Origin of the sequence: Wolbachia endosymbiont of Aedes aegypti (assembly GCF_021496215.1) — a bacterium.
In the GTDB taxonomy this organism is placed as follows: Bacteria; Pseudomonadota; Alphaproteobacteria; order Rickettsiales; family Anaplasmataceae; genus Wolbachia; species Wolbachia pipientis.
In genome coordinates, this window is record NZ_CP090902.1 from 576,715 (window position 1) to 1,038,087 (window position 461,373).

421 protein-coding genes, 15 tRNA genes, 3 other RNA genes and 44 pseudogenes (2 of these 483 cut by a window edge) are annotated in these 461,373 nt (G+C 35.2%); 248 read left to right on the forward strand and 235 right to left on the reverse strand.

Annotated elements, in window-relative coordinates; genetic code table 11:
• The 12 genes and pseudogenes from L0Z58_RS02945 to ltrA (L0Z58_RS02995) form a co-directional block, all read left to right on the forward strand.
• Window positions 1-569: the end of a phage terminase large subunit family protein gene (locus tag L0Z58_RS02945; protein ID WP_010962703.1), read on the forward strand. It extends 1,255 nt beyond the left edge of the window; the window shows 569 of its 1,824 coding nt (coding positions 1,256-1,824); the start codon falls outside the window, past its left edge; the stop codon is at window positions 567-569.
• A gap of 3 nt (window positions 570-572) precedes the next feature.
• Window positions 573-806 (forward strand): gpW family head-tail joining protein, encoded by a 234-nt coding sequence (locus L0Z58_RS02950; protein WP_010962704.1) that lies wholly within the window; start codon window positions 573-575, stop codon window positions 804-806.
• Between the two features lie 40 nt (window positions 807-846).
• On the forward strand, window positions 847-1,107 hold the full coding sequence (locus tag L0Z58_RS02955; protein WP_012673197.1) for a hypothetical protein: 261 nt from the start codon (window positions 847-849) through the stop codon (window positions 1,105-1,107).
• On the forward strand, window positions 1,098-1,379 hold the full coding sequence (locus L0Z58_RS02960; RefSeq protein WP_010962706.1) for a type II toxin-antitoxin system RelE family toxin: 282 nt from the start codon (window positions 1,098-1,100) through the stop codon (window positions 1,377-1,379). Before L0Z58_RS02955 ends, L0Z58_RS02960 begins: the two co-directional genes overlap by 10 nt.
• A 102-nt stretch (window positions 1,380-1,481) precedes the next feature.
• Window positions 1,482-2,899: pseudogene (locus tag L0Z58_RS02965) on the forward strand (phage portal protein).
• Window positions 2,896-3,957, forward strand: coding sequence for a S49 family peptidase (locus L0Z58_RS02970; protein ID WP_006280203.1), 1,062 nt, complete (start codon window positions 2,896-2,898; stop codon window positions 3,955-3,957). Before L0Z58_RS02965 ends, L0Z58_RS02970 begins: the two are co-directional and overlap by 4 nt.
• Window positions 3,958-4,031: 74 nt before the next feature.
• Window positions 4,032-4,403 (forward strand): head decoration protein, encoded by a 372-nt coding sequence (locus L0Z58_RS02975; RefSeq protein WP_010082142.1) that lies wholly within the window; start codon window positions 4,032-4,034, stop codon window positions 4,401-4,403.
• A 36-nt stretch (window positions 4,404-4,439) separates the two neighbouring features.
• Complete coding sequence (locus tag L0Z58_RS02980; protein ID WP_010962707.1) at window positions 4,440-5,444, forward strand: major capsid protein; 1,005 nt, start codon at window positions 4,440-4,442, stop codon at window positions 5,442-5,444.
• Between the two features lie 97 nt (window positions 5,445-5,541).
• Entirely contained in the window at window positions 5,542-5,847 is a 306-nt protein-coding gene (locus tag L0Z58_RS02985; RefSeq protein WP_007550857.1) for a head-tail joining protein, read from the forward strand.
• 407 nt (window positions 5,848-6,254) lie between these two features.
• On the forward strand, window positions 6,255-6,383 hold the full coding sequence (locus tag L0Z58_RS06625) for a hypothetical protein (RefSeq protein WP_255324786.1): 129 nt from the start codon (window positions 6,255-6,257) through the stop codon (window positions 6,381-6,383).
• Window positions 6,346-6,585, forward strand: coding sequence for a hypothetical protein (locus L0Z58_RS02990; protein WP_227738621.1), 240 nt, complete (start codon window positions 6,346-6,348; stop codon window positions 6,583-6,585). Before L0Z58_RS06625 ends, L0Z58_RS02990 begins: the two co-directional genes overlap by 38 nt.
• Window positions 6,582-7,658 carry a group II intron reverse transcriptase/maturase gene (ltrA, locus tag L0Z58_RS02995; protein ID WP_233700146.1) on the forward strand — a complete coding sequence of 359 codons (1,077 nt, stop codon included), beginning with the start codon at window positions 6,582-6,584 and terminating at the stop codon, window positions 7,656-7,658. The genes L0Z58_RS02990 and ltrA (L0Z58_RS02995) overlap by 4 nt, the downstream gene beginning before the upstream one ends.
• 1,164 nt (window positions 7,659-8,822) lie before the next feature.
• On the opposite strand, the gene L0Z58_RS03000 is transcribed toward ltrA (L0Z58_RS02995), so the two are convergent.
• On the reverse strand, window positions 8,823-11,018 hold the full coding sequence (locus tag L0Z58_RS03000; RefSeq protein ID WP_006280189.1) for an AAA family ATPase: 2,196 nt from the start codon (window positions 11,016-11,018) through the stop codon (window positions 8,823-8,825).
• A gap of 707 nt (window positions 11,019-11,725) precedes the next feature.
• Window positions 11,726-15,253, reverse strand: a complete 3,528-nt coding sequence (locus tag L0Z58_RS03005; protein WP_010962710.1) for a DEAD/DEAH box helicase — start codon at window positions 15,251-15,253, stop codon at window positions 11,726-11,728.
• Between the two features lie 693 nt (window positions 15,254-15,946).
• On the opposite strand from L0Z58_RS03005, the gene L0Z58_RS03010 reads away from it, so the two are divergent.
• The 9 genes from L0Z58_RS03010 (at window position 15,947) to L0Z58_RS03050 (ending at window position 27,889) form a co-directional block, all read left to right on the forward strand.
• Window positions 15,947-16,708, forward strand: a complete 762-nt coding sequence (locus L0Z58_RS03010; RefSeq protein ID WP_010082157.1) for a sugar phosphate nucleotidyltransferase — start codon at window positions 15,947-15,949, stop codon at window positions 16,706-16,708.
• Window positions 16,709-16,839: 131 nt separating this feature from the next.
• The gene (locus L0Z58_RS03015) at window positions 16,840-17,799 is read left to right on the forward strand and encodes an NAD-dependent epimerase/dehydratase family protein (protein WP_006280064.1); all 960 of its coding nucleotides are present in this window, start codon (window positions 16,840-16,842) and stop codon (window positions 17,797-17,799) included.
• Window positions 17,756-20,092, forward strand: coding sequence for a glycosyltransferase (locus L0Z58_RS03020; RefSeq protein WP_010962711.1), 2,337 nt, complete (start codon window positions 17,756-17,758; stop codon window positions 20,090-20,092). Before L0Z58_RS03015 ends, L0Z58_RS03020 begins: the two co-directional genes overlap by 44 nt.
• On the forward strand, window positions 20,053-21,747 hold the full coding sequence (locus L0Z58_RS03025; RefSeq protein ID WP_010962712.1) for a WG repeat-containing protein: 1,695 nt from the start codon (window positions 20,053-20,055) through the stop codon (window positions 21,745-21,747). The genes L0Z58_RS03020 and L0Z58_RS03025 overlap by 40 nt, the downstream gene beginning before the upstream one ends.
• Before the next feature lie 3 nt (window positions 21,748-21,750).
• Complete coding sequence (locus tag L0Z58_RS03030; RefSeq protein ID WP_010962713.1) at window positions 21,751-22,740, forward strand: phytanoyl-CoA dioxygenase family protein; 990 nt, start codon at window positions 21,751-21,753, stop codon at window positions 22,738-22,740.
• Window positions 22,741-24,516 (forward strand): ABC transporter ATP-binding protein, encoded by a 1,776-nt coding sequence (locus L0Z58_RS03035; protein WP_010962714.1) that lies wholly within the window; start codon window positions 22,741-22,743, stop codon window positions 24,514-24,516.
• Window position 24,517: 1 nt separating this feature from the next.
• Window positions 24,518-25,567, forward strand: coding sequence for a threonine aldolase family protein (locus L0Z58_RS03040; RefSeq protein ID WP_006280069.1), 1,050 nt, complete (start codon window positions 24,518-24,520; stop codon window positions 25,565-25,567).
• Window positions 25,564-26,616 carry a threonine aldolase family protein gene (locus L0Z58_RS03045; RefSeq protein ID WP_006280070.1) on the forward strand — a complete coding sequence of 351 codons (1,053 nt, stop codon included), beginning with the start codon at window positions 25,564-25,566 and terminating at the stop codon, window positions 26,614-26,616. Before L0Z58_RS03040 ends, L0Z58_RS03045 begins: the two co-directional genes overlap by 4 nt.
• 127 nt (window positions 26,617-26,743) lie before the next feature.
• A complete protein-coding gene (locus L0Z58_RS03050; protein ID WP_006280071.1) occupies window positions 26,744-27,889 on the forward strand; it encodes an MFS transporter in 1,146 nt (381 codons plus the stop codon).
• 17 nt (window positions 27,890-27,906) lie between these two features.
• Here the strand turns inward: L0Z58_RS03050 and L0Z58_RS03055 are convergent, their stop codons facing one another.
• The 7 genes and pseudogenes from L0Z58_RS03055 to wmk (L0Z58_RS03085) form a co-directional block, all read right to left on the reverse strand.
• Complete coding sequence (locus tag L0Z58_RS03055; RefSeq protein WP_006280072.1) at window positions 27,907-29,214, reverse strand: UDP-glucose dehydrogenase family protein; 1,308 nt, start codon at window positions 29,212-29,214, stop codon at window positions 27,907-27,909.
• A 64-nt stretch (window positions 29,215-29,278) separates the two neighbouring features.
• The gene (locus tag L0Z58_RS03060; protein WP_006280073.1) at window positions 29,279-30,193 is read right to left on the reverse strand and encodes a DMT family transporter; all 915 of its coding nucleotides are present in this window, start codon (window positions 30,191-30,193) and stop codon (window positions 29,279-29,281) included.
• 483 nt (window positions 30,194-30,676) lie between these two features.
• Window positions 30,677-31,588: a WO male-killing family protein Wmk gene (gene wmk / locus L0Z58_RS03065; RefSeq protein ID WP_010962716.1), complete on the reverse strand. Its 912-nt coding sequence runs from the start codon at window positions 31,586-31,588 to the stop codon at window positions 30,677-30,679.
• Window positions 31,589-31,613: 25 nt separating this feature from the next.
• The gene (gene wmk, locus L0Z58_RS03070) at window positions 31,614-32,522 is read right to left on the reverse strand and encodes a WO male-killing family protein Wmk (protein WP_010962717.1); all 909 of its coding nucleotides are present in this window, start codon (window positions 32,520-32,522) and stop codon (window positions 31,614-31,616) included.
• 75 nt (window positions 32,523-32,597) lie between these two features.
• Window positions 32,598-33,730, reverse strand: a pseudogene (locus L0Z58_RS03075) (hypothetical protein).
• A 100-nt stretch (window positions 33,731-33,830) separates the two neighbouring features.
• Window positions 33,831-34,487, reverse strand: coding sequence for a JAB domain-containing protein (locus L0Z58_RS03080; protein ID WP_006280787.1), 657 nt, complete (start codon window positions 34,485-34,487; stop codon window positions 33,831-33,833).
• Between the two features lie 169 nt (window positions 34,488-34,656).
• Window positions 34,657-35,568, reverse strand: coding sequence for a WO male-killing family protein Wmk (wmk, locus tag L0Z58_RS03085; RefSeq protein WP_010962718.1), 912 nt, complete (start codon window positions 35,566-35,568; stop codon window positions 34,657-34,659).
• A 129-nt stretch (window positions 35,569-35,697) separates the two neighbouring features.
• Between wmk (L0Z58_RS03085) and L0Z58_RS03090 the strand changes: the two genes are divergently transcribed.
• Window positions 35,698-36,594, forward strand: coding sequence for an Rpn family recombination-promoting nuclease/putative transposase (locus L0Z58_RS03090; protein WP_010962719.1), 897 nt, complete (start codon window positions 35,698-35,700; stop codon window positions 36,592-36,594).
• Entirely contained in the window at window positions 36,595-37,134 is a 540-nt protein-coding gene (locus L0Z58_RS03095) for a pyrimidine dimer DNA glycosylase/endonuclease V (protein WP_010082266.1), read from the forward strand.
• Between the two features lie 702 nt (window positions 37,135-37,836).
• On the opposite strand, the gene L0Z58_RS03100 is transcribed toward L0Z58_RS03095, so the two are convergent.
• Entirely contained in the window at window positions 37,837-40,266 is a 2,430-nt protein-coding gene (locus L0Z58_RS03100) for a TomO hydrophobic C-terminal domain-containing protein (RefSeq protein ID WP_041580637.1), read from the reverse strand.
• A 242-nt stretch (window positions 40,267-40,508) separates the two neighbouring features.
• Here L0Z58_RS03100 and cifA point away from each other — a divergent pair, with 242 nt between their 5' ends.
• The 3 genes from cifA to L0Z58_RS03115 all read left to right on the forward strand — a co-directional run bounded on the left by cifA (window position 40,509) and on the right by L0Z58_RS03115 (window position 49,529).
• Window positions 40,509-41,933: a cytoplasmic incompatibility factor CifA gene (cifA, locus tag L0Z58_RS03105; protein WP_010962721.1), complete on the forward strand. Its 1,425-nt coding sequence runs from the start codon at window positions 40,509-40,511 to the stop codon at window positions 41,931-41,933.
• Window positions 41,934-42,008: 75 nt separating this feature from the next.
• Window positions 42,009-45,509 (forward strand): cytoplasmic incompatibility factor CifB, encoded by a 3,501-nt coding sequence (gene cifB, locus L0Z58_RS03110; RefSeq protein WP_010962722.1) that lies wholly within the window; start codon window positions 42,009-42,011, stop codon window positions 45,507-45,509.
• Between the two features lie 1,119 nt (window positions 45,510-46,628).
• Window positions 46,629-49,529, forward strand: coding sequence for an ankyrin repeat domain-containing protein (locus tag L0Z58_RS03115; RefSeq protein WP_010962723.1), 2,901 nt, complete (start codon window positions 46,629-46,631; stop codon window positions 49,527-49,529).
• Between the two features lie 406 nt (window positions 49,530-49,935).
• On the opposite strand, the gene L0Z58_RS03120 is transcribed toward L0Z58_RS03115, so the two are convergent.
• From L0Z58_RS03120 to L0Z58_RS03175, 12 genes and pseudogenes are all read right to left on the reverse strand, one after another.
• Window positions 49,936-51,405 carry a recombinase family protein gene (locus L0Z58_RS03120; protein ID WP_010962724.1) on the reverse strand — a complete coding sequence of 490 codons (1,470 nt, stop codon included), beginning with the start codon at window positions 51,403-51,405 and terminating at the stop codon, window positions 49,936-49,938.
• Entirely contained in the window at window positions 51,399-51,839 is a 441-nt protein-coding gene (locus L0Z58_RS03125) for a DUF2924 domain-containing protein (RefSeq protein WP_010962725.1), read from the reverse strand. Before L0Z58_RS03125 ends, L0Z58_RS03120 begins: the two co-directional genes overlap by 7 nt.
• 12 nt (window positions 51,840-51,851) lie before the next feature.
• Window positions 51,852-52,310 carry an ankyrin repeat domain-containing protein gene (locus L0Z58_RS03130; protein WP_010962726.1) on the reverse strand — a complete coding sequence of 153 codons (459 nt, stop codon included), beginning with the start codon at window positions 52,308-52,310 and terminating at the stop codon, window positions 51,852-51,854.
• Between the two features lie 25 nt (window positions 52,311-52,335).
• On the reverse strand, window positions 52,336-53,070 hold the full coding sequence (locus L0Z58_RS03135) for an ankyrin repeat domain-containing protein (protein WP_041580639.1): 735 nt from the start codon (window positions 53,068-53,070) through the stop codon (window positions 52,336-52,338).
• Between the two features lie 167 nt (window positions 53,071-53,237).
• The gene (locus L0Z58_RS03140; RefSeq protein WP_010962728.1) at window positions 53,238-54,398 is read right to left on the reverse strand and encodes a phage tail protein; all 1,161 of its coding nucleotides are present in this window, start codon (window positions 54,396-54,398) and stop codon (window positions 53,238-53,240) included.
• Window positions 54,398-55,189, reverse strand: coding sequence for a baseplate assembly protein (locus L0Z58_RS03145; RefSeq protein ID WP_010962729.1), 792 nt, complete (start codon window positions 55,187-55,189; stop codon window positions 54,398-54,400). Before L0Z58_RS03145 ends, L0Z58_RS03140 begins: the two co-directional genes overlap by 1 nt.
• Window positions 55,190-55,191: 2 nt before the next feature.
• A complete protein-coding gene (locus L0Z58_RS03150; RefSeq protein ID WP_007552425.1) occupies window positions 55,192-55,527 on the reverse strand; it encodes a GPW/gp25 family protein in 336 nt (111 codons plus the stop codon).
• A gap of 2 nt (window positions 55,528-55,529) precedes the next feature.
• Window positions 55,530-55,784 (reverse strand): PAAR domain-containing protein, encoded by a 255-nt coding sequence (locus tag L0Z58_RS03155; protein ID WP_010082105.1) that lies wholly within the window; start codon window positions 55,782-55,784, stop codon window positions 55,530-55,532.
• Between the two features lie 7 nt (window positions 55,785-55,791).
• Complete coding sequence (locus L0Z58_RS03160; RefSeq protein WP_010962731.1) at window positions 55,792-56,256, reverse strand: phage baseplate assembly protein V; 465 nt, start codon at window positions 56,254-56,256, stop codon at window positions 55,792-55,794.
• Window positions 56,243-56,719, reverse strand: a complete 477-nt coding sequence (locus L0Z58_RS03165) for a hypothetical protein (protein ID WP_010962732.1) — start codon at window positions 56,717-56,719, stop codon at window positions 56,243-56,245. Before L0Z58_RS03165 ends, L0Z58_RS03160 begins: the two co-directional genes overlap by 14 nt.
• A complete protein-coding gene (locus tag L0Z58_RS03170; protein ID WP_038228285.1) occupies window positions 56,716-57,231 on the reverse strand; it encodes a phage tail protein in 516 nt (171 codons plus the stop codon). The genes L0Z58_RS03165 and L0Z58_RS03170 overlap by 4 nt, the downstream gene beginning before the upstream one ends.
• Window positions 57,232-57,343: 112 nt before the next feature.
• Window positions 57,344-57,931 (reverse strand): annotated as a pseudogene (locus L0Z58_RS03175) (reverse transcriptase domain-containing protein); the annotation flags it as partial.
• A 79-nt stretch (window positions 57,932-58,010) separates the two neighbouring features.
• Here L0Z58_RS03175 and L0Z58_RS03180 point away from each other — a divergent pair.
• Window positions 58,011-58,843 (forward strand): annotated as a pseudogene (locus tag L0Z58_RS03180) (IS5 family transposase).
• Between the two features lie 23 nt (window positions 58,844-58,866).
• On the opposite strand, the pseudogene L0Z58_RS07045 reads toward L0Z58_RS03180, so the two are convergent.
• Window positions 58,867-59,917 (reverse strand): annotated as a pseudogene (locus tag L0Z58_RS07045) (IS3 family transposase).
• 142 nt (window positions 59,918-60,059) lie between these two features.
• Window positions 60,060-61,580: an HlyD family type I secretion periplasmic adaptor subunit gene (locus L0Z58_RS03200; RefSeq protein WP_010962735.1), complete on the reverse strand. Its 1,521-nt coding sequence runs from the start codon at window positions 61,578-61,580 to the stop codon at window positions 60,060-60,062.
• 265 nt (window positions 61,581-61,845) lie between these two features.
• Here L0Z58_RS03200 and fabG point away from each other — a divergent pair, with 265 nt between their 5' ends.
• Both fabG and L0Z58_RS03210 read left to right on the forward strand, forming a co-directional pair.
• On the forward strand, window positions 61,846-62,580 hold the full coding sequence (gene fabG, locus L0Z58_RS03205) for a 3-oxoacyl-[acyl-carrier-protein] reductase (RefSeq protein WP_010962736.1): 735 nt from the start codon (window positions 61,846-61,848) through the stop codon (window positions 62,578-62,580).
• Between the two features lie 95 nt (window positions 62,581-62,675).
• Window positions 62,676-63,011: a TrbC/VirB2 family protein gene (locus L0Z58_RS03210; protein ID WP_022626321.1), complete on the forward strand. Its 336-nt coding sequence runs from the start codon at window positions 62,676-62,678 to the stop codon at window positions 63,009-63,011.
• A 21-nt stretch (window positions 63,012-63,032) separates the two neighbouring features.
• On the opposite strand, the gene L0Z58_RS03215 is transcribed toward L0Z58_RS03210, so the two are convergent.
• The 36 genes from L0Z58_RS03215 to carA all read right to left on the reverse strand — a co-directional run bounded on the left by L0Z58_RS03215 (window position 63,033) and on the right by carA (window position 83,996).
• Entirely contained in the window at window positions 63,033-64,313 is a 1,281-nt protein-coding gene (locus L0Z58_RS03215; RefSeq protein WP_010962738.1) for a M48 family metalloprotease, read from the reverse strand.
• A 71-nt stretch (window positions 64,314-64,384) separates the two neighbouring features.
• A complete protein-coding gene (gene ribB / locus L0Z58_RS03220; protein WP_010962739.1) occupies window positions 64,385-65,038 on the reverse strand; it encodes a 3,4-dihydroxy-2-butanone-4-phosphate synthase in 654 nt (217 codons plus the stop codon).
• A gap of 6 nt (window positions 65,039-65,044) precedes the next feature.
• Entirely contained in the window at window positions 65,045-65,539 is a 495-nt protein-coding gene (gene greA / locus L0Z58_RS03225; protein ID WP_010962740.1) for a transcription elongation factor GreA, read from the reverse strand.
• A 9-nt stretch (window positions 65,540-65,548) separates the two neighbouring features.
• On the reverse strand, window positions 65,549-67,090 hold the full coding sequence (gene atpA, locus L0Z58_RS03230) for a F0F1 ATP synthase subunit alpha (RefSeq protein WP_010962741.1): 1,542 nt from the start codon (window positions 67,088-67,090) through the stop codon (window positions 65,549-65,551).
• Window positions 67,087-67,647: an ATP synthase F1 subunit delta gene (gene atpH / locus L0Z58_RS03235; protein ID WP_010962742.1), complete on the reverse strand. Its 561-nt coding sequence runs from the start codon at window positions 67,645-67,647 to the stop codon at window positions 67,087-67,089. The genes atpA and atpH overlap by 4 nt, the downstream gene beginning before the upstream one ends.
• A gap of 41 nt (window positions 67,648-67,688) precedes the next feature.
• On the reverse strand, window positions 67,689-68,039 hold the full coding sequence (locus L0Z58_RS03240; RefSeq protein WP_022626322.1) for a YraN family protein: 351 nt from the start codon (window positions 68,037-68,039) through the stop codon (window positions 67,689-67,691).
• Between the two features lie 23 nt (window positions 68,040-68,062).
• A complete protein-coding gene (rplQ, locus tag L0Z58_RS03245; RefSeq protein ID WP_007550873.1) occupies window positions 68,063-68,491 on the reverse strand; it encodes a 50S ribosomal protein L17 in 429 nt (142 codons plus the stop codon).
• A 7-nt stretch (window positions 68,492-68,498) separates the two neighbouring features.
• Window positions 68,499-69,566: a DNA-directed RNA polymerase subunit alpha gene (locus L0Z58_RS03250; RefSeq protein ID WP_010962743.1), complete on the reverse strand. Its 1,068-nt coding sequence runs from the start codon at window positions 69,564-69,566 to the stop codon at window positions 68,499-68,501.
• A gap of 21 nt (window positions 69,567-69,587) precedes the next feature.
• Window positions 69,588-69,974, reverse strand: coding sequence for a 30S ribosomal protein S11 (gene rpsK, locus L0Z58_RS03255; protein ID WP_010962744.1), 387 nt, complete (start codon window positions 69,972-69,974; stop codon window positions 69,588-69,590).
• A gap of 21 nt (window positions 69,975-69,995) precedes the next feature.
• Complete coding sequence (rpsM, locus tag L0Z58_RS03260; RefSeq protein WP_010962745.1) at window positions 69,996-70,364, reverse strand: 30S ribosomal protein S13; 369 nt, start codon at window positions 70,362-70,364, stop codon at window positions 69,996-69,998.
• 59 nt (window positions 70,365-70,423) lie between these two features.
• Window positions 70,424-71,065: an adenylate kinase family protein gene (locus L0Z58_RS03265; protein WP_010962746.1), complete on the reverse strand. Its 642-nt coding sequence runs from the start codon at window positions 71,063-71,065 to the stop codon at window positions 70,424-70,426.
• Window positions 71,062-72,390 carry a preprotein translocase subunit SecY gene (secY, locus tag L0Z58_RS03270; RefSeq protein ID WP_010962747.1) on the reverse strand — a complete coding sequence of 443 codons (1,329 nt, stop codon included), beginning with the start codon at window positions 72,388-72,390 and terminating at the stop codon, window positions 71,062-71,064. The genes L0Z58_RS03265 and secY overlap by 4 nt, the downstream gene beginning before the upstream one ends.
• 3 nt (window positions 72,391-72,393) lie before the next feature.
• Window positions 72,394-72,864: a 50S ribosomal protein L15 gene (gene rplO, locus L0Z58_RS03275; protein WP_006279863.1), complete on the reverse strand. Its 471-nt coding sequence runs from the start codon at window positions 72,862-72,864 to the stop codon at window positions 72,394-72,396.
• Window positions 72,865-72,867: 3 nt separating this feature from the next.
• Window positions 72,868-73,380, reverse strand: a complete 513-nt coding sequence (gene rpsE / locus L0Z58_RS03280) for a 30S ribosomal protein S5 (RefSeq protein WP_010962748.1) — start codon at window positions 73,378-73,380, stop codon at window positions 72,868-72,870.
• 12 nt (window positions 73,381-73,392) lie between these two features.
• Window positions 73,393-73,764: a 50S ribosomal protein L18 gene (gene rplR / locus L0Z58_RS03285; RefSeq protein WP_006279867.1), complete on the reverse strand. Its 372-nt coding sequence runs from the start codon at window positions 73,762-73,764 to the stop codon at window positions 73,393-73,395.
• A gap of 5 nt (window positions 73,765-73,769) precedes the next feature.
• Entirely contained in the window at window positions 73,770-74,315 is a 546-nt protein-coding gene (rplF, locus tag L0Z58_RS03290; protein ID WP_010962749.1) for a 50S ribosomal protein L6, read from the reverse strand.
• Window positions 74,316-74,331: 16 nt separating this feature from the next.
• On the reverse strand, window positions 74,332-74,727 hold the full coding sequence (gene rpsH, locus L0Z58_RS03295) for a 30S ribosomal protein S8 (RefSeq protein ID WP_007551150.1): 396 nt from the start codon (window positions 74,725-74,727) through the stop codon (window positions 74,332-74,334).
• A gap of 21 nt (window positions 74,728-74,748) precedes the next feature.
• Window positions 74,749-75,057, reverse strand: coding sequence for a 30S ribosomal protein S14 (gene rpsN / locus L0Z58_RS03300; RefSeq protein WP_006279345.1), 309 nt, complete (start codon window positions 75,055-75,057; stop codon window positions 74,749-74,751).
• Window positions 75,058-75,073: 16 nt separating this feature from the next.
• The gene (gene rplE, locus L0Z58_RS03305; RefSeq protein ID WP_010962750.1) at window positions 75,074-75,607 is read right to left on the reverse strand and encodes a 50S ribosomal protein L5; all 534 of its coding nucleotides are present in this window, start codon (window positions 75,605-75,607) and stop codon (window positions 75,074-75,076) included.
• Window positions 75,608-75,613: 6 nt separating this feature from the next.
• Window positions 75,614-75,931: a 50S ribosomal protein L24 gene (gene rplX, locus L0Z58_RS03310; RefSeq protein ID WP_006279347.1), complete on the reverse strand. Its 318-nt coding sequence runs from the start codon at window positions 75,929-75,931 to the stop codon at window positions 75,614-75,616.
• Window positions 75,931-76,290 (reverse strand): 50S ribosomal protein L14, encoded by a 360-nt coding sequence (rplN, locus tag L0Z58_RS03315; protein WP_006279348.1) that lies wholly within the window; start codon window positions 76,288-76,290, stop codon window positions 75,931-75,933. The genes rplX and rplN overlap by 1 nt, the downstream gene beginning before the upstream one ends.
• Window positions 76,291-76,303: 13 nt before the next feature.
• Window positions 76,304-76,540, reverse strand: a complete 237-nt coding sequence (gene rpsQ / locus L0Z58_RS03320) for a 30S ribosomal protein S17 (RefSeq protein WP_007549925.1) — start codon at window positions 76,538-76,540, stop codon at window positions 76,304-76,306.
• Window positions 76,533-76,736: a 50S ribosomal protein L29 gene (rpmC, locus tag L0Z58_RS03325; protein ID WP_010962751.1), complete on the reverse strand. Its 204-nt coding sequence runs from the start codon at window positions 76,734-76,736 to the stop codon at window positions 76,533-76,535. The genes rpsQ and rpmC overlap by 8 nt, the downstream gene beginning before the upstream one ends.
• An 11-nt stretch (window positions 76,737-76,747) precedes the next feature.
• The gene (gene rplP, locus L0Z58_RS03330) at window positions 76,748-77,161 is read right to left on the reverse strand and encodes a 50S ribosomal protein L16 (RefSeq protein WP_010962752.1); all 414 of its coding nucleotides are present in this window, start codon (window positions 77,159-77,161) and stop codon (window positions 76,748-76,750) included.
• 14 nt (window positions 77,162-77,175) lie between these two features.
• The gene (gene rpsC, locus L0Z58_RS03335) at window positions 77,176-77,790 is read right to left on the reverse strand and encodes a 30S ribosomal protein S3 (RefSeq protein ID WP_010962753.1); all 615 of its coding nucleotides are present in this window, start codon (window positions 77,788-77,790) and stop codon (window positions 77,176-77,178) included.
• Window positions 77,791-77,829: 39 nt separating this feature from the next.
• Complete coding sequence (gene rplV, locus L0Z58_RS03340; protein WP_007549821.1) at window positions 77,830-78,177, reverse strand: 50S ribosomal protein L22; 348 nt, start codon at window positions 78,175-78,177, stop codon at window positions 77,830-77,832.
• Window positions 78,178-78,182: 5 nt separating this feature from the next.
• Window positions 78,183-78,467 (reverse strand): 30S ribosomal protein S19, encoded by a 285-nt coding sequence (gene rpsS, locus L0Z58_RS03345; protein WP_006279181.1) that lies wholly within the window; start codon window positions 78,465-78,467, stop codon window positions 78,183-78,185.
• Window positions 78,468-78,470: 3 nt separating this feature from the next.
• Complete coding sequence (gene rplB / locus L0Z58_RS03350; protein ID WP_010962754.1) at window positions 78,471-79,295, reverse strand: 50S ribosomal protein L2; 825 nt, start codon at window positions 79,293-79,295, stop codon at window positions 78,471-78,473.
• A 1-nt stretch (window position 79,296) separates the two neighbouring features.
• Window positions 79,297-79,584, reverse strand: coding sequence for a 50S ribosomal protein L23 (locus L0Z58_RS03355; protein WP_010962755.1), 288 nt, complete (start codon window positions 79,582-79,584; stop codon window positions 79,297-79,299).
• Entirely contained in the window at window positions 79,581-80,195 is a 615-nt protein-coding gene (gene rplD, locus L0Z58_RS03360) for a 50S ribosomal protein L4 (protein WP_010962756.1), read from the reverse strand. Before rplD ends, L0Z58_RS03355 begins: the two co-directional genes overlap by 4 nt.
• Before the next feature lie 2 nt (window positions 80,196-80,197).
• The gene (rplC, locus tag L0Z58_RS03365; RefSeq protein WP_010962757.1) at window positions 80,198-80,920 is read right to left on the reverse strand and encodes a 50S ribosomal protein L3; all 723 of its coding nucleotides are present in this window, start codon (window positions 80,918-80,920) and stop codon (window positions 80,198-80,200) included.
• 9 nt (window positions 80,921-80,929) lie between these two features.
• Entirely contained in the window at window positions 80,930-81,259 is a 330-nt protein-coding gene (gene rpsJ / locus L0Z58_RS03370) for a 30S ribosomal protein S10 (protein WP_010962758.1), read from the reverse strand.
• Between the two features lie 14 nt (window positions 81,260-81,273).
• Window positions 81,274-82,446 carry an elongation factor Tu gene (tuf, locus tag L0Z58_RS03375; protein WP_010962759.1) on the reverse strand — a complete coding sequence of 391 codons (1,173 nt, stop codon included), beginning with the start codon at window positions 82,444-82,446 and terminating at the stop codon, window positions 81,274-81,276.
• A gap of 78 nt (window positions 82,447-82,524) precedes the next feature.
• Window positions 82,525-82,595 (reverse strand) — tRNA-Gly (locus L0Z58_RS03380).
• A 4-nt stretch (window positions 82,596-82,599) separates the two neighbouring features.
• Window positions 82,600-82,682: transfer RNA gene (locus L0Z58_RS03385), tRNA-Tyr, on the reverse strand.
• Between the two features lie 114 nt (window positions 82,683-82,796).
• The gene (gene carA, locus L0Z58_RS03390; protein WP_010962760.1) at window positions 82,797-83,996 is read right to left on the reverse strand and encodes a glutamine-hydrolyzing carbamoyl-phosphate synthase small subunit; all 1,200 of its coding nucleotides are present in this window, start codon (window positions 83,994-83,996) and stop codon (window positions 82,797-82,799) included.
• A 205-nt stretch (window positions 83,997-84,201) separates the two neighbouring features.
• On the opposite strand from carA, the gene L0Z58_RS03395 reads away from it, so the two are divergent.
• Window positions 84,202-84,696, forward strand: coding sequence for a hypothetical protein (locus tag L0Z58_RS03395; RefSeq protein ID WP_010962761.1), 495 nt, complete (start codon window positions 84,202-84,204; stop codon window positions 84,694-84,696).
• A 420-nt stretch (window positions 84,697-85,116) separates the two neighbouring features.
• Here L0Z58_RS03395 and L0Z58_RS03400 read toward each other — a convergent pair whose 3' ends face one another.
• Together L0Z58_RS03400 and glpX are read right to left on the reverse strand one after the other, a co-directional pair.
• Window positions 85,117-86,463: a hypothetical protein gene (locus tag L0Z58_RS03400; protein ID WP_010962762.1), complete on the reverse strand. Its 1,347-nt coding sequence runs from the start codon at window positions 86,461-86,463 to the stop codon at window positions 85,117-85,119.
• Between the two features lie 109 nt (window positions 86,464-86,572).
• Window positions 86,573-87,490 (reverse strand): class II fructose-bisphosphatase, encoded by a 918-nt coding sequence (gene glpX, locus L0Z58_RS03405; protein WP_022626327.1) that lies wholly within the window; start codon window positions 87,488-87,490, stop codon window positions 86,573-86,575.
• Window positions 87,491-87,613: 123 nt separating this feature from the next.
• Between glpX and L0Z58_RS03410 the strand changes: the two genes are divergently transcribed.
• Window positions 87,614-87,940, forward strand: coding sequence for a hypothetical protein (locus tag L0Z58_RS03410; RefSeq protein WP_010962764.1), 327 nt, complete (start codon window positions 87,614-87,616; stop codon window positions 87,938-87,940).
• 26 nt (window positions 87,941-87,966) lie between these two features.
• Window positions 87,967-88,902 carry an ankyrin repeat domain-containing protein gene (locus tag L0Z58_RS03415; protein WP_022626328.1) on the forward strand — a complete coding sequence of 312 codons (936 nt, stop codon included), beginning with the start codon at window positions 87,967-87,969 and terminating at the stop codon, window positions 88,900-88,902.
• A gap of 84 nt (window positions 88,903-88,986) precedes the next feature.
• On the opposite strand, the gene ppdK is transcribed toward L0Z58_RS03415, so the two are convergent.
• A complete protein-coding gene (ppdK, locus tag L0Z58_RS03420; protein ID WP_173862901.1) occupies window positions 88,987-91,722 on the reverse strand; it encodes a pyruvate, phosphate dikinase in 2,736 nt (911 codons plus the stop codon).
• Between the two features lie 210 nt (window positions 91,723-91,932).
• Between ppdK and L0Z58_RS06790 the strand changes: the two are divergent.
• The 4 genes and pseudogenes from L0Z58_RS06790 to L0Z58_RS03440 all read left to right on the forward strand — a co-directional run.
• Window positions 91,933-92,178, forward strand: a pseudogene (locus L0Z58_RS06790) (PD-(D/E)XK nuclease family transposase); the annotation flags it as partial.
• A gap of 446 nt (window positions 92,179-92,624) precedes the next feature.
• Entirely contained in the window at window positions 92,625-92,768 is a 144-nt protein-coding gene (locus L0Z58_RS03430; RefSeq protein ID WP_173862902.1) for a hypothetical protein, read from the forward strand.
• Window positions 92,769-92,805: 37 nt separating this feature from the next.
• Window positions 92,806-94,353 (forward strand): group II intron reverse transcriptase/maturase, encoded by a 1,548-nt coding sequence (gene ltrA / locus L0Z58_RS03435; RefSeq protein WP_010962767.1) that lies wholly within the window; start codon window positions 92,806-92,808, stop codon window positions 94,351-94,353.
• Window positions 94,350-95,078 carry an Rpn family recombination-promoting nuclease/putative transposase gene (locus L0Z58_RS03440; protein ID WP_010962768.1) on the forward strand — a complete coding sequence of 243 codons (729 nt, stop codon included), beginning with the start codon at window positions 94,350-94,352 and terminating at the stop codon, window positions 95,076-95,078. Before ltrA (L0Z58_RS03435) ends, L0Z58_RS03440 begins: the two co-directional genes overlap by 4 nt.
• A gap of 106 nt (window positions 95,079-95,184) precedes the next feature.
• Here L0Z58_RS03440 and L0Z58_RS03445 read toward each other — a convergent pair whose 3' ends face one another.
• Complete coding sequence (locus tag L0Z58_RS03445; RefSeq protein ID WP_022626332.1) at window positions 95,185-96,540, reverse strand: phosphomannomutase/phosphoglucomutase; 1,356 nt, start codon at window positions 96,538-96,540, stop codon at window positions 95,185-95,187.
• A gap of 127 nt (window positions 96,541-96,667) precedes the next feature.
• Here L0Z58_RS03445 and L0Z58_RS03450 point away from each other — a divergent pair, with 127 nt between their 5' ends.
• From L0Z58_RS03450 to L0Z58_RS03465, 4 genes are all read left to right on the forward strand, one after another.
• Entirely contained in the window at window positions 96,668-98,263 is a 1,596-nt protein-coding gene (locus tag L0Z58_RS03450; protein WP_022626333.1) for a hypothetical protein, read from the forward strand.
• Window positions 98,264-98,323: 60 nt separating this feature from the next.
• Window positions 98,324-98,752, forward strand: a complete 429-nt coding sequence (locus L0Z58_RS03455; RefSeq protein WP_010962771.1) for a hypothetical protein — start codon at window positions 98,324-98,326, stop codon at window positions 98,750-98,752.
• A 509-nt stretch (window positions 98,753-99,261) separates the two neighbouring features.
• Window positions 99,262-99,402 carry a hypothetical protein gene (locus L0Z58_RS03460; protein ID WP_158247739.1) on the forward strand — a complete coding sequence of 47 codons (141 nt, stop codon included), beginning with the start codon at window positions 99,262-99,264 and terminating at the stop codon, window positions 99,400-99,402.
• Between the two features lie 101 nt (window positions 99,403-99,503).
• Window positions 99,504-100,019 carry an IS110 family transposase gene (locus tag L0Z58_RS03465; RefSeq protein ID WP_022626334.1) on the forward strand — a complete coding sequence of 172 codons (516 nt, stop codon included), beginning with the start codon at window positions 99,504-99,506 and terminating at the stop codon, window positions 100,017-100,019.
• A gap of 352 nt (window positions 100,020-100,371) precedes the next feature.
• Here L0Z58_RS03465 and tsaD read toward each other — a convergent pair whose 3' ends face one another.
• Both tsaD and L0Z58_RS03475 read right to left on the reverse strand, forming a co-directional pair.
• Window positions 100,372-101,379 carry a tRNA (adenosine(37)-N6)-threonylcarbamoyltransferase complex transferase subunit TsaD gene (tsaD, locus tag L0Z58_RS03470; protein WP_010962772.1) on the reverse strand — a complete coding sequence of 336 codons (1,008 nt, stop codon included), beginning with the start codon at window positions 101,377-101,379 and terminating at the stop codon, window positions 100,372-100,374.
• Between the two features lie 156 nt (window positions 101,380-101,535).
• Entirely contained in the window at window positions 101,536-101,700 is a 165-nt protein-coding gene (locus L0Z58_RS03475; RefSeq protein ID WP_022626335.1) for a hypothetical protein, read from the reverse strand.
• Between L0Z58_RS03475 and L0Z58_RS07050 the strand changes: the two are divergent.
• A pseudogene (locus L0Z58_RS07050) lies at window positions 101,678-101,779 on the forward strand (WPE palindromic element domain-containing protein); the annotation flags it as partial. The gene L0Z58_RS03475 and the pseudogene L0Z58_RS07050 sit on opposite strands and share 23 nt — an antisense overlap.
• Before the next feature lie 39 nt (window positions 101,780-101,818).
• On the opposite strand, the gene L0Z58_RS03480 reads toward L0Z58_RS07050, so the two are convergent.
• Both L0Z58_RS03480 and L0Z58_RS03485 read right to left on the reverse strand, forming a co-directional pair.
• Complete coding sequence (locus L0Z58_RS03480) at window positions 101,819-102,556, reverse strand: WD_0702 family putative metalloprotease (protein ID WP_010081987.1); 738 nt, start codon at window positions 102,554-102,556, stop codon at window positions 101,819-101,821.
• 528 nt (window positions 102,557-103,084) lie between these two features.
• Window positions 103,085-104,221, reverse strand: coding sequence for a cysteine desulfurase family protein (locus L0Z58_RS03485; RefSeq protein WP_010081988.1), 1,137 nt, complete (start codon window positions 104,219-104,221; stop codon window positions 103,085-103,087).
• A 155-nt stretch (window positions 104,222-104,376) separates the two neighbouring features.
• Here L0Z58_RS03485 and L0Z58_RS03490 point away from each other — a divergent pair, with 155 nt between their 5' ends.
• Window positions 104,377-105,075, forward strand: a complete 699-nt coding sequence (locus L0Z58_RS03490; RefSeq protein WP_010962775.1) for an alpha/beta hydrolase — start codon at window positions 104,377-104,379, stop codon at window positions 105,073-105,075.
• 238 nt (window positions 105,076-105,313) lie between these two features.
• On the opposite strand, the gene L0Z58_RS03500 is transcribed toward L0Z58_RS03490, so the two are convergent.
• Entirely contained in the window at window positions 105,314-105,988 is a 675-nt protein-coding gene (locus tag L0Z58_RS03500) for an ABC transporter ATP-binding protein (protein ID WP_010962776.1), read from the reverse strand.
• A 39-nt stretch (window positions 105,989-106,027) separates the two neighbouring features.
• Entirely contained in the window at window positions 106,028-106,489 is a 462-nt protein-coding gene (locus tag L0Z58_RS03505; protein ID WP_010962777.1) for a HesB/IscA family protein, read from the reverse strand.
• A gap of 47 nt (window positions 106,490-106,536) precedes the next feature.
• On the opposite strand from L0Z58_RS03505, the gene L0Z58_RS03510 reads away from it, so the two are divergent.
• From L0Z58_RS03510 to tnpC, 3 genes and pseudogenes are all read left to right on the forward strand, one after another.
• Window positions 106,537-107,736, forward strand: a complete 1,200-nt coding sequence (locus L0Z58_RS03510) for a deoxyguanosinetriphosphate triphosphohydrolase (protein WP_010962778.1) — start codon at window positions 106,537-106,539, stop codon at window positions 107,734-107,736.
• Window positions 107,736-108,818 (forward strand): bifunctional diaminohydroxyphosphoribosylaminopyrimidine deaminase/5-amino-6-(5-phosphoribosylamino)uracil reductase RibD, encoded by a 1,083-nt coding sequence (ribD, locus tag L0Z58_RS03515; RefSeq protein ID WP_010962779.1) that lies wholly within the window; start codon window positions 107,736-107,738, stop codon window positions 108,816-108,818. The genes L0Z58_RS03510 and ribD overlap by 1 nt, the downstream gene beginning before the upstream one ends.
• 112 nt (window positions 108,819-108,930) lie before the next feature.
• Window positions 108,931-110,277, forward strand: a pseudogene (gene tnpC, locus L0Z58_RS03520) (IS66 family transposase).
• A 146-nt stretch (window positions 110,278-110,423) separates the two neighbouring features.
• Here the strand turns inward: tnpC and rpe are convergent.
• Window positions 110,424-111,101 (reverse strand): ribulose-phosphate 3-epimerase, encoded by a 678-nt coding sequence (gene rpe, locus L0Z58_RS03525; RefSeq protein WP_010962780.1) that lies wholly within the window; start codon window positions 111,099-111,101, stop codon window positions 110,424-110,426.
• A gap of 94 nt (window positions 111,102-111,195) precedes the next feature.
• Entirely contained in the window at window positions 111,196-111,624 is a 429-nt protein-coding gene (locus L0Z58_RS03530; protein ID WP_010962781.1) for a zinc-ribbon domain-containing protein, read from the reverse strand.
• 73 nt (window positions 111,625-111,697) lie between these two features.
• Here L0Z58_RS03530 and dapD point away from each other — a divergent pair, with 73 nt between their 5' ends.
• Window positions 111,698-112,528: a 2,3,4,5-tetrahydropyridine-2,6-dicarboxylate N-succinyltransferase gene (dapD, locus tag L0Z58_RS03535; protein ID WP_010962782.1), complete on the forward strand. Its 831-nt coding sequence runs from the start codon at window positions 111,698-111,700 to the stop codon at window positions 112,526-112,528.
• Between the two features lie 6 nt (window positions 112,529-112,534).
• Here the strand turns inward: dapD and L0Z58_RS03540 are convergent, their stop codons facing one another.
• Both L0Z58_RS03540 and L0Z58_RS03545 read right to left on the reverse strand, forming a co-directional pair.
• On the reverse strand, window positions 112,535-112,819 hold the full coding sequence (locus L0Z58_RS03540) for a DUF2610 domain-containing protein (RefSeq protein WP_010962783.1): 285 nt from the start codon (window positions 112,817-112,819) through the stop codon (window positions 112,535-112,537).
• Entirely contained in the window at window positions 112,820-113,191 is a 372-nt protein-coding gene (locus L0Z58_RS03545; RefSeq protein ID WP_022626336.1) for a hypothetical protein, read from the reverse strand.
• A 101-nt stretch (window positions 113,192-113,292) separates the two neighbouring features.
• Between L0Z58_RS03545 and L0Z58_RS03550 the strand changes: the two genes are divergently transcribed.
• A complete protein-coding gene (locus L0Z58_RS03550) occupies window positions 113,293-114,342 on the forward strand; it encodes a class I SAM-dependent methyltransferase (protein ID WP_010962785.1) in 1,050 nt (349 codons plus the stop codon).
• Between the two features lie 271 nt (window positions 114,343-114,613).
• Here L0Z58_RS03550 and terL (L0Z58_RS03555) read toward each other — a convergent pair.
• The 3 genes and pseudogenes from terL (L0Z58_RS03555) to L0Z58_RS03565 form a co-directional block, all read right to left on the reverse strand.
• A pseudogene (gene terL, locus L0Z58_RS03555) lies at window positions 114,614-116,065 on the reverse strand (phage terminase large subunit).
• A 1,234-nt stretch (window positions 116,066-117,299) separates the two neighbouring features.
• Window positions 117,300-118,874, reverse strand: a complete 1,575-nt coding sequence (locus L0Z58_RS03560) for a penicillin-binding transpeptidase domain-containing protein (RefSeq protein WP_010962786.1) — start codon at window positions 118,872-118,874, stop codon at window positions 117,300-117,302.
• Window positions 118,829-119,668: a polysaccharide deacetylase family protein gene (locus L0Z58_RS03565; protein ID WP_010962787.1), complete on the reverse strand. Its 840-nt coding sequence runs from the start codon at window positions 119,666-119,668 to the stop codon at window positions 118,829-118,831. Before L0Z58_RS03565 ends, L0Z58_RS03560 begins: the two co-directional genes overlap by 46 nt.
• A 122-nt stretch (window positions 119,669-119,790) precedes the next feature.
• On the opposite strand from L0Z58_RS03565, the gene L0Z58_RS03570 reads away from it, so the two are divergent.
• The 4 genes from L0Z58_RS03570 to L0Z58_RS03585 all read left to right on the forward strand — a co-directional run bounded on the left by L0Z58_RS03570 (window position 119,791) and on the right by L0Z58_RS03585 (window position 123,675).
• Window positions 119,791-121,299: a YifB family Mg chelatase-like AAA ATPase gene (locus L0Z58_RS03570; RefSeq protein ID WP_010962788.1), complete on the forward strand. Its 1,509-nt coding sequence runs from the start codon at window positions 119,791-119,793 to the stop codon at window positions 121,297-121,299.
• Between the two features lie 83 nt (window positions 121,300-121,382).
• The gene (locus L0Z58_RS03575; protein WP_010962789.1) at window positions 121,383-121,832 is read left to right on the forward strand and encodes a hypothetical protein; all 450 of its coding nucleotides are present in this window, start codon (window positions 121,383-121,385) and stop codon (window positions 121,830-121,832) included.
• Window positions 121,833-122,080: 248 nt separating this feature from the next.
• Entirely contained in the window at window positions 122,081-123,277 is a 1,197-nt protein-coding gene (ftsZ, locus tag L0Z58_RS03580; RefSeq protein WP_010962790.1) for a cell division protein FtsZ, read from the forward strand.
• Complete coding sequence (locus L0Z58_RS03585) at window positions 123,277-123,675, forward strand: EVE domain-containing protein (protein WP_010962791.1); 399 nt, start codon at window positions 123,277-123,279, stop codon at window positions 123,673-123,675. Before ftsZ ends, L0Z58_RS03585 begins: the two co-directional genes overlap by 1 nt.
• A 33-nt stretch (window positions 123,676-123,708) precedes the next feature.
• Here L0Z58_RS03585 and L0Z58_RS03590 read toward each other — a convergent pair whose 3' ends face one another.
• Window positions 123,709-123,888 carry a hypothetical protein gene (locus tag L0Z58_RS03590; RefSeq protein WP_022626337.1) on the reverse strand — a complete coding sequence of 60 codons (180 nt, stop codon included), beginning with the start codon at window positions 123,886-123,888 and terminating at the stop codon, window positions 123,709-123,711.
• A gap of 15 nt (window positions 123,889-123,903) precedes the next feature.
• A complete protein-coding gene (locus L0Z58_RS06905; protein ID WP_255322244.1) occupies window positions 123,904-124,035 on the reverse strand; it encodes a hypothetical protein in 132 nt (43 codons plus the stop codon).
• 24 nt (window positions 124,036-124,059) lie between these two features.
• Here L0Z58_RS06905 and ybeY point away from each other — a divergent pair, with 24 nt between their 5' ends.
• Together ybeY and L0Z58_RS03600 are read left to right on the forward strand one after the other, a co-directional pair.
• Entirely contained in the window at window positions 124,060-124,512 is a 453-nt protein-coding gene (ybeY, locus tag L0Z58_RS03595) for an rRNA maturation RNase YbeY (RefSeq protein ID WP_010082473.1), read from the forward strand.
• 86 nt (window positions 124,513-124,598) lie between these two features.
• Entirely contained in the window at window positions 124,599-125,387 is a 789-nt protein-coding gene (locus L0Z58_RS03600) for a succinate dehydrogenase iron-sulfur subunit (RefSeq protein ID WP_010082472.1), read from the forward strand.
• 3 nt (window positions 125,388-125,390) lie between these two features.
• On the opposite strand, the gene L0Z58_RS03605 is transcribed toward L0Z58_RS03600, so the two are convergent.
• The 4 genes from L0Z58_RS03605 to L0Z58_RS03620 are packed head-to-tail and all read right to left on the reverse strand — an operon-like array spanning window position 125,391 to window position 128,824.
• A complete protein-coding gene (locus L0Z58_RS03605; protein ID WP_010962793.1) occupies window positions 125,391-126,527 on the reverse strand; it encodes a hypothetical protein in 1,137 nt (378 codons plus the stop codon).
• Between the two features lie 42 nt (window positions 126,528-126,569).
• Complete coding sequence (locus tag L0Z58_RS03610; RefSeq protein WP_010962794.1) at window positions 126,570-127,349, reverse strand: GNAT family N-acetyltransferase; 780 nt, start codon at window positions 127,347-127,349, stop codon at window positions 126,570-126,572.
• On the reverse strand, window positions 127,339-127,821 hold the full coding sequence (locus L0Z58_RS03615) for a phosphatidylglycerophosphatase A family protein (RefSeq protein WP_010962795.1): 483 nt from the start codon (window positions 127,819-127,821) through the stop codon (window positions 127,339-127,341). The genes L0Z58_RS03610 and L0Z58_RS03615 overlap by 11 nt, the downstream gene beginning before the upstream one ends.
• A gap of 19 nt (window positions 127,822-127,840) precedes the next feature.
• Complete coding sequence (locus tag L0Z58_RS03620) at window positions 127,841-128,824, reverse strand: NAD(P)H-dependent glycerol-3-phosphate dehydrogenase (protein ID WP_010962796.1); 984 nt, start codon at window positions 128,822-128,824, stop codon at window positions 127,841-127,843.
• Window positions 128,825-129,149: 325 nt separating this feature from the next.
• Between L0Z58_RS03620 and L0Z58_RS03625 the strand changes: the two genes are divergently transcribed.
• Window positions 129,150-129,920 (forward strand): response regulator transcription factor, encoded by a 771-nt coding sequence (locus tag L0Z58_RS03625; RefSeq protein WP_010962797.1) that lies wholly within the window; start codon window positions 129,150-129,152, stop codon window positions 129,918-129,920.
• A 51-nt stretch (window positions 129,921-129,971) separates the two neighbouring features.
• On the opposite strand, the gene rnpB is transcribed toward L0Z58_RS03625, so the two are convergent.
• Both rnpB and L0Z58_RS03635 read right to left on the reverse strand, forming a co-directional pair.
• Window positions 129,972-130,321, reverse strand: an RNA gene (rnpB, locus tag L0Z58_RS03630) — RNase P RNA component class A.
• A 157-nt stretch (window positions 130,322-130,478) separates the two neighbouring features.
• On the reverse strand, window positions 130,479-132,605 hold the full coding sequence (locus L0Z58_RS03635) for a hypothetical protein (protein WP_010962798.1): 2,127 nt from the start codon (window positions 132,603-132,605) through the stop codon (window positions 130,479-130,481).
• A gap of 224 nt (window positions 132,606-132,829) precedes the next feature.
• Here L0Z58_RS03635 and nuoE point away from each other — a divergent pair, with 224 nt between their 5' ends.
• The 3 genes from nuoE to L0Z58_RS03650 all read left to right on the forward strand — a co-directional run bounded on the left by nuoE (window position 132,830) and on the right by L0Z58_RS03650 (window position 135,054).
• A complete protein-coding gene (nuoE, locus tag L0Z58_RS03640; protein WP_010962799.1) occupies window positions 132,830-133,330 on the forward strand; it encodes an NADH-quinone oxidoreductase subunit NuoE in 501 nt (166 codons plus the stop codon).
• Window positions 133,331-134,545 carry a tRNA guanosine(34) transglycosylase Tgt gene (gene tgt, locus L0Z58_RS03645; protein ID WP_010082445.1) on the forward strand — a complete coding sequence of 405 codons (1,215 nt, stop codon included), beginning with the start codon at window positions 133,331-133,333 and terminating at the stop codon, window positions 134,543-134,545.
• 191 nt (window positions 134,546-134,736) lie between these two features.
• A complete protein-coding gene (locus L0Z58_RS03650) occupies window positions 134,737-135,054 on the forward strand; it encodes a WD_0736 family protein (RefSeq protein ID WP_010082444.1) in 318 nt (105 codons plus the stop codon).
• Window positions 135,055-135,060: 6 nt separating this feature from the next.
• Here L0Z58_RS03650 and L0Z58_RS03655 read toward each other — a convergent pair whose 3' ends face one another.
• Window positions 135,061-136,332 (reverse strand): M16 family metallopeptidase, encoded by a 1,272-nt coding sequence (locus L0Z58_RS03655; RefSeq protein WP_010962800.1) that lies wholly within the window; start codon window positions 136,330-136,332, stop codon window positions 135,061-135,063.
• Entirely contained in the window at window positions 136,329-136,949 is a 621-nt protein-coding gene (locus L0Z58_RS03660) for a superoxide dismutase (RefSeq protein ID WP_010082437.1), read from the reverse strand. Before L0Z58_RS03660 ends, L0Z58_RS03655 begins: the two co-directional genes overlap by 4 nt.
• A 1,003-nt stretch (window positions 136,950-137,952) precedes the next feature.
• On the opposite strand from L0Z58_RS03660, the gene L0Z58_RS03665 reads away from it, so the two are divergent.
• From L0Z58_RS03665 to L0Z58_RS03700, 8 genes are all read left to right on the forward strand, one after another.
• A complete protein-coding gene (locus L0Z58_RS03665) occupies window positions 137,953-139,359 on the forward strand; it encodes a cytochrome ubiquinol oxidase subunit I (RefSeq protein WP_010962801.1) in 1,407 nt (468 codons plus the stop codon).
• Window positions 139,352-140,374 (forward strand): cytochrome d ubiquinol oxidase subunit II, encoded by a 1,023-nt coding sequence (cydB, locus tag L0Z58_RS03670; RefSeq protein ID WP_010962802.1) that lies wholly within the window; start codon window positions 139,352-139,354, stop codon window positions 140,372-140,374. Before L0Z58_RS03665 ends, cydB begins: the two co-directional genes overlap by 8 nt.
• A gap of 250 nt (window positions 140,375-140,624) precedes the next feature.
• Window positions 140,625-141,509, forward strand: a complete 885-nt coding sequence (gene era / locus L0Z58_RS03675; protein ID WP_010962804.1) for a GTPase Era — start codon at window positions 140,625-140,627, stop codon at window positions 141,507-141,509.
• The gene (locus L0Z58_RS03680) at window positions 141,502-142,323 is read left to right on the forward strand and encodes a 3'-5' exonuclease (protein ID WP_010962805.1); all 822 of its coding nucleotides are present in this window, start codon (window positions 141,502-141,504) and stop codon (window positions 142,321-142,323) included. Before era ends, L0Z58_RS03680 begins: the two co-directional genes overlap by 8 nt.
• A 207-nt stretch (window positions 142,324-142,530) precedes the next feature.
• Window positions 142,531-144,510: a WD0745 family porin gene (locus L0Z58_RS03685; RefSeq protein WP_010962806.1), complete on the forward strand. Its 1,980-nt coding sequence runs from the start codon at window positions 142,531-142,533 to the stop codon at window positions 144,508-144,510.
• A gap of 156 nt (window positions 144,511-144,666) precedes the next feature.
• Window positions 144,667-144,846 carry a hypothetical protein gene (locus tag L0Z58_RS03690; protein ID WP_155975174.1) on the forward strand — a complete coding sequence of 60 codons (180 nt, stop codon included), beginning with the start codon at window positions 144,667-144,669 and terminating at the stop codon, window positions 144,844-144,846.
• Between the two features lie 100 nt (window positions 144,847-144,946).
• Complete coding sequence (locus L0Z58_RS03695) at window positions 144,947-145,753, forward strand: DUF2163 domain-containing protein (protein ID WP_010962809.1); 807 nt, start codon at window positions 144,947-144,949, stop codon at window positions 145,751-145,753.
• 31 nt (window positions 145,754-145,784) lie between these two features.
• Window positions 145,785-145,871 (forward strand) — tRNA-Ser (locus L0Z58_RS03700).
• Window positions 145,872-145,977: 106 nt separating this feature from the next.
• Here the strand turns inward: L0Z58_RS03700 and L0Z58_RS07055 are convergent.
• A pseudogene (locus L0Z58_RS07055) lies at window positions 145,978-146,904 on the reverse strand (IS5 family transposase).
• Between the two features lie 359 nt (window positions 146,905-147,263).
• Here L0Z58_RS07055 and L0Z58_RS03715 point away from each other — a divergent pair.
• Genes L0Z58_RS03715 through L0Z58_RS03725 form a run of 3 tightly spaced genes read left to right on the forward strand, consistent with a single transcriptional unit; the run spans window position 147,264 to window position 150,677 of the window.
• Window positions 147,264-148,373 (forward strand): outer membrane protein assembly factor BamB family protein, encoded by a 1,110-nt coding sequence (locus L0Z58_RS03715; RefSeq protein WP_038228167.1) that lies wholly within the window; start codon window positions 147,264-147,266, stop codon window positions 148,371-148,373.
• Entirely contained in the window at window positions 148,366-149,745 is a 1,380-nt protein-coding gene (gene lpdA, locus L0Z58_RS03720; RefSeq protein ID WP_010082459.1) for a dihydrolipoyl dehydrogenase, read from the forward strand. The genes L0Z58_RS03715 and lpdA overlap by 8 nt, the downstream gene beginning before the upstream one ends.
• A 2-nt stretch (window positions 149,746-149,747) precedes the next feature.
• A complete protein-coding gene (locus L0Z58_RS03725; protein ID WP_010962811.1) occupies window positions 149,748-150,677 on the forward strand; it encodes a tyrosine recombinase XerC in 930 nt (309 codons plus the stop codon).
• Here L0Z58_RS03725 and L0Z58_RS03730 read toward each other — a convergent pair.
• The 6 genes from L0Z58_RS03730 to grxC form a co-directional block, all read right to left on the reverse strand.
• Entirely contained in the window at window positions 150,674-150,991 is a 318-nt protein-coding gene (locus tag L0Z58_RS03730) for a hypothetical protein (RefSeq protein WP_010962812.1), read from the reverse strand. The genes L0Z58_RS03725 and L0Z58_RS03730 overlap by 4 nt on opposite strands.
• A 15-nt stretch (window positions 150,992-151,006) precedes the next feature.
• Entirely contained in the window at window positions 151,007-152,308 is a 1,302-nt protein-coding gene (locus L0Z58_RS03735; RefSeq protein WP_010962813.1) for an ankyrin repeat domain-containing protein, read from the reverse strand.
• A gap of 85 nt (window positions 152,309-152,393) precedes the next feature.
• The gene (trxB, locus tag L0Z58_RS03740; protein WP_010962814.1) at window positions 152,394-153,341 is read right to left on the reverse strand and encodes a thioredoxin-disulfide reductase; all 948 of its coding nucleotides are present in this window, start codon (window positions 153,339-153,341) and stop codon (window positions 152,394-152,396) included.
• Window positions 153,328-153,927: a peroxiredoxin gene (locus L0Z58_RS03745; RefSeq protein ID WP_010962815.1), complete on the reverse strand. Its 600-nt coding sequence runs from the start codon at window positions 153,925-153,927 to the stop codon at window positions 153,328-153,330. The genes trxB and L0Z58_RS03745 overlap by 14 nt, the downstream gene beginning before the upstream one ends.
• A 948-nt stretch (window positions 153,928-154,875) precedes the next feature.
• On the reverse strand, window positions 154,876-155,748 hold the full coding sequence (locus L0Z58_RS03750) for a hypothetical protein (protein ID WP_010962816.1): 873 nt from the start codon (window positions 155,746-155,748) through the stop codon (window positions 154,876-154,878).
• 115 nt (window positions 155,749-155,863) lie between these two features.
• The gene (gene grxC / locus L0Z58_RS03755) at window positions 155,864-156,202 is read right to left on the reverse strand and encodes a glutaredoxin 3 (RefSeq protein WP_010962817.1); all 339 of its coding nucleotides are present in this window, start codon (window positions 156,200-156,202) and stop codon (window positions 155,864-155,866) included.
• Between the two features lie 68 nt (window positions 156,203-156,270).
• On the opposite strand from grxC, the gene ribF reads away from it, so the two are divergent.
• From ribF to L0Z58_RS03775, 4 genes are read left to right on the forward strand one after another with little or no spacing between them, the layout of a single operon-like run.
• A complete protein-coding gene (gene ribF, locus L0Z58_RS03760) occupies window positions 156,271-157,203 on the forward strand; it encodes a riboflavin biosynthesis protein RibF (protein ID WP_010082493.1) in 933 nt (310 codons plus the stop codon).
• Entirely contained in the window at window positions 157,200-157,676 is a 477-nt protein-coding gene (gene lspA / locus L0Z58_RS03765; protein WP_010962818.1) for a signal peptidase II, read from the forward strand. The genes ribF and lspA overlap by 4 nt, the downstream gene beginning before the upstream one ends.
• Window positions 157,677-157,705: 29 nt before the next feature.
• On the forward strand, window positions 157,706-159,046 hold the full coding sequence (locus tag L0Z58_RS03770) for a M16 family metallopeptidase (protein WP_010082492.1): 1,341 nt from the start codon (window positions 157,706-157,708) through the stop codon (window positions 159,044-159,046).
• Window positions 159,033-160,352, forward strand: a complete 1,320-nt coding sequence (locus tag L0Z58_RS03775; protein ID WP_010962819.1) for a M16 family metallopeptidase — start codon at window positions 159,033-159,035, stop codon at window positions 160,350-160,352. Before L0Z58_RS03770 ends, L0Z58_RS03775 begins: the two co-directional genes overlap by 14 nt.
• A gap of 9 nt (window positions 160,353-160,361) precedes the next feature.
• On the opposite strand, the gene purN is transcribed toward L0Z58_RS03775, so the two are convergent.
• On the reverse strand, window positions 160,362-160,922 hold the full coding sequence (gene purN, locus L0Z58_RS03780; protein WP_010082490.1) for a phosphoribosylglycinamide formyltransferase: 561 nt from the start codon (window positions 160,920-160,922) through the stop codon (window positions 160,362-160,364).
• A 304-nt stretch (window positions 160,923-161,226) separates the two neighbouring features.
• Between purN and L0Z58_RS03785 the strand changes: the two genes are divergently transcribed.
• Window positions 161,227-161,643, forward strand: a complete 417-nt coding sequence (locus L0Z58_RS03785; RefSeq protein WP_010962820.1) for a hypothetical protein — start codon at window positions 161,227-161,229, stop codon at window positions 161,641-161,643.
• Here L0Z58_RS03785 and L0Z58_RS03790 read toward each other — a convergent pair.
• Window positions 161,636-162,166: a Na+/H+ antiporter subunit E gene (locus L0Z58_RS03790; RefSeq protein ID WP_010962821.1), complete on the reverse strand. Its 531-nt coding sequence runs from the start codon at window positions 162,164-162,166 to the stop codon at window positions 161,636-161,638. The genes L0Z58_RS03785 and L0Z58_RS03790 overlap by 8 nt on opposite strands.
• 116 nt (window positions 162,167-162,282) lie before the next feature.
• Here L0Z58_RS03790 and L0Z58_RS03795 point away from each other — a divergent pair, with 116 nt between their 5' ends.
• The 10 genes from L0Z58_RS03795 to dapA all read left to right on the forward strand — a co-directional run bounded on the left by L0Z58_RS03795 (window position 162,283) and on the right by dapA (window position 172,273).
• The gene (locus L0Z58_RS03795) at window positions 162,283-163,707 is read left to right on the forward strand and encodes an ankyrin repeat domain-containing protein (protein ID WP_010962822.1); all 1,425 of its coding nucleotides are present in this window, start codon (window positions 162,283-162,285) and stop codon (window positions 163,705-163,707) included.
• Between the two features lie 120 nt (window positions 163,708-163,827).
• Complete coding sequence (smpB, locus tag L0Z58_RS03800; protein ID WP_007548863.1) at window positions 163,828-164,277, forward strand: SsrA-binding protein SmpB; 450 nt, start codon at window positions 163,828-163,830, stop codon at window positions 164,275-164,277.
• Between the two features lie 6 nt (window positions 164,278-164,283).
• Window positions 164,284-165,075 (forward strand): prolipoprotein diacylglyceryl transferase, encoded by a 792-nt coding sequence (lgt, locus tag L0Z58_RS03805; RefSeq protein ID WP_010962823.1) that lies wholly within the window; start codon window positions 164,284-164,286, stop codon window positions 165,073-165,075.
• A gap of 690 nt (window positions 165,076-165,765) precedes the next feature.
• Window positions 165,766-167,511 (forward strand): type I secretion system permease/ATPase, encoded by a 1,746-nt coding sequence (locus tag L0Z58_RS03810; RefSeq protein WP_010962824.1) that lies wholly within the window; start codon window positions 165,766-165,768, stop codon window positions 167,509-167,511.
• A gap of 361 nt (window positions 167,512-167,872) precedes the next feature.
• Window positions 167,873-169,312, forward strand: a complete 1,440-nt coding sequence (locus tag L0Z58_RS03815) for a hypothetical protein (protein ID WP_015589193.1) — start codon at window positions 167,873-167,875, stop codon at window positions 169,310-169,312.
• Between the two features lie 4 nt (window positions 169,313-169,316).
• The gene (locus tag L0Z58_RS03820) at window positions 169,317-169,925 is read left to right on the forward strand and encodes a hypothetical protein (RefSeq protein ID WP_010082450.1); all 609 of its coding nucleotides are present in this window, start codon (window positions 169,317-169,319) and stop codon (window positions 169,923-169,925) included.
• A gap of 4 nt (window positions 169,926-169,929) precedes the next feature.
• The gene (locus L0Z58_RS03825; protein WP_010082449.1) at window positions 169,930-170,745 is read left to right on the forward strand and encodes a hypothetical protein; all 816 of its coding nucleotides are present in this window, start codon (window positions 169,930-169,932) and stop codon (window positions 170,743-170,745) included.
• A gap of 13 nt (window positions 170,746-170,758) precedes the next feature.
• Window positions 170,759-170,832: transfer RNA gene (locus tag L0Z58_RS03830), tRNA-Arg, on the forward strand.
• Between the two features lie 67 nt (window positions 170,833-170,899).
• Window positions 170,900-171,382 carry a single-stranded DNA-binding protein gene (gene ssb, locus L0Z58_RS03835; protein WP_010082448.1) on the forward strand — a complete coding sequence of 161 codons (483 nt, stop codon included), beginning with the start codon at window positions 170,900-170,902 and terminating at the stop codon, window positions 171,380-171,382.
• Between the two features lie 9 nt (window positions 171,383-171,391).
• Complete coding sequence (gene dapA / locus L0Z58_RS03840; protein WP_010962826.1) at window positions 171,392-172,273, forward strand: 4-hydroxy-tetrahydrodipicolinate synthase; 882 nt, start codon at window positions 171,392-171,394, stop codon at window positions 172,271-172,273.
• A 38-nt stretch (window positions 172,274-172,311) separates the two neighbouring features.
• Here dapA and ligA read toward each other — a convergent pair whose 3' ends face one another.
• Window positions 172,312-174,300, reverse strand: a complete 1,989-nt coding sequence (gene ligA, locus L0Z58_RS03845) for an NAD-dependent DNA ligase LigA (RefSeq protein ID WP_010962827.1) — start codon at window positions 174,298-174,300, stop codon at window positions 172,312-172,314.
• 214 nt (window positions 174,301-174,514) lie between these two features.
• Between ligA and gltX the strand changes: the two genes are divergently transcribed.
• From gltX to L0Z58_RS03890, 9 genes are all read left to right on the forward strand, one after another.
• Window positions 174,515-175,837, forward strand: a complete 1,323-nt coding sequence (gene gltX / locus L0Z58_RS03850; protein ID WP_010962828.1) for a glutamate--tRNA ligase — start codon at window positions 174,515-174,517, stop codon at window positions 175,835-175,837.
• 668 nt (window positions 175,838-176,505) lie between these two features.
• Window positions 176,506-179,835 carry a DNA polymerase III subunit alpha gene (dnaE, locus tag L0Z58_RS03855; RefSeq protein ID WP_010962830.1) on the forward strand — a complete coding sequence of 1,110 codons (3,330 nt, stop codon included), beginning with the start codon at window positions 176,506-176,508 and terminating at the stop codon, window positions 179,833-179,835.
• Between the two features lie 48 nt (window positions 179,836-179,883).
• The gene (locus L0Z58_RS03860) at window positions 179,884-180,657 is read left to right on the forward strand and encodes a 30S ribosomal protein S6 (protein ID WP_010082465.1); all 774 of its coding nucleotides are present in this window, start codon (window positions 179,884-179,886) and stop codon (window positions 180,655-180,657) included.
• Window positions 180,657-180,932 (forward strand): 30S ribosomal protein S18, encoded by a 276-nt coding sequence (gene rpsR / locus L0Z58_RS03865; protein ID WP_007548890.1) that lies wholly within the window; start codon window positions 180,657-180,659, stop codon window positions 180,930-180,932. Before L0Z58_RS03860 ends, rpsR begins: the two co-directional genes overlap by 1 nt.
• 7 nt (window positions 180,933-180,939) lie before the next feature.
• Window positions 180,940-181,494, forward strand: coding sequence for a 50S ribosomal protein L9 (rplI, locus tag L0Z58_RS03870; RefSeq protein WP_006279792.1), 555 nt, complete (start codon window positions 180,940-180,942; stop codon window positions 181,492-181,494).
• A 6-nt stretch (window positions 181,495-181,500) separates the two neighbouring features.
• On the forward strand, window positions 181,501-181,734 hold the full coding sequence (locus tag L0Z58_RS03875) for a hypothetical protein (RefSeq protein ID WP_010962831.1): 234 nt from the start codon (window positions 181,501-181,503) through the stop codon (window positions 181,732-181,734).
• On the forward strand, window positions 181,731-181,964 hold the full coding sequence (locus L0Z58_RS03880; RefSeq protein WP_010962832.1) for a hypothetical protein: 234 nt from the start codon (window positions 181,731-181,733) through the stop codon (window positions 181,962-181,964). The genes L0Z58_RS03875 and L0Z58_RS03880 overlap by 4 nt, the downstream gene beginning before the upstream one ends.
• On the forward strand, window positions 181,961-183,253 hold the full coding sequence (purB, locus tag L0Z58_RS03885) for an adenylosuccinate lyase (RefSeq protein WP_010962833.1): 1,293 nt from the start codon (window positions 181,961-181,963) through the stop codon (window positions 183,251-183,253). Before L0Z58_RS03880 ends, purB begins: the two co-directional genes overlap by 4 nt.
• Window positions 183,253-183,325 (forward strand) — tRNA-Met (locus tag L0Z58_RS03890). Before purB ends, L0Z58_RS03890 begins: the two co-directional genes overlap by 1 nt.
• Window positions 183,326-183,495: 170 nt before the next feature.
• On the opposite strand, the gene L0Z58_RS03895 is transcribed toward L0Z58_RS03890, so the two are convergent.
• Entirely contained in the window at window positions 183,496-184,752 is a 1,257-nt protein-coding gene (locus L0Z58_RS03895) for an iron-containing alcohol dehydrogenase (protein WP_010962834.1), read from the reverse strand.
• 42 nt (window positions 184,753-184,794) lie between these two features.
• Between L0Z58_RS03895 and dapE the strand changes: the two genes are divergently transcribed.
• Window positions 184,795-185,991 carry a succinyl-diaminopimelate desuccinylase gene (gene dapE / locus L0Z58_RS03900; RefSeq protein WP_010082500.1) on the forward strand — a complete coding sequence of 399 codons (1,197 nt, stop codon included), beginning with the start codon at window positions 184,795-184,797 and terminating at the stop codon, window positions 185,989-185,991.
• Between the two features lie 117 nt (window positions 185,992-186,108).
• Here dapE and nth read toward each other — a convergent pair whose 3' ends face one another.
• The 3 genes and pseudogenes from nth to icd all read right to left on the reverse strand — a co-directional run bounded on the left by nth (window position 186,109) and on the right by icd (window position 189,573).
• Complete coding sequence (gene nth, locus L0Z58_RS03905) at window positions 186,109-186,747, reverse strand: endonuclease III (RefSeq protein ID WP_010082499.1); 639 nt, start codon at window positions 186,745-186,747, stop codon at window positions 186,109-186,111.
• Between the two features lie 30 nt (window positions 186,748-186,777).
• Window positions 186,778-188,073 (reverse strand): annotated as a pseudogene (locus L0Z58_RS03910) (molecular chaperone DnaJ).
• An 81-nt stretch (window positions 188,074-188,154) separates the two neighbouring features.
• On the reverse strand, window positions 188,155-189,573 hold the full coding sequence (gene icd / locus L0Z58_RS03915) for an isocitrate dehydrogenase (RefSeq protein ID WP_010962836.1): 1,419 nt from the start codon (window positions 189,571-189,573) through the stop codon (window positions 188,155-188,157).
• Window positions 189,574-189,718: 145 nt separating this feature from the next.
• Between icd and L0Z58_RS03920 the strand changes: the two genes are divergently transcribed.
• Window positions 189,719-190,249 carry an RDD family protein gene (locus tag L0Z58_RS03920; protein ID WP_010962837.1) on the forward strand — a complete coding sequence of 177 codons (531 nt, stop codon included), beginning with the start codon at window positions 189,719-189,721 and terminating at the stop codon, window positions 190,247-190,249.
• A 22-nt stretch (window positions 190,250-190,271) separates the two neighbouring features.
• The gene (locus L0Z58_RS03925) at window positions 190,272-190,748 is read left to right on the forward strand and encodes an RDD family protein (RefSeq protein WP_010082496.1); all 477 of its coding nucleotides are present in this window, start codon (window positions 190,272-190,274) and stop codon (window positions 190,746-190,748) included.
• A gap of 166 nt (window positions 190,749-190,914) precedes the next feature.
• Here L0Z58_RS03925 and rho read toward each other — a convergent pair whose 3' ends face one another.
• A complete protein-coding gene (gene rho / locus L0Z58_RS03930; RefSeq protein ID WP_022626347.1) occupies window positions 190,915-192,318 on the reverse strand; it encodes a transcription termination factor Rho in 1,404 nt (467 codons plus the stop codon).
• 199 nt (window positions 192,319-192,517) lie between these two features.
• Window positions 192,518-193,120 carry a cell cycle transcriptional regulator TrcR gene (locus tag L0Z58_RS03935; RefSeq protein ID WP_010082495.1) on the reverse strand — a complete coding sequence of 201 codons (603 nt, stop codon included), beginning with the start codon at window positions 193,118-193,120 and terminating at the stop codon, window positions 192,518-192,520.
• Between the two features lie 331 nt (window positions 193,121-193,451).
• On the opposite strand from L0Z58_RS03935, the gene L0Z58_RS03940 reads away from it, so the two are divergent.
• The 5 genes from L0Z58_RS03940 (at window position 193,452) to trpS (ending at window position 198,626) form a co-directional block, all read left to right on the forward strand.
• A complete protein-coding gene (locus L0Z58_RS03940) occupies window positions 193,452-195,260 on the forward strand; it encodes a peptidylprolyl isomerase (RefSeq protein ID WP_010962839.1) in 1,809 nt (602 codons plus the stop codon).
• A gap of 401 nt (window positions 195,261-195,661) precedes the next feature.
• A complete protein-coding gene (gene rpsP / locus L0Z58_RS03945; protein ID WP_006279266.1) occupies window positions 195,662-195,982 on the forward strand; it encodes a 30S ribosomal protein S16 in 321 nt (106 codons plus the stop codon).
• A gap of 10 nt (window positions 195,983-195,992) precedes the next feature.
• Complete coding sequence (locus tag L0Z58_RS03950) at window positions 195,993-196,979, forward strand: polyprenyl synthetase family protein (protein ID WP_010962840.1); 987 nt, start codon at window positions 195,993-195,995, stop codon at window positions 196,977-196,979.
• A 61-nt stretch (window positions 196,980-197,040) separates the two neighbouring features.
• Window positions 197,041-197,610: a nucleotide exchange factor GrpE gene (locus tag L0Z58_RS03955; RefSeq protein WP_010962841.1), complete on the forward strand. Its 570-nt coding sequence runs from the start codon at window positions 197,041-197,043 to the stop codon at window positions 197,608-197,610.
• Window positions 197,611-197,627: 17 nt separating this feature from the next.
• The gene (trpS, locus tag L0Z58_RS03960) at window positions 197,628-198,626 is read left to right on the forward strand and encodes a tryptophan--tRNA ligase (RefSeq protein WP_010962842.1); all 999 of its coding nucleotides are present in this window, start codon (window positions 197,628-197,630) and stop codon (window positions 198,624-198,626) included.
• Between the two features lie 175 nt (window positions 198,627-198,801).
• On the opposite strand, the gene L0Z58_RS03965 is transcribed toward trpS, so the two are convergent.
• The 4 genes and pseudogenes from L0Z58_RS03965 to L0Z58_RS06915 all read right to left on the reverse strand — a co-directional run.
• Window positions 198,802-199,563 carry an alpha/beta hydrolase gene (locus L0Z58_RS03965; protein ID WP_010082470.1) on the reverse strand — a complete coding sequence of 254 codons (762 nt, stop codon included), beginning with the start codon at window positions 199,561-199,563 and terminating at the stop codon, window positions 198,802-198,804.
• A gap of 1 nt (window position 199,564) precedes the next feature.
• Complete coding sequence (locus L0Z58_RS03970; RefSeq protein ID WP_010082469.1) at window positions 199,565-200,092, reverse strand: c-type cytochrome; 528 nt, start codon at window positions 200,090-200,092, stop codon at window positions 199,565-199,567.
• A 440-nt stretch (window positions 200,093-200,532) separates the two neighbouring features.
• A pseudogene (locus L0Z58_RS06910) lies at window positions 200,533-201,039 on the reverse strand (transposase); the annotation flags it as partial.
• 51 nt (window positions 201,040-201,090) lie between these two features.
• Window positions 201,091-201,788: pseudogene (locus L0Z58_RS06915) on the reverse strand (transposase); the annotation flags it as partial.
• A 177-nt stretch (window positions 201,789-201,965) separates the two neighbouring features.
• Here L0Z58_RS06915 and L0Z58_RS03980 point away from each other — a divergent pair.
• The 8 genes from L0Z58_RS03980 to L0Z58_RS04015 all read left to right on the forward strand — a co-directional run bounded on the left by L0Z58_RS03980 (window position 201,966) and on the right by L0Z58_RS04015 (window position 207,147).
• The gene (locus L0Z58_RS03980) at window positions 201,966-202,130 is read left to right on the forward strand and encodes a hypothetical protein (protein ID WP_162829040.1); all 165 of its coding nucleotides are present in this window, start codon (window positions 201,966-201,968) and stop codon (window positions 202,128-202,130) included.
• Window positions 202,131-202,316: 186 nt separating this feature from the next.
• Entirely contained in the window at window positions 202,317-202,487 is a 171-nt protein-coding gene (locus L0Z58_RS03985; protein ID WP_010962847.1) for a hypothetical protein, read from the forward strand.
• 55 nt (window positions 202,488-202,542) lie between these two features.
• Window positions 202,543-203,187, forward strand: coding sequence for a hypothetical protein (locus tag L0Z58_RS03990; RefSeq protein ID WP_010962848.1), 645 nt, complete (start codon window positions 202,543-202,545; stop codon window positions 203,185-203,187).
• On the forward strand, window positions 203,184-203,531 hold the full coding sequence (locus L0Z58_RS03995; RefSeq protein ID WP_010962849.1) for a hypothetical protein: 348 nt from the start codon (window positions 203,184-203,186) through the stop codon (window positions 203,529-203,531). Before L0Z58_RS03990 ends, L0Z58_RS03995 begins: the two co-directional genes overlap by 4 nt.
• A 102-nt stretch (window positions 203,532-203,633) precedes the next feature.
• On the forward strand, window positions 203,634-204,902 hold the full coding sequence (proS, locus tag L0Z58_RS04000; protein ID WP_010962850.1) for a proline--tRNA ligase: 1,269 nt from the start codon (window positions 203,634-203,636) through the stop codon (window positions 204,900-204,902).
• Window positions 204,899-205,270, forward strand: a complete 372-nt coding sequence (locus tag L0Z58_RS04005) for a holo-[acyl-carrier-protein] synthase (protein WP_010962851.1) — start codon at window positions 204,899-204,901, stop codon at window positions 205,268-205,270. The genes proS and L0Z58_RS04005 overlap by 4 nt, the downstream gene beginning before the upstream one ends.
• 11 nt (window positions 205,271-205,281) lie before the next feature.
• Window positions 205,282-205,536 carry a hypothetical protein gene (locus L0Z58_RS04010; protein WP_010962852.1) on the forward strand — a complete coding sequence of 85 codons (255 nt, stop codon included), beginning with the start codon at window positions 205,282-205,284 and terminating at the stop codon, window positions 205,534-205,536.
• A 114-nt stretch (window positions 205,537-205,650) separates the two neighbouring features.
• Window positions 205,651-207,147 (forward strand): proton-conducting transporter transmembrane domain-containing protein, encoded by a 1,497-nt coding sequence (locus L0Z58_RS04015; protein ID WP_010962853.1) that lies wholly within the window; start codon window positions 205,651-205,653, stop codon window positions 207,145-207,147.
• On the opposite strand, the gene L0Z58_RS04020 is transcribed toward L0Z58_RS04015, so the two are convergent.
• From L0Z58_RS04020 to L0Z58_RS04040, 5 genes are all read right to left on the reverse strand, one after another.
• Window positions 207,144-207,806, reverse strand: coding sequence for a conjugal transfer protein TraJ (locus tag L0Z58_RS04020; protein ID WP_010962854.1), 663 nt, complete (start codon window positions 207,804-207,806; stop codon window positions 207,144-207,146). The two genes, L0Z58_RS04015 and L0Z58_RS04020, sit on opposite strands and share 4 nt — an antisense overlap.
• A gap of 68 nt (window positions 207,807-207,874) precedes the next feature.
• Window positions 207,875-208,669 carry a hypothetical protein gene (locus L0Z58_RS04025; RefSeq protein ID WP_022626354.1) on the reverse strand — a complete coding sequence of 265 codons (795 nt, stop codon included), beginning with the start codon at window positions 208,667-208,669 and terminating at the stop codon, window positions 207,875-207,877.
• Between the two features lie 73 nt (window positions 208,670-208,742).
• Window positions 208,743-209,564 (reverse strand): AAA family ATPase, encoded by an 822-nt coding sequence (locus L0Z58_RS04030; protein WP_010962856.1) that lies wholly within the window; start codon window positions 209,562-209,564, stop codon window positions 208,743-208,745.
• A gap of 17 nt (window positions 209,565-209,581) precedes the next feature.
• The gene (locus L0Z58_RS04035; RefSeq protein WP_010962857.1) at window positions 209,582-210,169 is read right to left on the reverse strand and encodes an L-threonylcarbamoyladenylate synthase; all 588 of its coding nucleotides are present in this window, start codon (window positions 210,167-210,169) and stop codon (window positions 209,582-209,584) included.
• 118 nt (window positions 210,170-210,287) lie between these two features.
• A complete protein-coding gene (locus L0Z58_RS04040; protein WP_010962858.1) occupies window positions 210,288-210,758 on the reverse strand; it encodes a hypothetical protein in 471 nt (156 codons plus the stop codon).
• A 75-nt stretch (window positions 210,759-210,833) separates the two neighbouring features.
• Here L0Z58_RS04040 and miaA point away from each other — a divergent pair, with 75 nt between their 5' ends.
• On the forward strand, window positions 210,834-211,727 hold the full coding sequence (miaA, locus tag L0Z58_RS04045; protein WP_010082478.1) for a tRNA (adenosine(37)-N6)-dimethylallyltransferase MiaA: 894 nt from the start codon (window positions 210,834-210,836) through the stop codon (window positions 211,725-211,727).
• A gap of 3 nt (window positions 211,728-211,730) precedes the next feature.
• On the opposite strand, the gene L0Z58_RS04050 is transcribed toward miaA, so the two are convergent.
• Entirely contained in the window at window positions 211,731-212,558 is an 828-nt protein-coding gene (locus tag L0Z58_RS04050) for a hypothetical protein (RefSeq protein ID WP_010962859.1), read from the reverse strand.
• A gap of 296 nt (window positions 212,559-212,854) precedes the next feature.
• Between L0Z58_RS04050 and recG the strand changes: the two genes are divergently transcribed.
• From recG to L0Z58_RS04065, 3 genes are all read left to right on the forward strand, one after another.
• Window positions 212,855-214,876, forward strand: coding sequence for an ATP-dependent DNA helicase RecG (gene recG, locus L0Z58_RS04055; protein WP_010962860.1), 2,022 nt, complete (start codon window positions 212,855-212,857; stop codon window positions 214,874-214,876).
• A 595-nt stretch (window positions 214,877-215,471) separates the two neighbouring features.
• Window positions 215,472-215,672 (forward strand): hypothetical protein, encoded by a 201-nt coding sequence (locus L0Z58_RS04060; protein ID WP_010962861.1) that lies wholly within the window; start codon window positions 215,472-215,474, stop codon window positions 215,670-215,672.
• Between the two features lie 270 nt (window positions 215,673-215,942).
• Window positions 215,943-216,230 carry a hypothetical protein gene (locus L0Z58_RS04065; RefSeq protein WP_010962862.1) on the forward strand — a complete coding sequence of 96 codons (288 nt, stop codon included), beginning with the start codon at window positions 215,943-215,945 and terminating at the stop codon, window positions 216,228-216,230.
• A gap of 15 nt (window positions 216,231-216,245) precedes the next feature.
• Here the strand turns inward: L0Z58_RS04065 and L0Z58_RS04070 are convergent, their stop codons facing one another.
• The 4 genes from L0Z58_RS04070 to walE1 form a co-directional block, all read right to left on the reverse strand.
• On the reverse strand, window positions 216,246-216,704 hold the full coding sequence (locus L0Z58_RS04070; RefSeq protein ID WP_022626355.1) for a hypothetical protein: 459 nt from the start codon (window positions 216,702-216,704) through the stop codon (window positions 216,246-216,248).
• Window positions 216,705-216,839: 135 nt separating this feature from the next.
• Window positions 216,840-216,914, reverse strand: a tRNA-Gln gene (locus L0Z58_RS04075).
• Window positions 216,905-217,240, reverse strand: coding sequence for a divalent-cation tolerance protein CutA (gene cutA / locus L0Z58_RS04080; RefSeq protein WP_006279213.1), 336 nt, complete (start codon window positions 217,238-217,240; stop codon window positions 216,905-216,907). Before cutA ends, L0Z58_RS04075 begins: the two co-directional genes overlap by 10 nt.
• A gap of 441 nt (window positions 217,241-217,681) precedes the next feature.
• Entirely contained in the window at window positions 217,682-219,205 is a 1,524-nt protein-coding gene (walE1, locus tag L0Z58_RS04085) for an actin bundler (RefSeq protein WP_022626356.1), read from the reverse strand.
• A gap of 155 nt (window positions 219,206-219,360) precedes the next feature.
• Between walE1 and L0Z58_RS04090 the strand changes: the two genes are divergently transcribed.
• The 8 genes and pseudogenes from L0Z58_RS04090 to L0Z58_RS04125 all read left to right on the forward strand — a co-directional run bounded on the left by L0Z58_RS04090 (window position 219,361) and on the right by L0Z58_RS04125 (window position 228,634).
• Window positions 219,361-219,576, forward strand: coding sequence for a hypothetical protein (locus L0Z58_RS04090; protein WP_022626357.1), 216 nt, complete (start codon window positions 219,361-219,363; stop codon window positions 219,574-219,576).
• A gap of 82 nt (window positions 219,577-219,658) precedes the next feature.
• Window positions 219,659-220,693: an FtsH protease activity modulator HflK gene (gene hflK, locus L0Z58_RS04095; protein WP_010962866.1), complete on the forward strand. Its 1,035-nt coding sequence runs from the start codon at window positions 219,659-219,661 to the stop codon at window positions 220,691-220,693.
• Between the two features lie 2 nt (window positions 220,694-220,695).
• On the forward strand, window positions 220,696-221,568 hold the full coding sequence (gene hflC / locus L0Z58_RS04100) for a protease modulator HflC (RefSeq protein WP_010962867.1): 873 nt from the start codon (window positions 220,696-220,698) through the stop codon (window positions 221,566-221,568).
• A 3-nt stretch (window positions 221,569-221,571) separates the two neighbouring features.
• Entirely contained in the window at window positions 221,572-223,065 is a 1,494-nt protein-coding gene (locus tag L0Z58_RS04105) for a DegQ family serine endoprotease (protein ID WP_010962868.1), read from the forward strand.
• A gap of 116 nt (window positions 223,066-223,181) precedes the next feature.
• Window positions 223,182-223,911, forward strand: a pseudogene (locus L0Z58_RS04110) (hypothetical protein); the annotation flags it as partial.
• 374 nt (window positions 223,912-224,285) lie between these two features.
• Complete coding sequence (locus L0Z58_RS04115) at window positions 224,286-225,713, forward strand: gas vesicle protein GvpG (RefSeq protein WP_227738606.1); 1,428 nt, start codon at window positions 224,286-224,288, stop codon at window positions 225,711-225,713.
• Window positions 225,714-225,946: 233 nt separating this feature from the next.
• Window positions 225,947-226,141 (forward strand): hypothetical protein, encoded by a 195-nt coding sequence (locus tag L0Z58_RS04120; RefSeq protein ID WP_010962871.1) that lies wholly within the window; start codon window positions 225,947-225,949, stop codon window positions 226,139-226,141.
• Window positions 226,142-226,174: 33 nt separating this feature from the next.
• Window positions 226,175-228,634 carry a hypothetical protein gene (locus L0Z58_RS04125; protein WP_010962872.1) on the forward strand — a complete coding sequence of 820 codons (2,460 nt, stop codon included), beginning with the start codon at window positions 226,175-226,177 and terminating at the stop codon, window positions 228,632-228,634.
• Between the two features lie 201 nt (window positions 228,635-228,835).
• Here the strand turns inward: L0Z58_RS04125 and uvrB are convergent, their stop codons facing one another.
• The gene (gene uvrB / locus L0Z58_RS04130; RefSeq protein ID WP_010962873.1) at window positions 228,836-230,743 is read right to left on the reverse strand and encodes an excinuclease ABC subunit UvrB; all 1,908 of its coding nucleotides are present in this window, start codon (window positions 230,741-230,743) and stop codon (window positions 228,836-228,838) included.
• 394 nt (window positions 230,744-231,137) lie between these two features.
• A pseudogene (locus L0Z58_RS04135) lies at window positions 231,138-231,458 on the reverse strand (transposase); the annotation flags it as partial.
• Between the two features lie 85 nt (window positions 231,459-231,543).
• Here L0Z58_RS04135 and L0Z58_RS06800 point away from each other — a divergent pair.
• From L0Z58_RS06800 to L0Z58_RS04145, 5 genes and pseudogenes are all read left to right on the forward strand, one after another.
• Window positions 231,544-231,717, forward strand: a complete 174-nt coding sequence (locus L0Z58_RS06800) for a hypothetical protein (protein WP_010082315.1) — start codon at window positions 231,544-231,546, stop codon at window positions 231,715-231,717.
• 126 nt (window positions 231,718-231,843) lie between these two features.
• Window positions 231,844-232,086 carry a hypothetical protein gene (locus L0Z58_RS07060; RefSeq protein ID WP_454897178.1) on the forward strand — a complete coding sequence of 81 codons (243 nt, stop codon included), beginning with the start codon at window positions 231,844-231,846 and terminating at the stop codon, window positions 232,084-232,086.
• Window positions 232,046-232,227: pseudogene (locus tag L0Z58_RS07065) on the forward strand (transposase); the annotation flags it as partial. The gene L0Z58_RS07060 and the pseudogene L0Z58_RS07065, both read left to right, overlap by 41 nt.
• The gene (locus L0Z58_RS07070; RefSeq protein ID WP_369408987.1) at window positions 232,204-232,356 is read left to right on the forward strand and encodes a transposase; all 153 of its coding nucleotides are present in this window, start codon (window positions 232,204-232,206) and stop codon (window positions 232,354-232,356) included. The pseudogene L0Z58_RS07065 and the gene L0Z58_RS07070, both read left to right, overlap by 24 nt.
• A gap of 11 nt (window positions 232,357-232,367) precedes the next feature.
• The gene (locus L0Z58_RS04145) at window positions 232,368-232,616 is read left to right on the forward strand and encodes an IS110 family transposase (protein WP_022626363.1); all 249 of its coding nucleotides are present in this window, start codon (window positions 232,368-232,370) and stop codon (window positions 232,614-232,616) included.
• Between the two features lie 344 nt (window positions 232,617-232,960).
• On the opposite strand, the gene L0Z58_RS04150 is transcribed toward L0Z58_RS04145, so the two are convergent.
• Genes L0Z58_RS04150 through L0Z58_RS04160 form a run of 3 tightly spaced genes read right to left on the reverse strand, consistent with a single transcriptional unit; the run spans window position 232,961 to window position 234,724 of the window.
• Window positions 232,961-233,338: a cytochrome c-type biogenesis protein gene (locus tag L0Z58_RS04150; protein WP_010962876.1), complete on the reverse strand. Its 378-nt coding sequence runs from the start codon at window positions 233,336-233,338 to the stop codon at window positions 232,961-232,963.
• Window positions 233,322-234,362 carry a hypothetical protein gene (locus tag L0Z58_RS04155; protein WP_010962877.1) on the reverse strand — a complete coding sequence of 347 codons (1,041 nt, stop codon included), beginning with the start codon at window positions 234,360-234,362 and terminating at the stop codon, window positions 233,322-233,324. Before L0Z58_RS04155 ends, L0Z58_RS04150 begins: the two co-directional genes overlap by 17 nt.
• Before the next feature lie 2 nt (window positions 234,363-234,364).
• Window positions 234,365-234,724, reverse strand: a complete 360-nt coding sequence (locus L0Z58_RS04160; RefSeq protein ID WP_010082412.1) for a ferredoxin family 2Fe-2S iron-sulfur cluster binding protein — start codon at window positions 234,722-234,724, stop codon at window positions 234,365-234,367.
• 136 nt (window positions 234,725-234,860) lie between these two features.
• Between L0Z58_RS04160 and L0Z58_RS04165 the strand changes: the two genes are divergently transcribed.
• The 4 genes and pseudogenes from L0Z58_RS04165 to L0Z58_RS04180 form a co-directional block, all read left to right on the forward strand.
• Window positions 234,861-234,998 carry a hypothetical protein gene (locus L0Z58_RS04165; protein WP_010962879.1) on the forward strand — a complete coding sequence of 46 codons (138 nt, stop codon included), beginning with the start codon at window positions 234,861-234,863 and terminating at the stop codon, window positions 234,996-234,998.
• Window positions 234,999-235,706: 708 nt separating this feature from the next.
• Window positions 235,707-237,260, forward strand: coding sequence for a Mur ligase family protein (locus L0Z58_RS04170; protein ID WP_022626364.1), 1,554 nt, complete (start codon window positions 235,707-235,709; stop codon window positions 237,258-237,260).
• Window positions 237,261-237,266: 6 nt separating this feature from the next.
• On the forward strand, window positions 237,267-237,857 hold the full coding sequence (locus L0Z58_RS04175; protein ID WP_010962881.1) for a COQ9 family protein: 591 nt from the start codon (window positions 237,267-237,269) through the stop codon (window positions 237,855-237,857).
• A gap of 22 nt (window positions 237,858-237,879) precedes the next feature.
• Window positions 237,880-238,155, forward strand: a pseudogene (locus L0Z58_RS04180) (hypothetical protein); the annotation flags it as partial.
• Here the strand turns inward: L0Z58_RS04180 and rsmD are convergent.
• From rsmD to L0Z58_RS04220, 8 genes are all read right to left on the reverse strand, one after another.
• Window positions 238,152-238,700, reverse strand: coding sequence for a 16S rRNA (guanine(966)-N(2))-methyltransferase RsmD (gene rsmD / locus L0Z58_RS04185; protein WP_010082416.1), 549 nt, complete (start codon window positions 238,698-238,700; stop codon window positions 238,152-238,154). The pseudogene L0Z58_RS04180 and the gene rsmD overlap by 4 nt on opposite strands.
• Before the next feature lie 122 nt (window positions 238,701-238,822).
• The gene (locus tag L0Z58_RS04190; protein ID WP_010082417.1) at window positions 238,823-239,455 is read right to left on the reverse strand and encodes a WD_0853 family protein; all 633 of its coding nucleotides are present in this window, start codon (window positions 239,453-239,455) and stop codon (window positions 238,823-238,825) included.
• Entirely contained in the window at window positions 239,445-243,173 is a 3,729-nt protein-coding gene (locus tag L0Z58_RS04195; protein WP_010962882.1) for a TrbL/VirB6 family protein, read from the reverse strand. The genes L0Z58_RS04190 and L0Z58_RS04195 overlap by 11 nt, the downstream gene beginning before the upstream one ends.
• A gap of 89 nt (window positions 243,174-243,262) precedes the next feature.
• Window positions 243,263-246,241 (reverse strand): TrbL/VirB6 family protein, encoded by a 2,979-nt coding sequence (locus L0Z58_RS04200; RefSeq protein WP_010962883.1) that lies wholly within the window; start codon window positions 246,239-246,241, stop codon window positions 243,263-243,265.
• Window positions 246,238-248,625, reverse strand: coding sequence for a TrbL/VirB6 family protein (locus L0Z58_RS04205; RefSeq protein ID WP_010962884.1), 2,388 nt, complete (start codon window positions 248,623-248,625; stop codon window positions 246,238-246,240). The genes L0Z58_RS04200 and L0Z58_RS04205 overlap by 4 nt, the downstream gene beginning before the upstream one ends.
• A 9-nt stretch (window positions 248,626-248,634) precedes the next feature.
• Window positions 248,635-251,190: a TrbL/VirB6 family protein gene (locus tag L0Z58_RS04210; protein WP_010962885.1), complete on the reverse strand. Its 2,556-nt coding sequence runs from the start codon at window positions 251,188-251,190 to the stop codon at window positions 248,635-248,637.
• Window positions 251,183-253,588: a VirB4 family type IV secretion/conjugal transfer ATPase gene (locus L0Z58_RS04215; protein WP_010962886.1), complete on the reverse strand. Its 2,406-nt coding sequence runs from the start codon at window positions 253,586-253,588 to the stop codon at window positions 251,183-251,185. The genes L0Z58_RS04210 and L0Z58_RS04215 overlap by 8 nt, the downstream gene beginning before the upstream one ends.
• Before the next feature lie 9 nt (window positions 253,589-253,597).
• Window positions 253,598-253,894 (reverse strand): type IV secretion system protein VirB3, encoded by a 297-nt coding sequence (locus L0Z58_RS04220; protein WP_010962887.1) that lies wholly within the window; start codon window positions 253,892-253,894, stop codon window positions 253,598-253,600.
• A 108-nt stretch (window positions 253,895-254,002) separates the two neighbouring features.
• On the opposite strand from L0Z58_RS04220, the gene L0Z58_RS04225 reads away from it, so the two are divergent.
• Complete coding sequence (locus L0Z58_RS04225) at window positions 254,003-255,538, forward strand: lysine--tRNA ligase (RefSeq protein WP_010082403.1); 1,536 nt, start codon at window positions 254,003-254,005, stop codon at window positions 255,536-255,538.
• Window positions 255,539-256,157: 619 nt separating this feature from the next.
• Entirely contained in the window at window positions 256,158-256,319 is a 162-nt protein-coding gene (locus tag L0Z58_RS06920) for a hypothetical protein (protein ID WP_010962888.1), read from the forward strand.
• Here the strand turns inward: L0Z58_RS06920 and L0Z58_RS04235 are convergent.
• Window positions 256,270-256,413: a hypothetical protein gene (locus L0Z58_RS04235; protein WP_153801319.1), complete on the reverse strand. Its 144-nt coding sequence runs from the start codon at window positions 256,411-256,413 to the stop codon at window positions 256,270-256,272. The genes L0Z58_RS06920 and L0Z58_RS04235 overlap by 50 nt on opposite strands.
• A gap of 65 nt (window positions 256,414-256,478) precedes the next feature.
• Window positions 256,479-259,112 (reverse strand): alanine--tRNA ligase, encoded by a 2,634-nt coding sequence (gene alaS, locus L0Z58_RS04240; protein WP_010962889.1) that lies wholly within the window; start codon window positions 259,110-259,112, stop codon window positions 256,479-256,481.
• A gap of 165 nt (window positions 259,113-259,277) precedes the next feature.
• Between alaS and L0Z58_RS04245 the strand changes: the two genes are divergently transcribed.
• The 7 genes from L0Z58_RS04245 (at window position 259,278) to gpmI (ending at window position 265,349) form a co-directional block, all read left to right on the forward strand.
• Window positions 259,278-259,721 (forward strand): PAS domain-containing protein, encoded by a 444-nt coding sequence (locus tag L0Z58_RS04245; protein WP_010962890.1) that lies wholly within the window; start codon window positions 259,278-259,280, stop codon window positions 259,719-259,721.
• Window positions 259,722-259,819: 98 nt separating this feature from the next.
• Window positions 259,820-260,026: a 50S ribosomal protein L35 gene (gene rpmI / locus L0Z58_RS04250; RefSeq protein ID WP_007548610.1), complete on the forward strand. Its 207-nt coding sequence runs from the start codon at window positions 259,820-259,822 to the stop codon at window positions 260,024-260,026.
• Window positions 260,027-260,046: 20 nt separating this feature from the next.
• Window positions 260,047-260,412 carry a 50S ribosomal protein L20 gene (gene rplT / locus L0Z58_RS04255; RefSeq protein WP_010962891.1) on the forward strand — a complete coding sequence of 122 codons (366 nt, stop codon included), beginning with the start codon at window positions 260,047-260,049 and terminating at the stop codon, window positions 260,410-260,412.
• Between the two features lie 12 nt (window positions 260,413-260,424).
• Window positions 260,425-261,324 carry a methionyl-tRNA formyltransferase gene (gene fmt / locus L0Z58_RS04260; protein ID WP_010962892.1) on the forward strand — a complete coding sequence of 300 codons (900 nt, stop codon included), beginning with the start codon at window positions 260,425-260,427 and terminating at the stop codon, window positions 261,322-261,324.
• Between the two features lie 80 nt (window positions 261,325-261,404).
• On the forward strand, window positions 261,405-262,916 hold the full coding sequence (gene purH / locus L0Z58_RS04265) for a bifunctional phosphoribosylaminoimidazolecarboxamide formyltransferase/IMP cyclohydrolase (RefSeq protein WP_010962893.1): 1,512 nt from the start codon (window positions 261,405-261,407) through the stop codon (window positions 262,914-262,916).
• An 807-nt stretch (window positions 262,917-263,723) separates the two neighbouring features.
• A tRNA-Asn gene (locus L0Z58_RS04270) sits at window positions 263,724-263,795 on the forward strand.
• A 33-nt stretch (window positions 263,796-263,828) separates the two neighbouring features.
• Window positions 263,829-265,349, forward strand: coding sequence for a 2,3-bisphosphoglycerate-independent phosphoglycerate mutase (gene gpmI / locus L0Z58_RS04275; RefSeq protein ID WP_010082408.1), 1,521 nt, complete (start codon window positions 263,829-263,831; stop codon window positions 265,347-265,349).
• Between the two features lie 39 nt (window positions 265,350-265,388).
• On the opposite strand, the gene fabD is transcribed toward gpmI, so the two are convergent.
• The gene (fabD, locus tag L0Z58_RS04280; RefSeq protein WP_010962894.1) at window positions 265,389-266,369 is read right to left on the reverse strand and encodes an ACP S-malonyltransferase; all 981 of its coding nucleotides are present in this window, start codon (window positions 266,367-266,369) and stop codon (window positions 265,389-265,391) included.
• A gap of 128 nt (window positions 266,370-266,497) precedes the next feature.
• Here fabD and rpmE point away from each other — a divergent pair, with 128 nt between their 5' ends.
• The 3 genes from rpmE (at window position 266,498) to L0Z58_RS04295 (ending at window position 268,973) form a co-directional block, all read left to right on the forward strand.
• Window positions 266,498-266,701 (forward strand): 50S ribosomal protein L31, encoded by a 204-nt coding sequence (rpmE, locus tag L0Z58_RS04285; protein ID WP_007548602.1) that lies wholly within the window; start codon window positions 266,498-266,500, stop codon window positions 266,699-266,701.
• A 38-nt stretch (window positions 266,702-266,739) separates the two neighbouring features.
• A complete protein-coding gene (locus tag L0Z58_RS04290; protein ID WP_010962895.1) occupies window positions 266,740-267,534 on the forward strand; it encodes an NAD kinase in 795 nt (264 codons plus the stop codon).
• Window positions 267,535-267,617: 83 nt separating this feature from the next.
• Complete coding sequence (locus tag L0Z58_RS04295; RefSeq protein ID WP_010962896.1) at window positions 267,618-268,973, forward strand: hypothetical protein; 1,356 nt, start codon at window positions 267,618-267,620, stop codon at window positions 268,971-268,973.
• A 197-nt stretch (window positions 268,974-269,170) separates the two neighbouring features.
• Here L0Z58_RS04295 and L0Z58_RS07075 read toward each other — a convergent pair.
• The 4 genes and pseudogenes from L0Z58_RS07075 to L0Z58_RS04320 form a co-directional block, all read right to left on the reverse strand.
• Window positions 269,171-270,265: pseudogene (locus tag L0Z58_RS07075) on the reverse strand (IS3 family transposase).
• Between the two features lie 18 nt (window positions 270,266-270,283).
• Window positions 270,284-270,559: a transposase gene (locus L0Z58_RS06640; protein WP_010082387.1), complete on the reverse strand. Its 276-nt coding sequence runs from the start codon at window positions 270,557-270,559 to the stop codon at window positions 270,284-270,286.
• A gap of 42 nt (window positions 270,560-270,601) precedes the next feature.
• Window positions 270,602-270,982, reverse strand: coding sequence for a helix-turn-helix domain-containing protein (locus L0Z58_RS06645; RefSeq protein WP_007549224.1), 381 nt, complete (start codon window positions 270,980-270,982; stop codon window positions 270,602-270,604).
• 42 nt (window positions 270,983-271,024) lie between these two features.
• A pseudogene (locus L0Z58_RS04320) lies at window positions 271,025-271,299 on the reverse strand (transposase); the annotation flags it as partial.
• Between L0Z58_RS04320 and L0Z58_RS04325 the strand changes: the two are divergent.
• Window positions 271,195-271,494: a hypothetical protein gene (locus L0Z58_RS04325; RefSeq protein ID WP_227738648.1), complete on the forward strand. Its 300-nt coding sequence runs from the start codon at window positions 271,195-271,197 to the stop codon at window positions 271,492-271,494. The pseudogene L0Z58_RS04320 and the gene L0Z58_RS04325 overlap by 105 nt on opposite strands.
• A 119-nt stretch (window positions 271,495-271,613) precedes the next feature.
• Here L0Z58_RS04325 and L0Z58_RS04330 read toward each other — a convergent pair whose 3' ends face one another.
• Window positions 271,614-271,754, reverse strand: coding sequence for a hypothetical protein (locus tag L0Z58_RS04330; protein ID WP_179945714.1), 141 nt, complete (start codon window positions 271,752-271,754; stop codon window positions 271,614-271,616).
• A 670-nt stretch (window positions 271,755-272,424) separates the two neighbouring features.
• Window positions 272,425-272,497: transfer RNA gene (locus tag L0Z58_RS04335), tRNA-Gly, on the reverse strand.
• Window positions 272,498-272,677: 180 nt separating this feature from the next.
• On the opposite strand from L0Z58_RS04335, the gene L0Z58_RS04340 reads away from it, so the two are divergent.
• The 9 genes and pseudogenes from L0Z58_RS04340 (at window position 272,678) to radA (ending at window position 279,686) form a co-directional block, all read left to right on the forward strand.
• Window positions 272,678-273,298, forward strand: coding sequence for a ribonuclease D (locus L0Z58_RS04340; RefSeq protein ID WP_010962900.1), 621 nt, complete (start codon window positions 272,678-272,680; stop codon window positions 273,296-273,298).
• A 127-nt stretch (window positions 273,299-273,425) separates the two neighbouring features.
• Window positions 273,426-273,749, forward strand: coding sequence for a thioredoxin (gene trxA / locus L0Z58_RS04345; protein ID WP_010962901.1), 324 nt, complete (start codon window positions 273,426-273,428; stop codon window positions 273,747-273,749).
• A 42-nt stretch (window positions 273,750-273,791) separates the two neighbouring features.
• Window positions 273,792-273,868, forward strand: a tRNA-Ile gene (locus tag L0Z58_RS04350).
• Window positions 273,869-273,938: 70 nt separating this feature from the next.
• On the forward strand, window positions 273,939-274,595 hold the full coding sequence (locus L0Z58_RS04355; protein ID WP_022626367.1) for a CADD family putative folate metabolism protein: 657 nt from the start codon (window positions 273,939-273,941) through the stop codon (window positions 274,593-274,595).
• Between the two features lie 206 nt (window positions 274,596-274,801).
• Window positions 274,802-275,020, forward strand: a complete 219-nt coding sequence (locus tag L0Z58_RS04360) for a dihydroneopterin aldolase (RefSeq protein ID WP_022626368.1) — start codon at window positions 274,802-274,804, stop codon at window positions 275,018-275,020.
• Window positions 275,017-276,293 (forward strand): annotated as a pseudogene (gene folP / locus L0Z58_RS06820) (dihydropteroate synthase). Before L0Z58_RS04360 ends, folP begins: the two are co-directional and overlap by 4 nt.
• Window positions 276,290-276,769, forward strand: coding sequence for a dihydrofolate reductase (locus L0Z58_RS04375; RefSeq protein WP_010962904.1), 480 nt, complete (start codon window positions 276,290-276,292; stop codon window positions 276,767-276,769). The pseudogene folP and the gene L0Z58_RS04375 overlap by 4 nt, the downstream one beginning before the upstream one ends.
• Window position 276,770: 1 nt before the next feature.
• Entirely contained in the window at window positions 276,771-277,508 is a 738-nt protein-coding gene (locus tag L0Z58_RS04380) for a putative folate metabolism gamma-glutamate ligase (RefSeq protein WP_010081866.1), read from the forward strand.
• Between the two features lie 834 nt (window positions 277,509-278,342).
• A complete protein-coding gene (gene radA, locus L0Z58_RS04385; RefSeq protein WP_022626370.1) occupies window positions 278,343-279,686 on the forward strand; it encodes a DNA repair protein RadA in 1,344 nt (447 codons plus the stop codon).
• Here the strand turns inward: radA and ftsY are convergent.
• Window positions 279,673-280,584, reverse strand: coding sequence for a signal recognition particle-docking protein FtsY (gene ftsY, locus L0Z58_RS04390; RefSeq protein WP_010962907.1), 912 nt, complete (start codon window positions 280,582-280,584; stop codon window positions 279,673-279,675). The two genes, radA and ftsY, sit on opposite strands and share 14 nt — an antisense overlap.
• Window positions 280,585-280,775: 191 nt before the next feature.
• On the opposite strand from ftsY, the gene iscU reads away from it, so the two are divergent.
• From iscU to hscA, 4 genes are read left to right on the forward strand one after another with little or no spacing between them, the layout of a single operon-like run.
• Complete coding sequence (iscU, locus tag L0Z58_RS04395) at window positions 280,776-281,159, forward strand: Fe-S cluster assembly scaffold IscU (protein ID WP_007548853.1); 384 nt, start codon at window positions 280,776-280,778, stop codon at window positions 281,157-281,159.
• Window positions 281,160-281,171: 12 nt separating this feature from the next.
• Window positions 281,172-281,585, forward strand: coding sequence for a HesB/IscA family protein (locus tag L0Z58_RS04400; RefSeq protein ID WP_010962908.1), 414 nt, complete (start codon window positions 281,172-281,174; stop codon window positions 281,583-281,585).
• Window positions 281,578-282,036, forward strand: coding sequence for an iron-sulfur cluster co-chaperone HscB C-terminal domain-containing protein (locus L0Z58_RS04405; RefSeq protein ID WP_010962909.1), 459 nt, complete (start codon window positions 281,578-281,580; stop codon window positions 282,034-282,036). The genes L0Z58_RS04400 and L0Z58_RS04405 overlap by 8 nt, the downstream gene beginning before the upstream one ends.
• Window positions 282,014-283,762 carry a Fe-S protein assembly chaperone HscA gene (hscA, locus tag L0Z58_RS04410; protein ID WP_010962910.1) on the forward strand — a complete coding sequence of 583 codons (1,749 nt, stop codon included), beginning with the start codon at window positions 282,014-282,016 and terminating at the stop codon, window positions 283,760-283,762. Before L0Z58_RS04405 ends, hscA begins: the two co-directional genes overlap by 23 nt.
• Before the next feature lie 7 nt (window positions 283,763-283,769).
• On the opposite strand, the gene lepB is transcribed toward hscA, so the two are convergent.
• The 4 genes from lepB to L0Z58_RS04425 form a co-directional block, all read right to left on the reverse strand.
• A complete protein-coding gene (gene lepB / locus L0Z58_RS04415; protein WP_010962911.1) occupies window positions 283,770-284,516 on the reverse strand; it encodes a signal peptidase I in 747 nt (248 codons plus the stop codon).
• A 772-nt stretch (window positions 284,517-285,288) separates the two neighbouring features.
• Window positions 285,289-285,420 carry a hypothetical protein gene (locus tag L0Z58_RS06650; RefSeq protein WP_255317428.1) on the reverse strand — a complete coding sequence of 44 codons (132 nt, stop codon included), beginning with the start codon at window positions 285,418-285,420 and terminating at the stop codon, window positions 285,289-285,291.
• Window positions 285,421-285,465: 45 nt separating this feature from the next.
• Window positions 285,466-286,353 carry an aspartate carbamoyltransferase catalytic subunit gene (locus L0Z58_RS04420; protein ID WP_006280416.1) on the reverse strand — a complete coding sequence of 296 codons (888 nt, stop codon included), beginning with the start codon at window positions 286,351-286,353 and terminating at the stop codon, window positions 285,466-285,468.
• 203 nt (window positions 286,354-286,556) lie between these two features.
• A complete protein-coding gene (locus tag L0Z58_RS04425) occupies window positions 286,557-287,582 on the reverse strand; it encodes a Fe(3+) ABC transporter substrate-binding protein (RefSeq protein ID WP_010082338.1) in 1,026 nt (341 codons plus the stop codon).
• A gap of 497 nt (window positions 287,583-288,079) precedes the next feature.
• On the opposite strand from L0Z58_RS04425, the pseudogene L0Z58_RS04430 reads away from it, so the two are divergent.
• Window positions 288,080-288,623, forward strand: a pseudogene (locus L0Z58_RS04430) (DUF6444 domain-containing protein); the annotation flags it as partial.
• A gap of 7 nt (window positions 288,624-288,630) precedes the next feature.
• Here the strand turns inward: L0Z58_RS04430 and L0Z58_RS04435 are convergent.
• Window positions 288,631-289,038, reverse strand: a pseudogene (locus L0Z58_RS04435) (IS4 family transposase); the annotation flags it as partial.
• A 216-nt stretch (window positions 289,039-289,254) separates the two neighbouring features.
• Between L0Z58_RS04435 and L0Z58_RS04440 the strand changes: the two are divergent.
• Window positions 289,255-290,186: pseudogene (locus L0Z58_RS04440) on the forward strand (IS110 family RNA-guided transposase).
• A gap of 193 nt (window positions 290,187-290,379) precedes the next feature.
• Here L0Z58_RS04440 and L0Z58_RS04445 read toward each other — a convergent pair.
• Window positions 290,380-291,362: pseudogene (locus L0Z58_RS04445) on the reverse strand (IS4 family transposase); the annotation flags it as partial.
• 25 nt (window positions 291,363-291,387) lie between these two features.
• Window positions 291,388-291,777, reverse strand: coding sequence for a hypothetical protein (locus L0Z58_RS04450; RefSeq protein WP_227738649.1), 390 nt, complete (start codon window positions 291,775-291,777; stop codon window positions 291,388-291,390).
• Between L0Z58_RS04450 and L0Z58_RS07080 the strand changes: the two are divergent.
• The 5 genes and pseudogenes from L0Z58_RS07080 to L0Z58_RS04480 all read left to right on the forward strand — a co-directional run.
• Window positions 291,673-292,523: pseudogene (locus L0Z58_RS07080) on the forward strand (IS5 family transposase). The gene L0Z58_RS04450 and the pseudogene L0Z58_RS07080 sit on opposite strands and share 105 nt — an antisense overlap.
• A gap of 7 nt (window positions 292,524-292,530) precedes the next feature.
• On the forward strand, window positions 292,531-292,869 hold the full coding sequence (locus tag L0Z58_RS04465; RefSeq protein ID WP_227738607.1) for a hypothetical protein: 339 nt from the start codon (window positions 292,531-292,533) through the stop codon (window positions 292,867-292,869).
• A gap of 12 nt (window positions 292,870-292,881) precedes the next feature.
• Window positions 292,882-293,154, forward strand: a complete 273-nt coding sequence (rpsO, locus tag L0Z58_RS04470) for a 30S ribosomal protein S15 (RefSeq protein ID WP_010962917.1) — start codon at window positions 292,882-292,884, stop codon at window positions 293,152-293,154.
• 14 nt (window positions 293,155-293,168) lie between these two features.
• Window positions 293,169-295,442 (forward strand): polyribonucleotide nucleotidyltransferase, encoded by a 2,274-nt coding sequence (pnp, locus tag L0Z58_RS04475; RefSeq protein WP_010962918.1) that lies wholly within the window; start codon window positions 293,169-293,171, stop codon window positions 295,440-295,442.
• A gap of 205 nt (window positions 295,443-295,647) precedes the next feature.
• Window positions 295,648-296,031: pseudogene (locus tag L0Z58_RS04480) on the forward strand (IS66 family transposase); the annotation flags it as partial.
• A gap of 28 nt (window positions 296,032-296,059) precedes the next feature.
• Here L0Z58_RS04480 and L0Z58_RS06655 read toward each other — a convergent pair.
• The 3 genes from L0Z58_RS06655 to L0Z58_RS04490 all read right to left on the reverse strand — a co-directional run bounded on the left by L0Z58_RS06655 (window position 296,060) and on the right by L0Z58_RS04490 (window position 297,833).
• The gene (locus tag L0Z58_RS06655; RefSeq protein WP_255322255.1) at window positions 296,060-296,488 is read right to left on the reverse strand and encodes an IS630 family transposase; all 429 of its coding nucleotides are present in this window, start codon (window positions 296,486-296,488) and stop codon (window positions 296,060-296,062) included.
• A 42-nt stretch (window positions 296,489-296,530) separates the two neighbouring features.
• Complete coding sequence (locus L0Z58_RS06660; RefSeq protein WP_007549224.1) at window positions 296,531-296,911, reverse strand: helix-turn-helix domain-containing protein; 381 nt, start codon at window positions 296,909-296,911, stop codon at window positions 296,531-296,533.
• Between the two features lie 89 nt (window positions 296,912-297,000).
• Window positions 297,001-297,833, reverse strand: a protein-coding gene (locus L0Z58_RS04490) for an IS5-like element ISWpi1 family transposase (protein ID WP_099606204.1) whose coding sequence is annotated in 2 segments (ribosomal slippage) — window positions 297,001-297,464 and window positions 297,464-297,833 — 834 coding nt in all. Because the reading frame shifts where the segments join, the coding sequence is not laid out codon by codon here.
• 57 nt (window positions 297,834-297,890) lie between these two features.
• Between L0Z58_RS04490 and L0Z58_RS04495 the strand changes: the two are divergent.
• Window positions 297,891-298,491, forward strand: a pseudogene (locus L0Z58_RS04495) (transposase); the annotation flags it as partial.
• Here L0Z58_RS04495 and L0Z58_RS06665 read toward each other — a convergent pair.
• Both L0Z58_RS06665 and L0Z58_RS04500 read right to left on the reverse strand, forming a co-directional pair.
• Window positions 298,484-298,618 carry a hypothetical protein gene (locus L0Z58_RS06665; RefSeq protein ID WP_255322256.1) on the reverse strand — a complete coding sequence of 45 codons (135 nt, stop codon included), beginning with the start codon at window positions 298,616-298,618 and terminating at the stop codon, window positions 298,484-298,486. The pseudogene L0Z58_RS04495 and the gene L0Z58_RS06665 sit on opposite strands and share 8 nt — an antisense overlap.
• Entirely contained in the window at window positions 298,609-301,407 is a 2,799-nt protein-coding gene (locus L0Z58_RS04500; protein ID WP_173862904.1) for a WPE palindromic element domain-containing protein, read from the reverse strand. Before L0Z58_RS04500 ends, L0Z58_RS06665 begins: the two co-directional genes overlap by 10 nt.
• 99 nt (window positions 301,408-301,506) lie before the next feature.
• Between L0Z58_RS04500 and L0Z58_RS04505 the strand changes: the two genes are divergently transcribed.
• The 6 genes and pseudogenes from L0Z58_RS04505 to L0Z58_RS04530 form a co-directional block, all read left to right on the forward strand.
• Entirely contained in the window at window positions 301,507-304,605 is a 3,099-nt protein-coding gene (locus L0Z58_RS04505) for a phosphoribosylformylglycinamidine synthase subunit PurL (protein ID WP_010962921.1), read from the forward strand.
• Between the two features lie 95 nt (window positions 304,606-304,700).
• Complete coding sequence (locus L0Z58_RS04510; protein WP_010962922.1) at window positions 304,701-305,213, forward strand: membrane protein; 513 nt, start codon at window positions 304,701-304,703, stop codon at window positions 305,211-305,213.
• Window positions 305,214-305,263: 50 nt separating this feature from the next.
• Window positions 305,264-305,404, forward strand: coding sequence for a hypothetical protein (locus L0Z58_RS04515; RefSeq protein ID WP_010962923.1), 141 nt, complete (start codon window positions 305,264-305,266; stop codon window positions 305,402-305,404).
• A gap of 425 nt (window positions 305,405-305,829) precedes the next feature.
• Window positions 305,830-308,625, forward strand: a complete 2,796-nt coding sequence (gene uvrA, locus L0Z58_RS04520; protein ID WP_010962924.1) for an excinuclease ABC subunit UvrA — start codon at window positions 305,830-305,832, stop codon at window positions 308,623-308,625.
• A gap of 54 nt (window positions 308,626-308,679) precedes the next feature.
• Entirely contained in the window at window positions 308,680-308,994 is a 315-nt protein-coding gene (locus L0Z58_RS04525) for a hypothetical protein (RefSeq protein WP_010082388.1), read from the forward strand.
• Between the two features lie 227 nt (window positions 308,995-309,221).
• Window positions 309,222-309,482, forward strand: a pseudogene (locus L0Z58_RS04530) (double zinc ribbon domain-containing protein); the annotation flags it as partial.
• A gap of 25 nt (window positions 309,483-309,507) precedes the next feature.
• Here the strand turns inward: L0Z58_RS04530 and L0Z58_RS04535 are convergent.
• Window positions 309,508-310,340 (reverse strand): IS5-like element ISWpi1 family transposase gene (locus L0Z58_RS04535; protein ID WP_099606204.1). Its coding sequence is split into 2 segments (ribosomal slippage): window positions 309,508-309,971 and window positions 309,971-310,340, totalling 834 coding nucleotides; the frame shifts between segments, so codons are not numbered across the junction.
• A 58-nt stretch (window positions 310,341-310,398) separates the two neighbouring features.
• On the opposite strand from L0Z58_RS04535, the pseudogene L0Z58_RS06825 reads away from it, so the two are divergent.
• Both L0Z58_RS06825 and L0Z58_RS04550 read left to right on the forward strand, forming a co-directional pair.
• Window positions 310,399-310,867, forward strand: a pseudogene (locus L0Z58_RS06825) (ComF family protein); the annotation flags it as partial.
• A 67-nt stretch (window positions 310,868-310,934) separates the two neighbouring features.
• Window positions 310,935-311,744: an ankyrin repeat domain-containing protein gene (locus tag L0Z58_RS04550; RefSeq protein WP_022626377.1), complete on the forward strand. Its 810-nt coding sequence runs from the start codon at window positions 310,935-310,937 to the stop codon at window positions 311,742-311,744.
• A gap of 1 nt (window position 311,745) precedes the next feature.
• Here the strand turns inward: L0Z58_RS04550 and murE are convergent, their stop codons facing one another.
• The 5 genes and pseudogenes from murE to L0Z58_RS04575 form a co-directional block, all read right to left on the reverse strand.
• Window positions 311,746-313,320 carry a UDP-N-acetylmuramoyl-L-alanyl-D-glutamate--2,6-diaminopimelate ligase gene (gene murE / locus L0Z58_RS04555; protein WP_010962927.1) on the reverse strand — a complete coding sequence of 525 codons (1,575 nt, stop codon included), beginning with the start codon at window positions 313,318-313,320 and terminating at the stop codon, window positions 311,746-311,748.
• Window positions 313,295-314,528 (reverse strand): annotated as a pseudogene (metC, locus tag L0Z58_RS04560) (cystathionine beta-lyase). Before metC ends, murE begins: the two are co-directional and overlap by 26 nt.
• A gap of 7 nt (window positions 314,529-314,535) precedes the next feature.
• Window positions 314,536-314,820, reverse strand: coding sequence for a BolA family protein (locus L0Z58_RS04565; RefSeq protein WP_010962929.1), 285 nt, complete (start codon window positions 314,818-314,820; stop codon window positions 314,536-314,538).
• Between the two features lie 79 nt (window positions 314,821-314,899).
• Entirely contained in the window at window positions 314,900-316,822 is a 1,923-nt protein-coding gene (dnaK, locus tag L0Z58_RS04570) for a molecular chaperone DnaK (RefSeq protein ID WP_010962930.1), read from the reverse strand.
• A gap of 86 nt (window positions 316,823-316,908) precedes the next feature.
• Window positions 316,909-318,672: an Rne/Rng family ribonuclease gene (locus tag L0Z58_RS04575; RefSeq protein WP_010962931.1), complete on the reverse strand. Its 1,764-nt coding sequence runs from the start codon at window positions 318,670-318,672 to the stop codon at window positions 316,909-316,911.
• A gap of 149 nt (window positions 318,673-318,821) precedes the next feature.
• On the opposite strand from L0Z58_RS04575, the gene rpmG reads away from it, so the two are divergent.
• The gene (rpmG, locus tag L0Z58_RS04580; protein ID WP_010082633.1) at window positions 318,822-319,022 is read left to right on the forward strand and encodes a 50S ribosomal protein L33; all 201 of its coding nucleotides are present in this window, start codon (window positions 318,822-318,824) and stop codon (window positions 319,020-319,022) included.
• A 25-nt stretch (window positions 319,023-319,047) separates the two neighbouring features.
• Complete coding sequence (locus tag L0Z58_RS04585) at window positions 319,048-319,323, forward strand: helix-turn-helix domain-containing protein (RefSeq protein ID WP_010962932.1); 276 nt, start codon at window positions 319,048-319,050, stop codon at window positions 319,321-319,323.
• Window positions 319,324-319,511: 188 nt separating this feature from the next.
• Here L0Z58_RS04585 and L0Z58_RS07085 read toward each other — a convergent pair whose 3' ends face one another.
• Window positions 319,512-319,640, reverse strand: coding sequence for a hypothetical protein (locus tag L0Z58_RS07085; protein ID WP_264374075.1), 129 nt, complete (start codon window positions 319,638-319,640; stop codon window positions 319,512-319,514).
• Here L0Z58_RS07085 and L0Z58_RS07090 point away from each other — a divergent pair.
• The 3 pseudogenes from L0Z58_RS07090 to L0Z58_RS07095 all read left to right on the forward strand — a co-directional run.
• A pseudogene (locus L0Z58_RS07090) lies at window positions 319,632-319,874 on the forward strand (transposase); the annotation flags it as partial. The gene L0Z58_RS07085 and the pseudogene L0Z58_RS07090 sit on opposite strands and share 9 nt — an antisense overlap.
• 38 nt (window positions 319,875-319,912) lie before the next feature.
• Window positions 319,913-320,745 (forward strand): annotated as a pseudogene (locus L0Z58_RS04600) (IS5 family transposase).
• Between the two features lie 23 nt (window positions 320,746-320,768).
• Window positions 320,769-321,459: pseudogene (locus L0Z58_RS07095) on the forward strand (transposase); the annotation flags it as partial.
• Between the two features lie 224 nt (window positions 321,460-321,683).
• Here L0Z58_RS07095 and L0Z58_RS04610 read toward each other — a convergent pair.
• Window positions 321,684-322,565 carry a zinc ABC transporter substrate-binding protein gene (locus L0Z58_RS04610; RefSeq protein ID WP_010962934.1) on the reverse strand — a complete coding sequence of 294 codons (882 nt, stop codon included), beginning with the start codon at window positions 322,563-322,565 and terminating at the stop codon, window positions 321,684-321,686.
• Here L0Z58_RS04610 and L0Z58_RS04615 point away from each other — a divergent pair.
• Both L0Z58_RS04615 and ubiB read left to right on the forward strand, forming a co-directional pair.
• The gene (locus tag L0Z58_RS04615; protein WP_022626380.1) at window positions 322,557-323,297 is read left to right on the forward strand and encodes a metal ABC transporter ATP-binding protein; all 741 of its coding nucleotides are present in this window, start codon (window positions 322,557-322,559) and stop codon (window positions 323,295-323,297) included. The two genes, L0Z58_RS04610 and L0Z58_RS04615, sit on opposite strands and share 9 nt — an antisense overlap.
• The gene (gene ubiB / locus L0Z58_RS04620; protein ID WP_010962936.1) at window positions 323,294-324,724 is read left to right on the forward strand and encodes a 2-polyprenylphenol 6-hydroxylase; all 1,431 of its coding nucleotides are present in this window, start codon (window positions 323,294-323,296) and stop codon (window positions 324,722-324,724) included. Before L0Z58_RS04615 ends, ubiB begins: the two co-directional genes overlap by 4 nt.
• A gap of 416 nt (window positions 324,725-325,140) precedes the next feature.
• Here ubiB and L0Z58_RS04625 read toward each other — a convergent pair whose 3' ends face one another.
• From L0Z58_RS04625 to L0Z58_RS04640, 4 genes and pseudogenes are all read right to left on the reverse strand, one after another.
• On the reverse strand, window positions 325,141-325,476 hold the full coding sequence (locus L0Z58_RS04625) for a transposase (protein WP_049973597.1): 336 nt from the start codon (window positions 325,474-325,476) through the stop codon (window positions 325,141-325,143).
• Between the two features lie 167 nt (window positions 325,477-325,643).
• Window positions 325,644-325,991, reverse strand: a complete 348-nt coding sequence (locus L0Z58_RS04630; protein WP_022626382.1) for an IS630 transposase-related protein — start codon at window positions 325,989-325,991, stop codon at window positions 325,644-325,646.
• Window positions 325,992-326,168: 177 nt separating this feature from the next.
• Window positions 326,169-327,782, reverse strand: coding sequence for a hypothetical protein (locus L0Z58_RS04635; RefSeq protein ID WP_010962938.1), 1,614 nt, complete (start codon window positions 327,780-327,782; stop codon window positions 326,169-326,171).
• A gap of 157 nt (window positions 327,783-327,939) precedes the next feature.
• Window positions 327,940-328,347: pseudogene (locus tag L0Z58_RS04640) on the reverse strand (IS4 family transposase); the annotation flags it as partial.
• A 216-nt stretch (window positions 328,348-328,563) separates the two neighbouring features.
• Between L0Z58_RS04640 and L0Z58_RS04645 the strand changes: the two are divergent.
• Window positions 328,564-329,495: pseudogene (locus tag L0Z58_RS04645) on the forward strand (IS110 family RNA-guided transposase).
• A gap of 193 nt (window positions 329,496-329,688) precedes the next feature.
• Here L0Z58_RS04645 and L0Z58_RS04650 read toward each other — a convergent pair.
• Window positions 329,689-330,671 (reverse strand): annotated as a pseudogene (locus L0Z58_RS04650) (IS4 family transposase); the annotation flags it as partial.
• 25 nt (window positions 330,672-330,696) lie between these two features.
• A complete protein-coding gene (locus L0Z58_RS04655; protein ID WP_227738649.1) occupies window positions 330,697-331,086 on the reverse strand; it encodes a hypothetical protein in 390 nt (129 codons plus the stop codon).
• Between L0Z58_RS04655 and L0Z58_RS07100 the strand changes: the two are divergent.
• Window positions 330,982-331,832: pseudogene (locus L0Z58_RS07100) on the forward strand (IS5 family transposase). The gene L0Z58_RS04655 and the pseudogene L0Z58_RS07100 sit on opposite strands and share 105 nt — an antisense overlap.
• A 349-nt stretch (window positions 331,833-332,181) precedes the next feature.
• On the opposite strand, the gene L0Z58_RS04670 reads toward L0Z58_RS07100, so the two are convergent.
• The 4 genes from L0Z58_RS04670 to rlmB all read right to left on the reverse strand — a co-directional run bounded on the left by L0Z58_RS04670 (window position 332,182) and on the right by rlmB (window position 335,433).
• On the reverse strand, window positions 332,182-333,159 hold the full coding sequence (locus L0Z58_RS04670; RefSeq protein WP_010962941.1) for a quinone oxidoreductase family protein: 978 nt from the start codon (window positions 333,157-333,159) through the stop codon (window positions 332,182-332,184).
• Between the two features lie 170 nt (window positions 333,160-333,329).
• Window positions 333,330-333,866, reverse strand: a complete 537-nt coding sequence (locus L0Z58_RS04675) for a cytochrome c oxidase assembly protein (RefSeq protein ID WP_010082343.1) — start codon at window positions 333,864-333,866, stop codon at window positions 333,330-333,332.
• Window positions 333,867-334,589: a Bax inhibitor-1/YccA family protein gene (locus L0Z58_RS04680; RefSeq protein ID WP_010962942.1), complete on the reverse strand. Its 723-nt coding sequence runs from the start codon at window positions 334,587-334,589 to the stop codon at window positions 333,867-333,869.
• Between the two features lie 79 nt (window positions 334,590-334,668).
• Complete coding sequence (rlmB, locus tag L0Z58_RS04685; protein ID WP_010962943.1) at window positions 334,669-335,433, reverse strand: 23S rRNA (guanosine(2251)-2'-O)-methyltransferase RlmB; 765 nt, start codon at window positions 335,431-335,433, stop codon at window positions 334,669-334,671.
• A gap of 92 nt (window positions 335,434-335,525) precedes the next feature.
• Here rlmB and L0Z58_RS04690 point away from each other — a divergent pair, with 92 nt between their 5' ends.
• Window positions 335,526-336,026, forward strand: coding sequence for a Smr/MutS family protein (locus L0Z58_RS04690; protein WP_010082340.1), 501 nt, complete (start codon window positions 335,526-335,528; stop codon window positions 336,024-336,026).
• A 278-nt stretch (window positions 336,027-336,304) separates the two neighbouring features.
• Here the strand turns inward: L0Z58_RS04690 and L0Z58_RS06670 are convergent, their stop codons facing one another.
• Window positions 336,305-336,436, reverse strand: coding sequence for a hypothetical protein (locus L0Z58_RS06670; protein WP_010962944.1), 132 nt, complete (start codon window positions 336,434-336,436; stop codon window positions 336,305-336,307).
• Window positions 336,437-336,838: 402 nt separating this feature from the next.
• Window positions 336,839-337,873, reverse strand: a complete 1,035-nt coding sequence (locus L0Z58_RS04695; RefSeq protein WP_010962945.1) for an aspartate-semialdehyde dehydrogenase — start codon at window positions 337,871-337,873, stop codon at window positions 336,839-336,841.
• Between the two features lie 140 nt (window positions 337,874-338,013).
• Between L0Z58_RS04695 and L0Z58_RS04700 the strand changes: the two genes are divergently transcribed.
• Entirely contained in the window at window positions 338,014-338,466 is a 453-nt protein-coding gene (locus tag L0Z58_RS04700; RefSeq protein ID WP_015589289.1) for a hypothetical protein, read from the forward strand.
• A gap of 320 nt (window positions 338,467-338,786) precedes the next feature.
• Window positions 338,787-339,747, forward strand: a pseudogene (locus tag L0Z58_RS07105) (IS110 family transposase).
• Window positions 339,748-339,960: 213 nt separating this feature from the next.
• Here the strand turns inward: L0Z58_RS07105 and L0Z58_RS04715 are convergent.
• Window positions 339,961-341,235: an APC family permease gene (locus tag L0Z58_RS04715; RefSeq protein WP_041580647.1), complete on the reverse strand. Its 1,275-nt coding sequence runs from the start codon at window positions 341,233-341,235 to the stop codon at window positions 339,961-339,963.
• Window positions 341,236-341,370: 135 nt separating this feature from the next.
• On the opposite strand from L0Z58_RS04715, the gene L0Z58_RS04720 reads away from it, so the two are divergent.
• Window positions 341,371-342,837, forward strand: a complete 1,467-nt coding sequence (locus tag L0Z58_RS04720) for a membrane protein (RefSeq protein WP_010962948.1) — start codon at window positions 341,371-341,373, stop codon at window positions 342,835-342,837.
• 114 nt (window positions 342,838-342,951) lie between these two features.
• Here L0Z58_RS04720 and L0Z58_RS07110 read toward each other — a convergent pair.
• Window positions 342,952-343,128, reverse strand: a pseudogene (locus L0Z58_RS07110) (WPE palindromic element domain-containing protein); the annotation flags it as partial.
• A gap of 135 nt (window positions 343,129-343,263) precedes the next feature.
• On the opposite strand from L0Z58_RS07110, the gene L0Z58_RS04735 reads away from it, so the two are divergent.
• From L0Z58_RS04735 to L0Z58_RS04745, 5 genes are all read left to right on the forward strand, one after another.
• Entirely contained in the window at window positions 343,264-344,430 is a 1,167-nt protein-coding gene (locus L0Z58_RS04735; protein ID WP_010962950.1) for an aspartate kinase, read from the forward strand.
• Between the two features lie 91 nt (window positions 344,431-344,521).
• Window positions 344,522-344,725 (forward strand): IS5 family transposase, encoded by a 204-nt coding sequence (locus L0Z58_RS04740; protein ID WP_007549940.1) that lies wholly within the window; start codon window positions 344,522-344,524, stop codon window positions 344,723-344,725.
• Window positions 344,726-344,758: 33 nt separating this feature from the next.
• On the forward strand, window positions 344,759-344,887 hold the full coding sequence (locus tag L0Z58_RS06680; RefSeq protein ID WP_255317429.1) for a hypothetical protein: 129 nt from the start codon (window positions 344,759-344,761) through the stop codon (window positions 344,885-344,887).
• A gap of 17 nt (window positions 344,888-344,904) precedes the next feature.
• Window positions 344,905-345,141, forward strand: coding sequence for a hypothetical protein (locus L0Z58_RS06830; RefSeq protein ID WP_238513961.1), 237 nt, complete (start codon window positions 344,905-344,907; stop codon window positions 345,139-345,141).
• A 154-nt stretch (window positions 345,142-345,295) separates the two neighbouring features.
• Window positions 345,296-345,439, forward strand: a complete 144-nt coding sequence (locus tag L0Z58_RS04745) for a Putative reverse transcriptase (protein ID WP_022626389.1) — start codon at window positions 345,296-345,298, stop codon at window positions 345,437-345,439.
• 223 nt (window positions 345,440-345,662) lie between these two features.
• Here the strand turns inward: L0Z58_RS04745 and L0Z58_RS04750 are convergent, their stop codons facing one another.
• Entirely contained in the window at window positions 345,663-347,579 is a 1,917-nt protein-coding gene (locus tag L0Z58_RS04750) for an ATP-dependent helicase (protein ID WP_010962951.1), read from the reverse strand.
• A gap of 127 nt (window positions 347,580-347,706) precedes the next feature.
• Window positions 347,707-348,135, reverse strand: a complete 429-nt coding sequence (locus L0Z58_RS04755; protein ID WP_010082321.1) for a WD_0964 family protein — start codon at window positions 348,133-348,135, stop codon at window positions 347,707-347,709.
• A 192-nt stretch (window positions 348,136-348,327) separates the two neighbouring features.
• Here L0Z58_RS04755 and L0Z58_RS04760 point away from each other — a divergent pair, with 192 nt between their 5' ends.
• Genes L0Z58_RS04760 through ccmE form a run of 8 tightly spaced genes read left to right on the forward strand, consistent with a single transcriptional unit; the run spans window position 348,328 to window position 355,436 of the window.
• The gene (locus tag L0Z58_RS04760; protein ID WP_010962952.1) at window positions 348,328-348,915 is read left to right on the forward strand and encodes an NADH-quinone oxidoreductase subunit J; all 588 of its coding nucleotides are present in this window, start codon (window positions 348,328-348,330) and stop codon (window positions 348,913-348,915) included.
• Window positions 348,906-349,214 carry an NADH-quinone oxidoreductase subunit NuoK gene (gene nuoK, locus L0Z58_RS04765; RefSeq protein ID WP_010962953.1) on the forward strand — a complete coding sequence of 103 codons (309 nt, stop codon included), beginning with the start codon at window positions 348,906-348,908 and terminating at the stop codon, window positions 349,212-349,214. The genes L0Z58_RS04760 and nuoK overlap by 10 nt, the downstream gene beginning before the upstream one ends.
• On the forward strand, window positions 349,211-351,058 hold the full coding sequence (gene nuoL / locus L0Z58_RS04770) for an NADH-quinone oxidoreductase subunit L (RefSeq protein WP_022626390.1): 1,848 nt from the start codon (window positions 349,211-349,213) through the stop codon (window positions 351,056-351,058). The genes nuoK and nuoL overlap by 4 nt, the downstream gene beginning before the upstream one ends.
• A 3-nt stretch (window positions 351,059-351,061) precedes the next feature.
• Entirely contained in the window at window positions 351,062-352,504 is a 1,443-nt protein-coding gene (locus L0Z58_RS04775) for a complex I subunit 4 family protein (RefSeq protein WP_010962955.1), read from the forward strand.
• The gene (locus tag L0Z58_RS04780) at window positions 352,501-353,865 is read left to right on the forward strand and encodes an NADH-quinone oxidoreductase subunit N (RefSeq protein WP_010962956.1); all 1,365 of its coding nucleotides are present in this window, start codon (window positions 352,501-352,503) and stop codon (window positions 353,863-353,865) included. The genes L0Z58_RS04775 and L0Z58_RS04780 overlap by 4 nt, the downstream gene beginning before the upstream one ends.
• A gap of 17 nt (window positions 353,866-353,882) precedes the next feature.
• Window positions 353,883-354,926, forward strand: a complete 1,044-nt coding sequence (locus tag L0Z58_RS04785) for a biotin--[acetyl-CoA-carboxylase] ligase (protein WP_010082374.1) — start codon at window positions 353,883-353,885, stop codon at window positions 354,924-354,926.
• Window positions 354,923-355,060, forward strand: coding sequence for a CcmD-like small membrane protein (locus L0Z58_RS04790; RefSeq protein WP_010962957.1), 138 nt, complete (start codon window positions 354,923-354,925; stop codon window positions 355,058-355,060). Before L0Z58_RS04785 ends, L0Z58_RS04790 begins: the two co-directional genes overlap by 4 nt.
• A complete protein-coding gene (gene ccmE, locus L0Z58_RS04795; RefSeq protein ID WP_010082373.1) occupies window positions 355,044-355,436 on the forward strand; it encodes a cytochrome c maturation protein CcmE in 393 nt (130 codons plus the stop codon). The genes L0Z58_RS04790 and ccmE overlap by 17 nt, the downstream gene beginning before the upstream one ends.
• Before the next feature lie 72 nt (window positions 355,437-355,508).
• On the opposite strand, the gene L0Z58_RS04800 is transcribed toward ccmE, so the two are convergent.
• The 4 genes from L0Z58_RS04800 to L0Z58_RS04815 form a co-directional block, all read right to left on the reverse strand.
• Entirely contained in the window at window positions 355,509-355,883 is a 375-nt protein-coding gene (locus L0Z58_RS04800; RefSeq protein WP_010082372.1) for a hypothetical protein, read from the reverse strand.
• A 97-nt stretch (window positions 355,884-355,980) separates the two neighbouring features.
• Window positions 355,981-356,466: a hypothetical protein gene (locus tag L0Z58_RS04805; protein ID WP_010082371.1), complete on the reverse strand. Its 486-nt coding sequence runs from the start codon at window positions 356,464-356,466 to the stop codon at window positions 355,981-355,983.
• 41 nt (window positions 356,467-356,507) lie between these two features.
• A complete protein-coding gene (locus tag L0Z58_RS04810) occupies window positions 356,508-357,983 on the reverse strand; it encodes a magnesium transporter MgtE N-terminal domain-containing protein (RefSeq protein WP_022626392.1) in 1,476 nt (491 codons plus the stop codon).
• Window positions 357,984-358,195: 212 nt separating this feature from the next.
• Window positions 358,196-358,271: transfer RNA gene (locus L0Z58_RS04815), tRNA-Ala, on the reverse strand.
• Between the two features lie 341 nt (window positions 358,272-358,612).
• Between L0Z58_RS04815 and L0Z58_RS04820 the strand changes: the two genes are divergently transcribed.
• Together L0Z58_RS04820 and nuoF are read left to right on the forward strand one after the other, a co-directional pair.
• A tRNA-Lys gene (locus L0Z58_RS04820) sits at window positions 358,613-358,685 on the forward strand.
• 19 nt (window positions 358,686-358,704) lie between these two features.
• Complete coding sequence (gene nuoF / locus L0Z58_RS04825; RefSeq protein ID WP_010962959.1) at window positions 358,705-359,958, forward strand: NADH-quinone oxidoreductase subunit NuoF; 1,254 nt, start codon at window positions 358,705-358,707, stop codon at window positions 359,956-359,958.
• Between the two features lie 28 nt (window positions 359,959-359,986).
• Here nuoF and infC read toward each other — a convergent pair whose 3' ends face one another.
• The 4 genes from infC to nuoI form a co-directional block, all read right to left on the reverse strand.
• Window positions 359,987-360,505 carry a translation initiation factor IF-3 gene (gene infC / locus L0Z58_RS04830; protein WP_006279610.1) on the reverse strand — a complete coding sequence of 173 codons (519 nt, stop codon included), beginning with the start codon at window positions 360,503-360,505 and terminating at the stop codon, window positions 359,987-359,989.
• Window positions 360,506-360,517: 12 nt separating this feature from the next.
• Window positions 360,518-362,419 carry a threonine--tRNA ligase gene (thrS, locus tag L0Z58_RS04835; RefSeq protein WP_010962960.1) on the reverse strand — a complete coding sequence of 634 codons (1,902 nt, stop codon included), beginning with the start codon at window positions 362,417-362,419 and terminating at the stop codon, window positions 360,518-360,520.
• Window positions 362,412-362,699, reverse strand: coding sequence for a hypothetical protein (locus tag L0Z58_RS04840; protein WP_010962961.1), 288 nt, complete (start codon window positions 362,697-362,699; stop codon window positions 362,412-362,414). Before L0Z58_RS04840 ends, thrS begins: the two co-directional genes overlap by 8 nt.
• Before the next feature lie 115 nt (window positions 362,700-362,814).
• Window positions 362,815-363,297: an NADH-quinone oxidoreductase subunit NuoI gene (nuoI, locus tag L0Z58_RS04845; protein ID WP_022626393.1), complete on the reverse strand. Its 483-nt coding sequence runs from the start codon at window positions 363,295-363,297 to the stop codon at window positions 362,815-362,817.
• Window positions 363,298-363,428: 131 nt separating this feature from the next.
• Between nuoI and mnmE the strand changes: the two genes are divergently transcribed.
• The 3 genes from mnmE (at window position 363,429) to L0Z58_RS04860 (ending at window position 366,275) form a co-directional block, all read left to right on the forward strand.
• Entirely contained in the window at window positions 363,429-364,955 is a 1,527-nt protein-coding gene (gene mnmE / locus L0Z58_RS04850; RefSeq protein ID WP_010082336.1) for a tRNA uridine-5-carboxymethylaminomethyl(34) synthesis GTPase MnmE, read from the forward strand.
• Between the two features lie 47 nt (window positions 364,956-365,002).
• Window positions 365,003-365,090: transfer RNA gene (locus L0Z58_RS04855), tRNA-Ser, on the forward strand.
• A 168-nt stretch (window positions 365,091-365,258) separates the two neighbouring features.
• On the forward strand, window positions 365,259-366,275 hold the full coding sequence (locus tag L0Z58_RS04860) for an NAD(P)/FAD-dependent oxidoreductase (RefSeq protein WP_010962962.1): 1,017 nt from the start codon (window positions 365,259-365,261) through the stop codon (window positions 366,273-366,275).
• A 560-nt stretch (window positions 366,276-366,835) separates the two neighbouring features.
• Here the strand turns inward: L0Z58_RS04860 and L0Z58_RS04865 are convergent.
• From L0Z58_RS04865 to rpmF, 4 genes are all read right to left on the reverse strand, one after another.
• Entirely contained in the window at window positions 366,836-367,006 is a 171-nt protein-coding gene (locus L0Z58_RS04865; RefSeq protein WP_010082311.1) for a hypothetical protein, read from the reverse strand.
• A gap of 111 nt (window positions 367,007-367,117) precedes the next feature.
• Window positions 367,118-368,074, reverse strand: a complete 957-nt coding sequence (locus L0Z58_RS04870; RefSeq protein ID WP_010962965.1) for a beta-ketoacyl-ACP synthase III — start codon at window positions 368,072-368,074, stop codon at window positions 367,118-367,120.
• Window positions 368,067-369,104: a phosphate acyltransferase PlsX gene (plsX, locus tag L0Z58_RS04875; RefSeq protein ID WP_010962966.1), complete on the reverse strand. Its 1,038-nt coding sequence runs from the start codon at window positions 369,102-369,104 to the stop codon at window positions 368,067-368,069. Before plsX ends, L0Z58_RS04870 begins: the two co-directional genes overlap by 8 nt.
• Window positions 369,105-369,114: 10 nt before the next feature.
• The gene (rpmF, locus tag L0Z58_RS04880; RefSeq protein ID WP_010962967.1) at window positions 369,115-369,297 is read right to left on the reverse strand and encodes a 50S ribosomal protein L32; all 183 of its coding nucleotides are present in this window, start codon (window positions 369,295-369,297) and stop codon (window positions 369,115-369,117) included.
• Between the two features lie 910 nt (window positions 369,298-370,207).
• Here rpmF and L0Z58_RS04885 point away from each other — a divergent pair.
• From L0Z58_RS04885 to L0Z58_RS04920, 8 genes and pseudogenes are all read left to right on the forward strand, one after another.
• Window positions 370,208-370,990, forward strand: a complete 783-nt coding sequence (locus L0Z58_RS04885) for an MlaE family ABC transporter permease (RefSeq protein ID WP_010962968.1) — start codon at window positions 370,208-370,210, stop codon at window positions 370,988-370,990.
• On the forward strand, window positions 370,983-371,684 hold the full coding sequence (locus L0Z58_RS04890) for an ABC transporter ATP-binding protein (protein WP_006279859.1): 702 nt from the start codon (window positions 370,983-370,985) through the stop codon (window positions 371,682-371,684). Before L0Z58_RS04885 ends, L0Z58_RS04890 begins: the two co-directional genes overlap by 8 nt.
• 320 nt (window positions 371,685-372,004) lie before the next feature.
• Complete coding sequence (locus L0Z58_RS04895; RefSeq protein WP_010962969.1) at window positions 372,005-372,502, forward strand: hypothetical protein; 498 nt, start codon at window positions 372,005-372,007, stop codon at window positions 372,500-372,502.
• Window positions 372,503-372,574: 72 nt separating this feature from the next.
• Window positions 372,575-373,738, forward strand: coding sequence for a 1-deoxy-D-xylulose-5-phosphate reductoisomerase (gene dxr, locus L0Z58_RS04900; protein WP_010962970.1), 1,164 nt, complete (start codon window positions 372,575-372,577; stop codon window positions 373,736-373,738).
• 279 nt (window positions 373,739-374,017) lie between these two features.
• A pseudogene (locus L0Z58_RS06835) lies at window positions 374,018-374,263 on the forward strand (PD-(D/E)XK nuclease family transposase); the annotation flags it as partial.
• 446 nt (window positions 374,264-374,709) lie between these two features.
• On the forward strand, window positions 374,710-374,853 hold the full coding sequence (locus L0Z58_RS04910; RefSeq protein WP_173862902.1) for a hypothetical protein: 144 nt from the start codon (window positions 374,710-374,712) through the stop codon (window positions 374,851-374,853).
• Window positions 374,854-374,890: 37 nt separating this feature from the next.
• On the forward strand, window positions 374,891-376,438 hold the full coding sequence (gene ltrA, locus L0Z58_RS04915) for a group II intron reverse transcriptase/maturase (RefSeq protein ID WP_010962767.1): 1,548 nt from the start codon (window positions 374,891-374,893) through the stop codon (window positions 376,436-376,438).
• Window positions 376,435-377,235, forward strand: coding sequence for an Rpn family recombination-promoting nuclease/putative transposase (locus tag L0Z58_RS04920; protein ID WP_010962972.1), 801 nt, complete (start codon window positions 376,435-376,437; stop codon window positions 377,233-377,235). Before ltrA (L0Z58_RS04915) ends, L0Z58_RS04920 begins: the two co-directional genes overlap by 4 nt.
• Before the next feature lie 34 nt (window positions 377,236-377,269).
• Here L0Z58_RS04920 and L0Z58_RS04925 read toward each other — a convergent pair whose 3' ends face one another.
• The 3 genes from L0Z58_RS04925 to tldD all read right to left on the reverse strand — a co-directional run bounded on the left by L0Z58_RS04925 (window position 377,270) and on the right by tldD (window position 380,222).
• Window positions 377,270-378,517 (reverse strand): IscS subfamily cysteine desulfurase, encoded by a 1,248-nt coding sequence (locus L0Z58_RS04925; RefSeq protein WP_010962973.1) that lies wholly within the window; start codon window positions 378,515-378,517, stop codon window positions 377,270-377,272.
• Between the two features lie 90 nt (window positions 378,518-378,607).
• On the reverse strand, window positions 378,608-378,748 hold the full coding sequence (locus L0Z58_RS04930) for a hypothetical protein (RefSeq protein WP_153296798.1): 141 nt from the start codon (window positions 378,746-378,748) through the stop codon (window positions 378,608-378,610).
• A gap of 55 nt (window positions 378,749-378,803) precedes the next feature.
• Window positions 378,804-380,222 (reverse strand): metalloprotease TldD, encoded by a 1,419-nt coding sequence (gene tldD / locus L0Z58_RS04935; RefSeq protein WP_010962974.1) that lies wholly within the window; start codon window positions 380,220-380,222, stop codon window positions 378,804-378,806.
• Window positions 380,223-380,284: 62 nt separating this feature from the next.
• Here tldD and L0Z58_RS04940 point away from each other — a divergent pair.
• The 4 genes from L0Z58_RS04940 to L0Z58_RS04955 all read left to right on the forward strand — a co-directional run bounded on the left by L0Z58_RS04940 (window position 380,285) and on the right by L0Z58_RS04955 (window position 382,677).
• Window positions 380,285-380,369 (forward strand) — tRNA-Leu (locus tag L0Z58_RS04940).
• 70 nt (window positions 380,370-380,439) lie between these two features.
• Window positions 380,440-380,937, forward strand: a complete 498-nt coding sequence (locus L0Z58_RS04945; RefSeq protein WP_010962975.1) for a hypothetical protein — start codon at window positions 380,440-380,442, stop codon at window positions 380,935-380,937.
• A 253-nt stretch (window positions 380,938-381,190) separates the two neighbouring features.
• Entirely contained in the window at window positions 381,191-381,898 is a 708-nt protein-coding gene (locus L0Z58_RS04950; RefSeq protein ID WP_010962976.1) for a uroporphyrinogen-III synthase, read from the forward strand.
• Window positions 381,898-382,677 carry an exodeoxyribonuclease III gene (locus tag L0Z58_RS04955; protein ID WP_010962977.1) on the forward strand — a complete coding sequence of 260 codons (780 nt, stop codon included), beginning with the start codon at window positions 381,898-381,900 and terminating at the stop codon, window positions 382,675-382,677. The genes L0Z58_RS04950 and L0Z58_RS04955 overlap by 1 nt, the downstream gene beginning before the upstream one ends.
• Window positions 382,678-382,703: 26 nt before the next feature.
• Here L0Z58_RS04955 and L0Z58_RS04960 read toward each other — a convergent pair whose 3' ends face one another.
• From L0Z58_RS04960 to L0Z58_RS05015, 9 genes and pseudogenes are all read right to left on the reverse strand, one after another.
• Window positions 382,704-383,714, reverse strand: a complete 1,011-nt coding sequence (locus L0Z58_RS04960) for a hypothetical protein (protein WP_038228226.1) — start codon at window positions 383,712-383,714, stop codon at window positions 382,704-382,706.
• Window positions 383,715-383,773: 59 nt separating this feature from the next.
• Complete coding sequence (gene polA, locus L0Z58_RS04965; RefSeq protein ID WP_010962979.1) at window positions 383,774-386,350, reverse strand: DNA polymerase I; 2,577 nt, start codon at window positions 386,348-386,350, stop codon at window positions 383,774-383,776.
• 171 nt (window positions 386,351-386,521) lie between these two features.
• Window positions 386,522-387,608: pseudogene (locus L0Z58_RS07115) on the reverse strand (IS3 family transposase).
• A 232-nt stretch (window positions 387,609-387,840) separates the two neighbouring features.
• Complete coding sequence (locus tag L0Z58_RS04990; protein WP_010082068.1) at window positions 387,841-388,647, reverse strand: SDR family oxidoreductase; 807 nt, start codon at window positions 388,645-388,647, stop codon at window positions 387,841-387,843.
• Between the two features lie 5 nt (window positions 388,648-388,652).
• Window positions 388,653-389,297 (reverse strand): alpha/beta hydrolase, encoded by a 645-nt coding sequence (locus L0Z58_RS04995; RefSeq protein ID WP_010962980.1) that lies wholly within the window; start codon window positions 389,295-389,297, stop codon window positions 388,653-388,655.
• Window positions 389,298-389,694: 397 nt separating this feature from the next.
• Complete coding sequence (locus tag L0Z58_RS05000) at window positions 389,695-390,045, reverse strand: hypothetical protein (protein WP_010962981.1); 351 nt, start codon at window positions 390,043-390,045, stop codon at window positions 389,695-389,697.
• Window positions 390,046-390,165: 120 nt separating this feature from the next.
• Window positions 390,166-391,833, reverse strand: a complete 1,668-nt coding sequence (locus L0Z58_RS05005) for an aminopeptidase P family protein (protein ID WP_010962982.1) — start codon at window positions 391,831-391,833, stop codon at window positions 390,166-390,168.
• 8 nt (window positions 391,834-391,841) lie between these two features.
• Window positions 391,842-393,776 carry a tRNA uridine-5-carboxymethylaminomethyl(34) synthesis enzyme MnmG gene (gene mnmG / locus L0Z58_RS05010; protein WP_010962983.1) on the reverse strand — a complete coding sequence of 645 codons (1,935 nt, stop codon included), beginning with the start codon at window positions 393,774-393,776 and terminating at the stop codon, window positions 391,842-391,844.
• Window positions 393,777-393,963: 187 nt separating this feature from the next.
• Window positions 393,964-394,039 (reverse strand) — tRNA-His (locus tag L0Z58_RS05015).
• 150 nt (window positions 394,040-394,189) lie between these two features.
• Here L0Z58_RS05015 and murJ point away from each other — a divergent pair.
• A complete protein-coding gene (gene murJ / locus L0Z58_RS05020) occupies window positions 394,190-395,677 on the forward strand; it encodes a murein biosynthesis integral membrane protein MurJ (RefSeq protein ID WP_010962984.1) in 1,488 nt (495 codons plus the stop codon).
• A 3-nt stretch (window positions 395,678-395,680) separates the two neighbouring features.
• A complete protein-coding gene (locus L0Z58_RS05025; RefSeq protein ID WP_010962985.1) occupies window positions 395,681-398,224 on the forward strand; it encodes an AsmA family protein in 2,544 nt (847 codons plus the stop codon).
• A 54-nt stretch (window positions 398,225-398,278) separates the two neighbouring features.
• On the opposite strand, the gene L0Z58_RS05030 is transcribed toward L0Z58_RS05025, so the two are convergent.
• From L0Z58_RS05030 to L0Z58_RS05040, 3 genes are all read right to left on the reverse strand, one after another.
• Window positions 398,279-399,472 (reverse strand): phage portal protein, encoded by a 1,194-nt coding sequence (locus L0Z58_RS05030; RefSeq protein ID WP_010962986.1) that lies wholly within the window; start codon window positions 399,470-399,472, stop codon window positions 398,279-398,281.
• Between the two features lie 235 nt (window positions 399,473-399,707).
• Window positions 399,708-399,971, reverse strand: coding sequence for a type II toxin-antitoxin system RelE family toxin (locus L0Z58_RS05035; RefSeq protein WP_080717643.1), 264 nt, complete (start codon window positions 399,969-399,971; stop codon window positions 399,708-399,710).
• Complete coding sequence (locus tag L0Z58_RS05040; protein ID WP_010081986.1) at window positions 399,947-400,180, reverse strand: DUF6290 family protein; 234 nt, start codon at window positions 400,178-400,180, stop codon at window positions 399,947-399,949. The genes L0Z58_RS05035 and L0Z58_RS05040 overlap by 25 nt, the downstream gene beginning before the upstream one ends.
• A 251-nt stretch (window positions 400,181-400,431) precedes the next feature.
• Between L0Z58_RS05040 and lipB the strand changes: the two genes are divergently transcribed.
• Entirely contained in the window at window positions 400,432-401,049 is a 618-nt protein-coding gene (gene lipB / locus L0Z58_RS05045) for a lipoyl(octanoyl) transferase LipB (RefSeq protein WP_010081985.1), read from the forward strand.
• The gene (locus L0Z58_RS05050; RefSeq protein WP_010081984.1) at window positions 401,049-402,026 is read left to right on the forward strand and encodes an LD-carboxypeptidase; all 978 of its coding nucleotides are present in this window, start codon (window positions 401,049-401,051) and stop codon (window positions 402,024-402,026) included. The genes lipB and L0Z58_RS05050 overlap by 1 nt, the downstream gene beginning before the upstream one ends.
• A gap of 353 nt (window positions 402,027-402,379) precedes the next feature.
• Here L0Z58_RS05050 and terL (L0Z58_RS05055) read toward each other — a convergent pair whose 3' ends face one another.
• From terL (L0Z58_RS05055) to L0Z58_RS05065, 3 genes are all read right to left on the reverse strand, one after another.
• A complete protein-coding gene (terL, locus tag L0Z58_RS05055) occupies window positions 402,380-403,843 on the reverse strand; it encodes a phage terminase large subunit (RefSeq protein WP_010962987.1) in 1,464 nt (487 codons plus the stop codon).
• An 898-nt stretch (window positions 403,844-404,741) separates the two neighbouring features.
• Entirely contained in the window at window positions 404,742-405,539 is a 798-nt protein-coding gene (locus L0Z58_RS05060) for a phosphoribosylformylglycinamidine synthase subunit PurQ (RefSeq protein WP_006279487.1), read from the reverse strand.
• A 6-nt stretch (window positions 405,540-405,545) separates the two neighbouring features.
• Window positions 405,546-406,796, reverse strand: coding sequence for a PstA family ABC transporter permease (locus L0Z58_RS05065; RefSeq protein WP_010962988.1), 1,251 nt, complete (start codon window positions 406,794-406,796; stop codon window positions 405,546-405,548).
• A 48-nt stretch (window positions 406,797-406,844) separates the two neighbouring features.
• Between L0Z58_RS05065 and L0Z58_RS05070 the strand changes: the two genes are divergently transcribed.
• Window positions 406,845-407,027: a hypothetical protein gene (locus tag L0Z58_RS05070; protein WP_010962989.1), complete on the forward strand. Its 183-nt coding sequence runs from the start codon at window positions 406,845-406,847 to the stop codon at window positions 407,025-407,027.
• 48 nt (window positions 407,028-407,075) lie between these two features.
• On the opposite strand, the gene rplS is transcribed toward L0Z58_RS05070, so the two are convergent.
• Together rplS and trmD are read right to left on the reverse strand one after the other, a co-directional pair.
• Window positions 407,076-407,453 (reverse strand): 50S ribosomal protein L19, encoded by a 378-nt coding sequence (gene rplS, locus L0Z58_RS05075; protein ID WP_006279489.1) that lies wholly within the window; start codon window positions 407,451-407,453, stop codon window positions 407,076-407,078.
• Window positions 407,437-408,147, reverse strand: coding sequence for a tRNA (guanosine(37)-N1)-methyltransferase TrmD (gene trmD / locus L0Z58_RS05080; protein WP_010962990.1), 711 nt, complete (start codon window positions 408,145-408,147; stop codon window positions 407,437-407,439). Before trmD ends, rplS begins: the two co-directional genes overlap by 17 nt.
• 74 nt (window positions 408,148-408,221) lie before the next feature.
• Here trmD and purC point away from each other — a divergent pair, with 74 nt between their 5' ends.
• On the forward strand, window positions 408,222-408,944 hold the full coding sequence (gene purC / locus L0Z58_RS05085) for a phosphoribosylaminoimidazolesuccinocarboxamide synthase (RefSeq protein ID WP_010081959.1): 723 nt from the start codon (window positions 408,222-408,224) through the stop codon (window positions 408,942-408,944).
• On the opposite strand, the gene purM is transcribed toward purC, so the two are convergent.
• The gene (gene purM, locus L0Z58_RS05090) at window positions 408,941-409,978 is read right to left on the reverse strand and encodes a phosphoribosylformylglycinamidine cyclo-ligase (protein ID WP_010962991.1); all 1,038 of its coding nucleotides are present in this window, start codon (window positions 409,976-409,978) and stop codon (window positions 408,941-408,943) included. The genes purC and purM overlap by 4 nt on opposite strands.
• Before the next feature lie 133 nt (window positions 409,979-410,111).
• Between purM and L0Z58_RS05095 the strand changes: the two genes are divergently transcribed.
• Both L0Z58_RS05095 and L0Z58_RS05100 read left to right on the forward strand, forming a co-directional pair.
• A complete protein-coding gene (locus L0Z58_RS05095) occupies window positions 410,112-410,405 on the forward strand; it encodes a hypothetical protein (protein WP_006280049.1) in 294 nt (97 codons plus the stop codon).
• 14 nt (window positions 410,406-410,419) lie between these two features.
• Window positions 410,420-410,764, forward strand: a complete 345-nt coding sequence (locus tag L0Z58_RS05100; protein ID WP_233395610.1) for a hypothetical protein — start codon at window positions 410,420-410,422, stop codon at window positions 410,762-410,764.
• A gap of 66 nt (window positions 410,765-410,830) precedes the next feature.
• On the opposite strand, the gene L0Z58_RS05105 is transcribed toward L0Z58_RS05100, so the two are convergent.
• Window positions 410,831-411,649 carry a transporter associated domain-containing protein gene (locus L0Z58_RS05105; RefSeq protein ID WP_007549273.1) on the reverse strand — a complete coding sequence of 273 codons (819 nt, stop codon included), beginning with the start codon at window positions 411,647-411,649 and terminating at the stop codon, window positions 410,831-410,833.
• 402 nt (window positions 411,650-412,051) lie between these two features.
• Here L0Z58_RS05105 and hemE point away from each other — a divergent pair, with 402 nt between their 5' ends.
• Together hemE and L0Z58_RS05115 are read left to right on the forward strand one after the other, a co-directional pair.
• The gene (gene hemE / locus L0Z58_RS05110; RefSeq protein WP_010082013.1) at window positions 412,052-413,068 is read left to right on the forward strand and encodes a uroporphyrinogen decarboxylase; all 1,017 of its coding nucleotides are present in this window, start codon (window positions 412,052-412,054) and stop codon (window positions 413,066-413,068) included.
• A gap of 68 nt (window positions 413,069-413,136) precedes the next feature.
• A complete protein-coding gene (locus L0Z58_RS05115) occupies window positions 413,137-414,330 on the forward strand; it encodes a pyridoxal phosphate-dependent aminotransferase (RefSeq protein WP_010962992.1) in 1,194 nt (397 codons plus the stop codon).
• A 45-nt stretch (window positions 414,331-414,375) separates the two neighbouring features.
• Here the strand turns inward: L0Z58_RS05115 and L0Z58_RS05120 are convergent, their stop codons facing one another.
• Window positions 414,376-414,864: a hypothetical protein gene (locus L0Z58_RS05120; RefSeq protein WP_006280043.1), complete on the reverse strand. Its 489-nt coding sequence runs from the start codon at window positions 414,862-414,864 to the stop codon at window positions 414,376-414,378.
• A 514-nt stretch (window positions 414,865-415,378) separates the two neighbouring features.
• Between L0Z58_RS05120 and L0Z58_RS07120 the strand changes: the two genes are divergently transcribed.
• From L0Z58_RS07120 to glyA, 5 genes are all read left to right on the forward strand, one after another.
• The gene (locus tag L0Z58_RS07120) at window positions 415,379-416,062 is read left to right on the forward strand and encodes an MFS transporter (RefSeq protein WP_010082011.1); all 684 of its coding nucleotides are present in this window, start codon (window positions 415,379-415,381) and stop codon (window positions 416,060-416,062) included.
• 140 nt (window positions 416,063-416,202) lie between these two features.
• A complete protein-coding gene (locus L0Z58_RS07125) occupies window positions 416,203-416,565 on the forward strand; it encodes a hypothetical protein (protein WP_275019521.1) in 363 nt (120 codons plus the stop codon).
• Window positions 416,566-416,640: 75 nt separating this feature from the next.
• Entirely contained in the window at window positions 416,641-417,870 is a 1,230-nt protein-coding gene (locus L0Z58_RS05130) for an MFS transporter (RefSeq protein ID WP_010962993.1), read from the forward strand.
• A gap of 135 nt (window positions 417,871-418,005) precedes the next feature.
• A complete protein-coding gene (locus L0Z58_RS05135) occupies window positions 418,006-419,226 on the forward strand; it encodes an MFS transporter (protein ID WP_010962994.1) in 1,221 nt (406 codons plus the stop codon).
• A 40-nt stretch (window positions 419,227-419,266) separates the two neighbouring features.
• On the forward strand, window positions 419,267-420,544 hold the full coding sequence (gene glyA, locus L0Z58_RS05140) for a serine hydroxymethyltransferase (RefSeq protein WP_010962995.1): 1,278 nt from the start codon (window positions 419,267-419,269) through the stop codon (window positions 420,542-420,544).
• A gap of 1,079 nt (window positions 420,545-421,623) precedes the next feature.
• Here the strand turns inward: glyA and L0Z58_RS05145 are convergent.
• From L0Z58_RS05145 to L0Z58_RS05160, 4 genes are all read right to left on the reverse strand, one after another.
• A complete protein-coding gene (locus L0Z58_RS05145) occupies window positions 421,624-423,048 on the reverse strand; it encodes a collagen-like triple helix repeat-containing protein (RefSeq protein ID WP_010962999.1) in 1,425 nt (474 codons plus the stop codon).
• A gap of 1 nt (window position 423,049) precedes the next feature.
• The gene (locus L0Z58_RS05150) at window positions 423,050-423,193 is read right to left on the reverse strand and encodes a hypothetical protein (RefSeq protein WP_174517021.1); all 144 of its coding nucleotides are present in this window, start codon (window positions 423,191-423,193) and stop codon (window positions 423,050-423,052) included.
• A gap of 368 nt (window positions 423,194-423,561) precedes the next feature.
• Complete coding sequence (locus L0Z58_RS05155; RefSeq protein WP_155975178.1) at window positions 423,562-423,717, reverse strand: hypothetical protein; 156 nt, start codon at window positions 423,715-423,717, stop codon at window positions 423,562-423,564.
• 17 nt (window positions 423,718-423,734) lie between these two features.
• Window positions 423,735-427,121, reverse strand: coding sequence for a peptidase M2 (locus L0Z58_RS05160; RefSeq protein ID WP_010963000.1), 3,387 nt, complete (start codon window positions 427,119-427,121; stop codon window positions 423,735-423,737).
• Window positions 427,122-427,371: 250 nt separating this feature from the next.
• Here L0Z58_RS05160 and L0Z58_RS05165 point away from each other — a divergent pair.
• From L0Z58_RS05165 to L0Z58_RS05175, 3 genes are all read left to right on the forward strand, one after another.
• Window positions 427,372-427,444, forward strand: a tRNA-Val gene (locus tag L0Z58_RS05165).
• A gap of 26 nt (window positions 427,445-427,470) precedes the next feature.
• Window positions 427,471-428,367, forward strand: coding sequence for a cation diffusion facilitator family transporter (locus L0Z58_RS05170; RefSeq protein ID WP_010963001.1), 897 nt, complete (start codon window positions 427,471-427,473; stop codon window positions 428,365-428,367).
• 52 nt (window positions 428,368-428,419) lie between these two features.
• Window positions 428,420-430,297, forward strand: coding sequence for a hypothetical protein (locus L0Z58_RS05175; RefSeq protein ID WP_103412445.1), 1,878 nt, complete (start codon window positions 428,420-428,422; stop codon window positions 430,295-430,297).
• Here L0Z58_RS05175 and plsY read toward each other — a convergent pair.
• The 6 genes from plsY to recA all read right to left on the reverse strand — a co-directional run bounded on the left by plsY (window position 430,288) and on the right by recA (window position 436,427).
• Window positions 430,288-430,866: a glycerol-3-phosphate 1-O-acyltransferase PlsY gene (gene plsY / locus L0Z58_RS05180; protein WP_010963004.1), complete on the reverse strand. Its 579-nt coding sequence runs from the start codon at window positions 430,864-430,866 to the stop codon at window positions 430,288-430,290. The genes L0Z58_RS05175 and plsY overlap by 10 nt on opposite strands.
• Before the next feature lie 12 nt (window positions 430,867-430,878).
• The gene (locus tag L0Z58_RS05185; RefSeq protein WP_010963005.1) at window positions 430,879-432,345 is read right to left on the reverse strand and encodes an alanine/glycine:cation symporter family protein; all 1,467 of its coding nucleotides are present in this window, start codon (window positions 432,343-432,345) and stop codon (window positions 430,879-430,881) included.
• Between the two features lies 1 nt (window position 432,346).
• Complete coding sequence (locus L0Z58_RS05190; RefSeq protein WP_010963006.1) at window positions 432,347-433,690, reverse strand: alanine/glycine:cation symporter family protein; 1,344 nt, start codon at window positions 433,688-433,690, stop codon at window positions 432,347-432,349.
• A 22-nt stretch (window positions 433,691-433,712) separates the two neighbouring features.
• Window positions 433,713-434,483: a CDP-alcohol phosphatidyltransferase family protein gene (locus L0Z58_RS05195; RefSeq protein WP_010963007.1), complete on the reverse strand. Its 771-nt coding sequence runs from the start codon at window positions 434,481-434,483 to the stop codon at window positions 433,713-433,715.
• The gene (locus L0Z58_RS05200; protein ID WP_007548750.1) at window positions 434,480-435,172 is read right to left on the reverse strand and encodes a phosphatidylserine decarboxylase; all 693 of its coding nucleotides are present in this window, start codon (window positions 435,170-435,172) and stop codon (window positions 434,480-434,482) included. The genes L0Z58_RS05195 and L0Z58_RS05200 overlap by 4 nt, the downstream gene beginning before the upstream one ends.
• Window positions 435,173-435,359: 187 nt before the next feature.
• Entirely contained in the window at window positions 435,360-436,427 is a 1,068-nt protein-coding gene (gene recA, locus L0Z58_RS05205; RefSeq protein WP_010963008.1) for a recombinase RecA, read from the reverse strand.
• A gap of 624 nt (window positions 436,428-437,051) precedes the next feature.
• On the opposite strand from recA, the gene L0Z58_RS05210 reads away from it, so the two are divergent.
• Entirely contained in the window at window positions 437,052-438,014 is a 963-nt protein-coding gene (locus L0Z58_RS05210) for a J domain-containing protein (protein ID WP_010963009.1), read from the forward strand.
• Here L0Z58_RS05210 and L0Z58_RS05215 read toward each other — a convergent pair.
• Both L0Z58_RS05215 and L0Z58_RS05220 read right to left on the reverse strand, forming a co-directional pair.
• Entirely contained in the window at window positions 437,982-439,271 is a 1,290-nt protein-coding gene (locus L0Z58_RS05215; RefSeq protein ID WP_010963010.1) for a bifunctional folylpolyglutamate synthase/dihydrofolate synthase, read from the reverse strand. The genes L0Z58_RS05210 and L0Z58_RS05215 overlap by 33 nt on opposite strands.
• Window positions 439,268-439,858, reverse strand: coding sequence for an MlaC/ttg2D family ABC transporter substrate-binding protein (locus L0Z58_RS05220; RefSeq protein ID WP_010963011.1), 591 nt, complete (start codon window positions 439,856-439,858; stop codon window positions 439,268-439,270). Before L0Z58_RS05220 ends, L0Z58_RS05215 begins: the two co-directional genes overlap by 4 nt.
• A 116-nt stretch (window positions 439,859-439,974) precedes the next feature.
• Here L0Z58_RS05220 and ssrS point away from each other — a divergent pair.
• The 3 genes from ssrS to L0Z58_RS05235 all read left to right on the forward strand — a co-directional run bounded on the left by ssrS (window position 439,975) and on the right by L0Z58_RS05235 (window position 441,375).
• Window positions 439,975-440,135, forward strand: a non-coding RNA gene (gene ssrS, locus L0Z58_RS05225) — 6S RNA.
• 19 nt (window positions 440,136-440,154) lie between these two features.
• Window positions 440,155-440,616: a type II toxin-antitoxin system RatA family toxin gene (locus L0Z58_RS05230; protein WP_010963012.1), complete on the forward strand. Its 462-nt coding sequence runs from the start codon at window positions 440,155-440,157 to the stop codon at window positions 440,614-440,616.
• 54 nt (window positions 440,617-440,670) lie between these two features.
• The gene (locus L0Z58_RS05235) at window positions 440,671-441,375 is read left to right on the forward strand and encodes a DsbA family protein (RefSeq protein WP_010963013.1); all 705 of its coding nucleotides are present in this window, start codon (window positions 440,671-440,673) and stop codon (window positions 441,373-441,375) included.
• A gap of 29 nt (window positions 441,376-441,404) precedes the next feature.
• Here L0Z58_RS05235 and L0Z58_RS05240 read toward each other — a convergent pair whose 3' ends face one another.
• Window positions 441,405-441,683: a DUF2671 domain-containing protein gene (locus L0Z58_RS05240; protein ID WP_010963014.1), complete on the reverse strand. Its 279-nt coding sequence runs from the start codon at window positions 441,681-441,683 to the stop codon at window positions 441,405-441,407.
• A gap of 250 nt (window positions 441,684-441,933) precedes the next feature.
• Between L0Z58_RS05240 and L0Z58_RS05245 the strand changes: the two genes are divergently transcribed.
• The gene (locus tag L0Z58_RS05245; RefSeq protein WP_010081993.1) at window positions 441,934-442,581 is read left to right on the forward strand and encodes an O-methyltransferase; all 648 of its coding nucleotides are present in this window, start codon (window positions 441,934-441,936) and stop codon (window positions 442,579-442,581) included.
• A 1-nt stretch (window position 442,582) separates the two neighbouring features.
• On the opposite strand, the gene L0Z58_RS05250 is transcribed toward L0Z58_RS05245, so the two are convergent.
• The gene (locus L0Z58_RS05250; protein ID WP_010081992.1) at window positions 442,583-443,236 is read right to left on the reverse strand and encodes a glutathione S-transferase family protein; all 654 of its coding nucleotides are present in this window, start codon (window positions 443,234-443,236) and stop codon (window positions 442,583-442,585) included.
• A gap of 107 nt (window positions 443,237-443,343) precedes the next feature.
• Window positions 443,344-443,460, reverse strand: a pseudogene (locus L0Z58_RS06925) (WPE palindromic element domain-containing protein); the annotation flags it as partial.
• 232 nt (window positions 443,461-443,692) lie between these two features.
• Here L0Z58_RS06925 and ffs point away from each other — a divergent pair.
• The 7 genes from ffs to dnaN all read left to right on the forward strand — a co-directional run bounded on the left by ffs (window position 443,693) and on the right by dnaN (window position 450,031).
• Window positions 443,693-443,792: signal recognition particle sRNA small type (gene ffs / locus L0Z58_RS05260), an RNA gene on the forward strand.
• A 15-nt stretch (window positions 443,793-443,807) separates the two neighbouring features.
• Entirely contained in the window at window positions 443,808-445,409 is a 1,602-nt protein-coding gene (dnaX, locus tag L0Z58_RS05265) for a DNA polymerase III subunit gamma/tau (protein ID WP_010963016.1), read from the forward strand.
• Window positions 445,410-445,412: 3 nt separating this feature from the next.
• Complete coding sequence (locus tag L0Z58_RS05270) at window positions 445,413-445,745, forward strand: YbaB/EbfC family nucleoid-associated protein (protein ID WP_010963017.1); 333 nt, start codon at window positions 445,413-445,415, stop codon at window positions 445,743-445,745.
• Between the two features lie 589 nt (window positions 445,746-446,334).
• The gene (locus L0Z58_RS05275) at window positions 446,335-447,048 is read left to right on the forward strand and encodes a P44/Msp2 family outer membrane protein (RefSeq protein WP_010963018.1); all 714 of its coding nucleotides are present in this window, start codon (window positions 446,335-446,337) and stop codon (window positions 447,046-447,048) included.
• Between the two features lie 318 nt (window positions 447,049-447,366).
• The gene (locus L0Z58_RS05280; RefSeq protein WP_010963019.1) at window positions 447,367-448,260 is read left to right on the forward strand and encodes an RNA polymerase factor sigma-32; all 894 of its coding nucleotides are present in this window, start codon (window positions 447,367-447,369) and stop codon (window positions 448,258-448,260) included.
• Window positions 448,253-448,750 carry an invasion associated locus B family protein gene (locus L0Z58_RS05285; protein ID WP_006279310.1) on the forward strand — a complete coding sequence of 166 codons (498 nt, stop codon included), beginning with the start codon at window positions 448,253-448,255 and terminating at the stop codon, window positions 448,748-448,750. Before L0Z58_RS05280 ends, L0Z58_RS05285 begins: the two co-directional genes overlap by 8 nt.
• Before the next feature lie 123 nt (window positions 448,751-448,873).
• A complete protein-coding gene (gene dnaN / locus L0Z58_RS05290; RefSeq protein ID WP_022626404.1) occupies window positions 448,874-450,031 on the forward strand; it encodes a DNA polymerase III subunit beta in 1,158 nt (385 codons plus the stop codon).
• A 79-nt stretch (window positions 450,032-450,110) separates the two neighbouring features.
• Here dnaN and truA read toward each other — a convergent pair whose 3' ends face one another.
• A complete protein-coding gene (truA, locus tag L0Z58_RS05295) occupies window positions 450,111-450,848 on the reverse strand; it encodes a tRNA pseudouridine(38-40) synthase TruA (protein WP_010963021.1) in 738 nt (245 codons plus the stop codon).
• Between the two features lie 71 nt (window positions 450,849-450,919).
• Window positions 450,920-451,042: pseudogene (locus L0Z58_RS05300) on the reverse strand (IS630 transposase-related protein); the annotation flags it as partial.
• Window positions 451,043-451,089: 47 nt separating this feature from the next.
• On the opposite strand from L0Z58_RS05300, the pseudogene L0Z58_RS07130 reads away from it, so the two are divergent.
• A pseudogene (locus tag L0Z58_RS07130) lies at window positions 451,090-451,188 on the forward strand (IS5 family transposase); the annotation flags it as partial.
• A 138-nt stretch (window positions 451,189-451,326) separates the two neighbouring features.
• On the opposite strand, the gene L0Z58_RS05305 reads toward L0Z58_RS07130, so the two are convergent.
• The 3 genes from L0Z58_RS05305 to L0Z58_RS05315 all read right to left on the reverse strand — a co-directional run bounded on the left by L0Z58_RS05305 (window position 451,327) and on the right by L0Z58_RS05315 (window position 453,937).
• A complete protein-coding gene (locus tag L0Z58_RS05305) occupies window positions 451,327-452,085 on the reverse strand; it encodes a cytochrome c1 (RefSeq protein ID WP_010963022.1) in 759 nt (252 codons plus the stop codon).
• A 347-nt stretch (window positions 452,086-452,432) separates the two neighbouring features.
• Window positions 452,433-453,662 carry a cytochrome b gene (locus L0Z58_RS05310; RefSeq protein WP_006280242.1) on the reverse strand — a complete coding sequence of 410 codons (1,230 nt, stop codon included), beginning with the start codon at window positions 453,660-453,662 and terminating at the stop codon, window positions 452,433-452,435.
• Between the two features lie 104 nt (window positions 453,663-453,766).
• Window positions 453,767-453,937: a J domain-containing protein gene (locus tag L0Z58_RS05315; RefSeq protein WP_010082675.1), complete on the reverse strand. Its 171-nt coding sequence runs from the start codon at window positions 453,935-453,937 to the stop codon at window positions 453,767-453,769.
• A gap of 68 nt (window positions 453,938-454,005) precedes the next feature.
• On the opposite strand from L0Z58_RS05315, the gene L0Z58_RS05320 reads away from it, so the two are divergent.
• Window positions 454,006-455,535 carry an N-acetylmuramoyl-L-alanine amidase gene (locus tag L0Z58_RS05320; protein ID WP_227738612.1) on the forward strand — a complete coding sequence of 510 codons (1,530 nt, stop codon included), beginning with the start codon at window positions 454,006-454,008 and terminating at the stop codon, window positions 455,533-455,535.
• A 19-nt stretch (window positions 455,536-455,554) separates the two neighbouring features.
• Here the strand turns inward: L0Z58_RS05320 and L0Z58_RS05325 are convergent, their stop codons facing one another.
• On the reverse strand, window positions 455,555-455,806 hold the full coding sequence (locus tag L0Z58_RS05325; RefSeq protein WP_223823149.1) for a J domain-containing protein: 252 nt from the start codon (window positions 455,804-455,806) through the stop codon (window positions 455,555-455,557).
• A gap of 169 nt (window positions 455,807-455,975) precedes the next feature.
• Between L0Z58_RS05325 and L0Z58_RS05330 the strand changes: the two genes are divergently transcribed.
• Window positions 455,976-456,539 (forward strand): NifU family protein, encoded by a 564-nt coding sequence (locus tag L0Z58_RS05330; RefSeq protein WP_022626407.1) that lies wholly within the window; start codon window positions 455,976-455,978, stop codon window positions 456,537-456,539.
• Complete coding sequence (gene hisS / locus L0Z58_RS05335) at window positions 456,536-457,762, forward strand: histidine--tRNA ligase (protein WP_010963026.1); 1,227 nt, start codon at window positions 456,536-456,538, stop codon at window positions 457,760-457,762. The genes L0Z58_RS05330 and hisS overlap by 4 nt, the downstream gene beginning before the upstream one ends.
• Before the next feature lie 20 nt (window positions 457,763-457,782).
• Here hisS and surE read toward each other — a convergent pair whose 3' ends face one another.
• From surE to L0Z58_RS05350, 3 genes are all read right to left on the reverse strand, one after another.
• On the reverse strand, window positions 457,783-458,535 hold the full coding sequence (gene surE / locus L0Z58_RS05340; protein WP_010963027.1) for a 5'/3'-nucleotidase SurE: 753 nt from the start codon (window positions 458,533-458,535) through the stop codon (window positions 457,783-457,785).
• Window positions 458,536-459,921: 1,386 nt separating this feature from the next.
• Entirely contained in the window at window positions 459,922-461,265 is a 1,344-nt protein-coding gene (gene ffh / locus L0Z58_RS05345) for a signal recognition particle protein (protein WP_010963030.1), read from the reverse strand.
• A protein-coding gene (locus L0Z58_RS05350; RefSeq protein ID WP_038228212.1) for a proton-conducting transporter transmembrane domain-containing protein crosses the window boundary here: on the reverse strand, window positions 461,250-461,373 show its 3' portion. It continues 1,436 nt past the right edge of the window; only the last 124 of its 1,560 coding nucleotides appear in the window; the start codon falls outside the window, past its right edge; its stop codon occupies window positions 461,250-461,252. The genes ffh and L0Z58_RS05350 overlap by 16 nt, the downstream gene beginning before the upstream one ends.

Genomic DNA, 461,373 nt, shown 5'->3' on the forward strand with positions numbered 1-461,373 from the left:
TTATCGGTGAAAATGGTCTTGAATACATGATAAGTATGATGGCGGTTGATGCTGGGTATGCGACACAAGAAGTATACAATTGGGTAAGAGGTCATCAAGGCTCTGGAAGAGTAATGGCAGTGAAAGGTGTAAATAAAGCTCTAGTACCACTTAGCAGCCCAAGTAGAGTAGATATAACAGTTGGTGGTCAAAAGCTAAAAAGAGGAATAAAGCTCTGGCCAGTGGGAGTATCGATTTTAAAGTCAGAACTTTTTCAATTACTTAATGTTTTAAAGGACGGTGAAGAAGCTCCAGCAGGATACTGTCATTTTCCCGAGTATGCACCTGAATATTTTAAGCAGCTAACGGCAGAGCAATTAGTCAGCAAAGTAGTAAAAGGTTATACCAAACAAGAGTGGCAAAAGGTAAGAGAAAGAAATGAAGTATTAGACTGTAGGATTTATGCAAGAACAGCATCTATTGCGCTTGGAATCGATCGTTGGCCAGAGAGTAAATGGAATAGTTTAAGTGAAAAACCAGAAAGTAAAAAATCAAAGAAAATAGTGAAAAGCAAATGGATCAGCGAGTAGTAAATGTATAACGAAGATTATCTAATTCAAGTCGAAGAAGCGATAAAGAAACTACAAAACGGAGAGCGAGTAGTATCAATTGCATATGGTGACCATGTTGTAAGATATGCTGAAGTAGATATAAATGATTTACTAAGCTTAAGACAACGTATTAAGGCTGAATTGAAAATTGCAGGTATGAAGCCAAAGAGAAAAATTGTTTTTTCAACAAATAAAGGGGTTGACAAAATTATGTAAAAATGTTATAGTTTAGAGTTGATATCTTACAGTGAATAATATGGATCAAAGTCAAGGAAGGCTTAATGTTAATGTAAATTTTGAGGGGGAATTTGCTCAGTATCTTACAGAAATGGCAAAAGTTCAAAATAGAACTATTGAAGAAATTGTAAAAGATCTAGTAGAAGAAGAACTTGAGGTAAGTAAACTATCTGAAGGTGACGAAATGGATGAAGGAGAAATAGCTCTACTTGAACTTGCTGCTAAACGTAATGTTCCTGGAGCAAAAATAATTAGACATGAAGATATCAAGTGGGAATAATTTACCAAATTGGTTATTTAGAAGGTGTAGATACCGAAGATCTTCCTTCTCTTCCGAAAACAATACGGTTAAGGGTGCAAAAAGCTATAGAAAAACGTCTCACAATTATTCCTGATAAAGTAGGTGAGGCTTTATCGCATAAATGGGTAGGCTACTTTAGGTTGCGTGTTGGCGATTATCGAGTCATATACTTAATAGATAACTCAGAGCACATGGTCAAAATTGCAGCAATAGGACATCGAAAAGAAATTTATAAACGTAGCCCAGAGTAATGACTCTCTACATACAATCTGTTGACCAAATTCTCTAGCAACTTGCTATAATTTTTCAATGTCAAATTGTGCAACAACTTGTTGCATAATCAAAGAGGCAAAATGTTATTAAAATCATTCAAACAACTATTTAACAAACCAAAGATAAAAAGCTCAGCCTGGGATGCTGCAGGCTCAGGAAGAAGATTTTTTCACTTTCAACCAGAGTTAGGAAGTATAAACAATTTGCTGTCTCAAAACCTTGAAACTTTACGTAGTAGATCACGTGATATGGTGAGAAAAAATCCATATGCAGCAAATATTATTGATACAATAGTAAGTAACTCTATTGGAACAGGAATAAAACCGCAATCAAAAGCAAGGGATGGGGAATTTCGAAAGAGGGTGCAAGAATTATGGCTAAGATGGACAGATGAAGCAGACAGTAACGGAGTAAGTGATTTTTATGGATTACAAGCTCTAGTATGCAGAAGTATGATAGAGGGAGGAGAATGTTTTGTACGTTTAAGAACGAGAAAGCTGGAAGATAGATTTTCTGTGCCATTACAACTGCAAGTACTTGAGTCTGAACATTTAGATAATAAAACAAATCAAACTTTAGGAAATGGTAATGTAATAAGAAACGGGATTGAGTTTAACAAGCTTGGGCAAAGAGAAGCATATTACCTATTTAAAGAACACCTTGGTGAAGGCTCATTTGGTGAATCAGTGAGAGTGCCAGCAAATGATGTTTTACATATTTATAGACCATTAAGACCTGGGCAAATTAGAGGAGAGCCATGGCTTTCGAGTATACTGCTAAAGCTCTATGAACTTGATCAATATGATGATGCAGAATTAGTGAGAAAAAAGACAGCAGCGATGTTTGCAGGGTTTATTACAAGGCTCGATCCTGAAGCAAATATTTTAGGAGAAGGTGAAAGTAATGAGCAAGGAGTAGCACTATCAGGTTTAGAGCCAGGAACAATGCAGCTTTTAGACCCAGGAGAAGACATAAAATTTTCAGAGCCATCTGATGTAGGAGGAAGTTATGAAGCATTCATGAGACAGCAGCTGAGGGCAATAGCAATAGGCACAGGGATAACATATGAGCAACTAACAGGAGATTTAACGGGCGTTAATTATTCATCCATTCGAGCAGGATTAATAGAGTTTCGTCGTAGATGTGCTATGCTGCAACACAACATTATGGTATTTCAATTTTGCAGACCAGTATGGAGTAGATGGCTAGAATTAGCAGTACTCTGTGGAGAACTGAGTATAGATAAAAAAGTAGCAAAAGCAGCGAAAGAAGAAGTAAAATGGATACCACAGGGATTTGATTGGTGGATCCTTTAAAAGACCAGCAAGCACAACAAATGGCAGTAAGAAATGGATTTAAGAGTCGATCAGAAGTGGTTTCAGAGCTAGGTTATGATGTAGAAGAAATAGACCAAGAAATTGCAGAAGATCAAAGACGTGCTAGTTCCTTGGGTTTAAGTTTTGATTCCGACGTTACTACTAATCAAGAGATAATATGAAAAACCAAGCGATATGGCTAAACAGATGTGTAATGGTAGAACCAAGGAGTTTTGAATTACTGTCACTACAAACAGGAAAGCAGCCTATCTTTAAAAATATAAAACATGCGGTAAGAAATAGTGAAAGAGGAATAATACCAATACATGGAATCTTGACGAAAAAGTCAGAAGTTTTTGATGATGTATTGGGGATGACATCGTATGAGAAGATAAGTGAAGAGATAGAAGAAGCTTTAATAGATAAAGAAGTAGAAACAATAATTTTGGACATAGACAGCCCCGGAGGAGAAGTAAACGGTTTATTCGACCTTTCCGACTTTATTTACCAAGCAAGGAGAAAAAAGAGGATTGTGGCAATAGCAAATGATGATGCGTATTCTGCGGCGTATGCAATTGCATCAAGTGCTGAAAAAGTATTGGTAACTAGAACTTCAGGAGTTGGAAGCATAGGAGTAATAGCAAGTCATATAGATCAAAGTGGGTTTGATGAAAAACAGGGAATAAAATATACGACAGTATTTGCAGGAAGTAGAAAAAATGATTTAAATCCACATGAGCCAATAACTTCTGAGAGTTTAGAAAGCCTAAAAAGCGAAGTGAATCGTTTATATGGAATGCTGGTTGAGCTAATAGCACGCAATAGAAACCTTTCTGTAGAGGCAATAAAATCAACAGAAGCAGGGCTATATTTTGGCGAGAAAGCAGTAGAAATAGGTCTTGCAGATGGAATTACAATTCTTTCAGAGTTTAAATCTATTAATAAAAAAGGGGATATTACTATGAATGAAAAAACTACAAATGACCTAGAAACTGACAATTTAACTAAGTATCGTACTGAAGTTCTTGAATTAATACGTTTATGTAACTTATCACGAATGCCAGAAAAGATAGGAGAATTTATTGAGCAAAGCGTAAGTGTTGAGCAAGCCAGGGAAGTTTTAATGGAGTTACTTGCAGAGCGAACGAAGAAGACAGAAATACTAAGTGCAATACCACAGAATTCAGGAGAAGAGTTGATGATGCAGGTAGCGAAAAGTCGTGCGCAATCAAACATTTAAAGTATGTGTATAACCGCCGTGTATAACAACCACAAATATGGCGGTAAAAAAATAAAAAAAGGAGAGAAAAAGACATGATAAGTATAACTGAAGGAAATAATTTAGGCGATCTTCTGAAATATGAAGTGTCCAACCTATATTCAAGAGATCAAATAACAGTAGCCAAGGGACAAAATCTAAAGCTGGGAAAAGTAGTTGGTTATGATACTAAAGATGGTTTTATTAAAGCTTTAAATCCAACTGCCACAGATGGGACACAAACGGCTATAGGAGTGATAGCAAGCGATGTAAACGCAAAGGAAAATAGTAAAGGAGTAATTATTGCTCGTGGTGCAATACTAGCAGATCATGCAGTTGTATGGCCAGCAAATATCATTGAAGAGCAGAAAACTGCAGCAATAAAGCACCTTGAAGGACGAGGGATCATTATCCGCAAGGGAGCTTAAAAAACTATTAAAAATACAAAAGGGGGAAAAGAAAAAATGCAAAATCCATTTACAAATACAGCATTTAGCATGACGGCACTAACAAATGCAATAAATATATTGCCGATAAATTATGGACGAGTTGAAAATTTAAATTTGTTTCCAAGTAGGTCAGTAAGATTTAGACATATTACTATAGAGGAGCAAAATGGAGTATTAAGTTTACTACCAACGCATTTACCAGGAGCACCAGCAACAGTAGGAAAACGTGGAAAACGAAAAATAAGAACTTTTACCATTCCACATATACCACATGATGACGTAGTGTTGCCTGAGGAAGTACAGGGAATAAGGGCATTTGGGTCAGAAAGTGAACTGAAAGCATTGGCAGATGTAATAACTGATCATTTGCAGCTAATGAGAAATAAACACGCAATAACGTTAGAACATTTGAGAATGGGAGCGCTGAAGGGAATCATTCTTGATGCTGATGGGTCGGAGTTATTAAACCTTTACAACGAATTTGAAATTACACCAAAAGTAGTAAATTTTGCATTGGGGACTGCGACAACCGATGTAAAGCGTAAGTGTCTGGAAGTATTGCGCCATGTTGAGGACAATTTAAGTGGTGAATATATGACGGGGATTCATGCACTGGTAAGTCCAGAGTTTTTTGATGCACTAATTTCGCATAGTAAAGTGAAAGAGGCATATGAAAGATGGCAAGAAGGAGCAGCGCTGAGGAATGACATGAGATCAGGATTTACGTTCTGTGGAATAACATTTGAAGAGTATAGAGGGCAAGCAACCGACCCTGAAGGAACCGTAAGAAGATTTATAGAAAGAGAAAGTGGAAACTGTTTTCCACTAGGAACAGCGAGCACATTTACAACGTATTTTGCACCAGCAGACTTTAATGAGACAGTAAATACTCTTGGACAGCCACTTTACGCGAAACAAGAGCCAAGAAGATTTGATAGAGGGACCGATTTACATACTCAGTCAAATTCTCTGCCAATGTGCCATAGACCGGGAGTATTAGTAAAAGTCGTTGTAACATAACAACACAGGTAGAGCAACTATAAAGTGGTGAGGCAGAAGAATGCTTTACCTGTGTGCCCCTTCTTAGCATGTAAAGGTTAGTATATAGCAGAAAAATATGCAAGAAAATATTAAGAGATTATTGCAAGATTGTTTTGCCCATTTAGGAAAAGTAGCTTTGTATGAATCAAAGGATAAGTCATATATGGTACAAGTACTAAAGCAACAGCCAGATAAATTATACGAGATTGGTGAAGGACAATTTGTAGGAGAAATTTTATTGTTGGAAGTAAGTGTGTTTGATGTATTAAAGCCAATGGTAGGAGATACTTTTTCCATAGGTAGTTGTAGATACAGAGTACACACACCACCACTTAGAGATAATTCAGGAATGGTATGGAAAATTCAAGCATCGGGGGTGTAAAATGTGTGCGCCAAGAAGTGCGTAAGGAACAGTTGGTGAAAATCCAACACGGGTAAAGCTTAGCCGGCAACCTGGAACAAACCATTATGCTGCGTAAGGTAACGAGCGTAGTAAAGCTAATGGAATGGACAACATAGGGTGCAACGAAAGTGAAGGTATTGAGTCCCGTAATTCACGCGTCATGGGGGCTGACACTTTACATTTGGTGGAAGGCAACATGGGTAATAACGCTAAGGCAAGATATTACTCACCTCATCGGGATCGAAGGCCGCGTCATATGTTGAGATGGACCTTACGTGAACTTGGGAGATCCTTTGTATTCCTGTAAGGGTACTCTGGAACAAGTCAATAAAGGCGAGGACTGGAGGAAGATGCAAAGGAAGTCGGACTAACTGATAGTACTCGGAGTGTGGGAAAGCCACATACAAGGGGAAGCGGTTAGCAATATAGTGACTGGTATAGGGATTGCTATACCAATACAACAGAGATTAGAGGAGTATGCAAGGAAAACTAAACCAGATAGCAGTAAGGGCTAAGCAAGATAAGCGAGTAAAATTTACATCATTAGTTCATTTGATTAATGAAGAGAATCTTGCAGAGTGTTATAAGGAACTAAAACGCAACAAGGCTTGTGGTATAGATCGTGTGACAGTGGAAGCTTATGGAGAAAATCTAGAAGAGAAACTTAAAACACTAGTGGATAGTATGAAGAGAAAACAATATCACCGCTACCAGTGAAAAGGGTATACATACCCAAAGCCGGGAGCAAAGAGAAGCGCGGTCTCGGAATACCATCAACGGAAGATAAGTTGGTACAGGTAATGCTAAAGAAGATATTAGAAAATATTTATGAAGCAAACTTTATGGACAGCTCGTATGGATTTCGACCAGGAAGAAATTGTCATCAGGCGATAAACGCTCTAGATAAAGCAGTTATGCACAAACCAATTAACTATATTGTAGAAGTGGATATCAAGAAGTTCTTTGATAATGTTCAACATAAATGGCTAATGAATTGTCTAAGGGAACGAATAGCTGACCCAAATTTATTGTGGTTAATAAAACGATTTCTAAAGGCAGGAATAGTCGAAGTTGGATGTTATAAAGCAACCGATCAAGGCACACCACAAGGTGGTATAGTAAGCCCTGTCTTAGCTAATATATACTTACACTATGTGCTGGACTTATGGTTTGAAAAGAAATTTAAGCCAAAAGCCAGAGGATATTTACAGCTAATAAGGTTTTGCGACGATTTTGTAGTTGGCTGCGAGAGGGAAGAAGACGCAAAAGAATTTCTAGAATTACTGAAACAAAGACTAAGTAAATTTGGGTTGGAAATAGCTGAAAATAAAACAAAAATAGTAAAGTTTGGTAAGAAAGAATGGTATCAAGCAGAAAGAGAGAAACGTAGGACGGCTAGCTTCAACTTTCTAGGATTTACACATTATTGTGGAAAAAGTCGTAATGGTAAACTTATGATGAAGCAGAAAACTTCAAAAATAAGCCTAGCCAGAAAGATTAAAGAAATCAAAGAATGGTTGAAGATGGTACGAAGTCGTATCTGTCTCAAAGATTGGTGGCAGAAACTTAAAGCCAAACTAACAGGACACTATAGCTACTTCGGAGTTAGCGGAAATTATCGGTGTTTGATTCAATTCTATCGACCGGTAACAAAGTTAGCATTTAAGTGGATAAACCGACGTAGTCAAAAGAAAAGTATGGATTGGGAACAATTTATACACTATTTAAAAGTAAATCCATTACCAAAACCAAAGGTATATGTTTCTTTATACACAGGAGCACTAGTGTGAACGCTGTATTGTGGAGCCGTGTGCGGGAAATCCGCAAGCACGGTTCTTTTGGGGAGACTATGGTTATGAGACCAAATCGCTGGTTTCAAGGTCATGAGTCTCTACCAGACCCCTCCCTTCAGAAAGCCCTATATCTCTGCTTTTTTTGACTACTACAAAAGAAGCTTTTCTGTTGGAGACGTAAATAAACTTTGCTCTTTGTCTCCATTTTAAGCAGCAATCAAATTTTACGAGCTTCTGTCTCTTCTTCTATGGCAGTAACTTCAAACTTTTTTCCTTTAGCTTCATCTACAATTTGCTGATAAAGATTGTTTCATCACTGAGAGTTTTGCAATCAATTGCTCAGAGGTTTGCAATAAAAGTTGTTGTATTCTCATATAGTCTCCATTAACCCCTTATACTCACCACAAGTTGTTCAATCTTTTTTGAAAAACTTTCTTTGCAACCAACAAAAAAACATGATAGACTAGCTTTAGGGTTTTTTGTAATAAATAAAAATTTGAGATAAAAAATAATTTAGAAATGCCTCATAATCGATTTTTAAGCTACCTTACATGAGCAACTTAGGTCTTGGTGGTATAATTGTACCCTGAAGTCGTAGAATCGTTTTAAAACCGCATTAGCAGACCAACGTTTATTTGAGTTTTATCAGCATAAAAAAAAGATGAGAGTAAGAGCCTTTTAAAAACGCACTAATTGTATTTTTCATTAAATGTAAATATCTTAATAATATTTTGTGGCAGCCTTTCTGGACTTCTTTCTTTTTGCTGTTTAAGTTATTGTACTTTATTTGTATTTTACTATTATTTTATATTATCTATTATTATTTATTACTATTATATATATATAATATATAAGGGTTTTAGGAACGCAGAATCCGCTATAATGGCTGACTTCAGACACATAATAACTAGGAACACTTTTAGGAATAGAGGGCAAAAGGTTAGGATTCAAGCGATCTTTAGCTTCCTAGTTTCTCATTACTTATTTAGTAACCAAGGAATTAGGAATATAATTCAACCATTTGATGTCTTATCCCTTTTTAATTGAAATCATAACTTATAATAGGGTTGTGGCTCCGAAGTTAGATTGAGTAGATGGTAGATTGAATAGAGAAAATAGGGCAACTCTAAAATATTTAAAGAGCCACCCATAAAGAAAGACTTATCCTAACATTAAATTTTGCCTATAGCTAAAATCTTCAGCTCCAAGAGTGAACTTTCCTATACCACAAGCAAATGGTCCAGTTGGAATGTCAAGCCACTTATCCTCTTTTGCACCTGTAGACATTCCTTTAACTAACTGCTTTGCTTGTAAAAGTTCCTGAACTATACGCTCTAGTCGATCTCTTCCCATACTGTGGAAAATCTCAGGTAGCCTATGCCGTTGTTTATATACTCCTGTGCTTCCTGTGTGAGTAAATGGGTGTCCTGCAACAGCAGATCGTGTAATTGCATCAGTAAGACATATTTTAAGGTCTTTTTCACTAGCATTTTTAACTGTTAGTTGTATTGTTATATCTTCTAGTAGCCCTGTTTCCTGATTTCTTAGGTAAGTTCTTACAGTGCGATCAGCTAAACCATTGGCCTTCACAACTGCCCCATGAAACAAAGCATTCTGTCTTGGTGTTTCTCCTACTGCCTTAAAGATTTCTAGCCTAGCTGTATTTTCTATTGGCCAAAAAGCGTATGAGCATCTAACACCATTAACAAGAGCAGAGGTACCTCTAATTGCATCGCGTGCTTGTTCAGCAGTTAATATTGGTTTTTCTCCTTTTGGCTTTCTCATGTGATGAGCAGTAATTATCGAAGCTCCAGTACTACATGCTAAATCAGATAATAAGCACATTAGATAATCCCCTACAGCAGGATCAGCATTTATATCTGCATGGATAAATGAAGCAAGTGGATCAAATACTATCAATTTCAGATCTTTAATTTCCTCGAGCTGTTTCATTACGGATTCGAATTCAGGAGAAACTTCGACGATTTTACCACGAACATTTCTGAGTATTGTAAGTGATCCTCTGACGTTTGGCAGTGGTACAATAAATAATTTATCTTTATGTTTCAACCTTTCACACTTAGGGTCGAGTCGTTCTAAGCGGCGGTGTATCTCACTTGCATCATCTTCTGCTGAAAAAATCACTACTGATCCATGTTCAGTAACAAGTGAACCAAAGCCACACATCTGATCCTTATCACTTGCAACCTTAAGCGCTAGGTCAAGAAGAAGCATACCTTTGCCTGTATCTCCCATTGCTGCTATTATTGAAGTAACACCTAAAGGAAATAGACCTTCAACAAGAAACTTTTGCTCTGGTACCGGACCTACAAAGCGCTCTGCACTCCAATCTAAAATGTTAAGTGGCTGTTTTGTGGATCTTTCTAAACTTTTCATATTTGAAGTATCAGTAGCTGGAGTATCAATAGTAAGCAACGGAGTTGAAGCTAAAAACTCTTTGACATCTATACCTTCCTCTACACAATCAGCAGCATCCCATTTCTCAGGCTTACCTCGAGGAATTTCAAGCACAGCAAGTGATGCAACTCCGATCTCTAAAAGCTTTTTTTCAGCATTTTTTGCGTATTTATTACCTGCTTCATCATTATCTGGCCAAATGATAATATGCTTACCTTTAAGTGGTGACCAGTCTGTTTTATCAATTGGTGCGTTTGCTCCAGACATTGCTGTTGTTGCTGTGATACCTTGTTCTATCAGCGCTTCTGCACATTTTTCCCCTTCAACCAGAACAACTTTATCAGACTTTAAAATACTTGGTATGTTATAGAGAGGTCTTACTTTTGGCGCACCATACCGAGATTGTTTAACATCAAAAGGCTTATATTGCTTTTTTCCTTTAGGAGGATCAGAACGATAAATTTTTACAATGACCTGACCATTTTCATCATAATAATTCCAACTGTGGGTAATAAATTTCTCGAAGTCTTCGTCAGCCTTTGCGCATTTCTTGTTATATCCAAGACATTCACTTATAGAGGCCATCACTTCACAAAAGTCTCTCTTTGTATCTTTTCCCTGTGCACCTGCCCAAATATCAAGAACATCACCTTTCTGCCCAGTTGCAAAATCCTGCCAGAGTCCGGCTTTTCCACCAGTTAATGCTACTCTGAGGCTTTGTCCTTTGTTACCATGCACATCACCTATTCGGAATTCATCTCCATGAAAAGTTCCCCTTGGGAATAAATAAGAAAGGCATGATCTTATGTTTAATAATAGTTGTCTTTTTATTTCTTCTACATCAAATTGCTCTAATGGTTCTACAGTATTATTAAAATCATAATATTCATCATTTAAAGTATTTTTTTGTTTGACATCAGTTAAAAAATCTTGTACCATAAGTTGAAACTTCTTTTAAGATTAAGCGTTTGAAAGGTTTTTGAGTAAGGCTGTTTTGATTGGGGTCTTACTCTTTCATTATGTAAGTAAAAACTACGGTGGGGGTTCTTTTGGCAAAGCTTGAAAAATATATTAACAAGTAAAGGAAGTCAGTTCAGGTGAAAAGTGAGGTTTTAGTATCTTCTTTCTTTTAAAGAAAAACACTCTATTATAATTCTACTACATTTTACTCACCATGTCAACCACTTAGTTTTTATTCTGTTGATATATTTAAAATAAATTAAAAAAACTAATGTTTTCTTTCTGCTATATAATTCATAATGGTGTCTTTGATAGAAAACCCTCTACTATATATATACCGGGTTTCTTATGACTTTTTCTGAAAAAATTAAAAACTTTTTTCTTTGGAGGAGTTTGGCCTACCTATTAATGATAATCTTTTCAAGCCATCTGTAAAAATGAAAAGTTTCTGAAAACGGCAATTACTTTTTGGTTCATGAATAGAATTATTAAAGATGCTTTTTATTCAAATTTTAAAGGGCATTACAGGTGCTAAAGGGTACAGTTTAAAGTGGAATCACTTTAAAACGTAATTACAGGCTTTTTGCCTACCAATGAGACATAAAGTACGAAATATAAATCTTTGTCTCTATTTTGAACTATTAGCGGTAGTTAGCTGGTTCTTTACATTAAATAACTCAGCTATATTATAGTGCATTTTTTATATTAACTAAATCTCTTAATTGATCGTTGTTAAATTCTGTAATCCAACTCTCGCCACTACTTATAGTTAGGTTTGCTAATTCCTTCTTGCTTTGAATCATCTCATCAATACGCTCTTCAAATGTACCTGTTGAAAGTAGCCTGTACACCATGACATTACGTTCTTGCCCGATACGATAGGCCCGATCTGTTGCTTGTGCTTCCACTGCTGGATTCCACCATAAATCGTAATGTATTACATGGTTTGCCGCTGTTAAATTAAGCCCTGTTCCACCAGCTTTTAAAGACACTATAAGAATGTTGGACTGGAATAAGTTTTGAAAGTCATTAATCATTGTATCACGTGCTTTTCTAGAAAGTCCTCCATGTAAAAATGGCACTTCTGATTCAAACCTTTCTTCAAGTAGCCTAGCTATAATCTCACCCATTTCAGTGTATTGAGTAAATATCAATGATTTTTCTGCAACTTCACCAATACTAATCAATATTTCCTCAAGCATCTGCATTTTACCGGATTGTTCAATACTCGCACGCTTTTTCTTGCCAAACTGTGATGGATGGTTACAAATTTGCTTTAAAGCATTGATAAGTTTAAAGATTAGTCCCTTACGTTCAATCCCTTCACTTTTTTCTATCTTCTCCATAGTTGTATCAACAACCTTTTGATAAAGCGCTGTTTGCTCTGAAGTGAGGGAACAATAACGATTGTTCTCAATTTTATCTGGTAAATCCTGAATAATGCTTTTATCACTCTTAAGCCTACGTAACATAAAAGGGCTAGTGATTTTCATAAACCTTTCTAGACAAGTTTTATCTCTTGCTTTTTCAATCGGTGTTGCAAAGCTGCTTTTAAACTGCTTAGGAGTACCAAGATAAGATTTGTTGATAAAGTCAAAAATGCTCCAATACTCAAGCAACCTATTCTCAACAGGCGTACCACTCATAGCTATCTTATGTTTTGCTGCAATAGTTTTAATTGCCTTGGTTTGTTCGGTATTAGGATTTTTTATATTTTGTGCTTCATCAATCACGAGCAAAAACCAGCGAATTTTATTAAGTTCTTTTTTATCACGACGTGCAAGACCATAGGATGTTAGAGCTACATCATAATCACTTGCCAATTCTCGATTTTGTCCGTGATAGACGAAAAGCTTTAATTCTGGTGCAAAACGTTCCATCTCTCGTTGCCAATTACTTAATATGCTTGTGGGAGCTACTACCAAGACTCTGTCCCGATCCAAAAACCCTGTATTTTTGCAACACAGAATAGCTGCTATAACCTGTAATGTTTTACCAAGACCCATATCATCAGCAATTATGCTACCAAACCCGTTTTCTATGTTCTGTACAAGCCAACTAAATCCACGTTCTTGATATGGGCGTAGTTGTGCTATTAGATTATTTGGTGTAGTAACAGGTGTGTAAGTATTAAGTTTATTAAATAAGCTTGTAAGCTGCTGGTCAAATGCTACTTTAGTTTCATTTACTTCTCCTGTTAGAGCAGCTTGCATAAGCTCTGCTTGACTTAAATAATCAGGCAATTTATCAAGTTTTTTTAATAAAGCTTCTACCTCTTTGTCATCCAAAAGGACGTACTGATCGACTATTCGCACAAGCCCTCGGGAATCTTTTAGCAATTTTTTAAATTCTGTAACGCTTAGTTTTTTATCTCCTATTGCTACTTTCCAATCAAATTTCAATAAATTTTCCAGCGTTAAAAAGCTTTCGCGATCTTCTTTTATTTTATCTTTAGTAGACAAATTAAGACTTAATTGTGGTTTTAAGATTTTTTGTAAAGATTTCGGCAAAATAACTTTGATGCCTATTGCTCTTAGTACAGGCAAGATATGCAAAAATAATGGTGCAAAATTATCTAAATTAAATGATAATGTGCTATTATCGTCAATCGACTTTTCTAGTTCAGGTATATATTCAGACAAAAGTGCAAGATCAGATAAAATACTAAGCTTTACGTTTTGATTAGAGAGTGCTTTTTCCAGCTTGATGAATGACTTCTCATCATCCAGTGATAACTGTACCTCAAGTTCAAATTTTTCATGGTGATCTTTTATCATTAAATAGAGTTTGTAAGGTTTATCTGCTAAATAAAGACGTGAAAGCCAGAGATTAATTGCTTGCGGTATTTCCTTGTTGCTAAACTCAGTAAACTTGTATGATCTTCCAGTAAAGAATAATTCAAAGATGGATTTATCTCTATGCTTATCCAGTGATGCAGGAAAGTTATCTTCTATATACCCTAAAAGGATGAGAGAGATAGCAACATTTACTTGTTCCTCTGGTTCCATAACGATTTCTTGATATTTAATCAATAGAGGCGGACAAATAGATGATATCTTGCTATGAATTTCCTTAACTGACTCATTAAACAACGCCGGAATCCACCTAATTATTACTTCTCCTCTTTTGTTTTGTAATACTTGTGGTATTAGCGCTGACTTTTCCATTAGCATATGTGCAAACTGTGAAATCATATGCATGAAGCGAAGTTCAGGGTTAAGTTTGTGGAGTAACGAACTAGGAATATCATTTAAAAATCGTGCTACATCCCTCAATACATTTCCACTGAGCCTAAATAAATTAGTTGTACCATTGCTCACTTGAGTAAGGTAATGCTGATCATCAATGAATAGTTGAAATGTTTGCCAATTCTCAATATTTCCCCATCTTTTAATAAATAGCTCCTCTTCTGATAGTTCCTTCTTAGAAGCTGGATAGTACACTAATCTTCCTGCAGGATACTTTTGCCAATGCTTATAAGCTATCTGTAAGATATTATGAAAGTTTTTTTCAAAAAAAAGTGGATTATCTGTTAAAATACTACTGATACAACCAAAAAGGTTAGGAATAGTTGATAAATCAATATCATTTAAAATTGCTTGGTTATGTATTCTAATTTTAGAACATGCCTTAAATATATCATCTATCTTTAAAATGTTTTGAGCATTTTCTAATTTTCCATTCCCAAAATCATCGATAAGTGCTGACAAATTACAATTATGAATATTAAAAATCATGAAGGGGTTTTTATCAATTTCTGCAGCAATAAGATAAATTACAGCAGCAATGTGTTTACAAGGCATAGCCCAATCAGGACAACTACAACTTGCATTCATCTCCTGCCAATTTGAAGGAAATAATTTAATCCCAAGATCATTAAGCTTATCAAACAAGCTGGCTGATAATTGTCTATTTATCAATTTAGCTAATATAGCTGGTGAAGTTTCAATAATTTGACGAATGGTCTGTTGTTCTGATGAGCTTAATTCATTGAGTATAATTTTGACTTTATATGGTTGAGGTTTTGAACCACGATATGGGTAAGATCCTGAGCTATGAACTTTAGCTGTAACTATGTGACCATTAATTTTAATACCAAAAGCTCGACCAGTATTAGCACAAGTTCTGCCACGTGGAAGACGGTTATCATAATCTATTCCGTCAAAAGACTGGAGCCACTTCTTACCCCACCATGTTCTTCCATAAATAGTCATCTTGTAAAACTATATATTTTAACCTAGATAAGCTAGATGCTGATTCTATGGACGATTTTCTCTGAATATGCAAAACTCATCTTGAACTACTACAAAATGTTAATTATAACAACAGAGAGGGCAAAAGCAATAAACACTTATATCAAAGGAAAAATTGATTAAGGGAAAAGTGAAACTTTTTAAAGGTTGTTTAATACCTTTACACCTGTGATTGTAGCACTAATGTTGTGCGATAAATGTACAGTGAAAATGTCATCAGAAGTTACCCAATTATTGAGTAGTTTTTTTTACGGCGTCAAGACTCTTGCCAGCATAGAAAATATCAGTTCCTATATAAATATCCTTATGGGCTAAAAGAAACTTCTATTGGTTGATAGAAAACAGAAAAAAACTATTTAAAAAGTATACTCAACAATATAACAAGGAAGCATAAGTTAGGAAAAGTAGTAGGCCGTTGATAAGGATTTGCCTATTTTCTCGATCAACTAGCTTTTGTATAAGTACTGATGGGTCAATATAAATGAGTAGTTCTGGGAAGCTTACTTTATCGGCTAATCTATATTAGCGTCATAGAGGATTTATATATTTCAAGCATGTTAATTATTTTTTCTGGATCATTTAGGAAACTATAGTAGACTTTACAACTCATTAATTATCACTTAACTTACCTCCTAGTAAGTTCTTGAGTTATGTATGGATAACACGTTGATAATATTAGCAGCAGGAAAAAGCAGTAGAATGAATTCACAGTACTCAAAAACACTACACCTAGTAGGAAATTTTACTCTTTTAGAGCATATAATTCACAATGCAAAACCGCTGAGTTTAAAAAGTCTATCAATTGTCATTAACAAGCCTTTTCTAAAGGAGTTAGAAAGATTTAGTACCTTAAAAGATATAATTGATAAATATAATATAAAATTGATAATTCAAGAAAATATTACAGGTACTGGCACTGCAGTTAAAATTGCCCTAGAAAGCCTGGAGCGGTTATCTGACCAAGACATAGTTTTAATACAGTACGGAGACACCCCGTTTATATCTAGTGATACAGTTATGAGAATGACTGATTGTTTAAAGTGTAATAATAAAAATTTAGTTCTTCTTGGATTTAATAGTCAAGATAAGCAATATGGAAGATTAGTAATTGATGATAATGACAATGTTCAAAAAGTCTTGAAAAGTGAAGATGAAATTCTTCTTGCAAACTCTGGAATAATGGTTTCATACGCTAAAGATCTTTATACCCTAATAAAAGAAGTAAAATTTAATGATTCGACCAACGAATGTTGTCTTAATGATATAATACCCATTGCAGCAAGCAATAACTTACGTGCAGGTTATGTAGTCGCTGACGAAAAGGAAGCAATGGGGGTAAATAACAAAGAGGATTTGGTCAAAGCAGAACGTTATTTTCAGGCAAATAGAAGAAGACAACCAACCCTTCTTTCATAACTATATTTTTTTATTCATTGATCCTTAATTTAAGTTGACATTTGTTTGATACTAGTTTTATAATGCTTTTTAAGTCTTACTTGTAAGATGATAGGTGTGAAAGATTTTCCTGGTTGTAGTGGGAGGGACACATGGGAATATTAATAACAGGTGCTGCAGGTTTGATAGGATCGGCTTTAGTAGAAAAGTTAGAAAAGCAGGGTTATGAAGTAATAAGCTGCGATATTAGGTTTCGCGACAACCCACTCAGTTTTTTTTCAGAAGATATAATGCCGCTACTCGCTAAGTGTACGGGGGTTATTCATCTGGCTGCAATTTCTAGAGTTATACATGGTGAGCTTTATCCTGAATTGTGCCAAAAAGTTAATGTCGATGGTACAATCCAATTCTTAGAATTCTGCAAGTCGCTTCCGAATAAACCATGGTTTATATATGCAAGCAGTAGAGAAGTATATGGAGAACAAAAGGAACTACCAGTTGCAGAGTCTGCTAGTATCAACCCAATAAATAATTACGCCAAAGGTAAAGCATTTATTGAAGAACAAGTAATAAATTTAAAAGGTTCTAACTTTAATGTAGCAATATTACGCTTCTCAAATGTATATGGTGGTTTACTAGATCATAGTAGTAGAGTAATTCCTGCACTCTGTATCAATGCATTGAAAGGCGATCCAATTAGGATAGAAGGTAAAGAATGTGTTTTTGATTTTACCTATTTGGATGATGTTATAGAGGGTATATACTTAACTGTTAAATATTTACAAAACGAGAAATCTTCTCTTCCTGCTATTCATCTTACTACTAATAGCCCATGTACTTTAGAAAACTTAGCAAAAACAATATTAAAAGTCACGGAAAGTGATTCTAGAATTGATTTTTATCCTCCAAGAAATTTTGACGTAACTAAGTTCCATGGTGATTTTACTAGAGCTAAAGAGCTACTTGGTTGGTCTCCAAAGCATTCATTAAAAGTAGGATTAGGTAAATTTATAAAAAGTCTACAAAACAATACACAAGAATATCCTAACAATATAGATATGGTAATATATGAAAATATTAAAAGTTATTCATGGTTACCCTCCTTATTATAGCGCTGGTTCGGAGGTTTACAGCCAAACTCTTGCCCATGAACTAGCCAATAATAATGAGGTACAAATATTTACTAGGCATGAAAACAGCTTCTTACCTGATTTCCATTATACTATAGCTCTGGACTGTAGTGATTCCCGGATCTTACTGAATTTAATTAATATACCTACAACTAAATATCGTTACAAATTTATCAATGAAGAAGTAAATATAAAATTTAAAAGAATAATAGATAACTTTCAACCAGATCTTATACATTTTGGTCATCTTAATCATCTATCAATTACTTTACCAGAAGTTGCTTTTAAAGAAAATATACCTACAATTTTTACGCTACATGATTTTTGGTTAATGTGTCCAAGAGGAAGATTTATTCAACGTAATTCTGAAGATTTGTTACGGCTTTGTGATGGACAGAAGGATCAAAAATGTGCAACCCAATGTTACAAGGGGCATTTTACAGGAGATGAAGAATTCTTGAATTCAGACTTAAATTATTGGGAACAATGGGTTGCAACTAGAATGAAGCAAACAAAGAAAGTAGTGGACTATATAGATTACTTCATTGCTCCGTCAAAATTCTTAATGGATAAATTTACTCAAGACTTTAATGTTCCGATAAACAAAATTTCTTATCTTGATTATGGTTTTGATCTAAATCGTCTTAAGAATAGAAATAGGGTGCAAGAAAAAGGGTTTATTTTCGGTTATATAGGTACTCATACTCCCGAGAAAGGTGTTGACCTATTATTGAAGGCTTTTTCTCGCTTATCATCTAAAGCAAAACTTAGAATTTGGGGAGCGGCAAGGGAAGAAACTAAAACTTTAAAAGCGATTGCCGATCAGTTTCCACATGCTGTTAAAGAAAGGATAGAATGGATGGGAAGTTATAACAATAAAAATATAGTTACTGATGTATTTAATAAAGTTGATGCGATAGTTGTTCCTTCAATTTGGGGTGAAAATTCACCATTAGTAATACATGAAGCACAGCAACTGAGTGTACCAGTAATAACGGCTGATTATGGTGGCATGGCAGAATATGTAAGAGATGGAATAAACGGACTATTATTTAAGCATAGAGATACAAATAGTTTGTCAGAAAAAATGCAAGTCCTATCTACAGACCAGGAATTATACAGTGAACTGACCCAAAGAGGCTATCTTTATACTAAAAATGGTAATGTACCTTCTATAAGTGAGCATACTGAGAAACTTAACAAAATTTACCGTAATATTATTGAAAATAAAGGCAAATCAGTGGCTACAAAACCTGGTCCTTGGAGAATTACTTTTGATACTAATCCAGATTACTGCAACTTTGCTTGTGTAATGTGTGAATGCTTTTCACCATATAGTAAAGTTAAAGAGGAGAAGAAAGCTAAAGGGATAAAACCCAAGATAATGTCAATAGAAACTATCAGGAAGGTAATTAAGGAAGCAGATGGAACACCTTTAAGGGAAATCATTCCTTCTACTATGGGTGAGCCTTTAATGTATAAAAGCTTTGATGAAATAATCAATTTGTGCCATGAGTTCGGCCTGAAGCTTAACCTCACGACCAATGGTTCTTTTCCTATTAAAGGAGCTAGAAAATGGGCTGAACTATTGGTACCAATTTTATCTGATGTTAAGATTTCCTGGAATGGGGCAACTAAAGAAACTCATGAAAGAATCATGAAAGGTTCAAAATGGGAAGTAGTGACAGAAAATTTAAAAACTTTCCTTGAAGTTAGAGATAAATACTTTAGCGATACAGGTGAAAGGTGTACCGTTACTTTACAATTAACATTTTTAGAAAGTAATTTACATGAACTTTACGACATAGTTGAGATGGCTATAAAAAATGGCATAGATAGAGTTAAAGGACATCATCTTTGGGCACATTTTAAGGAAATTAAGGATCTATCTATGAGGAGAGATGAATTAGCAATTAGTAGATGGAATACGGAGGTGGGAAGGTTATATGAACTTAGGGATAATATGCTATTGCCAAATGGTAAAAAGATAAAATTAGAAAATTTTACGATCCTTTCTCAAGAGGGTATCAAGGATTTGGCTCCAGGTGGTCAGTGCCCATTTTTAGGTAAAGAAGCATGGATAAACAATGAAGGCAAGTTTAGTCCCTGCTGTGCTCCAGATGAACTACGCAAAACATTAGGAGATTTTGGCAATGTTAATGAAGTTAAACTGGAGGAAATATGGCAAAGTAGCGAGTACCTAAACTTACAAAAGAATTATTTAAACTATGAATTATGCAAAACATGCAACATGAGAAAACCATTAGTCAATTAATGAAAGATAGTGAGTACCTTAAATCTATTAGGGTTTCCCCCTGTGAAAGGTTTCACCAATTGTCAGAAAATCCTTTGTACAAAAATAGATTTATTAGAGTTGATAAATTTCACGAGCCTGGCCTTGCACCAGTTTATGATGAGACAGGCGCTTATCACATCGATGCAATGGGAGAAGCAATTTATCGCGACAGATTTTTAAAAACTTTTGGATTTTACTGCAATAGAGCAGCCGTAGAAGATGACACAGGGTATTACCATATTGATCCATCTGGATGTAGAGTATACAAACATTCGTATCAATGGATTGGAAATTACCAAGAAGATATTTGTGTGATTAGAAAGCATGATAAGTTTTTTCATATTGATTTGAACGGCAATAGAGTTTATGAGCAAGAATACAATTATGTTGGGGATTTTAAGGATGGTATCGCTGTAGTCCATAAAGATGGTAAGGCTACACATATTAATAATCATGGAAAGTTAGTACATAATAAATGGTATAAAAAGCTTAATGTTTTTCATAAAGGATTTGCTATTGCAGAAGATAAGCATGGCTGGTTTCATATAGATATTAATGGCAATCCTGTTTACCGGCAAAGATTTAAAATGGTAGAAGCATTCTATAATGGCATGGCAAAAGTTGAAACTTTTGAAGGTGTATTAGGACAGATCGATATTACCGGAAACGTAAAGTTTAGTATTTTTGATTTAGATAAAGAATCTCAAGTGCATAAGATTTCTGCAGAACTTTCAGCCTTTTGGAAAACTTACCTCGCAAATGTTGCTATTGAACTTGATTTGTTAAATATCTTACCTGCAACTATGCCAGTTTTATCTCAAAAGTTAAATATTATCGTTCCAAATCTAGAAAGGCTGTTAAGGGCGTTGTGGGAAATAGGGTTTATTGATTACGATAAGAACAAGGACTTATGGCAACTATCATCAAAAGGTAAGTGTTTTAAGGAAATACCATTTTTGCCTAAAGCAGCAGCAATGTGGGCAAGGGTTGCCGCTGAAAAGAATTGGTTAAAAATTGCCGATATATTAAGGCAGGAGTCAATATCTTCATTTGAATCTTTTAAGGAGAAAGAAACATCAGAAGACAGGAAAATAGCGTTTTACCAAGCATTGCTAGGATATTCCAGGTTTGACACTAAAGAGTTTAATTCTAGGGTTAATATAGATGGTGCTAAAAATATATTGCTATTTGGCGTACACTCTTTATTTCTTGCTTATTCTGATATACACAATAAAGGTTCTATAGGCTTATATTATTACAACGAACATAAAGTGCCTAGGCAGGCAGTAGAAGATTTAAAAATTAAACTCATAACTCAAGAAGAATTATCAGCTACAAATTATGAATTAGGTGTCTTTTGCCGCTTTCTGCAGCATTATGATGATGATAAGGTATTGTCTTATTTAAAATTGGTAAAAAATAAAGGAATACCACGCGTTTTAGTGATAGAAACTATCCTAGATTACTACTCCCCAGTGGGAGGTTCTGTAGATATTAATGTAATGGTTGAAACAGGGGGTAAACTAAGAACATTGAGCGATTGGAAAAGAATACTAAAACAAGTAAAAGGGCTTAAAGTTTTTAGTATTGTACCTTTAACAGATTATTTATCAGTTATTGACATTAGGTGTTAATATATGAAAGCATTGCAAAAAAATGGTTTTTTTATTATCAAAAATCTAGTTCCTTTAGAGTTAATAACTCAGTCTTTAAATGATATAATAAGCAAGATATCAAAGTTATCTCAAGAATTAGGTGTTTCAACTTCTGACTATTTAAACTGCACTGGAAGATGGGGTACATCATCTCAGGTAACTAGAATTGTATCTCAAGTATTAGATAAAATTATTAAAAATTATCTTGAAAAGTCACTTCAATGCCAGATACTGCAGAACAAATCAAATGTTATATGTAAAACTGCTGATTTAATAGATGCAGTTCCCTTCCATCAGGACATCTCTTATAGCTTTAATGACCCTTATCATTTTTCTGTTTGGCTAGCTTTGAATAATGTCAATAAAACTTCAGGTGCACTACAAGTTATAGAAGATAGTCACAACTGGAAAATACAGCCTCTAGTTGATTTTTGGCATCCATACTTTTTGGATCAATACTCGGATAACCGGGAAAATTATAAAATTAAGTCACTACCTATTTCAGCAGGAGATGCGATAGTTTTTGATTCACGGTTATGGCATGGTAGTGATAAGAATATAGATGCTAAAGATAGGTTTGCTTATGTTACGAGATGGGTTGTAAAAGATAAAAGTCTTCCTTGTGTGCCAAAACCTCAGCCTTCAGTTTTTGGTATATTAAACTGTGGTGCATTAACAGAATTTATACTGAGAGAATACTTATCATTATTTCGTCGCCAGGAAAGTATAAAAACAAAAAATATGGAAGAACTTATTAAGAGCTGGTTAGCCTTTATTACAGACACAACTACAAATATTTCTGAGGTCAACACTGCTGAAGCTAAGCGAGATTTATATAAGCTGCTTATTCTGAATCAAGCGTCAGCACTACATGATGCTGGAGACATTTCAGGAAAAATATACAAAAATTTATGGTTTTCACTGCTTGTATTTCTCAATAAAAAAGTCAATGTGGTGGAGCTAGCATTATAAATGAACAAAAGTAGAGTTGGTAGTTTCAAGTATATATTGGTGTTCATTTTGAATATCTTATCCAAGTTTAAGCTTAATGTGCTTGTAATGTTCCTGGTTGCCCTAGTAGTGGCTATTGATTTATCTTTTAGAAAGTATGTAGTAAAAAATATCTTAGATACAGCTGTAAAATATCAAGAAGGTAATGTAATTGAAAATCTTTTATTACCTGTAAGCGCTTATGTTTGTATGGCATTACTTATTACTACTGCTTTTAGATTCTATGGCTATTTTGTTGACATTCGAATGTTTACCTCAATGCGTCAAAAAATAGCTGATATGTCTTTTTACAGGCTGCTTCAGCAAGACCATTCCTATTATCAAAACAACCTATCCGGAAGTTTAGTATATAAGGTCAGTAACTTAATGGATAGTGTGATAGAGCTAATAAGACTGCTTATAGACTGTTTCTTTAGTTATAGTATAGCATTAATCTTGGCTATTTATACTTTATCACTAGTAAATATAAAGTTTGCAATAGCTACATTCATTTGGGTGAACATTTTTATTTTGATTTCGGTTTTCAGTTTTCGGGTGCTTACCGGATTAGCCGATGATCATTCTAAACAAAGTTCACAAGTAATAGCGGGTATAGCCGACAGTATTTTAAATGTTATATCAGTAAGGTTATTTTCTCGGCAAGCGCATGAGAGGCATAAATTTTTTCAAGTATGCAAGAAAAAAACTATTGCAGAAAGAAAATTACAATGGGCATACTTTTGGCTTTGGTTTATATATGGCTATTCATTTGATATACTCCAAGCAGTAAACTTGTATTTTTTAATTCATGATTATCAATTGAACAAGATTGCAATAGGAGATATTGCTCTTGTACTTGGAATTAATATATCGATTATAGAGTTTCTTAACCATCTAACTAGGAATCTTACCCAATTTTCTACTCATTTCGGCAAAGTTTCAGATGCATTGCCAATCTTGACTACCGTACCAGAAATTCAAGATAAGGAAAATGCTAAAAAATTAAATTTATTAAGTGGAAGAATAACGTTTAATAATGTTTCTTTTTCTTATGAGGGTCAGAAGTCATTATTTCAAGATTTTTCAGTTACCATTAATCCTTGCGAAAAGGTAGGTCTAGTTGGTTATTCTGGAGGTGGTAAATCTACTTTTATAAACTTAATCATAAGGCTATTTGATGTTAAAAAAGGTAATATACAGATTGATAATCAAGTAGTATCGGAAGTTACACAGAGTTCTTTGAGGCAACAAATATCTGTAATACCTCAAGAACCATTGTTGTTTCATGATACTATTTTAGCAAATATTATATATGGTAAACTTCAATCTACTATCGAAGAAATAATAAGAGCTGCAAAGCTGGCTGGTATTCACGATTTCATTATGACTCTACCCGATCAATATGAAACTGTAGTCGGAGAAAAAGGCATAAAGCTATCTGGAGGGGAAAGACAAAGAATAATCATAGCGAGAGCATTTCTAAAAAACGCTCCGATATTATTTTTCGATGAGCCAACTAGTCAGTTAGATTCTATAACAGAGAAAACAATTCAAATGAGTTTATTTAAGTTGATGGAAAATAAAACCACCATTACTATAGCACACCGTATTTCTACACTTTTACATATGGACCGAATTCTAGTATTTAACAAAGGAAAAATTGTCCAAGATGGTAAACACGCTGAATTAGTTTCTAAGCAAGGTCTTTACAAGGAACTTTGGAATGCTCAAATTGGTTGTTTGAATGGCAAAAAATAAGATGGAAAAAATTATTGATCTGAGAAGTGACACTACAACTCTGCAGAGCTCCAACGTTATACATGCAATAAGTAATGCAACTGTTGGAGATTTTGCTTATGGTGAAGACAAAAGCTGTAATGACTTATCAGAATATTGCAAACAATTATTCAAAGTAGAAGAAGCATTATTTGCAACCAGCGGTATGCTTGCAAATAGATTAGCCATTGCCAGTCAAACAAGTCCTGGTGATGAACTAATAACTCATTATAATTATCACGTTAATTTTTTCGATAGCGCAGGCAATGCAAAAGTAAATAATATCGTATTTAATTGTATTAGAAATAATAGCGGAATCTTAGATGTTGCTGAAGTAGAATATGCTATTAATTCTAAGCCAAGGTACAAAATTTTTGCTCAGGTGAGTCTTGTTTCTATAGAAAATAGTATAAACGGGTTTAATGGTAAAATTTATCCTTTTGAAAAACAAGTCGAGTTATATCACTTTTTAAAAGCTCACAATGTAAATCTTCATTTAGACGGTGCAAGAATATTTAATGCTCATGTCGAAACAAATATTGCTTTAGCAGATTATGCTAAATATGTGGATACAATGAGCTTTTCTTTTACCAAAGGACTGGGAGCTCCTTTTGGTTCAATGCTTATGGGTAAAAGAGAGATAATTGAAAGGGCTAAAAAGCTACAGGTTTGGCTAGGTAGTGGTTATCATCAGATAGGGTATTGTGCTAATGCAGCAAAGTATGTACTACAGAACAATATTTCTAGGCTTAAAGAAGACAATAAACTCGCCAAACTGTTTGCAGACAAGATTAAGGAAATTCCACACATAAAACTGGTACTACCTTATCCAGAAACTAATATAGTAAGCTTTAGTATAAAAGCACTAAATGTAACTAATGAGGTTTTCTTGAGTAAGTGCCAAGCTTATGGTTTATTGCTTTTTCCTTGGCTCGAGTCTCATATAAGAGCAGTTACCCATCTTGGCACAAAGGAAACAGACATCATGAAAGCTGCTGAAATTATAAAGGAGGTTGTGTTAAATTTAATATGAGAGTAAAAATAGATTTCTTTAGCGATTCAAACACTGACCCTTCAGCTAAAATGAGGGAAGCGATGGCTAAAGCAAAAGTTGGAAACGAAGCTGCATGTGAAGATCCAACTGTGAACGAATTAGTGGCAACCGCATGTAAAATATTAGGTAAACCTGCAGGAATCTTTTTGATTTCAGGAACGATGTCCAATGTAATTGCTTATAAAGTACACATTCAAAGACCTGGTGATTACTTGCTGCTTGATGAAACTTCACATCCACTCATAGTACAATCTGGCTTGATCGCAGCCCAGGCACATGCTACTCCTTTGCCCATCAAAGGTACAAGAGGAATATTTACTGGAGAACAAATTGTTGAGTTTATTACTCGTCCTAGTTTAAGAAATATTCCGAGAGTTGGGCTTGTTTCTATCGAACAAACGACAAATTTTGGTGGTGGAGCTGTGTGGCCTTTAGAATATATTCAAGAGATCTCAAGTCTCTGCAAAGAGAATGACGTATTCACTCATTTAGATGGAGCAAGACTGTTCAACGCTTGTGCTCATACTAAAATATCTCCAAAGGAGTATGCAAGTTATTTTGATTCGGTATTCATTGATTTTAGTAAAGGATTAGGTGCTCCAATGGGTGCAATATTGCTTGGAAGTGAAGATTTTATTGAAAAAGCTTGGTACTATAAGTTTCAAATTGGCGGAGGTATGCACCAAGCTGGCATTATTTCAGCTGCATGTTTATATGCTCTACGTAATAATGTAAATTCTTTAGAAGAAGATCATAAAAAAATGCAGCACCTTATAGAAGGCCTAGACTCCATAGATCAAGTTATAATTGATATCGACCTGTATAAAACTAATATAGCGTATTTTTCATTACGTACTAATTGTATATCTACTCAAGAATTAATAAACGTACTAATGACAAATTATGGAATTAGAATGGCTAACATCAAAGGTAAAATCAGAGCTATAACACATAGAGATATAAGCTATGAAGATATTAATACTACTGTATCTGCTATAAGAAAGATACTAAGTAATTTTCTGCACTAATTGTTTGCAAACTTCTTGTCAAACAATATTATACCAATATAGTATTATACTAGCATCTGCATAGAGCTATTTGGAAATAGGTGTGAACTTTGTCTTCTTTCAATATTTACTATTCTTCTGTGGATATATGCTGCTTTATTTATCAAGACAAAGTATACCAATTGCTCTACCACTGTTAATAGATACTGACCATGTAAAATTAAGCTATTTTTTTGCCTGCTTTTCTTTTTTTTATGGAGTATCAAAATTTGTTAATGGAATAATCATGGACTCCAAAAATAATCCATTATTTATGTTTGGGCTATGCAATATTGCAACTGGATTATTAACCATTGGTATAACTTTATCATATAATAATCTAACTTTATTACTGTTAACATTAATATTATTAGCTTGGACACAAGGGTTAGGTTGGCCAGCTATTACCAAGTTTATGGTTACAAACTCTAGCATCTCTTCAATTGCATCATCATGGGGAGTTATGAGCGCATCTCAGCAACTTGGTTCTTGTATTACTTTAATTGTATTACCAAGTATAATTAAAATATATAATGCAAAAAGTGCATTTTTGTACTCTGGTTTCTTATGCTTACTTTTTGGAATTTATATAATATTAAAGGCATATTACAAAGAAAGTGCCAACTTTACTACCTATTATAAGGTGCAGAAATCTCAAATAGGTATCAAGGTAACAAGTTCCATATGGTTTCTATGTTGTGCTACTTTTTGTGCTTATATTATAAAAATGGGAATCTTCTTTTGGTTTCCTATAATTTTAAAGAATAAATTACAAATTTCTCTTGTACAATCCTCACTAATAACAGGCGTATATGATTTAGGTGGAATCCTTGGAACTTTAATAACAGGAAGAATTAGTGATATGTACTTCTTTCAAAATAGAAGCTTGCTGGCATCACTTTATATGTTGGGTATAGCACTCACTTTTATTGCAATGAACTTTGGTCAAAACATAATTCTTATGAACCTTTGTGCAATCTTATCAGGATTCTTTATATTTGGAGTGCAAGTACTGACAGGTGTTATAGCTGTAGAAATTGCTCCACAAAATAATGTATGTGCAATTGTAAGCTTAACAGGATTATTTGGGTATATTGCAAGTTCAATATTTTCATGCGTGCTCTTAGGAGTACTTGTTAAGCACTGTGGTAACAGTATTATGTTTTCATTTTTTTCCATTTGCTCTGTTGTTGCACTCGTTTGCTTTTCCATACTATCAAGCAAAGATCTAAAAAAACTAAGTAAAGCGGTGTAAAAAAAATTTCTCAACAGTTAAACTTTGTAGATAGATTTTTTACCCAAGGAATAAACATGGTAACCATATCTTAGTAATAGCTCGCTATCTAATAAATTACGGAAATCAAAAACATTAGGTGCAGCCATAATACTCTTTAAACTTGCAAAATCTTGATTTTTAAATTCTTTCCACTCCGTTAACAATAACAAGGCTTCCGCGTCCCTTGCAGCCCCTATAGCATTGTCCGCGTATTCTATATCCTTTAGAACTTGCCTAGCATTATCCATCCCCATTGGGTCATATGCAGTAATTTTAGCCTTGTTATTCACTAACAATTGTGCAATATCTATAGCTGGGCTATTTCTTACATCATCAGTACCAGACTTAAAAGTTAGCCCCCATATTGCTATTTTTTTATTTTGGACTCCATTTAATACATATTCTACCTTTTTAGCAATGTTTGTTATATGATTATAGTTAGATTCCTTAACTGAATTTAAAATTTGTAGCTTGACATTGTGATCTTCAGCAAGCCTTATTAAAGCTGACAAATCTTTAGGAAAACATGATCCTCCAAATCCTGGACCAGCTTTGAGAAATTCCTTACCTATTCTATGGTCCATTCCCATACTGTTAGCTAAAAGGTCAATGTCTGCTCCTAATAGCTCACATAAACCTGCCATCTCATTGATAAAAGCAACCTTTGTTGCTAGAAAAGCATTAGAAGCATATTTAATCATTTCAGCAGTAACTGTATCAGTGACTATTAACGGAATATTCTTATCTATAAATGATCTATATATAACTTCTAGTTTTGCTCTAGCTAGCTTAGTTTTTACTCCTATTATTATCCTATCTGGGTATAAAAAATCTGATACTGCAGAGCCTTGCTTGAGAAACTCTGGATTAACCCCCAAATCAAAGTTATAGCCCTTATTAGATAAATAATTATATATATTTTCTGCAGTACCAGGAGGAACAGTTGACTTTATCACTATTAAGCAATCTTGATTAACTCTCTCAGAAACTTCACTTACTGCATTATATACATTCTGTAAATTTGCATTTCCTAGGGAGTCTGATGGAGTATCTACAGTTACAAACACTACTTCTGTGTTGGGATTTATTTGAGAATACGAATCGAAGAATCTTATCCTTTGTAACTTTATATTATTCTCTAAATAGTCTGCTAATCCAGGCTCATATATAGGAATTTTTCCTAATTTCAATAACTCAATCTTCTTAGTATTTATGTCAATGCAATCAACGTTATGACCCTGCTCTGATAACATTGCACAAGATACTAAACCTACATACCCTATTCCTATAATGGTTATATACATCTTGTCATCACCTTAAAAATATCCTAATGTAGCTCAACTGCTTAAACATTTAAAAAGAACATCATTAACAATTAGAGTCATAAATTTTTACTCTAGCGTTGCATACATTATTTTTCTTAATTACTTTACTTTCTGAATAAACTATAAACAAAGTCGATGGTATTAATATTAAAATACCATACAAAGCACTTTTATCAGGCAACTCATTAAACATAACATATGTTACTATTGCAGAAATTATTAGCTCTATGTATCTATATGGTGCAAGTGCAGTAGCATCTGCAAGAGTAAAAGCTTTTAATGTGAAGAACAGAATTAGATTTGAATTAATTCCCAAAATCAGTAGTAATACTAATTCTAACAAGGAAGGCAAATGCCAATAAAACAGCAAAGGCACAGTGGAAAAAATAGTTGTTGTTAGAGCTGAATAAAATAACATACTTATTACGGACTCTTTTATTGCGAGTTTCTTATTAAGTATGTCTAATATAGCAAAGATTAATGTAGATACAATAAAAATAAGAATTTTAGGATTAAAGTCTTCACTATAAGCTTTGGTAGTAATAGCAATACCAACAAAGCCAATAACAGTTACTGACCATCTTTGCCAAATTATATTTTCATTTAGTAAAGGGATTGCAAGAAGTATAACAAATAATGGTATAGAAAAACTTATAATTGTTGCAGTTACTATGGGAAAAATAGCTAACCCATAGGTCCACAAGGTTATTCCAACAAATAACAATACTCCTCTAGTTATCTGAATAGATATTTGACTTGTTTTAAAAGCTTCTCTTCCATAGTAAAGCATAAAAGGTACAAGGGTAATAGTGCTAAATAAAAAGCGGAAAAAGATTACTTCAAAACTTTGGAGATGTAAACTTAGATATTTTGATATAGTATCATTAGCTACACTACTAAGTAAACTGAGTATAAACCAGGTAACTCCAAGCAAATAAGCTCTTAATCTGTGATCCATAAAACTCCCAATTTAATATTTTATGAGATAACTTTACTATAAAAAAGATCAATACTAGACAAGTTTTCCTCTATCTACTGTTTAACCATATTCATAAATATTTAGTAGAAATGATTTGAGAAGTATTATATAAAGTGCAGCTTTATTGTATAATTTTAATAAACAGAAATGCTAACTGATTTTTTTGTAATATATGATAATACTTGCGAATACTATCACATTATCAGGAAAAGTAATCGGGAGTACTGACGGCTGTGGCAATTTTACCAACTAGCTTCTCTGCTAGCATTAGCAATATGTGTTTTCAGTGTTAGCTGTGAAGACGTTAAAGAAAGTTATCAAACAAGCAAATTAGCAGCAAAACTTTACGAAAATGCTTCAGTTGAGTCAGCTAAACAAATTTTCAGAATAGATATATTAAATACGTAACCATCTTTACTTATATCTTAATATAATGTTTCTCAGTACCGTCTTTAACACAATTCAATTTTCACACTCATCAGCAGTTAGGCCACTTGCTCGCACAATAATATCAATTGCAACACCTGCCTTTGCTAGATTTTTCGCAACCCTGATTTTCTCTGCTTTTTTAACTTTTTCCTTGCCGCTTTTCATATCTTCAGATAGAGATTTGACTAACGCATCTAATGATTCCGGTTCTCTGTACTCGTTTATTAAGCTCAATAGCTTTTTACTTTCTCTCGTTTCAGGTAGCAAGACTTTAATATTTACTGATAATGCTCCTGCTATTTCATATAATTTATCAAATAGTATGGTAGTATAACCTCTTTCATATTCATGTATTTCCTTGAGTGTTACGCCAACTTTATCCGCTAAATCTTTTTGAGTATACCTTCTTATTAACCTCCATTCTCTTATTCTTTGCCCTATTCTGTAATATATAGAATCAGTGCAGATTTCTCTCTCTGTATTATCATACTCGTAAATAGATAAGCCGGTTGCCTGGGAAATTATGTCAACTGAAACTCCTTCTTTCACTAGATTTTTTGCTATTTCCAACCTTGCCTCTTCTTGATTAATTTTTTCGCTAATATGAACAAACCTGACTAATGAAGGTACTATTTTGCCTAACTTTTGATTCTCATATATTTTCGTTAGATAGAGTATTTCCTCGTCTTCATAGCTGTCTTCCCTTACTATTACTGGTTCGGGTAATAAATCTATAGCATTAACTGACAATACTCTTGCTATTACATATAGTACTTCAATTGGAATAGGAATATACCCATTTTCATAGCTGTTTACTTCTTGGTATGTTAAACCTATTTCACTTGCCAATTCTACTTGAGTATGCCCTCGCATTAACCTGCTATCTTCTATTTTTTGTCCTATTTTGTAGCTTATAGAACTAATATCGCTTACAGAAACAAACATATATACCTTACTTAGAAATAAATTTTCATGCAATTTGATCAACGGATAAACCGATTATTTGCAAAATAATATCAATAGAAATTCCCCCTTTTACTAAATCCTTTGCAACTTTAATCCTTTCTATCTCTCTCACTTTCTCCTCACAAATCCGTATCCCTTCAAACAAAGACTTTATTAGTGCATGCCGTAGTTCTTGGCTCTCAATTTCTTTGTATTCTTTAATCAAATCAGGTAGCTCATTTTTCACTTTACTCCCTTCCTTTATTAGTAGATCCGTAATATTAATCGATAATGCTTCTGCCATTTCATATAATTTATCAAGTGGAACAGCAGTCCTTCCTTGCTCATAGTTGCTTATTTCGTCACGTGTTGTACTCATTTTTTCTACTAAATCTTTTTGAGTATACTCTCTCACTAGCCTCCATTCTTTTATCTTCTTTCCTATTTGGCAGTAAATAGAACCTCCTTTTTCTTCAACGCATTCATCAGCAGAGAGGCCAATTGTTTTTGCAACAATATCAACAGAAACTCCTGCTTTAACCAAACCTTTTGCAATCTTTATTTTCTCTGCTTTTTTACTACTTTTTTCACTAACTTGGACAAAATTGGTTAGTAAACAAAACATCTTACGTAACTCCTGGTCATTAATCTTTTTATATTCTCTTACTAGATTTAAGATTTCTTCTCCCTCATCTTCAAGACAGCTTTTTGATATAGGAATTAGATCCGTAATACTGATTGATAGTGCCTCAGTTATAGCATATAACCTTTCAATTGAAATTCTACGATTCCCTTTTTCATATTGAAGTATTACCCAGTACTTTACACCAAGTTTCTCTGCTAAATCTTTCTGAGTATACCCTCTCTCTAACCTCCAACTTTTTAATTTTTCTCCCACTTTATAATCTAGACTTTTTTCCACAAAAAGAACCATACATATAATATTTTATACTATAGCTCAAAGGCTCCAGATATAATAGCCAGACTCTGGAACCTTTAAATTGATGAATTAAAGTGCCCTACAAGTTTCTTTACTATTTTCACGTACTTTGTCTGCCCATGAAAACAATTTTTCACTTACTTCCTTCTGCTTTTCACTCCATATGCCGCACCTAGTGAAATTACCTCTTTCTACCACTTTCTTAAGTTTCACTCCCCCAAAAAGGCAATTTTTTCCAATTTCTTCTCCTCTTTTTTGTAATTCAGCCCACATTTCCTTATCCGCTACTTTTACTTGTACCTGACTGCAGTTTTTTACGTCCTGGTACAATACAATATTTAGCTTACCAAGGCTTGTAGGAAATTCTAACACACGGAGCTACCATCTGATACATCAACGTAATTTCTTGCACCTCCTTCCTCCCTTCTGATCTCAACTGCATTATTACCCATTTTTAAAATGTTACTCCCTAACTCTCTCAGTATTTTGGCTACCTCTACCTTGCTATTCCCAGAAAACTCTATGTACGATGTTGTATTATCTATCTCAACATCTATTAATTCTCCTTCTTGCACAGCACTTTCGCCAGCTTTCTCTAGTTCTTCTAGTCTCTCATCTATCTGTGGCTGAACTTCTGGTTGTAGCTCATTATAGATTTCACCTATCAGTTTATTCTGTAGTAGAGTATCATGAAACTCTGCACCACTTAGCATTAGCTTACGCATTATCTTTTTTCGATCACTTTTTTCTAATCTGTGAAAGTGTGTGCCCAATATCATGTATTCTGCGAAGCTCCACTCCCCATCATTACATGCATTTACTCTTGCTCCAGAGGCTAATACTTGCTCTATAACTTTATGCAATGCATTTACGTTTTTTGTCTCTACTACAGCACTCTTAAACCAGCTCAACTTTTCACTTTCGCTTGCACTTGGTTTTATTTTTTGCAAATTTGAAGCAAATGGATTTAAATCTTCTGCTTGATCATTTAAAGGTTTTGTGCCATAAACATAGTCAAGGCTTTTCCCGTAGTTGATTTTGTTTTCGCGAATGTTTCTGCTAGGGGAGGCCTCCCGGTTTATCTCCTTCTGGTTATTAATTTTACTCACAAATTTAGACTGCTTTATATCAACGCCTTCAAGAGCACCAAATATTTTCTTGTGATTAACATTAGTCTTTTTATTCCGATCTTTACTAGTCATATAAACCTCATATTAAAAATACTTTTTAAGCGTACAATAAACTTTATACATCTTACTACTCATTATAAATTATAATGAGTAGATTTGCAAATACTTTCTACTATAACAATCCATTTTCTCGAAAGCTGAAATAGCCTCCACTTGTGATGATAATATGGTCAAACAATTTTACGCTTACAGTACTACATGCTGCTGCTAAGCTCTTCGTTACTGCTTGATCTTCTTCTGATGGCTCTAAGCTCCCTCCAGGATGGTTATGTGACATTATTATTGATGTTGCATTTTTCATTAATGCCTTTCTTGTAATTTCCTTTATGTATACTGGTGCTTTTTCCATTTCACCAATATAGGATTCTTCTCCAATTAGTTGACGCCTTTTATTCAAGTACAGTATTTTTACACATTCCCTTTCTGAGTGGCCTATACTTACGTTTAAGTACTCTACTATCCCTTGTAAGTCCATGATTGGCTCACTCTTAAGCTTTTCTTTCAGTACCCTTTCTAGTGTTTCCTTAACACACATAATCATTGCTACTGCAGAATCAGTTACTCCTTCTATAACTTTCAGGTCATCCATTTCTCTACCTAAAATCCTTCCTACTCCTGTATAAGTATTCACCAAATTTTTAGCAATTTCTTGAGCCTGTGGGCTTTCATGTACTGCACTTAGAAACGTTTCCATTATTTCACGATCAAGTAGTGCTTTGCCTTTGCTTTCTAATATTCTGAATTCGATTTCTTCTTTACTTTTATTCATATAATTTACCTTTCACTAACAACAAACTTTTTTTAGATATTTACTGCTGTTTTTTATCAGCATTGGCATAAAGCCATAGCTTTCGAGTGAAGTCAAATCAATTTCTCAATCTTTTTTACTTATTTTTTCATCTAAGAGTAAAGATATTAATATATACTGATTTTTTATTTTAAATCTGTTGAATTTCACCTAAAGAGAGGCCTGTTATTTGCAAAATAATATCGGTAGAAATTCCTCCTTTCACTAAATCCTTTGCAATTTTCATCTTTTCTGCTCTTTTCACTTTTTCTTCGCAAATTTGTATGCTTTCAAACAGAGATTTTATTAGCGCATAGCGTAATTCTTGACTCTCAATTTTTTTGTATTCTTTTATTAAATCAGGTAGCTCACTTTCTACTATCTCATCTTCCTCTATGAGCAGATCTGTAATGCTAATTGATAATGTTTCTGCTATTGCATATAATTTTTCCAGTGGAATGGCCACACGTCCTTGCTCATAGTTGCTTATTTCATCACGTGTTGTATCCATTTTCTCAGCCAAATCCTTTTGAGTATACTCTCTCACTAGCCTCCATTCTTTTATCTTTTTTCCTATTTGGTAGTAGATAGAACCTGTTTTTTCTTCAACACACTCATTAGCAGAGAGGCCAATTGCTTGTGAAACAATATCAACAGAAATTCCTGCTTTAACCATACCCTTTGCAATTTTTACCTTCTCTGCTTTTTTACTACTTTTCTCACCAACTCGGGTAAATTTTGTTAGCAAGTAAAACACCTTGCGCAACTCTTGATCATTAATCGTTTTATATTTTCTTACTAGATTTAATATTTCCTCTTCTTCGTTTTTAAGGCAAATTTTTTCACTTGATACAGGAATAAGATCTATGATGCCAACCGATAACACTTCTGCTATAGCATACAATTTCTCAATCGAAATTTTACGTGTTCCTTTTTCATATTGTAGTACTACTTGATACGTTACGCCAATTTTTCCCGCTAAATCTTTTTGAGTATAACCTCGCTTTAACCTCCAGCTCCTTACTTTTTGTGCTATTTTGTACCTTATCGAGATATTTGCCATAAATATTATACAGGTTAATACTACCAAATAAAGATATACAAAAGGGATGCTTCTTTCTATGTTTGAATTTTAGTTGAATATTTCTTCACAATTGTGTATAATTATTAATGCTTTTTAAGTGGATTTCCTATGGCTCTTTCGAAGTTTCTCGATCCCAAGAATGATATATCGTTCAAGCGCATCTTTGGTACTGAAAAAAATAAAGATATCCTTATTCACTTTCTTAATGATATTCTCGGCTTTGCTGGAACAAATGCAATACAGGATATAGAGTTTTTAAGTACTATTCAAGATCCTGATATTGCTTCTAAAAAACAAAGCATTGTTGATGTTCTTTGTAGAGATAAAAATGGGCTGCAAGTGATAGTCGAAATGCAGGTCGCTAAAACTAAGGGCTTTGAAAAACGTGCTCAATACTATGCTGCTAAAGCCTATTCAAGACAGGCTGACAAAGGCGATCAATATCATGACCTTAAGGAAATTATCTTTATTGCTATAGCAGACTGTATTTTATTTCCTGATAAGTCTGAGTATAAGTCAAAGCATACCATTCGCGATGAAGATACTAATGAACATGATCTAAAAGATTTTTACTTTATATTTATTGAGTTGCCTAAATTTCCAAAAACCAAAGAAGATCAGCTTTCAAGTATTGTTGAGAAATGGGTCTACTTCTTTAAATATGCAGATGAGACTAGTGAAGAAGAGCTCGAAAAAATAATAGGTAGTGATCTAATAATTAAAAAGGCCTATGAAGAACTAAATAGGTTCAACTGGTCAGAAAAAGAATTTATTGCCTATGAACAGGAAATAAAACGTATTCTTGATGAACAGGCTGTCCTTGCTCAAAAACTTGATGATGCTACTGCAAAAGGCATCCTCATCGGACATGAAAAAGGCAGAAAAGAGAGGGAAATTGAAGTTGCAAAGAATCTACTTAAAGCAGGAGTTTCTATTGATATCATAGCTCAAACTACTGGTCTTACAGCTAATGAAATTAAAGACTTAAGCTCTTTGGATGTTTAGATGAACATCTTTGTACTAGATGAAAACCCAGAGATTGCGGCAAAAATGTTATGTGATAAGCATATAGTAAAAATGCTATTAGAAACTGCTCAGTTACTGAGTAATGTTTTTTCAATAGCATTAAAAGTGCCAAATCCTTTAGTCAGCATCACAGACCAGAATATAGAAGTTCCATATAAACTTACTCACAAAAACCACCCTTGTTCTCTATGGGCTAGACAATCCAAAGGGAACTTTTTCTGGTTAATAAAATACGGAAGGGAGCTGTGCAAAGAGTATACTTGGCGATATAAAAGAAAACATAGATCAGAAGAAGTTATAGATTGGTGTGATAGTAATAAGAATTTGCTTGTTTTTCAATCAACCGATATAAAGCCTTTTGTACAGGCGTTACCAGATCAATATAAGTCTAGTCATTCAGTAAAAGCTTACAGAGAGTACTACCTAAAAGAAAAGATGAGGTTTGCTAAGTGGGAAAAGGGTAGAGAAGTACCGGATTGGTTGCTAAGCAGAATCGTACGTCTGAAAAGCCGCAAATAAAAAGAACGCCTTAATTAGTAGAGAGGAAGGTGCATAAAAACTAAAACATCTTCTCACTTTAACTCTTAATTAGATTTGAGGTAAATCATTAAAATCTCCACTCTTTTAACTGAGTCTGATAAAATTTAAAAACGGCAGTTTATTGAATACTTTACATGATTAAACCATTAAAACTCTTCAATTTTACTGAATTGATGGTAATTTCAAGGTATTTGCTGCTCAAATTTAGATACATGCTAATTTCTCTATTATAAATACTTAAATTATAAACTATTTACTCTTTAATTTTGGTTATTAGTACTGCGATCCAGAGGTATTCCAACATCACTCACTTCAGAAGAGCAAAGTACTCTGATAATCTGGAATTTCAAAGTAAGGTCTCGATATTACTTCTTTTATAACCTAACGAAAATCTGAGTTCAGAACATAAAACCAGTCCCTTAATATAACTACTTTGCTGTTCCCTTACTATCATTTACAAAGAAGCCCTTATATTTTTCTACTAAATCTGGTCTTTTCTTCATCTATATCTCCTTCTACACCTAGAACTCTATTCGCCAATTCCCTATTCTCTAGAGAAATAAGTAATGCTCTATATCACCGTCAGAAATTAATCTGCCGCACCGAGAACTGATAGACCTTTTTATCTTTCCCATTATCTCTTTTCTTGGGGTGAGTAAAACAATATATTTTTCCACATAGTTATAAGCTGGGAACCATAAAAACAGCTTCATGATCAGCCATTTTAAAAGTTCGATCAAGTTCAATATTCCTAAGCGTTGTACTTGCCTTATATGAACAATAACATCCCAATGTAAGGAAAGTTAATGCAGTCAAAGCAAGTGAAATAGATATTCCTAAATGAGACATTGTTAAACTTGTGCCAACAGCAAATACTCCAGATAATATAAGAGAAGCAGAGGCATAAATTATTTGCTTTCTACTCTGAGCTCTTGCTTCTGAGAATTGAGATTTTACTGCTGAACTTTGTTCAGAGACTCGAGATAGGTTGCTAGTCCTTTTACTATAACCTTGTTTTACATTAACACCCACAGACTCAGTGGCAACTTTTGAATCCATCTCATCCTGGATTGATATATCAATATTTTCCGGCTGTTCATTAGCTAGAATAAGCTCATCATGCAAATTTTTTACAGAGCAAAAATGTGAGAGATCGATACTAAAGCTTTCTTCAATGCCTTCTAATCGTTTATTCTCTTCCTTTAATCGTTCTATATTTCCTCGTAATATACTATTTTCTAATAGCAATTCCTCACATTGTTTCCCTTTTGCATCTATCTCTTGTTCCAGCTTTACTAGTTTAATTTCATAGTCTTTACATAACTCAGCTTTTCCTTCCGGTATATCTGCATCCTCCACTTGTATACACGAATCTTCGGTTTCTCTTTTTGTCTTTTCCGCTCTTAACAAATACTTATAATCATCTTCTAACCCATTTATTTTTTGCATTAATCGTTGATTGTCCTCATTCAGCCCATTTATAACTTCCTGCATCTTTTCTTTTTTATTAAATAGCAATTCCTTTTCTTCTTTCGCTGTAGCAAGTTTTTCCTTAAGTTCATCATTTTCTGCTAGAAAATCTTTATTCTCTTTTTCAAGTTTATCTACTTTTTTCTCTAACTCTTGAACACTGTTATCTAAGGATTCATTCATCTTTTCCAATCCATTCAATTTTCGTTCAAGATACATGCTTTTAGAACCACTTTGTGGTAATCTTGTACCAATATCTACGAGAATTTCTCCTACAAAATCCATAAACTTTTTGAAATGTCTCTCATGAACTATCACTTCTTCACTTAGTGTAGTATTACCCAGCTTTTCCACAATTTCTTGGATTTTTTTTAAACTATTGGATAATAGCTCCTTTCGTTCAACAATTTTAGTTACTTCACTTACGTTCAATTCATCACTCAGATCTGCATTACTAGTATAATTCTCACCAGTGGTAACTAGGTTAGATGGATTGGCAGGTTTAATCGTGGTACTCGTATCAACAGAAGCTCCAAATGGCATAAACAGTGCACTTCGGCTGCTCTTAATCGATCTACCTAGTGAAGGTATATCACTATTATAAAGTGTTCTATCACCACTAGAGGCAACTTGCTCTTGTCTATAATTTGTAGAAGTTCCTGTTGGACTAATACCATTTTTCTGATCTTCTCTACTGCTTTGATTCGTAAAGCGCTTCACTCCCATTACCCTCCTAACATTCTCTCCAAGTTCTTCTCTTTCGATTATAATATGAGATTCATTTTTTTCATAGTTAATTTTATCATATAATTGTTCACATTCTTTGTAGGACAATATTGGTTGTAGCGTCTTCTTCTTTACTTCTTCATCGTAGAAAGCTCTCAGCTTATCATTTGATAATATTGCTATAGCTTCTTTTACATCAGGATGCAATTGAGAATGCCCATTTTTGCATGAATGAACACGGTTCAGTAGAAAAATCTTAACAGAGTGTTGCTTGTATTCCATAATTTCCTCTAATGTAATCCCCATAACTTTTTCTTGTGATTCTATGTATCCTAGAGCTTCTTCAAAGTCTTGTCTGTTAGAGGTGAGAGGTTGAGCTTTTTTTAACTTTTTGATCTCACTATCTTTTGGATGCACACCATTAACTTCAATAACAGGGATAACACTTGCAGAGTCAATCGCATTTAACACAATACTACAATCATCTTGATTTTTTAGGAAAGCTTTTAGCTGTTTTTTAAAGTTCAATAAATTACTTAATTTATCTTCATTAGTTTTAGATTTTTTGATTTGATCATAAACGTTTCTGGCTGCTTGGTTATTCTCTTTATCAGTCCTTATTTTACTTTCTAACTTACCAAGGAGTTTGCTCAGTGGTTTTTTAAGTTTCTTATAATCGTTAACAAGCAGTTCTCTTATCCGTCTTTCAAAATCTCCTTTTTCTTTGAATCTCAAAACAGTATATAGATCATCTTCAGCCCTCTGCTGATCGGATTTTGTATTTACAACCATAACCTTACCTAACACTAACAGATACTGCTGAACAGAACTGAAGGGCGAAGTTAAAACACACTTAGTTAAAGTCATAAGCACTTCTCCAATTAATCTTACTAATATTCTTCTGGAAAACAACATATCTACTGACCTTATTCTTGGGAATATAAATAGAAAAAGTGCATCACCTATAGTCTCCAGAAAACCTGGTATTAGCTGTCAAATTAAGATTTCTAGAAAATACTCAATAATTCCAGACAGATTTCTCTAGGCCTGACCAGAACGTTTGGGTATCAAATAGGTCTTTCTGGAGTAATTAGGTGTTGTAACTTAGTTACAAATTTAGTACCATAGCGTTGTTTTCATGATATAGGGAGGTTTAAATGCCAATAGAAACAAAACGTCAGGCTGAAGTGCTTAAAAAGCTACAAGATGTGATAAAACATACAGATCGTGACATTGCGGCTGGAAGAAAGTTAGCTATTAAAAGGTGGGTCGAGACCTATATAGAGTATATCAAACTTTTTAAGGATGATAAGCTGGAATTCTTATATAATGTTTTTCGAGATGAAGGTTGTTGGTTAGGTACAAGGTTAAATAATACTGTTTTAGGTCAGAAATTGACTGAAGAGAAAATAGGAGAAATCGATAACCCACTACCAAGGTATGGTATGGCATCTAGGTACTGTATAACGGGCAAGATAGGTGATTTTTTCAACAAACAGTTTGTACTCTCTAGAGGTCAATTTACTTCAGAAGAGGTAGATAGTCAAGGTAATCCGATCAGTGATCAATATGTAAGAAACATTCTGCTATCATCCATGAAGAGAAATGGTCCTGTGTTTGATTTCTGGATCGATAGAGAATCTGGGGAATTAAAGAAGTATGATGCAGTAGAAGGTTTTGACAGTACTGTAAAACTTAAGTGGAGCGAAGGGGTAGAGTATTTTTATAATCAGTTAGAGGAAAAAGATAAGGAGAAGAAGCTTACAGAAGCTATTGTTGCTCTTTCTCGTCCTCAATCTGTTAAGAGAGACGCTCCTATTTTAGATTTTTGTGTAAGGAATATAGGCGATAAAGATACTCTTTTACAGAAATTATTGCAGAAAGATAAGGGAGTATATTTCCTTCTTGCTGAATTAATAGAGTCATGTTTTTTTGATACGGTTCATGATTTGGTACAGTGCTGGTGTTATAAAGGCGTTTCAGCAGGAGGAGACTGTTCGGACAAGATATTCTCACAGCAAGACTATGAACTTTTTCTTTATTCACTTTCAAATGTGATGTTGAAAAATCCTGAGTTAAGTGTTCAAGCTAGATCCCTTATTATGGAGATTTGGAAATGTGAACGCTTTGCTGAATACAGAGAGACCTCTGTTAATACTTCTAATTATACAGTTCCTATAAAGAGTGTACTTGGGGGATTAATCATTAATTGGAAACGAGAAGATGTTTGTAAGCCCGATAGGGAAATAGAGAAAGAAGAAATATTAGATATGATTTCATTTGCCAAAGGTTGCTTTCCTGAAAAGTTTGACCTTTTTAAAGAAGTCATGATAGAAAATCTTAGAATATGTGGTAGGGAAGGAAAGAGGAAAGGTGTAGATTACGGCAAGTTTGCAGAAGAGTTATTTCTTCAGTTAGAGAAAGTAACTTTACCTTCTGTAGGTGATGGTCCTTGGAATAATTTGCGGTCTCAATCTAAGGTATCTTTGCCACTTGATGGTTCTGGTGATGGCCCACAGTCTGAGTTTGAAGCTCCTAGTGTGAGTGGTATTTCTGGTTCTCATAAGAAAAGAAGAATCTAGTCTACTCATTAATGTGAGTGGTTTTTCTGGTCTTAGCAAATAGAGACGTGCTTTGTGTCTTTAATAAGAAGTTTAGTGGATGGAGATCTTGATGGTTTTAGACAAGAGTTTGAATCCTTTTTAGATCAATGTCCATTTTTCTTGTATCATGTAAGTACAGGACGTTTCCTTCCTGTATTCTTTTTCAGTATGTTTGCTACTGCTCATGATGCTAATATCTTAAAAGCAAATGAGAGAGTGTATTTTCGTTTTGATAATCATGGTATTGATACAGGTGGTAGAAATAGAAATACAGGGAACCTAAAAGTCGCTGTTTATCATGACGGACAGCAAGTTGTCAGATGCTACAGTATTTCTGATCGTCTTAATAGTGATGGGTTAAGGTTCAGTACAAGGGAAAGAAATGCTCTAGTGCGAGAGATTAGAGGGCAAAATCCAAATTTAAGGGAAGAAGACCTAAATTTTGAGCAATACAAAGTATGCATGCATGGAAAGGGCAAGAGTCAGGGAGAGGCGATTGCAACAGTATTCGAGGTGATTCGTGAAAAAGATTCTCAAGGTAGAGATAGATTTGCTAAATATTCAGCGTCTGAGATTAGCCTTCTTAGGCATATAGAACGCAATAGGCTTAATGGGATTAATGCGCCTGCGCCACGCAGTTTGTTGACAGTTAAGGAAATAGGAAGTATACGACTCAATCAAGATCAGAGAGTACAGCTTGGTCATTTGGTCAATTTTGTGCAAGTTGCACCGGGTCAGCAAGGGATTTTCAGTTTTATGGAAGTGCTAGCAAGTAACCAAAAAATAAATATAGAACGTGGAATAAATGAAGGAATTTTGCCATACATAACTCGAATCTATCGTAGTTACCTAGGCAGCCTACAAAATGACATTCAAAATCGCAGTCAAAAGTTTGAGAGTCACGGATTTTTCTTAGGTTTGTTGGCAAATTTTATTCATCTCTACACAATAGATATTGACCTTGACTTGTCTCCTGGAAATTCATATGTTGCTTTTCTTATATGTCATCAGGCAGAGAGAGAAAACATTCCTATCGTTATTAATGTTACTAGATGGAGGACATCGTCTGATATTGCATTAAACCGCGCTAGAGCTGATGCTAAAAGATTACATGTTTCTTCATTTATATCTATTCACACTGAATCAAGAAATGCTGTTTGTATTGGATTAAATTTTAATCTGAATATAGATCCTTTTAGTATTGATACAGTAGAGTTTTTAGAGAATAGATTTCCTTTGGTACAAAGATTATTTGAGTGTTTGGAGGATGAAGGAATTAGAGAAAATATTAGAGATTTCTTGCTTCAACATCTTCCTAACGAAATACCAAGAAATGCAGAGAATTATAACAGAATATTTGATTGCATAACTGGTTTTGCTTTTGGGAATAGTATTTTAGAAGAGTTCAGATTAGTAAACGCAGTTCAACAACGTGTAAGAAAGTATATATTTAGATATGGTGATGAGAATCATGCTTTAACCATGGTCTTCCATACTCAAGGTTCTGATATAGTTATACTTCATATTAGAGATAACAACGCTGTACAACAAGGAGCCATCAATTTACAAGATCTTAATGTTGACGGAAATAATGTTCATGTACGGGAAGTTTCATGCACACTTAATAATCAACTTGGCCTTAATATTCATACAGATAACCTTGGTTTATATCACAATTACCAAAATAATAATGCAAATAATTTTCTTGGTGGTAATCTTGTGCAAGTGCCTAATGCTGGAAATGTGCATAATGCTTTAAATCAAGTTATGAATGATGGCTGGCAAGATAGATTTCAGCATCAAGAATTATTTAGAAACATTTCTGCAGTATTAATGCCAGAAGATACGCATGGCAATATGATAATAGATGTAAATAGCAAAGATAAGTTTCGCTCTATACTACATGGTACATTTTATGCTAGTGATAATCCTTATAAAGTGCTTGCTATGTATAAAGTTGGTCAAACATATAGTTTAAAAAGGTGGCAGGAAGAAGAAGGAGAAAGGGTAATACTTACAAGAGTTACAGAACAGAGACTAGGTCTTCTATTATTAAGACAACCTACAGCAGATACTCACCCAATTGGATATGTATTAGGATTTGCTGATAATGCAGAAGAAGTAGAACAGGAGCAAGACGAGGCAAGGTACAAAATAACAGAATTGATGAGCAAACAAAGGGGATATTTGCCTATTACTTCTGGAAATGAGGTGGTTTTGTCTTATGCTGTATTTAATAGAGGTGCACAGAGAGCAGAAGACTTTATATCTCTTCCACAACAAGCAGTGTATGTACATAGACTTGATCGTCGTGGTCATGACTCAAGACCAGAAGTATTAGTGGGACCTGAAAGTGTTATTGATGAAAATCCACCAGAAAATCTATTGTCAGATCAAACTCGTGAAAATTTCAGGCGCTTTTACATGGAAAAAAGACCAGGACAGAACTCGATTTTTTTGCTTGATATAGATGATAATCTGCACGTTCCATTTAGTTACTTGCAAGGTACTAGAGCACAGGCAATAGAAACATTAAGGTCAAGAATAAGGGGAGGTGGTACTTCTACAGCACAAGGAATATTACAACAAATAAACACTATCCTTCGTAGAAACAACGCTCGTGAAATAGAAGATGTGCATAATCTACTTGCACTAGACTTTGCAACAGAAAATCAAAATTTCCGTTATTGGCTACAAACTCATGACATGTTTTTCGCTGCACGACAATATACTTTCCATGATGATCGATCTAATCCAACTAATGATCGTCATGATTTTGCAATAACTTCAGTAGGAGTCGATGGAAATCAAAATGATCCAACAGGTAGGGACTTATTAAGTAGTAACATAGATAACTTTAAACAAAAAGTAGATTCGGGTGAAAAAGATAGATTAACTGCTATTATTAATGTAGGTAATCGTCATTGGGTTACATTAGTTATTGTCCACCAAAATGGAAATTATTATGGGTATTATGCTGATTCACTTGGTCCAGATAGTCGTATTGACAATAATATTCGAGGAGCTTTAAGAGAATGTGATATTAGCGATGATAATGTCCATGATGTTTCCGTTCATCAGCAAACAGATGGCCATAATTGTGGCATATGGGCATACGAAAATGCTAGGGATATTAACCAAGCTATTGATCAAGCTTTACAGGGAAATAGTAACTTTGGAGAGAAAGGTGAAGGTATTATAGGTTATATACGTGGTCTTCTTAGTGCAGGAATTGGAAATGACACTAGACAACCTCAAAGAAATGAACAATACTTTAGAAATCGGAGAAGAAATATTTCACAATTATTCCAAAATGATTCTCTATCTTCTCCTAGGGGTAGATTGATTCAAGGTCGTCCAGGAATTCAACATGAAATTGATCCATTACTATTACAATTTTTAGAACTCCAATATCCACAGCGTGGAGGTGGGGGAGCATTGCAATTAGGCGGAGAAAGAGTGATATCAATTGATTTTGGTCCGCAATCTGTATTGGATGAAATTGATGGAGTGAATAGAGTTTATGATCATAGCAATGGTAGAGGCAGTAGGTAGAGGTTAATAGGTGAATGAAGTATTTCTTTACTCCATATTTACGCGTTGGTTGTAATGGGTCTTTTAATTTATTTCTGCATATTTTTTTTGGGGGGTTGTTTATTAACAATAATATAGAAGATATTAATAAAGCTTTTGTCCGTAAAGCACATTCATGAGAGCGATATTTTCTTAAAATCAGCTAGCTTTAGATGCTGAAGTTGTGTACCGTTTAGAATAACTTCCTTAATTTTGGATATAAAATAATTTAAACGTAAGATCCACTGTAAAAGATAAGATTTAATTTGGAAGAAAAATTGATGTGATTAGAACTTGACCTTACATAGTATAGGAATATTTTTTATAAAAAGAACAATATCCATTTGAAATGTAAAATTATCATAAATTTTTCTTTTTGTTCTCAAATGAATTACTATTAATTTAGTATTATATATTGCTAATAACTTAAATAATCCAACCATTTCCAGCAACAAAAACCGCTACCCGTGAGAACATTTTTCTTTGGGATGGGATGGTCTACCATATGTACCATACGAACTTTTTAATATAACAATTTAACTATACGCTAAAACTAGCTATATTAGCCCATTTCATCCATATCTACATACGAACTTTTTTGCCTAAGCTTATTGAAATAATTTAAATCTTCTATTTTTATAACCTTATTTTTACGCGGCTTGTTCTCACAAATATACGACCTTTTTTGCAATCTTAGGAAGAGTCAATAATTCAATTCCTTATAACACTAGCTAGCATGGTATCTTCACTAAAATATTTTTTTAAAAAGTTAGTTGACTTATAAATAATTCTCTACTAATACTAGCATATGTTTGTTTATTCTGCTGAAGTGGCTCCGCAGGTTACTGTATAAGCTTCAGCAGTTTTTGTACTCCTTTAAAGCATCATATTCCTATATATTAAATATAGCTGGTGTTCTCAATTTTGTTGATCTATAGTAAAATTGGCTAAAACTTCCAGTAATAAACAACTTTTAACCTAGCAGTACTCACCATAAAAACTTAACAAAAATATGAGTAGTAAAAAGATTATGTTGAAATTAACTTGACACATACTACACATTCTATATAATATATTCTATATCTAGAGCTAGGAGGTAATATGGATACAGGGTCAGTAAAATATATTGCAGAATCTATCAGTGAACAAAGCAAACACACTGATGAGCAAAAACTGAAGTGTGACCTAAGTGCTGGACAAGAGTTTTCAGAAATAGGTAGCCCAAAAACAGAAGCAACTGGATTACCAGTAGATAGTTATTATGAATTCATTAAGCGAGATTTGTTTTGGGCTGATAGAAGTTTGATAGATGATAAAAAATACTTAGAGGATTTAATAGATGAGTGGTTTATTCATGCACCTAACTTAGGACTGGAAGAGAGTCAAAAAAAGTTAAATCAAAAATTACTCAATAGTATTATAAAAGATTTTAATATGGGAAATTATGACTCATTTTCAAATCTTAAGCAGTTTTTAGAAAGTAACGAGAAAAATAAAGACCTGAAGTACGTTCTTAATCTAAAAAGAGGGCATCTAGGAACAACAATATTGAACGTGTTTCTCGAATACGACGAAATTATTCCTTCTCTTCTCAAAGCTGGTGCTGATCTAAATATGCAGGATAATAAAGGTAAAACACTTTTGCATGATACTGCTATTTATTCTAGTGGATATGAAGATCTTGGGTATCTCTTAGATGCAAAAGCTGATCCAAATATACAAGATGAAAAAGGTAACACACCTTTACACTATTATGCTGCTAAGTGTAGTGATCAAAGCAGAAAAACTATGGATTTGCTCATAAGCAAAGGAGCTGATTTAAGCATAAAAAATAACGATGGAAAAACTCCACTGCAAGTTGCAATTGATAATGACAACATTATAGGATGTTTATTAACTAATAGTCAAAAAAAATTAAGAGAGCAACTAGGTAAAATGCTTCTCGCTACAAGTTCTGATGAAGATTGGGATAATGCTTATGATCCAGAGGTTGAAAATCTAAGAAAGTTTTTAAATCAATATGAAAATGACAACGACTTAAAGATAGTTTTAAATGTTAAGGATGATAGTTCAGTACTTCTTGATTCGCCATCTCGTCGATTTCCTAATGTAAAAGCCTTGCTCTTAAAAGCAGGAGCAGCTGATTTTATAGGTAAAAAACAAGACAATTATGAAAAATGCGATAGTTTTTTATCAGAGATTTATCAAATAAATTACCTTGCTAAACGCAATGAGTTTTTAAGTAAGGTAGTAAAAGCTAAAAGCATGATTGAATTACAAGAAGTTGTAAATGAGATTATAGCTTCTGGAATGAGATTAAATTTTGCTAAAGACAAAGATTATTACTTTGCAGATCACGTACTAGAAAAAATTGCTCAGCTAGAAGGAAGCTATGGAATTGCCAGTGATATAGTATGTACATTAATATCAAGAGGAGCAAAGTTAAAAAGGTCAGAAAGTTTAAAAGTCATTGATACAATAGAATTAAAGTTCAAAGCTCATAAGGCTAATATGATCAGTGCTCATTTAGAGTATGTTAGTAATACTGAGGAATTTTTTAGAATTGCAAAGGCTGCTACCAGCGGTCAACTATATGATGGAAAAATCGATAATAATGTATTTTACTTAGAATACTCAGAGGATAGTATAATAGATGTTGCAAGAATCACAGATAGAACAAGAAATCTGGAACTAATTCAGGAATCATATAGAAGGGATATAATAAAAATTGGCAAAAGTAAGATGGAAATTATAACCGAAAACGGCATAAGGTATTACACAGATCTTACAGAAGGCAGCGATATAGTATTAACTTTCTATACTAGTTTGGGAAATATAGACCTTAGACTGTATCCTGACATACAGGATAAAAGCAAGATTATAGTAGAAGTGAGTAATAGAGAAGAAATATTAGAAAAATTCAAAGGTCGCGAAGAAGAGTTAGGCAATGATTGCGCGCTCGGTGGCTACTCGGTCTACAATGCTATTGAACAGGGATATTTTGAAAGGTCTAGAAAATTAATGCGTCCTGAAGTCATAAGCGAGTCTAACAACAAATGGACAGAACGTGAAGAGTTAAGAAGGGATTCTATGGAGGAAATTGCTAGAAGGCATAAGTTATTACAAGATTTACGCAATATTGAGTCTAATATTGTACAAAAGGAGAAGAATTTTGACATAAAAACTTACCTGATAGACATCTTTAAAACTTTATCTAGGTTCTATGAAGAAAAAGGGGATATTTCTAAAACAGACTTAGCTAAAGCAGCAGAAAAGGAAAGTAAAAAATTGGGGTTAGAAGGTAAATACAACTGGAGTAAGATTTTTGGTTTAGAGGAAGAAATTATTGAAAAGGTAGAAAAACAAGGTGATAAAGAGCAAAAATCAAACATACCTGATGACTTCTATCTAGGGCACGCAATCAATAATGGAAGCTGTTTTTTTGATTCATTCAGGCAAAGTCTAGAACAACAGAAGGGAATCAAAGTTACTGTAGAGCAGTTAAGGAATGAGTGTAAGAGATTTGCGCAAGACAATCCTCCAGAGTGGTTTATAAGTAAAATTGGCAATGACTTTGATGAGGTTGAAAGTGAGCTCGTAAATCGTGGAATTACGTGTAACCAATATATCAATAGCATTGGAAAGAATGAATTTTGGGGACGTTCCGATATCGAGGGCAGAGTACTTTGTGATAAGTATGGTGTGAAATTGCATGTTGCAGAAAGTAACCCATTGCACACTATTGATAAGCAACAAGATCCGTTCTTGCATCAGTTAATAGATAGCTCAAGATCAAAAGCAGGTAAGATAGATTATAGTCACAATAGTGCCTTACATATGGTAAATGGAGGCCATGATCATTTTCAACCCCTACTTTATAGAAATAAGACCTTGGCAAAACAAACGCAAGAACAAAAAGATTCCTTATGCTATTCAAGCTTGCCAAGCTGTAGTATGGATGAGTTAAAAATAGAAAAAGCCAACATAAGGCACTGCTTGTAAGTAGACCATAGCTTTGTATATGACTTGTTACACAACAATGAAGGGGAAAGTTTATTTATTAAGTTAAAAAAGAAATTATTTTACTTAAAAAACTTACTTAGTGCTTATGAATTTTCAAGTACACTTTCAGATTCAAAGAGGCTATAGATTGCTCGACATGTACTACTTCGTGGAGTTGTGTGCTGAAGTTTAGAGTATTGCTTTTTTTGATGTTTACAGAATTTTCCTCCAAATCTACTATTAAAATATGCAGTTAAAGTTGGATACATTTTTTATCACTATTGCATCTGATATGCTAAAATCTTCATTATTTATATTGATATTTTCGCATAATTGATTCTGTAACATTGACTTACTTTTCTATATCAATTTCAACATCTTCTTGTGTGGCCCTTTTCTGTTGCTTTTATAAATCAAGACCATAGAATTTCTCCCTTTGCTCACTCCACAGCATCGGTATTTCTTTTAAATCAACTAACTTCAAACCCCTTGGCTGCCTCCCATTTACTATATCTTCCTTAATCTTTGGTGCTAAATAATTTAATCTTAAAATTTGCTGTATACGTCTTGTACCTACGTTTATTTTCTTACTCAGCTCTTTCACACTTCTATATTTTCCTTCTTCCAATTGCCGTTTCCAGGAATGGGCTCTCACCACTGCCTTCAATAGTGCATTATTTGTTTTACCTTCTGGTTCGATTACTATGCATTTGTTTCCTTTCTTCTTCATTGGTATAAATTTTTCCTCTGATTCAGAACACACTTCTATTCCATCTTCTTTTACCATTACTCCCTTTATTAATTTTTTCATTGCTTCTTTCTGTTCTCTGAAGCTTAAATTTTCTCCATCCCCATATAAGCATTCGGCTCTTTTCATCACTTCTTTTTCTATTTCCCCAGCTACTATAGTTCGATTTACTGATTCACAATTCTTCCCCCTTAAGTGATTGTTGCATACGTAATATCTATACCTTTTGTTCTCTTTTTTTGAGTATGTCAGAGTCATATTTACATCACAGCTCTTGCACTTGATTATTCCCTTTAGCAGTGCTTCCTCATATTTTGCTTTTCTATGTGGCTGATTACTTATCAATTCCTGCGCTTTTTGCCATTTTTCTTCTTCTATTATCGCTTCATGCTTTCCTTTATACTGTTTCTCATAATGCCTGATTTTTCCCATATATATTGGGTTTGTTATTATTCTCCTCACTGTTGCCTTTTTAAAGATATCTGATTTTGCTTTCGTTCGATATCCTTCTCTGTTTAACTCTCTTGCCAATTCTGCCATTGACTTCAGCTCCATATACCTCTCAAATATATGCTTTATTATTTTTGCTTCTTTTTCATTTATTATTAATTCCTTTTCTTTTACATCATAGCCAAGCGGTGGATTTCCTCCCATCCATAACCCTTGTTCTTTCGATGTTGCTATTTTATTTTTTACTCTCTCTACTATCATTTCTCTTTCTAGTTGTGCCGCCCCTGATAGCACTGTTTGTACAAATTTTCCCATTGGCGTATTATTGTCGAATATTTGTGTTACTGCTACAAAACTTATCCGGTGCCTTCTAAAAAATGATGTTACTTCTATGCAGTCCTTTGTTTCTCTTGATAACCTATCTAGCGTATATACTACTACACAGTCGACTTCTCCTACCTTTACATCTTCAAACAATTCCTTTATCGCTGGTCTATTCAAATTACTCCCTGAGAACCCTCCATCATCGTACTTTTTTGCCAATGCTACCCACCCTTCTCGGCTTTTTATATACTTCTCACATACTACTCGCTGTGCATCTAAACTATTAAACTTTTGTTCTAGCCCGTCTTCATTTGATTTTCTCGTATATATCGCGCATCTTACCTCTTTCAGCATTCTTTCTCCTTATCTCTCATTCCAAATAGGAGCGGTCCATTATAACTCATTCCCATTATTTTGCCGGCTACTGCTGATAATGACGTATAAAACTCTTCTTTATAGATTAAACCCTTATCTGTTACCTTTACCGCATGCGTCTCTTCCCCTCTTTCTAATATTAGCTCTGTTCCCTCTACTGGCAGTTTATCGCTACTTATCCTTTTTCCCTTCTCTAGTCGATCTGCCAGGTATTCTAGTCTTTTTGCCCCTTTTCTTGATATTTCTCCGTACGCTTTTTCCTGCATTCTATAAGCTAATCTTGGTATCAGGTATTTCTTTGAGTATCTAGGCGCTCCTTCTCCATATACCTTTTTCCATATTTTCCTCACCTCTTCCAACGCTTTTTTCTCTAAATTCATTACTTTCTTTTCTATTTCTTCCTTTCTTTCCATATTTTCAGCCTCTCATAATTTCTCAAATAACTTTTCTATTCTGTCTGTTTCTTTCTTCAATACTTCAGTTACCTCTTTACTATTTTTCGCATAATCCATCGCTGTCATCCCAAATTTATCTGCTTGTTCTATTTCAGCCCCTGCTTTTACTAGCTCCTCCACTATTTCCACTTTCCCCACCATACATGCAAGGTGCAGCGGTGTGCATTTACTGCCATACTCTTCAGCATTTACATTCCCTCCTGATTTTATCAATTCTCTAACTGTTTCTAGACGTTTCTCCGTTATCGCTAGGTGCAGTGCTGTATATCCTTCTACATCCGCTGCATTCACATTCGCTCCTTTTTCAACTAATAAGCTCACTGTTTTTCCGTCTACTGCATAATGCAGTTCCTTTTTTGTCCCCTTAATATTTTTACCTGAGTTCTCTAATAATTCTTTTAGTTCATCCTCTTTTTCTTTTTTACTCATAACCTACCTCACCTTTTCTTTAAATTTAAGTCCCTTTTTTAATTCTCACCACCTCATCTATCATTTCGTTTACTTGGCACATTATCTTGGTTGCTAAATTTTGACATTCTTTCTTTATTAATGATTTGTCTCTCTTCCTTATTTCTTCGATCTCCATTATTTTTAGCTCTGGCATATAGCTCCTATCCAACTTGTCTGCTATTTCTCCCACTAGCCCCTCTATTCCATAGCACGTCAGTTTTCTACTTTTTGTTACTCCACCTTTTGCTCTCAAAAATTTACTTGCCTTTTCACTCTCTTCCCTATCACATAGATAATACTTTTCACTTTCCCATATGTAATACATTGGTGTTGAACCATACTTATTCAGTTGATTAACTTCAGATCCTGCTTTTACTAGCTCTTTTATTATTTCAACTCCTGCTCCTCCTATTTTACATGCAGAGTGCAGTGGCGTACATCCACTGACATATTGAGTGGCATTTATTTCCGCTCCTGACCTTAGCAGTACTTTTACATTTTCTAAACTTTTTGCGAATACTGCACAGTGCAGTGGCGTATAACCATTTTTATCTCTTGCATTGATCTCCGCCCCTTTTTCTATTAATAACCTCACTGTTTTGTGATCGGAATTTTCTACTGCATGGTGCAATACTGTTTCTCCTTTTTCATCCCTTTTATTAATATTTTTAAATCCATTCCTTGATACTTCTTTAAAAAACTTGTTAAAAGATTCTTTCTTTTCTTCGCTGAACCCCATTTCATACCTCACAAAATTATCTTTTCTAGCGCCAGACAAATTTCTTATATTTACCTGCTGCTATTCAAGTTATGTGCGTTTTGGCATAAAAAGGCAAGTCTTTTTTCGCGTAGTACACCTTTTTAACTAAATACTAATATAGTATATGAAGATATAAATATATATGCTTAATATATTAAACATATTACTTGTTTCTCTTCCCAACCTCTGTTCAAATGACGATGTTCGTGCCACGTTAGTACGCCTGGGTAAAACACTAAAACGTAATTTTCCGGTTCATGTATTGAATCCTTTTGCTCTGAATTTAAATCCCTTTCAAAATGAATATTGTGCTCTGCCACACCAAATATTATAACTTTTTGGTTGGTAAAATCTTCTACTTTGTAGTGGTGAGTAACGCTAAACCTTTCTAAAATTGGCTTGTGTTTTAAATTCCACAGTTGTTCAGATAGTTTATCACTTCCTAGTAAAAATTTACTTCCTTTCTCTTCTCCACTCGTAACCGGAAAACACGCGTTTATTTCTCCTAAGTTCCAGCTATCTGATAATACTATCTGCGCTTTAGCAAACTTAATCTTAGGTAATAAGCTCTGTGGTAGCGGATATAGCGCTTTGAAGTTATACCACACATGATTTCGTTCATAAATACCGTTGTAGTTCTTAGTATGAGGCTCGGTTTCTCCAAGTATTGCTACATCCAAGCGATATATGTCATTGCTTAAAGCTCGTTCATAATGATCGCGTAGATAGTTTTCTACAATCCTAATAACCGGACCATGAGACCTGAAAAAATTTACTCTTCCAAATGATAAAACTGGCCCATCTTTTTCTATTTTTACCCCGGAATAATCCGATAATAAACTTCCGAAAAAACTCTCATCCAATATGAACCTGCTAATGTTGTAATAATCGTTAAAAATCCTCATTAGCCTCGATCTTGCAGGCAATGATAGTTTTGCTAGTTCTACTACTGCATCAACGAAGAAGTCATTCAGAACATCTTTTATCCCTATCTGCAGTTCAAAGAAGTGCTTGCCAGATGGTTCTTCGATAATTGTAATATCTTCTATATTTGCCCATTTTAGTGCTATTTTCAGTGAAGCAGGTGTTCCTCTTAAACGCTGAAATTTTATCCCTTTTTTTATCGCCTTTCTTTTGTCTTTTACCCAATGTAGGATTTCTCCTAGCCCATATTCCTCTATTATCCATGGCAACACTTTTTCCCCTTGGCTAAATTTAAACCCTCTGATACAACCAGGATCTACTTTGTAATCTATTGCATCAACCAGCGCTTTTTCCTTTTTTGTTGCGTTTGGCGGTAATAGCATTAATTTAACTCAACATTTAAACTTTTTAAGAAAGCGCACTCATTTCCTTTCACAACTATGTCTTCTCTTGGCTCTATTAATTCCACGTTTTCTACTCCTTCCATAAACAAATTGGCTATTATCCATGATCTTGTTACCTTCCATCCTAATCTTTTCGTTGTTCCAAATTTTTCGATAAATTTCTTCTTCATCGTTTCAATAATATCTGGTCTTTTAATGCTAATTTTACTGTGGATATCTATTTCTATCATATTGCAACTTACCACTTCAACTGTATCTGTTAAAATCCTCACATCCTCCCTGTTTAGCTGATTTTTGACAATTTCTAGTAATTCTTCTTGCAGTGTGGATAATTCTGTGGATAAGATTGAAACTTGTACTTTCCCTGGTATAGGTGATTCTACTAATGCATCCTTTACTCTACTATCTGCTGACAGTGCATGATATCGATAGTGTTCTTTACTTCCTCCCGTGCTCCAGCCTATTATCTTTGCTTTAATTATTTTTCTAAAACGTTCGTCATCTTCTTCTTTCTGCCTCTCCACTCCATAAAATTCAGCTAAATTATCAAGATCTTCTCCTGTCGCAAACTTAAGTAAATTACTCTTTACTGCTTCGTTTATCCTTTGTCTCAGCAAAAGCTCTCTCCAGGCTGCTACTTCTAATACCTTCATCGCTGAGTCACTTTCTACTAATGCCGTAAAACTTTCATCTCGACTTATTAATTCTTCTTTCATACGTGAAAAGATTTCTTCGAAGTTCAGTGGCTCAATAATGTTAGTCTGCTGCATCTTTATACTACAACCTCATCGAAGCGAATCTTTTTCCCCATTGGTACGTACAACCCTTCCAGGTCAAGCGTTACTTTTCCCTCTTTTACTTCTGTCATTTTTACTTTTTCTAATTTAAACCTTTTTTCCCATTTTTCCAAAGCTTCTGCAGTTGCTGCGTAAATTTCTAGTGTTAAATCACGATTAACTGGCTTATCCAATAATTCAAATAGCCTAGACCCGTAATTCCTCATCATAATTCGTGATCCTATAGGAGTCGTAAGTATATCAATTATTGATTGCTTTAAGTGCTCTATTCCTTCTAACGCTTTTCCTGTTTTACCATCCATACCCTTCATTTCTATTTTGCAAAGACGCTTTTACTGCCTTTTATTACTTTTAACCCACAAGATACTGAATCCCCTACTCTTCCTACACCATGACCATTTGCAAACACTGTTTTTGATCCTTGAATCATTACTTTTCCTTCGTTAAAATTGTCTCCTTTCCTACAGACTGGGAAATCATTTACAAAAACATTATTACTGCCGCTAATGCAAAAATGTGGTGTTGCTTCTCCACAATAATCTCCTACTCGCACAACTGATTTATTCATTTTCCAATTAATTAAGTTCTATTCTATCTGCTTTCAGTTTTATTTCGCTCCTTGTCATCTCTAGACTTGATTCCCCAGCTTTCAATGTTATTTTGTCCACTACTTCAATCTCTAAATGATGCTTCTCTTTATCATATAACAATCTTGTCCCATCTTGAATTTTTACACTATTTATTTCTTTTTTATTCTCTGGTGCAGGGTATTTTTCCTGATATATTCCTGCTAATACCACCCCTAATGATAGTTCTCCTAGCGCAGAAAGTATAATAACCTGTTCATCGATATCTGGAGGAGACCAATTTCTATCTTTTCCTGCTTTACTTGTTATCCATGGCAACCAATCTGTTAAAAATTCCCCTATTTGCACTTTTACTCTCGCTTTTTCATAATCTACTTCTTTCACAAGCCCAATACGTATAATGTTAGCTAACTTTCTTTGCAACTCTGAAATAGCAAAATTACTTTCCAACATTTATTTCACCGATTTCTATTTTGTGTGGCATAAATTTTCCCTCTTCCCAAATAGATCGACCCAAGTGTACTTCATGCACCCAGTCTACCATCCACACTAAATACGCGTCTAATTCTGGCCTAAATCCGTCAATTTCTGCTGATATAAATTCACCTGGCGAAACATTTTTTACGTTCCAAGTATTTTTATTTACTACTCTCGCAACCTCAGCAGCTAATTCTCTGACAATAATAGCTGCATTCTCTATTGTGCTATCAATCACAATTCGTGCCTCAAATCTTGCTTTCAGGGCTAATTCTTCTGTTCCTGAATCTTTTCCTTGCTCTAAACTTGACAATTCCACAAATACCGCTGGTGCTACTATTTCCCTTCTTATCATTGGATATATTTCACATGTCTGTATCGCTGGTATTTCTTTCTTCAACATTCTGCAAATTGCTTTGTGCAACTCAATTAAAATCATACTTTTACAATATAGTTTAATTCACGCTCAAAATATTTCTCAAATATCCCTTCTGTTTCATAATTAACTAGCTCCTTTATTATTTTTGATGCTTCTGGTTCCAGTCCTAATTTTACCTCTTGTATTGGCAAAGCTGTTCTTCCTTCACGCCTAAAAACACCACTATTTCCTCTTGGCATTGTTGCCATAAATCCTCCTATAAACTTATGTTTTCCTACTTTCGCTCCTTTTCTTGTTTGTCTCATCTTGCCAATTGCTGATACCCTAATATCATATAAATTTGCTCTCATTAATACATCTAACCTACTTGTCTTAGCCTTAAAAATTCTTAGCCTTTTTCTCATTACCGTTAATTTTATCTTCTTTTCCTCACTAATTTCCTTAGCTGCTTGCGTTTTTAACCATAGTGCTGTTTTGTTCAATGCCCTCACCGCTGCTTTTTCCACTTTTTTCCTTTCAGCATTTACATTTTCAATTACCTTATTAATATTATCGGTAACTTCTATATTAATAGGTCTGGTAGAGACTCATGACCTTGAAACCAGCGATTTGGTCTCATAACCATAGTCTCCCCAAAAGAACCGTGCTTGCGGATTTCCCGCACACGGCTCCACAATACAGCGTTCACACTAGTGCTCCTGTGTATAAAGAAACATATACCTTTGGTTTTGGTAATGGATTTACTTTTAAATAGTGTATAAATTGTTCCCAATCCATACTTTTCTTTTGACTACGTCGGTTTATCCACTTAAATGCTAACTTTGTTACCGGTCGATAGAATTGAATCAAACACCGATAATTTCCGCTAACTCCGAAGTAGCTATAGTGTCCTGTTAGTTTGGCTTTAAGTTTCTGCCACCAATCTTTGAGACAGATACGACTTCGTACCATCTTCAACCATTCTTTGATTTCTTTAATCTTTCTGGCTAGGCTTATTTTTGAAGTTTTCTGCTTCATCATAAGTTTACCATTACGACTTTTTCCACAATAATGTGTAAATCCTAGAAAGTTGAAGCTAGCCGTCCTACGTTTCTCTCTTTCTGCTTGATACCATTCTTTCTTACCAAACTTTACTATTTTTGTTTTATTTTCAGCTATTTCCAACCCAAATTTACTTAGTCTTTGTTTCAGTAATTCTAGAAATTCTTTTGCGTCTTCTTCCCTCTCGCAGCCAACTACAAAATCGTCGCAAAACCTTATTAGCTGTAAATATCCTCTGGCTTTTGGCTTAAGAGGTTGTCCGGAAACAAGTAAAAGGCTATAATATCTGAAATTTTAGTACGGGGTAAAGATGAGAAAAAAGTATCCAACAGATCTAAGCGAAAGGGAATGGTCAAGAATAGAAAAACACTTCAGAGTATCATACAAGAAAGGAGGAAGGCCGCCAAAGTATAGCAAAAGAGAAATATTAGAAGCAATTTTCTATGTATTGCGTACAGGGTGTCAATGGCGGTATTTACCAAATGATTTTCCGCTATGGAAGACTGTGTATGAGCAGTTCAGGCAATGGAAGAAGCAGGGAATTTTTGAGAAAATGAATTATGAAATTACAAAATATAGTAGAAGAAAAATAGGAAGGAATGAGCAGCCGAGTGCCTGTATAGTAGATAGTCAATCTGTAAAGACTACAGAAAAGGGGGGATCAAAGGCTATGATGGAAGTAAAAAAGTAAAGGGTAGAAAAAGGCATATAATTACAGACACTCAGGGTTTTATACTAGGTTGTTACGTAGGCGCTGCTAACGAAAATGATAGAGATGGTATTAAAATAGCATTAAACAATATGAGAACAAAATATACTAAAGTTAAAAAAATGTGGGCTGACATGGGATACCAAGGAAGAAATTTAAAGAATCACATAAAGGAAGAATATGACATAGATATTGAAATTGTTAAAAGGCCTCCATGTAGATTTTGGGTGCACAAAGATACGCCACCTGAGCTACTACCAACAAGAGAACAAGGGTTTAAAGTACAGCCAAGAAGATGGGTTGTAGAAAGGACTTTTGCTTGGGTTAATAGGAATAGAAGGCTATCGAAGGAGTATGATTTACTCACAACATCCACTGAGAATTTCATATACCTAGCTATGAGTAGGGTTATGTTAAAGAGGGAATATGCTTGAATTTACTAGTTTCCGGACAACCTCTAATAGTGACGTTGTTTGTTATAAAAAATTTCTATATATTCAAATATAGCAGTTTTGATATGCTGTTTAGAGTGCCGAGAGGTGTCTATTGGTAACTCCCTTTTTAGAGAACTGAAGAAGCTTTCCACAACAGAATTGTCGTAACAACAACCTTTATAACTCATCTATGTTTTTTATGGATAAGAGATATTGATAACCTTGCGAAGTATATTGTGAACCTTGATCACTATGTAATAGTAGATTTTTGGCAGGTTTACGCTTGTTAACGGCCATTAATAAAGAGTCGATAACCAATTGTTTATTTATTGAACTGCTCATTAACTACCATGCGTGAATATAGATCGATTATTGTTGCCAAATATAGCCATCCTTCCTTGGTTTTTATATAAGTAATCCCATACTTTATTTGGTTGATCGACAATAAAGTTTTGGTCTAATATATTGGGAGCTACTGTCCGTTTGTTGTTTCTTAATTTTAAATTTTCTTCTCAATATAGCCTGAATACCATTTTTCTGCATAATACTTTGCACTGTTTTTAAGTTGCAACTTTTACCCAAAGCCTTCAATTCAGCATGAATTTTAGGAGCTCCATATCTACATTTAGAAGCTTGATATATTTTTTGAATATCTGCTAATAACTCTTTATTTGCTGATTCTCTACTGCTTATTTTCCTTGTAGTCCACTTATAGTAGCCACTAGCAGAAAACCCTACATAATTCCTGCACTTTATAGTGTTTACTATGCTCTTTTATGAAAAAATATTTTACTCTTTTTGACTGGCCAGGGCTTTTTTTAAAATGTCTCTTTCTCTTGTTACTTTTGCTAACTCTTTCTGTAAATCAAATCTCTCTTTGTCATAAGGTGCTACATCTGGAAATGCATTTGCCGCTGACTTTTTTTCGTTATATTTCTTCATCCATTTTCCTAATACACTATCCCTTATTCCTAGATCTCTTGCTACTTTTGCAACTGGTTGACCTACCTTTCTTTGTTCATTTGCCAGCTTAACAGCTTCCAATTTGAATTCTGCCGTATATTCTCTTGCCATTTCTAATCCTCCAAAATTTTATTTTACCCGAAAAAACTCCTTTCTTTCTCTCCACTTTTTCTGGGTAAGGTCAAGAAGCCTATTGTCTAATTATGTACCTAAATTTTATTACGGCACTTTCACTACTACTTTAACGAGTGAGCTACCTTTCTATAAAAGACCTATCGACTGTTGCAATTATAGGCGTAAACAAGAATGATAAAAGAGTACGAGATTGAGTAACTATGTACACTTCTGCTGGCATACCAGGGTATAGGTATACGTTTTTAAACTGAGCAAGCTCTGGTTTTGGTATCACTACACGTACTGAATAATAACGCCCTAGTCTTGGATCATCAAGAGCGTCAGGAGAAATATGGCTTACTATACCACTAATTAAACTTAAACGACGTGCACTGTAAGCACTTAACCGGACTTTAACCTTTAGCCCTTCTAGCCCATCAATAGAGACTATGTTGCTATCTTTCTTTTGTGCCGACAGTACCTCTTCTATGTTTCTGGTCTGAATTTTAGCATCTATTATTAGGTCATCATCCGATGGCACTACGCTCATGATCGGAACTCCAGATTGTATAACACCACCTTCAGTATGGTATCTTATATCTGTGACTATCCCATCTTGAGGCGATTTAATTATTGTACGTGCTAATGAATCTTCAGCAACCATCAGCCTCTCTTTCAAGTCTGCAATAGACGTACTAACTTCCTTAAGTTCAGCGTTTGCTCTTTCTTGAGAATCGTTTCTCACGTTTATAATTTCTAATTCGTTCTCTCCAATTTTTTGCTGCACTTGAGATATTGCAGAACGGTAATGTCCAACTCTGCCTTCAATTTCAGCAAACTGCTTTTCTAAAGCTAAAATGTGTGGTTTGCTTATATGGCCACTATCAAGTAATTGTCTTTTTGTTTCCAACTCCTCAGTTATCAAGTCATATTGCTTATGAGCTGCATTTAGTTGAAAGTTTAGCCCCGCTAATTCATCATTTAACTGCTTTATACGTTGTTGCAGTATGTCTGTTTTTCCCAATATGCTCTTTCTCTGAGAGTTGAACAACTTTACTTGATTCTTTATCGCTTTATTTACAAGTTCATCGTGAGATAATTTTTTAACCTCATCAGGAAACTCGAGCGTGTCCAAATCTACTCTGATTGCAAGAAGCCTTGCTTCTGTTGCTAAAAATGATAAGAGCTTCTCTTTGATAATACTTAAATTCGCCTTCTCGTTAACATCACTCAACAAAACTAGAGGCTCATCTTTTTTAACTGCTTGGCTCTCTTTGACTAAAATTTTGCTTATTATTCCTCCACCCAAGTGTTGAACTATTTTCCTATTTGAAGATACAATAACTTCTCCACTTGCATGCACCGCACCGTCAATTGGAGCTATAGCCGACCAAATACCACCTATCCCAAAAAAGATAAGTATTACTACCAGACCAAAAAATAGTGGTCCCCATGTTACTCTCAGAACTTCATTTACGTTATTACTTTCACGTTTTAAAATAAAATTTATCATCGCATCAATCAATGCGAACGTCTTATCCAAAAATTTTGGGTACTTCTTCTTTTTATTTTTTGCTCCTTGCATATTTATATTATCACTATGGCCAATCAAGCCTGTCAAAGAAAATCCAGTGCTAAGCTTTTTTAACTTACTGATCATAATACTACTGTGAATTTGTGTTAACTCAAGATAACACACAAAAACAAAGAATCTATAATTTAAGCATTCCATTTAAACTGTAGAGCACCAGAATAAACTATTTAGTAACAATTCCTGCATAACTATGTTTTTAAAATTTTTTGACGTTTAACTTTATTATAACTTTTCCTTTATTTTGTGAATATCTGAGTTACTTATATTATGTAAGAAATCTATTGCCAACTAGTCAATATTCTGTTAGGAATTAAGATAATATAAAGTTATTATGTTTGGATTGGAAAGCAGAAAGTTCCTGATTACTGGTGCATCAGGCGGAATAGGGCAAGCAATTGTAAAAATTATGCACAAAGCCGGAGCAACTTTATGTGTTTCTGGCACAAAAAAAGAAGTGCTCGAAGAAGTTGCTAAACAATATGAAAAAAATATGCACGTACTCCCTTGTGATTTATCAAATGCTGAGGAAGTAAATCAACTAGTAAACAGAGCAAGTGAGTTGATGGAAGGCTTTGACGGGCTTGTATGCAACGCGGGCATTACGCAAGACAGTTTATTATTGAGAATGACAGATGAAACATGGCAAAAAGTAATTGATATTAACTTGAGTTCTACATTTAAGCTGAGTAGAGAAGCATGCAGGAAACTAATTAAGAATAATTGGGGAAGAATTATAAATATTTCCTCAATAATAGGGCTGACAGGAAACGCCGGGCAAGCAAATTATGCAGCGTCTAAAGCTGGAATAATAGCTATGAGCAAATCTATAGCAAAAGAAGTTGCAAGTCGTAATATAACAGTAAATTGTATTGCTCCTGGGTTTATAGATACTAAAATGACTGAAGTTTTAAATGAAGTGCAAAAGGGAAAAATATTAGATAATATTCCAATGAAAAGAATGGGAACAGGGGAAGAAATAGCAGCAGGGGTCTTATTTTTAGCAAGTGATGAAGCAAAATATATAACAGGGCATGTGCTTAACATTAATGGTGGGTTATTTATGTAGCAACACTTATGTATGGACAAATTATAATTTTTACTTTAAAATAAAAATATGTGTAGGTGTAGGTTTACGTTAATTTATTATTTAGAGGCAAAAAAATGAGCTCTATAATGGAATTTTTTAGTGTTTTTTGCGTAGTATTGCTTTTCTCTTTCTCAGGTTATGCAGCTGACCCTGATATGGATGACACAACTAAAGTAATATGCAATATTATTGGTTATGTTTGGGGGATAGGCGGTCCACTTATGACGGTAGTAATAATTGGTGCAGCTTTGCTTGCAATATTTGGCAGGATGCCGTGGCCAGCCCTCTTTGCTCTTGGCATGTTCTGTGGTGTATTTTTTGGCGCTAAAACTATCATAACGAAAATTATGCCCAATGTAAGCGATGAAGCAAAAGCTGTGTTGGAAAATTGTGGAAAGAGAAACCCATAAAAGTACAGAAATGCTTTTTTGTTATCCATTAAATCGCTTCATATCTTCAACTTGCAACAAATGAGGGCTATCTTTTGGTAAAGTTTTAACAGCTAGCTCAGCATATTTTGTAAATTGCTTTAAATCACCTTCAATACAAGCCTTTTTTGTCAAAGCAAAATAATGCATTGCCGTATCAGCGTCACATTTATATGCAACGCTTAAATATTTCCAGACAAAAGCGTTATTTGGTTCTACATTCAAAATCTGCTCCAGGTAAAAAATTGCCTTTTTTGCATCACCGTGTAATAATAAAGTATGAGATAATGCAAGTTTCACTAAATAACTGTTTTTCTCAGATAAATACCTAAGCGATTCCTCATACATTTTTATTGCTTCACTTAAATTTCCAGCCTTGTATAGCATTTCTGCTTTTAATTCATATAGGTATGGGTCATTGCGTGACTCTTGAATCAATGAATTAACTTTAGCAATAGCCTCCTCTATCTTTCCTTGCCTATAGCAAACTATAGCATTTACATACTCAGAATTATCTTCATATTTATTAGATAACACATGAATAGGAGCAAAGAAAGAGTCTAGCTTTGCAACCACACGCTCAAACTTTAGTAACTTATCCGCAAAAATTGGTTTTACGTTGTTTTTGACCTTATAATTCTGTACAGCAAATATACGTTTCTCACTAAGTGGGTGAGTACGGAAATATTCCTCGGTATTCTCATGCTCAATACTTTTAAAATAATCAAAAATCTCTTTCATACCTGAATTATCATAGCCAGATTCATCAAGGTACCTTAAAGCATAGCTATCTGCTACACTTTCTTGCTCTTGAGAATAGTTAAAAAATAGCCTTGAACTGAGTGCTACACCACTAAGCAAAATTGCACCAGCAACCTGAGGGTTAATGATAATACTAGAAACTAATCCTACCATATAACTAATCATTGCTATCGATTGAAAATAACCCATAGCACTACTCATTTGCAATATATGACCAGCAGATATGTGAGCAATCTCATGTGCTAATATACCAAGCAAGACATAAGGTTTAGCCGAATATCGTAAAAGCCCTAAATGAATGAAGATACTGTTATTGTTAATTACAAAAGCATTAATCGAACTGTCATTAATTACAAAAACTTTCACTTGATCATGATCAATATCTGCAGCAGAAAATAAAGGTTGCGCTAGCTCTTTCACTATTGCTTCCACCTCACTATCTCTAATAATGTTAATAGAGTAAGCATTATTATAATATGCAAGAAAGAACAATAAGGTCAAAAACTTAGCAATTCTAAACATGAAAATTCTGTGCTTGTATAATTTACAGGAATTTTATATTTTAACACTTAAATTATACAAATTTATAAACGCTAGTTTAATTTTTTAACGTAACTGATAAGTTTGTCGATGGTAGTTAACTTAATTTTATGTTGTTCAGCAAATTTAAGCAACTGAGGTAAGCGCATCATAGAGCAATCATCATTCACTAATTCACACCCTACAGCTGCATGATTAAGACCAACCAACTTTGCTATTTCAACACTTGCTTCAGTGTGACCATTGCGTGCTAAAACCCCGCCTTCATTTGCAATAATAGGGAAAACATGCCCTGGAGTAATAATATCGTCCTTAGTACTCTTTTCATCAATGGCAGTAAGTATCGTATGCGTTCTATCATGAGCAGAAACACCTGTTGTAATGCCATAACGCGCATCAATTGACGTAGTAAATGCAGTATGAGGAGTAAGCTTTTCATCTACATTGCTCTTCCTCATAAACTCAAGATTTAGTTTACTCATATGAAGCTTTGTCATAGCTAAAAATACAATACCAGTACCGTATCTAACCATAAAAGCCATATGTTCTGGTTTTACTTTTTCAGCTAAGACAACCAAATCACCTTCATTCTCTCTACTTTCATCATCAACTAAAATGAACAATTTACCGGAACGAGCATCCTCTAATACATCTTCCACAGAAGAAATACCGGGTAGACTCATTGAAGCATAAGTGGCCTGTACCATAATAATTTACTTAAATTCAATCTTAACTATTTTATACAATTTCTCTCCATTTGGCACTGTCACTTCCACATACTCACCGACTTTTTTGCCGATTAAGGCACTCCCGAGTGGTGAACTAGTAGATATTAACTGCTTTGAAACATCAGCTTCATATTCGCCTACAACCTTATAAACATATTCCACTTCACCGTTATTATCACTTAACATTCTTAATGTCACAGTTGCACCAAATATTACTGAATCACCAGACAAATTTTTTACTTCTATTACTTCCGCATGTGAGAGCTTACTTTCTATCTCCATTATACGGCCTTCAATAAAACCTAACCTTTCCCGTGCAGCATGATACTCTGCGTTTTCAGACAAATCACCTTGATCACGAGCATCAGAAATAGCTTGTATAACAGAAGGCTTTTCTTCCTTTAATTTTTCAAGTTCGGCTTGCATATTCTCAAAACCTTCCCTCGTCATAGGAAATTTATTAATAATAGATGAAGCCATAATTACCACCTAAACGCAATTAAATTGAGTAACAAAATTACTCACAATATTAAAAATATCACCTTTTATATCACCATTCATGTCATTTGACAACTTTTTTAAAACCCCAGGGTGTACAGTACGAAAATAATTAACAAGATCATGTTCAAATTTATTAACGTTACTTATTTGTATTTTACTTAACTGATTATACAGGTTAGAAAAAATATACATCAGCACTACTTGCTCTTCTATTGACATAGGTAAATGTTGTTTTTGCTTTAATAACTCAACAAGATATTTACCCTTATTCAAGGATAATTGAACACTAGCATCAAGATCAGAACCAAATTTTGCAAAATCTTCTAATTCTCTATACTGAGCTAAGCTTAGCTTTATAGAACCAGCAACTTTTTTCACAGACTTTAATTGTGCAGCAGAACCAACCCGTGAAACCGACAAACCTATATTTACTGCAGGTCGAAATCCTTTATAAAATAATTCAGACTCAAGAAAGATCTGCCCATCGGTAATTGAAATAACATTTGTTGGCACATATGCGGATACATCACCAGCTTGAGTTTCGACAATTGGCAAAGCAGTTAAAGAACCCTGCCCTTTTTTATCAGACATTTTAGCAGCTCTTTCAAGCAAGCGAGAATGTACATAGAATATATCTCCAGGGTAAGCTTCACGACCAGGAGGACGTCTGAGCAATAAAGACATCTGCCTATATGCCACAGCATGCTTAGATAAATCATCATATATAATCAAACAATGCATTCCATTGTCACGGAAAAATTCCCCAATAGTGCAACCAGCATAAGGTGCTAAAAATTGCATAGGCGCGCAGTCAGATGCACTAGCCACAACTACAGTTGTATACTCTAATGCTCCGCTTTCTTTCAGCTTATTTACCACTTTTGCTACTGTTGAAATTTTTTGCCCAATAGCAACATAAACACAGTAAACTTTTTGATTTTCGTTTACCTCATCGTTAACCTTCTTCTGATTGATAATAGTATCAAGCGCAATAGTAGTTTTACCAATTTGTCTATCACCAATAATTAATTCACGCTGCCCTCTACCTATTGGAATTAGCAAATCTATAATTTTAATTCCTGTTTGCAGTGGCTCATGCACAGACTTACGATCAATAATGCCTGGCGCTTTAGATTCTATATCCATTCTGTTTTTGGCTCTAATTTCCCCACCGTCGTCCATAGGATGGCCCAACGCATTTACAACTCTCCCTAACAATTCATGCCCTACAGGCACCTGCACAACATCACCACTACATTTTACAACGTCCCCTTCTTTCACATCACGGTCATTACCAAGCACAACTATTCCAGCCGTATTATGATCTAAATCGAGAACTATTCCTTCTACACCACTTGCAAAAAATACCTTTTCACCGAATTTTGCTTTTTCCAGCCCATAAACCAATGCGATACCATCTGTTACTGAAATTACTTCACCTATATTTTCCCGCTTTATAGGATTATCAAACGTCTCAACCTTTTCTCTTATTATACTTGCTATCTCAGAAACATTCATACTGTTCTTCATACAAAATTCCTTACTTTTAATATTTCCATTTTACTTAAGTCAACTAACCTATCCAAGTAACTTTTTAGCGAAGCATCGATCAAATTAAAACCATACCTAACTACGAAGCCACCTAGTATAGAAGGGTCAACCACATTGCTTACTTTTATTATTTTACCAAGAAAGCTCAAAGATTCAGTAATTATTTTTATATCAGATTCCTTTAAAGTTTCTGCTGACTTTATAGTAATTTCGAATTCATTTTCATTTTCTCTTGCAAGACTTAAGAATTTTTCTAATATAAGGATCAATAAACTAGAGCGTTTATTTGCAAATATAACCATAATAAATTTTACTAAATTCTCACTCAAGTGCTCATTTATAGAAAGCATCACTTCTTTTTTGTGTGCAAAAGAAATCATAGGATGAGATAGGTACACAAAAACATCACGTTGATCCTTAAAAAAAGCCAACAAAAATTCTACTTCTTTCCTTATAATACCTAACCTGCTTCCTGAGACATGAAATAGCACTCTAGCGTAAGATGAAACTAAATTATTGTATTGGGTCTTTTTCATATTAAATCCAGTAAATCTAAATTAATTCAGCTACAAATCTTTCATTCTTCAATCCAAGCATTTTTTATATAAACAGGTCTTCTCTTTAAGGAAAGAAAATATAAATCATATCTGACTGAATAATCTAAAAAACTAAGGTTTTTACTTAAGAAATACTTAGAAGAATTTATAATAGACTGACATTGAAGATGAGATATCGGTATTTCTTTTCCAAGTAAACTTGTTTTAACTTCTATAAAAATCAGCTCCTTTTTTTTAGATACAATTAAGTCAATTTCACCGAACTTACAACGGTAACGGCGTTTTATAACATTATACCATTTCAGTTTTAAATATACTAAAACTAATAACTCGCCAAAGTAACCTACAAAGCAGCGTAACCTACTTACCACAAGAAGAACAATTATGATAACAATTAACTTTGTGTAACTACTTTGCCTCCTTCTTTATTTTTACTATAAACCTTACCTCTTGCTGCAATATCCCTATCAACCAGTTCTATCACTGCCATTGAAGCGCAATCACCCTTTCGAGTGCTAAATTTTATTATTCTAGAATACCCACCTTTACGATCTTGATAACGGCTGGCTAAGACGTTTAATAACTTATCAACTGCTAACTTACTATTATGAAGTCGTGAAAGCAAAAGTCTTCTACCATGTAAAGTATTCTTATTCTTAGCAATTGTAATAAACTTTTCGACATATGGACGAAGTTCCTTAGCTTTTGGTAAAGTAGTTACAATCTGCTCATGGTTAATTAATGAGATAGATAGATTCTTTAACGTCGATAATCTATGTTCAGTACAACGAGATAGTTTACGTTTTTTTATTCCATGTTTCATATATCACCTAATCTTCATCAGTATGTTGTTTAGCCAACTCATCTATATCCTTAGGTGGCCAGTTTAGCACATTCATACCCAAAGACAAGCCAAAATTAGTCAAAACTGCCTTAATCTCATTCAAAGACTTTCTGCCAAAATTAGCAGTTCTTAACATTTCACCTTCTGTCTTTTGTACAAGATCACCTATATAAGTGATGTTTTCGTTTTTCAGACAGTTATGAGACCTGACAGATAATTCCATTTCATCTACCTTACGCAATAAGACAGGGTCATAACCCAAATCTTTAGCACCACTAGACGAAGAAACCTGCGATTTTTTATAACTTACATCAGAACTAATAAAGGGCTGAAGTTGCTCCTGTAATATTCTTGCAGCAGAGTCAACAGCTTGACTCGGAGAAATTGTACCATCAGTTTCAATTGACAATATCAGCTTATCCTTATCAGTCACTTGGCCAACACGACTGTTCTCTACCCTGTACGAAACCCTGTTGACAGGGCTATACAAAGCATTAACTGGAATAAAACCAATTAAATCCTGTTCACTCATAAGCTTCAAAAGTTCATTTTCTTTATATTTAGTTACAGGAAGATAACCTTTTCCGCTAGCCACATATATGGTCATGTTAAGCTCCACATTTTGCCCCAGCGTACATATTAACAAATCTTTATTAACAATAGAGCATTGATCATCAGTTTCTATCATCCCAGCTAATACCTGGCAAGGCCCTTTAGCGTTTAAATTTAAGCATTTATTAGAAGCACCATTTAATTTACACCTCAACATACCCATATTTAATACTATATCAGTTACGTCTTCTCTCACCCCTTGAATTGAAGTGAACTCATGAGTTACACCTTCAATTTTTATTCCATAAACAGCACTACCTTTAAGAGAAGATAACATTACACGTCTTAATGCATTGCCTAATGTTAAAGCAAAACCACTTTCCAACGGTTCTAGCACTATATCACTTTTTTCACTTGAATCATCTGATACTACCTTAACTGAACTAGGTTTAATCAATTTATCTAAATTGCTACAGAGAGAAACATCATTATTATAATACATAAAACAACCTTTTCAAATATCCTATACTCTTCTTTTTTTTCTTAACCTGCACCCATTATGAGGAATTGCGGTTTTATCTGCAATTGAAGTCACAGTCAACCCACAGCTCTGAAATGCTTTAACCGCAGCTTCGGTACCAAAGCCAGGGCCGCGAATTATTACAGAGACAACCTTCATACCAAATCTCTCCATTGCGTTCTTCGCAGCAGACTCCGCAGCCTTACCTGCAGCATAAGGTGTGGATTTTCTCGAACCTGAAAAACCACATGCACCCACAGAAGTTTGACATAGCGTATTACCATGAACATCAGTTACATTTACAAAAGTATTATTAAAAGTTGCACGAATATGGACAACACCAGTAATAAACTCCTTCTTACTCTTACTAACCGTTTTGACTTTTTTCATTAAAACTCACAATAATAAATTTTATTTTTTCCCAGCAATAGGCAACCGAGATCTACCTTTACGAGTCTTAGCATTAGTATGAGTCCTTTGCCCTCTCACAGGTAAACCTTTTCTATGTCTCACCCCTCTATAGCATCCCATTTCCACTAAAGATTTTATGTTCATAGCCACTTCTTTTCTGAGCTCACCTTCTATAACATAATTTTGTCTAATGAAACCGCTGATCTTTTCTATATCTTCATCTCGTAATTCTGAAACACGTTTGCGCTTATCAACTTCGCAAGCGTGACAAATTACATTCGCAGTAGCAATACCTATACCATATATATAAGTTAATGCAAAAGGAACACATTTCCTCACTGGAATATTTATGCCTGCAATACGTGCCACTGGTACCTCGATACTTTATTAATAACAACTCTTAATTTATACCATAAAACAACTCAGAGTCAAACCAAATTACAAGAAATTTTACTTTCAATCTCTTGCGTTACCTCATCAACACTCAAATTAGCGTCAATTGTTAATAATTTGCCTTTATAATACTCGCGTAAACCTTTCATTTGAAGGTGATATTCACTTATTCTCTTATTAATTGCAGACATATCAGCATCATCAATTCTTTTCTCTAACCTCGTACTTTTACATTTAGCACAAGTAGTACTCTTAAAAGAAGATACACTATATATGTTTTTACAGTCCAAACACGCGAGACGATTTTTTAACCTATCGATTGCAATATTATCGTCAAGCTGCAGCTCAACTACAATGTCAACATCCCTATTATATTTTTCTTGCAAAACTTGAGTCAAAAAATGAGCCTGGTTTAAATTTCTCGGAAAACCATCTAATAAGCAATTATCATCCACTAATGCAAGCTGGTCACGTAATAATCCACATATAATTTCATCTTGAATTAAATTACCAGATTCCACGGTACCCTTTATTTTTTTACCTAACTCACTACTGCTAGATATAATATTCCTTAATAAATCCCCTACTGAAATTAATTTTAAATTATATTTTGCTATTAACAAGCTTGACTGAGTACCTTTACCAGAACCTGGAGGACCAAAAATCGTAATGATCATCTTACTTTCCTCGTTTTAGACTCATATTTCTTTATCCAGTTGTCGTACCTATTTGAAAAAATATAAGATTGTATTTGCATAATAGTATCAGTAATAACGTTCACTATAATCAGTAAGCTCGTCCCACCAAAAATAAATGGTATATCATAATAATATCTCATAACTTCAGGTACAGTACATATGACTACCAAATACGCAGAGCCAATGAATGTCAACTTAAAAACTATATCTTGAAGGTAATCAGAAGTATGTTTCCCAGGCCTTCTACCAGGTATAAAACCACCATTTTTTTTAAGAAAATCTGCGTTTTCCTCTGGATTAAATATAAAATTGGTATAGAAAAAATTAAAAAATACTATCAGCACCAAATAGGCTACAATATATACTACTTTATTTGCCATAAAGTAATTCAAAATAAAATCAGAAAAAGCGTGCCCCTTATAGAAATTTGCAATTGAAATAGGTGTCAATAAAATTGCATTAGCAAAAATGGTTGGTACTACACCAGATAAATTAATCTTCAATGGAATATAAGTAAAATCGTCATTATGTAATCTTTTAAATTGCTTTTTAGGATGTTGAACAATAACCTTTCTATAAGAAGACTCTACAAAAATGACTAAGAGTAGCAGCAAAAAAAACAATACCAAAACAAAAAGGATAATAAATAACGATACGCTACCGTTTTTATTTAACGTTAACAAAGATGACAAAGCGCTGTGTAACTCTGATATTATACCCGTGAAAATGATTAATGAGATACCATTGCCTATACCGCTAGCGCTGATTCGTTCACCAAGCCATATTAAAAGCATAGTTCCACCTAAAAGGCTGAAAACACCTATTGTACGAAACATAACACCAGGTTCGATTACAACCAATACCCCTTCCCTATTCATCCCTTCCAATCCAACCAAAATTGGAATTGATTGAAATACACAAATTACTATGGTCAGATAGCGTATATAAGAATTCATCTTTCTACGGCCTGACTCTCCATCATTCTTAACTTCCTTCATTCCTTTAATCGCAGAAGAAAGTAACTGAATAATGATAGAAGCCATTATATATGGCATAACGTTCAATGCTAGAATTGTCATTCTAGCCAATGCACCACCAGAAAATAAATTAAATACTCCAAAAACGCCTGAGCCATCTTTGGGAAATATATCATTAATTACATCAAGATTAATTCCAGGAATAGGCACATAAGTACCCAAGCGATAGCAAATTAAAGCTATTAGCGTAAAAAATATACGCTTTAATAAATCGCCTTTATATAACAACGTAGGATCCAAGCTATTAAATGCTGATTTATTGCCCATGACTTACGATAGTATTTCCACACTACCACCAACTGAAGCTACAGATTTTTTTGCAGCTTCTGACGCAAAATCAACATGAAACACAAATTTTTCGCTCAACTTACCTTTATTAAGAAGTTTAATTTTATCCTTAATAGACTTTATAAAACCTAATTTATACAGCCTCTCCTTATCTATAACAGAGTCTTTCACTATTTTTTTAGCTTCCATTAAGCGCTGTATATCGCCAACATTAATTATAGAGTATATGCTCCTACGTATAGGCTTAAAACCTCTTTTAGGCAAACGAGTATATATAGACTGTTGTCCACCCTCAAAACCATTTATAGAAACTCCACTTCTAGCCTTCTGCCCTTTATGCCCTCTACCGGATGTTTTACCTTTACCACAACCGATACCTCTACCCAGCAACTTAGGCTTCTTTTTCTTAGATAATTTAGTAAATATAGAGTTTAATTTTACAGCATTATTCATACTTTACCTGTTTCCAACTATCTCGCTAATCTTTTTGCCTCTTTTGCTTGCTACCTGACGAGGAGATAACATACTATCAAAAGCCTTAAACACCGCACATATAACGTTATGAGGATTATTTGATCTAGTGGATTTAGCTACCACATCCTTTATACCTAACACCTCAAAAACTGATCTAATCGCTCCACCAGCAATAATACCTGTTCCGGCTCTTGCGGTTCTTAAAACTATCTCACCAGAACAAAATTTAGCTTTAATATCATGATGCAAAGTTCTACCTTCACGCAAGTACACTCTAATCATTGATTTCTTTGCAGCATTTACAGCTTTGACTCTTGCTTCAGCAACTTCTGCGTGCTTACCTATTCCACACCCTACCCTACCCTTCTCATCGCCAACAACAACCAAAATTGAAAATGAAAATCTTCTACCACCTTTGGTAACCGTTGTCACTCTTCGTACCGAAACTAAAAGCTCTGATAAATCATTATTATTTTGTAAATTCTTTATAGCCATATTCAAAACCTTCTAAAATTCAAATCCAGAACTTCTTAAAGCCTCAGCAAATTGAGAAACTAATCCTGTGTATTTATACGCTCCACGATCAAACGTAAGCTGCTGCTCTAATTTCATGCCAGACAGACGCTCAACCATTAAAGAAGAAACCTGTTTTATAGTTTCAGCGTTGACTTTCCCTTTACATACATCCTTAATTTTAGCATCCAAAGTAGAAGCTGAAGTGAGAGTTATTCCTTTTACATCATTAATTAACTGGACATAAAAATGCCTATTAGATTTAAATATGGATATACGTAAACGTTCAGCGCTCTTGTCAAGCTTCGCTCTATTACGTAACTTCCTTTTTTCAGAATTACTTAAAAAATTATACGATCTTTTCATTTTTATTACTTCTTTTTACTTACAACCTTACGCAGCATAAATTTGCCTTTTATTACAACACCCTTACCTTTATAAGGATCATATTTTCTAATTTTGCATATATCAGACGCCACCATATAGACCTTCTGCTTATCCATACCACTAACTATTAAGTGAGTTGGCTTTATGCACTTAATCTCAACATCTTTAGGCACTTTATATTTAACATTATGGCTATAACCAAGATATAAAGTCAAATACTTACCATCACACTCTGCCTTATATCCCACACCGTTAATCTCAAGATTAACAGAAAAACCATCAACCATGCCGTTAATGATATTATTAATATTACTCCTATAAGTGCCCCACATAGGCTTTATTTTATCATAATTATCTTTATCTTGATCAACAGAAAGCAATAGCTGATTATCAATAATCTGACACACAACATCCCTGATCAAGCTAACTTCCTTTTCAGCCTTAGCACTCTTTATTAACATACTACCATTATTATATTCAACTGAAACACCAGCAGGAATATTGATAGGAGCAGCACCTATACGAGACATGAATTTCTCCTATTATTTAAAACACACGACACAAAACTTCTCCACCAACCTTTAATTTATGTGCATTATAATCAGTCATCACTCCTTTGGGTGTCGATATAATAAAAATACCAAGACCATTATATGCTTTAGAAATGTCCTTATACTTAGAATAACGACGACAACCAGGCTTTGACACCCTAACTATGTCACTAATTACAGGTGACTTCTCATAATACTTCAATTTTACAATGAAAGAAGGTAAGTTATCTACAACTTGCTTTTCATAATCAAGGATATACCCTTCCTCTTTTAAAATCTCCAATATAGAAGAATTCATCTTAGAAAATAGTACCCTTGTTGCCCTATGCATTGCCAATTGAGCATTACGTATCCTTGTTAAAAAATCACCAATACTATCAGATAACGCCACAATATACTCCTTATATTATATTTACCAACTAGACTTTGTAACTCCTGGAATTTGCCCAAAAGAACATAAATCACGCAAAACAATTCTACATAAACCAAATTTTCTATATACTCCTCTTGGTCTCCCAGTTAAAGCACACCTATTTCTAATTTTGGTTTTAGAAGAATTTCTAGGCAATTTTTTAATTAATTTATTTTGAGCTGTAAACCTTTCTACAATAGACAAATTCTTATTATTTATTATAGATTTCAATTTTTCTCTTTTTTCTTTATATTGATCGCACAACTTTATTCTGCGAAGATTTCTTTCTATCATAGATTTTTTTGCCATATATTTCTCCTCTCAATTAATCAAAAAAAGGAAATTTAAGAGCCAGTAATAATTCCTTTGCTTCCTTATCACTAACTGCACTTGTTATAATATTAATATCCATACCTCTAATTTTACTTATTTTATCATAGTCTATTTCTAAAAACGAGATATGTTCCTTTATACCAAAGGAAAAATTACCATTACCGTCAAATTGCTTCACACTAAATCCTCTAAAATCTTTTTCCCTTGGCAAAGCAATATATATCAATCTTTCTAAAAACTCATACATTTTATCTCTACGCAAAGTTACTTTGCAACCTACTGTAGCACCTTTTCTGATCTTGAAGCCAGAAATAGATTTTTTTGCAAAAGTTGATAAAGGCTTCTGCCCAGCAATCAAATATAGGCTATCAAGTGGTTCATTTATTGCTTTACTATCTGTAGCAGCATCTCCAACGCCCATATTGATACACACCTTGACAAGTTTAGGCACTTGCATTATATTGCCGTAATTAAACTTATCCTTCAAGGACTTTACTATGCTATCTTTATACAATTCTTTAAACATATCAACCTAATCTATCACTTCTCCAGAAACTTTTGCAAAACGCACTTTTCTACCGTCTATAACCTTAAACCCCACTCTAGTTGGAGTTTTATATTTAGGGTCCAATGTTGCAACGTTGGATATATCAATAGCTAACTCTTTATTTAATATACCACCACTACTACCAGCTTTTGGTTTAGTATGTCTCTTATGCACATTCACTCCAGAAACAATTACTTTCTTTTTAGCATCACGTGCTATAACTTTGATTACCTTACCAATTTTTCCCTTATCTTTACCAGTTAAAACTATAACGTCGTCACCACTTTTTATTTTAGCACTCATTATAAAACCTCAACAGCTAATGACATTATCTTCATAAAAGAACCAGATGATAACTTTTTTACCGGACCAAACACCCGAGTGCCAAGTGGTTCACCTTGATCGTTAATCAAAACTACAGCATTGCTAGAAAAACGAATTACAGAACCATCAGATTTCCTAATAGGGCTTTTCACCCTCACCACAACTGCTCTATATACTTTTCCCTTCTCAACTTTCCCTCTTGGAGTAATAGATTTAGTAGATACAATAACTGTGTCACCTATAGATGCAGACTTTCTACCACCCAATAAACCAATACAAAGCACTGCACGCGCGCCAGAATTATCAGCTACTTCCAACAATGTATTTTTTTGAATCATATAAATATCCTATTCAATGTGAGCTATTAACAATAACCCATTTTTTAGTAGTAGAAATAGGCTTGTGTTCTTGTATTAAAACCTTGTCCCCTTCTTTACAACTATTATTCTCATCATGTGCTGTATACTTCTTGTATTTTTTTATAACCTTTTTATACAGCTCATCCTTATACACTTGTAATACCGAAACCTTTACAGTCTTATCACACTTAGCCTTAGTTACAGTACCACAAAAAACCTTTTTAGGCATTCTTTTCCTCTCTTCTTCTTTTATTTAATGTAGTTAAAATACGAGCTATGCTCTTTCTTATTAAGCTAAAACGCGAAATATTGTTGCACTGGGCCAGCTTCTTTTGAAAAACCAAATTAACAAACTCTTTTCTCAAATTCACAAGAATTTCATGCAATTCTTGCGAGGACCTCGATTCAATGTCAGCTATATCCATTGCAACTCCATTTAATTATGATTAGATACAAATTTACACTTCATAGGAAGCTTAGCAGTTGCCTTTTCAAGCGCCAATCTTGCTAAATGCATGGGAACATCACTGCTAATTTCAAACAACATTCTACCGGGCTTAGCTTTAAATACCCAAAACTCAACACTACCTTTCCCTTTACCCATACGCACATCCGCCGGCTTTTTACTAACAGGGGTATCAGGAAAAATTCTTATCCACACTTTACCAGAGCGTTTTAATGTTCTAGATATTACACGCCTTGCAGTTTCAATATGCTTAGATTGAATCCTACCTGCTTCCATAGCCTTTAGACCATAATCTCCAAAAGATAATGTGCTACCACCTTTCGTGTTACCCTTAATTCGTCCTTTAAATACTTTTTTATATTTACTTTTTTTAGGAATAAACATTTCAATATACCTAATTAGTTACCAATATAAACCCAGACCTTAACTCCTATGATGCCATATATAGTTTTTGCTTCAGCAAAAGCATAATCTATATTAGCACGTAAAGTATGCAAAGGCAAACGGCCTTCTTTATACCACTCAGTACGAGCTATCTCAGCTCCGCCAAGGCGCCCAGAACAACTTACTTTAATACCTCTAGCACCCATCCTCAAACAACTTTGAATAGCTTTTTTCATCGCTCTTCTAAATGAAACCCTTTTTTCTAACTGCTGTGCAATGCTGTTTGATATTAAAACTGCATCTATTTCAGACCTTTTAACCCCTACTACATTCACTTCCACATTATTTTTTACTTTTTCAGCTATCTTTTGCTTTATCTTCTCAATATCTGAGCCTTTCTTACCTATTATCACTCCAGGTCTAGAAGAATGTATTATTACAGATACCAAATCGATCGTACGCTCTATAATTACTTTAGAAACACCAGCATGCTTAAAAGATTCATTTATATAACTGCGAATAGATAAATCTTGATGCAACCCTTGTTTATAACCCTTCTCAGCATACCAAATAGATGACCAAGTATTAATTATTTTTAACCTAAATCCTTTAGGATTAACGTTTCCCATATTTTTGCACTTTCCTTATTAATTTTCTATTTTTATGAATCATATAATTTCCCCCAATTTTACAGTTATATTACTATAACGTTTACTAACTCTATTAGCTCTACCCATAGCTTTTGGACATACCCTACGCAAAGTAAGAGACTTACCTATTAAAATTTCTTTTATATATAAATTATCGATATCCAATCCATAATTTTGAGCATTAGCAATCGCAGAATTTAATACCTTCCTTATAAGACCTGCAGCTTTCTTTTCACAAAATCTTAATTGCACAGTGGCAAAAGAAACTTTTTTATTACGTACTAAACCAGCAACCAAATTCAATTTACGAGGAGTTGATTTTAAAACCCTAGAACCAGCTTTAACTATTACATCTCTGTTTTTCATATCAATTACCTTCTTGTCGCCTTTTTATCACCACTATGCCCAGTAAATTTACGAGTGGGTGAAAACTCACCAAACTTATGACCTATCATATTCTGATCATTAACATTCACAGGAATGTAATCCTTACCATTATAAACAGCAAACTTTAAACCTAAACAATTAGGAAGAATTACAGAAGCCCTGGAATGAACTTTTATAGCCATGTTAACAAACCCCTTGTTTAAAGCATTATTCACCGACTTTAATATAGAAGGATGACAAAAAGGAGGCTTCCATGCAGATCTACTCATAAACTAACCTTTCAATTGTTTTATATACTTATCACTAGATTTATTTCTCCTTCGAGTTTTCTTTCCTTTTGTTGCAACACCCCAAGGAGTAACAGGATGACGACCACCAGAGGTTTTTCCTTCCCCGCCTCCATGAGGATGGTCAACTGGATTCATTGCAATTCCACGTACAGTAGGTCTAATCCCAAGCCACCTACTTCTCCCAGCTTTACCCAACTTTCTATTCTTATGGTCAGGGTTAGATACTACACCAATAGTAGCCTTGCAAGAAGATAAAATCAACCTAATTTGACCAGACCTGAGTCGTAATAAAACATATTGGCCATCACGACCAACGATTTGTGCATAACAACCAGCAGCTCTAGCAATCGCAGCACCATTACCTGGCTTCAGCTCAACATTATGAACGAAAGAACCAACAGGTATATGCTTGAGTAGCAAACAATTCCCTGGCAAAATATCAGCATCATTCCCAGCTGTAACAACATCACCTGGCTTCATACCTTGAGGAGCTAATATATAAGACTTAATATCATCTTCCTTATATGATATTAACGCCAAAAACCCACTTCTATTTGGGTCATACTCTATTTTTTCAACTATACCTTGACCACTTCTATTACGCTTAAAATCTATTACTCTATACTTCTTTTTGTGGCCACCACCCCTATGACGAGTTGTAATTCTACCATGATTATTTCTTCCACCACTGGACTTTTTACCGGATGTAAGAGACTTTTCTGGCTCATCTTTTGATAAACCAACTTTACTTACTAACACAGTCCCACGAGAAGACGGAGTAACAGGATTAAAAAATTTCATACCCATACTAAACGCTCATTATATCTAATTTTTGACCATCCATCAAAGAAAAATAAACTTTCTTTTTCTGTTTTTCACAACCAACCACACCCCTAAAACGCCTATATTTAGGCTTAATTCTAACAACATTTATAGAAGAAATTTTAACATCAAATAGAGACTCTATTGCCAACTTTATTTGACGCTTATTTACATTTACAAAAACATACAAAGAATATTTATTAAACTTCTCCCTCAAAAAAGAGGCCTTTTCTGTAATTATAGAAGATTTTATTATATTATTATATTTGATCATAACAATCTACCTTCAAGATGCTTTAAAGTATCCTTTGTCAACATCACGCATTCGTGATTCAATATATCAAAAACATTTAACCCAATAGGTTTGATTAAGTCTACATAGTGCAAGTTTTTAGCCGCACGCAACAAATCATCTCCATAATCACCAACTATCAAAAAGGAAGAAAATTTAAAATTTTTAATACATTTACACATTTCAGACGTTTTCTTCACATCAATATTTAAATTATCCAGAATAATTACTTGATTATTTAAATACTTTAGAGATAAAGCAATTTTTAAACCAAATTTGCGTACCTTCTTATTAAGAGAATAAGTATGACTCCTCACAACAGGGCCGAAAATAATCCCACCACCTCTAAATTGAGGAGATCGCAAGCTCCCTTGTCTTGCCCTACCGGTACGTTTTTGACCATAAGGTTTAGCTGTTGTACCAGAGACATCACTAATACCTTTTGTTTTATGAGTACCAGCTCTTCTCTTCGCTAATTGCCATCTCACTATATCATGCAAAATACTCAATTTTTGCTTAGCAGAAAATATCAAAGGATTGAGCTGAGCAGCACCTACATTATCATTAGATAGATTAACTAAATTACATTCCATAACTAACTTACCAAATTACTAGCATCATCATTTACATCTAACAGTAAACCTACCGGAAAAGGAACATCTTTATGTAAAGATTTTTTAACTGCATCTCTTACAAAAACATAGGAATTTTTAAACCCAGGAACATTATTACCCTTCACAGCAATTATACTATTTTCATGATCAATGGATAATATCTTCATATTTTGTGCAGTTATCCTGCTGTTACCTAAATGACCAGCCATTTTCTTTCCTTTGAATACTCTACCAGGATCCTGACATTGGCCAGTGGAACCTTGTGATCTGTGAGCAATAGAAACACCATGAGATGCCCTAAGCCCACTGAAATTATGCCGCTTCATCACACCAGCAAATCCTTTACCTATAGAATAACCCGTAATATCAAGATATTGACCAACCACAAAATGATTGATTCCCACTTTTTTACCACATTCTATTCCCGACAGGTCATTTAATCTACTTTCGTATAACTTACATTTATTATTTATACCCTTTTTCTTTAAATATTCCAACTGAGGTTTTGCTATATTTTTAAAATCTCCTGTGCCTAAAATGACTGAATTATAGCCACATTTATCTTGTCCTTTTATATCAATAATATGAGTTTCGCTGAGATGCAATAAAGTTACAGCCATGCGACTATTGTCAGAATACATAGCAGTATGACCAATATTCATCATTAGTAAACCAATTCTCCTCAGCGAATTTATTCTCTTCATTTCCTTCTCCTAAACCTTAACTTCCTTGACTTCCTTGACTTTTAAATCCACTTCTACGCCAGCAGAAAAAGATAAACCTGTAAGCATCTGCATCATAGTAGGAGTAAGATCATGTAAAACAATCAAACGCCTAGAAGTTCTCATTTCAAACTGTTCACGAGATTTTTTATCAACGTGAGGAGATCTATTAACAATAAATTTAGAATCTTTCCTTGGCAACGCAATCGGACCAGATAATTTTGCACTGGACCGCTTTAATTCATCAATAAATTTTCGAACACACTCCTCCAACAAAGAACAATCGAAAGCCTTAATGTTAATATATATATCTTGCTTCATCTTAGTTACTACACTCACTCCAAAATTTCAGAAACAACACCAGAACCAACAGTTCTACCGCCTTCTCTTATCGCAAAACGCAATCCCTTATCCATTGCTATCGGTACTTGCAATTCTACTTCTACACTCACATTATCTCCTGGCATTACCATCTCCTTCCCATCTAGCAATTTTATGCTCCCAGTTACATCCGTTGTCCTTAAATAAAACTGTGGCTGGTAATTCGCAAAAAATGGTGTATGCCTTCCTCCTTCCTCTTTCTTTAATATATAAACCTCCGCCTTAAACTTTCTATGCGGTGTTATCGTCCCCGGTTTCGCTAATACTTGCCCTCTCTCCACTTCTTCTCTTTTTGTTCCTCTTAACAATATTCCTACATTGAGTCCTGCACTTCCCTTATCCAGCAACTTCTTAAACATCTCAACACCTGTGCATATCGTCTTTTGCGTCGCTTTCAGACCTATTATCTCTATCTCTTCTCCCGTCTTTATCTCTCCCTTCTCTATTCTTCCTGTTACCACTGTTCCTCGCCCCGATATCGAAAATACATCTTCGATTGGCAATAAAAATGGTAAATCCACAGGCCTTGGTGGAACCGCTACATATTCATCTAACTTTTCCATCAATTTATCTATTGATTTCTTTCCATATTCGCTGCTGTCATCCTCCAGCGCCTTGAGCGCTGAACCAACCACCACAGGCACTTCATCCCCTGGAAATCCGTATTTACTCAGTAATTCCCTCACTTCCATTTCTACTAAATCTATCATATCAGCATCAGCAACATCAGCTTTATTTATATACACCACGATATATCCAACACCTACCTGCTTCGCCAGCAATATATGCTCTCTCGTTTGTGGCATTGGCCCATCAACCCCCGACACTACCAATATCGCCGCATCCATCTGTGCTGCACCTACTATCATATTCTTTACATAGTCAGCGTGTCCAGGACAATCAACGTGTGCATAATGCCTTTTTTCCGTCTGATACTCAACATGCGCTGTTGCTATCGTTATCCCCCTCTTCCTTTCTTCTGGCGCTTTATCTATCTGATCGTACGCTACAAAATTTCCATAATGCTTCGTTATCGCCGCTGTTAACGTCGTCTTCCCATGATCCACATGTCCTATTGTTCCCACATTTACATGCGGCTTTCCAAATGCTTCCACTATCGCTGTCATAATTTAAACTTTTCTACCTAAAATACAAATACATCAATAAATAATATGTTGATTTTATCAAAATACAACAAAAAAAAGAGCGGATAGTGGGAATTGAACCCACGTCACTAGCTTGGAAGGCTAGAGCTCTACCATTGAGCTATACCCGCACAATGGAGGAGGTAGGATTCGAACCTACGTACGCTCACGCGGACAGATTTACAGTCTGTTACCTTTAACCACTCGGTCACTCCTCCGCAAAAATTTGTTAAGAGAATACTATTTTAGCATCTTAACTTAAGCTCTTATTGTATTTAATACTAAACGCCTAAAATTAAAAAATCAAGCAATAAAACCTACCCTGATTAAAATCATGCAGATTTCATTTTATATAACACAATATTGCCAATAAAACGCCTAAACAAATAATGCGAATCATGCGTACCTGGAGCTTCTTCTGGATGATATTGCACAGAAAAGACTAGGTAATCTTTCATCATTATTCCCTCTACACTATTATCAAATAGAGAAATGTGAGTAATTTCAACATTACTTGGAAGAGAAGCTGAATCAACAACAAAACCATGATTTTGGCTAGTGATCTCAACTTTTCCACTAATTACATCATAAACTGGATGGTTACTCCCTCGGTGACCTATATCCATCTTGATGGTCTTTGCCCCCAAAGTAATCGCAAGTAATTGATGGCCCATGCATATGCCAAAAATTGGTATTTTAGATTTTATAATAATGTCTATTTCTGAAACTACACTTTCTCCTATTTCTTGCGGATCACCAGGACCATTTGAAAGCACTATACCATCTGGATTCATACTCAACACTTTTTGAGCAAAACCTGTGCTTGGTCTGATTAATTCAACTGTACAACCAAGTTCTATTAAGCGTGAAACTATACTGATTTTTACGCCAAAATCAACGATTACAATCCTATATTTTGCATTAAGGTCAATAGCTCTATCTGATGTCATTCCAGTGCGTGACACTGGAATCCATATATTTTTTGCTGGATCCGAGTAGTCAGCTACTTGGATGACAAAGTGCTCCGCTAGTCTATTATTTTCAAAACTGTTATTTAAACTAACCTTATTAGTTATTTCTATCCCATTTACAGGTTTGTATTCCTTCAATTTGTCTAATGCATGCGCCTTACTCGATGAGCATATCATTCCATTTTGAGATCCATGTTCTCTCAAATGTCTTGTTAAAGCTCTAGTATCAACTCCTGATATCCCAATCACGTTATTTTTCTCTAACCAATCATTTAAACTGATATATGAAGAAGGGTGGGACATAGAAGAAAGTTCACGCATAACCACACCACTTGCAAAAATTTTCTTTCCTTCATTATCTTTATGATTTATTCCAATGTTACCAATATGAGGAAAAGTGAACGTTATAATTTGATCGGCAAAAGAAGGATCAGTTATAGTATGCTGATAACCGGTCATACCAGTGGTAAAACAAACCTCGCCTATGCACTTGCCTTTTTTACCTACTGATTTTCCCCAAAAGCACTTGCCATCTTGTAAAATTAACACTGCGTCCTGCACTTCATTATCTATTTAACTGATTCAAAACAGTATACAAGAATTTCAAATAATACGTAACTCTTTCTAAAATTCCAAATTTAACCACGAAGCAGCAAAAAATAACATGAAAAACTTTTAATACAATCTTTCATATAAAATATATAGTTGACTACCTTCATATTTCGTATTAGATATAGGTAAATCATAAGTAAAGTGGAGGGTAATAATGAACACTGGTACAAATCAATCAAAAAAAATAAATGAGAAGTGGTTAGCTGGAGGAATTGGCGCGCTATTATTTGTAATGATGCTACCGTCGATTCTTCTTTTAGCAAAAATAGCTATAGGACTAATTATGGTTTCAGTTGCAGCAATAGCGATAAAAGTTGCCTTAAAAACAATATCGAATGCTTTAGAGGATAAACAGGCAGATCAAAGCCAAGCGACGCAACAAACAACACAAAGTAAAATTATAAACCTGGCTATTGGATTAACATCTATATTCGTAGGAGGATTATCACTATTCATTATAGCACAAACTGGCTTAATTGCAGCATGTGCAGCTATAACTGCTTTAGCTCTACACGAATATGTTAAAAATCAAGAAATAGGAAAAGAGATAAATGATAAATTCGATAAGGTAGCTGACGATACAATCAATTTTATTGTTAGCAGTGTTGAAAAACTTATTCCAACAAAGCCGCCAGGCATAACAGCCTAAACTGTCTCCGTTCAGGGCATAAGTGTTACAAGTAGCATTATATAAAGCGATTAATGGCATCCTCCTGATAATAGAATAATTGTATCTGTTCAGGGGCATCGCAAATATTGAAGCAAAAGTGGTCAGTGCTTACTATACGAATATTGTGATTTGAATCCACTAGGGAGGATGTCATCCCAGTGCCCAGACACTGGGATCCAGGAATTTTGATTAGAGATTAAATTGGTGAGTATAAAAGTAGCTAATCCTACGTTAAAATACAACGTTTTTAATGGGACTGCGTAAAAGGGCTGGATTCCAGTGTCAAGCACTAGAATGACACCTTTGTGTTTGAGGCAAAACCTGCTATAACATTTCTTCGCAAACAAACGTTCGTACAGTTATGTATCAGCTACTTTCATGGCACCATTTGTTGTAAACTCACATTTCTCTATGATTATCTTTATTTGCCGCTTTCCCGAACGGATGCTCTACAGTTATTTCCTCATTAATAGAGCGAGGTGCACCGGAACCAGGTACAACGATATTCTCGTGCGATTGCATATCCTTCTTTTCCTCACATGGTGTTTGCTTAATGAAATGTGCTGCTAAAACTTCATGTAAAGCTTTACCTTTTATAAGCACAGCCTCGTTTTGCTTAGCTAACTCTAAAATTTTCTTTGGTTCAACATCTTTACCGTCAATAGTTGATTTTTTAATACTAACTTGACCTAAATTTATATTTAGAACAACAGTACAGTTAAGGTCTTTTCCAGATTCATCTTTTGCATCCCAACTAATTTCGATGTCACATATTGCAAATTTTGCAAAGGAGTAGTTCCTCTGTTGTGTCTCATTCTTCTCAATTGTTACTATTCTTTTATCATTACTGTATATTTTTACTCTTTGTACCTCATTTTTAATTGTTTCCATCCTTTTAATCTTTTCGCTAAAAAGACGACTAGTTTCTAAACTCTGTCCAGGTTTAGTAATGTTGATACTAAGATTATCATAATGATTAACAAGATGTCCTGCCTTTTTGTCTGGCCAATAACATCCATCAAAGAAACCAATTAGATCATCTTTGTTTAGAAATTCTTTTGCATCATTCATTCCTTCGTCAATTCGAAGAAGATATCTACCCAACCTCTTTTTAAAATTTTGTTTTAACTCCTCCTGATCTTTAGAAGTAAGCTTCTTATCCAATATATCCATTATTTCTCTTTGCTTACTTAATACCACATAGTTAAAAAGGAAAATGCTCTCCTTCTCCCGTCGATAATAGTTTACTATTTTGTCAAATGGATCCGCTGGCCGGCCGTTATTATAATTTACAGAATCAGAAGAATCTTGACATTTATTATCCTTAAAATTGAAATTCAATTTTTCAAAATCTGATAACACTTCTTCTGCCCTATCTTTAAAAGACTGAAGTCTATCTTGAAGTTCTTTTCCATAACTCATTCCTTTGTCAATTTGAAAAACATATTGACTATATTTCCTTCTAAACTCCTCCTGTTCTTCGAGAAGAGGAAGATTCCTATCTAATATATCGATTATTTCTTTCCGCTTATTCAATATCACGTAATTAAAGAGGGAACTCTTCCCCTTCTTTTCATAATCGTCTGCTATTTTGTCAAAACACTTATTATCCTTAAACTCCAATTTCTCAAAATCTGAGAGCACACTTTGTACCTGAGTCTCATCGAATTGAAGATTTGCTTGAGGAGATAGAAGAGTCAACTTTTCTTCACTTTCCTTGGTACTCGAATTTTTGTAAAAAACCATTCAATAGATTTACAATACTAGAAAACATTTCACACCTCTATTGTTATAAGTAAACTTGATTATATCTTAATGCTAAATGTTGTAAAGCTAAAATTAGAAACTAAAAAAGCTAACATAAGTTCTGCATTGTTTGCAGCTTTATCAGCTTATTAGGTAGAATTATTAAAGAACTAGTTGAACATATGTTATCAACTCCATCCACAAGTTCTCCGCTTGTTACTCCAGTTGCAATAAACACTGATTCACCTCTTGCCATATCTTTTACGGTGTAGATTTTTTCTGGGTCATGGATATTTAAATTTTTTGCTCTTTCTTTTAATTGATCCGTGTCAAATATTAATCTTCCCTCCATCTGCCCACCGATTGAACTCAGCGCTGCAGCCGCAAGCACCCCTTCTGGTGCCCCTCCTATTCCGATATACATATCATGATTGCCATTTATTAGTGAAACTACGGCTGCAACATCGCCATCATCTATTAGTTTAATTTTTGCTCCTAATTTCCTGATTTTCTCTATTAATTCATTGTGCCTTTCACGTTTAAGTACAGTTACCACGAGATCATTCACTTTGCATTTTTTTGCCTTGGCTAAATTGTCTAGATTCTTTTCAATGCTATTTTTTAGTGAGACTACACCCTCTGGAAGATTTTTTCCTACTGCTATCTTTTCCATATAAACATCAGGTGCATGTAAAAAATTACCTTTTTTCGTTGCAGCAAGAACGGACATTGCCCCTGATTTGTAATGAGCACAAATCGTAGTGCCTTCAAGTGGGTCAACGGCAATGTCGATTTCAGGACCATTTCCAGTGCCAACCTTCTCGCCAATATATAGCATCGGCGCTTCATCTCTCTCACCTTCACCAATTACGATAGTACCATTTATTTCCATTGAATTTAATACTGTACGCATTGCATCAACTGCAACCTGATCAGCCTTTTTTTCATCGCCGAAGCCTGCTAGTTTATATGCAGCAAGTGCTGCAGCTTCGGTCACTTTAACTAATTTATAAGCTAAATCTTCCATCATTTGCTCGAGAATCATAAATAAAGAATCCAATATATATCATGCAACTTTAGACTGCAATATGTCTTGACTGGTTGTGGGAAAGTTGCTGTAATAAACTAACATATAGTAGTAGGTTTAGTTATGGTATATAGTAATGATGATATTAGAGAGTTGTATCGAAAGATAGCTACAATTGTAAAATATGATGATAAGGGAATTGCTAGTCTTAAAGATTTGCAAAAGGAACCAAAGTGGAAAGAAGTTAATTTCCAAGATAAATGTGAAGGAGACAATTCATTAGAAGACTTACTTCTAAAACATGCAACCGAAAATAACAACACACGCGTTAAGGATTTTCTCCTCCAAAATGGGTGTAAACCCCTTCAACAAGAGCAAATAACCGCAGCGATAAACAAGGAAGAAGAGGTACCTAATGTGGAAAGAATAGAGCAGACAGTAATGAAGTAGACTCTAGTAACTCCATAAACCCTGGTATGACTGCTGAAGTACTTTACGGGCAACTAATACAAGGAAAAAAAACAAATTCGGCAATTTTTGACTCGTTTGCAAATGCTGTAAGAGAGTCCAATATTACCGGCGATCGTAGCGTATTTCTAGATGTTGTAAAATTGTTTACAGATTTAGATGCTGTAATCCATCTTACAGATACTGCTTCCAGGACTATATTGGATATAGCTGCAATAACAAAACAAGCTGACGTTGTTAAGGTACTTTTGGATAGTGGCAAATTTAATGAAGAAGAAAAATTGCATGCCTTGAATTCTGCTATTGTTCAAGGTAATGTCCAAGAAGTTGAGCTAATTTTAGGTTACGTGAGTCCTGCAAACAGGAAAGAGGCTTTAGAAGTGGCCATACAGGTAGGTAAAACTGAAATTGTTAATGCGTTCTTGAATAGTGGTAAGCTTAATGAAGAAAACAGAGCAAAACCTTGCAGCAGTAATGGGAACATTGGTAGTAGACCTATAGCAACAGTTCCTCTAACCAGTACCAATGGTGATAATCATAATAACAAAAACAAAACGCCTGTAATACCAGAGGAAACAAATACTAAGCAAACTGCCACACCAAATAATGATAATAAAGCTAACGGCTTCGTAGATGCTCAATTTTCTATGCCAAATGAACAAGAAACTAAATATAAAGAGAGCAAAAAGGATTTTTACACCTCATTGACAAAAGATGTTGTTGGAGTTGTTATTACAGGATTATTCATTACTGCTGCTGTAATGGTTCCATTTGTAGCTGGTGCAGTAGTTTGCAGTGTCATAGCTGCTTTGGTTGCAATATACACCGGGTTGCATGTAAAAAATTCTACATTACCAAGTTATAGGGAGATGAGAGAGAATGAAGTTGAACGTGTAACAGGATGTCATCCCAGTGCCCAGACACTGGGATCCAGAAAGCCATAATAAAAACTAGATCCAGCGTCACGCGCTGGAATGACACCCTCTGGTGGGCTCAAACCATATGAGTAGCCAACACTGCCACTATACTTACCTAGCAAATTTAGATCTAACACTAAACTGTGCTGCCACTAACTTTGCAATCGGTACTCTATAGGGTGAGCATGAAACATAATCCACCCCTGATTCGATGAGAAACTCTATAGATTTTGGATCTGCTCCATGCTCTCCACATATACCCAGTTTTATTTCTTTTCGGGTTTTTTTGCCTCTTTCAATGGCCATCTTGATTAACTCCCCTACCCCTTCGATGTCCAGCACTTCAAATGGGTCGTTTTCGAATATGTTGCTTTCCTTATAAGAATCGAGGAAATTAACTGAATCATCTCTTGAAAGTCCCATGGTTGTTTGCGTTAAATCATTAGTGCCAAAACTAAAGAACTCTGCATGTTTTGCTAACTTATCAGCAATCAGTGCTGCTCTTGGTAGTTCTATCATCGTTCCAATTGAATAAGCCTTGTCTGATGTCATTCCAGCGCGTGAAGCTGGAATCTGCGTCTGGATCCCAGCTGAGATAACAGAGGATTCTTTCTTTGCTAGCTCGCATATCAGAATAAATTCTTTCTCGCTCATGATAAAAGGAATCATGATTTCAGGCTCCACTTCTATCTTCTTTTCTTTCTTTAATTCACTTGCAGCACTAAGTATTGCCCTAATCTGCATGCTATATATTTCAGGATGAGAAATAGCAAGTCTACAACCTCGATGGCCAAGCATTGGGTTCTTTTCTGATAACTGTGCTATTTTATTTTTTACTGACTCAACTGACTTACTAAGTGATTTGGCAATTTTTTCTATAGTAGACTGATCATTGGGTAAAAATTCATGCAAAGGTGGATCAAGCAACCGTATAGTGACTTCCCTGCCCTCCATAATAGAAAATATTTCTTTGAAATCAGACTTTTGCATTTCTTCTAGTTTAATGAGCGCATTTGCCCTTTCATTTTCATCGTCAGCTATTATCAACTTTTGAATGAATTCGATTCTATCACTAGCGAAAAACATATGTTCTGTGCGACATAAGCCTATACCTTCTGCACCGAATTCTTTTGCAATTTTTGCGTCTTTTGGAGTATCAGCGTTCGCTCTCACTTTGACCGTTTTGATTTCATCTATCCAGTTGATTACCGTTTTGAATTCTTGCGATAATTCAGGTGAAATTGTAGGGAGAATGCCAAGCATAACCTCCCCTGTTCCTCCGTTGATGGTAATTGGTTCACCTTTATTTACTTTTGTATCCCCTACAGAAAAGAAAGTTCCATCTTTATCGATATAAAGTCCACTCACACTGCAAATGCATGGCTTACCCATTCCACGGGTTACAACAGCAGCATGCGAGGTCATCCCTCCCCGTGCTGTTACTATGCCACTTGCAGCATTCATTCCATTAATATCTTCAGGACTCGTTTCTGACCTTACTAAAATCACTTTTTTGCCCTGCTCTGCAGCTTTTTCAGCATCACTTGCACTAAACACTACATATCCAGAAGCAACCCCTGGAGAAGCCGGCAGCCCCTTCCCTATTACTTTTTGGTCACTCTTAACGTCAAGAACTGGATGCAATAAATTGTCAAAGGTTTTTGGATCAATTCTCAATATTCCTTCTTCTTTTGTAATCGTTCCTTCGTTTACCATATCAACTATTATGCGAATAGCAGCTTCAGCCGTGCGCTTGCCAGACCTAGTCTGCAAAATCCATAACTTACCGTCCTGCACAGTAAATTCGATATCCTGCATGTCTTTATAATGCCTTTCAAGTTTTTCACATACCACGCATAATTCTCGGTAGACACTTGGCAGCAACTTCTCCATGGTGTTTTTTTGCTCTCCGTCAATTGGCATAGGAGTATAAACACCAGAAACCACATCCTCACCCTGAGCATTAATCAGAAATTCACCAAAGTATTTTTTTTCTCCAGTTGAAGGATTTCGTGTAAATATCACACCAGTTGCAGAATTATCATTTAAATTACCAAAAACCATTGCTTGCACGTTGACCGCTGTTCCAAAGTTTTCAGGAATATTATGTATTTTTCTATAGGAAACAGCCCTATCATTTTTCCAAGAAGCAAATACTGCATTCACTGAGCTGAGCAATTGCTCTTCAACGTTCTGCGGAAAATGTTTTCCTGTTTTTTCATGTACTATCCTTTTGAAATTGTTAACAATTTCTTTTAAAACATCAACATCAAGATCAGCTAAGCTTTTTGCTCCACTCTTTTGCTGCTTATTATCAACAACATCTTGAAATAGGTGATGATCAAGCTGTAGTACAACATTGGAGTACATCATGATGAAACGGCAGTAGCTATCGTAAGCAAAACGTTCGCCACTTTTTTTTGCAAGCCCAACAACGGTTTCATCATTTAGACCAACATTTAAAATAGTATCAAGCATGCCCGGCATTGAACTAACACTACCAGAGCGTATGGAAACTAATAAGGGATTATTTAAATCCCCAAATTTACAACCGATGTCATTTTCGAGCATCGCCATGTAGTTTTTGATTCCACTACATATGTCATTCCAGTGCGTGACCACATTTTTTTCTGGATCCGAGTAGTCAGCTACTTGGATAACAGAAGATCTATTGTCTTGATAATAGACTTTGCAAGCAGAGGTGGAAATTGTGAAACCAGGTGGAACAGGAATGCCAACATTGCACATTTCTGCTAAATTTGCCCCCTTTCCTCCCAGCAGATTTTTCATTTCTGCATTGCCTTCGCATTTACCCTGGCTAAAGTAATGTATTAACTTTTCCCCCATCATTTTCTCCGGATTTTCACTGATAAACACATTGTACATATAGCTCCAATAAACCTGTGAGAACTTGAAACCTTAGGATAATAAATTTTACAAAATTTTGCAACAACGTTCCTTACAACAACATCAGTAAAGTTAACAAAAAAGACGACAAATTATTGAATTATTATTAATAAGAATATATAATATAAAGATACATTTAAAAATTTTTTTATGGCTCTTTCTAAATTTCTCGACCCCAAGAATGATGTTGCGTTCCGGCGTATTTTTGGTACTGAAAAAAATAAAGACATCCTCATTCACTTTCTCAATGATATTTTGGGGTTCACTGGCAAAGATGAAATAAAAGAAATAGAATTCCTCAGTACTGTAATGGATCCTGAAATTGCCTCTGATAAGCAAAGTATAGTTGATGTTCTTTGCAGGGACTCTAGTGGGGCTAGGTATGTGATTGAAATGGTGCGACCTGAAAGCCTTCGGTCATATTGTTTAAAAGGAGAGGAATTCATTCAGAAAGAAACTGAAAGGATTCTAAAGCTTATTGAACCAGATGTTTTGCCATCTGAGTCTACGCATCAGTGCGAATTGGGTAACCAGTTGGTGCCGAGCGACGCGGACAATGAACCTCCTCTTGATAAAGAAGATGCTCAATCGTGAGAGAAAGCATAAACTACAAGCATCATGTGGTTGGAGGGCTAGGCTTAGTGGTATGGTGAACGTAAGTGAAGCTTCATAAGTATCGTAACGATTAAAGAGCTAAAGATGCTGATAAGCTCCGACCAAAAGGTAATGTGACATTTTTCATTTCTGGATGTACGCAAATAATAATTCCACCGGTATAGAGAAGCCACCTAACCCACTATTGTATGACAAAAGGAACAGGATAAGCCTGTATTTTCGCCTATATGGCAGGCAACCCGCAAGGAATGCTGATGGATGTGCAGGTAAAGGATAATGGAGAAAGCGAATGCCATTTTGTAACGAAATGGATAGAATTTGTAACATTAATTCGCGTGAAAACGAGCAGACTTCCATTTGGTCCCTCATGACAAGAAACTTTGTTAACCACTTAAGGTAGGAAAGCAGATGATTACAAGTACAACTGTAAGTGCACCTACCAATAACTCCGAAGCATGGAACCAGTTACCCTGGAAGAAATGCCAAAAAGTTGTTATGAGGCTACAGAGGCGTATTGTTAAGGCTGTCCAACAAGGCAGATGGGGTAAGGTGAAAACTTTACAACACCTTCTCACACGCTCTTTTAGCGGCAAAGCTTTGGCGGTTAAGAGAGTAACTGAAAACCAAGGAAAAAACACAGCAGGTGTAGATCGTCAAATATGGTCAACTTGCAACACAAAATTTCAAGGAATAAAGCTATTAAAACAAAGAGGATACAAACCTTCTCCGCTAAAACGGATATACATCAGTAAGTCTAATGGCAAAAGAAGACCTCTTGGAATCCCTACGATAAAAGATAGAGCCATGCAAGCATTATACTTGTTTGCTTTGGAACCGATAGCTGAAACGATCAGTGATCGTCACTCTTATGGTTTTAGACCAAAAAGATCCTGCGCAGACGCTACTGTGGCTTGTCACTTGTTACTGGCAAGCCGTAACCAACTACAATGGATACTCAAAGGTGATATTAAATGGTGTTTTGATAACATTAACCATGAATGGCTCATGAAGCATATTCCTATGGAGAAGAAAATTCTTCATAGCTGGTTAAAAGCTGGCTTCCTAGAATCAAAAACTCTGTATTCCACAACTGCAGGTACCCCACAAGGTAGTATCATCTCTCCAATACTAGCAAATCTAGCCCTAAATGGACTTGAAAAATCATTGGAAAGTCAATTTGGTAAACTTGGCAGTAAAAGAAGAAGCAAAATCAGAAGTGGAGTAAATGTAATCAGGTACGCAGATGACTTTATCATTTCAGGAATCACACGTGAAGTACTGGAAAATGAAGTAAAACCTCTAGTATCGTCCTTTCTTCAGGAGAGAGGTCTTATCCTTTCCGAAGAGAAAACAAAAATTACATCTATTACAACAGGGTTTGACTTTCTTGGTTGTAATGTACGCAGGTATAATAAGAAGTTAATTATAAAACCTTCAAAAGAAAGTATTAAGAAACTTCTTAATAAAGCACGTACATTGATAAAGGCAAACATAGCGAACACTCAGGCCGTACTAATCAAGTTGCTCAATTCCCTATTAAGGGGATGGGGAAATTACTACAGCCATGTGTGTGCGAAAAGAGCTTTTAACAAAATAGACCATGAAATTATGTGTGCTCTATGGAAATGGGCAAAGAAAAGACATCCTCGTAAAGGATTACGTTGGATAAAGAATCGTTACTTCAAGGTAATGAAACAACGCCAATGGGTCTTTGCTGCACCCATATGCAAGAACAAACCGAAAGAGATAAGGTATTTAAGACTGCTGAGGTTGATTGATATACCTATCAGACGACATGTTAAAATCAGGGCGGATGCAAATCCACTTGACTTAAAATGGAAAAAGTATTTTGATGAAAGAGTGAAACAAACAAAAATGTTAGCAAGCTCTTTCTCAAGAGAAGGTTCTCTACTGTTGGTGTCACCATTAAGAATGATGTTTTCTGAGGAATCATGAAGGACAAGCCGGTTCGAGAAAAGAAGGACTTAGATAAGGGGCTCAAGCGTAGTGTGGGGAAACCTGCATGCTGCGTTTCTAAGGGAGGGGGTAGTAGCAATACTACTTCCTTACCTAACCAAGTTGCCAAAACTAAAGGCTTTGAAAAACGCGCTCAATATTACGCTGCTAAAGCTTATTCAAGGCAAGCTGATAAAGGTGATCAATATCAGGGTCTTAAAGAAATCATTTTTATAGCTATTGCTGATTGTATTCTCTTTCCTAATAAATCTGAGTATAAGTCAGATCATGTAATGTTAGACAAAGATAGCTATGAACATGATTTAAAAGATTTTTATTTTACATTTATTGAGTTACCAAAATTTCCTAAAACTAAAGAAGACCAATTGGAGAGTATAGTTGAAAAATGGATCTATTATTTTAAATATGCAGATGAAACTCGCGAAGAAGAATTGGAAAAGATAATAGGTAGTGATGTAATAATTAAAAAGGCATATGAAGAACTAAATAGATTCAACTGGTCAGAGAAAGAATTTATTGCCTACGAACAGGAAATAAAACGTATTCGTGATGAACGGGCTGTTCTTGAACAAAAACTTGATGATGCTAAAAAGGAAGGAAAAATTGAAGTTGCAAAAACAATGCTAGCTAATAATGTTGATGTCACCACTATTGTTAAGTTTACTGGCCTCTCCATGAGTGAGATCAAAGAATTGCAGAATTAAGTGGACCCGCAAACGGTTACACGAAATAATGCTGCAGCCTGACCAGGTGATAAGTACATTTAGCCTATTTATCTTTATACTTTCATGTCAATTTTATAAATCAAATTTATTTCTGTGAGTAGCTACAATTTAAAGACCTTGCTTCATCAATGTAATGGAACAAAACCTTTTTAGTAAGTTCAAAACCCTCTAAAGTCTCTCCTTCGCATCTTGCTGTAATGCAGTTTTGCGTATTTGATACCCTAAGAAGCCACCAACCTTTATTATCGGTTACCTTAACACCATCAAGATCTGAAAATACAATATTTTGCTGCTCTAGTGTTTTCTTTATTGACTCAATTATTTGAAACTTTTTCTCATCTTTCACTACAATCTTCACTTCATGAGTGATATATAACTTCGGTAAATCCTCAATCACCTGAGATAGGCTTTGGTTTTTCTTAAGCAAAATGTCAACTGCTTTAACAGCAGAATATAGCCCATCATCAAAACTTAGCTCAGAAAAGAAGAAGTGCCCGCTTAATTCACCAGCAAACTTTGCCTCTTCCTCTACCATCTTCTTCTTAACTAGTGAATGTCCAGTAGCACAGGTGATAACTTGCCCTCCTAACTTGCTAACAAAATCATGCACTTTCATACTCATTTTTACGTTAGCAATAACTTTGCTTTCTGGATATTCCTCCAACACTTCACGTGCAAAAATTATAAATAAATGGTCATTGGAAACAACGTTGCCTTTATTATCAATTAAGCGCACCCTATCGCTATCGCCATCTAGCGCAATGCCAAGATCACATCCATATTCCTTCACAATGTCAATTAATTGAGCAAGATTTTTTTCCTCTATGGGATCTGGATCATGCAGTGGAAATGCCCCATCTATAGAGTTATTGGTTACGATGTGCGTATGACCAGGCAAGATCTTTTCAATATACCTTATAATTCCACTTGCTGGACTATTTCCACAATCCCAGGCTATTTTTAATTTCTGTGTAGTATCGTTCTTCACTGCACTTTTCAATATGCTAATGTACTCACTATATATATTTATGTTAATTAAGCTTCCAATTCTTGTGCTGTTTTTAATTGGACTGCTTATAATTTCCTTCATTTCTTGATCTGAGAAGACTTTTTTATTACTAAAAAATTTAAAGCCATTATATTCGCTGGGGTTATGAGAGGCAGTTATTATGATACCAAGATCCGCCTGTGTGATTTGTGTTGCAGCGTAAAGCATAGGTGAAGAGCATAGCCCAACGCGTATAACATTTGCACCGGATAAAGTTAAGCCCCTAATTAATTCTCTTTCTATACCTGGTGAATCTATTCTGCTGTCGTAGCCGACACAAACACTAGCTACGGTTTGGCCAAACTTTCTACCTATCTCGTACCCATCATTAATCTGCAAATCTTTGCCTACTATACCTCTAATATCGTATTTTCTTATAATGGTATTGTCCATACTGTACTTCTTGAAGTGACTACTATATAACATTTTGGCCAAATGCTCAAGTTTATTTATCCAACAATTAGTTGATTTTTTAAAGAAATCTGTTAATATTATAGTATATTTTTTAAAATGTAAAATTATGCCACAGGAAAACGAAAATGTATTTATAGCTGAAAGTCAAAGTTTAGATGTAGATGAACAAAAGAAAAATGATACTTTAAATGTCATTGAATCTTGCAACGATCTTCAGGATTTTATCAAAAGACTGGAGGAAGAAAATTTAATCTGGTACTTTATTGGTCCTTTACGCAAAGATGAGGACATTACAGGACAGATAAATTTAAAGTGGGAAAAGGAGTTCCAAAAATTTGAGCAATCAATAGACGCAATGCATAAAGAACTTAAGTCGTCTCTGCCTGGTCAAAATTTCTTAGTGTATCCAACAAAGGATAATGACTTCAAAATTAGATTTGAAAATGAAGAAAAACCAATAGAAATTAGCAATATTTTAAGGACCAGCAGTGAAGGTAAGGTTTATAACATATCTTTAGGGAAAGATAGTCAAATAACTGCAACCAAAAAAGGCAGCGAAAGGCACTATGATTTTACTGGTTCAAGCTCATGTGAAATGACCATTAATTGGCAGGCTAAGGATTCTGAAGGTAACAGCATAGACTGTAGCATGACCGTAAAATTGGATTCTGGTGGTATACAGAGTGTTATTGGTGAGCCAAAATTTGGAGGAATAACGAGTTCAGAAGAAGTATTAAAGTTAGTTGGACAAAATAAAGAAGTTTTTATCAACGGAAAAACTCTGTATCAAGCTTTTACTGGCATATCCAAGAGTGTAGACGATCAGCAAGTACCAGCAGAGGAAATATTTACAAAAGATCTACATATATCACCACAGTCACCTACACCAAGCAGCAGTGGGTATTCCTCTCCTAGCACACCTTCTTCACGTAGAAGTTCTATATCCACCAGCAGTGAATTTAGTGATGAAGATGAAATATTTGAGGATGATATGTCTGGTGATGAAGAAGAGTATGAGCAAGAAGGATTAAAAGATGAAGTTGAGGAATTAGAGGAAGAAAAAGAAACATTTGCTAAATATTTTGCAGTGCAGGCAAAGCAGCTTGAGGATCTAAGATTAGAACGTGACTCCTTGAGAGATAAAGTCAATGAACAACAGCGAGCGATATTTGAAAGAGGTCAAAGAATAAAGGAACAAGAGGAAGAACTACAGGATAAAAATGATGTAATAAAGAACTTAAATGATCAGTTGAAAGATAAGAAAGGTGAAACAAATGAGGCAAATAAAGAATTACAGAGAAAATTGAAGCAAAGTGAAGCTAATTTAACTGTACTAAAGGAAAAGAATGCAAATTTGGAGAATGACCTGAAGAAAATAGTGGAAGGTTTAAAGGATGATCATAAAAAGCAGTTGGCAGAACAGTTAATGGAAACAAAAAAGGAAAACAATACATTGGCTGAAACGGCGAGCCAATTGTCTAAAGAATTAAATGAATTACAGAGAGAAAAGGAAGATTTAGAGAGGGAAATTCGACAACTTGAACCTGGAAGATCACTTGCAGATGAGCTAAGCGAAGAAAATACGAAGAGGGAAATAGAAAAACTTCAATATCAACTTAAGGAAAAGGAAGGGATGTTAACGTGTACACAGGAAGAGCTGGCATCTGTCAAAGAGAGTCTAGAGCAACTGCAGAACATATGACAGCAGGAAAAAGGTCAGGCAACTCAAACTGAAGTTGAATATGAAAGTAGAGGAACAAGCATGCAGCAGCAAGACCAAGGTATACAAGCTGTAAACAACAACTCAAGCAGAACAGCTAGTGGGTTAAGACAAGAAAACAAAAAATTGACTAGAGACAAACTAACTATATCTGAACAATTAAAACAAAAAATAAGAGAGATTGACGAGTTAAAGAAAAATTTAAAGCAACTGCAAGAAGAAAATAAACAACTAAAACAAGAAGTTACCAAAAATGCAGGAGTTGATGCATCATCTTCAACAGGTCAAAAAGAAGCTAAAGAAGCAAAAGTTATACCGCAAAACATTATGGATTGGCCTGTTCCAATTCCAGATGATAAACCGGAAGAGCAGAAAACTCCATTAGAGCCAATCAAGGTAAATACAGAATTATCAGATCCAAAATCAATCCCTGCTGAGGGTCCGGAAAAATCTCCTCCTCTTTCAAAATGATGAGTTTTGCTTCTATAGCTGACCCAAGCAACACGTCATCCCGCGATTTATTCGCGTTATCTCAGCCGCTAACACGTAGCGGGATACTTAACCGTCATACCGTGATTTATTCACAGTATCTCTTAGCCACTAACAAGCAGCGGGATGACAGCAATCCTACGTCATGCCGCCGCGGTACCTCTAGATCCCGCTAACTAGTAGCAGAATGACGAATTTTTGTTTTTCAAATTATAGCTAAACATACTGTAATTGCTATTGAATGATGGAGAGACATACTCCATTATTTTAGCACGAAGTAACAAATTCAATGAATTGGTTCTTCAAAAATAATTTAAACTTTTACAGTAGGTCATGAAATATTATAGCGATCTCATTAAAAGAAACTTTTATAAGTATCGTTGATGAGAAAGGAAAAGTTGTTAAGGAAGAAGTTGTTGCAAGCGAAAGTAAGGCAATAGCAGATTAGCCAAGGCAAAAAATACGAACCCATAGGAATAGAAAGTGGATAGTTGTCAATATCAATGTGCAAAGAGTTAAGGAGTTTTGGATTACCAGTAATTTGTGTAGATGCAAGGCATATGGCAGCAGCGTTGTCTGCAAGAATCAAAAAACGATGCGAGGGGTATAGCGCAGATGATGAGAAGCGTTAGTAAAATCAGTTGTCAAATTAAAATAGCGCTTGGAAGCAGAAGACAGCTAATGTGTAGCAAAAAGCAGGTTATTGGAACAATAAGAGGGTTGTTGAAGATACATGGTCGGTAAAGGATCAAAATTTGAAACTTTCGCTTTAAGAATACAAGAGGCAATAAATAATTTGGATGAAATCAGTAGGAGTTCAATTGAAGCGTTAGTTTGTAGTTTGGAAGCAATAGAAAAGTCATTAAGAAAGCTTGACAAAATGCTTTCAGAACAAGGTGAAAAAGACGATGATTGTAAATTGTTAACTACTGTTCCAGGAGTGGGGATTATAGTAGCAATGACGTATAAAGCTGCAATTGATAACCCACATAGGTTTGAGAAATCTGATACAGTTGGAGCATATATAGGGTTGACACCAAGGCAATATTCTTCTGGAGAAGTTGATCGGCATGGCAGCATATCAAAGATGGGACCAGCGGAATGTAGAAGTATGTTATATGAAGCTGCACAAACAATGCTTACAGTTACCAAGAGGACATTTAAATTAAAAAACTGGAGTTGCGAAGAAAAAAGGAATGAAAAAAGCAATTGTAGCAGTAGCAAGAAAATTAGCTGTAATTATGCATAGGATGTTGGTTGATAAAACAGAATTTTATTATCAATAAACATCAAAAGAGCATAGGACAATAATTTTATTGAAAATAAAGATAGCAATGCCGATGGAAGGGACAAGCAAGAACTTAGTTAGACTTCGTGGTAAACATGTTACCGTCCACTTCCGCCTAACAAGTATAATGCGGCTTGACAAGTTTATTGTCATCTCAGACCGCGGAGAGAACCATATGCTACTTTTCACTTATGTAAAATTACCAAGGATTATGGAGAAGATATGCTGTTTTGATTTGTGTGAAAATTATTGTTGACTTATGTGCAATTAGAGAACCTAAGTCACTTTAGCTATAATTCAGAATTGAGAGCTTTTAATAACTCTCTAACTCCCACTTAGGTCTTGGTGCAAAATTAAGTGGATCTATATAATTTTTCTGTAACCTTTCAATTCCTGTCCATCCAACCATAATTGCATTGTCTGTACATAGGTCGTTAGGGGGAAAAAATATGTTTAAGTTTATGTGTTGTTTTAATTTTTCTCTCAAGAAATTATTTGCTGCAACTCCGCCGGTAATCACAAAGTCATTGATTTTGATATTTAAAGATTCGGCCATAATAATTGCATTACTAACCCTGTCCAGCAGTATGTCACTAATACACTCTTGAAACGAAGCACATACATCACACACATCTTGCTCGCTCATTTTAAGTTCTTGTACTAAGTTTTTTACTGCTGTTTTAATCCCAGAAAACGAAAAGTTACATCCAGAACGTTTTATCATTGCCCTCGGCAGTTTGAATCTTGTGCCATTGCCTTTTTTAGCCAACTTTTCAATTAATGGGCCTCCTGGGTAGCTTAAACCCAGCATCTTAGCAACTTTATCAAATGCTTCTCCTAGTGAATCATCGAGCGTTTCTCCAAGTTTAATGTATTTACCTACATCCTGTGCAATTAAAAATTGACAGTGACCACCTGATATTAGTAGGACTAAAAATGGAAATTTTACCTCATGCAGTAACCTAATAACCAATGCATGCGCTTCTAAGTGATTCACTGCAATGAATGGTTTTTGTGCTACATGCGCAATTGCTTTAGCCATCATTGTACCAACTATTAATCCACCTATGAGTCCTGGTCCTGATGTTGCTGCAATTGCATTGAGGTCACAAAAGTTAAGGTTAGATTTTTCCACGGCGCTTTTTATTAGACCACTTAAATGCTCCATATGAGCACGTGAAGCTATTTCAGGGATCACCCCACCACGTTTTTTGTGTTCTGCTTGGGAGAGAATTTCGTGAGCAAGGACTTGCTTGTCACTATTTACAATCGCTACTGCAGTTTCGTCGCAGCTTGTTTCAACAGCTAAAATGGTTTTCATGTATATTTAGTTACTGTATTACCAAAACTATACTTTGAAACGCTGTAGAAGTTAACTGCAAAGTTAACTTCTATAGCTAAAAGATTTACCGACAACCGTCATTCCGCTACGTGTTAGCTGATGAGATACCGCGCACAACTGTACGAACATTCATTCTTAAAGGTAAACTGCACAGCAAATGGTGTCATTCCAGTGCTTGACACTGGAATCCAGCCTTGCCGTAATCTCATCAAGAACGTTGTGTTTTAACATAAGATCAGCCACTTTTATGCTCACCAACTTAGTGCCCAATCCAAATTCCTGGATTCCAGTGTCAAGCACTGGAATGACACCATCTACTACTCAAATTACCTGCAAATTGCAATGTTCGTACACCAAAAGAATGAATCGCGGTATGACGGTTCGCGGCGGCATGACGTAGGAAAACCTGCACTATAAGCTAATCATCATCTCCAAATATAGAGCTAATTTTTTTGCCCCCAGGAGAAAATTTATTAGTCCAACTGCTTTGCACTTTGGTTACGTCTTTAGTGGCAGTTTTATTGCTGTATTCCTTGATTTCCTTATCTATTCTCTCCATCATTTGTGAATCAAGGTAGCTCTTTTTCCATTGGCCAGTAGCAAGGAACACTTTGTTTAAGTCTTGAGTGCGGATTAAGTATTCTTTATCTTTAGGGTAAACCTCCTGCGCCCAAGCAAATAGCTCAAAATAGCGTGCAAATAATTCAGATGCACGTGATTTTGCAGTTTGATAAGCCTGTATCTCCTTAAATATAACTTGGCCGATAATTTTCTGCACAAGAATATTTGCTTGCTTTAGGTTCTGCTCAATATCCTGGTAAACTTTATGGAGAAATTCCTGTTCCAAACTTAAGTTCAGTTCATTTTCAACCATGTGTGAAAGTTCATGCACTATAATGTATGGGTTTGACTTCCTCAGTACAATAACATATCTATTTACACTGGAAGACCTGATTGTCTTACACACTCCCTCTTCCATATCCACTAATCCCTCTTGGTATATTTCAAATGAGAGCCTGTTTTGCTTTATTAGTGATAAAGTGAGGTTTAATGTGTTTCTAAACTTCTCAAATTGATAGAGATATTCGACATACCGTATTGCATTTTCACTGCTTCCTACTTGAGTTGCTTGTTTTATTAAATTCCTGATTAGCATACCTTATTATTAAAGGAATTCTTTTTATACTCAAGAATTGATTGGCTACAAAGTGTTTTTAGGAAGCCTGATTGCATAGCTAAAGTAATTCATGTTTACTGATAACCGTCATACCGCTGCTTGTCAGCGGGATCTATGGTGAGATACCGCGAATGAATCCATAGCTGTACGAACATTCATTTTTGAAGGTAAATTGCACAGCAAATGGTGTCATTCCAGTGCTCTTTTTTTGTCATCCCAGTCTGGGATCTATTTTGCATGTAACTCCAATTGTGTTTTGGCATAAAACGCGACACGTATTAGACTTATTTGCAAGCAAAGCTTGCTAGATCCAAGTAGTCAGGACACTGGAATGACACCATAGGGGCACTGCCGTCATAAAGGAACCAGTGTCAGCTACTTGGATGACAGCTAGCCTAACAACCGTCATCCCGCTGCTTGTTAGCGGGATCTAGAGATACCGCGGGGTTGTAAAGTAATTTTTTACATCTAATGCTCGGCCAGTGCCTGCATGATACCACGTATTATCTATACCAAGGTGTTCTGCTTGTAGATATTATACCAACAATCCACTATTTTTTTTATGTCTTGTGGTTTAGTTTCTGGACCTATACTGATTCTAATTGAACACTCTGCTTGCTCTTTTGTTGCCCCCATTGCAAGCAAAACATGGGAAGGCTCAACTTTTCCAGAAGAACATGCGGAGCCATTACTAACTGCAATATGATTCAAGTCAAAATGCATAAGCTGCACATCACTCTTTACTCCTGGCATATAAATAAAACTTGTGTTTGGCAGCCTCTTAGAGTTTTTACCGAAGATTCTTATGTCACTGGCAAGATTTAATAATTCACACTCTAATTGATCACGTAGCTCCTTTACTTCATCCATTTTTGATAGAAGGTCTGGAATATTTTGCAGTGCAGCAGAAAGGCCTGCAATCGCAACAATATTTTCCGTACCACCACGAAATCCCTTCTCTTGTCCACCACCTATTATAATAGGTTCTATCGCAAGTTCTTTATTGAATATTAAAACTCCACTGCCTGCTACACCGCCAAATTTATGGGCGGATAAAGTGAGTAAATCCACTCCTAAATCTTCCATATTAACTTTAATTTTCCCAACACTTTGAGCAGTGTCAGTGTGGCAAATTGCTCCAAATTTGTGGGCTATTTCAGCTATTTCCTCAATAGGTTGAATAACTCCGGTTTCGTTATTTGCCATCATAACTGAAACTATTGCTTTGTTTCCTTTAAGTTCGCTTAGAATTTTTTCTAGCTCTAAAAAGTCAACAATGCCCTCCTGATTAACAGGTATTATATATGGATTACATGCAGAATTAAGAATTGAAGGATGCTCTATAGCTGAAATTATATGCAGGTAGCCTGCTATTCCTCTCATAACAAGGTTATTCGCTTCAGTTGCACCAGACGTAAAAACTATTTCTTTATCACTTGAGACGCCAATAGCACCACGTACGTTATCTCTTGCATCCTGAAGAATCTTCCTCGCTTCTTGTCCTCTTTTATGTAGTGATGATGGATTGAGCGTTTGTTTTAACAAGACCTCAAATATACTTTTTTTTACATTTTCACTAATTGGAGCAGTTGCATTGTAATCAGCATATACGCAACCACTATTTTCTAAAGAGAATGGACTCATCTGTCACTTAAATAAGTTTACCATCAACTATAGCCATAACTATGTACGTTAGCTTTAACACGATAAAAAATTTATTGCAAAAACAGCGAAATTAATACATAATTAATAACTCACGTCATTAATACCTGTCAAGCGGGTTCTTATTAGGGGTTACCATGGTTGAAGTTTTTTTGAATAATGCAACAAGAAAGATAGAAGGTGAATACCACCAAAGCAAAGATGCCAACGCGCCGGTTGTGCTGGTTTTACATCATCATCCTCAATATGGTGGTAATATGGATAGTAAAATTGTACATAGTACATATACGTCTTTTATCGATAACAATTTTTCTGCATTGAAAATTAACTTTCGTGGTGTGGGAAAATCTACCGTAACTTTTGATAAGGGTATAGGAGAATTAACTGACGCTGCGGTAGCCATTGATTGGCTTCAGGAACATAATCCTAGCAATGTTCCAATTTGGATCGCTGGTTTTTCTTTTGGAGCATGGGTGGCTATGCAGCTAACAATGCGCCGCCCTGAGATAGTGGGTTTTATTGCTCTTTCTCTTCCGGTAACTAAGTACGATTTTTCTTTTCTTTCTCCCTGTCCAGTTTCTGGGCTTATAATACAAAGCAGTAATGATACAATCTCAGAAGAAAGCGATGTAACAGAATTAGCAAAAAGGTTGATAAATTCAGTAAGAAGTGATCACATGAAATACTATATAATAGATGATACTAATCACTTTCTAAAGGATAAAGAAGAGGAAGTGACTCAAATCGTGGACAATTATATAAAACTGCGCTTGAATAGTGCAACTATTTCTTTTCAAAAGGTCAAAAAAGAGGTAAGGGTAAAAGAATATGCCTAATCTTTACAAACAAGAGAAATGAGTGTAGTAATATAAATGAAAAGGTTTTGTTATGTTTAAAAAGCTATTATTTTTTGTTTTAGCTGTGTTTATGTTATCGGGGTGTTCCCTAAGTAAACAGCGTAAGTTAAAAAGTCCGTGTATAAAAAGCAATGAAAGTATTTCATGCGAGTTGTACTCTGTTAATGATCATTGGTTAGATAAGTATAAGGCATAGAAATTGTGCTATTTTTCCTATTCACAACTTCACTAATGATCGATCTCTCAATTGGAAAATGCAGTCTGCCTTTTCTGCAAGGAGATGATTGTGTGTTACTATAAGCATAGAGCTGTTATTTTCCTTTACGTATGAATGTAGCAGTAAAAACACGTTAAAAGAATTTGTTGGATCTAAGTTTCCTGTTGGCTCATCTGCAAGTAAAAGCTTTGGAGAATTTACAATGCTTCTTGCAATTGCAACTCTCTGCCTTTCCCCACCCGAAACTTCAGATACCATGCTACTTGCTTTGTTTTCCAGACCAAATTTTTCCAACATTGCTTGCGAATTTTTTTTTGCTTCAGCTTTGCTTTTTCCTGCAATGAGTTGAGGAAGCATAATATTTTCCAACACCGATAACTCTTGTAACAAATAGTGAAATTGATAAACAAAACTAAGAAAATTTCTTCTTACATGAGTTTTATGCTTATTACTGGCTTGTGTGCAATTTATTCCATCTATCGTAACTATACCTGAAGTTGGCTTGTCCAACAAGCCTGCGATTTGCAATATAGTTGTTTTCCCTGCACCTGAATCGCCAATCAGCGCTACTACTTGCCCTCTTGTGACACTTAAGTTGATATCCTTTACAACAGCAGAATTGTTCTTGAAGCTTTTATCTACGGAAGTTAGTTCTAGTGCTACATTACCACCCATGTTTAAAAGATCCAGAAGGCATCTAAGTTTTAGTAATAATTAAACCGAAAAACTGTTACCACAACCACATTGAGACTTAGCAAAGGCATTCTTTATTTGAAAACCAGAACCACTGAGATCCTCAGTATAATCTATAACTGAGTTATTTAAAAATTTTGCTGAACAATTATCAACCATTAATACAGGGTTTCCATTTTCATCATTAATTACTATATCTTTACCTTTTTCGCTAAAACTGGAGTGGCTTCTATAGTCCTCACTTTCTTCATAGTCATCATCTTCGTCTTCGTCATCAAACTCATCATCGTAATCATCGTCTTCATCATCCAAAGGTAGATTTTTATTCATTTGATCCATAAGAAAATTGTATTTGAAGCCAGAACATCCACCACCTGAAACTGCAACCCGTAAAATGGAACTCTTATCCCCTTCCTGCTCTGCAAGAGAGTGGATTTTTTTTAGTGCATTATCAGTTAAGTTGATGTTGTAATTTGTTGACATAGTAACCACCGTTTATTATTGATAACTTATTATAGTAGAAATTTTACATGTCAAACAATAACTTTCTATTAAATTATGCATGTTTTCCAAGCAAAACAAAAGGGAGATACTTCAAAGAGCCAGAAGATGAGAATCGCAGCTGCTTTCAGCGTGATAGGGACCGTATCATTCACTCTAATGCGTTTAGAAAATTGGAGTACAAAACACAAGTTTTTATCAATTATGAGCACGACTACTATCGCACTCGGCTTACTCATAGCCTTGAAGTTGCACAAATTGCAAGGTCCATTGCGCGTAGACTTGGCTTAAATGAGGATATCACTGAATGCATAGCGCTCGCACATGATCTTGGTCATCCTCCATTTGGTCATGCAGGTGAAGATGCTCTAAAGAAATCAGTTCAAGATTTGAATCTTGATAACGAGAAGTATGAGTTTGATCATAATGTTCAAGCTATAAGGATTTTAACTTACCTCGAACAAAAACATGCTGATTTTGATGGTATGAATCTAAGTTGGGAGGTGATTGAAGGAGTTGCAAAACATAACGGTCCCTTGCTTGGTCAAAACGCGGAGTCTTCTACAAATAATCAGCTGTTATTAGAATACAACAAAAAATATGATCTAAAACTTGAAGAATTTTCAAGCATTGAAGCGCAAGTTGCTTCAATTGCCGATGATATTGCTTACAGTGTTCACGATCTTGATGATGCACTCAGGGCGAATTTAGTAATCATCGAAGATTTGCTGAATGTTCCTTTAATTGAAAAAATGTTTAAAGACATAAGGAGCAGATATTCAGAATTGCCTCAGAGCAAACTCATACATGAATCACTGAGTGGAACTATAGGAACTATGATAAGTGATGTTGTTTCTCAGACTGAAAGAAATATTGAAGATCACAAAATAAAAAGCGTAGAAGACGTAAGAAGTCTAAATAAAATGCTAGTCACATTTTCACCAGAAGTTGCGAATGCTACAAAAGAAATGAAAAGATTCAACATGGAGAAAATATACAGAAGCTATAAACTGAGTAGAACGATGAACAAAGCAAAACGCATAATACAGGAACTCTTTCAATGTTTTTATGAAAACCCAGGATTACTTCCCACAGAGTGGAGCAAACTCGCTTGTGAATCTCAGCGTTCAGTAATAATATGTGACTATATCTCAGGTATGACAGATAGATTTGCTATACACGAGCACAGAAGAATTTTTGATACCTCATACGAAATGACTTCTTTCTAATGACTGATGATCATTTCATGTCAATTGCATTAAGGCTTGCAGAAAAAAATCTTGGAAATGTTGCACCAAATCCTGCTGTCGGGTGTATTATTGTAAAGGATGGTACAATTGTTAGTGAGGGATACACAGGGATTGGTGGGCGTCCGCATGCGGAGGTAGTCGCTTTGCAAAACGCTAAAGATTCAACTCATGGCGCAACTATATATATCACTCTTGAGCCATGTTGTCATCATGGAGTCACGGGGCCTTGCACTGCAAAAATCATAAAAGCTAGCATAAAAAGAGTAGTAATTGCAACTATTGACCCAGATAGTAGAGTTTCAGGCAGAGGCATGAAAGCTCTGAAAGAAGCAGGAATTGAAGTTGAGCAAGGTATTATGCAAAAAGAGGCAAAAGAACTGAATGTCGGTTTTTTCACCACTAAAGAATTACATAGACCATTTATAGCTTGCAAAGTCGCAACAACTCTTGACGGAAAAATCGCAACATTTACAGGCGATAGCAAATGGATAACAAGTGAAAATACGAGAAACTGGGTGCATGAGCTCAGAACGAAATATGATGCAATTATGATTGGCAGCAATACTCTTATTAATGATGATCCACTCTTAACTTGCAGATTACCAGGACTCGGAAGTAGATCGCCAATAAGGCTAATTATAGATAGTCAAGGGAGATTAAAGGAAGAGCATAACATTGCAAAGACTGCAGACAAAGTAATAACTTGGGTCATCACAAATAAAGAAGTAGAGAAAAAAATAAAAAACATTAACTACTTAGTAGTTAATTCAAGCAACGCAGGTAAGGTTTGCCTAAAGGACATGGCATTAAAACTTGTTTCAGAAATTGGTATAACAAGATTATTAGTTGAAGGTGGAGGAGTGTTAATCACAGAACTATTAAAGTGTAATTTAATCGACAGGTTGATAATATGCCGCAGTGGTAAAATTTTAGGCAATGATGCCACTCCTTTTGTAGGAGATTTAGGGATTCAATTCATTAACAACTGTTATCAGTTTAAAAAAACAAAGATAATAGAGTTTAGTGAGGATATAGTTGAGGTTTGGGATAGGTCGTCATAATCCTTACATACTCAAACAGTAAAAAAAAGGTATCCGTTCAGCGGAGCGGTAAAATAAAAAGTAGACAAGGAGTGCTAAAAACATAATATCACAAGTAGTATGTGTGGTAAATATGTCTGATCTACTAGCTAGTCTTCTCAAGCTCTGTGAAAGCTTTAAAATAGAGATAGAGCAACTAAAAGCAGAGATAAAGAGGTTAGAGATAGAAAACGAAAATTTTAGATCTGAGAATAAGGCGCTAAGAATCGAAAATGCTGAATTGAAAGAAAGACTAGGTCTGAATTCACAAAATTCATCGATACCGAGCTCAAAAGAGTTATACAAGCTAAAGAAGAAAAAGAAAAAAAGTGACAGGAAAATAGGGGCACAGATTGGGCATGAAGGAAAGTATCGCCCTAAAATGGAAGCAGATGAAGTGGTGAAAATAGAGTTCTTGCGAGTGCGGAGGAGAAATTGCGATATCGAAAGAGCCATACATTCATCAAAAAGTTGATTTGCCAGCTTATGTTGTGGAATACCAATGGCCGCTGTTGCAAGTGTGGAAAAAGAAAAAGTAGCAGGCTACCAGAAGGTGTTACTGCGGATACATTTGGTCCAAAAGTTAAGTCAACAATTGCGGCGCTGAGCGGATTTTACAAGAACTCGAAAAGAGAAGTAGCAAATATTATAAAAAATATTTTCAACCTGGACATCAGTGTTGGTAGCGTGTCAAATAGCGAGGCTAGAGTTGCAGAAAAATGCCAAGAAGCATATGAGCAAATCGAGCAAGAAGTAAGTAAAAGTGAAGTTCTGCATATCGATGAAACGAGCCATTATAACAAAGGTAAACTTGGTTGGTGCTGGATGTTTGCCAGTAATACAGCAAGTTTTATAAAATTGACAGAGTCAAGAGGAATGAAGGTTTTACAAAATAGTAAGTTCTGCAATCGCAATAGCTTACGACAGGTACGCAGCATACAACTACTTTGCCGATAAGAATAGGCAAATCTGTTGGGCACATTTATCAAGAGATTTTGAAAGATTAGCACATAGTTGAAGTTAAAGTTCTGGGCTGTTACTTAAGAAACGTAGCCACTGAATTATTTGCACTAAAAAAGGCCTTGCTAAAAAATGAGATAGATGTTTTTAGATTTACCAGACGTGCCAGAAAGTTGCGAAAACGTACAAGGTATTACTTGAAGCCGTTTACCTGAAGCAATTGGAGCTTCTCGAGTTGCAAAGAATATTTTGAAATCTGAAAGAATGATGTGGAAATTTTTAGATGACCCAGAAAACATTCCGCTGACAAACAACCATGCTGAACAGCAGATACGGCATTATGTCGTTTATCGCAAAAATTCATATTTTACCCAATCGAAGTGGGGAACTTGAACGGATAATTTCATTATACTTGACATGGAAACAAAGGGGTCTCAATCCTTTCCAAAACCTCTTATCTATCATCTCTCACACCGCTTAGCTGAACGGATACAACCCAAGAAAGGTTTTTCTACGTCATACCGCCGCGGTATCTCAGCATAGATTCCGCTAACGAGTAGCGGAATGACGAATTTGTTGTTTTTCAAATTGTAGGTAAACCTAAGCCACTTTAGCTATATAGGATTACTACGATGGATTTTTAAGATAGTTTATGGCCTTCTTAATATCTTCAGCCTTGAATATCGCCGATCCTGCAACTAAAATATCTGCACCTGCTTTTATTATATCAGCTGCGTTAAAAAAGTTAATTCCACCATCTACTGAAATTTGTGTTTTAAGGTTACGCTCTTGTATCATTTTTTTTATAGTAGATATCTTGTTCAACTGTGAATGAATGAATTCCTGCCCTCCAAAGCCAGGATTGACTGTCATAATCAGCACAATATCTAGCTCATGTATTATATATTCAAGCACACTTGGAGAAGTTGAAGGAACAATTGAAACTCCAACTTGAATCGGTTTTTTTTCGTCGTTTACATTTTTGTATGACTTTATCTTTCTTATCAACCTCTCAAGGTGTGTCTCTACTTCTGCATGTACAGTGATAATATCAGCACCAGCATTTATAAAGCTTTCAATGTGTTTACCAGGAGATTTGACCATTAAATGCACATCAAAAGGAAGATTGCTATATTTACGTATTGCAGAAACAACGCTAGGACCAATTGTAATATTTGGAACGAAATTCCCATCCATAACGTCTATGTGTATGTAATCCACACCTAAATCGCTAATTTTTCTTACTTCTTCCCCTAATTTTGCAAAATCTGCTGAAAGTATAGAAGGTGCAATTTTAATACTCATGAGCTGCCTTTTTTGCTAAAAAATAACTTATTTTCAAAACTCTGTCACCCTAAGCACCATCTGAGTAGCTAGAGACCGATATCGGTATGCCTATTTAACTAGATCTTAAATTAGATAAAAAAAGGTAGTCTTGATAAAACTTATTTACAGCAAGTTTTTTTACATTTGGACTTTCTGTTTGTTCTTTTTTGTACCCTAATTTATAGCTTATTGAATCCTTGTATAAACTGATCGTTTTGTATGCTTTGTTCATCTCTCTAGGAAAGATGCCGTTAGCAATTACGACGCATAACCCTGTAGCTGTTGCAAAAGCTAGAGTGGTAAATGCTAGATTTTGTAAAAAATTCCTTCCACTAACTTTTTTTTCCTGTATATTAGCAGAGTGCGATTTGTTTGACACTTCTTCTAGATATTCATGCCATATGTGATTGCAGTTCGTACATTTTACCTTTCTTCCAGACGCGCCAATTTGCTTAGGAGATACTAAGTAAGTTTTAGTACAACTATTACATTGTATTTTCATAGCACTTACATATAAGTAGTAACAAGCCCAAATGATACGAGCTACAAATTTAATATCAATATATATATAACAAATGGAAGGTTTGCAACTAAAAAAAACACAGAGTGAGATAAAAGATATTTGGAAAAATAGAGAAAAATTTAATGACTGTAATCTAAAGAAAACAGCAAGAATAGCAATTAAAGAGGTAATTGAGCTCCTTGATAGTGGCAAAATTAGAGTAGCAGAAAAGCTATCAAGTGGAGAATGGGTAGTACATAAGTGGATAAAGCAAGCAATATTATTACATTTTCTCACCGAAGAAAATAAAATAATAGATAATACCAATTGCTGGTTTGATAAGATCGGTAACAAGTTTAGTGAATGGAATGAGGAGAAATTTCGCCGGTTAAAAATTAGAGCAGTTCCTGGGTGTTTTGTTCGCCGATCTGCTTATATAGGTACAAATGTTGTTCTAATGCCAAGTTTTATCAACGTTGGTGCATATGTTGATTCAGGAACAATGATAGATACCTGGTCAACGATTGGTAGCTGTGCGCAAATAGGAAAAAACTGTCATATTTCTGGTGGAGTGGGAATAGGTGGAGTTCTTGAGCCTATTCAAGCTTCACCTGTCATTATAGAAGATAATTGCTTTATTGGAGCACGTAGCGAAGTGGCCGAGGGTGTGGTAGTGAGAGAAGGATCAGTCCTTGGCATAGGCGTGTTTATTGGGGCATCAACAAAGATTATTGATAGAGAAACTAGCAAGGTATTTTACGGCGAAGTGCCACCTTATTCTGTAGTGGTACCAGGGTCTATTCCATCTAAAAATAATATTTCAACCTATTGTGCAGTCATAGTAAAAAAAGTGGATGAAAAGACGAGATCGAAAATCTCTATAAATGAAATATTGAGGGATTAAACTATCTTACTCCTTGTCGTCACTTTTTTTATCATTATTACTAACCACAGTAATGGCATACGCGCATAACTCTGAGAAAGAGACTCCATTTTCTTGAGATAGTTTATATAATTTTTGTAGACTTTCTTTTACTTTATTAGGGATATTCCCTCCACGTTCTTTTACAAGCCAGGAATCTTGATGATGAATTGGATGAGCATCGCTTTTTGGATTTCCTATATATATTGCAAAAGGTGAACTTTGCCCTTTGAAGTCACATTGTACAGTAAATTTTTTTATAGATTCGGCCATTTAAAGACCTCTACTTTTCTTTTTGGTCGATTTTATAGCAGGTGGAAGAGGTGGTTTCTTTATAAAATCTTGTCTATTGACAACACTTTCTCTACCTTCCAAAGCTCGGCGAACATCAGCTCTGCTTAATTGCGACTCTTTTGCTACCTTCATTCCATGCTTTGCCATAATATTAGCACATGCTAGTACTTTTTTTACCAATTCTAGATCACCATTTAGCATTTGAACTAGCACTTGAAACACTTCCGCTAAAGTTAGCCCATCAGCATTTATAACCTTGTTTTCTATAAAATTGACAGCTTCTTCAAATTTGTATTCAATACTATCATCTTGAGGTATAAGGGCAACATAATCGGTGTTTTTGTCGTCCATAACTGAAGCACTATTACTCACAAACTTAAGTTTATACTATATATATAAATACTCTACTATTTTATATTATGGCACGCTATAGTTAAACATTTATTAATAACATGCTCACTTATATACACGAATTAATTGACAAAAGTCAAGGATCAATATCCATCAGTGATTTCATGAATGCCGTTTTGTACCATGAAAAATACGGCTATTATACAAGTAAATTACCGCTTGGTAAGGATGGTGATTTTACTACCGCACCTGAGATCAGCCAATTATTTGGTGAAGTAATTGCAGTTTGGATAATGCATACATGGGAAAAATTAGGAAAGCCATCAAAATTTTCTCTAGTTGAACTTGGGCCAGGCAAAGGAACACTCATTCACGATATAATAAGAGTCACTAAAAAATACAGCAGCTTTTTTAATTCAATGTTGATCCACTTAGTTGAAATAAGCCCTACTTTACGGAAGATACAAAAGGAAAAATTAAAAAGCTTAGATGTTAATTGGCACAAAAATATTGACAACCTACCAGAACAACCAACCATTTTTTTAGCAAATGAGTTCTTTGACGCTCTTCCGATAGATCAGTTTGTATATCATGATGAGGGGTGGTATGAAAATATGGTGACAAAACAAGATGATGGCAGTCTCTTGGTGTCATGCCAGTGCGTGACACTGGAATCCAGAAAAAAAGAATCATGGATTCCAGTGTCAGCTACTCAGATGACAAATGGAAAATTTTTTAATGGTGCAGTGGTGGAAATATGTTCAGTTGGGGTTGAAATATTAAAAAAACTTGAGAAGAAGATATATAATAATAAAGGAGCTGCTTTGATTGTAGATTACGGTTATGTATACCCCGCATATAAGAGCACTTTGCAATCGATAAAACAACATAAGTATGCTAATTTTCTTGAGAATGTTGGTAATAGTGATATTACCGCACTTGTGAACTTTCAAGCGTTAAGAGATCCATTAAAGCATGTAGATTGTGAGATTTTAACTCAAAGGGAATTTTTATATCTTTTTGGCATAAAAGAAAGAACCCAGGCTTTAATGAAAAGCGCAAGTGATGAACAAAAGAATAGGATCTTTAGTGAATTCTTAAGGTTGACTGAAAATATGGGCACTCTTTTTAAAGCAATGCTATTGATATAGCTAACCCAAGAAAGGTTTCCCTACATCATACCGCCGCGATATCTCAGCATAGATTCCGCTAACGAGTAGCGGAATGACGAGCTTATTGTCATGCCGCCACGAACCGTCATACCGCGATTCATTCGCGGTATCCCAGCCGCTAACAAAGCGGGATGACGAGCTTATCGTCATGCCGCCGCGAACCGTCATACCGCTGCGGTATCTCAGCCGCTAATAAGTAGCGGGATGACGGTTGTCTCCTAGCTGTCATCCCAGTACTGGTAGACTCAAATCACAATGCTCGTATAGCTGCAACCCTGGAGGTACTGTTTCTCACCCACTGCAAATATTGCACGGTACTGTCCACTTGGTCGTCGTGGCGCGTTTCAGGAAACATTAAAATCTCATACTCAAAATCGTTCAGCCATACTGCTTGATGTGGCAGAAAAACCTTGCCAGACTCTATAATCGGAACAATTTGATGAAATCGAGTGAGCTTGTCATCATGTGGCACTATTTCAATAATCGGTAAATCACTGTTTGTCTTTAGCTCTTGCACCAATTGTTGACCACTTGTTTTTGCTTCGATTAAAATTGCGTGTGGCGTCCATCTTGCAGCTAGTGACAAAACCTGTTCTTTAAGCTTTGGATACTCAAGCTTTGCGCGATATACGTCGAGTAAATAGAATTTATTATCTATTTTTGCCCAGGTGGTGCAGACACTAAAGTTGCTCATGTTACTTGTTGAAACCGCAGTATCCCAACTTTGTGTTATATGCGAGAGATTATCAGGAAATTTTTTATAGCGTTTCAACCACTCTGGTTTAATTATACCACTTGAAAGCGGCAGAGGGTTTTGTTGATATTGAGCAGCAAAAGCGTAACTCCCAAGTTCAGCTTTTATTATCTCAACTTCTTCTTTTCCTCCATCGAGGAGATATAACAACTGACCTTCTTCTCTTGAATATAATATCCTTACAGGTGACGCTGGTTTATTATATAATCGCCTGGTCGCACAGTGCTGAGCTACTCGGATGACAGGAACGGGAGGCATTGGCTTTTTGATTGAATAAATAACCTGCTTATTTTCAGAAATCATTGGCAAACAAATATGATGCCATATGTTTTTTGGCTTGGAGAGAAGGTGTCCAGTTAAGTCCTCCTGGTGTAGCCTGTGCATTACAAGAACGATGACTCCTTTTTTTCTATCGTTCAGCCTGGTTACTAAAGTCTAATCAAACCAGTTTGTGGCACGCTTTCTAAGCGTTTCACTCAAAGCTTGAGCAGAACTGAGCGGATCGTCCACAATGATAAAATCACCACCTTCATCAGTTAGTGTTCCACCAACTGATGTTGCGATTCTGTATCCTCTCTGCACTGTTTGAAATTTATATTTGGTATTCTGGTCTTTGGATAGTTCTATCTCTGGAAATAGCGCTCTATACCAACTAGACTGCATCACGCACCTGGTGTCGAGCGAGTGCTTTTCGCTGAGCCGCTGAGAATAACTTGCAACTATTATTCTCGCAGTTGGTTGGTTTCCCAGTATCCATGCGGGCCACGCAACGCTTATGCACATGGACTTCATCGAGCGCGGAGGCATATTGAATATTATTCGTTTCACTTCACCAGCGCTCGCTGCTTCCAGCCTGTCTGCTATGACTTTTATATACTGATAATCGTTATACTCACACCCCGGCACTACCGTTTGAAAGCACAGTTCAATGAATTTTAGAAAGTTCATGATATAATGTTGAAACCAACGCGTGACGCTGGGATGACAAAAAAAGGAGCACTGGAATGACACCTTACTTAACCGTCATACCGCGATTCATTCGCGGTATCTCTTAACATAGATCCCGCTAACACGTAGCGGGATACTTAACCATCATCTACACCGTCATACCGCGATTCATTCGCGGTATCTCTTAACATAGATCCCCTACTATACCTTAACATAGATCCCGCTAACACGTAGCGGGATACTTAACCATCATCTACACCGTCATACCGCGATTCATTCGCGGTATCTCTTAACATAGATCCCCCTACTATACCTTAACATAGATCCCGCTAACACGTAGCGGGATACTTAACCATCATTACACCGTCATACCACGATTCATTCGCGGTATCTCTTAACATAGATCCCGCTAACACGTAGCGGGATACTTAACCATCATTACACCGTCATACCGCGATTCATTCGCGGTATCTCTTAACATAGATCCCCCTACTATACCTTAACATAGATCCCGCTAACAAGCAGCGGGATACTTAACCATCATCTACACCGTCATACCGCGATTCATTCGCGGTATCTCTTAACATAGATCCCCTACTATACCTTAACATAGATCCCGCTAACAAGCAGCGGGATACTTAACCATCATCTACACCGTCATACCACGATTCATTCGCGGTATCTCAAAGCATAGATCCCGCTAACACGTAGCGGGATAACGGTTGTTGTTTAGCTATAAATATTAAGAAATTTACCAAATGAAAAAAAAGGCAAAAGAAGCCCCGTGGTTATTATCCGCTTTAAAATATTGGCGTTTTTTATGTTTTAAACGCTTGACAAGCGAGATTCAGCCGCTTTTAATTGCAACTAACTTACGCTGCAAATGTTTAAGAAATTTACTAAGCAGAAAAAAAGACAAAGAATCCCCGAGTTAGCTAGTCTTTTACTATCTCTGTCGAGTATTGGCATTTTTTGATGTCTTGTAACGCTTTATAAGCGCGTTCAGCTTATTTAGATAAAAATCTAGATGTAGATGAAGTTTTGTAAAGACATACAGTATCTATATACTGCAAAAAATTGAACATAAGACGCCGATACATTAAGTAATCCTTACCTTTTAATCTGCAGATTGGCGAAAGCAAATACAATAGCTTCACTATCATGATAAGGGCGCTGGCGAAGGGTGTCAAGTAAGTTTTTTCGTTTCTATTCCCAATAAAAGTTTGTTATATGGTTATGCAAGAAGTTTAATACTCATAGTTTCAAGCATATACTGAAATATTTCATTAGCTATAGCAACATCTTGGCGTGGGGCTTTGCCGTGTTCTATAAACACAGAGATTGCATAGCGCGGGTTATGGTAAGGGCCATAGGCGATAAATAACTTATGACTTTCGCCCTTAGAGTTTATTTCTGGTGTACCGGTTTTGCCAGCAATTTGTATACCGCTTAGCCCTTTCTTATAGGTTCCAGTTTTAGAATTCACCACGTCAAACATAGCTTTTCGAACTATGCTAAGATGCTCACAATCCACATCAATATCGGGAAAATCTTGTATCGTTTCATTCATCTTAATGCGGGGAATTACCTCTTTTCCTGTTGCAATCCTCGCTGCAAGAACTGCAAGCTGTAGTGGTGTTGTAAGCATATACCCTTGTCCTATAACTAAGTTGATAGTGTCACCTAAATACCACTGCGAATATAGCTTTCGTGTACGCCAATCTCTATCTGGCAACAACCCTGGAGCTTCTTCTTTAAACGTTCCAATCAGTGGCCCACTTCCAATACCAAATTTTCTGGCCATTTCTACTAGAGAGTCTACACTTATTTTTTTCCCTATATTATAAAAGTAAGTGTTGCATGATAATGCCATTGCCTCATTTAAAGATACATACCCATGGACTTTGCTTTTCAGACAACGAAATTTCCGCTCACCTATTTTCATATAGCCCTTGCACGAGAATTTCTCTTCTGGTGTTATTATCCCGTCTTTTAAACCCGCAAGCGCAACTATTACTTTAAATATTGAACCAGGTGGAATTTGATATGATAACGCACGATTCACGAGCGGCAATGAAGGAGCATTCAAGCTCTCCCAAGTCTCATTTGATAGCCTGCTAGCAAAAAGATTATTATCGTAAGAAGGTGAATTATATAATGCTAAAATTTCTCCATTATTTACATCAATTACCACTGCGGAGCCTTGGTGATCTTTAAATACCTCTGCGGTTTTCTCTTGCAGATTAATATCAATTGTCAGTTGTACATCTTGTCCGTCTTGTTGTGGTATGCTTGATAATTCTTTTATGAAGCGTTTTTTAGAATTTATTTCCTGCTCAGATTTTCCTGACTTGCCTTTCAATATATGATCATATGTATATTCAATACCGCTGATTCCTACTTCGCTTATGCCTTGCTGTCTTTTTGTATATCCGATTACATGAGAACACATTGAACCAAACGGGTAATAACGTTTATAAAGAGCAGTTATTTTTTCTGACGATTTTGCTATTTTAGACTCGACTTCTGATAATGTCTGCAAATCAACTTCCTTACCAGAACCATCAAACAAAACAACATACGAAATTTTGTTTACCGCAAGTTCAATGCTATTCCTATCTAAAATTTTGCCCCGCTTAGGCATAATAGTAGCAACTCTTATTCTATTACTATTAGATAGTGCTTCGTACTTTTGTCTGTTTCGTATTTGTAAATTATATAACCTGCAACTAAAAACCGCAGAAATGGTAAGCTGAATACCACCTAATATGAATGCTCTGCGGTTAAAGACTTTGTTTTTTGTCCACATAACATTCCTTCAAAACACACTTTTTTCCCCTCTTTTATTGTTACACTTCTGGCTTTTACCGTATTACAAACCCTTTTTTCCCACTCACTTAAGGTCACAAACTTATAACCTGATTTTTTTAGTATTTTAATAATATGAGGTAAAGCTTCAATTGTGTTTGACCTGTTATTGTGATCATGAAACAGTATAACTGCTCCATTATGTACATTACTTAAAACTCTTTCAACTAAAGTTTCTGGCTTATCACCTTGCCAATCTAGCGAATCAACTGTCCATAATATTGAATACATATTTAATTGATCAGTATTTTCAATCAGATTATCGTCATAACATCCATATGGCGGACGAAACCATTTTACATCTTGTTTTATTGCATTTTTAATTGCTGTATTTGTCTTTTCCAATTCTTGCAATTGTTCCTCACTTGAAAGTGATGTCAACTTCCTATGCGACCAAGAGTGATTGCCTAACTCATGACCTGATTCATGAATTTTCTTTACTATTTCAGACGTTTTTTCATTTATACGTTCACCAAGCACAAAAAATGTTGCTTTTGCTTCATAGCTTTCCAGAACATTAATAATATCGTTTACTCTATTGTTAGACGGTCCATCATCAAACGTAAGCGCAACAAACTTATCGTCGTTATTCAATAATTTTTTTATATTACTTAAATTTCTATATGATAGATCTAGATTACAACTGAGCCCACAGTATGGTAAATTAAAATTACAATCACTACAAAAAGCCGTACTTGAATATAGTAAGAAAAAAGTGATTATCCTTATAAACATTTGTAATCAGCAAAGTGATAGAATACTACACTTTTTTGCTAAGTTAAGCCATCTTTAATTGCTGTAGCCTTTACTTCATCGCTTCTTTAATATATTGTATTAACAATTTTATATAATATATTATGATTGCAAATATAAATACCGTTGTGCTTCAGGGAATTAGCACAGTAAATGTCAATGCACAAATTCATATGGCAAATGGTATTCCAGCTTTTAATATTGTTGGATTGCCAGATAAAACTGTTGCGGAATCCAAAGAACGCATCAGAGCAGCGTTAAATTCAATCAATCTACTACTACCTCCAAAAAGAATTACAGTTAATCTCTCCCCTGAGGATTTACTGAAAGAAGGTAGTCATTATGACTTGGCTATTGCTATTGGACTACTTGTTGTAATGAATGTGATACCAGTTGAAAAAGTTCAGTCTTATATCATTATGGGTGAGCTTGCCCTTGATGGCAGAGTTATTCCAGTTTCAGGAGTGCTGCCAACAGCGATCAATGCAAAACAGGCAAATAAAGGAGTAATTTGCCCAAGGGGAAATGGAGTAGAGGCTTCATGGGTAAAGAATGTTTCAATTCTAGCTATAGAGAAATTAACTGATATTATCAGACACTTTAAGGGTGAGCAATTAATTCAGCCAGTAATTTTTAAATATAGTGATGCACCCAAAGAAAAAAGATTGGTTCCCGATATGAAGGATATTAAAGGCCAAGTTGTTGCAAAAAGAGCAGCTGAAATTGCAGCAGCAGGTGGGCATAATATGCTTCTTGTTGGCCCTCCTGGTACTGGAAAATCAATGCTTGCTAAGCGCTTTATAGGATTGCTGCCTGATTTAACCGAACAGGAGATGATTGATGTTAATATTATTTCCAGCATAACAAAAACTGGTAATGAAATATTCAAAGTAACTCGCCCCTTTCGTGAACCTCATCACTCATGTTCCATGCCAGCAATGATAGGAGGAGGAAAGAATGCAAAACCCGGAGAAATTACCATGGCTCACAATGGCGTGTTATTTCTTGATGAGCTACCTGAATTTCCAAGACTCGTGCTTGATTCTCTGCGCCAACCACTTGAAGATAGAAAAGTTACCGTTGCAAGGGCAAATGCTCACATAACCTACCCTGCCAATTTTCAACTGATAGCTGCAATGAACCCTTGCAGGTGCGGTTATTTAGGTGATGCAAGCAGATCGTGCAACAAAGCTCCAAAGTGTGGCACAGATTACAAAAACAAAATATCAGGCCCATTGCTTGATAGAATAGACATATGCATTGAAATGCCAAACGTTAGCATACTCTCTCCTGAAATCTCTGTGGAGGGAGAAAGTACTAAAATTATAAGAGAAAGAGTGATAGCAGCAAGAAAAGTTCAAACTGAGCGCTATAGTGAATTAAATATTCGTTGCAATTCAGAAGTAAGCGGTGAAGCATTTAATAAATTTACTGAACCAGATCAGGCAGGGTTAGAATTGCTAAAATACGTACTGAAAGAAAATTACATTTCCAATCGAGGCTACACACGCGTATTAAAAGTTGCAAGAACTATTGCAGATCTTGCAAAAAGTGAAGAAGTAAAAAGAGCACACATTGCTGAAGCGCTCAATTACAGAATAAAGGTATATTAAAAAATTAGTTTACTTGACAGGCAATTTTTTTTACTATATGCTTCCTTAATGAAATTTTAACATTCTATTTAAGGAGTAGAGTTATGGCATTAACAAATTATGAGTATAGAAAAGATGATGGCATTTTTCATGCTATTTCAGAAGGATATATACAAGCTAAAAAATACTGGGGAATTCCTGGTGCTGCTGGTGGAGCTGGTCAGTACGCTATGCATAATAAAGGGAGAACAGCATTATTTCCGCTTACAGTTGCAAGTGTTGTCTTTACAGCAATGCATATGAAAGCAGGCTTTGTTAGTGCAGCAGAAGCTTCTGGGTTTCTTGCTAAGACTGCCAGTTACTTTGTTGGAACAAATCAAGCAATAGCTGCTTCATTACCTGGATTTATCGGAACAGGTGTTGCTGGTCAGATAGTTGCGGGTGCCATAATGGCAATTGCTGCAGTTGCTGCTGTTTATGGAACATATCAAGTTGCCTCAAAATTAAAAGATGTTGCAGTTGAAGCATTGAAAGGGAAAGATCAGACAATATAATAATCTTCAACAAAATAAAAAGGGATAGGTTTCTGTCCCTTTTTATAAACGTTTTCTATTTTTTGCATCGGTTAAGTGATGTCATCTAAGAATCTAGTTATTATAATTAACGGCACTTATTAGTATAAATGTTAAGAATAAGTAAATCCCGTTTACTATTTACGCCTATAGAAGTGAAAAGTATTTGCATATTATTAAAAAAGCGGTAACTTATTATCAAGTGAATTCGCTAAATTTGAGTAATTTAAATGTCTATTGATCTTAGTCTGCCGGAGTTGCCTATATTACACCCAAGGATTACCGTTGTGGGAGTGGGTGGTGCTGGTGGAAATGCTGTGAATAACATGATCCAATCTAATTTGCAAGGAGTGAATTTTGTTGTCGCAAATACCGATGCTCAAGCACTAGAAAAGTCGTTATGTGATAAAAAAATTCAGCTTGGCATTAATTTAACTAAGGGGCTTGGTGCTGGTGCTTTGCCTGATGTTGGCAAAGGTGCAGCAGAAGAGTCAATTGATGAGATTATGGAGCATATAAAAGATAGTCATATGCTTTTCATCACAGCAGGAATGGGCGGTGGTACTGGAACCGGTGCAGCACCGGTAATTGCAAAAGCAGCCAGAGAAGCAAGAGCCGCAGTTAAGGATAGAGCGCCAAAAGAAAAAAAGATATTGACTGTTGGAGTTGTAACTAAACCGTTCGGTTTTGAAGGTGTGCGCCGTATGCGCATTGCAGAGCTTGGACTTGAAGAACTGCAAAAATACGTGGATACACTTATTGTCATTCCAAATCAGAATTTATTTAGAATTGCAAATGAAAAAACTACATTTTCTGATGCATTTAAACTTGCTGATAATGTTCTGCACATTGGCATCAGAGGAGTAACTGACTTGATGGTCATGCCAGGGCTTATTAATCTTGACTTCGCTGATATAGAAACAGTAATGAGCGAGATGGGCAAAGCGATGATCGGCACCGGAGAGGCAGAAGGAGAAGATAGAGCAATTAGTGCTGCAGAGGCTGCAATATCTAATCCATTGCTTGATAATGTATCAATGAAAGGTGCGCAAGGAATATTAATTAACATTACTGGTGGCGGAGATATGACTCTGTTTGAAGTTGATGCTGCAGCCAATAGAGTGCGTGAAGAAGTAGATGAAAATGCAAATATAATATTTGGTGCTACTTTTGATCAAGCGATGGAGGGAAGAGTTAGAGTTTCTGTTCTTGCAACTGGCATTGATGGTCGCAATAATAAATCAGAAACTTCACCTATAAGTCAGAGCGAAGACTCAGAGAAAGAGAAATTTAAGTGGCCATATAGTCAAAGTGAAAGTACACAAGACAAAACACTGGAAACAAAACCAGCTGAACAGGTAAGCGAAGGAGCTAAGTGGGGCAGCAATATCTATGATATACCAGCTTACTTAAGAAGAAAAAAATAATGCAATTTTGGCTACTTAAGTCAGAGCCAAGTGAATACTCATGGCAAAAAATGGAAAAGGAGCAGGTAGTTGAGTGGGATGGTGTGCGCAATTATCAAGCTCAAAATTACATGAAAATTATGAAAGTAAGCGATCTTGCGTTTTTTTATCATACAGGTAAAAAGAAAGCAATACTTGGAATCGTTGAAGTATTTAAAGAGTATTATCATGTTAATGATCCCAAGTTCGGATTAGTGAATGTAAAGTTTTTGAAACCTTTAAATAACCAAGTAACGTTAAATAATATAAAACAAAACCCACTTTTGAAAAATATGACTATATTAAAACAACCACGTTTATCAATTGCCCCAGTTTCGGAAATTGAATGGAATGAAATAATAAGGATGAGTGATGTGTAATACCTGTCATTTCAGTTCCTAAATGATGTCATCTCAGCACACAACGCACAGCTGTATGAATATTTGTCTCGAAGGCAGTGCATTAAACGTTATAGCCGATTTTGCATCAAACACAAAGGTGTCATTCCAGTGCTTGACACTGGAATCCAGCCTTAATGCAACCACATTAAAGCCGTTGTGTTTTAATATAAGATTAGCTACTTTTATATTCACTAACTTGATGTCTAATCAAAATTCCTGGATCCCAGTGCCTAGACACTGGGATGACATCCTTCTAGTGTACAATATTCGTACAGTTGTGTACATGACACAAGGGTCTATAACTCTTCTTTTTTGGATTCCAGTGTCAGCTATTTGCATGACACCCTTACTGATGTGTCACTCATGTTAGAAGTAAATATTCTTGACAAGAAATGGTGCAGCATTATAGAAAATCCTAAAAATTTTGTATTAGGTGTCATCAATGCTTCTCTAAAAGAATTAAAAATAGACCACTATAAACCAAATATATCAATAGCTCTGGCTGATGATGACTTGCTACATCAACTTAATTTAAAATTTAGAGAAATGGATAAGCCAACTAACGTACTATCATTTCCGTATGAACAATTGTCTAATGAGTGCGATTTAGGAGACATAGCAATTTCAATAGACACAATAAAAAGAGAATCGCATGAGTATTATATACCCATTCTTGCTCACATTGCACACATGTTAGTGCATGGATTACTGCATTTACTTGGTTATGATCACCAAAAAAAAGATGAAGAAATTATAATGAAAAATCTAGAAAGAGAGATTTTAGCTTCGCTTGGCTACAATATGTGTGCGATTTAAAAGGAATTTAATAAAAATATAGTAGATGATAATAAAATATGTTATCTACAAAGGGTTTTAGCTATAAACAATAAAAGGTAAGTGATATGGTTCAGTTTTCTTTGCCAAAGAATTCTAAAATTAATCAAAAGGGCAAAATTTATCCTATTCCTGCTAGAGCAAAAAACATCAGAAGATTTCAAATTTACCGTTGGTCTGCTGATGACGAGAAAAACCCTAGAATAGACACATTTTTTATTGATATGGATAGTTGTGGCCCTATGGTACTTGATGCATTAATAAAAATAAAGGATGAAATAGATTCGACTTTAACTTTCAGACGTTCTTGTAGAGAAGGCATATGTGGATCTTGTGCCATGAATATTGACGGAACCAATACTCTTGCATGTACTAGATCTATACATGATATAAAAGGTGACGTAAAAATATATCCATTACCTCACATGTATGTAATAAAGGATCTAGTCTCGGATTTGAGCCAATTTTATGAGCAATACAAATCAATTAAACCTTGGTTACAAGCAGATAAGCCTGCCCTACCAAATAAAGAATACTCTCAATCTTCTGAAGATAGAAAAAAATTAGATGGCTTGTCCGACTGTATATTATGTGCTTGCTGTTCGACTGGTTGCCCAAGCTACTGGTGGAATAGTGATAAATTTTTAGGACCAGCAATACTATTACAAGCTTACAGATGGATTGCTGACAGCCGTGATAATAAGACAGGTGAAAGACTTGATGTTTTAAACGACCCATTCAAGTTGTATCGTTGTCATACAATAATGAATTGCACAAAAACTTGTCCTAAAGGACTTAATCCAGCAAGAGCAATAGCGAAAGTAAAACAGCTCATGGTAGAGAGAGAAGGAGTTTAAGTATTATCTTTTGCATTCTTCGTAAGAGAACAGCAAACCTTCCGAAGCGTAGGGTATTGTTAATACCCTGAACGCTTTTCCGTTTGTGAAGTGCATCGTATCATCGTACGATTCAAATAATTTTTTGAACAACTCATGTCTTTGGTTACTAATAGTTTGAAAATCCTCTTTTTCTAAAAGCTTTTTAGATTCGAAGAGGTAAAGCATAACTTCGTGATAAGTTGGGTAAGATGCCAAAAATTTTGGGTCAAATTGAAAGGTTTTTATAAAAGCATTATTATAAAATTTTAGCTTTTGATTCTTACTATATATTACTATAGCAACCGGTAACCTCTCAAGCAAATTTTTCTGTGTAGCTAAATAACTGTTTAATTCAGTATATAATTTCTCTGCATCACTAACATCTTTCCCATACATTACTATGCTACCAGAACCTTGTATTGGAATTTTAACAAAATCGAAAACCTTAGGTTCGTTCTTATAAGTTATGACATGTCTTCCTGGTTTTGTGCTATGAGCGCTACCGGTAATAGCAAATTTCTTAGAACCATCTACATATTTATCATAAAACAAGTTATAAAATTCCACCTTTCTACTCTTGTTATATCTTAGTATTGGAAATGGTAAAGAGTTGAAAACGTTTTTATAGCTCTCCACTTCCTGTGTAAGCTTACTATTTTCTAACTCAAGTCCGTTAGCCTTTATCTTACAGTCTGAGACATTCCTTATCCATAACAGCACACCTATCACATTGTTAGAATCATCTATTATGCTTCTACCGTAACATATGCAATAAACCTCACTGTCTTTTGACTTTAAATCTAGAGTAAAAGATTTATTTATTTCCTTTGCCTCAACAAAATTTTTGATTAAGCTTTCTGACTGCTCAAAAAAATTCACAAACTCATTAAATGAGTAAAAAACAGTATTAAGCAAAATTAGTAAATTGGGAGAGAACTTTTCTATACGTTTTTTTGCATCCCAAATATAAAACCCATCATTCACAGTATCAATTAAATTATTTATGATAACATTTTGATGCTGTAAGTTCTTAATCTTATTACTAATTTTTAATTTAGAATAAGAGAGAAAGAATAATATTAGAATCAATATTAAAACCACTTCATACAAAAAAAACATAGCACTTTTAAAACAAATGTAAAAATTTGTAACCGCTCAGAATTATGCTGAAGAGGTATATAAGTAAAGATTGCCTAACATTTGAAAGCCCAATCTCTTATAAAGGTTCACAGAAGATTTCATACAATGTGCTACTATATATTTGCATTCAAGCTGTTTAGCTATCTTTATTCTTTCTAAAACCATTTGGGTACCTATTCCACGATTCCTGTAAATTGGTAAAACTCCATCACTATAAAAACCAGCTACGCTATCTTGAACATAAAGACCGCATGTCTCAATAATTTCATTATTTAGTGTTACAAGAAAAAATCTTAATCTTGAGTTCTTATCATCATAATTTGATAATCCGCGAAAAAATGTGCTGACAATTCCAACGCCATGATAAAAAATTTTAGAAGTGTGTAGATCTAACTGTTCTAAGAGGTTGCTACCATTCACAGCATTTAACCTCAAGTTTGGAATAACATCAGCAGGTAAAAAGTAATTTTTCATATTAAGTAAAGCTTTTTTTGGTGTGCTAACGTGTTTTATTTCACACTTTTCTAAAATATCTCTTATTTTCATATGTGAATTTATTACCCATGTTGCTTCTATATCTCTTGTTCTGAGATAATCTAGAGTTTTTTGTATAGAAAGCTCGGTACATTGATCTCCACAGAACACAAAATTAAATAATGACTCCCTGGTACCATTTATTGTAAATATGATGTTATCAAATTCATCGTGTACTTCCCACTCAGATAAATTCGCTGTGTACAGTATATAATCCTTTAGATTTTGAACAATTAAGCTTGAATAATAAATTTTTTTATCCTGCATACACCAACAATAAACAATAAAAGGCTCCTATAAGAACACAGGCTAAAATTGCAGCTATAACGTCATCTAGCATAATACCTAAAGGACCTTTGGTATTTTTATCGATTAAATTTATAGGCCACGTTTTTATTATATCAAAAAACCTAAAAGAAAAAAAGCACAACAACAATGAAGAACAATTCATCTCTTGGCTTAACAATATCGAAACTAAAAGTATCGTCAGCAATTGACCAACCACTTCGTCAATTACTACCTCTTTTGGATCACATGAAGTCTTGTAATGTTTTATATAATTACCTGTAGACCATAATCCAATTAAGAATAAAAAAGAAATAATTGCTGCACCTAAAATTTTGTTGCTCAGGATTACAGGAACAAGCGGAAAAGAAGCCAAACTACCCACAGTACCTGGCATTTTTTTTACTGTTCCAGACAGCCACGACGTTGATATTAATTTATATAAAAATTTCACAATATATCCAAATACAAAATTAACTTATAAGAACAGAAAGAGTATCCTCTATAGAGGCGCTTTCATACAATAATCTATAGACCGCTTCACATATAGGCATTTTTATCTTTAGCTTTCCTGCTAAATTAAATATGGACTCAGCAGTGCTAAAACCTTCAATCACTGACTTGCCTTCTGACAAAATCTGCTGAACATTAAAGCCATTGTCACTATTACCTATTTTAAACCCAAAAGATAAGTTTCTTGAATTCAAGGATGTGCATGTCATAATTAGGTCACCCAGACATGCTGGCCCAAGTAGTGTATTTATATCCACACTACCGTCACCAATTTTTGCTGAGTATAAAGCCTTAATTTCGCTCATACTTTTCGTAATCAATGCTGCATGAGCATTAAACCCAAGTTTACTACCTAGAACAATCCCACACGCTATAGCAAAAACGTTCTTTAACGCTGCACAAATCTGTACTCCTATAATGTCGTTACTAAACTCCAATTTAACATTTTCTTGTTGCAGCTCTGATACTAGCTTTGAACCTAATGTGTTATTTTGGCATGCAAGAACCATTGAATAGGGTAATTTTCTTGCAACTTCTACAGCAAAGCTAGGACCTGAAAAAATAGCAATAGGATTGTTAGGTAAAATTTCATTTACTATTTCACTAGGTAATTTTAATGTAGACTTTTCTATTCCCTTACAAGCTAAAATTATTGCTACATCTTTTTTCAGATTACAATTATGCAATTGCTGACATACCTTCCTCAGAGACTGAGTGGGAACAGCGAGGATTGTTACTGAAGCATTAATTATGTCTTCAATAGCCAATTTTACTGACACATTATCAGAAATTCGACAACCGGGTAGCTTGTCACTTTCTCTTTTCCCGTTGATTGATTCAAATGTAGTTTCATTGTGAGTCCACAAAATCACATCTTTCTTACTACCTAATGAAATTGCGATTGCTGTACCCCATGCACCAGCACCTAAAATTGATATTGCCACACAATATTCCTGAAAATATTACTTATACTTTAAAATAGTAGGATAAGTAAATTAAAAATATAACACAGACATATAGAATAGTTAAATATTTATTAACCGAAGTATTCTTTTAATAATAGTAACTTTAATTCAATATTTACTAAAAATATTATTACTATCATGGTATGTCTATTATATTTTAGATCTATTTATATAACTTTGGAACAATATATTTACTATTAATTAATAAGTGTAATTTTGATCATTTGTTAATAAAAATTTGATTTATTACTTTCCTTAGTTATATATATTACTAAAATTATAAATTATTTATGGGGTGTAAAATATGCGTATATTATTAATTGAAGATGATCAAGTAAGTGCAAAGACTGTAGTTAACGCCTTAACTTCTGATGGACACTTCTGTGACGTTGTTACTTCTGCACAAGATTATAACAATAATATGGTTTCCTCAAACGGAGATTACTATGACCTAGTTATTTTAGATATACACTTACCTGGTGATATTGACGGATATGATATATTGTTAAGACTAAGAAGTGCAAAAATCAAAGTTCCTGTCTTAATACTTTCATGCATATCCGCTGTCAATCACAAAGCTAAAGGACTCGGGTATGGTGCCGATGATTACTTAACCAAGCCATTTCATAAAAGCGAGTTATTAGCTCGAATTAAGGCCATAGTGCGTCGTACTAAAGGCCATCCTGAATCGGTGATAAAGATTGGTAATATAAATATCAATTTTGATCACAGGGTTGTTGAGGTGAAAGGTAAAACGGTTCACCTTACTAATAAAGAGTATTCTATGATAGAATTGCTAGCACTGCGTAAAGGAACAGTACTAACAAAAGAAATGTTCTTAAATCATCTTTACAATGGCTTGGATGAACCTTCAGATAACAAGATAGTTGATGTTTTTATGTGCAAATTACGTAAGAAACTTGAAAGTGCAAATGATGGAAAAAGCCACATAGAAACCGTTTGGGGCAGAGGGTATGTTCTGAAAGAGTATATTGATGATGATGAATATTCTAATGTTAATGTAGGCGAAAGTAGTGATGGCTATCAAGCAGAACAAGTGAAGGACAACGCATGAAATGCCTACACATTTAAATATAGCATGGCTTATATCGCACGTATCATGTGAACGCCTAGGTGAAATATAAGCCGAGTTCTGTTTATGTAGCTATTTATCTGGAGTAAATGTTACCATTTACCGCATGCGATTTACCCGAGTAGATATGAGGAAAACATAAAATCTACTTCTATTTAATCTTGCTCCTAGTGTTGGTTACTCGACTACCAATGTTGCCATTGCCATGGTGTGCTCTTACCACACCTTTTCACCCTTACCTAAAAATATTTTAGGCGGTAATTTTCTGTAGCCCTATAACTGGAGTTACCTCCGGCGGGCATTACCCGTCACTATTTTTCCTTGGAGCCCGGACTTTCCTCTGCTATGTTTATCACACAACAGCAGCTACTTATTCCACCTAGGAATTATACTTTAACATGAAAATCACAAAAGCAAAAGACAATTTCCTAACAGTCTACATATTAAAAACATTTAGACAAATAGCTAAAGGTGATATTCCGGCACATCATCACTATCCCAAGATAAGCTTTTTTCACTTTTAGACTCCGCTTCAGTTAGTCAAGAGCCTGGTCCACCGCTTGAAGACGATGAGCTACTTCTTGATCGACTACTACTTTCTACTGATATACTATTTAGCACTGTTTCAGATTGATATATAGTTCGCATTCTGTTACCAGTGGTAAAAATTTCTTCATCGCTACTTGAAGATGATCGCCTTCTATAACCCAAATCAGTTAGTTCTAATACAGGAGCAGCATTACGACCCTTAACATATCTATATGCTATGAATCCTATAATTCCAACAATACCTATTGCTCCAAACAAAGATCCCCCTATCATTCCTGCCTTATTAGACCCTATAGCAAGTTGAGTAGGTTGTGGTGAAGAAGTAGACTGAGGAAGTAAAGTCGTGGTGAATATAGGAGTTGTTGACTCTTTTGTTCTAGTACTTGGTATACTAAATACTGTTTGTGTAGTTTTCTCTGAGCTTGTTGTTGGCGCAGTTGGTTCCACTGTTACTGTGCTTGTTTGAGTCGTTGACTCTGTTGAAGGTTTATTCGTTGTAGAAGTAGGTGCAACGGCTTCTGTTGTTGGCTTCACTGTTACTGTACTTGTTTGAGTCGTTGACTCTGTTGAAGGTTTACTCATCGTAGAAGTCGACGCACCAGTCGCTGCTGTAGGTTTTACAGTACTTATTTCAGTTTCCGAAGGCACATTAGTTGACGTTGCAGTAATCGTGGTTGCTTGTGAAGTAGCAGTTGTTTTTGTTGCTGTTGTTGGCTCCACTGTTACTGTACTTGTTTGAGTCGTTGACTCTGTTGAAGGTTTATTCATTGTAGAAGTAGGTGCAACGGCTTCCGTTGTCAATTTAGTAGTCTTCACAGCGTCGGTTTCTGCTGTGCTAGTAATTGCAGCAGTCGGCGTCTTCTTAGAAGTCACAACCGTTTCTGCAACAGTTATAGGAGCCACGGTACTACTAGAAATAATATCTGGCGTTAATCGACCGTTAATGATATTAACAAAATCACTGAGAGTTTTGATGCTATTTGCCGGTATTATTGTTGCTTCAGAAGATTTTCCAGAGCCGTTTTGATTAAAAGTTACAATATTTTCTCCACTTACCGCAGTTACGATAAAACCACCCTGACCGTTGCCTTTAATATATAATTGCTCTATAGGATCTGTAAATTGATAGATAGGAAAATCTGACACTGATCCATTTTTAAGTAGAGTTGCTATATGTAACCTCTGCTCATTAGCTGATTGGTCATTTTCAAGAAAAGCAACTAGATCATTTCCTTCCGTTTGTTCAACATACTGCAAAAAGCTTATTTCATGTTCTCTAGAAAGAGATAGTGCTTTATTATCTATTTGACCTTTTCGATTACCAAGTAAAAAGCCATTAACTCTATCCTTCAGACCCTGAATCACTTTAGCCATATCAAATTTAAAAATACGTGTTTTTCTCACCTCTTGATTTTCCTTAGTAATCCTTTTGCTCACTTGCGAATAAAGCATCGTGTTTCCATTTAATGCCAATTGCCCCTGATTATCAAAATTGAACAATTTTCTTTCTGTAACACCTTTTTCTCCAGTCAATACCTTAAATTTTCCGCTCTCGCTTGACTTTAAGTACCAAGAAACTAAAGTTTGATCCTTTAAGTTATGGGCGATTACAATTACGTCACCATTACCAACTTTCACTGCTCTTGGTTGAAAGTAACTATTGCCCACATTTGCAAGACTATTATTATCAATATTCTTTTGTAATTTTCTTTTATCTAAATGTTCAACTGAAGGAGTATTAACTGATTGTTTAATTCCGTAAGTGTTAAAAGATAAGCCTTTAACGCATTTTTCTCCTTCTTCGCTAATTCCTTCTTCAGGAAAGATAACTCCAACTTTATCTATTTCAGCTGAATCTTCTATTAATGTGAGAGATAATTGATCTTTGAATTCATTTGCTACGCTGATATTTGTACCACATTCGTATGTTTTTGATTGATATAATGGACTAATAAGTAATTTTACTTTACTGCTCCCATTACCATTATCTTGATAGCTGAGTCCGTAAGCAACTCCATTCCCCTCAATTAATTCTACGTTTGTTGGATTAAAACCTATCGCTTCTTTAATTTCCGGTGTATTTGAGTTGATCCCGAGCAATCTTCTTAATATAGACATAATTTTATTTAAAATATTAATAAAATGCTATTATGATTACTCCTGTGTGTTAATGTCAATGAAAATTTTAACTAAAATTAAAAAATTAATATAATATTTTATACTAAAAGGTAAATATAAGCTTGAAGAGGGCTAAGAAGCTTTATGCTATTTCTCAAAAAACCAACAATTGCAATCATTGGTTCTACAGGTATAATCTGTTAAAGTTTACACGAGTCTCATGAATGATAGAAAAAGAAGAGCAGTTTAGTTTTACATCAGAAAACCTCAAGAAAGCGGGAAAGTTTATAGAGATGTATCCCAAAGGTAGAGAAGGTAGTGCTGTTATGCCTTTACTATATCTGGTTCAAGAGCAATGCGGATGGGTTTCTGAATCTGCTATGCGTTATGTTGCTGATATGCTGCATATTCCACATATTCGTGTATATGAAGTGGCAAATTTTTACACCATGTATAATTTAAAACCAGTAGGCAAATATCTAATACAAATTTGTAGAACAACTCCTTGCTGGTTGTGCAATAGTGAAGAAGTTTTAAATACCTTTAAAAAAAAACTTGGAATCAATATCGGTGAGACTACTAAAGATAATTTGTTCACTTTAAAAGAAGTTGAATGCCTAGGTGCATGCGTTAATGCTCCCGTTGTGCAGATCAATAATGACTTCTATGAAAATCTTACTCCTGAGAAAGTAGAAAACATCATAACAGAACTTTCAGGCAAATAGATGAAAGAAGAATTTTCATTCAAGAGAATCAAGCAATCAGGTTCTGCAAGAGTTGGAACAATTAAAACTCCAAATGGAAGCGTAGAAACCCCCGCTTTTATATTCTGCGCAACAAAAGCTGCAATTAAAGCTGCAGATATTGAAAGAATAAGTGAAGCTGGTACCCAAATCATACTTTCCAACACCTATCACCTAATGCTTCAACCAGGAGAGAATACTGTTGCAAAACTTGGTGGTTTGCGCAAGATGATAGGATGGAATGGGCCAATGCTAACTGACTCAGGTGGATATCAGATATTTAGCTTAGGCCACGGATCAGTTTCGGAAGAGATAAAAGGAATAAGAAAAAAACAAAAAACTTTGATCAAAATTAATGAGGATGGGGCAATTTTCCGTTCTTACATTAATGGTAAAATTTATTGCTTAACTCCTGAAAAATCTGTACAAATTCAACAGAAATTAGGTGCAGATTTAATCCTAGTTTTAGATGAATGCACTCCATTTCACGTAAGCAAAGAATACACAGCAAAATCAATGCTCATGAGCCACAGATGGGCTGAACGTTCTTTAAATGAATTTGAAAAAAACAATAATGGCAAGCAGGCACTGTATGGAATTAGTCAAGGCGGAGTGTATCAAGATTTACGTAGAGAAAGTTGTGATTTTATCAACGATTTGCCATTTTTTGGTCAAGCAATAGGTGGATCACTTGGTCAAAGTAAAGAGCAGATGCATGATGTAGTTTCTTTCACTATGGACCACCTGAAAAAAGACAGGCCTACTCATTTGCTTGGTATTGGTGGAATTGTGGACATCTTTCGCGGAGTAGAGCTTGGAATTGACACGTTTGATTGCGTGCATCCAACCCGCTTAGCAAGGCATGGTGGCGCACTTGTTAAAGTAAAAAACAGAAATTCTATTTCTTCAAAGTGCAAAGAGCATATTAATTTGCGGAATCAACGATTTGAGCTGGACAACAACCCAATTGAAAGTGACTGTTTATGTTTTACCTGCAGAAAACATTCAAGAGCTTATATACACCATTTACTGAAAGCTAAAGAGCTCCTGGCTTACACGCTCGTTACCATTCATAATATTTTCTTTATGAATAAGTTAATGGCATCAATAAGGCAGGCTATATTAGATGATAGGCTAGATCGGGAGAAAAATAATTGGATTAGTGAGACACCACTACACTGTGAATTATACACCTAGTTCATATTTTTCTACGCTTATTTTATATTCCCTAAAACAGAAAAAGCCTTCCTCTTCCTACTCTTTCTTCCTTGGCTAATCCATAGTTAGCGTTTTTTGCACATGTGCGTTGCATTTTTTAATCTTCTTTAAAAACTTGACAATACATGACAACACTGGTATGTTAAAAATATAGTTTTTGTGAGGTATTTATGGTTAACAATAAAGAAAAACATCAAATAGCGTTTTGCGTTTCAGCCGTTACATTCTTAGCTGGGTTATCATTAATCGCAACTGCAATTGCAGTGGGTACCGTACCTGCTATAGCTGCTTGTCTAGTGATAGGAGGAATTTTGACTGTCTTGTCTGGTGTGCAAGCAGTAGAAAGCTATTTATTTTTACGAAACAGCGAGAAAACTTTGAATAAACTGATAAGTAATATACGCGACGAACCAGAAAGCAAACTTTTTATAGAAAGGATTTTGCAACCGTTCATTGAACTTTTTAGTGAGCTTAAGCAACATAATTAAAGTACACTAAGCTTTAAGCATAGAAACCACTTTATCGTAACTTGGCAATGATTCAATTTCTCCAATTGCAGCTAGAGTGGTTTTTTCATGCTGAGATAACAATTCTTCTGCTGCTTTTTTTACGTTAGCAGTGGTAACTGCACTAATTTTTTCTATTAATTCATTTTTACTGATGTACCTATTATAGTTACCGTAGTAGTGTCCCAATGTTTCAGCACGTGAGCTAACACTTTCGCGTGACATTAAAATTTGGGATTTTACTCGCTCTTTCACTCTATTTACTTCTTCTTCCTTCAGATCATCTGTAGACAACTTCTTCAACTCTGTCGTTATAGATTTTAAAAGCTTATCTAAGTTACTACTGTCTGTACCAGCAAAAATGGAAAACATTCCTGTATTAGTATAGCTGGAATTAAATGAATAAACAGAGTAAGCTAATCCCTGCTTTTCCCTTACTTCCTGAAATAAACGTGATGACATTCCGCTCCCTAATATAGAATCAAGCACTTGAAACGTGTGATATTTATCGTCATGGCGAGAAACACTAGGTAGACCAATTAGCAAGTGTACCTGATCTAATTTACGATGTTCTAAATACTCACCACCAGTACAGCTCGCATTTTGGCTTTTTTTCAGCTTTTTAGAATGAATCTTTGAGAGAAAATCTTTGGTTAATGCAACAACTTCTTCATGTTCAACATTTCCTGCAACGGCAAATAGCATATTCTCACCAAAGTAATGCTCATTTATGTAATTATCTAGATCTCCTCGAGTAAAAGATTTTACAGTATTTTGCGTGCCTAAGATTGACCTACCAAATGGTTGGTCTTTATAAGCTGCCTCAAAATATTTGTCGAAAATAATGTCACTTGGTGAATCATTAGTTTGAAAAATCTCTTGTATTACAACACCCTTCTCACGTTCCAATTCATCTTCTGGAAACGTGGAATTCATCAATATATCTATTAATATATCAATACCAGTTTTTATGTCTTTCTTGAGGACTTTTGCATAATAGGTGGTGCTTTCCCTACCGGTGCTAGCGTTGAAAACTCCACCTATGTCATCAAAAGCTTTTGCAATTTCAAAGGCAGTTCTTGTCTTCGTCCCTTTGAAAGCCATGTGTTCTAAAAAATGGGATATTCCATTTTGCTTTGCACTTTCTGCTCTACTGCCAACACCAACTCGTATGCTTAAAGCTACGGAATCAATATCACGCACCTGCTCAGTTATTATGCGCAGACCATTATCTAATTTTGTTACCCGGGGTATATTCATCTCATATATTCTTCTAAGTTCTCTTCTGCAAAATCCCAATTAATCAAATGATCAAGGAAAACTTTTATGTAGTCAATTCTACGGTTTTGACAATCTAAATAATAGGCGTGCTCCCACACATCCATAGTGAGTAGTGGCACTTGGCCATAAATTATTGGCAAATCTGCATTTGGAGTCTTGGTGATTTTGAGCTTTCCTAACCTACCTTTTTCGAGCACTAACCATACCCATCCACTGCCAAACTGGCTTACTCCATGACTCGAAAATTCTTCATAAAATTTATCAAAGCCACCGATATCGTCTTGAATTTTTTTTGCTAGAAGACTACCATCTTTAGGCTTACCACCACCATTTTTTTTCATTGAATTCCAATAAAAAGTATGGTTCCAAACTTGTGCTGCATTATTAAATATAGGCAAGTTGCCGCTATTACCATGCACTTTTGTTATTAATTCCTCAATTTTTACATGTTGATAATCCGTATTTTCAACTAGCTCATTGAGTTTATTTAAATATCCTTTATGGTGCTTATCATAATGAAAATCTAAGGTTTTTGCAGATATATAAGGCTCCAAAGCTGTTTTATCGTATGGTAATTCAGGTAAAGTAAAACTCATAAAAACCTCTTTATTTCTAACCTACTTGGATGGTAGGGCAATATATGCTTTTGTGCAACATATAATTAATAGCTAAAACATTTAGGTATCTATTGCATTATTCTAAATTATACTACAATAACGATTATTATATAAGCCATAGAAATGGATTAAATGCAAAAGTTACTTGACACCCTTCGCCAGCGCCCTTATCATGATAGTGAGGCTATTGTATTTGCTTTCGCCAATCTGCAGATTAAAAGGTAAGGATTACTTAATGTATCGGCGTCTTATGTTCAATTTTTTGCAGTATATAGATACTGTATGTCTTTACAAAACTTCATCTACATCTAGGTTTTTATCTAAATAAGCTGAACGCGCTTATAAAGCGTTACAAGACATCAAAAAATGCCAATACTCGACAGAGATAGTAAAAGACTAGCTAACTCGGGGATTCTTTGTCTTTTTTTCTGCTTAGTAAATTTCTTAAACATTTGCAGCGTAAGTTAGTTGCAATTAAAAGCGGCTGAATCTCGCTTGTCAAGCGTTTAAAACATAAAAAACGCCAATATTTTAAAGCGGATAATAACCACGGGGCTTCTTTTGCCTTTTTTTTCATTTGGTAAATTTCTTAATATTTATAGCTAAACAACAACCGTCATCCCGCTACGTGTTAGCGGGATCTATGCTTTGAGATACCGCGAATGAATCGCGGTATGACGGTGTAGATGATGGTTAAGTATCCCGCTGCTTGTTAGCGGCTAAGAGATACCGCGAATGAATCGCGGTATGACGGTGTAATGATGGTTAAGTAATTCGTCATTCCGCTACGTGTTAGCGGGATCTAGAGATACCGTGACGGTATGACAAGGGAGAACAGTTGTATTCCTGCACAATTTATTCTCATGACAAAAACGTCTTAACTTTCTCTCTACTTTTTCTGGGTAAGGTCAATTTTGTGAAAAAATGGATTGAATTATAGGTAGATTTGGCTATTATTTGTAATACATGGGCATTGGATAAAATGTTTGAATTTAGTTCTGTGCTGCTAGCTCGAATTCAGTTTGCCTTCACAATAGGCTTTCACATTATATTTCCTGCTTTCACGATCGGGCTTGCAAGTTTTCTAGCCTTTTTGGAATGGTGTTGGCTTAAGACTGGTGATACACGTTTCCGTGATGTTTATAAATTCTGGATCAAGATTTTTGCCGTTGCTTTTGGCATGGGAGTGGTATCTGGAGTTGTAATGTCATATCAACTTGGTACCAATTGGTCGATTTTTTCTGACCGCATAGCCAATGTTCTCGGCCCTCTATTTTCCTTTGAGGTTTTAACAGCCTTTTTTCTGGAGGCATCTTTTTTGAGTATTATGCTATTTGGATGGAATAGAGTAAGTTCTCGTATGCACTTTGCTTCTACTTGTATTGTTGCAGTGGGAACGCTTATTTCAGCTTTTTGGATTATTGCGGCCAACAGTTGGATGCAAACACCCGCTGGATTCACGATTGGTGAGAATGGTCTCCTATATCCAACCAATTGGTTAGAGATTATTTTTAATCCTTCTTTCCCTTATCGCTTTATTCATATGGTAACAGCAGCCTATCTTACAACAGCTTTTGTGGTTGGTGGTGTAGGAGCATTTTATCTTTGGAGAAAACGACATGCTCCTCAAGCAAGAATTATGCTTGGTATGGCAACCATTATGGTAGCTTTAGCTGCACCATTTCAGCTGTTCATGGGAGATAGGCATGGATTAAATACACTAAAGCATCAACCTGCTAAGATTGCTGCAATGGAAGGTATATGGGAAACCGAAAAAGGGGCTGGCTTACTTTTATTTGCTTATCCGGATCAGCAAAATGAAATTAATCACTACGAGATAAAAATTCCTAATCTTGCCAGCTTGATCTTAACACATGATTTTTTAGGAGAAGTAAAAGGATTAAAGGAATGGAAAAAAGAAGATAGACCACCTGTAGTATGGGTATTCTGGTCCTTCCGTATAATGGTTGGAGTTGGAATTTTAATGATCATGATTGGGTCAGTAAGTGTTATACAGTATCTTCGTGGCAAATTATTCCAAAGTTGTTTCTTACATGGATGGTGGATATCAATGATGCCGTCTGGGTTCATAGCGTTACTTGCAGGTTGGTTTACTACTGAAATTGGCCGTCAACCTTACACTGTATATGGAATTATGCGCACAATTGAATCATTTTCATCTGCGATTACCGGTCCTCAGGTTGCATGGTCTTTGATTGCATTTATCGTTATGTATACCCTTATATTTGGAGCAGGTAGTTACTATATTCTGAAACTTATATACAAAGGAATTCCTGTCATTAAAGAAGAAGAGCAATTTTATAAACACGGTATTGGAGCTTCAGTGATTGATGCTGGTACATCTGGAAAGGACAACAATCATGTTTGATTTTTCTTCCTTAATTAATTTACCCCTAATCTGGGGATTACTAATTGCCATAGCTGTTTTACTGTATATTTTAATGGATGGGTTTGATTTAGGTATTGGTATTTTACTTCCTTTTGCACCGTCAGATAAATGCCGTGATCACATGATAAGCTCAATTGCACCATTTTGGGATGGAAACGAAACATGGTTGGTATTGGGTGGTGGAGGGTTGTTTGCTGCTTTTCCTCTTGCATATTCAATATTAATGCCTGCTTTTTATATTCCAATCATTATTATGCTGCTTGGCCTTATAGTGCGCGGAGTATCCTTTGAGTTTCGTTTTAAGGCAGAAGGAAAATACAGGCGATTATGGGATTATGCCTTTCATTTTGGGTCACTTGGTGCTGCATTTTGCCAAGGCATGATTTTAGGTGCATTTATACATGGTGTAGAAGTAAACGGACGCAACTTTTCTGGTGGCCAATTTGATTGGGCAAGTGCTTTTAGTGTAATGACAGGCATTGCTGTGATATTTGGATATGCACTTTTAGGTTCTACATGGCTCATAATGAAGACAGAAAATATAACACAAGAATGGGCACGCAAGGTTGCTTCTTATACGCTTGGTTTTGTAGGTATTTTCATGGGACTAGTGAGTGTAGTGACACCATTTTTAAATGAACGTATTAAAAACTTTTGGTTTAGCATGCCAAATTTTTATTATTTATTTTCTATTCCATTACTCACATCTTGGCTATTTTTCATGCTGTGGTTTGATCTTCAGAATACTAAACGGGAGTACCGTCCATTCTTTCTCAGTATTGCTATTTTTTTTATGGGATATTTAGGTTTAGGAATTAGTATCTACCCATGGATTATACCTTTTCAATATACCATTCTGGATGCAGCTGCTTCTGGGCCAAGTTTATCTTTAATGCTCATTGTTATAATACCGCTTTTACCAATCATTTTAACTTACACTGGTTATTGCTATTATGTCTTTCGTGGAAAATCAAATTATGAACACACATATTAAGGAGTTAGTGACCTTATGGTTAAAACGTTACCCTTAAATCAAGCAGTCGTTCAGGCAATGGCGTCAACTCAAGAGCCTTCATTAGCAAACCCTCCTATGGATTTTCTGAAAAGTTTTTGAGTATATTGTATTTTTAATTTGTAGAATAAGTTTTTTTCCTTTTTGCATGCTAACCAAAAAGGGTTCTGTCATCCTCCTTGTCATATAAGTAGCTTGACGCGGGCATTCAGTTTTCTTTATAATTTTCTTTGTGAAAGAACAAAAATGCTTATTTGTAACCATAGCTGGCTTACCAAATGCTGGGAAGTCTACATTAATTAACAGCATCATAGGCAAGAAAATTGCAATTGTCACCCCTAAAGTGCAAACAACAAGGACGCAAATAAGGGGTGTTGCAACATGCAACAACACACAAATTGTCTTTACTGACTCCCCAGGAATTTTCTCAGCAGAAACAAAACTTGAAAAAGCTTTAGTCAAATCTGCATGGTCGGCAGTTAAGGATAGTGACATCACTTTGTCGCTTGTTGATGTAAGCAATTATTTGAAAAATATAGAAAGAATTAAGACTATATTTATGCGGCTGCAGCGCACAAAAGGCAGATGCATTTTGGTTATCAATAAAACTGATTTGGTAAAAAGGCCTGAATTAAAGATGGCGCATGAGCATCTGAATTTGCTTTATAAATTTGAAAAGGTTTTTATGATATCAGCATTAAAGAATGATGGACTTTCTGATTTGATGAATTACTTGTCTGAAGTTGCATCGGTGAGCCCCTGGTTTTATGAAGAAGATCAAATAACCGATTCCTCGACAAATTTTTTATCAGCAGAAATTACGAGAGAAAAATTATTCTTGAACTTGCGTGAAGAATTGCCATACTCTACAGCTGTTATAACTGAACAATTTGAGGAAAAAAAAGATAAGAGTTTAGTCATCAAACAGATCATATTTGTGTTGAAAGATAGTCATAAAAAAATAGTACTAGGAAAAGATGGCAGTAATATTAAAAAAATTAATATCGAAGCGCGTGCTGAACTAGAAAAATTATTTGAGTGCAAGGTACACCTCTTTTTATTTGTGAAAGTGCGACCTTGGATCGACCGTCCGGAGGAGTATATAGGCAATGCTTAATTCTTTATTGGTATTTGATATTGAAACTATACCAGATGTAAATTCCTGCAAAAATTTACTCAATATTAGTGATGATAGTAGTGTAGAAGAGAAGAGGGATGCATTAACAAAATATCATCTTGAAATAACAAACGGGCAAAACTCTTTTCTGCGTCAGCCTTTTCACCTTGTTGTAGTTATTAGTTTTTTACTTTGCAATATAAGCTACCAGAGTGGTTATGAGGTGTTCACACTGCAAGAAATAAGATCTGGAGGCACACTAAATTCCAGTGAAAAGGAGCTAGTGAAAGGATTTTTTCACTACATATCAGAGAAAAAGCCAAGATTAGTTTCGTTCAACGGACGCACTTTTGATATACCAGTGCTGAAGTATCGTGCTATGGTCCATGGCATTCAAGCAGAATATTTTCATAAAGCTGGCGATAAGTGGAATAGTTACAATCAGAGATATAGCAGTGATTGGCATTGTGATTTGCTTGAATCCCTCTCTGATTTTGGAGCTTCTGCGAGAGTAAAAATGAACGAAGTTTGTGCAGCATTTAATCTTCCTGGTAAGATTGGAGTTGATGGGTCACAAGTTATGGACTTATACAATAGCGGCAAGATACAAGAGATTCGAGATTATTGTGAAACAGATGTAATTAACACTTATTTGATTTACTTAAGGTTCATGCATCATCAGGGAAGGATTACTACTGAAAGCTACAACAAAAGTGTGGAAGAGCTACTTTTAGAGTGCGAAAAAAAAGAATACCTAAAGAAATTTAAAGAAGAATGGCAAATAACTTGTGGTGGAAAAATTTTACTTCCATAGAATAAATAGTCGAGTTATAATGCACTAACAAGCGAACCTCTGTACTAAATTTTGGTTAATATACACGTTGAGCATATTAAGAAAGTTGCTTTTAAGGTATTGCATTTTACTTTTATTTTCGTTATAAGGTTGCTTTAAGTTGAATTTTCAACATTTTTATACTATTTACATTTAAGATATGATTTCGAAATTTTTTGGGGGCACTTCATGAAAAAGTCTATGTATACTAGAACTGCTCTAGTTTCTTTATTAACTTTATGTTCTTTCAGCAGTTTTGCAGCTGACTTTCCTGATGAGAGTATGAAGGAAATAAAAAAGCAAGAGAGCACAAAAACTTCTGGAAAAGTGGAAGTTATGAAAACATCAAATAAAAAACTGAAAGAAAAGATGGACAGAATATGTAATGCTGATCCAAGAAAAAAAGCTGAAGAGCTTAAGAAAAAAGAGGAGCTAAGATTAGCAGCCGAGCAGAAGAAAAAAGAGGAGATCAGGCTAGCAAATGAGAAAAAAGCAAAGCTTATAGAGGATTCAAAAGCGAAAGCTCTAAACGCTAAGAATTCTAATATAGAAAAAGGTAAAGTTTCAAAAACTAAGCGTTCTAAAACTAAGAATGCTAAAGTTGAAGCTAAAGATGTAAAGAAGGATATAAAAGTTGTTAACAAAAATACAGAGGAAAAAGGTAAGGCAAGTCCTGTTGTTTCAGTTGGTGGAGTTGATATTATCGATACCAATCAAGGGCAAAGTAATTTAAGAATAACTTTTGGTGGTGTTGTTGATGCTCAAGGTTATGGCAAAGCTGGACCAAGTGGCGCAGATTATAAACGTTATAACGTTATGCCAAACAGATCTACAGAGTATTATAATGCCACTCCAGATATAACAAGAGGAGCAAATCCAATATTCTATGAAGGAATAGGAAATATTGGTGATTACAGCAACGATATGGGTATGATTGCTGATGCAATATTGCACCTCAGAGCAGAAAATAAGAATGAAGATTTAGGTCTTCTTTATGGTGCTGACGTGCAGTTTCATGTTCCAGTGACCGAAGGTAAGGGAGCTTCACAGGGTGTTTATGCTGCAAAAGGCAGAAGTGCGCATGTGTTTGTTAACTCAAAATATGGTGACGTGAAGCTTGGTTACCAATTTGGTCCTGAGGCTCTGATGAGGCTTGATGCAACAAGAATTGCGACTGTTGACGGAGCTGCAGATAGTGACTGGTTCAGAAAAGTGAACTTAGAAGGAAGCGCTGCTAGCTTTCCATTTTATGTAACACCACGTCTTTACACTGAAAGTTTTTCGAGTGAAAGTGAAAAATTCTCTTTCCGCATGGCAGGGAAATATAACAAAGGCGTTATGACTACACTGCCATTTAGAGTTGCTTACTACTCACCAAATTATATGGGCGCAAGATTTGGTATCAGCTACTCACCTCGTTATGATAGTGGTTTGTTTACTGTAAAAGAAACAGTTTCAGAAGATAAAGGCGGTAAGATAGAACATAAGGAAACGATAAAGCATGTCGGCCCAGACTATGAGCACATAGTAAGTGCTGGTGCATCATATGAATATGACTTTGATAAACATAACATAAAAGTTAAAACTTCTGCAGTTGGTGAATATGGCTTTCCAAAGCAACCAAGTAAAGATAAGCATCTTTATAAGGAATTTGTGGAGTATAATGACCTGATGGGTGTTAATTTTGGTGTAAGCGCTGATTATAAGATTAATGAAGATCAAGGCGTAAAGTTTGCTGCCTCTTTTGCATACTTGGGCAAATCTGGTCAACCGAAGGGTATTAAAAAATTAATTGGTGATACCTACACGGAAATTGATAGTAAAGATGCTACTGATGGCAAAAGAGTGGAAGGGCTGAAAGCTCAATTTGGTAAAGATAGTATAGATACCATGTATTGGACTGTAGGAGCTGGGTATCAACATGAGAATATCTACACAAGTTTGACGTATTTTGGCAGCAGAATGAATGACAAAGATATGCTTCATGATGGTGCACTTGGCGTTCAATATGATCTGTCTCCTGCATGCAGTAAGAGCAAATTTGTTCCTTACGCAGCTCTCCATTATTTTATGACTAACGAAACAGGTAAGCTGAAAGATGAGTCTGATGCTGATGTACCTTCTAACCAAGGAATTCTCCTTCTTACTGGTGTGAAGTTTTCTTTCTAACCAGCCAGTACACACCACAGTTAACTGTGGTGTATTCTTGTCTGTTAGTGTTTATTTGTCGATCAAATAAACATATGGTGTCCTCTCTCCTGTCATCCCAGTGCGTGACACACAACTGTACGAACATTGTGATTTGAGGACACTCCACCAAGAAGGATGTCATCCCAGTGCCCAGACACTGGGATCCAGCTTTCCATGCAACTTCATCAAAAGCGTTTATTCAGCATAAGATCAGCCACTTTTTATGCTCACCAAATCAGTTTGCTTACTTACAAGCAAAATTTCCTGGATTCCAGTGTCAAGCACTGGAATGACACCCTATGGTCACCGGAATGACGCTTTATGGCTACTTAGATGATGAGAAAAGAACACACTGCCCTTATTCTACTGGCCGTATAGCTACTTTCAAATTTAATCAATTAAGCAGGAGGCCCCTATGCAAACCACACTAAAAAATCATTTAGCTGGAGAATTACTTACCACCGCTACGTGCTGGAAATTAAAGCTCGCAGGTGGAGAAGTAATGGGATTCACTGACTATGATGAAGATTTAAATATTGATAATATACTCTATAAATCTTCAAGTGGATTTACAGCCAGTAGTATAATATTAAACAGCGATTTGAAAACTGATAATCTAGAAATTGAAGGGATATTAAATAGTGCTGATATTAAAGAAGAAGATGTTTTATCAGGAAAGTACGACTTTGCAAATATTGAAATATTTCTTGTGAATTATAAAGACTTGACCCAGGGAACAATGAATCTACATTCAGGAATTTTTGGTAAAGTGACATTAAGTAGTGGAAGATTTATTGTTGAAATTAGAGGGCTTTCAGCAAAGCTTGAGAGAAGCATAGCAGAATTATACTCTCCTGCATGCAGAGCACAATTTTGCGATGATAAATGTAAAGCCGATACTAAAAAATTTAGTAAAATAAGTACAATCACTAAAGTAATAGACGAAAGAAGATTTGAAGACACGAATTTAACTGAGAGTGATGAATATTATAAGCACGGAGTAGTAAAATTCTTTGGCTCAATAGCGTTTGAAGGTGTAGTAAAAGAATATAAAAATAAAGTAGTTACGTTGTTTACTTCGCCTCCATACCAAATTTTTGCTGGAGATAAATATTCAATACTCGCAGGTTGCGATAAAACATTTCCAACTTGCAGAAGCAAGTTTAACAATACTGTGAATTTTCGTGGTGAACCCTATATACCAGGTTTTTATATTGTTTAGCAGTACAATTTTCAATATTATGAATAAGCATGGAAAGGTGGCTGAGTGGTCTAAAGCACACGCTTGGAAAGCGTGCACATATGAAAATATGTCGGGGGTTCGAATCCCCCCTTTTCCGTATGTTACTTCTAGAATAGTATAAAACCCCCGGTCGCGCACACAACTGTACGAACATTGTAATATGGTACAATGTTACAACTATGCGGTGGTAATTTACGATAAATTCATGTAGCCATTTCAAATTTAGCCATACCAATGTCAGTAAATTGATTAAGCAAATAACACTTGAGTAGCAGTTCCTTCCCACGATTAATTTCAGATTTGTTCCGAAAATTAAACCCGAATGTTTGTTTCAGTCGCGAGAAAAAACTTTCTACATAAGATCTTTTTCCGTAGTTTGTTTGCCTTTTCCACCTCTTCATTCCATCTTCGCTGTATGACTTTATTAGTCTAATTGCAGCATTTCTCTCTGCCATACTTTGGATGCTCTGCTGCATTGTTTTTTTGGAGGAATTTTTGTCTTTATGCCGCATTCATCACACAATTTATAGAGTTTATGTCTGTCATATGCTCTGTCTGCATATAGTGCTTTTATGGCATGCTGAAAATTAACTCCTTTAAGTAAATCGCAAGCTCCATAGTGATCAGACCGTTACTGTATTTTGCAGCTATGGCTTTTTTGCTGTTTATATTCAACATTACATGCAATTTTCTTGTCTGTTCATAACCACGATATTTTCTGTCAGCGCTATTTTCCTTGCTGTGTGTTGTTATAAATGCTGATGCTTGTGCTATCTATGGCAATTTCGATATCTTCCATATTATTTTTATCAATTCTGCAATCATTGATCTTAATATTAAGTTTTTTTTGAAGCTTGCGAATAGCTGATAACTGCTAAATCTCTTCCTATTTGTTGCAAATATCCTTTTATAAACCCGACTGTTTGTCTTAAGCCAATTCTAAAAAGATTAACGATTATATGCACTAAAATCACAACTTTATCACTATAAATATAGTTGCCGCCCTGCATTTTTGGACTATTTTCATACCAATTTTCGATAGCTTTATCGATGTAACGAAAAATATTTCCTCTTTTTTCTAGAAATTTGTTATATTCATGGCAGTTACTAACTTTCATTTTTTGTGGCATATTTTTCCTTAAGCGGTTAAATGGCTATTTTATAATGAATTTTGTCAGTAGCCACCAGATTTTTTCAGTTGCGATGCAACAGAGCCATCCCAGTGTCAAGCACTGGGGTGACAGGAAAAGAGGCTATTTGGATGACATCTTTCTTCTTGGTATAAATTACTTTTATATCTCAATGTTCGTACAGCTATGCACGTTGCCGCATAGTGGATGAGGTGTACTACCTCTAAGGGTATACATTATCTCACATAATAATATAATATTTCGTTCATAAATCAACGTTTTTAACATGCAGCAAGAACATTTCCGTTGTAATTAAGGTTCTTAAGATGTATATTAATGAATCTTGTTTTCAATAAATAATGAAAGTAATAATTGTCATGATAATGTTATTGTGTAGCAGTTACACAATGGCAAGCGAGAGAATAAGTCTAGTGGATAAAAAACTATCTCAAGGATATGTAGCTCCAGTGCTTACAGAAGATAGCGTTATTTTATCAGACAAGCACGGCGCTTTATATTCCTTTGATATTGATAACTCAAAGGCTATGAATTGGAAATTACACCTCTCACACAGAAAAAAAATTAGTAACATGAGCCTATTGCGTCACAGAGGAAACGTTTTCTTTATAGTGGATAACGTTCTACACACAATAGATGCAAAAACCGGCGAGATTCAGTGGGAAAAAGAATTGAGAGCTCCAGTAAGAGGGAAAGCAGCAGTAATAAACAATAAATTGGTAGTATTGACTATTGATAATTATCTGTACGTGTTTGATATAAAAGATGGCAGCTTCGTTTGGACTTATCAAAACGGCATCAATGAGGTTCGAGGTTTGTATTCCATATCGCCAGCAATTTCTAATGATAAAATAATAGCACCATTTTCAAATGGTGAGTTAATAGCTTTTAATGAAGACGGTAAAAAATTGTGGAGCCAAAAATTGGCTACAAACCTTTTGGATACACAGCTCACAGATGTAACTACTACACCGAGAGTGCTTGGCGATACTTTAATAGCTACAAATAATTCTTATATTTATAGCATTGACGTGAAATCAGGAAATATTTTATGGTCAAAGTCACTGCAAGTAAAAAGTGTATCAGACATTGAGTCATATTATAGTCCTCTTATTCCTGCAGAGAAACAAAAAGAAGGCGGAAGAATTTTTATAGTTACTAAAGACGATAAAATAATTGGCCTGGATATAAAAAATGGAGAAACAGTCTGGGCATCTGATTTAATAGAAAATACGCAATTGTTTGCTCCAATTATGCATGCCCATACACTGTGGGTGACAAGCAATAAAGGTTCAATGTTTGCTTTTCCGGGATCTGAAAGTGCAGGAAAGGTAGTCAAAGTACCTGGTAATGTGTTTCACACTCCAGTGTTTACTCGCAATAAGATATATGTAACAACTGAGGGAAAAGGTGTTTATTCTTTAGAAAATAGGTTTGTTTTTTATGACTGATTATGATTTAATTGTTATAGGTGGTGGCCCAGGAGGCTATAAGTGTGCTATCGCTGCTGCAAAACTTGGATTGAAAGTTGCCTGCATAGATAAAAATAGCATTTTTGGTGGTACATGCTTGCGAGTTGGATGCATACCTTCCAAAGCACTACTTCATTCTTCCTATCAGTATGCTCACACGAAAAATGATCTGTCGAAGCTTGGCATAAAAATTAAGGATGCAAGTTTCGATTTAAAAGAAATGCTAGGCTATAAGGACGCCAGAGTTCAGGAACTTGGAAAAGGTATAGAATATCTGTTTAACCTTCACAAAATCACTAAAATCAATGGGCTTGCTTCTTTTGACCAAGGTAATCTTGAAGTTTCAGTTGAAGGTAAGGTGCTGAAGACAAAAAATATAGTAATTGCAACCGGTTCTGACGTTATTTCTTTGCCAGGAATTAATATCGATGAGAAAAGTATTATTTCATCAACTGGTGCATTATCTTTAACTGAAGTACCAAAAAAACTTGTCGTAATCGGAGCCGGGGCAATAGGGCTTGAAATGTCTTCTGTATGGAGGAGGCTAGGGTCTGAAGTCACTGTAGTAGAATTTTTTGACAGAATCGCTGCAGCAATGGATGGAGAATTAAGTAAGTCTCTACTTTCTAGTCTACAAAAACAAGGAATAAAATTTTTACTTAGCACTAAAGTTGAGGAGATAAAACAAAGTAGTAATTCTTTGAGTGTGAAAGTTTGCTCTGTAAAAGATAATCAAACAAACACTATAGAGGCGGATAAGGTATTGGTGGCAGCAGGACGCAAACCATGCACTGAGAATCTTGGTATTGATGAAAAAATAGAAAAAGATAATCGCGGTTTCGTTCAAGTTAACAACAGATATGAAACTAATGTGAAAGGAATATTTGCTATTGGTGATGTGATCGGTGGAGCAATGCTTGCTCATAAAGCAGAGGAAGAAGGAGTGGCAGTTGCAGAGATAATAGCAGGACAGTCACCTCACGTTGATTATGGAATCATACCATCTGTCATTTACACTCACCCTGCGGTTTCTTCGATTGGTAAAACCGAAGAGGAACTCAAAAATGCTGGCCGTAAGTACAAAGTTGGTAAATGTCAATTTGCTGCAAACGGCAGAGCAAAAATCACTGATGATGCTGAAGGATTCGTGAAAGTGCTGACTTGTAGCAGAGCAGATACAATACTAGGTGTGCATATCATAGGAGCATACGCTGATACGCTAATCAACGAAGCAGCAGTTGCAATGGCATATAGCGCAGCAGCAGAGGATATATACAGAATTTGTCACTCTCATCCTGATATAAATGAAGCCTTTCGAGATGCGTGCATCGATGCTTTCTTTAAAAAATAATTGTGGACCTCGGTTCAATCATTGAAAAATGGTATGAGTGGCTGAGGCGCAACAGATCTTATTCACCAAACACTTTAGAGTCATACATGAGGGACTTGAAGGATCTTATAAGTTTCCTAAATACTCACATTGGTGGAGAAGTAAATGTCGGCACTTTGGAAAAATTGAGCGTACCTGAGTTAAGAAGTTGGCTTACCTCTCGTTACGCAAGAGGTGTAAACGCAAGATCCAACACTCGAGCACTCTCAGTAATCAGAAATTTCTTCAAGTACATAAAAAATAACCACAATATAGACAATGAAGCTGTATTTTCCTTATCAAGGCCAATTCAGAGAAGAACTTTGCCCAAAGCATTATCAATACCTGATATAAAAACTTTATTGAAAGAAATGAAACTATCCGATCTGGGCGAATCTTGGGTGGTAAAAAGAGAAATTGCGATTATCGTCCTGCTATATAGTACAGGCTTAAGAATCAGCGAAGCGTTGAACCTTAGGGTTAGTGATATTAACAATGAAAGTTTAATAGTAACAGGTAAGGGAGATAAACAAAGGCAGGTATTCATTCTTCCGGTAGTAAAAAAGTGTATACAAGAATATGTAAAAGCCTGTCCTTATCTTGGCACTAATAATGAAACACAATATCTTTTTTTGGGAGTAAGAGGAAAAAAATTGGGAAGAACTTATGTGGCCAATCGTTTGCAAAAAATAAGGAGAATGTTAAATTTACCAGAAATTTTATCTCCACATGCATTTCGCCATAGTTTTGCTACTCATTTGCTTCAGGAAGATATTGACATAAGATCAATACAACAACTGCTTGGTCACTCAAGCCTGGAAACTACTCAAATTTACACTCACCTCAATTATCAAGATGTTTTTAACATGTACAAAAATTTTCAGCAGGGCCTGGAGAAGAAATCAAAACTTTAACTTCGTTCTAAACCACCAAGCTGAGTGCTTTCAACATCACTAAGTATTGTGTTTGCTTTATATAAACTACAACATCCTAATAAAAAAAAAGCCAGTGCAACTGCTGTAAAGAAAGCACTTATTATCCCTGGATAATCTTCTATTACTAAACATGCAACAACAGTATATACTCCAAGCAATATAAAACATGCAGAAGCGTAGTTGCTCAGTTTTCTACCAGAAGAAATTGCTTGCGAGGATTTTTCGTTTTTATTACTACGGAGCAGTCTATTTTCTGATGAAAGCCTATCTCTTTCTTCCCTTACTTGTTTCAAATCTCTTTTTAATCGTTAAATTTCGACAGTGTCGCTTGCTCTTCCATACACAATTCTATTAAGTCGAGTTACTTCACTATTTAGATCATTGATTTTTGTTTTTTGAGCCGATTTTTCCTGCCTTAAATCTTCTTCTAACTGTGAAATTTTGTTAATGCCTCTCGTTCTTTCGCGTACGACCCTATCCAGCTCTCGTTCTTTTTCTATGAGTTGAGCTTTCGTTCTTTCAAGTTCACCTTTAAGTTCTTGTATAACTTGCTCAGAACCTACCGGTATATCATTCGTACTTGCCAAAGGTTGTAATGTATTTGCAGGAAATTTTTCATTTAGATAATTTGTAATAGATTCGATTGGATTATTAACACCCCTCAATGCAGCAGTAACAATTGCATGACTCATGAAGCAATTATCTTCTACTAATTTTTTTACATCATCTAAATCTTTTTTATTAATAGTAGCGGTTAATCGCTCTGTAATGGCTTGTTCAATTATTTGCTTCACCCACGAATTTTGCTCTATAGCTTGTATTGGCTTTATTTGACTAAAATCTAGCTCTTTATGTTTTAAAAGTTTTGTCAATACTTCTTTGTTATCTGATGTTATTCCTTGTAAACATGATTGAATAATTAAGCTAAGCGGCGTTTCTATTTCTTCATTTCGGCTTCTTTTCCAGCAATTAGGGTTAAACTCTTGATTTAATGGTCTTTTCGCTTGGTAAATGTTTCTGCTAGAAAGAGCACCTAACAACTCGTTTGCTTTTTGTGCTTTTTTAAATTCTAATTTTATTACGCGCTCAAATCCTCTTGCAATACAATCTTCAGGGCTTTTATATTCATAATTTTTGATATCAGTTTTTATATCTGGGTGCGTGAGCAATATTTTTACCACATCTTTAGCCCCAACTTGACAAGCAATATGTAAAGCTGTGTCTTTGCGCATATTAGATGTTGTTATAAATTCTGATATTTCACTTTGTGTACTAGGATCATATCTCGTCCGTGTTGTAGACACAGATTGCTTACTCTGAGCATTAATATTGATACTTCTGTTTTGTATAAGCAATTTAGCCATTTTCTCTAACGTAGCCTGTCCATCACCGCTGACAGCGCAGACATTGACAATAGACATCAAAGGTGTCATGCCCTCCTTATCAAACGCATTAACATCCGCACCTTCTTTCAGAGCTTGTTTAAAAGCTTCCGGGTTTTCGTTATCAATAGCCTTAAATAACTTTTGTGTTGGTTCATCGAGCTGTCTTGAAGTTGTCTGATTATATCTATAACCATTAGTATTTATCCCATCCCCTCCATAAAGCATATTAAACCTACCTAATAATTTACTAATATAATTATGAAAAAGAAAAGGAAAATTGCAAGCGATTTATTCAAAATCCTAGAATTAACTACGACTCTAAAAACTTTTCTGCATCAAGCGCAGCCATGCATCCTGTTCCTGCTGCAACTACTGCCTGACGATATACCTTATCTTGAACATCACCTGCAGCAAACACTCCTGCCCTACTAGTTAAAGTTGTTCCAGGTTTTGTAATGATGTAACCCTGCTCATCCATTTCAACAAAGCCTTTAAAAATACCCGTATTTGGTGCATGCCCGATTGCAATGAACACTCCATCCACTTTTAATTCTTGGGTTTTATCGATCTCTGCTGATTTAATCGCAATACCAGCAACCCTTTTTGGATTTTCTTCTCCAAGAATCTGCTCTACGGTATGGTTCCACATTACTTTTATTTTATCATTTTTAAAGAGCCTATCTTGCATTACTTTTTCCGCTCTTAATTTATCACGCCTGTGTATTAATATCACTTCTTTGGCAAATCGAGTTAAAAATATTGCTTCTTCAACAGCAGTGTTTCCACCACCAATCACAGCTACAACTTTATTCCTAAAAAATGCACCATCGCAAGTCGCACAAGCTGAAACCCCATAACCCTGAAATTTCTTTTCACTTTCTAAACCAAGCCACTTCGCTTGCGCACCAGATGCAATGATAATTGCATCTGAATAGTAGTCATTGATATTACCAGAAGATCTAAATCTATACTCATTAAAGTCCTCAAGTTGTTCAACGCTTTTTATCTCATCATCTATTATTTTTGCTCCAACCTTTTCTGCATGAAACCTCATTTGCTCCATTAGTTCTGGACCCTGTATTGAAACAAAACCAGGATAGTTTTCAACATCTGTAGTAATTGTAAGCTGACCACCAGGCTGCATTCCCGTTACTACAATTGGCTCTAAGTTTGCACGTGCTGCATATATAGCGGCAGCATAACCCGCTGCCCCAGATCCAATAATAAGAACTTTTGTACTAAATTTATAATTCTTCACTGTATGAGTTTAGATAATCAGCTACTCCTTCATCGCTTGCCTGCATTGCTGGCTTACCTTTCTTCCACCCTGCTGGACATACTTCACCATGCTCCTCATTATGTTGAATTGCATCAACGATTCTAACGAATTCATCGATATTACGCCCTAAAGAGAAATCATTTATCGATTGATGACGTACAATAAATTTATCATCAATAACGAAAGTTGCTCTCAGCGCAATTGAGTCATCATATAAGACCCCATAGTCTCTTGATATAGACTTTTTGATATCAGACACTAAAGTGTAGCTAATCTCTCCAATACCACCATCATTAACTGGAGTGTTTCGCCATTTATAATGTGAAAATTTTGAATCTACACTTATTCCTATCACTTTAACACCACGCTTTGCAAACTCATTTATTCTATTATTGAGCGATATCAATTCAGTTGGGCAAACAAAAGTAAAATCAAGTGGATAGAAAAAAAGGACAGCATACTTATTTTTTATGCGCTTACTCAGACAGAAATCATCAACAATTTCTCCGTCAGAGAGAACAGATGAAGCAGTAAAATCGATAGCAGATTTTGTTACAAGATTCATAATTAACCTATTCTTTTTAAATAACTTTAATTTTACATCTTGATAAACTTATATGCAAGTTTTCTTTGGTTTTAGTCCTATAAAAACTTCCTAAAATAGCTCTTCTTTTTTACCGATAAGATACAATCCAGGTTGGAATACTGAGTTGGTGAGTATAAAATTCTACGTCATGCCACCGCGAACCGTCATACCGCCACGGTATCTCAGCCGCTCACAAGTAGCGGGATGACGAGCTTATCGTCATGGCACCGCGAACCGTCATACCGCCACGAACCGTCATACCGCGATTCATTCGCGGTATCTCTAGATCCCCCTAACAAGTAGCGGGATGACGGTTGTCGTTTAGCTATAAATGTTAAAAAATTTGCCAAACGAAAAAAAAGGCAAAAGAAGCCCCGTGGTTGGCTAATTACTTACATTATACTTTCAAGTATGGCGTTTTTTTATTCTAAACGTTTAATAACCGCGATTCAGTTGCTTTTAAGCCGCAACTAATCTAAATTATAAACATTAAGAAATTTACTAAACAGAAAAAAAGGCAAAAGAAACCCTAGGGTAGCTAGTTATTCACTATCCATTTTTTAAGTTGGCGTTTTTTTATGTTTTAAATGCTTTATAAGCGCATTTTAGCTTATATTAGGTAAAAACCTAGAAGTTTTATAAAGACATAAGGTGCACATAGTGCAAAAAATTAAACATGAGACGCCAGATACGTGAGTTTTTTTGTCATTTAATCTGTACAGAGAAGATAAATAAATAGCTTCAGTTTTATGATAAGGGAGTTGGCGGAGTTTGTCAAGTAAGTTTTTCGCTTCTGCGGGCTACTTGAATAACGGCTACAATGTTCATACAGCTATGTACATAGCTGGAACCCAAAAAAAGAACCAAGTAGCCAAGCTACTTGGATGACAGAAGGTAATATAAGAAGTCTATTGGCTCTCGTATACCTTAGTGAAACTTAACAAGTTTATCTATAGTTTTAGTGATGATTCTTGGAGTATCCGGAGAAACTGCTGAGCTCAGCCTATTTAGTCGCTCTATAGCAAACTCGCTGTTCTCATTTGTTATGAAATCACATAAAATATTTTCTATATCCTTAGTAACACTTTCATGCTTCCTCAGAGGATGATTATGTGGATACCTATTGATGGTTCTGATGCTAGAATACTCAACAAAAGCTTGATCCTTAAAAGCAAGTTGTCTCAATTTCTCTTTGAATTTTCCTTCTTCCTCTTTTGCTAAAAGGCGAGACTTTATCAGTGATTTTATAATCAAATTTATAGCTTGATGCATTTCAGAATGCACTATAACTTTAATGGTATTTTCTTCTACTATACAATCATAAATACTTTTTTCGCTCTTTAGTGACTCTATAAGCGTTCTGCTATTTTGTGAATTCAATTCTAAATTCTCTTCACTCATAGGAGTTATTATGAAGGTGTTCTTACTCACTCTGATGTTAAATTGTGGAGAGCCTTCAGAAAAGGAAAATGCTACATCCTTAAATTCAAGTGCATGATTGTATGCAGCAAAAAGGGTGTGTGCTATAACACTGCTGGGCACCTTCATTCCATGTTTACTCAGGTGGTTCAATACATTTTCAACCTCATGATATGTAAAGTCTGTATCTTTTAGCAATTCAACAACTTCTATGCCGTTGTGTTGTTTATACTCTATTCTCACTTCTTCTGTAAAAAGTGTTTTAGCTGCTATATGTTTATCAAGCACTGTGAAAATCTTGACAAAATTCTCTAAATCTTGTTTGTTAACTAATTCGATACTAATTAAGTTTCTGCTAATAATTGAAATATTTTTTGTCATTTTTTCCCACTAAAAAAACTCACTGAATGAATTGTATTTTTAATTCATTAAGAATTGTTTAAAGTGAGCATACTAGTTTTCATTTACGTATTACACGACAAAACAAGATAAAAAGTTACATAAAATCATCATGTGGTATAACACACTCTCCACATTCATCATTGCTGTTTGTGTAGGTTGTGACATCAGTGTGATTGTCATTATTATTTAGCATATCATCCAACTTTCCTTCTTTTTCAAGATCCATCAATTTGTCACACCCCCCAATGTGCTTATCGTTGATAAAAATCTGTGGAACTGTTCTAACGTTATACTTTGATTTTATGTCGTTAAATAGATCTGAGTTTTTGAGCACATCAATTTCTTCATACTTCACACCTTTTTTATCTAGTAAATCCTTTCCCCTTATGCAGTATGGACAGCCCTTCTTTACATATATCACAACATTTTTCACAATTTATCTCCGTAGCTTACTAAAATATAGTTATTATATATAAGAAACATGTAAAAACATCAAATTGTATGAAAATTATTTATAATTGTGAGCAAGGAATAGAAAATAATATAGCACTAACCTTCGGAAATTTCGATGGCATTCATTTAGGACACGAGTTTGCAATTTCTACTCTAAAGAAGGTAGCACAAGAAAGAGGATTACCCTCTGCAGTTTTAACTTTTGAGCCTCACCCATCAACTGTTTTATTTGGTAGAAACAATTTTAGGTTAATAGACCAAGAACAAAAAAAGGAACTAATCAGCAGCTATGGTATAGATTACTTATATATTATTAATTTTAATAGAGGTTTTTCTGAGGTTAGCTGCGATGACTTTATCAGTGAGATTTTAATAGATAAATATGGCGCTAAACACATAATTGTCGGAGAAAATTGCACTTTTGGTCATAAACGATTGGGTAATATATTAACTCTAGAGAAATATTCTGAAATATATGGATACTCTTTGACTAAATTAGAGCCATTAACAATTGACGGCAAAATTTGCTCTTCTTCTTCAATAAGGGAGTATGTACAAAGGGGCGAAATAGAAATTGCTAATAAATTGCTCGGCAGGCCTTATCAAGTTTCTGGTGTTGTGACAAAAGGTGCATGTAGAGGTAGAGAAATAGGATTTCCAACCATAAATATTCCTATAGAAGATTGCATGATAAAACCTAAGTTTGGCACATATTACGCTAGAGTGACTTTTCCTGATAGTAATCCAAATTGGTTATATGGAGTAGTCAATATTGGTATGAGACCTACTTTTAAGGATCTGAAAAAGCCTATAATAGAAATGCACATATTCGATTTTGATGAAGACGTATATAGTCATAAAGTCAATATACAACTTTTAAAATTCATAAGGTCAGAAAAAAAATTCCATAGTATTGAGGAGTTAACAAAACAGATAAATTATGATATACTTAAAGTTTATAGGTTAAAGGCAAATTTATGAAAAAGTTATGCTTAGTTGTTATATTAATTATAGTATTGATTGACCAAACGAGCAAATTGTACATAAACTCATTGATTGATGAAGGAGAATCAATTAAGATCGCTAGTTTTATAAAACTAGTTGAAGTTTGGAATTCAGGTATTAGTTTTGGAATGTGTAGCGCTTTACCACATGGCGGTTTCTTTTTTTCAGCATTTTCAATACTAATAATTGGTATACTTGCATATTTGATATACAAGTCTGACGATCAGTCAACTTACCTTGGTTTTTCTCTGATGATTGGTGGAGCAATCGGAAACGTAGTTGATAGGATCTATTGGGGAGCTGTATATGATTTCATATATTTTCATATTGATGATTGGTATTGGCCAGCCTTTAATTTAGCAGATTTATCTATAGTTTGTGGAATGTTTACATTGTTATATAAGTGGTATATATACGATATGCTTATTTCTAAACAAAATGAGGAATAAAATAATTGTTTTTATATTAGGTCGAAATAATGCTTCATAAGTTTTTTAGTTTTCTTATACTACCTGTACTTTTTTTTACTTACCCAATTTCTTCGAATGCTTTAAACATAGAGCACAACATAAAATATACTAAACTCAGTAACGGACTAGATGTTTATGTTGTTTCTAATCATCGGATTCCAGCCGTTTTACATGCAGTAATATACAAAGTTGGGGGAATGGATGATCCAATCGGCAAAGCAGGATTGGCTCACTACTTTGAACATTTAATGTTTGAAACTACAGGGAAGTTCACAGATATAGAAGCCACTATGAGTAGCATTGGGGCTCAATTTAACGCATTTACCACTAAAGAATATACCTGTTATTTTGAGTTGATCCCCAAAAAAGATTTACCACTTGCAATGGAAGTTGAAGCAGATAGAATGGGCAGCTTTAATGTTACTCAAGACAAAATAGATAGAGAAAAAAACATCGTATTAGAAGAAAGAAAGATGAGATTTGATAACCAACCTCATAACTTGTTATGGGAAGAAATGGATAGTGCATTTTACCGTACTGGCTATGGTAGGTCTGTTATCGGCTGGGAGAGCGATATCAAAACTTACAATTTGGATGACATAACGAGGTTTCATGATAACTATTATCACTCCGGCAATGCAATATTACTGATTGTGGGTGATGTGGAACTTGATGAAGTAGTGAAATTAGCAGAAGAAAAATATGGCGAAATTAAAGCTAAGCCTGTAATGAGAAATTACCCAAATCAGGATCCAGTGCATAATGCAGGTCTATCGGTGACCTTAGAGAGCACTGAAGTAAAAGAATCAGTTTTATATTTTCGTTATCGTGTTCCCTTATTTGATCACATAAATGAAGCCTCTGCTGCTCATTTAGCGGTTGACATTTTAGGTGGCGGCAAATCCAGCAAACTGTATAAAGATTTGGTTTTAGATAAAGATGTGGCAGTATCAGTGTTTGCTTATTATAATAGCCTAGCTTTTAGTGATGGCTACATTGATATTATGATAATTCCAAAAAGTGGCGCTAATTTAGATATTGTTGAAAGAGAGTTAGATAATGCTATTAATGGCTTCGTATCTAAAGGGGTGACGAGCGAGGAATTACAAAGCTCAAAATATAGGTATAAGGCAGCACAGTTTGATAATCTATCTGACTTAACTCATATAGCGATGTTCTATGTGCCACACCTTGCACTTGGTATTCCACTTGATGAAATAGATATTTCATATAGCAAGATTAATGATGTCAATCTAGAGGATGTAAATAATAAAATCCGTGCTATTTTTTCTGCTAATAAGTTAATTGGTCGTTTATTACCAAAAGGAGATAATAATGAGAATAAGTAAAATTATATTTCTATTTTTTTTCTGTCTAGGCTTTAATTTACAAGCAAGTGGTAACCTAAATATAGAGGAGGTCACTACCCGTAAAGGATTTAAGTTTTTATTTGTAGAAAATCATGATTTGCCAAAAGTTTCACTAAATATATCGTTCAAGGATGCAGGTTATGTGTATGAGAATAAGGAAAAACAGGGGCTTGCTTGGTTTACTTCTCTTGTAATCCAAGAAGGGGCAGGAAAAAATGATGCCAAAGATTTTGCGAAAAAGCTTGAAGATAAAGGGATTAGTTTAAATTTTATTGCTGATTTAGAAGCATTTAGGGTTTCATTAAATACTTTGTCTGACAATCTAGAGGAAGCAATTTCATTACTGAGCGATACTATAATGCGTCCTAAAGTTGACCCTGAAGGGTTGAATAGAGTTTTCGAGAAAGCCAAAGTTGATTTTAATAATCTTGAAAAAAATCCTTATTTTGTTGCTGGAAAAGAATTAGATACGTTATTGTTTAAAAAACATCCTTACTCAAAAAGTGTGTACGGTACTCTTGATACTATAATGAGCATTACTAGAGACGATGTTTTAACATACATAAAGCGTAATTTTGCTAAAGATAACATAGTTATCAGTGTTGCTGGTTGTACAAAAAAAGAAGAAATTATTACGCTATTAGATAAATATTTATCTAAATTGCCGTCAAAAAGATCAAAAGTTAGAAAAATACCTGTAAAAAATAATTTTGGTTCTGCAGAAAGTAAGAATATTTTTATGGATATACCACAGAGTGTGATACTTTTTGCTCAAAAAGGTATAGCTTATGAAGATCCTAATTATTATAACGCTGGTGTCTTAATTGATGCACTTGGTGGCATGAGGCTGAATTCAATATTAATGACAGAACTGAGGCAAAACTTGGGTATTACTTATGGTGTTTATGCAAGTATTATTTCCAATAAACATGGAAATATTATATCTGGATTTATAAGTACTGATAGTTCTACTGCTGGCAAAGCTATATCAGCAGTAAAAGATACATTTAGCAGAATAAAAAAGCAAGGAATTGACGAACAATTGTTCAAGGATGCAAAAATTGGCTTGGTAAATAATCTTGTCCTTTTCCTGTCCAATAACACAAATACAGCAACGCTGCTAGATAATATGCAGATAAATGATCGTGATGTTAACCGTATAAATAATTATGCGAATATCATTAATGATGTTAAATTAGAGGAAGTAAACGAACTGGCAAGTTCTTTACTGGAACCTGAAAATTTATTTTTTGTTGAAGTTGGAAAAAACGCTCAAGGTCAATAATTATTACAGTCATATATCTTCTGCTATTGACCTTACTGCTTCTACATAACACTTATGCTCCTCAGCTAGAATGCGTTCTGAGAGGCTTTGAATATCATCAGCTGGTAACACTGGTACAACAACTTGAGCAATTATGGCTCCAGCATCAACTTCAGGAGTGACATAATGTACAGTACAACCTGTAATTTTTACACCTGCTTTTAGAGCTTGCTCTTGAGCGTTTAGGCCTTTAAAAGACGGAAGTAAAGAGGGATGAATATTTATCACCTTGTTATGCCATTTACTCAGAAAATCAGCTTTGAGAATTCTCATAAACCCTGCAAGGCAAATTAAATCAACCTTATGTTGAACAAGTATTTCGTGAATTTTACCAGCATCAAGCGGTTTATCTTTAACAATAAACGCTGAGATTCCTGCTTGCTCTGCTATTTTCAGACCAGCAGCTTCGCTATTATTTGTGATAACACATGCAACTTCTGCGGAAAAATTCTGATCTTGACATGCTTCTATTAAGGCCTGCATATTCGACCCCCTACCTGAAATTAGTATTCCGAGTTTTATCTTTTTCATTATAGCACAGTTAGTTTAGAATTTAGTTAATACTAACAAAACAGCTCAAAAGGAAAACTTATTTTATAGCAAAGAAGGCAGACTAAACTCTTTATATAAGTGGACCTCTAATTTTGGACCTCACTGGACAACACAAAATAACGAATAGCCCCATGTACCCAGCTAAAACTAGCTTTAATGCTTAGATATTGTGCTATTTTTGTATAATATACTACTATAAGTATATATTTTTGTAATCGCGTTATTATTTATTTAACAAAGTATTAGTATAATTTATTACACTGGATTAAATGGAGAAAGTTCAATGAGTAAATTACCGAACAATGCAAAAATAGGTAAATCTCAGGTTATTCAGTGGGAGGTAATAAAAAATTGTGAATATGCTGATAATTGCTTGTCAAAAATAGTAACTTTGTACGTTATTAGAATAACTCAGCTATCAGATTTTTATACGAGTGACGAACCTGAAATTAACACTGTTTTAGCAAGAATAAGCGTGACAAGTGAAAACGTATTTTTAAACAAGGCTACTACTATTGAAGTTATGGAAGGTATTTTTCCGTATAAATTCAACAGCAAGAAGAGAAATAACGTATTAAGGTTAGAAGATTTGTATAATTATTTATGTTCTATTGTTAACAATAGCCTTCCAAAAGAAATGCTTGAAAGTCTTGTAAGGGAATATAAGGATGCTGTTAACTTATTTAAAGCAATTACTTAACTGAACGTAGTATTTTTAAGATTTTATTTTCTATTTCAGAAATGCCGCTTTCAAGATCTTTATCTATCAAATACATGGTAGAGAAATATGTTTTCTGCTTACTTTCAACATTGATAGTTAAAGTTCCGGGAGTGATTGTGACTGAATTGGCAAATAACGCAATGCTTTCATCATTATGCCCTTTGCATTTTCTTAGAATAATGATTGGCTCAAGCTTAGATTTGAGTTGTAGCACCTTTTTTGTTACATAAACACTTGATAAAATGATTTGGTACATTAACCATGGTATATAACTTACTAACTTATAAAACGACAGTCTACTCGTACTATTTAAAATCTGGCTAAGAGCTCTTTCAGCGTTTATCAACCTTCTAAAGATAAACGATGTGAATATAGAGGAAAATACTCCACAAAAAATAAAAAACGGCTCAAAATAACCAGACAATACAGTCCATAGAACAAATAAAATTATAAATGACAGAGAAAAAAACTTGATTTCCTTCCTAAAGTTGAGGTTTTTCATAGTCTGTAATATAACTTAAATGACTCTTTAAGGAAAGATAATAACGAATATTTAGGTTCTTGACTTCTATGTTAAAAGATATAATAACTAAGTGATGTATTTTAAGTGAGAAAGTTATGAAATATGACAAATTTATGGAAATATTAAAAAAAATAAATGACCTTTCAGATTTGAGCAAGGACAATATAGTTGAAAAAATAAAAGCTAAGTTACAAGAAGAAGATCCAGATTTATGTCAAAAGTGGGAAAAGAGTAAACCTGACAACGATAGTGGATCTGGCATAAATTACATATTTACTATATCTCGTGGTCAAAATTCTCAGGAAGTCAAATTGTTACATTTTGCTTCTTATTGGAACTGTGCAAATGTAGCAAAAGCTCTGATTGAAAACGGGGCAGATATTAATGCAGAACATGATAATAAAATTACTCCTTTACATCTTGCTGCTCACTATGGCCACAAAGAGATAGTACAAGTTCTATCAAAAGCAGAAGGAATCAACGTTGATGCAAAAGATAGTGATGGGTTGACTCCTTTACATCTTGCTACTGCAAATAGCCATAAGGATGTAGTAGAAACTCTAATTGCAAACAAAGTAAATGTTAATGCAGAAGATGATGATAGATGTACACCTTTACATCTTGCTGCTGAAGCGAACCACATAGAGGTAGTAAAAATTCTAGTTGAGAAAGCAGATGTTAATATAAAGGATGCTGATAGATGGACTCCTTTGCATGTTGCTGCTGCAAATGGCCATAAGGATGTAGTAGAAACTCTAATTGCAAACAAAGTAAATGTTAATGCAGAAGATGATGATAGATGTACACCTTTACATCTTGCTGCTGAAGCGAACCACATAGAGGTAGTAAAAATTCTAGTTGAGAAAGCAGATGTTAATATAAAGGATGCTGATAGATGGACTCCTTTGCATGTTGCTGCTGCAAATGGCCACGAAGATGTAGTAAAAACTCTAATCGCAAAAGGAGCAAAGGTTAAGGCAAAAAATGGTGATAGACATACTCCTTTACATTTTGCTGCTCAAAATGGCCACGAAGGTATAGTAAAAGTTCTGCTAGAAGCTGGAGCAGACCCTTCATTAAAAGATGTTGATGGAAAAACGCCAAGAGACCTCACTAAAGATCAAGGTATAATTCAGCTTTTAGAGGAAGCGGAAAAAAAGCAAACGTTAAAAAATGAGAATAAAAAAACGCCAAAGGATCTTACTGAAAATAAAGATGTAATGCAGCTTCCAGAGAAAAAGGAAGAAAAACAAATTGGAAAAAATGCAATTGTGAAAGAAAAAGAACAATCTGCAAAAAATGCAATTGTAAAAGGTGTTATTGTGTGTTTTGTAACTGCAGTGATAGTTGGTGTTGCACTTGCATTTGCTACTGCCCTATCTGTACCAGCAATAATTGGACTAGCTGCAGGATCTGCGCTCATAGTTGGTGCTGGTCAATATATAATGTCAAAGCCTAAACCTGAAATGAAAGAAGTAAAGGAACCTGTGCCTAGAGAGACAGAAAAAGCACTTACTTGATTTTTGTTATCCTGTTGCTATCAGACTAGCCTGGCACCTTATATTTATTGGGATAACTGTTTTATTATGAATTAAGTCAAAAACTCTGTAATATATTGAAGCTTAAAGATATCTTTAGATATGGAAGTTATTGCAGAAAATAGGAAAGCAAGGTTTGAATATTTCATCTTAGAAGAATTTGAAGCGGGTATGGTCTTATTAAGCAGTGAAGTTAAATCGCTAAGAGAAAGAAAAGTAAATATTTCCGACGCCTACGTTGTTGAAAAGAATAGCGAAGTATGGCTGCACAATATGCATATTGCAGAATATAAAGCTGCGAACCGAAAAAATCATAAACCAAAAAGGGAACGTAAATTACTCTTGCATAAAAAGGAGATAAATAAACTAATTGGTCAAATCAAGACTGCTGGGATAACTGTTGTGCCGCTTTCGGTCTATTTTAACGATAAAGGATTTGCAAAAACTAAAATTGCCATTGTAAAAGGAAAAAAACTCTACGATAAGAGAGCAACCATAAAACAGAGAGAGTGGGATCGTGAAAAAAGTAGATTGTCTAAGAATAATTTATAGCAAAATATGTCTTTAAATCCAGTAATTTTCAGCATCGGTCCTGTTTCTATATATTGGTATTCCTTAGCCTACGTTTTGGGTATAGTGTTTGCATATTGGTATTTACATAAGCTAGATGACCAAAAAATATTTACTAAGAATTTTTACGATTCGTTATTAACAGCCACTATTGTAGGTATTATCCTTGGAGGTAGACTTGGCTACGTATTGATATATGATCCAGTTCTTTATATAAGCAACCCTATTGAGATATTGAAGACCTGGGAAGGAGGGATGTCATTTCATGGTGGTGCTATAGGAGTTTTGCTTGCAGTAATAATTTCGTGTAAAAGACATAATATCCCTACATTTTATGCACTGGACCTAGTTTCTTGCGGAGTTCCCATAGGTTTATTTTTAGGTCGCATAGGCAATTTTATAAACGGAGAGTTATTTGGCAGAGTTACAACTATGCCATGGGGTATGGTATTTCCAGAGAGTGGTGATAATTTGCTGCATCATCCAAGCCAGCTTTATGAGGCACTTTTTGAAGGACTGCTACTTTTTGCAGTTGCAAATTCACTGTTTTTCTTAACTAGAATAAGACTGTATCACGGTGCGTTAACTGGTATTGCAGTTATGTGGTATGGAATAGCACGTTTTTTCGTTGAGTTTTTTCGCGAACCAGACTATCAAATTGGCTATTTGTGGCTTGATTTAACTATGGGGCAGTTGCTTTCTATACCTATGGTTTTGCTAGGAATGCTTGTATATCTAGGCGCATTAAATTTAAAATTTAATACGAAATCTGTCACATAGAGAAAAGGTGAGTTCAATAGAAAAATGTAGCCAGAAGCCCCACATTATGCACAATTGTACGAATTTTCTGCGTTGCAGTAGAATGAATCGGTGGGCTTTGTTGCATCGCTAGCTATGATGGATTAAAGATAAAAAAGGTGGAGAATATCAGCAGCTTATTATTCTGGTATTTATAACAAGAACGGTCAGTGAATACCTAAATTTGAGTAAAAGAAATTTCACTACCACTCACTAATCTGGCTAAAATTCAAGAATTTCAATGCTTTAGCTATTTTCAATAGAATTAAATTTATTAATATAAATAACAAATTACTATTCTTAAATTTGATCAGATTGATTGCAAAAAAACAAGATTTTCAATAAGTTGCTTATAATCCTAATTATAGTTAGCCTTTCATAAGTAGCGATGCAACAAAGCCATCCAAGTGTCAGCTACTTTCATGACACCATTTGCTGTGCAGTTTACCTTCAAAAATGAATGTTCGTACAGCTATGGAATGAATCGCGGTATGACGTAGCTTCGCTATAGGCAATGAAGGAAATATTAACTATACTTCTTTTTACCATTGTTTATATTTCCTATTCACATATATTAATATTTTACTCACTTAAAGTAAGCTAACTACCGTTATTAATATTTTTGTAATAAAAATTGTATATGGTGCATGTAATCAAATTAAGAGGAAGATTGTGGAAATTACGCCATCAATAAAAAAAGAATTGAAGCAAAGTACTCTATATGTTTGCCTAGAAAAATGCAAAAGTGCATTTTGGTTTATCTTTTGGTTTAGTGCGGGAATCAATTTATTAATGTTATTCCTACCACTTTATACCTCTCAAGTGCTTGATCGAGTGATATCGAGCGAAAGTGTATCAACACTAACTATGCTGACAATTATCACTTTATCTGCATTTGCATGTTCTGCAATGCTTGAAACTTGTCGATATTTAGCCATGGCAAAAATAGGTGATTGGATCGATAAAACTGCAACACCAGATCTGATAGTAAGGTCAATCAGGCTAACGTCAGTGCAGAGCTCAACTTCAAGTGGTGAAGCAATACGAGATCTCGGAGTGATAAAAAATTTCATTACAGGAAATGGTATATTCTCACTGTTTGATACTCCATGGTCGTTAATTTACCTTGTTGTGATTTTCATGATACATACCTCCACGGGGTTTATAGCTATTACTGGAATTATTATATTAGTCTCTATGGCAATATGGAATGAACTTGCCACTAAACGAATATTACAAGAAACCAACGAAGAAACTATACGGAATATCAATGCTATAGATGTTGCAACAAGAAATGCAGAAGTGGTTGAAGCTATGGGCATGTCAGAATTCATAGTCTCTGATTGGTGTAAACGAAATGATCAGAACCGAGCAATGCAAATTAAAGCACAAAATCGCTCTAATGTAATTACTGGAATCACTAAATTTTTGCGCTCAACTCTGCAAATATCAGTAATTGGAACAGGTGCATTACTTGCAATCACAGCTCATAAGACTGCCGGTAGCATCATCGCTGCTTCAATTTTAATGGGTAGAGTATTAGCACCATTTGACGCTGCGGTTCATACTTGGAAGTTTTTAAATCAGGCTAGAATGTCATATGGAAGGCTACAAAGACTTATATTAACATCGCCAAAAAGAGAGCAAACGATGGCTCTACCAGAACCTGAAGGAAAATTGGAATTTGATAGAGTATTTTTTACTCCTTATGGAAGCAATAAGCCGACAGTAAAAGGAATATCATTCATTATAGATCCTGGAGATGTAGTTGGTGTTATTGGTGCAAGTGCTTCTGGTAAATCCACTATCGCAAAATTAACTGTTGGTGTATGGAAGCCAATATCTGGTGTAGTCAGACTAGATGGCGCTGATGTATATACTTGGAATCGAGAAAATTTTGGTAATTATGTTGGCTACTTACCTCAGGATATTGAGTTATTTAACACTAGTGTCAAAGCTAATATTGCTCGCATGAGGCCAGATCCAAATCCTGAAGAAATAATCAAAGCAGCAAAAATTGCAGGAATACATGAACTAATACTAAGCTTACCAAATGGATATGATACAACAATAGGAGGTCCTGGAGGAGTAACGCTCTCTGGCGGCCAAAAACAGCTTCTTGGACTTGCCAGAGCTTTTTATGGTCACACAAAACTTTTAGTACTTGATGAACCAAACGCTAACTTAGATAGCAATGGAGAGGCATGCTTAATTAATGCAATTGGCATTGCAAGAAAACAAAATACTACTACTGTTATCATCACTCACAAGCTACCGTTATTGTCCGTAGTTGATAAGGTGATCCTCATGTCAGATGGTATCATTTACGCTATGGGACCAAAAGATGAGATTTTGAGCAAATTAGTTGCTCCATCATCAAGTACCACAGAAGATGAGCGCTCTTCAGCAAATGGTTAGTTTACTTACAATAAATTCTGTATCTGAAATAACAACTGTTCCAGAAAAATATATATTTCTTTACCATTAGAAATAATATTACAAGAATAGTAAATAGATTAATAACTCTTATTAATTAAAGTCAATCGGCAGATATAGCTAAAGTGGCTTAGGTTTACCTACAATTTGAAAAACAACAAATTCGTCTTAATGAATTTTCTTAATTTATTATCTAAATAACTTAATATTAGTGGTAATTTTATAAAAAAATTATAATATAAATAATGTTGCTGCGAAAATTTATAACAATATTTCCCTCTAACGTTTAATGAATTTCAATAAATTGCCTTTTTAATTCTAGATAAGTATATGCTTTGTTAATATGTTTAGTTCAAAATCCAAAAGTAAGTTTATGCTTTCTATTGGAGAAGAAGGCATAATGTTACTATATTTTAAAAATAATACTTTAAATAAAAGGTATTTTGTTAAGGGCAAAAACGATAAAGCAGTTTCCGATTTAATTTCATGTCTTTCGTCAGATAAAAAAGCACCTTTATACCTGGTGCTTAATCATGCAGATCAAAATTACTCGCTACAGTTTATTACAAGGGCAAACAAGATTAGTGCCTATCTATCAGCAAAAACAAAGATGGAGCATTTTTCTCGTAACAATGACATAAGTTCAGTTTTTTTGGTTGAGAAGCCAAACAAATTCAATCAAAACTGGTGCTATCTTCTTGTTTCATCAAAAGCAAAGCATTTAGTAGAATATTGGTTGAATGTGTTTATTGAGATAGGCTCCAACTTTAAGGGAATATTAATGTTTCCTATAGAAATAAGTAATATAACAAAAAAGATTCTACATAAAGATCCTAATAATTGGAAAATTATAGTTGCTGCAACTAAAACGGGAGGCTATAGACAAGTGGTTCTTAAAGAGAATAAAATGGTATTTACGCGCTTAACATCATTTACTAATGATAATTTACCAGGAATTATCGCTGGTGGAATATATCAGGAAGTGCAAGATACTATTCGATCCTTAACTAAGTTTGGGTTTGAAAAAAATAACCCTATCGACCTTTGTATCATAGTGTCAGAAGATATCAAAGCTAGTTTATCAGTCATAAATTTTTCAGAGAACAGTGTGAACATATTAACTCCATATGAGTTAGGCAAACTATTAGGAGCAGAACTAGCTATAAGTGAAAAAGATAACTTTTGCGATACCATAATTTTGTTTCATAGCTTTAAGAATAAATTAGCAGCTATTTTTAATACAAAGGAAACTAAAGAATTTTATCTATTCAATTACCTTTATTTAAACTCTCCTCGAATTTTTCTATACTTCGCCCTGGTTTTAGTTATAACAAACACCCTTTGTTTGCTAAATTTGTATTCAAATTTCAATGTCGCTGATAATTTATCAGCAAAGCAGAACACCTTAAATAACCAATTAACAAAACTTAGCCAAAGCTATAATGTAAAAAAAATAGATGAAATTTATGATTTTATTAATATCAATAATATTTTATCAAAAATAGAATACTCTCCTCTTACACAAGTTAAGTATGTAGAAAAGTTAAAAATACCAGGTATAGAGCTTCGATCATTTGAATGGAATTATAATGAGGCAAAAAGTTATATTACCACAACTTTAAAGTTTAATTTTCAATCCGGTAAAAATATTTCTCATCAATACGAGAAACTACGAAAAAATTTAAACGATAATTTTCGTACCTATGACATTAATATTTCTAGCTTACCTGCTGCTAAAGAGCAAAATCTATCTATTGATGTTGAAATAGGAGAGGCAATGTAGATTAATGACTATCTCTCAATTAAAAAGAAAAGCTACAATTCAGTTTATATCGTATTTGTTATTATCTGTTGGATTAATAGGGTTATTAACATATGTTGTTATCTATAACGAAAAGATTTATAATAAAAACCAAATTGCGATTGATAAAATACGTTCTATTAATTTACAGATTACTGGAATTCAAAAAAAGGAAGTTGTTCTAAATAAAAACCTAGATTTATGGAAAAAAATTTCCTCTTCAAATTTACATAGTAGCAGATACATTGCAAATTTAAATTTCGAGCTTAGCAAGTTATATAAAAAGTACTATATATTAGAACCTGAAATATCAATTTCTATACCCGAAGAAGTTGAGCTCCACAACAAAAGTGAACGCACAAAAGTAATAAAAAGTGAAGTAATCCTAAATTTAAGCTCAATCAGCGATAAGCATATTTTTTTATTTCTACAGTCTATTCCAAATCTGCCAGGTTATGTTATGATCAAATCTCTTATTTTAAATAAGCAGAGAAATATTGATGCTGCAACTATGAATCAGATTTTGAATGGTAATATGATAGAGATAGTGAGAGCTAATATAGTCTTTGATTGGTATACTATATTAAGTAGATAAGGTGATGAACATAAAGCTGTTTTTTATTTTTACGCTACTCATTTCCAATGTTAATGCATATTGCAGTTGTGAAGATATCATAGAAAGCATAGAAATTTGTAAGGAGTATTCTTGCCGACAATATATTGGCAATGAAGATTTTATTGAGCATAAAATATTAGGATTAAATAGTGGAAATTTATGCGTATATATAGAAAAACAAGGTAATGATGAAATGGTTTGTCATCATTCTCAGTATGGAATGATGATAGAAAAAAGATATTTTGAAAGTATTCTTAAAGTTGGCAATCAAGAAATCGACGATTTTATTGATATAGCAAATTTGCGTGCAAAAGAGTGTTTCTTTATCAACAATCAAAAACTAAGCTATACAGATCGGGACGATATAATAAGAGAAGCAGTGGAAAGTGACTTTGACGTTTTGTCACAATATAGTAACGTAAAAAGCATTTTTTTTGATGAAGAGCCAGTTAATAGAATGGTCAATGAAATGGAAAAGTTCAATTTACGATCTTCAAGAGCTGCAAAAGAGGAGGTATCAGATAATTTCAACGGTAAGGTAGTGAGTTTAGACTCAATTTTATATCTTTCTCCCGATACATGGAAAATATGGGTAAATGGAAAACTGTTTATAAATACTAAGGATTTAAAAGTGCACTCAGTCACTGAAAATTATGTAACTTTTGTATGGACCGTAGATCAAAAAGCAATAAAAAAGCATGCGAATGATTCTCAAAATGTATATTTTGGATATGGGAGTATTATGTTTACGCTTTATCCAAAACAAAAATTTGACTTGGATGGCTTATCTATTAAATAACTTAAATATATATGCGCTTGTAGCTCAGTTGGATAGAGCGTTGCCCTCCGGAGGCAAAGGCCGTGGGTTCGAATCCCTCCAAGCACACTTTTAATTAAATTTGACAATAGTATTTTCACATAAGATAATAAAAGGATTTATTTAGAGCATAATTATGTCTGGTGGTACCATAAACAAAGTCATACTAGTTGGTAATTTAGGAAAAGATCCTGAAATTAGGACTACACAAAATGGAAAAGAAATGGCAAGTTTTTCAATAGCCACGTCTGAAAGTTGGACTGACAAACTTTCCGGTATGCGCTCTGAAAAGACAGAGTGGCATAATATCGTAATTTTTAGTGAAGGATTAGTAAAAATCGTCAAAGATTTTGCACGTAAAGGCAGTAAAGTTTATGTTGAAGGTTCTTTGAGAACTAGAAAATGGACTGACCAAAACGGTGGTGAAAGATACACAACAGAGGTGGTTCTATATAATTTTAATAGCGCTCTTACTCTCTTGGATTCACGAAATAGTGCGCCAAATTCTGATTACAAGCCAAGTGAATACAAACAAGGTGAAACAGAACAAAAAGATAAACACGAAAGTTTTGACAACGATATAAAAGATGAACTACTCGACGATGAAATACCATTTTAACAATTTAAATTGAAATCTACATTTTTATGGACTGCTTGTGTTACTCCTTTTAATTGCAATGGAGATAGTATAGATTATAGCAGTTTGCAGCGTTTACTGACAATGCAAGTTAAAGCTGAAAATGGCGTAGTGTTGCTGGGTAGCACAGGTGAGAGCCTATCGCTTACTGATTCTGAAAAGCGTACATTAGTTGAATTCGTATGTAAGCTAAAATTAAATACGGAAATTATAATTGGCGTACCAGGAGTGAATCTATATCAGACTCTTGAATGGCTTGATTTTTGCAAGGGTATGCCTATTCATGGCTATCTAATGACAACTCCCATTTATGCAAAGCCCGGAATTATGGGGCAGACTTTATGGTTTGAAAAGCTGCTTGAGAAAGCACATGTGCCGGTTATGTTTTACAATATTCCATCAAGAGCAGGAATAAATCTTCACGCTGAAACTGTACGCAACTTATCCAGCCACGAAAAATTTTGGGCTATCAAAGATTCAAGTGGCACTGTTGATACTTTAGCTCAGTATAAGAAAGTTGCACCAAATATTGAGGTCTTTTGTGGAGATGATAATATGATATCCGATATGGCCGCTTATGGTGCGGCTGGCCTGGTTTCCGTTGCTTCCAATGTTTGGCCATATGTAGCACATGAATATGTTAAGAAGTGCCTCAATGGCAGGAACCCTCAGGCAGATATCTGGCAACAGGCTTGCGAAGCCCTATTTATTGCCAGCAACCCAATACCCACTAAAGCACTTTTGCATGATATTGGGCTCATAGAACATCAAACTGTCCGCCTACCGCTCAGCACAGAAGACTTGCCTTCTGTTGAAAAATTGAGGCAAGTCAATAAAATGATTCTTGGATGGAAAGAATTGGCTACTCTCTAAATAGTCTTGCAACTTTGATTTAATATACAATCCAAGTTTCATTTGAACACTCCCAAACTTATCACTTTATGCCACTGGTCTTCATCTAAAATTTCTACACCTAATTCCACTGCCTTTTTATATTTGGATCCTGGTTTTTCTCCTGCAATTAGGTAGTCAGTTTTAGCAGAAAGATGTGAGCTGACCTTTGCTCCCAGAGTTTTGGCTCTTACTTTTGCCTCTCCTCTACTCATAGCAAGTAGCTTACCAGTAAACACTATAATTTTATTATTTAAAACAGAGTTACTAGAGTTGGAGCTCACAGGAAGAATTTGAAGACAAGCAGTAAGATCATTTAACATTTTGATGTTATGTTCCTTAGAAAAAAATGATTCCAAAGATTCAGCCCCTTTTTTTCCTATGCCATCTATACCTACTAGCTCAGTATTATCTAATGACAGTTCAATCATCGAATTATACCAGTTATTATAAGAAACATAATAATCTGCAAGCAATTCTGCTGCAACTTGGCCAATAAATCTAATACCTAAAGAAAATATAAACCTATCTAGAGTTATTACCCTTCTGCTTTGTATAGAATTTAACAAATTAGCTATAGATTTCTCGCCCCAACCAGACTGTTCTTCCAGATTAAATTCATCCAATCTTTCTTCTAAAGTAAAAATATCATGGATTTGTTTTATCAGACCAAGGTCGTAAAAAAACTCTATCTGCTTATCACCAAGGCCAACAATGTCAAATGCATCTTTCGATACAAAATGCTTTAGTTTTTCTATCATTTGAGCTTTACAGGCAAATTCCTCAGGACATCTTACTGCTGCCTCTCCCTCAACCTGACGTACTTTACTACCACATTCAGGGCATACTTCAGGAAACACAAATTCAGGTGTATTTGGAAGACGAGAATCTCTGCTTACTTCAACGATCTGGGGAATTACATCACCTGCCCTTTTGATTGTTACAATATCTCCCTCTCTTATATCTTTACGTTTTATCTCATCTTGGTTATGCAGACTTGCTCTACTAACTAGCACCCCACCAACATTGACTGGCACTAAATCTGCAACTGGAGTTAAAACCCCTGTTCTGCCCACCTGTATAAATATCTTGTTTAACTTTGTTTTTGCATAAACCGCAGAAAACTTGTATGCAAGTGCTGAGCGCGGTGCTTTGTGAGTATTCCCTAGACGATTTTGTAGTACCAAATCATTTACTTTATAGACTATTCCATCAATATCATAATCCAAGTTATAGCGACAGTTATAGACTTCATTATAGAACTTCAGCATTCCATCTAAACTACTCGTTAAGGACTGATGCTCATTTACGCAAAAACCAAGTGCCTCAAGCTTATTTAGTACCTCACTTTGACTTTTCTCTGCTCCACCAATCAAAGAATAAGCAAAATATCTAAGAGGTCTGCTTGCTGTAATGTTTGCATCCAATTGCTTTAGAGAACCAGCGGCTGCATTTCGAGGATTGGCAAATTCATCGTTTTCATTTAACTTTAAAAAGTCGCTGTTACTGATGTATATTTCACCTCTTACTTCTAGTCTTCCTTGCACACCTTGCAAAAACTTAGGAAAGCCTTTTATTGTTGCAACATTGTGAGTGACATCTTCCCCTACAAAACCATCACCTCGAGTTGCAGCTTTAACAAATCTTCCATCCTCATAAATTGCAGAAAACGACAACCCATCAATTTTTGGTTCACATAATATCTCTATTTTGTCCTCAATTAAAAACCTCTTTATTTTAGACAAAAATTTCTCTACACCTTGTTCATCATAAGCATTCTCAAGGGAAAGCATAGGTTCTTGATGTTCCACCTTAGAAAACCTCTCATCAGGTGGAGCACCAACACTATCTTGTGTTGCATAAATTTCTGGCTCTATTTCAGCTAACTTTTTCTTCAGTTCATCATATTCAGCATCACTTATTTCTGGCTTATTTTTTTGGTGATACAAAACATTATGATAATTTATTTGATCTTGCAGTTTTTCTCTCATCTTTTCTAAGTTAGTCATGATACCAATATAATGCTACATTAGCCTTTGTCGTCAAGCTGTGAATTTTCTTGAATTTATCATATGGTCTTAATCCATCAAATATCAAAGGTGCCACAATGCTATAGCCATACTTATTCTTCTCTTGCTCAATTGTATTAGCAGATCTCGCTTGCTCTAGCCATATATTTATATAAAATTAAAATAAATTAGAGTAAACAATATTGCTATTTAAATGCTAACAAGATTCGCTCCAAGCCCAACTGGCTACCTCCACGTAGGAAACGTACGAACTGCCTTGGTTTGTTGGATGTACACACGCAATCAAAACGGAAAATTTTTACTCCGTTTTGATGATACTGACCTTCAGCGTTCAGATGTCAAATATATAAATGATATCATAGAAGACCTAAAATGGATTGGCATAGATTGGGATGCAAGTTTTAAGCAATCAGAGCGCTTTGAGCGTTACAATGAGGTGTTTTTGCAGTTAATAAAAGAAGGGCATATTTATGCATGCTATGAAACAAGAGAAGAGTTAGACATTAAACGAAAATTGCAGTTAAAACAAGGATTTCCCCCGGTATATGACAGAAGCGCGTTACTTCTAACTGAGCAAGAGAAAATTCGTTATGAGCAAGAAGGACGAAGACCACATTTTAGATTTAAATTGGATAGAAATGAAGTTGTAAAATGGAATGATGAAGTTAAAGGTGAAATAAATATTGCAACCAGTAGCGTCAGCGACCCTGTGGTAAAAAGAGAAGATGGAATTTACACATACATGTTACCTTCTGTTACTGATGATGTTGACTTTAATGTAACTCATATTGTACGCGGGGAAGATCATGTAACTAATACCGCAGTGCAAATCCAAATGATTAAAGCATTAAAAGCGAAAATCCCTACATTTGCTCACCTGCCTTTGCTACATTTTGATGATAGCAAGATATCGAAACGGAAAGGCGGGCTGGATATCAAATCTATAAAAGAAGATGAAATTGAACCGATGGCACTAGTTAGTTATTTAGTGAAGCTTGGAACATCCAATCCAATTGAAGCTTGCGCCTGTATGCAATCTTTGATTGATTCATTTGACATTAAAAAATTTAGCTCAGCATCTGCACAATTCAGCTTGAGTGAAATGTATAAGCTAAATAGCAAAGTGCTGCAACAAATGCTATTTGAAATGGTGCAAGACCGTTTAAATCAAATTGGAGTGGGCTCCTCAGAGTTTTGGTATTTTATAAGGAACAATATAGAAAGGTTTTCTGAGGTGGCCAAGTGGTGGAAAATATGCAAATCTGATATAGAGCCTGTGATTCTTGATAAGGAGCTTATAAAAATTGCGTTCAATGCATTGCCCCAAGGTGATTGTAATGAAAACACGTTGTCAGAATGGGTCAAAACTATTCGACAAACAGTGGATATAAAGGCAAAAAACCTATTTACGCAGTTGCGTTCAGCTTTAACAGGAACAGAAACAGGACCAGAGCTCGCTAAACTATTAATTTTTATCGGCAAAGAAAATATCATTGCAAGGTTAAAAGAAAAGTGAAAACTAAAGAATTATAGCTAATGCAATCCCTACGTCATACCGCGATTCATTCGCGGTATCTCTTAGCCGCTAACAAGTAGCGGGATGACGGTTGTCGTTTAGCCATAAACATTAAGAAATTTACCAAGTGAAAAAAAAGGCAAAAGAAGCCCCGTGGTTATTATCCGCTTTAAAATATTGGCGTTTTTTATGTTTTAAACGCTTGACAAGCGAGATTCAGCCGCTTTTAATTGCAACTAACTTACGCTGCAAATGTTTAAGAAATTTACTAAGCAGAAAAAAAGACAAAGAATCCCCGAGTTAGCTAGTCTTTTACTATCTCTGTCGAGTATTGGCATTTTTTGACGTCTTGTAACGCTTTATAAGCGCGTTCAGCTTATTTAGATAAAAATCTAGATGTAGATGAAGTTTTGTAAAGACATACAGTATCTATATACTGCAAAAAATTGAACATAAGACGCCGATACATTAAGTAATCCTTACCTTTTAATCTGCAGATTGGCGAAAGCAAATACAATAGCTTCACTATCATGATAAGGGAGCTGGCGGAGTTTGTCAAGTAAGTTTTTGTATTTTAATTTTAGAATTTTATAGGCTTTTGTTCTCATGAAAATTATGTTCTCATGAGTAAATTAATGTTATCCTTTTTTGTTGATCTAAAGTTTTTTATGTTCATACACTTGCGTGTTCATAGTGTTTATTCGCTGCTTGAAAGCTCGGTTAAAATTGAGGAGCTGATCGGCCTTTGTTTGCGAAATAAAATGCCAGCGGTTGCAATTACTGATTCAGGTAACTTGTTTGGCTCACTTGAATTTGCAGAATATGCGGCAAGTAGGGGAATACAGCTAATAATAGGATGCAATATTATAGTTAAACATTCAGAACAAAATTTACCTATATTATTGCTTGCAAAAAATGAGCAAGGGTACACTAATTTAGTCACTTTGGTGAGTGAGTCTTTTAGAAAGCGCAAGAATAACAGCGATATTCCTTACGTTGATTTTGATGAGCTATTGAATTTAAGTACGGGTCTGATCGCTTTAACCGGTGGATCTTTGGCTCAACTATTGTTGGGGCAAGATAAAGAAACGGTTGAAAAACTGCTTTCAGCATTTAATGGTCATTTATATGTTGAATTGCAGCGTCATGGGCTGAATAAAGAGCTAGAGCTTGAAGAAGCTTTGATAGACTTTGCTTATCAGCGCAATATACCACTAGTTGCAACGAACGATGTGTTTTTTCCAAATAGGTCTGACTATGAGGCTTATGATATATTAACGTGTATATCGGAGGGGAGTTATGCCCTGGAGAATAACAGAAAGAAGTTAACTACCGAGCATTACTTCAAGTCTGTGGCAGAAATGGAGGAGCTGTTCAGCGACATTCCCGAAGCAATTCATAACACTTTAGTGATAGCTAAGCGGTGCTCTTACATGCCAAGAAGCAGGCAGCCTATTTTGCCTAAATTTCCTTGTCGAGAAAATAAAACTGAGAATGAAGAACTGAGGGAGCAGGCAGTTGCAGGATTAGAATTCCGTATTGCGAATGAGACAGACATAGACCTTAAACAATACTACGATCGGCTGAATTACGAACTGAGTGTGATAACTTCGATGAACTACGCTGGCTACTTTTTGATAGTTTCTGATTTCATTCGTTGGAGCAAAGCAAATGGCATTCCAGTTGGTCCAGGAAGAGGCTCTGGTGCTGGATCAATTGTTGCTTGGGGCTTGCAGATTACAGACCTTGATCCAATAAAGTTTGGCCTAATATTTGAAAGATTTTTGAATCCTGATCGTGTATCGATGCCTGACTTTGATATCGATTTCTGCCAAGAGAAAAGGGACCTGGTTATTGATTATGTTCAGAAAAAGTACGGTTATGTTGCTCAAATAATCACTTTTGGTAAATTGCAGGCAAGGGCAGTATTGCGTGATGTTGGTAGAGTATTGCAAATGCCTTACTCTCAAGTGGATAAAATATCTAAAATGGTTCCATTTAATCCAGTAAATCCTGTAACTTTATCACAAGCGATAGAGTTTGATCAAAACCTGCAGAAAGAGCGGGATAGTGATGAGGTAATTGCAAAGCTTCTTGATATATCGCTAAGGCTCGAAGGAATATATCGTCACGTTTCAACTCATGCTGCTGGAATTGTAATATGTGATCAAAAGTTGGAAAATTTTGTTCCTGTGTACTATGATCCAAATTCGGCTTTGCCAATCACTCAATACAGCATGAAATATGTGGAGAAAGCTGGGCTAATAAAATTTGATTTTCTTGGGCTTGGTACGCTAACGCTAATAGATCATGTATGTCGTTTAATTAATCGTGATGGAAAAAAGATTGATATTTCTTCAGTTCCTTTAAATGACCAAAAAACCTATGAGATACTCTCAAGCGGTGATTCAATTGGAGTGTTTCAGCTTGAAAGTTCGGGAATGAGAGAAGCTTTAATTAAACTAAAACCGGACTGCATTGAAGATATTATCGCTTTAATTTCCCTTTATCGTCCAGGACCTATGGATAACATTCCAACTTATGTTGCAAGAAAACACGGACTTGAAAAGCCAGATTATATTCATCCGTTACTTGAGGAAGTATTAAAAGAGACATTTGGGGTAATAATTTACCAAGAACAAGTGATGGAAATAGCCCGTATTCTTTCCGGGTATAGCTTAGCGGAAGCAGATTTGCTGAGACGTGCTATGGGTAAGAAAATCAAGGAAGAGATGGATAAACAACGTGAACTTTTCATCCAAGGGGCAACGAAGAATGGCGTTGATTACGACAGGGCAAGTTATATCTTTGACCTTGTTGCAAAATTTGCTGGTTATGGGTTCAATAAATCTCATGCTGCAGCATATGCGGTGATATCTTATCAAACGGCTTACCTTAAAGCTAATTATCCATTAGAATTTTTTACAGCACTAATGAATCTGAATATTGATGATAGAGATAAACTGAATTTATTTTATCATGCAGCAAAGTTTAGTGGCGTTACCGTTCTTTCACCTGATATAAACAATTCTCAAGCTGAATTCTCAATAGAGGATGAACGCATACGTTATGGTATTGCTGCCTTGAGGAATGTTGGTTTTTCTATAGTGGAAGGAATAGTGAACGTACGTTCAAGCGCTTGTAAGGACATATGGGAATTCATTCAAAATTCAGGTCATATAATAAATAAGAGAGCGCTAGAAAGCCTGATTAAATCCGGAGCATTCGATAGCGTGCATAAGAACAGAAAGCAGCTATATGAGTCAATGGACACGCTGATTTACTTTGCAAATAAAAACAAACAGGATAAAGAATCAAGTCAAGCTGCTTTGTTTGGTAGTCTTGATGTCCTCAAACCGAAACTTGAGAATGTGGAAGATTTTGATGAAGAGGAAAAATTAGAACATGAGTTATTTTCACTAGGATTTTATTTAACTAATCATCCGCTTGAAAAATTTAGAACTCTTCTGGAAAAGTTAAATATTGGGTTTATCGGAGAAAATAGAACAGCAAAAACTGCTGGGGTAATATTAAATGCACGTATGAGAACTTCAGAGCGTGGAAGGTTTGTTATCCTCACACTTTCTGATCCCCATAACGTTTCTGAAATAGCATTCTATAATAATGAAATAATAGAAGAAAAAAGAGATTTATTTTCACCAGGAACATTTGTGATAATTGATCTTGAAGCTTCGGAAAATACAACAAGATTAGCAGGCAAGGATATATCTGAGTTTACAAAAAGAGTCACTTCTACAATAAAAGAATTAGTTCTCACCACTGAGTGCACGGATTCGCAAAAAGCCGCTATGGAATTAAACACAATATTGAAAGATGAAGGCAGAACCAAAATAATGCTAAAACTTCTTCTCGAAAAACATAAAGTGAGCATCTTATTACCAGGTGCATACTCAATTGCTCCTCAAGTAATTTATGAAATATCTAATTTAAGCTGGATTAAAGGCGTAGAAATTAATACAAATAACTTGCTTATATAAAAAAGCTTTATATAATGAAATATTTAATCGGTATTAAAGGAAGATATAGTGAATCTTTATGAATTTACTTTTATAGCACAACAAGGATTGTTACAGCAAGAAGTAGAGGAGATGGTCCAAGAGCTAGCTGTTTCATTGAAAAATATTAAAGCAGATATTATGTTCCAGCAAATCAGGGATATTCTGAAAAAAGGAAATGACAAGCTTACAAAACAAGAGTTAGAAGTGCGTGCTGAGGACATTAAAGAAAGTCTAGTTGCTTACTCTGATTTCTTGGAAGATCTTACAAAAATTTTATGGGTTGAATTAGAAGAAGATCTTTCAAATTTGAAAGAAGTGAAGTCAAAAATCGATAAAGAGTTGAAAGATGACCTAAAAGATTTAGGAATAACGCAAGATTTTACAAAATTTCTAGGAGGCAGTACTAAAAGTGCGTTTATCCATAACGCAGTAAATGCTTTGAAGAGAAATATTTCAGAACATCTAATAAAGATTTTTCAAGATATTTTGAAAGATTTTAGAATAAACGGTCCAACTCAATCGAGCAAAGCGTTGGAAATGCTTTTGAAAAACATTGAAGCATCAGGATTAATCAAGTATGAACATTGGGGTCTTTTGGATTTTGCATATCACAAAAATAAAATGAAGAGCGGTCATTATTGTATAATGTGCATAAGTTCTACTGCAAGCATTCTGGATGAATTTATGCGTAGAATGAAACTTAATGAGAACGTTATTCGCCACTTTCCTGTGCAGGTTGATAAAATTTTTGAAGGTAAATCTCATATGATGAATAAACAAATTGAGGAGCAAAGCGCATAATGATGAAAAGACGAAATAGTTTTAATAATTCTTACGTATCTGTAAATAATAGGACTGGCTTTAGGCGTTCTAAAGTTTGCCCTCTTGCTGCGTCTAAAGATGAAGACATAGATTATAAGAATATAGATTTATTATCCAAGTTTACCTCTGACTATGGTAGGATATTACCTAGAAGATTAACAGGCGTATGTGCAAAAAAACAAAGGAAGTTACGCTTAGCGATCATAAGGGCACGTTTTTTAGCTCTTATTCCTTACTGTACTAAAAAAGTTTAGGTAATTTATGTTGATAATTTTAAAGGAAAATATAAGGACTTTAGGTAAGCTTGGTGAAGTTGTCAAAGTTAAACCAGGTTATGCACGTAATTTTCTTTTTCCACAAAGAAAAGCGGTGAAAGCTACCAAGGAAAATTTAACAAAGCTAGAGGAGCAACGTTTATTACTGGAAGAAGAGAATATAAAAAGATTAAATGTAGCAAAAGAGCTTGCGTTGTCACTACATGATAAGTTTGTGGTATTAATAAAGCAAGCTTCAGAGGATGGTAAAATTTTTGGTTCTGTAACAACACGTGAAATTGCGAAAATTTTACTACAAGAAGGACATGTGATAGATCACCGTAGTTTATCTTTTGGTGGAGTAAGCATCAAAAACTTGGGTGAATACCAAGTAAACGTAGAATTACATAGTGAAGTAGTAGTACCAATTACTATATACGTCGTGAAATCCGAAACAGATGCAAATGAGCTAAGGCAAGTAAAATTGCAAAATCAGAAGTCTGAGCAACAAGAGGCAGAGCAAGATGCGAATAAAGAAGCTACTGATGGTGATGATAGCTGATCAAAGATGATCCCTTGTTATAGTCGTAAAGAAATGTCTGCCATGGCTAAGCTGGTGTCATCCCAGTGCTTCCCTCATGTCATCCCAGTGCGTGACACTGGGATCCAGTTTATTTCGTCATGGACATTATTTTATGCTTCTAGAATCCGTTGTCCATTGAATTATTTGCAAATACTTTTATACCTGGATTCCAGTGTCACGCACTGGAATGACACCATTATTGGAGTAAATCAAAAATGATCCCACGCTATAGCCGTAAAGAAATTTCTGCCATGGCTAAGCTGGTGTCATCCCAGTGCTTCCCTCATGTCATCCCAGTGCGTGACACTGGGATCCAGTTTATTTCATCATGGACATTATTTTATGCTTCTAGAATCCGTTGTCCATTGAATTATTTGCAAATACTTTTATATCTGGATTCCAGTGTCACGCACTGGAATGACACCATTATTGGAATAAATCAAAAATGATTCCCCGCTATAGCAGAAAAGAAATGTCTTCCATTTGGGAGGAAAATAATAAATTTAATATATGGCTTAAAATAGAAAAATTAGCGTGTGAAGCTCAAGCAAAGTTAGGAGTGATTCCGAATAATATTGCTGAGAACCTCTCTGGTGCTATTGAATTTGATGTTGAATGTATCAACGAAATTGAATCCATTGTAAAACATGATGTTATAGCTTTTCTGACATATATTGCTAAAAAAGCGGGAGTTGATGTTCGTTATCTTCATTATGGAATGACAAGTTCTGATGTTTTGGATACATGCCTTGCGGTGCAACTGAAAGAGTCCTGTGATATTTTGCTCGAGAATCTAAAAAATTTACTTGCAGCATTGAAAAAAAAAGCTGAGGACTATAAAGATATTGTTTGTGTTGGACGCAGTCACGGAATGCATGCAGAACCAACAACTCTTGGAATAAAATTTGCCAGATTTTATGCTGAATTTAAACGCAATTATCAGAGATTAATTAGCGCGCAAAAAGAGATCTCAATTTGTAAAATATCAGGTGCAGTAGGCAATTTTGCAAATGTTGATCCGTTTGTTGAAGAATATGTAGCGAAAGAAATGGGACTCATACCTGAAACCATATCATCTCAAATCATTCCTCGTGATAGACATGCCATGTTCTTTTCAGTTTTGGGAGTAATTGCAAGTTCAATAGAAAATGTTGCTGTTGAAATTCGTCATTTGCAAAGAACTGAAATCGGCGAAATTTCTGAGCATTTTTCCACTGGGCAGAAGGGAAGCTCTGCTATGCCACACAAATGTAATCCTATTTTAAGTGAAAATCTGACTGGACTCTCACGTTTAATACGCAGTTATGTTTTTCCTGCGTTAGAAAATGTTGCATTGTGGCACGAACGTGATATATCACACTCGTCTGTGGAAAGATGCATTGCTCCTGATGCTTGTATAACAATGGATTTTGCTTTAGTGCGATTAACAGATTTGATAGATAAATTGGTGATCAATAAGGAAAACATTGAAAAGAACTTAAATTCTTCAAAAGGTTTAGTTTTCTCACAGCGTGTATTGCTTGAGTTAGTAAATAGTGGTTTGGCGAGGGAAGAGGCGTATAAAATTGTTCAGAGCAATGCAATGAAAGTGAAACAAAACAACAGTGATTTTCTGGCCGAATTGAAACAAGATAAACCCTTACTTAAGGTTATTAACTCGGAAAAACTTGAATCTTTGTTTGATTTGAAGTATTATACGAAACATATAGATCGTGTGTATAATAAGGTTTTTAATTAGGCTGAGTAGCTCAGTTGGTAGAGCAGGAGGATCATAATCTCTTGGTCGGGGGTTCAAGTCCCTCCTCAGCCACTCGAACTAAACTATGTTTAGCAAAGCAGTGCTATTGGTGAAACCCAGTGTCAGTTACTTGGAATGAGTTGTATATCCACTCAGGTGAGGAGACAATGGATAAGAGATTGTGAAAAGGGTTTAGCTTTTGGCCTATGATCTCTTTAAATGACAGAATTTCACTACAAAACTTAACTTTCTTCTATGCAGTTAGCTAAGTCAAGAAAGGTGAATCTATCTCTTGTTGTAAACGCAAGATCGACCACTTTACAATATTGTTCTTTATTCCAACTGAGGTGCTCTGGTAAGTGTGGAATTGATAGATCTTCAAATATTTTTTGCAGGTGTTTTGCAGGTAGTAAATTTTGCTTAATTAAACTGGAAATATTATGCCATTCTTTACAAATAATCTCTTGGATTTTTTGCTGCATAATTTGCTTCTGTTCAAAAGTTCTTACAAATTCGATATTATCAAAGTACTGAGTTATATGTTTTACATCTAAAGTGGTCGGTTTGATAATCGGGTTTTGTATTGATAATATCTTTTCCTGTAAATTAGCCATAGTAATCGTTGTGACAGCAATTTTTTCACCATGTAGTGAGGAATAATCTTTTGTTACCATTTCCATTGCGTGAGCTATCATATGCTCTCCTTGGCTTGCAGAATAGCTGCCTTTTGACATCACCATTCCAAGTCCTGAAATTAGTAGAACTTCCATAAGTAATAGGACCTCTTTTCCACTTCTTTTAGTAAGCGCCGTATATTCTCTTAGCAAAATTTGCTCCAAATCGTGAACAAGTGTAAAAGGTAATTCATTGTATTCTGTGCTAAGCAACAAATGAGATAGTAGCCTGTCAGCCTGAACTGTTGAACGACAAATGAAATCTGCAAATCCGCTTAATGTGAGGCGCAGTGGCGCATTGGCAAGTATGTCTATATCTATATATATTGCTCTTGGAAGATGTGCTTTGAACGATTTTTTATATCCATTTACTAATATTGAAGCATTTGCGGATGTATATCCATTCATAGAAGCGGCTGTTGGAAAGGATATATAATCTTTTTTCTCGAGGTAGCTTGCATATTTGCAGATATCGTTAACGGTGCCGCTACCAAATGCAACTATTAAGTCACTGTCTTTTACTTTGTTTCTCACTAGATTTACGGTTTCAAGAGAGGCAGCTCTGCTTGGTGTCATTTCTCTACTTGATGTCATCCCAGCGCGTGACACTGGAATGGCAGGTGGGGTTGGAATAATTAAATGAGAAATTTTATTAAATACGTTTTTGTTTAAAAGTTTTGCTGTATTTTCATCTGCAACTAGAAAGATGTCATTTCCGTGTTGTGTGCATATTTCATAGATATCATCAGCAAGGTGGTAATCTGTTATTACTTCCCTTAGAAAAGTTTGTTCGGTTTGATGTAATATTTGTTTTAAATAGTGCATAGAGTGTTTACAATATAGCAGTATAAGTATTTTAAGATTGACATGAAAATTGACCCTGTAGAGCTAACTAGGAAATTGATCTCTTTTGAGAGTATAACACCAGAAGACAGCGGGGCAATAGAGTATATAGCAACAATCTTCAAGAAGAGCGGCTTTGATTGTGAGATTTTAGAATTTGGTGATAAAGTTAAAAATCTTTATGCGAAATATATAAATGGAGTGCCAAATTTGTGCTTTGCTGGGCACGTTGATGTTGTACCACCGGGTCAGTTAAAAGATTGGGCATTTGGTCCATTTAAACCAGAAGTGAGGGATGGAATGCTATATGGAAGAGGGGCCGCTGATATGAAAAGCGGAGTAGCTGCATTTATTGCTGCTATGGTAAATTTGATTGCAGAGAAGTTTCAATTTAATGGTTCAATAAGTGCATTGATTACCAGTGCTGAAGAAAGCATGGAAGAATATGGAACAAAGGCAGTTTTGGAATGGATGAAAAATAAGCAGAAAAAGATAGATTTTTGTGTGGTTGGCGAACCAACCAGTAGTGAGAAATTAGGTGATACCATAAAAATAGGCAGAAGAGGTTCTGTAACATTTGAATTAATTTGCCATGGAAAACAAGGGCACGTTGCCTACCCAGACCTAGCAGACAATCCAATATATAAGGTAATATCGATATTGAGTAAGGTAAAAAATACTACTTTTGATCATGGTAATAAATATTTTCAGCCTTCACATTGCGAAGTTACTACTATCGATGTTGGAAATAATACTAGCAATCTAATACCTGGCTCAGCAACTACACGTTTTAACATTCGATATAACAATGAACAAACACCGGGTGGCTTATATAAGCTGATTGATGAAATATGCTCCAGTGTAACTAACGATTATAAACTTTCTATGCATAGCAGCAGGGACGTTTTCCTCTCTACTCCCGATAGAAATACTGATATTATGCTTGATGCAATAAGTAAGGTTACCAACATTGATGCTATACTTAGCACAAGTGGTGGCACATCTGACGCTGCGTTTATCAAAGATGTTTGTCCAGTGATTGAATTTGGTATAATCAACAAAACTGCACATCAGATAAACGAATGCGTATCAGTAAACGATATACACAAGTTAACAGCTATATATAAGGAATTTATAGAAAATTATTTCAATCCCACTAATAAAATATTGAATCAGGTCAACGTAGTTAGTAATATATCTAGTGGTCCATTGTTAGCTTAGATGTAATCAGATCTCTTGCATAACTGTTGTCTGAATAACAACTGGTGTCATTCCAGCAAAATGTGTCAAGTAAGTTTTTTCGTTTCTATAGCTACTTGGATGACAAAAGAAGAAATACTAGACTTTATACCTTTTGCACTCAAATTCACATAAATCATGAATTATGCACGTTTCACACGAAGGTTTCTGTGCTTTGCAAACATATCTACCATGCAAAACTAGCCAATGATGAGCATAAAGCAGGTATTTTTTGGGAACCACATTTAAAAGAGATTGCTCTGTTTTAAACACATCTTTTTCTTTCACAAGCCCAATTCTATTGCTCACTCTAAAAACGTGAGTATCAACTGCCAATGTTGGAATGCCAAGCCCCGAATTTAAGAACACATTAGCGCTCTTTCTTCCCACTCCCGGCAAAGACACCAAATCATCGAAATCAGTAGGCACTTTGCTATTGTACCTCTCAATCAATATTTTGCTGAGCCCGATTATATTTTTTGCTTTGGAATTATATAAACCGATACTATTTACACGTTTTTTTAGCTCGTTTTGCCCAAGATTCAGCATTTTTTCTGGCGTATCAGCGATATTAAAAAGTTCTCTTGTAATTTTGTTAACGCTTACATCGGTCGTCCGTGCTGATAAAACTATTGCGACCAGAAGCGTATAATGATTGATATAATTTAGCTCTATTTTTGGTGCAGAATTTGATTCTTGAAACTTTTCAAATATCAATTCTACTTTTTTTGAGTCCATGCATAGAGCTAAAAGCCTATACTACACTGGTTACTGTGCAAATTCAATTCCTTGAGGCTTAGATAGTCCTTCAGTATTAACATCAGACACATTAGTGTTCACTTCATCAAAATTTCTCTCAGCAAATTCGCTTACCACTTCCGCAAAACACTTTTTAATAAGAGGCATAACAATTGGCATTAACAGTTTTCGTGGATCATACCATCCTAACAGGTCAGTTTCCTTTTGTACCCTATCTCTTGGATCCTCTTCTAGTAAATCTTTTGTGTGCTTTTCAGCATATATTTCACAGCCTTTTGAGAAAACAGGAGCTAACATTTCAATTAATACTGCCAATAACAATAGTGAACCAAGTATGGTTCCACCAACAGTTAATCTATTAGCAATGAAATTTGTTGTAAGTAGATAAACAGAAAAAGCAGCTAAAGGATAGTTGATAAGAAGCTTATTGCCTAGCGTGATATAGTTTATTTTACTCATGAATTCATCAGTGGAAATTTCTGAATTTTTATACTTTTTCATATAATAATTTACTAATAAATGAGAGGCATTACCAGCAATGATATTAAATCCTATGATCCACCATGAAAAATAGCAACCTATAGTAACTGTAGTTAATAGAGCTAAAGGCAGAAGACTTATTTTTGGGACAAGCAGTAGAGCATTTTTACGCTCTATAAATTTCAACGCTAATGCTTTCTTATCTTCTTTAACTAGGCTTCTCTTTTCTTCTAGAGGAGTAATATAATTGAATAATTGTATGCTTGGCTTTGTTATATATTGATATAGCTCTTTCATTAATTTTGTACTTTCTACACTCTTCTTAAAATTATCTAAATTTGGATTTTGCAAAATCCTATTTATTTGAGCTTGGAGTTTCATGCATTTTTCTAGATCTTTTTTAAACGAATAGTCATTTCTTTTTAGTATAGAAATCAATCCATCAAAATCTTTACCTACAGCATCTTCCTCTAAACTTATTTTTAGCTTATTAAACAAACTTCTCCTATAGTGAAACTCTCTTGCCGTTAAACGCCCATCACTTTCAGCACCAACACTGACTTTAACACAAGGATTTCCTGACTCTAAAGGTTCAATGTACTTTTTTAGCTCTTGATAAGCTTTATAAATCTGATCAAATCTATTTTTGTCTCCACCTTTGTCAGGATGGTTTACAAGTATCAATTTATTATATTATTTTTTCAGAAACTTGCTAAGAGCTTGATAATCCTTACCTACAATTTGTTCAGCTTTTATCTCTAGTACGTTAAACAGATCATTATTATCATAAAACTCCTGACCAGTTAACTTAAAATGTTGACTCATTACTACACCTCACATAAATACACGATACTATTAGTATAATATATTTAATGTTCACACAAGCATAAAAATATCAAGCAACCACTAAGAGAAGAAACCCTCTTTCCCATCATACAAATACAACTTATCCATTCTCACCACATCAAAATTATGTTCCTCAAATTTGATTAGCAAGTTATTCACATCACTATTTGTAATTTCATTATTTGCAATGAACCTGCAGGTTATTTGGTCACTTGAAGACTTTGAACTTCCTGGCCAAATCGCAAGGCCTTTTGAATATATTGCTATAATCTGCGGATTACTTGTTTCAAACAACTTCACTATTTGGTCAAAGTCAGCCGGCTTACTCCAGGCAAGCGTTATATCGCTACCCACTAGTTTTTTAATCTTATAATCCTGTTCATAATTATCCTGTATTTTATCCACTTTACTATTTGGATCACTGCCAATTATAAGCTCAGATAATGTTTTCGGTTTTTTTCCTAGATTGTCTATAACAGCTTCTGCAAATTCTTTTGTACCAACTTTCTGTTTACTTCTTTTCTCCTTATATAAATCGGCAGTGTGTATTCCATCCTCCAAAGTCTTGAGCCATGCATCGTAGATTAGTTTTGCAGTACCCACTTGACCTATGTAAATTAGCATATGCACTGCAGCATTTAAAAGACCAGAAGGATTGGCTATGTTTTTTCCTGCAATATCAGGGGCAGAACCGTGCACTGCTTCAAACATTGCGTATTCATTCCCGATGTTGCTACTTCCGGCAAGCCCCACAGATCCAGAGGTTTGTGCGACTATATCTGATAATATGTCGCCATATAAGTTCTCGGTTACTATAACATCAAAATTCTCCGGTTCTGTTGCAACACGCGCCATTCCAATATCAACTATATAATGTTCTGCCTTTATATCTGGGTATTCCTTTGCAATGCGATCAAACGCGGCATGGAAAGTTCCGTCAGTCATTTTCATGATGTTATCTTTAGTCAGGCAAGTTACTTTTTTTCTGTTGTGTTTTTTTGCATATTCAAAAGCGTACCTGCATATCTTCTCTGAGCCAGATCTAGTAATAATTTTAGTGCATTGGTAAGAGTCACCAGTGAGCCTATGCTCTATTCCGGTGTAAACGTCCTCTTCATTTTCACGTATCACTACGATATCAAACTTATCGAATTTATTTTCTATAACATGATGATATGAAATGCATGGTCTGATATTTGCATACAACCCTAGATTTTTTCTGAGTGCAACGTTTAAGCTTTTGTTCCCTTTACCTTGAGGAGTTGTTGTCGGAGATTTTAATAATATTTTTGTCCTTTCAATTGATTCCCAACCACTTGGAGAAATTCCGTGAGACCATTCTTTACTGTAAACACGCTCCCCTATTTCAATAATATCTATTGAGATTTCCGCTTCTGCTTCGCGCAATATCGACAGCACCGCTTCCATGATTTCTGGTCCGATACCGTCGCCATATGCAACTGTGATTAGTGTTGACATAACTTCCCTAGTTATAAATGATTTAATATTAATTTAAATAATAGAGTGGCACAAGTAGCTAATATTACCCAAGTTAGTATATTTACGGTTATTTAATAACGTATTTTTATATCATATGATGATATTATGAAATATAGGTGGGGTTATGAATACTGAAATAAATGTTAAAGTAAATTATGTAGGATTTACAAGGCGTATTGTAGCAGAAATACTTGACCTCATCATATTTTCCCCTCATTTTATCTTCGGTTTTATCTATGGTGTATTCATCGTATCATTACAAGATCAAGACTCTTTTCAGGAACTTGCACAACTAGCAACAGAAATACCATTTATAGTTTCTACAGTGGTCGCAACATTAGTACTAACAATATCCAAAATATTAATGGTAACAAAACTTGGTGGTAACCCAGGAAAACTATTGTGTGGTATGCATATTAAAGATGCTAATACATTTACAAATGTTACCCTTATGCAAGCAACAATAAGATGTATTTCTAAGGGAAGCATCTGGATTATTTTTCGCTTTTTGCTTCATCTGCATTATCATGGTTATACTTTTCTATATCTTTTAATTGTGCTAATTTTATTTTTGTTTGCAGTATTTGATCAACGCAAACAGACTTTTTACGATAAAATTGCAAAAACAGTAGTGATAGACTATAAATCTAGTTGATATTTTTCTTTATAGGTAGTACATGGATAAAAAAGTAAACTACTCAACGATGACAAGACGTACTCTAGCATTTATAGTTGATTGTATTTTATTTATCGCAATACCATTTGGTTTAATGGCGGTGGATTTCTCACTTACACACGCAATACAAGGGATCATGGGTGCAATAATTGTAATCACCACGATTGTATTTTCTTTATTTTTAATGATACCATGTATATTTCATATATTCATGCTAGTAAAATTTGGCGGCACTCCAGGACACTTGTTATTTAGCATGCGTGTAAAAGACAAAGATACATTTGAGTCAATCACTACAATGCAAGCAATGAAAAGGACTATAGCTCTTTTTATAATTTATTGCATATCACTTTGTAATCCCATTTTATTCTTAGCTATACTAATCTTAGTTTTAGTATGTGCAGTAGGTGATGAACATAAACAAGCTTTTCACGACAAAATTGCAAACACGGTAGTGATAGATTATAAACCTAGTTGATATTTTCCTTTAGCTGTCTGCCACCAAGGGTGTCATTCCAGTGTCACGCGCTAACTTAAGGTAAATTGCCAACTTAACTATAAATATATTTTGGTAAATCCAAATTATTTTAGCTATAAGAGCGTTTTACTTTTTGCTCAGCATATCCATCATAACTGGCTTACTTTTAGTGATTCATGGAGTTAAAAAAGTCAGCATTGCTCTTTGTTAAAAGTAGTTTGTCACGTAAAAATTCCATTGCTTCAACGGGTCCCATAGGATTGAGTATCCTACGCACCACCCATATTTTATTTAGTATAGCCTTATCAACTAATAGCTCTTCCTTCCTTGTTCCGGATTTTGTAATATCAATAGCTGGAAATATACGTTTATCAGAAAGTTTTCTATCAAGTATGATCTCAGCATTTCCTGTACCTTTAAACTCTTCAAAAATAACTTCATCCATTTTTGAACCAGTCTCTATAAGAGCTGTGGCGATTATAGTTAAAGAACCCCCATTCTCAATATTACGAGCTGCTCCAAAAAAGCGTTTTGGTCTCTGCAGTGCGTTTGAATCTACACCACCAGTTAGAACTTTCCCAGACGAAGGAATAACCGCATTATAAGCACGTGCAAGTCTAGTAATATTGTCAAGTAGAATTACCACATCTTTTTTATGCTCAACCATTCTTTTAGCTTTTTCTATTACTATTTCAGCAAGCTGTATGTGACGGTAAGCAGGCTCATCGAATGTAGAACTTACTACCTCACCTTTTACAGAACGTATCATATCTGTTACTTCTTCAGGTCTTTCATCTATAAGTAACACTATTAATTCTACTTCAGGGTGATTTATAGCTATAGAGTTAGCCATTTGCTGAAGCAATACAGTTTTTCCTGTGCGAGGTGGAGCAACTACTAACGCTCTTTGCCCTTTTCCAAGAGGAGCTACTATATCTATAGCACGCATGCTTAAGCCTTTTTTATCATCACCATTATTACACTCAAGTACTATGCTTTCCTCAGGATAAAGAGGAAGCAAATTATCAAAATGGACGTACTTTCTTAATTCACTTACTTCAGTAGAGTTTATACTTTGAACCTTAGTTAAAGTAAAATATCTCTCTTTATCACCAGGTGGCCTTATTTCTCCATATGCCATATCTCCTGTACGTAAATTAAACTTCTTTATTTGCCCGTTAGAAATATAAACATCATCGGTACTTGGGGCATAATTTGCACTTGCTGAACGTAAGAAACCAAAACCATCAGGCAATATTTCCACTATTCCACTCCCTGTGGTTATGCCTCCTTCTTCACTCATTTTTTTCATTAAGCTGAATATTATTTCCTGCTTTAGCATTCTACCATTGCTTTTACCGTTAGTTGAAATTTTTCTTTCTTCAGCTAACTCTAACAATTCTTCTGCTGTTTTCTCTTTTAATTCGCTCAGATCTAATGTTTTTCTGTTTTTCTCAGTACCTTCATTGACCATCTGTTTTACTGTATCGTTATTGTAAATTTGCTCACTTTTTTCAGGTTGAGCTGTAACCTTTCCTTTTGCCAAAACATCTTCATTGATTGTTGTCATAATCCTCCAAAAATTTTAATTGATGCTTACTAACCTAAAATGTGACTATAAGATAATAAATTAGGCTGAGTTAGTTTCAGTGCGTATTAAGCTTAATTATCATTAAACCCCGTACTTTACTTACATTATACTAATAAACACTAGCAAGTCAAGTTAATTTAATGTTAACAAAACACAAAAATTTGAGGATTTTCAATAGCTATTCTTTATATTTTTTTAACCTTTCTTGCTTCTCCTCTTCTACTTTTGCTTTTTCCACTTCTGCTTCTAAATTTTCTTGACTACATAAGCCGAGTAGTACAGGATCTTGGGGTTTTATATTTTGCATGTTATGATGAGATCCATCTCTTACCTGCTCAACTGTGTAATTTGTTGTACTAATTAATTTAGCTATAACGTTATTGTCCAAGATAGGAAATTTTTTTACTAAATAATAAATCGCATCAGGTTTATCTCTACGTCTTGCCGTAGAGGCAAAGCCAAGAATGCTACCAATCGCTTTACTCCTTTTTTTTATATTTTTTATAATCAAATTTGGTACACGATTTGGATTTTTTTTGCAATCATCGATTTCTTTTTCAGTAATTATTCCAGAAATAATAGGGTTATATTTTTCTACTTCTATTTCCTCATCAGCTATGTCTTGTACTTCTTCAAGGGCCAATCTGCAACATTGTGCTATTTGATTAAAAGTTAAACCAGTGTTGTCTACTAACCAAGCAGCTATTTGCACTAGAAACTGTTTATTTCTATCGTTATTGCCCTTAGAAGATTCCATTGACATCAAAAAAGCATCTCCCATTTAAAGTATCCCTTACTGTTATACAGAGCTAAAATATAAACTATTAAAACTAAAAAAGCATTAATTTTGTCATTCAATAACTTTTTGTTTGTCACTTCCCACCTCTTAAGTTAATTAAATGCGCTTACCTTTAAGCATATTTCAAACAAAATATTTCCCCTTCCTAAGGTATAGTATAACTCAGTTAAACATATGTTCCTATTTAAGATTAGAGAGTTAAATTTTAAGTTAATATATTGTAATATTATATATATTAGCTAATAAAGCAACAGGTTTACAAGCATTAAATTATCACTATTCTATAATTAATCATTAATTAACTGGGTTTAAAATGAATGTTAAAAATTTTTTCACTAAAGTAACCGTTGTCCTTTTAGCTTGCTTGTTAATCTTCATGGGAATTGGCAACCTTTTATCAGGTGATGATGAAAAAGAAGAGGTAGCTAGGGTTGGAAAAGAAGTTATAACGTCAGATGAGTATAAGTCGCTATATCAAAATTATGGAAAACAAATTTCTGGATCTGATGCGAGTAGAGAACAAGTAAAAAAGCTGAAATATGATTTGCTTAACGGACTTATAGAGCAAAAACTATTGTTTAACCTAACTAGTGAGCTGGGGTTGACAGTTGGAGAAGAATCTATAAAAAACCATATTAAAAACACCAAATACTTTCAAAATGATAAAGGTGAATTTGACAAAAATAAATTCTATGAAACGCTAAATGACCTGCATATGACAGAGAAAGAGTATATAGCAAAGCTAGAGAAAGTCCTGCCTGCAATGATGTTCATGACTTCATTATTTAAAGATAATTATCCAGTAACTTTTGGCGAGAAAATTGATGAGCAGATATACAAAAGTCGCTACCAAACTAGAGTAGTTGATATTGTTAAAATAACTGAAGATGCAGTTACAAACATTCCTGAACCAGATGATCAAGCCTTACTTGATTTGTACGAAAGAAATAAATCCCATTTTTATTATCCTGAGTATCGAACTGCGCAATATATTTCCCTAGGCCAAAAGTATTTTGAAGATCAAATCAAGATCTCAGATGAAGAAGTTGATGGTATAATAGAACAACAAGAACTTAAAAATCAAAGAGATATATTCAATGCAATATTTTCTACCAAAGAAGAAGCTGAGACAGCAAGAAGAGCATTTGAGGAGGGTAAAACAAGCTTTGAACAGATAGTAGAAGAGTTTGGCAAAGCAAAACTTGAGGAAACTAGAGTAAATAATATAACTAAGGATTTTTTACCAGAAGACGTGAGAGAGAAGGTATTTGCTCTTAAAGTAGGTGAAGTAAGTGAAGTTTTAGCAAGCAGTTTTGGTTGGCACATAGTAAAAGTGGAAAGTGCACATCAAATCTCTGATGAAGACTTAGTTGATTTAAAAAAAGACATAAAGTCAGTTCTAACTAACCAAAAGTCTTTTGAAAGAGTCAATGATTTCATAAACCAAGTGAACTATAAGATATACAATGGTTCAGAAATTGAAGAAATATTGAGTGAATATAATTTACCTATACAAACTATTGGTCCAGTAGATGCGAGTGGAAAAGATCAAAGCGGTAATAACGTAGGAGATTCTGGTGATTTGATTTCTTTCATTTTTTCGCGAGAAAAGGATCAGAAAGGTTATTTTAAGGGCGTTGGGGACGCCGTTGTTAGTGTAAAAATCGTCGATATCTTTCCACCCAAATTGCAAAGTTTTGAAGAAGGCAAGGCATTAGCGGTAGAGCTTTGGCGTAGTGAGTTTATAAAAGAAAGAATGTTTAAATTCGGGCAAGAGGTTGCAGTTCAACTAAGAGAAAAAACAGATTTGGAAGAAATTCAAGGTGTGGAATTAGTTAAAGGTCAGCAGATGCACCGCAATAAAGTGGATCAACAAAACTACCCCTTTTCTTTTGTAGAAGAGATTTTCAATATGAAAACAACTGGTTCAGTGACAGATCCTATTCAATACAATAATGAAATTATAATAGGTGTTCTAAAAGAAATGCATTCATCAAATGGCAAATTAAACACGCTTGACACCGGAAAACGTGTGATGATATCGCTAAAAGAGCAATTAATTAGCTATCTGGAATCAAAGTATAAAGTCGAAGTTAATCACGCTATACTTGATGATATATAATCAAAAATCTTATAAGCTGCTTCAAACGCATCCAGTGCCCAGACACACAACTGTACGAACATTGCGATTTGAGAGCAATCTTCACTAGAAAGGATGTTATCCCAGTGCCCAGACACTGGGATCCAGGAATTTTATTAAGTTGGTAAGCATAAAAGTAGCCGTTTTATGTTAAAATACAACGTTTTAATGATTAAAAAAAGGCTGGATTCCAGTGTCAAGCACTGGAATGACACCATTTGCTGTGCAATTTACCTTCAAAAATGAATGTTCGTATAGCTGTGCGCCCGGCACTGCCCTACATTATTGGTAATTATATTATAAGGTGCAAAAGCTGTATAATTCATTTGACTTAAAACGGCTCATTGTATAAAATTGTGGCTAATATATGAATAAAGGTTAACATGGCAGTTAAAATAAGGTTGGCGAGGTTTGGCGCAAAGAAACGCCCTTTTTATAGGATAGTTGTAGCTGATTCACGAGCACCAAGAGATGGGCGTTTTATTGAGAAAATAGGACAATATGATCCAATGTTACCAAAAGACAATAAAAATCGTGTTGTGGTGAAAGCTGATAGATTAAAACATTGGCTAAGTGTAGGCGCGCAGGCAACTGAAAGAGTACTGTGGTTTATCAAAAAAGGCATAGTAACTTTAGAAACAGAACCAAAGAAAACAGAAAAGAAGAAAGTAGAGAACGAGAAAGCACAAGGGCAAGAGGCATAAGTCTCTTAAAATGCTAAATACTGATTTAACAAACAGCGATAAATTAGACGATATTGTATCTTCTGATTTGTCAGCTATGAATGACTTTGTCTTCAAAAATGTCAATGATGAAGATGCTAAGCTTGCTACTGATATTATATCTCATCTTGTTAGGTCAGGTGGAAAAAAAATAAGGCCTAAACTAGTTTTTATTATATGTAAAATGCTAAACTATTCTGGGGAGAATAGGATCAACGTTGCTGCATCGGTAGAGTTTATACACAATGCTACTTTACTTCATGATGATGTGCTCGATGAAAGTGAGGCACGCCATGGAGTTAAAACAGCGAATAAGATTTGGGGAAATAAATCAAGCATTTTAGTTGGTGATCTATTGTTGACTCTAGCATTTAGATGGCTTATAGAGTGTGGAAATTTAAATATTCTCTCTATTTTATCTAAAGCATCGCATTTACTTGTGAAGGGTGAAATAAAGCAGATGACAGCACGCTTTGACCCCCACACAGTCAGGGAAAATTATTTTGATATCATTGGAGAAAAGACAGCATCTTTATTTTCTGCATGCTGTGAAGCTGCATCAACAGTATCTGGTGCAACAAATGACGAAACAGAGAGGCTAAAGAATTTTGGTTTTAATTTTGGTATGGCATTTCAAATAGTTGATGATATGCTCGATTATACTGCTAATCAAGGCACTTCTGGAAAGCAAGTCGGAAAAGACTTTTTCGAAGGTAAAGTCACCTTACCTGCTATTATAGCATACGAAAAGGGCAGTCCAGCAGAGCAAAAATTCTGGGAAAAATGCTTTTCTTCAGCTAGACACAATTTTGACCAAGCATTACACTATATTAATCACCATAATGCCATTCAGCTTTCTATGGAAAAAGCTAGACACTACATTAATATGGCACAAAATGATATTAGTACTTTTTCTGATTCTTTTTATAAAACTACTTTAATTAACTTTTTAAATGCGAGCATAGAAAGACGAATGTAGCTGGCGCTTGATATTTTCAGATTAATTGTTATATATTTATTAGATTCTTAAGGGTAATGATATGTCAGATAGCAGTAAGGAGAAAAAGAAGAAGTTTGCTGATATGGTAAGTAGGCAGAAAGGTGACGACCAACAAAGTGATAACCATAAGCAAACTGATGATTTAAATGAAGATCTCAATACATTAAAAGAACGTGCAGTTCAGCTTGAAGATCATTTACGCCGTGCTGTTGCAGATAATGAAAACGTCAAACGTATAATGCAAAAGCAAATTAGCGATGCAAGTGACTACGCAGTCACAAAACTTGCACGTGATATGATCGACTCGTGCGACAATTTAAAAAGAGTAATGGAAATTTTGAAAGACGGTGATCCTGTTCATGAGGGGATTAAAGTAGCTTATCAAAAAATTATAAATGATCTAAAAAAACATGGAATAAAGGAAGTAGACCCACTTGGTGAGCTTTTTGATAGTAATTTACACCAAGCTGTTGTGGAAAGAGAAGACAATGAAAAAGAGCCTGGCACCATTGTAGAGGTACTACAAACTGGTTATACTATCAAAAATAGGTTGCTCCGCCCTGCAATGGTTATTCTTTCTAAGAAATCTGCTGATTGTGGAAACGATTAGCATGAGGTAAATGTATAATGACAAGTATTGTCTTTTCAGGTATCCAGCCAAGTGGCGTACTACATTTAGGTAATTATCTTGGTGCAATCAAACAGTGGATAGACTTACAGGATAAATACAAATCTCTTTTTTGTATTGTCGACCTACATGCAATCACAGCAAATAAGCTTCCCGCAAGTGAATTAAAAAGTAATATTTTCAAAACAGCAGCAGCTTATATTGCATGTGGAATAGATCCAGAAAAGTCCATTATTTTTAATCAGTCCACAGTTAGTGGTCATGCAGAACTGGGCTGGCTGCTTGGGTGCTATACACCAATTGGTTGGCTTAATCGCATGACTCAATTTAAAGATAAAGCTGGCAGCGATAAACAAAAAGCCTCTCTTGGATTATATAGTTATCCAGTACTTATGGCTGCAGATATATTGTTGTATCAAACTAAATACGTTCCTGTTGGTGATGATCAAAAACAGCATTTGGAGCTTGCACGTGATATTGCATCAGCTTTTAACAATCATTATAAGCTGGATCATTTCATCGTACCTGAAATCTTAACTTTGGATTGCACATCAAGGATAATGAGCTTAAGAGATGGTACAAGCAAGATGAGTAAATCTGATCCTTCAGAACATTCGTGCATTAACCTTGATGATACGGATGACTTAATTGTCAAAAAAATAGAAAAAGCAAAAACAGATTCAATTCTAGGCTTTGCTACTTTAGAGTGCCGACCAGAAATAAGCAATTTGATAAACATTTATTCAGTGCTTAGTAATGTAAATGTGAAAAAAGTATGTGAAGAAGTGAACAAACATGACATGAAGCACTTCAAAAAAGAGTTAGCTGATTTAATTATCAGTATTATATCACCCATACGTGAGAAAATGAATGATCTTTTAAAAGACCAATTCCATTTACATGAAATATTAAAAAAAGGCACAAAGAAAGCAGCAGAAATTGCAACCCATAATATAAAAGAAATCAAGGATATTATTGGATTTGCTCAATATCTGTAAGGTTCCAAAGTGTGATGGTGCGAACCGTCATACCGCCGCGGTATCTCAGCCGCTAACACGTAGCGGGATGACGGTTTTTCAAATTGTCGGTAAATCTAAGTCAGTTTAGCTATAGGCAGCAATTTTCTGTATTTATTTTAAGTTGAAGAAAGCTCAAATGAAAAATCGTGTTTTGCTAAAAATCACAGAATGCAGTCTGGTTACAAAATTCTCTAATGGTCTTAAATAAAACTTCCAGTGAATGATTGTCAGACATATTGTGCTCTGCTGATTTTATTAAGTGTACTTCAACATCGGTTGACTTAATTTTTTCAGCTAAATTCAATGAAGTTTGATAAGGAACATCTTTATCATTAATGCTATGCAGCAAGCGCACAGGACAGTTTATATCTATTGTCTTTTTGTTTAAAAGAAGGTTCTTTCTGCCATCTGCGATCAAATTTTTAGTTATTTTGTATGTACAATGCTCTGAAGTAAAATCTATTACACCTTTAGAATCTAGTTCTTCTTTTTGCTTGCCTGACAATTGCTTGAATATCAAATCTTCAGTAAAATCGGGAGCAGACGATATACCAATTAGTGCTGCAATTTTTTCTGGAAATTGAAGGGCAGTGAGCAACATCAGCCATCCTCCCATACTTGAACCTATAATTATTTGTTTATCGCTAGTTAATTCACTCATTACTTTAGCACAATTTTTTTGCCAATCACTTATCGTGTAATCAATAAAATTACCACTTGAATGACCGTGACCAAAATAATCAAATAGCACAAGTGCTACGTCATTTTCTTGGCAAAATTTGTAAATAGCAGTTGCTTTAGTTCCATCCATATTGGATGCAAATCCACCGAAAAAAACTACAGAAGCTTTCTTTCCTTGTAGCTTTCGATATGCTATGTGACCATTATTTCCATCAAACAATTTACAATAATCCATACTACTTTGGCAAAGCAACCGGGCTATCACTCAATTGATGCAAATAACTAACTAGATCTGCAATTTCTTGTGGATTGGAAATACCTGCAAATGCCATACGTGTACCTTTTATATAGGCTTTTGGGTTCTTTAAAAAGGCAAATAGCTCCTCATACCCCCATTTTCCACCTCTTTCAAGCACTGCTTTTGAGTAATTGAATGAGTTACCAAGATGGGCCTTTTTATTTCCAACTATGTTCCATAAGTTTGGTCCTACTTTATTCATTCCACCTTTCTCAAAACTATGGCAGGCTATACATTTTTTTGCTGCTGATTTACCTTTCTCAAAGCTAGCATTCTGCATGAGCGCTCCAATATCAAGCGCCACTTGCTCGATTTTTTGCTGGAACTCATTGCTGCCAGCAGCTACTATCGTTTGGTGTTCAATCTTATATTCTTCTGGACTGTAAAGCATATCAACTACATTACTAACTATCATAATGATTAGCCCAGAAAGTAAAATCGATGCTGCAATCTTATTAAGCTCCATAGTTAATTTTTATTAAGTAATGTTACTTAAATTATGCGAATATTTTCGCAAATAGCAACCAATTACCTTGAAGCTCGCTAAAGATGAGAGTCTCTATAGCTAACCCAAGAAAGGTTTTCCTACGTCCATACCACCGCGAACCGTCATACCGCGATTCATTCGCGGTATCTCAGCCGCTAACAAGAGATCCCGCTAACAAGTAGCGGGATGACGAGGTTCACTGCCATTAAGTTAAGGAAAGAATGGTTAAAAACTGAACTAAAAAGTCAGAAATAATTAAGGATTTATGACAAATACTGAAACAGAATAGAGTAAACTTTAAAGCAGATAAACTCTGAAGTGTAAATTACTTAAGAAATAGTTTGTTTAGAAGTCATTTTACAGGAGCTATGGCAATAAGCTACCCAGTTATTATCAGAAGATATGAATACTACCTCTAGTCAAAATATGTGTTTTCTAACCCTTTTTTGGTAATTGAACGAACGAAGATAAGGTACCTTATGACGATCAACTTTCCTTCCCTTTCTTACCGCCAAAGTGTTCATCAAAAATAGCTTTGATAATTGATCCATAATGCAGTCAGTATCTGATTCCGTAGCAAAAATGTCGAAAGCCAAGTTTTTGATCGCGTTAAATGAGACAGATTTGTTAATGCTCCTCTTAAGCTTATCATCGGTTAAGTCCATATTCAACGCTTCTTCTACATCTTCTGTCATAACACTTTCTAGGTTGCTAATAAAGATAGCTGACCAAAAATCCTGTTTAACAGACTCAACACTTTTTCCTGTAAAATTTTCTAGACTTAGTCTTCCTTTGAGTTTTGCAAAAAATGTCTCAACTCCCCAGCGTAAAAAATATAACTCCTTAAATCCTCCAGTTTGAAACTTTTGTTCATCCATTAATGATGTAGCTAACACTTCAATTTCACCAGATGGCAGTACCACTTTGAAGCGTTATTCCACTATTTTCTTGTTTTATCTTACGCTGAGCACATATGGTAACCTCAACACTAGATGGGCTTTTTTCTTCAAACATAGCATTCACTTCATTAAAAGATGATCTGGGACATCGAATGACATAAGCAATTTTTCTTTTTGTAAGGCTAGAAAGAAATTTATAAGATAAATATACAAATCAGTAAGTCATTAGTATTTACAACTTTAAGCATTCCATCTGCTAAGTTAATTTCATGAGTGTTACCTCTATCTAACACTGACCTTATGGCAACATTATTTAGCACATCTTAACAAACCGCAAAGGTTGCACTTGCATAATCACCTAAATCTTTTGGTTTTTGGTTACGTATTTTTCTTGAGCCAAATTCATTTTTTATTTCAACGCTTGTTGGTAAAATGATTTTGGAGGCATCAAGAGCTAACACTCTAAAGCCAAAACAAGTTTTAAATTTTTGGTCTTGGTAGTACAAGGAAACCACACCTTCGTTAATTTCTGAAAATGCACTGTGTTTCATTTTTTTTCTTGCTTGACTAAAAGCACTAGCAGTAACGGTATAGTCTTTTTTCCTATATAAAATAAATTCGTTTAGTATTACTTGCAGCGACTTTACACTTTTTCTTAAAATTAAGATAAATATGTCAATAAAAGATAACTTCCTCTTTCTCATAAAATCTTTTGAAGATGATTTATGGGATTCTATAAATTCTAGACTTGCCAATTCATTTTGAATAAATTTTATTACTGCCTTTTTTACTCATACTACCTTTAAACTTATTGGTATACATCATTATCCCATAAAATCTATCTTTTTTCCTTAACTTAATGGCAGTGAGACGAGGTTATCGTCATGCCGCCACGAACCGTCATACCGCGATTCATTCGCGGTATCTCCCGCTAACAAGTAGCTGGATGACGATTGTCAGGGTGTAATCCCAGTGTCCCTATGATGTCATCCCAGTGCCCAGACACTGGGATCCAGGAAAGTTTGCTTGTAAGCAAGCAAACTAGCACAGAAAGTGGTTACAACATTTTCGATGAGATTATATGGAAAACTGGATCCCAGTGTCAAGCACTGGGATGACAAAAAAAGGAGCACTGGAATGGCACCATTTGTTATGTTTAACAAAGTTCGTACTTAGCTTCATGTTAGCCATAAATATTTAAGAAATTTACCAAATGGAAAAAAAGGCAAAAGAAGCCCCATGGTTAACTAGTTCTGACACTGGTTTCCATCCAAGACGGCAGTAGCCCCTTCGGTGTCATTCCAGTGCCAAGCACTGGAATGACAAAGGAGAGCAGTGTCAGCTACTTGGATGACACCTTTTTTCTACTTAGTGTGGGTTATACAAGAAGTCTATTGTATGGCTATTGCTGGTCGTATATTACTTATAGCTTATCTATTCAAATTGCAACTTTGTTTTTCATAATTAATTATTGACAGAAATTATTAATTGGGTTATTATTAAATTATCGTTAACAAGTGAGGCAAAGAAATGATGATATCCAATAATTCTTCATTGCTAAAAGATAGTCAGGAGCTTACTAAAACTAAGCAGACTATATGGAAACCTTTAATTGCTGTTTCATTATTATCTATATTTAGTTTCATATCTGGTCAATATCTTCCTTATGTTATTATAGCAGTTTCTGGTTCTGGTCCTATTGCAGCAGTTCCTTTAGCAATTTTTGCTGTTTCTACGGTTGTTGCACTTATTTCAGTGACATATCTTGTTAAACTGGCTATTTCTAGAGATGATAATAAGAAAGAAGTAGGTCTTAATGGACAGAAATTCGGCCATACTCCATCTCAAGAACCACAAAAATTTGTGTGTAAAAATTGTACTAATCTGGAGAATAAATCAAATGTACCTACTCCTCAATCACCTCCAGTAACGTTTGGAACACAACCAAATCCAAGTCCACCGCCGCCACCTCCTCCATTGCCACAAGATGCTGCACTACCACCTCCGCCTCCGCATTTTTTTACAGCTTCCAAGCGTACGGAGCAACCTAAGAATGATGCACCGAAGAAGGCTGGTGAACCTGAGAATAATAATCATTCTACTCTGTTTGAACAGATAAGAGGAGGTACTACGTTAAAAAGAGTGGGCAGCAACAAAATTTTACAAATGAATTGAAAGCAAAATTAGAAAGTAGTGGGGGCACTGACAAAAAAGAAACACCAGAAGAGTTTGCTGCAAGAATAGATAGGGAGCAAGCAGAGAGAAAGAAGTCGGATGATAATGATTCAGATTGGACAAAGAGACTTAAGGAGAGAGCAGCAGTCATGCAATTCTCAGATAGTGAAGAGGAGTCACCGGTACCGCCAAGTTCGTGTGTTGATTCACCACAAGTAAATAATGTTGACTCAGTGGATAATGAGGTGCAAGATTCACCTCCTCTTTCTGTTGAGGATCGCATAGCACAGTTTGGTGGAAAAGCGTTGCGATGCCAAAAGGAAAATGTTGTACAAGGACTATGATAACTATGAAATGGTCAGCCATGCACTTCCCTTCCTTTTCAAAATAAGTTTACCTACAGGTCTGATTGTATTAAGATTACTTAATACAATCAGATCTATTATATGCGCTTATCCAAATATTACCTGCCAACTCTAAAGGAAAAGCCTGCCCATGCTAAAATTATCTCCCATCAATATTCTTTGCGTGCAGGTTTAATAAAGCAGATAGCATCTGGCATCTATACGTGGTTACCACTTGGTCTCTTAGTGCTTAAGAATATTGAAGATATTATCAGAGATGAAATGAACAAATCCGGTGCTATTGAAGCATTAATGCCTTGTGTGCAACCAGCAAGTCTTTGGCGAGAATCAGGGCGTTACGATGATTACGGTAAGGAAATGCTACGCATAAAGGATAGGCATGAGGAAGATATGCTTTTTGGTCCAACGCATGAGGAGATAGCAACTGATTTAATTAGAGATGTGGTAAAAAGTTACAAAGATTTGCCACTTTGTTTATACCAAATTCAATGGAAATTCCGTGATGAGGTAAGACCACGTTATGGTGTTATGAGGGGCAGGGAATTTTTGATGAAGGATGCATACAGTTTTGATGTAGATTACGAAGGTGCACTGAATTCATATAATTTGATGTACAAAACTTACATAAAAATCTTCAAACGCATGGGATTTACTCCAATTGGAGTTGGAGCTGATACGGGGCCAATTGGAGGAAATTTGAGCCACGAGTTTCATATATTGGCAAACACTGGTGAGAGCACTTTATATTATGACAATAAATTTTCTGAACTACTAGAGAGTGAAGATATTGAAAGTTTAAAGAGTATATACGCAGTTGCAGATGATATGCATGATCCTGAGACTTGCCCTATATCACAAGAGCAGTTAAATGTTAGTAAAGGTATTGAAATAGGGCATATTTTTTATTTTGGCGACAAATATTCAAAGCCTATGAAGGCAAGTGTTACTTCTCAAGATGGAAAAAATGTCAATATACATATGGGTTCGTATGGCATTGGGGTTTCAAGACTTGTTGGTGCGATAATAGAAGCTTTTCATGATGATAAGGGAATTATCTGGCCGGAGGAGGTAGCTCCTTTCAGAATTGGTTTAATCAATTTACAAACGAAAGTAACGGAGGCTGCAGATAAAATATACAAAGCTTTGAAGAGCGATGAAGTGCTTTACGATGATACGGAAGGGAGTGTAGGAGTAAAATTTTCTAGAATGGATCTGATAGGCTTGCCGTGGCAAATAATTGTCGGAAAGAAAGCAGTAAGTGAAAATATAGTTGAAGTAAAAAATAGAGCAACTGGAGAGGTAAAGGAAATGCAGATTGAGGAAGCAATAAATCACTTTAGCGCAAAATGATACACAGTATCGGCACTGACATAGTATATATACCAAGAATATTGAGAATATTACAAAAATACGGGGAAAAATTTCTCAATAGAATCTACACTGAAAAGGAAATAGAGCTAAGTAGAAAGTATAATAGTCAAGAAATGCGAGCAAGGTATTTTGCTAAACGCTTTGCAGCAAAAGAAGCTTTTGTTAAAGCACGAGGTAGTGGTCAGGGTATTACAATGAAAGATATAGAAATATACAATGATGTAAGAGGCAAGCCATATCTTACCGTTAGCAAGGATTTTATCTCCAAAATTCATCTTTCTTTAAGTGACGATGGAGATTACGCTACTGCATTTGTTGTAATTTGCGTCTATAGCTCACACAGATAAAGTTTACTCTTTTGTCATCTTATGGCTTACTGTATGAACATTCATTTTTAAAGGTAAACTGCACAGCAAATGGTCAGTGCTTGACACTGTCCTCCTTTGTCATCCCAGTGCCCAGACACTGGTTTTCTGCAATCTCATCGAAAACGTTTTTCTATGCTAGTTTGCTTGCTCACAAGCAAACTTTCCTGGATCCAAGTAGTCAGGGCACTGGGATGACATCTTTGTTGTGTTTAACAAAAACAAATGTTCGTACAGTTGTGGAATGAATCGCAGTATAGCTATAGCATACACAAACGACTAGTTTGCCAAAAAAACATAGCGGTTTTTCTATGATTTTAGTATAATTCTAGCTTTACCTAAACAAAAAGATGAATTATTTAATGGACTGTGTTTTAACGTCTCTTTCCTTACCATTTTCAATTACTGAGAATTATTTATTAATTACTGCGTTAATTCCACTTTTAAGTGCGTTAGTTATTTTTTTTACTGGTAAATGGCCAGGAGTGAACAATAGTATTACTGTCACTTCTTCTGTACTTCTGTTTACGTATACGTGTCTGTGCACTTTATATTGGGTATATGGTGATCATTCTCAATTTATTCTCATGGATTTTGGTAATAATTTGCACATTAGTTTAAAGCTAGAGTCTACCGGAGTAATATTCAGTTTATTAATATCGTTTTTATGGGTGCTGACCAGTATATATGCAATATGTTATATGCAGAATAACTATGCTGATAGCAATCACTCAAGTTTTCTATGCTTTTTTTCAATATCGATTGGCTGTGCAATGTTTATTGCTTTTTCTGGAGACTTGCTCACTACATTTGTCTTTTATGAGCTTCTAACTATTAGTACATACCCTCTGGTTACTTACAACTCAACAAATGAATCAATGATTGCAGGACGCTATTACTTTGGCGTGCTATTTTTCTCTTCTTTGGTATTATTTTTTCCTGCAATAGGCCTTTTATATCATGAATTTCATACTTTAGACTTTGTAAGCGGTGGAATATTCAAATTTGATACTTCACTCATCACTTTCATTGCAGTGTGTTTTGCTATGCTGATTTACGGAATAGGAAAAGCTGCATTAATGCCAATGCATTTTTGGTTACCAAAAGCAATGGTTGCACCAACTCCTGTGAGTGCACTACTGCACGCTGTTGCTGTTGTGAAATCCGGAGTTTTCATCATCATAAAAGTTATATTATACACTTTCGGCGTCGATAATATGCAACGTTTTGTGCAGCAAAATTGGTTTGCTGGAGGGTGGCTTCCGTACGCTGCTGGATTTACTATTATTACTGCATCATTGATTGCACTAAAGCAAAAAGAATTAAAGAAATTGCTTGCTTACTCTACCATCTCTCAATTGTCGTATATTATATTATTCGCTTCAATTTTTAGTGATCTCAGCATGAGGGTTGCAATTTTTCAATTAGTTTGCCACGCATTTGCAAAAATCACTTTGTTTTTCGTTGCCGGAGCAATAATAACGAGAGCAGGTGAGAAATATATAGATAAGATTTACGGTATAGGACGCAGTATGCCAATTAGCATGACAGCATTTGCTATAGGTGCATTGTCTATGATAGGGGTGCCGCCTGCTCCGACTTTTTGGGGTAAATTTCTCATTTTTCAAGCTGTTTTCAACTCTGGCAATGTAATACTTTCTGTGTTTGTAACTCTAGTGTTAATTGTTAGTACTATACTCAACGCTCTGTACTTTTTACCGATAATTTACAACGCCTTTTTCTTAAAACCTTCTCAGAATTACTTTATTAAAAAAACACCAATTCTTCTAGTTTTACCTCCAGTTATTACTGCTATGTGCACTTTGGTTATTTTTTTTAGCTACCAAGTAATATTTTAAAATCTGTATTTATAACCATTAACAATAAATTTAAATGGTATTATACCAGCCAGAGTTGCTTTTATATTCGACAAAGTGAAGCTAATCTCCACAGTACCCTCCTTATTTTGCTCGGTTGTAAAAACTACAGTAGCATTTCCAGCAAATGTAACTAAGTCCTTGGTCGATCGATCAATAGATAATGTTATTACATTTATGTTGGCGATTTTTCTTTTAGATAAAGACAAATTACCAGCTTCATTATTCGTTTTTTCCTGAAAGCCTTGATAGATTTTATGTATAGAATTGTTTCTTATAAAATTTTCTTGGTACTTCGGTTCAACGATCTTAATGGACTCGTATATTTCAATGTATTTACTTATTAAGTACCTCGCTGTGGAAGTGTATTCATCTTCCTTTTTACTGAAACTAAGCTTATGCATTGCAGAGAACTCATCTTCTGTGTGGTTCATATACTTCACAAAATTTAAATCTTTTTTAATAGGAAATAACAGGTATATGTTTAATGTTAATAAACATAAGCATACTAGGAGAAGCGATACTATTAATGCCATCCAAGATCTTTCTGCTACACAAAACAGATACCTATGGCAGTACCATTCGACTGCTTTACTGAAATAACTTTTGTTTTTTACTGATTCAAGCAATTTATCTTCCATAACACAATACTACCAGACCTAATCGGATCATTATAATAACAATAAGCTTAGATACTCTAAAAAAAACTTTAAAATATGTCTAAATTTTCCCAAATAGGATGAATGATTATATCACCTTGTTCTGCAATGAGGTAGAATTTATCGATTTTGCTCACATCTATATTTATCATTTTTACACTGAAATTTTCAGGATCATAAGTATTACTTTCTACACTTTTGTGATAATTATAATAATGTAATTTATTTTGATCATCAAAATAACCAAATTCATCAGCAAAGGTTCCCACTTTTCTACCTTTACCACTTTTGACTAGCTCAAATAGATCAATTACATGGTTTTGGGATCCAGGCTCAATAGGCCCTTCTGCAGCAAAAAATTTAGGTGCATGACCAATGTATTCCTTAAATTTTAGATTATGAGTCTTTTTTACACTACCAAAATCCACAAATTTATATTCATCTGAAATACCAGAATATTGTGGATCATACTTTTTATATTCAAAAAACTCATTACCTAAAAAATTACAAAACGTTAATTTATAATTATCATGATCGGATTTTACGACTTTAAGGTAATGAAAATCTCCAGGAATCTTTACTTCCTCTTCCGTAATATGATTACGTACAACAAGCTCACCATTTAGCATATGATAGCCAATTTTTGGCAAAGTAGCTATATTGATTGTCTTGTTTAGCTTAAAATTTGCTTCATAAATGCCACTTAACAACTCCTTTCCTTTTTCTAGGGTTATGTCTTGATCTGAAGCTATATTCTTAATTAAGCTTAATTTTTTCTGCATGTTCAATATGGCTTTCGTCAAAACTTCTATTGATTGCCATACAGTTAATTTATTATCAGTCAAATTATATACTTCGAGTATTAAATTAACAGAATTTTATCATGAATTTATGTTAAAAGTATTATACTTTGTAAACTTATGTCATGATATTAACTACATTAGCTAAAACATGCTTTTTATCTAAGTGGAGTTGCTTTGCGGCAACGAAAAGTTCATCTATTTTTTTCCACTGACTTAGCAGAATTTCAACACCATTTACCTCTCTCTTTATGCTTTCTAAAATGAAGGCCTGAATTATATATGATGCTAGTTCTAGTTCGATTTCGCTATTAATTACTTTATTAATCATATTGGGATTCTTTAAATCATGAAGAAATTTATAAAAGCATTTGTATGCTTCATAAGCATCACTACTTATTGTATTTATTATCATTCCTGGCATTCCAGGAAGTAAAGTAATCATTTCGTCAAACGTTTGATTATCAAATTTACATTGAGATGAAGCAACTTGCTTTGTTTCATCATAAGTTAATGGGAGTAAATTTAGCTGAAAGCACCTACACCGGATAGTGGTTTGTATATCATATGGCTTATGGCTAATTATAAATATCTTAGAATTTTTTGGCGGCTCTTCTAATATTTTCAATATTGCGTTTTTAGCGTTATTAGTCATTGCCTCTAAGCTATCTATTATAGCTATTTTGTGTTCTGATTGAATGGGACTTAAGTGTAGAAAGTTTTTCATTTCTCTGACTTTTTCTATTCCGATAGTATCACCTTCAACAATGTGTAAGTCCAATGCTACTTCATTATAGTTTTTTATGAGTAACCAATTGGAGAAGGATTTTGCAAGTGTTGCTTTTCCTATACCTTTTTTACCACAGATCAGCCAAGACTGAACAGATAAGTTGTTCATTATTTTTTTTTTGGCTTGGTTGTGGCCTATTACTTTTTTCATTCTTTCTCCTATAGATTTTAGTTTGAAAATGCGTTGTTTACTGTTTGTAATGAAATTGCACCTTCCCTTAAAACCTTAATCTTATCTTCGGTTAAGTCAATAATAGTAGATTCTATACCAGAAACTAGTTCGTCATCTTCAATCACTACAGATAAATGTTGCTTAATGGATTGTGGTATATCGTTTGCCTTACATACACTTTCTTTTCCTGAAATATTTGTACTAGTTGCAACTATTGGAACTTTCAGTTTGTTTAGTATTGAAATTGCAATAGGATGCTCAGGAATTCTGATACCTATACTATCTTTAAAGAATTCGTTTGGCAACATGTTGTTGTTTTTAAGTGGTAAAATATAGGTAATTGGTCCAGGAGAAAAGTGGTTTATTAAATCAATATATCTTTCCTTTACCTTTGCTATTTTTGTCAAATTGTAAATATCACTAACAAATATAGACAGTGGTTTATTTTGAGAGCGTTTCTTTATCTGATATATTTTTCCTATAGATTCATTATCTAGTGCATTACAAGCAAGAGCATACACTGTTTCTGTTGGAAAACACACTAATAAATTGTTCTGTATTGCATTTATTATTTTAGATACCATATAGCTAAAAACTTATTCATAACAACTAGATCAGTTTTGTTGCACTGTATCTTATATAGTAACTGCTAGTTTTTGTAAACGTAATGCAACGCAGCTTACCATTTGTTATGCAGATTTGCTACAACCCAAACTCTTCATTGACTTTATCAATTATTGCCTGTGGTGGATCCTCTCCCCATCCTGAATACAAAATCTCTCCATAGTCTGCAACATCTATAGAGCCAGTTCTGCTTTTTGCTAGAAACATTTCTCTTTTCTCTTTATCAACTAATACATAATGCCACGCTGATTTTCCACGATCTTTACCACGGACTAAGTATATAAGATCTGACCTACTTCTTTTTGTTGCATCAGCAAAAGATCTTTCATTGACAGTTCTGCTTTTACTTTTTATGCCGCCACTTTCAGAAAAAGCTTCCTTGGATTCGGTTTTTTTGCCTGCTAATTCAGAAATTTTTCCTTTTTCCCCTAATGTCCGTTCTTTGGTGTTTTGAGACGAATACTTACTGGAAAAACCTTCCCCTGTACCGCCAGGAGTCCTGTTTGTGAAACGCTTAGTAAATGAATTATTGTCGTTGTTTTCTGCCATAAAAATCTCCAAACTTTAGATTGTAGAATCCAAACTTTTACTACACTTTATCATATGTTAATTAAATTAATATAAATGAAAAATAATATAGTAATTATTACAGGAATTACGGCCTCAGGTAAATCAGAATTATGCGATAACCTGAGAGAAAAATATGGAAATATTAGTATAATAAATTGTGATTCAAAGCAGGTATACAAAGAAATTCCCATAATTACTGCTCAACCACTAAAGCAAGAAGAATTTTATAAATTATATGGTTATGTTTCAGCAAAAGAAAATTATTCCGTGGGTCTATGGTTAGAGGATTTAGAAAAAGAAGTTAATCACGCATTAGAAAATGCTCAAATACCTATCATCACTGGAGGAAGCGGGCTTTACATCAGCAGTTTCATCAAAGGCTTATCATCAATGCCACAAATAAGTCAGGAAGTGAGAAAAAACGTAAGTGAGCTCAGGAAAAATTTAAGTAAAGAGGAGTTCTATAAATTAGTATTAAGCAAAGACTCAAAAGTTCAAGATAAAATCTGTATTAATGACTCGCACCGTCTTTCAAGAGCACTTGAAGTTATCACTGAAACTGGTAAGACAATCTTTGTATGGCAAGAAAATAGACAGCCTCCTTTATTCGATAATTTTAAGATATATACAATTTTGCCTAAACGTGAGGATGTATACCAAAAAATAAATTCTCGTTTTATCAAAATGATCGAAAATGGAGCAATTGATGAAGTAAAAAAGCTACTTAGTATGAACTTAGCTCCAAATTTGCCAGCTATGAAAGCACATGGAGTGCCAGAAATTGTAAAGTATTTGAAAGGTGAGATTACTTTAGACGAAGCGATACAGATTGCTCAAACAAACACAAGACACTACGCAAAACGCCAGTACACTTGGTTTAAAAACCAGTTCCCAAGTTCTGAAGTCATTGATTGTGCAAATGAGCTAACAGCGCTTGAAATATTTTAATTGTTAGTTTCCAGGTGTATTTCCATACTCATTGCTATGAATGGGCGGTTCCATATTTTCCAGATGGCTGTTCACTTTTGGTGGCTTATCCAAGCCATGCTCTATTTTTATTTTAAAAAATCCAAGCCTCTCGCAAAATTTCTGAAAACACTCTTTTATAACGTCAAACAAGTTTTTATCACCTATATTATAGTCCTTCAGTCTCTTAGGAACAGTAAGTGACAATTTACCATCTTCATATGTTACATTTTTATCACCTTGAGACTTAAGTGTGAATTCTAGCGAGCTATCCAATTTACATAATTCTTCTTCCAGTTCTGCAAAAGTGCGAACTGCAATTTTTTCTTCAATTCTGATTGCCGCATGACTTGGATCACTACAATTAATATGTGTTACATGATTAGACTGAAACAATAACCCATATGTTTCAGCTAAATGAAGGATAGGTCCTCCTTTACCATACAATGCACCCACATAAGCAGCCTGGTTACAATTAGTGATTAGTTCTTCTAGAATAGAATCATTTGGAACTTCTGCTTCAGCATATTCAAATAGCTCTGTAAAAACTTGTTTTACAAATTGGCGGTACTTATTTTTGTCATTTGAAATGAGGTTGGTATGTTTATTATATAATTCATCAACAAGCTCTTTTGTTATAACTTTGTTCTGAATAACAAGTTTCATTCTTGGAAGATCTACGTACATAGTTGCACCAGAATTCGCTTCAGCATTATCTTTACCAGCCCTCAACCTGCTAAAACCAAACTTTTCTGCTTGAGCTCTTAGTGTAACTATTCGATTTTCCTTTTCTTTTGGTGTAGAGCCGTTCATCATTAATACCTTGATATAGACTGCTAATGGTATAATAATACATAAAAATGATTAATAAGTTAATAAAATACCTACTATAAGCCCTATGATAGCAAATATAGTTAGGGGTAACTTAGGCTTACCGACGATTTTAAAAACAACAAATTCGTCATTCCGTTACGTGTTAGCGGCTGAGATACCGCGAATGAATCGCGGTATAACGTTAGAGAGCTGTGCTAGCTATAGTGCATACCTGACCATAAGGTGACAAGATTTTAAAAAGGCTCTATAACAGTTTTACACATGTATGAATCTCAATGAGCAATCAGATTTTTCTAAATAGCAGGCTGGAGAATATACCTAAGTTCCATTCCGCAATATTGCCTAAACTTTGTGGTAGGGACAAGGTGGTGGATCTGCTGTTTTATAAGCCACTTAGTTATGTGGATAGAAGCAAGTTACTATCTGATGCTCGAGTTGGAGAATTTACAACTTTCATTGCAAAAGTTTATGAGCATCAGTCGCCCACTTTTAGAGGTAGACCATATAAAATAGTCGTTGAAAGTGAGAGTCAGTATATATTCATAGTCTTTTTTAATTACTCAGTTAAGTATTTATATAAACTATTTCCAATTGGAGCGAATGTGATCATCAGTGGCAAACTCGAAAAATTTGCTGAACATTGGCAAATTACTCATCCAGATTACGTGTCGCTTGACATCAACCAATTTAAAGAAATAGCTTGCATAGAGCCAGTTTACCAATTATGCCGTGGCATTACCAATAAGCGCATTGGGAACATAATAAGCTCTAATCTAAAGGAATTGCCTGATTTACCAGAGTGGATAGATGATACATTAATCAAGCAAAAAAAATGGTTAAGTTGGAGGGAAAGCATCATAAAATTGCACAGACCAAGCTCATTGGTGGAAGCTGAGGTTTGTAGAAAAAGGCTTGCTTATGATGAATTGTTTGCGTATCAGCTAGCGCTGAAACTTGCAAGAAAAAATCATGTGAAAGAAAGGGGAAGAGAATTTATAATATTGAGTAAATACAAAGAGCAAGTTTTAAATGAATTGTCGTTTCAATTAACAAATGATCAAACTCGTGCAATAGATGAGATCTCAGAGAGACAAAAATCCAAGTATCGCATGATAAGCTTGCTGCAAGGTGATGTTGGTAGTGGCAAAACCGTAGTTGCACTTTTTGCAATGATAAATGTGGTAGAAAACAACATGCAGGCAGCTCTAATGGCACCGACTACTATCTTGGCGGAGCAACATTATAATTGGATTGAGGAAGTTTTATCCTGTACCGATATAAAAGTTGCGCTGCTTACTGGTAAAACTTCGCGCAAGGAAAGAAAGATTATCATGAATGAACTTGCAAGTGGTGTTTTAAATATAGTGATTGGCACTCATGCACTATTTCAAGCTAACGTTACATTTAAAAATTTAGGGCTTGCAGTCATAGACGAACAACAGCGATTTGGAGTGATGCAGAGAAATCGCTTGGTAGGAAAAGGAGAAAATGCCGATATACTTTTCGTTACTGCAACTCCCATTCCAAGAACCTTGCAGCAAGCTATGTATGGTGATGTTGAATGTTCAATTTTGAAAGAAAAACCAAAATCCAGATTGCCAATAAAAACTGTAACTATGAACATTAGTAGGGTGCCAGATGTTATTGAAAAGCTAAAAGGTGCTATAAACAGGGGCGAAAAAGCATATTGGATTTGTCCATATATAGAAGAAAACGAAGAGACCAATATTGCTGCAGCAGAGATGCGTTTTCAGGAATTACAAAAAACATTTCTTGATAAAGTCGGGATAATACACGGAAAATTGACTCAGGAGCAGAAAGATCAAGTTATGTTTTCCTTCAAAAGGAATGAATTTTCTCTGCTTGTTGCAACCACTGTGATAGAAGTTGGTATAGATGTGCCAGATGCAACCATCATGATTATAGAAAATGCAGAGCAATTTGGGTTATCACAATTGCATCAGTTAAGAGGCAGAGTAGGGCGAGGAAACAAGCCATCTTTTTGTGTATTATTATACGATAATTTAAGTAAAAGCTCATCTTCAAAGTTAAAGATCATGTGTGAGTCACAAGATGGATTTTACATTGCTGAAAGGGATATGATGCTAAGAGGCAGTGGAGATATTTTAGGCACAAAACAATCAGGATGTATGGAATTTAAATTTGCTGATTTATATCAGGACAAAGAGCTGCTCAATCTCGCGTATAATAACGCAAAAGGCGCAATGGCTGATTTTGAATTACTGCTTGATATATTTGAATATAGGAGTAGATTACATTTTTCAAAATTTCAGTAGGAAAACCAGGTAGCCCACAGAAACGAAAAAACTTACTTGACACCCTTCGCCAGCCCACTTATCATGCTAGTGAAGCTATTGTATTTGCTTTCGCCAATCTGCAGATTAAAAGGTAAGGATTACTTAATGTATCGGCGTCTTATGTTCAATTTTTTGCAGTATATAGATACTGTATGTCTTTACAAAACTTCATCTACATCTAGATTTTTATCTAAATAAGCTGAACGCGCTTATAAAGCGTTACAAGACATCAAAAAATGCCAATACTCGACAGAGATAGTAAAAGACTAGCTAACTCGGGGATTCTTTGTCTTTTTTTCTGCTTAGTAAATTTCTTAAACATTTGCAGCGTAAGTTAGTTGCAATTAAAAGCGGCTGAATCTCGCTTGTCAAGCGTTTAAAACATAAAAAACGCCAATATTTTAAAGCGGATAATAACCACGGGGCTTCTTTTGCCTTTTTTTTCATTTGGTAAATTTCTTAATGTTTATGGCTAAACGACAACCGTCATCCCGCTGCTTGTTAGCGGGATCTCTTGTTAGCGGCTGAGATACCGCGAATGAATCGCGGTATGACGTAGATTGCTGTCATTCCAGTGCTCCTTTTTTTGTCATCCAAGCAGCCTCCTATGGTGTCATCCCAGTGCCCAGACACTGGGATCCAGCATTTCACACAATCCCATCAAGAACGTTGTATTTTACATAACACTTTTATGCTTACCAACCCAGTGTCCAATCAAAATTCCTGGATCCCAGTGTCTGGGCACTGGGATGACATCATAGGAACACTGGGATGACACCATAGGGGCACTGCCGTCATAAAGGAACCAGTGTCAGCTACTTGAATGACATCATGGGGGCGCTGGCCTGACAACCGTCATCCCGCTGCTTGTTAGCGCCGCGGCGGTATGACGGTCCGCTGCTTGTTAGCGAGATACCGCGAATGAATCGCGGTATGACGGTGTAATGACGGTTAAGTAATTCGTTATCCCGCTGCTTGTTAGCGGAATCTGCTGTGGCGACATAAACTCAAATCATTTCAAATTTCAATCCAAAGAGGTATCATTATGTCAAACAACTTCAATTTTAAAGAATTTTTTAACCACTATGAAACAAATAGTACGTCAGATGATATACAAAGGTATTATTTGCTGTGGAAATCAGTAATAGCGCAGGCAATGATTGATGCAGCAAGTAACTGTAAAAAAACAGAAAGCTTGGTAGAAAAACGTAAGGCAATTTCTTGGTTGTCAGACTTTAGTCAAGATTTTGTGCACACATGTATATTGGCTGATTGTGATCCGGTATACGTAAAAAATAAAATACAGCCAACCTTAAAAAGCCTTACTAGATAAAGCCTTTTTATATACTTAATGAGGTTTACTCCTTTTACCGAAAAAAATATAATTCAATCTCCTATCTATAGTTGCCTCTATATCTTTGATTAATAGCTGCTTTATCATGTTTACTTTTCGCTTTGCATCTTGAGCTTGACGCTCATTGTTACCACTGTTATTGCTGTAATTATTCTTATCACTATAACTACTGCCACTTGGTTTGCTACTGTTACTGAACTCACTACCCTTTTTTCTTCTTGTGTTGAGTATCTGTATTATCTTTTCCTTTAAAAAGGACTTCCAGCCTGTGCCAAGTAATAATTTATAGAGAAAATGCGGAGTAAGAAACGCCACTAATATTCGAATAGAAATTCCGTAACCGAGATCTTCCCTATTTTCATAATACCACTTGCAATATTGAAACAAACGGTAAAACGCATTTTTGAAAGAGCAAAATTCTACAGCATACCAAAAACCATTGCTGAGAAACATGAGCACAATGCTGAATGTGTAAAGATACATTGTGAAGAGAAACAGTTTCACAATTATATCTTTTAGACTACCTAATATATAATTCAATAATCTTAATTTATAGAAAAGTGATATCATTTCACACCCACTTCAATATGGCTGGGGTGGAAGGATTCGAACCTTCGCGTGGCGGTATCAAAAACCGCTGCCTTACCACTTGGCTACACCCCAATACTACTTACATCAATAACACTATTAGCCCAATTAGTAAAAGATTTATTTGCTTTTTCTATGGGCATCACAGCAATAGCTGGCTGATCATAAGAATGCATTGCTTCGATTTTTTCTACAATTTTATCAACTTGATCATTCCTGCTCTTCATAATTGCCACTACTTCACAACTATTACTAATTTTACCTTCCCATAAATACAGAGAATTCACTTCGGGAAATATATTTACACATACAATTAATTTCTCGTTTAACAATTCTTCAGAAACAGTTTTAGCCTCCTCAAAATTTGAAAAAGTTGTATAAACCAAAACTAAATTATTCATTAGTAGCTACATAAATGCATTGCTACTATACTCTACCGAGATTTATTCATCAAGAGAAAATAACGCCAGCGCGTACTGTATGAACATTTGTTTGCAAAGGTAGTATGTTAAGTGTTATAGCTAGTTTGCCTCAAACGTAAAGGTGTCATCCCAGTGCCCCTGTGATGTCATTCCAGTGCTTGACACTGGAATCCAGTTTTCCATATAATCTCATCGAAAACGTTGTAACCACTTCCTATGCTAGTTTGCTTGTAAACAAGCAAACTTTCCTGGATCCCAGTGTCAGCTACTCGGATGACACCTTTCCTAGCAGAGAAATCACAATGTTCATACGGTTGTACGCATACCGCTGGGATCTAGGATTTTTCTATAGTTTAAAAACAAAAAAAGGACGTTACTCATTGAGTAACATCCTTTTGGAGAAGGTAGAAGTTTTACTTATTACACTGTTCCTGGAGTTGCTGTAGCTCTTGAGTTGACAGGTTCTGCACTAGGTTGATCTAGAGATGCGAGTCGTTTTGCCAACTTTTCTTCGAGTTCTCTGTCAAATTCTTCTTTTAAAGGAAGAACTTGTTTTCTTGTTAGCGTAGAAGAACCAGAACCCATTCCACTATCAGTAGAATTACTGTGAGTGAGAGTTCTGTTACTCAAACTATCCAGGTTTTGCTCCACAATAGGATCACTGAGAACATCTTCACTGAAAGAACTTTGTCCATTTAAGTTAGTCAATGAGGCGCTTCTAGGTAGTTCTGGTGGAGCAACTGGAGTAAGCTTAGGAGTTAAGCTACTAGATGAATTGCTTCTACGGACTGTTGCAAAGTTCTGAGAATCTGAATCAGAGACAGTAGCAGTACTTTCAGTTCCTATAGAATTTAGTGAATTGCTTTTTGACAAGCTGTTAGATTGTTCAGAGCCTTTTCTTCCCAGTGAAGAGAATGATGATGACACAGACCTAGTTAAACTTTTGACAGAAGGCCTGTTAGCTTTTTTCTCTGCTCTGTCAAACATATTGCTTACGCTTGAGTACAAATGATTTTCTCTACATTCTTTAATAACCTTCTTAATTTCATCGTGATGTTCAGAGAAAACACTGTCGATGAAATAACTACCTTTAGGTAATGACCTTTGTGTTAACAAGTTATGCAAGCTTTTTTCATTTAAATTATTAATGAATTCTTTCTGTACTTGCCATCCAGAAGTATGTTCAATCTCCCCTGATTTTGCCTTCTCTGCCATTTTTAAATCAATTTCTGACGATATTCCAGAAAGTATATTTTTCACTAACCCAGAATTATTTCCTTTATCAGCAAAAATTGCTTTCATATCATTTCTTATTTCGTCAGATTTCTTAATTGCATCTGGAGTAAACCTTTTTACCTTATCTAAATAGTCCGTCTCACCAGATGCCTTATGGAACTTATTTGCCACTCCTTCGCCTACAAAACTAGCGCCTTTTTTCAGTGAATCTACTGAATGTTCATAACCTTCTTTCACCTTATCTTTAACATGCATAGCACCATCTCTAACTTTTCCGGCAGCGTATGTTGATGCGTCCTTAACTTTCCCAGCAGTATATTTCGCCCCATCAACTGTTTTTTCTGCTGACCACTTGAGCCCTTTATATCCAGATTGAACTGCTTTTACAGCGACTTTTACAGCGAAATATAAAGCAAGACCAACTATAGCACCCGGTATAGCAAGTGTTGCACCAACTGCCAAAAGTGGTAGTACTGCCGTAAATAATCCACTTGCTGTACTTACTACAAGAATCTTATCTCCTTGTTTCATCTTAGAGAATTCTGTATCTCCTTTTAACAGGTCAGTCATTCTTTCTTTTAGCTTCTTGTGATCATTAGCAATATCTGAATTTGGTAGATTTTGCATCGTTTTATTCAAATCAAAACTATCTTCTGGTTGGTTTTGTTGAGTTCCAACAGAATTTGAATTTTTTTCATTATGTAACATTTTAAACCTCACTATTAATTAAATATATTATAATTGTATTCCTTGATTCTTAAGTTAGTGTTAAATTGATTGCCAGTATTTATTTGTCTTCAAATAATTTCGCTTGACGTGTTTTGTGGTAACATAGAAAATTAGGTCAAGAAGCTGCAGCATTTATGAAGTATAGAAAAAGAACACTCATCTTTTTGGCTGTTATAACTTTAATAATAATAGCTTTACTATTTAGGTATAATTCCCATTTTCACAAAGACGTAGTGCACTTAAAGAGTGACAACAAAGAATTCAAAAAAAAGCCAAAAAATTCCATAGAGTCGACCATATTACATAGAGAAAAGGAAGTGTACGATCATGTTTTCCATCCTGATGATTAATTTGTAAATAAAATAGCAATTTATGTTTGCATTTTCTTATTAAAGAAGTAATATTAGCGTATTAATTATAGAATCAATCATTATGTTTGATGATAATAATCCTTGGAATCTGGGAAAGAAACCAGTAGGGAACAAAACTCCTAATAATGAAGATATTTTAAGTAAAGCTGTATCTGATATAAGGTTCTTTCTTAATGGATTAACCAGAAACAGGGGCAAAAAACCTTATTTCATCATTTTCATTATTTTGCTGTTCTATGCTTGCACTGGCTTTTATATTGTCCATCCTAGTGAAGAAAGTATAGAACTTACCTTTGGTAAATATTCTAATACAGAAACACCTGGTTTGCGTTATCACTTCCCCTACCCTATTGGCAAGGTTTTTAAAGTGAACGTTAAGGAAGTAAATCGTGAAGAAATTGGGGTAAGTAGTTCTTATGGGCGAGATACAGATCGCGGTGAAGGCGTGATGCTAACTGGAGATGAAAATATAGTCAACGTTAACTTCGAGGTTCAGTGGCGCGTTAGAGATGCTAAGGACTATTTATTCAAAGTGCGGGATTACAAACCCGGTTTCAGTGTTAAAAATGCTGCTGAAAGTGCCATGAGAGAAATAATAGGTAAAAATACGATCTCTTTTGCACTTGGTCAAGGCAGACCAGAAATTTCTAGAGATACTAGAATTCTATTGCAGCAGATTCTTGATGGATACCAAATGGGTATAGAGATTTTATCTGTTCAAATGAAAAAAATTGATCCACCAGAAAAAGTAATCAGTTCGTTTAGAGATGTACAAAGTGCTCGTGCAGACAAAGAGCGTACTATAAACGAAGCATATGCTTATAATAATGATATTATACCTCGAGCAAAGGGTGAAGCGATAAAGATAAAATTAGATGCACAAGCATATGAAAATGAAATAATAAATGAAGCAAAAGGTAATGCAAATCGCTTTTTATCTCTTTATGAGGAATATAGACAGAATCCTTCTCTCGTTAAGAATCGTATTTATCTTGAAACTATGGAAAATATTTTCAGTAAGGTAGACAAAGTTGTTGTAACTGATGATCTGAAAGGTATGTTTTCTTATTTACCTCTTACAAATTTAGGAAAATAACCATGAGTAGTAATATTAAAATTGTTTTTGTTTCTGTATTTGTTGTTTTATTGATTGTTTTATTTAATTCAATATTTGTTGTGCAAGAAACAAAGCAAGCGATAGTTATACAACTCGGTAAAGTTGTAAGGGATGTTAGGGAAAGTGGCTTATATTTTAAGTTGCCATTCATAAATAGTGTAGAGTTTCTTGATAAAAGAGTTTTAGATTTAAGTCCTGATAAGATCCCAAGGGAAGTGATAACAGCGGATCAAAAACGTATTATAGTAGATGCGTATGCAAAATATAAAATAACAAATCCTGTTACTTTTTACCAGGCTGTGAGGAATGAATCAGGTCTGGTTAGAAGATTATATCCGGTTATAGAAGCACACATAAGAGAAAATATAGGCAGATTTTCGTTGATTAGCTTGTTGAATGAAAAAAGATCAGAGGTTATGCAATTGATTCAGCGTGGAGTTTATTCTGAAGCTGAAAAATTTGGCATAGAAATAATAGATGTAAGAATTAAGAGAGCAGACTTACCAGAAGAAAATAGTTCTGCAATATTTCGCCGTATGCAAACTGAAAGGGAAAAAGAAGCAAAAGAAATTAGAGCAGAAGGAGAGCAAGCTGGGCAGGAAGTTAGATCAAAAGCTGATAAATTAAAAAGGGAAATTATCTCCAGTGCAGTAAAAGAATCGTACGAAATAAGGGGCCGTGGTTATGCTGAAGCAACTAGAATTTATAATGAGGCATTTAAGGTCGATGAAGAGTTCTTTAACTTTTATCGCTCTATGAGCGCTTACAGTAAATCATTTGCCGAAAATAATACTAAATTTGTACTTTCACCAAACAATAACTTTTTAGATATTTTAAATAAGGGGTGGAAATAGTCTATGAAAAGTAAGGCATTTATTTTATCTATATTTGCATATTTTCTAATTGCGTTTTCTTCGTATGCTAATATGTTTGATTGGAATGCAAAAAAGGTCGTTGATGCTAGCACTACTGCATGCAACTGTAATCAAGGACTTGCCGATTTAGTGGAAGAACTCATTCCTGCGGTTGTAAATATTTCAAGCGAACAAATCATCAAACAAGAAAATAACAGCAGAACTAGAGTTCCATCTATGCCAGGAAATAATTTTTTTGATGATTTTAGAGAGTTTTTTGAGCATTTTGATCAGTTTTTTATGGATAGGGGCCCTAGTGTTAACAAAGAGGTGGTGTTGCTTGGTTCTGGGTTTATTATAGATAAAGGTGGAACTATAGTAACCAATTATCACGTTATTAAAAACGCCAAAGATATCACAGTTACTATGAACGATAATACTTATTTCAAAGCAGAAGTTTTAGGCTATGATGCAAGAACTGATCTTGCTGTGCTTAAGATTAATTCTGATAAAGATCTTTCTTCTGTTGCATTTGGTGATTCTGATAAAGCAAGGGTTGGTGATACGGTTATGGCAATAGGTAACCCATTTGGTTTGGGTGGCTCTGTAAGCACAGGAATTATATCTGCAAGGTCCAGGGACATTAGTATTGGCACTATGAATGAATTTATTCAAACTGATGCTGCAATTAATAGGGGTAATTCTGGAGGACCGTTATTTGATTTAAATGGAAAAGTTATAGGTATTAATACTGCTATCTATTCTCCATCTGAGTCTGGCGGCAACGTGGGTATAGGTTTTGCCATACCATCTAATTTAGCTATGTCAATTATTGACACATTAAAAAGTGGCAAAAAAATAAAACATGGTTGGCTTGGTGTGCAAGTTCAGCCTATAACGAAAGAATTTGCTGAGTCCTTGGGTTTAAAAGATATAAAAGGCGCATTGGTTGCAAGTATAGTAAAGGATAGTCCTGCAGAAAAAGGTGGGATTAAAGTAGGTGATATATTATTAGAATTTGACGGTAAAAAAATCGATAGAATGACACAATTACCTCAAATGGTTTCAAGAGCTGGACCTGAGAAAAAAGTGCAAGTTAAGTTACTTAGAAAGAGCAAAGAGGTTAATATTAAAGTTGTGATCGGAGAATCTACAAATGATGGCCAAGATAACAATCAAGAAGAAAATAAATCAACATCTGATTATGTAACCGGTTTAACTGTTTCAAATCTGCCAAAAGAATCAAAAGAAAGTAAAAATAATGTACCTACAAAAGGTGTGATAGTTACCAATGTAGATAGTAACAGTAATGCCACGTTGCGTGGTATTAAAAAAGGAGACATTATTATCCAATTAGATGGAACCGATATAGAAAATACTAATGATTTTCAAAAACAAGTTGATTCAGCAGTAAAGAAAAACGGTAAAGATTCAATAATGTTGCTCATTTACCGCAATGGAAATCAATTCTTTACTTCGATAAAGTTGAAGAAATAGCACTCGTAGGTTATTTACTAAATTAGCAGCATTGTAAGCCTGTCACTGTAACACCTCAATCTTACAAGACAAATCAAAACTATTAAAGTCTACATTCCATTCACTAAAATACACATATGGATAATATAAATTTTCTAAAATTCATTGAACTGTGCTTTCAAACAGTGGTGCCGGGATGTGAGTATAATGATTATCAGTACATAAAAGTCATAGCAGAAAGGCTGGAAGCAGCAAATGCTGGCGAAGTAAGGCGCATAATATTCAATATGCCTCCGCGTTCAATGAAGTCCATATGTATGAGTGTTGCGTGGCCCGCATGGATACTGGGCAACTGCAAGAATAATAGTTGCAAGTTATTCTAAGTTGCTTAGTGAAAAACATTCGCTTGATACCAGGTGCATAATGCAATCTGATTGGTATAAAGAACTATTTCCAGAGGTAGAACTATCCAAAGACCAGAACACTAAATATAAATTCCAAACAGTGCAGAGAGGATACAGAATCGCAACATCAGTTGGAGGAACATTAACCGGTGAAGGTGGTGACTCTATTATTGTGGATGATCCGCTTAACCCTGCTCAAGCTTTGAGTGAAACATTTAGAAAACGTGCCACAAACTGGTTCGATCAGACTTTAGTAACGAGACTCAACGATAGAAAAAAAGGAGTAATTGTGCTTGTGATGCATAGGCTCCACCTGGAAGACTTAACTGGGCACCTCTTATCTAAGCCAAAAAACATATGGCATCACATTTGTTTGCCAATGATTTCTGAAAATAAGGAGGTTATTTATTCAATTAATAACCATACTGGTGTCATTCCAACCCCCCCTCCTGTCATCCCAGTGCCCAGACACTTGTATCTGGGATCTCGTTCCTTAACTTTATAGTGTAAATTATTTCAAATTGTGTCTAGCTGCAAGTATAATAATTTCCATTTATAGATAAAGTATGTTGCAAATGTTATGCCAAAGAGTATAATAAAATCTATATCAAATACTTTACAAGAAAAAGTGGGATAGAGGCAAAAGCAAATATTAATAAGGATAATTTAAGAAAAGCGCATACTAGAGTTTGAAGAAGCAGTAAAAATAAAAAATATTATTGAAAGGTTAAATAGCACATGATATAATATATATATATAGTGTAAAAATGTAAATAATTTTATTGACATCTTTACATTAATAGTTCTTAAATATTTAGTACTGTAGAATTAAGTTTTATGAAGGAAGTAAAAATGGTGGAAAGCTTTTCAGGTAACAACAAAGGCAGTAATTTTATTGAGGAGGCAAAAATAATGGAAAATTTTTCAGATAATAACGGAAACGGTAGCTCAATCTTCCAAGGAAAAATCAGGGAGCAAGATTTCTCTGCAGAGCAGAAGCTAAATGAACTAAAAGCAGCCAGAGAGGAGCTTACCAGACAAGATTTCCTCAGGAGGCTCGAGTGTGAGCGTCAGGCTTCTAGTTGTATCGATGAAATATCATCTCAAGCAGAGCTACATATCGGAGAAGGTGATGATGAGGATTACTTCACTGGTGAAAAAGGAAGAGTACTCGGAGATTTCTGGAATTTCTTTGAATCTCTCTTCAACCTTTTTGAAGTAGATGTAGATGATCCGAAAATCTACCAAATGCTCAAGGAGAAGAAAGAAAAAAACCTGATTGCTGCGATAATGAAGTTTTTGTGTGATAAGCTTAAGGAGTTAATCAAGAAGATTTTTGCACGCGATTTAAGTTTCAATCAGAAGTTGGACAAAGAGATAAAAGAATTGCAGGAAAAATTAGGCAGTGGTGAGTTATCAGAAGAAGAGTTTGCAAGGGCGTTAGAAAGATTAACTGCATTGCAAGATCTGAAACTCAGGTTACAAATGGCCGTTGTCGGATGGATTGTTACAATGTTCGCAGAGATGTTTGGAGTTGAGTTGGCGGCTGCGGTAGAGGAATCTACAGAAAAAGAAGATAAAAAAGCAGAAAAAACATCATTAGAAGCAACTAAAGAAGTTTGCGAAAACGTAGAAATGAAAGTGGATGAAAGAGAAAAACCTAAAGTGCCAGTTTTCCTTTTTGAAATTTCACCAGGATTTGTAAGACCGGTTGTTCTGAGCAAACCAGAACTTGAAATTGCGTCAGGTCCTTTGAAACATCTATTGCGTCTTGCTGAGCTTGAAAGAAAATATCATGAAAATTCACAAAAACCAGAAAAAGTGAATGAAGAGAAAAAAGCGAAGCCTGAACCGAAGAAAGAGGTGTGTCCACCGAAACTTCCAGACAAGAAGCCTGTGGCAAGTGGGATAAAAATTAATTTTAATAAAATAAAGAATATTGGTTTCCGAGAAAGGGATGCGAATACTAGTGTTAATGGAAGAGGAACCACGCCACCCACTAATGGACAAGGAAACAAGCTTGATAATGGGAAGAAAAACGAGTCTGCTAGTTATGCAGCAAGCCGTCTGAATGGTAATGTTAATAAGAAAAAAGCGGATAACCTTTACACCGAACTTGCAAAAGAACTTGCCAATTTTAAAATAGGTGTTTGGAATGGTGCTGAGAATGAAGGTTCTGTGAATGATGCTCAATCACCAAGAGGATTGACTAATGATGTAAAAGTTGAGAAATGTGTAGAAGGTCAATCAGTAGGAAAGACATAATCGTGAAGGTAGTTAGATCCCAGTGTCTGGGCACTGGGATGACACCCTCTTGGATGGAAACCAGCGTCAGCTACTTGGATGACGCCTCACCATGTCATTCCAGTGCGTGACGCTGGAATCCAGGAGTATAAAAATGACGAATAAAATTTATACTAAAAAATATAAAAAAAGTGCTTGCGCTACAATTTATTTTTAGTACACTAGTCACATAATATTTTTACTTAGGGGTCAATATGTATAGTAATAATGATAAAAAAGATAGCGATAAAGGGTTTACTCCAAGCAGCAGGTATGAAAAGTATAGCGGTTCTAATCCGGTAATGCTTGAGGCACGTGAAAGACAGAGACGTGAAAGTAGCAAGCCTGGCTCGCAAATGGAGAGTAGTAGCTCTACTAGTGCTGGCAGTAGTAAAGGTAAAAGTAAGTAATGTTGTTTCATCACAATTTTAGTAGGGGGAGTTATGAGTAATTCTACAAAAGGGCTAGTTAACGCATTTAACTTAAATAATTATGGTATTGATAAGGTCAACACTAATTTTACTGTAGGAGGTAAAAAGATTGTTGGTTTATTTGCTAGTGGTGTTAATACAAAAGAATATCTGCGAAGAATAGGAGAGGAGATAATAAAGCAGCACTACAGTGATGGAACTGAGTTAGCAAGTAAATATTATAACTTAAACTATTTTCCATTTGTTCTAGATGCTAATCCTGATAAAGAGGATTTAGGTAATGGCATAGTGAAAGTAAAGCTTGCAGATTCTACAGATAATGGAGTAATTCGTAACTTGAAGGTTCATTTTGCTAATGAGTTTGAGGGGGCTGTGAGATCTAAAGTGGCTGCACTTCTACAAGGATTAGTAGGAATAACGAAGGAACAAGCATATGAATGGGTCAATGGAATTGTTGGAACAGGAGCGATAGGTAGTCCTTATCTATACTGTATAGCTTTTAGCAACGAGTACCTCGAAAAAAGGTATAATTCGAGGATTTTTGAGCTATTGAAGAGTCTTTATATCAGTGAATTTAACTCAAGATTAGAGGCGTGTGGTCTTAAGAGTTCAGACTTTTATGAATATAAAGATGGTATGTTATACATTAAAAATGTGAGTGATAAGGTAGTCAGGAGTGTAACAGAATATGTTAAAGGGCGAGTAGCGCTTGATTTTAGAACTCCAGGCAGCGTAGAGTTTAAAGTTGAAAATTGTAAAAATGTTTTGAGTGAACTAATTCTTAAAGCGACAGGAAAGTTTGTTGACGGGTATGATTATGATGACTTTACAAACAAAAACAAAATAAAGAATGGGCATAGTTTTGCTCTTATACCTTTTATAGAAGAGAATGGTCAGTTGAAATCTTTAAGTTCTAGGGATGCATCAAAGATTAATGGAGGAATATTTAATGGTTTTCATTGTATAAGTGATATTAGAGGCAAAACTGCAAATCCACAATTTGCTAATTGTAAAGAGCCAGTTTATGCTTTCTCTAATAAGCAGATTGCTCAGTTACTTCCTAAAATTATGGGGTCTCCAATTGCATATAATCAAATAAACGGACGTTTTGAATTTGCAGTTGATCTTGAGAATTTTAAGAGACGTAGCTCGAGTCGATCCTCCTCAACGGTAACTTCTCCACTCAATTCTCCTACACATGAAGAGCGACCAAGAACACCGCTTGAACAAACTGGAGCTAGGTTTTTTGAATCTAGAGGAGACAGAGATAGTGGTCTTGATGATTCACCTCCACAACTTAAGGATTCTGGTTCTTCAAGTGGTGGTCCAAGTTCTGGCTTAACTGAATTGTCATCACCGACACAGGAGTTTCTCAAGCGAAGTCGTGGTGAAGGGTTAGAGAGTCCTCTCAGGCAAGGATCAGAAAGAGAGGAAGGAAAAGGGGGGCTGTTTCAGTTGGTGCCGGGGGAAATAGATTCAAGTCAATCCACTGATGATCAATCACAGCTATCTTTGAGTAGATCATCATCGATTTCTTCTCCTATAGCATGGGATGATTCAACATTCTTAAATCCTGAGGTTTCTAATGAGGAACCTAAAAAACAGCAAGTTACTAAGGAAAAGGAAGAAGAAAAGTTGTTTAAAGCATTGCTTTATTGGTTTAACTTAAATGATTATGCTTTGGATCCTCCTCATACTAACTTTATTGTAAAAAATGGGAAGATTGCTAGTTTAATTGATGATAGTGTTGATGTAAAAGAGTATTTAGAGGAGATAATAGATAAAACGAAAGAAGAGTATCGTGTCAATAAGGAAGAAGCCTATGATCTAAATGAGTTTCCATTTCAATTTCTTTCTAATTGTGAGAAAAACCAAGAAACAACAGTTGTTGCTAATATAAGTCGTGGTGCCTTACTTAACTTAAAAGAACTTTTTAGTCGGGAGCATGAGGGAAAAGTAGAAATAAAAGATATCGACATTAACATCGTCGAAAAGGCAGTGAAATCTGAAAAGGACAAATGGGTAAATTTTCAGGTGCAAGAACATGGGTTATCCCCTAAAAAAGCAATTAAAACCTGTTATCCCGATGAAAGCGTATTAGAATATATTTCAATTACAAAAGACAAAGGTGGATGCTGGATTAACCGTGGTTATGATGGTTCGGAAGTAGAGTCGTTTAGGAAAGAGCAATGGCCTGCTAAAGGTACGTCAAAAGCTGAAAAGATGAAGTCCGAAGATAATAAAGACAGCGGTATCTCTTCAGCGGAGGCGACTGATGCTGAAAACGTAAGCTCTAAAGCTGAGGCAACAACAAGTGGTTATGAGTCTATGGATTGTGAGAATACTAGAGGAGGATCGCCAAAACGTACTCTAGAGTTGAGTGTGGGAATGGAAGAATTGACAATATCCACAGACCTGTATGCCACTAAGGCCGAGCAGCACTCTCCTATAAAAAAATTTAGAAGCAATTGATCTAATCCACCGCTCTCAGCCACCTAAGCGTTTTATTAGGGTTAGGGCAAAGTCCCTGACCCTAAAGGCACTGGTGTTAGTTTTTCTCATCCATTGCAGATATTGCGCGGTACTAAATGTTTAAAAAGTATTAATATAAAGATATCAATAAAATTATTTACATTTTTATACTATGCACATTACATCATGTGTTATTTAACCTTACAATAATTTTTTTATTCTTGCTGCTTCTTCAAATTCTAAATTTTCAGCATGCTCTATCATTTGCTTTCTCAAATCATCCTTATTAGTATTTACTTTCGGTTCTGCTATTGCCCTCTCCTGTAAGGTGTTTGATATAGGTTTTATTATAGTCTTTGGGACAATATTGTGCAATATATTATGTTCTTCTTGTTTTTTTCTTCTTCTTTCGGTCTCTCTTAATGCACGGTCCAGAGAACCAGTGATTTTATCTGCATACAAAATTACTCTACCTTCAGCATTACGCGCAGCACGACCAATCGTTTGAATTAATGAAGTTTCCGATCGCAAAAATCCTTGTTTATCAGCATCCAAAATTGCAACCAACCCACACTCTGGAATATCAAGACCTTCCCTCAGCAAGTTAACACCTACTAAAACATCGATTTCTTTAGATCTCAATTTGTATATAATTTCTATTCTCTCCAGCGCAGCAATATCAGAATGCAAATAACTCACTCTCATATTCATTTCACTCATATATTCAGCTAAATTTTCAGCCATTTTTTTCGTCAATGTAGTGATTAAAACACAAAATCCCTTCCCTATTGTCACTTGTGCCTCATGAATTACATCATCAATTTGACTCTCTATTGGTTTTACAATGCAGATTGGGTCCGCAAGCCCTGTTGGACGGATAACTTGCTCTATAAATACATTACTGGTCTTTGCCAACTCATACTTTCCGGGAGTGGCTGAAATGTAAACAGTCTGCGGCCTAACTCCCTCCCACTCTTCAAATTTTAATGGACGATTATCAAAAGCGGAAGGGAGCCTGAAGCCATAGTCAATCAATTTCTTTTTACGCGCCTCATTACCACTGTACATCGCACCAACCTGAGGAACGGTGACATGACTCTCATCAACAAATAAAATTACGTCTTTAGGTAAATATTCAAACAAAGTAGGTGGTGGATCCCCAGCTTCCATTCCATAGAGATAACGCGAATAATTTTCAATACCTTTACATATTCCTGTTGTTCTCATCATTTCGATATCAAAATTAGTGCGTTGCTCGAGGCGCTTTGCTTCAACAATCTTGTTTTGCGAGTAGTAATAATCCAAGCGTTCATGCAGCTCTTTTTTGACTAGTTCAATTGCCTGCAACAAAGCCTCACGCGGGGTTATGTAATAGCTATTTGGAAAAATGGTGATTTTATTTACGCCTTTGGTAACATTGCCCGTTATAGCATCAACTTCAGAAATTTCTTCTATTTCATCGCCAAATAACGATAAACGCCAAGCTTTATTTTCATAATGGGAAGGAAATATATCAACAATATCGCCGCGCACTCTGAAATATCCTCTCTCAAACCTGGCATCAGAGCGCTTGTATTGAAGATCAGTTAAGTTGCTCAGGAAATCATTAATACGAATTTTATTTCCAACACTAAGCGGTATGATCATGCTGCGGTAGCTCTCAGGCGAACCAAGACCGTATATGCAGGAAACACTGGCAACTACGATCGTATCCCTGCGCTCCAAAAGGGAGCAGACGGTGGAATAACGCAGCATCTCAATTCTTTCGTTAATTGCAGAATCTTTTTCGATATAAGTATCAGTTTGTGGTAAATAGGCTTCAGGTTGATAATAATCATAATAAGAAATGAAGTATTCAACAGCATTATGGGGAAACAATCCTTTCATTTCCTCATAAAGCTGTGCTGCTAAAGTTTTATTGTGTGCCATAATTAATGCAGGCCTGTTTGTCCTTGCAATAACATTTGCCATAGTAAAAGTTTTCCCAGAACCAGTAACTCCAAGCAAAACTTGGTCTCTTTTATTGCTATTTAGCCCCGCAATTAAACTATCGATTGCCTGCGGTTGATCTCCAGCAGGTTGAAAATGTGTAGTGATTTGAAATTTCATAGACTTTACTTACTATCTTTGATTCATTGCATAGTGAACACTATATTGCTTTTAAGATAAGTTGTATAGCTATCGTAAAGCCATAAAACATTAACCAACAATGTCATGCAAGTAGCTGACACTGGAATCTTGTTTCAATGTTAAACAAAATACCATAGAATTCAAGAAGACAATTCCTAAAAAATCCCTACATCCCAAAAAAGGCAAAATGCTGCTTGAATAAGCTAAATTTTTTTAGATGCAAAAACAATAAAACATAGTTGATACTAAATTATAGTACTCCTATGACAACGTTACAAAAATTAAGGAAATGGATAGCTCTGATCAATTGGAATAGTATTTTCAGGTACCGGTGGTCAATATGACATTTTTAAAATAAAGATTTAGAACCTGTTTAAAATCTTCTCAATAGAAGAGAAATGAAGTAAAGAACGACCATTTGTAGGCTAGTGTTAAGTTTTCGCTCGCAATTTTTCCACAATCGTCTGCATTTTTCTAACCAAGCGAAAGATCGCTCTACAACCCATCTTTGTGGCAATACAGCAAAGGAATGTAATTCACTTCGTTTTATTACTTCTACAGTTGCTCCAATAATCGTTTTTATTTGAGTTGCAAAATTTTCTCCTGTATAACCTGCATCGACCAGTATATTTTTAACTTCCGAGAGGTTTTCTTTTGCGCTTTCAACCATTCTCACAGCACTGCTAACCCCAGTTGTAAATTAGAAAAAATAGAAAAGGTAAGGAAATAGGGTAAACTCCGAGGTATTTGATATTCATTCCTAAAATAGGAGGTTACCAATGAAAGAGAAAGTAACAGAAATCTTTTGTATAGTCGATGATTTTTGCAATACAGTCGATGAAAATTTTGCAGAAAAACTTCTACCAAGTGGCAAAAAACCAACCAGGACGCCAGAGATTACGCATTCAGAGATTTTTACCATAATATTGCTATATCAAGTGCGACAATTTTAAAATTTTCTATGTGCATTATTTGAAATTATTATACGAATCAGCGTTTCCAAAATTGCCATCCTATAGTAGGTTTATCAGGCTAAAATCGCAGGTTTTATGGTATTTAGCGCTCTTAATGCAATGGTTTTGCGAACAGTCAAAAGTGACAGGGATTTCGTACATAATCTATCGCTGTTTGCCATCCAAAAAGGACCTCGAGAAACAAAGTTTTCAAAGGGTTGGCAAAGATTGGAAAGACTACTTATGGGTGGTTTTTCGGTACATCTAGTAATCAACGAAACTGGCGAAATTCAAGGGGTTACGGTGACAAAAGGCAACGTTGATACCTGTGCCAAATTTAACTCAGAAATTGACTGGATTATTGTTTAGAGATAAAGGATATATCAAAAAAGATCTTTTTCACGAATTATTCGATAGAGGGTTAAAGCTTGTAACCAGTATAAAAAGGGTATGAAAAACTCATTAATGGTGCTAAATGAGAAGATTTTGTTAAGAAAAAGATCGATTATTGAGACAGTTTTTGGCTCTCTGAAAAACAAATTTGAGATTGAGCATACTCGCCACAGATCACCGATAAATTTTTTGGTACACATTTTTTCTACGCTTGTTTCATATTCCATGCAGCCGCTGCATTTCTAAGCTTTACTTCGTTGGCTAATCCGCAACTGGGGTATATAGGGTTGACACCAAGGCAATATTCTTCTGGAAAAGTTGATCGGCATGGCAGCATATCAAAGATGGGACCAGCGGAATGTAGAAGTATGTTATATGAAGCTGCACAAACAATGCTTACAGTTACCAAGAGGACATTTAAATTAAAAAACTGGAGTTGCGAAGAAAAAAGGAATGAAAAAAGCAATTGTAGCAGTAGCAAGAAAATTAGCTGTAATTATGCATAGGATGTTGGTTGATAAAACAGAATTTTATTATCAATAAACATCAAAAGAGCATAGGACAATAATTTTATTGAAAATAAAGATAGCAATGCCGATGGAAGGGACAAGCAAGAACTTAGTTAGACTTCGTGGTAAACATGTTGCCGTCCACTTCCGCCTAACAAGTATAATGCGGCTTGACAAATTTATTGTCATCTCAGACCGCGGAGAGAACCATATGCTACTTTTAACTTATGTAAAATTACCAAGGATTATGGAGAAGATATGCTGTTTTGATTTGTGTGAAAATTATTGTTGACTTATGTGCAATTAGAGAACCTAAGTCACTTTAGCTATATATAAAAGGTTTAAGTGGTTGTATTGATGTATCTTTGTATTAAAAAACACCCAATAAGCAGAGTTGTAAGTGGAATAAACCACAAAATGTAAGTGCTAGGTGGTACGATTATAATTGAATTGCCGTAAGAATTTTTTAACTCTGAGATTATCTCTTCATCAGTGTATCCATCATTGATTTTTTTACGAATTGCTTCCCGCATATCATACGCGATCTGAGATCCAGATTCAGACAATGATTCGCCAGAACATATTGGACACCTTATTATTTCAAATAAACTGGTTGCTCGTTTTTCCATGCTTTTATCTCTGAGTTTATTATCCAGAGTAAAAGCGTTTACGCCTGAGTGGAATATCAATATGAAAAGTAAGCTAATTACTATTCTCATTCTTGGTTAATTGGATTATTTTACTGAGTTGGTTCATAAAATCAGTGATGGATAACTTTCCAATAAAGCTTGACCCTACATCATCATCGTACTTTATTGAAAATTGAATGCCATTATCAGTTGTTTTTTCTGATAAGGAAGGTACTAATTTTTCGAACGCATCTGAAGTTTTTGAGTCACCAATCATAAACGAGATTAATTCTTTATAATTTGATATAGCCACGTTGATTTTGTCTTTAAATGAATATGTAACTAAGTTGTAATTGTTTACCCCACCATCTGCAGCAAAAGAAAAATTATTACTTTGAATCAAAAATTTCTCTATATTGAAATTAATTCTGGAAGCCGAGATGTCGTTTACAAATTCATAATCAAATTTAATGTCGATACTAAGGTAACTTTCAGGACTTGCAGTATTTTTATACCGATAAGTATACAAATCAAATCCTAGCTTAGCATTTCCACTCAGTTCTTTATCGAGGTGAAATTGAATGTAATTGCTTTTATCATTCACTTCAGTTATAACACTTTGCTGATTTTCTAAAACATCACATTTTAATCCATAATCTTCGTAACGAAGTGTATCTATATAGTCTATCACGGTACTATTTTTGTTGAATCGCAATGAAGATGGTAAATCGTTTAGTCTAACAACAAAGTGGCTGCTATCGTTTGTGTGGCATTTTATATTCTTTTTCTCATCACCATGAACAGCAATATTGACTTCATTGCTTGGTATGTAGATATATACTGATTTATCAAACAATCTATTTTTTATCAATAAAGCATCAGATGAGATGGTTAATTGCTCATTGGAAAATTTTGGGTTTGTCACACGAAAAATTAGGTTAGAAGGAAATCCACTAAAATCATGTGAAATATCAAATTTTTCGTCGTTAATGTATAGTATTGTTTCAGCTAAAAGATTTTTTACCTTACATGCAGAAAAATACCAAAAACCACTATACGCTACAGGAATAAACAAAAGTAAAGAGATGATAATATAGATAAAAATCTTACGCATAGCTAATCACTCCCCTGTTTATCCAATGATATATTTCTTGTACCCCTTGGTATGGTTACACACAAGCCGTCGATATCTTTTGTGATTTTTATTTGGCACCCAAGTCTTGATGTCTCTGTTAAGCCGAAAGCTAGGTCTAACATATCATTTTCCTCATCAGATATAGGGTTATGTATTTCTACAGCATTATAAAACTTTGGATCAACAATTACATGGCATGTAGAGCAAGCAAGAGAACCTTCACATGCACCTTCAAGCAGATCTGGATCACTTCTGTGGGCTAAATTGAGCAGAGTTTCTCCCTCTGCAGCTTCATAGCTTTTCTTACTCCCATCAGGTAAAATAAAAGTAACAGATGGCATATTATTCCTATTAAAATCCTTACTAATTTCTCTATATCCTACAGGTAATAACTAATATTTGCAAACTCTTTACAATTCCAGTGCCTATTTTTTGTTATCCAAGTAGCCGACACTGGTTTCCAGAAAAAAGGGTGTTATGCAAGTAGCTGACACTGGTTTCCATCCAAGACGGCAGTGCCCTCTTCTTGTCATCCTAGTGCCTTCTTCTTGTCATCCCAGTGCCCAGACACTGGGATCCAGGAATTTTATTAAGTTAGTAAGCATAAAAGTATAGCTAACGCGAGCTCTACGTCATACCGCCGCGGTATCTCTAGATCCCGCTAACACGTAGCGGGATGACGAACTGCTATACCGCCACGAACCGTCATACCGCGATTCATTAGCGGTATCTCAGCCGCTAACAAGAGATCCCGCTAACAAGTAGCGGGATGACGGTTGTTGTTTAGCTACAAACGTTAAGAAATTTACTAAGCGAAAAAAAAGGCAAAAGAAGCCCCGTGGTTATTATCCGCTTTAAAATATTGGCGTTTTTTATGTTTTAAACGCTTGACAAGCGAAATTCAGTTGCTTTTAATTGCAACTAACCTACGCTGCAAATGTTTAAGAAATTTACTAAGTAGAAAAAAAGACAAAGAATCCCCGAGTTAGCTAGTCTTTTACTATCTCTGTCGAGTATTGGCATTTTTTGATGTCTTGTAACGCTTTATAAGCGCGTTCAGCTTATTTAGATAAAAATCTAGATGTAGATGAAGTTTTGTAAAGACATACAGTATCTATATACTGCAAAAAATTGAACATAAGACGCCGATACATTAAGTAATCCTTACCTTTTAATCTGCAGATTGGCGAAAGCAAATACAATAGCTTCAGTTTCATGATAAGAGCGCTGGCGGAGTTTGTCAAGTAAGTTTTTTGTTTCTATTGAATGACAGTTGTAACCTACGAAAGAAGTCTGTTGTAATTTGTACGATATCTTTATAAAATGGTTCGCATAAGTTATCTAGCAGTGCAACTAAACAAATACAAAAATCAAAACGTCGCGGTTTTTGGTCTTGGTAAAACTGGTTTATCCGCCATTAACGCTCTAACAAAGAGTGGTGCAAGAATATATGCATGGGATGATCATGAAGAGCAAATAGCAAATGCAAAAATGATGTATAAAAAATGTAATTTTATTCATCCCAAGGAATACAATTGGCATGAGATCAGTGCATTGGTTTTAAGCCCTGGAGTGCCAACAGAGCCACATTGGATAGTAAAACTTGCAAGGAGATTTGATTGCAAAATAAAATCAGACATTGAGCTATTTCTTGAAGCTAAAACTACGAACCAGAAGGTAATAGGCGTCACAGGAACAAATGGTAAATCAACCACTACATCACTAATAGGGCACATATTAAAATCTGCAGGGAAAAAAGTAGCTATTGGTGGAAATTTAGGCGTTCCTGTTTTGGATCTAGAAAGAGATGCAGAAATTTATGTAATCGAACTCTCCTCTTTTCAATTGGAGTTGATGAATGAAATTAACGTGGACATTTCAGCACTGCTCAATATTACACCAGATCACATAGATAGGCATGGAAGTATGGAGAACTACATAGCAACTAAATTAAAACTGATAAACGGTAGTGAGGTTGCCGTAATAGGATGTGACAATGAGATTACTGCTGATATATTCAACAAATTCACTGGAGACAAAATTCCAATCTCAGTAACATATTCCCCGATGTCATTCCAGTGCGTGACGCTGGAATCCAGAAAAGAAAAACCATTGCCAACTACTCAGATGACAGAGGGTGGTGCAAGAGATCTAATATCATTGGCAGGTAACAATTTGCTTGATTATAGTGAACAGATTACTGGTATAGATCGAAATTATCTGGATCCCAGTGTCAGCTACTTGGATGACAAAAGGGGCACTGGGATCCAGAAGATCTCGTTAAAACTAGAGAATCATAGCTTATCAGTAAGCGACGTGAAAATAAACCTAATATCCAACGCAGAAAACATAGCAGCCACATATGCCGTATGTAAGGTACTTGGAGTAGATAGCAACACTATTATCAATGGAATCAAGTCCTTTTCAGGACTGAGGCATAGGAATGAACTGCTTGGCAAAATAAGAAATGTGTTTTTCGTGAACGATAGCAAAGCAACTAATGCAAAATCGAGCGAAAAGGCGATCTTATCTTATGAAAACATAAATTGGATCGCTGGTGGAAGAAGCAAAAAAGGTGGAATAGAATCATTAAGCAAGCATTTTACAAGGGTTAGAAAAGCTTTTCTTATTGGAGAATCAACCGAAGCTTTTGCAAATGTTATGGAGAATAAAGTAGATTATGTTAAATGTTGCAATCTAGAAGATGCATTCAGATTGGCTTTTGAAGAGGCCTTAAATAGCGCAGAAGAAGTAACAATATTACTTTCTCCCGCGTGTGCTTCTTTTGATCAATGGAAAAATTTCGAGGAACGTGGTGAAGCATTTTGTAGAATGTTTGAAAATCTCAGGTACAATCACACATGCTGTTTAGTATGATGTTGCGTGGAACAAAAGTTAATAATAGATAAGCTAATTAGGGTTATTCCATTTGAAGGGATAAGCGATGAAACCCTATTAAAGGTGTGCACTGACCTTAATCTAGCTAATAGCTTTTGCAAATTTCAGAATGGAATATATAGCGCTTTGGAGCACATAGCAGAGGACTTAAATAGCTCAATGGAAGCTGAATTAAGAAATTCTAATTTAGAAGATATGAAAGTGCGAGAGCGAGTAAAGTTAGCTATTCAAATACACCTTTCAAACTATGCTAAGCTACCGAATTATAGAGAATTTTTAAAAAATGTTTTATCATTCTCCGTATCACCAAAAAATACATATTTTTCTAGTAAACTTTTATACAGAACTATTAGTGCGATTTGGTATGGCATTCATGACCAATCAACAGATTTTAACTACTATACAAAAAGAGCAATATTAGCTGGAGTGTACTTAAGTACGATACTTTTTTTTATCAATGATTATTCAGAAGATTTTGTGGATACTTTATCGTTTCTTGATAACCGTATCAACAATGTCATGACATTTCAAAAATTCAAAACTCGCTTAAAAGGAATCATAGGAAATTTCTTATAAGCTATTGATTGTTGGTAGAAAAGTACTTGAGCACGATCCTGAAAAGGTTTGTGAAAATAAAAATATTCATGCTGATCATAAAGAACATTTAGTTTATTGTGAGGATAATAATGGTACAACAAAATACACCAGTTACGAAGAAAAAGAAAATAAATTTATTGAAGAAGCACATGAATATTTAATAGACTCTGAATTTAATAAAAATTTTGATCTAGGGCAGTACAGAATAAGTAATTTCTCCGGAAACTTGACGAAAATAGAACTGGAACTCATCAATGAAAAGTATATGCAAGTTTAAGTTGATAGAGAAAGAAAAATTATTCTTGCTATACCGTAAATACGTTCCAAGATTATACTAAAGTCTTTATTGCACTCAAAACCTTCGTTTTTCCTAATCTCTAGAATTATCAATGCATCATCACTTAACCAGCCTGAGTTAGCTAGTCCATTCAACGTTGATTCAACTAGATTGCTATTGTAAGGTGGGTCTATAAAAACTATGTCGCATTTTGAAATAGGTTTTGGTAAGCAGTTAGCACTGCAGCAAATTAGCGTAACATTGTCCGTAATTCCAAAATCTTCTGCTGTTTTTTTAGGCAGTTGCAAATTGTAATAATCTGAATCCACCATGAATGCATGTTTAGCGCCGCGAGAAAGCGCTTCAAATGAAAAAGAGCCACTTCCGCAGAACAAATCAAGTACATTCAAGTTATAAATAGGTTTTCTTGAGGAAAGTATACTAAATATTGCTTCTCGAACAATACTCATAGTTGGTCGTGCAGCTAAATGCTTACCTGTAGTTATTTTTCTTCCGCGATATTTGCCTGCAATGATGCGTAGCATATTAAATAAGCTCCAAAATAATTAATTATTTATACTATATGATTAATGTCAATATGGCTTTAGCAGTTTAATAGAGAGAAGCTATCGAGTCGCTTGTAAGAAAAACACAAACACAAGACTCATCAGTTATCTTTTTCTGATTTGCCTGCTGCATTAATTGCTTGACCAATCTCATCTTGTAAATCATCATGATCATTTTTTTCATCATGATTTAGCCCTTCAATTCTGCTTTCTAACTCTAACTTAATTATAGTATTGATTTTATCTATATTATCAAGAAAGCCTCTACATTCTTCTTCACTATACTCTTCACCAGATGCTTTTTTTTCAATAAATAGGTTTTTAAATCCTGCTAGATCAGAATTCTGATCGGTATTTAGTACAACATTTCTCTCTATGAAGCTAAGATCTGACAGCAGTAAGCTAACCTCTAACAGATCTTCACTTTTCACGCTTTTAAGGTCTTCAAGACTTTCTAAAATACTAAACACCTTAATCCTTTCTTGTACAATCTCTTTGTCTTCCTTATCAAATTCAGACAATAAACTATGATTATCTACAAATTTCTCACTCAAAGCTTTATTCAATTTAGCAAAATTGACATCCTTGTCAAGTGATGTGTTATCCCGCAACAAGTCTACCCTTGCCCTACGCGCATTTAAAATGTCGTCGTAGTCATTTAACTTTATGTTGCCATCTTTGTCTTGCTGCAATTTATAATAATCAAGGCCTTTGAAATTTTTATTAGTCTTCATCTTCAATCCTCTTCTCATCTCCTTTTGCATCTGGTTTCCTCATTGGTTCCGGTAATTTCCTTTTACTGTCTTCTCGATTTCTTTTTTCCTCTCTTTCAGCACGTTTTTTTATAGCTTCCTGGGTATTCATTTCAAAAAGTGCCTTAACGTACTCTTCTGGATTTTTTGGTTCTTTAAATAAAGGCTTAAGATTATAAACTTCGTCTTTTCGATCTCTTTCTTCTTTTCTTCTAGCTCTTTCAGCACGTTTTTCTACAGCTTCTGGAGTGTTCATTTCAAAAAGTGGTGAGAGGTTGTAAACTTTATCTTGATTTCTTCTGCCTTCTCTTTCAGCACGTTTTTCCATACCTTCAAAAGCAGATCCAAAATCATCAATTTCATCTGAACCTTTTGGTTCCGTGCCTAAATTTCGTGTCACTTCATTTGATTGATCAGGCTTATCTTCTTCTGTTGGCTGATCATGCTGTAGTTGATTAGGCTTGTCTTCTTGTTCTGTGCTTAGTTCTCGTACTACCTTATCTGGCTGACCTCCCCCTCGTAGTCGAAGAGGGTCGCCTTCTTCTAGTGGCTGATCATGGTTATCTCTTACTAGTTCCGTGCCTAACTCTCGTTCTACCTTATTTGATTGATCAGGATTATCTTTTTCTGGTTCTCTCTTACGGCCGATAGTGTAATCATGAAGCTTCTCTAAGAAATCTCGCCTATATTCTTTTGCTCTATAGAGTAGGTTATGATCATAGCCATGCTTTCCTATAGAGTCAAGACCATGCTCCCAAGTAAACTTCATAGCATCTTCTATTGTATAGCCCAAATGTGATCCTACGTATCCTTTATAATAATCTAAATATTTACCGATCCTTCTGTGTGTAATATCTTCCTTATCAACTCCAAATGCCCTGTAAATTTTTTCCTCGAGCTTATCAACATCATTTTCAGGCGATGTTGCAAACTTCGTTGCTTCAATAGTAGCACCTACAAATTTACGTGGCACATCAATAGCGTATTTCAGCACTCCTCCAACTCTTGGTACTCTCCCCAGCAGATTAGCTGCACCTCCGGCTAATCTATCCGGTAAATGAGTAGCCCAACTGCCTAAAGACTCAAGTCCTCTACCAGCAAAATTTTGCCACTGCTGTTTGAATCCTTCCATTATGCCAGTCAAAGGCGATGCCTGATACATACTAGATATATTGTAAACGCTGAATCCACCACCAGCGATACTTGAGCCCATTTGTTGTACGAACGTGCGTAAGGAGAACATTAAAAATGAAAGCAAGAATAGTATAAAGATTCCCCCTGCATTGATTAAATAACCTCTCTGTATGTCTTGCACCCTTTGGTAATCGCTATTTTCTTGATAATTTTTGCAATCCTCACAATCTTTACATTTCTGACAGTATTCACTGTTGGGATCCTTATATAAATCATGAAGTTTCAGTATTCTACAACCTTGTTTTTCTACCGCACTCCGCACTAAAGATCTTATTTCATTAATTATTTCCCTATAACTATTGCATTTATTTATATCTTGACAGTAGCGTTTTATTATTTCACTAACATCACCTATCCTTTTCTCTATATTGTTGATCAGTAATATAATGTCAGCCCTCTCTGATGCATGAGATAAACTATTTGTTAAGCGCACTAGATCTTTTTCACTACAGCCATTACTAACTACCATATCACTTTCTGCAATATAGTGGTCTGCTGGATTATCTTTAGTTCCAGGAATTGGATTAAAGAAAGGATAATCTATATAACGAAACCCTTTTATATGTTCACCATTTTTATCTTTAGGGTAATCTGGTGGAAGCGGGATATATCCAGCACCACCAGTAAATTTTATTGTACCACCTTCTCTGCTTATCTTTTCTATACCTTCTATACTTTTATCTATGTTAAGAGAAGAAGCTTCTCCAAGAGTGTAAGGTACAAAAATTTGCCCTGGGGTCCAACCAAAGTACTGCTTATCAACGATACAAAAACCGCCAAACACCCATTTTGGAGCACATAACTTTACCTCGAACCATTTATTGTAGCATACAGTAAAACCTAGTTGTCTATAAAAGGTGTTCATTATCATTGAAGCCAACAATGACAAGAGAGTAAATATCATAATCGATTGTAAAAAAAAACTGATGCAGAATTTTATCCAACCTTCAAATAGACTTTTCAGCGGTGAAAATAAAATAGAAATTAGAAACAGTGGCATGATAGCTATAAGAAAAGCTATACCCATAAAGCCAGAGAGAAATATTATGTAAGCATACAAGCACAACAAGAAGTATAGTACAATCCCTATGAAAATTGCCGGTATCATAAGAAGGCTTGCCCACATTTGGTAATGTAAAAACGCTGCAAACTTTTTCCAAACAGAATAAGCAAAAAATTTATTGAACATGTCCTCCATGAAGCTAAACAACTTAGCTTCATCTCCTTGAGCAATACTTCCGGTGTTCATGTTGGGAGCAAAGTTAGTAATTACACTTATCAATTGTTCAAGACCTTTAACGAATAAAACAAGAAAATGATCATAGAAAAATCTAAAACTTCCAGGAGATATAAGCACTATTACTAGAGTGATTTTCATCATTCTGATGAGCATATCATGCTTAGTTTCTCGTATCATGCCAAAAAGATAAAGAAGCGATGAAATCATTACAAATAGAACAAGCAAGGAAAGAACAAAATTGTGAAAGCTCGTACTTTTTTCAGCTATATTTTCGAACATAGCTTGTGCAACTGCAGGATCATTGCTATTAAAATGTTCTTTGCAATTTTCGTTAATCAATAATACACATTTTAGATAGTTATAAATGTAATCAAAAAACCCAAAACTACTTAGCTGCTGCACTCCACTTAAGAACTCAAAAGAGTAGCCACCTACATTATCTAAGTAATATCTATCTAATATTTTTACATATATTTTCCATCCCTTTTTTAACTTCAACTCATTACAATTTCTGTCCTTTAATTTAGTGTTATCTCTGTCTAAAGTAAAAAATCCATTGTCGCCCTCTGCTGTGGAGTTATAACCTAGATGTACAGTAGGATATTGAGGATCGCGCATTAACTTTAGATTTTCGTTAGGATCATCTTTCCCCGTTTGAAACAAAAGATAAGCACCATGACCGTTGGTAAACCAACATGGAGCACCACGTGATACTGTATTTGCACTATCATCTCCATTAATGCACTTGCAATTTACAGTGCAACTTGCATTAGGCTTACTTGAAAATTTTTGTATGCTAGGTTTATAATCATTACAAACTAAGTGAAAATTAGGTAAACTATTATCACTTTGTTTACCTTCAAATTTAGTTGCATATTTTAACTGCTCCAAGCTTTGTAAGGTATAACTGCCTTTTTTAGATTCCTTCTTGTTATTATTACTCCAAGATGTCCATGCACCATTAACTCGCACTTTTAAACTATCTCCATTGGTTTCGAGTCCGGTATCCTCCCACTTCACCACTTGGTTATGGTGAAAACCATAATTAATTTCGCCAGTTTCAGGATCAATAACTTCTCCATCTCCTGGAATAAACGCATCGTGGTCGCTTGAAAAATGAGCGCTTACTGCAATAGGTTTAGGACCAAAATAGTCAGCAGATATACACCTTGGAAAAGGCATATCGTTTTTACTACAACCTGTGATCAGCACATAAGCTGCAAGAAGTAATACCCTAAACCAACATTTGCCTAAACGTGATTGCATATCTAAACTTTTTCCAAATACAGAATAAATTTCTAAAACTTTACTTAAAATATCTTTTTAATTAGTTACTCCATAATATCATTTATATCTTACTCCTCTCCATTTTCTTCCTTGTTTTTAGCTTTAGCACTAGGATCACTTCTTATTGTTTCATCAGAATTTTTTTGCTGATCTGATTGTTTTAATGTTTTAGGTCTATCACTCGTTGTTTTATCAGAACTTCCTTTAGAATCTTCTTTTTTGTCTGGTTGCTTTGGCGTGTTAGGTAATTTAGCCTCAATTTTTCCCCGATCTTTACTCATTTTCTGCTTGATACTCTGTATCATACTTTGGGTCTTATCATCAAGGCCAACGGTTGACAGCATAGCTTGCGATGCGCTCTTAGCAACTGTACCAACACCGCCAGTAACTCCATAACCAGAGCTAAATAGTGTTTGTACCATAGTTTCCGATATAGAAACAAAAGCTTCCATTGCACCGGCAATAATGAGGTATATAAACGCCTGGATTAGGTCTATAGGTAATGCTGCAAAGTGTCCACCAGCCCTTTCTCCGGTACTGAGTGCAACATCAACGCTAGTGCCAGGACTGTATCCAAGAGGCAGTATTGATTTCATCAAGCACAGATCATACGATAAGAAATTTACGCTAATTAAACATTGATAGCATGCAGAAAAATTTGTGAGGTTATATAAAACTGAATACATCAACTGATTTAAAAGAGATAAAAATGAAAATAAAATGACTGGTTCTAATGAAACATGAGCCAACGTTTTTATCCAATTATCAAACAAGGGTTTAGTCTTTTGAAATAGAATAAATACGATAAATAAAGGTGTTAATGACAGTAAAAACGCCACTAGAACAGTAGATATTACATATTTAAACGTAGCGCTAATAATGCATTTTAAGAACATAAAAGTAGCGTAGAGTATTGCCAAAAATGCAATAAAGCCAAAAGGACCAGAGAGCATCAATGATAAAAACTTTAACCAAGTTTCTGCTGTGAATAATACTCCTGCTGTCAAGTCTAAGAATGCAAATTTTCTCCCCCCTTCCCCTATATAGCCAGAAAAGCTATCAACCAAATAAGTGCTACCATCTATAAAAAGTCTGGATAAAGTTGTACCAAAAAGTTCCCAGCTTCTATCGCTAAAGGCAAAAGCTATAAATGCTATCTTGAACATTCTTACAATGAAATCAAATTTACTTAGCTGTATTGTTCCAAGCATATAGCCAATGACAGTAAATATAACGTATAGAGTAAGTAAAGCTCTTACCCCCTGAAGAAGACCTCTTGCATATCCTTTGTATGAATCTTTAACGCTGTCCCCAATTACTTCTTCTTTTATAAATTTAAATACCCCGTTTACATTCGATGAAATAAAATCATTAATTTTTCTTTTGACAAATAAAGTTACACTATACTTATTGTTTTCGTAATATTTGCCATTTTTGTCCGTAATGTCATCTTTCTCTACGTTGCTTACATTGATGCCGAAATATATCTTCTTAGGTTTGCATTCATCTGTTATAGGTTTTTTGTCTTTGCATTCATCTGTTAAAAGACCTCCATCTATTATATAATATACCTTATCCTTTGTTTTATCTAAGTGCTCTACTTTTTTGAAATCATTAGTCTTTGGAGCAGATGGATCCCCTGGCGGGTTATCACCCAAATACACATACAGTTTTTCACCATTGATATATTCACACGATCTAGTCACTTTAACATGGTACCCGCCCCTATTAGCTCCATAGTAACCATAATCTGCTATAGCAAGCATCACACTACTACCATATTTTACATTGTCATTTACTGCATAGTCACTATTTAATTTCAGAGAAAAATCCTCGAAATTGTCACTAATTTGCGAACACACATTATCCTTTCTTGCACCTACTTCATTATCTGGAAGACATTGCATACCTTTATCAGTATCTTGATCACCAAGATCACCAATTTTTGCAACAAGAGCCTCAGCCCAAGATTTATCATCTTCAGTAAAACTACCTGCTTTAACATTCCCTTCCATTTTTTCTAGATAAGAATACATATCACATTTATTTCCTTTATCGTACTTCTTATACCTTATAGAGGAGACACAGTTCCGTTCTCCTGCTCGACCTGAATCATAGCTCCATATACCTTTTCTAGTATAGCATATATTCTGATAGTAACAATTAAGCTCATAAGAACTGTACTTTTTTTTCTCATCCAAACTACAGTTTTTTCCATCACATAACTCATTCAATCCTATTTTAGCTCGGCGTAAATCGAACAGCGAGCCATGTATCCATGGTTCGTTGTTTTTAACATAACCTTTATTAAAATGTACCTTATTATCATATGGAGTGTACCCATTGCCAACTAGCACTTTGCTTTCCTTTGCTTTTGTTTTATCAAGAGGTAAAAATTTTATTTTATTTCTCTTTCCATCCTTGCCCTCACAAAAAAATTCCTCTCCCTCTTGCTTGCTAACATTCAATATTTCACTTTCTGACACTTTTTCACCTCCTTCTTCAGCTCTATAACAATTGTCATCAAAGCTGACACCTTTCCCTCCTGGATTGTCATAATCAATTGTTATTTTTCTGGGAACTAAGCTAAAGCTTAACTTATCACCAGGATTTACTTTAATTCCAGTGTCTACATAACGTCTATTGCTGCCAAATCCTTTACCACCGCACAATTCGTTTTTATTTACGCCTTTTTCATCAACGCCATAATTATTAGGCACATCGTTAATATTTGCAGCTTTACTATAATTTGGTTCTGAGCCATCAGCACAAAAGCTAGCTGGCACAAGTACTTTCCTTGGATTTTTGTCTTCTTTAAAAGGGCAAAAATTTACTGATCCATCGAGGGTGAATTTGATTTCCTCACCCTTACTAATTACTTGACCAGAATCAACCCAATGAATTTTAACTTCTTCACCAGCTTTATGAACTGGAACATCCACGTTAACACTAGTGTTTCTGCTCTGCAACCCAGGTTCGACACAATCCATGTTACAACCAGTGATTGCAAGACACAGTATCAACAATAGTGATCTTTTACTTATCATTGCTGTCTTCCTGGTGGTGGTATCTGAGGCGTTGACCTTTGAGTCCCTTGTGGTATTTGAGGTCTTGACGTACCTGACTGTTGAGAAGCACCTCCTCTTTCTCTTCTTTGAACGCTTTGTTCATCTAACCCTACTGTTCCCATTAAGCTTTGTTGATACTGTCTTCCAGGTTCGCTTGCTACATAAGCACCAAACAACGAGTCAGATATTGTCGAAGAAGCTTCAACTAAAGCTTTCATAGCGTGTCCCAAAATAACAAAAGCCATCATAGCGGTAATATTAGGTGTATATTTGGAAGCATAACCATAAAAAATACAAGGGTTAAAAATCTTTAAGTTAATATTAAGTATACATGTAGAGCAGACCTCAAAATCAAATACTGAATACACAATATAATCCATAACCTGGCTTATCAGTGATATAAAAATTAAAAGCACTACTGGATGAATCGCAAATCTTGCTAAATTTTTAACCCAGTTGTGAAACATCTGCCTAGTATACGCAAATAAAAGACAAATAATAAAAATAGGTGCTAAAGAAAGCAATAACGCAACTATTGCTATAGATGTAATAAAAGAAAATAAGGCATTAAAAATAGATAAGCTCACTGTGATTAAACCCCAAATCACCAAGCAAAAAGATACAATGCCCAAAGGGCCAGAAAATATAAGAGATACTATTAACAATACTGAATGCGATGACAAGAACCTATTGAGCGGCAAATCAAGAAACTCAAAAACATTTGAAGTAGTGCCTCTAAAATTTGCTATTTCTATTAGTTGTTTTGGAGTGTTAATAAATATAGAGAATGCGTTGTTATAAAAAAAGTCCCAGCTATTATCCTGCAATAGCTGGGCGATGATTCCTATCTTTACGCATATAATTAAAAACTCATATATAGAAATATGAGTTAATCCAAAAAAGTAATAAAGAGTATATAAGATTATATATAGTACTAATAGTGATATTATAGTAGATCTAATGGTATTTGTTCTGCTTGATTTTATAAAATTTTCGTAAAGAGACTTTACAGGACTAGTATCAGAGTGAATTGCGTTAGGGTCTTTATAATTAGAGCCGAAAAATGCAGTTTTCACTTTTTCATCAAAGAAATTATATATTGCACTAAAAGTTTTTGTAGGTGGCTCTTTAGTTGTTAGGTTAATACTAAATTGACCTTCATTTTTGTAATCGCAGCCATGGTCTCTTATTCCGTAATATATGGTGCCTGTTTTGTCTTTTAATTTTCCTTTCAAGTTTTCCATGTCATGAACTTTGCTGATATCTACAGATATATCCGCTTGATTTTCACCAGGCTTATGCTCAGGGAATTTATCGGAAACACTTATATACAAGCTATTTTCCAGACTATGGTTCTTCGTTACTCTTATGTTGAACCCGCCTTTGTCATTTGTATTGTAGCAGCTCTTGTCATTTCTGCTACATAGACTAAAAGTTAAACTTGGTATTTGATGGTCATTCTCCATCTTATGATCACAACTAGTACATAAACCACCACCTGGAATGTGTTCAAGAGTTTCATTATCCATACCAACTTTTAGAAATGTAATGTCAGTTTTTACCTGTTTTCCCTTTAATACGTTACTAATAATTTCAGCAACAACAGATTCACCACTAGAATTTAAAGCATTGAATAGCTCAATTTCTATATTATTATATTCAATATACACGCAATCCTCGCCTCTACGACCAGAAGAAAATTTACATATACGTCTACAGAGTGAATTTAAAATGTGCGTATCTATCTTACTTGCACTGCTCTCTGAAAGCTTACTGCAATCTATATTCTCTCCTTGTTTTATAGAGTTAATAATATTTTCAATTTCCTTTTTTCTTTCATCTTGATCTAACTTCGAAAACCAGTACTCTCTTCCACTCAACCATTGCGCATCGCCTATTATATATTTATTAGGACATATCCCATCCTTGCCACCTTGGCATTTCTCTTGATTTAAAACATGTGCAAAATGTTCCGTTTCTTGCTCGCTACACTTTTCGTCGATTTTCAAATACCTGATTTTTGTCTCACTCTCTTTATCTTTACACACTTTACTTCCAATCACACTAAAGCTTATCGTATCGCCTTTTTTAAGTGCAAATGGTAATGCAACGTCATTTCTCCCAGGCCCAATTGCAAAATCTGCATACTGCTTAGGACAAAAATTAACCTTACTAGGCACTATATCAATCTCTGTTACTCTTATTCTATCTGAGATATTAACACCAGAATCAACCCATTTCTGCTCTGTTGACACTATATCTAGTTTTTCACGCAAACCTGATAAATTTTCTGGCTTAATACAGTGATGTTCCCCGCAGCCTGACAGAAAAAAAAACGGTATTATCAGCAAAAATTTTAGCATAAATCCAACTCATTCAGTGCTTTTGTTAACACTCTCGGAGCTACTAGAACCAGAACCTCGAGATTTACTCTTGTCTCCACCACTCAACTTCTTAGCAGCAGCACCAGCAACACCCCCAGCAGCAGCTTTGGCAGCAGATAAAGCTTTGCCCACTATTTGTCCAGGTGTCTGACCTGAGCCAAGTGCTGCTCTATGGTTACCAGCAAGTTCAGCAGCCATGCCAGGAAGAATGTTTAAAAAGTGGTAAAAGAGGAATAATACTAAACACAATTTTAATAATTCTCCGATGAGAGAGCTGCCAAACTCCATGTATGTAAAGTCGAATAGACCAAGTATGCTGCTCTTTTTAAAGCTATAATTTTGCATCATACATGCAAGAGTAGTTTCATTTTTATCACATTCCCCATCTTTCAATTTAAACCACTGTTTTTTCTTACTATATGAGATTTCTGCTTGTTTCTTTTCATATGACTTGTCCGGTTGTTCATTTTTATATGACTCGTCCAGTTCAAAATTTAAATTTTTAAAATAGATTTTATCACATGCTATGAACATAAAGGACAAAAACGCAAAAAGGATAACCGGGTATAAGCTATAGGTAATCAACTCTTTCACCCAGCCTTCAAAATATCCTTTGGTGTGTTGGAATAAAACCATAGGAATGAACAAAGGTGATAAAATGATGATTACACTTAAAGCAACTAGAGATAAAATAAATACATAGCACAGCCACAAAATAACCATCATCATCAGAACGGCCATAAATATACAGACAAGAGCTACTAAAATTTGTCCACCAGCAAAAATAATACCGATTACCGAACCTGCAACTAATAAGACAGGAGCAGCACCAAGCAAGACTGCTAACGTTGCAACACCTCCAGTACCAATTTTGCCACCAATTCCATCTAAAGGGGCACCTAAATAAAATAAAATTCTACAATCAAGCCTATCCCAAGGTGCAAGATAACTGTAAGATACCCTCTTTCCTGCACGAGTATATTCATAATCTGTACCTGCTTTATAATTACATATGCCTTTACTTTCAGATGATGCTTTTAGCACTATCTCTGACAAACCATTTGAGAGACGAGTTAATTCTCCATAATAATGAGACATGGTACTGCCTGTTGTGAAGTAAATCACTAAAGCGAATTTTATGATCAACATATACATTTCTTGAGGCCTCTGAACTCCACCAGACATGGCTTTTATAGAGAACAGTATTAAAGCTAAAACTAAAACAGCAGTTACAGTGTTTTTCAGCCTTTTCTGTGCTACAGATATAAAACTCTCACCATTTGGTGCACCTTTACCTGCAACTAAATTATCTAACGATTCCTTAATGCATTGCACTATCATAGAAGTTACGGGAATAGGAGCTAATGATTTACTCCCTGCCTGGTTATAACAAGCTTCAGAAACATACGAGCTAAAACAGCCAGCATTATCATAACCTACAAAAATTTTCCCCCCTTGTCCGTTGAGTCTTTTTTCTTTAGATCTGATAATAGTTTTATAGTCATCATTATTACCAATAGGAACTTTTTCCTCTCCTGTACCATCTTTATTTTTGAATATCATCACAGATTTTTCACACATAGGAGCAAGTGGGTCAGGTGGCAATTCCGTGCACCCCATATCAACCCCTTGCGGCCAAGGAGTCATTTCGATACCAAGCATGCTAACACTGGCTAACTCCACACATAATCTGCCCGTTTTTCTCACTGCTTTGAATGTAGCTCCATGTATGGGTTCGCTCTGTCCTGCTTTGAGAACTCTACATTCCAGACCACCATCAACCTTCGAGGACCATGACCCATCTACGTATCCAGTGTCTTTCTCCCTGACATCAAAGTCTATGTATCCAGGTTTTCCTCTGGAATTAAAGTCTACCTTATTAAAAAGATTACCAAAAGTTAAAGGGTTTCGATGACATACTTCTATATATTCACTGTATTGCACACCATTTTTTGGCCAGTAATAACTCTCTGTACTCTCCTGAACGTTAGAATTTAAGGCTTCTTTTTCTGCTCTTTTCCCGTCATAATCTTTTTTGTTCACGTCTTCCCGAGCTTTATTTTGCAAACAAGAAAAATATTCCTCTTCTGTTCGGTAATTTTCATTGGTGCAGCCACTATAACCTGTGTCTTCTAATTTAAAATTTTTGTATTTTCCATCATGATCACGTGCAACTGGGTGTTTAACAAAACTATGTTCACAAACAACAAGCCCTCCTATCGCTTTCCAGACTCCAACAATTGCAGCTATCATTCCAACAATAACAAGAGCGGTAAACAAACCAGCAGAAGAAACGATCAAAACAATGCCAGTAAATATTGCGCCAACAGCAATCGCTATTCCAGCAAGTGCTGCAGCTGTTTTAAACGCTCCACAATCAGGATTAGAGGCACGACTAAAACTGCCAGTGGAATTAAATCTGCTAACAAATTCTGTCTTGTCAGTACCACTTACTCCATCTGCAAGCACTGGATATGAGAGTAAAAAGTCTATATTTAGTAAAAATATCGCAATTAATAGCAATGACAGCTTAGTCTTAAACATTTTTTACCTTCTGATAAAATATAGGCAACCATACTTTTGGGTTGTCCCCAACTTCATTTAATATATCGTGTAACAATAGAACACTTTCTGCACGTCCGGATAATACGTTGATTATATCATCCAGGCCTTTTAAGTCTATTCTAGCTACTACAGCATTGACTCCTTGTTTCACCAAAAAGAATCTAGTACTCGGATCTGTGTGCTTAATTAATATATATTCACGTTCAGTTAACATAAAAACATCCCGATAGACACTAGTAGCTTTCAGATTTGGTAAAAAAATCTGTGTCGCTGTTTGTTGTACAAGCGTATCGCTAATAGTACTTTTACTTGCATCCTCAACACTCTGAGTAGCAAAAATCACAAAAGCATTTAGTTTTCTCAGTACCTTCAACCAGTCTTTTATCTTGGGTGCAAAAACTGGATTATCTATTAACGCCCATGCCTCATCAAGAACGATAATAGATGGAGTGCCATCAAGAGATATACTAATCCTATGAAATAAATAAATCAAGACCGGTCCAAGAGCAACAGGATCTTTGAGCAAGCTAGCCATCTCAAAACCAAATACTCTTGCTCGTGAAAAATCTAGCAAATCTTCTTTATTGTCAAATATTGCAGCATGAGAACCATTATCATGCCACATAGATATTGCCCCAGCTAGAGTATCAGGACCTGCAAGCCCTAAAAACGGTACGAGGTTTCTCAAGAATCTGTCTTCTTTTCTTAATTTAAAATTTCCTTCAATTGCATCATTAATTCGTGCAATATCTTCTGAAGTAAATTTATCATTATATACCGAAATTAAAGACTTTATCCACTCCATTAAAAATGTTCTATTATCAGAGGTATCATCAAGTTGTAAAGGATTAAAATTTGTTTTAGTTCTTGGTTCTATTACAGTATAGATACCACTAAGTGCTCTTAAGAAAATCTCTGCACCGCGATCTTTATCAAAAAAGAATATCCTTGGAGAAAACTTCATCGCTTGGGCACACAGGAAATTCATTAAAACAGTTTTACCAGCACCAGTTGGGCCAATTATCATAGTGTGTCCAACATCCCTTATATGAAAGTTGAAAAAAAATGGAGTACCAGATGTCGTGTCAAAAACTGTAACGGCATCTCCCCAGTGGTTATTGAATTTATTACCAGTAGGATAATTATGTTGAGATGCAAATCCAGCCAAATTAAGACTACTTATTGTAGCTTTTCTCACTATATAATCGAAATTACCAGGAATTTGCGCCCAAAATGCTGGTTCAAGGTTAACTCTCTCACGTATAGGGTAAACACCGCAATTAGAAAGCTCTGATTCTACCAACGACAGAGCGTTATCCAATGATTTAGGACTTTTTTCTATACATAAAATAGTCAGGTGATGTTGACCAAACGCAATCTTACCACTCATTGCGTCATCAAGCGCTTGAGAAATTTCTGCTATTTGAGAAATAGCTTTATCTGCAGACTGTATCATTCGATTTTGCTGTATCTGCATTTTTCCAATCGCCATTTGCCTGTTTATAAATTGAAAAGATTGCGTAATTATAAACTCGTAAGGAAGTTGTAAAAACGAATCAAGCATTCCTGCAGAAGTATGATTTCCATATTCTTTGATACTAATTATTCCAGCATATTTACTCTCATTATGAGTCACAACCTGTATCATCTTACGGCCAAAGAATAACCTATGTACTGGTAAGTACCTTGATATTTCAGTTCTTAGCGGAAAAAGCGTATTTGTAACGAATCCACAATTTACGATTCTAGATAGAAACTCCATTATTTCGCAGAACAAACCATCTGGAGTTTCTTTTACTCCAAGAATTTTAGGCGAATAATTTCTAAGGCTTGTCACTACACGATTTGTCGTTTCCTCTAAATCTTCATACGTGGCACGTATATCACTTTCCCAAGCATGTTTTGAAGTTACATGTCCGAATTTTTTTAGTAGATGTGACAAAAATTCTACTCCTTTTGTGTCCGCTCTACGGATAATCGTAATGTATAGGTCATTAATAAATGATTGCCTTGTTGCGTGTTTTTCTCTCCATTTTAGATTTACGTGATTAGCGAAAAAATTCGGCAAACCTTGACTTGCAAATTCATCAGAAAAAATATTTTTCTTACGTCTGATAGTATGAAAATACAAACTAAATGCCGGAGATGAAATGCTTCTTAGCATCTGATTCCTGATGTTGTTCTGTATGACTAAATCCTCGTCATCGGCAGTTTCAAATGCAAAACCACTTAATTTTATAACCTTAACCAACCAATTTTCTTTTGTCATCAAGGTTGTGCTATTCCAATAGCAAGAATAAGGAATAAATTCAGCAGCGTGAACTTCCCTGTTCAGAGTAGATTTATTCTTTGATTGAATAGCCCTAAACCTCAGCATCACACAACGTTAAGCAATATCATAAGAATTGGCTCCATGGTAAAAACGATTTAAACATTTCGAGCACTTTCCCAATTTTACCATAAATAATTCAATAAACAACGGTTCTTTTGCAGAAGCTATATAACCAAGTCCATGTATACCTGGTAACATTAAGAGAATCACTCTTAAATCATTTGAATTAATGAAAATTAGCATGCAAATCAGGACGTTTAATATTGCAAATATATAACTCACACCAAAGAGCATTGGAGGTCTTGTAAGACCTTTAAATAATTGATCTGTTTGTATACTACCTGTGGACATATCTTTAACCTTCTAATAATAGCTCTAACACTAATACTATATCATTATATTAAAAATCCATTGAAACTAGTAGCACTTTAAGTTAAGATACATTATTTAATCCCGATAATGACAAATTGGCCATTTCAAGAAGCAGAAAAAATATTGCAAGAGTTTCCTAATAAAAAAGAAATAATATTTGAAACTGGTTATGGACCCTCTGGTTTACCCCACATAGGAACCTTTGGAGAGGTTTTCCGCACTACAGTTATTGTAAATGCATTAAAAAAAATAGCTCCTGGTATAAAAACCAAAATCATTGCAGTTTCAGATGATATGGATGGTTTGCGAAAAATACCAGATAATGTGCCAAATCAAGAGATGCTAAGAGAGCACTTAAATAAACCATTGACTATGATACCTGATCCATTTGGCACTCATCAGAGTTATGGTCATCATATGAATTCATTGTTGTGTAAATTTCTTGATATGTTTGAATTTGAATACGAGTTCAGGAGTGCAACAGAGTGTTATAAATCTGGCGTTTACGATGAAAAACTTTTACTCTTACTGAAAAATTATGATAAAGTGATGGACGTAATGCTTCCATCATTTCGGGAAGAAAGACAGCAGACTTATAGTCCATTCTTGCCAATATGCCCAAAAACTTCTCAAGTTTTACAAGTTCCAGTAATTGAAACAAATACAGAGAAAGGAACAATCACATATGAAGACCCAAACGGGGAAAAAATAGAAGTTCCAGTGACAAAAGGAAAATGTAAACTGCAATGGAAACCTGATTGGGGAATGAGGTGGGCCGCATTTGGAGTAAATTACGAAGCTCACGGAAAAGATTTAACTCCATCTGCTGTGCTTTCAAGTCAAATATGTGAAATACTTGGAGAAAAGCCACCACTTCTGTTTTGCTACGAGCTTTTCCTTGATAAAGAAGGAAAGAAAATATCAAAATCAAAAGGAAATGGCATTTCAATTGAAGAGTGGCTAACTTACGCACCAACAGAGAGCTTAGCATTGTACATTTTTCAGAGTCCTAAAAAAGCTAAACGTTTATATTTTGATGTGATACCAAAATCAACTGATGAATATTTAGAATTTGTAAAGCGTTATCATGAGAACAAAGAAAAGGATATAAATAATCCTGCTTGGCACATTCACCAGGGCAATGTTCCCAGTATAGAAACTTCAGGCATAAATTTCTCACTACTTTTAAACCTAGCAGCAGCTTGTAATGCTGAAAACAAAGAGATCCTATGGGGTTTTATATCCTCTTATGCACCAAACGTTACACCAGAAAATAATAAAATGCTTGATAGACTTTCAGACTTTGCAGTAAAGTATTATCACGATTTTATCAAGCCAACAAAATCATATAAAACTCCAAATGAAAAAGAAAAAGCAGCGTTACTAGATTTGAAGGACACTTTACATTCTCTATCTACAACTGCTACTGCTGAAGAAATTCAATCTCAGGTATTTTCTATTGGAAAAAAATATGATTACACCAACTTACGTGACTGGTTTCAGCTATTATATGAAACGTTACTTGGCCAAAAAACCGGTCCAAGAATGGGATCTTTCATAAAGCTTTACGGAATAGGTAATACGATTTCTCTCATAGAAAGCGCTACTAAATGTATACTTTAGAGTTTACCTCCTTTCATTTGAGCTCTTTAGTTTTAATAAGAATTCCTTGACAAACTCCGCTAGCCCCCTTATCATGAAACTGAAGCTATTGTATTTGCTTTCGCCAATCTGCAGATTAAAAGGTAAGGATTACTTAATGTATCGGCGTCTTATGTTCAATTTTTTGCAGTATATAGATACTGTATGTCTTTACAAAACTTCATCTACATCTAGATTTTTATCTAAATAAGCTGAACGCGCTTATAAAGCGTTACAAGACATCAAAAAATGCCAATACTCGACAGAGATAGTAAAAGACTAGCTAACTCGGGGATTCTTTGTCTTTTTTTCTGCTTAGTAAATTTCTTAAACGTTTGCAGCGTAAGTTAGTTGCAATTAAAAGCAGCTGAATTTCGCTTGTCAAGCGTTTAAAACATAAAAAACGCCAATATTTTAAAGCGGATAATAACCACGGGGCTTCTTTTGCCTTTTTTTTCATTTGGTAAATTTCTTAATGTTTGTGGCTGAACGACAACCGTCATCCCGCTACTTGTTAGCGGGATCTCTTGTTAGCGGCTGAGATACCGCGAATGAATCGCGGTATGACGGTTCGCGGCGGCATGAAGATAAGGTTTATACCTTGTCATCCCAGTGCTTGACACTGGGATCCAGCTTTCTTTATAAATTCACCAAAAGTGCTTCATTCTATAACGCAAAACCCATACTCACCAAATCCAATGCATTACTTGCAATTAAGTTTCCTGGATCCCAGTGTCTGGGCACTGGGATGACACCATCATAAAGGAATCAGTGTCAGCTACTTTCATGACACCATTCTTTTTCCTGGATCCAAGTAGTCGAGCTACTTGGATGACAGCTAGCCTGACAACCGTCATCCCGCTACCTGTTAGCGGCTAAGAGATACCGCGAATGAATCGCGGTATGACGGTGTAGACGATGGTTAAGTATCCCGCTGCTTGTTAGCGCCGCGGCGGTATGACGGTTCGTGGTGGTATGACGTAGAGTGCTTAGAAGCTGTTATTTTGCTATAAATGGCTGTAATGGCATCATCTATTTTATTGCTATCACAGCCTGTTTGTGCAAGTTCAGCATTCCCACCACAGTTCTTTTTAACTGCTATGGATATTAGTTCTTTTGCGCTAATCTTATTGATTAAGTCTTTACTTACTTTAATAATCAAGACTGTTTTATCTTTTTCTGTTGCCGTAAAAGCTATTACCGTTTTTGGTTTTTGTTGCTGCAAAACAAACTCTCTTATTACATTTGCTGGAATATCAGTGAAAGTGTGGCTTATAAAATTTATTCCATTTATTTCGGTGCTTTTTATATTCTCTGCACTCACAAGCTTTTTATATAGGTTTTTTATTTTGGTTTCGGATTTTTTGTGTTCTTGACTTAAAATACTTAATCTGCTTGTTATTTCACTCACTGGCGCTTTTACGAATTCTGCAACTTTTTTTAAGTTAATTTCATTATCACGTACATAATTGATTGCTTCCTGACCAGTTAAAGCTTCAATTCTCCTCACTCCAAAAGCAACAGAACTCTCTGTTACTATCTTAAACAAACCAATTTCTCCAGTATGTTCAACGTGTGTGCCACCACACAGTTCCCTTGAATCTCCAATCTTCACTACTCTTACTTGGTTGCCATATTTTTCACCGAATAACGCCATAGCTCCTTCGTCTATTGCCTGATTCATGCTTTGAATTTTTGTAGATGCGGAAAGATTTTCTCTGATTAGAGAGTTTACCATATCCTCTACCCAAAACAACTGATCTTGAGTCATTTGAGTGTTATGGCTGAAGTCGAATCTCAGTCTATCTGGTGCAACTAGGGAACCTTTTTGAGTGACATGATCACCTAGAATTTTTCTGAGTGTAAAGTGCAGAAGATGTGTAGCTGAATGATTTCTTCTTAAGGTTTGCCTTCTTTCCTTGTCAATGCTTGCTGCAACTGTGTTACCTTTACAAATTGAACCGAACTTAACTATGCATCTGTGCAAATATAGGTCATTAACCTTATTGGTATTCTCGACTATAATAATACTTCTATCAGATTTGATCAGACTGCCAGTATCTCCCACTTGTCCACCTGACTCGCCATAAAAAGGTGTTTTATCAAGTATAATGGTTATCTTTTCTCCCTCCTTTGCAGAATCAATTACTTCATTTTTAGAGGAAACTATAGCTAGTATTTTCGCATCACTTACTTCATTGAACTCATAACCAACAAATTTTGTTTTGCCAAATTTATTGATCAAATCAAACCATACTTGCTCAACAGATTTTTCACCAGATCCAGCCCATTTAGCACGTGCTCTCTCTTTTTGTTCTCCCATTGCATCATCAAAACCCTTCTGGTCAAAATTTATTTTTTTCTCTTTTAAAACATCAAGTGTAATATCCAAAGGAAATCCGTAGGTGTCATATAGCTTAAACGCTGATTCTCCAGGCAAAGTATCGCCCGATTTTAAATCTGTAGTGAATTTCTCCAGGAGATTGATACCTTTCATCAAAGTGTCTTTAAAGTTTTCTTCCTCTGATTTTAACGTCGTTTCTATTAAGCTTTTAGCTCTGACTAATTCAGCTCCCATATAAGCCGAACTCGTGCTATCTATCAACACTGGAAAAATACGATGGAGTAGGGAATCATTATATCCAAGCAGGTGAATATAACGTGTGGCTCTCCTAATTAATCTGCGTAATACGTAATTCCTGCCTTCATTTCCAGGAAGCACTCCTTCTGCGATGAGAAATGCAGCCGCGCGAAGATGATCTGCTATGATCTTATGCGCTATTTTATTTTCCGTTCTTCCACAGTACTCTTGTGATTTACTTATCAGAGCAGAAAATAGATCAATATCATAGTTATCATGGACGTTTTGCATAACAGCCGCTATTCTTTCAAGGCCCATTCCAGTATCGATGCATTTTTTTGGCAATTTGTGTAAATTACCTTCTTCATCTTTGTTAAACTCCATGAATACCAGATTCCAGATTTCAACAATTCTATCGCCCTCTTGTAAATTAGGACTCCCATGGTCATAAAAAATTTCAGAACATGGACCGCACGGACCAGTGCTTCCCATACTCCAAAAGTTATCATCCGTTGTAATTCTTATGATTTTATCACTTGAAAAGCCACTTATCTTACGCCAAATCTCGTACGCCTCATCATCAGTATGGTAGACGGTTATGGATAGTCTGTTTTTATCAAGAGATAACTCTTTAGTGATAAATTCCCACGCAAATTCTATCGCAGTTTCCTTAAAGTAATCACCGAAGCTAAAATTTCCGAGCATTTCAAAAAATGTGTGATGCCGAGTTGTATAGCCAACATTTTCCAGATCATTGTGTTTACCGCCTGCTCTTAGGCACTTTTGACTTGAGACAGCACGTTTCATTTCAGTTTTTTGAGCACCAGTAAAAATATTTTTAAACTGCACCATACCAGCATTTGTGAACATGAGCGTTGGGTCATGTTCTGGAATCAAAGGAGAAGAAGAAACCTGCTCGTGGTCATTATTTACAAAAAATTTTATAAATCTTTCTCTGATTTCGTTTAGCTTCATCGTTTTTATTGAGGTTATCTATAAATAATAAGTTGCAATGGAAATAAAATCAATACCACTCTCTAGATCTCAGAACTTCTAGTGACATGCACCTTGTGGTAAGAAAAAATCAATATATTCACGATAAATTTACCTCATATCTGTGTTTTATATGTGGAAATTGGAATGGAAATTTATGTAGGCAAAGAAAAAAGAATAGCAAATGTGGTGACTCAACACTGGAATGACATAAAAGGATCAGACAGAGATTGGCCAGAAAGGCATGAAATAGACACTGCAGAAATAATGGAATCATGGCAGCATTGTTTTGTCATTGAAGTCAAGGATCAAGGTTATATTTGTGAAAATGCAGGAGAAAAGGCTGTTGAATTCTATGGTTTTGAGAAAAAGACGCGCATTGATAATAAGTATGCAATTGATGCACCATTTTTGCGACTATATAAAATAGATGCAGTTATTGATAAACTTGATACTGTAATAGAGAGTAAATGCCCGATCAATGAAGAGGAAGAAAGTGAAAGTGTTAAAATGAGGCAAGTATTGTTGCCACTTGGGAATAAAGAAGGTATAACACACATATTGGGCGTAATTACTTTTAAACTCCTTTAATATACAATTTTAATTTGATTCTTTAATAAAATTATTTATACTAATGCTTAATTACTATTAAAGAACTCAATAGTAGTGCTTGTAAATTTATTTGGAATATGAAGAAAATAAAATTAAAAACCAAATCTTCTGTGAAAAAGCGCTTTCACCTTACAGCTAAGGGTAAAGTTATTTCTACTCAGTCAGGCAAAAGGCATGGCATGGTAAAGAGAAGTAAATCTAATATTCGTAATCAGCGCGGTACAACGATTCTTGGTAAATCTGACTCGCGTATAGTTAAGCTTCATATGCCTTACGGTATTTAACAAAATGGAGGTAAAATAAAATGGCTCGGGTAAAACGTGGAGTCACTACTCACGCTCGTCATAAAAAAATATTGAAACTGGCAAAGGGTTATAGAGGGCGTGCAAAAAGCTGTTATAGAATTGCATTACAAAGAGTTGAAAAAGCACTGCAATATGCTTACAGAGACAGAAGAACCCGTAAACGTGATTTCCGTAGCTTATGGATAATACGTATTAATGCAGCAGCAAGAGAGCATGGGCTTACTTATGGTAGGTTTATGCATGGTCTTACACTTGCCGGCATTGATTTAAATAGAAAAATTCTTGCTGAGATGGCAGTTAATTATAAGGATGATTTTGCCAAATTAGTAGAAACTGTAAGTGGTAAATTAGCGGAGAGTTCTTAAAGCAAAAACACCATGAGAATTATTTTCATGGGATCACCAGGATTTGCTGTTAATTCTCTGAGCTTGTTACTGAAATCAAAGAGCGAAGTGGTGGCAGTATACACCAAGGCTCCAAAACCTTCGGGGCGTGGACAGAAGCCAACGAAATCTCCAGTACATGTTATCGCTGAAGAAAGTAACATAGAGGTATGTACTCCTATCTCTCTAAAGTTCTCGGCAGAGCAAGAAAAATTTAGAAATTTCAAGCCAGACGTTGCGGTTGTTGCCGCGTATGGATTGATACTTCCAAGAGAAATTTTGAATATTCCTAAATATGGTTGTATTAATATTCATCCTTCATTACTACCAAGGTGGCGTGGTGCAGCCCCGATACAGCACACAATTTTAGCAGGAGATCAAGAAACCGGGGTTAGCATTATGCAATTGGATGAAGGATTAGATTCCGGCACTATTTTAAAACAGGAAAAATTTCTTATCGAAAAGAACGATAATTACAAGACATTGCATGATAAATTATCTAAGCTAGGCAGTGATTTACTGCTGAAAGTGCTAAACGAAATTGAAAAACAGCTTCCCTTAAAACAGAACGATAACGATGCATGTTACGCTGACAAAGTGGAAGACTATAAAATTTATGCAAGTGATGCTTGTGAAGTTGCTTATAGAAAAGTTAAAGCGTTTTACCCAAAAGCATTCATTAAGATAGAAAATAAACGTATCAGGATACTTGATGCTGACTTTGAAGCTCTCGCTTCAGAACAAGGTAAGATTGTTAACGATAATATGCACATAAGTTTAAAAGGTGGCACTTTAATTCCTAAAGTTGTACAAATGGAAGGGAGAAATCCTTGCAGTATTGAAGATTTTATTCGTGGCTTGAAATCAAGCATGGTAAAAAAATTTATAGAATAGGCTGCTTTAAATTAGTGTAGAAATGTAATAGCTAAATTTCCTTTTCTTAGATATAATCTTAAAAAACTTTCCATATAAAAATGAAAATAAAAAGAGCTTTAATATCAGTATACGATAAAACGAATATAATTGATCTTGCATCGTTTTTAACGCAGCAACAAATAGAAATTCTTTCAACGGGCAATACTTATAAACTGCTATCTAGTGCAGGAATAAAAACACAAGAGGTCTCAGATTACACACAATTTCCAGAGATACTGGGTGGTAGAGTAAAAACTTTACACCCTAAAATTCATGGAGGCATACTTTGCAATAGAGAAAAACACAAAACGGAAATACAAAATCTAGGTATTGAGCCAATAGAACTGCTTATAACTAACCTATACCCATTTTGGGAGACAGTAAGTAGCGGCTCAAATGAAGAGCAAATTATAGAACAAATTGATATCGGCGGAGTGGCGTTAATTAGAGCTGCAGCAAAAAACTTTCGTTTTACTTCAGTTATTTCTAGCATTCAAGACTATGAAGCACTGAAAGCTGAGATGATAGAAAATAACAATAAAACAACATTGGAATATAGAAAACACTTAGCAACCAAAGCATTTGCTCTCACTGCACACTACGATTCTAATATTCACAGTTGGTTTTTATCCCAGAGTAAAAATAATGAGTTACCAGAGTTTTTTGCTCTATACGGGCATAAAGTACAAGAACTCAGGTATGGTGAAAATCCCCATCAAAAAGCTGCATTTTATAGTAATCAATTTACAGAATATCCGTTGGAAAAACTACATGGAAAAGAGTTGAGTTATAATAATATAGTAGATATAGAATCCGCACTTAACATAACTTCTGAATTCGAAGAACCTGCAGCAGTGATAATCAAGCATAATAACCCATGTGGCGCTGCTATTGGTAATAATGCTTTGGAGGCATATGAAAAAGCTCTATCGTGCGATGAAGTAAGCAGTTTTGGTGGTATAGTTGCCTTAAACCGGGAGATAGATTTAAAGCTAGCAGAAAAATTAAACGAGATATTTTTGGAAGTAGTGATAGCACCATCGGTAAACAATGAGGCACTAAAAATTTTACAAAGAAAGAAAAATTTAAGAGTGATTATTCATAAATCTTTTCAACAAAATGTGAAATACCAAACTAAAAATGTTGTTGGTGGGTTTTTGGTGCAAGAAAATAATGACCACACAATAAAAGCAGAACAAGTAACAGAATGCACTGCAACAGACAAAGAAAAAAAAGATCTTATTTTTGCCTGGAAAATATGTAAGCATGTGAAATCCAACGCAATAGTTATAGCAAAAGATGGTTGTGCTATTGGCATCGGTGCAGGGCAAACAAGCAGAATAGATAGTGTGAACATTGCAGTGAAAAAAGCAGGTGAAAAATGTAAAGGTGCAGTGCTTGCTTCAGATGCATTTTTTCCATTCCCAGATAGCATAGTAGAAAGTGCAAAACATGAGATTACAGCTATAATTCAGCCCGGCGGCTCGCTGAAAGATCAAGATGTGATAAAAGCTGCAAATGAAAATAAAATTGCTATGTTTTTCACTGGCGTTCGCAGTTTTTTCCATTAGGCTTTGTGTCTTATCGTCATACCGCCACAAACCGTCATACCGCGATTCATTCGCGGTATCTCTCAACATAGATCCCGCTAGCGGGATGACAAATATACCGCCGCGGCGCTAACAAGAGATCCCGCTAACACGTAGCGGGATGACGAGCTTATCGTGCTGCCACGAACCGTCATGCCTCTGCGAACCGTCATACCGCGATTCATTCGCGGTATCTCAGCCGCTAACAAGCAGCGGGATGACGGTTGTCGTTTAGCTATAAATGTTTAAGAAATTTACTAAATGAAAAAAAAGGCAAAAGAAGCCCTGAGGTTATTATCCGCTTTAAAATATTGGCGTTTTTTATGTTTTAAACGCTTGACAAGCGAGATTCAGCCGCTTTTAATTGCAACTAACCTACGCTGCAAATATTTAAGAAATTTACTAAGCAGAAAAAAAGACAAAGAATCCCCGAGTTAGCTAGTCTTTTACTATCTCTGTCGAGTATTGGCATTTTTTGATGTCTTGTAACGCTTTATAAGCGCGTTCAGCTTATTTAGATAAAAATCTAGATGTAGATGAAGTTTTGTAAAGACATACAGTATCTATATACTGCAAAAAATTGAACATAAGACGCCGATACATTAAGTAATCCTTACCTTTTAATCTGCAGATTGGCGAAAGCAAATACAATAGCTTCAGTCTCATGATAAGAGGGCTGGCGGAGTTTGTCAAGTAAGTTTTTTTGTTTCTATGGGTCAGTTGGACTTAAAGTCTACACAAAAAACGTTTACAACCAACGTTCAACATGGTAAATTAAAAACGGTTTATTCCTCGGTAGCTCAGTGGTAGAGCAGTTGGCTGTTAACCAATTGGTCGCTGGTTCGAATCCGGCCCGGGGAGCTCTTCTCTGTGAAATTCTAGTGTTGATTTTATATGAACATTAAATCAGTGGTTTTATGTATACTAGATGGCTGGGGAAATGGAATAGAGAATAATAAATACAACGCTATCAGCAACGCAAATCCACCCTGTTGGCAATATATTAGCTCTAATTATCCAAAATGCAGTTTATCCGCCTGTGGAGCTGATGTGGGGTTACCTGGTGGTCAAATAGGTAACTCAGAAGTTGGCCATATGAATATTGGCAGTGGTAGAGTGGTAATACAAAGCCTTCAGCGCATTAATCAAGAGATTGGAACAATAGAAAACAATGTAAATCTACAAAGTTTTATTAATGATCTAAAAAGTAAGAACGGAGTATGCCATATAATGGGATTGGTGTCCGATGGTGGTGTTCATTCGCATCAAAAGCATATTTCAACTTTAGCAAATAAAATATCACAGCATGGAATAAAAGTGGTGATACATGCATTTTTAGATGGCAGAGACACATTGCCAAATTCAGGAAAAAAATGCATTCAAGAATTTACAAAGAGTATAAAGGGAAATGACACAAGAATTGCTACTGTTTCTGGGCGTTACTATGCTATGGACCGTGACAACAGGTGGAAGAGAACAATCGAAGCTTATGAGGCTATCGCATTTGCAAAGGCACCTTGTCATGATAATGCAGTATCGTTGATTGAGAATAACTATCAAAATAACATAACTGATGAGTTTATCAGGCCCGCAGTAATAGGTGATTATCAAGGTATAAAACCAGAAGATGGAGTGCTGTTGGCTAACTTTCGTGCTGATCGAATGATACAATTAGCAAGTATTTTGCTTGGCAAAACAGATTACGCTAAGGTAGCAAAATTCTCTTCAATTTTAAGTATGATGAAGTATAAAGAAGATCTCAAAATTCCTTATATTTTTCCTCCTACTTCTTTCGCTGATACTCTAGGACAAACAATAGAAGACAATAAATTACGACAATTACGTATCGCCGAAACCGAGAAATACGCTCATGTGACTTTCTTTTTCAATTGTGGAAAAGAAGAACCTTTCTCTGGTGAAGAAAGAATACTCATTCCCTCACCAAAAGTTCAAACTTACGATTTGCAGCCCGAAATGTCAGCCTTCGAGCTCACAGAAAAGCTTGTAGAAAAAATTCACTCCCAAGAATTCGCACTGATAGTTGTAAATTACGCTAATCCTGATATGGTAGGGCATACAGGTAATATAAAAGCAGCCGAGAAAGCTGTGCTAGCTGTAGATGATTGTCTTGCGAAAGTGCTGAATGCTGTTAAAAAGTCAAGCAACACCGCATTAATTGTTACTGCAGACCATGGTAACGTGGAATGTATGTTCGATGAAGAAAATAATACACCTCATACAGCACACACTCTAAATAAAGTGCCATTTATTGTGTCTTGCGATAATCTAAAACTAAGAGACGGAAGGTTATCTGACATTGCCCCTACTATTTTACAGCTACTTGGAATTAAAAAACCAAACGAAATGACAGGCAGTTCGTTGATTTCTTGCATTACCCTCTGTCATTCCAGCTAGGCAGCGTTATGCACCGGAATGACATCAAATAGATGTGTTTTAACTTAATCCAACTTTTAAATTTTTCGCTGTTAGTACTAATGATTCATTAAAGAAGCTGTCAATATCACCAATACTATCTATATTTTTTGTACTGATAGATTGGTCAATTCTTTTGACCAAATTAGATAAAACTTTATTAGGGCCAATTTCAACAAATTTGTTAATGCCACGGCTTGACATATACAAAACCATTTCTCTCCATTTCACTCTGCTTACAACTTGCTTGGCGAGTAAAGTTTTTATAACTTTGGGATCACTCTCCTCTTTAGCTGTAACATTTGATATCAAAGGAACTATAGGACGGGTTATTTTAATACCCTTCAAAAACTCCAAAACTTTTTCATCAGCAGGTTTCATAAGAGATGAATGAAAAGGCCCACTAACCTGTAATTTAATTAGTTTCCTCACACTCGAGTTTTTGAATAAATCGGGTAACATTTCAAGAGCTTCTCTAGTGCCACTTATAACCACTTGTCCGCCACCGTTATCGTTTGCAATTTCACAAATTCCGTCAATTTGAACTGATTTCAATATATCTTCCACTTCATTTATCTCTGCTCCAAGCAACGCAACCATTCCGCCTTTACATTTCAGTGAAGCTTCATGCATTGCTTCGCTGCGAACTTTCAGCAGCTTGATTGCAGACTCAAGCGTTAACGCTCCTGCAGCACACAGCGCTGTATATTCGCCAACTGAATGCCCACAAACATATTTAACATTGTGATCAGTGAAAAGAGATTTGCCAAACACATGCTCCATAACACGTAGCATTGCAATTGATACTGCCATTATAGCTGGCTGAGCGTTTTCTGTAATGGTTAATTCTTCAATAGGACCGTTGAAGATTAAATGAGACAGCTTTCCATCCAATATGCTATCTACTTCATGAAATACTTGTCTTGCAACAGAAAACTCACTATATAAGCTCTTTCCCATTCCTACAAACTGAGAGCCCTGACCGGGGAAAGCAAAAATCATGATAGTTATTATTTATTCCTTATTAAATATACTACTTTATTTATTTTTTGTCAATATTTTAGAATAATGATTGACTTAGTGAATTAAGTTCACTAGAATATTAGCTGACTAAAAGTTTATAAACAACAATGAATTATCATAAAATTATTATAGTTATGACAGACGGTCAAGAGTTTGAAACTCGTTCCACTTATGGAAAGGAGGGAGATAGGGTAAAACTTGATAGAGATCCTCTTACTCACCCTGCATGGACTGGAAGTTTGACAAGCGGGTTAGCAAGTAAAACTAGCAAATTAGCTAAGTTTAACGATAAATATGGAAGCATTTTCTAATTCTCCTCCTCTTTAAGTTTTAGAGAGTTTACTGAAGCATGCATAAACACAAAAATATAGGCTATGTTGCTTCTCCATCACCAAAATCGCAGGAAGTATCTAAACTATTAAAGAAACTTAATTTTATCAATATAACAGAAGAAAATAAGTCCGAAATCGATCTATTGATAGTTGTTGGCGGTGATGGCTTTATGCTACGCACTTTGCACAATTACGTCATAGAAAATAAAAACATGCATGTGTATGGGATAAATACTGGCAATGTTGGGTTTTTGATGAATAAATGCTTTAGCTGCAGTGAAGATTTAATTGATCATATAGAGCATGCAACTTCAACTCAGTTAACTTTGCTAAAAATGGAAGCAACAGACACAAGTGGCAAGAGATATCATTACATAGCAGTAAACGAAGTATACGTTTTTAGAAAAGCGAACCAAATAGTAGAGATGAATATTACTATTAATGATAAGCTAAAAGTAGAAAAATTTAGAGGGGACGGAGTAATATTATCTACCCCCACAGGCAGCACTGCATACAACTTCTCTGCCGGTGGCCCAATCTTGCCGCTAAATTCAAATTTACTTGCACTCACTTCTATCAATAGCTATTACCCAAGGCATTGGAATGGAGCGTTAATATCAAACGATACAATCGTACAAATTGACATTAACGACACAAAAAACCGTCCAGCACTTGTAGTATCAGATTACAAGGAGTTCCATAATATATCACAGATAAAAATACAAAAAGACCACGAAAACACAATAACTTTGCTTTTTGACAAAGATTACCCTCTGAATGAAAGAATCTTTGATAGACAATTTCTATACTAATAATTATCCGTAAATTGGTATTTACTATATCTTAATAACTATAGCGTAATCAATGCAGCATAGTAATTAATTTTGGAGTGAATATGCCTGGACCAGTAAATGAAGAACAAACAGTAACATTAATTTCTTCCACATCAATAAGTGAAGATGGCGAGATAACACCAAGAATTTTACCAATACCAGCACTTAGGACAAGTACTCCGAAAAAAAATGATGAAAATACAGCTTTAGAAGCTTTGTTAGAGGAAGAATTTAAAGAGAAAAAAAACAGCAATGCTAATTCAAGAGATCCGTTAACTCTTGAGACTCAAGTATCACCTCCTTCCCTAGAAGAAACAAAAGGTGAAGAAACTCATGTTGACGTGCCACAAAATTCAACTCTAAGCAGATCCCCTTCTCAAGAGACAGTATTTGATGATCCTGATGATCGTGATAAAACATTAACACGGTTAAGCAGAGAATCAAGTAACAAACTTAGCAATGTACCTTCAACTTCTCCACCATCATATAAGACAGATGACTCTGAAGAGTCTTTGTCACTAAATTCTGATGTAGGTGGCACAACAAATAAAAAAACAAACAGATTCTTGCCAAGAGCAAAGTATTCCATGCAGCAGAAGGGCTTTATAATTTTTACTGCAAGTGCTATTATACTCAGTATATCTGCAGCTTTATTATATTTACAAGATAAAGCAAAATTTATTGCATTTTTTACAAACAGCCCAAAATATATCACTATACCAGTTATCGCACTTGCTGCATTGCTTGCAATTGGTCCAATATTTTTTGCAACAAGGCAATTTATAGATACTGAAGAACATTCCATTCAAAAAAAAGATGCGGATAAAATTTTAGCTGAGGTGTTGGAGCACCAGCCAAAAGATAAAGCTATAAAATCTGTAAGACTGGAATATAGCAATGGCACTCATTCAAATTTTGTACTTAATGCTTGGGAAGCTAAACAAGGCTTCACTAACATTGACGAAAAAGTAATTACTAGAACTAATAAAATAAAATCAGTAATTAACGACAGACCAATATTTACTGCATTATTTACTGGTGTAGTTGCTGCAAATATAGCGTTTCCTCTAGGGCTACTTGCAACACATGGTGTTAATGGTGTACAAAAATTTTACCAAAACCCTTTGACTAATAACATAGGATTATCATTACTTATAGGTTCTGGTATACTTGCATTATCAATTATATGTCTTGGCGTGCATTATTATAGAAAAACAAATTGCACTAACCTTATATATTCTGAAGAAGAGATTGATCCTAAAGATGTTAATGGGAAATTCATTGAGGAAATAAAACGAGAAAGAACAAATGTTCTTGGGGAAAATCACAGTAAAGACGCTAAACGCAGCAGCTTAACGCTTGAGCAAGTTGTGGTTCAATCTCATAATTGTAAGGATATTGTTTATAGTGTCGGTTAATAAAATGCATGATATAGCTAGTGCAGCCCTACGTCATACCGCTGCAGACCGTCATACCGCGATTCATTCGCGGTATCTCTAGATCCCGCTAACACGTAGCGGGATGACGATTGTCAGGGTAGCACCTCCCTCCCCTGTCATCCAAGTAGCTGACTGACCTTACCCAGAAAAAGTGGAGAGAAAGTTTGGAATGTTTTTCACAAAGAGAATGATGAATCAAAATGCTCAGGAATGCAATAGTTAATAGTGACGTTGTTTGTTATAAAAAATTTCTATATATTCAAATATAGCAGTTTTGATATGCTGTTTAGAGTGCCGAGAGGTGTCTATTGGTAACTCCCTTTTTAGAGAACTGAAGAAGCTTTCCACAACAGAATTGTCGTAACAACAACCTTTATAACTCATCTATGTTTTTTATGGATAAGAGATATTGATAACCTTGCGAAGTATATTGTGAACCTTGATCACTATGTAATAGTAGATTTTTGGCAGGTTTACGCTTGTTAACGGCCATTAATAAAGAGTCCATAACCAATTGTTTATTTATTGAACTGCTCATTAACTACCATGCGTGAATATAGATCGATTATTGTTGCCAAATATAGCCATCCTTCTTTGGTTTTTATATAAGTAATCCCATACTTTATTTGGTTGATCGACAATAAAGTTTTGGTCTAATATATTGGGAGCTACTGTCCGTTTGTTGTTTCTTAATTTTAAATTTTCTTCTCAATATAGCCTGAATACCATTTTTCTGCATAATACTTTGCACTGTTTTTAAGTTGCAACTTTTACCCAAAGCCTTCAATTCAGCATGAATTTTAGGAGCTCCATATCTACATTTAGAAACTTGATATATTTTTTGAATAGCTGCGAGTAGCTCTTTATTTGCTGATTCTCTACTGCTTATTTTTCTTGTGGTCCACTTATAGTAGCCACTAGCAGAAAATCCTACATAATTCCTGTACTTTATAGCAGTTACTATGCTCTTTTATAAAAAAATATTTTACTCTTTTTGACTGGCCAGGGCTTTTTTTTAAATGTCTCTTTCCCTTGTTACTCTTGCTTTGTAAATCAAACCTCTCTTTGTCGTAAGGAGCCATGTTACCTCTACCTGGAAATGCATCTGCTGCCGACTTTTTTTCGTTGTGTTTCTTTATCCATTTTCCTAATAAACCACCCTTTATTCCTAAATCCTTTGCTATTTTTGTAATTGTTTGACCTGCCTTTCTTTGTTCATTTGCCAGTTTAACAGCTTCCAATTTGAATTCTGCCGTATATTCTCTTGCCATTTCTAATCCTCCAAAATTTTATTTTACCCGAAAAAACTCCTTTCTTTCTCTCCACTTTTTCTGGGTAAGGTCAGTCTGTCCAGGTTCCAAGATCGGTGTCAAAAATTGCTCAAACCATCCATTAAAAACATCCATATTACAGTGGCCTTCAAAGGTTAACGGAACAACTATCTTTCTTCCACTTAAGGCTGCAACCATACTGATTCGTTGAGTTTTCTTTCCAGATTTTAAGGCATAAAACCGCTGTCCTTTCTGGCAATATCCGTAGTTCGGTGTTATCAATGCCAGACTCATCTATATACACTAAGTTTTTAGGTTCTTTTGTCGCTATAATTTTCAAAAATTCAGCACGTTTTTCTTCGTTTCTTTCCTTGTATCCATATGTCTTTTTTTGCGCGTAAATCCAATTTTTTTAAGGGCTCGATAGATCGTTTGGATACTAACGTTGTTCCAAAGTTTAGCCATTTCCGATAGAGTCTTTCCTCCGTGTTCTCTGGCAAATTTGGCAAAGGTATCCCAGTCGGTAATTTTGTGATTGTAACCCCCATTTCCAAGTTTTTTTGATTGAAAGTCTCCTGTTTCTTTTCTTCTTTGCTGCCACTCCCATAAAGTAGTTCGCCCAATCTTAAATCTTGCTGCCACTGTTTCTCTGCTTTCTCCTTCGTCTAGCGCTTCCATTGCTTTTTTTCTTAAATCATAACTATATGCTGCTGGCATTCAACCTCCTTATCATCATCTACCCTTATCCTATCACATCCGGACTTTTATGGAAAGAGCTATATTTTTATCAATTCTGCAATCATTTATCTTAATATTAAGTTTCTTTTGATGCTTGTGAATAGCTGCAAATCTCTTCCTATTTGTTGCAAATACCCTTTTATAAACCCGACTGTTTGTCTTAAACCAATTCTAAAGAAACTGACGATTATATGCACCAAAATCACAACTTTATCACTATAAATATAGTTGCCGCCCTGCATTTTTGGACAATTCTCGTACCAATTTTCTATGGCGTCATTGATATAACAAAAAATGCTTCCTCTTTCTTGGAGAAATTTGCTATATTCATGGCAGTTACTGACTCTCATTTTTTGTGGCATATTTTTTCTTCAACAGTTAAATGGCTATTTATAATGAATTTTGTCAGTAACTGCCAGTTCTTTTCACTTGAGCGATGCAACAAAGCCCACTGGGATCCAGGAAAGTTTGCTTGTAAGCAAGCAAACTAGCATGGAAAGTTTATACTAAATGAATGTTTTTGATGAGGTTGCACAGAAGCTGGATCCCAGTGTCAAGCACTGGGATGACATCATCCTTTTTTGGATTCCAGACTGGAATGACAGCAGTCCTACGTCATACCGCCGCGGTATTTCCAGATCCCGCTAACACGTAGCGGGATGATGGTTGTCAGGGTGTTGTCCAAGTAGCCTCCTTCTTCTGTTATCCAAGTAGCCTCTTTCTTGTCATCCCAGTGCTCCTTTCTTGTCATCCCAGTGCCCAGACACTGCGATCCAGGAAACTTAACTTTACACCAGGTAATAAGAACTGGATTCCAGCGTCACGCGCTGGAATGACAGCAGTCCTACGTCATACCGCGATTCATTCGCGGTATCTCAGCCGCTAACAAGAGATCCCGCTAACAAGTAGCGGGATGACGGTTGTCGTTCAGCCACAAACATTAAGAAATTTACCAAATGAAAAAAAAGGCAAAAGAAGCCCCGTGGTTATTATCCGCTTTAAAATATTGGCGTTTTTTATGTTTTAAACGCTTGACAAGCGAAATTCAGCTGCTTTTAATTGCAACTAACTTACGCTGCAAACGTTTAAGAAATTTACTAAGCAGAAAAAAAGACAAAGAATCCCCGAGTTAGCTAGTCTTTTACTATCTCTGTCGAGTATTGGCATTTTTTGATGTCTTGTAACGCTTTATAAGCGCGTTCAGCTTATTTAGATAAAAATCTAGATGTAGATGAAGTTTTGTAAAGACATACAGTATCTATATACTGCAAAAAATTGAACATAAGACGCCGATACATTAAGTAATCCTTACCTTTTAATCTGCAGATTGGCGAAAGCAAATACAATAGCTTCACTATCATGATAAGGGAGCTGGCGGAGTTTGTCAAGGGATTTTTGACGAAATGATTTTGAAAGCAAAGAGCGGGAGAAGGGGTTCGAACCCTCGACCTCAACCTTGGCAAGGTTGCGCTCTACCAACTGAGCTACTCCCGCAATTAAATTAACCTAAATTTACTTAATTATAGGCATATACAGCGATTTGTAAACCCCGTGTACACGAAAAATGTGAGAGCCCATAAATTTGCGTGGTTCCTTCTATGATCTTTTCGTATACTTAAGACTCATTTTTGATTATCATAGGTTTTCAATTGTGCCAAAAAATGTATTCATTTTATGGGAATATTTTTATATAAAGACGACTTGCCAGCTAGTTCAATACCAGATGATATAAGGTCTATAGCTGTTGATACCGAGGCAATGGGGCTACTTCATAGCAGAGATAGATTATGCCTTGTGCAGCTCTCTTTTAATGATGGCAACGCTCACTTAGTTCAACTCAAGAACGATTATACAGCGCCAAATTTAAGAAAAATATTAGAGGATAAAAATATAACTAAAATATTTCACTTCGCGCGATTTGATGTGAGCATAATACGTTATTACTTGGAAACTTGGGCACTTCCGTGCTATTGCACAAAGATAGCTTCACGTTTAGTTCGCACTTACACAGATAATCATAGCTTAAAAGAGTTGTGCTTAGAGCTGCTTGATACCAAACTAAATAAGCAGCAGCAATCTTCTGATTGGGGAAATGAAAATTTAACAGACAAACAAAAAAGTTATGCTGCATCTGATGTTTTGTATCTCCACAGGATAAAGGAAAAGCTAGACTTAATGCTGGAGCGTGAAAATAGAAAAGAATTGGCCCAAAAGTGCTTTGAATTTCTTCCTACTCGTATTGAATTAGACTTAATGGGTTGGGAAAACGTGGATATCTTTAACCACCAGATGTAATAGAAGTTTTTTGTTTGTGCAAAACACTTTAGGGCAATTTTTCAAGCTCTGCGGTAAGAATTTAGTTGATTAACTGCTAATAGATACGCTATGTTTTACAAGCAATCGTTTTAAGTTTAGGTATTTTATGAGTGATGATATTACACCGGTAAATGATCAAAATTTCAAATCTGAAGTCACTGACTATAAAGGGTTTGTTCTGGTAGATTTTTGGGCAGAATGGTGTGGGCCATGTAAAAGTCTAATGCCGCGTATTGAACAGTTGGCTAAAGACAGAAAAGGCAAGATTAAGATCTGCAAGTTCGACATAGATGAAGGGACTGAAGTGCCAAGTAAGTATGGGGTTCAATCTATACCTACTTTGATTATATTTCAAGATGGTAAGGAAATTGCACGCAAAATTGGTGCAACAAATGATCTGCTAAGTTGGGTTGATAGTGAAATAAGCTAATAGACAAATTTGCTTTTGTGTGTATTATAAATATTGATAAAAGGGATTGTAGCTCAGTCGGTTAGAGCAGTTCGCTCATAACGAATTGGCCGTAGGTTCGAGTCCTACCAATCCCACCATTGTTAGCATGATCGTAACAATGAGAAAACTATAGTATATGAACTATATATTAATGTAATGGGGGAAATGATGGAATTTACTAAGTCTCTAAATAACAAGTTAGATGAATTGCACTTACTAAATCATCCATTCTACCAATCATGGAATACAGGAAGCTTAAGCTTGCAAGCTTTACAAACCTATGCTAAAGAATATTATCACCATGTTGCTGCGTTTCCTCGTTACATCAGTGGTATACATTTTCTGTGCCCAGATCTAAAAATGCGACAGGTTTTACTTGGTAATTTAATAGAAGAGGAACAAGGTGATGAAAATCATCCAGAGTTATGGAAACGTTTTGCTGAAGGGCTTGGCGTTGCGCGATCTGATCTTCGTGAAAGTGCACAGATTAAGGAGACACAAGAATTAATTGATGGTTACTTTGACATTGTAAGATCAGGTTTTGCAGCAGGTCTTGGAGCCTTGTACGCTTACGAACGTCAAACTCCAGAGGTTTCCAAGTCTAAAATTGAAGGTTTAAAAAAACACTATTCAATAAGTGATGAGCGTTCTCTTCAATTTTTTACGGTCCATATGCATGCTGATGAATGGCATTCTGAGGAATGTGCAAATCTTATTGAAGATCTAGATGAAAAAGAGCAAGATAAAGTTATGCAGGGTGCTCAAAAGGGAGCAAGGCTCTTGTGGGGTTTTCTTGATGGAATGATGAATGCTAGCGTGTGTTAGTAGTTGTAAGTAGCTTAAACTCAGTGATGTTGGAATGCAATGTCTGCATGTAATCTTCTTATATCTGACTTACGGCTTTGGGTTCATTTAGGCTATAGTGCAGAAGAGAAGTATCATTCTCAATTAGTTAGTGTTAATATTGATTTTACCTTTCAATCCCCCCTTTAGGACTTACAACTGACCGGCTTGAGGATACTATATGCTACTTGGAGGTAGTTCAGAGTATTCAATCTCTCGTTCAAAGCAAGCAATTCAACTTAATCGAGCATTTAACTCATGATATATACAGGACCATTAATAACCTTGTGATGCAAAAAAAGCTTATTATTTCTTCTATAGGCGTAACTATTCACAAAGTTGCACCACCTGTCCCCAGTGTGCATGGAGGTGTTTTCTTTACTTATCGTAATGCGTTGCAAGAATGATTTACATTTCTGTTGGCTCAAATATAGGAAATCGCTTTTCCCATTTACAAAAGGCTGCTCAGTTACTGCAGGAGCGCTATTTTAAAAATTTAAAATCTTCAATTATTCTGGAAACTAAGGCTATTTTACCAAATGATGCTTCACCTGGGTGGGACAGGCCATTTCTAAATATGGTTGTGTATGGAAGTTGTTCTTCTTCTCCTGAAGAGCTGTTAAAGGGCCTTAAACAAATTGAATGTGACATTGGCCGTCTGCAGGTCTATGAAAAATGGGCACCTCGCGTTATTGATTTGGATATTTTGTTATGGGATGACCTGACACTTGATACACCCTACCTTAAGATTCCTCACCCAGAATTGATAAACAGACCATTTTTGCTTCACTTGATGACAATGCTGAACCCTATGGCAGTAGTTAACAAAACGTTTGGTACTGTTAACCCTAACATTAAGGATTGCTTTTTAAGGAGTTTTACGCTTTCACCAGAGCTTGTAGGTATTGTCAATATTACTCCTGATTCATTTTCAGATGGTGGTCTTTATTATGATGCAGATCAAGCAACCAAGCACTGCGGCTGTTATCAGATGGTGCAAGCATAGTTGAACTTGGTGCTCAATCAACAAGACCTGGCTCCTCAATACAAACTCCAAAAGCAGAATATGCACGCTTAAAACCAGTGCTTGATAATCTCAATCAGTATATGAAAGTTGGTGACATTAAAGTCAGCATTGATAGTTTCTGGCCAGATGTTATTTTGAATGTTTTGGAGCACTACAACATTGCCTGGGTAAACGATCAGAAGGGAGATCTAGATGATAATACCTTAAAAGCGATTGCTAGCAGTGGATGTAGTATCGTTATTATGCATTCACTCTCCATACCACCACATAGTGACAACATTATCCCAAGTGACATTGATCCAATCGATACCATAAATAATTGGGCAGAAAGGAACATTAATAGATTACTAGCTCTAGGTTTTGATCAAAGCTCGATCATTATTGATCCTGGTATTGGTTTTGGCAAATCTATGTACCAGAATATCCAGATTTTACGCAGTATAGAAACGTTACAAAATTTTGGCTGCAAAGTTCTGGTTGGCCATTCTAGAAAGTCATTTATTTCTTCTTTTTCTACAGAACCTGTCTTTAACCGAGATTTAGAAACAATTGCTACATCATCTGTATTACACAACAAGGTTGATTTCCTTCGAGTGCATAATGTGCGTGATCACATGCGATTTTTTGTAGCTCAAGCTGCTTTACAGGGATGATAGTTATCGGAATTATGGCTGTTGATCCCAAGGGGGTAATTGGAATAAATAATGGATTGCCCTGGCATTATCCAAGTGAGTTAGATCATTTTCGTCAGGTGACTGAAAAACAAGTTATTGTTATGGGGAGAAAGACATTTGAAACTATGCCTCAAGACATATTAGGGAATCGTATCCCTGTTGTTTTTTCTCGTGACAAATTAAATTCTTGTTTTAACAGAGGAGTAAAATGCACTATTATTTCTTCTATGCAAGAGTTTTTGTCAATCCAAAGTAATTCTAAAGTCTTCATGATTGGTGGAGCACAAATAGCGTATCTTTTTTTGGAGTATGATCTAATCTCAGAATTTATCATAACAGAAATTCACAAACCCTATAAAGGTGATGTATATTTCAACTTAACACTTCTTGATGGATGGCATAAAACTATTCTCACCAAAACGAAAGATTATACTATATGCAAGCTGACACGTTAATATGCATGTTGAAGCAATTTATACCCACCGCATTGAATGTGGAGAAGTATTAGAGCAGGTTCTTGATCGCTATGTTTCAGAGTTGCTAAGAGAGGAAGTTGTTCTTGCTATCACATCAAAAATCATTTCTATTTGTCAAAAACAAGTGGTTTGCAAAACTGCTTGTTCTAAAGAAGAGCTAATCAAAAGAGAAGCTGATGCAATTGTTGATGTAGACCATAATTCTTACGGCATCTATTTAACAATCAAAGACAATATCTTAATTCCATCTGCTGGTATTGATGAATCAAATGGTAATGAAATGTATATTTTATACCCAAAGGATGTTCAGAAAACAGCTCTATCAATATGGAACTATCTCAAGACAAAACACTGCATAAAACATCTTGGTATTTTGATTACAGATAGTAACATAACACCTATGCGCCTTGGGGTTACGGGCGTTGCTCTTGGTTGGTGTGGATTTGAACCATTTTATTCCTATATAGGCAAGCCAGATCTTTATGATCAACCACTGCAAGTAACACAAGTCAATCTTCTTGATGCGCTGGCAACGTCTGCTGTTTTAGTTATGGGAGAAGGGGCGGAGCAAACACCAATGGCAATAATTAGTGGCGCACCAAAGATTCACTTTCTTACTCGTCCGCCAACTACAGAAGAAGAAAAAAGTGTGAAGATATCTATGGAAGAGGACCTTTACTCTCCTCTCCTCATGCGAGCCCGCTGGTTAAAGAGTTAAAGAGGAACTTAAAAATTTGCTATTAGACTTCTTACATAACCATATAACATTGGGAATAGAAACAAAAAACTTACTTGACACCCTTCGCCAGCGCCCTTATCATGATAGTGAAGCTATTGTATTTGCTTTCGCCAATCTGCAGATTAAAAGGTAAGGATTACTTAATGTATCGGCGTCTTATGTTTAATTTTTTGCAGTACATAGATACTGTATGTCTTTACAAAACTTCATCTACATCTAGATTTTTATCTAAATAAGCTGAACGCGCTTATAAAGCGTTACAAGACATCAAAAAATGCCAATACTCGACAGAGATAGTAAAAGACTAGCTAACTCGGGGATTCTTTGTCTTTTTTTCTGCTTAGTAAACTTCTTAAACATTTGCAGCGTAAGTTAGTTGCAATTAAAAGCAGCTTAATCTTGCTTGTCAAGCGTTTAAAACATAAAAAACGCCAATATTTTAAAGCGGATAATAACCCCAGGGCTTCTTTTGCCTTTTTTTTCATTTGGTAAATTTCTTAACGTTTGTAGCTAAACGACAACCGTCATCCCGCTACGTGTTAGCGGCTAAGAGATACCGCGGCGGTATGACGGTTTGCGGTGGCATGACCTCGTCATCCCGCTACGTGTTAGCGGGATCTAGAGATACCGTGACGGTATGACGGTTCGCGCGGTGGCATGACCTCGTCATCCCGCTACTTGTTAGCGGGATCTAGAGATACCGCGAATGAATCGCGGTATGACATAGGGAACCCTTTCTTGGGTTAGCTATAGATTTACTTCGCATATTCAGCTAATTTTTATTACAATTACAACAAAATAATTTTGGCTTTGATGAAAACTGTATATGTATGTCAATCCTGTGGTCACAGCACTGGTAGGTGGGTAGGGAAGTGCATCGCATGTGACAATTGGGATACAATTGTTGAGGAAATAGCAGTAAAAACGGGCAAAAGAAGTATATCTGCACCAATTTTAATAAAGACGTTATCGGGTAGCGAAATTATCACTCCAAGTCGTTTTTTAACAGGAATAGAAGAATTAGATAGAGTTTTTGGTGGGGGTATCGTTCAAGGTGCTAGCATTTTAATTGGTGGCGAACCTGGTATTGGAAAATCCACCCTTTTGCTTAGAATTGCAGCTAATGTTGTGCAACTTTCCTCTTTTGAATGTCTTTATGTATCCGGCGAGGAGTCTTTAGAGCAGGTGAGTCTCAGAGCAAAGCGTCTTAAGATAAATGAACCTAAAATTAAGCTTTTATCTACAGTGTCTTTAACTGATGTAGTAGCAACAATAAAGGAAAACAAAAGTATTAAATTCTTAGTAATTGACTCTATACAAACAATGTATGATAGCAGAATTACATCGGCACCAGGCACTGTAACTCAGGTTCGTATTTGCGCACATGAATTAACTATTCTTGCGAAACAATATGGTGTTTCTCTTTTAATAGTTGGTCATATAACTAAGGATGGACAAATAGCTGGACCCAAAACTCTGGAGCATATGGTGGATACGGTATTATATTTTGAAGGTGAAAATAGCAATCAATATCGCATTTTGCGTACTATTAAAAATAGATTTGGCCCTGCAAATGAAATTGGTGTTTTTGAGATGTCTGAAGCAGGACTTGTGCCTGTTGATAATCCATCATCATTGTTTCTGATGGCCCATGACAGAGAAGTAGTTGGCAGCGCCGTATTTGCAGGAATTGAAGGTTCAAGACCAATTTTAATGGAAGTGCAAGCATTAATAGCAGGGACTAATATGGCAACCCCAAGAAGGGCAGTAGTTGGGTGGGATATTAATAGATTGGCTATGATCATCGCGGTGCTAAATGCTCGTTGCAAAATGTTTTTGCATGATAAAGAGGTATACCTAAACATTGCAGGGGGACTCAAAATACAGGAACCATCGGCTGATCTTGCTGTTGCTGCTTCCCTTATTTCAAGTATAGTAAATTTACCGCTGCCAACTTCTTCAATAATCTGCGGTGAAGTTGCACTTTCAGGAGAAATTAGGAACATCTCGCATGCTGATCTCAGACTAAAAGAAGCACAAAAGTTAGGATTCAAAAAAGCAATTATGCCTAAAAATGGTAACTATTCTTCTCATGATATTGAAATAATCAAGCTTGGTCACGTAAGGGAATTAAGAGAAGTCTTTAATTACAATTAAATAACGCTTCAGCAAATTCTTTGCTAGTAAACTCCCTTAAGTCCTCTATATTTTCGCCAATTCCTATAGCATGTAACTTTATCTTATAAGCTTCTGCAAGTCCAATTACCACTCCGCCCTTAGCAGTGCCATCTAACTTTGTTACGATTAGCCCGGTAACATTAACCATTTTGCTAAATGCTTCTAATTGGCTATAAGCATTTTGGCCGGTAGTTGCGTCAAGAACTAAAATAACGTCATGAGGGGCAGTGTCATCCAATTTCTTTATCGTTCTATATATTTTTGATAACTCCTCCATAAGGTTCACATTATTTTGCAGCCTTCCTGCTGTGTCAATTAGAACAACATCAACGTTATCTTTTATAGCTTGACTTACAGCTCTATATGCCACACTTGCAGAGTCGCTACCGTACTCTCCAGTAACAATCAAGCAATCAGAACGTTCTGCCCAAATGTTTAATTGTTCACTAGCAGCAGCTCTAAATGTGTCGCATGCAACAAGCATAACGGATTTTCCCATTTCCTTATATTTATATGCGAGCTTACCTATAGTCGTGGTTTTACCGTTACCATTTACTCCGCATACCATTATTATATGTGGTTTTTTGTTTAAAATTAGCGGTTGCACAGCAGGGTTCAATATCGATTCTATTTCGCTCATTAGCTGCTGTGTGATGGTATTATACTCAACTTCCTTGTCAAATTTGATGCTTGTGAGCCTATCGATAATCAACTTGGAAGTTTTATGACCAATATCCATGCTAATTAGCAATTCTTCTAATTCATCTAAAAGCGACTGATCTAATTTTTTTTTGCCAGAAAAAATACTTTTCACCCCGTCGCTAAAGCGAGAAGAAGTTTTTAACAGGCCCTGATAAAGGTTACTAAACAAACTCAAGGGATACTCCTTTTTAAATTATAAACTTAATTACAATATAAAGAATGACATGCACTACGGGAATTTGTAAAGTAAAATGCACTCAAAAACTACAATTTTACCTTACAAAAATTACACTTTTTGAGTGTATTTTACTTTAGTTTTTAACCTAAGTATGTTATAATGTAGAATAGCGGTTCACAGGTAATTTTATGAGTTATAATGAGAAAATTTTAGATCATTACGAAAATCCAAGGAATGTTGGCTCTCTGGATAAAAATGATCCAAATGTTGGTACTGGCCTAGTTGGTGCACCATCGTGCGGTGATGTAATGAAATTGCAGATAAAGGTCAATGACAAAGGTGTTATTGAAGATGCAAAATTTAAAACTTTTGGTTGTGGTTCTGCCATTGCTTCAAGTTCCTTGTTAACAGAGATGATAAAGGGAAGAACCATCAGTGACGTTACACAGATAAAGAATACTCAAATAGTGGAAGAGTTGTCTTTACCTCCAGTGAAGATACACTGTTCGGTACTTGCTGAAGATGCTATAAAGGCTGCTATTCATGACTATCAAAGTAAACAAAAGAATTAAGAAGCTACGAACATGGGTGAATATCAAGAAGTAGGCAGAGGTGAAACTGTAAAAAAGAATAAAAAACTTATCACTATAACTGCGGAAGCAGTAGAAAGGATAAGGTATTTATTGGACCAAAAGAAGCATACTAACCTTGAGAAACCGGAAGAAGCAATAGGAATAAGAGTGCTAATTAAGCAAAAAGGATGTTCTGGTTTAAAATATGATATTGAATATGCATATGATACTCGTCCTTTAGAGTCGGTAATTGAAGAAAACTGTAGTGATGGCCAAAAAGTTAAAGTGTTGATCGACCCAAAATCCGTCATGTTTATTCTTGGCTCTGAAATGGATTATGTAGAAGAAAAATTTTCATCGGGTTTTGTTTTCAAAAATCCTAATGAGAAAGGAAAATGTGGTTGTGGAGAGAGTTTTCATGTCTAGCAACTATTTTGCATTGTTTGAAATTGAACCAGCTTTCAATATCAGCTTTGATGAGTTAGAGAAAAAATATATTGAGCTAAGCAGGACTGATATAAATGAAAGACAGTCCCAAAACATGGAAAATATTAACAGAGCTTATCAGATACTAAAGTCACCGCTAAAACGTGCTGAGCATTTGCTGGATTTTTTTAATGTGAAAAGCCAAAAGGACCACTTAAATTCTGAAATATTAAGTGAATCAATGGAAATAAGAGAGTACTTACTAGACTGCGACGATCTACAATTTGCAAGTAGGATGATCGATGAAAAAATAAAAGGTTGCATTAAAAATCTAATTAACACTTTTGCTGTAAAGAATTTTGATAGAGCTGCTACACAAGTCTTAAGATTGAAATATTTATACAAGTCATTTGAGGAGATGAAGAAAAATGCAACCAATTCAAATTTCTGAACCAAATTCAAATGAAGTAGTTTTTGGTATAGATCTTGGCACTACCAACTCTTTAATTGCTATGGTAAATAAAGCTGGCAACGTGGAGATATTTAAAGATGAACAGGGAAGAGAGCTATTACCTTCTATCATTTCATGTGAAAATAATACATTGAAAACTGGCTATGATGTTGGCTCAAATGCAATCCACTCAATAAAACGTTTAATGGGTAAAAGTGTTAAAGATTTGAACAAGATGGGTGTTTATTTTGAAATAGATAACGAAAGTGAAAAAGTTATTAGAGTAAAATGTTCGGAGGAAAAGTATCTTACTCCTGTTGAGATTTCTGCTGAGATATTAAAAGCTTTATATGAGAGGGTAAAAAAGTCTAAGGGGCTGGAAGTAAAAAAAGCAGTAATTACTGTGCCAGCTTACTTTGACGATTCAGCACGTAACGCAACTAAATATGCAGCAAAATTAGCTGGCATAGAAGTTCTTCGCCTCGTTAACGAGCCAACCGCTGCAGCGCTTTCTTACTCCATTGAAAAGAACAATAACAGTGGAATATATGCAGTTTATGACCTTGGTGGTGGAACATTTGATATTTCGATATTGAAATTGCATCAAGGAGTGTTTCAAGTTCTTGCAGTTGGTGGTGATACCAAACTCGGCGGTGATGATTTTGATCATTTGCTGAGTTCAATTGTGATTGATAAGTATAGAGAAAAGACGGCTAAGCAACTAAATTCCTTACTTATCGAATCACGCTCTGTGAAAGAGTACCTAAGCAATCACACTATAGGTATCTTCGAATTTAATGTTAACGGCAAGCCATTTGAGTGCGAAATTACCAGAGAAGAATTCGAGCAGGCAATCAGTTCTTTGGTCAATAAGACTATCAATATAGTCACTCGTACTATAAGTGATATAGATCTTAAAATTGATGATATAAAAGGAGTAATTTTAGTTGGTGGTGCAACTAGAACACCATTGGTTCAAAATTCACTAGTCAAACTCTTTGGAAATAAAGTACTAAATGACGTGGATCCAGATAAAGCAGTTGCCATTGGGGCAGCTCTGCAGGCTCATGATTTAACTTCGAGCTCAAAAGATAGGAATATTCTCCTGGATGTTTTACCTCTATCACTTGGCATAGAAACTATGGGAGGCATAGTTGAAAAAATCATACCAAGAAATACGCCACTGCCAGTTTCAGAAACAAAAGAGTTTACAACTTATATTGATGGGCAAACAGCAATGAAAATTCATGTTTGTCAGGGAGAACGTGAAATGATAGAGGATAACAAATCTCTAGCGCAGTTTGAACTAAAAGGTATACCGCCACTGCCTGCAGGTTCTGCAAGAGTTGAAATAGAATTTACAGTTAACGTTGACGGAATCTTGACTGTTACTGCAAGAGAAAAAACTACTGGAATTGAGCAGACAGTTAAAGTAAATTCAAGTTTTGGCTTGAGTGAAGCTGATGTTCAAAATATGGTTAACCAGTCAATAAACAGTTTTGACGAAGATATGAAGGCTCGTTCCCTTGCAGGTGCTAAAATTAATGGAAATAAACTCATACACTTGGTTGAAAACAATAATAACCTTTCCACTGATCAAAAGTTGAAAAACCTATTACAAAATGCAAAAAACGCTTTACAAGTCAATGACTTGAATGAAATTAACAACACTATCGCCGAGTTAGAAAATTCTTCTTTAGAGTTGTGTGAATTAACAAATAGGTAGAAAAAGCTTACACAACCTTGTGCAATACCCTATTTAATCTCAAAGCAACAGGTAACCTGAAATTAAATGGTAACCAATCGACCTTTCCTAATTTAAATGATAAACCAACTATGCTTACACGCCCAATGATATTTTCCATTGGTACAAAACCAACTTCAGGAAACCTACTATCTAAAGAATTATTTCTATTGTCTCCCATAACGAAAAATTGATCGTTAGGTACATAATAAACCGGAGTGTTATATGATAGCTTATTAGAAATGTCATCTACCAAAATCTCATGTTCCTTGCCACTTAAAAGCGTTTCTATATATCTTGGTATGTTACGATTTGACTCATAATCAAAAAAACTTTCAATTTGCCTTCGCTCTACTTTCTGATCATTTAGGTATAATTCTCCCTCTATCATTTGCACTTTGTCACCTGGTGTTCCTATTACTCGCTTAACAAACCTGATGCTGTCATTTCTTGTGGGTTTGAAAACTACTATGTCGCCACGCTTTGGAGGGGTATAAAAAATCCTGCCGCTAAAAATGTTTGGAGAAAATGGAAAGGAGTGTTTACTGTAACCGTATGAATATTTACTAGTAAAAATGTAATCCCCTTCAAGTAGGGTGCTTTTCATTGAACCAGAAGGTATATGAAATGGCTCGAATAAAAAACTACGTATTGATAGCGCAATCAACAGTAAAAAAAACAATGAAGATAAAAATCTTCCCGTTCTTATCACCCAATTTTTGCTTAGTTCTTCCAACTTTTCCAACTTTGTTTTTCTTATAGATTAAGCTTATTATAATACATAAATTAAAAAATGGTAATATGAAATTTTACTTGTGAATGTTATTCCTCTATTCAAAACAATTTTGAAAAGGCGGTTCATTTCTTTCAACGGTGTCATCCAAGTAGCGTGACACATAACTGTACGAACATTGCAATTTGCAGGTGGCAGATGAAAGTAGCTGATGCACATCTGTACGAACATTTGCTTTTGTTAAGGTAATATGGTGTTATGAAAGTAGCTGACACTGGAATGGCTTTGTTGCATCGCTACTTATGAAAGGCTAACTATAGTTAGGATTATAAGCAACCTATTGAAAATCTTGTTTTTTTGCAATCAATCTGATCAAATTTAAGAATAGTAATTTGTTATTTATATTAATAAATTTAATTCTATTGAAAATAGCTAAAGCATTGAAATTCTTGAATTTTAGCCGGATTGGTAAATGGTAGTGAAATTTCTTTTACTCAAATTTAGGTATTCATTGACCGTTCTTGTTATAAATACCAGAATAATAAGCTACTGATATTCCCTATCTTTTTTATCTTTAATCCATCATAGCTAGCGATGCAACAAAGCCCACTGGAATCTAGGTTGTAACCGTTCACGGATTGTGAGAATGAATAAAGAACTAAGCAGTCGTAACTTTTGGAAGGGATTTTGGCCATTGAGACGTGATGTCAAAAATATCGACAACATTCTTTCCACAAATCTTTCTCCATGTTCCGACCAGGTGAAAAAGCTGTTTTTACGATAGCCGTCTAATTTGCCGTTCTGCAAGGTTGTTGATTGACTTCAGGCTTTCGTAAAAACTTCCACACCATATCCTCGGCCTTAACATCTTAATGGCCATTCTCAAACCATTTACAAGCCTTGTCATTTCATGCCCCCCCTTTTTGCATTAGTTGTGTAGCATCTTTTAATATTAGCAAGGCCTATAATAGTGCAACACTGCCTTACGTATTGCCAATCCAAATTCTACTTGCTGTAAAATAACACAATCTGCTACATCGCTGCTAATCTCAATCCCTCTGTTTATTGGCCCTGGGTGCATAACAATCGCATCTGGTTTTGCGTATGATAGCTTTTGTGAATCAAGTCCATACAAATAAAAATATTCTTTCTCTGAAGAACTATTATTCATGCGCTCTTTCTGCAATCTCAAAAGCATAATTACGTCAGCATCCTTTATACCTTCAATTAATGAATAATGGACTGAATCTACTTCAGGAAAATGCTTACAAATCAAAGTTGGTGGTGCGACCAAGTTTATCTCTGCTCCAAACATTTTTAGCAATCTTATATTTGATCTTGCAACTCTACTGTGCAGAATATCTCCACATATCACAACTTTGAGGTCCTTTATTTGCTTTTTGTGATTGCTGATTACAAGATAGTCTGCAAGAGCTTGAGTTGGATGTTCACTACTTCCATCGCCTGCATTGATTAGCGAGCAGTTAACATACTTTGCCAGTGTATTAATGATACCACTACTTTTATGCCTGATTATTATGTAATCAGGATTCATTGCATTTAATGTTTTGATCATGTCTTTTAGATCTTCTCCCTTGTTAATAGAAGAAGATCTTATTGGCAAAGTTACAACATTTGCTCCAAGGCTTTTTGCTGCTATTTCAAAAGACGCAAGTGTACGCGTTGAATCTTCAAAGAATAAATTTATTACTGTCTTATTTTCCAAGATATGACTATTTGCAACTTCTTTTTTAAGGTACTGGTTGGCCAACTTAGTTATATTTTCTACATCATCGACTGTAAGGTCTGAGATGTTTAACAAATTCCTTCTCTTGTTCATAGTTTCCTTTTCAACTACTTGAACCTATTCTACTTTCTTATTACCTTTTTTCAATAGACTTCTTGTGCAGCAATTGTTTTGGTGAAAGAACGGAAAAAGATAGTAAAGTCAAAATTAAGTTAGAAGGAAGAAAAAGTTCAGCGAGTCAAGAGTAAGGTATATTAGCATAAATCTTTCATCCCAATGTTTAGTGGCGCTGGGGATTACTTCCACTTACACTCATCCGCTATCATAACAGCCTCAAAAAGATGCTTCTCAAGTTCACTTAGAGGCAAATCACTTTGTGAATAATTTCCCCAAGATTTTAGTATATCGGAAGTTTCAACGCCTTCAATAATAGGATATTCTTGGTTTTTTTTAGCGTATAACTCTTGAGCCTGCTTGCTTACTAAAAATTCCAATAAGACTATAGCATTTTCCCTGTTTTTTGCGTTTTTTGTTACTGCTGCACCACTGATGTTTACCATTACACCGTGATCGTTGCGATTAGGAAAAAAAGCCCCTAGCTTGTCTGCAACATTCTTTTTATTTTCTGATGAAAGAATTCTCGCAAAGTAGTAGCTGTTTACTATTGCAACATCTCCCTCACCCGCTGCTACGGCGTAAATTTGATCAGTATCACCACCACTTGGTTTTCTTGCCATATTGCTCACAATTCCGCTTACCCATTCTTTCGTCTTTTCAAAACCATTATTTGCAATCATAAAAGCAATTAACGATCTGTTATATGGACTTGTAGAAGAACGCACTAATATTTTTCCTTTCCATTTTTCATTTGCTAAATCTTCATAAGTACTTAAGTCCTTAGGGTCTACTGACTCTTTATTGTAAACCAATATCCTAGCTCTTTTTGTAAGACCAAACCAATAATCTTCACTGTCTCTAAATCTTGCAGGTATAACACTTTTTAAAACCTCTGAATCTACTTGAGATAAAAGTCCTCTTTTTTTTGCTAGAATTAAGTTGATTGCATCAGCAGTCAAAAATAAGTCAGCTTCACCACCGTTTTCCATTCGTGAAAGTAGCTGAGAATAATCATCAATGATGTAACGTACTTTAATACCTGTATTTTTCGTGAATTCATCAAACAAAGTACGTACTAATTCTTCTTTGCGCGATGAATAAACATTTACCACTTGTGAGTCATTAGTTCCGTCGTTTCTGTATAAATAAGTAATAACTATCAATATAATTGCTATTAAGGATGTGAATATAAAGGCTTTTTTCATATTGGATAAAAAATAACTTCTTTCAGTTAAAGTTACCAAGATGGTACAACTTTAGCAAGTGTAAAGTTCGTTAGATAAATCATAAAAACTTCCTTGACAAGCTTCGCCAGCCCCCTTATTATAACACTGAAGCTATTTATTTATCTTCGCAATCTCTGCAGTGGATTAATGACAAAAAACTTAATGTATTTGGCGTAAATCATGCTTAATTTTTTGCACTATGTGCACCTTATTTCTTTATAAAATTTCTAGGTTTTTACCTAATATAAGCTGAAATGCGCTATTTAAAACATTAAAAAACGCCAACTTAAAAAATGGATAGTGAATAACTAGCTACCCTAGGGTTTCTTTTGCCTTTTTTTCTGTTTAGTAAATTGTATCCGTTCAGCGGAGTGGTAGAATAAGGTAGACAAATCAAGATAATCAAGATAATCATAGAGCAAAAGTGAGGTAATGTGGTAAACCTTTGAGAACTTTGCAAAAATTTACAGCAAAAAATAGAAAAACTGAAAGCAGAGATAGAAAACTTAAAAGCAGAAAATAAAGCTTTAAAGATAGAGAACGCTGAATTAAAGGAAAGGCTCGGTTTAAATTCAAAAAACTCATCCCTGCCCAGCTCAAAAGAGCTATACAAAATAAAAAAGGACAAGCCAAAAAGCGAAAGGAATGTTGGCGATCAGGTTGGGCATAAAGGAAATTTTCATGCCACAATGGAAGCGGATAAAGTAGTAAAAATAGAGTTGCCTAATATTTGCGAATGCGGAGGAGAGCTTGTAATATGCGAAAAACCTTATGTTCACCAAAAAGTTGATCTTCCGGAAATTAGGCCTTATGTAGTAATTGGAACATGGTCGTTATTGGAGATGCAGAAAAAGAAAAAGTAGCAAGTTACCAGAAGGTGTTACGCCAGATACATTTGGTCCAAGGGTTAAGTCTATAATTGCAGCACTCAGCGAATTTTACAAAAACTCAAAGCGTAAAGTGGCTAGTATCATAAATGACATTTTTAATTTGAACATAAGTGTTGGCAGCATATCAAATCTTACTATTACCCACAAATATGAGGTTCGTGAGCAAGTCGCCATCCTTCTGCTAAATCAAAGAGACGTTTATATCCTTTCCAAAGAGTAATTGGTCCTGGTTTTGGGTCATTTTTTCTTGCTAAATGGCCTCCAAGTTCATGAAACAGCTTCTTTTATGTTGGGAACTACACTTGGACATGGTTTTCTGTGTATTTTAACGTATAAAACTTTCCATTCTTCTTCAGCTAATAAGGTAGTACATGGTAATGTTGGGTTAGCTCTTGCAATTGATGTAATAAAGAAGATCCTCCAAGCAATAATACTCATAACTGTTAGATATCTCATTAGTCTTTCTGCTATTCCAAGCCTACATTCTTCAACTTTGAGACCGGATTTAAAATTTTATGTAATATCTCTATTTTCCATCTAAGGCAATTGTAAGTTAAAAACGTGATATAAAAAAGATAAGAGAGAAAGATAACCCTGCTCACTAGGAATAGCGGGCGTGCGCGACCGAAAGGAAATTGGTATTACAACCGTTGGTATCAAGGTACGCTAGCCCTATCTCTCGATACGTTTGAATAGTTGCTTGGGACATATATATGCACCCGTTTACAATCTTAAATTAACTAAAACTATCGAGGTTTATTATGGTTACATCTTATCAAAATTTTATTGGCATTGACATCGGAAAATTTAAAAATATCGTTGCAATTCACAAACAGAAGAATGCTGTCAAATTTGATAATAATGCTTCTGGTTGGCAACAATTATTTCAAGAGTTTTCAGATATTCTACCTAATGCTTTAGTGACTTTAGAAAATACAGGGAAATATGAGCTTGGCTTATCACATTTTCTTACCGACAAAAATATTGCCGTGCATCGAGCTAATACTCGTAAAGTAAAAAGCTTTATTTTATCTCACGGAACTTTAGCAAAGTCTAGATGCAAGAGCTCTTGCTCAATATGGATTTGAACGCCATAGAACTATCTCTCTATTTGTACCTACCTCTACAGAACAATCAACTTTGGCTGCACTTTGTCAACGTCGTGATGATATTACGCAAATGAGAACTCAAGAAAAATGCAGACTTGAAGCACCGGAAAATGATCATATAAAAGAAAGCTGTCAAAAGACCATTGAGTTTTTCGATAGTCAAATAAACGAACTCAATGATACTATACAAAAGATTATTGATGAAAGCCGCGAATTACAACAACGCCAAAAAATTCTTAAAACAGTTCCTGGAAAAGTTATCACAAGATTTTTTGTGTTTAATGCCAGAGCTTGGTTACTTAAATAGAAAAGAAGTAGCAAGTCTTGCCGGAGTTGCACCGCATCCAAAAGAAAGTGGTAAAGCTGTTGGTTACCGAAGGATTACAGGTGGTAGAAGTAACGTTCGTTCAAAGCTCTTTACAGCCGCTATGGCTGCTACAAGGTCAAAATCTATACTTGGCGCCTTTTATTCTAAGCTTGTTGAAAGTGGTAAGAAGAAGATGGTGGCTATAACAGCCCTAATGCGTAAAATTATAGTAATTGCTAATACAAGACTTAAAGAAGCAATTAATTTGCATACTTAAAAATCTTCACAACGGTAACTGAAATTGGCTAATGAATATGTGCGTCCACACAGACTTAAAGCACATATTCATTAGCTTAAGCAGAAATTGCTGTGGTAGCTGTTTGATATAAAATTCTATTTCTATGACAAACGGGTTTTTATTGCCCATATAATTTGCAAAATTACACAAATAAAAAAATTTTTAAAAAACATAGTTGATACCAACTAATTTTTTCAACACCTTCATCGAAAGTATTAACTGAAAGATTCGTTAATAGCATCCATTCTAGCGGTTTTTTTTAAGGGAAGGGGAGTTTTCTCAACAACATAAACTGCATAAAGTGGTAATTTAGGTAGTTCTTCCGTCTTATGCCTAATATTATTCTTAGATGGATTCATCATAAACTTTCCAAATCTAACTTCCAAACGTGCTGTTCTTTTTGGCTTATTATCTTTTACAGGAACTTCAACTTCTACCGTACCTGCACAATGAGAGGATTTAATAAATGCCCATAACTTCTGCTCACCTTTTTCAGGATATCGAGATTTTCTATTTACTGCTCTATCTCTGCATGCTCTAACTAGCACTGCCGAATTAAGATTATGTGCAAGCTCAAAAAAGTCATATATATCTGCTTCTCTATCGCATACAGTTATAGTCTCAGTTTGAGTTGGATCAATAATATTATTTGTTTTTCTTAAAGTTTCCAACCACTTTACGCTTTCTTTATCTTCAATGCGATCGCTCTTTTTTTTAAGGTTCTCAGTTTCTTCAGGTCTTGAATAAGCTTTTTGATCTAGTATCCCTAGTACCAAACCTTCTATACTAACGGCAAGAGCTGTATGCATTATAATACCTTTTGCAGTATCATAACTGGACAAATTTGCTAATCCGCTTGTTTTTTTATGGTTATTATATACAATGTAACTGGTATCTTGAATGACAAGAACCCTCTTGTGAGCTTTTGTTCTCTCAACCGTCTTATTAATATGTGTAGCTAAAATATCACTTTCTTTTACATTCTCATTTTGAAAAAAACGTTATGCTGTTTTTGCTTCTGACCAACTTTCACATGCTTGATTAATCTAACTTTCAGGTAATTTTGTCAAACATATCAGCAATCTTTACTAATCGCTCAGTTAACCTTTTATCTCCAAATTCATTTTTAGCCCATTCACTACTTTTACTTGCCATTTTACACCCTCAATATTTGCAAACTTTAATATTGTAATATTTTACTTTTTAGTCCATTTATATTTGTGGGTAATAGTAAGGAATGACACCGTCTTGGATGGAAACCAGTGTCAGCTACTTTCATGACACCATCACAAGGTGAAACTGGATCCCAGTGGGCTTTGTTGCATCGCTCAAGCGAAAAGAACTGGCAGTTACTGACAAAATTCATTATAAATAGCCATTTAACTGTTGAAGAAAAAATATGCCACAAAAAATGAGAGTCAGTAACTGCCATGAATATAGCAAATTTCTCCAAGAAAGAGGAAGCATTTTTTGTTATATCAATGACGCCATAGAAAATTGGTACGAGAATTGTCCAAAAATGCAGGGCGGCAACTATATTTATAGTGATAAAGTTGTGATTTTGGTGCATATAATCGTCAGTTTCTTTAGAATTGGTTTAAGACAAACAGTCGGGTTTATAAAAGGGTATTTGCAACAAATAGGAAGAGATTTGCAGCTATTCACAAGCATCAAAAGAAACTTAATATTAAGATAAATGATTGCAGAAAATAATATGGAAGATATCGAAATTGCTATAGACAGTACAGGAATTAGTATATACAACAACACACAGCAAGGAAAATAGCACTGACAGAAAATATCGTGGCTATGAGCAAACGAGAAAATTGCACGTAATGTTGAATATAAACAACAAAAAAGCCATAGCTGTAAAATACAGTAACGGCTGATCACTATGGAGCTTGTGATTTGCTAAAAGAAGTCGATTTTCAGTATGTCATAAAAGTACTATATGCAGATAGGGCATATGACAGAGAAAAGCTCTATAAGCTGTGTAATCAATATGGTATAAAAACGAAAATTCCTCCGAAAAACAACGCAGCAGAGCATCCAAAGTTAGACTATATGGCTGAGAGAAATTCTGCAGTCAAGCTCATAAAGTCATATGATGAAGATGGTATAAAGAAGTGGAAAAAAGAGATGAGTTATGGAAAAAGATCTTATATAGAAAGTTTTTTCTCGCAACTGAAACAAACATTCGGGTTTAGTTTTAGGAATAAATCTGAGACAAATAGAGAGAAGGAACTACTTGTTAAATGCTATTTGCTCAATAAGTTCACTGATATTGGTATGGCTAAATTTGAGATAGCTTCATAAATTTATTGTGCGTTACCTACTATCCGAAGAGCGATGCAACAAAGCCATCCCAGTGTCAGCTACTTGGATGACAGAGGGGGGTGGGATGACAGAAGATGATGGAGTGACAGGGAGTAATACAAAAAGTTTCGTCATCCCCATTGAATCGGCTTTAAAATCGATGTTCAAAGTTGAAATTTCCCTAGAAGATGCGGGGAAAATCAGAAAAGGTCAGGAAGTTGTATTAAATAACTTGCGTAATTTAAAGAATCATGATATTTGTTGTACGGTGGTGAGTAGTGTACCTATTGCAATCTGCAGTTTTATTTATGGTTGTGTGAAACCTATTCGTGTTTTTAATATTTAAAATGAGGTTTAGATGTCGATAACATCCGAAAAGAAAAAGAGTTTGATGAATATATATGCAATTAAAGAAGATGATACAGGCTCATCTTTTGTACAATGTGCAATTTTGACCGAGAGGATCAGTAACTTAACTGAGCATTTTAAAGTGCACAAGCATGACCATCACTCTAAGCGTGGTTTACTTATATTGATAGGTAGAAGACGCAAGCACTTAAATTATATAAAGCGTAAATTTGGTAATGAAGCCTATCAGGAATTAATAGAGAAGTTAGGCATTAGAAAATAATCGAGGAATTTAATATGTTTAAAATTATAAAAAAATCTATAGAGTGGGGTGGTCGTGCCTTATCTTTAGAAACAGGAAAAATAGCACGCCAAGCTCATGGTTCAGTAGTTGTAAATTACGGTGATACTTCTGTTTTAGTAACTGTTGTACGTAAAAAGAAGGAAGAAAGCGTTGATTTCCTACCTTTAAATGTGCAGTTTATCGCAAAAAGCTATGCCATGGGTAAGATCCCTGGCGGGTTTTTTAAAAGAGAAGGCAAGCCATCTGATAGAGAAACTTTAATCTCAAGAGTAATAGATAGAAGTATAAGACCACTATTCCCAGAAGGATTTCATGATGAAATTAGTGTGGTGTGCAATCTATTAACTTATGATACAGTCAATCCTCCTGAAGTGCCAGCATTGATTGGTGCTGTTGCAGCTCTTGCAATTTCTGGTGTTCCCTTTCACTTTACTATAGCTGGAGTGATGGTTGGTTGTGATGAAAATAATAACTATATACTCAACCCTTCTGTTCAAGAGATGAAAGCAAGCAGCTTGGATCTGTTTTTGTCTGGTGATGAAAATTCAATTTTAATGGTTGAATCAGAAGTGAAAGAGCTCTCTGAAGAAAATGTTTTTAATGCAATAAAATTTGGCCATGAACACCTTAAGCCTGTCATTAAGCTCATAAAAGAGTTTGCTGATACAATTGGCAATAAACCTGAGAGCTTTGCCCCTATTGATGCATCAGATATAACACAAGAGCTCGAAAAATACGGTAAAGATTTTGAAAAAGCATATTCGCAAACAGTAAAACAAGAGCGAGTTCAAGCTCTAGAAGCGATCAGAGAGAATATATTGAATACTCTTAAAGAAACTGGAAAAGACGAAAAGTTAATTACGTATGCAGTAAAAAACTTTGAAAGATCTTTAGTACGTGAAATAATTAGGAAGAAAAGTGTAAGGATAGACGGTCGTAAGCATGATGAGATACGTCAGATAGAAGTTGAAGTTGATATTCTGTCCAAAACTCACGGTTCTGCACTATTTACAAGAGGCAATACTCAGGCACTGGTTGTTACTGCTCTTGGCACCACTCAAGATGAGCAAATTGTGGATGATATTGAAGGGGATAGACGTGAGCATTTCATGTTGCATTATAACTTTCCCTCATTTGCTGTTGGAGAAACTTCTGCTGCGCGTGCACCAGGAAGAAGAGAAATCGGTCATGGCAAACTTGCTTGGAAAGCAATTCATCCTGTTTTACCCGATAAGTCTGAATTTCCTTATACAATAAGAGTAGTGTCCGAAATTTTGGAGTCTGATGGTTCTTCTTCTATGGCAACAGTTTGTGGGACTTCTCTTGCTTTAATGGATACGGGTGTGCCAATAAAGGCCCCTGTTGCTGGAATTGCTATGGGTCTCATCAAAGATAAAGACGAGTATGTAATACTTTCCGATATACTTGGTGATGAAGATTATCTTGGTGATATGGACTTTAAAGTAGCAGGAACTAGTGAAGGGGTTACGGCGCTACAAATGGACATGAAAATTTCTGGTATAAGCTTTGAAATTGTTGAAAAATCTTTAGAACAGGCAAAAGCTGGAAGATTACATATTTTAGAAAAAATGAATGCAGTGATTTCAGAACACAGTGATGATGTCAAAGACCATGCACCAAGGATGTTATCATTTTACATAGATAAAGACAAAATTTCTGCTGCTATAGGTTCTAAGGGGAAAAATATACGCAGTGTGTGTGAAAGAAGTAATGCAAAAATTGAAATAGGAGATGATGGTAAAGTTTCTGTTTTTGCTACGAGTGGCACTGAAGCTGAAATTGCAAAGAGTATGATGATTGATTCAATAACAGAACTAGAACAAGGTTCTATAGTTGATGTCAAGGTTGTAAGAATAGAGAAGTCTATTGTAGAGCTTGAATTTCTTAATGGCAGAAAAGGAAAAATGCACATAAGTGAAGTAGCTAATGAACATATAGATTCTATAGAGAGCGTACTTAAACAAGATGATACTTTCAAAGCACTAGTAATTGACTTCGAAAAAGGTGGGTGTCCAAAGTTGTCAAGACGTCGGGTTGATCAAGAGACGGGAGAGTTTTTTGAAGGTGAGCTTTACAACGAGGAAAGGAAAGATGGTCCAAATGACAGGGATAATTATTACAATAATTCATTTAGTAGAAAACCTGGAGGAAGTCACCATAAGAGGCCTCCTCGTCCTCATTCTGGTTTCAGCAACAGAAATAGGCCGAAATTTGGTAATAATGATTCATCATCAGGTTTTTATTAAGAGTAAACTTCTTGCGTTACCTCTCGTCATTCCAGTGCTTAACACTGGAATGACACCCTTTCTGGTGAAGGTTGTTCTCAAATCACAATGTTAGTACAATTGTGGTGTTAGCTATAGCTAACCCAAGGTATCCGTTCAGCGGAGTGGTAGAATAAGGTAGACAAAGTGATCTAAAAAGATAATCATAGAGCAAAAGTGAGGTAATGTGGTAAACCTTTTAGAACTTTGCAAAAATTTACAGCAAAAAATAGAAAAACTGAAAGCAGAGATAGAAAACTTAAAAGCAGAAAATAAAGCTTTAAAGATAGAGAACGCTGAATTAAAGGAAAGGCTTGGTTTAAACTCGAAAAATTCATCTCTACCGAGCTCTAAAGAATTGTACAAAACAAAAAAGGACAAGCCAAAAAGCGAAAGGAATGTTGGCGATCAGGTTGGGCATAAAGGAAATTTTCATGCCACAATGGAAGCGGATAAAGTAGTAAAAATAGAGTTGCCTAATATTTGCGAATGCGGAGGAGAGCTTGTAATATGCGAAAAACCTTATGTTCACCAAAAAGTTGATCTTCCGGAAATTAGGCCTTATGTAGTATAGCATTTCTCATAATAGTCCGAACAGGTCATAGGAAGGCAGAATCAACAGCACGACGAAAGGATTCGAATAGAGGAATGTTTTTCCTGGCTCTGTTTTTTATAGCAAACCAATGATGCTCAATTTTGTTGAAATCTGGAGAATAAGGCGGCAGATACAAAATTTCTGCACCAACCCCTTTAGCAAGCTCGATAATCTTATCAGACTTATGAAAAGTAGCATTGTCAAGAATGACAGTCTGTCCAGGTTCCAAGATCGGTGTCAAAAATTGCTCAAACCATCCATTAAAAACATCCATATTACAGTGGCCTTCAAAGGTTAACGGAACAACTATCTTTCTTCCACTTAAGGCTGCAACCATACTGATTCGTTGAGTTTTCTTTCCAGATTTTAAGGCATAAAACCGCTGTCCTTTCTGGCAATATCCGTAGTTCGGTGTTATCAATGCCAGACTCATCTATATACACTAAGTTTTTAGGTTCTTTTGTCGCTATAATTTTCAAAAATTCAGCACGTTTTTCTTCGTTTCTTTCCTTGTATCCATATGTCTTTTTTTGCGCGTAAATCCAATTTTTTTAAGGGCTCGATAGATCGTTTGGATACTAACGTTGTTCCAAAGTTTAGCCATTTCCGATAGAGTCTTTCCTCCGTGTTCTCTGGCAAATTTGGCAAAGGTATCCCAGTCGGTAATTTTGTGATTGTAACCCCCATTTCCAAGTTTTTTTGATTGAAAGTCTCCTGTTTCTTTTCTTCTTTGCTGCCACTCCCATAAAGTAGTTCGCCCAATCTTAAATCTTGCTGCCACTGTTTCTCTGCTTTCTCCTTCGTCTAGCGCTTCCATTGCTTTTTTTCTTAAATCATAACTATATGCTGCTGGCATTCAACCTCCTTATCATCATCTACCCTTATCCTATCACATCCGGACTTTTATGGAAAGAGCTATAAGAGGTTGTCCGGAAACTAGTAAATTCAAGCATATTCCCTCTTTAACATAACCCTACTCATAGCTAGGTATATGAAATTCTCAGTGGATGTTGTGAGTAAATCATACTCCTTCGATAGCCTTCTATTCCTATTAACCCAAGCAAAAGTCCTTTCTACAACCCATCTTCTTGGCTGTACTTTAAACCCTTGTTCTCTTGTTGGTAGTAGCTCAGGTGGCGTATCTTTGTGCACCCAAAATCTACATGGAGGCCTTTTAACAATTTCAATATCTATGTCATATTCTTCCTTTATGTGATTCTTTAAATTTCTTCCTTGGTATCCCATGTCAGCCCACATTTTTTTAACTTTAGTATATTTTGTTCTCATATTGTTTAATGCTATTTTAATACCATCTCTATCATTTTCGTTAGCAGCGCCTACGTAACAACCTAGTATAAAACCCTGAGTGTCTGTAATTATATGCCTTTTTCTACCCTTTACTTTTTTACTTCCATCATAGCCTTTGATCCCCCCTTTTCTGTAGTCTTTACAGATTGACTATCTACTATACAGGCACTCGGCTGCTCATTCCTTCCTATTTTTCTTCTACTATATTTTGTAATTTCATAATTCATTTTCTCAAAAATTCCCTGCTTCTTCCATTGCCTGAACTGCTCATACACAGTCTTCCATAGCGGAAAATCATTTGGTAAATACCGCCATTGACACCCTGTACGCAATACATAGAAAATTGCTTCTAATATTTCTCTTTTGCTATACTTTGGCGGCCTTCCTCCTTTCTTGTATGATACTCTGAAGTGTTTTTCTATTCTTGACCATTCCCTTTCGCTTAGATCTGTTGGATACTTTTTTCTCATCTTTACCCCGTACTAAAATTTCAGATATTATAGCCTTTTACTTGTTTCCGGACAACCTCTAATATGGAAGATATCGAAATTGCTATAGACAGTACAGGAATTAGTATATACAACAACACACAGCAAGGAAAATAGCACTGACAGAAAATATCGTGGCTATGAGCAAACGAGAAAATTGCACGTAATGTTGAATATAAACAACAAAAAAGCCATAGCTGTAAAATACAGTAACGGCTGATCACTATGGAGCTTGTGATTTGCTAAAAGAAGTTGATTTTCAGCATGCCATAAAAGTACTATATGCAGATAGAGCATGTGATAGGCACAAGTTTTATAAGTTGTGTAACGAATATGATATAAAGACAAAAATTCCACCAATAAACAATGCGGCAGAACATCCAGAAATAGATTATATGTCTGACAGGAATGCTGCTATTAGGTTAATAAAATTATACGGTGAAGATGGCATGAAAGAATGGAAAAAAGAAGTAAATTATGGGAAAAGATCTTATATTGAAGGGTTTTTCTCAAGATTAAAGCAAATATTCGGATTTAGTTTTAGGAATAAATCTGAGATAAATCGAGAAAAAGAACTAAATGCTATTTGCTTAATAAATTCACTGATATTGGTATGGCTAAATTTGAGATAGTTACATGAATTTACTATAAATCACCATCTCATAAAGTGTGATGCAACAAAGCCATCCCAGTGTCTGGGCACTGGGATGACACCCTTTTGGATGGAAACCAGTGTCAGGTACTCGGATGACACCATTTACAACCACTCTCCTACCCTTTCTAGCTGTTTATAGCTGTTAAATCTCAGGAATTTATCAAAATATGGAGAGGCAATAAAGGGTGTGGAATTACTTAAATAGTTAGATAAAAAACCAGGCAGATCATTTTTTAATTCTTGCATTTTGTATCTATAATTTTGTATAGAAATAACTTTTATTTTATCATAATCAAGTTTCCAATAAGCAAGTTCTGAGACTTCTCTTTTTGTTATATATTCTACCGCTAAGGCTTGTAAAATTAATTGCGGAAAAAATCCCGACATTACTTCTTCATTGGAAGGTGGTGTACCAAGCTTATAGTCTATAATTGCCACTTGCCCACTTGGTAGATACTCAACTCTATCACATCTTGCTATCAGTGAAATTTCTTGTGGCTTATTTGTCATCCAAGCAGTTTCATACTGATCACAAGAACCAGTGTCACGCGCTGGAATATGAAATATCGGACAGGAAAAGTTCTTTTCCAACTCAACATAATTGCTTCGAGTTTCATCAAATTCGACAAAAGATTGAATTATCTTTTGTAGTCTTACCCACCACATATTTGAAAAATTAAACTGACTAGTCGAGAATGCTTCTCGTGCAATGCTCATTGGAGATTTTTTGTTGCGTAAATATCTTGCAAGAATGTTGTGTACCATAGTGCCAAATTCCAATATCGATGGCTTGAAATTCAAGTCTCTTAATTGTTTAAGACCCAGTATATATTCAACGTAAAATGAATAAGGATTACGAATTAGCTTTTCTATTGCACTGCAAGACATCACCTGCATTTTTTCTTTTCTAACTTCGGTTTGAGGTTTTGGCATAGGCTGAGTACATGGAACAGTACATTCAGGCGTATTTAATATCCTTAGCCAATCACGATACGGCTGCTTCCCCTCCTTGAGTAGAATTTCCAAACGCTGCAATAGAATTGGCTTTCTATGGCTTAGCGATCTTGTAATATAAACCTTACTTGCACAAAACAAATTGTGTAAAGTATAAAAAAAATACCCCTGCTCTTCTTGTGCAGAAGGAAGATTAAATTTTTCTCTCGTAAGTGCATTCAAAAGCGGACTTTGAAAGCTTGGCGCTTCATTAAATCCAGCAAGTATTACAACTTTGTTGTGATATAAGCTGAATTTATTCAAGTCACTTGCTACAAAGAAAAACTCTTTCTCTAAAAATAAGGTCAGAATTTGGCTATATAACTCTAAGGAGCATTTAATTCCTACACCCTCACATGCATTTGAGAAATTACAGGTAAAATTACCTATTTCACTATTTAGCTCTGAAAAATTTATACCAGATAATATATTAATACACTGCAAATGAGTTGCTACCACATCGAAAATAGAGCAATTTATAGAACGAAGTAAAGGATTAAATATAACCTCTAACTTACTGATAATAAGTAATATATCTTCTTTGTATTTTAGCTTTTTATGGGCATTGATAGCATTTATAATATCGCTCAGACCATTTGTACTAAAGTTGCGTAATATCTCTATTTCAAATTCAGATAAAATCCGAGTGTACTCTTCTTGAGTGTAACCAAAAGTCACTAGCCTATGTTTAAGGAGCGAAAGTAATGACACACTGCTCCAATTTGAGGTCAAAACTTCGATACTATAAAGCAGAAGCGTTATATAAGGGTAATTTTCCGGTATGGCACTGTGTTGCCTTGATAAACATGCTATACGAGCTGCAAGTAATTTATCAAAGACGACCAAAGAAATGTTTTCATAACCTTCATTTTCTATAATTAATGATGTCACTTGTGCTTCTTCCTCTCTGGAATCACAAGTGATGACTTCAATATTGCCAACATGTCCACTACTAACTTTGCTTAGATCGGCAGTTGTATCAAAGACGTAATCTAGATATTCCTCAGGACTTCCTGTTATCCCAGCCCTTTCTTCTGTCATCCAAGTAGCTGACACTGGGATCCAGTTTTCATTATACAGCCACCTGGTGCGCTCATTTAAAGTTAAGTTTTCTGGATCCCAGTGTCTGGGCACTGGAGAACACGCTTCTGGCAGAAAACTCACATCCCTTCTATCCACTTTTAAATAATCGAGCAGATCTTTCAGGCAATATTGATAATGTTTTTTATCAAGCGATTTCCAGTCTTTCTCTTTAATTTTCAAATTCAAGTTAGGCAAAATTATTTTTCCAAATGGCAGATCATATATAGCCCTAATTAACGACTTATCCTTTCCAATTCCAACAAAGATTATATATTGGTCTTTTTGTAAAGAGATTATCATATTGTTTATGTAATCACTCTTATGTTTTAATATATCTACTACTTCTAAATCTTTTAAAGTTTTACTCCAAGTCTCAGTGAGTAAGCTTATGAAATTCTCTATTTTTTTTGAATGTTCATCAAATTGATAACAATCCGTTGTTTGGGTAGATTGAATTTTATCAAGCAGTGATGGCAGGCTATAAGCTAAATCAATTGGAAAATTATCATTATTTTTTCTATTCCACTCCAATATGAATTGAATGAGTAGCAGTGTCCTTTTTGTTGGCTTGATAACTTTAACCCTATCAAGATTTAATATTAAATCTTCCTCATCAATATTCTCTAGCGAAACTATCTCTGGCAAAATTATGCATTTTTTAGCGTTATGATTCTTGAATGCACTCAGCAGCGCTATCACATCCCTCTTGCAAGGAAGTATGATTTTTACTTCAGGAATTTTTTCTCTTTCATATTCAGAAAATATGTGCTGAACCAGCACATCAAAAAGAGATTCATCCACATTAACGGTAAAAACTCTTCCCACTAACAGTAACAATTAATACAATATTTTATTGTATAGAAATTATTCAAAATATAAACGTGCTTGTATGCTATTATATATTAAAATTTTTTATAACATTACATGGCAAACATTAGAATAGAAGTTTTAAATAAATGCGAGCAAATTGGCTGCAGATGGTTAGTCAACGTTTACTCGATTTACATACGCAAAGAATTACCATCCAAATTATATGAAGAAATTTGCGGGCTATTTTATAATAAAGTCATACAAAACTGCCGTTATTATTCCTACAATGAAAACCTTGAAGAAGTTCCGTATGATTTCATAGAACCACAAGCAAAGTGGGGCTTGGAAATAAGCTTCCTACCTGGCATGACCGATAATGTAGGCAACACAGTGAAACAAATTGTTAGAGAGTATTTAATAAGCAAAGGCTATATCGACCAGCCTGTCATCCCAGCCCCTTCTTTTGTCATCCCAGTGCTTGACACTGGGATCCAGAAAGAGAAAACGCAGATTCCAGCGTCACGCGCTGGAATGACACCAATTGAGATCAAAGCAAGAAGTTCAAAATTGATTCTAAGTCAAGGAGATTTACCAACCGAAGATGATATAAAACAAGAGTTCAACCCCATCACTGAGTATTGCACACTTATCTGTAAAGAAAATAATAACTATAGCTGGAAATATTATGGTAAATATAAGTCATTAAATACCCACTCCGGTGTCATTCCAGCGCGTGACCAGGAAAAAAAAGAATGGATCCCAGTGTCAAGCACTGGGATGACAGAAAAAAAGGCTGGGATGACAAAAGAGAGCACTGGAGTGATATCAAGTAGTAATGGGGCTAAATCTGTTGATTTAAATGTAAGTGACCAAGAACTTGAGAAAATCAGCAGAGATGGAATCGATGGTAATGGCACTTTAGGGCTCTCGCTGGCAGCAATGAAAGCTATAAAGGATTACTTTAAAAAACTTGGTAGAAATCCATATGATATTGAACTTGAGTCTCTGGCACAGACTTGGTCTGAACATTGTAAACACAATATTTTTTGCTCCCCTATTGATGAAATAAAAGACGGTCTATATGCTCATTATATTAAGCGTGCAACGCGTGAGATAAATTCTGACATATGCGTGTCAGTTTTCTCCGACAACGCAGGAGGAATAATTTTTGATGACGATTACTTGATTGTAGATAAAGTTGAAACTCACAATAGCCCTTCAGCTCTTGATCCATTTGGTGGAGCAATGACCGGAGTGCTTGGAGTTAATCGCGATATAGTGGGTTTCGGGAAAGGCGCAGAGCCTATAATGAATACCTATTACTTTTGCTTTGCCAAAGAAGCAAAAGGCAAATTTTATAGGGATAAAGAGCGCACTGATGAGATCTTACCGCCAAAATATATAATGAAAGAAGTGATTCACGGTGTTAATGTTGCTGGTAATTGCTCTGGTATTCCAACACAACTTGGATCGGTATATTTCGACGATAGATTTTGTGGCAAGCCATTAGTTTTTGTCGGAAGCATTGGAATTATTCCACGCAATATAAATAATGCACCTTCACACATTAAAGGACCAAAAAATGGCGATAAGATTGTAATTATTGGCGGAAGAGTTGGAAGAGATGGAATTCACGGTGCAACGTTCTCTTCAGAGGCTTTATCGGGAAATAGCCCTTCAACAATTGTGCAAATTGGTGACCCTATAACACAAAAAAAATTATCCAATGCCGTCATAAAAGCAAGAGATCTTGATCTTTATAATGCAATAACGGATAACGGAGCAGGTGGGCTGTCGTCGTCTATTGGTGAAATGGGAAAAGACGGATTTGAAGTTGATTTGAGCAAGGTTCTCCTTAAAAACGATGGTATGGCTCAGTGGGAAATATGGATATCAGAATCACAAGAGAGAATGACCTTAGCAGTGCCAGAAGAAAATCTCCCTATGTTTAAGCAAATCATGAAAAAACATGATGTGGAGGTTTGTGTGATTGGAGAGTTTAATGAGAGTGGTAAAGCTGTTGTTAAATGTCCTGAAGGGACAGTAATAATGGACATCGAAACTGAATTTCTGCATGATGGTAATCCCAAAGTGCATTTACAGACGAAACCGTGGTCTAAGGGGCTTCCAGCGCTATGCGCTGGAATGACAACAAGTTCGCCTTCTTTAGCAATTGAACTAAAAGAAATGCTGAGCAGACCAAACATTTGCAGCAAAGAGTTCATAGTGGTGCAATATGACCATGAGGTTCAAGGGTCGTCAGTGCTGAAACCACTGCAGGGCAAGGGAAGAGTGTGCAGTGAAGCTATTGTTTCAAGGCCAATCCTTTCTTCAAATAAAGGTGTTGTAAAATCGCAAGGATTTGGCTCAAGTTATGGAGAAATTGACACCTACCACATGGCAGCATGTGCAATTGACACCGCGATACGCAACTATGTAGCCGCAGGAGGAAATATAAATCATCTAGCGTTGCTCGACAATTTTTGTTGGTGTGATGCTTATAATCCAGAAAGGTTGTGGCAACTAAAGAAAGCTGCAGAGGCTTGTTACGACTTCGCAACTGCATTTAAAACACCATTCATATCCGGAAAAGACAGTATGTTCAATGACTTCAAGGGATATGATGAAAATGGCGAGAAAGTGATAATCTCTGCACCACCTTCATTACTCATCTCAGCAATTGGAATTATAGAAAATATTGAAAATGCGGTATCGCTTGATGTAAAAATGCCAGGGGACTTGATATATGTGCTTGGAGAAACACTTGATGAACTTGGTAGATCTGAATATCAGTTATATAGTGGAATAGGTAATAACAACGTACCAAAAGTTGATGCAAAGAGCGCTAGGAAGTTGTATGAGCGTTACAACCAGGCAAGAAAAGATGGCATAATTGCCTCTGCAATTGCACCAAACTTAGGCGGATTAGTTATTGCTCTGGCAAAATCGCTAATTGCAGGAGACCTTGGTGCTGAAATCGATCTTTCACTAGTGCCAATAGGAAAAATACAAAATACAGACATAATAAACAAGATAATAATGTTTTCTGAATCGCAAAGTAGAATTTTGGTTACTATTGCACCACAAAATCAGAAGAGGTTTGAAGAATTGTTTGAAGGTGCAGTTTATTCATGTATTGGCAAAGTAACAGAGAAAAAGGTGCTAAACATAAAGGATGTTTTCAAAGTAGATCTGAAAGATGTGGCATGCTAATATAAAATATTTTTCTTATTATGCTAAATAACTCTTTTACTATATGTAATGTTTATTTAGAATGAATGTATGTTATTAATTTTGGGTAGGTAATTATGTCTATTTTATCGATACTCCTGTTTATCAGTCTTTCTTTACTCAACACTTCAAATAAATTGATGATATGTGCTGCCTTATTTGTGGGAGCTGCTTTAGTTGTAAATTCAATGGTTGAATTTTATGGCAGAAGCAAAGCTACGTACAACTTAATAGTGTGTACAGCGCTATGTTGTGTTTTTAAATGGCAAAGTTTTAATTTGATGATATTGATTTCATATACTGCAATTTTAGTATCTCTTCTCTCAAGCATAATTATTTTTGAAAAATTGAAGTCCAAGTTGAATTTTCATATGGCAAATTTCATTACTTTAATTATAGCATCAGTGGTTGATAGTGCCGTTGTATGTGTTGGATTACTATACAAATTTTCTGCAGGTAAATGCCTATCAATATATACTAGAGACTTAATTTTTAAGTTTTCTTATCCGTCAGTATTGAGCATCTGTTTGTTTGTAGGAATGTATTTATTTTGCTTGGCAAACAAGAAGTATTTTAAGATTTCCACATAACCTGTTTTCTGATATAGCTAAACTGACTTTGGGTCCTAGGGGTGTATTTGGTGCGTAACAACAGTTTAGAATTTATAGGTAGCCTAAACCCACAACTGTACAAACATTATGATTTGAGCCTATCAGGGGGGTGTCATTCCAGTCTGGAATCCAGAAAAAAGAATGGTGTCATCCCAGTGCTTGACACATAGCTGTACGAACATTCATTTTTGAAGGTAAATTGCACAGCAAATGGTGTCATTCCAGTCTGGAATCCAGAAATTTTGCTTATAACTGAGCTGATGAGCTAAAGGTAGTTGTCTTACGCTAAAACAAACGTTTTTAATTAAGTTGCATAGAACCAGTGTCTGGGCACTGGCCCACTGGTGGGAATTGCTCCTAAACTGCAACGTTCGTACAGCTATGTGCTTGACACTGGGATGACATCATAGGGGCACTGGCCTACTTAACTGTCATACCGTCGCGGTATCTCAGCCGCTAACAAGTAGCGGAATGACGATTTATCAAACGCTGCCTAATTTTCCGTAACAGTTGAAAAAATCAATAGAAAATCAATATATCACTATAAATTCACGTATTTTGAGGCTATAATGGTTAATACGTTATATGGTATAATATGGACGATTTTATCAGAGTTAAGGGCGCAAGGGAAAATAATCTGCAAGGTGTAGACGTCAATATACCGAAAAATAAGCTAGTTGTTATAACTGGGCTAAGTGGTTCTGGCAAGTCTAGCCTTGCATTTGATACGATTTATGCAGAAGGCCAACGCCGATACGTTGAAAGCCTGTCAGCTTACGCGCGTCAATTTCTCAACATTCAGGATAAACCAGATGTTGAGTCGATTACAGGTCTCTCTCCTGCAATATCTATCAACCAGAAATCGATCTCAAAAAATCCAAGGTCAACAGTTGGAACTGTTACCGAAATTTACGATTACTTGCGCTTAGTATATGCACGAATAGGAGTTCCTTATTCACCTGCAACTGGATTACCAATCACAAAACAAACGGTGTCTCAAATTGTAGACACTATAATTGCGTTACCTTTAGAAACTAAGATATATATACTTGCCCCTGTTGTGCGTGGTAGAAAGGGAGAACATCTTAAAGAGATATTGGAAATTAAAAGACAAGGTTACGTAAGGTTCAAAATAGATGGTGAAGTGTACAATGTAGATGACTTGCCTAAACTCGATAAGAACAAGAAACACGACGTTTTTGTGGTTGCAGATAGAATATCAATATTGGGCGATATAGGAAATCGACTGCCAAGTAGTATAGAATCCGCACTAAAACTTGGTAATGGTCTAATGTATGTAGAAATAGTAAACCTACCTGACAACCATAATTCCGAGTATAAAAATGGTCAAATTCTGACTTTTTCAGAGAATTTTGCATGCCCCGAGTCTGGTTTCACTCTTGAGGAAATAGAACCAAGATTATTTTCTTTTAACAGCCCTTACGGTGCATGTGGTTCGTGTAATGGGCTTGGTAAAAAACTAAGTGTTGATATAAAGCTAATAGTACCGGATGAAACTCTTTCAATATCTGAGGGTGCTTTAAAGCCAGTGGGATCAATGTTCCGCCAAGTGCACACAGGTTATGGATTTCTAAAAAGTGCAATTCTATCACTGGCTGAAAACTACAAATTTAACCTTGATATTCCGTGGAAGAACATAGATCAAGAAGTAAAAGATATGATACTCTTTGGCTCTAATAAATTTCAAGGTTTGATCAGTATCTTGGAGAACCAGATGGATTATGATGAAACACTTGTTGAGCGATATTGCTCTGTCACTCACTGCAGAGAATGCACTGGCTATAGATTGAGAAAAGAAGCGCTTACAGTAAAAATTGATAGCAAACATATAGGTGAAATATCAGGGCTTAGTATCGATGAATCCCTTAAGTGGTTTGAAAATTTGCCAGACAAGCTCACAGAACAACAGAAGCAAATCTCAAATAAAATACTAAGTGAAATAATCAAGAGGCTAACATTTTTAAAGAATGTAGGGTTGAATTACCTAACGCTTGATCGAGAATCTAGCACTCTCTCTGGCGGTGAGAGTCAGAGGCTCAGACTTGCTTCGCAAATTGGCTCAGGATTAACGGGGGTTTTATATGTTCTTGATGAACCCTCGATTGGCCTTCATCAATGTGATAATGATCGGTTAATTGCCACACTAAAAAACTTAAGAGACATGGGTAACACTGTAATCGTTGTTGAGCATGATGAAGATACAATAATGGCTGCTGATTATGCGATTGATATTGGTCCTGGAGCTGGCGTAAATGGTGGAAAAGTTGTTGCAGAAGGAACACCAGACCAGGTGCAAAGAAATTCAGGGAGCATAACAGGGCAATATTTGAGTGGAGAGAAAAAAATTTTAATTCCAAGGAGAAGAAAGCAAGCAACTCAGTTCATAAAAGTAATAAATGCATGTGAAAATAACTTAAAAAATGTAAACGTTAAATTTCCTATAGGGAATCTTATTTGTGTTACTGGAATATCAGGAGGGGGAAAATCAAGTTTAGTCATAGAAACGTTATATAAATATTCAGCACATAAGATACATCATTCGTCTGCAAGGTATGGTCAGTGTGATAGAATAGAAGGCCTTGAATATATAGATAAAGTTATAGAAGTTGATCAGTCGCCAATTGGTAGAACTCCTGCGTCAAATCCAGCAACATATGTTGGTATGTTCACTCATATAAGAAATTGGTTTGCAGGTCTTTCGGAGTCAAAAGCAAGGGGATATAATATAGGCCGGTTTTCATTTAATACCAGAGGGGGAAGGTGTGAGGCTTGTAAAGGTGATGGGCACTTAAAGATAGAGATGCATTTTCTACCGGACGTTTATGTGAAGTGTGAGCAATGTAAAGGGCGAAGGTATAATCGGGAAACATTGGAAGTTACTTATAAAGAAAAATCAATCTCTGATGTGCTTGATATGACGATAGATCAGGCTTGTGATTTTTTTGAAAACCTTCCAATGGTAAAAGAAAAGTTGGTTTCTTTGCAGGAAGTAGGGCTTGGCTATATAAAACTCGGACAGTCGTCAACAACGTTGTCTGGGGGTGAAGCACAACGAATAAAGCTGTCCAAAGAGCTATCAAAACGATTTACCGGAAGAACATTGTATATTCTTGATGAGCCAACAACTGGATTACACTTTGAAGATATAAATAACTTACTAAAAATACTCCATAGATTAGTCAATCTGGGAAACACTGTTATAGTTATCGAGCACAATTTGCACGTTATAAAAACTGCAGATTATATAATAGACATCGGACCAGAGGGCGGAATAAAAGGCGGAGAAGTGATTGCTACTGGAACTCCAGAAGAAGTGGTAAAAATTCCAGAAAGTGTGACAGGCAGGTATCTTAAAACGTATTTATTATAAACTATTTCTTAATTATATTAGGCTAGGTTGCATATTTATGATTTGGAGATAAGAATGTCAGTATATCGATACTTTAGAAGGTACGTTGAATATGGAGTTGTACCTGCTAAGAAAGCAGAAGATAACACACTAGTTCCAGAAAATAGTTTCTATAAATCTGTACGTTACGTTGATAATGTGCTAGGACCTGTGAAAGATGTAATTTGTGGAGTTGAGAGTAAAGACAATTATAACAAGTATTATCAAGATAATGATAAACGTGGGTCACAGGGCAGAGAAAGTGTATTCATTGTGTGCACTTGGTGCTATTTTAGCAGCCAACATAATATTGCAACCTTTATGTTTGATACTATAACTAAAGTGACTTAGGTTTACCGACGATTTGATAAACGACAAATTCGTCATCCCGCTGCTTGTTAGCGGGATCTAGAGATACCGCGGCGGTATGACGTAGGAAAACCTGACTTGCACTAGCTACAGCACCCAGCAGTGGCTCAGTTTGAACTATATTGAAATGGAATAAAAAGTGAAAGAGTGTAAGCTTAAGTTACTTTAGCTATACTATATAAATTATTTTATAATATATTTAATGAGTTGTGAACCTTCTCTTACTAAAAAAAGCTACAAATCTCATATTTCCAAGCGTATGCGTAAGTTGCGAATGTATCATTGATGAAAATCTTAATCTGTGTAGTGAATGCAACAAAAAAATCAATTTTCTAACTAAGCATTACTGCAATGTTTGTGGCGTAGTAATCTCAGACAATATTTATACGTGTGGTAAGTGCATCATCAATCCTCCACCGTTTAAAGTATTAAGATCAGTTTTTGCTTATGATCAACATAGTAGAAACATGAGAGGTTGTCCGGAAACTAGTAAATTCAAGCATATTCCCTCTTTAACATAACCCTACTCATAGCTAGGTATATGAAATTCTCAGTGGATGTTGTGAGTAAATCATACTCCTTCGATAGCCTTCTATTCCTATTAACCCAAGCAAAAGTCCTTTCTACAACCCATCTTCTTGGCTGTACTTTAAACCCTTGTTCTCTTGTTGGTAGTAGCTCAGGTGGCGTATCTTTGTGCACCCAAAATCTACATGGAGGCCTTTTAACAATTTCAATATCTATGTCATATTCTTCCTTTATGTGATTCTTTAAATTTCTTCCTTGGTATCCCATGTCAGCCCACATTTTTTTAACTTTAGTATATTTTGTTCTCATATTGTTTAATGCTATTTTAATACCATCTCTATCATTTTCGTTAGCAGCGCCTACGTAACAACCTAGTATAAAACCCTGAGTGTCTGTAATTATATGCCTTTTTCTACCCTTTACTTTTTTACTTCCATCATAGCCTTTGATCCCCCCTTTTCTGTAGTCTTTACAGATTGACTATCTACTATACAGGCACTCGGCTGCTCATTCCTTCCTATTTTTCTTCTACTATATTTTGTAATTTCATAATTCATTTTCTCAAAAATTCCCTGCTTCTTCCATTGCCTGAACTGCTCATACACAGTCTTCCATAGCGGAAAATCATTTGGTAAATACCGCCATTGACACCCTGTACGCAATACATAGAAAATTGCTTCTAATATTTCTCTTTTGCTATACTTTGGCGGCCTTCCTCCTTTCTTGTATGATACTCTGAAGTGTTTTTCTATTCTTGACCATTCCCTTTCGCTTAGATCTGTTGGATACTTTTTTCTCATCTTTACCCCGTACTAAAATTTCAGATATTATAGCCTTTTACTTGTTTCCGGACAACCTCTGATTATAAATTTCAAATTTTTTGATAATTTGAATTACGTAAAAATCTATGCAAAGTGGATACACCAAGCTAATCAGGATACATTTCAGAACGCAGAGATCATAATCCCTATACCGTTACATAAAATGCGCTTGTTTAAACGTAAATATAATCAAGCAGCACTGCTTGCAAAAGAATTGAGTAAATTGTCCAATTTATCCTATACGCCATTTGCAATAAAACGCCTTCGCCATACTGCGCCTCAAGCTGGTCTTTCACTTAAACAGCGTGAAAAAAAATTTAAAGAAGGCTTTTAAAACAAGCAACAAGAAAATTATCGAAAATAAAATCGTGATATTAGTTGATGATGTGGTAACAACCGGAGCAACTGTAAGATCTTGCTCTCAGGAAATTTTAAACTCCGGTGCAAAAGAAGTGAGAGTGCTATCACTTGCAAGAACGGTGAATGATTGTGAGGCTATTAAATAAAATCTTGCCTTGCTTTTACTATATCCATAAAATTATAATTTATAGTTGAATAGTTGTTGGGGAGCGTATGAGTATAAAAGAGCAAGAAATTGATGCTATATTCCAAGAAATAGAGCAAGAATCAAAAGAAAGTGACATAATTGAAGAAGTTAAGCAAAAGCTGCTCGCATGTAACCAAGATACATACAATCAGTGGAAAAGACTTAATTTTCACATAGATCATTTATTTGAAATACGGCAAGAGATTACCCATGCTTCTAGGTATTATACTACTGCGTTAAACATTGCTGCTCATAAAGGCTTAGTAAAAACAGTAAGACGTCTACTGGAGAAAGGTGCAGAGGTTAGTACACGCGATGGTGGTGGACACACTGCTCTGCATTGTGCCGCTAGCAGCGGTAATACGGAAATAATAGAATTACTACTGGAGCAAGGAGCACATATTCACTCATGTTCTAAACTTGGCTCAACACCGCTGCATTTTGCTGCTACTAATAATCATATAAATGCAGTGAGGTGCCTGTTAAATAAAGGAGCTAGTCCTTTAGCACTAGATAATAATAATTCCATTCCCAGTATGTTTGCTACAGACAAAGAGGTGATTGCTGTCTTGGAGAAAGCAGAAGAAGAAAAACATAAGAGAGAAATGGAATGTAAGAAAAAAAGGCCAGCAAAAATGATTGCTGTAGGTGGTATTGCAACTGCATTGATAGTGGCGGGTATTGGATACATTGTTGAATTACCTATACTAGTAACTATTGGTATATCTGTATCCATTGCATTAGTATCTGTTTGCGTTGCGTACGTAATGTCAAAACCTAACACTAAAATGGAAGGAACAGAGAGCTCTGTACAGGAAATTGGTCAGAGTATATAGGTCAAGATAAAACTTTACTTTTAATAACCTCAACATCACTAAACTCAAAGGTTTGATTCCCTATGATTTGAAATTTCTCATGTCCTTTTCCTGCAACCAGCAGAATCATACCCTCGTTATAGGCAATATCTATGCCTTTTTCTATGGCTTCTTTCCTGTCCCCTATCTCCAGTGCACTAGGACAATATAGCAAAATATCGTGGCGAATTTTTGCAGGATCTTCATCACGCGGATTGTCATCTGTGATTATTACTTTGTCTGCATACATTTGTGCTATTTTACCCATTTCTGAACGCTTCTTCCGATCACGATTGCCACCGCATCCAAAAACTAGGACTATTTTTTTGTTGAAGTGCCATTTTAAAGACAACAGGGCTTGTTTAAGCGCACTTGGAGTGTGTGCGTAATCCACGAATGCAAAAGGTTGAACTTTTTCCATTCTTCCTGGTGGAGAAACGAGTTTACCTATAGATATTTCTCTGTAATTCAGTCCAGACGAGGTAACTATACCAATTGCACACAACAGATTATATGCTTGAAATTGCCCCAAAACTGGAAAAAACATGTTATAAATTTCATCGCCAATTTTAATTGTAAGGTATTGACCATTAGGGGTTGGTGTTTGCTCTAATAAAGTAATATCAGAACCTGTTTTTCCATAGGTGATAACTTTGTTGCTGCGTTTTTCAGCTATTTTAAGCAATGCATGGTACTCATTTATATCCGCATTTAAAATTACTGTTTCTCCCTCTGGTAGTACCTCATAAAATAACCTTTTCTTAGCCTCAAAATACTCATCGATACTCTTATGATAGTCCAAATGATCTTGCGAGAAATTAGTAAAAGCTGCAGCAGTGAACCTAAGTCCATGAATTCTGTATTGGTCAATTCCATGGCTTGAAGCCTCTAATGCTAATTGTTCTACGTTCTTACTATTTATACCACATAATGTGGAATAAAGGTCATCTGCGCCTGGAGTGGTAAGATTATCGCTATTATCTTCTCTGTCATTATTGATGCATGTTCCAAGTGTTCCAATAGACGCAGCATTATAGCCAGAGTTTTGCCAGATCTGGCGGCAAAATTCTACTACTGAAGTTTTACCATTTGTACCAGTTACAGCAGCAACATATTTGGGCTGTTTGAATTGATAAAACCTGCTGACTATTTCTCTGTATATTTCTTGAGGGTTTGGGTGGTCAAGCACTGCAAAACTCGGAGTATTTGTCATGCAAGTAGCTGACACTGGAATCCAGTTTTTATTATGCAATTGCTTAGTGTGTTCATTTGCAATTAAATTTTCTGGATCCAAGTAGTCAAGCACTGGGATGACATCTTTTTTGGTTCCTTGTATGACAACGTCTACACAGTCGTGTGCGTGATACTGGGATTCAGTAGGAAAAATCTGGATACATGCTGGTTTTCTAGATTCCAGCGTCACGCGCTGGAATGACACCGCAGACACACAAACAAAAAGATAACCTTCCTTTACTCTATTGGGATTACATGTAACGCCCTTGATTTCAATATCAAAGTTAACATCAATAATGTTATGCAGTAATTCTCTCAGTTTCATCTGCCAGTTTTAGTGTTCAAACATGGCAACCTTGCTAGTGCAGCATTTAAATCAGAGATTAAATCTTCAGGATCTTCCAGTCCACAAAATATCCGTATAAAACTTCCACCATAATCTGAATTCATTACAGATCTTGACATAGATCTACGATCTATTGGTAATATCAAACTGTCGCATCCTCCCCAAGAAGCACCGATACCAAAAATTTTCATGTGATCAACCATGCAGCTTAGTTCTTCACATGAATATTCTCTATCTAGTGCTATACTGAATGTGCCGCTTGCTCCTTTGAAGTAACTTTTCCATAATTCGTGTTGAGGATGGAAGGGAAGTGCTGGATACAAAACTTTTTTGATTTTTGAATGTTTTTCTAGCCACTTTGCCACTTCCATTGCTGTATTTTGGTGCCTTTTCATACGTGTGTACAATGTTCTAAGTCCCCTATGTGCAAGGTAGCAGTCGTGCGATTGAATGGTTACCCCATAATTTTTATAGCTCTCATAAAGCAATTTAAAAATTTCACCTTCAGCAATAATAGCCCCCATCACTAAATCTGAGTGACCGGCTAGATACTTTGTCACCGCATATAGTGCAACATCAACTCCATAATCAAGCGGCTTAAATAACAAAGGAGTGGCCCATGAATTGTCACAAACGGTCACAATTTTATGTTCCTTAGCAACTTTTACTATATGCTCTATATTCGAAATCTCAAACGTTACAGAACCAGGAGTCTCGATCATTATCAATGAAGTATTACTCTGAATTAAATCAGTTATATCCTGTGTTGGATCATAAAAAGTTACTTCTGTTCCTCTTTTTGGTAGCTCATTTTCTGCAAACCTCCTAAGCCTATAATAACTATTATCTTGAATTAAAACGTGCGAGCCTGCTTTAGCGAAAGTTAGAATAGCAAAAGTAAGTGCAAATAGTCCGGAAGGATAAATAAGCGCTTGTCCACTCCCTTCAATTTCAGCCAGTGCATTTGAAAGATAATGAACAGTAGGAGTACCAACATTACTGTAGCTATAATCCCTTGCAACACCATCGTTGATTACATCGTATATACTTTCTCCATTTGCTGCATTTAAGTAGTCCTTGTAAGTAGGGAATAATATGGTAGAAGAATGATAAACTGGCGGGTTCATGGAACCTTTATAGTCATTAAATTTTCTTCCTGCTTTAACTAATATAGACTCTTCCTTCACATTTTTATTATTTATTTTTTAAATTGTACTCATCTTGCGTATACAAGTGAAGAGAAATTGCATGTATTAGCTCTATCTCACCCTTCAATAACTCATAAATCAACTTGTGTCTTTTTAGAACGCTCATTCCAATAAAGCCGTCAGATATTAATATTAATTTAATGTGCGAAGGTAATGTTGAAGATGAAGCAAAATAATGATCAGCATGCTTTGCTGATTCATCGATAATGTTGATATCAATTACATCTATCGAATCGCGTATCTTTTCTTCTATTGCCTTAATAATGTCCATAATGGTTTCTTTAAGCAACAATATGCTCCTCCTGTCATCTCAGTGTCAGCTACTCGGATGACAGGAAAAGTGATCACAATTATTTATTCTCTTCTTTATTATCTATGTCTTGATAATCAGAATCTACTACTTTTTCCTCTTTATCATTTGGATTTCCTTCTGATGAAAAGCCATTTTCAGCACTATTTTGTTGAGATGTTTGATACATAGCTTCTCCAAGTTTCATAGATAATTGAGAAAGATTAGTAACTTTCTGCTGTATTGAATCAGCGTCATCAATGTTATCAGATTTACTAACTTCTTTTAATTCGTTAACTGCATTTTCAATAGCAGATCTATCTTCTGGTGAAACTTTATCACCATACTCTGTCAGAGACTTTTCTGTAGAATGGACTAAGCTATCCGCTTGATTCTTCACTTCAATAAACTTTTTGCGCTTTTCATCTTCTTGCGCTTTTTCTTCAGCTTCTTTTACCATGCGATTTATTTCATTATCAGATAAACCACCTGAAGATTGAATGCGTATTTTTTGCTCTTTTCCAGTAGCTTTATCTTTTGCAGAAACGTGTGCTATTCCATTTGCATCTATATCAAATGTCACTTCAATTTGTGGCCTTCCGCGCGGAGCAGGAGGTATCCCTTCCAAACTAAACTGACCGAGTAGCTTATTATCAACTGCCAGTTTTCTTTCACCCTGATGCACCTTAATTGTAACAGCTGTTTGGTTATCTTCTGCAGTTGAAAACACCTGAGATTTTTTAGTAGGAATTGTAGTATTACGCTCAATAAGTGGAGTGAATACTCCTCCTAGAGTTTCAATACCAAGAGAAAGTGGGGTTACATCAAGTAGTAACACATCTCTTACATCACCTTGAATGATCCCCGCCTGTATTGCAGCTCCAATTGCTACAACTTCATCAGGGTTAACTCCTCTATGTGGATCTTTGCCAAAGAATTCTTTAACTTTCTCTATGACTTTTGGCATACGAGTCATGCCACCAACAAGAACCACTTCGCCAATTTGACTAGCAGATAAACCAGCATCCTCAAGAGCTTTTTTACAAGGAGCCATAGTTCTTTCGATTAAATCATTCACTAAGCTTTCAAGTTTTGCTCTCGTTAATTTCATATTTAAGTGTTTTGGACCACTTGCATCAGCTGTAATAAACGGTAGATTTATTTCCGTTTCCATTGCACTTGATAATTCAATTTTCGCTTTTTCAGCAGCTTCTTTGATTCTTTGCATAGCCATTGGATCATTTTTCAAATCAATGCCATTACTTTTCTTGAATTCATCTAGTAAATAACTCACTACTCCATTATCAAAGTCTTCACCTCCAAGATGGGTATCACCGTTTGTTGCTTTCACTTCGAAAACTCCATCACCTATTTCAAGTATTGAAACGTCAAATGTACCACCACCAAGGTCATATACTACTATTGTGTGCCCATGTTTCTTATCAAGACCATAAGCAAGTGCTGCAGCAGTCGGTTCATTTACTATTCTGAGTACATTTAATCCGGCAATTTTTCCTGCATCTTTTGTTGCTTGACGTTGAGAGTCGTTGAAATATGCTGGCACTGTTATCACAGCATCTTTTACTTCCTCTCCAAGATAAGCTTCTGCTGCCTCTTTCATGTTTTGTAGTATAAATGCACCAATTTGACTAGGAGAATATTCTTTATTATCAGTTGTTTTAACCCATGCATCACCACTTTTTGCTGCAAATACTTTGTATGGTACACTTAGATTTTTCATCTCAGGATCACTATATTGACGGCCTATTAATCTCTTAGTAGCAAAAAAGGTATTACTTGCATTGGTGGTTGCTTGCCTTTTTGCTGGAGCACCAATCAACCTTTCTCCTGAAGAAGTCAATGCAACTATAGATGGAGTAGTTCTTGCCCCTTCTTTATTTTCTATTACCTTTGTATCCTTGCCCTGCATTATTGCAACACAAGAATTTGTTGTTCCGAGATCTATGCCTATTGCTCTTCCCATAATGAGTACCCCATTGTAAATATTATCTGATATAAGAATATATAAGTATAGGGCTCATTAATTACAAGCCCAATTTAGGTTTCTAATTAGTTATTAGAACTTAAAAGGCGCGAAAGCCACTTAGTCAGCCAAAAATTGCCTCGTAGTTTATTTGAATTATCAGCTTCTTCATTGCTGCTATCCCCAATTTGGTATCCAGAGTTCTGTAATGGCTTATAACCGTTTAAATTAACATCATCTCCTTGTTTTAAAACAAATGTATTTACATCTAAACTGTTATCAATACTAACGTTCAATGTAATATTAAACTCTTTTTCGATTGTAGAAACTGTATTGCGTTTGTTATTAAAAATGTGCGCTATAACTGCACTGTGTGCTACTAAATCAAAAGACTTATTTCGATTCTTGTTAGCAATATGTTGTAAATCCCTTAGTATTGATGAAACAATTACTTCGTTTGATTTTACTCTTCCAGTACCTTTGCAGTGTAAACACTCTGTAGTATTAATTTCTTGTATGTTTGGTTTAATTCTTTGCCTTGAAAATACCATTAAACCAAAGTCATTTATGTAGCTAAATTGAACTTTAGCTTTATCATCTTTAAACGCTTGCTTTATAGCAGACTCAACAGCTCTGCAATACTGATATTTCAACATATCAATAAAATCGACTACTATTAATCCTGATAGGCCCCTAAGATTCACCTGTCTTGATATTTCAGGTACTGCTTCCATGTTGGTTCTATAAGCTGTTTCTTCTATGCTATCTTCTCCTGTCATCTTTCCTGAATTTACGTCTATTGAAACAAACGCCTCAGTTAAAGTTATTATCAAAGACCCACCAGATGGCAATTCTACTCTATTGCTATATAACTCAGAAATTTGATCTTCGATTCCGTAGTAAGTAAAGATCGGAGCATAACCTCTATACAATCTATAGCACAACTTACTACCTTTTAGTGCATTGTTAGCATATTGCCTAACTGCCTCAAAAGCTTCCTTTCCAGACACTATAACTTCTATACCATCGCTACAAAAATCACGAACAGATCTCATAATTACATCTGCTTCATTGTAAATTAATGATGGAACGTTTACAGAGAAGGCATTTTTTTGAATGCTCTGCCATAATGAGGATAAGTAATTGTAATCCTGCTCAATTTCTTTCTTATTTTTTCCTGAACCAACAGTTCTTACTATTAAACCTGATCTTTTTGGCAAGTTTATTGAACTCAGTATCTCCTTTAACTGCTTTCTGACATTAGCATCTTCAATTCTGCGGGACACTCCACCTTTGCTCATGGAATTTGGCATGAAAACACAGTATCTACCCACTAAAGTTATGTATGTTGTAAATGAAGCTCCTTTATTGCCTCGTTCCTCTTTAGTTAGCTGGACCAATACTTTTTGATTTACTGAAATAACATCTTGTAATTTGTATTTTTTATATAAAGGTACCTCTCTTACAAAACCACTACCTGATCCGTTGACATTCTTACTAGCTGCAGAATCTGAAGAAACATTTGCTGAGGCTTCTTCTATACAATCGTCATTTGAGTAGCCCTCAAAGATAGTTTCCTTTTCTTTTTCTGGAATGTTGAAGTAATCTAGAGATATCTCGGAAAAAGACAAAAAACCTTGCTTATTTTTCCCATATTCAATAAATACGGCTTGCAAAGAAGGCTCTATACGCTTTATATAAGCAACGTATATATTACCTCTTAATTGTTTTTTTTCCTTGAATTCTTGTTCAAATTCTACAACCTTGTTATTAATTGACAAGGCAACTCTTACCTCATTAGAACAGATAGAATTTTCTATCAATAATACCCTTTTACCACTATTTGTCACTTATTTACCGTTTGCTTTTTATTCTGAAGTTAACTTTATGCTACTTAATGCACTGTTGATTGTCAAGGATTTTGCAATCTGCATTATTCGATTGACTTTTAGTATTTTGCGTAATAAACTCGCATAGAATTTATTATATCATTATAAATATGGCGAAAAAAAATGCTTCTTTGCTCGTTAAGTTAGTCAGCACTGCAATCAAGATAACAAAAACTGGTGAAGAAAAATCAACTGGCTATTTTTATGTAAAAAAGCGTAATCCAAAAAAGCTCACCAAAAAACTGGAGTTTAGGAAGTATGACCCAGTAGTCAGAAGGCATGTGTTATTTAAAGAAGAAAAACTAAAGTAATTTTTTTATAAGGAATTTTATTATTATGCAAAACTTACAATTAAGTTATCCTATAATAGTAGAGTTGGGGGATGTGAAAGATACAAAACTGAAATTAATAAAGGTCATTGCACAATTAATAAGTAAGAAGTACACAACACAGAAAAAAGCAGCAAACACTCTAAAGATTGATCAACCTAAAGTATCTCAAATCAATAGGTCAAAAATCGAAGGGTTCTCCTTAGAATACTTGCTTAACTTATTGATTGTATTGGGCCAAGACATCAACATAAGAATAAAGCATAATTCTAAACCTGCATAATATGGTATCCGTTCAGCGGAGTGGCAAAATAAGGTAGACAAGATAAATCAATCTCGGTGTCAAGCACTGGGATGACAAGGTATAAACCTTATCGTCATGCCGCCGCGAACCGTCATACCGCGATTCATTCGCGGTATCTCTAGATCCCGCTAACAAGTAGCGGGATGACGGTTATCAGGCCAGCACCCCTACGATGTCATCCCAGTGCTTGACACTGGGATGGCTTTGTTGCATCGCTCAAGTGAAAAGAACTGGCAGTTACTGACAAAATTCATTATAAATAGCCATTTAACTGTTGAAGAAAAAATATGCCACAAAAAATGAGAGTCAGTAACTGCCATGAATATAGCAAATTTCTCCAAGAAAGAGGAAGCATTTTTTGTTATATCAATGACGCCATAGAAAATTGGTACGAGAATTGTCCAAAAATGCAGGGCGGCAACTATATTTATAGTGATAAAGTTGTGATTTTGGTGCATATAATCGTCAGTTTCTTTAGAATTGGTTTAAGACAAACAGTCGGGTTTATAGAGGTTGTCCGGAAACAAGTAAAAGGCTATAATATCTGAAATTTTAGTACGGGGTAAAGATGAGAAAAAAGTATCCAACAGATCTAAGCGAAAGGGAATGGTCAAGAATAGAAAAACACTTCAGAGTATCATACAAGAAAGGAGGAAGGCCGCCAAAGTATAGCAAAAGAGAAATATTAGAAGCAATTTTCTATGTATTGCGTACAGGGTGTCAATGGCGGTATTTACCAAATGATTTTCCGCTATGGAAGACTGTGTATGAGCAGTTCAGGCAATGGAAGAAGCAGGGAATTTTTGAGAAAATGAATTATGAAATTACAAAATATAGTAGAAGAAAAATAGGAAGGAATGAGCAGCCGAGTGCCTGTATAGTAGATAGTCAATCTGTAAAGACTACAGAAAAGGGGGGATCAAAGGCTATGATGGAAGTAAAAAAGTAAAGGGTAGAAAAAGGCATATAATTACAGACACTCAGGGTTTTATACTAGGTTGTTACGTAGGCGCTGCTAACGAAAATGATAGAGATGGTATTAAAATAGCATTAAACAATATGAGAACAAAATATACTAAAGTTAAAAAAATGTGGGCTGACATGGGATACCAAGGAAGAAATTTAAAGAATCACATAAAGGAAGAATATGACATAGATATTGAAATTGTTAAAAGGCCTCCATGTAGATTTTGGGTGCACAAAGATACGCCACCTGAGCTACTACCAACAAGAGAACAAGGGTTTAAAGTACAGCCAAGAAGATGGGTTGTAGAAAGGACTTTTGCTTGGGTTAATAGGAATAGAAGGCTATCGAAGGAGTATGATTTACTCACAACATCCACTGAGAATTTCATATACCTAGCTATGAGTAGGGTTATGTTAAAGAGGGAATATGCTTGAATTTACTAGTTTCCGGACAACCTCTAAAAGGGTATTTGCAACAAATAGGAAGAGATTTGCAGCTATTCACAAGCATCAAAAGAAACTTAATATTAAGATAAATGATTGCAGAAAATAATATGGAAGATATCGAAATTGCTATAGACAGTACAGGAATTAGTATATACAACAACACACAGCAAGGAAAATAGCACTGACAGAAAATATCGTGGCTATGAGCAAACGAGAAAATTGCACGTAATGTTGAATATAAACAACAAAAAAGCCATAGCTGTAAAATACAGTAACGGCTGATCACTATGGAGCTTGTGATTTGCTAAAAGAAGTTGATTTTCAGCATGCCATAAAAGTACTATATGCAGATAGAGCATGTGATAGGCACAAGTTTTATAAGTTGTGTAACGAATATGATATAAAGACAAAAATTCCACCAATAAACAATGCGGCAGAACATCCAGAAATAGATTATATGTCTGACAGGAATGCTGCTATTAGGTTAATAAAATTATACGGTGAAGATGGCATGAAAGAATGGAAAAAAGAAGTAAATTATGGGAAAAGATCTTATATTGAAGGGTTTTTCTCAAGATTAAAGCAAATATTCGGATTTAGTTTTAGGAATAAATCTGAGATAAATCGAGAAAAAGAACTAAATGCTATTTGCTTAATAAATTCACTGATATTGGTATGGCTAAATTTGAGATAGTTACATGAATTTACCATAAATCACCATCTCATAAAGTGTGATGCAACAAAGCCCACTGGGATCCAGGAATTTTATTAAGTTAGTAAGCATAAAAGCAGCCATTTTATGTTAAAATACAACGTTTTGATGATTATGAAAAAGCTGGATTCCAGACTGGAATGACACCATTTGTTGTAAACTCACTTCTTCTTGATTTGTAGAACAATAAAACAGTAAGCTAAAAGGGAACTTATTACTCAACAAAACAAGACTTAAAATTTTGTGCAATGCTATTGATTATAGCTAGATATGCATCTTTTCCAGGCTCTATGTCTGATCCAATAGGATCAAGAACTACCATTTTTGCGTCATTAGAAAGGGCGTTAGGCTTTATGCTATCTTCCTGTGAATGAGCAAATATACATTTAACGTTTTCTTCCTTCATTATCTTTTTTAGCTTCATTAAACTCTTCATACCTATGTAAGAATCCTCTTCTATGGAAAGAATAGCGCTTGGATGATTTAGACCGAAATATTTTTCAAAATATTGATAAGCATCATGAGTAACGATGTATTTTTGATTTTTAAAATCATTCAGTTCTTTCATGATTTCTTTTACTTCTTGGTCTATTTTTTTTATAGCTTTTGTTGCATTAGAACTGTATCGATGGGAATTTCCTTTATCTATGTCAGACAATGTTGCACTTATAGAAAGTATCATGCTCTTTGCATTTTCGGGACTCAGCCACATGTGTAAATCTTTTTCATCTTGAATGTGAGTGATTTTTCTAGAAAATGAATGTGGCCGAGTAGGAAGTAGGTTGATTGCCTTTGACAATTGCACTAGTTCTTTATTATTTTTGGCGAAAGTTTGAACAAACGTCTCTAAGTTATCGTCAACATAAAATATAACGTCACTTGATTCTAAATTACTCGCATCAGATGGCTTTAATATATAATTATGTGCAGATGTTGCATAGCCAAGCAATTCCGGTTCTAAAATCCCTTCTGTAACAGAAGCTACAAGTGAGTGGATAGGTTTGATTGTAGCTACAACTTTTAAATTGGATGAAAAGGCAATATTATAGTATAGTGTAAGTGAAAGTAATAGAAAAAAAGCCAGTAAATGTCTCATATAAACGTTGAGAAGAAGTTAAATTTTGTCAATAAATTGAATAATGTCAATAATCGTGTTCTAAAAATAGAAAATCTTGCTCTCGCATATGATGGTAAAAGAATCCTTGACAATATCAATATGTTCATGGAAAGAGGAGACATAATTACAATACTTGGTCCAAATGGTGGAGGTAAAACCTCTTTAGTGAAAGCAATTGCTGGTATAAATAAAAATTATACTGGAAATATTGTGTTAGCTGAGAACACAAAAATTAGCTACATGCCGCAAAATTTTAGTATTAGTAATTTGATGCCAATAACAGTTGAATATTTTCTTTTAAATAGCTCCTTTAAAAGACTAAAGAAAAATCAATCCATTATTACAGAAACGATAGAGTTGGCTGGTATCGGTAACATTTTGAAAAATCAAGTGTTAGAAATTTCTGCAGGGCAAACACAATTATTACTGCTTGCACGTTGTTTAATTGCAGAGCCTGACTTGATCATTCTAGATGAACCAGTTAGTGCAATGGATATTAACGCGCGGGCTAAATTTTATGATATTATAAATAAAATAGCAAAAAAACGATTGGTATCGATTCTTATGACTTCTCATGATCTTAACTCTGCTCTACCATCCTCAGATTACATAATTTGTATAAATAATACTATCTATTGCCAAGGCAAGCCTGATGAGATTATGAAAAATAGAACCCTAAATGAAATATTTAGCAGTTACGCAGCGAAATGATTCAAAATATTTTGCGTCTTCTGCACATAATTACGGTGCTGACGCGTTACAATATATTACCTTATTTACTTCCACCATCAAAAAAATCAATAAATAAAATACAAGGCCATAAGCTAAAGTGTGCTCTTGAAAAATTAGGTCCGGTGTTCATTAAGTTTGGGCAGTCTATCTCATCACGTACTGATGTTTTAAATGAGGATATAACAAATAACTTGTTATTGATATGTGATAGATTGCCATCATTTTCACATAAAATAGCAGTTAAAACTATAGAAAGTGAGTTTAATTGTAAATTGAGCGACATTTTTTCAAGCTTTTCTGAAAAGCCAATTGCAGCAGCATCGATTTCTCAGGTGCATAGAGCGGTTACAACTGAGGGTAAGGAAGTTGCTGTGAAGGTTTTAAGGCCAAATATTGAGAAAACATTCTCAAGGGATATAAAAATGCTTTCTTGGCTTGCAGAAATTGCAGAAAAATTTAGCGAACAATCAAAAAGGCTGAGGCCAATTGAATTAGTCAAAACTTTTGCTGAAATTTGCCGATTAGAGTTAGATCTACGTTTTGAAGCTGCTCACTCTTCGGAACTAAAGGAAAACACAAAAAATGACAGAGGTTTTTACGTACCTGAAATAGATTGGAATAGAACTTCGAAAAAGGTTTTAACATTAGAATGGATAGAAGCAACGCCAATATACGAAGTTGAAAAACTGAATAATCGTAAGCAAATAGCTATCAATCTTATAGAATCGTTTTGCAATCAAGTATACAGGGATTGTTTTTTTCATGCTGATATGCATCCTGGAAATCTAATGGTTGATAGTAATAACAATATTATTGCCCTGGATTGTGGAATCATGGGTAGAATAGATCGTGAGACATGCTATTACGTTATAGAGATACTCAAAGGCTTTTTAAATCGGGATTATGATCACGTTGCAAAAATGCACTTTAGGGCTGGTTATGTTTCATCACAGCATAGAAATTTTGTCACAGCTTGCAGGGCAATAGGTGAACCCATTATTGGGCAGCCTATACAGAAGATTTCATTTGCTAGTTTACTTGCTCAGCTATTAAAAATAACTGGTGATTTTGATATGAAAGTTCAAACACAATTGTTATTGCTGCAGAAAACTATGATTTTACTGGAAGGGACATGTAGAAAGATCTACTCAGAAATCAATATGTGGAAAGTAGTTGAAGCGTGGATAAGCAGTCAACATGAAAATAAAATAGGGTATAGGGAAAAAATTAGAAGTTCTTATCCTGTAAAAACAATCCAAGGGATATTTAGCCTTATAGAAAAATTAAACCTAATAGCTGATAAAAAATTAGAAAACATCCAAATTAAAAATAAATCAAATGGAAAAGTCTATTTTTTATTGTGGTTTGTAATTATAATTCTAATCGTTAAACTTTTAATTTCTTAAACTATGGGAAAAAACTGCGTCAAATCCAATTTTTATTCAACTTAATTTTTAATCTGCAGGAGCCGAGTTGAGAATGTCCAATTTTCCACTTTCTTTATGTATCTGTTCAGCAGAGTGGCAAAATAAGGTAGACGAGAAAAGACAACTATAGGAACAAATGGGTGTCATGCCAGTGCGTGACACTGGCCTCTTGTTTCAATGTTAAACAAAATACCATAGAATTCAAAAAGACAATTCCTAGAAAATTTCTACATCCAAAAAAGGCATAAGTTATGTTAATGCTGTTTGAATGAGATGATATAAAGATAAGCCAAATTTTTACAAAGAAAACATTTCAAGCAGCAAGACACCTTTGATTGAAAGAGAGCACCAAATTTATGGGGTGAGTAACTGCGCTATTTCAACTATAGTATTTTCTAAAACGAATGATAAACGTCTAAAATGGTATTACCAACTAAAAGGTGTAAGTCTGTACATTGATGCATTAGAGGTCTGAGGCAACTTTTGATGGTGTGCCAACAATGCTCTATCGGATTTAGATCAGGTGAATATGTTGGAAGATAAAGCAAATGACAGCCAAAAGACTCTATTAATGACTTTGTTTTGGGAGTTTTATGGAATGTAGCATTATCCATAACTATGGTTGTATCACGCTGTAATTGTGGAAGTAATCTTCGCTCTAACCATACATTAAATATATCTTTATTACACCCTCCTGTGAAGGTCATTGGTGCAATAAACTTCTCATCCACCTATTATACTCACTCTTTCCCGCTTTTTTCCTGGAACATCAGCATATATTTTTTCTCCTCTTGGAGCTCGTGCATATTCTCGGTATAGTCTATTATCAACTCCTGCTTCATCTATATATAAAATGCTACAGTGGTCTATTTTTGAGACTTTATCGATAAATTGCTGCCTATCTTCTTGATTGCGCTCTTGATAGAATGTGACTTTTTTTAAAGGTTATTTTTAGCTGTCTTAATCTATACCAAATTGCACTTATCCCAAAGCCAAGGTTTTGTTTCATTTCTGCTAGTGTGTGATCTGGGTGTTTTTTGACATATTCTTTGAGTATTTCTGGATCTATTTTTCGAATAAAACCAGTACTTTTTACCGCTTTGAGACCTTGGCCAGTAGCTTTCTTTTTTAGCCATCTATATAGTGTTGCTATCCCTATCTCAAAAACCTCTGCAACTTCAACCTTTGACTTTCCTTTTTCTACCAAAGACACTGCTTTTTCCCTTAAATCTACACTATATACCATCGCTTTCCCTACTTTAAAAAAACATATTATACCTTTATCATTCGCTTTTGAAAATACTATAGTTAGCGGAATGACGGTTTTTCAAATTGTCGGTAAATCTAAGTCAGTTTAGCTATAATTTCCTAAATTTGCTCACAATCTCTTGACTTGACACATATGTTTTTTTCCCAAATGTTACTATCTTCCTCCTTTTCCTTTCTCAATTTGTGCAACCATTTCCTTTACATTTGCATGCGTGAGAAGGGAATTTTTGCTGACATGAGATTTTGGATCAGATTTTGCTGTTACGTGTTTCGTTGCAGATCTTTTATTCTCTGTTAGAAATGAATGAGATTGTTTTTTCTTCACACCGATATCCGCTTGTGCTGCTGGAGTGGTTTTGCTTTCAGCAAGCTGTACATTAGCATTTCCTTTTGCTTGATTTTGCTCAAATTTTTCTTTTAATGCCTTTACTTTACTGCCCATCTCGCGATTAGCTCCTCCTTTCATAGTAGCTGCTGCTACTTTTGGTATCGCCTTACCAGCAGCTTTTTGTGCTGATTTCCTATTGTCTTGATTTTCAGATTTTAGTGGTACTCTTTCAGCTGATTTTTTAAGAATTACTCCTACTACTTTTGGCTCTGTGCTTACTTTTTGATTAGCACGGCTTAGATTTTTAGGCTTTGGCGGTACTGCAGGTTTATCTTTGATTACCACTTTCGATTCTTGTCTAACTTCTTGACCAGTAGTAAACATTTTTTTTGGCACTTGCGGTGGTTTTGGTGGTACGAGGGATTGAGGTTGTTGTTTCTGCTTACGTTCTCTTTTTGCTTCTATATGTTCTTTAGGAACTGTTGCATAAATTGGCTCTTCTTTGGGCGATTTTGAACTCTGCGAATTTTCTATTAAAATTTTACTCTTCTTCTCTTGATAATTTGATATCTCTTTGTATACAGACTCTTCATTTAATGAACTTCCATAGCCTGAATCTTCTCTCTGCTCATATAAAGGATTTTCCTTTTGCTTTTTCTCTTGATAATTTGATATGTCTTCATATTCAGACCCCTGATCTAATGAACTTTCATAGCCTGAATCCTCAGAAGGATTTTCCTTAGCATCAGGCATACTAAAACTATTAGCTCCTTTTAGTAAAGAAGATGTAGACTTTGCCTTGCTTTCTCCATCTGAGGATATTTCTGATTTAAAGCGTACCTTCCTCGAATCTGGAGCAGCCGGAGGTGCTGTTGTTGGTCGCTTTATTTGCCTCATGCGATTACCACCTAATTTTTCTTTCGGCTGTTCTTCTTTTCGCAGCTCAAAAGTACCTTCCTTTTGCTTTCTACCTTCCAAACTCACTTCGTGTGATCTATCTTTTCCTTGACTCTTTTCACTTTGTTCTAAATTTAAAGAATCTTTTAAAATATTATTTTTTCTGAAATCTTTTTCTAATTGTTCCAAGAGATCAATTTTTTTTAAAATTCTTGTATACTTAGCTGCTGTTTCTAAAGTGAAACTTGACAACTCATCATTTACAAAATTACTTATACTACTGTTCTTGGTTGGAAAATTTTTTCCCAAAATTCTATTCATTAATGTTTTAAAAAGACCTAATGGCTGTTCTACATAATTGTTCAAGTCAGTATATATAACAAACTCAGCTATACCTTTTGCCTCACCTGTAAAACCTTCTAATGCATGAGATAAATCCCTTAACGTTTTGTTATATTGTTTCTCTGCATTTCCTAGCTTTACAGCTTTGATCAGAGAATCGAGATTTTTTTTATAGTTCTCACTTTTAAATGGATTATTCATACTAATTACAGCTCATTATTTATTAAAATATAGATCTAAAATATTAAGATCTAGTAAATATTACTTTTGTAATTCATGTAGAACTATAGCTATAATAAGTAAGATTTCCCTACGTCATACCGCCGCGGTATCTCCAGATCCCCCTAACAACTTACTATTACCCACAAATATAAAGTTCGTGAGCAAGTCGCCATCCTTCTGCTAAATCAAAGAGACGTTTATATCCTTTCCAAAGAGTAATTGGTCCTGGTTTTGGGTCATTTTTTCTTGCTAAATGGCCTCCAAGTTCATGAAACAGCTTCTTTTATGTTGGGAACTACACTTGGACATGGTTTTCTGTGTATTTTAACGTATAAAACTTTCCATTCTTCTTCAGCTAATAAGGTAGTACATGGTAATGTTGGGTTAGCTCTTGCAATTGATGTAATAAAGAAGATCCTCCAAGCAATAATACTCATAACTGTTAGATATCTCATTAGTCTTTCTGCTATTCCAAGCCTACATTCTTCAACTTTGAGACCGGATTTAAAATTTTATGTAATATCTCTATTTTCCATCTAAGGCAATTGTAAGTTAAAAACGTGATATAAAAAAGATAAGAGAGAAAGATAACCCTGCTCACTAGGAATAGCGGGCGTGCGCGACCGAAAGGAAATTGGTATTACAACCGTTGGTATCAAGGTACGCTAGCCCTATCTCTCGATACGTTTGAATAGTTGCTTGGGACATATATATGCACCCGTTTACAATCTTAAATTAACTAAAACTATCGAGGTTTATTATGGTTACATCTTATCAAAATTTTATTGGCATTGACATCGGAAAATTTAAAAATATCGTTGCAATTCACAAACAGAAGAATGCTGTCAAATTTGATAATAATGCTTCTGGTTGGCAACAATTATTTCAAGAGTTTTCAGATATTCTACCTAATGCTTTAGTGACTTTAGAAAATACAGGGAAATATGAGCTTGGCTTATCACATTTTCTTACCGACAAAAATATTGCCGTGCATCGAGCTAATACTCGTAAAGTAAAAAGCTTTATTTTATCTCACGGAACTTTAGCAAAGTCTAGATGCAAGAGCTCTTGCTCAATATGGATTTGAACGCCATAGAACTATCTCTCTATTTGTACCTACCTCTACAGAACAATCAACTTTGGCTGCACTTTGTCAACGTCGTGATGATATTACGCAAATGAGAACTCAAGAAAAATGCAGACTTGAAGCACCGGAAAATGATCATATAAAAGAAAGCTGTCAAAAGACCATTGAGTTTTTCGATAGTCAAATAAACGAACTCAATGATACTATACAAAAGATTATTGATGAAAGCCGCGAATTACAACAACGCCAAAAAATTCTTAAAACAGTTCCTGGAAAAGTTATCACAAGATTTTTTGTGTTTAATGCCAGAGCTTGGTTACTTAAATAGAAAAGAAGTAGCAAGTCTTGCCGGAGTTGCACCGCATCCAAAAGAAAGTGGTAAAGCTGTTGGTTACCGAAGGATTACAGGTGGTAGAAGTAACGTTCGTTCAAAGCTCTTTACAGCCGCTATGGCTGCTACAAGGTCAAAATCTATACTTGGCGCCTTTTATTCTAAGCTTGTTGAAAGTGGTAAGAAGAAGATGGTGGCTATAACAGCCCTAATGCGTAAAATTATAGTAATTGCTAATACAAGACTTAAAGAAGCAATTAATTTGCATACTTAAAAATCTTCACAACGGTAACTGAAATTGGCTAATGAATATGTGCGTCCACACAGACTTAAAGCACATATTCATTAGCTTAAGCAGAAATTGCTGTGGTAGCTGTTTGATATAAAATTCTATTTCTATGACAAACGGGTTTTTATTGCCCATATAATTTGCAAAATTACACAAATAAAAAAATTTTTAAAAAACATAGTTGATACCAACTAATTTTTTCAACACCTTCATCGAAAGTATTAACTGAAAGATTCGTTAATAGCATCCATTCTAGCGGTTTTTTTTAAGGGAAGGGGAGTTTTCTCAACAACATAAACTGCATAAAGTGGTAATTTAGGTAGTTCTTCCGTCTTATGCCTAATATTATTCTTAGATGGATTCATCATAAACTTTCCAAATCTAACTTCCAAACGTGCTGTTCTTTTTGGCTTATTATCTTTTACAGGAACTTCAACTTCTACCGTACCTGCACAATGAGAGGATTTAATAAATGCCCATAACTTCTGCTCACCTTTTTCAGGATATCGAGATTTTCTATTTACTGCTCTATCTCTGCATGCTCTAACTAGCACTGCCGAATTAAGATTATGTGCAAGCTCAAAAAAGTCATATATATCTGCTTCTCTATCGCATACAGTTATAGTCTCAGTTTGAGTTGGATCAATAATATTATTTGTTTTTCTTAAAGTTTCCAACCACTTTACGCTTTCTTTATCTTCAATGCGATCGCTCTTTTTTTTAAGGTTCTCAGTTTCTTCAGGTCTTGAATAAGCTTTTTGATCTAGTATCCCTAGTACCAAACCTTCTATACTAACGGCAAGAGCTGTATGCATTATAATACCTTTTGCAGTATCATAACTGGACAAATTTGCTAATCCGCTTGTTTTTTTATGGTTATTATATACAATGTAACTGGTATCTTGAATGACAAGAACCCTCTTGTGAGCTTTTGTTCTCTCAACCGTCTTATTAATATGTGTAGCTAAAATATCACTTTCTTTTACATTCTCATTTTGAAAAAAACGTTATGCTGTTTTTGCTTCTGACCAACTTTCACATGCTTGATTAATCTAACTTTCAGGTAATTTTGTCAAACATATCAGCAATCTTTACTAATCGCTCAGTTAACCTTTTATCTCCAAATTCATTTTTAGCCCATTCACTACTTTTACTTGCCATTTTACACCCTCAATATTTGCAAACTTTAATATTGTAATATTTTACTTTTTAGTCCATTTATATTTGTGGGTAATAGTAAGGAATGACACCGTCTTGGATGGAAACCAGTGTCAGCTACTTTCATGACACCATCACAAGGTGAAACTGGATCCCAGTGGGCTTTGTTGCATCGCTCAAGCGAAAAGAACTGGCAGTTACTGACAAAATTCATTATAAATAGCCATTTAACTGTTGAAGAAAAAATATGCCACAAAAAATGAGAGTCAGTAACTGCCATGAATATAGCAAATTTCTCCAAGAAAGAGGAAGCATTTTTTGTTATATCAATGACGCCATAGAAAATTGGTACGAGAATTGTCCAAAAATGCAGGGCGGCAACTATATTTATAGTGATAAAGTTGTGATTTTGGTGCATATAATCGTCAGTTTCTTTAGAATTGGTTTAAGACAAACAGTCGGGTTTATAAAAGGGTATTTGCAACAAATAGGAAGAGATTTGCAGCTATTCACAAGCATCAAAAGAAACTTAATATTAAGATAAATGATTGCAGAAAATAATATGGAAGATATCGAAATTGCTATAGACAGTACAGGAATTAGTATATACAACAACACACAGCAAGGAAAATAGCACTGACAGAAAATATCGTGGCTATGAGCAAACGAGAAAATTGCACGTAATGTTGAATATAAACAACAAAAAAGCCATAGCTGTAAAATACAGTAACGGCTGATCACTATGGAGCTTGTGATTTGCTAAAAGAAGTCGATTTTCAGTATGTCATAAAAGTACTATATGCAGATAGGGCATATGACAGAGAAAAGCTCTATAAGCTGTGTAATCAATATGGTATAAAAACGAAAATTCCTCCGAAAAACAACGCAGCAGAGCATCCAAAGTTAGACTATATGGCTGAGAGAAATTCTGCAGTCAAGCTCATAAAGTCATATGATGAAGATGGTATAAAGAAGTGGAAAAAAGAGATGAGTTATGGAAAAAGATCTTATATAGAAAGTTTTTTCTCGCAACTGAAACAAACATTCGGGTTTAGTTTTAGGAATAAATCTGAGACAAATAGAGAGAAGGAACTACTTGTTAAATGCTATTTGCTCAATAAGTTCACTGATATTGGTATGGCTAAATTTGAGATAGCTTCATAAATTTATTGTGCGTTACCTACTATCCGAAGAGCGATGCAACAAAGCCATCCCAGTGTCAGCTACTTGGATGACAAGAAAGGGAGCACTGGAATGACAGGAGAAGGGGGGCTACTACCGTCATAAAGGAACCAGTGTCAGTTACTCGGATGATACCTTTTTCTACTTAATTTGGGTTATGCAAGAAGTCTATTCGCGGTATAGATTCCGCTAACACGTAGCGGGATGACGGTTGTCGGTAAATCTAAGTCAGTTTAGCTATATGCTTTTAATTCCCCCAAAAGGAGAATTAAATATGTGAAGTTCTAGTTGATATGACTTAATGAATGGTTAGTTTAAATTACTAATTTATTTAAGAGATTTTGATAATATTTAACCCACTCGCTTTTCTATTTTCCATATCACGATGTGCTTGAATTATTTCATCAAATTTATATTTTTTATTGATCCGTACAGTTAAAAGTTTTTTTCTTATCATCTCGAAGATTTCCATTGTGGTAAGCACTAATGTGAATCTATCATGCTTATAATGGTATATTGAGGTTCCAGTTGCAAATAACGAACGTGAACTAAGTAAAGAAAAACTAATAGGAGCGTTACCTGATATCTGCCCATAGGAAACGTATATGCCGAACCTGCCTAAAGATTCAAAAGAAAGCTTGCTTGTAGCGTAACCTATAGGGTCATACACTGCACCTACTCTTCTGTTTTGCGTAATCTCCATAACTTTAGAAACGAAGTCTTTATCATTGTAGTTTATTGCGTATGTGCAGCCACTTTGTAAAGCTATCTTCATTTTTTCATCAGAGCTTACAGAACCTATCACTACACCTTTTTTATCCTTTGCCCATTGGCATATTATTTGTCCTAAACCACCATTAGCCCCATGAACTAGCACGAAAGCACCAGGCCTAACTTTATAAGATTGATTAACTAAATAGTGAGCTGTCATACCTTTAAACAGCACTGCAGCAGCAACTTCATCAGATATGTCATCTGGAATTTTTATCAGATATTTCTGGTGTATAATGCGCTTTTCACAATATGCCCCTGGAGGAGCTGTGCAATATCCAACTCTGTCTCCAACCTTCAATCCATCACTGATTTTTTTACCAAGCTTTTCAATAACTCCCACTGCTTCTACCCCAAGCACTGATGGTAAATTTTTAATTTTGCGCGTACCTTTTCTGTGCTCTAAATCATAACGATTTAAGCCGATAGTTGTGTGACGTACTAAAACTTCCTCGCCTTTTGGCTCACCTATACTCTTATCTACAAATTCTAATACTTCTGGTCCCCCAGTTTTTTTAATTTGTATAGCTCTAACCATGATGAATATTAAGATAAAAACTTTGATTATGTTATCTAACAATTAATATTTTGCAAAGTTATTGTTTTCACAATCAATAGACTTCTTGCGTTACCTCCTGTCATTCCAGTGTCAGCTACTTGGATGACACCCTATTGATTACTGAAATGACACGGTTTGCAAACATTCTGTTACTTAAGCTTAAAGAACGTGTATGATAGTGTTATTTCGCCCAAATCTTTTGTATTACTATCAAGCATTATCTCAGGATCTATATAGAAAGATACGGGCATAGCTGCTTTTTGTTTTGGTAGCAACATTTGCTCTTCAAAACAAAAGCATGCAACTTTATTGAAATACTTACCTGCTTTGAAAGGCGTAACATTATACACCGCCATACCAAATGAAGGCTGATCAGATAGATTTTTTGCGTAATAAAACGCTAAACTTTGTTCTCCTATGTTTACGTCAACGTAGTTAGTTTCTGATTTAAACTCCCAAGGTAGATCGGACATTATATCAGCATTGAAATGGACCCTGATCTTTTGGTTAGTTATATTTGTTGTTGTGTTAGTTACTTTTCTTATTGTGCCACCATACCCAGTAGCTTTACAGAAAATGCTATATAGAGGTACCGATGCATATGCAAGACATATCATCGACACAACTAAAGATACTAAAAAGAAAACTATAGAATTCTTACTGCCTTTCCTTAAAAAGGAAAACATCTAATCCCTATTGTTGAACAAGTTAAGTAACCTGAGTAGATTGAGAAATATATTAATAAAGTCAAAATAAAGATTAGTTGCACCGAGTATTGCCAATTTAGTAGTAGCAACTTCTGATCCGTCATTATGTTTATAATAAACGTCCTTGATTCTTTGAGCATCATACGCAGTCATTAAGGTAAAGACTATTACTGATATGAACGATATTGCAAAGTGGAGAGGACTACTTCCAAGAAATAAATTTACTATAGACGCAATGATTAACCCCCAAACTCCCATAATCAAGAAAGAGCCCATACTTGTAAGATCTCTTTTTGTAGTATTGCCATATAAAGCCATAGAGCCAAACATGATTGATGTAATGAAAAACGCCCTTGCTATATTTTCTGCAGTATAAACTATAAAAACATAAGATAAGGAAAGCCCCATTAACACTGAGAACGAGAAAAATATAGTAACGGCAGACTGAGCACTTAGGTGTTGAATTCTATAAGACATGTAGAACACCAATGCAACCGGAGATAACATTACCACAAGCGATAGAACGGGATTAGAATAAATTACTTGAAAAAGACCAGAAAATACTGTTAAAAATGCAACAAGCCCTGTGACGCCCAAAGCTAAAGCCATGTAATTATATACTTTAGTTAGGTAACTTCTAAGCCCAGCACTATAATAAACGCCTTGAGAGCGAATATCCTGTTCATTTCTCATATAAGACATAATATAACTCCTTTTATCCATTACTTAACACATTATAATATAAAACCATATTTTTATCAAGTGTTTTTATTATAAACAGCTATGCGCTGGCATTTGTTTTAATATAAATAGAATATAGGCCTATTGCTGCTGCGTTTGAAACATTTAAACTGTTAATTGCATTTGACATTGGGATTTTTAAAAGATAATCACAATTTTCTTTAACTAACCTCCGCATTCCTTTCTCTTCAGAACCAAAAATAATTACTCTTTTTTTCTCAAAACTCTTTATTTCATCTATATTTTCTTTAGCATTGCAATCAAACCCGTAACACCAGTAGCCGACCTTTTTTAAATACTGCATAGTTTTTACTATATTTGTAACGTATATTAGCGGAACAATATCTAAAGCCCCACTTGCTGCTTTTGCAATAGATGCATTTTCACTCGGTGAATGGTTATGTGGTAAAACCAATGCGTCGACATTAAAACAAGCTGAAGTTCTTAAAATTGATCCAATATTGTGCGTGTCAGTGACTTGATCTAAAATGACTATAGTAGAACTGTCGTTTGAGCTTTCAGCTACTTCTTCGATGCTTAAGTTATAAAGAATAGGGGCAGCATTTAAAGCAATTCCTTGATGGTTAGCACCTTTGGGTAAAACGTCATTAAGTATTTTGTTTTCTACTAATCGAACTTTAATGCCCTTACTATTTGCATATTGCTTAATTTCTTTTTCGTGTTCTCTATAGAAATTTTCTGTTACTAACAGTTCTATACACCGCCTATTTTTATTCTTCAGTGCTGACATGCAGGTGTGCTTTCCATACAGCCAAAAATTCTCATTAGTTTTTGACGATTTCATCGTATTATTGAAAATCGGGTTTTTATAGAATAAGCAACATTTTACTATGTTTGAATATTGTTGTAAAATTATACAATTCGATTAATGCGTTTATGTCGGACGATGAGTTGGATTGGCAAAAAAATGTTAAGCCAATAAAATGTGGAAAAGTTACTTTGAAAGTTGATCATAAAGTAAATATAAAGTCTATGGTTGATAAAGGTACCTCCGACTTACAAGGGAATTTTCTTAATACCAATAATAGTAACTCATCATTTTGTCTTGACCAAAACACAAAATCAAAAGTTGATAGGGGTAAATATTTTATAAGCGATAAGCTCGATTTGCATGGCTATAATATAGAGGATGCTTACTGTAAATTGATAGATTTTATTATCAAAAATTATCGAGCAGGAAATAGATGTTTATTGGTAATTACGGGATACGGCAGTGCAACAAACAAAACAGACACTATAAAGAGTAACTTAAATAAATGGTTAAATGACACTAAAATCCAGCATATGGTTCTATACTACCAACAAGCTACGAAAAAACATGGTGGTAAAGGGGCTTTTTATGTTTTATTAAGAAGGAATAAAAACCTTGAGTCCTGATACTTAAAATTCCTTTTAAGCCTTAATTTTTCTTGTATAACCATACAGTGTTCGGCAGCGCGTGACGCACAACTGTGCGAACATTGTGATTTGGGTCTACCAGGAAGGATGTCTCCCAGTACCTCTTTTCCCGTCATCCCGCTACGTGTTAGCGGGATCTCATTTCACTTTATGAGGGTGTCATCCGAATAGCTTGACTACTTGGATCCAGATTGGATACTGAGTTGGTGAGTATAAAAGTATAGCTTCTACGTCATACCGCCGCGGTATCTCAGCCGCTAACAAATAGCGGGGTGACGAGTTACTATACCGCTGCGAACCGTCATACCGCGATTTATTCCATAGCTGTACGAACATTCATTTTTGAAGGTAAACTGCACAGCAAATGGTGTCATTCCAGTGCTTGACACTGGAATCCAGCCGGCTTTGTTGCATCGCTAGCTATGATGGATTAAAGATAAAAAAGGTGGAGAATATCAGTAGCTTATTATTCTGGTATTTATAACAAGAACGGTCAGTGAATACCTAAATTTGAGTAAAAGAAATTTCACTACCACTCACTAATCCGGCTAAAATTCAAGAATTTCAATGCTTTAGCTATTTTCAATAGAATTAAATTTATTAATATAAATAACAAGTTACTATTCTTAAATTTGATCAGATTGATTGCAAAAAAAACAAGATTTTCAATAAGTTGCTTATAATCCTAATTATAGTTAGCCTTTCATAAGTAGCGATGCAACAAAGCCATTCCAGCGTCACGCGCTGCCATGTGATATACAATTTCCTTCGAATTACAACGTACGTGCGCTCTATATGCACTTGATTGACAAATGCTCTCTTATCAAAATCTCAAGAATCTGCACTATATTTAATGCTGCGCCTTTGCGCAGGTTGTCAGCCACTATCCACATATTTAATCCGTGCTCAACAGTATTGTCTCTTCTAATACGCGATACATATACAGCATTCTCCTGTACAACATCAATTTGAGTTATGTATTCACTATCTTCACGCCTGTTGTACACTAAAACTCCACTATCTTCGGCTTCACTTAGCACTTCACGAGCTTGTTCTTCAGTGATATGTTGATCAAATTCCACATTTACTGCCATAGCGTGACCGATAAAGACGGGTACCCTTACACAAGTTGCAGTAACTTTTATATCTTCCTCTAAAATTTTTTTTGTCTCCTCTTGCATTTTCCATTCCTCTTCTGTAGAGCCATTTTCCATGAATTCTCCTACATGGGGAATGCAATTGAATGCTATTTGCTTAGAGAATATCTTGGGTTTTTTAGCTTCGTTCATAAAGATTTTTTTTGTCTGGTCATAGAGCTCATCCATTGCTGCTTTGCCTGCACCAGAAGTTGATTGATAAGTTGAAGCAACGATTCTCTTTATTTTTGCTTTTTGGTGTAATAGATGTAGTACTAGCAGCATCTGTATTGTAGTACAGTTTGGATTGGATATTATGTTGTGGTTTTTATATTCCATAATTTTTTCTTTATTAATCTCTGGAATAATGAGTGGCACACCCTCTTTCATTCTAAAATGGGAACTGTTATCTATCACGATGCATCCAGCCTGTGTTGCAATTGGTACATACTCTTCAGAAACATGAGATCCAGCACAGAAAATGGCTACATTAGTTCCAACGAAGTCATAATCCTCAAGGCATAAAACTGTTAACTCTTTGTCACCAAAGCTCACCTTCTTCCCTTCTGATTTTTTCGATGCAAGTGCAATAACGCAATCTATCGCCTCATCTTGAAATTCAGCAAGCGTGCTTAATACCTCACGCCCTACTCTTCCGGTTGCTCCAATAACAGCAATTTTGTATCTCATATAGATGAACCTCTAATTTTAAAGTTCTATTATATTTTTACTGACAAAATTTACAATTGTTTTAATATTTTTACCTTGCAATTAATTGTAATTTAGCTATTATTATACAATATTAGTAATATTAGATAATGAAATGAAAGATGAGTAAGGAATACGATGAAACTAAGGTTAAACCTGCAATGTCTACACCTCAAGGGCCTGAAGGAACCAATGGATCAAAGGCCCAAAGTGTTCTTTCGAATAAAAGAAAGCCTACAATAAATTTTGATGATAAAAAGTATGGTGTAAAAACCTCTAAAATAGACCAACAGTCTCTAAACAAAAGACAAGAATCTTCAAAGCTAAGAGATCTCTTAAGGTCAATACCAATAATAAGGAGATTTTTAGCAAGGATTTTCACACCTGAAAAAATAGAAATCATCAGTAACCCTATATATGACAACATGGAAGCATATAAAAAATCGCAGGAAGATTACCCTAGTAAGATAAAAGATGAAACTAGTATAGATGATGAACACACAAAAGAAGTAGATAGTAAACTTGAGAAGGGTAATGTTGAACAAGTGGACAACAAGAAAAGTCGTAGTTCATAAATATCAATCATTTAAAAATTATCTCTAGTTATAACATTGTATCTGTTCAGATGCATGGCTCATGTACAAATATTGAAACAAAAATTCCAGTGCTCCTTTCTCGTCATCCCAGTGCGTGACACTTGTATCTTTATGATGTGAGGCATTAGAGCTAAAATACCTCACAGGGAGGGTGAAGCTGATGCGACACTAATGCCATTAAGCCAGATTTTGCTTCCCTCCCATAGAGTTAAAGACTGAACAGTATCTTTTGGAATTATATCCCGTATTACAAGGTTAGTCTAAACTCTCAGTTTATTTATAGTCTTGGAGGCAATTTTATGCAAGTAAATGCTATTTTGGGTGTGGATATTTCAAAAAAGAAATTTGATGTTTGTTTGTTAGTGGACAGTAAAAAACGACACAAAGTCTTTCAAAATAATCAAGATGGTTTTGCAAAACTTGTAGTTTGGTGCAATGGCCATGGAGCAAATCTTACTCATTTATGTCTTGAAGCAACTAGTTGGTATGGAGAAGATTTGGCTACTTTTATGCACGATTTAGGACATAATGTCAGTATAGTAAACCCAGAAAGCTTTTGGCAAAAGTGAGCTGCTCAGAAATAAGACAGATAAATCAGATGCAGCTATGATAGCTAGATTTTGTATCGCCAACAAACCTGCTCTTTGGAAGCCCATTGCACCTGAAATGAGGCATTTGAGGGAGCTTTACCGTTGCATGCAATCGCTAAAAGATGATAAGGTGCAACAGACAAATCGCTTGGAAAACAAAAATATGCATTCCAGTTGCAAAGAAGCTATATCTAAAGTAATTTTGGCAATAGAGGAGCAAATTATTGTTCTCGAAAAAGAAATTAATGAGCATATAAATAACTATCCACATCTAAAAAATATGGTGGAAAACCTTAAGACTATAAAAGGTATAGGATATCTTACTGCTGTTGCTGTTGTCGCAGAAATGCCATCAGTTGATAACTTTGACAATGTTAAACAATTTACAGCTTTTGCTGGTCTAAATCCAGGACATTATCAATCGGGATCGTCAGTAAGTAAGAGAAGTTGCATATGCAAAATAGGATCTGAGCGTATTCGAAAAGCTCTTTATATGCCAGCTATAGTAGTCAAAAACCATAATAATCATTTTCAAAAGTTTTGTCAGCGTCTAGCAAGTAAAGGCAAATGTCCAAAAGTCATAGTTCTTGCGTTAATGCGAAAATTAATGCATGTCTTTTTTGGTATTCTTAAAAATAATCAACCATTTAATTGTAATTTTGTTGGATAATTTGTTTGACAGCAGAGACAGTATCTGGGATCCAGATTGGGCACTAAGTTGGTAAACACGAAAGCGATTAATCCTTTACAACGTTTTTGATGGAACTGCGCGAAAGAACTGGATGCCAGTGTCACGCACTGGCATGACACCCATTTCTTCCTATAGTTGTCTTTTCTCGTCTACCTTATTTTGCCACTCTGCTGAACAGATACATAACATTTGCTATACAGAAACTCTGCGATACCAAAATAAATAAAGAGGTACGCCACTTGCAGTGAATAAGCTTGCGATCAGCAAGGTATTCACAGAAGTTTCAAATATTACCCAGCAGCAAAAGGTTGTTGCTATACTGCCAATTAAAAATTTGTAACAACTCTTTTCTTGCACAATAACTTTGAGAAAAGCAAGACTGCATGCAAGGTAAACAAATAAAAATGAAACTACAGAAAAGTCGATAATTGATGTGATCTGCTTAGCAAAATTGTTGCTTGAAGTGAGGATTAGTAAAGTTGCAGTTCCAACTGAGCTAGTTGTTATGCCCCAGAAAGGAGAACCGTGCTTGTTTCTTTGAGCAAAAAACTGTGGCATCAGTTTATCTTTTGCAAGGCCAAGGGCCACTTGTCCACTAGCTAGTACCCAAGCGTTTAAAGTACCAACACAAAAAATGAACGCAGTTATAGAAATAATCAAGTGCCAATTGCCAGAGGCCATAATTTTTATTGCGTCAACATATGGTGCTCTTGAACTTGCTAAATCATTGCCATTTATTAATCCCATAATTGCAAGATTGTTGATAAAATACACAACAGCAACAGAGATTGTTCCAAGTACCACAGCTCTTGGTATTGTTCTAGCTGGATTATCAACTGACCCTGCAGGTGCTGTTGCCAATTCAACTCCAATAAAACCCCATAGAGTAATAAGTGTAGAACGGGCAAGAATCTGCGATGTTGTAAGATTTGATATTTCTTCACTTATGATGAAGTTATTTCTATCAAAAAAAAACAATGCTGCTATAGGCATTACAAGCAATACAGAAATTTTTATCACCGTCAATAAAAACTCAACACGTCCAGCAGTAGCTACTCCTCTAAAATTTATTAGTGTAATAATTGTAAGTAATAACATCTCTAAAAACAGATGTACGTTTTGAATATCTTCATGGAAAAATGGTGTAAGATAACCAACACCCACAACTATTACGGCTGTTGTGCTAACCCATGAGATCACCCAATACGTCCAACCAACAAAAAAAGCTGCAGCAGGGCCAAAAGCATGCTTTACATAGACGTGAGGGCCACCCGTTTCCGGAAATTTTGCGCAGAGTGAGGCAAAAACTAAAGCAAGAGATATAGCACCAAGCCCTGATATTATCCAGCTTATAAGGCTATACATGCCATATGGAGCAAGGCTAATTGGAAGCATAAAAATTCCAGAGCCAATTTGGCTGCTAATCACTAAGGCAAAAATAGCCCAAAAACCTATTTTATTTAACACAATAATTCTTATCTAAATAGATTAACAATATACCCTAAACTCAGAAATTTCAATTGATCTTTTAACATAAAAACTTGCATTTTTTTCAATTTATTCCTAAAATAGATTATATTAACAGATTATTAAGAGGGGGTTATGAATCCGAGATTAAAAGCATTTTTGGTTGTTTGTAGTATTATTGCATTTTTGATTGCACTTTTGTTTCTCGTGTATTATTTAAATCTTCTTGTTAACTATATCCTTGACCCGATTCTAGTTCGTCCCTTTGAAAGATTATACAAAAACTTAATTGTTGATGGTCTTTATGCCTATTTATCTACAAGCACTTCTAGCCCTGCACTAGCATTTTTGGCTACAGGTTTTATTGTTATTGCTGCGTTTATTTGCCTGAATAAAATGCTTCTTCCCTTGCAAGAGAAGATCATAAACAACTATACCTCCTTTAAAAACAACAATATTGATAGCAATAGCATGTTGTTTGAGGTTTATAAAGATCCAACAATAAAATTAAAGGACAAAATCTTATTCTTCAGTATACACTTGATATATTACCTACAGCTTCCATTTTTGTATATTGCATCAAAGGTATCAGCTCTACGTGGGTTTCTTATATTTAATTTTGGTTTATTATTGTTAAATTATGCACTGCTAATTCCAGTAGCACTTCTTGAGTTAATAAAATATCCATCAGTAAAACTCTTTTCACCTTTGGGTTTGAATGTAAAGCAGCTAAGCTTTTTGTTTAATGTAAGTGATGTGGGTACTAGTAGTCAGAGCGTTCATACTAGAAGTTTTCAGCAAAGCGTTATTGAATGTGCCAAAAAATTAAAGGAAGAACATGGTACGCCGTTAAATGAGTTGGATGAAGAGTTTAAAAGTTATATAAGCGGTTTAACAAGTCAGCAAAAACGAATGATAGAACCTTATCTAAGATTGGATGGTTATGAAACTGGGGAGTGGGTAAATTGGGCAGATTCACAAACCGGATTGACATTGACACAGGCTATAAATTTAGTTTTAATTGCGGCAAGAAAGCAAAATGCAGATATAGAATTATTGAAGTCTATATTACTGGTTCGCTTTGAGGAAAGTAATCGCCAATGTGGTCCTGGAATGCTCAACCGTATCATTTATGCATTAAGTGGTCTTAAAGCGGAAAATAATTTTGCAGCTCAACTAGAGCCTCAGCCAATAGGAAAGTTGGCTAGTGATGCTACTAAAAGATTTCTTGAGAAATATGTGGATAAGCACTACCATAAAATAAAAGTTTTGAAAGAAAATTTTGATAATTTGTATTCACCAAGTTCTGGGGTGGATTTGAGCAGCGTGAGTGATGAAGTAAAGGATGGCATTTCTTATACAAGAGATGCTATAAAAGAATTTGTGTTTAAGGAATTATATGTAAAGTTTTATAACGACTATGGAGAACATATTCGGAGAGGGCAAATAAAACAAAGGCTAAGAGAATTAATAACAGATGAAGTCATAGATGCAGCAATATCTTATAAGATAGACGAGATAGAAACTCCTGCAGAACCACTTACTTATCTTGAAAGAGTAAAAACATTTTTTGGAGGTCATGCAAGGTCTTCTGCTGCTTAGTGGTTTAGTTCGTGCTATATAGCTAAACTGACTTAGATTTACTGACAATTTTAAAACAACAAATTCGTCATTCCGCTACTAGTTAGCGGAATCTATACCGCGAATGAATCCATAGCTGTACGAACATTGTGATTTGAGAGCAATTTCCACAAGGGAGGGTGTCATTCCAGTGCTTGGCACTGGAATCCAGCCTTTATTATGCAGCCACTTGGTTGAAATTAAGTCTTCTGGATCCCAGTGTCTAGGCACTGGGATGACACCATTTGCTGTGCAATTTACCTTCAAAAATGAATGTTCGTACAGCTATGGAATGAATCGTGGTATGACGCGTTAGCTATAGCTTTGTCTTCCCTTTTCTGAATGGCTTGCAAGCTGCTATCTCTACAAAAACTATATTTTTCTTCAGAAGAGAGTTATATTGTAACTATGGACAAAATAATCATAAAAAAATTTGGTGGGACTTCGCTAACTGATTTAAACCGAGTTGCAAATTTGATAAAAAACGATATTGAGAAAGGTTGTAATGTAATCGTTGTTGTATCTGCTGTTGCAGGATTTACTGACCAAATGGTTTTTCAGGCTAGGCAAATCTCAAATTTAAGTTATAGACAAGAGTTATCAGAGTATGACGTTATGCTTTCAGCAGGAGAACAAATCTCTTGCGGTCTATTAGCTATCACTCTCCAATCGATCGGAGTTAATGCTAAATCGTGGCTTGCCTGGCAGTTACCAATTGTAACTGATGATTTTTATTCTGAGTCTAAAATAAAAACAATAAAGATTGAACGTGTGAAAAGATCTTTTGCTGAGGGTTATACTGCTGCGATCATTGCTGGTTTTCAGGGTATAAATGATGATAGAATCACTACTTTTGGAAGAGGAGGCTCTGATATATCAGCAGTTGCCTTCGCGGTAGCCTTTGGTGTTAGAACTTGCGAAATTTTTACTGATATTGATGGAATATATACAGCAGACCCGAGAATTGTTCCAAAGGCACGCAAGCTCAAATTTATCTCTTACGATGAAATGTTGGAAATGTCGTCATCTGGTGCTAAAATACTGCATAATCGTTCAGTACAACTTGCAATGAAACATAACATTAAAGTGCAAGTGCTATCCACTTTTAAGGAAGTAGAAGGCACCACAGTGCTACACAAAAGGGATGTACTAGAGAGATACTTAATTACTGGAATAACTTATAGCACTAATGAAGCTCTTGTAACTTTCACTAACCTTGCAAATAACTTGCGTACTTTAAGAGATATAGCAGGAGCAAACGTTAAAATTGATATGATACATGGGTCAAGTTTTGTTATCTCCAAATTTGATATTGATTTAATGGAAAAGTTACTGAATAAGAATGAAAATTATGCTATAAACGATAATGTAGCTAAAATTTCAATAATTGGTATTGGTGTTATGTCTAACACTGAAGTGATGCACCGCACACTCAAGGTTTTAAGCGAAAAAAAGATAGAAATACTTGCTATCACAACATCTGAAATCAAAATCAGTATAATTGTTCAAAAAGAATGCGCTGTAGCTTTAGTCAAAGATTTACATACTGAGTATGAGCTTGATATGCAGCACTAGGATAGGCTTGACGTCCAGTTGTCTAAGAGTATGTCTTAAAAAGGAATGAGGAAAAAAATATGATAGTGTAAGTAAAAAATAGGAGGGAAAATTGTATCCAAGTGATATAAGTGATAAGGAATGGGAAATTTTGGAGCCACATGTTGCACAAGGAAAGATAGGGAGGCCAAGAAAGCACAATATCAGAACAATTATTAATGCAATAAGGTATATAATGAGAGGTGGTTGTCAATGGAGAATGCTGCCGAAAGATTTTCCTCCATGGAAGACGGTGTATGACTATTTTCTCAGGTGACGTAGTAATGGCAAATTGGAAAAAATACATAATATGCTAGTAAAAGAGGTAAGAAAAATGTTTGGTAAAAATGAAACACCTTCAGTAGGAATAATTGACAGTCAATCAGTAAAAACCACTCAAAAAGGGGATCCAGAGGATATGATGCTGAAAAAAAAATAAAGGGTAGAAAACGTCATATTGTTGTAGATACAGTGGGCTTAATTATTGCGGCTGATGTTCATAGTGCAAGTGTTCAAGATCGTGATGGTGCTCTAAATCTTTTCACTCAAGCTAAATACAAGGCTCCAACTTTACGTAAGTTTTTTGCTGATCAAGGATACATAGCAAAACCGCTGTTTATTGGAGACAGGATACGATTACCAAGAAAGCTGTTGATGTTACAGGATTTTTCGACAATCTGGACCACAATTTAGCACTGCAGGCTATCAAGAAGCACACAGACTGCAAATGGGTCATACTGTATGTTGAAAGGTGGATGAAATCCCCTATTCAGCAAGCAGATGGCAGTAAGGGAAAAAAGGAGTTCCGCAAGGAGGTTCAATAAGCCCAATCATTTCAAACATATTTATGCACCATGCATTTGATATATGGATGAAACAAAATCACCCAACAGTACCATTTGAAAGATATGTGGATGATGCGATAGTGCACTGCAGAACTAAAAGACAGGCAGAATTTATGCGAGCAGCAATTGAAGAAAGATTGGCATAATGTAAGCTAAAATTGCAACCTGATACCAATGCCATTCCAAAACTCCATCATTATATTGCCTTAGTATAACCTTCTCACTTCTATTGTCTATTTGTTTGTTATGTAATAGAAATTGGTATGAGATTGAAGAATTAAGTGTGAACGGTTACAGAATTTTTGCCAGGAGAAACATATAGTTAAAGTAATTCAGATTTGTAAGATATGTTTATCTGCAATTATAGCTTCAACAGTAGGCAATGTTGCTTTTAATTACCTCAACATTTTCTCTTGGCAATTCTTTAATGAACCCAGAAGTGCGCATCGGTTGCCACTGGTTGTTAATTTCCCTCCTATCTGCACATGAAATGATTAACCTTTCTTTGGCTCTGGTTATGCCAACATATGCGAGTCTCCTTTCTTCTTCTAAAGCTTTACCACTTTTGTCATCAAAAGATCTTTGATGAGGAAATAATCCCTCTTCCCAACCAGGTAGAAACACGCACGGGAATTCAAGTCCTTTGGCTGCATGAAGAGTCATAACATATACGGTGTCATCGTTATTCATATTATCCACTTCCATCACCAGACTTATATGCTCCAAGAAAGTTGTGGCATTATCGAAATTTTTTAAAGATGAGATGAGCTCTTTAACATTTTCTATTCGTGCTAAGCCTGTTACCTCCTCATTTTCAAGCATTTCAATATATCCTGATTGGTTTGCTACGATTTTAACGAATTCATGCAGTGGTTTTACGCTTACTATTTCTTCCCAAGCTTTAATTTTATTTAAAAAATCGTTGAGTGAGAGTTTAATTCTTTCGGTTACCTGATTACTATTAACTAATATTTTTGCTGCCTCAAAAAAAGAAATTTTGTTATCCTGAGCAGTCGTGTATATTTTCTTTAGAGTTGTAGCTCCTATGCTTCTTTTTGGCCGATTTACTATCCTTTCGAAAGCTAAGTCATCGTTATTGTTTGTAACAAGTCTTAAATATGCAATTATATCCCTGACTTCCTGACGTTCGTAGAATTTTACGCCACTTATAATCTTGTAGGGAATTGAATATTTTATAAAATACTCTTCGAGAACTCTAGTTTGAAAAGTGGCCCTTACCAGCACTGCAATGTCACTAAATCTGTATTTATTGAGTTTCAATATCTGTTCGCTTATGAACCTTGCTTCAGCTTTCCCATCCCATAATTTTATTAGATTTACCTTTTCCCCTTCAATGTTTGTTGTCCACAATTTTTTTTCTAAGCGAGTCTTATTGTGATTGATAACATATGACGCAGTTGCAAGTATGTGGGATGTTGACCTGTAGTTACACTCTAGTTTAACGGTTTTTGCATTTTTAAAATCATCAGAAAACTTCAAAATATTTTCAACTTCTGCACCACGCCAACTATATATCGACTGGTCATCATCTCCTACACAGCAAATATTTGAGTGCTCTTTTGCAAGGTATTTTAGCCAAAGATATTGTATCGCATTTGTATCTTGATATTCATCTACCATAACATATTTAAACTTGTTTTGGTAGTAGGACAGAACTTCGGTCTTTTGATTAAAGAGCTGTATGTTATATAGCAATAAGTCACCAAAATCGACAGAATTAAGGAATTTCAACCTTTCCTGATACTGGTGATAGACTTTGAGTGCAGTTACATATACTGGCCTAAATGATTGAATATCTTCCACTTCAGATGGCAATAAGCACTTCTCTTTCCATTGCTGAATAATATTCATAATGGTCTTACATTTTTCTGATAGGTAATCAGGATTTATTTCATTGATAATATTTTTTATTACCTGTAATTGGTCATCCACACCAATGATTGTAAAATTAGGGTTTAAGCCCACAATTTCTGCGTGCAGGCGCAAGATTTTTGCTGCAATTGCATGGAAAGTGCCAAGCCATGGTATGTTTGTGCCCGTTAGCTCAAGTACCCTTGATACCATCTCATTTGCTGCTTTATTTGTAAATGTAACTGCTAATATCTCATCAGAATAAGCGTGACCGTTTCTAATTATGTGTGCTATTCTTGAAGTAATCGTTCTTGTTTTTCCCGTCCCGGCTCCTGCCAGTATCAAAACTGGTCCATCTATGTTAGTTACAGCTGATTGTTGTTCTGGATTTAGCAGTGAGAGATAATCGTTCATCGTAGCCCTATAGATTATAACTTCGTAAAGTTAAACCTATGATTGAAATATTGTAAAGGTTTTATTGAATAGAACAGTTAAAGAATGCTTCACTCAAGTACTACATATTTAAACGTAGGTTTTACATCTATTTTGTTTTAGTAGTTTCAGGTGTATGTCGAGTAACAACAACTTGATTTGAGGTATTGGCACCAGAACTTCTGCTTGTTGGGTGGATAAGTGGAGTTTGGAATGGCTTATATGTACGGTTTAGTTCCTTCATTTCTATTTCTTCAACTTCAACAAGGGGTTTTTCTTTTGGGGTATAGCGATTATGCGTTGCAGGTCGTTCAGTGAGATTTTCATATGTTTCTTTCAACCAAGTTCCGATATCATACATAAATCCATACGCTTTTTCTTTAAATTCTCTCAATGATCTACTGAAACTTGCTAGTGTGTTATTAAAGTAAATTGTCATATAGTCTCTTGTGGTGTATTGATAACTTTCTCCATCTAGTCTGCTACTTTGTGCGTTAGAACTATTGTTGCTTTTAAAATAACCAAATATGTTGTACATTTTGAGCCGCCATTAATTACTAACATACACATATTATATATTGATAAATTAAGGACTTAGAAAGCGCTCTGTATAATAATTTAAAATGGAGCTGGAGCTTTGTAGTACAATATTTTCAAACGTTTAATATAATATTGACTTTACAACGATAGTCACTTTAAATTAGTAACTATTGTTGCAGTTAAAGTATCAATGCCTTTTTTCTTTTATTTTTTTGCAATTCTTAGCATTTTATCTGCTGTATGCGTAATTAGTGTAAGAAATCCTGTGCATGCAGTATTATTTTTAATTTTCACCTTCGTTAACTCTGCAGTGCTTTTCATTCTCCTTGGAGCTGAATTCATCGCTATGATGGTACTGATAGTATACATCGGTGCAGTTGCAGTGTTGTTCCTCTTTGTAGTTATGATGCTCGATATTGACTACATAAGATTGCGCCAGGGTTTTGCGAAGCATTTCACTCTTGGTGCTATATTGTGTGGTGTGTTTTTTTTGATTATCAGTTTTGTAATCCGCAGCTCAACGCTGAATATAAGTAATGTTATAAACTATAATGCCAATAACGTGAAAGCTATCGGTAATTTGCTCTACACTGACTACATGTACGCTTTTCATCTTTCTGGAATTTTGCTACTTGTTGCAATTGTCGGTGCAATTGCTCTTACTTTGCAGGACAAGAAAAAAGGAGTTAAAAAACAGAATGTATTAAAGCAATTGACGCAATCTTCATCTGTAAAATTGGTTAAGGCTAAATTTGGAAAAGGAGTGGAATGGAAATAGGATTAAATCATTTTTTGATAGTTGCTGCTATTTTGTTCACTGTTGGGGTGTGCGGTATTTTCATCAACCGTAAGAGCATAATCAATATATTGTTATCAATAGAAATATTATTGTTGGCGATTAACATCAATCTAGTTGCTTTTTCTGCCTTTATGAATGATATAGTTGGGCAAATTTTTGTGATGTTTGTGTTGACTGTTGCGGCAGCAGAGTCAGGAGTTGGGCTTGCAATATTGGTTGTATATTATAGAAGCCGTGGCAATATAGATGTTGAACAAGCAAATTTAATGAAAGAATGATGGATATACTGAAATTAATAGTATTTTTGCCACTTTTTGGTTCGCTATTTGCAGCACTTTTTAGAAAAAGTCAGTTAGTTACAACGGCAGGGATTGGAATATCTGCAGTTTTATCTTGGTATGTTTTTCTCACCTTCTCTGAAAATTATCACTTGAGTTTATTTCCTTTGTTTTCATTGAGCATCTTAAAAGTAAATTGGGCAATTAGTGTGGATGCTCTCTCATCCTTAATGCTTATTGTTATTACCACCGTTTCACTGGTAGTACATCTCTACTCTATCGGTTATATGGAGCATGATAAGGGGAAGTCGAGGTTTTTTTCTTACCTATCGCTATTTACGTTTTGCATGATTGTGCTGGTTGTAAGCGATAATTTCGTGCAGCTTTTTTTTGGCTGGGAAGGGGTTGGCCTATGTTCTTATTTACTCATAGGATTTTGGTTCCAAAAATATTCTGCAAATAATGCAGCAATTAAAGCATTTGTTGTGAATAGGGTAGGAGACTTTGCACTATTGATTGGAATCTTTCTTATTTATTATACATTTCACTCTTTGAATTTTACTGAAGTTTTTGACACAACTGATCTTCTTGGCACGCAGAACATTAGGGCATTCTGCTGTGAATTCAAAGTAACTCATATAATATGCATATTACTTTTTATTGGCTGTATGGGTAAATCTGCACAGCTTGGTTTACATGTTTGGTTGCCAGATGCAATGGAAGGGCCAACTCCTGTTTCTGCACTTATTCACGCAGCAACGATGGTAACAGCAGGTATATTTTTAGTAGCAAAGTGTTCTCCATTGTTTGAGTTATCAAATGTGGCACGAGAATTAATAGTTATCGTTGGAGCACTCACTGCTTTTTTTGCAGCCACCGTTGCAATTACTCAGAACGATATAAAGAAAATAATTGCTTATTCAACCTGCAGTCAACTTGGTTATATGTTCATGGCATGTGGGCTTTCTGCTTACAATGTTGCTATTTTTCATTTAATGACACACGCTTTTTTTAAAGCTCTACTATTTCTTGGTGCTGGCAATGTGATTCATGCAATGCATCATGAGCAAAACATTCAGAAAATGGGAAATTGCTGGAAGAAAATCCCTTGCACTTACGCTCTCATGTGGATTGGATCTCTTGCGCTTTCTGGGATATTCCCATTTGCAGGTTTTTATTCAAAGGATTTGATAATTGAACATGCTTATAGCACGGATAGCTTTGCTTTTGTAATAAGCTTAGTTGTTGCATTCTTCACAGCGTTTTACTCTTGGAGGTTATTGCTTCTTGTGTTCCACAGCCAAAAACAAAGTAAAATTAATATACATGAGGCACCAAAGATTATGCTTATACCATTACTGATACTCGCTTTTGGATCAGTATTTTCTGGAATATGGGGAGCAAATATTTTGAACATAACTAGTAATGCGTTTTGGAAATCAAGTTTAGTGATGATTGATGAGCATGGAGTTCATAATTTCTTTATAAAACTACTGCCAACCTTAGCAAGCCTAAGTGGAATAGCACTTGCGTACCTAATTTACCAATATCAAGTAATTAGGCAAATTAAGAGTAAATTTTTACTTAAGTTTTTGCAGAATAAATGGTACTTTGATGAGGTGTATGAGTTTGTTATAATTGCACCGATAAGGTTTATATCTAGGCTTCTATGGAAGTTTGATGTTAAGGCTATTGATTCATTTGGACCAAATGGTGTTGTAAGGTTGGTTAATGAATGTTCAAAAAGTTCTATAAAGTTACAAACTGGTTATATATTTGATTATGCATTTATTATGTTTGTTACTCTAATAATCGGTGCTTTATATATTATTGGAATTAAATAGAAGGTGTTGTTACTTAGTATATTCTTGCTTCCACTGATAGGAGCGTTGATTTTATCCTTAATCAGGATTAATCATCAATCTATACACTTAAGATTCCTTGCTCTATTTTTTGCTGTACTTCCATTTTTGCTTAGCATTGTAGCTTGTATAGAATTTGATTATAACAATGCGGACTTTCAGTTTGTCAGCTACCCAATTAGAAATGTTGGAATAGGGATAGATGGTATATCGTTGCTTTTCCTTCTGCTTACAACTTTCTTGTTTGTAATTTGTATACTCTACAACTGCAAAATGAGTTATACGACCCTAAAAGCCTATATGGCATTGTTTCTACTGCTTGAGAGTTTTGTAGTCGGTTTTTTCGTTTCACTGAATGCTATAAGCTTTTATGTGTTTTTTGAAGCTGTTTTAATACCAATGTTCTTTATTATTGGCATCTGGGGAGGAAAACACAGGGTATATGCAACGTTTAAGTTGTTTCTTTATACATTAACTGGCTCATTATTATTTCTACTTGGATTGGTTTACATCTATAACATTTTTGGAACGTTTAATATACAAAAATTAGCTACATTAGTGCCAAGCCTTGATCTTGAAGTGCAGTCATTGCTGTGGATTGCATTTTTTATTTCTTTTGCAATAAAAGTACCGATGTTTCCATTTCACACTTGGCTTCCTGATGCACATGTGCAATCACCAACTTCTGGATCTGTGATTTTAGCTGGCTTGCTTATTAAAATGGGGGGATATGGATTTTTAAGGTTTTCTATTCCAATGCTTCCTCAGGCAAGTTTGTATTTTTCAAATTTCGTTGTTGTGCTGAGCATTATTGCGGTGATATATGCTTCTCTAGTTGCGTTTGCTCAAGATGATATAAAGAAGTTAATAGCTTATTCTTCAATAGCACATATGGGGATCGTTACTGCTGGCCTCTTTTCATTTTGTGAGGAAGGAGTACTGGGTAGCATATTTCAAATGATTAGTCATGGCCTTATTTCTGCTGCTTTATTTTTATGTGTTGGAATGCTATATACTCGAACTGGAACTTTGGAGATTGCAAAATATTTTGGCATAGTAAACACAATGCCAAAATTTGGTTTTATGTTCATTTTATTTTCAATGGCTTCAATAGGGCTACCTGGAACATCTGGGTTCGCAGGTGAGTTTTTGGCTATGGTTGGAATGTTTAAGAGCATAGGGTTTTTTACAGGATTTATCGCACTTGGCACTATTTTAAGCGCAGTTTATATGCTGAATTTATGTAAGCAAATAATATGGGGGGTTAGCTATTCTAAATTATTAAATAACCGTTTGGATAGCATAGAATTTTCTGTCTTAATTCTGCTTGCAGTGTTTGTTATTTTGCTTGGATTTTACCCAACCCTTGCACTGAATTATTTGAAGCCATGTATGGCAAATTTGTTAGTCAAATATAATGCGCTATGAATTATATACAGATATTGCCGGAAACGTTCTCTATTATCTCCTCGTTAGTGTTGCTGCTGCTTGGGATTATATTTAACCGCAGAACTATCAACTTATTAGCACTTGGCTGCACAGTGGTAACTTTGATTATTTTAATTCTTTCGGCAGAAAACAATGAAATTTTTCTCTTTAATTCGTTGTTAAAACTCAATTTATACATCAGGTCAGCCCAAGGGTTAATTCTCAGCACAGGAATTTTAATACTTTTGATGCTGAATTTATCAAAATATGACTATAAGTATGAATTTTCAATGCTGATTCTTTTTGCGCTATTTGGCATGATAACTTTGGTTTCAGCAAATAGTCTGATTTCTTTTTATTTAGCTTTTGAGTTGATAAGTATATCTTTGTATGTTCTTGCGAGCTTTAATAAAGATTCGATTTATTCATGTGAAGCAGGAGTGAAATATTTTACACTCAGTGCATTATCTTCCTGCATTATGCTATATGGAATGTCGCTGCTTTATGGATATACAGGACAAGTCAATTTCTCTGAGCTCGGTTCATTCTTGCAAAACCATCAGATAACTTATGGAATAGTTTTTGGGTTAGTCTTTGTCCTAATTGGTTTGTGTTTCAAGCTTGCTATTGCTCCTTTTCATATGTGGGCTCCAGATGTCTATCAAGGTGCACCTACCATAGTAACTGCGTTTTTTTCTACGGCCCCAAAAGCTGCACTTGTAACATTTTTAATTCGATTGATGAATGAAGAGTTAGTAAATGTAAAAAGTTATATTCAGCCTATTTTCTTATACGTTTCAGCATTGTCTGTTCTTATCTCAGCTTTTGGGGCCTTACGTCAGCAAAACTTAAAAAGGCTGCTTGCTTACAGTTCAATTGGTCACATTGGTTTTATATTTGCTTCACTTTCTATTTTTACACAAGCAGGAACAGATAGTGCCTTAATGTATCTGGTGATATATATCATCACAAGCATAGGGCTATTCTCATATCTTGTACAAATTGACGATGAAGATTGTGATATTGCAAATTTATCTGGTATAGGGAAGAAACGCCCAATTGTAGCATTTCATCTTTCTGTACTGTTACTCTCGATGTCGGGAATACCTCCACTTGCAGGTTTTATCGCTAAATTTTTTATATTCAAAAGTTTAATAAATTCTGGCTTTATCAGCCTGTCTTTGACCCTTGTGGTGGCGAGTGTTGTATCGTGTTACTATTATCTAAATATTATAAAAGCTATGTATTTCGATAAAGCTAGTGGTAATAAGGTTGCTTATTCTAAGGGCCTATTCATTATCACTTCGGTGGCTTCGCTGATCAACCTCGTTCTTTTCTTGTACGTTTTACTCACTCATTGAACTAAAGGGCTGACAAGGTGACCCCTGAGGGTTTTCATATTCATCATTACAAAAAAGTTTCAAGCACTAATAAAGAAGCGTTGGATTTAATTGATAAAGGAATATCAAATGAAACTATTATTGTTGCTGATAAACAAACAGAAGGCAGGGGGCGCACCGGAAAAAACTGGATTTCTCCAGAGGGTAATTTTTATGCAAGTTTGGTAATAAACCTCTTTAACGATTATCTGAATGAAAGCCAGCTTTCGGTGTCATTCCAGCGCGTGACGCTGGAATCTAGAAATCAAGAAGAATGGTCAAGCACACAACTGTACAAACGTTGTGGTATTCCCACCAAGGATGATGTCATCCGAGTAGCCTGGCACTGGGATCCAGAAAACTTAATTACAAATGGGCACATCAGGCAACTGTGTAATAAGAACTGGATTCCAGTGTCACGCACTGGAATGACACCACATACCACCTGCAAATTGCAATGTTCGCATAGTTATGTGTCAAGCACTGGGGAAAATACTGGGATGATAGAAAGAGGTTTAATGAATCAAGTTAGCAAATTAACAGAATTGACTTTTGTTACTGCTCTTGCTGTTGGAAATGCTATACTGTCATTTATAAATGGTCTAAATCTCCAGTATAAATGGCCAAATGACATTCTAATCGATGGCAAGAAAATAAGTGGAATATTGCTTGAAAAAAGATCCAATTCGAATTGGCTCATTATAGGAATTGGAATTAATGTCAGTCATGCACCACTTCCAGGAACAACGTGCATTAGCAATTACGGTGAGTCTGTGTCTAACATAGATCTGTTAAAGAAATTAATAATAAATTTTAATAAGCTAAGAAAGCAATGGCTACTTGATGGGTTTTATGCTATAAGAGAAATGTGGTTAAAAAAAGCATTCAAAATGAATGAGCAAATCAGTGTAAAGTTAGCTGACAAATTGTATGAAGGAATTTTTGCTGATATAGATAAAAGTGGTAAATTGGTGTTGCAGCAAAAGGATGGAAGCTTAATTTATTTTGATGCAGGTGAGTTATTTATTGATAATGCATTATGAATACATATGTAATTTTTGCTTACCTTATTAGTTTCACGCTGATTGCTGGAGAGCTAATTTTTACCATTTCTTGTTATACTAAAAGTAAAAAAATTCTAGAAAGCCTGAAAGATAATCATGAAGAAGAAACATAAGCGATTACTTATAACTTCAGGAATTTTCTGCTTTTTAAGTTGTGCAGTTTTTTTTATTTTAACAACGCTCAAAGAAAATATCTCATTTTTCTATACAGTAAGTGAGGCAATAGTTTTACCAAATGGTCAAAAACTAATCCGTGTTGGTGGAATGGTTGTTGAAAATAGCGTGATACGCAACGAAAGTGAAGTGATTTTTCAAATGACAGATTTTAATAAGAGCGTTATGGTGAAATATCAGGGAATACTTCCACCAATGTTTTCAGAAAAAAGTGGTGTTGTTGTGCAAGGTAAAATGTTTGATAATAGTACTTTTCTTGCAGATACAGTGTTTGCAAAACATGATGAGAACTATATGCCGAAAGTTTTAAAATAGATTCCTTAACCTGGCTGTATTGAAACGGTATGTAGAGAGAGTCACAGCCTAGAGACTATTACTCTTTCCAGTTTAACCCCAATCTGGTTCATTAATGGTATTGTTTTCTAATTCCTCTACTTTTGTCTGTAAGTTATTCAGGCTCTGTACTAAACCACTATTTTCATTACCAACCTTTGTAATTAGCTCGTCAAGCTTACTCCTTTCTTCTGTTAGCATGTCATTTAATTGACTGATAGAGTTGCTATTGTTATGCAATACATCATCCAATTCAGGAACGAATTTCGTGTTCAGCTCTGCGATTAATTTATCTAAAGCTTTGTGGACATAACCAAGCTGCGCTGGATTTCGCGCAACTGTTTCATCATAACCTTTAGGTTTGGTGTTAACTTCTATTTTGCTTATTACTTTAAGTTCGTTTTTGCTTTCTTGTTTACTATTATTCATGCTAACTCCTATAAAAAATTATAATTTTAAAATCAATTCAGCTACATTGAAGTGGTATGTGGAAAGAGTAACAGCTAGCAAGCTATTACCTTTTTTATTAAAGCAACCCGTTCTCTTCGCCAGTAGCATGAGGGAATATGGAAGCTTCTGCAATGCCTGGCTGGTCATCACGAAATTCCTGAAGCTCATCTCGAAGAGTTTGAAGTTGACTTTTTATTTCAGTTGTATTGTTCCCTATATTTGATATAGTTGTTGACAGTGGCTCCACTATGCCAGTTGTAATGTTACTGCTTAAACTTGTGTTATACTCATTAATACTGTCTATCAAGCCATCATAAACCTTTTTAAGGTATGTTATAGCTGCGGCTGTTTGCTTCATTTCCGCTATAGGTATTTTTTCCAGTGGCTGATTTATATCAAAATCTAACTCCTTAGCACCTTTTTCTTTATTCTGAATTTTTACTGAATCTATACTTGGTTTTACAAAATCTGGTTTTGTAAAAACCGGGCTCTCAAGTTTTAGTAATTTACTTTGGTCTGAAGGCTCGTCACCAAAATATAATTCTACATTGTTTTTACTCATAATAAGTTACCTCCTATAAAAAAATTGATTTTCATAAATTGCTACCATACAAGTAGCATTGAATCGTTATTGTTTTCTACTATTGTAAAATCTGGAGCTTCTGCAATGCCTGGCATATCGTCCTTGATTTGCTTGAGCATCTCAATCATTTCCTTGTTCTGTTTACTCTGCTCGTCAAGTTTCCCTTTTAATGCATCAATAATAGCTTTAGACTGATCTTGATTGCTGAGATCACCGATCACAGCTGTCACTTTCTCATAAGGCAGTTTGTGAATGATGTCTTTAAGCTCTTCTGCGCCTACGTTATCCAAAAGTTCTTTAAACTGCTCATTAGACATATTGCGAGCAAAAGCTTGAAGTTTGTCTGGGTTGTCAACTAAAGACTTAATGATAATCTGAATCTTATTAGAATCAGTTAAATCCTGAGCAATTGCTTCGAGTTTCTCAGGATCAAGCTTATTAACTAAGTCTTTCAGTTGTTCTTCTTGCAGATTATTTACTAAAGCTTTCAACTGATCACCTTCTAATTCTTTGGAGAGTATTGTCAAGTGGTGCTCAGCCAAGTCTTTTGCAAGCACTGTAAATTGCTCGTCATTTAAAGTTTTAATAAGTGCTTTGAACTGATCCACTTTTAAGTGAGGTAAAATTTCTTTTACTTGCTCTGAATTTAATTTTCTCACTAGAGCTTCAAGCTGAGTATCATTTAAAATAGGAACAATTATTTGTAACTTTTCTGGATTTAGTTCCTGAGCGAGGGTTTTTAGCTGGTGATTGGTTAGATGATCCACTAAAGCTTGGAGTTGTTCATCTGTTAAGTTCTCTGCTAAGGCCTGCAACTGGCTTGAGCTCAGTTCAGGAATTATTTTTTGCAGTTGCTCGTTACTAAGAGTATTGGCAAGAGTTTTTAGTTGGCCGTCTGTTAGGCCCTGAATAAAAACTTTAGTAAACGCGTTTGATAGCAACAGTAGCACATCTCTTATATGTCTCTCACCGTAGTATAACATAATGTCTTGTAATACCTCATTGTCAGGTGAATCGATTATATTTCCTGCCTCGTCTGAAAAATAATATTTATTGTTGCCAGTATCTGAATCTTCCCATGTTACATATTTGTATTCCAATTTTTTTGATTTAATAGAACTGCTACACATAGTTTTGAAAGGCTGCACAAGCTCTCTTGTATATGATAACTTAGCCAACTCATTACCGTAATATACAAATGTATGGTTACTTTTTACATAATCTAAGTTAGAATCACTTTTATAATCTTTGGCTACCAGATTTCCTTCATTTTCTTCCTCCAGACATATGTAACTGTCTAGGCAAGAACTGCTGCAAAGTTTTATAGGCAATAAGCCTAGTACTACATCGTTTTTATCATCCAGCGATACAAGCTCAACTTTTTTAATAGGCATTGTAGGATCATTACCTTCAGGCCACTTTATCCTTGTAGTCGGGGTTTTTCTAAACACCTCTTTTCCAGGTATCATCTTAAAAACATGCTTTTTTCCACTCATAGGCGTTACCAATAAATTAATTGTTAGTATTCTAACATTTATTGATTAATTTATTGTTAAGTTAGTATATATTACAATTGTAATAACCAACATTACTTGTGTAGAGAAAAGTTACGAAAAGAAATAGAGATTTTCAGGGAAATAGTATAAAATCCTCATAGATTAAAATAAGCTGCTTTGACAGGTTTTGTGGCGGCTAGAGCTGTATAGACTGGTGGAGGCAAGCGGGATCGAACCGCTGACCTTCTGCGTGCAAAACAGATGCTCTACCAGCTGAGCTATACCCCCAGGTAATTCTTGCTTAAAGCATAAATCACTCAGGCTGAAATGCAAGAAATATTTATCTATTAGGCTATTGCTAAATAGTGTACAAATTCTGCAGGGTGTACACACTTCTCTATTTTTTTGTCTCCTTAGCGTTATACGTCACACCATCCAAATAAATCTGTGAACTGAAAATTAACAAGAAGTTTTCCTTTGGAAATTTTTTTAAATTATTCATAGATTTTTTAACTAAATTATCACTAACACAGTATATTATATAATTTATTTAACCACACATGAAAATTTTAGTTTGATTAAAACGGATAAAAACTGTATTGATGTTTAGTATAGCTGAAAAATGAAATGATCCCGTAGCTCAGCCGGTAGAGCAACTGACTTTTAATCAGTGGGTCACGCGTTCGAATCGCGTCGGGATCACTCACAAATTTTGAAAAACATGCTAAAAGAACAAGACAAAATATTCACCAACCTAAATGGTAAAGGAACTCCACTACTTGAGGGTGCAAAAAAACGTGGTAGCTGGCAAAAAACAAAGGAATTACTGGATTTAGGATCAGAAAAGATCATTGATGAAGTAAAGAAATCTGGTTTGAGAGGTCGAGGGGGTGCAGGATTTTCCACCGGCCTTAAGTGGAGCTTTATGCCCAAAAATCTCCCAAAAGCATATTTAGTAGTCAATGCAGATGAGTCAGAACCTGGTACATGTAAAGATAGAGATATATTGCGATATGAGCCACATAAGTTACTTGAGGGAATTCTCCTGGCCGGCAAAGCGATCAGCGCATCAGTTGCATATATTTATATCAGGGGTGAATTTTATAATGAATATTTAGTTCTAAAAAAAGCACTTGAGGAAGCCTATAAAGAAGGTTTAATTGGAAAAAATGCCTGCAAATCAGGTTATGATCTTGATGTGTTTATCCATAGGGGCGCAGGAGCTTACATATGTGGGGAAGAAACAGCTCAACTCGAATCAATTGAAGGAAAAAAGGGCTTTCCTCGCATGAAGCCTCCATTTCCCGCAGGTGTTGGACTTTTTGGCTGCCCAACCACAATAAACAACGTTGAAACTATAGCCATGGTTCCAGATATTCTGAATCGCGGAGGAGAATGGTTTGCATCTCTTGGTAAACCAAATAATACTGGTACCAAGGTCTTTTGTATTTCAGGGCACGTAAACAACCCGTGTAATGTTGAAGAAGAGCTCGGAATTCCATTACGTGAATTAATTGAAAAATACGCAGGTGGAGTGCGAGGAGGTTGGGATAATTTACTTGCTGTAATACCTGGTGGGTCTTCAGTGCCATTAATTCCAAAATCTATATGTGATACTATTGAAATGGATTTTGATTCATTAAGAACTGCACAATCAGGGCTTGGTACTGCTGCTGTAATAGTGATGAATAAATCAACTGATATAATAGCTGCAATAGAGAGGTTATCACACTTTTATATGCATGAGTCCTGTGGACAATGCACACCATGCCGTGAAGGTACTGGATGGATGTGGAGGATTATGAAGAGGATGGTGGCAGGAGATATTAAGCCTGATGAAATAGATAAGCTGCTTGACCTTACAACTCAAATAGAAGGACATACAATTTGCGCACTTGGCGATGCTGCAGCTTGGCCGATTCAAGGATTAATAAGACATTTTCGCCATGTTATCAAAGAGAGAGCGATAATTTAACTTTACTTATACTTCTTAAGCCGTTTTGCTACTTAGCAACCAGAGCTAAAAAATATTGATTCCCTTCTCTTTTAGGTGCCAATTCTACCTTTGCGATATCTTCAGTGTCTCGAATTAGCCGTTCTAATTTTTCCAGTCCAACTTCAGTGTTTATAAGCTCTCTCCCTCTAAATCTCATTGTGACTTTAATTTTATGTCCGTGGGCAAGTAAGTCTCTTGCTTGACGCAATTTTGTTCCGTAATCGTGATCACCAATATTGGGACCCAGTTTAATTTCTTTTATAGTTAATGTTTTTTGTTTCTTTTTTGCTTCACTTGCTTTCTTTTTTATATCATACTTTTGCTTGCTATAATCTAGAATTTTACATACTGGAGGGGTTGAATCAGGTGCAATTTCCACCAAGTCTAAACCAACACCCTGTGCAAATTCCAAAGCTCGTTCTATTGGCACGATTCCGACCATTTCACCACTATGATCAACTAAGCGTACCTCCTTAGCTGTGATAAATCCATTAATTCTGTTTTTATTGTTCTTTTTAACTTGCAAACTTTAACTCCCTTAATTCAAATTAATACTTTTTAACAGCGATTCATTAGCCTTTTCCAAAGAAAAAGACTCCTGTCTTTCCGATCCTAAATTTCTTACTGACACAGTTTTACTTGTAACTTCATTTTTGCCTACAATCCACAATATAGGAACCTTGTTTGAACTATGCAAACGTATCTTATAACTAATTTTTTCATTGGTCAAATCAGTCTTGACTCTCACACCTTGTTCTTTTAAAATATTGCTAATTTCTGTGGCGTAACCGTCAGCTTCATTTGTAATGGTCAGAATAGCAAGTTGCGTTGGAGCAAGCCAAACTGGAAATTTTCCTGCATAATTTTCTATCAAAATTCCGATAAAACGCTCAAAAGTCCCAAGAATTGCCCTATGTAACATGACAGGGTGATGCTTGTGCCCATCTGCCCCTATATAAAAAGCTCCCAGACGTTCTGGTAAAATGAAATCAACTTGTAATGTTCCACATTGCCAATTTCTGCCTATTGCGTCTTTCAAAACGAACTCTAACTTTGGACCATAAAATGCACCTTCACCAGGGTTAAGTTTATAACTCAAGCCCGCTTCTTTAACGGCTTCAAGCAGCGCTTTTTCAGCTCTATCCCACACTTCATCATTACCTGCTCTAATATCTGGACGGTCTGAAAATTTCACAGAAATTTCATTAAATCCAAGCTCTGAATATACTTCTTTTAAAAGGTCACAAAACTTTATAGTCTCAGAATTCACTTGTTCTTCCATACAAAAAATGTGTGCATCGTCTTGCGTAAAACCACGCACTCGCATCAGTCCGTGCAATGAGCCTGAGCTTTCATTTCTATGGCATGTGCCAAACTCTGCCATACGTATTGGTAAATCACGGTAGCTCCTGGTGTGAGAATTAAAAATCTGCACATGACAAGGACAATTCATGGGTTTTATTGCTAACTTTTTATTCTCAGATTCGTCAACAATAAACATATTTTCACGAAACTTATCCCAATGTCCAGATCTTTCCCACAGCTCTTTACTTACTAAAATAGGAGTTTTTACCTCAAAATAGCCATTATTTATTAGCTTCTTTCTGATGTAAGACTCAAGAACATTATATAGAATATATCCTTGTTCATGCCAAAAAACCTGCCCAACAGCTTCCTCTTGAATGTGAAATAAATCCATATCCTTAGCAATTTTGCGGTGATCACGTTTTTCTGCTTCTTTGAGGCACTCAAGGTAAGCGTTTAATTCATCCTTATTTCCCCATGCTGTGCCATATATTCGCTGCAACATTGGGCCCTTAGAATCACCACGCCAGTATGCACCCGCTACTTTCATAAGTTTAAACGCTTTAACTCTACCGGTTGATGGTGAGTGCGGACCACGGCATAGGTCAACAAAATCACCTTGCCTATAAACAGTTAGGTTTTCACCCTCTGGTATGGATGAGATAATATCAACCTTATATTTTTCGCCTATACCACTAAAGAAATCAACTGACTGCTTGCGAGTCCAAACTTCTCGAACAAATCTGTGGTTACTTTTTACAATCTCTTTCATTTTCTTTTCTATTGCGGTAAGATCGTCCGTAGTGAAGGTACGATCTGTAGCAAAATCATAGTAAAAACCGTCCTGAATTGTTGGGCCGATAGTAATCTGAGTATTAGGAAATAGCTCTTTCACTGCCTGCGCCATTATATGAGCAGCATCATGCCTTATTATATCTAAACCCACTTCGTCACTCAGTTGTATCACCTCTATCTCTGCATCAGCTTCAATTTCACGTGAGAGGTCATATAGCTCACCATTTACTTTCAATGCAACTACTTCTTTCAAAGCATCCGGTTGTAATATATCAAAGCCAGTGACTTTACCACTGTATTCTTTTACTTTTTGTTCGGTTGAAAAAGTAACCCTAACCATAAATAAACCTATACGGACATGTAGCTTGAAGGCGGTTTGCTTCTTCCAACGGTGTCATCCCAGTGTCACGCACATAGCCATACGAACATTCATTTTCGAAGGTAAATTGCACAGCAAATGGTGTCATCCCAGTGCTTGACACTGGAATCCAGCTTTTTTGTAATTTCATTGAAAATGTTGCATAGTGTGCTTGTTCACAATCAATTTTACTGGATCCCAGTGTCAAGCACTGGGATGACACCTTTGTGTTTGAGGCAAAACAGGCTATAACATTTAACATACTGCCCTCGCAAACAAATGTTCGTACAGTTGTGTATCAGCTACTGGGATGACACCACCCCTAGTGGGCACTGCCCCTAAATCATAATGGATAACAGGGTTATAAGCTCTGAACATTAATAATAAGGCCTATTCTTTTTTAACCTGAGTGCAATTGCGTCTTCCCAAACTTCACCATTACGCAATAACTTTTCTTTATTGTACATTAGCTCCTCTCTTGTTTCAGTAGCAAATTCAAAGTTAGGACCTTCAACAATTGCATCAACTGGACATGCCTCTTGGCAAAGTCCGCAGTATATGCATTTTATCATATCAATATCATAGCGCGTGGTGCGGCGACTACCGTCTTCTCTTTCCTCTGCTTCAATAACTATTGCTTGAGCAGGGCAGATAACTTCACATAATTTACAAGCTATGCATCGTTCTTCACCGTTTGGATACCTACGCAACGCATGCTCACCACGAAACCTTGGACTTAAAGGGCCCTTCTCCATAGGATACCTCAAAGTAACCTTTGGCTTAAACATATATTTTAATGTAATAACAAACCCTTTAATTAACTCTACAAAAGACCAGTACCAAGCTAATTTCTTGAGCATAAAATATTTAAAACTTGTGTCAGTCATTATAAATCATATTATCAGTTTTCAAAATAAATATTTTCACCTGGGTGACTTTTTAGGTATTTTGGTTTCTTAAGTGTAATATTGCTAAGTAGTTTATATAAATAATGACAAACACAAATGAAACTATTTTCGCTTTATCGACCGTATTTGGTAAGTCAGGAGTTGCAGTAATCAGAATTTCAGGCAACTACGCGCTTAAAGCTTTAAATCATTTTCATATTAAGAAAGAAATTAAACCAAGATTTGCTACTTTAGTTGATCTATATGATGATTCCAGTCAATTGATAGATAATGGAATAATCATCTATTTCCCTGCTCCAAACAGTTTCACTGGCGAGGACGTTATAGAGTTACAAGTGCATGGAAGCAAGGCAGTTATAAAAATCATCTTGGAGGAATTATCAAAAGTTTTCGTTATGGCCAAGCCTGGAGAATTCTCACTTAGGGCTTTTCTAAATGGTAAATTTGACTTAACGCAAATAGAAGGGATTGCAGACTTAATTGATGCTGAGACGAAAATGCAAGCTAAACAAGCGATTAAGCAGATATCAGGAGAATTGGAGAGACTATACAGCAATTGGAGGCAAAGATTAATAACGATACAATCCAAAATCGAAGCATATATAGACTTTCCAGAGGACATTTGGGCAGAAAAAAGTGAATTGGAAAAAATTAATAATGAAGTGCAATCTCTCGTGCAGTTGATACAAGAGCATTTAAATGATAATAGACGGGGCGAAAGGTTGCGTGAGGGTTTACATATTGTAATAACTGGTGAACCAAATGTCGGTAAATCAACTCTGTTTAATTTCTTAGCCAAGCGTGATATTGCTATTGTTTCTGAATATGCAGGCACAACAAGAGATATACTTGAAGCTCATATTGACATTGGCGGATACCCAATCATTCTCTCTGATACTGCTGGAATTCGTGAAAGTTCAGATCCAATAGAATTAGAAGGTATAAGTCGAGCGAAAAAGAGGTCTTTTGAAGCTGATTTAAGAATAGAGCTATTTCCTTTTGAACAACGACACGATGTCAATTATCAAGCCACAGGCAATATACCATCTGTCGTTGACACACAACTATGCAAATATTGTAATCAACAAACGGTGTCATCCCAGTGCTTGACACTGGGATCCAGATATAAAAATACTTGCAAATTATGCAATAGACAATGGATTCTAGAAACATGTGCTGAAAACAATGTTCATAGCTGGATTCCAGTGTCAGCTACTTGCATGACATCAGACCAAAATGACACCATTTATGTATTGAGCAAAGCTGACGATGTTATCAATAATCACAATATAAAAATTAATGGCATAGATCTTTTACCCATTTCTATTCTAAAGGAAATAGGTACAAACAAATTGATCTCTCTCATAAAAGAGAAGGCAGAGGAAAAATTTGGGCATGATAGAGACACTCCTGTAATCACTCGGCAAAGACATAGGAATCACATGAAGAAAGCACTGGAACATTTACAACGTTTTAATATCGATAATCCAATTGAGTTGATATCTGAAGATTTGAGGCTTGCTGCATTTGAACTTGGTGCGGTGATTGGAATTATTGATGTTGAGGAAATATTGAGTAGTGTGTTTAGCAACTTTTGCGTGGGCAAGTAAAGCTTTTATAGATTGCTTAAAATCAAATGTTGTGATAGAAAAGAAATGGACGGATGGCCGAGCGGTTTAAGGCACCAGTCTTGAAAACTGACGTACGTGATGAGCGTACCATGGGTTCGAATCCCATTCCGTCCGCACAGCATCTCGCTATGCTAGCTGATTTTTAGAGCTTATTTGGACTATGTGGTTCATAACGCTGGAAATCTTGTCTAATCTAGCCACATCTTTTAAAAATACATCCCTTTGTAAATTGACCTTGTTAGCAAAGAAAGCTAATATCTATAAATAGATCACCATCTGAATATGAAAACCGATATAGTAATAATAGGTGCAGGACCTGTTGGAATATTCACTGCTTTTCAAGCGGGAATGCTTGATATGAGATGTCATATAATAGATGTTTTGGATCAAGCAGGAGGACAATGCACAGCTCTTTACCCAGAAAAGCCAATATATGATATACCTGGTTATCCTGTAATCACTGCCCAAAAATTAATTGAGCAACTAATGGAGCAATCTTCGCCATTTAAGCCTGTTTACCATTTAAGTCAAAAAGTGGAAAAGATTTCAAATAACGAAGGTGAAAGCTTTACTGTCATAACGAACATAGGTACAGAGGTAAAATGCAAAGCCGTTATTGTTGCTGCAGGTAACGGAATGTTTAAACCTAACCGTCCACCCTTAAGTGGTATATTAGAATATGAAAATAAATCTGTATTTTACAGTGTAAATAAAATTTCTGATTTTCAGGACAAAACTATAGTCATTGCAGGTGGGGGTGATTCTGCGGCTGATTGGACTGTAGAACTTTCTAAAGTTGCGAAGAAAATTTATGTGATACATAGGAGAAAGGAATTTCGCTGCACTCCTGAAACTAGAAATAAATTAGAATCACTTGAAATTGATGGAAAAATAGAACTGGTAGTGCCATATCAATTACACGAACTAGCAGGAGGTAATGGGCAGTTGAGCGCAGTGATAGTAAAAAACATTGCCTCTAAGGAAGAAAAAGAAATATCCGCTGATTTTTTGCTGCCATTTTTTGGATTGTCAATGAATCTTGGTCCAATAAACAATTGGGGTATACAGTTAGAACATAGCCGCATAGTTGTCGACCCAGCTACACTTAAAACCAGTAGAGATAGGATATATGCAATCGGAGATATAGCTATTTATTCAGGCAAACTAAAATTAATACTAAATGGTTTTGCTGAGAGCGCCATGGCTTGTTATGACATATACAAAGTAATCCACAACTCTCCGGTTAATTTTCAATATTCAACCTCAAAGGGAATTCACGGAAAAGAAAAACTTCCTTGACAAACCTCGCCAGCTCCCTTATCATGAAACTGAAGCTATTGTATTTGCTTTCGCCAATCTGCAGATTAAAAGGTAAGGATTACTTAATGTATCGGCGTCTTATGTTCAATTTTTTGCAGTATATAGATACTGTATGTCTTTACAAAACTTCATCTACATCTAGATTTTTATCTAAATAAGCTGAACGCGCTTACAAAGCGTTACAAGACATCAAAAAATGCCAATACTCGACAGAGATAGTAAAAGACTAGCTAACTCGGGGATTCTTTGTCTTTTTTTCTGCTTAGTAAATTTCTTAAACGTTTGCAGCGTAAGTTAGTTGCAATTAAAAGCAGCTTAATCTCGCTTGTCAAGCGTTTAAAACATAAAAAACGCCAATATTTTAAAGCGGATAATAACCCCAGGGCTTCTTTTGCCTTTTTTTTCATTTGGTAAATTTCTTAAATATTTATGGCTAAACGACAACCGTCATCCCGCTGCTTGTTAGCGGGATCTAGAGATACCGCGAATGAATCGCGGTATGACGTAGGACTGCTGTCATCCCAGTGCTCCTTTTTTTGTCATCCCAGTGCTTGACACTGGGATCTAGTTTTCCATATAATCTCATCGAAAATGTTGTAACCACTTTCTGTGCTAGTTTGCTTGCTTACAAGCAAACTTTCCTGGATCCAAGTAGTCAGGGCACTGAGATGACACCCTCTTGGATGAAAACCAGTATCAGCTACTTTCATGACACCATTCTTTTTTCTGGATCCAAGTAGTCAGGGCACTGGGATGACAGGAGAAAGAGGCACTGGAATGACAAAGAGGGTACTTGGATGACAGGAGGTAATGCAGGAAGTCTAATAGTGCAGCAACACGGAACCCCAGGTCAGGCCTGCACCTATTGAAATCAGCAGTACCAGATTTCCTGATTTTATTTTTGATTCTTGTATTGCATAGTCTAAGGCCAGTGGAATTGATGCCGCTGAGGTATTTGCATGCTTATCAACGGTATTAATCACTTTCTCTATAGGAAAATCTAATTTCTTTACTACTGCTTCAATAATACGAATGTTTGCTTGATGGGGAATTAACCAGTCAATATCAGTGATTTTCAAATTATTGCATTTCAGAGTTTCCTCTACTGAGGCTGTTAACTTATCCACTGCATGTTTAAAAACTTCTCTTCCATTCATGCATATTTTTCCAGAATCACCAGTTGAGGATATCCCTCCGTTCGTACATAGTATGTCCACATTGCCGTCAGAGTATAAGTTTGTTGATATGATGCCGCTTCTACCCATTTCTGATTTCATCACCACTGCACCAGCACCATCACCAAAGAGTACACAAGTTGACCTATCTTCCCAATCAACAATCCTAGACATTATTTCAGCACCTATAACCAATGCATATTTAATTCTATTGTTAGATTTTATGAGCGAATCAGCAACTGTAACTGCATATATAAAACCAGAGCATGCTGCTTGTACATCAAAAGCAAATGCGTTTTTACATTTTAACTTACTTTGTACAATCGTTGCACAGCTAGGAAAAGTTTTATCAGGAGTTGTTGTAGCAACTATAATCAAGTCAATTTCATCTACTGAAATTTTAGCTTTTTCTATAGCACTTTTTGCTGCATTTACAGCTAGATCTGACGTTAGTTCTCCTTCATCTGCTATATGCCTTTGAACTATTCCTGTTCTCTGCCTTATCCATTCATCGCTCGTCTCAACTATCGATGCAATTTCGTTGTTACTCAACATTTTTCTTGGTAGGTAAGATCCAGTGCTTAATATGAAACTTTTATTCAATATGACTTACCCCGTTAATTATCTTTTGATTTAAATTTTCACTAATTGCATTTACTGCAAATTTTATGGCATGGGCAAAAGAAATAGCATCAGAATTTCCATGACTTTTAATGATGATACCATTCAGCCCTAAAAACATAGCTCCACTTCTAATTTTGGGATTAAAACGCGTTAAAGCTTTATTTAGTTTGGATTTTAACAATATACCAACAAGCATTTTCGCTATCCACGAATTGAATACTTCCTGCTTTATTAGATTGATAAAGGTACTAGCGGTTGCCTCAGCCGTTTTGAGCATTACATTGCCAACAAAACCATCAGCAACAATCACATCTATATTACCCTCTAAAAATTCACTTGCCTCTATATACCCTTTGAAATTAATGCCTGGAGCGTTTTTAAGCAACTCAAAAGCGCCGCGCACTGAGTCATTACCTTTAACTTCTTCTGTGCCGATATTTAGCAAAGCAACTTCAGGATTGTCAATTTTTAATGCTATTTTTGCAAATATACTACCCATTAACGCAAATTGAAATAATGAGTCGGCATTACAATCAACATTTGCACCAAGGTCAAGCAAAGCTAAGCTTTTTGTCTTAGTTGGACAGATAGAGGCAATAGCAGGACGATAAATGTTTGGTAATGTTCCTAAAATAAATCTGGAAATTGCCATCAACGCTCCGGTGTTGCCTGAAGATACCACTCCGAAAGCTTTACCTTCTTTCACTGCAACAATTGCAGCTTTCATACTTGAGTCTTTACGATGTCTCAGCGCAAAAGATGGCTTATCATTTGCAAGGACATTGTCAGAACAATGAGTAAATTCAGAATTGTTACTTACTTTTTTATATTTCAAAAGCAAAGGAGATACTTCTTCCTTATCTCCATAAATATGAAAAAAAACTTTAATGCCTGGGTCAACAAGGTTGTCTAAAAAAAAACCAGCACCATGAATTACGGAAAGAGGCGCAAAATCGCCCCCCATAGCGTCAAGTGCAATAACTATATTATTATTGACCGTAGATAACATATCATAATAGTCACTCTGCCTGTTGCTTGATGAAAACCCGTTTTCCTTTGTAACTGCCATCAACTGCTACGTTATGAGGCAACATGAATTCCCCAGTTGTTGAACATACCACAACATTCTTAGGCTCAATAGCATGATGAGAACGATGCATATTACGCCTTGACTTTGACTTTTTTCTTTTTGGAACTGCCAAAACTTCCTCCATTCTACTACAAAATTCAATTCATTAGTAACATGTTTTTTACAGGAAGTAAACAGGGATAGTAAAATAAGTAAGGTTTGCTTATGTAATTGAGTTCTATAGCTAAAGTGGCTCTACAATTTGAAAAACCGTCATTCCGCTACTCGTTAGCGGAATCTATACCGCGAATGAATCCATAGCTGTACGAACATTCATTTTTGAAGGTAAATTGCACAACAGATGATGTCATTCCAGTCTGGAATCCAGAAATTTTGCTTATAACTGAGCTGATGAGCTAAAGGTAGTTGTCTTATGCTAAAACAAACGTTTTTAATTAAGTTGCATAGAAGCTGGATCCCAGTGGGCTTTGTTGCATCGCTAGCTATGATGGATTAAAGATAAAAAAGATAGGGAATATCAGTAGCTTATTATTCTGGTATTTATAACAAGAACGGTCAGTGAATACCTAAATTTGAGTAAAAGAAATTTCACTACCACTCACTAATCTGGCTAAAATTCAAGAATTTCAATGCTTTAGCTATTTTCAATAGAATTAAATTTATTAATATAAATAACAAATTACTATTCTTAAATTTGATCAGATTGATTGCAAAAAAACAAGATTTTCAATAAGTTGCTTATAATCCTAATTATAGTTAGCCTTTCATAAGTAGCGATGCAACAAAGCCATCCCAGTGTCTGGGCACTGGCCCACTGGTGGGAATTGCTCCCAAACTACAACGTTCGTACAGTTGTGGATACCGTGGCGGTATGACGTAGGGAAACCTTTCTTGGGTTAAGCTTTAAATTAAAACATCAAGTATATTGAACTTAAAACATATCTCAGCTATACTTTGCGATAAAGTTAATAAAAATTTTAATAAAATCAGTAAGACTAACCTCTAGCTAAAATGAATACAAAGTGAGCTTTTTTGATATAAATAGTGTTAGAATAATTGGTAGGTACTTTATCAATTTTTTGTTAAGGCTTGGTAGTGCATTCATATTTTTTATTCAATCTCTATACCACTGCCTTGTGCCACCATATTATTTTAGCAACATAGCAAGACAAATTATAGAGATAGGCTTTTTCTCTCTGCCAATTGTTGGGCTCACTGGAGTTTTTATAGGAGCGGCGATAGTTTTACAAAGTAGCTTGAGTGACCCATCAATTAACCAAGAACAGATAATACCCAAACTTGTTACGATCACTATCATTAAAGAGTTAGGACCAGTTTTGATCAGCTTAATAATGGTAGGAAAGGTTGGATCATCAGTTGCAGCAGAAATTGGTACGATGCGCATCACCGAGCAAATAGATGCCCTTACAACTTTGAACATCAACCCTTTCAAATATTTAATTGCACCAAGGATTTTAGCGTCAATCATAGTATTTCCCATACTTACAGTATGTGCAGATTTAATAGGAATATTTGGAGGATGCATCACTGCAGTCTTCGAATTTAACCACAATTTAAATATATACATTAAACACACAGCTCAGTTCTTTAATACGTATGATTTTATAACTGGGCTAATAAAAGCAACTGCATTTGGCGCCATAATTTCTGTCTCAAGCTGCTATTACGGTTACCATTGCAAAGAAGGTGCACGAGGAGTAGGTGTTGCTACAACATCAACTGTTGTTTTATCGTCCATACTGATCATTTTAGCAAACTACATGATTACTTTGATACATGCGTAACCCCATAATATCAATATTGAACTTAAGCTTATCTTTTGATGATAGGACAGTACTAAAAGATCTAAATTTTGATATATTAAAAGGGGAATCATTAGTCATACTTGGTGGCTCAGGAAGCGGCAAATCTGTATTAACAAAAACAATTATCGGCTTGCTTGCTCCAGACTCAGGGTCTGTTAAAATAAATAGTAAAAGCAAAAATAAATTTGGGGTTTTATTTCAAAATTCCGCTTTATTTGACTACGTTACAGTGTGGGAAAATATATCTTTTAATTATAAAAAGCGCTTTAATATCAGCAAAAAAGAGGCAAAACAGCTAGCAATCGAGAAGTTAAATGATGTTGGACTGGAGGAAAGCATAGCAGATATGTTTCCAATAGAGCTATCAGGTGGAATGAAAAAAAGAGTGGCACTTGCAAGGGCGATTGCACACAATCCAGAAATCATTATTTTGGATGAACCAACTTCAGGATTGGACCCAATTATGTCAGATATAGTAAACGAGATAATAATAAAATTATCTAGAGATCTTAACCCTACAATTATCACGATTACACATGATATTCATAGCGCATTTAAAATAGCTGATAAAATAGCAGTATTATATGAAGGGGAGATCATTTCCCATGGAACTGTTCAGGAAATACAAAATACTAATAACGAATATATAAAAAAATTCATTCATTATATATAGCTAAAGATATATACACTATTGCTAACAGTCATATTTTTAAGTTTTAACTTTGTAAAAGGTAGTGAACATTGGAATTCAGATTTTTTTCAAACTGGATCCTATAGCTAACACGTCATACCGCGATTCATTCGCGGTATCTCGGCATAGATTCCGCTAACTAGTAGCGGAATGACGAATTTGTCGTTTTTCAAATTGTCGTAAGTCAGTTTAGCTATATATAGGATGACAGAAATTGTTTGTATTAGCTATATTCAAAAGCTCTATTGATATTTTGCAATATTTGTGATAAAATAATAGCTTAAGGTTGAGAGTAAAAATTTATGAGTGAAGCTCAAGGTCCAAACATTGCAGAATGGCAAGCGCAGCAGCAACACCAAGAGGCTGCTGGTGAGAAAAGTGGTTTTGGTCTTGGTCATAGTGACTCTGTTTCAACAGTTGTCGATGGAATGAAATGGTTGTTCAACTTTCATGAAGGAGCAATTGCTGCTTATAGTAACGTGTTTGAAGGTTTGGTGAGTGGCAGTAGTCTAGTAACATTGTTTGGAAAGTCAGGTAATATGTTTGGCATAAAACTTCTTGAAGGCCTTGCAGAATATTTTTCAGGTGGAGGTGGGGAAGATATGCCATCAGAAGAAATGGATATGGCTCATGGTGATGATGGACATCACTCAGATGATTACCCTCATGCCAATAACGAAATAGCTCATAATGCTGATGGTTTGCAAGACATGCATGATGCAGGTGATCACCATGATCAATCTTTTTCACCTGGTCCTTCACCATCTGTTGGCGATGACCACGGATATGAACTTGGTTAAACACTTAAAAACTATTGAATAGTTGGAAGAAGGCCTAATAAGAAAAGTTGCTGTTGTTATGAGTTTGTCTTAGTGAAAAAGGTTTCAGTTTTGGGATCAACAGGAAGTGTTGGAAAAAAGACTGTAGATTTGCTCTCAAAGAGAAAAGAAGAATACCAAGTGGAAGCACTAAGTGCCCATTCGAACTTTGCTCTACTGGCACACCAAGCAAAACTGCTAAATGCAAAATATGTTGCTATCTCCGATGAAAGGCTTTACAAAGATTTGAAAGAAAGTTTACTTGGTACAGATGTAAAAATAGCAATTGGTGCTACAAATATTGCTACCATACCTGTTGATCTCTCAGTTGTTGCAATAGTTGGCATTGCAGGCCTTGGGCCAGTTATGGAAGTTATAGAAAGCGGTACCAAAGTCATTGCATTGGCAAACAAAGAAAGCATTGTTTGCGGTGGAAAGTTATTACTCAAAAAAGCTAAAGAAAAAAATGTACAAATAATCCCTATTGACTCTGAGCACAATGCAATTTTTCAAATTTTGCAAAATGACGACAAATGCGTAGAAAAGATCATACTTACTGCTTCTGGTGGACCATTCTTAAATTATAGCCTTGAGCAATTAAGAAATGTTATGGTAGATAAGGCGCTTAGTCACCCCACTTGGAATATGGGAAAGAAAATCTCGGTTGATAGCGCAACAATGATGAATAAGGCACTAGAGATAATAGAAGCACATAACTTGTTTAATATCAGCCCGGATAAAATTGAAGCAATAGTGCATCCTGAGTCAATAGTACATGGAATTGTAACTTATAAGGATGGGTTCAACTTTGCTGTGCTTGCAGAAACTGACATGGCAATTCCTATTTCATATGCTCTATCTGGGCCGGAAAGATCAGCTTTAAATCGTAAATTAGATTTAACAAAGCAAGGAAAATTGACCTTTCAAGAACCAGACCATAAGCGTTTTCCTGCGCTAAAGCTTAGCATGGCAGTGTTAAACTCTTCTGCTCCACAAACAAACAGTATTGTGCTCAATGCTGCAAATGAAATAGCTGTTAATGAATTTTTGAAGTCACGAATCGGCTTTTTAAAAATAGTAGAGGTAGTGGAATCAACAATGGAAAGTTTTGGTAGTTATACTGATATTAATTCACTATCTGATATAATAAATATTGATTATGAAAGTCGTATTATTGCTCACAAAATTGTTGAAAGTAAAGTTGTTGCGTATAGCTAGAGTAATGTAACCAGACTGCATTCTGTGATTTTTAGCAAAACACGATACACAATCGTCATTCCGCTACTTGTTAGCGGAATCTATGCCGAGATACCGCGGCGGTATGAAGGTTCGCGGTGGTATGACGGTTAAGTAATTCGTCATCCCGCTGCTTGTTAGCGGGATCTAGAGATACCGCGGCGGTATGACGGTTCGCGGCGGCATAGCTATCTTCAAAAATATGGTTGAATAATTGTTAATAATAGTGTATAATTATTAATATTTTTAAGCACTTTGGCTATGGCTTTATCTAAGTTTCTCGACCCTAAGCTGGATTTAACCTTCAAAAAAATATTTGGCACTGAAAAAAATAAGAATATTCTCATACATTTTTTGAATGATATTTTAGGGTTTACCGAGATAAATACTATACAAGAAGTGGAATTCCTCAGTACTATAATGGATCCTGAAATTGCCTCTGATAAGCAAAGTATAGTTGATGTTCTTTGCAGGGACTCTAGTGGGGCTAGGTATGTGATTGAAATGGTGCGACCTGAAAGCCTTCGGTCATATTGTTTAAAAGGAGAGGAATTCATTCAGAAAGAAACTGAAAGGATTCTAAAGCTTATTGAACCAGATGTTTTGCCATCTGAGTCTACGCATCAGTGCGAATTGGGTAACCAGTTGGTGCCGAGCGACGCGGACAATGAACCTCCTCTTGATAAAGAAGATGCTCAATCGTGAGAGAAAGCATAAACTACAAGCATCATGTGGTTGGAGGGCTAGGCTTAGTGGTATGGTGAACGTAAGTGAAGCTTCATAAGTATCGTAACGATTAAAGAGCTAAAGATGCTGATAAGCTCCGACCAAAAGGTAATGTGACATTTTTCATTTCTGGATGTACGCAAATAATAATTCCACCGGTATAGAGAAGCCACCTAACCCACTATTGTATGACAAAAGGAACAGGATAAGCCTGTATTTTCGCCTATATGGCAGGCAACCCGCAAGGAATGCTGATGGATGTGCAGGTAAAGGATAATGGAGAAAGCGAATGCCATTTTGTAACGAAATGGATAGAATTTGTAACATTAATTCGCGTGAAAACGAGCAGACTTCCATTTGGTCCCTCATGACAAGAAACTTTGTTAACCACTTAAGGTAGGAAAGCAGATGATTACAAGTACAACTGTAAGTGCACCTACCAATAACTCCGAAGCATGGAACCAGTTACCCTGGAAGAAATGCCAAAAAGTTGTTATGAGGCTACAGAGGCGTATTGTTAAGGCTGTCCAACAAGGCAGATGGGGTAAGGTGAAAACTTTACAACACCTTCTCACACGCTCTTTTAGCGGCAAAGCTTTGGCGGTTAAGAGAGTAACTGAAAACCAAGGAAAAAACACAGCAGGTGTAGATCGTCAAATATGGTCAACTTGCAACACAAAATTTCAAGGAATAAAGCTATTAAAACAAAGAGGATACAAACCTTCTCCGCTAAAACGGATATACATCAGTAAGTCTAATGGCAAAAGAAGACCTCTTGGAATCCCTACGATAAAAGATAGAGCCATGCAAGCATTATACTTGTTTGCTTTGGAACCGATAGCTGAAACGATCAGTGATCGTCACTCTTATGGTTTTAGACCAAAAAGATCCTGCGCAGACGCTACTGTGGCTTGTCACTTGTTACTGGCAAGCCGTAACCAACTACAATGGATACTCAAAGGTGATATTAAATGGTGTTTTGATAACATTAACCATGAATGGCTCATGAAGCATATTCCTATGGAGAAGAAAATTCTTCATAGCTGGTTAAAAGCTGGCTTCCTAGAATCAAAAACTCTGTATTCCACAACTGCAGGTACCCCACAAGGTAGTATCATCTCTCCAATACTAGCAAATCTAGCCCTAAATGGACTTGAAAAATCATTGGAAAGTCAATTTGGTAAACTTGGCAGTAAAAGAAGAAGCAAAATCAGAAGTGGAGTAAATGTAATCAGGTACGCAGATGACTTTATCATTTCAGGAATCACACGTGAAGTACTGGAAAATGAAGTAAAACCTCTAGTATCGTCCTTTCTTCAGGAGAGAGGTCTTATCCTTTCCGAAGAGAAAACAAAAATTACATCTATTACAACAGGGTTTGACTTTCTTGGTTGTAATGTACGCAGGTATAATAAGAAGTTAATTATAAAACCTTCAAAAGAAAGTATTAAGAAACTTCTTAATAAAGCACGTACATTGATAAAGGCAAACATAGCGAACACTCAGGCCGTACTAATCAAGTTGCTCAATTCCCTATTAAGGGGATGGGGAAATTACTACAGCCATGTGTGTGCGAAAAGAGCTTTTAACAAAATAGACCATGAAATTATGTGTGCTCTATGGAAATGGGCAAAGAAAAGACATCCTCGTAAAGGATTACGTTGGATAAAGAATCGTTACTTCAAGGTAATGAAACAACGCCAATGGGTCTTTGCTGCACCCATATGCAAGAACAAACCGAAAGAGATAAGGTATTTAAGACTGCTGAGGTTGATTGATATACCTATCAGACGACATGTTAAAATCAGGGCGGATGCAAATCCACTTGACTTAAAATGGAAAAAGTATTTTGATGAAAGAGTGAAACAAACAAAAATGTTAGCAAGCTCTTTCTCAAGAGAAGGTTCTCTACTGTTGGTGTCACCATTAAGAATGATGTTTTCTGAGGAATCATGAAGGACAAGCCGGTTCGAGAAAAGAAGGACTTAGATAAGGGGCTCAAGCGTAGTGTGGGGAAACCTGCATGCTGCGTTTCTAAGGGAGGGAGTAGTAGCAATACTACTTCCTTACCTAACCAGCTCACTCGCGATAAAGGCTTCGAAAAACGAGCTCAACTATATGCTGCTAAGGCTTACTCAAGGCAAGCTGATAAATCTGGTAAGTACATTGATTTAAAGAAGGTTTTCTTTATTGCTATCTCTAATTGTAATTTATTTCCTGATAAGCTTGATTATATATCCAGCCACACTATAAGAGATGAGAAAACCAATGAGCATGACTTAAAAGATTTTCAATTTGTATTTATTGAACTACCTAAATTTCCTAAGAATAAGGAAGAACAGCTAGAAAGCATAGTGGATCGTTGGTTATTTTTCTTCAAATATGCAGATGAAACTACGGAAGAAGACTTAAGGAAAATAGCAGAAAAAGCACCAATAATAAAGTTAGCCTACGATGAATTAGACAGGTTTAGCTGGAATGAAAAAGATTTAGTAGCTTATGAAGAAAGAATAATGGATCTACGGAAAGAAGAAGCCATTCTTGAATACAGACTTGACCTTGCTACTGAAAAAGGCATCCAAATTGGCGAAGAAAGAGGCATCAAAATCGGTAAAGAGGAAGGGAAAATTGAAGGAAAAATCGAAGTCGCAAAAGCAATGCTGGCTAACAATGTTGATGTCAACACTATTGTCAAATTTACTGGCCTTTCTATTAGTGAGATTGAAGAATTAAGTGTGAACGGTACAGAGTAATTTCAAAGTGCATTTGCAGTTGGAACGGATACATTTAATGAGAGTCCCATTTCACGGTGTTCAAATCTACTCCTTCTTGTACCATCTCCCAAAGTGGGCTCATTTCTCTCAGTCGGCCAACATTTTTAGCAACAAGATCTGCTGCATACAAAACTTCTTCTCTAGTTGTAAATCGGCCTAGGCCAAATCTAATTGATGAATGCTCAAGGTCATGGCCATTATTTAGCGACCGTACTACATAGGAAGGCTCAAGAGACGCAGACGTGCACGCAGAACCAGAACTTACTGCTAAATCCTTGATTGCCATGATGAGAGACTCACCCTCAACATAGGGAAAGCTCAAGTTTAGGTTGCCAGGAATTCTATTTTCATAATCACCATTTAAAACGATATCAGGGAACGCTTCTTTTATCTTGTTATACAAAATATCCCTTAATTCTTCCACTCCAGTTGTTTCTTTTTTCATTTCTTCTCTAGCAATACGTGCCGCTTCACCAAAACCAACTGCAAGAGGTGTTGGAACTGTTCCAGAACGCATGCCTCTTTCCTGTCCACCACCACTAATTAGTGGTATCAGCCTAACACGAGGATTCTTTCTACGTACATATAATGCGCCTATTCCCATAGGTCCATAAATTTTGTGGCTAGAGAGACTCATAAGATCAATGCACATCTCATTAACATCAATTGGAACTTTTCCAAAGCTTTGAGCTGCATCTGTATGGAAAAATATATTATGCTTTCTGCATATTTTACCAATCTCCTTTACAGGCTGAATTACTCCGATTTCATTATTTACCATCATTACTGAAATCAAAATTGTTTTATCAGTAATTGCTTCCTCAAGCTTTGATAAATCTATAATTCCGTTTTGCTTAACAGGCAAATATGTAACTTTAAAGCCTTCATTTTCCAGATGCCGACAAGAATCCAGAACACACTTATGCTCCGTGCAGACAGTGATTATATGATTTCCTTTATTTTTATAAAAGTGAGCAACGCCCTTGATTGCCGTATTATTTGACTCAGTTGCACCTGAGGTAAAGATAATTTCTTTGCTATCTGCGTTCACCAGATCAGCGATGTGTTTCCTTGCTTTTTCCACTGCTTCTTCAGCAGTCCAACCAAATGAATGGCTGCGAGAGTGTGCATTGCTGAACTCACCAAAGTAAGGTATCATCACCTCTAAAACACGGGGATCTACTTTAGTAGTAGATTGATAATCAAGAAATATTGGTAATTTTATTTTAGCATCGTGTATTTTTTTACTTTCAACATTCATAAAGCTACCACGGAGACAAAATTTACAATTATTTTATAGCATTAAAACTTAATTTTTTCAAGATATAATCTTGCATCAAGTACAAAAGTGTCATCCAAGTAGCTGACACATAACTGTACGAACATTTATTTGCGAAAGCAGTGTGTTAAATGTTATAGCCAGTTTTGCCTCAAACACAAAGGCAGTGCCCAGACACTGGGATGACACCCTATTGGTGGCAATTGCTTCCAAATCATAATGTTTGTACAGCTGTGCGCCGTGCGCTGGAATCCGTTTTAGCCCTTATCTATATCTCAGTTCCACCAACAGTTATTGCGTCGACTTTGAGTGTCGGCTGACCAACTCCAACGGGCACATTTTGTCCATCTTTCGAGCATGTGCCAACACCAGGATCTAACTTTAAGTCATTACCAACCATAGATACTTTTTTCAACACTGTTGGACCGTCACCAATTAGTGTTGCTCCTTTTACTGGCTGTGTAATTTTGCCATTTTCTATTAGGTAAGCTTCCGAAGATGAAAAAACAAATTTTCCTGACGTTATATCAACCTGCCCACCACCGAAATTTACTGCATATAGACCTTTCTTTACGCTAGATATTATTTCCTTCGGTGTATACTTTCCGGGCAACATATAGGTGTTTGTCATGCGCGGCATAATAACTTCTTTATAACTTTCTCTTCTACCATTACCAGTTGGGCTTACACCCATGAGTTTAGCGTTCATATGATCCTGCATGTATCCTTTTAGGATCCCATCCTCTATCAATATATTATAACTGGGTGGAGTGCCTTCATCGTCTACGCTGATAGAGCCGCGCAAATTGGGCAGAGTTCCGTCATCAACTACTGTGATGTCACTAGCTGCTACTTGTTTACCCACAGAATTTGAAAATGCTGAGACTTTTTTGCGATTGAAGTCGCCCTCAAGTCCATGACCCACGGCTTCGTGTAACAATATTCCTGGCCAGCCTGGACCTAAAACGACTGTCATTTCTCCGGCTGGAGTTGGAATTGCTTCAAGATTTACCAGTGCTTGTTCTAACGCTTGGTTTGCAACTTCTTTCCACTTTTTCTCAGAAATAAACTTACTATAAGAGTCCCTTCCACCATGCCCTGCAGAACCTCTTTCGGTACGGCCATCTTTTTCTACAATGACTAGCACATTAAAACGTACCAGAGGCCTGATATCGCTTAATCTGTGATCACCCTTTATTATTTGTACAACTTGCCATTCTCCACTTAGAGTTATTTTTACTTGCTTCACGCAGTTATTTTTGGACCTTACATACTCATTAACCTCATTGAGTAGCTTAATCTTTGAATTCAGATCCATTTCATTTATAGGGTTAATCCTCGAATATAGGCTTTTTGTCTCTTCGTTTAAATTTATTGAATTTGTCTTGTTTAAAGACACTGAGCTTTTTACCATAGAAGCAGCATTACTAATTTCTTTTTCGCTGATCTCAGAAGAACAAACGAAAGATGTACTATCTTCACAAAAAGACCTTAAACCAAATCCCCTTCTAGTATTCAAGTCCATGTGTTTTAATATGTTATCCTCAAAAACCAGGGACTCCGACTGGCAAAATTCTAGAAACAGCTCACCACCATCGCTATTGCTCAAAGCGTTATTGACTATTTTATATACGTTATTAATATTAACATTGTTTTGAGCAAAAAATATTTGATCTAGATTTGGCATTACCTTTGAACTAAAAATTGTTTAAGTATATTATTTAACTTTAACATAGTAAACTATAAAAAGCCCGGGTGGCGGAATTGGTAGACGCGCTAGCTTCAGGTGCTAGTAACTTTTTAAGTTGTGGAAGTTCAAGTCTTCTCTCGGGCACTCTTAGCTTCCATATTGCTTATTGAATTAATTAATGTTATAATATAACATATTAGGTAATATTTATGCTATGTATGGTGAAAAAGATAAGTTAGCCTACAGAAAGAAGGTACGAACTTACTCGAAACGCTTAGTTACTACACTATCTACTATCTCTTTCATTGGATACATAGCGGCATTGGTCTTGAATATTCCTGTCTTAAGTCTGTATTTTAGTATTGCCGGCACTATATTCAGTGCACTTTCGTTTGCTTTAAATATATGGTCACTAAATGATCATTCCCGACAACAGAATCTTAATAAGAAATCTGGCATAAAAAACACTCCAGGACAAAAAAAGTTAACAAAGATCTATCTTGATATAGCATCCAGTGCTTCATTTCTAATAGGAGGTATTGCATCTATGTCGCTTTTTGAGTCTTCTGTTATTTATTTTGTTTCTACGCCTTTTTTTATTCTAGGCTGTGTTATTATGGCAGCTAATATCGTTCAAACTATGATTAGTGAACCACAGACAAAAAACGTCCTTGAGAATCTCTCTTCAAATACTGCAAGAGTACAAGCTTAAGTATTAACTTATTTAACTTATACAGGAATATTAGCTATATAATTCCACTGAAGGAAGCCATTCAAAAGAGTTCGATGTAATTAGCGTCAAAAAAGTGTAAGCAGAAATTGTGGGCTTATTGGGGTAGGAGCGCTTAGTACTCCTACTTCCACATAAATTACTTGAATAATTGCTCAAGCTATCAAAATAAAAGTTTTTATTCAGTAATTTGTGTATAAAGGGTACTATTTTACTAGTAGTGAAATAAATCAGAATGAAGTCTATTTTATTAACGAGGCCTTTATTGGATTCGTTCAATACAAGAAATATATTGAGAAAGTATGGATACAAAGTTTATATAGAACCAGTATTCACAATAAAGTACTTAAATCCTGATATATCTGCACACGAATTTGACGTTGTAATATCCACAAGTAAAAACAGTGTAAAGGCTTTTAGTCAAATATGCAAAGTGGATGACTTTCCGATTATTACAGTTGGTAATTCAACCATGCAGGCTGCAAAAAATTTGGGATTTTCTGATATAATCTCAGCAGACAGCAACGTTGATGGTCTGATATCATTCATAAAAGCTCACTATTCAAGTGCAATAAAGTTCTTATATATAAGAGGACAAGAAGTATCATGTGACCTAAAAAAGAGATTATCTGAAGAAGATTTTAACGTAAGAGAAGTTGTACTCTATAAAACAATCATTAAAAGGAGTCTAACTAATAGGTGTAAAAATTTACTGTTGGATGGTAAAATTGGTAGTGTTGCTTTTTTTTCCTCACAGACAGCAAGGGTATTTTGTTCATTAGTTCTAAAAAGTGGGCTATCTCATGTGATGAATAATACAGTTGCATATACCATGAGTAAAAACATTGCTGATAGTTTAAAGTTAATCAAGTGGAAAAAAATTATAACATCGAGGTTGCCTACTGGGGAGAGTTTAATTGATATAATTAATAAGGATTGCTGATGCTAAAGATTGCAACTTGGAATGTAAACTCCATACGTAAAAGAGTTAACCAACTTTGTAGTTTTATAGTTGATAGTCAGATAGATATAGTTTTGCTGCAAGAGATAAAATGTACGGAAGAGCAATTTCCTTATGCGGAGATAGAAAAGTTAGGATATGAATATGCTATCTATGGACAAGTTGCAAGAAATGGCGTTTGTGTTTTATCTAAATATCCGATACTGGAGAAGTTTAAAATTGACATTGTGGAAAGTCATCAAGAAGCACGTTATATAGAGTGCGTGATAAAGTATACCAATAGTAAGATAAGGGTAGGAAGTGTATACGTGCCAAACGGTCAAAGCCCGGACTCTCACGCATTTGAATATAAACTCAAGTTTTTTGATAACCTATATGAAAGGATGAGCACTTTGTTGAAGAATGAAGAGTTAACTATTATAGCTGGCGATTATAATATTGCACCGGATGAAATTGATGTTTTTGATTCAAACTTATTGAATGGCCAAGTGTGCTTTCATATAAGAGAACGTGAGAAGTTAAGAGCGATCTTGAATCTTGGGTTTAAAGATGCGTTTAGAATATCTCACCCAAATTTGCAACAATTCACTTGGTGGCATTATCAAGGCAATTCACTCAGAAATAATCAAGGAATGCGAATAGATTATATGCTGTTATCACCACAAGCTGTAGATAAATTGGAAACATGCTACATAGATGATAGATTGCGTAAGCTAGAAAATCCGTCTGACCATACTCCTGTTGTATGTGCTATAGAATAATAGCAGATCTCTTACACAATTCACTTTTAGCAAACCTGAGTAGTCTTACCTTTGCTGCTCTGTGGTTTTTCCCTTCGTTTGTTTTCCTTTCCTGTCCAAGATTGATCGTGCTGCTCACTTTTTTCGTTTCCTACCTGGGAAATTTGCTCAGGAACAGGCTGTTGTTCACTCTTTTCTTTTCCTTGGGAAATTTGTTCAGAAACAGAGGTGCCTTTCTCAACTTCTGTAACTGGGGTTTTTAAAATATCATCAATGCCCTCGAGAATTTTTCCATTCAGTTTTGCTCTCTTTTCTGTATCATCTTTATCTTGTGAGCTAGGGTCATACAAAGTACCTTTTTTGTTATTTGAAAAAAGAACCTCCACTCCTCCTTTTATGGCAAATATTGTGCCGATAGCAGTAAGAACTACTCCGAGTGTAGTAGGACCAAAAATTAACATTGGAATAGTGGAAAGAAGGACAGGAAAAAAGATCTTGCTTAAGAACGTTGTTACCATCTCTTCATCACTGAGTGGTGGTTCATCCTCTTCTTTCTTGTCTTTACCTAAGAATGGTATTTTTTCTTTCATCCCATCCATAAAGGAGCCAGAAATATTTTTCGGGTCTATTTTGATCCCTCCAATTAGCAGCAGCAGCATTTCCAATACAAACTTTATGGATGAATCTTTAGCTTCTGTACCACGTATATCAGCTACACACTTGGTTATTATTTGTTGTATTTTATCATTATTTAATTTCTCTTCTCTAGCTAAGCCTTGCTCTCTAATTTCTTTAAACATAGAAAGTAAAAACTGAGAAAAATTCTCTTCACTGAGTGGTTTTATATCTTTTGGATTGACATTATTAAGTAGTATGTCCTTATAAGCTGATATAAAATAATCAGTTGTTTCTTTGTTCTCCTTTAATTCGGCTTTAACTTCTAATACTTTTACAAAGTAATCATAGATTACCTGATGTTCCTCTTTTTCAAAAATTTTCTCATCTTTGTTAGTTACCTGATTTGAAGGTTCCAAATTCTTTGTTTGTGGAGTTAACATTTTTGTCATAACTGAGTTACTCACATTTACTATACTTCAATTGTAGCATATTTTTCATATTAATTCAAATAATCTATACTCCTAGAATTCACGATGTTTAAGTCATAATTAAGGGAATTTAGACCCCAGTTGTCGCCAATTTTTATTTCTACTTCAAGTGGTATAGAAATTTCTATTGCATTTTCCATTATATCTTTTATAAGTTTTGCTGTTTCTTGCACCTTTTCGTCTTCTACTTCAACCAGTAGTTCATCGTGAACCTGGAGGATTATTTTACCTACTTTCAATTGGTCAAAAAGCTGAATTGTCGCACGTTTTATTATATCAGCAGCGGTTCCTTGCAGTGGTGCGTTTATTGCTGCCCTTTCTGCAAATTGTCTTATATAAGGAATTGTATTGTTTATGTCTCTTACAAAGCATCTCCTGCCAAACAAAGTTTCTACATAACCATGCAATCTTGCGATAGACACTGCTTTTTCCATATAGGCCTTTATTTCTGGGTAACAGGAAAAATAGTAATTAATGTATTCAGCAGCTTCCGCAATGGTAATTCCAAGCCGCTTTGCAAGACCAAATGGGCTAATGCCATATATAATTCCAAAATTGATGGATTTTGCTTTGCGTCTTAATTGCTCATCTATTTCTTGCACTCCAAAAACTTGCCTTGCGGTGATCTCATGAATATCTTGTCCGTTTGCAAAAGCTTCTTTAAATGCTGCAACGTTTGCAACGTGTGCCAGGAGTCTTAATTCTATTTGCGAATAGTCAGCAGAAATTATCTTATGCCCTTTTGGCGCAATAAATGCTTGTCTGATAAGATTTCCCTCTTCGCTTCTGATAGGAATATTCTGTAAATTAGGATTGCTGGAGCTCAGCCTTCCAGTTGCAGTTGCAGTCGTTGAAAAGCTTGTGTGTATTCTACCATCAAGTGGATCAACTTGCTTTATTAATGCATCAGTGTAGGTGCCTTTTAATTTACTTAAATGTCGCCAATTTAAGATTTTACTTGCGATTTCTACCCCTTCTTCTTCGAGTGCCTCTAGAACTTCATAATTGGTGCTATACGATCCAGATTTTTTTGACTTTTTCTTTTTATTAAGCCCCATTTTGTTGAATAAAACATCACTTAATTGTTTTGGCGAAGCAATATTAAATCTTTCTCCTGCCAAATTATATATCTCATCTTCAAGCACGGCAATTACCTGCTGAAATTTATCGGACAGCTCCTGTAATTTTTGTATGTTCAGTAATATCCCATTTTTCTCCATATCAAATATTACTTTCATAAGTGGCTTATCGAAGCGCTCGTAAATTGTGAGCAATTTTTCCTGAAATAACCTTTGCTTTAGCTTTTCATGAATTGCTATTAAAGTTTTTGCCGAGAAAATTTCTGCATTTTCACTCAAATTATGCGCAACTATGTTTGGAATACTGTGATCATGCTTTCCTGTATCCAAGCTATACGACATTATCATCAAATCATCAACTGAATCTAACATCTTCTCTATTGCAGGGAAGATTTTCCTGATCTCTTTAATGTTATGTATTATTTTAAGCACTCCATTTGAGAGCAAAGTTAAGTTAATTATAATGAGTGCATCTTGTATGCTGTCTTGCTCTATATAAAAAATATTACTTTCGCTATAAGATAGACTTAATACATTGTTTTCAAGGTGGTAATGAATTGCAATTTTGCCTTCATATCTACAATGCTCTAAAAATTTCTCTAACTCTTCACTACTATACTCTATTTTTTCTTCTGTGCTAGACCCACTATAGGAAAAAAGCTTTTCCACTTTCCCTATCAAGGAATTGAATTCATACTTCTTTAAAAAGGATAATAGTTTTTCCATATTTGGAGGGCGAACTTCACATTTTGCAATATCATGTTGAAGGTCTACTTTTTCGCATAGTGATAAAAGTTCTCTTGAAATTAGCGCTTTTTCCTTATGTTCAGCAAGAATATTACGAATCCTCGTTTGCTCGATGTTATCAATGTTCTCTATAATATTATTCAATGAATCAAATTCATCTAGTAATTTAGCTGCAGTCTTCGGACCTATTCCCGGAACGCCTGGAATGTTGTCAGATGCATCACCAGTTAGAGAAAATAAATCAAGAAGCTTGTGTGAGTTTACGCCAAATTTTTCTATTACTTGTTTTTCATCTATATATATATTTTTAATGGGGTCGAATATTAAAATATTGTGGTTCAAGAGTTGAAATAAATCTTTATCTGATGAAACGACTACCACTTTAAAGTCTTGGTGGTTGGCGTATTTTGCAGCTAGTGTTGCAATTATATCATCTGCTTCATAACCTTCAATCTCTTCATAGCTGAGGTTAAAAGCTTCTACCGCTTCCCTCAGTATGGTGAACTGTGGAGTTAGATCCTCAGGAGGCGTTACTCTGTTCGCTTTGTACTCAGGATATAAATTGTGCCTAAAATTCTTTTTCCCTGCATCAAGTGCTATAGTTAAGTAGTCCGAATGGGCAATGTACTTAAGAACCATATTCAGAAAGCCATATACACCACCTATTGGCATTCCTGTTGTGGTAATTAAGTGAGGTAGTACATAGTAAGCTCTGAAAAGAAAACCATAGCCATCGATGATTGTGAAAGTTTTTTCTTTCATTGTAGATATTTATGCGTGCTTTTGATGGTCCACTATTTAGCTGAGAAAATCAAGTTTTTGTTTTTCTGCTTTTGAGCGTTGTAAGAGATTTTACCGAAAATAGCATTCATGATGGGGATGTACACATATGACCTTATCCAGAAAAAGTGGAGAGAAAGTGTGGAATGTTTTTTACAAAAAGAATGATGCATCAAATTGTTCTGGAATGCAATAGTTAATAGTGACGTTGTTTGTTATAAAAAATTTCTATGTATTCAAATATTGCAGTTCTAGTTTGTTGAGCAGAGTGTTGTGAAGTATCAATAAGTATTTCTCTTTTCAATGAGCTAAAGAAGCTTTCTGCAACAGAATTGTCGTAACAACAGCCTTTATTACTCATCTATATTCTTTACAGCTAAGAGATATTGATACCCTTGCGCAGTATATTGTGAACCTTGGTCACTGTGCAGCAGTAGATTTTTAACAGGTTTACGCCTATTAATGGCCATTAATAAAGAGTTCATAACCAATTGTTTATTTATTGCACTACTCATTAACTACCATACGTGAGAATTATTGCTGCCAAATATAGCCATCCCTCCTTGGTTTTGATGTAAGTAATCCCATACTTTATTTGGTTGATCAACAATAAAGTTTTGATCTAGTATATTGGGAGCTACAGCTCTATTATCTGTTTGTTGTTTTTTAATTTTAAACTTTCTTCTCAGTATAGCCCTGATGTCATTTTTCTGCATAATACTTTGCACCGTTTTCAAATTGCAACTTTTACCCAAAGCCTTCAATTCAGCATGAATTTTAGGAGCTCCATATCTACATTTAGAAACTTGATATATTTTTTGAATAGCTGCGAGTAGCTCTTTATTTGCTGATTCTCTACTGCTTATTTTTCTTGTGGTCCACTTATAGTAGCCACTAGCAGAAAATCCTACATAATTCCTGTACTTTATAGCAGTTACTATATAAAAAAATATTTTACTCTTTTTGACTGGCCAGGGCTTTTTTTTAAATGTCTCTTTCCCTTGTTACTCTTGCTTTGTAAATCAAACCTCTCTTTGTCGTAAGGAGCCATGTTACCTCTACCTGGAAATGCATTTACCGCTGACTTTTTTTCGTTATATTTCTTCATCCATTTTCCTAATACACTATCCCTTATTCCTAGATCTCTTGCTACTTTTGCAACTGGTTGACCTACCTTTTTTTGTTCATTTGCCAGTTTAACAGCTTCCAATTTGAATTCTGCTGTATATTCTCTTACCATTTCTAATCCTCCAAAATTTTATTTTACCCAAAAAAACTCTTTTCTTTCTCTCCACTTTTTCTGGGTAAGGTCACTATTTCTTAAGTAATTTACACTTCAGAGTTTATCTGCTTTAAAGTTTACTCTATTCTGTTTCAGCATTTGTCATAAATCCTTAATTATTTCTGACTTTTTAGTTCAGTTTTTAACCATTCTTTCCTTAACTTAATGGCAGTGACAATAAGCCTATCTATCATTCTGATGTGATTTCAGTTTTGTTTACGTGCAAACTCTCTAATCCCACCTTGTAGTTAGGATAAATTAGAGAGACATTAAGATCTTTTTTAATTTTAACATTACTTACTCTCTTTGATCCTAAATAAAAACTCTGTGCATAATCTGGTAACTCAATTGGTTCTGGAGGGCTAACATTGAGAAGTTTGGTCGCATATATTACCACTTCAGATTGTGTAGTGGGTAAATCGTCTGCACAATTGTATATTTCACCAGGTTTTATGTTTTGCATGGAAGAAAATAAAATATTTGATATATCTTCAACGTGAATACGAGAAAAAAAATGCCCTTCTTTTTTCACATTCCTTGCTTTGCCAAGCTGCAAGTCAATTAACACGTTCCTACCAGGACCGTATATTCCAGCTAAACGAAAAATATGTACAGGCAATCTGCTATTCAGCCACCTCTTTTCAGATCTAAGGCGCTTTTCTCCTCTGATTTCTATAGGTTTTGTTTCAGATTCCTCATTCACCCAATTACCAGAGTGATCACCATAGACGCTAGTTGCAGACAAATAACCGAACCATTTTACATTTTGCAGGCAATCACCGTATCTCTCCACAACATCATCGCCATCTGGAGGAATAGAAATTAAAACGTGCGTTGCGCTTTTAAGCAGATCTTGACTAACTTTCTCATAATTAAAGAGGATTACATCTTGTATATTTTTACTTCTTGATGTGCCACTGACTTTCCAACCTAAGTTCAGTAATTTTTTCGATAAAAATTTAGCTACATATCCATAACCAAAGCAAAACAAGTGCATGAAAATTAATTTTTAAAATTCTTCTTGATAAATTCTACTCCTAATTTTATTCCCTCTTCATTAATAATATGCCCTAATGCATGAATTGGGTGTCCTTCAACATTTACTCCATTTTCTTTCAGAGCTTTAACCGCTAAGTCGAGGGACGAAAAAGGTACCACGTCGTCAGCATCACCATGGATAACACATATGTTAGGTTTTGATTTGATCTCTGGTGCAGTTTTTGAAGGTGAAAGAAACCTACCAGAGTATGCAACAACTGATGCACAGGATTGAGAGCGGGTGAGAGCTGTATGTATTGCAAGCATTGCTCCTTGAGAAAATCCAACTAAAGAAAGTTGCGTATCTTTTAAATTAAGCTCCTTTAATTTTGTATCAATGAAATGATTTACAATTGATGTAGCATTTTTTACTCCATTATATAGCGCTTCCTCACTACGATCTTCCAAGCTGAACCACTGATAACCATCACCTATTTCTCTTTCAAACGGAGCATTGGGTACTGTAAAATATGAACCCAGTAAAAACTTGCTCATAACTTTAGCAAGGTGAATGAAATTATCGCCACTTGAGCCCCAACCATGTAAAAAAATAATCAAATTTTTCTTATTTCCGCCTGCACAAATTTCTGGGCCTTTAAGTTCAATCATTTCTTTTCCTTTTGCGTTTATATTTTTATTTAACACTAATTTTCAAATTTGTAAAACCAATGTGCAATTACGTTCCCGATACTACAGATAAAGTGACTTAGGTTCATCGACGATTTGAAAAACCGTCATTCCGCTACTCGTTAGCGGCTGAGATACCGCGAATGAATCGCGGTATGACGTAGGGAAAACCTTAGCTATAAACCTCAGAAATAAGAAAACAAACTAGAAAAAATACCTCACTATAACTGCAGCCTTAAGCAACGTACCTTATTTATTTACGAAAACTGGTATAAATGCTATGCAAGTAGCTACACTACTTGCATGACATCAACAATTGACCTCGACTTACCGTCCAACTAGAAAGTTGTATATAGAATGACAGAAATCCAGATGTTATTTACTTACTTTCGATCTTTTCTATCAATTTTTTAACTAAACCTCTTAGCTTCTTACTGGATTCATCAAGCTCTTGAATTTGCGAGCTGCGCTCTTTCATTAGTTCCTTATAGTTACCTCTTATGTAGTCAATCATTTCCTTCATCTGAGCAATCATCTTGTTAGCATCCATGCTGTCCAAATCAGGTATCATGTTAGGCATAGCGCCAGCCATAAGCTGCTGAGACATTTGCATAAATGGTTTTAAAGTCTGATTAAGCAATTCAGGATCCTTGGCTAATTTTTCTATTTGCTCTTTGCAAGTATCCATATACTGCTTCATAAATTCATCTTCTTGCACTTTACCTGTCATAATTACACCTACTTGAAAATATCGATTCTTTATTATATATTGTTTTTAAATTAAAAACAATACAAAATACTCATCACAATTGCATTAATACTTTTTAAATAATAAAAAATGCTCCTTTGCTTATAAAGGGTCACATACTTTCTTTAACCACTCCTTATCTTTGACGCTATTTTCTAAGTTTTTATAGATAAATTGATGGTAGCCATTTATCCATTCAATTTCATCCTTAGTAAGCATTTGCACATTTATTAGTCTTCTATCATATGGAATAGAGGTCAGTTGTTTAAAGTTTAAGAAGCCGTTTTCTTGTCTGTTGACATACATCAGATTTTCAATCCTTATTCCATACTCTCCCGGAATGTAATAGCCAGGTTCGTTGGAAAGTATCATCCCTGGCGTGAGTTTCACTTTATTACTTTTTGATATTGCTTGTGGTCCTTCGTGTACTGATAGGTAACTTCCTACTCCATGCCCTGTACCATGCATATAGTCCATTCCAAATTTCCATAAATGCGTACGTGCCAATATATCCAATTCTCCACCAGTAGTGCCGGGGGGAAAGACGACACTTGCTATAGCAATGTGAGCTTTGAGTACTATTGTATAGTGGGTTATTTGCTCATTGGTCGGATTACCAACTACTACAGTTCTTGTCACATCAGTTGTGCCGTCAAGGTACTGGCCACCAGAGTCAATCAAATACAGTCCATCTTTCTGAATTACTTTATTCGTCTTACTGCTTGCACGATAGTGAATTATTGCCCCATTCTCATTAAATGCAGAAATTGTTGGAAAGCTCAATTGTTTAAACAAATTCTGCTCTTTTCTGTATTCTAAAATCCTTTCTTCAGCTTCAAGCTCTGTACCAACATTACTTTCAAGCCAATGTAGAAAATTTGTAACTGCCACTCCATCTCTGATGTGCGCATTTATAGCCCCAGCTATTTCAGTTTGATTTTTTACTGCTTTATAAATTAAACAAGGATCCTCTCTTTCAGCTACCTGTTTATCTTTTATTACAGCCATGATACTCATTGGAGTTGTGTTTGGATCTATAACTATTGAATTTAGCTTGTGCAGCGAATTTTCTAGCTCACTGATATCAAAAATATTTATATGATTGCCTAAATTTGCTTCTATAGTTGAATGTTCTTTATCTTGAATAAACAAATCAACATTACCGCTTTTATACAATATAGCACGACCCAATATACATGGAGTATATTTAGCATTTTCGTTTCTTAAATTTAATAACCATGAAATTGAATTTGGATCAGTTAAAAGCACTGCTTCAGCTTCTTTATCTATACTTTTAGCGACTTTTTCACATTTGTCCTTACTACTTTCACCAGCATATTTAATAGAATGTAAAACCACTGCTTGTTTTCGATAGTCACTTTTTTTTCCAGCTAAACAGGGTATTAATTTACAGATATTCTCATACTTTCTTATATCTTCCATGGTAAAATATTGCAAATAATAACCTAGTGAGGCAGTCGATGTTAAGTTTGCTTTTATCCATTCGCGTGGATCCTCTTCTTGTATATTATATACTTGAAAATTGCCCTGATCGAGCTGATTGTGAGCTTGTGTGATATAGCGTCCATCTGTAAAAAATTGGCACTTGTTGTTTTTTGTGACAATAAGCAGCCCATTTGTTCCTGTGAAGCCACACAGCTTTGTTAGCTCCTCTGAATACTCATTTAAATATTCGTCTTTAGTATGTAACACAAATGCATCAACGTTTATTTCGTGCATAAAAGAACGAAATTCTTTGATTTTTGACATGGAATGCCTCACGCAAAACTAGCAGCTACTTTCGTTTTCCTGTTTCTCAAATACACTAATATGCTCACTATCGCTGCGGGAGTGATGCCTTGTATTTGCTTTGCAATGCCAATCGTCGCTGGTTTTATTGTTTGTAGCTTTTCTATTACCTCACTTGACAAGCCTTTAACTTGTGAATAGTTGAAGTTGATTGGAATTTGAGTGTTAATTTCCTCTCGTAAAAACTTCATATCTGCTTCTTGTCTTATTAGGTAGGGTTTATATTTTGCTTCAATTTCAACCGCTTCGCATATTTCATTCTTAGCTCTATTATCCGCTTTGGTGTGTCCCATTTTGCCATTCCAGCGCGTGACGCTGCTTAACTCCGGCCATATTTCTTGTAATTTATTCCAGTCGATGTTTGGATAGCTAAGTAAATCTAGTGCCGTTTTTCTTATCCCATCATAAGATATTTTGATACCATAAGACCTAAGCTGCTCAGGAGTAATCGTCAGACTCCCTAACTTCTCTTCAAGCTGCTTAATGGATTCAAGTTTATTCTGTAAAACAGAGTATCTCTCATGCGAAACAAGGGAAATATCATAACCTTTTTGTGTTAATCTTCTATCTGCATTGTCTGACCTGATAGCTAGCCTATATTCTGCACGCGAGGTAAATAATCTATAAGGTTCGATCACCCCTTTGATGACTAGATCATCTATCATTACGCCGATATATGAGTCTGTGCGATGAAGAACAAAGCTTTCTTTTTTTTCAGATGCAGAAAGTGCTGCATTGATCCCGGCAATAATTCCTTGCCCTGCTGCTTCTTCATATCCAGTGGTGCCATTAATTTGGCCAGCAAAATATAGGCCTTTAATTTTCTTAGTTTCAAGAGTATGAAACAGCTCTCGTGGGTCAATATAGTCATACTCAACTGCATATCCAGGCCTTAGTATTTCTGCGTTTTCAAGTCCTTTGATACTCTTTATCATTTCACGCTGCACTTCAATAGGCAATGAATTTGAAATTCCGTTCGGGTATACAGTATCATCATCCAGGCCTTCTGGCTCTAGAAATATTTGATGACTACTTTTTTCTGCAAATTTATTAACTTTAACTTCAATTGATGGGCAGTATCTTGGTGCTATAATATCATCCAAATACGAAGAAGCTGACCTGTGCAGATTCTCTCTAATTATTTTATGCGTGTTTTCATTAGTATGGGTAATAAAGCATGATACCTGAGGTTGGTTAATTTTTTCTGTGAGATAAGAAAACGGCACAGGTGGATTATCACCCACTTGTTCTTGCAATATTGACCAGTTTATAGTGCCACGATCAAGCCTCGGTGGAGTTCCAGTACGCAATCTACCTAATTTAAAATTATATTTCTTCAACGTATTTGCAAGTTCTACTGCAGGCTTATCTCCCATTCTCCCTGAAGGAGTTACCTGCTCTCCTATATGAATCACACCCCGCAGAAAAGTCCCTGTAGTTAGAACGACTTTACTTGTCAGTATATGCTCCCCTGAGCTTGTTATTACAGCTTTAATGCACAATTCTCCATTGTTATTACTCTCTATAAGAAAATCGTCAACCGACTCTTCTTTTACCGTCAAATTATTATAATTTAGAATAATTTCCTGTATTGCTTGCTTGTATAATTTTCGGTCTGCCTGTGCACGCGGGCCCCATACTGCTGCACCTCTGCTGCTATTTAAAATGACTGAGTGTATACTTGCTTGATCGATTGCTCTTCCCATTATTCCATCAAGAGCGTCAACTTCCCTGACTACAACGCCCTTTGCAACTCCTCCGATTGCTGGATTGCAGGACATTTCCCCTATAGTTGAAATTTTATGAGTTATAAGCAGCGTGTTTGCACCAAGGCGAGCTGCAGCAGCAGCAGCTTCGCACCCTGCATGACCACCACCTACTACTACTACATCATATTTATGCATGCCTTCTTGAGTAATTCTTACTCTACTAATATTCTAACTATTAGCGGTTAATGTCAAATTTTACAGTAATTAACTATTTCAATCATCAGTGGCCAATGTATAGCTAACTCACGTCATACCGTCACGGTATCTCTAGATCCCGCTAACAAGCAGCGGGATGACGGTTTTTCAAATTATCGGGTTTTAGTGGGGCGAGCGACCAGGATCGAACTGGCAACATTCAGTACCACAAACTGACGCTCTACCAACTGAGCTACGCCCGCCAAGATATAAAATTTCTAACATAAGAGCGCAAATAGTCAATTGATTATTTAACTCTCCTTTTGCAGAGGGTTTTAAGTTTAGCCAATAAATATTTTCATTGATACTTTTACCATTATAGTTAATTGTATTGACACTAATGAAGTAGTGGTATGTTTAAAAGTATTTTCACATTTAGTTTTTTTACGGCTATTTCAAGGATCTCAGGGTTAATAAGAGATGTATTGATTGCTACGGTTATTGGTGCGAACTCTCTTGCAGACATATTTTTTTCTTCGTTTCGTTTTGCCAATCTATTTCGAGCATTTTTTGCAGAAGGAGCGTTCACTACCTCATTCATACCATTATATTCGACAGAATCATATGATAATAAAAAGGCATTTAATTTTGCAAGTAGTGTAATATCCATTACGTTTATTATCTTAGTAATTTTTTGCCTTATCATGCAAACTTTCTCCCCTTATATGATTCAAATTTTTGCTCCTGGATTTGACCAAAGTAAGTTTACCCTTACTGTTACTTTATCAAGAATTATGATGCCCTACATAATCTTTGTTTCAATTGCATCACTTATTGGTGGAATGCTGCAAGTAAAGCAGCATTTTGCTTCAACAGCTATTGCACCAATCGTTTTGAATCTCTGTTTAATCATCAGTTTGTTTGTGCCTTACGTAAAAACTCCAGCGCACAACCTTTCTATAGCTGTCCTTATAGGAGGAATTTTCCAGCTACTTTTGATACTATTTAGTGCATACAAGTTAAAGGCAGCTTTTTCTTTTAGCCTTGAATTAAGCAATGAAGTAAGGTTATTTTTTAAGCGTGTGATACCTGCAATTATCAACAATTGTGTAACTCAAATAAGCTTATGGATTGATACAATCATGGCGAGTTTTATACCAAATGCGGTGTCCTATATATATTATGCCGATAGACTAAATCAACTACCGCAGGGAATAATCGGTACTGCAATTGGTACAGTGCTTCTTCCTTTAATTTCAAAACAGGTGGATAATACTGAAAATATAGTCAAAATACAGAACAAGGCTCTCAACATAGGATTAATGTTAATTATGCCAACAACTGCTGCCTTTATCATTATTCCCGACATAATTTTACTTACGCTTTTTTCTTACGGCCGGTTTGATCATTATGCAGTGCAGCAAACTGTTCCCACTTTAATAGCATTTTCTCTTTCTTTACCTGCATTTATTATAAATAAAGTATTGCTACCTACATTTTTTGCTAAAGGCAATCTGAAAATACCAACCATATTTTCGCTAATGTGTCTTGGAATTAATGTAGTGCTAAACCTTTTGTTAATGAACGAGTATCAGCATACGGGGATTGCTATTGCTACTTCCGTTTCCACTTGGATAAACTCTATTCTATTAATTAGTTATTTAACAATAAATAAAATGTATAAGGTTAGCCAAGCGTTATTGTTAAATGTTATGAAAATTTTTGTAGCAACGGCAGTCATGTCAATAGCCCTTTATATTTTTAATTCTTTGTTGGCAGGATTATTTTTTGATAAAATGTTGGCTCGTATTGTTTATTTAACGACTTTAATAGCTTTGAGTGTTATTGTTTATTTTGGTATTCTCTATTTAATATTTAAGGGAAACTTTAAGCATGTGTAAATTATGAGACTTTCTTCATATGCTATATTATCAATCTCACTGCTATTAATTCTCATGCATGTTGCTGCAACTTTTAAGGATTGGAGTGGCTACAGGAAATATATCATAAAAGAGTTAGAGAAGACGTATGATGCTAAAGTGCATATTGGGGGAAAAATTAAAGTTTCGTTGATTACCCCAAAGCTCACTATTTATAATGTATACGTACAATACAACGAAAATAAAGAGCAAAAATTGTCAGATTTAATTAGTGTAAGAAAAATTGAAATAAGGCCATCATTCCTATCGTTGTTTTTATTTTCGTTGCAACCAAAGTCAATCACATTGTTTGGCATGAAAAGCAACAAAGAAAATTTACTTAATATTATAAATACAAACGCCAGTGGTAACACAGTCGATATAGTAATAAAAGACAGCCAAGTAAGTTTCAAGAATGATTTCGCTGATATTGTTAACATAAAGGAAGTTGCTGTAAAAAAAAATAAGCAGTTTTTTGGTAAAGTAAAGGTAGGTGATAATAATTACGATTTTTCAGGAAAGGTTAATATCACAAAAAGGAATGTACACATTAGTGTTGAATCAAATTTTGTAAATTTGCTATTTACAGGTAATAGAAATCAAGAAGAACTCCAGGGTAATTTAACATTAACAATTAATAACAGTTCCGGTTCTGTGAGTGATTTAGCAAAAATCATTAATCTTAGCTTTCTCTCTTGTGTTATTCCTAGCGAAAATATCAAGATATCATCCAATATAAGTCTTAATGAAAGTGAGTTTACGGCAACTGACTTAAAAATTGATTCCAAAAGCATGCAAGCCAGCGGTACAATACAAAATGATAGAAAAGGCAATCACACTAATTTCAATATTAGCTTCAGTAAAGTTGATTTAGATTCCATACAAAATGATTCACAAAGAACAATGAATATGAAGGATCTTCTGGAGTGTTTTAGAGCAGTTGTGCCAAAGAACTTGAGCTTAAATTTTAATATGGAAGCTTCTAACATTCAATATCAAAACAAAATATTGGACAATTTCCGTGCTGTACTAAAATCCACTGATGGCAAAGTAAAAGTTAATACGCTTCTTAAATTTCCTGGAATCAATAATATATCTTACTTATCAGGAGAGATCTCAAACAATAATGTCCTATCTGAATTCAACGGTGATTTATTAGTCGAAGGAAATGATTTTGAGTCATTCATTTCATGTTTTTTCCCTTCTATAAAGATGAAAGAAAACCAGAAAAATCAATTTACACTAAGTTCTAAACTGCACCTTGCACCAAGAATATTATCTATCTCAGACATTAGACTGCTAAATAATAAGGAATCCTTGCAAGGATCAATTAGAGTAAGCCACACAAAAAAACGCAGTGTGATCGATGGTGAATTTAGCATGCATAATCTTGATGCAGATAAATATGATCATTCATTATTTAGCAGTTTACCTAAAATGCAATGGCTGAAAAATTTTCAGTATGATACAAATATAAAGGCCCGTGTTAATAACCTTACATTGAATGATACGAAAATTAAAAATTTGGATTTTTTGCTGAAAATGGAAAAAGGTAAGCTAGTTGCAGATAAAATAAAACTATCTGGAGAAGATTTCGATATTACCGGTAATGCAAAAATATTAGCAGATCAAAAATACGCCAAACCTTTATTAGATGTTAACCTTACGGGCAGTAAATTTAATGGAAAAATTATTACATTACCAAATTTAGTAGAGACGAAAAGAAATTCAAGAAATGAGATAGATCAAATTCAATGGTCAACAAAGCAGCTTGATTTTTTGGATGATAAAGAAGGCTTTGATGCAAATGTGCAAATCAATACTGCAGAATTTAAAACCGAGCAGAATGTTTTAAAAGATTTTAATTTGGATGCGGTAATGAGAAACAACACTATCACTATCAGGCAGGCAAGTTACGTATTAGAACGCGGGCAAGTGTTTTTTCAGGGTTATTTAAGATCAGACTCAATAAATACAAGATTTTCTATTGTAAATTTGGACACTAAAAAGATTGGTAAGGTTATAGGAATTGACAATGTAAATGGTCAGGTAAGCTTAAATGGTGAAATCAAAACTCAAGGAAAAAGTTTTCATGATTGGGCTAGTAACTTATCAGGAGATGTAAACTTACAAGCGCAAGGAATAGAAGTTACTAATGTAGATTTCAATTCATTTATCACTAATTTGTTAAGCAGTAAGAATAAATCTGAAATTTCCACACTTGCTTATGTTGATATATATAATGGCAAGACATTTTTTGAAAATATTAGCGGAAAAGCAAGTATTAAGAGTGGTATATGTTCAACTAGTTTACAGTTCGGGATTGATCAAGCATCAGGATCGATCTCTTCTAATTTAACCTTATCTAACTTCGCTTTAGCTTCTATATTCAGGTTCTTTTTCATACCACCAAATTATAGTAATCCAATCTATATCGATATGCATTTGGATGGCCCTATTTGGCGTCCTAAGATGAGTTTTGATGTAGACCAAATCTTCATCGCTCTGGTTGGCAAGAAAAATAGTTAATTTACTTAGGTGTACGGTTTAGGGGACAATAAACTCATCTGAACGGATACAAACTTAACCTAACTCATCACCACCTGGCAGTGGTGGCAAGCCAAATGCTTCTCTCTTTTCGTTGAGCGTCATGAAGCTTGCGTTTTCTACGTATTTCCACAACTTTTGTCTTTTTTCCATGAGAATTTCTATTGCATCTTTGTCATACGACAAGCACAGATCTTCACCAAATCTTGGTGTCAGCCAAGAATTCAGGTGACAGATAATATTTTCTAGCGTTGGTAAAACCGTCTGCTCCCAGAGGGATAAGCGTGCTTCGACTAAATTGCTATAAGTGTTATCACCCGGTATGCCAAGCAATTGCGGTGGAACGCCAAAAGCTAGCGCAATATCACGAGCTGAGCTGTGTTTGGACTCAATAAAATCCATATCCCTTGGCGATAAGCTCATTTCTTTCCACTCCAAGCCTCCTTCAAGCAATATCGGTCTTCCAGCGTTTATAGAACCTGAATAATGATCATTTATCTGCGCTTTTAAGCGTTGGTACTGCTCTTGACTTAAACTTCCACCACTTCCATCTTTTGCTGATTTTACAACTATTGCACCACTTGGTCTTGCCCCATTTTGCAACATCGCTTGATTCCAAGCACCCGCCTGATTATGTTGATCTATGCTATATGCAGCTGCCTCAATTGGTGATAACCCATACCAATCATTCAAAGGATTAAAGGTCTTTAAGTGCAACACTGCTGAACATCCAGTTAGTTTATCAACTTTAAAGTCATAACTGTTGTTATTTATGGTATAACGATAGATATAAGGAACGTTATTTCTCCCTGGAACAATTTCAACCCTATCGGGGCGCAGAAGATAAAGCTCTGTTGGTGGTTTTCTACTATTCTGTGATTCAACCATCAATATATAAGAATTGCCGTTAACTAACCGATAAGTTACAATCCCCTCAATAAATTCCGATTTTGATGTCATTGGATTAGGAGAATAAAGTAATTTCAGTAATGGATGGGCTTTTAATTGCGATTTTCCCTGTTCAGTAAGCTGGCAGAGAGTAAAAGGTACCGAAGATGCAGCACTTGCAATCATATTAATTGCTCGAAAGGCAATAACATTTTTTATGTAACCTTCCTCAGCAAAACTTACATAATCACGCTTACTCCAACTTGGCTCCATCATTAGCTGCAAAGCAGAATATTTAGTAAATACTGCGCTTTTTTTTCTTTGAAAAATATTGAGATTCATATATGCCTCCTAAAAAATTGAATTTGTGGTAGAATTATATCAATTGGTGTCACAGGAAGGATATACTAACGTACGAACATTATGTTTGAGAGCAATCTCTACACAGTAGTTAAATGGCAGGCACAATAAGGGGTAGCAAAAAGAATGAGCTTTTTTTTTGAGCTGAGCGAAGCCACCTAAGGTAGAAAATGAATCAGGAAGGAGTAAAAATATATTTAATATTTATATGATGTACTTACTTATAAATATCTTTTCTGTGTCCTATCTCTGTGATAACCACTTCATATTTTATAATATTTACGGAATAGATAACGCGATAATCACCTACCCTTAATCTTCTTTGTCCTTTAAATCTGTAATATAATGGCTCACCAAGGTTAATGGGATCAACTGTAAGGCGCTTATTTATCGCATTTATGATCCTTAATCTTATTGTTTTTGGAAGAGCTGGAAGGTCTTTCTCAAGAACGCTTTCTATGAAGATAATATTGTATTCCAGTCTACATCCTCACTTCTAATTTTCTTTACACCTGAAACATTACGTTTAGCAGCACGCTCAATTAGTATTTTATCTTCCTCATTTTCAATTGCTTCTTGTATGAGCTTCTCTGTTAGTTCTTTAATGGACTTATTTCTTATTTTAGCCAGTCCAGCAAGACACTCTGAAATTTCGTTGTTGAAAGTTATGCTAAATTTTGAGTTTGCCATATATTTTACCTAAAATCTACTAATAATTATACAACATTTTTCTGAATTTTTCAATAAAAAAAGTTGCCTATACGTAAAGAGGACCTGTGTTGACAAATAATTAAACATTTGTCATGTACTATGTTTGTTAAGGAGAAATAGCACAGAAGTTAGTATTAAGTATATTAGGAATAAGAAAGGCTGCGCCCAGTGTCACACACTGGAATAACAGGAAAAAACGAACTGCTATACTAAAAAAAAAGAAATAGAATATGACAGAATGGCTAATATCTAATCAGCTTATTGATTATAACTGTGCTGTAAAATCCATGGAAGAGAAAATTCAACAAATTCACAATAATTCAGCAGACGAATTGGTATGGCTACTCCAGCACCCTCCACTTTATACTGCAGGAATCAGTGCAACAGCTGATGATATTGTTGAAAAACTATTTCCCATATATAAAACAGGAAGGGGTGGTAAACACACATATCATGGTCCAGGACAGCGCATTATATATTTAATGTTAAACCTTAAAAAAAGAAACAAATGCGATATAAAGCTATATATTAGAGATCTAAGTAAGTGGATCATAAATGTTTTAAAGCAATTTAATATACTTGGAGAGTTTAGAGAAGATAGAATAGGCATTTGGGTAAACCATAACGGAGTAGAAAAAAAAATTGCAGCTTTTGGTATTCGCTTAAGAAAATGGGTAACTTATCATGGCATAGCGCTTAACGTCTTTCCAGACCTCTCTCACTATAAGGGTATTATTCCTTGTGGGTTGCAAGGTTATGGCGTCACGTCAATGGAAGAACTAGGAGTGAAAGTTCCACTCTCTGAATTGGATGATATACTAAAAAAAGAGTTTTATAAGATATTTTAATGATTGTTTACCTTTTATATTTCATTCTCACTTTATGTGCTAACACAGGTATTCATGCAATGGACCAAGTTGATATTATTGCTCCTTCCTCCAAGGGAAAAGAATCAGATCTGACTACTATAAAAGAATATGTAGAAGCTTTGGATTTTAATCCCCATATTTCGGAGAAAATATATAGTAATGATAACCCATTTTATTCCAACTCTGATGAATTCAGAGCAAATGATTTGGTTAGTGCACTAACCGGTGATAGTAAAATAATCTGGTGTATCAGAGGAGGAGAAGGGGCTTCTCGGTTAATTCCCTATCTAGAAAAGTTACCCAATGATAAAAAAGAAAGGATTGCTCAAAACAAAAAGATCCTCATAGGCTATAGCGATATAACTGCCTTGCACATCCATCTACAAGCTAAATATGATTGGCAAACTCTTCACGGCACCATGTTGGAAATGATAGTAAATAACTCCGTTTCTGAAAGCTCTGTTGAAAAATTGAAAGAGTTAATTCTTAACAAGCGGGATTCTATCAGATTTGATAAGCTAAAGATGATAAATAATGGCATTAGACTAAAAGATGGCAGATTAAAGTCTAAAATCATCGGTGGTAATATGACTTTAGTTGAAAACAGTATAGGAACTGTTTGGCAAATAAATGCGAAAGGTAAAATTCTATTTTTAGAGGACATAAGAGTCTACCCATATGCAATAGAGCGCAGTTTAGATCACCTAAAACAAGCTCACATCTTTGATGGAGTACATGCAGTAATCTTTGGGGATTTCGTTAACTGCTATAACGATAACCTTGTTGAAGTTGTAAAAGAAAGGTTTGCAAAAAGTGTTAACTTTCCTGTATTTACTATGAAAGGGGTAGGCCATGGACATACAAATGATCCTTTACCTTTTAACACTCACGCTATTATTAGCGTTCAAGACGAAAAAGAAGGTTTGTTTTTTATGGACGTGCAGAATGTTAGCTAATCTTATAGCTAACGCGAGCTCTACGTCATACCGCCGCAGTATCTCTTAGCCGCTAACACGTACTTAACCGTCATACCGCGATTCATTCGCGGTATCTCATCCGCTAACAAGCAGCAGTTCTACGTCATACCGCCGTGGTATCTTTTAGCATAGATCCCGCTAACACGTAGCGGGATGACGAGCTTATCGTCATGCTGCCGCGAACCGTCATACCGCCACGAACTGTCATACCACCACGAACCGTCATACCGCGATTCATTCGCGGTATCTCTAGATCCCGCTAACACGTAGCGGGATGACGGTTGTCAGGGTGTCATGCAAGTAGCTGACTACTTGGATCTGGTAGGCTTAAATCACAATGCCCGTAAAGCTGCGACCCTAGAGCTACTATCTCTCACCCACTGCAAATATTGCACGGTACTATCCACTTGATCATCGTGTCGAGTTTCAGGAAACATTAAAATCTCATACTCAAAATCGTTCAGCCATACTGCTTGGTGCGGCAGAAAAACCTTGCCAGACTCTATAATCGGAACAATTTGATAAAATCGAGTAAGTTTGTCATCATGTGGTACTATTTCGATAATTGGTAAATCACTGTTTGTCTTTAGCTCTTGCACCAATTGCTGACCACTTGTTTTTGCTTCGATTAAAATTGCGTGCGGTGTCCATCTTGCAGCTAGTGACAGAACTTGCTCTTTAAGCTTTGGATACTCAAGCTTTGCGCGATATACATCGAGTAAATAGAATTTATTGCCCACTTTTGTCCAGGTGGTGCAGACGCTAAAGTTGCTCATGCTGCTTGTTGAAACTGCAGTGTCCCAGCTCTGAGTGACATATGAGAGACTATCAGAAAAATTTCTATAGCGCTTCAGCCACTCTCGTTTAATTATACCACTTGAAAGTGGCAGAGGGTTTTGTTGATATTGTGCAGCAAAAGCGTAACTTCCAAGTTCAACCTTTATCATCTCAACTTCTTCTTTTCCTCCATCGAGGGGATATAGCAACTGACCTTCTTCTCTTGAGTATAATATTACGGGTGGTGTCATTCTAGCACTTGATGCTGTAATCCAGCTTTTGTACTCATTTGTAGTTACTCGGGTGACAGGAACAAGAAAAGGAGGCGCTGGCTTTTTGATTGAATAGATAATCTCCTTATTTTCAGATATCATCGGTAAACAAGTATGGTTCCATATGTTTTTCGGTTTGGAGAGAAGGTGCCCGGTTAAATCTTCTTGATGTAGCCTATGCATCACAAGAACAATTACTCCTTTTTTTCTATTGTTGAGCCTGGCTACTAAAGTCTGGTCAAACCAATTTGTAGCACGCTTTCTAAACGTTTCACTCAAAGCTTGGGCGGGACTCAGTGGATCATCCACGATGATGAAATCACCACCTTCACCTGTTAACGTCCCTCCAACTGACGTTGCGATTCTGTATCCTCTCTGCACTGTTTGAAATTTGTATTTGGTATTCTGATCTTTGGATAGTTCTACCTCTGGAAACAGCTCTCTATACCAACTAGACTGCATTATGCATCTTGTATCGAGCGAGTGCTTTTCGCTAAGCAGCCGAGAGTAGCTTGCAACTATTATTCTTGCAGTTGGCTGATTTCCCAGTATCCATGCAGGCCACGCAACACTAGCGCACAGGGACTTCATTGAACGCGGAGGCATATTGAATATTATTCGCCTCATTTTGCCAACATTTGCCGCTTCAAGTCTGTCTGCTATGACTTTTATATACTGATAATCATTATACTCACACCCCGGCACTACCGTTTGAAAACACAGTTCAATGAATTTTAGAAAGTTCATGATATAATGTTGAAACCAACGCGTGACGCTGGGATGACAAAAAAAGGAGCACTGAAGGCTATAGGTGAGACGTTGCGGTATCTCTAGATCCCGCTAACAAGAAGCGGGATACTTAACCATCATTACACCGTCATACCGCGATTCATTCGCGGTATCTCTTAACATAGATCCCCTACTATACCTTAACATAGATCCCGCTAACAAGCAGCGGGATACTTAACCATCATCTACACCGTCATACCGCGATTCATTCGCGGTATCTCAGCCGCTAACAAGTAGCGGAATGACGAATTACTTAACCATCATTACACCGTCATACCGCGATTCATTCGCGGTATCTCAAAGCATAGATCCCGCTAACAAGTAGCGGGATGACGGTTGTCGTTTAGCTATAAATATTAAGAAATTTACCAAATAAAAAAAGGCAAAAGAAGCCCCGTGGTTGGCTAATTACTTACATTATACTTTCAAGTATGGCGTTTTTTTATTCTAAACGCTTAATAACCGCGATTTAGCTGCTTTTTAATGCAACTAACCTTTAGTCATAAATGTTTAAGAAATTTACTAAACAGAAAAAAAGGCAAAAGAAACCCTAGGGTAGCTAATTATTCACTATCCATTTTTTAAGTTGGCGTTTTTTGATATTTTAAATGCTTTATAAGCGCATTTCAGCTTATATTAGGTAAAAACCTAGAAATTTTATAAAGACATAAGATGCACATAGTGCAAAAAATTAAACATGGGACGCCAGATACGTGAGTTTTTTTGTCATTTAATCTGTACAGAGAAGATAAATAAATAGCTTCAGTTTCATGATAAGGGGACTGGCAAGGCTTGTCAAGCAAGTTTTTTGCAATATCAGGGGATGATTTCGACCATAAATCCCTATCAATAAATTTTAACAAAAATACTTTAGTGCATTTTCAAATATAAGCATTCCATCGCCATATTTTGGCACAGCAACACCTAAACGCTTGCTCTTTTCTTTTTCAAGGGGCCAATTATCTTGCTGGGTAAAAAATATTCCCCTTTCTGGATGGGGCATTAAAGCTAGCACTCTTCCACTTTTATCTGATAAAGCTGCTAGGTCGTATGTAGATCCATTCGGATTGTAAGGAAATTGTAGGTTAGCATAGTTGCCATTTTTATCAATGTAACGTAATGCGGTGGAATTGCTCTCAATCAATTGGTTCAAAATATCTTGATCCATAAAAAATTTGCCTTCCCCATGAGCAATAGGGAGATATAGTTCACTCAGACCCCGTAGCCAAACAGAATTACTCTTTGAATTAACTCTCACTCTAATCCAACGGCATTGATAATTGCCTATATCATTATGGATTAAAGCTAGACTAGAGAATTCTGGAATTAATTTTACTAATATCTGACAACCATTACATATTCCTATAATCAGCTTGTCCTGAGATAAAAACTCTTGAAACTCATCCAACAAGTTGTTTTTAATACGTAAAGCAAACGCATTACCAGCACCAGTGTCATCACCATAGGAAAAACCCCCTGGAATTGCAAGTATATTGCTTAATTTCAGTTCACCTGGATTATCTATGATATCGTTAATGTGAACGATTTTTACTTCAATATTACCAATACCAAGTTTTCTGCTGCATTCCATAAATGCAAATGCAGTTTCTTTTTCGCAATTTAAGCCATAACCAGATAGGACTGTGATTTTCATGAATTGCTAAAAATTAAAAAATTCGAATTTCCTTTTTACAAAATTTGCTACTAAATTTAACGCAAATAACACCAATAATAAAGCTATAATTGCGATAGCAGCAAGTTCAACAAATGCAATTTCAGGATTGCTTGACCATATGTATATTTGCACAGATAGAACAGTCGCCGGATCGAAAAAGGACGTAGGTGTATCAGCAATAAATGCCACCATACCCATCATAAGTAAAGGAGAAGATTCACCTAAAATCCTTGCAATTGCAAGCACAGTACCATGTATTATTCTTGGTAACGCAATCGGTAAAGAGTGATCTAATATCACCTTGATGTGAGGTGCACCGAGCGCAAACGCTGCATCTTTTATCGTAATAGGAACATTCGCAAAGGCATTTTTTGTTGCAATTATAATATTAGGTAACATCATAAATGAAAGAGTCATTCCACCAACAAGTGGTGAAGAGCGTGGTAGCCCAAATATGCCAAGATAGAGAGTTAAGCCCACTACACCAAATATTATTGAAGGCACTGCAGCAAGATTATTTATGCTAATTTCTACAATATTAGTCATTAGCCTATTTTTAGGCATAAATTCGTAAAGACAGATGCCCGACATAATTCCTATTGGTAATGCTAATGCTAGGCACACTATAATTGTCATTAATGAACCGATAAACGCTCCTAAAATCCCTGCATTTTCAGGTTCACGAGAGTCAGATTTAAGGAATAAAGACTTATTAAAAAATTTTTTCACTCTCCTCTTTTCTTTTAGCCAATCAAGTAATTTAGCATAACGATCATTCAAATATTTATCTTTATTTATTGAATTAATTATACTTGACGCGGTAAACCAGATCTCATATTCACCACTATCTTTTACTTTCTTACGAAAAAATTTCTCTAGTTCTTTGTAAGAATTACGACTTAAAATTTCGTCACCGTCTTTAAAATCAGTTCCTCCAAACACCTTACGTAAAGAATCGTTGAGTAAGCCAATGGACTTATACCGCAAATCACTAGGATTACTCGCCAAAGCAAGATCAGCATTTATTTCAACTGGCAATAAAATTTTCGTTACTGTTAAGGCACTGTAAGAGTTAACCAATATACTGAGCAATATACACACAGGACAGCCAAGTGAGATAACTAGTGCCGTGAAAGAACAAAAGCGTAGCGCTCTGTTCTTTTTATTTTTCCTTTTTATACGAGCATGTACACGCCTTGACTGAAGTAATTTAAGGAATTTTTTCTTTATACTCATTTACTTTTCTTTACACGAGGATTTGAAAAAACTTTCCCCTTTTTTGTCATGCAAGTAGCTGACACTGGGATCCAGCAGGCTTTGCCTGCAAATAATTTTTACATTTTCCATGAAAGCACAAACCAAAAGGAGAATAATGAATGCTGGATCCCAGTGTCGGAGCACTGGGATGACACCACAGCGGGAGGCAAACACAATGTTCGTACAGTTGTGTGTCACGCACTGGGATGACAAGAGAGAGTTCTGAGATGACACAATTGACATCACTCCCTATTGTATCTACTTAGATTTCTTTTTAACATAAGTAGTACGCTCTTTGATCCTTGCAGCTTTTCCAAATAGTTTGCACAGATAATACAGTTTTGCTCTACGAACCTTTCCTTTTCTTGTCACTTGCACTGAAACCAGTGCAGGAGAATAAACAAAAAACTGAGACACTATACTTTCTCCATGGCTCACTTTTCTGACTGCAAAAGAAGAATGTAACCCGCGGTTCCTTTTTGATATACATACACCTTCAAATATCTGTATACGTTCACTTGTACCGTCAACTACTTTAAAAGTGACCTTCAAATCATCGCCAGGACGAAATTCTGGTATTTCTTTAGCTAACACTTGCATTTGCTGTTCGTTAAATTTTTTAAGTAAATTTGTCATTTATCTCTCCACTCAATAATTCAGGCCTACGCTTTTTTGTTATAACATGAGACTGCTTCTGCCTCCAATCACTTATTTTTTTGTGATTGCCAGATAACAAAACCTCAGGTACTTTATATCCCTTCCACTGCTCAGGTCTAGTATATTGAGGATATTCAAGTACACCACCACCATAATTAAAACTTTCTTCAGTAATACTATCGGTATTATTTACTACACCTGGAAGAAGTCTAATGCATGCATCAAGAACCACCATTGCAGCTGGCTCACCTCCTGAAAGTATATAATCTCCAATACTTAACTCATAAGGAGTATACGCATCAATTATCCTTTGGTCAATACCTTCAAATCGACCACACAATATTGTTATATGAGGAAACTCTAATAATTCTCTGGCAATATTCTGATTAAACTTAGTTCCAGATGGAGTCATGTAAATAAACTTAGTGTTTTTATGAACAGAGAGCATACTATCTACTGCATCACCAACTACATCAGAACGCATAACCATTCCTGCTCCACCTCCATATGGAACATCATCCACAGTTGAATGTTTATCTTTCGCAAAAGAACGAATATTTATTACTTCAAGGTTCCATATTTTTTTTTCTAACGCTTTTCCGGCAAGAGAATAGTTCAAAAACCCCGGGAACATTTCTGGGAATATGCTTAATATTGTAACATTGAATGCCATTAAGGTTTATTTTAAGTTATTTGGGGCTATACTCTAAGAATAGTAAATTGATATAATATATAGTTAAATTAAACATGTCACTGAATAAAACGATATACGAAGGTAAAGCGAAAGCCATTATTGAAACTGAAGACTTATCAATTGTCATACAGCACTTTAAAGATGATGTTACAGCATTCAATAAGGAAAAATATGAAATAATCGATGGTAAAGGAATAATTAATAATCATATTAGTGCTTTTATCATGGAAAAGCTTGAGAAAGCAGAAATTAGCACACACTTTATAAAAACTCTAAACGAAAGAGAACAGCTAGTCAAAAAACTCAAGATAATACCTCTTGAGGTAGTAGTTAGAAATGTCGCAGCTGGCAGCTTTTGCAAACGTTTTAATATCAAAGAAGGTGAGAGGCTTGCATCTCCTATAATCGATTTTTTTTACAAAAATGATGACCTAGCCGACCCAATGGTAAGTGAAAATCACATACTGTATTTTGATTGGCTATCTAGCAAAGAAATGGATGAAGTTAAAACTACAACTTTAAAAATCAACGAAATATTAGTTCACCTATTTTCAAATGCAAGTATATATTTAGTTGATCTCAAGTTAGAATTTGGCAGATTAATAAATGACAGTACTAAAATCGTTTTAGCTGATGAAATTAGCCCTGATAACTGCAGATTATGGGATAAAAATACTTATAAAAAGCTAGATAAAGATGTCTTTCGTTTGAATTTAGGAGATTTAAAGGAAGCATACCTAGAAGTTGCAAAAAGACTGTCAGTAAAGTTAGGTTAACTAAATACTACTCTATCAAGTGGAGAGTTACATGCCTCATCAAGTTTTCCAATAATTTCAATTTTTTCTCCACGTTTTTGGAAATGATTTTTCACGTTTTGCATATTCTCAGAACTTACGATCAATACCATACCAATACCACAATTAAATGTTTTTAGCATTTCTTTCTTCTCTATTTTACCCTCCTTTGTTAGCCATAAAAATATATCTGGCCATTTCCAGGAATTAATGTCTATGTTTGCAAATAAGTTTTTTGGAAGAATTCGCGGAATATTGTCTACCAAACCACCACCCGTGATGTGCGCAATACCTTTTACTTGTGACATGATAGGCAGCAAAGAATCAACATATATTTTTGTTGGTTCAAGTAGTATTTCACTCCAAGATTTATTATTCCATAGAGATGTATCGTTATAATTTATACCTAAGCTTTTGAAAACATGGCGCACTAAAGAAAACCCATTTGAGTGAATTCCACTTGACTCTAAGCCAACTATATAATCACCTGCTTTCATCATACTACAGTTTGGAAGAATTTGCTTTCGATCAACTACACCAACCACAAACCCTGCAAGGTCATAGTGATTATTACCATACATTCCAGGCATTTCTGCAGTTTCCCCACCAACCAATGCTATTTTAGCTTGCTTGCACCCCTCTGCAATGCCCTTAACCACAGATAATAAAACATCTTTGGTCAAAACGCCTGTTGCAAAGTAATCAAGGAAAAACAAAGGCGTTGCTCCTTGTGCAAGTAAGTCATTTACACACATTGCAACTAAATCTATACCTATAGTATCATGTTTATTCACTTCTTGAGCTATCAACAGTTTCGTACCTACTCCATCAGTTGAGGAAACGAGTACTGGATGGTCATACTTCTTACTTAGTGCAGCAAAATCAAATAACGCAGAAAATGAACCTATTTCGCTGATTACTTCTTCTCTAGTAGTTTCTTGAGCAATAGGCTTGACTTCTTTTATTAACTTATTATATAGTTCAATATCTATTCCTGATCTGGTATAAGTATTCATAATCCTTTTATAAATTTTAAAATTGTTAATACTATATTAATGCCTTGATATAAAAAGTGCAACGAAACTTTCTCTTAATTGACTATTATATACTTACCAATATAGGGTAACTTAAATCATTTATAATTATCCAATGAACGAAAATACCAAAAACATACTGTTAATAACGGAACTGCTATCAGGACGGCTGCTTCATGACTTTGCTAACTCTATGAATGGAATAACGTTTGGCGTAGAAGAGCTTGAAGTAATAGATAAGAATGATGCTGATGCGCAGAAGGAAGCGTTGTTGTTTCTTAAAGAAAGCTCCGATGATTTAATATATAAACATAAAGTTATGAAGCAGGCATATTCTTCTTCAATGGATAATTATAGCTTTGATAAGACCAAATCTAATATCGAAAATTATTTATTAAAAAAAAAGTAAAGCTTACGTGGAAAATAGACGCATACTCTGCAAAAAATAAGGAAGATTTAATTGAAAAGATAAATAAGATAATTTCTAATATGGTGCTAACTATAGCCAGTGCAGTGGCGGAAGTTGAACTAGTATCTGTTTTACTGAGTCAAACAGAAGATAAAATGCTATTAACTATAAAAATTCTAAATGAACACAAACCAATAAGCAAATCATTAGTAGACAAATTAATCAAAAAAAATGACACTAATTTAAATACAAAAGATATTAATATCTATATGACCTCTTTATTATTAGAGTACTATAACACTGAAATGCATTATACTTGCGAAAATAATTTGCTGGAAATAGGTTTAACTATAACTTGAGTTGCATATTTGGTTATTACAACTTTTTCTTCGTGTCAAGGCATTCCCCGACAAGGGGTACCAAATCTAATTTTTGTAATCACTTAAGTCTAGTACTATTTTATTAATGTAGCGCTCATTTGCATCTTTGATGATAAACTTCATACCATTTTTATATTTAATGACTTCATCTACAGAAGGCACTTTACCAGCAATCGAAAGAATCAAACCACCAAGTGTAACATAGTCTTCTTCAGGGTCACGTAATTCTATTTTTAGATCCTCTTCTATATCTTTTATAAGAGCCCTTGCTGATACTTCAAACTTATTTTGAGACAATTCAGTAATGGTATATTCTGAATTTATTTCGTTTTCACTATCAATGTTTGGTATTAGTTCCTCTATAAGATCAGTCATTGAAATTAAACCATCAGTTCCACCATATTCATCCAATACGATAGCTAAGCATGATTTAGAAGAGTTCATCCTAACAAAAAGATTAGTTGTCTTCATCGAGGGTGGAACAAATATTACGCTTTGTATAATATGTTTCAGATTAAAATTTTTATCCCTATTAAAAATAACATCTTTTACATAAAAAAAGCCTATTACGTTATCAAAGTTATTTTTATAAATTGGTATTTTAGTGTGGCAAGTGTTTTTTATCTTCTTTATTATTTCACGCTCGCTTGACTCAATGTCTACTGCGCATATCTCTGTACGTGGAGTCATTATATCCATTATACCACAATCGCGGAATTTTAATAGACCATTAAATATATTAAGGTCTGGCAGATCTTTCATTAATGCCTCAGTCGCACACTTTTTCAACACAGAAGCTTTTTTGAAAAGGAAGAGAAAAATTCTATATGCTATTTTTTCTACTAAGGTTCTTTTTTTACTCAATTTATTCCCTGTAATGGCAAAAACGTTTTCAGATTAGATTTATCAAGAAAACTGTTATTAAATGTTTAATAAGCATGTGAATAATGTCAAATTAATTTGTGAATTATTTGTTGATATAAAATACCAACAATTGATCAACAACTTTTTCAACAACATATACATAGTTGTATAACAATGCATGATGGTAAAGTATTTTCCATAAAAGAAAATTACTAACACTCTAAACACCTTACTTATGCACATAAATCATAACAGAAAATCAATAATATACGAAAGTTACTCACATATTTATCCACAAGTTGAACAACGCCAATTTTTACTGAATTTTAAGTTAGTAACAAGTTATTGATAGAACTATTATTACTACTATACTTTAATATACAAAAGAATAAATAGAATAGATTGGAAAGCGGCAAAACAACAATAGCGAAAATTATTAAGAGAAATGAGCCGGGTGGAAGAGTGCCTATCTGGCTAATGCGTCAGGCTGGCAGGTCTCTTCCTGAGTACCGCAAAGCAGTAGAAAATATGAATAATTTTATGGAGATATGCTACAACACAGATTTAGTGACAGAATTGACGTTACAGCCGGTGACAAGATTTGACATGGATGCGGCGATAATTTTTTCAGACATTTTAATAATAGCTGATGTTTTGGGTTGTGACGTGAATTTCGTACGCGGTGTAGGTCCAATAATAAAACCCGTGGAAAGTCCTAAGGAATTGAAGGGTCCACAAGAAATTGAAACTAAAACCTTACCAATTCTAAACGCTATAAAAAAAGTCAGAAGCCAATTACCAAAAGAAAAATCTCTCATAGGATTTGCTGGTGGACCATGGACAGTAGCCTCATACATCATAGAAGGTAGGAGCAGCAAAACTTTTTCCAAAGTATTAAATTTTTATCCTTCGTGTTTGAAGGAAATAATTGAACGAATAACGGAAGTAACGATTATTTATCTAATTAAACAGATAGAATTTGGAGCAGATGTTATTCAGCTATTTGACAGTAATGCTGGTGCGTTATCGGAACCATTGTTTAAAGAATATGTTATCGAACCAACAAAGAGAATTATCTTGGCAATAAAGGATAGATTTTCTGATTTTCCAATAATAGGTTTTCCAAGGTCTGCTGGAAATCTTTATAAAGATTACTGCGAACAAACAGGTGTATCTGCAGTAAGTATAGATTATAATGTTCCAATAAAATGGGCGAAAGCGAATCTAAACATCCCTCTACAAGGAAACCTTGATCCTAATCTTTTAGCCTATAATAAAACGGAAGCAATCAAAGAAGCAAAACGTATAATAGATTGCTTTAGAGATTTACCCTTCATATTTAATCTCGGACATGGAGTACTCCCTGATACTCCAGTTGAAAATATTGCTGCATTGGTAAACCTGGTAAAAAGCTACTAATACAATACACAAAATTCTAGCTTTTTTGTTGTACGGGGTTTATCATTTGAATTTAGCTTCAGTAAGATATGTCAGACCTTGCAAAAAGAATGTCCCTAATAAAACCATCACCTACGATTGCTGTAACTGATAAGGCAAATAAGTTGAAAAATGAAGGAAAAAAGATCTGTGTTTTAGCTGCAGGAGAACCGGATTTTGATACTCCAGATCATATAAAAAAAGCAGCTATTCAAGCAATAAGTGAAGGTAAGACTAAATATACTGCTGTTGATGGAACGCGTGAGCTGAAAGAAGCAATAATTAATAAGTTAAGAAAGGATAATAACCTCGAGTACACGCTTAACCAAATCTGTGTTGGTACAGGTGCTAAGCAGGTGTTATTCAATTTGTTCATGGCAACAATTAACTCTGGAGATGAAGTTATTATTCCAGCTCCTTATTGGGTTTCATATGTTGATATGGTAAGTCTTTTTGGCGGCTTGCCAGTTGTAGTAGAATGCAAACAAAATTTTAAACTGACAGTGGAATTATTGAAAAGCAGGATAACTAAAAAAACTAAATGGTTAATTCTTAACTCACCGAACAACCCTGCAGGAGCTGTGTACACATGTGATGAATTGAAAGACATAGCACAAATATTGCTTGAATATCCACATATGAATGTCGTTACAGATGATATTTATGAGCATATAATATACGACGAAAAGTTTTTTACTATCGCTCAGGTTGAGCCGAAGCTTTATGATAGAGTTTTTGTAGTCAATGGAGTATCAAAAGCCTATGCAATGACAGGCTGGAGAATAGGGTATATTGCAGGTAGAAGTGATGTGGTAAAAGCTATCTCTACGCTGCAGTCTCAAAGCACTTCTAATCCAAATTCGATAGCACAAGCAGCAGCAGCAGCAGCATTAAACGGTGATCATAGTTTTTTGAAAGAAAGAACAAGGATTTTTAAGAGTCGTAGAGATTTTATGGTGAAAGAGCTAAATTCTGCCCCGGGATTATCAGCGTCTGTTCCACAAGGTGCGTTTTATTTATTTGTCTCATGTGAAGGATTGCTCAGTAAAAGCACAAAAAGTGGTAAGATAATAAATAATGATTTAGATTTTACTGAATACTTACTGGGAGATCATTTGGTTGCTGTGGTTCCAGGAATTGCATTTGGTCTAGAAAATTTTATCAGAATTTCTTATGCAACCTCTCAGGAACAATTAGAAATTGGATGTGATAGTATTACTAAAGCGTGCCAGGAGTTAAAATGAAATAGACTATCCATAAGTTGTATATTTTGCCATACTTCGCCAAGGTTATTTTGAATGTTCTAACTTGTGTTTTTCTATGGAAGGCATTTTTATTGATTGAGCAAGTGTCTTTCTAATATTGAATTCCTCATTTTTTTCATTTTGTTGCAGTAAGTTAATGTTATTTATTTTATTTACTAAATCTTTCCCCTTTTCCAGAGTCTTTAAATCACTTTCGTTAATGTGATGTTCATTGTAAAATTCTGCAACAATTTCTTTTCTTTTCGGATAAGTATTTAAAAATTCCGACACCTGATGTTTAGCAACAGCTTGAATAAATTTCTTATTAAATCTTGAATCGTTATATAGATCTTCTAAATTTTCATCGTAGTGTTTTGCTTCATTTACAGCAAGCTTTATTATCTCTTCTATACCACTTAGAAGTTTCCTATACAATTTGTCGTATCTATTGCCTAGCACGTGTGTAGCGAATGTTTGTTCAATGTATTTTGTTATGTAATTTTGCAGCGTATTATCTATCGTGCTTATATTCATCAGCCTGCTTTAATATTATATTAACTATTTTACACATAAAAAGGTTAATATTGAATTAATAGAATACTTCTGAAGTCAAATTTTACTGAAAATTATGGTATTTAAGATATAATTGTCAGCATGAAATAAAAACATAAATAAAATGGATCTTGTAACAAAAGTGAAGCTCAAGATAAAGATGAATAAGGGTAAAATCATAAATATACTTATCATTTGTGGTGTAATTTTTTTCATATACCTTATTCATGAGCCAGTTGTAGATATGGTAGAAAAAATTATAAGTAAAATAAAAGGTCTCTTTTAAAAATAGAAAAAGTGAACTTTTTCCATCATCCAAACTTGAACCTGGAAAATTTAGTTAATGCATAAACTACTTATGTTGGCTATGAGTTCAACTGTATAAAATTCCGGTAAATTAAAATAAGTATTCATAAAAATATTGTTTTCTATAAACAGAGTATCTATAATGCTAGCTTTGGGGTAAAGTATTGCAGAGGAATTTTTAATCTGGTTGTTGGCGTCACTGTTTTATGCATACCAATATATATTACGCGTAATTCCAAATATTATAATTCCTGAATTGGTAGTAAGGTTTAATATAGGAACAACAGAAATAGGACAATTTTGTGGACTGTATTATGTAGGTTATGTGTTAGCACATATTCCTGTAGGTATTCTTTTAGATAGATTTGGTTCTAAAGTTGTTATACCGATTTGTATTGCATTAACATCTTTAGGTGCTTTACCTTTAGTCAGTTCTAATGATTGGAGTTATTCTATTATTGGAAGAATAATTACTGGTATTGGATCCTCTGCTTCAGTACTTGGACTCTTTAAAATAATAAGAATCTATTACCATAGAGAAAAATTTGCCATGATGTTCAGCATATCGGTTATTATTGGCATTTCAGGTGGTGTATTTGCCACCAAACCATTACATGTCTTACTTGATAAGTTTGGGTGGGATTATTTATTTACTGTGTGTATAATGCTTGGATTATTGCTTGCTTTAACTACCTTTATATCTATACCTAAAGTTGGCACCTCAGACGAAGAATTAAATATTAAAAATTTAAGCAAAGTTATATTTAATAAAGATATTTTATTGATAGGTTTGTTTGGCGGTTTTATGGTTGGACCATTAGAAGGCTTTGCAGATGCGTGGTCCGCAACATTCTTGCATGAGATTACGCTATAGATAGACACATTGCATATAGCATTTCAAAATGGATACTAATAGGCTTTGGCTTTGGGCATTTATTACTTCCTTACATATTAGCAAAAAATCCAACCAAGCACTATGAAATAATAATTTCTTGTGCTATGGCCATGATAATTGTGTTCTTATTACTTTTTATATGCAATATTAGTGAACTCCTGGCATGTATATTACTATTCATTATTGGTCTTGCTTCTGCATACCAAATTGTTTTTACTGCTAAAGTTGTAAGTTGTGTAAAAAACGAAGCAGTAGCAAGTGCAGGATCTGTAGGTAATTCCATAGTTATGAGTTTTGGTTATTTTTTTCACGTCATTATTGCAAATATAATGAATTTTTATTGGAACGGTGAAATTATCGATGGAAAGCCATTTTATGGAACTGATGTAATGGTTAAGTCTATGTTAATAATACCTATATGCCTACTAATAGGAATGATAGGCTTTTGGTTACTTAAAGTTATAAGCTGTAAAAAGAGCTAAGCAGATTTAGATGATTAATATAGTATTGTTTTTTATAACTAAAGTATCTATAATCCTAAATTTCAGCTGAGATTCATGTTGCAGAGGAATTTTTTAATCTGGTTGTTGACGTCACTGTTTTATGCATACCAATATATATTACGCGTAATTCCAAACATAATTGCGCCTGAATTAATAACAAAATTTAACATAAGTATTGCAGATGTTGGCCAGTTTGGTGGGTTATACTATGTAGGCTATACGCTAGCTCATATACCTATTGGTCTTTTCCTTGATAGATTTGGACCAAAGTTTGTTTTACCTGCTTGTACCGTTTTGACATTTACCGGAACACTACCGCTTATATGCTTTGATGAGTGGAGTTATTCAATAATTGGAAGAATAATTGTGGGAATTGGGTCATCCGCTTCGGCAATTGGAATCTTTAAAGTTGCAAGCATGTATTTTGCGCAAGAAAAATCAGCAAGAATGGCCAGCTTATCTATAATTATAGGAATTTTGGGAGGGATATGTGGCGGGTTACCTTTAGACTTCTTACTCGATAAATTTGGCTGGAATTATGTTATCTATACATTCTCAGCATTTGGGTGTTTACTTGCTCTGTTGCTGTTCTTAGTAACGCCTGAAAGCAATGCTCAACAGGAAAAAGTTAGCATTAGAGACTTAAAAAACATACTTTTCAACAAGCATATTATTCTAATTAGCTTTTTTGGTGGACTCATGGTCGGTCCAATGCAAGGTTTTGCCGATGGTTGGGTGAAAGCATTCTTTTTTGAAGTATATAAAATGAATGAAGACTTGGCATCTTCTCTCTCTTCCGTAATATTGATAGGAATGTTAACAGGATCATTCTCTTTGGCTTATTTATTGGAAAAATATAAAAATAAGCATTATGAAGTAATAATTGCATGCTCATTTGCAATGATCGCTAGTTTTCTTTTGCTTTTTACTCAGATTGGTGGCTTGTATGTTGTATTACCTACGCTTTTTATTATTGGCTTCACATCTGGATATCAGGTGGTTACCATTTACAAAGCGATAAGTTATGTAAATAATAACTTAGTAGGCCTGGCTACAGCTGTGTCAAACATGATAGTTATGGTTTTTGGCTATTTTTTTCACACTGGGATCGCAAAAATAGTAGATTTGTGTTGGGATAGAACAATAATACAAGGAAATCCTGTGTATGGTGCTGAATTGCTGATAAAAGCAACATCAGTTATTCCTGTATGTTTGCTGGTGGCTGTTTTTGGGCTCTTATGGTTAAAAAATAAAGATTTTAGAGAAGTTGATTGTAATAAGTAGATAATTTATCGAAGGCTCGTATGATAAAATCGTTAGATGTACTAATTTAAGGCTCTTGTTATTATGAAATATAATACTTTATTTTACTTTGATATTTTTGTTTTAATTGTAATTGGGTTTTATTAGGTGGTAGGTATGTCGAAAAGTAATTTTTTTGTATGGTTGATAGTATCTCTTTTCTATGCATACCAGTATGTGTTACGTGTCATGCCAAACATAATTGCGCCTGTATTAATAACAAAATTTAATATAAGCATTGCAGATTTAGGGCAATTTAATGGTCTCTACTATGTGGGATTTACACTAGTTCATATCCCTGTTGGTCTTTGTTTTGATAGATTCGGTCCAAAAATTGTTTTACCTATTTGTGCTGTCTTGGTATCTATTGGAACATTACCTCTTGTGTGCTTTGATGAGTGGTATTATTCAGTATTAGGTAGAATAATTGTTGGGATTGGCTCGTCTGCGTCAGTAATAGGAGTATTTAAAGTTGCCAGTATGTATTTTCCGCGAGAAAAATCAGCAAAAATGGCAAGCATATCTGTTATTATAGGGCTATTAGGGGCAACATATGGTGGTCTACCAATAGAACTTTTGCTTGATGAGTTTGGTTGGAATTACGTAATTTATATTCTTTCAGGGTTTGGTTTCTTACTCGCTTTATCTTTATTTTTAGTTATTCCTTACAATGCTTACGACTTTCGAAAAGAAAAAATTAGCATGAAGGATCTAAAAACTGTGCTTTTCAATAAATATATCATTCTAATTAGTTTTTTTGGTGGCTTAATGGTAGGTCCACTAGAAGGTTTTGCTGATGCTTGGACAAAAGCTTTTTTATGTGAGGTATATCAAATGGCCGGTGATCTAGCGTCTTCAATTTCTTCTGTTATATATGTAGGATTTGCAACTGGATTGCTCTCTTTTGCTCACATATTAGAAAAATATCCAAATAGACATTATGAAGTTATTATTGTCTGTTCCTTTGCAATGATTGCTAGTTTCCTTTTACTTTTTACACAGGCTGGAGGATTGTATATTGTATTGCCTGCACTTCTTGTTATAGGTTTCGCTTCTGGATATCAAATAGTAACACTGTACAAAGCATTAAGTTATGTAAATAATAACTTAATAGGATTAACTACAGCTGTGTCAAATATGATAGTCATGGTTTTTGGCTATTTTTTTCACACTGGGATCGCAAAAATAATAGATTTGTGTTGGGATAGGACAGTGATACAAGGAAATCCTGTGTATAGTGCTGAATTGCTGATAAAAGCAACATCTATTATTCCTGTATGTTTGCTGATAGCTGTTTTTGGGCTCTTATGGTTAAAAAAGCAGGATAAGCAGTCTTAAAATTGCTTGTGCATCTTAAAATTAAAGCGAGGTTTGATCTATGATGAGTGTTTTAAAAAAAATCTGTGGCTCTAAAAATAGTTTAAAGTCTTTTGATAACGAGGTTTATCAGTCTATAGAAAAAGAATTACAACGCCAAAAATCACAATTGCAATTAATTGCATCAGAAAATTTTGCAAGCAAAGCGGTAATGGAGGCACAAGGCTCTTTTCTGACTAATAAATACGCAGAAGGTTATCCAGGTAAAAGATATTACTGTGGTTGTGAGCATGTGGACAAAATTGAAAGTCTGGCTATAGAAAGACTTTGTAAGTTGTTTGGTGTTAAATTTGCAAACGTTCAACCTCATTCTGGTTCTCAGGCAAACCAGGCGGTATTTGCTTCACTGCTTACTCCAGGCGATACAATACTTGGATTATCACTGAGTTGCGGTGGGCATCTAACTCATGGTGCGGCACCAAGCCTTTCTGGTAAATGGTTTAAGTCAATTCAATATACAGTGAATAAAGACACTTATCTGCTCAATATGGATGAGATAGAAAAGCTGGCGCTGGAGCATAAACCGAAATTGATCATAGCTGGTGCTTCTGCTTATCCAAGAAAAATGGACTTCAAACGCTTTCGCGAGATTGCAGATAAAGTTGGTGCTTATTTGCTTGCAGACATTGCTCACTATGCAGGGCTTATTGCAGCGGGCGAATATCCATCCCCTGCTGAATATGCACATGTTATGACTTCCACGACTCACAAAACTTTGCGTGGTCCTCGTGGTGGAATAGTGATGACCAATGATGAAGCATTACACAAAAAAATTCAATCCGCAGTTTTTCCAGGATTGCAGGGCGGGCCACTTATGCATGTGATAGCTGCAAAAGCTGTTGCATTTAAAGAAGCATTAGCACCAGAGTTTAAGACTTATAGCAAGAAAGTCGTGGAAAATGCGAAAGTGCTGGCTCAAGAATTGCAAAAGCATGGACTTGACATTATAACCGGTGGCACTGACTCTCATATAGTGCTAGTTGACTTAAGATCGCAGAAATTAACTGGAAAAGACGTTGTAGATAGCCTTGAGAGAGCCGGTATTACCTGTAATAAAAACTCTGTACCATTTGATACAGCAAAGCCGACCATCACTTCAGGGCTCCGTTTTGGCACCGCTGCTGAGACAACACGCGGACTTGAGGCAGAAAATTTTAAAGAGATAGCTGGTCTAATAAATGAAGTAATTCAAGGATTAATCAGCGGAAATAGCTCAAGTGTCGAAAAAGCAGTAAAAGCTAAAGTTGAAAGGATTTGTAGTAATTTTCCTATTTATTAATTTATGTGGTGTCATCCAAGTAGCTGGTAGAAACGAAAAAACTTACTTGACACCCTTCGCCAGCCCTCTTATCATGAAACTGAAGGTATTCATTTATCTTCAATCTGTGCAGATTAAACGACAACAGTATTACGTAATTGGCGTCTTATTTTTAATTTTTTGCACTATGCGCACCCTACGTCTTCACAACATTTCTGGGTTTTTACCTATATAAGCTGAAACGCGCTTATAAAGCGTTTAAGACAGTATAGCACGCCAATTTGCAGGATTAGAGAATGACAACTAGCTAATACGGGATTTCTTTTGCCTTTTTTTCTGCTTAGTAAATTTCTTAAACATTTAAACTAAGATGAGTTGCATTTAAAAGCAGCTAAATTGCAGTGTTTAAGACTTAAAAAACGCCAATACTGAAAATAGACAATGACTGGGGCTTCTTTTGCCTTTTTTTCGTTTGGTAAATTTCTTAATGTTTGTAGCTAACATGAACAAACATTTGAGAGTAACTTCTGCTAGTAGGGTGTCATCCCAGTGCCCAGACACTGGGATCCAGGAATTTTATTAAGTTAGTAAGCATAAAAGTAGCCGTTTTATGTTAAAATACAACATTTTAATGATTATGAAAAGGCTGGATTCTAGCGGGCTTTGTTGCATCGCTAGCTATGATGGATTAAAGATAAAAAAGATGGAGAATATCAGTAGCTTATTATTCTGGTATTTATAATAAGAACGGTCAGTGAATACCTAAATTTGAGTAAAAGAAATTTCACTACCACTCACTAATCTGGCTAAAATTCAAGAATTTCAATGCTTTAGCTATTTTCAATAGAATTAAATTTATTAATATAAATAATAAATTACTATTCTTAAATTTGATCAGATTGATTGCAAAAAAACAAGATTTTCAATAGGTTGCTTATAATTCTAACTATAGTTAGCCTTTCATAAGTAGCGATGCAACAAAGCCATTCCAGCGTCACGCGCTGGAATGACATTGTAGGGTGTTATCCGAGTCCTTTTTCCGTCATCAGAGGACCATATGACGTCATCCAAGTAGCGTGACTACTTGGATCTAAGCTGTATTACCAAGTCCAATTAAGTGCAGCATCATCACTTGTTGGAGGCTCAAAATACGGTTGTGACATTTCCTCTTGCACAGCTCTTTTAAATTCTGGACTTTGTATGCTTATCTTTGTTACATGCTCTTGTAAGGCTTTCTCAGTAGCTATTTCAGCAGCTGTTGGACTTTTACCATCTGCTCCTGTCTCCCCTTGTGGGCCTTGAGCTCCATCTTTACCATCTGCTCCTTTAGGACCAGTGGCTCCTGTCTCCCCTTTTAGCCCTTTACCTCCTAAGAACACCTTTGCTGTTTGATCATTTTTGTCACCATACGCTGTGTCAGTAGCATCAAGAAATCCTCCTAATTTATCCACTAAAATTGATTTGTCGCCGTCTTTTGCATCAAATATAGCATTCACGACATCTTTCGCTGCAGCTTTTGTTTTAAGCTCTGTAGCTTTAACAAAAGCAGTCTCTGCAGCAGTTTTAGTGTAAACTTCATCGGCTGGAGCAGCTTTAATATATACCTTATTTGTAAAATCAGGAGAAGCAGTTATAGCATCCACAACAGGCTGTTTTACTACTTCTGTTTTTAGCGTATCTGTAAGTCCTAAAGTTTTAACAAATGCATCATCAACACCTTTTTTGGTATAGATACCATTATCATCAGCACCTTTTGCTAATTCTGGTATTAAAGCATCCACAACAGCTTTTTCTGCAACTTTTGTTCCAAGATCTGCAGTTTTAAGAAACGTGTCATCAACACCTTTTTTAGTATAGATACCATTATCATCATCACCTTTTGCTAATTCTGGTATTAAAGCATCCACAACAGGCTGTTTTACTACTTCTGTTTTTAGCGTATCTGTAAGTCCTAAAGTTTTAACAAATGCATCATCAACACCTTTTTTAGTATAGATACCATTATCATCATCACCTTTTGCTAATTCTGGTATTAAAGCATCCACAACAGCTTTTTTTGCAACTTTTGTTGCAAGATCTGCAGTTTTAACAAACGCAGTATCTGCATCATTTTTAGTGTATACTTTATCGGTAAAATCAGTAGAAGCAATTATAGCATCCACGACATCTTTCGCTGCAGCTTTTGTTTTAAGCTCTGTAGCTTTGACAAAAGCAGTGTCTGCATCAGTTTTAGTGTAAACATCTGCAGTATTAGCTTTGTTGGCTAGATCAGCTGCACCAGCTTTCTCTCCTAGCTCAGCATCGACGTAATTCTTGTCAGCTTTTTTTGCCAACTCATCATTTACATTTCTTTTAGTGTAAACATCTGCAGTATTAGCTTTCTTTCTCAACTCATCATCCACACCTTTTTTAGTATATATACCTTTATCATTAGCACCTTTATTGAGTTCCACTATCAATTTTCCTAAAAAATTTTTGTTAGTTGCAAGGTTTTCTATTGTACTCAATTTTTCACTCAACGCCATATCACCCTCCATTAATTACAAAAACCATAGCATGCATGAAAATAGTATAATTTTCGTTAATGTTAGATTTTACATAAGATTTCCTTGAAACTTGTTGTTTCAGAATTCTTCTCTTGTCATTCAAGTGTGTAGCAGATGATGTCATTCCAGTCTGGAATCCAGCCTTTATTATGCAGCCACTTATTTAAAGTTAAGTTTTCTGGATCCCAGTGGGCTTTGTTGCATCGCTAGCTATGATGGATTAAAGATAAAAAAGGTGGAGAATATCAGTAGCTTATTATTCTGGTATTTATAACAAGAACGGTCAGTGAATACCTAAATTTGAGTAAAAGAAATTTCACTACCACTCACTAATCCGGCTAAAATTCAAGAATTTCAATGCTTTAGCTATTTTCAATAGAATTAAATTTATTAATATAAATAATAAATTACTATTCTTAAATTTGATCAGATTGATTGCAAAAAAACAAGATTTTCAATAGGTTGCTTATAATCCTAATTATAGTTAGCCTTTCATAAGTAGCGATGCAACAAAGCCATCCCAGTGTCTGGGCACTGGGATGACACCGAAGGGGCTACTCGGATGACAAACCCTGTCATTCCATGGCGTGACGCTGGTTTCCATCCAAGACGGCAGTGCTTGACACTGGAATGACAAGAAGAGGGCACTGCCCTCCTTGTATGTATTAGATATAGGCCGAGTTGTGGTCGTGATAAATGTGATCGCTTGCGCAATCGAACATTTTCACAAAACCATTCTCTAGATAAAGATTATATTCGTGATGTTGATCTGATAATACAATATTATCTTGCTCCCCTGAATTGAAATGACTTGAATCTGACAGCAATTCGTAATTTGGATTATCTATTTTACTAATGCTGTTTATTACTTTGCCATTACCACTTGATATAGCTAAACTATAACTATCACCATCCTTCATTATCTTGATGGACACCTTATCTTCAGGTAACACTATAAGCTTCTTTGTGCCACTATCGTGGATTACGAATTTGCCTTTTTCAAAATAGTATTTGTCTTCCGGCAAAGCACCAACCTTATAATCTGATGTGTGCAGTTTGTTCCAAAAATCTAACACAGATTGCTTTTCTGCTCCTTCCGCTCTATCATACAAGGCTTTCACATCATTATAATTTATCGTTACATTTGCCTTATGCTTCCCTTCTGAGTCCTGCTCGTAGCTCTTTTCTATTTTGAGAATTGTGTCTTTTAATACTACCTGTTCTTGCTCTTTCTCCTCCACTGAAGCTGACCTTTTTGCCCTTGTTGGAATTTGTGGCTGATCAGACTGCATTTCACTATTGTCGTTTGATGCAGTTTTCTCTTCAGCAGCTTGTGCAACAACATTAGTAGTACTATGAACTTCTGTCTTAGTTTCACTTACTTGCCCTTTTGGACTTTCGGTTTGTTTCTCTTTTGTAAATATTCTCTGATAGTCCGTGTAGCCTCTATTAGTATCACCGATATCGCCACTGCCTTGATCAAAAGTTATTTTTTTACTTCCATTTCCCATATCTTCAATTTCAACTTGAGGAGAAACAGATGCTAGGAAATCGTTATAACTGTAGTTGTAGTCAGCAGAAAAGAATATTTTCCCTTTGAAATTGTGAAAGTTATTAGACAACATTCCAATTTCTTCATCACCATCAAACAATTTTACTTTAGTGAAATATGTTTGATCTTTTATTCTAACTATTTCACCGCTGGAGTTTCTTTGTATGTGATAATCATTTGGGTCGTACTTTATAGCAAAAAGTTTGCCAGAGCCATATTTCTCTAAGTTTATAAGGCCCACATTTACATGTTTATGGGAATAATCTCTCTTTTCATATTCATGTGCAAATATTGGATCTATATATCTATATTCGTCTGATATATTTGGCATACCTACTGGATGTTCATTCCCATCTTTCGTCACCGGAACAAGCTTATATGCTCCATCTTTTTCCACTAATTTTAGGTGAGTAATACTTTGTGGTAGTTGAAACCTTACGTTTGCTCCATGGTCATGAATAAATAGATCACCTTTCTCGGTAATATAAAAGCCCATATTTTTAAATTCATGTAAGCGCTCGTCTCCTTGCTTTACGACAGCTTCATATACATCATCGTCTGTCCTATCTGTTCCCTTATTATTCAGTAATTTTCCTTTTTCCACGATTACTCCATTTGCCTTTTGCTCATCAGAATATTGTGCATGTTCTGAATCCTGATGATTCAAAATTTTGGTACCTCTAAGAAGCAGAGAATCTAAATCTTTTTGGATGTGTCCAGTGCTAGGATGCAACAATTCATTTTCATGTAAATGCGCTTCATCAAAGTATTCATCGCGTTCAACTGTTCTGCCATCTATTAGGGAAGCTTTATAATGACCATTTTCTTTTGTAACTGCCATGTAAGCACCGCCTTCGTATGAAACATTTAAGTTGTGCAATATATCCTCAAAAACGAAAGTTTCTTTAGTTTGGCCTTCAACTTGCTTAAAAAATCCTGATTCGCTCAATAATTCTCCAAGCTTTGTATTTCCGTCATATATAGACAGTGCACCCATATCTCCTTGACCATGAGCTTGCATAGAAAAAATCTTACCTTCTTGTAGATCAATATGATTTGTACCTCTTATCAAGTTTGAATCGATGTTGATCATCTCTCCTAACATCTTTTCTACGTCGATGTTCTTAGTCGCTTTTACTTGTTCTAAGCCAGTGTTTATGGTTTTATCAAGTAAGGTACTTTTTAATTCCTCATATTTGGAGGGAATTGAATAATATTTATCTGAATACTCTTCGTAAGAAATCTTCCCTTCGCTATATTCTTTATTTATCTTGGGATATTCCATTTGCCTCTGCTCATCCAGATTTTTTAATGCATCATCATAAGCTTTCTTTAAATTTTCATCATACTTTGATAGCATTCTAAAAGCCTGATTTTTATACTCTAGACTGTTTCGGTACTCATTACCTTGTTGGTCAGAGTAAGTTAGTTTATCCTGTCCATCGGAAGTTTTTACTACCTTGAGGAAATGATATTCCTTTGATATATCAAGTGTATCATTTGTTGCCCTATTTATAGCACGAGCAACATCATAAAATGCAACGTGTTCTACAGGAGAAAAACTTCCAACGTTTTCTCCATCCATTTTTTCTATATTTGCTTTATAGTAGGATACGTTTTTAATTTCTCCACCCACTATTTCTTGACCAATTGCTATGAAATCTCCTTTTGTAACTTGCAAAGCGTTGAGATGTTCCATTGCAGTTTCTGTATCATTCTCAGCAAGCCAACTTTTGAAGTCAGTATCGTGTCCTTTTATGTCTTTCAAGAAACTTTTTGACTCATCTGAGTTACCTTGACGTAAAGCATCTAGGTAGTCTCTTAATAAACTAGGATCTTTTTCCTGTAAGTACATTATCAACGCATGACCTGTTTTATAAACCAAGCTATTTGCTTCGCTGTCCTTTGAGTATTCTAAACTTAAAATTTTATCTAAATCCAAATTTGCAGCTTCAGTTTTGTCGATACTTGATCCTTGAGAATTGAATTTATGATCTGAATGATGCTCAAAGTAGTCTGCAATTCCTTCCATTAATACTGTAGGTAAAGATTTGCCTCCTGTAGCCAAGTAAGTTAAACCATGTGCAAATTCATGCTGAAGGTTATGAATGCCACCTTGCTGGTAGACGTACATTTCAGCAAAAACGTCAGCTTTCCCTTTGTAGTAACATTTACCACCTTCGTCTCCAAGGTAAGAACCGAAACGCTCGCTTCCGCCAAGGTGAGTGTAATCATCCTTGTCATCAAACATGTAAATTTTAAATGTTTGTTCTGAACTGCCGCGTTCTAACTCGAATGCGTTTTTAAAATTAGTAGCTGTTTCTCTTATCTCACTTTCAATGTTAGCAACTTTACTTGCTCTTAAATTGTGAGAATAAACCTCTACTTTAATATTTAAATCTTCAACTTCTATAACATGTGGCGAATTAAACCCTTTGCCGTTATTGTTGAAATATTCTGCTTTAGTTATATTTTTATTTACTTGTTGACTAATTGTCATAATTTTAACCTCTAATTTGCTGATTTTTCAATATCAAGCATAAAGTAATTTCCCTAAAAAAAACGTAAATCCCTGTATTAATATGATTTATATCTTAATAAATAAAGTATAGATAGTTAACTTAATATGTAAAATTTAGAATATGGCTGAAATTCTATACAGCTATATTCCGGAATCACATTGGACAAGGACAAAAGCAAAGTGGTTTATTGACTTTCATTCCACCAAAGCACTATACTAAAACCACGATGGGTAATTAGCTCAGTTGGTAGAGCACTTGCTTGACGTGCAAGCGGTCGCTGGTTCGAACCCAGTGTTACCCACGTTTTTGTTTATGAAAAGATTTTATATGACAGCAGTGCATAACGGTAAACACTCAGCAGCGCAGTCCAAGCGCTTAATCTATTCCATAATAATAGTTGCGATAACAATGTTTATGGAAATAGTAGGTGGAATAATTTCACATTCGCTTGCTCTATTATCAGATGCAGGGCATATGCTCACTGACCTCTTTGCCTTGGTTTTAAGCTGGTTAGCACATAGGTTTTCAGCTAAGAAATCCGATTTGCAGAGATCATACGGATATCATCGGTTGCAGATAATTGCAGCATTTGTTAATGGTTTAACTCTATTCCTCATTGCAGTAATCATTATAATTGAGTCAATAAAGAGGTTTATTTTTCCAGTCAATGTTGAGTGGAAAGTAATGTTAATAATTGCTACACTCGGTCTTGTCTCTAACATAATAGTCTTTTTTATATTACATAGTAAATGCGAGAGCAATATAAACATAAAAAGTGCTGTACTACACGTTATAGGAGATATTTTAGGTTCTGTAGCTGCTATACTTGCATCTATAATTATCATGCTTACTGGATGGCAAATAGTAGATCCAATCTTATCAGTATTTGTTAGTGTGGTAATTCTAAATAGCGGCTATAAAATTCTCAAAAATTCTTGCCATATACTCCTTGAAGGTACGCCTGAGGGTATATCTGCTGAAGAGATAAAAAGTAAGATCACATCAGAATTACCTGAAGTGATAGATGTGCACCACATACATACATGGTCGCTGTCTGATAATTATTTTATAATTACCATGCATGCTAAAATAAAGCAAAATGTGCAGCACACCAATGTTTTATATGAAATAAAAAAAATATTGCTAGATAAGTTCGAGATAGCACACTCTACAGTCGAGATCGAATACGATGAGTGTGCGGATAATAAGATACTTAAACATTGACGTTTTAAATTATTATGCTATTACTAGAGTGTAATGATGTTGAAGGTAAGCTATGATAGGTATTTCTCAAATACAATTTCCTTCAAAGGATTCTAGTAAGCTAAAATTTGTTAGCTACTTTGGAGCTTTTGTCTCGTTAAGCATTATCACTAATCCTGTTAATGTTCTTTTTTCTCTTGGTACTATGTTCTTCAGGTCTGAAATTAAAACTCTTTATATCTACAAAGAAATAAAAACGGCAAAACAGCAAAAAATGAGCAAAAGGGAATATTGGGAAATATTTTTTAAAAACAATACAATCAAGGTAGCAGCCTTCCTCTTGTTTTCTGCTTTCATAACATATCTAACTTTCACTACCACTTTCTTGCTTATTTCGTTACTGGGAACTATACCACTTACAATGCTATTAATTTTATTGCAGAGTGAACTAAGGCCAAAAGATTTTAACCCATTTACGCTGCTTAAAGCTTCTATAAATTTCTTTTTGGAAAGTATAAAAGAGAATTTACGTGGTATGGTTAATAGTTTTGATGTTAAGCTTGAACATTTACTGCCCCATCAATTAAATGATGATATCATTAAAAATATTGATAAATTAAAAGGTAAGTATAGTGAACAAGTACCTGAAGACGTAATCAAAAATGATGAATATATTCAATTCATTGGATATATAAACAATTCATATGAGTTTAGTGATGAGGATAAAGGAAGAGTAATTGCATTTTTAGATGACTTTTGCAAAGATGATCAAAAGCATAGCTCCGGCTTTACAGGTGGGCAGGTTCTGCTTTTAGTTTTAAGGGCTTGCAATGATGGAGACGGAGAAGCCGTTAAGAGTAAAAAGGATGCATTGATTTCTAATTTAATTGATAGCCAAACTTTCTCTAGAAAAGAGCGAATTCCTAACACTTGCTTCACCGGTATTATCTATAGAATGTTAAGCACGCTAGAGGGTATTCATCCTGATCCAGAAATTAGATTTACTCCCCCAAGGGAAATGTTGCTCTCAGAAGCACAAAATAAAGCACGTGAGTTTATGTTAGACAGGTTAAAAAACAAGAAAAACAATAAAGAAATTCTTAAGGCTTGGTATGGCGTTCAAAATGGTTATGAAGACGATGAAAGTCAAAAAATAGTTGATGATTTTATTTCAGAAGTAAGTATTCCTTTAATGAGAAAATTATTGAGTATTACTTCTCAATATAGTGAACAAATTGTGCTGACGTTAATGAAAAATATTAGCTCTATAAAGTTAAATAAATTACAATGTTGTGAGCTGGTTCAGCACATGAGAAATAAACTGCAGGAGCATGATTTAGATGACCAAGAAAGTTTACTCGAAAACATCGGAAAAAAAGTATTCTTAGAGCTATTAAATCGAGATCTACTCGAGACAGATTTTTCTCTCAAGGATTCATCTTTGGATGGAGCTAAGAGAATAGCTAATAAGATAATAGAAGAAGAAGTAGCAGAATTTAAATTAAAGGCTGAGAAGACTATTGAAGGTCAGATAATTAGCATGTTAGATGGGTTAAGAATGCTCCCAAGAGAAAAAAGATGTTATAGGGTATATGTAGAACTCAGTAAAAATAACGAAAATGATAAGGAAAAAATAAAGAAAATTTTGCAAGAAAGGTTAAAAGTAACAAAAGCAGCAATGGATGAAATGTTAAAAAAAGGAGCTTCACATAAGCTAGAGTTAGAAATTGAAAGTGTATATGAAGGAAATAAAGATCACGTTACTCAACTTTATGAAAAAATAAGAGAAACAAAAAAGGAATTCATTGAAGATGGTCTTTTAACACCTCAAGAAGTAGAGAATATAACAAAAGCAAAAATCATAGACTTAAACAAAGAGGACAAAATCATACCGTCAAGCAATTTGTCTCGTAGTTTAAGTGTCAATAATTTGGCAGTACATTATCTATAAAATTTATACTCTTTACCTTGCAGAAGATTCACAATATTTCTGTGGTGTTTTAGGAAGACCAGTGCTCCTATAATTAGTAATGTTAAGAACAAATTCCTCTGAAAAAAAAAGGACCATGCTACAGCCGTTGAAGTAGCACTGAGTGAAGCAAGGGAAGAGTATCTAAAGGCAAGAAAGACTATTATCCAAATTATTACGAATACTAAAGTAATATCGATGTTAAATGCTATCAGTATCCCTAGAGTGGTTGCAACGCCCTTTCCTCCACTGAATTTTAGCCAAATAGGAAACATGTGTCCTAAAACTGCTAAAATTGCAGATACATATATATAAAAATCGTTATTATCACAAAATTGTTGTGCTATATAAACGGCAATAAATCCCTTAAAGGAATCCAGAAATAATGCCAAAGCAGCAAGAAATTTATTTCCCGTCCTTGCAACGTTTGTAGCACCAATGTTTCCTGAACCTACTTCTCTTAAGTTTATCCCTTTTATTCTTGTAATGATTAAGCTAAACGGTATTGAACCGAGTATGTAGGACAGTATAAGGACTACATACTTTTCCATTATACCAAGAACCTAATTAATTTTATTATTCCTCAGCCTTTTTAGGTAGCACTGAACTTCATTGTTAATCTGATTACTAAACAGTATAAGCGCTGTCATGTTGATGAGAGCTAAACAAGAGAATAAAGTTCCACCGATATTGGCAATAGCCATTATATCTTTAGAAAGACCAGAGAAAAACGCCACAATTATTACCGCTATGCGGTATATCACTATACTTTTTGCACCGAATAAATATAGCCACCCCATTTCACAACAATATACAAACGAAATTACTGAAGAAAATGCAAACAAAGGAGCAGCTACTGTTAGAAGGATAGGAAACCATGGAGAAACTGTCTCAAATGCTTTGTGAGTAATTAATATTCCCTCACCAACACCTGTTTGGTATGCACCTGTTATTACTATTGTTATTCCTGTTAAACAGCAAATTAACATTGTGTCAAAGCATGGTTCTATCATAGCGACTAGTCCAGTTCTTACTGGTTCTTCATCTTTAGTTGTTGCATGAGTAATTGAAGCAGAACCAACACCTGCTTCGCTGGCAAAGATTGCCCTTTGAATTCCAGCAACAAATGCTCCTACCATCCCTCCGCCAACAGCATTGAAATCTATCATAGTGGAAAATAATATTTTCAACGTATAACCAAGGTTATGAATATTAAATGCAATAATAATAATACAACTCAAGATATATATAAGTGACATAATAGGCACTAGTGCAGAAGATACTCTAGCTATCCTTTTAATTCCGCCAATAATCACTAGAGCAAGCAGCGCAGAAATTATGGAAGAAAGAAACCAAGAGTGACCATCTACCCAACTTGAATAGCCAGATAATATTGAAACCATTTGGTTGGTTTGAAACGCTACACTTCCACCAAGACCTGATAATACAAAGAATACTGCATACATGGCAGCCAGCACAATACCAAGTTTTTTAAATCCAAATTCCTCCAGACCATTCCTTATATACTGAAAGGGACCACTAAACAATTGGTCCTGATCTTCTGTTCTATGTCTAAACGCCAACGTTACCTCAGCAAATTTTGCTGACATACCAAAAAAACCTGTAATCATCATCCAAGGCACCGCTCCTGGTCCACCCATTGAAACTGCAATTGCGACTCCAGCAACAGTTCCAAGGCCTACTGTGCTTGAAAGTGCAGTCATAAATGCCTGAAAATGCGTAATATGGCCATCATGGTGATTCGTGTCATATTTTCCACATAAAATAGCAAACGCATGCTTAAACATTCTTATGTTGAGAAATCCAAAACGTAATGTTAGAAACACATAACCAAAAACTAGTAGAAGGATTATAAATGGCACGTAAAGGATCTTGAAAAACAGTACTTCATTCATGAAGTTATTTATTCCATTCAACACAGCGTCATAACTTTCGTAAAAACCTGAAGCAGCGTACACATCATTAAACAATAGGCAAAATAACACCATACAAAGCAATCTATAAATCATGTTAATACCCTTTAGAATTGTAATAAGAATCTATTGTATTCAAAACTTCCCTTCTTAGTAGATATATTGCAACAGCATTTGGAATCATAAGGCACATAAACAAACTGTCACCTAGATAAGATATAAATTCTATATTCTTTGACATACAGCTGATATACACTGAAACCACTATAAGAATTTGGAACGGTATCAGTATTTTTTTGCTACCAAATAAATACAGCAAAGCAACTTCACAGTAGTAACAATAAGCTATTATTGTGGAAAATGCAAAGGAAAACATCATTAGCGGAAAAACTAACTTGCTGAACAAGGGCAAAGCTGTTGAAAATATCGAACTAATTAGTGTAATATCACCCACGTTATCAGTGCTATGCATACCAGTGATAATTATCACAATACCAGTCAAAAATGAGATTAATATTGTGTCTATAAGTGGTGCAGTCATTGCAACGCACCCAACTTTAATTGGATCTTCTTCTTTTACAGCTGAATGTGCTATAGCTGCTGTTCCGGTACCTGCTTCGTTAGCAAACACTGATCTTCTCACTCCGGCTATTAATCCGCTCAATACTCCGCTTCCTATAGCTGATTTATTGAAGATATCTTGGAATATTATGGATAGAGCATTCAGCAAATTACTTCCGTTTACATAAATTAAATATATACACATACCCACATATAGCACTATCATAATTGGTGCTAAGCTCGTTGAAACGAAAGCAATGCGCTTTATTCCTCCCAATATTACAATAAAGACAAGCAGGGATATAATAATGGATGCGTTGTATTCTAGGAGGTTATTTGATAGTGCTGCTATTTGATTTGCTTGAAATGGTATACCGCCCAAAATCATTGCAATAAGTAGCATAATCGCATAAGTGAAGGCAAGAAATCTACCAGTTTTTGCAAATCCAATTTTTGCAAGCCCGTACTTCATGTAATAAAAAGCCCCGCCAGTTGTATTTTCAGAGCGATAAGTAAATGCAAGCACCACCTCGGCAAACTTTATCGACATACCAAGTATTCCGGTAATTACCATCCAAAAAACTGCACTTGGGCCCCCTATTGTGATAGCTATTGCAACTCCTGATATTGTTCCAAGACCAACTGTTCCTGAAATTACTGTTGCAAACGCTTGAATATGAGTGATTATGCCATTGTTGCTGTTATTACACTTTAGATTGAATAGCGTCTGTATTCCATATTTAAGTAACCTAAAGTTAATGAATTTGAACTGGGCAGTACAAAAGATTCCAGTTGCAATTACCCAAATAATTATAAATGGAATGTTGAATATCTTTATATACAGAAATGAATTTAATAGTTCACTTATCTTCAAAATCATGCAGTTTTCTATTTTTTGTTAGCTAACGAGTTTTATATGTAAAATATATGTAAAACCCGATGCTTATTGGAATAGTAAGTGTATACACTATACCTAAAATTGGTAGAGTCATCCAGGGCTTACTGATGAAAAATACAATAAGTACTCCAAAAAATGACACAAATATATAGGATAGGCTTTTGGGAATATAAATATATTTTGCAGAGAAAGTTGGAATGTGACTTATCGAAAAAAATGAAATGGCCAGAAAGTAACAAGCTACGTTTCTTGTGTTAAAAAATCGCTCTATGAGAAGTAAGTATTCACTCTCATGAGATTGAAAGGTAATAATTATTGGTAACAAAGAAAGTAAAGCACACACTGGAGCTGGAACACCAGAAAAGAAAAATTTTTCCCAGTATGGTTGTTCTGAGTGTAGCGAAACATTAAATCTTGCAAGTCTTATTGATATGCAGATTACGTATATCATTACTAAAATCCAACCTATGACTTTGATTTCGTTTAGCTTCCAAAAATACAAAAGAAATGCAGGCGCTGCACCAAAATTTAGAAAATCTGCAAAAGAATCAAGCTGGGCTCCAAAATCGCTAGTTGATTTTAGAATTCTAGCTATTCTGCCATCCATTCCATCTATTATTGCTGCAATGATGATAAAAATTACTGAGAATTCCCATTGTTCATTAAATGTAAATTTAAGTGAAGTGAGACCAGAACATAAACCCAATAAAGTTATAAAGTTTGGGAATAATTTAGTAATAGGTAAGAATCTACTGTTACTTCCCTCGTTATTCATATAACGTCAAAAGTAAGCTTCTCTTGAACGTTTTCCTTATTTAAGTTTGCTATAATTGTTTCACCACCAATAACAGTTTGCCCTTCTGAAACTCTGACTTCTGTATCAGCAGGAACATAGATATTCACTCTACTGCCAAACCTTATAATTCCAAACCTTTCACCTGCTTTTACGTTCTGGGATATTCCTAAATTACAAACGATACGACGTGCAATTAATCCAGCTATTTGCTCCACAATAATTTCTTTCCCCTTTTCGTATTCAATTACAATAACCTGCTTTTCATTTTCATTACTAGACCTATTGCTCATTGCGGATACAAACTTGCCTTTTTTATAACTCATTTCCTTTATCGTACCAGATATTGGTATACGGTTCACATGGACGTTCAAAACACTTAAAAATATGCTAACAAGCGTAAACTTCTTCTCCTCTCCGTTTTCTGCTGATAAAGGATAATTAACTTCTTCAATTTTTGAAATCACACCATCAGCAGGACTTAATATAAGATTCTTATTGTTTGGCACAGCTCTTGCTGGATCACGAAAGAAATAAGTACACAATAATGTCGGAAACAAGCACGTAACGCCAAACCCCCAAGATATAGAGAATGCTATACACGTTACTATAAAGGAAACTACTATAAATGAATAACCTTCCCTGTTTATATTAGGTAAACCAAAACACATAATCTTATTAACAACAACCTATTGTTAACAATTTATCATTTATAATTTCTCATGAAAAGCTTTTTTTAACTGCTTCAGCAAAGTCTTTTTGATACAAGGTAACATTACAGATTGTTATATTAGCACATAGAATTACCGTCATACTGTAACAACCCGTCCAACACAAAATCTAATGCCTAAGTTTAGATCAGAAAACTGATTCTTCTAAAAGTTGCTCACTATCCTCGTCTATTATGATAGAATTATCATGATTTCTGAGTAAATCTCTGATTTTCGTTTCTATTTCATTTGCGACTTCTTTGTTTGTTTTTAGGTAAGTTTTTACATTCTCTCTTCCTTGCCCAAGACGTGTGTTGTTATATGAATAGTAAGCGCCTGCTTTTTCAAGCACACCAAGCTTTGCTCCCATATCTATTATTTCTCCGAGTTTTGATATACCTTCATTGTACATTATATCAAATTTCGCTTCTCTAAATGGAGGAGCAACTTTATTTTTTACAACTTTAACTCTTGTTTCATTACCTGTAATATTTTCTTTGTCTTTTATTACACCAACTTTTCTTATATCAAGCCTTACAGAAGTATAGAATTTTAATGCATTTCCACCCGTGGTAGTTTCAGGATTTCCATACACTACTCCTATTTTCATACGAATTTGATTAATAAATATCAATATACAGTTCGCTTTTGAAACGGCAGAGGTTAGTTTCCGTAGCCCATGACTTAGAAGCCTTGCTTGCAGCCCCATATGTTGATCACCCATATCACCTTCAATTTCAGCTCTTGGAGTTAATGCTGCGACAGAGTCAATAACTATCACATCAACCGCACCAGAACACACTAAATACTCAACAATATGCAACGCCTGCTCTCCAGTGTCTGGTTGTGAAATCACTAAATCATCAGTGCTTACCCCAAGTTTACGAGCATATAAGACATCCAATGCATGTTCTGCATCGATAAATGCGCATGATCCTCCTTTTTTTTGTGCTTCAGCAATCACGTGCAAGGCAAGAGTGGTTTTACCAGAACTCTCGGGGCCAAATATTTCAATTATACGCCCTTTTGGCAGACCTCCAACACCTAGAGCCGAATCAAGCGCAATTGATCCTGTGGATATTGTGTCTATTTTTTCTACAGGGTTTTGCTTCAACTTCATTATTGCACCTTTACCGAATGCTTTTTCAATCTGGCTTATTGCGTTATCTAGCGCTTTTTGTTTATCACTATTTCTTTCTTCTGGGTTACTTGCCATAGATCATTTATTAATTTATATAATTCTCTATGATAATCAAACGCGAATAACCTGCCAAGGTTTTTCTAGTATTTATGTATTATTTCAATGAAAAATATTAACGTTTTCATAAAGCAGATATTTGTTTGCCTTCGTTAGTAACACACTATACTTTAGTGTACGAACGTTGCAATTTGCAGCATAGCAGGTGGTGTCATCCAAGTAGGCAACACTGAAATGACTAAATTCGAAATGGCTACATGAATTTATTGTAAATTACTACCGTATAAGGTGCGATGCAACAAAGCCATTCCAGTGTCAGCTACTTGAATGACACCTCTTAGATGGGTCAGCTACTCAGATCTGCCATGAAAACTGCAACCCTAAATGTTGGAGCACTGTCGTACACTAAGCGCTGTAATGACAATTTTAGTCGCTTCATACACTTATCATGCTAGTCATAACAGAAATAATTTTTACCAAAGATATTTATGAAATAATTGACATAGTTTGGAAATATGTATATTATAGAACATTAATAGTTAGTTAATTTGTAGGTGTAATGTGGCTAGAAATGTTTTGAATGAAAATGAGTACCACGCTTTAAAGCAGTTGTTTTTAACATTTAATATTCAAAAGGAGGATGTGGTAAATTCTGACATTAAGAATATTAAGAAAAAGCTTAGTCAACAATACCGTAAATTATCGTTAAAATATCACTCAGATAAAAACCCAAACAATAAAGAAGCGGAGGAGAAATTTAAGGTTATTGCATTAAATAAGCCATTTTTTGAAGAATTTATAATAGAGCCATTGGAGAAAGGTCTCAATAAAAGAAATAATTTAATAAAAGAATTACGCGGTAAGTTGTGGAGTCGCAGTTATGAAGAATTGCAAAAATACTTAGATGATAAGTGCAGAAATAAACTCTATAATAAGCAGCAGTCAATTAACAATAATGTAACTGCTTATGTAAAATATTCTTCTTATTCAAATCTCTTAGGAGTTCTTTTAGTATCCTTCACATCAATTGCATTTTTAATAATTAATGGTATTTCTTCTAATGTACCAATAGCAGTAGATTTTCTTGCTCCCTTGTTAGCAGGATCTATTTTAAATCTAGCTGTTAAGAGCATTTATACTAGAAATGGGAAAGAGTTTAATCATCAGACTAATATTTTATTATTGTTTAACTTTGACCAAGAATGCGAAAATTTTTCAAAGAGTGATAGGACTAAATTAAAGTGGCTAAAAAATTCAGTTATTTTGAGCAACACAATCTGTACATCTTTAATGTTTTTCGGTATGGGATTAGATTTAGTTGCCAACGGCTTTGGTATAACTAACTCTATGATGTTATCCGGCTTATTACTTTCATTACCATTCACGCTTTTAATTGTTACTTCACCTATTTTAAATGCTGCAAGTAATTATATTCTCAAAAAGACAGCTATAAATTCAATTGAGGAGCAATTTAAAGGTGATGATCAGTTTATAGAAGTCGATAACGAAAAGCCAAGCAGTACTATGAGCAATCAAAGTTATTTCCCCATCGATCAGTTAATATCATCAAAGTTAGCTATTCTCCATAGCGAAGTCTCTAGCTAGGAACAATGAGCCACAGATTAGTATGGTTTTGACGTTTTGGGTAGAGGCTTTTAATATGTGATTTGATATTGCATCGCCAATTGATTCACATTCAACTGCTTTTATTCCTATGTTATTGGCTTTTTCCCTAATCAAACTTGTATTTGTTGCTTTAGGTTCAGACTTAACACAAACCGCACATAGTAGCTTGATATATGGCTTTAAGTGCTCTAAGAACTCTTCCACATTTCTGTTACTAGTAACACCAAAAACCATATAAATACCTTCAGCAAAATTATCTTTTACCCACTGAGATAGTACTCTAGCACCATCATTATTGTGTGCACCATCTAAAAATAATTGCCAATCTTTCGGTAGTAGGAAAATTAAATTACCTTCTTTTATAGACTCTAGCCGTGCAGGCCAATAAGTGCACTGTAAACCTGAAGTGATATCCTCTTCTCCAATATCAAATTCATACTTTCCACTTAAAATACTACATGCTGCAATAGCATTGCCTGCATTAATCACCTGATGATCACCCTTTAAAGATGGCAAAGGAAATTCTATTGATTGAATAGCTGATTGAAAAACCATTTTGTTGTTCTTTTTTTTGCAATTCCATTCAAGACCTCCTCTATACAAGGGAGATTTCTTATTTATTGCGTGGTGTTCTAGCGTGTTCACTATAGATTTTTCTTGCGGTGCTATTACGCAAGGAACATTAGGTTTCATTATTCCAGCCTTTTCACCTGCTATAATTTCTACAGTAGGGCCAAGATATTCCGTATGATCAAGTGCAATGGAAGTAATTATTGTTAAAATCGGATTATCTATAACATTTGTTGCATCAAGCCTTCCACCCATACCCACTTCAACTAAAGTTATATCGGCTTTATGACGAGAAAAAGCTAAAAAAGCTGCAATAGTTGCAGCTTCAAACAGAGTGATAGGTTGTTCTGCAATTACTGCACGACATTCTTCTAATAAGCTATATAATTCATTATCGTCGATATAGCTGCCGGCTATCACTATCCTCTCATTAAAACTCACTAAATGTGGAGAAGTGTATGCGTGTACCTTATACCCTGCTGCTTGCATTATATATCTTATAAATGCTAGTGTTGAGCCTTTCCCATTAGTTCCAGCTATATGAATTACGGGAGGCACTTTTTTCTCGGGGTTATCTAGTTTGCTAAGAAAGCCTTTTATGCGATCAAGAGAAAAATCATTCGGCCTGCTACCAAGTGGCTTAGGCCAATGAGGCATATATATCATGGATTGTTATTGCATTTTAATTCAGCTATAACGCTTGCTATGCCATGCGTGTCGATTTTTTCACTAAATTGATAACGTTGATTAATAGCAATACTTATTCCACTCATTACAACATCACTTATCAAGAAAGAACTGTTATTTTTAGTAACTTTAAAATCAATATTTGTAAATTCTTCATCACCGTAAGAAAATCTTGTACCAATTAAGCAAGTTTCATCGTCAACTGCTTTTGTACTCATTATGATCATTTCACTATCATGCATGTATTTATATAAAATTTTAACGCACAAACGCGTAAGATACACTTCATACTCTCTTAAAAAATCTTCTTTTTCTTTTTGTTTAACTAAAGCCCAATGTTTTCCTATGACGAATTGCGATATTCCTTTGAGGTTAACATTGTTTTGAATGACCTCCTGAAGCTTTTTTTGCACACATTCCCGGTTTTTTTTATTCTCCTTTGTAGATATACCATCCACTTGTTGCTTCATAGTATGCACAAAAATTTTGTGATCTGTACAATTAGTGTAAGCACTTGAAGAAATTACAATAAAAACAATGATAGTTAAAACTTTAGTAATGTTCATAAGATATATTTATTAGCTATGATACTTAGAATGCAAAGTTTAATAAAGATTAAATAATAATCGCTAGCTTTAATATATCTATAGACACACCTTGTATAAATCATCTACAATTAATTAAGGGTCTGTTCTATGCGTTATGAGTTAAGTTAAATTTCCCGAGCGATAATTTCTAGTCAAGGGAATTGCCTCTGTTAATTTCGTTGAAATTGATACGCGATGCCCACCTTAACTTTAGTCTCAGGAATCTACTAAGGCTGACGGTAGATACGGATCCTATTTTGATTGGTTTAACATTTATGCTTCATCAATACAAAGAACAGGGTGTTTTCCTATGTTTGCCTAATGAAGTATTCCAAATTGTAATTGATGTTGAAAGGTATCCTGATTTTGTTCCTTGGTGCAAAGCCGTTTATATAAAAGAAAAAATTAACAACCAAATGGTTGTGGATCTCCTCGCAGCTTTTCATGGAATTAAAGGTAGATATACATCAGAAGTTACTTCTCTTTCTCCAAGTGGAACAAATGAAGGTTGGATAAAAGCTGTATCATCAAATGGAATATTTAAACATCTATACAATGAATGGCAATTCATTCCCATAGATGAAAATAAAACTATGGTAAAGTTTTATATAGAGTTTAAGTTTAAGTCCAACTCATTTTCCACTTTATTAAACTCAGTATATAAGTATACACAAAGTAAAATAATTGCTGCATTTAAAGATAGGGCTGAAAGCCTTGCTAAACAAAAGTTATCTTGACATTATTAATATAAATGTATAATTTTTTTTAGTAAGTTAAGTGTTTATATTGTAATGATTTTTAGACTATTGTTTTTATTAATTTTCATAAGTGTTAATTCTTATGCAGTTGTTAAGCAAGATTTATCCGATAACCAATACATTCAAAAAAAACCCAATGAAATAACATCAAATGAGCTATTATTGCCATTACCTAATGATAAATTATTAGGAGATCCAAAAGCACCAATTCTAATGATAGAATATGCTTCATTAACTTGTTATCACTGCTCTCTTTTTCATAGGAATGTTTTTCCTAAAATTAAAGAGAAATATATAGATACAGGTAAGATGTTATATATATTTCGTCATTTTCCTTTGGATTACAGAGGGCTAAAGGCTGCAATGCTAAGTCATTGCTACGAAAAACAAGAAGACTACTTTAATTTTAACAAAGCTGTTTTTAACTCAATAGATTCGTGGAATTACTACAATTTAAGTGATTTGACTTTACTACAAAGAATTGCTGCACTAAGCAACTTAAAGCAAGATGCATTTAACCAATGCATTAATGATAAGAAAATAATGGATAAAATCGTAAATGATAAATCACTGGCAATTAATAAACTTGGTATCACAGCCACTCCAATATTTTTCATCAAGCTTAACGATGATAAATCATATATAGAGCATAATAAAGTTAAACATGGAGGGTATAAAGAGCTGAAATATTTCACTAATGTGATAGATAAATTATATGGAAAAGCTATAGTGAAGTAATACCACTGTAGCTTACCATATAAAAGACTCTATGCTGAGTCATTGTTTTTCACTACTGTTTGTTGTTTTTTACGCTCAAACTCTCTTTTTTTACTGTGCCAAGTGTAGTAATACATAGCGATTTTATTCTCTATTAATACTATTGTCCCATCATAAAACTGAACCATATCCATAACTTTTCTCTGAGCTTCATCAAAACGTTCTTTATACTTTTCACGATAAGCTGGATTATGTAGTAACATAGCCCCTTCATTCTTGTTAGATTTTTTGTTTAACGTTTCAACTTCACCAGCAATAGTATAAGACATATAACCCCCTCTAATTGATTATAAAAATTATATTTTAAAAAGAGAAATGCGCATAAACAATCCCTTTAATTCTAGCATAATAATCGACTGTTTATTATACTAGTTAACTATAGTACGATATATAATAATTTTTGTCACTTAAAATTTTATACTATGAAATAATAACTTAAAATAAATGTTTTTATTATTTTAAACTATATTATTATATTTATAAATTGTGTATGAATTAAGTCTCCCTAATTTATAATATATGCGTAATAATTTTAGTATAAAATTGTCATATATAAGAAATCTATTTGCAAAAGAATATAAAAAAATAGAAGAATATTGTATTCTTGAAAAAAAGCAACATATTCAAATTGGCCCTGAAGAAGGAAAGCTATTAAGTTTATTTATAAAAATCCAAAAAATCAAAAGTATTGTTGAGATTGGCACGTTATACGGTTACTCGTCGATTTGCATGGCAAAAGCTCTACTAAAAGACGGTCATATATATACAATAGAAAATAATCCTCAACACTCAAGAATAGCAAAAAAAAATTTTAGTGCTTTTAATCTAAGTGATAAAATTACTCTAATAGAAGGCGATGCACTGGAAAAAATTAATGAATTATCAGCAAAAGCACCATTTGACATGATATTTATTGATGCTGACAAAAGTAGTTATCCTAAGTATTTAGATTGGGCAGAGTCATACATTAAACAAGATGGGCTAATCGTTGCAGATAACACTCTACTGTTTAACACAGTATTTTTAGAATCGCCTCCAAAAGAAGTATCAGAAAAATCATGGCATGCCATGAGGGAGTTTAATAATAGATTATCAGATGAAAAAAAATATTTCTCTATATTGATTCCAACTGATGAAGGAATGACTGTAGCTTTAAAGCTAACATAAGTTAAAAATCAAGGTCAGCATAATGTTTAGGAGGGATTAAACCAGAAATCCTCTCTAATAATATCTCACGAAAACAAGGCTTTGATTTAACAATGGAGTACCATTCTTTTAAAATTTTACTTTTTTCCCATGGAAAACTACTTACATAATCCATTACGGAAATATGCGATGCTAAAGTAATATCAGCTAAAGTGAACTTATCAGTTGCAAGCCAAACGTTCTTGTTAATTAAGTGTTCGGTGTATTCCATATGGCAAGGCAGGTTATGCTGAGCTGCATGAAGAAATCTAGAGTCAGGGCTGCGGTTAGTAATTACTTTTTCATTCATAATATACTTAGTAACTTCATTGTAAAATTTGTTATCGAACCAATTGATTAGAGCGCGTATTTTAGACTTAATAATAGTGGATGAACCAAGTAATTTGACGTCGCTATTGTAAGTCTCTTCTATATATTCACAAATGGCATTACTATCCGCTATTACAAAGTTATTATCTATTAACACTGGTACTTGCCCGGTTGGATTGATCTCCATAAATTCATTCCGCTTTTCCCACGGATTTTCATACACTAGATCACAGCCTAATTTTTTTTCTTTTAGAAAAGCTCTAACTTTTCGTGAAAATGGACAAAGAGGAAAATGATATAAAATCATAATGTTCCTCTTTTGTTATACCAATATCCTTTTTTTGTTACTCTATGGCTTGACCTACAACTGTACGAACTTTCTTTGTAGTCCACAGAAGTTTGCGTAGCAGGTAGTGTCATGCAAGTAGCTGACACTGGAATCCAGTTCTTGTTATACAATTGCCTAGTGCGCTCATTTACAGTTAAGTTTTCTGGATCCAAGTAGTCAAGCACTGGGATGACATCCTTTTCGGTAAAAATTGCTCTTATATCACAACATTCATACAGCTGTATGCCTAGGCACTGGGATGACATAAATAAGCGCTGAAATGACATAAATAAACATTGGAGTGACAATCTTGTAGTGACTTGCATGACAACTAACTTTTTGTTTACTTCAAAATAGCACTGTAAAAAATTTAACATATCAAATTATAGAGCTAATATAGGATATACCTTGCTAAATAAAAAAAAAAGTATAATATTTTATAAGGTATGCAGGCAAAAACTCTGTAATTTGGTCAGATCAGAAATGAAGCAGCCATATCAGAACCTTTTTGGGTTGCATACCTATTTCATTATTTGTTTTATCCGAGGCTATGAATATAGCATTAAAACATCGTCCTAGTAGCTTCAAAGATCTAGTAGGTCAAGATATATTAGTGCGTGTATTAGAAAATGCTTTTATTTTAAACAAAATTCCACAATCTATACTGCTCTCTGGTAGTAGTGGAGTTGGTAAAACCACCACTGCAAGGATAATAGCTTTATGTTTGAATTGTTCCCTGGGGCCAATTTTTGAACCTTGCGGATCATGTGAAAATTGTCTAGCAATAAAAAATTCAAGCCATCCAGATGTAATTGAAATCGATGCAGCAAGTCACACTAGCATTGACGATATTAAAGTAATCCTGGGAGATATTTGCTATTCACCTATAAGCTCTAAATTCAAAGTCTACATTATAGATGAAGTACACATGCTATCTAGCAGTGCATTTAACGCATTACTTAAAACCCTAGAAGAGCCACCATCTAGTGTAAAGTTCATTTTAGCAACTACGGAAATAAAAAAGATACCAATAACTATTATTGCACGTTGTCAAAGATTTGATTTACACAACATTCCTGTAGCTAAAATAGTGGAACGTTTAAATGATGTTGCACAAAAAGAGAGTTATTCCATTGAAAAGGGAGCATTAGAATTAATTGCACGACACTCTGGAAATTCAATGCGTAACGCCTTGTTTTTGATGAATCAAGCAGTGCTATATAGCAAAGATGGTGCAATATCCACTAAAAATGTGACAGACATACTTGGCCTAGTGGATAAAGATATTATATTCGATCTATTAGGGGCAATATTAGAAGGTGATTTACAGAAAGCTCTATCAGTGTTTGACAAGGCGGTAAAAACAGCAAACCCACTTAGTATTTTTGAAGGTCTATTGCAAACAATTCAGTTAGTATGCCGTTTTTTGATTACAAAAGAGATTGATAATGCAGTTACAGAGCATGAAAAGAATAGGATAAAAGATTTAAGTATAAAGAGATCTTTAATATTTTTTTCGAGATTGTGGAAGATGTTGCTTAAAGGTATTCAAGATATAAAAACTTCAACATGCAACGATGTTGCTGCTGAAATGATGTTAATTAGCCTCTGTTATCTTTCTGATCTGCCTTCTCCGGAACAGGTGATCAAAAAAGTTCTTTCGCAGAATGTAGAGCAAGGAAATAGACAGGGCAGACCTGTTGCACCTTCCCCCTCTGTCATCCAAGTAGCTGACTACTCGGATCCAAAAAAATATGTGGAAAGTAAACAACAACCCCACTCTGTCATCCCAGTGCGTGACACTGGGATCCATGTGGAAAATAAACAACAAAATTACGATTTTGATAAGATTTTGCAACTATTAAGGCGAAGTAACCAAATTTATCTTTACAAACAACTGTGTAATAATCTACAATTAATAGATTGTAAACCTGGATATTTAAAATTAAAAGCTGTATCTAAGTTGGATAGTAATTTTTGCAATGATTTAAAAAATTACTTAAACCAGGTGACTCAGCAAGAGTGGGTTGTTGCAGTTGATACAGGTTATATAAACAGGGAAGTGAGTAATTTAAATTATGCACCTGCAGTTAAGGATATCCTTGACACGTTTAAAGGTGCAAAAGTAGTTAATATAGAAAATAAGGAGTAAGTTGTGGATTTTAGTCAAATAATGAAACAAGCGCAAGAGATGCAAAAAAAGCTTGCAGAAGCTCAAGAAAAATATGTTGGAAAAGAGTTTCAAGGTATTTCTGGTGGTGGCAAAGTTTCTGTATTAGTGGAAGTCATAAAAATAGGTAGCTATAAAGCTAAAAAGGTGAACATAGACTTAGAACTTATGAGAAATGAGGAAAAAGATATAGTAGAGGATTTAGTAACAGCAGCGTTTAATGATGCCGTTAAAAAAGCAGAAGAAGATATGGCGAATGCAACTTCTGATCTTGCAGGTATGATGGGTTTACCATCTGGGTTTAAACTTCCTTTTTGAATTTACTACTGAAGTTTCTTTTAGTGTAAGTATTTTTTTTCTAATATTCCCAACGCTAGCACTTCTTCATATAATGTACCTATACTAGCATAGCCCTACGTCATACCGTGATTCATTCCACAACTGTACAAACATTGCAATATGGCACATAGTAAACGATGTCATTCCAGTCTGGAATCCAGCCTTGCCGTAATCTCATCAAGAACATTGTGTTTTAACATAAAACGGCTACTTTTATGCTTACCAACTTAATAAAATTCCTGGATCCCAGACTGGGATGACAAGAAGATGGTACTTGGATAAGAGGCATTGCCCTCCTGGTAGGCCCAAATTGCAATGTTCGTACAGTTGTGGATTTCTCATCCGCTAACAAGCAGCGGAATGACGAGGTCTTTCGATAGTAAATCTTACCTGTGTTAGCTATACCAAAAAATCAAAAGTCGTATTTATTCATTAATAAAATCTTTGTCTTCTCCTAAAAATTAGTTAAAATGTAGAATATTTTGTGTTATTAAGTTAGCACTTGACTTAACTTTAGTTGTTACTTAGACTGCTAAAGTGGAATTTTAATTTTTTTACGAGGACAATTATGCATTATAAAAAGTTTTTTTCAGCAGCCGCTTTAGCAACGTTGCTAAGTTTATCAAACTCTGCTTTTTCAGATCCTGTTGGTCCAATAAGTGATGAAGAAACTAGCTACTACGTTCGTTTGCAATACAACGGTGAATTTTTACCTCTTTTCACAAAAGTTGATGGTATTACCTATAAGAAAGACAAGAGTGATTACAGTCCATTAAAACCATCTTTTATAGCTGGTGGTGGTGCATTTGGTTACAAAATGGACGACATCAGGGTTGATGTTGAAGGAGTTTATTCATACCTAAACAAAAATGATGTTAAAGATGTAACATTTGACCCAGCAAATACTATTGCAGACAGTGTAACAGCAATTTCAGGATTAGTGAACGTGTATTACGATATAGCAATTGAAGATATGCCTATCACTCCATACATTGGTGTTGGTGTTGGTGCAGCGTATATTAGCACTCCTTTGGAACCCGCTGTGAATGATCAAAAAAGTAAATTTGGTTTTGCTGGTCAAGTAAAAGCTGGTGTTAGTTATGATGTAACTCCAGAAGTCAAACTTTATGCTGGAGCTCGTTATTTCGGTTCTTATGGTGCTAATTTTGATGGAAAAAAAACAGATCCTAAAAATTCAACCGGACAGGCTGCTGATGCAGGCGCATACAAAGTTCTTTACAGCACTGTTGGTGCAGAAGCTGGAGTAGCGTTTAATTTCTAGTCTATCTCAGTCTTGTTATCCCAGTGAGTTTTTTCTTGCCATCTAAGTGGCATGACACTGGGATCTAGAAAAAAGAAATGTGGATTCCAGTGTCAAGGCACTGGAATAACACTATTTGCTATGTGTTTAAGCTATAACGTTTACCATTGTACTGGTAGAATATCATCTAAGGTTACATAATGTTATCCAATTAGCTAACACTGCGGCCTACTGTCTCCAAGAAATTAGATGGAAAATTTGTACTTTTTTCAAATCAAAGCTTGAATTTTTGCTGGAAAATCAATATATTATATGCATGAAGTTTTGATTTAAGTTGTTATGTTGACCTCAATGGCAAACTTATGTGTCGATAGCAGAACCAATCTCATGCAATATATTGCTAGGGTGCAAAAATTTCCTATGCTGTCTCAAGAGGAAGAGGTACGATTAGCAAAAAATTGGAACCAATATAAGGATGTTTCTTCTGCTCATAAATTGATTACCAGCCATTTGAATTTGGTAGTGAAAATTGCAATGAAATTCAAAAATTATGGGCTATTGTTGATGGACCTGGTTATGGAAGGAAATATGGGTTTAATGCACGCAGTGAAAAAGTTTAATCCTGATTTAGGGTTTCGTTTTTCAACTTATGCAGTGTGGTGGATTGAAGCTTCAATAAAAGACTTTATATTGAAATCTTGGTCGTTTGTGAAAATAGGCACAACGCAAGCACAAAGAAGATTGTTTTTTAGTTTACGTAAAATAAAAAAAAGAATTTTACAGTATACAAACAGGGAAACTTTAAATAATGAAGAAATAAAAGCAATATCTAATGAGCTTTCTGTATCCGAAGGAGACGTTCTGCAGATGAATTACCGTATGGCTTGTAAGGATCAGTCGTTAAACGATTGCATAAAAATAGGTGATGACTCTAAAAGGGAGTTGCAAGATATGATCCCATGTAACTTGGTCAGTCAAGAAGTAACCTATCAGAATCATGAAGAAAAAGAATTAAAAGAAACAATTTTAAACAATGCACTAGCGAGTCTCAACGAAAGGGCAAGAGACATTTTTATCAGTAGATATTTGTCTGAAAACATTCAAACTCTGGATGAACTTAGTAAAAAATATTGTGTTTCAAGAGAAAGAATAAGGCAGTTGGCTGAGCAGGCGATGGCTAAGGTAAAACAATATATACAATCTGAAAGTTTGAAATTTGGTTTGCATGCGTAGTTTTTTTATATTTCTAATATTTTTTTCGATAGGCGCTTTTGCATCGGTTAGTGATGTACAATTGAAGGAAAAATATAAAGATTGGCTCGTGTATACTGCATTGGAAGATGGAGAGAAAGTATGTTATATTGTATCCTATCCTAAAAAAAAAAGCGAATATTATACAACCAATCGCAAGCCGTATGTAATGGTTAGTTATGTTGATAAAAAAGCAGATGAGGTAAGCGTTACCTCTGGTTTTCAGTATGATAAGGAGCCTGTAGCTCTCAATATCGACAAAAAAATTAAATATACACTGCCCATAATACAGGGAAGTTTTGCGTGGGCAGAGCATACAAAAATAGATCAAGATCTCATTCTAAAAATGAAGCAGGGATTATCAATGGTAGTTAATGGAAAAACAAAAACAGTGACCATTGATGATACTTATTCCCTACTTGGTTTTCAAAAAGCGTATCAAAAAATGCATGATTTATGCCATACAAAGTAAATTATTGTAACAGAATACCCAGCTATAGTATAAACTAGACTACTCTTTCAATGGAAATATAAATAGCACTTTACTTTATATGGGATGTGGATATCATTTAAAATATATTTTTGAGAGTTAGCAATGTCAGAGGTTGCAGGTGTAGATACAGAAATCAAAAAGCAAAATTCTGTGTGCGAGCAGATGCGTTTTAGCGTGAGCCGCACAAGTCTTTTAAATACATTATCCAGAGTAAGTGGAGTGGTTGAAAGGCGTAATGCAATAGATGTTTTCGCGTGTATAAATATCAAAGCACAACACGGCAGCATAAAATTAATGGCAACTGATCTTGACATTTCAATGTTTGCCTCACTTGCTGCAACCGTATTAACAGAAGGAGAAGTAAAAATTTCAGCGCATACTTTACATGACATAGTGAAGAAGTTACCCGCTGATTTGGATGTCAATTTTGAAGTAAACAACCAAGGAAAATTATTGATGTCTTGCGGAAATGCAAACTTTTCTTTACCGAATGTAGTTTCAAGCAGCTTTCCTGCTCTTGAAGAAGACAATTATAAACATGATTTTACTCTACTAAATACAGACCTGATAGACTTATTAACTAAAACAAAATTTGCTGTATCACTAGATGATACAAGGTATAATTTAAATGGAATATATCTACATACAGATGAGCAATTTCTGTACTGCGTTGCAACTGATGGCCATCGTTTATCATGTATAAAGAGGCCAAAGCCTGGGAACATCAATGGCGAATTTGGTGTGATCATTCCACGTAAAACTGTTATGGAGCTGTTAAAAATATTGGACGATTGTAATGAAATTAAAGTAAAACTCTCAGACAGAAAAATCAAGTTTACATGCGGTGAATATATTCTAATATCAAAATTAATAGATGGAACTTTTCCAAATTATAAAGCAGTTATTCCAGCATCTCAAGATAAGCATATGATTATTGAAAGTAAAAAACTTTCAGACGTTATAGATCGAGTTTCCGTTGTTGTATCTGATAAAGTAAAATCTATTAAATTCTCACTACAAGAAAAGCTGCTAACTCTGCATTCAAACTCCCAAGAGTGCAGTGATGCAACTGAATCCATAGAAGTGGACTACAATGAAGCCCCTATAGAAATAGGGTTCAACTCGCGTTATTTACTTGATGTTCTATCCTGCATAAAAAATAAATGTAAGTTTAGCTTAGCCGATGGTAATAGTGCTACAATTATCACTGATGAAGACGATTCAAGTGCATTATATGTAGTAATGCCAATGAGAACTTAAACTCGTCATCTCGCTGCTTGTTAGCGGAATCTGGAGATACCGTGGCGGTATGGCACTTATTTCACTAGCTTTTATTAAATTAGTAATCTATCTTTACCAAATATAAGCCAAAAGGTGGTGCAGTAACTCCAGCGGCACTTCTTTTGCATTGGTTTAATATATTTAGCATTTCTTGCGGATTGGTTCTATTTTTTCCAAATTCAACTAAAGTACCCACAATAATCCTCACTTGGTTATGTAAAAAGGAAATAGCAGATATTTTGATGTGTATATGATTCCCATTTTGTATTATATCGATATCATCAATTGTTCTTATCGGATTTGCGGCTTGACAATCTTTTGAACGGAAACTTGAAAGGTCATGTTTTCCAAGTAGATGTTTAGCAGCTTCACGCATAATATTTACATCAAGTGGGCTAAACACTTGCCATACATAACCCGTCTCCAGAGCGGCAGGAGCATAGCGATTAACTATTCTATATTCGTAATATCTTTTTTTTGCTGAAAACCGTGCGTGAAAAGCATCATCTACAACTTCTGCATTAAGCACGACTATAGGAATTGATTTTAAATGATAGTTTATTGCATTCCTTATTCTATAAAGCTCAAATTCCTTTTCCATATCAAAATGAGCAACTTGTCCTAAAGCATGAACTCCTGCATCAGTCCTGCCACCACAGTACAAAGTAACTTTCTCACCACTAAAATTAAATATAGCATTTTCTATCTTCTCCTGGATTGAGTTAGCAGAGTGTTGCTGTTTTTGCCAACCAGAGAAATTACTACCATTATATTCTACCGTTATTTTGTATCGCACTGCATTACATCAAGCTTTATCTAAAATAGTCATTTTCTATCTTAACATAATTTATGGTCAAGCCTACAGTGCTGCCACTCCCATAAAGTAGTTCGTCCAATCTTAAATCTTGCTGCCACTGCTTCTCTGCTTTCTCCTTCGTCTAGCGCCTCCATTGCTTTTTTTCTTAAATCATAACTATATGCTGCTGGCATTCAACCTCCTTATCATTATCTATCCTTATCACATCCGGACTTCTATGAAAAGAGCTATAAATCGTGAAAAAGAACTGCTCATTAAGTGCTGTTTGCTTAATAAATTTACTGACATTGGTATGGCTAAATTCGAAATGGCTACATGAATTTATCGTAAATTATTACCGTATAAGGTACGATGCGACAAAGCCATCCCAGTGTCAGCTACTCGGATGACACCGTCATAAAGGAACCAGTGTTAGCTACTTGGATGACAACCATTGTGCTTGAGGCAAAATTGACTATCACTTCTTTTTATAGAGCTTGCTCCAAACTTTGTTGTTAGTTAATACAAAAAACACTGTTAAAATTATAAAATACGCCACTACTTTTAATCCAAGTTTATGCCGGCGCTCTAATTCTGGCTCTGCTGCCCATTGTAAAAAATTTATCACATCATACGCCATATTTTCAACTGTGGCTTGCCTTGCACCATCATATTCCACCATTCCTTCAGAAAGTGGTGGCGCCATAGCTAATCTGCCTGTTGGAAAATACGAATTAAAATATAAATCATTTTCATCGTGTTCGCCGTTTTGATAGCCTGTTAACAATGAATAGACATAATTTGCACCATCATGCCTTGCTTTAATAATTAATGATAAGTCTGGTGGGACTGCACCATTGTTGCTTGCTGCAGCTGCTTCTTTTGTATCAAAAGGCGCAATAAAATAATCCGAAGGTACTCCAGGTCTGTCAAACATTTCACCCAAATCATTCGGACCATCTTTAACTTGATAAGAAGCTGCTATTTGTTTTACATCTTCTTCAGAAAAACCGACATCTTGCAAATTACGAAATGCTACCCTATTCATTGAATGACAAGCAGCACAGACTTCTTTATACACTTTATAGCCACGCTGAATTGACTCTCTATCGAAAGATCCGACAATTCCATCAAATTTCCAGTCTATTTTCTTATTTGGTGATGATTTAAATTCTTCTGCAGATATAAGACTAGATAGAAATAACATGCAGAAGATTGCAAATACATTAGATCCCATGCATAACCACTGTTTTAGTAAATTTCGAATTGATGTCATGCAAGTAGCTGACACTGGAATCCAGCTTATTTCATCACTGACATTATGGTTATCATGCACTCCTAGAATCTGTTGTCCATTGCATGATTTGTAAGTATTTTTATACCTGGATCCCAGTGTCAAGCACTGGGATGACAACGGAAGATAGTGGAATGACACTGTGTGTTGTATACAACGTTCATACAATTGTGTACATGATGCTGGAATCCATTTATTTTTTTTCTGGATCCCAGTGTCAAGCACTGGGATGACAAAAGAGAGCTCTGGGATGAAAGAGAATTTTGTAAGAGATCTGCTTTGAATTGACATCACCTCATCTCCGGCACAGAATCACTTAAGGTTTTTGGTGGTTCTTTTGGCTTTTCATACTTACTAAGCAGTGGTAAAACTATCACAAAGTATGCAAAGTAATAAAGAGTAGATAGCCTACTCATAGTGATGTAAGGCTCTTTTACCTCTTGTCCTCCAAGCCAGGCAAGAAGTACAAAATTTATTGCAAAAACCCAAAAAAATTTCTTAAACACCGGGCGATAAGCACCACTTTTAACTTTTGATTTATCAAGCCAAGGTAACAAAAACCACACTAAAATAGACGCAAACATGGTAAGCACACCAGTAAGTTTATCTGGAATTGAACGTAGCATTGCATAAAAAGGTAAAAAATACCACTCTGGCACTATATGTACCGGAGTGACCATAGAATCAGCTTCTATATAATTGTCTGGATGCCCAAGATAATTGGGAGCATAGAAAACAAATGCGAACAAAACTACAAAAAACAGACCAAAAGTTATGCAATCCTTGACTATATAATAAGGATAGAGAGGGATGGTATCCTTATCTGATTTTACCTCCACTCCACTTGGGTTACCAGAGCCAAACCTATGCAGAGCTATCACATGAAGCATAGCTAAAGCAATAATAACAAAAGGCAGAAGATAATGCAGAGCGAAAAAACGGTTAAGTGTTGGGTTATCCACTGAAAAACCACCCCATAACCATATAACTATTTTATTGCCAATTAAAGGTATAGCAGAAAATAAGTTGGTTATAACTGTTGCACCCCAGAAACTCATTTGTCCCCAAGGCAATACATATCCCATAAAGGCAGTTGCCATCATTGCAAAAAATATAAATATTCCAATAAACCACACCATCTCTCTCGGTCTTTTATAAGATCCGTAATATAATCCACGCATTATATGAACATAGACTACCATAAAGAAGAGCGATGCTCCAACAGCGTGAGTGTAGCGTATTAACCACCCGTAATTCACATCTCGCATTATGCGCTCTACACTATTAAACGCATAATCAACATGCGGAGTGTAGTGCATAGCAAGAAATATACCTGTTATTATTTGTAAAATCAGCGCTATACCAGCCAAAGAGCCAAAGTTCCAAGCATAATTTAAGTTTTTTGGCACTTGGTAAGAAGCAGTGTGTCTTAGAAAAGAAAATATAGGCAATCTATATTCTATCCATCCTAATATGCCTTTTTCTTCTTTTATTGTTTCTTTTTTGTTATCTTCCTGCATAACTTAAACCTTTCTGAACACATGTCCATTGCTACTTTTATCTTATTTTTTTATTGTAGCAACTTATCCTTTACGCACAAATAAAAACTTTAAAGCAATATTAATTACCTCTTCAGCAACCTGTCACGTGCTGCGTTTAATTTTTGTGCAAAATATTCCGAGCCTCCTTTATCTGGGTGAACTAATTTCATTAAATTTTGATATGCTTTATTGATTTCATTTTGGTTCGCTCCAGAATCTATTCCTAGCACTTTAAATGCTCCATCTCTGAACATGTTACTACTACCAGACTAGTATGATTTTGTCTTGTAAATTTATTCAACAACCCTATTCTAACTATATAATGAAAAATTATCTACAAAGTGTTTATGAAGATGGTATGAAAATCCAACTATCTAAAGTCAACAAATATTTATTAGTTTTACTGATTACTGTCTCAGCATTTCTCATATCTGGGCAAGTATCCAGTTCAAGCAATATCGAGAATGATTTTCAAGATTTACAAGAAAAATTACCATTATTGAAAGATCAGGATTTGTTATTTTTAGATCCAGCTTCAGCTTTAAATTATGGTGATAGGGCAGGTAAAAAAGTGTTAATGGTTATAGTTCACCATACTGAAACATCAACACTAAAAGGTACAAAAGATACGCTGAATGCTAGAGGATTGTCAGTTCATTTTATTGTCGATAGGGATGGCAGCATCACCTTAATGGTTCCATTAGAGAAAGAAGCATGGCATGCTGGTATTAGTTATGCAAGAGTTAAGGTAGATAGTAAGCTTGAAGAGTTACGGAAGCTTAACAACTATTCTGTAGGTATTGAAATTGTAAACACAGGACTTGAGCCTTTTCCGGAAGAGCAAATGAGATCTGTTAAAGAGCTGATTTTATACCTTATGGAGCGTTTTAAAATTAAAAGGGATATGATATTTAGTCATTCTGAAATAGGAACTATAGTGTATGATCCAGAGCTTGGCTATACAATGCGTAAACCAGATCCACACAAATTGTTTGATTGGGAGTTATTAGAGAAAAATGAAATTGGATTGCACATAAGTGACAGAATAAACCCTAAAGATGCTAAACACAAAATGGGCAAAACATTGTATAAAGCAGGTGATAGAAATGAAGGTATTTTGAAATTAAAACAAAGGCTGAACAGATTTTTCTATAAGATAGAACCTTGGAATGATAAGAGAGGTAATGTAATTTTTCCTGATAATAATGCTGATTACTCAGATGAGTTTGATGAGAATTTTGTATGGGTTATTTATCAGTTTTCAATACATAATTTACCAAGAGAAATTAGAAAAGATCTACCTCTTAAACTAGAACAAGCAGATATATTTCCTGAATTCTTTAGTGAATATAGTCATGGCATTTCTTCTAGTTATCTAACCTTTAGTGAAAAAATTAAATCGACTCTACAACCATGTTTAAGCAAAGTAGATTATGAGAATTTATTATCTTCTCTTGCACAATATGAGAATAACATTTCTCCTGATGCATCTACCACTTTAATGTACAAAATTAAGTTATACTATGGTTCTTATTTAAGATATCGCATATGGTCTTCACTCTATAAACCATTTAAGCTTAATGTATTGGAAGAGTTAGAGATTTTAAAGAGTGGAGTGTTATCTTTAAAATCACTAGATAGCTCTAAAGCTGCAGAAGTTTCCAGTTTAATTGATAGCTTTAAAGTAGATATTTCTTTAGAATTTCAGGGTTTTGAAAAACAGTGGTTTCAGGAGTTTAAGAATGCTTGGAGACAAGAATTTATACCTTCCCTGGAAGAACAGATAACATGGACTGCACTACATGAAGCAATATTGGAGTATTTAGAAAAAGCAAAGGAAGAAATTCGTTAAACGAAAACTTTTTTTAAGATCACTTTTTTAACAATTTATCACGTGCCGCATTTAGCTTTTGCGCAAAATATTCCGAGCCTCCCTTATCTGGGTGAACTAATTTCATTAAATTTTGATATGCTTTATTGATTTCATTTTGACTTGCCTCAGGATTCAGCCCCAGTATCTTTAATGCTTCATCCTTGGACATGTTATCACCAGTGTAATTTTCAGTATAACTTCTACTGCTACTAAATTCGTTCAAAAACTTACTCAATATAGAGTTCATCATGAAACTCATATTATTTTTTTTTGTCAGGAAAAGAAAAAATATAACAACGCTAGGCAAGACAAATGTAATTACTATGAATACTAAAAAAAGAAAAAAGATGAATGACATGTATATTTTTTTATCATTTTATGATTAAATAGTAACAATTATAATTGTCATGGTAAATAACATGTTCATCCAGATTGAAGAAACACCAAACCCAAATACGCTAAAATTCCTTCCTGGATTTGAAATTTTAAACGAAGGAGAAACTGCTGATTTTTCAAATGCGAATGAGATAAAAAATTCTAAACTAGCAGCAAATCTTTTTCAAATAGAGCATGTGGTAAGAGTATTTTTCGGTCATGATTTTATTTCAGTAACAAAATTGGATGGAATTAATTGGGATATATTAAAAGTAGAAGTTTTAACTACAATCATGAATCACTTTACTTCTGGTGGAAAAGCACTAGATAAAGAAGAAGTGAATGATCCAGATGAAGAATTTTTTGATAAAAATGATATAGAAATTGTAAATAGAATAAAAGAATTGATGGAAAGTCATATCAAACCTGCAGTTGCTCAAGATGGTGGCGATATCAAATTTCGTGGCTATAAAGATGGAATAGTTTATGTTGAGTTGCAAGGAGCTTGCTCTGGATGCCCAAGTGCTGCAATTACTTTAAAGCAAGGAGTGCAAAATATGCTGAGCTACCACATACCAGAGATTGCAGGTATAGAGACCACACTATGACTAATCAAACGGTTAGAGGAACAAAAGATCTCCTGTTTGATGAATGGTACAAGTTTAAATACATAGAGCAAACAGCAAACAGAATCTCAAGTTTATACGGCTTTTTGCCCGCCCAAACTCCAATATTTGAGTGCACGGAGGTTTTTACAAAAACCTTAGGTGATAGCTCAGACATCATCACTAAAGAGATGTATAGCTTCAATGATAAAGGGGGAAAGAGCATAACTTTACGTCCTGAGTTCACTGCAGCGATTGTCAGGCTACTCATTGAAAAAAAACTGCAAACACCGATAAAATTATTCTCAACAGGACCTGCATTTCGCTATGAAAGACCGCAAAAGGGAAGACAAAGGCAATTTCATCAGATAAATTTTGAGGTTTTTGGCATAGAAGATCCAAAAGCTGATATTGAATTGATATCACTCGCTCAGCACTTACTAACTGAATTTGGCATCAATAAAAATGTAAAGCTGGAAATCAACTCTTTAGGTGATGGTGAAACAATAACTAAATATAGAGAAGCTTTGATCTTATACTTTACAAAGTATCAAAATGATCTATCAGAAGATAGCAAAAATAGGTTGATCAAAAATCCACTCAGAATACTGGATTCCAAGGATGAGAAAGATAAATCAATAATTTCTGATGCGCCTAAAATCAGCAATTATTATACGAAAGAGTCCTCAGATTTCTTTGAACAAATACTAAATGGATTAACAATTCTTGATATACCTTATACCGTAAACAATAAACTAGTTCGAGGTTTGGATTATTATTGCCACACAGTGTTTGAGTTTGTTACAGAGGATTTAGGTGCACAAGGGGCAGTTTTTGCCGGTGGAAGATACGATAATTTAGTATCTTCAGTAGGTGGAAAACACACTCCAGCAATAGGATTTGCAGGGGGTATTGAGCGCATAATGGAGTTAATCAATTATTCTCCGAAAGAAGAGCGACCTATTTACCTAATTCCAATCGGTAGAGAGGCTGAAAAACATGCTTTAACACTTGCAAATGAATTGCGCAGAAATGGTTTATATGTAATCTATGAATATAGCGGAACGCTCAGAACCCGAATGAAAAAAGCAAATCAAGCAAATGCTAAAGCTGCTTTAATCTTTGGCGATGAAGAATTGAGTAGTAAAACTTTAAAGATTAAAAACATGGATACAGGTGAAGAAAAAATAATTGCTCGCGATAACACAATAGAAAATATCTATTAGGAGCAATGCAAATGTTTTTCTCAGTCAGCTATAGAAGAAAATTCGTCTGCACAAGAATTTTTCATAGTATTCAAAGTATCATAATCTGTAAAATCTAATTTTACCGGTGTAATAGTAATAAATCCTTCTTTTATTTTATTTATACTACCACTGCCTGAGTGCTCTCGAGACCAATTTAAGCTAAAAGAGCCATTCGAATTTTCAGTAAAAGTTAAATCCCCATCAATGTTATATTCACCTTGTTCAGCAAATTCTACTCCTTTTACTTTTTCCTTAGCAGGAAAATTTACACTCATCACTATGTTTTTAGGCCAACCAACCTTAACTAGCTTGGCAATAACCTTTGGTGCAAAAACCTTTGTATTGTGCCAGTCTATTTTATCATGATAAACTTGGCTCAGCGCAATAGAAGGTATAGACCTTGCAGCACCTTCCATTACAGCACCAATTGTTCCTGAATAACAAATATCGTCCCCGACATTTGATCCAATATTTACTCCGGACAATATTAAGTCTGGTTTTTTATTCATAACTTTATTTAGCGCAATAATGACACAATCTGCAGGAGTACCAGACACACTAAATTCCCTTTCACTATGTTGTTTTATTCCAATAGATTGTTTCACTGGATAATCAAGAGATCTTGCAGCTCCGCTTCTATCAGTATCTGGTGCCACTATCCATATTTCTGACGCAAAATTCCGTGCAACCTCTTTGAGTAATTTTATTCCTTCACTTCCAAAGCCATCATCGTTTGTTATCAATATTATCATATACAATACTCAGCTATACAGCTCCAAATTATGTAAACCACTGGCTGTAAATAAACTCATGAGGCTTTAAGTTTCTTTGCATAACTGTGGACTGTAACAAAGAACCTGCTGTAAATCAATAGATTTCTTGCACAGGCCATAACTGTCATTACAATAGAAACGAAAAAACTTACTTGACAAACTCCGCCAGCCCCCTTATCATGAAACTGAAGCTATTTATTTATCTTCTCTGTACAGATTAAATGACAAAAAAACTCACGTGTCTGGCGTCTCATGTTTAATTTTTTGCACTATGTGCACCTTATGTCTTTATCAAACTTCTACCTACATAAGCTGAAACGCGCTTATAAAGCGTTTAAAACATAAAAAAACGCCAACTTAAAAAATGGATAGTGAATAACTAGCTACCCTAGGGTTTCTTTTGCCTTTTTTTCTGTTTAGTAAATTTCTTAAACATTTATAGCTAAGGTTAGTTGCATTTAAAAGCAGCTGAGTCGTGGTTATTAAGCGTTTAGAATAAAAAAACGCCATACTTGAAAGTATAATGTAAGTAATTAGCCAACTACGGAGCTTCTTTTGTCTTTTTTTCTATTTAGTAAATTTCTTAAATATTTATAGCTAAACGACAACCGTCATCCCGCTGCTTGTTAGCGGGATCTAGAGATACCGCGAATGAATCGCGGTATGACGTAGGACTGCTGTCATTCCAGTCTGGAATCCAAAAAAAAGGATGATGTCATCCCAGTGCCCTGACTACTTGGATCCAGTTTTCTTTACAAATTCACAAAAAGTGCTTCATTCTATAACGCAAAACCCATACTCACCAAACCCAATGCATTACTTGCAATTAAGTTTCCTGGATCCAAGTAGTCAAGCTACTCGGATGACACCCTTTTGGATGGAGACCAGTGTCAGCTACTTTCATGACACCATTCTTTTTCCTGGATCCAAGTAGTCAGGGCACTAGGATGACAAGAGAAAGAGGCTACTGGGATGACAGCTACCCTGACAATCGTCATCCCACTACGTGTTAGCGGGATCTAGAGATACCACGGCGGTATGACGGTTCGCAGCGGTATAGTAACTCGTCATCCCGCTGCTTGTTAGCGGGATCTCTTGTTAGCGGATGAGATACCGCGAATGAATCGCGGTATGACGTGTTGAAACAATCCGATAAGGTAAGCCTCGTCATCCCGCTACGTGTTAGCGGGATCTAGAGATACCGCGGCGGTATGACGTGTTGCTTGGGTCAGCTATAGTATTTCTTAAAATTAATAATAAATTTCTTGGCTAGCAAGAAGCTGTAAATTTTTTTGCGAGATCTAAGCCGCTTTTGATATAGCTAAAGGTTTACTGATGATTTGTCTCATTCCACTACCTGCTGACTTACTTTCTGCTTAGCATATCCATCAAATCAGATTCTTTGAGTTTACTATGGTCAACTTTACTGAACTTATTTACCATAGAGCTCATTTGATTATACTGCTTAATTAGAAGATTAATGTCAGTTACAGTTGTTCCGGACCCCTTAGAAATTCTAAGTCTTCTTTTGCCATTTAAAATATCTGGATTTTGCCTTTCTTTTTCAGTCATTGAGTTTATGATGGCTATATATTTTTTCACTTTATTGTCATCTGGCAGACTGCTACTTAGCTTTTTTGTAAATGAACTAGGAATGAATTTCATTATGTTGCTAATGCCATCCATTTTACTCAGAGTTTTTAACATTCCCACTAGGTCGTTTAGGTCGAATTTACCTTTTTTCACTTTCTTTTGTAACTTATCAATTTCTTCCTGACCAACAATCTCAGCAGCTTTTTCAACCAATGAGACAACATCACCCATGCTAAGTATCCTTTTTGCAATTCTATCGGGATAAAAATCATCGAGGTCACTTAATTTTTCACCACAAGCAATAAATTTAATTGGACAATCGGCGATCATTTTCATAGAAAGAGCAGCACCACCACGTGCATCACCATCAACACGGGTGAGAATAATGCCGGTTACACCTATTACCTCATTGAATGATTTGGCAATGTTGACCGCATCCTGGCCTATCATTGCGTCGGCTACTAAAATAACTTCTGCAGGTGAAGCTATTTCCTTTACGGCTTTCAACTCATTCATCATATTATTGTCAATATGAAGCCTGCCTGCAGTGTCTAGTATTAATACATCATAATTATCGTTCTTTGCTATTGCTATTGCCCTTTTTGTAATTGTAATGGGCTTCTCATCTATTACTACAGGTAAAGTTTGCACATCTATTTGTTTACCTAGCACTTCAAGTTGTTTCTGGGCAGCAGGCCTATAAATGTCTAAAGAGGCAAGCATCACTTTTTTCTTTTGCTTTTTTAGTTTTAAAGCAAGCTTTCCTGAGGTAGTTGTTTTACCTGCACCTTGTAAGCCCACCATCATAATCACAGCAGGGGGTTTAACTGCTAGATTTAAGTCACTTTTCTCTGATCCGAGAACTGCAACTAAATTATCCTGTACAATTTTAATTATCATTTGTGCTGGAGAAACACTTTTTATGACTTTTTCCCCAATCACTTTATCTTTAATGTTGTTGATGAATTTTTTTGCAACTTCAAGTGAAACGTCAGCTTCAATTAAGGCTATGCGTATTTCACGCATGGCAAGATTAAAATCATCTTCAGAAATGATTGACTTTCCTCTCAGTTTACTAAATACAGAATTTAAACTTTCAGTTAACGATTTAAACATAATAGCATTAGTAGAATACTCATTAAAAAGAGAGAAGAAGCTGAAACAAAACTCACTGAGTTATAACTCAGCACTTCTTTAAGTTTAGTAATATTATTAAAGTATAAA

Coding starts and splice junctions, on each gene's coding strand:
- L0Z58_RS02950 (WP_010962704.1), top strand. CDS start 573: ATGTATAACGAAGATTATCTAATTCAAGTCGAAGAAGCGATAAAGAAA.
- L0Z58_RS02955 (WP_012673197.1), top strand. CDS start 847: ATGGATCAAAGTCAAGGAAGGCTTAATGTTAATGTAAATTTTGAGGGG.
- L0Z58_RS02970 (WP_006280203.1), top strand. CDS start 2,896: ATGAAAAACCAAGCGATATGGCTAAACAGATGTGTAATGGTAGAACCA.
- L0Z58_RS02975 (WP_010082142.1), top strand. CDS start 4,032: ATGATAAGTATAACTGAAGGAAATAATTTAGGCGATCTTCTGAAATAT.
- L0Z58_RS02980 (WP_010962707.1), top strand. CDS start 4,440: ATGCAAAATCCATTTACAAATACAGCATTTAGCATGACGGCACTAACA.
- L0Z58_RS02985 (WP_007550857.1), top strand. CDS start 5,542: ATGCAAGAAAATATTAAGAGATTATTGCAAGATTGTTTTGCCCATTTA.
- L0Z58_RS02990 (WP_227738621.1), top strand. CDS start 6,346: ATGCAAGGAAAACTAAACCAGATAGCAGTAAGGGCTAAGCAAGATAAG.
- L0Z58_RS03000 (WP_006280189.1), bottom strand. CDS start 11,018: ATGGTACAAGATTTTTTAACTGATGTCAAACAAAAAAATACTTTAAAT.
- L0Z58_RS03005 (WP_010962710.1), bottom strand. CDS start 15,253: ATGACTATTTATGGAAGAACATGGTGGGGTAAGAAGTGGCTCCAGTCT.
- L0Z58_RS03010 (WP_010082157.1), top strand. CDS start 15,947: ATGGATAACACGTTGATAATATTAGCAGCAGGAAAAAGCAGTAGAATG.
- L0Z58_RS03015 (WP_006280064.1), top strand. CDS start 16,840: ATGGGAATATTAATAACAGGTGCTGCAGGTTTGATAGGATCGGCTTTA.
- L0Z58_RS03020 (WP_010962711.1), top strand. CDS start 17,756: ATGAAAATATTAAAAGTTATTCATGGTTACCCTCCTTATTATAGCGCT.
- L0Z58_RS03025 (WP_010962712.1), top strand. CDS start 20,053: ATGCAAAACATGCAACATGAGAAAACCATTAGTCAATTAATGAAAGAT.
- L0Z58_RS03030 (WP_010962713.1), top strand. CDS start 21,751: ATGAAAGCATTGCAAAAAAATGGTTTTTTTATTATCAAAAATCTAGTT.
- L0Z58_RS03035 (WP_010962714.1), top strand. CDS start 22,741: ATGAACAAAAGTAGAGTTGGTAGTTTCAAGTATATATTGGTGTTCATT.
- L0Z58_RS03040 (WP_006280069.1), top strand. CDS start 24,518: ATGGAAAAAATTATTGATCTGAGAAGTGACACTACAACTCTGCAGAGC.
- L0Z58_RS03045 (WP_006280070.1), top strand. CDS start 25,564: ATGAGAGTAAAAATAGATTTCTTTAGCGATTCAAACACTGACCCTTCA.
- L0Z58_RS03050 (WP_006280071.1), top strand. CDS start 26,744: ATGCTGCTTTATTTATCAAGACAAAGTATACCAATTGCTCTACCACTG.
- L0Z58_RS03055 (WP_006280072.1), bottom strand. CDS start 29,214: ATGTATATAACCATTATAGGAATAGGGTATGTAGGTTTAGTATCTTGT.
- L0Z58_RS03060 (WP_006280073.1), bottom strand. CDS start 30,193: ATGGATCACAGATTAAGAGCTTATTTGCTTGGAGTTACCTGGTTTATA.
- wmk (WP_010962716.1), bottom strand. CDS start 31,588: ATGTTTGTTTCTGTAAGCGATATTAGTTCTATAAGCTACAAAATAGGA.
- wmk (WP_010962717.1), bottom strand. CDS start 32,522: ATGGTTCTTTTTGTGGAAAAAAGTCTAGATTATAAAGTGGGAGAAAAA.
- L0Z58_RS03080 (WP_006280787.1), bottom strand. CDS start 34,487: ATGAATAAAAGTAAAGAAGAAATCGAATTCAGAATATTAGAAAGCAAA.
- wmk (WP_010962718.1), bottom strand. CDS start 35,568: ATGGCAAATATCTCGATAAGGTACAAAATAGCACAAAAAGTAAGGAGC.
- L0Z58_RS03090 (WP_010962719.1), top strand. CDS start 35,698: ATGGCTCTTTCGAAGTTTCTCGATCCCAAGAATGATATATCGTTCAAG.
- L0Z58_RS03095 (WP_010082266.1), top strand. CDS start 36,595: ATGAACATCTTTGTACTAGATGAAAACCCAGAGATTGCGGCAAAAATG.
- L0Z58_RS03100 (WP_041580637.1), bottom strand. CDS start 40,266: ATGTTGTTTTCCAGAAGAATATTAGTAAGATTAATTGGAGAAGTGCTT.
- cifA (WP_010962721.1), top strand. CDS start 40,509: ATGCCAATAGAAACAAAACGTCAGGCTGAAGTGCTTAAAAAGCTACAA.
- L0Z58_RS03115 (WP_010962723.1), top strand. CDS start 46,629: ATGGATACAGGGTCAGTAAAATATATTGCAGAATCTATCAGTGAACAA.
- L0Z58_RS03120 (WP_010962724.1), bottom strand. CDS start 51,405: ATGCTGAAAGAGGTAAGATGCGCGATATATACGAGAAAATCAAATGAA.
- L0Z58_RS03125 (WP_010962725.1), bottom strand. CDS start 51,839: ATGGAAAGAAAGGAAGAAATAGAAAAGAAAGTAATGAATTTAGAGAAA.
- L0Z58_RS03130 (WP_010962726.1), bottom strand. CDS start 52,310: ATGAGTAAAAAAGAAAAAGAGGATGAACTAAAAGAATTATTAGAGAAC.
- L0Z58_RS03135 (WP_041580639.1), bottom strand. CDS start 53,070: ATGGGGTTCAGCGAAGAAAAGAAAGAATCTTTTAACAAGTTTTTTAAA.
- L0Z58_RS03140 (WP_010962728.1), bottom strand. CDS start 54,398: ATGCTATTACCGCCAAACGCAACAAAAAAGGAAAAAGCGCTGGTTGAT.
- L0Z58_RS03145 (WP_010962729.1), bottom strand. CDS start 55,189: ATGCAGCAGACTAACATTATTGAGCCACTGAACTTCGAAGAAATCTTT.
- L0Z58_RS03150 (WP_007552425.1), bottom strand. CDS start 55,527: ATGAAGGGTATGGATGGTAAAACAGGAAAAGCGTTAGAAGGAATAGAG.
- L0Z58_RS03155 (WP_010082105.1), bottom strand. CDS start 55,784: ATGAATAAATCAGTTGTGCGAGTAGGAGATTATTGTGGAGAAGCAACA.
- L0Z58_RS03160 (WP_010962731.1), bottom strand. CDS start 56,256: ATGTTGGAAAGTAATTTTGCTATTTCAGAGTTGCAAAGAAAGTTAGCT.
- L0Z58_RS03165 (WP_010962732.1), bottom strand. CDS start 56,719: ATGATTTTAATTGAGTTGCACAAAGCAATTTGCAGAATGTTGAAGAAA.
- L0Z58_RS03200 (WP_010962735.1), bottom strand. CDS start 61,580: ATGATCAGTAAGTTAAAAAAGCTTAGCACTGGATTTTCTTTGACAGGC.
- fabG (WP_010962736.1), top strand. CDS start 61,846: ATGTTTGGATTGGAAAGCAGAAAGTTCCTGATTACTGGTGCATCAGGC.
- L0Z58_RS03210 (WP_022626321.1), top strand. CDS start 62,676: ATGAGCTCTATAATGGAATTTTTTAGTGTTTTTTGCGTAGTATTGCTT.
- L0Z58_RS03215 (WP_010962738.1), bottom strand. CDS start 64,313: ATGTTTAGAATTGCTAAGTTTTTGACCTTATTGTTCTTTCTTGCATAT.
- ribB (WP_010962739.1), bottom strand. CDS start 65,038: ATGGTACAGGCCACTTATGCTTCAATGAGTCTACCCGGTATTTCTTCT.
- greA (WP_010962740.1), bottom strand. CDS start 65,539: ATGGCTTCATCTATTATTAATAAATTTCCTATGACGAGGGAAGGTTTT.
- atpA (WP_010962741.1), bottom strand. CDS start 67,090: ATGAAGAACAGTATGAATGTTTCTGAGATAGCAAGTATAATAAGAGAA.
- atpH (WP_010962742.1), bottom strand. CDS start 67,647: ATGAAAAAGACCCAATACAATAATTTAGTTTCATCTTACGCTAGAGTG.
- rplQ (WP_007550873.1), bottom strand. CDS start 68,491: ATGAAACATGGAATAAAAAAACGTAAACTATCTCGTTGTACTGAACAT.
- L0Z58_RS03250 (WP_010962743.1), bottom strand. CDS start 69,566: ATGTATTATAATAATGATGTTTCTCTCTGTAGCAATTTAGATAAATTG.
- rpsK (WP_010962744.1), bottom strand. CDS start 69,974: ATGAAAAAAGTCAAAACGGTTAGTAAGAGTAAGAAGGAGTTTATTACT.
- L0Z58_RS03265 (WP_010962746.1), bottom strand. CDS start 71,065: ATGATCATTACGATTTTTGGTCCTCCAGGTTCTGGTAAAGGTACTCAG.
- secY (WP_010962747.1), bottom strand. CDS start 72,390: ATGGGCAATAAATCAGCATTTAATAGCTTGGATCCTACGTTGTTATAT.
- rplO (WP_006279863.1), bottom strand. CDS start 72,864: ATGAATAATGCTGTAAAATTAAACTCTATATTTACTAAATTATCTAAG.
- rpsE (WP_010962748.1), bottom strand. CDS start 73,380: ATGGCTATAAAGAATTTACAAAATAATAATGATTTATCAGAGCTTTTA.
- rplR (WP_006279867.1), bottom strand. CDS start 73,764: ATGAAAAGATCGTATAATTTTTTAAGTAATTCTGAAAAAAGGAAGTTA.
- rplF (WP_010962749.1), bottom strand. CDS start 74,315: ATGTCTCGTATAGGTGCTGCTCCTATCAATATTCCTGCTGGTGTTTCA.
- rpsN (WP_006279345.1), bottom strand. CDS start 75,057: ATGGCAAAAAAATCTATGATAGAAAGAAATCTTCGCAGAATAAAGTTG.
- rplE (WP_010962750.1), bottom strand. CDS start 75,607: ATGTTTAAAGAATTGTATAAAGATAGCATAGTAAAGTCCTTGAAGGAT.
- rplX (WP_006279347.1), bottom strand. CDS start 75,931: ATGAGTGCTAAAATAAAAAGTGGTGACGACGTTATAGTTTTAACTGGT.
- rplN (WP_006279348.1), bottom strand. CDS start 76,290: ATGATTCAAAAAAATACATTGTTGGAAGTAGCTGATAATTCTGGCGCG.
- rpsQ (WP_007549925.1), bottom strand. CDS start 76,540: ATGCCTAAAAAGGTTTTTTGTGGTACTGTAACTAAGGCTAAGTGTGAT.
- rpmC (WP_010962751.1), bottom strand. CDS start 76,736: ATGGATATAGCTGACATTGAATCGAGGTCCTCGCAAGAATTGCATGAA.
- rplP (WP_010962752.1), bottom strand. CDS start 77,161: ATGTTTATTCCTAAAAAAAGTAAATATAAAAAAGTATTTAAAGGACGA.
- rpsC (WP_010962753.1), bottom strand. CDS start 77,790: ATGGGAAACGTTAATCCTAAAGGATTTAGGTTAAAAATAATTAATACT.
- rplV (WP_007549821.1), bottom strand. CDS start 78,177: ATGAAAAACAGAGATGTAATAGTTAAAGCTGGTTCTAGGGTTTTAAAA.
- rpsS (WP_006279181.1), bottom strand. CDS start 78,467: ATGAGTAGATCTGCATGGAAGCCTCCTTTTTGTCATCCTTCTATATTA.
- rplB (WP_010962754.1), bottom strand. CDS start 79,295: ATGGGTATGAAATTTTTTAATCCTGTTACTCCGTCTTCTCGTGGGACT.
- L0Z58_RS03355 (WP_010962755.1), bottom strand. CDS start 79,584: ATGATCAAATATAATAATATAATAAAATCTTCTATAATTACAGAAAAG.
- rplD (WP_010962756.1), bottom strand. CDS start 80,195: ATGGAATGTAATTTAGTTAATCTATCTAATGATAATGTAGGTGCTGCT.
- rplC (WP_010962757.1), bottom strand. CDS start 80,920: ATGAAGAGAATAAATTCGCTGAGGAGAATTGGTTTACTAATGATGAAT.
- rpsJ (WP_010962758.1), bottom strand. CDS start 81,259: ATGAAGCAAGATATATATATTAACATTAAGGCTTTCGATTGTTCTTTG.
- tuf (WP_010962759.1), bottom strand. CDS start 82,446: ATGACAGCGATAGTGGAAGCATTTGGAAAGCCGCATGTAAATGTGGGA.
- L0Z58_RS03395 (WP_010962761.1), top strand. CDS start 84,202: ATGAACACTGGTACAAATCAATCAAAAAAAATAAATGAGAAGTGGTTA.
- L0Z58_RS03400 (WP_010962762.1), bottom strand. CDS start 86,463: ATGGTTTTTTACAAAAATTCGAGTACCAAGGAAAGTGAAGAAAAGTTG.
- glpX (WP_022626327.1), bottom strand. CDS start 87,490: ATGGAAGATTTAGCTTATAAATTAGTTAAAGTGACCGAAGCTGCAGCA.
- L0Z58_RS03410 (WP_010962764.1), top strand. CDS start 87,614: ATGGTATATAGTAATGATGATATTAGAGAGTTGTATCGAAAGATAGCT.
- L0Z58_RS03415 (WP_022626328.1), top strand. CDS start 87,967: ATGACTGCTGAAGTACTTTACGGGCAACTAATACAAGGAAAAAAAACA.
- ppdK (WP_173862901.1), bottom strand. CDS start 91,722: ATGGGGGAAAAGTTAATACATTACTTTAGCCAGGGTAAATGCGAAGGC.
- L0Z58_RS03430 (WP_173862902.1), top strand. CDS start 92,625: ATGGCAGGCAACCCGCAAGGAATGCTGATGGATGTGCAGGTAAAGGAT.
- ltrA (WP_010962767.1), top strand. CDS start 92,806: ATGATTACAAGTACAACTGTAAGTGCACCTACCAATAACTCCGAAGCA.
- L0Z58_RS03440 (WP_010962768.1), top strand. CDS start 94,350: ATGAAGGACAAGCCGGTTCGAGAAAAGAAGGACTTAGATAAGGGGCTC.
- L0Z58_RS03445 (WP_022626332.1), bottom strand. CDS start 96,540: ATGGACAATACCATTATAAGAAAATACGATATTAGAGGTATAGTAGGC.
- L0Z58_RS03450 (WP_022626333.1), top strand. CDS start 96,668: ATGCCACAGGAAAACGAAAATGTATTTATAGCTGAAAGTCAAAGTTTA.
- L0Z58_RS03455 (WP_010962771.1), top strand. CDS start 98,324: ATGCAGCAGCAAGACCAAGGTATACAAGCTGTAAACAACAACTCAAGC.
- L0Z58_RS03465 (WP_022626334.1), top strand. CDS start 99,504: ATGGTCGGTAAAGGATCAAAATTTGAAACTTTCGCTTTAAGAATACAA.
- tsaD (WP_010962772.1), bottom strand. CDS start 101,379: ATGAAAACCATTTTAGCTGTTGAAACAAGCTGCGACGAAACTGCAGTA.
- L0Z58_RS03480 (WP_010081987.1), bottom strand. CDS start 102,556: ATGCTAATCAGGAATTTAATAAAACAAGCAACTCAAGTAGGAAGCAGT.
- L0Z58_RS03485 (WP_010081988.1), bottom strand. CDS start 104,221: ATGAGTCCATTCTCTTTAGAAAATAGTGGTTGCGTATATGCTGATTAC.
- L0Z58_RS03490 (WP_010962775.1), top strand. CDS start 104,377: ATGGTTGAAGTTTTTTTGAATAATGCAACAAGAAAGATAGAAGGTGAA.
- L0Z58_RS03500 (WP_010962776.1), bottom strand. CDS start 105,988: ATGGGTGGTAATGTAGCACTAGAACTAACTTCCGTAGATAAAAGCTTC.
- L0Z58_RS03505 (WP_010962777.1), bottom strand. CDS start 106,489: ATGTCAACAAATTACAACATCAACTTAACTGATAATGCACTAAAAAAA.
- L0Z58_RS03510 (WP_010962778.1), top strand. CDS start 106,537: ATGTCAAACAATAACTTTCTATTAAATTATGCATGTTTTCCAAGCAAA.
- ribD (WP_010962779.1), top strand. CDS start 107,736: ATGACTGATGATCATTTCATGTCAATTGCATTAAGGCTTGCAGAAAAA.
- rpe (WP_010962780.1), bottom strand. CDS start 111,101: ATGAGTATTAAAATTGCACCTTCTATACTTTCAGCAGATTTTGCAAAA.
- L0Z58_RS03530 (WP_010962781.1), bottom strand. CDS start 111,624: ATGAAAATACAATGTAATAGTTGTACTAAAACTTACTTAGTATCTCCT.
- dapD (WP_010962782.1), top strand. CDS start 111,698: ATGGAAGGTTTGCAACTAAAAAAAACACAGAGTGAGATAAAAGATATT.
- L0Z58_RS03540 (WP_010962783.1), bottom strand. CDS start 112,819: ATGGCCGAATCTATAAAAAAATTTACTGTACAATGTGACTTCAAAGGG.
- L0Z58_RS03545 (WP_022626336.1), bottom strand. CDS start 113,191: ATGGACGACAAAAACACCGATTATGTTGCCCTTATACCTCAAGATGAT.
- L0Z58_RS03550 (WP_010962785.1), top strand. CDS start 113,293: ATGCTCACTTATATACACGAATTAATTGACAAAAGTCAAGGATCAATA.
- L0Z58_RS03560 (WP_010962786.1), bottom strand. CDS start 118,874: ATGTGGACAAAAAACAAAGTCTTTAACCGCAGAGCATTCATATTAGGT.
- L0Z58_RS03565 (WP_010962787.1), bottom strand. CDS start 119,668: ATGTTTATAAGGATAATCACTTTTTTCTTACTATATTCAAGTACGGCT.
- L0Z58_RS03570 (WP_010962788.1), top strand. CDS start 119,791: ATGATTGCAAATATAAATACCGTTGTGCTTCAGGGAATTAGCACAGTA.
- L0Z58_RS03575 (WP_010962789.1), top strand. CDS start 121,383: ATGGCATTAACAAATTATGAGTATAGAAAAGATGATGGCATTTTTCAT.
- ftsZ (WP_010962790.1), top strand. CDS start 122,081: ATGTCTATTGATCTTAGTCTGCCGGAGTTGCCTATATTACACCCAAGG.
- L0Z58_RS03585 (WP_010962791.1), top strand. CDS start 123,277: ATGCAATTTTGGCTACTTAAGTCAGAGCCAAGTGAATACTCATGGCAA.
- L0Z58_RS06905 (WP_255322244.1), bottom strand. CDS start 124,035: ATGCAAATAGCTGACACTGGAATCCAAAAAAGAAGAGTTATAGACCCT.
- ybeY (WP_010082473.1), top strand. CDS start 124,060: ATGTTAGAAGTAAATATTCTTGACAAGAAATGGTGCAGCATTATAGAA.
- L0Z58_RS03600 (WP_010082472.1), top strand. CDS start 124,599: ATGGTTCAGTTTTCTTTGCCAAAGAATTCTAAAATTAATCAAAAGGGC.
- L0Z58_RS03605 (WP_010962793.1), bottom strand. CDS start 126,527: ATGTTTTTTTTGTATGAAGTGGTTTTAATATTGATTCTAATATTATTC.
- L0Z58_RS03610 (WP_010962794.1), bottom strand. CDS start 127,349: ATGCAGGATAAAAAAATTTATTATTCAAGCTTAATTGTTCAAAATCTA.
- L0Z58_RS03625 (WP_010962797.1), top strand. CDS start 129,150: ATGCGTATATTATTAATTGAAGATGATCAAGTAAGTGCAAAGACTGTA.
- L0Z58_RS03635 (WP_010962798.1), bottom strand. CDS start 132,605: ATGTCTATATTAAGAAGATTGCTCGGGATCAACTCAAATACACCGGAA.
- nuoE (WP_010962799.1), top strand. CDS start 132,830: ATGATAGAAAAAGAAGAGCAGTTTAGTTTTACATCAGAAAACCTCAAG.
- tgt (WP_010082445.1), top strand. CDS start 133,331: ATGAAAGAAGAATTTTCATTCAAGAGAATCAAGCAATCAGGTTCTGCA.
- L0Z58_RS03650 (WP_010082444.1), top strand. CDS start 134,737: ATGGTTAACAATAAAGAAAAACATCAAATAGCGTTTTGCGTTTCAGCC.
- L0Z58_RS03655 (WP_010962800.1), bottom strand. CDS start 136,332: ATGAATATACCCCGGGTAACAAAATTAGATAATGGTCTGCGCATAATA.
- L0Z58_RS03660 (WP_010082437.1), bottom strand. CDS start 136,949: ATGAGTTTTACTTTACCTGAATTACCATACGATAAAACAGCTTTGGAG.
- L0Z58_RS03665 (WP_010962801.1), top strand. CDS start 137,953: ATGTTTGAATTTAGTTCTGTGCTGCTAGCTCGAATTCAGTTTGCCTTC.
- cydB (WP_010962802.1), top strand. CDS start 139,352: ATGTTTGATTTTTCTTCCTTAATTAATTTACCCCTAATCTGGGGATTA.
- L0Z58_RS03680 (WP_010962805.1), top strand. CDS start 141,502: ATGCTTAATTCTTTATTGGTATTTGATATTGAAACTATACCAGATGTA.
- L0Z58_RS03685 (WP_010962806.1), top strand. CDS start 142,531: ATGAAAAAGTCTATGTATACTAGAACTGCTCTAGTTTCTTTATTAACT.
- L0Z58_RS03690 (WP_155975174.1), top strand. CDS start 144,667: ATGTCATCCCAGTGCCCAGACACTGGGATCCAGCTTTCCATGCAACTT.
- L0Z58_RS03695 (WP_010962809.1), top strand. CDS start 144,947: ATGCAAACCACACTAAAAAATCATTTAGCTGGAGAATTACTTACCACC.
- L0Z58_RS03715 (WP_038228167.1), top strand. CDS start 147,264: ATGAAAGTAATAATTGTCATGATAATGTTATTGTGTAGCAGTTACACA.
- lpdA (WP_010082459.1), top strand. CDS start 148,366: ATGACTGATTATGATTTAATTGTTATAGGTGGTGGCCCAGGAGGCTAT.
- L0Z58_RS03735 (WP_010962813.1), bottom strand. CDS start 152,308: ATGCTTTATGGAGGGGATGGGATAAATACTAATGGTTATAGATATAAT.
- L0Z58_RS03745 (WP_010962815.1), bottom strand. CDS start 153,927: ATGAATCTTGTAACAAAATCTGCTATCGATTTTACTGCTTCATCTGTT.
- L0Z58_RS03750 (WP_010962816.1), bottom strand. CDS start 155,748: ATGACAAAAAATATTTCAATTATTAGCAGAAACTTAATTAGTATCGAA.
- ribF (WP_010082493.1), top strand. CDS start 156,271: ATGAAAATTATTTATAATTGTGAGCAAGGAATAGAAAATAATATAGCA.
- lspA (WP_010962818.1), top strand. CDS start 157,200: ATGAAAAAGTTATGCTTAGTTGTTATATTAATTATAGTATTGATTGAC.
- L0Z58_RS03770 (WP_010082492.1), top strand. CDS start 157,706: ATGCTTCATAAGTTTTTTAGTTTTCTTATACTACCTGTACTTTTTTTT.
- L0Z58_RS03775 (WP_010962819.1), top strand. CDS start 159,033: ATGAGAATAAGTAAAATTATATTTCTATTTTTTTTCTGTCTAGGCTTT.
- purN (WP_010082490.1), bottom strand. CDS start 160,922: ATGAAAAAGATAAAACTCGGAATACTAATTTCAGGTAGGGGGTCGAAT.
- L0Z58_RS03785 (WP_010962820.1), top strand. CDS start 161,227: ATGAGTAAATTACCGAACAATGCAAAAATAGGTAAATCTCAGGTTATT.
- L0Z58_RS03790 (WP_010962821.1), bottom strand. CDS start 162,166: ATGAAAAACCTCAACTTTAGGAAGGAAATCAAGTTTTTTTCTCTGTCA.
- L0Z58_RS03795 (WP_010962822.1), top strand. CDS start 162,283: ATGAAATATGACAAATTTATGGAAATATTAAAAAAAATAAATGACCTT.
- smpB (WP_007548863.1), top strand. CDS start 163,828: ATGGAAGTTATTGCAGAAAATAGGAAAGCAAGGTTTGAATATTTCATC.
- lgt (WP_010962823.1), top strand. CDS start 164,284: ATGTCTTTAAATCCAGTAATTTTCAGCATCGGTCCTGTTTCTATATAT.
- L0Z58_RS03815 (WP_015589193.1), top strand. CDS start 167,873: ATGTTTAGTTCAAAATCCAAAAGTAAGTTTATGCTTTCTATTGGAGAA.
- L0Z58_RS03820 (WP_010082450.1), top strand. CDS start 169,317: ATGACTATCTCTCAATTAAAAAGAAAAGCTACAATTCAGTTTATATCG.
- L0Z58_RS03825 (WP_010082449.1), top strand. CDS start 169,930: ATGAACATAAAGCTGTTTTTTATTTTTACGCTACTCATTTCCAATGTT.
- ssb (WP_010082448.1), top strand. CDS start 170,900: ATGTCTGGTGGTACCATAAACAAAGTCATACTAGTTGGTAATTTAGGA.
- ligA (WP_010962827.1), bottom strand. CDS start 174,300: ATGACTAACTTAGAAAAGATGAGAGAAAAACTGCAAGATCAAATAAAT.
- gltX (WP_010962828.1), top strand. CDS start 174,515: ATGCTAACAAGATTCGCTCCAAGCCCAACTGGCTACCTCCACGTAGGA.
- dnaE (WP_010962830.1), top strand. CDS start 176,506: ATGTTCATACACTTGCGTGTTCATAGTGTTTATTCGCTGCTTGAAAGC.
- rpsR (WP_007548890.1), top strand. CDS start 180,657: ATGATGAAAAGACGAAATAGTTTTAATAATTCTTACGTATCTGTAAAT.
- rplI (WP_006279792.1), top strand. CDS start 180,940: ATGTTGATAATTTTAAAGGAAAATATAAGGACTTTAGGTAAGCTTGGT.
- L0Z58_RS03875 (WP_010962831.1), top strand. CDS start 181,501: ATGATCCCTTGTTATAGTCGTAAAGAAATGTCTGCCATGGCTAAGCTG.
- L0Z58_RS03880 (WP_010962832.1), top strand. CDS start 181,731: ATGATCCCACGCTATAGCCGTAAAGAAATTTCTGCCATGGCTAAGCTG.
- purB (WP_010962833.1), top strand. CDS start 181,961: ATGATTCCCCGCTATAGCAGAAAAGAAATGTCTTCCATTTGGGAGGAA.
- L0Z58_RS03895 (WP_010962834.1), bottom strand. CDS start 184,752: ATGCACTATTTAAAACAAATATTACATCAAACCGAACAAACTTTTCTA.
- dapE (WP_010082500.1), top strand. CDS start 184,795: ATGAAAATTGACCCTGTAGAGCTAACTAGGAAATTGATCTCTTTTGAG.
- nth (WP_010082499.1), bottom strand. CDS start 186,747: ATGGACTCAAAAAAAGTAGAATTGATATTTGAAAAGTTTCAAGAATCA.
- icd (WP_010962836.1), bottom strand. CDS start 189,573: ATGTCAACACTAATCACAGTTGCATATGGCGACGGTATCGGACCAGAA.
- L0Z58_RS03920 (WP_010962837.1), top strand. CDS start 189,719: ATGAATACTGAAATAAATGTTAAAGTAAATTATGTAGGATTTACAAGG.
- L0Z58_RS03925 (WP_010082496.1), top strand. CDS start 190,272: ATGGATAAAAAAGTAAACTACTCAACGATGACAAGACGTACTCTAGCA.
- rho (WP_022626347.1), bottom strand. CDS start 192,318: ATGACAACAATCAATGAAGATGTTTTGGCAAAAGGAAAGGTTACAGCT.
- L0Z58_RS03935 (WP_010082495.1), bottom strand. CDS start 193,120: ATGGGAGATGCTTTTTTGATGTCAATGGAATCTTCTAAGGGCAATAAC.
- L0Z58_RS03940 (WP_010962839.1), top strand. CDS start 193,452: ATGAATGTTAAAAATTTTTTCACTAAAGTAACCGTTGTCCTTTTAGCT.
- rpsP (WP_006279266.1), top strand. CDS start 195,662: ATGGCAGTTAAAATAAGGTTGGCGAGGTTTGGCGCAAAGAAACGCCCT.
- L0Z58_RS03950 (WP_010962840.1), top strand. CDS start 195,993: ATGCTAAATACTGATTTAACAAACAGCGATAAATTAGACGATATTGTA.
- L0Z58_RS03955 (WP_010962841.1), top strand. CDS start 197,041: ATGTCAGATAGCAGTAAGGAGAAAAAGAAGAAGTTTGCTGATATGGTA.
- trpS (WP_010962842.1), top strand. CDS start 197,628: ATGACAAGTATTGTCTTTTCAGGTATCCAGCCAAGTGGCGTACTACAT.
- L0Z58_RS03965 (WP_010082470.1), bottom strand. CDS start 199,563: ATGGATTATTGTAAATTGTTTGATGGAAATAATGGTCACATAGCATAT.
- L0Z58_RS03970 (WP_010082469.1), bottom strand. CDS start 200,092: ATGGAGCTTAATAAGATTGCAGCATCGATTTTACTTTCTGGGCTAATC.
- L0Z58_RS03990 (WP_010962848.1), top strand. CDS start 202,543: ATGATGATATCCAATAATTCTTCATTGCTAAAAGATAGTCAGGAGCTT.
- proS (WP_010962850.1), top strand. CDS start 203,634: ATGCGCTTATCCAAATATTACCTGCCAACTCTAAAGGAAAAGCCTGCC.
- L0Z58_RS04005 (WP_010962851.1), top strand. CDS start 204,899: ATGATACACAGTATCGGCACTGACATAGTATATATACCAAGAATATTG.
- L0Z58_RS04015 (WP_010962853.1), top strand. CDS start 205,651: ATGGACTGTGTTTTAACGTCTCTTTCCTTACCATTTTCAATTACTGAG.
- L0Z58_RS04020 (WP_010962854.1), bottom strand. CDS start 207,806: ATGGAAGATAAATTGCTTGAATCAGTAAAAAACAAAAGTTATTTCAGT.
- L0Z58_RS04030 (WP_010962856.1), bottom strand. CDS start 209,564: ATGAAAAAAGTAATAGGCCACAACCAAGCCAAAAAAAAAATAATGAAC.
- L0Z58_RS04035 (WP_010962857.1), bottom strand. CDS start 210,169: ATGGTATCTAAAATAATAAATGCAATACAGAACAATTTATTAGTGTGT.
- L0Z58_RS04040 (WP_010962858.1), bottom strand. CDS start 210,758: ATGGCAGAAAACAACGACAATAATTCATTTACTAAGCGTTTCACAAAC.
- miaA (WP_010082478.1), top strand. CDS start 210,834: ATGAAAAATAATATAGTAATTATTACAGGAATTACGGCCTCAGGTAAA.
- L0Z58_RS04050 (WP_010962859.1), bottom strand. CDS start 212,558: ATGAACGGCTCTACACCAAAAGAAAAGGAAAATCGAATAGTTACACTA.
- recG (WP_010962860.1), top strand. CDS start 212,855: ATGAGCAATCAGATTTTTCTAAATAGCAGGCTGGAGAATATACCTAAG.
- L0Z58_RS04065 (WP_010962862.1), top strand. CDS start 215,943: ATGTCAAACAACTTCAATTTTAAAGAATTTTTTAACCACTATGAAACA.
- L0Z58_RS04070 (WP_022626355.1), bottom strand. CDS start 216,704: ATGTTTCTCAGCAATGGTTTTTGGTATGCTGTAGAATTTTGCTCTTTC.
- cutA (WP_006279213.1), bottom strand. CDS start 217,240: ATGAATAATTTAGTTTTGGTTTATACAACTTTTTCAAATTTTGAGGAG.
- walE1 (WP_022626356.1), bottom strand. CDS start 219,205: ATGTTACATAATGAAAAAAATTCAAATTCTGTTGGAACTCAACAAAAC.
- L0Z58_RS04090 (WP_022626357.1), top strand. CDS start 219,361: ATGAAGTATAGAAAAAGAACACTCATCTTTTTGGCTGTTATAACTTTA.
- hflK (WP_010962866.1), top strand. CDS start 219,659: ATGTTTGATGATAATAATCCTTGGAATCTGGGAAAGAAACCAGTAGGG.
- hflC (WP_010962867.1), top strand. CDS start 220,696: ATGAGTAGTAATATTAAAATTGTTTTTGTTTCTGTATTTGTTGTTTTA.
- L0Z58_RS04105 (WP_010962868.1), top strand. CDS start 221,572: ATGAAAAGTAAGGCATTTATTTTATCTATATTTGCATATTTTCTAATT.
- L0Z58_RS04115 (WP_227738606.1), top strand. CDS start 224,286: ATGAAGGAAGTAAAAATGGTGGAAAGCTTTTCAGGTAACAACAAAGGC.
- L0Z58_RS04120 (WP_010962871.1), top strand. CDS start 225,947: ATGTATAGTAATAATGATAAAAAAGATAGCGATAAAGGGTTTACTCCA.
- L0Z58_RS04125 (WP_010962872.1), top strand. CDS start 226,175: ATGAGTAATTCTACAAAAGGGCTAGTTAACGCATTTAACTTAAATAAT.
- uvrB (WP_010962873.1), bottom strand. CDS start 230,743: ATGAAATTTCAAATCACTACACATTTTCAACCTGCTGGAGATCAACCG.
- L0Z58_RS06800 (WP_010082315.1), top strand. CDS start 231,544: ATGAAAGAGAAAGTAACAGAAATCTTTTGTATAGTCGATGATTTTTGC.
- L0Z58_RS04150 (WP_010962876.1), bottom strand. CDS start 233,338: ATGAGAATAGTAATTAGCTTACTTTTCATATTGATATTCCACTCAGGC.
- L0Z58_RS04155 (WP_010962877.1), bottom strand. CDS start 234,362: ATGCGTAAGATTTTTATCTATATTATCATCTCTTTACTTTTGTTTATT.
- L0Z58_RS04160 (WP_010082412.1), bottom strand. CDS start 234,724: ATGCCATCTGTTACTTTTATTTTACCTGATGGGAGTAAGAAAAGCTAT.
- L0Z58_RS04165 (WP_010962879.1), top strand. CDS start 234,861: ATGCAAGTAGCTGACACTGGTTTCCATCCAAGACGGCAGTGCCCTCTT.
- L0Z58_RS04170 (WP_022626364.1), top strand. CDS start 235,707: ATGGTTCGCATAAGTTATCTAGCAGTGCAACTAAACAAATACAAAAAT.
- rsmD (WP_010082416.1), bottom strand. CDS start 238,700: ATGCTACGCATCATTGCAGGCAAATATCGCGGAAGAAAAATAACTACA.
- L0Z58_RS04190 (WP_010082417.1), bottom strand. CDS start 239,455: ATGAAGACTAATAAAAATTTCAAAGGCCTTGATTATTATAAATTGCAG.
- L0Z58_RS04195 (WP_010962882.1), bottom strand. CDS start 243,173: ATGCAATCACGTTTAGGCAAATGTTGGTTTAGGGTATTACTTCTTGCA.
- L0Z58_RS04200 (WP_010962883.1), bottom strand. CDS start 246,241: ATGATAAGTAAAAGATCACTATTGTTGATACTGTGTCTTGCAATCACT.
- L0Z58_RS04205 (WP_010962884.1), bottom strand. CDS start 248,625: ATGCTAAAATTTTTGCTGATAATACCGTTTTTTTTTCTGTCAGGCTGC.
- L0Z58_RS04210 (WP_010962885.1), bottom strand. CDS start 251,190: ATGTTTAAGACTAAGCTGTCATTGCTATTAATTGCGATATTTTTACTA.
- L0Z58_RS04215 (WP_010962886.1), bottom strand. CDS start 253,588: ATGCTGAGGTTTAGGGCTATTCAATCAAAGAATAAATCTACTCTGAAC.
- L0Z58_RS04220 (WP_010962887.1), bottom strand. CDS start 253,894: ATGTCCACAGGTAGTATACAAACAGATCAATTATTTAAAGGTCTTACA.
- L0Z58_RS04225 (WP_010082403.1), top strand. CDS start 254,003: ATGACAAATTGGCCATTTCAAGAAGCAGAAAAAATATTGCAAGAGTTT.
- L0Z58_RS04235 (WP_153801319.1), bottom strand. CDS start 256,413: ATGACGGTTGTCAGGCTAGCTGTCATCCAAGTAGCTCGACTACTTGGA.
- alaS (WP_010962889.1), bottom strand. CDS start 259,112: ATGAAGCTAAACGAAATCAGAGAAAGATTTATAAAATTTTTTGTAAAT.
- L0Z58_RS04245 (WP_010962890.1), top strand. CDS start 259,278: ATGGAAATTTATGTAGGCAAAGAAAAAAGAATAGCAAATGTGGTGACT.
- rpmI (WP_007548610.1), top strand. CDS start 259,820: ATGAAGAAAATAAAATTAAAAACCAAATCTTCTGTGAAAAAGCGCTTT.
- rplT (WP_010962891.1), top strand. CDS start 260,047: ATGGCTCGGGTAAAACGTGGAGTCACTACTCACGCTCGTCATAAAAAA.
- fmt (WP_010962892.1), top strand. CDS start 260,425: ATGAGAATTATTTTCATGGGATCACCAGGATTTGCTGTTAATTCTCTG.
- purH (WP_010962893.1), top strand. CDS start 261,405: ATGAAAATAAAAAGAGCTTTAATATCAGTATACGATAAAACGAATATA.
- gpmI (WP_010082408.1), top strand. CDS start 263,829: ATGAACATTAAATCAGTGGTTTTATGTATACTAGATGGCTGGGGAAAT.
- fabD (WP_010962894.1), bottom strand. CDS start 266,369: ATGATTTTTGCTTTCCCCGGTCAGGGCTCTCAGTTTGTAGGAATGGGA.
- rpmE (WP_007548602.1), top strand. CDS start 266,498: ATGAATTATCATAAAATTATTATAGTTATGACAGACGGTCAAGAGTTT.
- L0Z58_RS04290 (WP_010962895.1), top strand. CDS start 266,740: ATGCATAAACACAAAAATATAGGCTATGTTGCTTCTCCATCACCAAAA.
- L0Z58_RS04295 (WP_010962896.1), top strand. CDS start 267,618: ATGCCTGGACCAGTAAATGAAGAACAAACAGTAACATTAATTTCTTCC.
- L0Z58_RS06640 (WP_010082387.1), bottom strand. CDS start 270,559: ATGAGTCTGGCATTGATAACACCGAACTACGGATATTGCCAGAAAGGA.
- L0Z58_RS06645 (WP_007549224.1), bottom strand. CDS start 270,982: ATGCCAGCAGCATATAGTTATGATTTAAGAAAAAAAGCAATGGAAGCG.
- L0Z58_RS04325 (WP_227738648.1), top strand. CDS start 271,195: ATGCACCAAAATCACAACTTTATCACTATAAATATAGTTGCCGCCCTG.
- L0Z58_RS04330 (WP_179945714.1), bottom strand. CDS start 271,754: ATGACAAGAAAGGAGCACTGGGATGACAAGAAAGAGGCTACTTGGATA.
- L0Z58_RS04340 (WP_010962900.1), top strand. CDS start 272,678: ATGGGAATATTTTTATATAAAGACGACTTGCCAGCTAGTTCAATACCA.
- trxA (WP_010962901.1), top strand. CDS start 273,426: ATGAGTGATGATATTACACCGGTAAATGATCAAAATTTCAAATCTGAA.
- L0Z58_RS04355 (WP_022626367.1), top strand. CDS start 273,939: ATGGAATTTACTAAGTCTCTAAATAACAAGTTAGATGAATTGCACTTA.
- L0Z58_RS04375 (WP_010962904.1), top strand. CDS start 276,290: ATGATAGTTATCGGAATTATGGCTGTTGATCCCAAGGGGGTAATTGGA.
- L0Z58_RS04380 (WP_010081866.1), top strand. CDS start 276,771: ATGCATGTTGAAGCAATTTATACCCACCGCATTGAATGTGGAGAAGTA.
- radA (WP_022626370.1), top strand. CDS start 278,343: ATGAAAACTGTATATGTATGTCAATCCTGTGGTCACAGCACTGGTAGG.
- iscU (WP_007548853.1), top strand. CDS start 280,776: ATGAGTTATAATGAGAAAATTTTAGATCATTACGAAAATCCAAGGAAT.
- L0Z58_RS04400 (WP_010962908.1), top strand. CDS start 281,172: ATGGGTGAATATCAAGAAGTAGGCAGAGGTGAAACTGTAAAAAAGAAT.
- L0Z58_RS04405 (WP_010962909.1), top strand. CDS start 281,578: ATGTCTAGCAACTATTTTGCATTGTTTGAAATTGAACCAGCTTTCAAT.
- hscA (WP_010962910.1), top strand. CDS start 282,014: ATGCAACCAATTCAAATTTCTGAACCAAATTCAAATGAAGTAGTTTTT.
- L0Z58_RS06650 (WP_255317428.1), bottom strand. CDS start 285,420: ATGACAAGGCTTGTAAATGGTTTGAGAATGGCCATTAAGATGTTAAGG.
- L0Z58_RS04420 (WP_006280416.1), bottom strand. CDS start 286,353: ATGAACAAGAGAAGGAATTTGTTAAACATCTCAGACCTTACAGTCGAT.
- L0Z58_RS04425 (WP_010082338.1), bottom strand. CDS start 287,582: ATGAAAAAAGCCTTTATATTCACATCCTTAATAGCAATTATATTGATA.
- L0Z58_RS04450 (WP_227738649.1), bottom strand. CDS start 291,777: ATGCACCAAAATCACAACTTTATCACTATAAATATAGTTGCCGCCCTG.
- rpsO (WP_010962917.1), top strand. CDS start 292,882: ATGTCGATAACATCCGAAAAGAAAAAGAGTTTGATGAATATATATGCA.
- pnp (WP_010962918.1), top strand. CDS start 293,169: ATGTTTAAAATTATAAAAAAATCTATAGAGTGGGGTGGTCGTGCCTTA.
- L0Z58_RS06655 (WP_255322255.1), bottom strand. CDS start 296,488: ATGAGTCTGGCATTGATAACACCGAACTACGGATATTGCCAGAAAGGA.
- L0Z58_RS06660 (WP_007549224.1), bottom strand. CDS start 296,911: ATGCCAGCAGCATATAGTTATGATTTAAGAAAAAAAGCAATGGAAGCG.
- L0Z58_RS04505 (WP_010962921.1), top strand. CDS start 301,507: ATGGCAAACATTAGAATAGAAGTTTTAAATAAATGCGAGCAAATTGGC.
- L0Z58_RS04510 (WP_010962922.1), top strand. CDS start 304,701: ATGTCTATTTTATCGATACTCCTGTTTATCAGTCTTTCTTTACTCAAC.
- uvrA (WP_010962924.1), top strand. CDS start 305,830: ATGGACGATTTTATCAGAGTTAAGGGCGCAAGGGAAAATAATCTGCAA.
- L0Z58_RS04525 (WP_010082388.1), top strand. CDS start 308,680: ATGTCAGTATATCGATACTTTAGAAGGTACGTTGAATATGGAGTTGTA.
- L0Z58_RS04550 (WP_022626377.1), top strand. CDS start 310,935: ATGAGTATAAAAGAGCAAGAAATTGATGCTATATTCCAAGAAATAGAG.
- murE (WP_010962927.1), bottom strand. CDS start 313,320: ATGAAACTGAGAGAATTACTGCATAACATTATTGATGTTAACTTTGAT.
- L0Z58_RS04565 (WP_010962929.1), bottom strand. CDS start 314,820: ATGGACATTATTAAGGCAATAGAAGAAAAGATACGCGATTCGATAGAT.
- dnaK (WP_010962930.1), bottom strand. CDS start 316,822: ATGGGAAGAGCAATAGGCATAGATCTCGGAACAACAAATTCTTGTGTT.
- rpmG (WP_010082633.1), top strand. CDS start 318,822: ATGGCGAAAAAAAATGCTTCTTTGCTCGTTAAGTTAGTCAGCACTGCA.
- L0Z58_RS04585 (WP_010962932.1), top strand. CDS start 319,048: ATGCAAAACTTACAATTAAGTTATCCTATAATAGTAGAGTTGGGGGAT.
- L0Z58_RS04615 (WP_022626380.1), top strand. CDS start 322,557: ATGTCTCATATAAACGTTGAGAAGAAGTTAAATTTTGTCAATAAATTG.
- L0Z58_RS04610 (WP_010962934.1), bottom strand. CDS start 322,565: ATGAGACATTTACTGGCTTTTTTTCTATTACTTTCACTTACACTATAC.
- ubiB (WP_010962936.1), top strand. CDS start 323,294: ATGATTCAAAATATTTTGCGTCTTCTGCACATAATTACGGTGCTGACG.
- L0Z58_RS04630 (WP_022626382.1), bottom strand. CDS start 325,991: ATGGTATATAGTGTAGATTTAAGGGAAAAAGCAGTGTCTTTGGTAGAA.
- L0Z58_RS04635 (WP_010962938.1), bottom strand. CDS start 327,782: ATGAATAATCCATTTAAAAGTGAGAACTATAAAAAAAATCTCGATTCT.
- L0Z58_RS04655 (WP_227738649.1), bottom strand. CDS start 331,086: ATGCACCAAAATCACAACTTTATCACTATAAATATAGTTGCCGCCCTG.
- L0Z58_RS04670 (WP_010962941.1), bottom strand. CDS start 333,159: ATGGTTAGAGCTATACAAATTAAAAAAACTGGGGGACCAGAAGTATTA.
- L0Z58_RS04675 (WP_010082343.1), bottom strand. CDS start 333,866: ATGTTTTCCTTTTTAAGGAAAGGCAGTAAGAATTCTATAGTTTTCTTT.
- L0Z58_RS04680 (WP_010962942.1), bottom strand. CDS start 334,589: ATGTCTTATATGAGAAATGAACAGGATATTCGCTCTCAAGGCGTTTAT.
- rlmB (WP_010962943.1), bottom strand. CDS start 335,433: ATGAAATCGTCAAAAACTAATGAGAATTTTTGGCTGTATGGAAAGCAC.
- L0Z58_RS04690 (WP_010082340.1), top strand. CDS start 335,526: ATGTCGGACGATGAGTTGGATTGGCAAAAAAATGTTAAGCCAATAAAA.
- L0Z58_RS04695 (WP_010962945.1), bottom strand. CDS start 337,873: ATGAGATACAAAATTGCTGTTATTGGAGCAACCGGAAGAGTAGGGCGT.
- L0Z58_RS04700 (WP_015589289.1), top strand. CDS start 338,014: ATGAGTAAGGAATACGATGAAACTAAGGTTAAACCTGCAATGTCTACA.
- L0Z58_RS04720 (WP_010962948.1), top strand. CDS start 341,371: ATGAATCCGAGATTAAAAGCATTTTTGGTTGTTTGTAGTATTATTGCA.
- L0Z58_RS04735 (WP_010962950.1), top strand. CDS start 343,264: ATGGACAAAATAATCATAAAAAAATTTGGTGGGACTTCGCTAACTGAT.
- L0Z58_RS06680 (WP_255317429.1), top strand. CDS start 344,759: ATGCTAGTAAAAGAGGTAAGAAAAATGTTTGGTAAAAATGAAACACCT.
- L0Z58_RS04745 (WP_022626389.1), top strand. CDS start 345,296: ATGCACCATGCATTTGATATATGGATGAAACAAAATCACCCAACAGTA.
- L0Z58_RS04750 (WP_010962951.1), bottom strand. CDS start 347,579: ATGAACGATTATCTCTCACTGCTAAATCCAGAACAACAATCAGCTGTA.
- L0Z58_RS04755 (WP_010082321.1), bottom strand. CDS start 348,135: ATGTACAACATATTTGGTTATTTTAAAAGCAACAATAGTTCTAACGCA.
- L0Z58_RS04760 (WP_010962952.1), top strand. CDS start 348,328: ATGCCTTTTTTCTTTTATTTTTTTGCAATTCTTAGCATTTTATCTGCT.
- nuoK (WP_010962953.1), top strand. CDS start 348,906: ATGGAAATAGGATTAAATCATTTTTTGATAGTTGCTGCTATTTTGTTC.
- nuoL (WP_022626390.1), top strand. CDS start 349,211: ATGATGGATATACTGAAATTAATAGTATTTTTGCCACTTTTTGGTTCG.
- L0Z58_RS04780 (WP_010962956.1), top strand. CDS start 352,501: ATGAATTATATACAGATATTGCCGGAAACGTTCTCTATTATCTCCTCG.
- L0Z58_RS04790 (WP_010962957.1), top strand. CDS start 354,923: ATGAATACATATGTAATTTTTGCTTACCTTATTAGTTTCACGCTGATT.
- ccmE (WP_010082373.1), top strand. CDS start 355,044: ATGAAGAAGAAACATAAGCGATTACTTATAACTTCAGGAATTTTCTGC.
- L0Z58_RS04800 (WP_010082372.1), bottom strand. CDS start 355,883: ATGAATAATAGTAAACAAGAAAGCAAAAACGAACTTAAAGTAATAAGC.
- L0Z58_RS04805 (WP_010082371.1), bottom strand. CDS start 356,466: ATGAGTAAAAACAATGTAGAATTATATTTTGGTGACGAGCCTTCAGAC.
- L0Z58_RS04810 (WP_022626392.1), bottom strand. CDS start 357,983: ATGAGTGGAAAAAAGCATGTTTTTAAGATGATACCTGGAAAAGAGGTG.
- nuoF (WP_010962959.1), top strand. CDS start 358,705: ATGCTAAAAGAACAAGACAAAATATTCACCAACCTAAATGGTAAAGGA.
- thrS (WP_010962960.1), bottom strand. CDS start 362,419: ATGGTTAGGGTTACTTTTTCAACCGAACAAAAAGTAAAAGAATACAGT.
- L0Z58_RS04840 (WP_010962961.1), bottom strand. CDS start 362,699: ATGTTAAATGTTATAGCCTGTTTTGCCTCAAACACAAAGGTGTCATCC.
- nuoI (WP_022626393.1), bottom strand. CDS start 363,297: ATGCTCAAGAAATTAGCTTGGTACTGGTCTTTTGTAGAGTTAATTAAA.
- mnmE (WP_010082336.1), top strand. CDS start 363,429: ATGACAAACACAAATGAAACTATTTTCGCTTTATCGACCGTATTTGGT.
- L0Z58_RS04860 (WP_010962962.1), top strand. CDS start 365,259: ATGAAAACCGATATAGTAATAATAGGTGCAGGACCTGTTGGAATATTC.
- L0Z58_RS04865 (WP_010082311.1), bottom strand. CDS start 367,006: ATGAAAGTAGCTGATACTGGTTTTCATCCAAGAGGGTGTCATCTCAGT.
- plsX (WP_010962966.1), bottom strand. CDS start 369,104: ATGTTATCTACGGTCAATAATAATATAGTTATTGCACTTGACGCTATG.
- L0Z58_RS04890 (WP_006279859.1), top strand. CDS start 370,983: ATGCGTAACCCCATAATATCAATATTGAACTTAAGCTTATCTTTTGAT.
- L0Z58_RS04895 (WP_010962969.1), top strand. CDS start 372,005: ATGAGTGAAGCTCAAGGTCCAAACATTGCAGAATGGCAAGCGCAGCAG.
- L0Z58_RS04910 (WP_173862902.1), top strand. CDS start 374,710: ATGGCAGGCAACCCGCAAGGAATGCTGATGGATGTGCAGGTAAAGGAT.
- ltrA (WP_010962767.1), top strand. CDS start 374,891: ATGATTACAAGTACAACTGTAAGTGCACCTACCAATAACTCCGAAGCA.
- L0Z58_RS04920 (WP_010962972.1), top strand. CDS start 376,435: ATGAAGGACAAGCCGGTTCGAGAAAAGAAGGACTTAGATAAGGGGCTC.
- L0Z58_RS04925 (WP_010962973.1), bottom strand. CDS start 378,517: ATGAATGTTGAAAGTAAAAAAATACACGATGCTAAAATAAAATTACCA.
- tldD (WP_010962974.1), bottom strand. CDS start 380,222: ATGCCAAATCTAGATCAAATATTTTTTGCTCAAAACAATGTTAATATT.
- L0Z58_RS04945 (WP_010962975.1), top strand. CDS start 380,440: ATGTATGGTGAAAAAGATAAGTTAGCCTACAGAAAGAAGGTACGAACT.
- L0Z58_RS04950 (WP_010962976.1), top strand. CDS start 381,191: ATGAAGTCTATTTTATTAACGAGGCCTTTATTGGATTCGTTCAATACA.
- L0Z58_RS04955 (WP_010962977.1), top strand. CDS start 381,898: ATGCTAAAGATTGCAACTTGGAATGTAAACTCCATACGTAAAAGAGTT.
- L0Z58_RS04960 (WP_038228226.1), bottom strand. CDS start 383,714: ATGTTAACTCCACAAACAAAGAATTTGGAACCTTCAAATCAGGTAACT.
- polA (WP_010962979.1), bottom strand. CDS start 386,350: ATGAAAGAAAAAACTTTCACAATCATCGATGGCTATGGTTTTCTTTTC.
- L0Z58_RS04990 (WP_010082068.1), bottom strand. CDS start 388,647: ATGCACTTGTTTTGCTTTGGTTATGGATATGTAGCTAAATTTTTATCG.
- L0Z58_RS04995 (WP_010962980.1), bottom strand. CDS start 389,297: ATGATTGAACTTAAAGGCCCAGAAATTTGTGCAGGCGGAAATAAGAAA.
- L0Z58_RS05000 (WP_010962981.1), bottom strand. CDS start 390,045: ATGACAGGTAAAGTGCAAGAAGATGAATTTATGAAGCAGTATATGGAT.
- L0Z58_RS05005 (WP_010962982.1), bottom strand. CDS start 391,833: ATGTCAAAAATCAAAGAATTTCGTTCTTTTATGCACGAAATAAACGTT.
- mnmG (WP_010962983.1), bottom strand. CDS start 393,776: ATGCATAAATATGATGTAGTAGTAGTAGGTGGTGGTCATGCAGGGTGC.
- murJ (WP_010962984.1), top strand. CDS start 394,190: ATGTTTAAAAGTATTTTCACATTTAGTTTTTTTACGGCTATTTCAAGG.
- L0Z58_RS05025 (WP_010962985.1), top strand. CDS start 395,681: ATGAGACTTTCTTCATATGCTATATTATCAATCTCACTGCTATTAATT.
- L0Z58_RS05030 (WP_010962986.1), bottom strand. CDS start 399,472: ATGAATCTCAATATTTTTCAAAGAAAAAAAAGCGCAGTATTTACTAAA.
- L0Z58_RS05040 (WP_010081986.1), bottom strand. CDS start 400,180: ATGGCAAACTCAAAATTTAGCATAACTTTCAACAACGAAATTTCAGAG.
- lipB (WP_010081985.1), top strand. CDS start 400,432: ATGACAGAATGGCTAATATCTAATCAGCTTATTGATTATAACTGTGCT.
- L0Z58_RS05050 (WP_010081984.1), top strand. CDS start 401,049: ATGATTGTTTACCTTTTATATTTCATTCTCACTTTATGTGCTAACACA.
- terL (WP_010962987.1), bottom strand. CDS start 403,843: ATGAACTTTCTAAAATTCATTGAACTGTGTTTTCAAACGGTAGTGCCG.
- L0Z58_RS05060 (WP_006279487.1), bottom strand. CDS start 405,539: ATGAAAATCACAGTCCTATCTGGTTATGGCTTAAATTGCGAAAAAGAA.
- L0Z58_RS05065 (WP_010962988.1), bottom strand. CDS start 406,796: ATGAGTATAAAGAAAAAATTCCTTAAATTACTTCAGTCAAGGCGTGTA.
- L0Z58_RS05070 (WP_010962989.1), top strand. CDS start 406,845: ATGCAAGTAGCTGACACTGGGATCCAGCAGGCTTTGCCTGCAAATAAT.
- rplS (WP_006279489.1), bottom strand. CDS start 407,453: ATGACAAATTTACTTAAAAAATTTAACGAACAGCAAATGCAAGTGTTA.
- trmD (WP_010962990.1), bottom strand. CDS start 408,147: ATGGCATTCAATGTTACAATATTAAGCATATTCCCAGAAATGTTCCCG.
- purC (WP_010081959.1), top strand. CDS start 408,222: ATGTCACTGAATAAAACGATATACGAAGGTAAAGCGAAAGCCATTATT.
- purM (WP_010962991.1), bottom strand. CDS start 409,978: ATGAATACTTATACCAGATCAGGAATAGATATTGAACTATATAATAAG.
- L0Z58_RS05095 (WP_006280049.1), top strand. CDS start 410,112: ATGAACGAAAATACCAAAAACATACTGTTAATAACGGAACTGCTATCA.
- L0Z58_RS05115 (WP_010962992.1), top strand. CDS start 413,137: ATGTCAGACCTTGCAAAAAGAATGTCCCTAATAAAACCATCACCTACG.
- L0Z58_RS05120 (WP_006280043.1), bottom strand. CDS start 414,864: ATGAATATAAGCACGATAGATAATACGCTGCAAAATTACATAACAAAA.
- L0Z58_RS05130 (WP_010962993.1), top strand. CDS start 416,641: ATGTTGCAGAGGAATTTTTTAATCTGGTTGTTGACGTCACTGTTTTAT.
- L0Z58_RS05135 (WP_010962994.1), top strand. CDS start 418,006: ATGTCGAAAAGTAATTTTTTTGTATGGTTGATAGTATCTCTTTTCTAT.
- glyA (WP_010962995.1), top strand. CDS start 419,267: ATGATGAGTGTTTTAAAAAAAATCTGTGGCTCTAAAAATAGTTTAAAG.
- L0Z58_RS05145 (WP_010962999.1), bottom strand. CDS start 423,048: ATGGCGTTGAGTGAAAAATTGAGTACAATAGAAAACCTTGCAACTAAC.
- L0Z58_RS05150 (WP_174517021.1), bottom strand. CDS start 423,193: ATGACATCATCTGCTACACACTTGAATGACAAGAGAAGAATTCTGAAA.
- L0Z58_RS05160 (WP_010963000.1), bottom strand. CDS start 427,121: ATGACAATTAGTCAACAAGTAAATAAAAATATAACTAAAGCAGAATAT.
- L0Z58_RS05170 (WP_010963001.1), top strand. CDS start 427,471: ATGACAGCAGTGCATAACGGTAAACACTCAGCAGCGCAGTCCAAGCGC.
- L0Z58_RS05175 (WP_103412445.1), top strand. CDS start 428,420: ATGATAGGTATTTCTCAAATACAATTTCCTTCAAAGGATTCTAGTAAG.
- plsY (WP_010963004.1), bottom strand. CDS start 430,866: ATGGAAAAGTATGTAGTCCTTATACTGTCCTACATACTCGGTTCAATA.
- L0Z58_RS05185 (WP_010963005.1), bottom strand. CDS start 432,345: ATGATTTATAGATTGCTTTGTATGGTGTTATTTTGCCTATTGTTTAAT.
- L0Z58_RS05190 (WP_010963006.1), bottom strand. CDS start 433,690: ATGATTTTGAAGATAAGTGAACTATTAAATTCATTTCTGTATATAAAG.
- L0Z58_RS05195 (WP_010963007.1), bottom strand. CDS start 434,483: ATGAATAACGAGGGAAGTAACAGTAGATTCTTACCTATTACTAAATTA.
- L0Z58_RS05200 (WP_007548750.1), bottom strand. CDS start 435,172: ATGTGTTTTGGTTTACCTAATATAAACAGGGAAGGTTATTCATTTATA.
- recA (WP_010963008.1), bottom strand. CDS start 436,427: ATGGCAAGTAACCCAGAAGAAAGAAATAGTGATAAACAAAAAGCGCTA.
- L0Z58_RS05215 (WP_010963010.1), bottom strand. CDS start 439,271: ATGATATATATGCCTCATTGGCCTAAGCCACTTGGTAGCAGGCCGAAT.
- L0Z58_RS05220 (WP_010963011.1), bottom strand. CDS start 439,858: ATGAACATTACTAAAGTTTTAACTATCATTGTTTTTATTGTAATTTCT.
- L0Z58_RS05230 (WP_010963012.1), top strand. CDS start 440,155: ATGCTTCATCAATACAAAGAACAGGGTGTTTTCCTATGTTTGCCTAAT.
- L0Z58_RS05235 (WP_010963013.1), top strand. CDS start 440,671: ATGATTTTTAGACTATTGTTTTTATTAATTTTCATAAGTGTTAATTCT.
- L0Z58_RS05240 (WP_010963014.1), bottom strand. CDS start 441,683: ATGTCTTATACTATTGCTGGTGAAGTTGAAACGTTAAACAAAAAATCT.
- L0Z58_RS05245 (WP_010081993.1), top strand. CDS start 441,934: ATGCGTAATAATTTTAGTATAAAATTGTCATATATAAGAAATCTATTT.
- L0Z58_RS05250 (WP_010081992.1), bottom strand. CDS start 443,236: ATGATTTTATATCATTTTCCTCTTTGTCCATTTTCACGAAAAGTTAGA.
- dnaX (WP_010963016.1), top strand. CDS start 443,808: ATGAATATAGCATTAAAACATCGTCCTAGTAGCTTCAAAGATCTAGTA.
- L0Z58_RS05275 (WP_010963018.1), top strand. CDS start 446,335: ATGCATTATAAAAAGTTTTTTTCAGCAGCCGCTTTAGCAACGTTGCTA.
- L0Z58_RS05280 (WP_010963019.1), top strand. CDS start 447,367: ATGTTGACCTCAATGGCAAACTTATGTGTCGATAGCAGAACCAATCTC.
- L0Z58_RS05285 (WP_006279310.1), top strand. CDS start 448,253: ATGCGTAGTTTTTTTATATTTCTAATATTTTTTTCGATAGGCGCTTTT.
- dnaN (WP_022626404.1), top strand. CDS start 448,874: ATGTCAGAGGTTGCAGGTGTAGATACAGAAATCAAAAAGCAAAATTCT.
- L0Z58_RS05305 (WP_010963022.1), bottom strand. CDS start 452,085: ATGGGATCTAATGTATTTGCAATCTTCTGCATGTTATTTCTATCTAGT.
- L0Z58_RS05310 (WP_006280242.1), bottom strand. CDS start 453,662: ATGCAGGAAGATAACAAAAAAGAAACAATAAAAGAAGAAAAAGGCATA.
- L0Z58_RS05315 (WP_010082675.1), bottom strand. CDS start 453,937: ATGTTCAGAGATGGAGCATTTAAAGTGCTAGGAATAGATTCTGGAGCG.
- L0Z58_RS05320 (WP_227738612.1), top strand. CDS start 454,006: ATGAAAAATTATCTACAAAGTGTTTATGAAGATGGTATGAAAATCCAA.
- L0Z58_RS05325 (WP_223823149.1), bottom strand. CDS start 455,806: ATGATGAACTCTATATTGAGTAAGTTTTTGAACGAATTTAGTAGCAGT.
- L0Z58_RS05330 (WP_022626407.1), top strand. CDS start 455,976: ATGTTCATCCAGATTGAAGAAACACCAAACCCAAATACGCTAAAATTC.
- hisS (WP_010963026.1), top strand. CDS start 456,536: ATGACTAATCAAACGGTTAGAGGAACAAAAGATCTCCTGTTTGATGAA.
- surE (WP_010963027.1), bottom strand. CDS start 458,535: ATGATAATATTGATAACAAACGATGATGGCTTTGGAAGTGAAGGAATA.
- ffh (WP_010963030.1), bottom strand. CDS start 461,265: ATGTTTAAATCGTTAACTGAAAGTTTAAATTCTGTATTTAGTAAACTG.